Here is a 461373-nt window from a genome sequence, read left to right on the forward strand (position 1 = left end):
GAAGCCAACAATACCCTTTCTGCACAAATACCAACGGGGTACGATGCATTTTCTTGATTGGTACCATATACCTTCTCTCCGTTATTAAATATGGCAGCAGCACCTACAAAAAAATTACTGTAAGGGGCGTACGCTTTTTGAGTGGTTTTTCTAGCTTCTTCCAATAGTTCAGCGTCTTCTTTTTGCAATTCACTGATATCATTAAAAATTTCAAATTCAAATTCACTTTTTACTTTCATATGTAATACCTTTTATTTTGTTGTAAGCAACTCAAATGGGTTAATAATGGACGACGCTTAGCAACACTTGAAATACTTTTTTAGACAAAAAAGCCTCTCGGGTTTGAAGCCGAGAGGTCTTTTGGTAAAATTGAAGTTACGTAATTATGTTTAAAAAATATTATTTTATGCTTTTAAAAATCCTGTTCCACCTTGGACCACCTTCCCAACTAAACCAAATTAATGAGGCTTTACCTACTACATGATCTTCTGGTACAAAACCCCAATACCTACTATCTAAAGAGTTATGACGATTATCACCCATCATCCAAAAATAATCCATCTTAAATGTGTACGAAGTAGCTGGCTGACCATTAATAAAATACTGGCCATTTTTTGCCTCAAAGGTATTGCCTTCATATACTTCAATGCAACGTTGGTAACGTATTAAATTATCTGGTGTTAAGCTAATGGTACTACCTTTTTTCGGAATGGTAATAGGGCCATAATTATCGCCAGACCATTGATTCACCGTATCATAATAAGGAAACAAATCATTATTTACAGGTAAGGTAAAGGGCTCAATAGTATACCCTTGTGGCAATTTTAAATTGGCTTTTTCTTCATTGGTGATGTTTACCAAAAATGTATTTTGTTCCATTTGACGTAAATCACCTTGGCTCTCTCTCACTTTAATACCCATGGTAGCTAATGCATCAGCATCAAGGTTTACATTACCATTGGTTTTAATTTTATAAAAACGTTCTGATTGCGGAAACACAGGCTGCGGTTGCCCATTTACATGTACAATACCATTAATTACTTGCAACACATCACCACCCACAGCAACGCAACGTTTAATAAAATTCTCTCTCTTATCAACCGGTCGGGTAATAATCATGTCACCATACATGCTCCAAACCTTGTCTCTACTACCTAGTTCTCTTACCGCTTGGTAATAGGTTTTTTGACTACCAAATTCTTGTTGTCCGTTAATAATAGGGTCATTAATCAACGTATCATTTACAGGAAAGTTAAACACCACAACATCATTACGTTTTACGGGTGAGGCAAACCATCTTGTATACGGAATATACACCGCTTCTGTATATGATTTTACAGGTACAAATGGCATGGTATGGTGTACAAATGGCATTGCAATAGGCGTATTAGGAATACGAGGCCCGTAGCTGAATTTACTCACAAATAAAAAGTCGTTCACCAACAATGTTTTTTCCATTGATGGTGTGGGTATGGTATATGCTTCAAACACAAATGTTCTAATAATGGTAGCTGCTACTACAGCAAAAGCTGCTGCATCTATCCACTCTCTTGCGCCTGATTTTTTGTAATTGTCTACTACTTTTTTACCTGCAAAACGCTCATTTTTAGAGAAACCTAAATATGGGAAATAAACAAACGGCACAAACACAGCACCTGCATGGTGTAATACACTAAAACGACCAAAATATTCAGTAAACTTAATGGTGATCCAAATGGTGATAAACGCACCAACAACAGGTATAAATTGTAAAAAGAACCAGTATTTTTTGAGTTCAATTTTTTCAACGATACACCAAGTATTGTAAAAAGGTATAAACGCTTTCCAGCCCTCTATACCAGCTTTTTTAAACATACCAAACATACCAATATGCCAACCTAATGTACCGAGTATAAATATGATCCAACCAATGCTCATGTGAAAATGTTTTGTGCTTAAATATTTTTTAGTAGATGCAATATCAACTATTTAGATGTATAGTGTATTGATTACACATAATTTTTTACGTCATCTTCCGTTATTTTTTTTCCGCTCATAATAATTAACCTTTCAACCACATTGCGTAACTCTCTAATGTTGCCACCCCAATTGTTTTGCTTAAGCAATTCATGTGCACCTTTTTCTACCTCTTTGGCTGGTTGCCCGTACTCCATTGCAATTTGTTTGGCAAAATGATTCACTAACAAGGGCACATCATCTTTACGCTCCCTCAATGCAGGAACGTGTATGATGATAACGCCCAAACGATGGTATAAATCGAGCCTAAAGTTTTTATCATCTACCTCTTTCAATAAATCTTTATTGGTTGCAGCAATTACCCGTACATCTACACTAATATCTTTATCGGCACCTACCCTGGTTATTTTGCCTTCTTGTAAGGCACGTAACACTTTGGCTTGTGCACTCAAACTCATATCACCAATTTCATCTAAAAACAATGTACCGCCATTGGCTTGTTCAAACTTACCAATACGTTGTTTAATTGCTGAAGTAAACGAACCTTTTTCATGACCAAACAATTCACTTTCAATCAATTCACTGGGTATGGCTGCACAGTTTACTTCTACTAGCGGACCGTTATTTCTATTACTTTTTTCATGTATCCATCGTGCAACCAACTCCTTACCTACCCCGTTTTCACCAGTAATTAAAACACGGGCATCGGTTGGCGCTACTTTTTCAATGGTATGTTTAATTTTTTCAATACCTGCACTCTCCCCCACCATTTCAATGGTTTTATTTACTTTTCGTTTGAGTACTTTGGTTTCGGTAGCCAATTGCTGCTTATCGGTTGCATTGCGTAAGGTAATGAGCAACCTATTTAAATCGGGTGGTTTGCTAATGTAATCAAAAGCGCCTTTTTTAACAGCATCAACAGCTGTATCAATATTACCATGCCCACTAATCATTATAATAGGTGTATCGGCATTAATGGTTTTGGCTTTCTCTAAAAATTCAATGCCATCTATTTTGGGCATTTTAATATCGCAAAGCACTACATCAAAATTTTTCTGACCAAATTTTTTCAATCCCTCTTCACCGTCACTTGCCTCTTCAATTTGATAGCCTTCAAAACTTAAAATCTCTGTTAAGGTTTTTCTGATGGCTTTTTCATCATCAATAATCAATATATCAGGCATTATTACAAAATTAGTATCGTCAAAAATAATGATTTATAGTGGGTCAATCAATGCTTTCAACAATTATTAGTGTTTATTAAAATTTAAAATTATACGTTACGGCAGGTATAATGGGGAACAACGATACTTGTTTGGCTTGTACTGTTAAACTACCATCGTAAGGGTTACCCGTTTGATCAAAATAAATAAAGTATGGGTTTTTTCTGCTGTAGGTATTGTAAATACTAAACACCCATTCGGTTTTATATTTTCTTCCTGCATTTTTCTTGGGCGTTAAAATAGCTGATAAATCAAGTCTGTGGTAAGATGGTAATCGGTATTGGTTGATATTGCTGTACTCTTGCGATAATACACCTCCTACAATATAAAAACGTTGTGGCAACGTTGCAGCATTTCCGGTACCGTATACAAATGTGGCAGAAACCTTCCATTTTTTACTGAGGTCGTATGATGCTACAATACTCATATCATTTCTACGATCGTATTTGGCTGGGTACTTATTACCTTGGTTAAGATTGTCAAACTTGCGCCACGTCCAACTTAAGGTATAACCAATCCAACCAGTTAATCGACCTTTCACTTTATTAATAAACAACTCAGTACCATAGCTCCAGCCTTTACCAAATGTAAAATCTTCTTCAGTATCTTTTAAAGTACTTGGTATATAACCCTCACGGTATTCAATTTGGTTTTGCATGTTTTTGTAGTACAACTCCACCGAAGTTTCGTAAGTGTTGTTTTCAAAGTTTTTAAACAAACCAGCAGCATACAACCAACTTATTTGTGGTTTTACTTTAATGGTACTCGGTACCCACAAATCAGTAGGTAAAGTGGTGCCTGAGTTACTTACCAAATGTATGTATTGTAAATTACGGGTTACCGATGCTTTAACAGAGGTTTCATTATCAATTTCGTAACGCATGCTGAGCCTTGGTTCTAAACCACCATAGGTTTTTACAGGAGCGCCCTTTTTAAATACGGTACTATCTAAACGGTTACCAAAGTCGTCGGTTTTATAAATTTTATAAGCCCCAATTTGTTGAAACATACTGTAGCGTAAACCTACATTCACTTTTATTTTTTTTGAAACGTCCCAATCATCTTGCACATATATAGCCGCTTCATGGGCAAATTTTACCTGCGCATTTTGTGGGTTAAATACAACAGAATCTTGTTGTCCGCTTACTACCGATGGTTTAAAACGATGGTATGTATACAACCAACCGAATTTAATTTTGTTGTTAGATGCTGGGTAGTAATCATAATCTTGTTTCAAACTCAAATCCCTTATGCCCGATGCCAATTTAATCCTGAAATTATTTTGCAAACCATTGAATTCAAAATTGTAATCGTTGTAAACGGCGGTAGTGTTCGTAAATAGTTTGTTATTGAAAACATGGTTCCATCGCAATGTACCCGTAGCATTACCCCAAGGAATGTTGATGTTGAGGCTTTGTTTGCCATTTACAAAATCAAATACATCTCTACCAAAATAACCACTTAAATATACCCGATCTTTTTCGCTGAATTTGTAATTGATTTTTGCATTCAAATCATAAAAATAATAACCCGAACCTTTAAAGCTACTGGTTTTGCTAATAAACGGTTTCACCAATGCGTCAACGTAAGTTCTTCTCCCAGAAATAATGAAAGATGCTTTGTCTTTTTTTATAGGCCCCTGTACCGAAAACCTCGATGCAATTAACCCAATGCCACCTTCTGTTTGAAATTTTTGGTTGTTACCTTCTTTCATACTTACATCTAACACACTCGATAACCTACCACCATATTGGGCTGGCATACCACCTTTTATGAGCGATACGTTTTTGATAGCATCTGCATTAAATATAGAGAAAAAGCCAAATAAATGCCCTGTGTTGTACACCACGGCATCATCTAACATAATTAAATTTTGATCAGGACCGCCACCACGTACATATATACCAGCACTACCTTCACCGGCATTACGAACACCCGGTAACAACTGTACCACTTTTAGCAAATCAACCTCACCTAAAAACGCTGGTATACTTTTAATTTGCTCAATAGGTAAAGTTACTTTACCCATTTGTGTACCTTTTATATTGTTGTCTCTTTTGGTTGCTGTAACCACTACTTCTTGCGACAAACCAGTGCTGTTCAGCAAGGCGATATTGATAACAGTATCTGCCTTTAAAGCAATACTGAAACTTTTGGGTAAATACCCCACATGCGATGTAGTAATTTGGTAAGTACCCTCAGCAAGGGTTACCGACCAAAAGCCATATTGGTTACTAATAACACCACTACTTTTACCACTAATGTTGATGCTAGCCGCAATAATGGTTTCATCACTAGCAGCATCTTTTACATACCCACTTATGGTATATTTTTTTTGGGCGAAACCGGTATTTACAAAACAAAAACTACCTAATAACAGCACAAATAATGGTTTCAAACGCTTCATTGTTCTTATTTTCTATATTTAATCAACCAACTAAAATTTATTTATTTTGCAGTAATTGAATCTTTTACATCGCCGCAATGCAACATGCCTGCTTTGTATGTAGGATGGTATTTACCAAGATATGGATTTACTACTTCTGCACTATTACTGATCCAACTTGCTGCAATAGAATCATTAAAAGCCATCGGACAGTTTTGTACATACAACTTTGTTCCTTCGTAATTAATGCTGGTAAAAAAAGATGGGTACATCATCTCTGTAACCATACTAAAATCTTTACGCATTTCAGTAATATCTTTTTGTTGCAATAATGAGAGTGCATTGGCTTTAATATCGCCCAAATTACCTTTCACTGTTTCAAAAATAAGCGCTGTATCTTTTTTAAGTTCGTCAATAGGTAAACGATCTATTAAACTAATAAATACCTGCGTTTGTTGCTTTGCCACAGCCGTATCAGCTTCTACAAAAGCATTTTTAACGGCTAAATAGGCATTTACAATGCTATCAACACTTTTATTAAATCCTTCGCTGTGTTTTTTTAAGGCAATAGGTGCTAATGATGGGCCCTCTGGCTTGCGTTCCACTTTTCTGATAGCGAACCAATAAATAGCAAAACTTGCGGCGATAGCAACTATAAATATCAATAACCTTTTCATATAAATTAAAATTTACGCAAAGGTACAGTAACAGCGTAAACAACTACCATTAATTGGGTAAAAGGTAACAAAAAGGGTTGAGTGAGGTAATAAGTCTTACTTGCAGCTGCCATTCAAATTTAATAGCTCATTATTTAAGCATATCCATTACTTCATAACTGTATGAACAATGCTTATTAACACCTCACTTACTCCGTACCAACAGCTGTGTAACAGCTATACAACAGTTACTTGAATGCTATACAATAGCTGTTCACTTTATCAATACATTATTTTGCCATTAATACCATAGCATTGGTTTTCGCATCGTCACTCAAATGTGCACCTGCCCAATGTACCATGGCATCAAATACGGGGAATAAACTTTCACCAAAAGCAGTAAGCGAATACTCAACCCTTGGCGGTAATTCTTTATAATATACCCGAGTAATCAATCCATCTTGCTCCAACTCCTTCAATTGCTCCGTTAATACTTTTCGTGAAATGCCAGTTATAATGGCATCAATTTGCCCAAAACGTTTGGTGCCCTTTGATAAATAATATAATATGGGTGCTTTCCATCTACCACCAATTAATTCAAGTGTGGCTGTTACAGGACAAGCAATTTTTTTTCCGTGTACTTGCATGGTTAGTTACGATTGGGTTACTAGTATTTGATGTTCATTTGTTACAAATTGAAACATTTGATTGTTACTTTGTGTAACAAATATATTATTTCATTTTTAAAACACCAACAAATGATATTAGTTACAGGCGCAACAGGCCACTTAGGAAATGCCGTTGTGCAACATTTATTAAAAACCATTCCTGCATCGCAAATTGCCATACTGGCTCGTCAAAAAGAAAAAGCTATTGCGTTTGAAACATTGGGCGTTACTGTTAAATTAGGTGATTTTGATGATACCAATGCTTTACAAGCAGCGCTAAGCGGCATTGAGCAAGTAGTATTAATTTCGGGTACCGACCCAGTGCACCGTTTACAACAACATAAAAATGTAGTAGATGCTGCTGTTGCTGCTTCCGTAAAACGCATCATTTACACCAGTATTGCTATGGAAAGCCTTGCTACTTCTCACAATCAGTTTTTAATGGAAAGTCATTTTAAAACCGAAGCCTATATTGAACAGTCAGGATTAACCTATAGTTTCTTTAAAAACAATTTGTATACTGATACCATTCCACTTTTTGCAGGCGATAACCCTTTTGCTCATGGCATTACATTACCAACAGGTAGCGGTAAAGTGGCATTTGCATGGCGTAACGATATTGCTGAAGCCATCGCTCATCATTTATTACAACCCATTAATAGCAACCAAGTTTTTCAAATTACGGGCAATGTGGCCTATAATTTTGAAGAAATAGCGACCATGCTTTCAACCCTTTCAGGCAAACAAGTAACATTTACCCATGTTGATGCAACTACATATGAAAACATGCTGCAACAAGTAGGTGTTCCTACCCCACTTATTCCTGTACTCTTGGGCTTTACAGCTGATATCAGCAACCACCAACACCAAGCAGTGGCAACTGATTTAGAAAAATTACTTGGGCGTAAGCCAACTGAAATGGCAGCGGCTTTAAAAACCATGTACCACCTCTAATGCAATACAAAGCAGCTATGTATTTATATTTTATTCAACATACATAGCTGCTCTTTCTCAACTGCAACTAAATGCAACCCTTAAAATTTCGAATGTAGCTAATTTGCAACATCTAATAGCTACCTCCTAACATCTCACTAGTAAACATTACTTTTGCAAAAAATTGTAGAAACATGTTATTAGGGTTGCAAAATGTTACGTTTGAATTTGGTGCTCGAACTATTGTGGAAGATGCTACTTGGCATATTCAACCAGGTGAACGTATTGGTTTAATTGGTTACAATGGTACGGGTAAGTCAACCTTATTAAAAGTACTCACTGGTCAGTATTCTCCAGCTAAAGGAACCGTAGAAAAAGGTAGAGAAACCACTATAGGTTTTTTGAATCAAGATTTACTCGGTTTTGAAACCAACGAAACCATTTTAGATGTAGCCATGGGCGCATTCGAAAGAGTGAAAGCTATTGAAAAAGAACTCGAAACTGTAGGAGCTGAATTAGAAAAAACTGGTGATGAAAAATTAGCCGAAAAATATGCTGATTTGTTGCACGAAATGGATGTATTAGATGGGTACAGCATTCACCACCGTACAGAAGAAATTTTACAAGGCTTAGGTTTTGCCAATGCCGATTTACACAAGCAATATAAATTGTTTAGTGGTGGTTGGCGCATGAGGGTTTTATTGGCCAAAATGATTTTAATGAACCCCGATGTACTGTTACTCGATGAACCTACCAACCACTTAGATTTACCTAGTATTGAGTGGTTAGAAAAATACCTATCGCATTACCCGGGAGCTGTAGTAATAGTGAGTCACGATCGTTTTTTCCTCGACAGAATGGTTAACAAAATTGTAGAATTGTACCAACGTGAACTCCATTTTTACACTGGCAATTATTCTTACTACGAAACAGAAAAAGAAGTAAGAATTGATATGCAAAAGAAGGCATACGAAAACCAACAAGATTATATACGCCAACAAGAACGTTTTGTGGAACGCTTTAAAGCCAAAGCTAGTAAAGCAGCCCAAGCACAAAGTATTGTAAAGCGGTTAGATAAAATTGAACGTATTGAAGATGTAAACATCGAACGCCCTAATATGAAAATCAACTTTGCCATGGATAAAACGCCGGGTAAAATTGTAGCTACTTTAAAAAATGTAAGCAAAAGTTTTGGCGATATTAAAATACTCGAAAACACCGGTGCCGAAATTGATAGAGGTGATAAAATTGCCTTGATTGGTGCCAATGGTAAAGGTAAATCAACCCTTTTGCGGATTGTTGTGGGTACAGAGCAATTTGAAGGCGAAAGAGTATGGGGACATAATGTTGACGAATCATTTTATGCACAGCACCAATTAGAAGTGCTCAAAGGCGATAATGATTTAATGGAAGAAATGAAAGAAGCCCGTAGTGGTAAAAATGATTTAGAGCTGCGTAGCCTGTTAGGTGCTTTTTTATTTAGTGGTGATGCTGTTGAAAAGAAAATTAAAGTATTAAGTGGTGGTGAAAAAGCCAGGGTGGCACTAGCCAAAACCATTGCCAGTAGGGCCAACTTTTTAATGCTCGATGAACCTACCAACCACTTAGATATTCACTCGGTTAATTTATTAGTGGAGGCTTTAAATAAGTATGAGGGTACCATTATTTTAGTGAGCCACGATCGTTATTTTATTAGTAGAATCGCCAATAAAATATGGGAAATTGAAGACCATAAAATTGTAGAGTTTAAAGGAACTTATGCAGAGTGGGAAGACTGGAAAATTCGCAGAGAAAAAGCAGCACAAGCAGAAAAAGCGTTGCAAAAAGCAGAAGTAAAACAAGAGAAAGTAGTAGAAGTTAAAAAAGAAAAGAAACCCGAAAACAGGGAAGCCACTAAAGAGTTAGATAAAGCAAAAAAGCAATTTGCTCAGTTAGAAAATAAGATAGCTGATTTAGGTAAAAAGAAAGAAGCACTCGAAACTGAACTTGGCGACCCTGCTATTTATGGCGATAAAATAAAATATGCACAGGTAGAAGCTAGTTACAAAACAGTGCAACAAGATATTACTACGGCTAACAAAGAGTATGAAGTACTTTTTGAGAAGATAATGGAACTTGAAAACGCTTAATAATGAGTACAACAAACATTGCTATTATTGGTGGTGGTAATTTAGGTACGGCTATTGCCAATGGCTTATTACAAAGTTCATTTTGCGATGCAACTGCCATTACCATTACCAAACGTAACACTACTACCCTCACTCGTTTACAACAGAAAGGTATACATGTTACCAGCGATAATGTAGCGGCTGTAAAAAATAGTAACGTTATCATTATTGCGGTAAAGCCTTTTCAAATAAAAGATATTTTACAAGAAATTCAATCTGCATTAACAGCCCAACATTTATTAATTTCAGTTGTTACGGGTGTAAGCATTGCAGATATGAACGAAATGTTGCAACATCCTATGGCTATTGTGAGGGCTATGCCTAATACAGCCATTGCCATACAACAAAGCATTACTTGTATTACAACACAACATACTACCACGGAGCAAAATGAATGGGTAATTCATTTGTTCAATCAATTAGGCAAAACTGTATTAATTGAAGAAAAACTCATGAATGCCGCTACCGTATTGGGTGCCTGTGGTACGGCTTTCGCTATGCGTTACATACGAGCCAACATACAAGGTGGTATTGAAATTGGTTTTGACGCCGCTACAGCAAGTTTAATTGCAGCCCAAACTGTAAAAGGTGCGGCTGAGTTATTGTTAACAACACAAACACACCCCGAGCAAGAAATTGATAAAGTAACAACACCTAAAGGTTGTACCATTGCTGGTTTAAATGAAATGGAGCACCAAGGTTTTAGCTCATCTATGATCAAAGGCATTGCAGCCAGTTTTCATAAAATTGGTTAAATAAATATGATAACCACTACTACCATTCTATTATTGTGTGTAGCGGCTTTTATGGCTGGTTTTGTTGATGCTATTGTAGGTGGTGGCGGTTTAATACAAACGCCAATGGGCTTAATATTAATGCCGCAATTACCCGTTTCAACCGTTATTGGTTCATTAAAAATACCTGCTATTAGCGGCACCAGTTTTGCCGCTTACCAATACTATCAAAAAGTACAATTAAATACAAAACTATTGTTGCTGATGATGCTGTTGGCGCTGTGTGCTGCCTTTGCTGGTTCTACCTTATTAACCTTGGTGCACAATGAGTTTATGAAACCAGTATTGTTAATCGTACTCGTTTTTGTAGCCATATATACTTACACTAAAAAGAATTTCGGACAACAAGTAATTAAAAACCACAGTTTACAACAACGAAACACCTATGCTATTTTAATAAGTATTGTAATGGGGTTTTATGACGGCTTTATTGGACCAGGTACAGGTAGTTTTTTAGTATTGGCCTTTATCAGCATCATGGGTTTCGATTTTTTACATGCATCTGCACATGCCAAAATGGTGAACTTAGCTACCAATTTTGGGTCTATTTGTTTGTTTATTTTAAAAGGACAAATTATCTGGAAAATAGCGCTTCCTATGGCAGCTTGTAATGCTGTAGGTGGTGCTTTGGGTGCAAAACTAGCCATCAACAAAGGCAATCAGTTCATCCGTATCATTTTTTTAATAGTAGTATTAGCCACACTCCTACGCTTTGCATATGATGTATTCATAAAATAAAACTAAAATATTATTGTTTAAACATTAAAATAGGCAACTTTGCATTTTAAATGATCAAAAAATCTTTCTAAAAGCATGAAAAAAATATTATTTGCAGTAGCTATTATCGCTATTACGCAGTTAGCTGTTGCACAAAATACCAACGAATTAGCCAACAAAATAGCACAAGCATATGGCTTAAGCAATTTCAGCAAAGCATCCAATCTGTCTTTTACTTTTAATGTAAGCAGAGAAAATAATACCACTTCAAGAAGTTGGTATTGGGATATTACAACCAATACCGTTACCATGAAAACAGCTAAAGAAGCTGTAACCTATAAGAGAGATACTATTACAACTGCTGCTATGAAAAGCGTTGACCAACGTTTTATCAATGATCAATATTGGTTACTATTTCCTTACCATTTGGTGTGGGATGCTGGTACTACCATTACAACCAAAGAAAACGTGGAAGCACCTATCAGTAAAAAAATGATGACCATGTTAACCATTCAATACAATAATGTAGATGGGTATACACCTGGCGATGCATACGATTTATTTGTAGATGCTAATAATGTGGTTACCGAATGGAACTTCAGAAAAGGCGGCGCTGCTACGCCATCTTTAAGCACCACATGGATGGATAACAAAACATTTAAAGGCATCGTTATACCAATGGATCATACTACTGCTGATGAAAAATTTAGGTTGTTTTTTACAGATGTATCTGTAAACTAAACTAGCTGAAAATATTTAGGAAGTCGCTGTTATTTAATACAGCGACTTTTTTATTTTTTAAACATAAAGTAAACTGCCCCTATTAATAATGCAAAACTGATGAGGTATTGCATTTTAAAAGGTTCTTTTAAATAAAAAACAGCAAAAAAAGCAAATACAGTAAGTGTAATCACTTCTTGCGTTATTTTTAATTGAAAGCCATTGATACCATTATTAAACCCAAACCTATTGGCAGGTACCATTAAACAATACTCAAAAAACGCTATACCCCAACTAATTAAAATGGCTTTCCATAAAGGCATTTCGGTATTTTTTAAATTACCGTACCATGCAAATGTCATAAATATATTGGAGGCTGTTAATAGTAAAATAGTACGTAACATACAGTTTAGTTCAATTTAATATCAGTGATGTTTATTTTTTTGATGAAATTTTCACCAGCACTTTTTTGTGCATGAATTTTTCTTACCACATCCATACCATCAACCACCTTGCCAAATGCAGCATAGCCCAAACTATCTTTAGTACCTCGTTTACCAAAATCTAAACTCGTTTTATCACCTACACATATAAAAAATTCAGTGCTAGCACTACCAGCGGCTAAACGAGCCATTGATAAAGTACCACTTGTATGCGATAAACCTGTTTGTTGGGTGCTCTCATGAGGTACACTTGCTGCGGTAACTAGTTGTGGCCATACGCCACCTTGTATAATGCCCGTATTATAATCAGTAGGCATGTCATCATCTTTTAAAACCCTATAAAACGTACTATTTTTATAATGCGATAATTGTATGTTTCGTATAAATGCTGCCACGGTTTGTGGTGCTTTATCTTCATACAATTCAGCTTCAATATCACCATAATTGGTCACAATTAAAATATGTGGATGTGTATGCTTTTTATGACAAGCCATTAAAAATAACATCAAACAAAAAATCATCCAGCGCATAAACGAATGTATTAGTGGCAACAAATATAATTCGTTACACTTTTAAAACTAGTTTTGTTAAAAGGAAGTTGATTCATGAAACCCCTACCATGCCATCTATAAAAAATGTACATATGTTGGTATTGTTGTTAGATGATGCTGCACAATCAGTTGTTCAAACGCTGCGTCAACAGTATTATCCAACGTATGCTAGCAAAATGCCAGCGCACCTTACATTGATACATACTTTACCTGTTGAGGTGGCGCTGTTTCATAAAACGTTGCAGGCCATTGCAGCAGCTCAACCAATATTTTCAGTAAGCATCAATGAAATAATACCCTTTAAACAGGGCAATGCTATAAGTGTTACGTCGAATCAATTAATGTTACTGCATCAAAATATGGTAAAAAGTTTGCTACCACATTTGCGTAAAAAAGACCAACTACCTTATCAACCTCATATTACCATTCAACAAAAAGTAACAGCTTGGAAAGCCCATACAACCAATATATTGTTACAGCAACAATGGGTTGCTATCGCTGCAAATGCAGTAGCAATGCAACTATTACGACACACAAATGAAGGCTTAAAGTTGATACATACGTATCATTTTAAACAAACTTAAATTAAAGCAGCGTACTTTTTTAGGGTACGCTGCTTTGTCTATAATTGACTACATCTAAAAAAATACAGGTCAAAAAAACATTACATAAAATTGATGTTTATTTATTGTATTTATTTGTAAACGGTGCAAATAATGTTACATAAATCACACATATTAGTAACTTAATATAATTTTATAATTATACTTAATTCGTTAAATTTATTTATGTTAATAGCAATCAAAGTGTTAGCAGTAATAGCACGAGACCCCGATAGACCTTAAACATTGACAAAATACATGGAACAAATTAGACAAGTAATGAAAGAAATGATTAAGGTCTCGGAAGATGAGTTAAACGACTTCCTTAATCAAACCGTTACCAAAACTTTTAAAAGACAGGAAATTTTAAGCCGACCAAATACAGTTCCTAATGATATATACTTCATCAATAAAGGAATTATCAGAATATCTGTCACTGACAACGAAGGAGTTGAACATACCATACATTTTGCATTAGAAAATCAATTTATTGCCGATTATTCAAACTTTATTCAAAAACAGCGTTCTATTTATACTTTACAGACTTTGGAAGAAACTGAAGTAATTATTTTGCCTCGTGCTACAATTGAATGGGGTTACAAATACCTAACGGAAGGACAAAAAATGGGGCGACTTATTGCCGAGTATTATTTTATTTATCAAGACGACCGTATCAAAAATCTTTATGTAAGAACACCAAAAGAACGGTATGATAGTATCACAGAAGTTTTTCCAAACATTCATAACCGAGTGCCACAACATATGATTGCCTCTTACTTGGGAATTACACCCATACATTTGAGCAGACTTAAAAAATCTGTTTCGGAAAAAATATAAACATTTGTTATCGTTTAGCACCTATTAAACTGCTGACTTTTGTATTATAATTTAAAGAAAATTGTAATGACAAAATTCATTTTCACTTTGTTGATTATCATCACTTCGTTACCTGTTTTAGCACAGCAAAGTAATTCAGAAAAAATTAATTGGCCAGCCAATTATGAGCCTTCAAAAAGTAAATTCTATGTTCACAACGAGATAGATATAAATGCCAAACCTGAAATTGTTTGGGCTTATCTAATTGATGCTTTAAAGTGGCAATCTTGGTACAAAGGAGCTAAAAATGTTTCTTTTGTTGAACCAACTGATACAGTTCTAAATTCAAAATCAAAATTCAAATGGGAAACTATGGGTTTGAAATTTCAATCTACTATTAAGGAATTTGAACCTAACAGGCTTTTGGCTTGGGAAAGTAAAAAGAAAAGTATTCAAGGCTACCACGTTTGGCTAATTGTTGCTACTGAAAAGGGTTGTAAAGTTATCACAGATGAAAGCCAAAACGGTTGGCTTACCTTTTTTGAAAAGACTTTTCAAGGAAAAAAACTACAAAAGCTACACGATATTTGGCTTGCAGAATTGAAAAAGAAATCAGAAAAACAAAACTAAATCAAAATGAAAGAATACATTTTAATTACAGGAGCAAGTTCAGGTATTGGTTATGAAATGGCAAAACAATTGGCAATTAAAAACTACAATTTGCTTTTAGTGGCAAGAAGCGAAGATAAATTACAAAAACTTCAACATGAATTACATACTCAATATAAAATTGAAGTAGAATATTTGCTTTACGATTTGTCCGAACCAAATGCTGCACAAGATTTATATAATCACATCAAACAAAATAATTATTTGGTAACAGGCTTAATTAATAATGCAGGTTTTGGCGATTATGGAAATTTCACTGAAATGCCTTTAAAAAATGATGAAGAAATGATAGCTGTAAATATTACAGCATTGGTTAGGCTTACAAAGCTTTTTGGTGCTGATATGGCAAAACAAGGGAAAGGAAAAATTATGAATGTAGCTTCATTACTTTCATTTTTGCCCTTTCCTTACTATTCAGTCTATTCAGCAACCAAAAGTTTTGTATTAGCTTTTACTGAAACAGTTGCAACCGAATTGGAAGAAACAGGCGTAATTGTTACAGCACTTTGCCCAGGAACAGTTGAAACACCATTTCATACAAACGCAATGAGAAAGACAAATGCAATGAATACCAACAAACCAATGCCAGCAGATGTTGTTGCAAAAGCAGGTGTAGAGCTTTTTATAAACGGAAAAGGCAAAAAAATTGTCGGGTTTTTGAATTGGTTTTTGAGTAATTTACCAAGAGTAACACCAGACAAAATAATGATGAAAATTAAAAAGAATTTAGCAAGTATTAAACATTGACGGACAAGCCCACTACCGCTAACAAGGTATTGCCAAAAGCGGGGCTGACGGAATTCTATTAAACTACTTCGCAGCAACGTCTCTGCTCCTGCAGGACTTTGCGACAATATCTCCATTAAATTCTTTAAATACGAAAACTTTTTTTGTGTTGCTTCCTTACAGTACACATCCATTTATTACCGCTCTAAAAAGTATGGAGTTTACTTCGCAGCACCGTCTCTGCTCCTGCATGACGTTGCGACAATATCTCTTTTCAAAAAATAGTGATCATGAGTATTGTTCTATTAAAAATTCAATGGAGGCAATTTATTTAGGTATTTACCTCAATGATGTGCACATCCCAACAATACAAAATCTTATTAATGGTAAACCCATGTATAAAATTGATTGTTTAGCAGGAAATTTAGTGATAAAAAAAATTGATTAATTCAAAGTGTAATTTGAGTTATTACAAAACGCTATAGTTTATTATTATAATTTTTTATTTATTTACAAGTATTCGTAAACTATAAAAAATTAATCTCATGCCAGCTACAACAGAAACAGGCCATGCAAAAAACATTGCAAACTTTCAAAGTTTAATCGCTTTTGTAATTCAGTATGGAGGTACCTACAACCCTTCAAAAACAACATTAAAATTAGCTAACTTACAAGCAAGGTTAGTACAAGAGCAAACCAACCTAACCGATGTTTTAAACAAAACAAGCAGCTACAATATTGCCGTAAACCAGCGGTTTGCAAAGTTTGCCAACGTAAAAAGCTTAGCAACAAGGTTGGTAAACGCATTAGCCACAACCGATGCTGCCGAAAAAACACTTGCCGATGCAAAAGGCTTTAACCGTAAAATACAAGGCAAAAGAGCAAGTGCAGTACCATCAACCCCTACTGACCCAGCAGCAACACCAGTACCCAAAACAATTAGTGCAAGCCAACAATCGTACGATCAGCAAACACAACATTTAAGTGGGTTGGTAGCAGTGTTACAAAATGAACCGTCTTACGCACCCAACGAAACCGATTTACAAGTAGTAACATTAAAAGCTTTAATTGCTGAAATGGTAAACAACAACAACGAAGTAGCCACCCAATACGCAGCCATTAGTACAGCACGTATGGCACGAGACAAAGGGCTATACCTCGAAAAAACAGGTTTAGTTTCCATTGCACAAGATGTGAAAGACTATGTAAAATCAGTATTCGGCGCTACAAGTCCAGAGTACAAACAAATAAGTGGTATAAAATTTAAGCAACAAAAAGTAATTTAAACCACAAAAAGAAAAATGGCTACATCAAAAACAAAATTTGGTGTAGCCATTTAAAATATTTCCTTAGCTTTTTAAAAGTTAATTCTAGCAAAAAGAAAAATCTTTTTAGCAAATAAGAATATGCTAATAACAAAAAGAAAAATCATTTTAGCTGTTAGAAAAATAACTTTAGCATTTAGTAAAATTGTTTTAGCAAAAAGAATAATAGCCTTAGCATTTAAAATAATTGCACTAGCTCATGTTACAGTCAATACTGTAATAAATTAATTAGTTAGCAACTATAGCCCACACATAATTGTAGTAAATATTCAGCCATTCAAAAAAATAAAAAAACAGTAATAAAGTACGGTAATATTAATGGGCAGTAGCAGTCATTAACTTGGTTTAAAGTATTTGCAAAGGCAATTCCTATTTGTGTAAATACAACTTATATATCTTCTAAATTCGTTTTACGTTGCTTTTTTAGTTTTTTAAAGTAACTAGGTGATAAACCGGTAACTTTTTTAAATTGGTTTGATAAATGGGCTACACTGCTGTAGTTGAATTTGTACGATATTTCTGTAAGGTTGAGTTCACCATACATCAATAACTCTTTTACTTTTTCAATTTTATGGTTAATAATATATTGTTGAATGGTAATACCTTTCACTTCAGAAAAAGCATTACTTAAATAGGTGTAATCATGATTTAGCTTATTGCTGATGTATGTAGAGTAATTAACGTTTGGCAATTCATCAGCATAATGAACCATTTCAATAATAACGTTTTTTATTTTGTCAATTAAAATGGCTTTTTTATCATCTAAAACTTCTAAACCCGTTAATAATAAATTTTCTTTAAGTTGCTGTTGTTGTTGTTTACTAATGTCTTCAGTTAATTCAACTACGCCTAATTCAATTGATTTATAAGGAATGTTTAAAGCAAGTAAAGCATCTTTTACTACTAACTTACAGCGCAAACTGACCATATATTTAATGTATATTGTCATAAATTATAAGATGGTATTAGTGAAGTTAAAAGAGAGCTGTTTAAAGTGTGTCACTACTAAATGTACACTTTTATAAATGCCTCAAATATTTATATTGCGTTATGCACATAAAAGCACAAACAAAAAGCTTTCATTTTGGTATGATGACTCATTGAATTTTATTCTTATAAATTTTAATTTTTTAATAAACTACAATGCAAATTCATTCAATTAGACCATTTATTGGTACAACAAACTTTGAGGTATCTAAACTATTTTACAATACAGTTGGTTTTGAAGAAATCAGTATTTCTCCTATTTTATCTGTTTTTAAAATGAACGGTATTGCTTTTTATTTGCAAGATGCTTATGTGAAAGATTGGATTGATAATACGATGGTTTTTGTAGAAGTTGATAATGCCGCTGATTTTTATGCCTATTTACTTTCAAAAAATATTACACAACAATTTCCTGAAGCTCAGTTAAAACCAGTTCATTATCAACCTTGGGGCGCTGAATGTTTTTTGCACGACCCTTCTGGTATTTTATGGCATTTTGGGCATTTTAATGTTTAAATAAATTTATAATAAGCATGAACCATATTATTATTGAAGATGAACAATTTGAGTCGATCGATTTTACAGTAACCCCTTTTCAAGTGACTACTTATGAAAATTGCCAATTTGTACATTGTAATTTTATGGGGGTTGATGTACAGTATACCAAGTGGGTAGATTGTACTTTTACCCATTGTAATTTTAGTATGAGCAATATTGCCAACAGTTTTTTGGTGAACGCACATTTTATTGATTGCAAATTATTGGGCTTACGATTTGATTATTGTAACCCCTTTAATTTATCGTTCCGTTTTCAACATTGTAACCTGTCGCAATCAACTTTCTTTAAAGTAAAAATGAAACTAACTGAGTTTACCAACTGTATATTGCATGAGGTTGATTTTACTGAAGCAGACTTAACAAAAGCTAGCTTTCATGATACAGATTTAGCTGGTGCTGTTTTTGATCAAACTAGATTGAACGCAGCAAATTTTTCTACTGCCATTAATTTTAACATTAACCCTCTTCATAATTCCATTAAAAAAGCTGTTTTCACCATGCCTAGTGTGGTTGGGTTATTAAACCATTTTGATATTGTAGTGAAATAAAAAGGTTGCTGCATTTTTGCAACAACCTTAAAATACAATCAACCTATTAATGAGTATTTATTGTAAACGCTCTTTAATATCTAATCTATGTTTTCTTGCACAATCTTTAGCAACATCATAGCCAGCATCAGCATGGCGAATTACACCCATGCCAGGGTCGTTGCGTAACACACGGCTCAAACGTGCAGCCGCTTCTGGCGTTCCATCAGCAACAATGACCATACCCGAGTGTATACTGTAACCCATGCCTACGCCTCCGCCATGGTGCAAACTCACCCAGCTAGCACCACCTGCTGTATTAACCAATGCATTTAAAATAGGCCAATCGGCAACGGCATCGCTACCATCTAACATCGCTTCAGTTTCACGGTTAGGGCTTGCTACACTTCCGGTATCTAAATGGTCTCTACCAATTACAATAGGTGCTTTTACTTTACCGGTACGAACCAATTCATTAAAAGCCAAACCGGCTTTCTCTCTTTCGCCTTGTCCTATCCAACATATACGAGCCGGCAACCCTTGAAAAGCAATTTTTTCTTTGGCCATTTTCATCCAACGAATCATGCCTTCGTTTTCAGGAAATAATTCCATCATCAAAGCATCTGTCACTGCAATATCTTCTGGGTCGCCACTTAAAGCAGCCCATCTAAACGGACCTTTTCCTTCACAAAACAACGGACGAATATATGCAGGTACAAAACCAGGAAAATCAAAGGCATTGGTTAAACCTCTTTCAAAAGCTCGGGCCCTTAAGTTGTTTCCATAATCAAAAGTAATAGCGCCACTTTTTTGAAGTTGTAACATCAACTCTACATGCAAACGCATGCTATCGTAACTCATATTTACATATTCATCAGGGTTTTGCACTCGTAAAGCATCTGCCTCATGGTTGGTTAAATTGTGTGGTATATAACCAATAAGTGGGTCGTGTGCCGATGTTTGATCGGTGAGTGTATCAGGTACTATATTACGTTCAATTAACCTTTGCAGCAATGCAATAGCGTTACAAACTACCCCAATACTAATGGCTGTACCGTTAGCTTTGGCTGATAATGCTGCATCAATGGCTTCGTCAATATCATCGTAACGTACATCGAGGTATTTTGTTTCTAAGCGTTTATCAACCCTCCAAGGTTCAACTTCTGCCACTAAAGCCACTCCTTCATTCATGGTAATAGCCAATGGTTGTGCACCACCCATGCCACCTAAACCTGCAGTAACATTGAGTGTGCCTTTTAAAGTGCCACCAAAATGTTTATCAGCTACTGCTCGGTAGGTTTCATAAGTGCCTTGTACAATACCTTGGCTGCCAATATAAATCCAGCTACCAGCAGTCATTTGGCCATACATCATCAGCCCTTTTTTTTCTAGCTCATCAAAGTGTTTCCAGTTGGCCCAATTAGGCACCAATTGTGAATTAGATAGTAATACCCTTGGTGCATCTTTATTGGTTTTTAGCATGGCAACCGGTTTACCACTTTGAATAAGCAAGGTTTCATCTTCCTCCAAATCTTTAAGGGCTTTTATTATAAGGTCAAGTGATTCAATATTTCTTGCCGCTTTACCCCTTCCGCCATACACTATCAATTCTTCTGGTCGTTCTGCCACATCAGGGTCGAGGTTGTTGAGTAACATTCTAAGTGCAGCTTCTTGTACCCAACCTTTGCATTGTAAGGTAGTACCTGTAGGTGTTTTGTACTTTTCAAAATCGTACAATGGTGTCATGTCATTTATTTTAATGATGTTATTGAAATTGATAAGTTCGTAAAAATGAAATCGTTTTTAAAATATCGTCGTGTAAAATTCTATCTGCTTCATTAAAGCTAACAATTGCTCTAAATGCAGTAATGATGGCTTCTAACTTTGGTGAGGTACGGAGTGGGCGCCTAAAATCAAGTGCCTGCGCAGCGGTAATAAGTTCAATCGCTAATATTTTCTCCACATTATCAATAACCCTTTTGCATTTTACTGCTCCATTAGCCCCCATACTTACATGATCTTCTTGGTTATTGCTTGATGGTATGGAGTCTACAGATGATGGTGTACACAATTGTTTATTTTCACTTACAATGCCTGCAGCAGTATATTGTGTGATCATTAAGCCAGAGTGTAAGCCAGGATTTTTAATTAAGAAAGGAGGTAAATTTCTTTGTCCGCTTATTAATTGGTACGTTCTTCTTTCACTAATACTCCCTATTTCTGCAATTGCGATAGCAAGAAAATCAGCAGCTAATGCCAGCGGTTGTCCGTGAAAATTGCCACCACTTACAATCAAATCTTCATCAGGAAAAATATTAGGGTTATCGGTAACTGCATTGATTTCTGTAATAAAAATATCTTTTACATAATTATAAGTATCAATGGTGGCTCCATGTACTTGAGGTATACATCTGAAGGAATAGGGATCTTGTACTTGTTGCTTATTTTGTAATTGAATTTCACTACCGCTGAGTAAACTACGTAATGTCGCAGCCGTTTGTGATTGTCCTTTGTGTGGCCTTATAGTGTGTATTGCCTCATTCAATGGCTCTGAAACACAATCAAACGCATCGTAACTAATAGCAGCAATATGTTGTGCCCAATTGATTAATCTTTCAGCTGCAATTAAATTATGCAGACCGTAAGCACTCATAAATTGAGTACCATTAATCAAAGCTAGTCCTTCTTTGCTTTGTAATGCAATGGGCGTCCATCCTAATTGTTCAAGTGCAGCAGCAGCCGTCATTTTTTTTCCTTGTAAATACACATCACCCAAACCTATTAATGGTAAACTTAAATGACTCAATGGCGCTAAATCACCCGATGCACCCAATGAACCTTGTGTATAAATTACTGGTAGCATTTGATGGTTGTACATATCCATCAACCTTTTTACTGTATCAATTTGTACCCCTGAGTGTCCGTAACTTAATGATTTTATTTTGAGCATCAACATCAACTTAACTATATCGCTAGGCACTTCATCACCTACACCACATGCATGTGATTTCAATAAATTATTTTGTAAGGCTTCTAATTGCGTATCATCAATTTGTACATTTTGTAAATATCCAAAGCCCGTATTGATACCATAAAACAATGCTTGGTTGTTATTCATTTTAGTATCTAAATAAGCTCTACAATGGGCTATGCGTTCATGCGCATCAAAAGTGATGGATACTAGTTGGTCGTAGGCTAATAAATTTTTTATTTGTTGAAAATTGGTATGCTTTCTATCTAGTGGTAAATAGTTGTAACTCATTAAAATTGTTTTAGTAAAAACTGATGTAATCAAAAATAGTAAATAATATTATTGCAAGCCATTCAATCATTTTTAGTAGCATTGTATAATTAAATGTTATAACATAAATCTTATGAGAATATTATTAGCCCTACTATTATTATTAACTACTTTTTTGGGAAGTGCACAATCAATTCAAATTTTAAATTCTGGTACAAAATCATCATTACGAGGTTTATCAGCCATCAATGATCAAATTATTTGGGTAAGTGGCAGCAATGGTACAGTCGGAAAAAGTTTAGATGGCGGCATCACTTGGCGCTGGTTTGTTGTAAAAGATTTTGAAAAGGCCGAATTCAGAGATATTGAAGCTTTTGATGAAAATACTGCTATCATCATTGCGATTGCTTCACCAGCGTATATTTTAAAAACAACTGATGGTGGTGAAACATGGAAACAAGTGTATAAGAATGCACAAAAAGATATGTTTTTAGATGCCATTGATTTTTATGATGCCAATAACGGAATAGTTGTGGGCGACCCTATTGATGGTAAATTATTTTTAGCAAAAACAATAGATGGTGGCAATACATGGAAAGATATATCAACCACCATTAAAGCAAAACCCGATAGTGGTGAAGCATTTTTTGCAAGCAGTGGCACCAATATCAAGCTCATTAATAAAAAGAAATTTCATTTTGTAAGTGGTGGTAAAGCATCAAAATATTATAACAGTAATGGTGCAGTTACGGTATTACCACTTTTACAAGGACAAGAAAGTACAGGCGCTAATTCATTTGCTACCAATGGAAAAAAGTTTATTGCCGTTGTTGGTGGTGATTTTAATAAGAAAAATGACCGAATTCAAAATTGCATTTTCTCAACTGATGCTGGTAAAACGTGGAAAGTACCCACAGTTTTACCTTTCGGTTACAGAAGTTGTATTGATTATATTAGTAATTCTACTTGGATTACCTGTGGTTTAAACGGTGTTGATATTACGAGTAATAATTTGAGTAGTTTTACTCATATTTCTGATGAAGGATTTCATGTTTGTAAGCGTTCAAAGTATGGAAGTGTAGTATTTTTAGCAGGAAATAATGGAAAAGTAGCTAGACTTATTTTAAATTAATGTTATAAGTAAATAATTTTTCAATAAATTTATATCCATAAAATGTTCATAATGAATATTTTATGGATATTTTTTTTGCATAGTAATAAAATTGTCAAAAAAAATAATGAGTATTTTTACTATTATATTATTTTTTTTATTTTCTTTGTGGTGTATTTAACGTTTCAAGTATTTCTCCACTTTCCTCCGAAAAATCCTTAATGGATTTTTAATTATTTAATATATCCATATCTTTTATCTTAAGACAGCCTAAACATCCTTTATACGAAAAAGTATTTTTACGTAGTTGAAAATCTTTAAGTATAACAATTAATCCGGTTATCAGATTAGAATATTAAATCTTTAAAAAAAGAAACATGAACTGTCATTTTACCAAAAGCATTTTAAAGTTAACATCAATATTAATATTGATTTTCACTTTAGCACTAACAACGCATGCACAAGTAAGCAATGCCCCTTGTAACACTTTTTCACCATTAGTGAGTGCCAATTATTCAAACCTCACCGTAACATCAAGCCAATTTTTTGGTGATCAATTTTCTCCTAAAGCAAATTTGATTGATGCTAACCTTACCAACAATGCTAGTTGGAATTTTTTATTAGCAATAGGTTCAGCATTCGTTGAGGTAAAGGATAATAATGCAACTGGAGCTAATGTTTATCCTGCAGGTACGTATGCTGGTTTTGTAGTTGATAATAATACTTTGTTAGGTTTATTTGGCAATGTTACCGTTTCAACCTACTTAGGTAATACTTTACAAGAAAGTGTAAGTGGTGGTTCATTAATTTCAATAGGTTTATTATCATCAACTGGTCGTTTAGGTTTCGTAACTACCAAAAATTTCGATAGAATTAGATTTACATTTGGTACAATTGGAGTTGCTGGTTCAGTATCGGTTTATTATGCCGAGGTTGAACGTTTTTGTGCAGGTGCTACACCTGTATGTAATACCAATACGCCTTTAGTTGCACCATCATACCCAGCTGCAATTGAAGCTAGTCATACTGGTTTAACCGGAATTACTTTAGGAACTATTTCAAATGAAACCAATGTAGTTAATAGCAATACAGATGATTTCGCTACAATTGCATTACCTGTTGGTATTTTAGCAAGTGGTAGCATTGCTGTAAAAGATCAAATTACAGATTACCCTGCTGGTTACTTCGCAGGTTTTGATGTTGCTAATCCAACTTTACTAAGTTTAAATTTAATAAGCAACATCACCATCACAACTTATTTAAATGGTGTACAAAGAGAGTCAAAAGCTGCTAATCAATTACTAATTGGCGCTCCTTTGTTAACTGCCGGCAACCGCCAGGTGGTTGGGTTTGTAACTTCTCAATCATTTGATGAAGTAAGATTCACCGTTAACCAAGTGGTAGGTGTTAATTTAGGATCAACCGAAGTATATAATGCAATTATTAAACGTTTCTGTGCTGGGCCAGATTTAGTTTGTAACACTCAAACTACAATATCTGAGCCTACATATCCTGTTTTTATTGATGTTGCAAACACTGGTATTAATGGTGTAGCTTGTGTAGGTTGTGCTGTTAATGATGCATCAAATGTAATTGATAACAATGCCACCAATTATGCTGAAATAGTATTAACCGCTGGTGTATTAGCAAATGGTAGCTTAGCGGTTAAAGATCAGTTAACTACCTACCCTGCTGGTACTTATGCAGGTTTTGATATTGAAAATGCAAGTCTTTTAAACGCCAATGTTTTAGGCAATTTCACAATAACATTATTAAACAACGGTACAGTTGTACAAACTGGTACTGGTAGCAGTCAATTAATAACAGCTAATACTTCATTATTATCTGGTACACCTCGTTCTGTAGTTGGTATTGTTAGTACAGTAGCTTTTGATGAAGTAAAAGTTACAGTTGCTAATACCGTTAGTGTAAATTTAGGTGCTACTAGAGTATACAGTTTGGTTTTACAAAAAGGTTGCGCTGGTACGTTAACTTGTAACAGCACTTCGTTATTAAATACACCTGCTTTCCCGGCAGTAATTGAAGGAACTCGTACAGGTATCAATACTATTGCATGTGTTGCTTGTAACATTGCCAACCCAATTAATGTTGTAACAGCAAGCACAACAGATTTTGCCCGTATTAATCTAACAGTGGGTGTTTTAACATCAGGTTCAATTTCAGTTAGAGACCAAATTTCAGTATATCCTGCAGGTACAACTGCTGGTTTCGTTGTTAGAGATCCTAATAATTTCTTAGAAGTAAATTTATTATCAGCAATAACAATTACTACTTATTTAAACGGTGTAGCGCAAGAAAGTAGAACAGCTGGTAGTTTATTAAATATAGATGCTATTTTAATTTCAATTGGTGGTTCATCAACCCCACGTAATATTGGTTTTACTACTTCTAAACCATGGAACGAAGTTCAAATTACTTATAACAACGTACTTGGTGCTATAACTTATTTAGATGTATTTGGCGCTTTTGTAGGTACTACTAATATTCCTTTTGGTACACCTGGTTTCAATTGTAATTATACCAACCCAGATGTTAATGTTACCTATAAAAACGTTACGGTTACAGGTAATGTAAGTACTAACGATAAAGTACAACCGGGTACTACTTATGGAACGGCTGTTGCTGTTGCTGGTGTAACCAACCCAAGTAACGATGTACCAACAGTAAATGCTGATGGAACATACACTTTCACTCCTACCGCTGCTGGTGTTTACCAATTTGTAGTACCAGTGTGCAATGGTGGTGTTTGTAAAAATGAATTATTAACGATTACAGTTTTAGATAAAAACAGTGCAACGAACCCTCCAACTGCAAATACTGATATTGCATCAACATTTGTAAATGCAGCTGTAACAATTAAATCATTAGCAAACGATCAACCGGGTACAACTGGTTCAGCATTAGTTCCATCAACCGTTGTAATAACTGACTTAAATGGTGCTGCTGCAGGTAACACACCTAGAGGTGGTACGGCAGTAGTAAATACTACAACAGGAGATATCACTTATACACCAGCTACAGGTTTTGTAGGTGTAGATACAGTGAGATATACAGTTTGTGATAATCAAACACCAGCACAATGTGCAAGTGCTTTCCAAATAATTACAGTATTACCAACAAATGCTGCTAATACCACCTCAGCTGCTGATGACCATATTTCAACACCAGCAGGTGTTGCAGCATCAGGTAATGTTAAAACAAATGATACAGATGCAGAAGGTAACACCCAAACAGTTACTGCACAAACCACTACAATTCCAGGAAAAGGTACTTTGGTATTAAACACAAACGGTACTTATACCTTCACTCCAGTAGCTGGTTTCACTGGTCCAGTTGACTTTGCGTATACCACATGCGATAACGGTACGCCACAAGCATGTGCAAGTGCTACTTTACATATTTTGGTTAAAGTACCAGAAAATGTGACTGCACCAGATGTTAACGTTACCTATAAAAACGTTGCGGTTACAGGTAATGTAAGTACCAACGATAAAGTACAACCGGGTACTACTTATGGAACAGCTGTTGTTGTTGCTGGTGTAACCAACCCAAGTAACGATGTACCAACAGTAAATGCTGATGGAACATACACTTTCACTCCTTCTGCTGCTGGTGTTTACCAATTTGTAGTACCAGTGTGCAATGGTAGTGTATGTAAAAATGAATTATTAACGATTACAGTTTTAGATAAAAACAGTGCAACGAATCCTCCAACTGCAAATACTGATATTGCATCAACATTTGTAAATGCAGCTGTTACAATTAAATCATTAGCAAACGATCAACCGGGTACAACTGGTTCAGCATTAGTTCCATCAACCGCTGTAATAACTGACTTAAATGGTGCTGCTGCAGGTAACACACCTAGAGGTGGTACGGCAGTAGTAAATACTACAACAGGAGATATCACTTATACACCAGCTACAGGTTTTGTAGGTGTAGATACAGTGAGATATACAGTTTGTGATAATCAAACACCAGCACAATGTGCAAGTGCTTTCCAAATAATTACAGTATTACCAACAAATGCTGCTAATACTACCTCAGCTGCTGATGACCATATTTCAACACCAGCAGGTGTTGCAGCATCAGGTAATGTTAAAACAAATGATACAGACGCAGAAGGTGACGCCCAAACAGTTACTGCACAAACAACAACTATTGCAGGAAAAGGTACCTTAGTATTGAATGCTGATGGTTCATATACCTTCACTCCAGTAGCTGGTTTCACTGGTCCAGTTGACTTTGCGTATACCACATGCGATAACGGTACGCCACAAGCATGTGCAAGTGCTACTTTACATATTTTGGTTAAAGTACCAGAAAATGTGACTGCACCAGATGTTAACGTTACCTATAAAAACGTTGCGGTTACAGGTAATGTAAGCACCAACGATAAAGTACAACCGGGTACTACTTACGGAACGGCTGTTGCTGTTGCTGGTGTAACCAACCCAAGTAACGATGTACCAACAGTAATTGCTGATGGAACATACACCTTCACTCCTTCTGCTGCTGGTGTTTACCAATTTGTAGTACCAGTTTGCAATGGTGGTGTATGTAAAAATGAATTATTAACGATCACAGTTTTAGATCCTGCTACTGGTTCAACGAATCCACCAACAGCTAATACTGATGTTGCTTCTACAAAAGGTAATAACCCAGTAACGTTGAAAACATTAGTTAATGATCAACCAGGTACAACTGGTTCAGCATTAGTTCCATCAACCGTTGTAATAACTGACTTAAATGGTGCTGCTAACGGTAACACAACAAATGGTGGTACTGCGGTAGTAAACTCTACTACTGGTGATATCACTTACACACCAGCAACTGGTTTTGTAGGGGTTGATACTATTAAGTACACAGTTTGTGATAACCAAACACCGGCACAATGTGCAAGTGCATTCCAAATTGTAACAGTATTACCTACTGTAGCACCAAATTCTACTGCTGCTGCTGATGATCATATCAGTACTGCATCGGGTGTAGTAACAACAGGTAATGTAAAAACAAATGATAGTGACCCAGAAGGTAACACCCAAACCGTAGCTACTCAAACTACTACCATACCAGGAAAAGGTACATTGGTATTAGCAGCAGATGGCTCATACATTTTCACTCCAGTTGCAGGTTTCGCTGGTCCGGTTGATTTTGTATACACAACTTGCGATAACGGTACGCCTCAGGCATGTGCAAGTGCTACTTTACATATTTTAGTAAAACCAGCAGTGCCTGATTTTACACCATCAAATGACATCGATGCATTATCATTTAATGCTGATGGTGCAACAAGAGATTTGGTAGTAAATATTAGTGAAATTATCAACCAAAATAATAACGGTGCTGTAGTATTTAGAATTAGAAAATTATCAGCTTTTAATATCACTTACAACACAGCAGCAACCACTGCAAATGTATTTGGTGGTTCATTAGTAAATAATAGCGATTGGTCGTTCACTGAAAACGCATCATTTATTACTTGTACTTTAAAAGCAGGCGTAAACATCAGTGGTTTTGGTGTTTCTCCGGTTGGTTTCACCATCACAAGAAAACCAGGTATACCAGTAAATACGAGTCAAAACATTACAGTAACAATTATTGATGGTTCAGGTGGTGATAGCAATAACACCAATAACTCAGTTGTAACCACCATCACAGCAAACTAAACATTCTTAAAATCAAAATAATATGAAAAAGATAATCACAATTTTAATGGCTGCTTTCATTGCAATAAGCAATGTAAATGCACAATCAGCAGATTTTGATATAAACATTTTAATGCAACCTGCTACTATTGCTCAAAACGCAACAGGTACTTTAAATGTTTCAACCGGTAATAACGGTAACAGAGATATTGTTGCTAATTCGTTACGAATTACCATTTCAGTAGGTACAAATGCTGAAATTATAGGTTTGGCTGGTACAACTGATCCACGTTGGACGGTTCAATCATTAACTACTGGTACTAATAACACAATCAGATTATCAAATACTGGTGGTACTATGACGAGTGCAGCAGGCATAAACCCAGTTGCTGATATAAATATCATTGTGAAAGGTACTGTACAAGGAGGTCCATCTTCTATTACAGGAACTATTGGATACATTACAGCAAACAACCCATTGTTGGGTGGTCTTCCAAATGCAAGCCAAGGTAATACACAAACAGCAAACGATAATTCAACTACTAGTTTAACGGTAGCTGGTTTGTTGCCAGTTCGTTTAGCAAGTTTTGATGCAAGTGCTTCAAAATGTACTACTACATTAAATTGGAAATCAGCGGCAGAAGTAAACTTTAAAAACTATGTGGTTGAATACAGTACTGATGGTGTTCGCTACAGTGCATTTACAACTGTTGACGGTAAAGGTAGTAACGCTACTTATTCAGCTGCTCACAACCCTGCTCAAGGAAAAGCTTACTATCGTTTGAAAATGGTAAATGTTGATGGTAGTTTTGAATACAGCCGTATCATACCTTTATCAATAAACTGTGACAAAAACACCGTGTTAGTTTACCCTAATCCAACTTCAAGTGTTTTGAATGTAAACATTTCTAACAACAATAACACTACTACTGATGCTTTTTTAGTAGATGCTACAGGTCGTAAAGTAATGGTTGCGAAATTAAGAAATGGCAGCAATCAGCTAAACGTTAGTAACTTTTCGAGAGGTATGTACACATTATCATTGAACAATAATGGTACTATTGAAAATATTAAAGTAGCGATTGATTAATTCAATGATAAGATAAATGTAAGCCCAACTTCGGTTGGGCTTTTTTTTGTATAAAATTTGGTACGAACCTATGTACTATTTTTCGTACATAATTCATTAAGTATTTATATTCAACTATTTATGATTAAAATTCTAATAGTTGAATAATTATTATTATAAGTATTTTTACGTATCTATTTTCAATAAAATAGCATTTTTACTAAAAAATAATAGTGAATTTACAATTAATCATAAAAAAAGTTCTATCCTTGCACCTCGTTAGCAAAATGCCTAACAAAATCCATCTTCTTTAGAAATAGTCACTCCAATACTTTGTACAAGCCCCGCAGGTTTTAAATTTTAATATGACGATTTAAGTCTATTTGAAATTTAAAATCATCTTTTAACAACTTAAACATAATCCTTTTAAGGATTGTAACAACATGAAAAAAATTTACACAAACTCGATTAAATCGAGTGTAATTAGTGCAATGCTCTGTTTGGCAATTATTTTCAGTAGTTTTTCAGCAACAGCGCATCGTATTGAAACATTCACTTCAACAGGCTGTACTGTTGGAAGTACAGTTTCCATTAATGCATTGGTAACTTTTGCAGGTGGTGCAACTTATTATGCTTGGCAGTTTAGAGATAAATCAGGCGTTTGGCAATGTTTTACTGCAAACTCAACTATTAATGGTGCAACTTTTACTGTGAGTGGTTTTGCATCAGGTCCTGCTGCTAACTTAGGTCCTACACTTACCATCAATAATGCCACTGCTGCGTTAGATGATGTTTTTGTTCGTTTGTTAATGAGGGATAACGCAACACCTTGTGGAGCACCGGCTGGTACTACTTGGGGTGGTGATGATTTAGCATTAAATGAAACAAAATATTTAAGACTACACATTTATAAATCTGTTGGAGATTGTGGCGGTACTACACCAGGTTGTATTGGTAATATTTTAAACAATGCAACGGGTTATTACGGTGGTTTTGAAAACAGAAATTATGACGCTGCAACTGATACCTACATTGATAACAATTTTGTTGCAGGCGCAGGATCAACAGACTATACAATTGGTACAAACGTAGGAAACTACAACGTAACAAATCATCCTTACTTAGCTAATAGCATTTTCCCAAGAAATATTGCGGCACATTCTGGAAATTTTCAGATGGTAGTTGGTGGTAATGCATTGGCAACAAAAAGAGCTTGGTTTAAATCAGTAAATGTAGTTGCTGGTAACACTTATTTATTTTCTGCATGGGTTACAAAATTAGATGCATCAAATCCTAATATAGCTTTAAGAGTAGGTGGTACTGAAATAAGCAATAGCAATTTAATTTTTCAAACAATTGGTAATTGGGTACAAGTAAGCGGTTACTATACAGCAGCAGCAGGTACAACAACTGTTGAAATTGCCATTGTTGATAAATCTGGTGCCGCTACCAATTATTCTTTAGATGATATTTGTTTCAGACTTATGGGCTCTATTGGTGATAAAGTTTGGAACGATGTCAATAAAAATGGATTATTAGATGCAAACGAATTAGGTATTGCAGGTGTTACGGTTAGTTTATACGATGCTAACAATGAACTAGTTGCTAGTACTATAACAGATGCTTTGGGTAACTACAAGTTTTCGAGGTTAAACTCAAGTACTACTGGTGTTGCATACACAGTTGGTTTTAGTGTGCCACAAGGCTATAAATTAACAACACAAAATGTTGATAATACCGGTATTACTGGTACTGCAAATAGTGATGCAAATGCAACTACTGGTTTAACCAATACAATAACATTAACTTCAGCAACCCCTACTGTTACTTATGTTGATGCAGCTATGTTTATTACGAGTGCATCAAAAATTGGTGATAGGGTTTGGAATGATATTAATAAAAATGGTGTTCAAGATGCTACTGAACCAGGTATTGCTGGTGTTACAGTAAGCTTATTTACTTCTGCTGATGTATTTGTTGCTGGTACCATTACTGATAACAATGGTAATTATGCATTTTATGATGTGCCGGCTGGTAACTATTATATAAAAATTACATTACCTACTGGTTTTGTAGTTACAACAAAAAACACCACTTCAAACGGTGGCAATGCTACTAACGACAGTGATTTTGATGCAACAACATTGCGTTCTAATACTTTTACAGTGGCTGTAAACACCATTAATAATGATATTGATGCAGGTATTTATGCTTCAACATTGCGTTCATCATTAGGTGATAGAGTGTGGAATGATTTAAATAGTGATGGTTTACAAACCACTGGTGAACCAGGCGTAGCAGGTGTAACTGTTCAACTTTACAACAATGTAAATGTTTTATTACAAACAGCTGTAACGGATGTTTTGGGAAATTATGTATTTAATAATTTGGCTGCAGGTAGTTACTATATAAAAGTAATTGCTCCTACTGGTTTTACCCTTACAACTGCAAAAGTTGGGGCTGATGATAATATTGATAGCGATATCAACACTACAACCGGCAACACATCAGCCATTACTTTATTAGCAGAACAGTTAAGAACTAATATTGATGCTGGTTTAAGAAGAACTGCTACTGGAACCACTACCATTGGTGATTTTGTATGGAATGATTTGAATAAAGATGGTTTACAATCTGCAAACGAACCTGGCTATGGCGGTTTAACATTGTATTTGTACAACAGTGCTAATACTTTAATACAAACCACCACTACCAATAAAAATGGTTTTTACAGTTTTACAGGTTTAACTGTTGGAACCCAATATTATATTACTACAAGTAATTTACCTGCTGGTTATGGTTTTAGTACTTTAAAAGCTGGTACAGATGTAAATATTGATAACGATATTGACCCATCTATTGGAAAAACTGGATTAATAACTGCCACTACTGCAGCTATTAATAATATTGATTTTGGTGTTACACAAAAAGCTTCAGTATTTAATACACAAGGCAGTATTGGCAATGTGGTTTTTGAAGATGTAAATAGCAATGGTTTGCAAGATGCTAATGAACCAGGTATTACTGCTGTTACTGTCACATTATACAAAGCCGATGGTACTACTGTTGTTGCTGCTACCAAAACAGATGCATTAGGTAATTATCAATTCACTAATTTACCTGCAGGCATTTATGTAGTTAGTTTTAGTAATTTACCTTCAGGTTATGTAATTACCACACAAAATGTAGGTACAAACAAAGCTATTGATAGTGACCCAAACACAACAACAAGCAAAACAAATACATTTAACTTAGGTGCTGGCGAAATTAATAATACAATAGATGCTGGTTTACGTAATACCAACGCAGGCGTTTCAACCATAGGTAACTTAGTTTGGAATGATGTGAATGGTGATGGTATTTATCAAACAACGGAGTCAGGTATTGCTGGTGTAAGTGTTTATTTATATGATGATAACAAAAATTTAGTTGATAATACCGTAACCAATGCAAATGGCAATTATTTATTTACCAATGTAAAAGCTGGTGCTTATATTATTGGGTTTAATAATTTACCAGCAGGGTTTATTGCTACTACACAAACTACTGCTAATAATGCGGATAATGACAGTGACCCTAATACAATTAATTTTGAAACAGGTGAAATCATAATAGCCGCAAGTACCAACAATAATAACTATGATTTTGGTATAAGATCAACCACTACTGCTACCATTGGTGATTTTGTTTGGAATGATTTAAATAGAAATGGCGTGCAAGATGCAAATGAACCTGGTGTTGCTGGTGTTTTAGTTACACTTTATAACAGTGCAAATGTTGCCATCGCTTCTACAGTTACTGATGATAATGGTATTTACAAATTTGTAAATGTAGCCTACGGTACGTATACACTTGGTTTTACAGGTTTACCTGGCAACACTGGCTTTACTACTAAAAATAGCACAAGTGGTACTGCCAATACTGATAGTGATGTTGACCCAACTACTGCTCGTACAAGTAGCTTTACATTAAATGCATCTACTCCTAATAAGTTAGATGTTGATGCTGGTTTAGTAAGCTTATTTGCATCAGTTGGAGATTATATTTGGAGAGATGCAAATGCCAATGGTATACAAGATGCTACTGAAAGAGGTTATGCTGGTATTACAGTTACCTTGTATAATGCTGCTAACAACGCCCCAATAACATCTGCTGTTTCTGATGGTAATGGTTATTATTTTATCAATAATATTCCAGTTGCACCAACAGGTAGTAGTTACTATTTACAATTATCTGGTTTATTATCTACCAACACCGTTACAAGTAAATTTGCTCCATTAGTAACTGGTGGTGCTGCAACGGTTTTAAGTAATGATAAAAACAGTGACTTTACTGCTGGTACTAATAGAACCGACAATTTTACTTTATTACCAAATGAAAATAACCAAAACATTGATGGTGGTATTGTTGCGCCAGACCCTAATTTGTTAGCAATTAAAGGCTTGGTATTAAGTGCAGTTTTGAACAATAGTACAACCAATTTAAAATGGTATACCGAGGCTGAAATTAATGTAGTTCGTTTTGAAATTGAACGTAGTATTGATGGTACGCATTTTGAATTTGTTCAAAACGCCGCTGCTGTTGGTAACAGTAATGTACGTTCTAACTATACAGCCAATAATGATTTAGGTGCATATAAAAACGCAGCAGTAGTGTATTACAGAATAAAATCTGTAGATGCGAATAACCAAATTGTTTACTCAAATATTGTGGTGGTTCGTCCGAATAATGCATCAACTGTTGAAGTGTGGCCTAATCCATTTGTTGATCGTTTAAATATTAAAGTACAATCAACCAACAATACCCAAGCATCATTACTAATTTTTGATGCAAAAGGAAGCATTGTTTTGAAAGCAAGTTTTGCTGTTGTAATTGGTGATAATTTTATTAATTACAACCAAGTAAATACTTTAGCAAGTGGTGCTTATACTATCAAATTAATGAAAGATAATAAACAAATTTTTACGACTACTTTAATCAAAAAATAGTCTTCTAAATTATAAGGAAAAAGAAGAGGCTATCTCAAATGAGATAGCCTCTTCTTTTTTAAAACTCTTTTAAAACTTAATCAAATAATGCTGTTTGTGGGGTTTCTTCTTGTTGAACAACCCACTCCATTTCAACAGCTTTATTAAAGTCTGTAAGCTTTGAACCTACTGCACTTCTTCCCATAACTTCAACAAGTTGGTCTATTTTATATTTTGTTTGTTGCTGTGCTTGACCTTTACCTGTTTTTACTAATAGCAGTGGGTGCTCATTTGATGAAACAGCCATTACTACGTTATTTTTACCTTCTTTAATAAACATAAATTTACTATGCAATGTAGTGGTATCAATTTTAAAGCGCTTTACATTGTACTGAAGTTTTTCATTGTCGAGGTACACCGTTGCAATTACTTTTTCTGGTACAAATTTTTCCATCAAAATAATTTTTTCTGGTTCAAAACGCTGCGTTAATTCTTGGTCAATGATTTCGTAATTTCCATCAAAGTAATACACCACAATACGATCTTGTGCTTCAAATTTACCAAGGTATTGTCCTTTTTCTTCGGTATTTAATCTACCAAACTTATTATCGAACCAAAGCTTTTTGGCATCTAATGTTGATCGTCCAGCATCTTTAAACCGAACCGTTTTTATTGGGTATTTGGTTACTTGATTACCCATAGCACCCCTACCCTTAATTTCAAGTTCTTCAAAATAAAAATCAAGTTCTTTTTTCTTTGCACTACAATTTGGGCTCAAAATAATTTTCACCACTTCAGCCTCACCATTGGGGTTCGATGAAAAATAATGAATCTTACTTTTTTCACTTCCTTTGGTAAGATCATATTCTTTCTCTCTTGTAATGCCCGTTACATTAAAACGCTTAGCATAACTAATGCCCGTTTTCCCATCTACATAAATGATGTTATAGGTTGTGCGTTCATCATTTTTTTGAAACACGGCAGCATGAATAATATCTTTACCAATAAATGTTTTTTCAGAAACCCTTACCACTTTCATTACACCAGCTTTGGTGAAAGCAATAATATCATCGAGGTCAGATACTTCACCGATAAACTCATCTTTTTTAAGACTAGTACCTATAAACCCATCAGCATAATTTGCATACAATTTTATATTAGCAATTGCTACTGATTTTGCTTGTACCGTATCAAAAGCTTTAATTTCTGTTTTACGTTCTCTGCCTTTGCCAAACTTCTTTAATAAATTTTCAAAATATGCAACTGCAAAGTCGGTAAGATGTTCTAAATGGTATTGTACATCTTTAATATCTGCTTCAAGTTGTTTAATTTGTTCATTCAGTTCGTCAATATCTAAACGATAAATTCTTCTTACAGGTTTTTCTGTTAACTTAACAATATCTTCTCTTATGATAGCTCTCTTAAGTAATTTTTTGAAAGGCGTAAAAGCTTTGTCAATAGCGGCTAAAACAGCATCCCAAGTTTCATGCTTTTTCTCGAGTTCTTTATAAATTTTTTCTTCAAAAAATATTTTTTCAAGTGAGGTGTAATGCCACTTTTCTTGAAGTTCACTTAGTTTTATTTGAAGCTCCCAGCCTAATAACTTTTTAGTATTGTCAGTTGCAATTTGTAATAATTCACTCACCGTTAAAAACTGTGGTTTGTTATCTACAATTACACAAGCATTGGGTGAAATGCTCACTTCACAATCAGTGAATGCATACAAAGCATCTATTGTAATATCAGGTGAAATACCTGGGGCTAACTCAATAATAATTTCAACATCAGCAGCGGTATGATCGGTTACTTTTTTAATTTTAATTTTACCTTGATCGTTTGCTTTTACAATGCTTTCCATTAAGGTTGTAGTGGTAACACCAAATGGTACACTTTTAATAACCAATGTTTTCTTATCAAGCTCTTCTACAATGGCCCTAACCCTAATTTTTCCACCACGTTTACCATCATTATAATTGGTAGCATCTACAATTCCGCCTGTTAAAAAATCAGGCAATAATTCAAATCTTTTACCACGTAAGCATTTTATAGAAGCCTCAATTAGTTCACAAAAATTATGCGGTAAAATTTTGGTTGATAAACCTACGGCAATACCCTCAGCCCCTTGTGCCAATAGCAAAGGAAACTTCATTGGTAATGTTACGGGTTCATTTTTTCTACCATCATAACTTAATTGGTGAATGGTAGTTTTTGCATTAAATGCAACCTCTAATGCAAACTTGCTGAGCCTAGCTTCAATATAACGTGGTGCAGCAGCATCATCACCTGTACGTACATCGCCCCAGTTACCTTGTGTTTCAACAAGTAAATTCTTTTGACCGATATTCACCAAAGCATCACCAATACTAGCATCGCCATGCGGATGATACTGCATACTTTGACCAATGATGTTGGCTACTTTATTAAACCTACCATCATCCATTTCTTTCATGGCATGTAAAATGCGGCGTTGTACTGGTTTTAGTCCATCTTCAATGGCTGGTACAGCACGTTCTAAAATAACGTAGCTGGCATAATCTAAAAACCATGTTTTGTATTGACCACCAATACCTGAGTTGCTATGTTTATATTCTTCTTTATTTGCTTTTGCCATAATTTATATTGATGCGTATAACTCTAATGGTTGACCGTTAGGGTCATAAAAAAAACAAAACTTTTTATTACTGTATTCATCTATTCTTATTGGTTCAGTTGCTACGCCGTGTTGCTGTAAATGTGCTACTGCTGCTTCTACATCATCTACTTCAAATGCTAAATGTCGCAATCCTTTTGCCTCTGGGTAAGAGGCTCTTTTTGCTACATCATCAAATGAAAATAATTCAATTTGATATTGACCATTAATAGATAAATCTAATTTATAAGAATTTCTTGCTTCACGATAAACTTCCTGCACAACGTTGAACCCTAATATGTTTACATAAAAATGCTTACTTGCCTCATATTGATCGGTTATGATTGCAACATGATGAATGCAATTAATTTTCATGTTCAACCTTACTTAATAGTTTAAACTCAATTTCTTTAAGTGATTTACCTTCACCCTGCATTTCAAAAATATTGTTAGCGGTTAATGTTTTCAATCGCCAAATTAAATATGCTTCGCTACAAGCCACTTTTGATTTTGATTGGTATTGTTGTACAATTTTGGTAGCTTTTTGAAAATCATTACCAACGAATTTTTTTATTTCAGTATCAAAAAAAGTTTCATCGTGTTGCGCTAATTTTTTACCACCTTCTAACAAACGAATGGTTTTGTTATCTGTCATTAATTTTTGCCACTCATCGGGGTCAACTTCTAACTCACTCAATGTAATTTCTCTTGCTAACTTTTTTGCTTTTAAAAATTCTTTGGCTGGTATTTGATGTAAATATTCTGGGTAAAAAATGTTACCCTTTTCATTAATGAATGGCAAGTTATTCAAGTACAAAATTTGCACCCTTCCTTGGAAAGGTTTTACAAAATGCAACAACCAATAATACCCACAAACATCCCTACTATTTTGTGCTGCCCAAATGTATAATTGTTCTTCCTCATTTCTTCGCAACGTACCTACTACTTGTGCAATAGTGGTGTAATCATTGGTTTCATCATCTAAATGTTTGGTCGAAAAATCGCCAGCGGCCAATACTGCTAACCACCAATTTTTTCGAGCAGCTCTACCCTCCCCTACATATATGTTTTCAATGGGACCAACTGAATAGTCATCAGTAATGGTTACTACTTCACCAGCAAGGGTTTCATCTAAATTTATTACCTCTTGTAAAATTTTTGCATCAGCGTCGCTAAAAACAATATGTATCATCAACTAATAATTGTGTTTAAATTAAATATGTGTTTATTGCCTTTGAATAAGATAATAAACACAACTTGTAAAAAAATTACGAACCCACGGTATGGCTTTTATGAAGCTAAATTGTGTTCGTGGTTTCCAACCAAATTTATATTGATAAATTGGGTTAATTAAGTAATGCGTATGGTGTAATACTGTGTAACCTGTTTGCCCTACAATTTTTTCAAAACGTTCAATGGAAATACCTGTTTCTTTAATCTCTAACATTTCTTCCCAATTTTCGCCATTACTTTTTAGTATCCATTTATAAATACTTTTTGGTAAAAGATGATAATAGGGAATTTTTGATAACCATTTGTTTTTACAAATTTGTTGGTGGCCACCCAATGGCATTTGCCAAGGAGGAAATCCAAAAAATATAACACCATTTTTGTTTAAAAACGTTTGCATATAGCGCATTAACTTGGGTTGATCATGTATGTGCTCAATTACGTCTTTTAAAATGATTACATCAAATGCACCTCCTAATTCATTTGCTGTAGTATCGTATATATTTTTTGAAATAAAATGTATTGCACCTCTCTCAATATCTTTTTGTAACCATAGCCTTGCATTTACCAACCTCGTTTCATCTAACTCAACGCCTACTCCTTTACAACCCTTATCAATAAAGGCTTTTAGCACACCACCTTCACCACAACCAATTTCTAAAATACGCATACCTGGTTGTATGCTGCATTTCTTTTCAATAAATGGCAGCACATAGTTATGGGTATTTTCTATTTGCATGTCAAAATACCGCTTTCTATCTTTATGAAATTCAAACATCGGCTGTTTCGTTTATTGGTGTTGCTTCGTCAATTTCAATTTTTAAATTATCAATAATGAAATCTTGACGACTCGGTGTATTTTTACCCATGTAATATTCTAATAAATCTTGCATGTGTTCACCTTGCTCTGGTATAAGTGGTTGTAACTTCATATTAGTACCAATAAAACGGGCAAACTCTTCCGGACTAATTTCACCTAAACCTTTAAATCGAGTGATTTCAGGCTTTGCACTTAGTTTTTTAATGGCTTGTTGTTTTTCATTTTCATCGTAGCAATAAATGGTTTCCTTTTTATCACGTACCCTAAACAATGGTGTTTCTAAAATATACACATGGCCATTCTTCACTAAATCAGGAAAAAATTGTAAAAAGAAAGTCATTAGCAACAAACGAATGTGCATTCCATCCACATCAGCATCAGTAGCAATTACAATGTTATTATAACGCAAACCTTCATAGCCTTCTTCAATATTTAAAGCATGTTGTAATAAATTGAATTCTTCGTTTTCGTAAACAATTTTTTTAGTAAGACCAAAACAGTTCAAAGGCTTACCCCTTAAACTAAATACTGCTTGCGTATTTACGTTTCGTGACTTGGTAATTGAACCACTTGCACTATCGCCTTCGGTAATAAAAATGGTACTTTCTTTTTGTTTTTCTATTACAACGTCTTTGTCTTTACCGGTAGGTTCATCGTTATAATGGTATTTACAATCTCTTAATTTTTTGTTGTGTAAGTTGGCTTTTTTGGCTCTTTCGTTCGCTAATTTTTTAATACCAGCAAGTTCTTTACGTTCTCTCTCATTTTGTTCAATGCGCTTTTTCATCGCATCAGCTACTGTTGGGTTTCTATGCAAAAAATTATCTAGCTCTTTTAATAAAAAATCGCCAATAAAATTTTTCATGCTTGGCCCATTTTCATAAACTGTTTGTGAGCCCAACTTTGTTTTGGTTTGGCTTTCAAAAACGGGCTCTTGCACCCTTACTGAAACAGCTGCACAAATACTACCACGTATATCAGCCGCATCATAATCTTTCTTAAAAAACTCTCTAATAGTTTTTACAAAGCCTTCTCTAAAAGCGGCCAAGTGCGTACCACCTTGTGTAGTAAATTGCCCGTTTACAAAACTATAATATTCTTCACCATAGCCATTTTCGTGGGTTATAGCAACTTCAATATCATCGCCTTTGAGGTGAATTATGGGATAACGCAACTCATCAACATTGGTTTTACGTTGTAACAAATCTAAAAGGCCATTTTTACTTACATAGCGTTTACCATTTAAATTCATTACCAAACCTGCATTGAGGTAACAGTAATTCCAAAATTGATTGTCTAAATATTCTTGTACAAAATGAAAGTTTTTAAAAATAGTTTCATCTGGTATAAACTCTACGAACGTACCGTTATCTTCTTTAGTAGCAATTTCTTTATGCTCCTTAACCAATTCGCCTTTATTAAATTCAGCTGTTTTTTCTTTGCCCTCTCTATAGGCGGTAACTTTAAAATGAGTACTTAAAGCATTTACAGCCTTTGTACCTACACCATTTAAACCTACACTTTTTTGAAAGGCTTTACTATCGTATTTAGCACCGGTATTTATTTTACTCACCACATCAATCACTTTACCCAAGGGTATACCTCTACCATAATCTCTAACAGTAATAATTTTATCGTTGATGGTTACATCAACATGTTTACCATATCCCATGGTATGCTCATCAATACAGTTATCAATTACCTCTTTTAATAAAACGTATATACCATCATCAGGACTACTACCATCACCCAATTTACCAATATACATACCGGGGCGAAGGCGAATATGTTCTTTCCAATCGAGGCTCCTAATTGAGCCCTCATCGTATGTAGATGTTATTTTTTCTTTTTCTGACATGCTATTTTTCCTAAAATATTTGGTGATACTGTGGCAAATGTTGCACTATGCTGCGAATATAAAGTAAGCCTTTAATAAAATACAACTATGTTTTTTCCACAAGTATCCTAAAAATGTTAGCAAATATATAATTCTTTTTTGTGTATCCATTTAAAAGCTGGCATTAACATACAAACAGTAAATTTTGGAACAGCATTTGAATCAACAACTTTAAAATAAGTGATATGAAAAAGATTCAATGGGTAGCTATAATGATGTTAAGTTTTATTGTGGCATCATGCAACAGCACACAAGTAATATCATCATACAAAGATGAAAAAGCGGTTATTAAAGATTACAAAAAGATTTTGGTATTGGGAATTTTTCAGCAAAAAGATAGGGCTTTAAGACAAGCAACTGAAGATGCATTAGCAGATAAATTGAAAGATAAAGGCTACAATGCAGTAACCGCTATGCAAGAGTTTGGACCAAAGGCATTTGATAAAGTACCTGAAGATCAAATAGCTGAAAAATTGAAAAACAGTGGTTTTGATGCGGTAATTACAACTGCTTTGCTTGATAAGAAAAAAGACCAAAGTTACCAGCCAGGCAATGTACGTTACCAACCTGTGGGTGTGTATTATAACCGATTTGGTAGATATTATACCACAGTTTACGATAGGGTGTATCAACCAGGTTATTATACCACATCAACGGACTATTATTTAGAATCAAATTTGTATGATATTAATTCTGGCGATATGGTGTACTCTGTACAAACACAATCGTACGATCCATCATCTGCCAGAAATTTAGCCAACAATAATAGTAAGCGTATTGTTCAAGATTTAGTTGATAATGGCATTTTAAAATAATAACATTGTTCAAGCAGCAGATAAATGCGAAGTTGTTATGACTTCGCATTTTTATTGTATACCTTTAAATAAAAAAATTGCAACCAATAATAACAGATAGGGTTTTTATAAAAGAAGCGGCTAATAATAATGAAGACAGACATGATGCCCTAAGAATGTATTTACAAAAAATGGATGGTGTAGTGCTTGATGAAATGGTGCATGCTATCAACGAAGTTGTTACACCATTGGTTGATTGTACCACTTGTGGAGGATGTTGTAGACAATTAATGATTAATGTAACCGATAAAGAACATGAAACTGTTGCAGCACATTTACAAATGAGTTCGGTTGCTTTTAAACAACAATATTTAGAAGAAAGTTTACAAGGTAAATTGATTATGAGTACAATACCTTGTCATTTTTTAGAAGCGTCTAAATGCACTATTTACGAACAACGTTTTAATGAATGTAGGGCATTTCCTCATTTGCACGAACCTAATTTTAAAGGTAGGCTATTCGGCACTTTAGTACACTATGCTATGTGCCCCATAATTTATAATGTTATTGAAGAACTACAGTATGCATCTGGATTTATGAATAGACCCAACACTACTGCCTAAAATTATTCATTGATGAAGGTTGAGAAAATGGTGGTTCCATAATTTCTTTCTGAAACATAATGATCAAATTTTCTATAATCGTTTCTCGGTGTGTGTTCTAAAATAAATCGGCCACCTTTTTTTAGTAAGTTTTTTTCGAAAATTCTTAATGGCAAATCATCTATAGTTGTTAATGCATATGGCGGACCGGCAAATATAAAATCATATTGCATGGAACAACTGTTGATGTACATAAACACATCACTTTTTACTACTTTAAAATTTTCGAAACCTAAAGTAGTAGCTGTTTTTTTAATGAATTCGTACATTTTGGTATCTTTCTCAACGATGGTAAGGTCGGGTACACCCCTACTTGCAAGTTCGTAACTAATGCAGCCCGTACCTCCAAATAAATCAAGTGTTACCAATTCTTCAAAGTCGAGTTGATTTTGCAAAATATTAAACAAGCCTTCTTTTGCAATATCAGTAGTTGGCCTTGTATGTGGCATATTAGTAGGAGGTGCAATACGCCTGCCACCATGGGTTCCGCTAATTATACGCATTGTGCTGCCGTTATTAAATGAGTAAAATATTGAGCTGGTATTGTTGCTACATCTGCTGCAACAGTAACATCAGCAGGCAATGTAGCTAACTGTACTGTTAAAAAATATTTGTAAATATTTTCATACAGGTATGAGTCAACCTCAATAAAACCGCCCAACTGTAAATGAACATGTACTGGTAAAATATCAAATTGTTCACAAACATTCAGTAAATGATAGCTTACATCTGTTGGATTTTTATAATCAAACAGTTGTATAATTTGTAAATGCTCATTTTTGTATAGTATTAATTTAATAGTACTATGGTATACGATACATTGTAAAAAATGAGGTGTGGGTGGTTGCTTTATTTGTAAAGCATTTGCATGTGTAAATATTGCTGTTGAAAAATGTTGTAACAAGGTATTTTCAATAACCGTTGGCACGGCATACAATAACTTCACCTCATTTAAATGTGCAACAGTTGTTACTTTAATTTTTTGAAGATGTACATTGGTAAAGAGTAATGCAGCAATGGCTTCTTTAGTATCATTTGAAAAATATGTTGTAGGTATTAAAGTGGCATTTTTAAAATTATAAACCACATTGATGGCTGAATATTGGGCAGACAATATATTTTCGTTATCAATAATATTGTTTAAATGAGCAGCATAATCTGTTGCAATAATATTTTTATCAAAATCAAACACATACAAACCCAATACCGTAAATGGGTTGCTATCGTAAATCAAGAAACAAATATCATTATCACCCACTTCAATCAATAATTTTTTTTGAGAGAAATCGGTAATAGTGGGAGGTATTTTAAATGCTATTTTCAAACCATGAATTTAAGCAGGCAAAATAAGATAATTTTGCTGACATATGAGTATTACAAGCACATTTAATGATTTAAAAGTTGAGGTTACCAATAAGCAAGTACTTTCAATTGCATTACCCATCACACTTTCCATATTTATACCCCAATTAAATATGTTGATTAACAGCATATTTTTAGGAAAAGTAAGTGGGGAGGCATTAGGAAATGCAGGTATTACTGGTGTATTTTATTTGATTTTTGCAGTGGCTGGTCATGGTTTAAATAATGCCATGCAAACCGTATTTTCAAAAAATGCTGGTAGCGGTAATCCTGAAAATTTTAAAACAATTTTATCGCAAGGCATTCGCATTAGTTTACAATTTGCATTAATAGGTATTTTGTTTACTTGGCTGGTTGCACCTTACATAATGCAGGCAGTAGCTGACCCAAAAGATTACCCACAAGAAATGCAGTTTTTAAAGATTAGAATATTGGGTTTGCCATTTTTATACCTATTTCAAATGGGTAATGCGTTTTTGGTAGCCTCACTCAACAGTAGGTTTTTAATGTTCGCATTTATTTGTGAAGCGGCTGTAAATATTTTGTTTGACTGGTTATTAATTTTTGGAAATGCCGGTTTCCCTGCAATGGGGTTTAATGGTGCTGCAGTAGCTTCAATATTAGCTGAGTTTACTGGTATGGCTGTGGTATTATCTGTTATAATAACAAGTGGACTAAAATCAAAATACCAATTACTACAGAGTTTTAAATTTCAAAAAGAAATTAATCAACAAATTTTGAAAGTATCGTTGCCATTGGTGGCACAATATGTAATAAGTGTTACCACTTGGTTGGTATTTTTTTTATTGTTAGAAGGCAGAGGCACCAATGCAAAAGCCATTAGTAACGTAATGCGGAACGTATTTGGATTAGCTGGTGTTTTTATTTGGGCATTTGCAAGTACATGCAATACAATGGTGGGCAATTTAATGGGGCAACAAAGGTTTAATGATATTTTGCCAGCCATAAAAAAAATCACTTTTTGGAGTATAAGTTTTTGTGCGGTACCAGTTTTAATTTTAAATATTTACCCTGAAGTATTTTTTAATTTATTTGGGCAAGATGAACAATTTATTAAAGAAGGTATTGCTGTAATTAGAATGGTTTCGTTAGGTATGATGTTTATGAGTATTGCTAATATTTGGCTCAATGGTGTAACTGGTACTGGCAAAACAAATATTAATTTAATGATTGAAATTATTGCTATTTCACTATACCTTGGTTATACTTACTACTTCATGAAAATAAATTACATGTCGCTGGCAATGGGCTGGAGTAATGAGTTTGTATATTGGTCTGTAATATTTACAATGTCGTTTTTATATTTACGAACAGGTAAGTGGAAACCTATCACATCATAAAAAAAGCCGCAAACAATGTTTGCGGCTTTTTAATTTCAAATAATAATTTAGTTAGCTGTCCATTTATTATTGCCAGCATTTACATCAGGAAATAATTTTTCAGCATCTATTGTTACTGCTTTCACCGCTTCTTTAACGGGTAATTTTACTTTAAATGTGCTGGTGTTGTTCCAAATTTCAACTGGTAAATTCATAGTACCTTTTACACCACTTACTGTTTCGTAACTCAACAAAACTGGCATGGCCATTTTCTCTAAATTTTCAAGCGTTACAATGGCTCCCTTTGTTTCACTAAAAGTTACATCCTTAATTGATTGATCTAATTTATAGTTCTCTATAAACCAACCTTTCCAAAACCAACTTAAATTTTCACCACTGGCATTGTCCATACTTCTAAAAAAGTCCCACGGTGTTGGATGTTTGTAAGCCCATTTTTTTATGTACTCTTTAAATGCATAATCAAATCTATCAGGCCCTAAAATATTATTACGTAATAAGGTTAATCCGTAACCAGGTTTGTAATATAATGCCGCTCCAATGTTAGCTTCCTTCATGGCATCAGGTGTATTTAAAATACTTTCACTTTGTGGACCAAATAAATAACCCATTAATGCTGATGGTGCAGGCTCAGTACCATCGTATTCACCTTTATTAAAATCTTTCAACGCTAAGGTATTTATGAAAGTATTGAAGCCTTCATCCATCCAACCATATTTTCTTTCATTACTACCTACAATCATCGGAAACCATGTGTGCCCAAATTCATGGTCTGTAACACCAAATAAATCGCCTTGTACAGCATTTGAACCACAAAAAACAATCCCAGGATATTCCATACCACCAATATTAGTAGCCACATTAGTAGCAGCAGGATAAGGATATTGAAACCAACGTTTACTATAATTTTCAACACTGCCTTTGGTATACTCAGTAGCCCTGCTCCAAGCTTTTACACCATTACTTTCAACGGGGTATACACTTTGTGCCAAAGCTTTTTTACCATCAGGTAAATTAATTTTTGCGGCATCCCAAATAAATGCTTTTGATGATGACCATGCAATATCTCTGCTGTTTTGAATTTTAAATTTCCATGTTAAAGTACCCGTAGTTTTTGGTCGAGATGATGGATTGGTCACCTCATCAGCCCCACGAATAATAACTGTTTTATCGCTCAACTTTGCTTCATTATAGCGTTTTAATTGTGTAGCGGTTAATACTTCTGCAGGGTTTAATAATTCGCCACTGCCTACTACAATATGCGATGCTGGTGCGGTGATGTTATATTCAAAATCGCCATATTCTAAATAAAATTCACTTGGGCCTAAATAAGGCAATGTGTTCCATCCTTCCACATCATCATACACACACATACGTGGATACCATTGTGCTACGGCAAATATTTTACCGTTATCAGTATTTAAAATACCACACCTATCAGCACCTTCTTTTGGTAATTCAAATGAATAATCAATTTTTATTTTGATGATATCACCGTTGGCTTTAAGTGCTTTTGGTAAACGAATTTGCATTCTAGTATCTGTAACAATATAATCAGCAGCCGCATTATCATTCACCAATTTTACAGAACCAATTTTTACACCACCATCAAAATTACTGTTAGAACTACCATACCTGCTTCTAGCATCTACCGGCATTCTAGCTTGTCCACGGCTATCTTTTGAAAATAAATTTTGATCTAAATACAACCATAAATAAGGTAAGTTGTTCGGACTATTATTTTTATATGTAATAGTAACGCTGCCCGTTATTACATTCGTTTCATCATTTAAACTAGCGTTTATTTGATAATCAGCCCTGTTTTGCCAGTAATTACTATTGGGTGAACCATCGGCCGCTCTTGTTGCACTACCGTCACCGTAAAATAATGGTGAAAACAATTGATGTGGATCATAGTTACTCGTTTTTTGAGCTGATGCAACAAATGTTAGGCTCATAAAAGCTAGCATAAATGCTATAGTTTTTTGCATAAATAAGTGTTTTGTTAAAGGTAATTATGGTGTAATTTATAAAACGTATATAATGTTTAGCGCTTTATTTTGATGATAAATGGTGATTATAATCTTACCAACAAACCAATACCATGGCTTGTGGTAGTGAATTGTAGCTTCTCCGTCGCCGCTTGTAATTTTTTACCATGCTTGTGTTGCAAATAATACATAACACCATCAAACAATAAAAGGGCGCCACCTTGCAACATAATACTTTCGCCGTAACCTTTTAGCTTCAATGCATTTTTTTTACTGTTGAACGAACGTTCTTTAATGTAGGCTCCACCTGCAATATATGCAGCATCTAATCCGATATTGAATAAGAAAAGTTTTTCGATTTGTTGTTGCTTGGTTAGGGTGCTGTTGAAAGAAGTTAATTCGCCTTTTTTTGAAGTTAATATACCTAAACCAACTATTCCTAACGTTACACTGTTCCAAATGGCATTCATTTCATGAAAGTATTTGGTTTTACCATTAGTTTGGTTGGCTGCAATGCTACCATAAATAATATTGGCACCTGCAAAACTGCCTAATACTTTTATACCGTTTTTACTGATTTTTTCTTGCTTTGCGTTGAATGTTTGTAGGGAAAATTGTTGTGCAAAAAGGTTATTGCAACAACTAAAAACGAACATCGTAAAAGTGTAAATAAACTTCATTATACAATGTAAGTATAATTTAAAATGTCACCATATTTACTGCCATTTTTTTAATAAGGTTTTGGCTTCTTCCTTAATACGAGGATCATCTTCCGTTTGATTTTTTAAAGTAAGCAAGTAATTAAGTTGTGCAATTGCTTTATCATCATCATCATTACGCCAATAGGCTTTGGCTAGTTCTAAGTAATTTAACGTGAAACCGGGGCTCAACATTTTTGCTTTTTCGTAGGATGATATGGATGTTTTAAGAGAAGCGGAAGGTATACCCCCATACATAATTTTTGCGCCTGCTCTTTCAATGGCATTGAGGTTGCTTACTTCATAATGCCATTTACCTAAAATATGCCAGCCTTTAAAATTACTAGGATTAACTGCAACAGCTTTATCAGCATAGGCTTTAAGCTCTCTTACAGCTACTATTTTTTCCTTACCACTCTTTAATAAAATAGTTCTACCAATGGCTAAAGCCATAGCTACATTGGCTTCATCGCTATTGGGGTATAAACGATATGCCGTTTTTGCATAAATCACAGCAGTATTGTAATACTCATCACGTACTTGGGTATTTTTTTCTCTAGCGCCAATTCTGCAACATAATTCGCTACATTTTACAAGTGCAACTAAATTATTGGGCTGTATTTTGAGTACTTCTTTAAACTTTAAGAAGGCACCTTTTTCGTTGGGGATGGCTTCAATTTTATGAGCATCTGCAATAATAGTATTTACATCTTGTGCAGATGTGCACAAAGTGATAAATAAAGATGTACATACAATTAACAACCACTTCATTATTAAAACGATTTTGAATAAGTAACGCCTACTGTTCCCGTAAAATTAGGGATTGGCGGATTTACTTTTTCAATAGTTATGTTAATTTGTATAATACGGGGTTCAGCAGCTTTAATTTCAGCTACAATTTGTTGTGCTAAAGTTTCAAGCAAAGCCACCGGTTGTTCAAAATTCTTTTTAATGATGGCGGCTATACCCACATAATTTATGGTTTGTTCTAAATTAGTGATACTGCCCTCTTCATGAAAAGATGTTGACACTGAAACTTCAAACCAAGCACCCGTAATACTTTCCTCATCATGCCAACCATGATGAGCAAAGTATTTTAGTTTATTCAAATGAATGGTAAACATTAGTGTAAGCCTTTTTCGCTTAAAAAACGTTCTGCATCTAAAGCCGCCATACAACCACTACCTGCTGCTGTTACGGCTTGTCGGTAAATTTTATCTTGCACGTCACCTGCTGCAAAAACCCCTTCAATATTTGTTTTAGATGTACCCGGTGTTGTTACAATGTAACCTGCATCATCAAGTGTGAGGTAATCTTTAAAAATATCGCTATTAGGTTTGTGGCCAATGGCAACAAAAAATGCACTTACAGGTATTTCTGTTTTTACGTTGGTTTGGTTATTTAAAATTCTTACCCCAGTAACTTTTTCTTCACCTAAAATTTCGTCTGTTTCGCTGTTCCAGTATACTTTAATGTTTGGTGTAGCCAATACCCTCTCTTGCATTACTTTACTTGCTCTCATTACATCTTTACGCACAATCATATGTACTGTACTACAAATTTTAGATAAGTACAATGCTTCTTCAGCAGCCGTATCGCCAGCTCCTACAATAGCTGCTTCTTTGCCTTTAAAGAAAAAACCATCGCAAACGGCACAAGCACTTACGCCATGCCCATTTAATTTTTGTTCGCTAGGTATGCCTAACCATTTTGCAGCAGCGCCAGTGCTAATAATTACCGCATCGGCTTCAATCCATTTTTCTTCATCAATTTCAACTTTAAATGGACGGCTACTAAAATCAACTTTGGTGGCTAAACCATAACGAATATCTGTACCCATACGAGCCGCTTGTTTTTCAAAATGAATCATCATTTCGGGCCCTTGAATACCTTCTGGATAACCAGGATAATTTTCTACCTCTGTTGTAATGGTTAATTGTCCACCCGGTTGTATACCTTGGTACAACACTGGTTTCATATTTGCTCTTGCAGCATATATTGCCGCTGTATAACCAGCCGGACCAGAACCTATAATTAAACAACTTACTTTTTCGTTCATTTTTTATCTTCTTTTTTGTTTATGTTATTTTAAGGTGCTATAATGGTTTTATATTGTACACCATAGCCACAAAATGCTCCTAATGCACCGTTTGAAATATTGCCTAAAACTTTATTAGGTTGTGCAAAAGGGTTACCAATACCTTGAAAAGCAAACTCCCATGTACTCCAAAAAGTGAAGGTAGACTGAGGGATATTGCAATATTTTAAAGTAATTGTATCGCCTCTTTTAAAGAAATTACTATCAGCTTTTGGCGGATTATTTCTATCAATACCTTGTGGCAATTGTACCGTAAATGTGGTACCATCAATGATTTGATCATCAAAAACTGAATTTTCACCGGGTAAAAATGGCCCGCTGTTTTTCTTTGTAAAATACCTTCCAAAATTACCTAAGCCAGCAGGGTCGGTTGAACGTAGTTGCAACGTTCGTAAAGTGGTATCAACCACAAAAGGTGGTCGCCTTGTAAAAATAGAATCTAATGTAATGTTATTATTAGGTATAAAAGTAGTGGCGGTGTACACTTTATTATCTACTTCAATACGTAAACTATAGGTTTTAGTGTATTCCCCAACAAAGGCAGTTGAAGGGCTGGTTAAATCATTACTATAAAAATAAGCAGTGTAGCCAGGGGCCAATGGCGTAGCATATTCTTTTAATTGATGGGTTTGCACACCATTAGATACGTATACTTTTGCATTTCTTACAAAACTATTCGCTAAAATTTGTGGATCAATTTTACTGAAATAACCTAAGCTTTTTGTCAATACAACAATAGGTGGTTGCCCATTTTCAATTTGTGCATCAACAACTAGTAACGGTTCAGCGGCTTTCACATCTAAATTAATATCTTTTTCACAAGCCGTAAGAAAAAGTAGTACAAGTGGAAATAGCCCTATTTTAAACTTTTTCATATTTTTTTCGTTGTGCAAATTTACGTCAATTTGAGTAAACGAAAAGAACCACTCTATAGTGGTTCTTAACATGTTGATTGATTGGTAAAAATTTACTGCAATACTATTTTTTTAGTACTGTTGATAGTAGCTGATTTTAGTTGCATAAAATACACTCCTTTAGCAAAGGCTGATAGATTGAGTTGTATGGTATTATTTGAATTATAAGTTGTTTTGTATTGGTGAACCAATACACCCATTTCATTGATGATATTGATCACCAAGGCTTCATTTGCAGCAGCATTAGTGAATGAAATATTAACAATATCTTTTGTTGGGTTAGGATAGTATTTTACAAAATCAATATTATCAACATCAAACAAGAGTACTTTTGTTGGTGAATAGGAAATCCTTCCATTTACATCAACTTGTTTTAAGCGATAGTAATTAGATCCTTTATTAGGACTATAATCAATAATACTATATGCTGTAGGGGTTGTTGTATTGCCTGCGGCAGCTACGGTTCCAATTTTATTGAATATAATAGCATCTGCACTTCTTTCAACATCAAAAAAAGCACTGTTTATTTCTTGTGAAGTTTTCCATTGCAGTAATGCGTTGTTTTTGTTTTGTTTAATGGCCGTAAAGTATAAAAGTGTAACTGGCAATGTACCTAAGGGTCTTACAACACTTGACCATCCATCGCCGTTGCCACCTAAATAAATAGTATTAAGGTTGGCTATATTTTTAAATTTTCCCCAACCATCACCACTACCACCAAAAAAATGGTGTTTACTACTATTGAGTTTACTTGTTTGTTCCATCCATCGCCTACACCACCACTAAAAATATTATTAGCCGTTGCAGTGTTTATATTACGGCTCCAACCATCGCCTATACCGCCAACGAAAATATGGTTAACAGCTACAGTATTTTTTGCAACATTTACACCATCTCCCAAACCACCCGTAAATATGTTGTTTGAAATAATATTGTTAGTTGCTTTGTTGACACCATCACCCCTACCTCCGAAAAAAATATTATTGGTTACAACACTATTTTTTACTGCTGAAAAACCATCGCCAGCGCTTCCAAAAAATATTGCATTATTAATTGGTTGTGCAATTATTGTAGTTATTTTTAGTAACAATATACAAATGGTAGCTATATAACTTTTCATAAATTATTTTTTTTGATGAAAAGATGTTATTCGCCTGTACGTACGCCACGACCGCCATTTGCAGTTGCTGGTGTGGTATAATCATTTATGCCAGCCGACCTATCAGATACTTGTAATTGAAATGTAACATTACCATTACCACCACCACGAAATAACACACAAGGGTTATTAGTACTTGATGGCCAGTTAGGCGTATTGGCTTCAGCAGTAGCAGTTAAAACACCATCACCATGTAAGCCCGTGTATGACCTGCCTTGTGCGTTACCTGCGTACACCGTTGGTTCAGCATTATTACCACTCATTTCCATAGCGCCGTAAAATGTAGCACCACTCGAAATTCGATTACTTGTAGCAGTTGCCAAGGCGCCACAGCGAATTACAATACTTGATGAATAAGATGCATTGCCTGTAGCCCAAGTTTCTGTTGCAGTATTTTGGGCCGTGGGTGTTGCCACTTGAGCAATGGTAGTATTACCCCATGCATATTCTAATGGTGATGGTGTATTGTTATTTCCCCTACATGCTTTTTCAAATTCAAATTCTGTCATTGGTCGCATTGCTGCCCAATCTAACCAAGCTAATAAATTTAATGGACTAAATCCTCTTGCAGCTTTTTCGGGAGAATTGGCAACCATATTGGGTACTAAACCTGTTGCGCCAATATTGTTTTTATTGGTTGCGTTTGTTTGATCAAGTGTGTTTAAAAAATCAACATATTGTTGTTCACTAAACTCATACTTCATTACCCAAAATGCATTGTAACCTTTAGGGTATGCGGCTGGTATAGAACCACTGTTTAAAAAAGAACCTGATGCAGTTAAATTACCAGCAGATATACCACAAGTTATTGCTGCTTCGCTTGTAATAGGGAACCAAGTATCCACCACACCATCTCTAAATTTAGATGTTTCTGTTGATGCGTTACCTAAGTTAAAAGCACCTGTTGGGCAATAAACCATTTCAACAGCATATACTTGTACTTCTACATTTTCGTTATCTAAAACACCATCTGCACCATAGTTCCAACGAAGTTGAGCTGTATTGTATGTTACATCACCAATACCATCAGTAGCTCTGTAAATCCATGCACCTTTACTATCGTTTGAGGGTTTTAAAACACTACCAGCCGGAGCGGTTTGTCCGGTTGCGTTTAATGTTGCATGTAACCAAACTGAAGTACTTTGTTTGCGATACTTAATAAATATCCAACAACCATCATAATTACTTTCGTTGGTGCTGGTACGCCAACTGTTTTTCCAACCAATATTAAATTGTACATTAGTGTAATGTGTATTTAACGCACCTGTGGTTGTTTGTCCGGTTAGTGATATAGCACTTACCAAAACATCATTTGCAAAAGTGGCTACACTTACCAAGGTTGCGAACATAATAATTAACAGCTTTTTCATGTGTTCGTTTTTAGATTTTTGTTTTTAAGTTGTTCATACAAATTTGAATTTTATACAATCGCTATATATACCCTGCTTTGGGTATTTATTGCATCTTAAAAAAAATCACTTTTATGAAATAGTAATGTTTGAATGAATTAATTAATAAACTTTAAGTTTTAATGAAAAGAATCAGCATCTTACTCATTTTATTGCTGCAATATGTGTTGCAAATTTTTGCACAATCAGCCGTCAACCAATTTATAAAAGCAAATGAAAACTTGCCGTATGAGCAAAAAATAGCTGAATACATTCATTACGGAACTATAGTTGGTAAACAAAATTTTGATGATGTAATTAAAATTGCATTGCAGGGTATTATATATGCAAATGAAAAAAGCGATAAAGTGAGTGTTGGTATTTTAGAAAGACAAATAGGCGAATCATATTATTTTAAAGGTGATTATAATAATGCAGCCAACTATTTAATAAGCTCTGTAAAAAAGTTTGATCAACTTAAAGATTTAAAAAACTTAGCCAATAGTTACAATGCCCTTGCAAAATTGTACCGTAAAACGGGTGATTTAAAGCGTTCGTTAGATAATTACAATAAGGCTATGCAACATTTTGAAACCTTGAAAGATTCAGCAGGTATAGCAATGATTTATAACGAATCAGGTGTAGTATTTGAGTATAAAGGTGATTATGCAGAAGCTACAAAACGATACAACACCTCATTACTGATTGATGAGAAACGGAAAGATACCACAGGTATATGTTATGCCTTAAGCAATTTGGCAGGCATTTATACTATGCAAAATAAATTTACACAAGCTGAAAGTTACTTACTACAATCATTGATGTTTAGAAAAAAAATGAATGATTCTCTATCACTAGGGTTAAACTACACTGATTTAGGCAATACTTATTTTTTATCAAAACAATATGCAAAAGCAATACAATTTATTGATACAAGTAATGTTATTGCACAACAATTAGGTTATGCCGAACTTAAAAGAAATAATTTCGCCCTATTAGCCAATATTGCAGAAGCCATGGGCGATTTTAAAACTGCACTCACCTATAACAAAATAAAAAACAACATCAACGATACTATTTTTTCTATTGAAAAATCAAAACAAATAGAAGAATTAAATACTCGTTACGAAACTGATTTAAAAGAATTTACTATTAATGAACAACGCAATAAAATTGTACAACAACGTATTATTTTAATAGGTACTATAATTTTAGTTGGACTTGGCGCTTTGCTAGCATTTACACAATATAGACGTTACCAATGGCGACAAGAAGCTAAGTTGCAAGCAGAACGATTTTTGCAACAAGAGTTTTCAGTAAAAGCCATAATAGATGCTGAAGAAGCAGAACGTAAACGAATTGCAACAGATTTACATGATGGTGTAGGCCAATTAATTAGTGCAGCAAAAATGAATTTATCGGCATTTGAAAATTGTACTACATTAGCTAGTGCTGATCAAAAAGTATACTTTGAAAGAATCGTTTCATTGGTGGAAGATGGATGTAATGAAATTCGTTCCGTATCGCACAATTTAATGCCCAATGCATTATTGAAAAATAATTTACCTGAAGCTATTCATGAATTTTTAAATAAACTAGATCATAAAAAATTGAAAGTTCATTTTGATAGTGATGGCTTCACTACCAATATAAGTAACAATATAGAAACTGTATTATATAGGGTTATACAAGAATGTGTAAACAATGTAATTAAACATGCACAGGCTAGTGAATTAGATATTTCAATATTTAAAGAGCAAAATGAAATTACGGTGACCATTGAAGATAATGGCGTAGGATTTGATGTTGCCAGCAATATGGAGAAAGATGGTATTGGTTTAAAAAATATATTAACTAGAATTTCTTTTTTAAACGGTACTGTAAATTTTACGAGTGAACCAGGTAAAGGCACTTGTATTATTATATATGTACCGGCATAAAAAAACCTTCTAATTGCTTAGAAGGTTTTAATTATTTTAAGATGATACTATCCTAAATATGCTTTTAGGGCACCACTGTATCTTGCTTTTTGTAAGCGTTTGATAGCTCTTTCTTTAATTTGGCGAATACGCTCTTTTGTTAAATCGTACTTATGACCAATTTGTTCGATCGTTACACCGTTTTCACCATCTAAACCAAAATAAGCATTTACAATTTCTGCTTCACGTGGGCTTAATGATTTTAATACACGGCGAATTTCACTTTTTAGTGAATCATGCATTACATCTTCATCTGTTTCTGAACCACCTTTTAACAAATCACCCATTGCAACGTCTTCTGCCTCATGTACAGGTGCATCTAACGAAGTATGTCGGGTATTACTTTGGAAAATATTGTTGATTTCAGTTTCACTCATTTCTAATAACTCTGCCAATTCTTCTGTTGATGGCTCTCTTTCATGCTCTTGTTCAAAAGCCATGTAAGCTTTGTTGGCTTTATTGTAAGTACCGATTTTATTTTGTGGTAAACGTACCAACCTACCTTGTTCAGCTAAAGCTTGTAAAATTGATTGACGAATCCACCACACAGCATACGAAATAAATTTAAAACCCTTTGTTTCATCGAAACGTTGTGCTGCTTTTATTAAACCTAAATTACCTTCATTTATTAAATCTGATAATGATAAACCTTGGTGTTGGTATTGTTTTGCAACCGAAACCACAAACCTTAAATTGGCTTGCACCAATTTATCCAATGCACGTTGGTCGTTCATTTTAATTTTCTGGGCAAGAATCGTTTCTTCCTCAGGTGTAATCATCGATATTTTTGAAATTTCTTGTAGATATTTCTCAACCGCTTGTGAGTCACGGTTGGTAATCTGAGTAGCTATCTTTAATTGCCTCATTTGTTTATATTATGTTCTGTATGATGTATATACGTAAAAGCGACTGCAAAGTTACAACTTTAATGCTGCTTTACGATAAATTTAATAGAAAAAATTTTGTTGTTTGGAGAATAATATCTATACAATAACCGTGCTAAAAATGCAATTAGAATAATATTATTGCTGTTTTATAGTTTTTTTATGACCCTAATTTTCTGCTAATTAGTTCATAAAAAGGTAGTTTAAAATATAATGTGCTGTTTTAATATTGCTTATTTAATTTTGTTTGAAATACATTTTTTCAAATTCACAAGTTTTTTAATGAAAATAGATTTAAGATCTGACACTTTTACCCAACCCACCGCAGCTATGTTGGCGGCTATGTTTAGTGCAAAAGTGGGTGATGATGTTTTTGGAGAAGACCCTACCGTTAATGAACTTGAAGCATATTGTGCAGCATTATTTGGTATGGAAGCAGCCATCTATTGCCCTACTGGCACCATGACCAACCAAATAGCCATCAAGTGCCACACCCAACCTGGTGATGAAATAATTTGCGATAAAACAAGTCATGTATATATTTATGAAGGTGGTGGTATTGCTTTTAATAGCGGCTGCCAAGTAAGGGCTATAGATGGAAATAGAGGCATGATAACTGCTGAAGATGTAGTAAATGCTATTAACCCTGATGATGTACATAAACCAATTACCTCATTGGTGAGTTTAGAAAATACTTGTAACCGTGGCGGTGGTAGTTGTTATGCTATTGATACTTTGCAGCAAATTAAGCAAGTGTGTACACAACATGGTTTAAAATTGCATTTAGATGGTGCTCGTTTATTTAACGCTTTAGAAGCTACCCAACAAAACGAACAACAATATGGTGCCATTTTCGATAGTATTTCAATTTGCTTGAGTAAAGGGTTGGGAGCCCCTATCGGTAGTGTTTTATTAAGTACTGCTGCTTATATTAAAAAAGCAAGACGTGTACGCAAAGTAATGGGTGGTGGCATGAGACAAGCTGGTTACATGGCAGCAGCTGGTTTGTATGCTTTAAAACATCACAAACCCATGTTGGCGTTAGATCATATACATGCAAAACAAATTGCAGATGCGTTACTGAATAAAGATTTTATTGGTAAAATGATGCCGGTAGAAACCAATATCATCATCTTTGAAGTGTTAGATAATGTTGGTACAAAAGCTTTTTGTGATTTTATGCAATCGCAAAATATTTATTGCTTAGCGGTTTCGCCAACGCAAGTACGTATGGTAACGCATTTAGATGTGAGCAGCGATATGGTGCAACATGTAGTTAATACTATTCATCAAATGTGATCTGTTATATAATCTTGCATTGTTATAAAAGTGGCATTTTGTTTTAATTCATTGATGAGCCTTATAAGTTTAGCTGATAATATTCCTTTACAATTTTTTTTGGTATAGCTAGGTATTTTATACGAGGTAATATCAATAAACTCCCATGGATGAAAATACAATGATAAAAAACCTTGCTTTTTTAAAGTATAAAGTGCCAACCTTTTGTATATCCAATATGGTAAATTTTTGAAGCTAAGCCAAAATAAAGGGAATCTAAAAAAGGGGGTTACAGATACAGGTACTATAGTAATTTCATCTTCAATTAAAGCTTTCGTGCTTTTATTTAAGTTGTTATAACGACCAGGTATGTATGTAGGATTAATTGATGAATCATATAGGTATCCTGCATTTTTAATTAGTGTTTTTTCTATTTGTTTAAATCGTGGCATTCTAAATCCAACTACTTCTTTTTCAATAATTTGCTCAAGAATTATTTTTGATTGTATTACATCATCTTCTTTAAAACTACCATGGTAGTAGCAGTGTGAAGCTATTTCGTGAAAATAAGCAGCTTTTTTTATTTCATCTTTATTATTATTTGCAAAATGTGCAGTTGTAAAAAGCGTAGCAGATACTTTGCATTGTTCAACGATAGACAATATTTCGTTTAAACCTTTTTTACCAATGGCTAATTGTTCATCCATCGATATTATGTCATTATATTCAATGGGAAGATCAAATTCTTCTACATCAAAAGTTAGTAATACAAATGCTTTGGACCTCATTGATTTATTTTAAAGTTTTCTAGAGAAATCTGTAAAAATTGTTTTTTATACACCTGCATGCAAATGATTAGCCACGTAATAAATGATGGTAAAGCTTTGATAGCATAAGGTCTTGCAATGTAAATACGAAACGAAGGTGTTAACAAATCTGAATAAGAGAATGATGTTACAACAAAAGCAAAAATAAAAAATATAGTATTGTAGGTTGTTTTATTTTGTAAAAAATACCAAAGGCAAATTGCCAGAAAAGCGATAATATAAGTTGGTGATTCAGCACTAGTGCTAAATATTACTACCATTAATAACACTGAACAAAGCAGGTAAGTTTTATAGCGAATATCATTGTAGTATTTCACATACAGACATTGAATTAAAAATAATATAACTGCAGGTATAAAAACGACTATATTTTTTAAATGTGTAAATTTAAAAATACGTCTAATCATACCCATTACACTGATATCTTGTAAATAATTTTGTTGTGTTATGTCTATGTTTTTGGCTGACTTTACTGTGAGTGCATGATACCAATCAATGTAAGATTGAATTATAAAATCAATTGAAGTAAACAATAAAGGTAAACTAATAAAAACAAGGCTCCAGCAAATTGTATAAAAAATGAATTTTCGTTTATTATCACTAAATAAAAAAAATGAAAGACCAACAATACCGTATAACTTAATAAAGGTAGCAAGAAGAATAAAAAATAGCGCTGTACCTTCTTTTTCTTTGATAATAAAGGAAAAGCCTAATAAAATACAGGCTGCAATAAATGCATTGCTTTGAAACCATGATGCTACATTCATCATTTCAACTGCGCTACAAATTATAATTGCCGATTTAATATTTTTTGAAATTGGTAGTTGTTGAATAGCATAATACAGTATAAATGCCGAAAATAATATCCATAAAAAGCTGCCCAAAATATTAGGAAGTATTGCAAAAGGAGCAATAACAACGCTAAATACAGGACCGTATAAATTTACATCTTCATATTGTTCTGGATAGGCCAAGTACAAATTTTTTTGCTGTATGGTATGCTCAAAAACCCCCTTAAATATATAGTAATTGTTAATGCCAGAATGGTTGACGAAAGATAAAGCAAGTGCTACTATTACTAAACCAAACCAAATTATAATCGATAGTGATTTATTGTTTAAAAATTCGCTACGCCTTATCATAACTCCTAACTTAATCATAGCTAATTGAAGTTAGTTTCTCTTATGATATACGAAGGTCTTCCTTTTGATTGCATAAATGTTTTACCTAAATAAAGCCCAATGATACCCATTACCATTAAATTTAGCCCTCCAAAAAATGCAATGGTAACAATTATGGAAGTCCAACCAGAAATTGCTATATGACACATTTTACTGAATATAGCATATGGTATATATAAAACCGACAGAAAAGAAAATACAAAACCAATATATATGGCTAAAGTTAAAGGTTTGGTGCTAAATGAAGTGATGCTATTAATAGCAAGTTTTACCAATACCTTAGGTTTATAGCTTGATCTACCGCCATATCGTTGTACGGGATTATATGGTAGTGCTAATTGTTTAAATCCCACCCACTTAATTAAACCTCTAAAAAACGGATTATCTTCTTTTAGGTTCAGTAATGCCTTTACTACATTTTTATCTAAAATTCTAAAATCAGAAATGCCATTTTCAAGAGAAACGTTTGTGATAATATTCATCACCTTATAAAATAGCTTTGAATTTAATTTAGATATTAAACTTGAATAAACGTTATCACTTTTCCTATAATAATAAACAACTTCCCAACCGTTTTCCCACTGTTTAATTAGTTCATTTATTAAAGATGGACAATGTTGTAAATCTGCATCCATTGTGATTAGTGCATCCCCTGTAGCTTTATCCATACCAGCCATCAACGCATTGTCTTTACCAAAGTTTCTTGAAAAACTAATATAGCTAATATGTTGATGTTTAGTGATAACATCTTTTATAATAGATAAGGTATTATCTGAACTACCATCATCAATAAATATGAGTTCCCATTCATATTGAGATAGTTGTTCAAAATTGGCATTTATTTTATTATATATAAATAAAATATTTTCCTGCTCGTTTAGAACGGGAAGCAAAATGCTTATTTTCTTAAGCATAAAAAAAATCGTTAATTTTGGTACTACAATATTACGCCATTTAATGTTTAATTTACTAGTTGTTAAGGAAATTTCTAAAACAGCAAAGTAGCTTCTAAATTTTTCAAATAATGTTTCCATCAATAAATCCCACCAATACAGCGGCTTGGCAACAATTAACTGATTTGTATAACAGTCAAAAAAATAACACCATAAAAAGTTTGTTTGATGCAAACGAAAAAAGGTTTCAACAATATTCAATTAAAGATGGAAATATTTTATTTGATTTCTCAAAAAACAATATAGATGAAAAAATACTATCCTCTTTATTAGCATTGGCAAATGAGTGTGGATTGAAAGATGCAATTAGTGCCATGTTTGAAGCCCTAAAAATCAATAAAACTGAAAACCGGGCTGTACTTCATACTGCGTTGCGAAATTTTTCTGGTAAACCAGTAGTGTTAGATGGTGAAGATGTAATGCCAGCCATAAAAGCAGTTCAACAACAAATGAAACAGTTTTGTGATGATGTGCATAGTGGTAATTGGAAAGGGTTTACCAATAAAAAAATAAAATACATTGTAAATATAGGTATTGGTGGTAGCGACTTAGGTCCGGTAATGGTTACTGAAGCACTAAAACCTTATTGGGTTGAAGGTATACAACCTTATTTTGTAAGTAACGTTGATGGAACACATATTGCTGAAACACTCAAAAAAGTTACGGTTGATGAAACCATTTTTTTAATAGCTAGCAAAACATTTACTACGCAAGAAACCATGACCAATGCTCAAACTGCTCGTACATGGTTTATTCAAAATGGTGGTAATGAAGCAGCTATTGCTAAACATTTTGTTGCTTTAAGCACCAACCAAAAAGATGTAGCAGCATTTGGTATTGACCCAAAAAATATGTTTGTTTTTTGGGATTGGGTTGGCGGCCGCTATAGTTTATGGAGTGCTATTGGTTTGAGTATTGCAGCTACTATTGGTTATAATAATTTTGAAGATTTACTAAAGGGTGCACATGCTACTGATGTTCATTTTGCTACAACCCCATTTGAAAAAAATATACCTGTTTTAATGGCTTTGATTGGTATTTGGTATCGTAACTTTTACGGCGCAGCTACTGAAGCCATATTGCCGTATGATCAATATTTACATCGCTTTGCTGCGTATTTTCAACAAGGTAACATGGAGAGTAATGGAAAATATGTTGATAGAAATGGTGAAAAAGTTAGCTACCAAACCGGCCCAGTTATTTGGGGCGAACCAGGTACTAATGGACAGCATGCATTTTACCAGTTAATACACCAAGGCTCTCAAATTATACCGGCTGATTTTATTGCTGCTGCAAAATCGCATAACCCTATTGGTGATCATCAAATGAAATTAATGAGTAACTTTTTTGCTCAAACAGAAGCATTAATGAATGGCTCACAACATGAAAACGTTTATCGGGTTTTTGAAGGTAACCGCCCTAGTAATTCTTTTTTAATTGAACGTATTACGCCATTCACATTAGGGCAATTGATCGCTTATTATGAACACAAAATATTTGTGCAAGGTGTTATTTGGAATATTTTTAGTTTTGACCAATGGGGTGTTGAATTAGGCAAAAAATTAGCGATTAATATTCAAGAGGAGTTGGTTACTAATGAAGTGGTTACAAGCCACGATAGCAGTACAAATGGGTTAATTAACCAATATAACCAATGGAAATAATTTAAAATTTCAGCATATGAAAAGTTTAATAATTGGATTATTATGTTTAACAACTTATGCTTCAAAAGCACAGCAAGTTCCACAATTGCAATTAAAAAAAGCAAAAGAACCACTCAGTTTAAAAGGTAGCATTATTGACAGTTACCAAGGTTTAAATAATTTGACATTGGATGTGAGTCAGCCTCCAAAAGCCACATCTGTAACAACCTTACCTTTAGATAATATGCACTGTTTGTTGGTAAATCTTAATTACTATATTAACAAAATGCCAGTAGCAGCTTTATCAAATAATGATGCAGTTGGTATACCAACCAAGAAATAAAAAAAGCGCACTTTTAAAGTGCGCTTTTTTTTATTATTTTATAATGTTTATAATGCCCCAATATCACCCGGATCCATTGACTTGCTTCGCTTCGATGCAAGTGAAGGGTCCATTTCAATGGCTTTATCGCACATGCCTTGTCCTTTTGCTTTTTGTCCCATTTTTTGGAAGGTTAAACCAGCTTGGTACAATGCTTTTGCATCTTTAGCATCAATCTCTAATAATTTCTGACAATAATCTAGCGAACGATCATATTGTTTTTGTTCATATAAAATTTGAGCTAAATCTCTAATAATTTCTTTGTTATTTTTTTTAGCGTAAATACCCATTAATTTTTCTTCACCTTTTCCATAATTACCTGAGTACAACAATGCGTAACCGTAGTTTTCATTAAAATCATTGCTAGCAATATATCCATTCGTTAACGCTGCTTCAAAAGCTGTTACGGCGCTTCTATAGTTATTGTTGTTATAATACAACAAACCTAATTCATAGGCCCAATTATTTTTTTCAGGTAATAAGCTCACTGCCTTTTCAAAATAAGGAACTGCTTTGCGATACGCTTCCATTTCCATATAGGTACGAGCCAAAGTGTAATTAGCTTGTGCATCGTCAGCTTTTTTAGCGATAGCTTTCAATAACGCTTTTTCGGCCAAAACATAGTCTTCTTTTTCATAATTACTCATGCCAATAATTCTATCAGTATTACCACAAGTAGTGCATTTTGATGCAAATTCAATGGCTTTATCCCATTGGCGATAATTGTAATACAAGTCAGTTAACGCTTCAATTACCTTGCTATTACTTGGTTGTAATTCGTATGCTTTTACTAAATTAGCTTTAGCTTGATCGGTTTTACGCATCTCAATATTTACTGCGGCATTTTCAATATATGCTTCTGTAAATGATTTATTGAAAGAAATAGCTTTTTCAAAATGGTTTGCGGCTACCAAGTAACGTTTGGCATTTTTTTCAACCATACCTTTTTCAAAATAAAATTGTGCACTATCAGAAGGCACAAATGCAAATGCTTTTGCAGCAAAAATTAGTGCTAATATGCTCAACAGATTTTTCATATTTATGATTTTTTGGATATATTTTATTGGATGATGATACCTGTAAACGCATTAATGTTCAGATTTATTTTACAGATACGTTTCTTTTTATCAACAATTTTACAGTCAAGCTCATTATTCATATACAACCCACTACCCCAAAATTGTTGATCGTCACTGTTAAATAATTCTTTCCAATGTAATTTACCTTTTAAATCAATACTTATGCCATTGTATGCAAGACTTGACACATTGATAATTATTACCATATCTTTTGCTTTATCCTTACCACGGCGACGGTATGCCATAATGCCCTCATTCTCCATAGTAAGCATTTCCCAAACAAAACCTTTTTTATCAAACTGCCACTCATAAAAGCTAGGGTTATTTTTATAGAGGTGGTTTAATGTACGTACACACTCTTGCATACCATTATGGCTGTCAAATTGCAACAGTTCCCATTGCAACTCACTATTGTAATCCCACTCATTCGTTTGAGCAAACTCGTTGCCCATAAAAAGTAGTTTTGCACCGGGGTGCGTATACATGCATGTATAAAGCAACTTTAAATTTGAGTGTTGCTGAAACTCATTACCGGGCATTTTATATAGCATGGGGCTTTTACCATGCACCACTTCATCATGACTTAAAGGCAACATAAATTTTTCATCATAAAAATACATGATGCTAAAAGTGAAATCATTTTGATGTTTTACCCTATCGCTCCAGGGTTTTTTAAAGTATTTGAATGAATCGTGCATCCAACCCATCATCCATTTCATGCCAAAACCAAAACCTTTTTTTGAAACAGCATGGGTAATACCGGGCCAATCTGATGCTTCTTCTGCAATGGTTTGTATATCAGGAAACTCACGGTATAAAATAGTATTCATTTCTTGCAAAAAAGAAATTGCCTCAAGGTTTTCGCTACCACCCAGTTCATTGGGCTCCCACTCTCCCTCATTCCTTGAAAAATCTAACCGAATAATTGAATTTACAGCATCAACCCGTAAGCCATCAATATGATAGTATTTTAACCAAAAGTGAGCAGAACTTAATAAAAACGAACGTACTTCTGCACGTTTATAATTAAAAATATAACTGTTCCAATCTTTATGAAAACCTTTACGCATATCAGCATATTCATAGGTATGCGTACCATCAAATAAATAAAGCCCATGCTCATCAGCCGGAAAATGTGATGGCACCCAATCTAAAATTACACCAATGCCATTGCGGTGCATTTGATCAATTAAATACATTAAATCGCCTGTGGTGCCAAACCTTGAAGTGGCTGCAAAAAAACCGGTACATTGGTAACCCCAACTACCATCGTAAGGGTATTCGGTAATGGGCATAAATTCCACATGAGTAAAGCCCATATTTTTCACGTACGGCACTAAGCGATCTACTAAATCTAAATAAGTATTAAAAAGGTTGGGATCATCTTTTTTAGGTCGCATCCAACTACCTAAGTGAACCTCATACACACTCCAAGGTGCTTGCAAAGCATTGTTATGTTTTCGGTGTTGCATCCAATGATCATCTTCCCAACTGTAGGTTAATGTTTTAGTGATTGATGCAGTACCAGGGCGTTTTTCGTTATAAAATGCATAAGGGTCTGCCTTGTATACTTCTTTACCTTCAAAGCCCTTTATGTAATATTTATACACAACACCTTCGGGTAATCGTGGTATAAATCCTTCCCAAATACCTGATTCATCGAGCCTTACAAAAAGTGGATGAAGATGATGTTTCCATCCATTAAACTCACCTATAACACTTACTGCTGTTGCGTTGGGCGCCCATACAGCAAAGTAAAAACCATTTGTTTGTAGCACTTGTATTGAATGACACCCAAATTTTTCATGACCATAAAATAATTTACCTGCTTTGAAAAGCTTGATATCATCATCGTTAAACAATGAATAATTCCAAACCATTTTGGTACTGTCAATAAAATGTTCGTCTTCGTATGCCATTGATGTATGCTATTTCACCGTTAGTAATGTAATCGTTTAACTTTAATTTATGATATGTTAGTTTGCAACGAAAATTTAACTATACATATTTGTAAAAAATTAACTACCCTCAAAACAAACTGCATGTTCAAAAAAATTATTCAATTTTTCATTTGCATTTTATTTATTGGCCAAGTTTCGGCACAAACTTCACAAATTTCAGGTTTTATTAAAGATACATCATCTAGCAATAGTGTTCGTAATGCAGTGGTGGTTTTATTAACACCTAAAGATTCAGTTTTAAAAGCCTTTACAAGGGTACAAGCAGATGGAAGTTATCAGTTAAAAAATATTCCAACAGGTAATTACATTTTAAGCGTTACACACCCAGCTTATGCTGATTTTGTTGATGATATTAGTGTAAAAAACACCAATGAAACCCTTGCCAATATTGCTCTTACGCCTAAAAGTAAATTGTTAGAAGCTGTAATAGTAAAGTCTGGCTCACCCATAAAATTAAGAGGCGATACTACTGTTTATACAGCGGATAGTTTTAAAGTAAGTGCTAATGCAAATGTAGAAGAGTTATTGAAGAAAATGCCCGGTATACAAGTTGATAAAAATGGGCAAATTAAAGCACTAGGACAAACCGTTGAAAAGGTATTAGTAGATGGTGAAGAGTTTTTTGGTGACGACCCCGGTATGGCGGTTAAAAACTTAAGAGCAGATGCTGTAAAGGAAGTTCAAGTATTTGATAAAAAAAGTGACCAAGCAACTTTTACAGGAATTGATGATGGCGTTACACAAAAAACAATCAACCTTAAATTAAAAGACAATAAAAAATCGGGCTATTTTGGTAAGGTAGATGTTGCTGGTGGATTACAAAAAAATATACCTAATCGGTTTAATGATAATATTTTGCTGAGTTCATTTAAAGGCAAGAGAAAAATAAGTGGCTTTTTACTAAATGGTAATACTGGGCAAGATGGTTTAAGTTGGCAAGATGAAGAAAAGTTTGGTGGTGGTGAAAATAATTTTACTGTAGATGATGAAGGTAATTATTCATACCGTGGTGGTTCAAATGATGAAGAACCTTATGTTAATACTGAAAATGGTTTTATCACCAATACCAATGCAGGCATACAATACAGCAATAAATGGAACGATAAAACAACTTTAAATTTTTCGCCAAAGTACAATAACCAACGTTACAACAATACCACCAATGTTTACCGCCAAACACAAATTGGTGATTCGGTTTTAAATAATAATAGCAATGATGTTGTCAATATCAATAGAACCAATATTAAGTTAAAAGCGATTTATGACATTAAAATTGATTCATTTAACACGTTAAAAATTACGGGCAATGCAAACTTTTACGAAACCAACAGTACTGATTTTGCGAATGCTATTACTACCGGTAAGTTTGGTAATATTAAAAACACATCAACTCGTTTGTTAAAAAATTCGAACAATAAACAAGCCTTAAGTGGTAATGTTATTTACAAACATCGTTTTCAAAAAAATAGGCGAACATTATCTATTAATACTGATGTAAATAATTTAAACAATGAAGGTGATAACTTGTTACAATCAAATAATGTTGATGTGGTAAATAATACCGCACAATTAATTGATCAAACTAAAAATTTTGAAAACAATAGCAGCAACATCAATACAAGATTGATTTACACAGAGCCATTAAGCAAAAATTATGCTTTAGAAATTGGCTATCAATTAGCCATAAATAGTGGTACCAATAAGCAAAAAAGTTTTGCATACAACAGTTTATCAGCAAAGTATGATACTAAAGTTGATTCATTGTCTAATGATTTTAAACAATCTATTATTCAAAACATTCCTTCATTGCGATTGAATTACAGTTACAAAAAATTAAAAATCAATGTAGGTGCAGCAGTTAATTTTACCAATTTTGATTTAAAAGATATTAGTTTTAATAAAACATACCCTCGAAATTTTACGAACTTTTCACCAAGTGCGTCTATTAATTTTACGAATAAAAAAAACAAATCATATCGATTTAATTACAACGGAACAACAAGGCAACCTACTATTAATCAATTACAACCGTTGCGAAATAATAACGATCAGTTTAATTTATTTTTGGGTAACCCTAATTTAAAACCATCATTCTATAATAATTTTAACATCTCATCTAACTCGTATAACTTCTTAAAAGATTTGTTTTCTTATCAATCTTTAAATGCATCATTCATCAGTAACTCAATTACTAATAACCGTTTTATTGATGCAAATACGGGTAAAACTATTTCACAACCCACCAATACAAATGGTAATTTTAATTTGAATTATTATGGCGGTTTTGGTTTTAAAGCCAAAAAAATTGATACTCGTTTTAACTTCAATCAAAATATAGGTTACAATAGGTTTGCTGATGTTATTAATAATCAATTGAGCTTTTCTAATACGGCTAATTTTGGTACATCAGTTTATGTGTCAAAAAGCAAGGAAAAAAAATACGATTTTAGCATTAATAACCGAATTGATTATAATGTACAAACCACTTCTCAAAACAATAATACCAACAAATACCTAACCTACAGTGCCGGGGCTGATGCAACTGTTTATTACAAAAAAGTATGGTCAATAAGTACTGACTTTAATATTATTGCACGACAAAAAACGGCACAAATACCAGGCCTTACCAATAGCTTATGGAACGCAAAATTGCAACGTACGTTTAAAAGTGATGAGTTTACTGTTTATGGTGTAATAAGAGATATTCTTAACCAAAACATAGGGATAGATCGTAATTTTTACAGTAACACTTTTACAGAAACTAGAAATGACCGTTTAAAGCGCTACTTTATGTTAGGCTTTGCTTGGAACTTTAAAAACAAAGCACCTAAAGCAAATTAATTCACCTTAATAATTTTATTATGAAACTATATATTTTGTTCACTATACTTATTTCAAGCTTTGTATTTGCTTCAAATGCACAACAACAACAATTTATTGATAAAGCAATGGTGGAATATGAAGTAAAAACCAATATTAAAAAAACAATGGGTAATGATAGTTGGGCTGAAATGATGAAAGAAAACTTACCAACTTTTAAAATCAGCTATTACCAATACACATTCGCTAATAATCAAAGTATATATAAGTTTAATCGTTGGGATGAAAAATCAAAATTACCTGAATACATGCGTAGAGACGATGAAGCGAATAATTGGTTTTTTGATTTCAACAAAAACAAATTGATTACACAAAAAAATATTTTTGGAAGTACCTTCAATATTGAAGATACAATACCAACCATTAATTGGGTATTAACCAATGAAAGTAGAAATATTGCTGGTTTTAATTGTAGAAAAGCAGTAGGTAAAATTTTTGATAGTGTATATGTATTTGCATTTTATACTGATGAAATTATGGTATCAGGTGGGCCATGTTCAATAAACGGTTTACCTGGCTTAATTATGGGTGTTACTATTCCAAGATTATTTACATCTTTCATAGCTACCAAAGTTTCAATAAATGGTGTTGCGTTTAATGACATTAAACCCACTACTGCAAAAAAGTATTACAACAATGCCTTTATTAAAAATACCATTTTTGAAAGAACAAAAGATTGGTGGGATGGTGGTGACGATAAAGAGGAAGCACAGCAACAAAAAAATAGGTTTGTTTGGTCATTGATGTTATAATTATATAAAACAAAAAGAGCCACAGTTATTATAGCTGTGGCTCTTTTTTATGTAAACAATCTTTATAAAATTGGTTCAAACCCATCAGGTATAGTGGCGCCTTTTTTTATCACCACAATACCATCTTTAATAGTAAACAAAGAGTGGTCTGCATCAGGTAAATGCTTACCACCATTTATTTTTACGTTGTTGCCGATTCTACAATTTTTATCGACAATTACATTTTTTAAATCGCAATTATCGCCAATACCTACTTTAGGAATACCATGTTCAAAATTATGAGCAATCTCTTCGATGGTTTCATAATAATCGTTACCCATTACATAGCAACTTTCAATTACACTACCAGCTCCAATTCTACTTCGTATACCAATAACTGAATTGGTTATTGAGGCAGCATGACTAATAGTACCTTCAGCAATAAGTGTTTGTTTTACTGTGGTACCGCTTATTTTTGCCGGTGGTAACATTCTTGCTCTGGTAAAAATCATACGATTATTATCAAACAAATTAAATGGCGGAATATCCATTGTTAAAGCAAGGTTGGCTTCAAAAAACGAATAGATATTTCCAATATCCGTCCAATAACCACCGTACTGATAACTAATTACTTTATATTTATTAATAGCATCAGGTATAATTTCTTTACCAAAATCAGTTGCATCTTTTTTCTCTTCATCTAACAAACCGAACAATACTTTTCTGCTAAAAATATAAATACCCATAGAGGCTAGGTAGTTACGTTGCATAGATTGCATTGCCTCACCAGTATCGCTTACCCAATTTGGTAATAATTCTGCAGCAGGTTTTTCAATAAAAGAGGTAATGCTATTGTGTTCATCTGTTTTTAAAATACCAAATTCAGTGGCTTCGCTAGCACCAACAGGTATTGTGGCAATGGTAATATCAGCACCTGCGGCTTTGTGGTTATCAATCATTTCAGCAAAATCCATTTGATAGAGTTGATCACCACTTAAAATCAATACATATTCAAAGTCATTTTTTTCGATATGCTTTAATGATTGGCGCACCGCATCTGCCGTACCTTGAAACCAGCCTAAACTATCAGGTGTTTGTTCTGCCGCCAAAATATCAACAAAACCGCTACTAAAACCACTGAATTGATAGGTGTTTTTAATATGCTTATTTAAAGAGGCTGAGTTGTATTGGGTTAATACAAACATGCGGTTGATATTGCTATTAATACAGTTTGAAATGGGTATATCAACTAAACGATATTTACCTGCAATAGGTACTGCAGGCTTGCTACGGGTAGCGGTAAGTGGGTACAATCTACTACCTGCACCTCCTCCTAAAATAACGGCTACAACTTGTTTGCTTGTCATAAATGGTAATTTATCTTACAGAATTATAAAGGTTTATATATTGTTCGGCGCTGGCTATCCAACTATTATCAATAGCCATCATGGTCTTTCTCACAGCATTTAATGTTACCGTATCGTTATACAGTGCTAGTGCTCGTTGTATGGTAATATCAATATCATATAAAGAAGCATAGTTAAAGCATAAGCCATAACCACCTTGTTCATCAATATCTATCACAGTATCTTTTAGTCCGCCTGTTCTACGTACCATGGGTACTGTACCATAACGCAATGCATATAATTGGTTAAGGCCACAAGGTTCTACCCTACTAGGCATCAATAAAAAATCGGCACCGGCATACATTAAATGACTCAGTTTTTCGTTGTAGGTTATTTGCGAATTGTAGTACCCAACATATTGTTGGTTCATTTGAGTAAGGGCGTTTTCTACTGCAGGGTCGCCACTACCTAAAATCAAAAAATTTATTTTCCCAGTATACGTTTGTAATGCATTATTGATGGCATCTGGCAACAATTCAGCTGCTTTTTCATGTACTAACCTACCAATAAAAATTATGAGTGGTAAATTGGGTTGAAGGCCAAAATCATCACACAATTTTTTCTTGTTTAAAGCTTTACCAGCGGCAGCATCTTTAATGCTGTAATTATCCATTATATAAGTATCTGTTGCTGGGTTCCAAACTTTGTAATCAATACCATTAATGATGCCGGTACATTTTGCGTATTCAGCCCTAAATAAATTTTCTAATCCATTGGCTTCATCCATTAACTCTTTCATGTAACCCGGACTAACCGTGTTTACACGATAAGCTGTTTTTATACCACATGCTAAGGAATTTACGGTATTGTTCCAATCGAGCAAGCCCCAATTCCATGTATCCCAAGCTGGTAAATAAGCTGCTTTTTCCCAACCCATCCAGCCTTGGTATTGTGCATTGTGTATGGTTAAAATAGATGGTATGCTTTTTAAATTTGTATAAGCATAACAATACTTCATCATAAACGGAATTAAAGCTGCTTGGTGGTCGTGCACATGCACAATATCAGGCCTATGCTCCCATCTGCTCATCCATTCCATCACCGCAATTTGAAAAGCCATGAAGCGTTCTGTATCATCATCATAGCCATAAACTTTTTCTCTATCTAATAAACCATTAATATCAACACAGTATAAATCAAAACCCAGCTTATTATTTATTTCTTTAATGATGGTAAAATCAAAGTTCATTTTCTCCATTGAGAAAAACCCTTTGTGTACAACTTCCCATTCATTTTCATACAAAAACTTAGTGCGGTACATGGGCATTACAACTTTTGCGATATGCCCTTGTTGATTTTGATATTTAGGCAAAGCACCTACTACATCGGCAAGTCCGCCTACTTTGGCCATTGGATAACACTCTGCACTTACATGTATTATTTCCATTCGTTCGGTTTCAATATTTTAAATGAATTTATGAAGTATATTTCAAACCAACACATTTTCAAATTAAAATATTACAATGTATATAAATGTATCGTCTTCAAAATTGAAAACCATTTTTACACAAATTGTTTTCAATAATCAACATTGAATAAATTATTTTTTAGTTAATAATATTTTACACTATTTTGGGGGATAAAACCAAACTTCAAAATGATAGCATCACAAAATGACAAAATTAGTATGCCCTCATCAGGCAAATTAATTCCTACCAATTACGGAGCATTAGGTACATTGGTAACTGTTTTTTTCTTTTGGGGATTTATTGCGGCTGGTAACAGCGTATTTATTCCTTTTTGTAAACACAAATTTAATTTAGATCAGTTTCAAAGCCAGTTGGTAGATACGGCTTTTTACTTCGCCTACTTTATAGGCGCTTTATTTTTATTTGCTTATGGTGCATTTGGCGGTAAAGATTTGGTAGCAAAATGGGGCTATAAAAAATCAATTGTATACGGTTTATTATTTTCTGCATTAGGTGCTGCCGCTATGATTTTAGCAGTAAACCTCAACACTTTTGCAGGTATGTTGGTTGGATTGTTTATTGTGGCCTTAGGGTTTTCATTACAACAAACCGCTGCACAACCTTTTGCCATTACATTGGGTGACCCATCAACCGGTACAAGTAGGGTTACATTAGGTGGCGCTATCAATTCATTTGGTACTACTATTGGGCCATTGGTAGTAGCCTTAGCATTATTTGGTACTACTGCTGCTATTACTGATGAAAAAATTGCTTCGCTAAGTTTAGGTAAAGTAATATTATTGTACTCATGCGTTGGTGGTTTATTTATTGCCGCTGCTGCATTGTTCTTTTTCTCTAAAAAAGTACCAGCAGGTATTTCAGAAGAAAAAACAGAAAAAGCGAATAAAGCTTTGTACATGTTGCTAATAATGACAGGGCTTTTGATTATTATGTTTGTACCTATTTTTAATAGCTATAAAACAGACCCAGCGTTACTTTCTGATGTTGAAAAGCATGATTTGGAAGCGTATAGAATGAAATGGTTAATTGGTGCTTTTTTAGTAATTGTTGTTGGCTTATTATCTGTAAACTTATCAGCCAAAAAAAATCCTGACGGTTGGGGTGCTATGAAGTACCCACAATTGTTGTTAGGCATGTTAGGTATTTTCTTTTATGTAGGTGTAGAAGTTTCAGTTGGTAGCAACTTAAGTGAATTATTAAAAAATGATGCTTTTGGTGGTTTACAATCATCTGAAGCTACACCATATGTGGCTATGTATTGGGGTAGTTTAATGATTGGGCGTTGGGCTGGTGCAGTATCTGCATTTGGTTTATCAAAAAATATGCGTATACTTTTACAAATTTTAGTACCTTTTTTAGCATTTGGTATTTTGTTAGCCGTAAACAGTGGTTTTGGCTATGATATGAAACCATTGTACTACTATGTAGTTTGTGTGGTTATTCAAATTGCTGCATTTTATATTAGCAACGATAAGCCAGCTCGTACGTTGTTAATATTTTCATTATTAGGCGTAGCTGCAATGGTGATTGGTACACAAACAACAGGCACCGTAGCTGTATATGCTTTTTTAAGTGGTGGTTTATGTTGCTCTATTATGTGGCCTTCTATTTTTAGTTTATCAGTAGCAGGTTTAGGTAAATACACAACCCAAGGTGCTGCTTTTTTAATTATGATGATTTTGGGCGGTGGTATTATTCCTCCTATTCAAGGAAAATTTGCTGATTACTTACAAGCAAATTCTACAGTAGCAGGTTCAGGTATACATGCCTCTTATTGGATTCCGGCTATTTGCTTCGCATACTTGGCTTTCTTTGCGTTTGCTGTTAAAGGAATATTAAGCAAACAAGGAATTAACTATGATGCAACAAGCGAAGAAACCGTATCCTAATAAAATTAAGATAAAAGCTATGATGGATATATCTAACGATCATGCAATAGGCATTGATATTGGCGGTACCAATACTAAGTATGGTATTGTAAACCACCGTGGACAAATTATTTTTGAGGGCTCCATTAAAACTGATCAATATCCTACAATTGACGAATTTATTGATGCGTTGTACGGAAAATTACAGCCAGAAATAGATGCAATGAAAGACGTTAATATTGTTGGGATTGGTTTGGGTGCTCCAAATGGTAACTTTTATACAGGCACCATTGATTATGCGCCAAACCTACGTTGGAAAGGCATAGTACCATTGGCACAATTGGTGACCGAAAAATTTGGTATCACTGCAAAATTAACCAACGATGCTAATGCTGCTGCCGTTGGCGAAATGATGTATGGTGCTGCAAGAGGTATGAAAGATTTTATTATGATAACCTTAGGCACCGGTGTGGGTAGTGGCATTTTTGCCAATGGTGAATTGGTTTTGGGGCATGATGGTTTTGCAGGTGAATTAGGCCACTCCATTGTAATACCAGGAGGACGACTTCACCCTCATACCGGTTTATATGGCTCATTGGAAAGTTATGCAAGTGCCACTGGAGTTACAGTAACGGCGAAGGAATTTTTAAGCGGTACAGCTGAAGCTAGTATTTTAAGAGAAACTCCAACAGATGACTTAAACAGTAAAATTGTATTTGATGCTGCCATTGCTGGCGATGCTATTGCCATGAAAGTATTTGAATTTACTGGTAATATTTTAGGTATGGCATTGGCAAATTTTGTAACATTTTCATCGCCACAAGCGATTATTTTATTTGGTGGACTTACCAAAGCTGGTGACATTTTAATGAAGCCCGTAAAAGATAGTATGGAACGTAACCTGCTACCTATTTTTAGAAATAAAATTCAATTAATTTTTAGTGAACTTAAAGAAAGTGATGCGGCTATTTTAGGCGCTAGTGCTTTGGTTTGGTAATAAATAATTGTAAAACGATAAATAAAAATGCGACTCAAATGAGTCGCATTTTTATTTATGTAAGTGATTCACTTGCTTCTTCAATATTATTTTTTAATGTAAATTTTAATAAGCAAAAACCTAGGAGTCCGGCAATTAAAGAACCCACCAAAATAACCAGTTTAGTATTATTTATAATCACTTCATCAGTAAAAGCCAACAATGTAATAAATACCGACATGGTAAAACCAATACCACCTAACAAAGCAGCGCCTATCACATGTATAGGTTTACAACCATCTGGTAAACTACCTATACCAAATTTTATACCCACAAAGCTAAAAACTGAAATACCTACTACCTTACCAATTACCAAACCTAATAAAATACCAATGCTATAATGTTCAGTAAAAATCGTTGAAAAATTAGTACCCAATACAATCGCTGTGTTGGCTAATGCAAATAAAGGTAAAATTAAAAACGCTACCGGTTTATGTAACCAATTTTGCAAAATATAGGAAGGCGATTTTTCACTACCATCACCAAAAGGTATTACAAATGCAACAATTACGCCTGCAATGGTAGCATGTACACCCGAATGCAACATACAATACCAAATACCAATACCTCCAATAATGTAGGGTATTAAATTGTATACTTTCAATCTATTTAAAACGAACAATAACAACCATAATGCGCCAGCAATTAATAAATACAACCAAGCAATGGTATTGGTATAAAAAACTGCAATTACAATAATGGCACCTAAATCATCAATAACAGCTAAGGCTGCTAAAAATATTTTTAAACTGGCTGGTACTTTATTACCTAATAATGAAAGTATGCCCAATGCAAAAGCAATATCAGTGGCCATTGGTATACCTGCACCACTCTGTGTTGCAGTACCATAATTAAAAATGAGGTAAATACCTGCTGGCACAAGCATACCACCAATAGCACCCAGCATGGGTAACGCTGCATTTTGTAAAGTTGATAACTCACCATTATACACTTCTCTTTCAAGCTCCAGCCCTATCATTAAAAAGAAAATAGCCATGAGGCCATCGTTGATCCAATGTGATAAATGTTCGCCAGCTATGGAGGCATTCCATAAGCTAAAATAACTTGTGCTATAATTTGAATTTGCAATGATGAGCGAAAAAATAGTACATATAACCAATACCACGCCTCCAGCTTTTTCACTGGCAAAAAAAGCTTTAAATACATTGGTTAATTTCATCTTTACAAAAATTATTTAAACTGGTAAGGGTCAAATATAGCCATATCAATGGTTGTATTGAATTTACAATCGTAATATTTTTCTTTTTGTAACATCGCATCATTTATGTAAAACGATACTATTGTTTCTGTGTAAGCTTTACCCACTTTTTGGTGGCCATCAAAAATAGCTTCTTGCTTTGTTTTACCAATATACTTTATAAAACGTACTACAATTAAACGCTCTTTCTCAATAAACAATTGACTTACTTTTTCGTTTTCATTGTTAGCACCAATTACATACACTGCTTTACCGTTGTAGGTAGTTTCATAAGCTTTTGTATAGTCGTATCCTTCCTTTAATATTTTACTTTTCACCGTATCATAAGGTAAAAAATACATGCCACCTAAAAGAAAAGTCAAATCATCTGTACGCAAACTTTTATTAACCAATTTTGATTTCCTTATTTGAAAAACAGAATCTTTGTTATAAATAACCGCATTGCCATTTTCTGCTGCACCAATGCTAATGCGGAAATAATCAGGAAATACAATACTTTCATACCAAGTATCTGTTTTTACTAAACTGTCTTTTTTAAACGTTTCTGTTGTTTGTGTAAAAGTGAAATTTTTGTACCAATTACCTTTGTACTTTTTATACATTTTTTGTAGTACTTTTTCTCCTGTTAAACTATCTTTTAGCGGTGTTGCTTTTGCAACAAATAATGAGCAAAGTGCAATGAACGTTATTATTATTTTTTTCATGTTTATAATTTAAAAGATGATGTTGATACAACAGCGTACTAATTTCCTCCAAAAATAAATGGGATGATAAAAAGCTGCTTACCGTCTGTCATTTTTTTAACTTACAAATGATAATAGTTGCGGCTATTAATGACAATTTATCGCATTTATTAGAATGGTGCAATAATTGTGCGATTCTAAAAAAATAAAATTATGAGTAAAGTTTGGTTTATAACTGGTTGCTCTACTGGTTTTGGCAGGGAGCTATCTAAACAAGTATTGGCAACTGGTAACAAAGTTGTAGTAACGGCACGTAAAGTGGCAGATGTACAAGATATCGTTGCAGGTAATGAAGCCAATGCCATTGCAGTAACGTTAGATGTAACAAAACCTGCTGAAATTACAGCGGCAGTTGCAGCCGCCATGCAAAAATTTGGTAGTATTGATGTGTTGGTTAACAACGCTGGTATTGGCTATTTTGGTGCCATTGAAGAAAGTGAAGATGATGCTGTACGTCAAATGTTTGAAATAAATGTATTTGGTTTGGCGAAAATGACACAAGAAGTGTTGCCTATTATGCGTAAACAACGCAGTGGTCATGTTGTAAACATTGCATCAATTGGTGGTTTACGTTCGTTCCCTGCAGTTGGTTTTTATAACGCAACCAAATATGCTGTAGATGGTTTATCAGAGGCTTTGGCAAAAGAAACGGCACATTTAGGAATTAAAGTAACCATAGTTTGTCCGAGTGGTTTCCGTACTGATTGGGCTGGGCGATCTGCCAACGATAGCAAAATTATTATTGAAGATTATGCACCTACTGCAGGTCAAAATAAATCCAATATTAGAGGATACAGTGGCAACCAACCTGGCGACCCTGTGAGAGCAGCAAAGGCAATTGTGGCCGCAGTTGATGCCGAAAACCCACCTTTACGTTTGTTATTAGGTGAAGCTGCTTTAAAAGGTGCACGAGCCAAACTCGATGAATTGAAACATGATTTTGATACTTGGGAAGCAACTACTGTTGGAGCAGATTTTCCTAAAGAAGAACAATAATATTTTTAAACAATATTGAAAGGCTTACATTTTTGTAAGCCTTTTTTATGTTTTTTTTACCCAGAACAGTTTTTTGAAATTAGTGATTAATGGCTTTAATGCAACCATTTTATATACTATATTTACGACCTTAAATAAACTTATTTTCATGTCGGCTACCCTTCAAATCATCAATCAAATATTTGAACTCCAACAAAAAATTAATAGTACTACAGATGCTGCTCATTATGAACGCAATTTCAATAGACTATTTTCCATTTTCGAAGAAGATGGCTACATTATTCAAAACCCAACTAATGAAGTGTATAGCCCTACCAGAACAGATTGTGAAGCATCTATAACAGGTGATATTGCTTCAAAAATGATTATCACTAAAACACTCAAACCCATCATCTACCAAAAAGCGGCAGGCAACATTCAGCTTTTACAAAAAGCGATTGTATTAGTTGAAAAAAATAATTATTGAATATGAAACCGGTAAATTTTGGCATTGACTTGGGCACTACCAATTCCCTCATTGCAAAATATGAACATAATAAAGTAAGGGTATATAAAAATCCGATAGGTTTAAAAGAAACACTCCCATCAGTTGTAGCTTTTAGAAAAGATAGAACCCTCATAGGCGAAAAAGCAAGAGAATACCTTACCAAAGATGCAGTGAATGTATTTGGCGGCTTTAAACGTAAAATGGGTACCGATGAAAAATATTATGTGGTAAACCTCGATGAAAACGTAACGCCCATTGAGCTTTCGACCATGGTATTGAAAGAACTCAAAAATTTTGTACAAGAGCAAGAACCAATGGAAGCATGTGTAATAACCATACCTGCTTCATTTGACAGTATGCAAAGTAACGCCACTTTGCAAGCTGGTAAAGCTGCTGGCTTTAAAGAAGTTTTTTTATTGCAAGAGCCTATTGCTGCTAGCTTGGCTTATTTTAATGCCAATGGCAGTAGCGATGTAAAAAATGATGGCTACCGTTTGGTATATGATTTTGGAGGCGGTACGTTTGATGTGGCTTTGGTAAAATCAACGCAAGATGATTTAAAAGTAATTGACCATGAGGGTAACAATTTTTTAGGCGGTATGGATTTGGATTTTGCTATTATTGAAAAAATAATTGTACCTGCTATTGTTCAGCAAACCCAAATTGACAATTTTGAGGAAGATTTTAGAACCAAATTTGGCAAATACGAATCGTTGTATTACCAAGTATTGTATTATGCTGAAGAAGCTAAAAAAGAATTATCAAACAGTAACAAAACAGAAATAGAGTTTAGTGCTACGCTCAATGATGTGGCGTATGATTTTTATATACCTATTACAAGGCAACAAATTGACGATATTTTTGCACCAATTATTCAAGAAACGATTCAACTCATTCAAAAAATATTGGTGAATAATGAATTGGTAGCAACTGATATTAATGAAATCATTTTAGTGGGTGGTAGTACTTATTTACCGCAAGTGAGGGAACAATTAGCTGCTCAAACGGGTATTGCTATTAACTACAGTATTGACCCCACAACATCTATCGCTGTTGGAGCAGCCTACTATGCTGCTAATAAATATTATGAACCTTCGGCAATACTTAGCAGTGAAACCACTGAACAAAAGGCTGGGTCAATTGCTGATGATTTATTAGCAACCGTTGATTTTAATGATACGGATATTGAAATGGTTTTATCGTACAATAAATCTACAAGAGATAAAGAAGAAGTACTCATTATGCAATGTAATGGTGCGTATGAAAATTGTACTTACCGCATTTATAGAGCCGATGGTGGTTTTGATACCGGTCATGTTCCATTAAAAGCAAAGAAAACGGAGTTTTTACCTTTGCTTGCAGAAAACGTAAATATTTTCAACTTACAAATTTTTGATGCAGCACAAAATGAAATTAAGCGATTAAGCCAGCAGTTGCAAATTGCACAAGGTATTTATAATATTGATGGCCAACCCCTACCCCACGATATTTGTATTGAGGTTGATGATGTTGAAAATAAAACAACCAAGTTAGAAGTTGTTTTTGAACGCAATAGTTTGTTACCACAAAAAAGAACACTTTATAGAGAAATTTCAAAAACCATTAAAAAAGGTGCTGATGATAGTATCATCATCAATATTTTAGAAGGTGATAAATCATCAAGGGCATCATCTAACTTAACTATTGGTTGTATAAATATTAGTGGTAAAGATTTACAAAGTGATTTAATAAAAGGGTCAGATATTGAAATTCAAATTCATATTACTGATTCAAGAATATTAAATACAGTTGTGTATTTAGTAATGACCCAGCAAGAATTTAAAAATGTATTTTCCATCAGTGAAAAGCAAATTAGTGTGGCTCGTTTAAAAGAACAGTACATATTGCTCGAAAATGAAATTAGCGACAACATTCGTGAGTTTCAATACAATGAAGATAAAATTTGGGAAATTAATGCCAACACTTATTTAGAGGAGCTACAAAGTTTACAACCCCGTTTGTTTAAATTAAAAGACAATGATGCGTCTGATGATAAATATATAATCGCAGAAAAAATGGCTCGTATCAGTCAAAACGCAGATAAACTTGGTGGCAACGAACGTATAGCAGGTTTGTTAGAAACCTATTTGCAGCGCAAAGAAGAAACTGCTGCTTTAATTGCAGCTGCCGATTTTGAAAAAGATGAACTTTTAAAACAACTTCAAAAACTAGAGCAAAGTGAAGCCAGCTTTATGCGTTCAAAAAATGCATCGGTTATTGAAGGAAAGTTAAGACAGCTGCATGATTTGTATTGGAAAGGATTGAGCAATACCACCAGCTTTTTAATTTCTATTTTTATTGAATACAAATCATACGAACCTATTGCATTTAAAGATTATAATGCAGCAAAATCTATTTTTAAAATGGCTGATGCTGCATTAACCAGCGAACGTTACCCTGAGTTTAGGCGACATGTTTTTAGTTTGTCTAACTTATTAAAACGCTCTGATTTAAACACTCATATTGACTTTAAAGGAACCGGCATTGGCTAACAACTTACCTTACTTATCGCCCATTAGGCTATTGCAACATTGCGATATTGAAATTGACACGATACCCAACGTATCTCGATTAAAAAAGCAATTAAACGCTGAATTTGATTTGGCCAATGGTGGCGTAATCGAAATAGATAAATATGCTTATAACAAATCAGATGTATTGACAGAGATTGAACATCCTGATTTTGCTACTAGGTATACTTATCATCAACGTATTTGGGAACGCAAATTTTTGTTGACTTTTTTAGAAGACAATCTTTTAAATATGAGTGAGTTGGAGCCTGATCTCCGACATTTTGCGAACGACGATTATTTTGAGCATTTTATTTCATCATACTTTGGTATTGCGTTTTACCAAGTATCGAGGGCATTGCTGAACCCACCATCGCTCAACGAATTAGCTGATTTATTGCGTTGCGAAGATTTTATAAAAGCTGAAGACCGTTCTGATGCTTTTAAAGCGATTAGAATTTATTTAGATGATACAATGCGGATTTTAAAAAATAGTAACGCTCAAAGCTATCGAAGTAACCGACCGCAATTGGTACTGTGGATGTATGGTGGCGGCAATTTTCTAAATAATTTACCAGTTGAATTTTATGAAGATAAAGCTGATGTAGTGTTGAATTTCATTAACCTTACGGTACGTATTCAAAAAACTGATCGTAATGATTGTAAAGAAATTAGTAACCAATTAATTATTGTAGATGACCTCCCAGATGATTTAAGAACCTTAATTAAAAATAACCACCAAGTATTTCACAACATACCACAACCTGGCGCAAGTAGCAGCAGTGGTAATGTTAACTGGGGCTGGATTATTTGGTTGATATTGATTTTAGCAAGAATATTGGTGCGGTGTTAAATTACTTTTCATTCAAATAAAAAGTTAATGCACCTGATGGACAAGTTTTTACAGCGTCAATAATAGCCGCTGTAGTTGAAGCTTCAGGATGAATCCATGGTTTATCTTTCGGCTTAAAAACTGCAGGGTTATTTTTAACACAATTAGCGGCATGTTGGCATAAACCCGATTGCCATACAATGGTTACTTCGCCATTGCTGTATTCTTTTTTAATGTTGTTGATATCCATAAAATACTATTTATAATACATCTTTTATTGTAGCGTCTTTTTCAAACACACTGGCTGCAAACGGACAAAGCGGTAAAATTTTAAAATGCTTTTCTCTTGCTAAGGCAACTGCCTTCATCACTAATTGCTTGCCTACACTTTGTCCTTTTAAAACATCACTTACTTCGGTATGATCTATAATTATTTTATCAGTACCAGCCCAAACATAAGTCATTTCAGCTTCCTGCTTACCATTTACTTCAACATAAAATTTACCATGTTTACCATCATCAGTATGTAAAATTTCCATTACAATTATTTTTGTTGTGAAAGATATAATGAAGGTTGTTATTTTTTTTGAAATTGCAAAAATAAACTCATCAAAATAAGATGTTGTATGTAAAATTTAATGACCCTCATTTGTAATATTATCGTTGGGTTTCAGCGATACCTAGTGCTGCTAAACGACCCGATTCCATAGCTGCGTTTAATGAACCATTAAAAAGATAATCACCTGCTACAAATACGTTTTCCAACACCTTACTATTGCTAGGTAGTGCCGTCATTTTAATATCTTTAATATCAGGTAACGCAAAATTGATTTCATAGTGCTGTATGTAATGTACCAAAGAAGCGCCTGTGTATTGCTGAACTTCCATAATAACTTTCTCAATAATTTTTTCTATTGATGGCTCTTTTTGCTGTACGGTTGTGGCTGATAGAATGGTTTTTCCTGTAGCCGCATCTGTATAAGCGTAGAGGTTATTGGTATAATTTCCGGCATCAGCAATTAAAGCAATGGTATTAGCTGGTATATTGGTTTGGTTAACTTCAAAATACAAACACATACATTTTTTCCAAGCGATTGTAGGGCTTTTATGGCCTGGTAATAAAGATGCAGGACTACTAGCAATAATTACTCCTTTGTGAGCTATCGTTTCACCAGATTGTAGTAAAATTTGATTATTGGTAACTTCTTTTACTCCACAATTGAACATAAACTCCGTATGATGCAATTTACTTTGCAATTGTTTGGTTATTGCCCCAATACCCAATTCAGGAATAGTAGCATAACCTTCACCAAACATTTTATAAACAAATTCAAACATTCTGCTAGAGGTGCTTAAGTCGGGCTCTAGAAATATACCAGTAAAAAAAGGTTTGAAAAAACGTTCAATTATTTTAGATGAAAATCCACATTCAACCAAGTATTCAAGCGTTGTTTTTTCAGGCGATGCAAAAATTTTATCGAGTGATTTAAACTTTAATTGGATGTTTAGTTTTAATATTTTGAGCTTATCGGCAATGGAACCAATATCAGACATTAATGTTGGAATCAATATTTTCCAATTTCTTAGAGGGTCGCCAATTAAATAAGATTTGTTGTTTGCATAAATGAATGCACCTGACTCTAGCTTGTTCAACTGAAGCTGATCCATATCGAGGTATTTTTTGGCCAATGGGTAAGCACTCAGTAATACCTGAAAACCAAGGTCCAGTGCATAACCCTTTTCTTGAATCGTCTTCACTCTTCCGCCTACTTCAGCTGTTTGCTCTATAATGATTGGGTGGTAGCCCATTTGCTCTAGTTCGTAAGCAGCAATTAGTCCACTAACACCAGCGCCAATTATGTATATTTTATGTTTAGGTTCCATTGATTTTAGGTATGTTTATTTCGGTAAATGCATCGTTGTTTTAAAACGTTTTAAGCATTGCAGCGATAAGCAATTACAGGCACAAATATCTATTGTAATTGTGAATATTAAACTTAATTTTTGGTGATTGTAGGTTGATGATGACACTACTTTTTATTAAATCTAATGACTGCATCGGTTGTTAGTTCGCAAAATTATTGTTTGCAATACAACCGCCTTTATGAAGTATGCAATTGGTAAATGGCATCAATAATTCACTGAAACCATCTTTTAAATTGCAGCATATATTTTACTGCCTAGCAGCAGTATTGATTGAACTAAAATAAAAAAGCCAACAAGCCCAACAAAGATTATCAGCTCCGCATAGCCCGGATTGCAGTGGATGCCGCTGCCTTTGAGCGGCAGCAACGTAAAGCCGGATACAAATGTTCAACAATGTTTCATCAGCTCATGCTCCTATCCTCCTTCGGCGGAAAAGCCCTATTAATTCAAACTCCTAAAATCTACTGGCACTAATTTACTTACGCCTGCCTCTTGCATGGTAACGCCATAAATTACATCAACAGCACTCATAGTTTGTTTGTTGTGGGTTACAATAATAAACTGTGAGTTTTCGCTGAATTGCTTAATCATGTTGGTGAACTTACCAACGTTGGCATCATCTAAAGGAGCATCCACCTCATCTAAAATACAGAATGGTGCTGGTTTTATGAGATAAATGGCAAACAATAAAGCCGTTGCAGTTAATGTTTTTTCACCTCCACTTAATTGGCCAATGCTTGATGGACGTTTACCTTTTGGTTTCGCCACAATATCAATACCTGTTTCAGCTAAGTTTTCAGGATCAACCAATACCATATCGGCCGTATCTTCATCTGTAAACAATGCTTTAAAAACTTTTTGGAAGTTTTCTCTGGTTTTGTTAAACGTATCTAAAAACTGTTGATTAGCCGTTGCTTCCACTTCTTGAATGGTTTGTAACAAACTATCTTTTGCAGTAACCAAGTCGTTTTTTTGCTCTAAAATAAACTCATACCTCTTTTTCATTTCGGTATAAGCTTCAATAGCAGTAGGGTTTACTTCACCCATATTCTCCAAACGCTTTTTCATACGGTCGTTGCGTTCTTTTAAATCATCAACCGCATCTGTACCCGTACGAGGCTCATCAATAATTTCATCTAAATCAACCCTAAACTCTACACTCAAGCGTTCTTTCATACCGCTTAATTGCAATTTGAGATCAGTCAATTTATCTTTAATTTCATTGAGCAACGTATCAATAATTTCTTTTGATTTTTGCTTTTGGCGTAACGCTGTTTCTTTCTCAGATAATGCATTACGAAGGTTATAATAAGCCTGATCTGCCTCATTTAAGGTACGCTCCTCCTGTTCTTTATTTTGCAACATCGTTACCAACAACGCCTCTACTTCTTGCAAAGTTTGAGCAGTCGTTGCTATGGCTTCATCAGCATCTTTTAATTGAACTTTACTATTTTCAACCTGCACTTGTAAATCAGTTAGCTGGTTATTTTTAAAGGCTAATTCTGTTTTTAAAGAGGTTACCTTACTTTGCTGCTTGGTAAAATTTAAGTTGCTTTCATTGTAAGCAGCACCAGCAAAATTATATTCTTGCTCAGCATTTGCATAAGCCGCTTCAACAGTTTGTAACGTATCTGCTAGTTCATCAAGTTGTGTATTAAACTTATCTAATTCGTTACGAGTATCGGCAATAGCATCATGATTTTGCGTTAATTGCGTTTCAAAATCAGCGATACGAGTAATGGCAGCTGTTTGCTGTTGGGTTATATTTTCAATTTTGTTTTGTAAAGCAAAAACTTGGTTGGTAAGGTTATTAATATCTTGTTGGGTTTGCTTTATTGCACCTTCTTTTAGCTGTTCATTGTAGCTTATAACTTCGTTATGGCGTTGCTGAATCGCTTCTTTTAAATCGCTTACAACTTTTTGTTGTGCTGTAATTTCTACTTGAAGTTTTTCTAAATTTTTGGCTCTTCCAATTTTTTTACCTTCAAACATACCCACACTACCACCAGTAATGGCGTATTTGCCTCTTACATATTTGCCCGTTTTTTCGAGGATGATGGCACTGCTGTCGCTTTGTAATGCATCATCATTTTCAGCAATAAAAACGTTACCTAATAAATGCTGAGCTAGGTTACTGTATGCTGCATCAAACTCTACTACATCTAAAGCTGGTATGGTATTACTAGGTGTTGCTGTGGCAGTAATATCAGCAAACTTATCTAACATAAAAAAGTTGGCTTTCCCTTTTTTATTTTGATCGAGCAAACGAATCGCTTGCAAACCTTCTTCTAAATTATTAACAACGTAATAGTTTAAATAGGGATCAAGCACATTTTCAACTGCGGCACGGTAAGGTTCTTTTACATAAATAATATCTGAAAGCAAAGGTGCTTCTTTGTTCCAGCCGTTGTTATTGTGCAAAAACTTTACACTTTCTGGGTAGCCTTCCATGGAGTCGACCAAGCTTTTCAGCAAATCGTACTCGTTGGTACGGGCATCTAATTTTCTACTTTCTTCAGCAAGGTTGTTACGCATACCTTCCATCATATTTTGCGTTTGCAAAATTTGCTCCTTGGTACGGTCTTGGTGCTCTTGTAACTGTTGTAAATCTATTTTTTTGGCATCGAGTTCAGCAGACTTTTCTTTCTGTTCAACCTCTAAAGTTTGTAATTGTGTTGCTCTTACTTTTTGCTCCTCTGTTAATTGGATAATGGTACGTTGCAAATTTTGAATACTCGTATCAGCAATGGCCACTTTTTTTTCTGCATCAAAACGGTTGAGTTGTATGGCTTGATTTTCTTTACGGAGTGTATCAATAGCACTGCGTTTTTCATCAAAAATTCTTCGCTTTTCTTCAACTGCATCTTTTAAATCAGCTACTTTCTCTTCTAGCTCTTCAACTTTAATTTCTTCTTCTAATATTTGGTTGCCAGTAAATACAATACTTTCCTCCAAGCCAGCAAGTTGCCCGGTTGCTTTTTTCAAAAACTCATCTAAACTAACTTTGGTTTCTTTAAGGTATTGAACTTTTTGACTGCTGAGGTTTTTTTCATTTTCTTTACTACGCACCTTATCGAGCATTTCGTTGTATTGCTGTTGCATTAATTGCAACGCTTTTTCTTTTTCTACGAACGAAAGTTTTTCTTGTTCCAATGCAGCATCTTCACCTGCAATAGCAGCTTCTAATTCAATACGTTTGTCAACCTCTTGTTGTTGTTGCTCATTTAATTCTTTGTAGGTAATATTAAAACCTTCTAAAGCTGCTTTGGCTAATTCAATGGATACTTCTTTATACTCTTTTTTTATTTCGAAATACTTCTCTGCTTTTTTAGCCTGATTTTCGAGGGTTTTTAGTTGGTTATTTATTTCAAAAAGTAAATCTTCAATACGAGCTAAATCTTGTTCAGTAGCATCTAATTTTAGCTTTGCTTCTTTTTTTCGAGTTTTATAAATAGTAATACCAGCCGCTTGTTCTAACATTTTACGGCGACTGTTTTCTTTGTCTTTAATAATATCATCAACCATGCCCAGTTCAATAATGGCATAGCTATCGGTACTTACCCCTGTATCCATAAATAAGTTATGAATATCTTTCAACCTACAAGCCACATCATTTAACCTATATTCACTTTCTCCACTTTTATAATATTTACGGGTAACCGTTACTGTATTAAATTCAGTTGGTAAAAGGTTTTTAGTATTTTCAAAAGTTAAACTTACCTCTGCCAACCCACTAGCATTACGGGTTTTGCTACCGTTAAAAACCAGACTTTCTAAATTTTCACTACGGAGGTTGCTTATTTTATGTTCGCCAATAACCCAACGAATACTATCAATAATATTGCTTTTACCACAACCGTTTGGGCCAATTACACCTGTAATACCTTCGTCGAAATTGAGTACTGTTTTATCAGCAAAACTTTTAAATCCTTTAATTTCTAAACTCTTTAAACGCACAGTGTATAGTTTTTAAGTAAGACGGCAAACATACACGAATTTGATTAAACTTTAAAACAGCATTTTATAAAAAATTAATAGTGGTTCAATACAAGTGAATTTGCATTAAATAAAATGTGTATTTCTTTTTATTTTAATTTTTTGATGGTGATGTTACAGAAAGTATATTTACTTACAAATACAGTATTTTTACTATTGTGTAAAATTGTAGTATGTAAATAATAAAAGATTGATTATAAATTTTTAATTAAGTTTAATGGCTTTTTTAGTTGATGTAAATGATTTGTGTTTGCTTGGGTACGATTATGCTTTTTCTCCTGTGTATCAATTTCCAAGAGTTATTTTTGCTGATGATGAAATGAGCATTAATAAAGATAATGCACAACAGGTTTGTCATTTTATAAATTCAATGGCATTAACCTATCGATGGAAAAATTTTGATTTAAAAGGTGCTCACTTACTCGAACGTATTATTGTAGAAACTGCTCCCAACGAAATTTACCAATATGTGCATTTGAAAAATTGGATAAAAATTAATTATTACGAACAATTACAACAATTTAGGTAAAGGAGCTTAAATAGGTTCACCAATTAATTTTCTGATGGCAACGCTGGCAGTTACAGCACCAAAAACAGCAGGCATGTATGAAATAGTTCCGTAAGCAGATTTTTTGTAATTGCTGCCATCCGTTAACATCAAACTTTCTTTACGGGGTTTTTCAGGCGAAAAAACACAGGTGATGCCTTTGTATATTTGATGATTACGTTTGAGCGTTTTACGTATTTGTTGAGCAAAAACACACTCATTAGTTTTTGAAATATCGGTTACTTCCAGTTGGGTGGGGTCAAGCTTGGCACCTGCCCCCATGCTACTTACAATAGGGATACCTTTATGAAAAGCTGTTGACAAAAAAGTAAGTTTTGGTGTAATACTATCAATGGCATCAATAATAAAATGAGGCGGATTTTTTAATATATCATCTACCAAAGTTGGTGTTACAAATGATTGTACTACATGCAAGGTAATTTCGGGGTTTATGGCTTTTAAACGTTCTGCCATTATTTGAGCTTTGGGTTCGCCATGGTTGGTAGCTAAAGCAGGCAATTGTCTATTTCTGTTGGTTGGGTCAACAACATCACCATCAATGATGGTCATTGTGCCAACACCACTCCTTGCTACAAATTCAGCAGCGAAGGAACCTACACCGCCTAACCCTACTACCATTACATGACTATTAGCTAAACGTTGTACAGCATCTTTACCTATTAACAAAGATGTTCTACCAAGCCACGAAAAATCTGTCATCATAACCAATCAATATTTTTACCGAAAACGGTCGTTGCATTTTGTTGAATGTGCAAACTAAATACATTTAAATCAATATTAAAACGGTACGCAGCTAAATCATACATTTTTTCAATGCTGATAGCAGCATCATCAGTCTCAACAAAAATATTTGAAAGTGGTAATATTGATAATTCACCCACTGCATATTTTGTGATGGCTTTTCCAAAAGAAATGTAAAAACCTTGTTGCACTAAATTTTGAGCTAGTGCCACTGACTTATTAAAGCCATGAAAAATAACGGGCACTTTATTTTGTAAAATAGTGAGTTGCTGTACCACTTCATTAAATGCCCTCACACAATGAATAATGAGTGGCTTTTGTAATTGATTGGCTAACTGCACATGTAAAGCAAATACTTTAAGTTGTTGTTGAAGTGGGGTAGTCACAATTTTATCTAAACCAGTTTCGCCGATAGCAATTACATTTAATTGATTTGCTGCGCTTTCAATAATGTTCCAAGTAGTTTCCCAATTAGTATCAATATACCAAGGATGTAAACCTACCGAGCAATATGGGTAATTTTTTACGAGATGAAAATCTTTGTAAAAATTATACACAGCAGCTTTTTTTAAAGTACTTTCTTTCGAATGTGTATGAACATCAAAAAACTGATTGTTTGCCATTACTGCTAAAATAATGCTTTTATTTTATCCGGTTTTTAAACCATTCAACCTGTTAATTTTGGTTTAAATACAGTAATTTATTTCAACTACGAAAAACTACGTGTATTTTTGAAATCTAAACTATTTGAATAATGAAAATTTTATTGTTTTCGAGTGTGTTAATGGTGAGCACTGCATTGTATGCACAACCAAAATTAGTGAGCCAGGCAACCATTACAACATCAACCAATGTTATTGCGCCAGAAGATGAAGATGTATCGCAAATACAAAACCAAGGTGGTGGTGGATTTAATTTCAGAAATTTTGGAGATGGTGAAACAAAATCGACTACTTATGTAAAAAACGATTTGGTAAAAACAGTGTTTAAATCAGAATCGTTTAGGGGTGTTGTTTACAGAGATAATGCCAAAAAAGTAACCCATACCGTTTTTGAAATTATGGGTAACAAACAAGGTATAATTGCTAGTGATGAAGACCAGGCAGATATGCGTAAGCGTATGGATAGTATGATGAAAGCAAGAGAAAATGCTGATACCAACGCTACCAAAAGAGTACGAACTGTAGATGTATCTTCAACCATTACCTATGTAGATGAAACCAAAAAAATTGCTGGTTACAATTGTAAAAAAGCATTGATTATTACCGATCGTTTTATTTCAAAAGATACCTTGGTGGTTTGGTATACACCTGAATTAAAGTTCCCTAATGTATCATCAACAGGTGGTACTAGTGGGTTTGGTAATTTTGGTAATCAAAGTGCGAATAGTTTTGACAAAATTGATGGCTTTGTAATGCAATACCAACGTAATATGCCTCGTGGTCGTGTTATGGAAGTTAAGGTTACTAAAATTGATATTGAAAAAGAATTAGCTGATAAAGAATTTGAATTACCTAAAGATGTAGAGTTTAAAACTATGAAAGAAATGTCTGGCGGAGCCGGTGGTCAACAATTTAGATTTGGTGGTGGTAGAAACTAATTTAGAAAAATGTATGATAAAAATAAAGGGAGCTATACGGCTCCCTTTATTTTTTATATTATGTGTAACTAGTACAAAACGCTTAAAATTTTTTTTCAACAATGCAGCAATTGCAACAATTGTTTTATCTCTATCGAGTATCTAGATGTATTTTATATTTTTTGATCCGTAACTTAAAACTACCTATGTTAATACACATAAATAGTCCCCCCCACAACAATCAATTTTAATTATTAACGCTAACTTTTTTTAAAAAATAAATAAAATGAAAAATACTTTTCTATTAGCAATTATATGTTTGTTAATTACTATTAAAGGGAACTGCCAGCTAACAAAAGGAAACTTTTTAATTGGAGGAAACGCAAGTTTCAGTTCTACCAAATTTAAAAATACTTAACAAGTAATTATACGCTAACTGAACTAAATATTTTTCCAAATATTGGTTATTTTTTTGCCGACAAATTTGCCTTTGGCATCAGACCTGGTTACTCACTCACAAGAAGCAATTTTGGAAACACAAAATCAACTTTTGAAAATTTTTTAATTGGCCCCTTTGCTAGATATTATTTTCTTGAAAAAGATAAGAGAATAAATATTTTAAGTGAAATAAGCTACCGAAACATAACCACAAAATCACCTGAAAACGCTAAAACAAATATAAATGGGTTTTCATTTTTATTAGGCCCAGTTTTATATTTTAATTCGAGTGTAGGTATGGAGTTCACATTAGGTTATTCTACAGCAAAATATTCAAAAGAACTTAGTAATAATAGCTTACAAGTTGGTATTGGTTTACAAATTCATTTAGAAAAATAACCTTTTTTATCGGTTGGTATACCTATCAACCAAAATATAAAAAAGGGGCTGCCTCATACTTATGAGACAGCCCTTTTTTTATGTTAATTGCTATTAAAACTTCAAACTTTTCCTTACTGCTTCAAACTCATCTCTCTTTTTCGTATTTCCTTTATAATCGTACAATTCTACTAAGTAACCAACTACTTTTAATTGTGTCAATTTTTCTTTGGTTTTTATGGTTGCGGCTTTATCTGTATAATATTTATTAATTTCTTCACCTAATGAAACTGTTTTTTCAAAATAAGTATTCATTAAAGCTGTAAAATCTTTTTTCTTTTTTAGTTCTTCTGGCTTTGTTGTTTTAGTTTCTTTTATTGAACTTGCTTGTGAGCTATAAAAAACGGTTAGGTTGTAATAGCTATCATCTAACAATACTTTTGCAGATACATCACCCGCTGGTTCAGCTGCAATTGCAGATTTTAACACCTGCTCTAATTTATTTACCAATTCAATATCAACAGATTTAATTTCATTAGTGAATAATAAATTATACACCACAACAGCATAGTTGTAGTCATTAACGAAATTATTAGGATCTTTTACATAGTTTTCTTCATACTTTGCTAATATCGCTTTGCTATCGCCAGATTGTTGAATTCTGTCTAATTCAATATCATTCCAAAGCGAATTGGTAGGATAAGCTGCTTTTGCTTTAACCATAAATGCGTCTAATGTATTATAATCTTTTTTGCTGTTATAAAACTGGGCTAAAAACTCGTATACATTTTCATTCTCTTTATCTGTAATGTTAGCATCAACAATTTTTCTATAGTTTGCAATTGCATTGGCGGTATCGCCTGCATTTAAGGCTGCTGCGGCAATATTCTTTACCAAAGCTGTATCAAATTTTGAAAGTTTAACTTGCTCGTTTGTATATCCCTTACTTAAAATGTAGTTTTCAACATCTTGTGACTTTTGAAAAGCACTGTAAGAGTTTGCAAAATCTTTATTATTAAAAAATTGGGCACCGATATCATAAAAACCAAGGTATAAATCAAAGTAAGATAAATAAAACTCTGACTTTAAACTAAAATCTAGTTTATCTAATGCTTGGTTTTTTCTAAAAGCATCGTACGAAATATTTTTTAAATTGAATGCATCCATTGGTGCAGTTCCAGCAGTACGAGATAATGAATTGTAAATTCTTCCTTTATAGTAATAACCTAATGCATCTTTTTCATTTTTAGGGGCAGATAAAAATTTATCAATCTCTGTTTTGGCCTCGGCAAACTTTTGTTTATCCATCATTTCACCAATTTTATCTAAAGACTGCGAAAACGCAACTGCTGAAGTAAAAAGTGAAAAGCCAACAATAAAAACTTTTTTCATCATATTATCTTTTGTTTTTTAGAACGTTAAAGTTATTAGTTTATATGCAAATGATGCAATTTTTTGTTGTTATGCATAAATAATGCCTATCCATATTTTATATGGTGTTAAAGATGTTAAACATTATTTTTACACTCTTTTTATAATAGTTTGATAAGTAAAGAAACCATACAGCAAATACAAAACCGCATCGATATTGTTGAAATCGTTGGGTCGTTTGTAAAATTAAAACGCCGAGGTGCTAATTATCTGGGTCTTTGTCCGTTTCACAACGAAAAAAGTCCCTCATTTACAGTATCTGGTGCTAAAGAAATTTACAAATGCTTTGGTTGTGGTAAAAGCGGTAATACCATTAGTTTTTTAATGGATTTAGAAAAGTACAGCTATGTTGAGGCACTGCGTTGGTTAGCAAATAAATACGGTATTGAAATTGAAGAAACCATTGCTTCGCCTGAAGTAAAACTACAACAGCAAACTTCTGAAAGTTTGTATGTCATAAACAATTTTGCTCAAAAGTTTTTTACTACAGCGCTTTTTGAAACAGATGAAGGAACTGACATTGCACTCAGTTATTTAAAGGAACGTGGTTTTAGAGAAGACATAATTAAAAAATTTCAACTAGGTTATAATCCCGAAGCTGGCGATGCCTTTGCAAAAGCTGCCACATCAGCACAATACAACCAAGAGTTACTGCAAAAAAGTGGTTTGGTTGTGTTGAGAGAGGAACGTTTAAGAGATAATTATCGTGGTCGTATCATTTTCCCTATACACAACCAAAGTGGTAAAGTGTTGGGCTTTGGCGCAAGGCTTATCAAAAAAAATGACAAAGCGCCTAAATACATCAACACCCCCGAAAACGAAATCTATGTAAAATCAAAATTACTATACGGCTCATATTTTGCCCGTATGGCAATTGATAAAGCCGATGAATGTTTGCTGGTAGAAGGTTATACCGATGTGGTAAGTTTACACCAAGCCGGTATTGAAAATGTTGTGGCTAGTGGCGGTACATCGCTTACGCCAGATCAACTGAGGCTCATAAAAAAATATACCAATAACCTTACAATCATTTATGATGGCGATGGGGCTGGCGTAAAAGCCGCCATGCGGGGGCTAGATTTGGCATTAGAAGAAGGCCTCAATGTTCGTTTGGTATTAATACCTGATAATGAAGACCCCGATAGTTACGTAAACAAAATAGGTGCTGCTGCATTCAATGAATTTATTGCCAATAATAAAAAAGACTTTGTAATTTTTCAACTCGGCCAATCTTTAGTTGAAGCCGGTAACGATTCAGTTAAAAAAGCAGCCATTGTAAATAGAATGGCTGAAACTATTTCGAAAATTACCAAAACCGAGCATTTTACTAAACGACAAGATTATGTAAAACAAGTTGCTGCTTTATTAAAAATTGAAGAGGCTGGCTTGAACGATTTGGTAAATAAATTTATTAGAGAAAAAGTTCAAAAAGATGATAATAAAACCAATGCTTTTGAACAACAACCTCCAACGACTTCTTTGGATGATGATGCGGCTGCACTTGAACAGTTACAGCAGGCCGAAAGCCTCTTTAATAAAGATGATTTACAAGAAAAAGCAATCGTTAGAAGTTTGATAGAGTTTGGCTTAAAACCTTGGGATGAGCAACAAACAGTAGCGGAGCATATTTTTAAAGAAATGGATGATAACGAGTTGGAACACTTAATGGAAAACCAACAGTTGGTCAATATTATTCATTTATACCGACAAAAATATGTTGCAGGTGAATCACCTACTGAAAAAGATTTTTTATACCATCAAGATAATAATATTAGTCTTTTAGTAATCAGTGTAATGGAAAGCAATACTGAAATAAGTGCCAATTGGGCTAAGCATTATGAAGGTAAAATTTTTACAAGGGAAGATTTGTTTAGGGAAGAAGTAACATCTACCCTAGCCTATTTTAAACTGCGAAAAATTAAAAAACTAATTGATGAAAACCAACGTGAACTTGAATTAGCTACCAACGAAGCTGATCAATTTTTATATTTAAAAACACATATTGCCCTCAAGCAAGAAGAACAATTGATTACACAAACTTTGGGCACAGTAATTTTTAAATAACTGCTTACCATATCTTTATCATCAATAAATGGCATTAATTAATTTTATACAAACAATTATTCATGGATAGCATATTACAAAACGGCACACTTATTTTAACAGTCATTATTTTAACAGGTTTGGTTTATTTAATTAGAGAAGTATACTACCTCAAATTATATATTAAAAACACCAATACCGAAGCAAAAAAATTACAATTTTTAGCCTACGAACGTTTGGCCATGTTTGCTGAAAGAGTAGGTTTAAAAAACTTAATTAGCAATGCAGAAACGTATGGAGAAAGCGCCGCAGTAATGCACGGTGTACTTATACAAAATATTAAAGCCGAGTATGAATATAATGTGAGCCAGCAAGTATATGTAAGTAAAGAAGTATGGGCAGCTGTTACAAAATTGAAAGATCAAAATATTTACATCATCAATCAATTAGCTGCTATGTTGCCACCTCAAGCCAATTCGCTTGATTTGAGCAAACGTATTTTAGAATATACCATTACACAACAACAAGAGTTGAATGTAATTGTACAAGAAGCTATTCAAATAGAAGCGAAGCAAAAACTTGATGCCTTATCATAATACCTACCATTAAAGTATTACAAAAACCAAACAATGAGCGACCGTAACATTATAACCGATGCAGGTTTAACAATCAACGAACTATATACAAAAGATAATACCAACATAACCGATCATTCATTACCAGGCGAATTTCCGTTTACAAGAGGTGTACAAAGTAGCATGTACCGTGGTAAACTGTGGACCATGCGTCAATACGCAGGTTTTTCAACAGCAGAAGAGAGTAATAAAAGATACCATTATTTACTTAACCAAGGCGTAAGTGGTTTAAGTGTTGCGTTTGATTTACCAACACAAATTGGTTATGATAGCGACCACCCTTTGGCAGATGGTGAAGTAGGAAAAGTAGGTGTAGCTATTGACAGTATTGAAGATATGGAACGTTTGTTTGAAGGCATTAATTTAGAAAACGTTTCTACCTCAATGACGATTAATGCATCAGGTTTTATTTTATTAGCCTTATATGTGGCATTAGCCAAAAAACAAGGAGCCGATTTAAAGAAAATTTCTGGCACCATACAAAATGATATTTTAAAAGAATACGCAGCAAGAGGTACTTATATTTATCCGCCTAAAGCATCTATGCGTATCATTACTGATATTTTTGAATGGTGTAGCACAGATGTTCCAAAATGGAATACCATCTCTATTTCTGGCTATCATATTCGTGAAGCAGGTAGTACTGCCGTACAAGAAATAGCTTTTACCCTTAGCAACGGTAAGGCATATGTGAAAGCTGCTTTGGAAAAAGGTTTAGATATCAATGTTTTCGGTAAACGCCTCTCCTTCTTTTTTAATGCACACAACGATTTGTTTGAAGAAGTGGCTAAGTTTAGAGCAGCTCGTAGAATGTGGGCCAAAATTATGAGAGACTTAGGCGCTACTGACGAAAAAGCAATGATGCTTCGTTTTCATACGCAAACTGGCGGCAGTACATTAACAGCACAACAACCATTAAATAATATTTGTAGGGTTACAATACAAACACTTGCTGCAGTAATGGGCGGCACACAAAGTTTACATACCAACGGGTATGATGAAGCCCTTAGTTTGCCAACAGAAGAAGCAGCTAAAATTGCCCTACGTACCCAACAAATAGTAGCTTTTGAAAGTGGTGTACCCAATACCGTTGACCCATTAGCAGGAAGTTATTTTGTAGAATCACTCACCAACGAGGTTGAAAAAGCAGCTTGGGAACTTATTGAAAAAATTGATGCAATGGGTGGTAGTGTGGCAGCTATTGAAGAAGGTTTTATGCAAGAGCAAATTGCAGCTAGTGCTTACCAATACCAAAAAGATATTGAAAATGGTACAAAAATAAGTGTGGGTGTAAACAAGTTTCAAAGTGAAGAAGTAAACAAAACACCTGTTTTTAAAATTGATGAAAGTATACAAAAATTACAAACAGATAAATTAGCAGCATTACGCAGCAGAAGAGATAATGAAAAGGTAAATGCATGTTTACAGCAGTTAGAAACTGCCGCAAAAGGTACTGAAAACCTATTGCCCATTGTGGTGACTGCTGTTGAAAATTATTGTACACTAGGCGAAATAGCTGATACATTGCGTAACGTTTTTGGAGAATACAACGCATAAAAATTAAAATTTACCAATCAAATGAAGAAACTTTTTTTTAGTTGGATGTTGTGGGCTGCTGCTTTGCAAGCAAATGCACAGGTGGTTGATTTGAGTAAGCAATTTAAAAACATGAAACCCCGTGCCATAGGGCCTAGTGGCATGAGCGGACGTATAACTACCATTGATGCTTTACACCAAAATACCAATACAATTTACGTTGGTGCAGCCAGTGGTGGTGTTTGGAAAACTGAAAACGCCGGTAACGATTGGGCACCCGTTTTTGATGAGCAGCCTATACAAAATATTGGTTCATTAGCCGTTTGCCAAACAAACCCAAGTATTGTATGGGTAGGTACAGGCGAAGGTAACCCTCGTAACTCTGTCAATATTGGCGAAGGCATTTACAAAAGTATGGATGCTGGTAAAACATGGAAATGTATGGGTTTAGAAAAAACTCGTAACATCCATCGAGTTATCATCGACCCAACAAACCCAAATATTGTGTACGCAGGTGCCATCGGCAATCCCTTTGCGGCACATAGTGAAAGAGGTGTGTTTAAAACGACCGATGGTGGCGAAACATGGACTAAAGTTTTGTATACCAACGATAGTAGCGGTGTTGCAGATATGATCATGGATAGTAAAAATCCGAATAAAATATTTGCAGCGATGTGGCAACACAATCGTACCCCATGGAGTTTTAGCAGCGGCGGTAAAGGCAGCGGCTTGTATGTTACATACGATGCTTGTAAAACTTGGAAAAAATTAAACGGCGAAAATGGTTTACCAACAGGCAATTACGGTCGTATTGGTATTACACTTTGTCATGATATGCCTAACAGAGTATACGCCCTTATAGAAAGTACTAAAAGTGCTTTATATCGTAGCGACGATGGTGGCGTTAATTGGGTAAAAGTAAATGACGACCCTGCTTACACTGCCAACAGAAGTTTTTATTTTCAAGATGTAATTTGTGATCCTCAAAATGAAAACAGGCTTTGGCTAATTAATCAAATTGTGAGCATGAGTGAAGATGGTGGTAAAACTTTTAAAACAGTTATCCCATACAACGGTATTCACCCAGATCATCATGCTTTTTGGATAAACCCACTCGACCCTTCATTTATTATTGATGGTAATGATGGTGGTATTGGTATTACCAGAGATAAAGGAAAAAATTGGTTGTTCGATGAGAAATTACCCGTTGGTCAATTTTATCATATTAATGTAGATGATGCTACGCCATACAACGTAATGGGTGGTATGCAAGACAATGGCAGCTGGCGTGGGCCTGCATACACTTGGACGAAAGGCGGTTTAAAAAACTACTATTGGGAAAGTCTTTGGGGTGGCGATGGTTTCGATGTTATGCCCGACCCAGAGGATAATAATTGGGTATATGCAATGAGCCAAGGTGGCAATGTTGGTCGCTACAATATTGTAACTGGCGAATCGTGGGATATTAAACCACCAAGTGTAGTTAATACGGTAAATAAAGATAGGTTACGTTTTAACTGGAATGCAGCCATTGCTCAAGATCCTTTCGATAAAAAAACGATTTACTTTGGTAGCCAATTTTTACATAAAAGCACCAATAAAGGCGCCAGTTGGGTAACACTCAGCGGCGATTTAACTACCAATGATAGTGCAAAAATTGACCAATCAAAAAATGGTGGAATTAGCATTGATATTACTGGTGCAGAAAATCATTGTACCATTATAGCTATTGAACCAAGTAAAATCAATCAAAATGTAATTTGGGTTACTACTGATGATGGTAATGTACAATTAAGTAAAGATGGTGGAAAAACATTCACCAATTGTTCACCTAAAATAATAGGTTTACCTAAAGGTGCTTGGTTGCCTCAAGTAAGGGCAAGCCGCTACAATGCAGCAGAGGCTATGGTTGTAGCCAACGATTATCGTAGAGGTAACATGGCTACTATGGTATTTAGAACTACTGATTATGGTGCCACCTGGACCAACATCTTGCAAAATAAAAATGTAAAAGGCTACGCATTAACAGTATTACAAGACCCTGTTGAGCCTAACTTAATTTTTGTAGGCACAGAGCAAGGTCTATGGATCAGCTTCGATAATGCTAATACGTTTCAACAATTTAAAAATGGTTACCCAAGTGTAAGTACTTATGATTTAGTCATACAGGAAAGAGAAGCTGATTTATGTATTGCTACTTTTGGTAGGGCTATTTATATACTTGATGATATTAAACCATTAAGAAAATTAGCTGCACAAAAAGGGCAAATCAACAAACCTTTTATGTTGTTTGGTAATACTGAAGCTTATCAACTAACGTTTAAAAATGCGCCAGGCTATGAGTGGAGTACTTGGGGTGTTTGGGATGCTACCAATAAAAGAACAGGGGCAGCATTGAACTTTTATGCCATGCCGCAAGCAAAAACTGATACTGCTAATAAAGCTAAAAAAGAACCTAAGTTAGATACCCTTTTGGTAAAAATATATGATGCCAATAACCAACCAATTCGTTCATTAGAATTTGCGGTGGATTCTGGTTTCAATAAAAAATACTGGAGCATGAACGAAAAAGGTTTTAGAGCCATTGGTTCAGAAAAACCTAAACCAAATGCACCGGAACCAAGCGGTGATGATGTGTTACCAGGTACTTATAAAGTGGTGTACACTTTTAATAAAATGGTTGATTCAAATTATGTTACTGTAAAGGCTGATCCTCGTAAGCCTGATAATACGGCTATTGTAAAAGCTCAAAGAGCTTTGGCAAATACGTTACGAACGACAGGTGCTACTTTAACTACAGGTATTGATCAATTAAATGATGCCGATGCTATTGTAAAAAAAGTAGAAGCACAATTAAAAGATATTGAAACGCCTATTGCTGATAGCATACGTAAACAAAGTAAAAAAATAAGTGAACAAATTAAAGATATCAAAGACTTTGTAAGCGGCAAAAAAATTGAACGCCAAGGTTACGGGCAGTTACCACAAGAAACTGTATTAACGGCCTATAACGAAGCCTTAGGTAACATCAATGAAAAAACAGTTGCACCGGGTGAGCAAGAAATTGCGTTGGTAAATAAAGCAACAAACAAGATTAACGAAGCCGTTAAAAAGATAAATACCTTTTTCAACAGTAATTGGAAACAATACCAACAGTTGGTAGAAAACAATAAAGTAAACTTGTTTAAAGAGTTTAAGGAGTTGTAATTAATACGGCTCAACTAAAAAAAGGCTTACTCATCATCATTGAGTAAGCCTTTTTTTAATGCGTTTTTTATAAATTGTTTTTGATAGTGGCGGTTACGCCTGTTCTTTTTAGCGTCGGCTCTTTTTGCATTTCGTTTGTCAACAACTATTTCGTTGAGCCTGTTTAAATCATCTAAACTTTTAATGTCGTTGGTTGAATTTCGCTTTGCCATATCCTCATTTTTTCAATCTAACAAAATCAAACTTAATACAGTAATTACTAGTGTGCAAAATCTACATCGTAATTACCTTTAATACGCTCCATTGAAGGGTTAAAATAGCCAAACTTCACATTCGGAAATTCTTCATGTATCAGTTCAAGCATTTGTTTCATTCCCATACATTCACCGGTATCAGTAACATTAATTTTACCTAAATACCAATCGGGGTCAATATTAAAATTACGCCATTGAATCATATTCAAATCTGTATCAATGATCAGTTGTCGTAGTGCTTCATATTCTTCAATGCTATCCGTCATACCGGGGAAAACAAAGTAATTAATACTCGTCCATGCACCGTAACTTTTAGCCACTTTTAAGCTCTCCACAATATCTGCAAAAGTATAATTATTAGGTCGATAATAAGCAGTGTAAATACTTTCTCGAGCTGAGTTTGTACTCACACGTATGCTGGTTAAACCTGCTTCACACAAGGCTTTCACCGCATCAGGCTTACTACCATTGGTATTGATATTGATGCTGCCTTTGGGTGTATGTTTACGAATTTCAATAATTGATTCTCTTATGGTTTCCCACATTAACAAGGGCTCCCCTTCGCAACCTTGTCCGTAACTAATAATAGGATACGGAGCTGTTTCTAAATGCGGCACTGTAAACTCAACAATTTCAGCAGCGGTGGGCTTAAACGTTAAACGATCTTGTGTGCTAATAATCGTTTCTTCTTCTGGCTGAAAACTAATGCAACCGATGCAATTGGCATTGCAAGCTGGCGATACTGGTACAGGGCATTCCCATCTGCCCAACGCTAGGTTTCTTGCTGCCGGACAAGTATATGTCATGCAACAATTATCCATTAAATGTTTCACCAATCGGTTGTGGGGGTATGCTTTTAAAAGATGTTGGGTACCATCTTCAATGGCATAATCGTTATAACCTTTATTCTCTTGTCTTATATCTTGTTCAATTCTAACAGCTGGTACATACAATTGCTCATTTTGCCAACCTGCTGCGGTATAGCAAAATAGTGGCAACGTTGGCGCATCAGGCATGGTTTCATAAGCAGCAATGTACAAGCCCGTATGTGCAGGCGGTATAAAAGCTGCTACTGCCCAACCTTTTTCACAAATACGCATTTCACCTGTTTGTACATCAATACCAATACCACGTCGGCCCGGTAATTCATACAATTGACCACCTTCTGGCAACAAAATCCATTCATCGGTAGGTATTGGCAATGCATCCCAACCACTACGGCCTACTACATAAAGGGTTTCATCTTCATAAATACCACCTTTACCATCAGAATACATTAAAAAAGGAGATGTTGTTAAACTCATGCTGCAAAATTAAGGTTATTGTTACTGTGGTGTGTAGTTAGCGTTAAGGTTTCATTTGTACAATACACCAATCATTAAAACTAGCTGTATTTATAGGTGCAGCAATAGCGGCATCAATATGAAATTGTAGAAACTGGTTATTTTTTAAATCGATGGTCAGTATATCATCTTTCAACAATACACTTTCCACCTCATTCCATGCATATTTTTTTGTTGGAAAAGATGGATAAATGATACCCTCTTTTGTAAATTGTATGGCTGTTTTTCTATTAGCAAAAAAGCCCATCAATGCAAAAATTGCTAACATACCACCCATAAAAATATTACTCCAATAAACCCATAAAACAGCGCTTACAAGCAATGCAAAGGCAATAGCGATATTATGTAAATGCTTTTTATTGAGTAAGTAATACAACCAAGGCACGGCATTTAAGGCCAAGCCTGCTATGGCAAATGTTGATGTGGTGGTGGTAGCCGCTCTTAAAAATACATAGCCGAACCCTAAAAAATTTAAGGTGAGCATAATGAACAACACCAATTTATAACTTTTGGTTCGGTCGTTTGGTATTTCAATGCTATACTGCGTCACTCACTTTTGTTTGACTGGCCGTTAATAAATTACATAATTTGTACAGCACTCTAGCGCCTACGTTTTCATCCCACTCATTTTGGCTTACACCAACTTCATTCAAATCGAAACCAATGATATTTTTACCTGCCGCATGCATTTTTTTGAAGAGATAAAAAATTTCTTGAACTTCAAAACCGCCATGTACTGGCGTACCTGTGTGTGGGCATAATTTCGGGTTCAGCCCATCAATATCAAAACTGATAAAAATATTATCAGGCAATACTGCTACAATTTCATCAACTATATTTTTCCAAAGTTCACCTTCGTACAAACGCTCTTTAATGTCTTTATCAAAAAAGGTTATTACCCTTTGGTTAGATGATTCCATGTAAGCCAACTCTTCATCGCAATAATCTCTTATGCCTACTTGTACCAATTTTTTAATTTGAGGTATTTCTTCCAAGGCATTGTACATAATGGATGCATGCGAATAATTAAAGCCTTCATAAGCTTTACGTAAATCCATATGTGCATCAATTTGTAAAATGGCAAAGTCGCTGTACTTTTCACCAATGGCTTTAAATAAGCCTAGTGGTGTGCTATGGTCGCCACCTAAAACAGCCACCAATTTATCAGCTGCTAAAATATCACGGGCTTGTTCATATACCCAGTTATTTAAAAACAAACTACCCTCATTAATATCTCTCAGGGTTTTGCACATAAACTTGTTAGCTGCTACTTCATCGCCTTGTGATATATAATTAATGTATAGCTCTGCTTCTTTGCGTAAAAAATCACTTTTGGTTAGCACCTTTCTATCAAGTGGTCGCATAAAAAAACCCTGTTGCCATACATCTGTATACTCAGGGTCAAACAAATCAACCTGTAAACTGGCTTTAAATAAATGATCGGCCACCCTTGCAGTACCTGCATTGTAACTAACGGTTACTTCCCAAGGCACGGGAATAATTACCAAACGAGACTCTTCTTCTGAAAAAGGTAAACCAAAAATATTATTGTTGGGGTTCCCTACTGAGTTAGGGTCAAACTGCGACAAAGTTGACATGATGCTGTTCAAATTTTGGCAAAGATAGGGAGCGAAAGATGAATTTAAAAAATGCAGGCGTCATTTAACTTTTACTGATGCTGCCAACTGTTAAAATGCTTAAAAATTTCTCTTATCGCATATTAAAAATATAAAATTGATTCAAACACATTGTCAAGTACATGTGCAATTGAGTTAACTTTGCAACATCTTTTTTTAAGATGTTTGTTTGGTAGTATTACAAAATGTTACACCGTTTTATTGAACATCCACAAAATAGCTTTACATGAAAAAAACACATATCATTTTATTAGTAGGTATAGCAGCATTAATTGTAGGATTATTATCATACTCAGCTGATTTTTCAACTTACGATAGTATCACCTCTGCCCAAAACAAACCGGGTAAATTTGTGCATATTATTGCCAAGCTTGATAAGGCGCAACCTATTGAATACGATGCTATCAAAAACCCCAATTATTTAAGCTTTTATGCGGTTGATAGTTTGGGTGGTAAAACAAAAGTTATTTTTCATAACAGCAAACCTGCTGATTTAGAAAAAAGTGAACGTTTGGTAATGAAGGGTAAAATGCAGGCTGATCATTTTGAATGCAGTGATATTTTATTGAAATGCCCTAGTAAATATAAAGATGATGAAAAGCAACTTCAAAAAGAAGTAACCAACCAAACGAGTAAGAACTAATTTTGAGATATTAAAAAGGCGATGATGAAATTTGTAGGCGAACATTTATTACCAGGACAAATAGGACAATTTTTTGTAATACTTTCTTTAGTGGCAGCCCTTATTGCCACTATTTCTTTTTTTAAGGCATCTAACATTACCGATGCACTCCAAAAAAACAATTGGCTTAAATTAGCCCGAACATCTTTTTATGTTCAAGTTGCTGGTTCATTTGTAATTTTTACAGTGTTATTGTACATATGCTCCAACCATTTGTTTGAATATATGTATGCCTATAAACATGCTTCGTTAGAGTTAGAATATAAATATTTATTATCATGTATTTGGGAAGGACAAGAAGGTAGTTTTTTATTGTGGACGATATGGCATGGCGTAATTGGCATTTTATTAATTAAAAAAGCTAATGATTGGGAAGCACCAGTAATGACGGTGGTAAGCTTTGCCCAGTTCTTTTTAATGCTCATGATTTTGGGTGTTTACTTTGGTAATATTAAAATTGGCAATAGTCCGTTTAGCTTAACCCGTAACGAAATAAGTGCACCAATTTTTAACCGACCAGATTATATGAATTTCATAAAAGATGGTTTAGGTTTAAATGTATTGTTGCGTAATTATTGGATGGTAATTCACCCTCCTATTTTGTTCTTAGGATTTGCCTCAACCATTATACCTTTTGCATATGCTTATGCAGGTATACAAACCAAACGATACGCTGATTGGGTAAAACCTGCCTTACCCTACACATTAATGGGTATTTGTATTTTAGGAGTAGGTATTATGATGGGTGGCAAATGGGCTTACGAATCGCTCAACTTTGGTGGTTACTGGGCTTGGGATCCGGTTGAAAATGCCTCATTAGTACCTTGGTTATTGATGGTGGCTGGTATGCACACCATGGTTATTTACAAAGCAACAGGGCACTCGTTAAGAGCAAGTTACCTGTTCATGATACTCACTTTTGTATTCATCCTCTACTCTACTTTTTTAACCAGAACAGGTGTGTTGGGTGATACTTCTGTACATTCATTTACTGAAACAGGTGAAGATATTACGTTTACCATTTTCGGTCATTTGTTTTCATTTAAAGCAATGAATGGATTGATATTGAGTTATTTGTTGGTGTTTACCATTCCTTCATTATGGTTGTTTATCAAAAACTATAAAAAAATACCCACCATATACAAAGAAGAAGCTACCAACTCAAGGGAGTTTTGGATGTATATTGGTTCATTAGTGTTTTTTTTAACAGCAATATTTATCATTGCCAAAACATCGGTACCGGTTTACAATAAAGTATTTGGTAAAAATATTGCACCGCCTGAAGATGTTGAGTTTTCATATAATAAAATCATTGTTTTAGTAGCTATCATCATTGGCTTTTTAACGGCTATTACGCAATATTTAAAATATAAATCGACCGAAAAAAGTTATTTGTTTAAAAAGATAGCACTACCTACAGTCATTGCCATCGCTATTATGGCGGTGATTGTATTTGCTTATCCATTTACTTATTACAAACAAGGCGCTGGTTTTTTAGGTGCAATTTATGTTGCAGCGTTTGCAGTTATTTATTCGGTGGTAGCCAATGCAAGCTATATATGGTCGGTACAAAAAGGCAATATCATGAAAGCTGGTAGCCCTATTGCCCATGCTGGTTTTGCATTAATGATTGTGGGTATACTCATTTCATCTGCCAACAAAAAAGTAATTAGCAGTAGCAACTCCAATGGTATTACGTTACCCGTTTCTGGTAAAGACCCTATGACAAAGCAACAAGATAACCCAAGAGAAAATTTAACCTTGCTACGTCAAGTACCAGCAACACTTGCCAATTATTCTGTTACGTATTTAAAAGATTCTGCTGGTCATGAAAAAGGCAGAAATTTTTATAAACTCAATTTTGTTCGTAAAAATGAAGATGGTACCCCATCAAAAGAAAATTTTGTATTAGAGCCTGATGTGTATGTGATGAAAGATAATAACATGAGCAGCAACCCTGATACTAAATCGTATTTATTAAAAGATGTGTTTACCTACGTTTCATATGCCATCAACAAAAATGCCGAGGTAGATACTGCTCAGTTTAAAGAAGTAAAACTAAACGTAGGCGATACGGCATTTTACAGCAATGGTTTTATGACTTTGAATAACGTAGTAAAAAATCCAACCAACTCAAAATTCAAATACAGTGCTGAGCAAGTAGCGTTAATGGCAGATATTAAAATAACATCAAAAGATAGTTTACATTTTGCTGCAGCACCGTTAATTATGATTGATAGTTTGGGTATAACCAATGCAGATGATACGGTTTACGCTCAAAATATTTTTGTTCGTTTTATGGGGGTTGATGAAGATAAAAAAATTAGAATCGGCATTAAAGAATCTGATAAGCTTATTGATTATGTTACAGTGAAAGCTTACATTTTCCCTTTAATCAATTTAGTTTGGATTGGCCTAATTATCATGGCGGCTGGTATTGTTTTGAGTATGTTACAAAGAGGTAAATTTACCCGTTTACAAAGTGGCATTATTTTGTTTTTGAGTACGGCGTTTGTGTTTTATATGTTTTTATTAGCAAACGCTTAAAATGCTTACAGTTTTAACAAAAATTACGGATCAAAACATAAAAAAATAGGGTTACCTTATTTGCATTTGTAATATTAAAGTGTGAACTTCATCATCAATAACTTGGTTAATGGTTCCCTTTCAAAAGCGATATTATAAATACTGTAGCTGTTTGCTTGTTTTTATTGTATGCCATATTGCACTCAAAGCACAGCAAACCAACCGTAATGATACCATTGTTACTGAAGCTATTATTTACGAAGGTGATACCCTTTCACTCAAAACCCTCGATTTTGTATTTACTTACGGCAAACTCTCCAAAGCACAAATAGCGGCCAATGCACAATATAATCGGCTGCGTAACGCAGTATATGTAACTTACCCGTATGCTATAAGAGCCGGTGCAGTTATGAATGATATTAATGCCAAGCTTACTGGGGTTACAGATAAAGATGAAAGAAAAAAATACATCAAATCAAGAGAAAAAGAACTTAAAAAAGAGTTTACAGAGCCACTTAAAAACTTATCAGTGTACCAAGGTAAAGTATTAATGAAACTCATTAATAGAGAAACTGGTAATAATTGCTATGAAATAATAAAAGAATATAAAGGTGGTGTTACTGCAAGGTTTTATCAAACAGTGGCTTTCTTTTTTGATAGTAATTTAAAGCAAAGCTATGATGCTGATACAGATGATGCCCTCATTGAAAAATTTGTAAAAGAGGTACAACGTATGTATGGCCATAATTCAGCCCCACATGCTAAAATGATGTAGTTTATTAGATGCAATAAATTTTGCTTTTTAACAGTACTTACAGCAGCTTTTTTAATTAATACAAGCAAATTTTTGTACTTTGCAACAACATTTGTAAGTAAATATGAAGTTAGATGTGTTGGCTTTTGGTGTACACCCCGATGATGTTGAGTTAGGTTGCGCAGGTGTATTGGCTCTCGAAAAAAGATTAGGAAAAAAAACAGGCGTTATTGATTTAACAAAAGGTGAATTAGGCACAAGAGGTACTACTGAAACACGTTATGAAGAAGCCTACAACGCAAAACAAATATTACAACTTGATGTACGAGAAAACCTTGGTTTAGCAGATGGTTTTTTTGAAAATAACCAAGCCTCACAATTACAAGTTATTGCCGTTCTAAGAAAATACCAACCCGATATTGTATTTTGCAATGCCCCTGAAGATAGGCACCCTGATCATGGTCGTAGTGCTGCATTAGTTGAAGATGCTGCTTTTTATGCAGGCTTGGCAAAAATTGAAACATTAGATGAAAATGGCAAACCACAATTACCTTGGCGCCCAAAATATGTGTTCAATTATATACAAGATCGTTTGTTAAAGGCTGATTTTGTGGTTGATATTTCAGCTGATTTTGATACCAAATTAGCTTCAATAAGAGCTTATAAAACACAGTTTTATGATCCAGCACATACAGATGGGCCGCAAACATATATTTCATCGCCTGCTTTTTTAGAAGGCATTATAGCCAGAGCAGCAATGTATGGCAAAATGATAGGTGTACCCTATGCAGAAGCATTTATATCTAAAAAAACGGTAGGTATAAAAAGTATGGATGCATTGGTACAACAAACAACGTAATAATTAAATAGTAATAATGGCAGCAGTAACACCGAAATTCAAAAACCTTAATGGTACTGACTTTCACAGGGAATTAAAGAGAAGAGTGCATAACTATTTTGTTGAAAACAATAAAAAAAGCACTGGTGATTTTTCATTGTATTTTAAAGCAATTTTGTTTTGGACGTTGTACATTGGCTTATATGTACATGTGGTATTTTTTACACCAGGTGCTTGGTGGGCCATTGCTGAGTGTTTGGTAATGGGTGGTTTAACAGCAGCCATTGGTTTTAATGTAATGCATGATGGTGGACATGGTAGTTTTAGTGAAAGTCCGTTTTGGAATAAAATAGCCGCTTTTTCTGTAAACGGATTAGGCGCTAGTGCATTAATGTGGAACAACAAACACAACATTATTCACCACACTTATACCAATATTGATGGTTTTGATGATGATATTGAAATTAAGCCGATGTTGCGTATGTGTGAAACCCAAAAGAAATACAAAATTCACCGCTTTCAACACATTTATGTGTGGTTTTTGTACACTCAATTATTAATTATTTGGGTATTTGCAACAGATTATACCAAGTATTTTAAAAAGAAAGTAGGACAAGTACCTTTAAAGAAATTTAGTGCCTTTGATCACTTTGCATTTTGGACTGCTAAAATCGGTTACTATGCCATGATGATTGTATTACCTATTTATATGGTAGGCTTCGTAAATTGGTTAATTGGCTTTATGGTATTAGCCATGTTTGCTGGTTTTGTATTAAGTGTGGTATTTCAATTAGCTCATACGGTTGAAGAAACAGCTTTTCCTGTACCGGTTGAAAATACCAATAATATTGAAAACGAGTGGGCTATTCACCAAATACAAACCACTGCAAATTTTGCTACTAAAAACAAATTAATATCTTGGTTAGTAGGTGGTTTAAATTTCCAAATTGAGCATCATCTGTTCCCGAAGATTTCTCATATTCACTATCCAGAAATTAGTAAAATCATTAAAAAAACGTGTGAAGAGTTTAATATTAAATATATAGAGCATCGTAAAATGCGCCATGCATTGGCATCACATGCTATGTACTTAAAAAAAATGGGTACCGCTTAAATTTGATTTGTTTTAATTTTTTAATAACAGCCTTTCACATTTGTTGAAAGGCTGTTTGCTTTTAACCAATATACAACGGAACAGCAGCATTTAATACCGTATGTTTACTAAAATTTATAAAGATGAAATCAATCACTAATTGGCATACCACCCACGAAAAAACATTAAAACTAGGCGATAAATTGGCTGATGCTGTGGCCAATGGCATGGGCTCTTGGAAATTTATTATATGGCAAACCATTGTAGTAATCATTTGGATGGCATTAAACGTATTGGCATTGGTGCAACATTGGGATCCCTACCCTTTTATACTATTAAACCTCATTTTTTCTACACAAGCAGCCTATGCAGCACCCATCATTATGATGTCGCAAAATAGGCAAAGCCAAAGAGATCGGTTGCAAGCAGAGAACGATTATAAGACCAATCTTTTAGCGAAAGAAGAAATTGAGGCGTTACAAATTCAACTTAATAAAATTGAAAAAGATAAATTGGATATTATTATTGGGCTGCTACAGCAAATGAAAACGACTTAAATTTTATAGGATGGTATGGCGATTATAAAACTATGCTTAGGCTCCTTTCTTATTGTGATGAAACAAAGCAAATACAATCACTATAACAGCAATACTGCAGCATCATTTTTATAGCGTTTTGAGGAAATAAATATAATTTCAGCCATAGCTACTCTTCAATTTAACACTGCCTTTTTTACAGTTACACTTTTGAACTTACGCTGAAAAAGTTTTGATAGCTGTTATTAAGGAGTATCAAAACTGGTATTTTAAAAGATTTTAATTTTATTCTAAAACAGGTTGTCATTTTTAACTATTTTCCTTTGCTCTTAGAAAAATGATACTTTTAATCCTAGAAAAACTATGTAATTATATTTAATGTCATCGATTTATGCAGATAAAAATCTGCTTTATATAATTTCGAGATGCGCTACGCTAACATCTCGAATAGCGGTGATCGGTTGCAAGCTGAGAACGATTATAAGACTAATCTTTTAGCGAAAGAAGAAATTGAGGCGTTACAAATTCAACTTAATAAAATCGAAAAAGATAAATTGGATATTATTATTGGGCTGCTACAGCAAATGAAAACGACTTAAATTTTATAGGATGGTATAGCGATAATAAAACTATGCTTAGGCTCCTTTCTGAATAAAAAAAAGCTATTCTCACAAATACAACAGCAATGCTGCAGCGTCATTTTTATAGCATTTTTGAGGAATAAATATAGGTGTAGCCGTAGCTACTATTCAATTTAACACTGCCTTTTTTACATTTACATTTTTGAACTTACGCTGAAAAAGTTTTGATAGCTTTCACATAGCTGTTACATAGCTGTATTAAAGCTGTTACTAAGGTGTATCAAAACTGTTATTATATAAAATTTTAGGATTATTCTAAGACAGGTTGTCATTTTAACTATTTTCCTTTACTCATAGAAAAATGATACTTTTAGTCATAGATAAACTGTGTATTTATATTTAATGTCATCGATTTATGCAGATAAAAATCTGCTTTATATAATTTCGAGATGCGCTACGCTAACATCTCGAATAGCGGAAATTGAGGCGTTACAAATTCAACTTAATAAAATTGAAAAAGATAAATTTGATATTATTATTGGGCTGCTACAGCAAATGAAAACGACTTAAATTTTATAGCGTTGAACTAAGCTAAAAAAGCCCAAGGGCGCAGGGATAGTAACGGCACCTGCGGAGCTGCGGCGTAGCAGGTACAGTGAATAGCCCGTTACAACTGCTGCATAATGGTATTTGCTTACCGCCCCAACATTTCTTAAATTTGTATTTCAAATAAATATATGAGCGAAGAGAAAAGTTTAAATTTTTTAGAAGAAATAATTGAAAACGATTTGGCTACTGGCAAATACCAGCAAATTATCACTCGTTTTCCGCCAGAACCCAATGGTTACTTACACATGGGGCATGCTACGAGTATTTGTTTAAATTTTGGTTTAACCCAAAAATACGATGGCTACACCAATTTGCGTTTTGATGATACCAACCCCGTTACAGAAGATACAGAATATGTTGAAAGCATTAAAGAAGATATTAAATGGTTGGGCTTTGAATGGAAACATGAATTATATGCATCAGACTACTTTGATACCTTATACGAATATGCTGTAACCCTCATTAATAAAGGCTTAGCATATGTTGATGATTTATCATCAGAAGCTATTGCACAGTTAAAAGGTACGCCAACGGAGCCTGGTAAAGATAGTCCGTACCGCAACCGCAGCATAGCTGAAAACCTCGATTTGTTTGAACGTATGAAGCAAGGTGAATTTGCAGATGGCACAAGAACCCTTCGTGCTAAAATTGACATGGCACATACCAACATGTTAATGAGAGACCCTCTTATTTACAGAATTAAACATGCCCACCACCACCGCACTGGCGATAAATGGTGTATATACCCAATGTATGATTTTGCTCACGGACAAAGCGATGCTATTGAAAACATTACCCATTCTATTTGTACGCTAGAGTTTATACCACATAGAGAATTATACGATTGGTTTATTGAACAATTAGGTATTTATCCATCGCACCAATATGAATTTGCACGAAGAAATTTATCATACACAGTAATGAGTAAGCGTAAGCTATTACAATTGGTAAATGAAAAACATGTTAATGGTTGGGATGACCCACGTATGCCTACTATCAGTGGTATGCGTAGACGTGGCTTTACTCCACAAAGCATTCGTACCTTCTGCGAAAAAGTAGGTATTGCTAAACGTGAAAACGTTATCGATTTTAGTTTGCTTGAGTTTTGTTTGAGAGAAGATTTGAACCAAACGGCATTAAGGGCTATGGCAGTTTTAGAGCCATTAAAATTGGTGATTACTAATTACGATGCAGCTACAACCGAAATGCTCACTAGTGAAAACGGACCTGATGAAGCTTATGGCCATAGGGAAATACCTTTCAGCAATACCTTGTGGATAGAGCAAGAAGATTTTATGGAAGTGCCTGCTAAAAAATGGTTTAGGTTAGCACCGGGTGCAAGTGTACGCTTAAAAAGTGCCTATATTGTTACTTGCGATACGTTCGATAAAGATGCAGCTGGCAACATCACTACTATATATTGTACCTACCACCCTAACAGCAAAAGTGGTAATGATTCCAGCGGTATTGCAGTAAAAGGCGTTATACATTGGGTAAGTGCTGCACATGCAGCAACCGCTGAAGTTAGATTGTATGATCGTTTATTTAAGGTAGAGAACCCACAAAGCGAAGAAGGTGATTTTAAAGACTACATCAATCCCCAATCGTTGACAACTGTACAAGCTTATGTTGAACCATCATTAACGAAAGCAACGTTACAACAACGCTATCAATTTTTACGTAAAGGTTATTTTTGTTTAGATAAAGATGCAACGTCTGAAAAATTAGTGTTTAACAGAACGGTTACATTAAAAGATGCTTGGGCAAAAGAAGTTAAAAAAGCATAATGATATTTTTGGGGTTTGATGGGGAATGATTAATTACCTATCAAATCCCATTTATTGCCATATAGATCTTCAAATACTAACACTTGGCCATACGCTTGTTGTGATGGTTCTCGAACAATGGTAACGTTGTGTTGAACCAATTGTTGATGGTAAGCATCAAAATCATTGGTATGTAAAAATAAAAATACCCTGCCGCCTGTTTGGTTACCTATTGCTGAATGCTGCTCCGCTCCTACGGCTTTCGCTAATAATATATGAGCACCTTTTTGTTGATGCGGTGCTACTACTACCCATCGTTTAGTATCAGAAAGTGGTGTATCTTCTATTAATGCAAAACCTAATTTTTGGGTGTAAAATGCAATGGCTTCGTCGTAATCACGAACTACAATTGCTATTTGTGCAAGGTGTTGTTGTGCCATATTTTATGCAGCTGCCACTGATTTATCTTTAGGGAAACAAGCACAAATCAATAAAAAAAGTGCTAAAAAGTTGATTAAAAAAATGCCCGGCAACTTCACCACTTCACCTTCAAACAATGAACCCGTAAATATTACATACGTACGAACGGTATAGGCTAGTAAAATGGCCGCTACAAATAAGTTGGCTCTTTTTGTAAATGTATAGGGCAGCAAAGTCATAAGTAAACTTACCACAGCAAAAATAGTAATGATGATACCAGCCCTTCCATAATTGGTACCTGTTGAAAATGGCTTAACGTTGTAGCCATTAAAAGTTACATTAATACTGTTGTAATGTACCCAAGGAATAAAACAAGCAATAATAAGGGCAATTGCGGTAGCTATAGCAGCGTAATGAAAAAAGTACTTTTGTTGCATGGTTTGTTATTCAAAATATGAAATGCAAAAGTAGTATCTATAAAACTAATTATGTTTTTTAGTTTTATTTTGATGCTATATTTTTATGATTTAATATTGGTATTTAACCTAAAAACCTAGATAATGAAAACTACTTTATTAATTATTTTTGTGGTATTTTTTTCTGCTTTTTCTTCCGCCCAAATAACATTTGAACCTAGCTATTTTATCAAAAATGATGGCAGCAGAATCGATTGCCTCATAAAAAATAAAGATTGGAAAAATAATCCCAAAGAATTTGCTTATAAACTGAATGCAACAGATATTGAAAAAAATATCAAAATAGATGAAGTAAAGTTATTTGAGATAGCCAATAAATTAAAATACGAAAAGCATGTTGTTGAAATAGATTATTCATCTGAAGAAATTAGTAAACTTACTGAAAATCCGCTGCCAGTTTTTGAAACTGATACTTTGTTTTTAAAAGTACTTATTGAGGGGAAAGCAACCCTTTATTACTTTGAAAATGGAAATGTTAATCGATATTTTTTTAAAGTAGGCGATGGCGAAGTAACACAACTCGTATATAAATCATATTTGTTTAGTGATGGTAATATTGCTTATAATAAAGCATACCAAACACAAATATTGACAGATATGCAGCACCCTAATCTTACTGAAAAAGTAATAAATAAAATAAACTACAATTCAAAAGATTTAATCAATGCATTTTTGATATACAACGAAAATAAAGGCAGTAATTACAATAATTTAGCAAAAACAAAGTCTACCAATATAAGTGTTAGACCAGGTATTGAATTTTCAAATGCGGTTATAAGTAATCCTGCTATTTTTAACAACAATATTAAAACAGCTACAAATTTAAATTTTAGAATTGGAATTGAAGCTGAATTTTTGCTTGGTTTTAATAATAATAAATGGGCTATTATTGTTGAACCAACTTATAAATCTATTAATAGTACCACTTCTTTTCCTGATAGAAAAGTTGTGCTGAAATATAATACCATAGAAGTGCCAATTGGTGTGAGATACTATTCATTTTTAAATAGTCAATCTAAATTATTTTTCAATGCACAGTTTATGCAAGACTTTGCTTTAAATTCAACCATTAAATATAATACAGTACCATTAAAAATTACAACAAAGGGCAACTTTGTATTTGGACTTGGTTACAAGTATTTAAACAAATATGGTATTGAAGTAAGGTTTAATACAACTAAAGATATTTTGAAAGATTATGTTGTGTGGAAAGCAGATTACAACAGCACTTGTATTGTATTTAGTTATAAATTATTTTAATACAAATAAAAAAGCTGCTCTAAAAAAAGCAGCTTTTTTTTGAGGTCCCTAGCGGATTCGAACCGCTGTAGAAGCTTTTGCAGAGCTTTGCCTAAGCCACTCGGCCAAAGGACCCAATCACCATTGTTCGTTAGTGGATGGCAAAAATAAGGAAATTTTTATTTAGAATTACCAATATTTAATCGAAATTGAGCATTCAAATAAAAAATATGAATACGATAGCAGCATCTGAATTAATTATAAACAACCGTGGCGCCGTATACCATGTAAATTGCAGGCCCGAAGAAATTGCCCATACCATTATAACCGTAGGCGACCCTGATAGAGTGAAGGAAGTTAGTAAACATTTTGATCGTATTGAGTTTCAAAACAACCACCGTGAATTTGTTACACACACAGGCTATATTGGTACAAAACGAGTATCGGTAACCAGCACTGGTATTGGTCCTGATAATATTGATATTGTATTAAATGAGTTAGATGCATTGGTAAATATTGATTTTGAAACCCGAACAATTAAAGAAAACTTAACCTCTCTCAACATTATTCGTATTGGTACATCAGGATCTTTACAAAAAGAAATACCGGTTGATAGCTTTGTGGCAAGTACACATGGTTTGGGTATCGATAATTTGATGAATTTCTATCGTTTTCAAAACAACGATGAAGAAATTCAATTACAACAAGCCTTTGTGCAACATACCAATTTAGATGCCATTACCAACCCATATATATTTGGCGCAAGTGCTGCTATAATGAAACATTTTGTGGAAGGTTTTCACAGTGGTATTACGGTTACTTGCCCAGGTTTTTATGGCCCACAAGGTAGGGTATTGCGTTTGGGTTTATCGCAACCACAGTTAATTGATAGTCTTACTACCTTCCAATTAGGCAACCATCGTATTAGTAATTTTGAAATGGAAACTGCAGCAATTTATGGTTTAGGTAAGTCATTAGGGCACCATTGCTTATCGCTGAGTGCTATTGTTGCAAATAGAATTTCAAAAGAGTTTAGTAAAGATGGTAATGCAGCGGTTGAACAATTAATACAAAAAACTTTGTCTATCATAGAAAGCAACTTTTAATGCAATTTGATTTTTTAAAATACCAAGGTACTGGCAACGATTTTATTATAGCAGATAATCGTAAGCAACTATATAATGAACTTTCAACAGAAACGGTAAGGCATTTGTGCGACCGAAAATTTGGTATTGGTGCAGATGGACTTATTCTTTTAAACAATAGTATTACCCACGATTTTGAAATGCAATATTTTAATGCTGATGGTAATATTGGTAGTATGTGTGGCAATGGAGGGCGCTGTATTGTTCAGTTTGCACATGACAATGGTATTGTGAAAGACAGCTATGTTTTTGAAGCAGCTGATGGATTACACGAAGCCAACATCACCCAACAAAAAATAGTACAGCTTAAAATGAACCCTGTAAATGCTGTACAATATTTTAATGATTATAGTGTGCTCAATACAGGTTCGCCTCATTATGTGAGCTATGGTGTTGGGGTAAAAAATAAAGATGTTTTTGCTGAAGGAAAAGCGATTCGCTACAACGAAACATTTTCGAAAGAAGGCATTAATGTAAATTTTGTTGAAGTAATGGGAGCTAACAACATTTTTGTAAGAACGTATGAACGTGGTGTTGAAAATGAAACGGCTAGTTGCGGTACTGGTGTAACAGCAGCTGCGTTAATGTATCCACAAAATAGCATCGGTGCAAATAATATTCAAATAAACACTATTGGAGGTAACTTAAATGTAACCTTTAATAAAATAAATGATCAACAATTTGATAATATTTATTTATGTGGCCCTGCCAGTTTTGTTTTTAAGGGCAGCATACAAATTTAATTTTTAGGCATGATTCAATATTTCAATATCGTTGACCACCGCACTGTTGCAACTGATAAACCAGGCAATGGCACATGGGTAAATGTATTACCGCCACTTAAGCAAGAAGAATTTTCTGAATTAAGTGCGGCATTAAACATACCGATTGACTTTTTAAAAGATTCATTAGATATTGATGAACGCAGCCGTTACGAGGCCGATGAAGATGTGAAGTTGGTTGTAATTAAAACACCTACCGAAAACAATTCATTTAATGAAAGCGATGCGTTTTATATTACCATACCGATAGTTATCATTTTAACAAAAGGACAAATTGTTACAGTAAACTCGTTTGAAAACGAAGCCATCAAAAAGTTTTTAAATAGCTTTCAAAATCGCCATCCCGATAAAAAAAATATGATGGTGCTTAAAATTTTTGAGAAAGTGATCAATAACTATCAAGATCATTTGAAAGAAATTAACCAACGGCGCAATGCATTAGAACAAAAATTGTACGATGCTAATAGAAACGAAGAGCTTCTACAACTCATGCGTATTCAAAAAAGTTTGGTATACTTTGTAACCGCATTACGCAGCAATGAATTGTTGATGATGAAGTTGGCTCGAACTGATTTTTTACAACTCAGTGAAGATGAAAAAGATTTTTTAGAAGATTTAATTATTGAAACTTCACAAGCATTAGAAACCGCTAATACTTACACTAATATTTTAGTAAGTACGTTAGATGCATTTGCAAGTATTATTAGCAACAATCAAAATGAAGTTTTAAAAACACTCACCACCATTACTTTATTTTTAAGCATACCCGTTTTAATAGCTAGTATATATGGTATGAATGTACCCTTGCCTTTTCAAGATTCACCTTATGCATTTTGGACACCTATTGCCATTTCACTAATTATTTTGGGTTATGTTACATATAAATTTTTAAGACGCACCAAACGATGATAACAATAAGAGTGTATGGCATACTCATGAATGATCAACAACAAATACTCGTGAGTGATGAGTTGATACGTGGTATGAAAATTACGAAATTTTGTGGTGGAGGCTTAGAAGAAGGTGAAGGTACAAGAGATTGTTTACAAAGAGAATTTATGGAAGAAATGGGGCTACAAATTGCTGTTGGCGAACATTTATATACCACTGATTTTTATCAACCATCAGCTTTTAGAAAAGGGGATCAAATATTATCAATTTATTACTACGTAAAAGCCTTGGAACCTTTAAAAGTTGTAACTAGTGAAATTCCTTTTGATTTTAGTGAGGCTCAAATGCAGCAATACCAACAATTACAGCAAATTGAAACTTTTAGATGGATACCACTAAAAGATTATTCAGCAGCAAATATGACCTTGCCTATTGATAAAATAGTGGCCAACTTACTTAAAGAAAAATATTGAGTGCATAATAAAATTATGCACTCAAATAATATTATTGTTGATCTGCCGTAGGGCCGTAAGTGCTTGGTACAGCAATACCTAATAGTCGTAAATAAACACCTAATTGTGCTCTATGGTGTACACTATGATTTAACACCCACGTACGCATCACCTGCATTTTAGGCATGGTAAAATACACCATATCACCATTACGCATTGTCCAAGGTTTGTGCATCTCTTCATCTGTTGTTGTTGACAAAATAGTGGTAGCGGTTTCTAAACACTTATCAAAAAGGGCTAATAAATCTGCAGTTGTTTCAGCCACTTTTGGCGTATAATCACCTTTCGAAAAATCAAGCTCATCATACACAACGGTTTCTTTTGGCCAACCATATATTTCTGCAACATGTTTTGCTAAAGCACCCAAGGGCATACTTTTTTCGTGGGGTTTCCAATCTTGGTTGTCCATAGGTACGGCGGCTAAAGTTAATCGAGTGGCAACAGCTTCTTGCTGTAATTCTGCCAACATTTGTTGTGCAATGGTCATAAATATGAAGTTTTAGTTCTTTAAATGTATTAAAAATAACTACTGCTTCATATTATATTTATGTAAATGGTAAATGTAAAAATACTATCAGCCATAAGCCGGATTCTGTAACCGTTGTACAATAATTACAACAGCGGTTGTCATTTATCTGGGTGCAATATTACTATTACACTCTAGCTGCCTACCCTCCCCCACACCAATATTGCTAATGGTATTGAACGAGCCGCTCAAATGCTTTCGCAGTGAGGGTATATGTGGCATTACAGCATGCAAGGTTTACCCATCATATACATTACTGTGCATGACCGTGAGCCCTTACCTCACATTTTCACCCTTACTTGCCTTACGGCAAGCGGTTATTTTCTGTGGCACTTTCTCTTGCTTAATTGCTTAAACAGCCGGTCGTTAACCGGTGCATTGCCCTGTGCTGTCCGGACTTTCCTCTCCTTATAAAAAGAGCGACAACCGGCTGATAGAACGGCAAATGTATGACTTTACATTTATCTAGTTTGCATTATCAATTTCTATACATTTACAGTATCATTATCGTTCAAAAAATTAACCTTGTATGCGAATTTCAAAACTTTGTGGTGCTTTATTAATAATCATATTATTTCAACTGCATATTACCGATGTTATGGCCCAAAATGTGGTAAAAGTAATGTCGTATAATATTAGGTTAGATGTTAAAAGTGATGGTGAAAATTGGTGGGAAGTAAGAAAAAATAAAGTAGCAGATTTAATGAATTATTACGAGGCTGATTTTATTGGTGCACAAGAAGTACAATACCATCAATTACAATATTTACAAAGCCAAATGCCACAATACCAATATATAGGAGTTGGTAGAGATGATGGTAAAAATGAAGGAGAGTTTTCGTGTATATTTTATAAAGCGGCTCAATATAAATTATTAAAGCAAGGTACATTTTGGTTATCAGCTACGCCAGATAGTGTGAGTCGTGGTTGGGATGCCGCCTGCAACAGGGTTTGCACATTTGGTTTGTTTCAACATAAAAAGAGTAAACAAAAGCTATGGGTATTTAATACGCATTTAGATCATGTTGGCACCATTGCTAGGTTAAATTCCGTTAAGCTAATAGCTGATAAAATAAACGAATTAACCAAAAAAGAAAATGTACAAGTATTGATTACTGGCGACTTTAATTCAAAACCAACCGAACCACCTTATCAATATTTTGCATCGTCATTTATCAATACAAGAAACGCTTGTAAAACGCCCTATGGTGGTGCTGACACTTGGAATAGCTTTGCTTTTGATAAACTACCAAACGGTTGTATAGATTACATTTTTATGAAGCAAAATGCAGCTGTTGTAAAGTTTGCCACTATAACAGATTCGTACGAAAAAAAATATCCATCAGATCATTTTCCGGTGTTGGCAACCATTGCACTTTAAATGTTTATTGTTAAAATAGGTATTTTCTTACCTTAGCAATATGAACACTTTTGCAGAAGAAAATTATTTAAAAGCATTGTTTAACCTCAGTAACGATAAAGGTGAGGTTACGGTGCAAGAGTTGAGTATTGAGCTCAATATAAAAATGCCTTCTGTAAATAATATGGTGAAAAAGCTAGCCGAAAAAAAGATGGTGTTTTATGAAAGCTACAAACCACTTCGGTTAACTGATAAAGGTAAAAAAGAAGCCGGACTTATTATTCGTAAACACCGCTTAACAGAAATGTATTTGGTTGAAAAAATGGGCTTCGGCTGGGAACAAGTACATGAAATTGCAGAGCAAATTGAACACTTACAAGCACCGCTTTTTTTCGAAAAAATGGATGAAATTTTAGGCTACCCAAGGGTTGACCCACATGGCTCCCCAATACCTGATAAAAATGGAAAGGTTCAATGGTTACAATACAAAAAACTAAGCGATCATAAGGCTGGCGATGTGGTAAAATTATCGGCAGTCACCAATTCTTCTGATGCGTTTTTAAAGTACCTCAATAGCAAACAATTACATTTAGGCTTAATGGTAAAAGTAATGGCAGTTGAAGCTTTTGATGGCAGTGTACAAATTAGCTATGGTAAAAAACTACAAGAAACGTTGAGTAAAATAGTAGCTGAAAAATTATTGACAGAAGCTTTATAACATGGTACAACGTCCTATAATAAAAATTATTAATACCAAATTTGATGTAGCAATCATTGTAACCACCTACATTTTGTTATTTATATTATGTGTGGCTACAGTTGTTATTTTTTACAAAGCGCCTGATATTATACCAACGCATTTTAACATTGAAGGCAAAATTGATAGTTATGGTAATAAAGCTACTTTGTTTATTTTACCCTTAATCACATTGGGTGTAACATTGTTATTACAGTGGTTGTGTAAATACCCTCACTTGTTTAATTATCCGCAGCATATTAATGAAAACAATGCTGCCACACTTTACCAACAAGGTATTCGGTTGTTAAGATGGGTAAATGTTGGCATTATTGTGTTGATGCTTTTTTTACAATACGAAATTTGTAACAGTATACATGCTACAACATCACAATTAAGTACAGGTGTTTTTATTGTGTTGTTACTTTGCACAACCTTGTTACCAATAATAGTTGCTTATATTATGAGCAATAAAAAACTTAATTAAAAAATATTTCTGTAGCGCCGTAACCGTATAGTGGGTGAAATTGGTTTACGAAATACTTTACCTCTTTTTTAAGCTTTAATATTTCATGTATTTCATTGCGTAACACACCTTCACCCACACCATGTATTACAGTTAATGAAGCTTGATGATGTGCTAACGATAATTCAAAAAACTTTTCAAATTCTTTTAATTGTGTAGCTAAAATTTCGTTTGGTTTTAATTGTTCCCAATGTGCTGATATTTTTTCAATATGTAAATCAACCACAGAACGTGCAGGTGGTAAATGCTCTCTAATTTTACCTGCATCGTACACTCTAAAACCTGCATTACCTAATAAACTCAAATCAACTTTTTCTGTTTCAATTTTATCAGGGTAATGGGTAAACAATTCAAATCGAAATGATGCTTCGTTGTTCTTTTGTGTAGTTTCAATTTTATTAAAAAGTTGTTTACCTCTTAATTTAAAAAAAACTTCATGTGATGGTGCTTTCTTTTTATTTGGAATGGTAAGGCTGAATTCAAACTCAAACTTTGGGCCCTCACTCATATCTTCAAAACTTACATCGTGCAAGTAAAATTCTGATAAGCCTGGTAATTCGTTTTTTAAATTGAAGGAGCTTGCACCATTAAAAACCAAATCGTAATTAAATTGGTAATGCTCTTCATTTTCGTTGATGAGGTACACTTTTAATTTTTCAACCACATCATCGTCAAAAATATCTTTATCAAAAACAGGGAAAAAACTGATATGTACCCCATCGCCTACTTTCTTTTTTGTAATAGGTTTTTCTCTTTTTACATTATCGATATAGATATTTTTTTTAAGGGGAACAGGTGCTTCTTTCTTTTTAGAAAACATTTTAAAGTAAGGAAAATCAATTTGATCCATATAAGCAGGAAAACGAACGCCTCTTACTTCTATCATCACCATTTTTTCGTTCATTATTTCAACCACCTTTCCATCTTCATCGGTTTGTATCACTACAATTTTATCGCCTACTTCGTATTTCATTTTAATAACTTGAATAACTTTTAAAGTGCAAAGTTAAATGAGATTAATGTTGGTACCATATTTTAAAATTGGTTACTTAACAATCACTTAAACTAATGGGGATATTGATGGCTAGTCCACCATCGGCCGTTTCTTTGTATTTGCTATTCATATCAACAGCTGTATCCCACATGGTTTTAATAACAGCATCTAAACTCACTTTTGCAAAATCGGGGGTACTTTGCAACGCTAATTGGCTAGCGGTAATGGCCTTAATGGCTCCCATTGTATTTCTTTCAATACATGGTATTTGTACCAACCCACCAATGGGGTCGCATGTTAAACCTAAGTGATGCTCCATTGCAATTTCTGCCGCCATTAAAACTTGTCGTTGCGTACCTGCCATACAGGCTGTTAATGCAGCCGCAGCCATAGCAGAGCTCACACCAATTTCAGCTTGACAGCCACCCATTGCTGCAGATATGGTAGCACCTTTTTTAAAAATGCTACCAATTTCTGATGCGGTTAATAAAAACTGCATTATTTTATCATCATCAGCCCCATCACAAAAAACAATGAAATATTGTAAAACTGCTGGTATTACACCAGCGGCTCCATTAGTTGGTGCTGTTACTACCCTTCCAAAAGAAGCATTTTCTTCATTTACAGCTAATGCAAAACAACTCACCCAATCGAGTATATAATTAAAACGATGGCCACCAGCTTGTATTTGCGCAACCCATTCTTCGTAATTATTATAAATTTTATTTGCTAATAACCTTTTATTGGTATCGTATGCCCTTCGTTTTACATGTAGGCCACCGGGTAGGTTTCCTTGCGTATGGCAACCTTTATAAATGCAATTTTTCATTACTTCCCAAATTTGCAGTACGCCTGCTTTGGTTGCTGCTTCACTGCGCCAGCCCATTTCATTTTCAAGTACAATTTCGTGTATGTTTAAGCCAGTTTTTCTACACCAATGCAATAAATCATCGGAAGTATTTATGGGAAAAGGCAATACCACATCTTTATTAGCTTTTTTAGCGTTTGTGTTACTATCTTTTTCTTGCACCACAAATCCGCCACCTATTGAGTAGTAGGTTTCTGCAAATTGTTCACCATTTGTAAATGAAACCAAAAATGTTAATGCGTTGGGGTGAAATGGTAAACTCTCCGTAAATAAAAACTCGATATCTAATGATGGATCGAAAGCTATAATTTTTTGTCCTGCTAATTGTAATTGTAAGTCATTTTTTATAGCAGCAATTTTTGAGTCAATCGCATTAACATCAAATGTTACAGGATCATCGCCACAAAGTCCTAATTGTACGGCTATGTCTGTTCCGTGCCCTGTACCGGTTTTAGCTAATGAACCGTACAGCAGTACCTTTAATTGTAATACTAGTTCTAATTTATTTTGATCTATTAATTGCTGAATAAATTGTTGAGCGGCACGCCAAGGGCCAAGTGTATGGCTGCTGCTTGGGCCAACCCCAATTTTAAACATATCAAAAACGGAAATTGCTTCGTGGTGATTCACAATCAAATTTTTAAAATAAAAAAGCTCTGAAATATTCAGAGCTCAAATTAGTTTATTTTGAAGTATAATTATTGAACATTATCTAAATTAACTACAAACTTTAGGTATGAGTTTGCAGGTATTACAACAGCACCAGCTGAATTAGTACGAGGTTGTGAACCGTATCCTAAAGATGGCGGAATATATAATGTAATAGTACCGCCAGATTTTAATTGTGGCATAACCAATTGCCAACCTATAATTAACTGACTTAAATTTAAATTAACGGTTGAAGTTGATGCGTCAAATTGAGCACCATCAGTGGTGCCATTAATTAAATTTCCGGTATATCTTACTGCTAGCGTTGAGCATATATTAGGTGATGTACCAGTGCCTTGTGTTGTAATTGCATAGTACATACCATTTACCAAAACTGCATTGGTAATATTATTAGTAGTGATATAATTTTGTAAATATGCTGTTTCTTGTGCAGTAGCTACAGCCGTTGGTGCTGCTGTATTGCATGAATTATCTGTCTTTTTTATACAAGACGAAAACATTACAGCTAATACTAAAATAACTAAACCCGATTTTTTCATTTGTGCTATTTTTAAATTAAGATTGATTTAAGGTATTATTCGCTGCATTGGCAGCTTTTTCTTTGTGTTTTAATTCGAGATATAATTGTTCGTTCATTTCCCACTTAAAATGCATTTGTGTAAAAGCAAAAAAAAGTATCGCTAAAAAAACGCCTATCACCACTACAAAAAAAGTTTGTGGCGATGTTTTTGAAATTTTGATGTACCAATCTGGTATAAAAAAGTACACACAAACCAATAATAATAAAATAGGCAAGCCAAATAAACAAGCTTTAGGAAAGCCTCGGCTTAGTTTACTTGAAAAACTATTGTGCAGCTCCCTATTTTGCTCCCAATACGCTACAAATTTTTGCTCTTCACTCGTTAACATAACGCAAATTTATAGTAAATCAATGGTTTGCTTTGCCATAATCTTGTTAACTTGTAGCTTTGTTACAATCAAGCGTTTAAAAGGAATATCACAATAGATGAAAATAGAGCAATTAATCGTTCAGTATTTATACCAAAACAAAAAAGTTACTTTACAAGACATTGGTACTTTTGAAATAGTATCAGACATTCAAATTCCAGAAGATAGTGACAAAGATGTGGTACTTCCTGAAAACACTATTCAATTTTCATTAAACAAAAAAGCAGTAGTTGATGATGGATTGGTTGGTTTTATTATGGAACAAACCAGAAAAATAAAACCATTAGCCTACTCTGATTTAGAATCATTCATCATTCTCAATAAGCAGTTTTTAAACATAGGCAAGCCTCTTATTATTGAAGGGTTAGGCACTTTACAAAAATCACAAGATGGTGCTTTCGTTTTTGAACAAGCCACTACATCGCATGTAACTGTTGAACAGTCACCTAAAATTGTTACTGAAAAATTAAAAGAAAAAATATCATTTGCCACCCCCCAAAGAGAAAACAACACATCAAAAAACAGAATTGTGCTTTTAAGTTTAGTGGTGTTGGTATTGTTGGCCTCGGCTGTTGCGATTTTCTTCTTTTTAAATAGAAATGAAGCAGCTAATAACGAAACTGTCAATAATAGTGCAGCAGTAATTGATACATTACCTGCAACTAAAGATACAGCGCTCATAAAACCAGATAGTTTAAATAAACTAAGCACTACAACAACCATTGCTTCGGCGGCTGACACTAATAGCTTTTATGTAACGATAAGACGTTATAAAACATTAGACAATGCTCAAAGTACAATGAACAAACTAACCAAGTATGGTAAAAATATTGTGATGAAAGTAAACCCAGATTCTACTTTGTTTCAATTAACCCTACCTTTTAAAAACCCATTGAGTGATACTGCCCATTTAAAAGATTCACTTTCTAAGTTTTATAATATTAATGCTACTGTTATTTTGCCATAACATTGTATGTTTTGAATAGTTAATACTAGCATCATCTACATAAAAAATTGATCATGGATTTTATCGACTATTACAGCGTTTTAGAAATATCGAAGTCGGCTAGTGCTGATGATATTAAGAAGGCTTATAGAAAATTAGCTCGAAAATATCATCCTGATGCCAACCCAAACGACGCCACCGCAAATAAAAAATTTCAACAAATTAATGAAGCCAATGAGGTATTGAGCGACCCTGTAAAAAGGAAAAAATATGATACCTACGGCAAAGATTGGCAACACAGCGATGCTTTTGAACAACAAGCAAGGCAACGGCAGCAATACAACCAACAGTTTGGTGGTTTTGAACAAGAAGGTGGTTTTTCTGACTTCTTCTCCTCTATGTTTGGTGGCGGAAGACGCAGCAGTAAACAACGTGGACAAGATACCAATGCCAATTTTCAAATCAATTTAAGTGCTGTTTTTAAAACGCATCCACAAACCATTTCCATCAATAATAAAAATATTCGCATTACGGTACCTGCCGGTGTTGAAGACGGTCAAATTATAAAATTAAAAGGTTACGGCCAACCTGGTTTTAATGGTGGTCCATCAGGCGACTTATACCTAACATTTAAAATTGTCAACGATACTTTTTATAAAAGAGTAGGCAACGATTTGCAAATAACCATTGAAATTGATTTGTACACAGCATTACTTGGTGGCGATGTTGAGTTACAAACTTTGCATGGAAAACTAAAGTTGAAAGTAAAACCCGAAACGCCGAATAATACCAAAATAAGGGTTAAAGGAAAAGGATTTCCGTTGTATAAACAAGATGATGTATTTGGCGATTTGTATGTAACCTATCATGTAAAACTACCCACCAACTTAACTGATAAAGAAATTCAGTTATTTGAAACTTTAAAAAATTTACGATCAAAATAAACCTTCAAAGCCATCATAACACGATGGCTTTTTAATTTAATCGCCTTTATAGCATTACTAAATTGTCATTTCAATGTAAACTAATGGTTAAACATTAAACATTTGTTTAAATAATTCAAACAAATGTTTAACTTTGTGTTTTATTAATGTAATGGAAACCAAAGATAAAAAGCAACATATTTTAGAAACAGCAGAGGAACTCTTTGCTATTAAAGGTTATGAAGCATCTACCGTAAGGGATATTGCCGATGCTGCTCAAGTAAACCTTGCTATGATTTCATATTATTTTGGTAGTAAAGAAAAGCTGATGTTGCAGCTTTTTCATGATAGAATGAAAGCTACTAAACTAAGGGTGGAGTCGTTGGTAAAAAATCCTGATTATGCCCCCTTCCAAAAAGTGGAGATTATGTTAGATGAATACATTAAAAAAGTATTCAACAACCAAGCATTTTACAGGATTTTACTTTGTGAGCAAGTAATGAAAAAAAATAAGGAAGTAATTGATTTAATGAAAGAATTAAAACTGAGTTACGCCCTATTGTTTTCAGATTTAATAAAAGAAGGACAGCGTAAAAAAGTATTCAAAAAAAATATTGATGTTGTAATGGCTTTAACCATTATGACAGGTACGGTTACCCAGCTCATGATCAATAAAGAGCATTACGCCAACTTTAATGCACTTGAGTGTGCAAACGAGGCAGACATTGACACCTTATTGCATCAAAAAGTTTACAATCAATTAAAAGAAATATTTAAAACAATTTTAGGATATGAATCATAAAAAGAAACTAATGCTTTTAACCATGGTGCTTTGGAGCATTTTTTCATTTGCGCAAACAAATGAAAAAATTACCCTTCAGCAAGCGATAACCATGAGCATAAAAAACAGCAAAAAACTCACTATTGCTCATGCAAAAGTTGATGAAGCCAATGCAGCAATTACTGAAGCAAAAGATAGGCAGTTGCCAGATGCAAAAATAACGGGTAGTTACCTACGCTTAAGCAGTGCTAATATTGATATTAAAGGTGCTCAAGGTGGTGGGGGTTCTCCCAATGTAAATCAGGCATTATATGGCATTGCCAATGTTACATTACCCATTTATGCTGGTGGCAAAATTAAATATGGTATTGAATCTGCCAACTATTTAGCACAAGCTGCCAACCTTGCTGAAGCCAATGATAAAGAAGGTATTATTTACAACACTATTTTAGCGTATACCAATTTATATAAAGCTGCAAACCTGGTAACAGTTGTAAAAGAAAGTTTAAATGCTGCTACTAAAAGAGATAGTACCTTTTCAAGATTAGAACAAAATGGCATCATCGCAAGAAATGATTTATTAAAAGCACAATTACAAACTTCTAATATTGAGCTTACTTTATTAGAAGCACAAAGTAATTTAACAGTAGCCAATATTAATATGAATATACTATTAGGGCTTGCTGAAAATACCATAATTGAAGTAGATACCAATTTTATACAAATCAAAAACAATCTGCCTTCATTTATTGATTTAGAAAATAGTGCTTTACAAAATAGAAAAGATTTGCAAGCCATTGGTTTTCAAAAAAAGGCTGCAACCATAGGTATCAAAGCGGCTAAAGCTGAGGCCTACCCTACCATTGCTTTAACAGGCGGTTATATTGCTGCTGATATTCCAAAAGTTATCAGTATCACCAATGCTGTAAATATTGGTTTGGGCGTTCAATACAATTTAGCCAACCTTTGGAAACGTAATACCAAACTTAGTCAGGCCAAAGCCAAACAAACACAAATAGATGCCACTGCATTGATGTTGCAAGATGGTATTAAGTTGCAACTCAATAAAGATTTTCAAAATTATTTATTAGCACAAAAGAAAATTGATGTGTATGAAAAAGCCATTATACAATCAACAGAAAATTATCGTATCACTAAAAATAAGTACGATAACAATTTAGTAACCATTACTGATTTGTTAGATGCTGATGTGGCTTTGTTGCAAAGTAAATTAAACATGGCAGTTGCAAAAGCTGATGTGGCTTTGGCTTACAATAAAATTTTAGAAACTACAGGTACTTTATCAAACAATAATTAATATTTATAAATTATAAACAATGGCACAACAAAACAACGAATCAACACCAGTAAATGCTGCACCTAAAAAGAAAAACTTTGGTTTTATCATTGTTTTAATTTTACTAGTGGGTGGTGGTACATGGTTTGGCTTAACAAAATATTTTCATGGCCTACACCATGAAGAAACGGATGATGCTCAAATTGAAGCAAATATTAGTCCTGTGATTTCAAAAATATCAGGCTATGTATTAGAAGTTAAAGTAAAAGACAATCAGTACGTAAATAAGGGTGATACATTAATGATATTAGACCCTCGTGATTTAACGGTTGTTTTACACCAAGCAGAAGCGGCATTGGCTACTGCTAAAAGCAATTTGAATGCATCGCAAGCAAGTAGTGCTGCAGCCAGCAAAAACATTACCAGCACACAAGCTGCTGTAGCAACTGCCAATGCACAAATTGAAGTAGCAAAAGTAAATGTGCAACGCACTGCACAAGATTTACAGCGCTATGAAAATTTAATCAAAGATCACTCTGTTACACAACAACAATATGAACAAGTATTGGCTGCAAAGCAAACGGCTGAACGTCAATTACAAGTATTGATTGATCAAAAAAACCAAGCTGCTGTACAAACAGGCGTAGTTACTTCTCAATCAAATGCAGTAAGTCAGCAAACGGGTGTAGCTTCTAGTGTAATTAAACAAAGAGAGGTTGATGTTGAAACTGCAAAATTAAATTTATCATACACAGTTATTACTGCGCCAGAGAGTGGTATCGTTTCAAAAGTACCTGTTCAAAAAGGACAATTTTTACAAGCAGGGGCTTCCGTATTTAGTATTGTATTGAGCAATGATAAATGGGTAGTTGCTAATTTTAAAGAAACGCAATACAATAAAATGGTTGAGGGCCAAAAAGTAATTGTACATGTAGATGCTATTCCCAATCATGATTTTGAAGCAAAGTTGAGTTCGTTTGCGCCAGCAACAGGTGCTCGTTTTGCATTGCTACCTCCTGATAATGCCAGCGGCAACTTCGTAAAAGTAGTGCAACGTTTACCTGTAAAAATTGAATTTACCAATAAGGCAGATTCGTTGATTAAAAAATTACGCCCCGGTATGAACGTTTTTGTAGATGTTCATTTAGATTAACTTCAGCAATACCATTGCTCCAAAAATAATAAGTATATGATGCAAGAATCATTGGTTGAATATGGCTCACGTAGGGTAATTATTACCATTACTGCCATATTATGCGCCTTGTTAGAAATTGTAGATACCACTATTGTAAACGTTGCTTTAAACGATATGAGGGGTAATTTAGGTGCAACACTTACAGAAGTTGGTTGGGTTATCACTGCCTATGCCATCGGTAATGTTATTATTGTACCCATGACGAGCTGGTTATCGCAACAATTTGGTCGCCGTAATTATTTTGCAGCATCGGTGATCATATTCACTGTATGTTCTTTTTTATGTGGCAATGCTGATAATATTTGGGAATTAGTATTGTTTCGTTTCTTACAAGGTATTGGCGGTGGTGCATTATTGGTTACTTCACAAACTATAATTACCGAAAGTTACCCTATTGAAAAACGAGGCATGGCACAGGCCATTTATGGTTTGGGAGTTATCATTGGTCCTACTTTAGGCCCACCTTTAGGGGGTTATATTGTAGAAAATTACAGTTGGCCTTACATATTTTACATCAACATACCTATTGGTGTAGTGGCTACTTTACTCACGTTGCAATTTGTACGTAGCCCTAAATATGCAGCCAAAAAAGCCTTTAATGAAATTGATTGGTTAGGCATTGGTTTACTTGCTATCACCGTAGGTTCATTACAATATGTACTAGAACGTGGGCATGAAGATGATTGGTTCGAAAGCAGCACCATCGTTTTTTTAATTACTGCATCTGTTTTAGGCTTGTTCTTTTTTATATGGAGAGAGTTAAGGTATAAAAACCCCATTGTAGAATTGAGGGTATTAAAAAATGGCAACCTTCGTATAGGAACTGTAATGTCGTTTATACTCGGTTTTGGTTTATATGGCTCAACCTTTATTATACCATTGTACACACAAAGTGTGTTGGGGTGGACGGCCTATCAAGCAGGTGCCTTAATGATACCTGCGGCGGTAATGACAGCTGTAATGATGCCAATGATTGGCAAGCTATTAACCAAAGGCATTAAGCCACAATATTTAGTGGCGGCTGGTATGTTGGTATTTTTTGTATACAGCTTTTGGGGCTTTAAAATTATTACACCCGATACCGGTAAAGATGATTTCTTTTGGATGTTAATTGCCCGTGGTGTTGGGTTAGGCTTATTATTTATACCTATTACGGCACTATCATTATCATCATTAAAAGGACAAGAAATTGGACAAGGTGCTGCATTCACTGGCATGATGCGACAGCTAGGTGGATCATTTGGAGTAGCCGTTATTACCACTGTTTTGTCACGTCAAAATATGTTACATCGAAATGATTTAGTGGCTAAGTTAAATGTAAACAGTTCGGACGTTCAGCAAAGGGTAATCGCTTTACAACAAGGCTTTATAGCAAAAGGTACCCCACCCAATATAGCGTTGAGTGACGCCCATAAAGTATTAGATTTTGGCATTACCAAACAAGCCGCCGTACTTTCTTATATGGACATATTTTTATACCTCGGTATTATGTTTTTAATATGTTTACCTATTGTGCTATTTGTAAAACAAAGTAAGTCTGTTGAAAAAGTTGATTTAAGTAGTGCCCATTAAAAACCAATAATAACCTTAAGCAATAAGCCTGTAAGGTTCTTAAACCTTATAGGTTTTTTATGTTAATTTTTAATTGAAGGGGCGTTCGGCCGTTGCAAAGTAGCAGCAGTTGTTCCGGCTATTCGCTGTACCTTCACCGCAAAGGCGGTTTCGGTGCCGCTGCTATCCGGCAGCCCATGAGCGGTAGTACTATGGTCATCAATATGCTTTGATAATACATTTATAAATTCGGAGTATATTCAGATTGATGTTCAAGTTTCCGAACAGATAAAAGACTGCCTAATGCTCTTCCATTCACTTTTGTTGATGCAACAAATAAGTATATAAATAACTGGCTGAAATAGTACCGAGTATTGGTGCTACCGTATAAAGCCACCAACATTGATAATGCCCTCCTACAATAGCCGGTGCTAATGAACGTATAGGGTTTACTGAACCGCCTGAGATGGGTCCGGCTACAAACACAATCACAATAACACACAAACCAATTACTATACCTGCCAACTGTTTATTGTTGTTTGAAGACAAGGCTACATTTACAATCACTGTCATTAACAAAAAAGTAGCTATAAATTCCATTATAAATGATTGTAAAACGGTGCCACTTGGTAACGTAGCACCCAACATATCATTGGTAGGAAACAATATTTTTAAAGTAATACTAGCCGCTATACCACCCACAAACTGACTGATGATATATGGCAATAAATCACTCAACGGCATTTTTTTAATACAAGCTAAAGCAATGCTAACCGCAGGGTTCATGTGTGCGCCAGATACGTTACCAAAGCTGTAAATCATACACACCACAATAAACCCAAAACTGAGTGCAATACCTACCAAACCTACTGCACCATTGGTTTGTTCGTTTACAATAACTGAACCTGTACCAATAAACACCAAAAAATAAGTGCACAAAAATTCACTGATATATTTTTTCATGAAAGGAGCTTACTTATAATATGAAAATGGCATCATCCATTGTATTTACTATGTTGCCAGCATCATATCACTATACGATACCGTAATAAAATCTGCAGGTTGTACCTCAAAAAAATTTATATAATGGTCGCATTGTGTTTGTAATTGTTGCTTGCTAATGCTACCATCATCATCAATGGCCTCTACTTCTAAAAAAGTGCCCAAGCCTTGCACCCTATCAAAATGAAATTTTACATTATCAACAAAGTAAATTTTACGTGCTTTTTCTACAATTATTTTAATACCATGTAGCTTTAGTAATATTTTTTTGAGTGCATCATCGGGTTGGTGTTTATACAGCAAAATATCCGATTGTTTACTACCAGTGCTATTGGCCCTATCGTACCAAATTAATGCATTTTCTATATTGCCTTCACGTAATTTTAAACGCCCAATAGTAACATTATAATAGGTATCTTTTTGATGATCTGTACCGATAAACCGTGGGTTTAAGGTAAGCAATTTTGCTTCTAAACTTTCTAAGTTATGAGCCCTTGCTTTAAACTCAATATTTAAATGTGTCATAATCAAGTTGATAAAAAACCCTCCGCTTTGGAGGGTTTAAAAATTTATATATTTTTTCCGATTGCTTCTATTTCATCTTCCATCTCTGGTCTTTTAGGGTCACTACCATATTCGTTACTACCCATATCACCTTCAGTACAAACTAATATTAAATTATAAATTGGTATAAGTATAAACCAGCCACTTTTACCAACATCATGCACACGCCTAACTGCCACTGCTAAGTTTGGTAAAAGTAAAGCTAGTGAAGTAGTGGTACCAAGTATACCTACATCTTCAGGTCCTTTACCAAAAATTGCAACATCTATAATGCCTGCAACAATACCAATTAAAATATTAAATAGAAAAAACCACCAGTATTCACTACGCCTTGCTCTACCATTAAAATTTGCATAATTGTTTAAACATTTTTTTACTGCGTCAATAAAATTCATGATAAAAAATTTAAGTTAATATTAGTTGAATAGCAATTATACAATTTTATTTTATGGTAATTAAAATTTTTACTCACAAAAAAGCCACCTTGCAAATGCAAAGTGGCTTCTTTTTTATTACCGACGAATTTATTTTAGTAGCCCATGCCGCCCATATCAGGTGCGCCGTGGCTGTGTGGAGCTTCTTCTTTTGGCTTATCAGCAATTACACACTCTGTAGTAAGTAACATGCCTGCAATTGAAGCTGCATTTTCTAATGCTACCCTACTCACTTTAGTTGGGTCAATGATACCTGCTTTAAACATTGAGCTTTCATATTGCTCTGTTCTTGCATTGTAACCATAATCGCCTTTGCCATTTTTAATAGCTTCTACTACAATTGAACCATCAACACCTGCGTTTGCAGTAATAATGCGGATTGGCTCTTCAATAGCACGACGTACAATAGCCATACCTGTAGCTTCATCAGCAATTTGACCTTTTACTTTTGCTTCTAAACTTGCCAATGCACGTATGTAAGCAACACCACCACCAGGTACAATACCTTCTTCAACCGCTGCTCTTGTTGCATGTAATGCATCATCCATACGGTCTTTTTTCTCTTTCATTTCAACCTCGGTGGTTGCACCAACGTACAATACGGCTACACCGCCAGCTAATTTAGCCAAACGTTCTTGTAGTTTTTCTTTATCGTATTCTGATGTAGTATTTTCTACTTGTGCTTTAATTTGATTTACCCTTGCAGTAATATCTGCTTTTTTACCTTTACCACCTACAATGGTAGTATTATCTTTATCAATAGTTACAGATGCAGCTTGACCTAAAGTAGCCAACTCTACCCCTTCTAACTTATGACCTAACTCTTCACTAACAACAGTACCTGCTGTTAAAATAGCGATGTCGGTCATCATTTCTTTTCTTCTATCACCAAAGCCAGGTGCTTTTACTGCAGCTACTTTTAAAGTACCACGTAATTTATTAACTACTAATGTAGCCAATGCTTCACCTTCTAAATCTTCAGCAATAATTAATAACGGACGACCACTTTGTGCAACTTTTTCTAAGATGTGCAAAATATCTTTCATTGCACTGATTTTCTTATCAAAAATTAAAATGTAAGGGCTTTGTAATTCCACTTGCATTTTTTCGCTATTGGTTACAAAGTATGGTGAAATATAACCTCTATCAAATTGCATACCTTCTACAATATCAACCGTAGTATCAGTACCTTTTGCTTCTTCAACCGTAATAACACCTTCTTTACCAACTTTTACAAACGCCTCGGCAATTAATTTACCAATGGTTTCGTCGTTATTAGCAGAAATAGTAGCAACTTGTTGAATTTTTTTAGCATCGTTGCCAACAGTTTGGCTTTGTGATCTTAAATTTTCAACAATTAATGAAACTGCTTTATCAATACCACGTTTTAAATCCATTGGGTTAGCACCAGCAGCCACCATTTTTAAACCTTCGCTAATAATCGCTTGCGCTAATACAGTAGCAGTTGTAGTACCATCACCAGCAATTTCTGCTGTTTTAGAGGCTACTTCTTTTACCATTTGAGCACCCATGTTTTCAATTGGGTCTTCTAATTCAATTTCTTTAGCAACGCTTACACCATCTTTTGTAACTGAAGGTGCACCAAATTTTTTCTCAATAACAACGTTACGACCTTTTGGTCCTAATGTTACTTTTACCGCATTGGCAAGGGTATCAACCCCTTTCTTCATTTTATTTCTTGCTTCAATATCGAAGTAAATTATTTTAGACATTTTATTGTTTTATTTTATGTGTTTAATAAATGTTGGTTCGTTACAAAGCTTATACAATTGCTAAAATGTCGCTTTCTCTCATGATAAGGTAATCTAAACCTTCAATTGAAATTTCTGTACCAGCATATTTGCCATACAAAACGGTGTCACCTGCTTTTACTGTAACAGGTTCATCAGCCTTACCAGGGCCAGCAGCGATAACAACTCCTCTTGATGGTTTTTCTTTAGCTGTATCAGGAATAATGATACCTCCAGCAGATTTTTCTTCTGCAGCAGCAGGTTTTACAATAACCCTGTCGTGAAGCGGCGTAATGTTGAGCTTCTTTGAATTAGCCATAATTTATTTTTTTTGTTATTTAAATGAATAAATAGATAAGTACTGCCACAGCATCATATATTATACCAAAGCAATGATTGCGTATTGTTGTCACATTTTATACGGTGTTTGTCAAATTTTCCATTACAAACAAGACAATTTTGCAGTATATAATATTTTACAAGGTAATGAAACATGAATACCTTAATTTTGCGCCTTCATTAAAGGTTTTTTGAAACGATGCTAAGCAGAAGAAACATCAGGGTTAAAGTGATGCAGACCTTATACGCATTAGATAGTTTGAGTGATCAAACTAAACCGGGGGAACCCATTTCCATTCTCAATAAAAAAATAGATCAAAGCAAACAACTGTTTACCTATTTAGTGTATTTCATAACTGAAACAGCTCGTTATGCTGAAACAGATGCAAATAAAAAAGCTAGTAAAAACTTACCAACTGCTGCCGATTTAGCTACCAATACTAAAATTGCTGGTAACGAAATTTTATGGAAGATTGTAGAAGACATTTCATTTAAAGGCACTGTAAATGAATTAAAAGCACACTTGTTAATTGACCAAGATTTGCTTAAAAAAACATACAGAAATTTGATTGAAACACCCGAGTATATTGAATACATTGAGGAACAGTCGAGAGATAAAAAAAGTGAAAAGAAGATGTTAGAATTTATTTTCACTGATTTAATGTTACCAAACGAAGACTTCATCAACCATATTGAGGAGCATTTTATTAATTGGGATGATGATGCTGAAATGATGCACTCTTTAGTACTGAGTTATTTGAGCAAACCTGGTCAACAAAATTTTCAAGATTTTTTAAGTGCCGAAAAACGCCAATTCGCAAAAGATTTATTGCTGACCGTTCTAGACAAAACGGAACAAACGTTGGAGTTAATTAAGCCGAAGTTAAAAAACTGGGATGCTGATCGTATTGCATCACTCGATTTAATTTTGTTACAAATGGGCGTTTGCGAATTTTTATATTTTGAAACCATACCCACCAAAGTAACGATTAATGAGTACATTGATTTGGCAAAGGCTTACAGTACGCCTCAAAGCGGTCAATTTGTAAATGGTTTGTTAGATAATATTCACAAGGAATTGCAAGCCGCTAATAAATTAGATAAAAGAAATTTTAAAGACGCAAAATAAACGAACATGCATAAATTATTATTTTCAGCTGTTGTTGTTGCTGCTTTTATAACGAGTTGCAACGTACGCAAACAAGATAAACTAGCTCCCGAAAAGCCGCTTACCCAACAAACAGTAATTACCAACCCAACAACAGTGAAGGTAATTGACTCAGCATATAATTTTGGAAAGGTTGCAGAAGGTGGCGTTGTAGAATATAATTACCGATTTATTAATACCGGGCAAAAACCTTTAATTATTACAAACGCAACGGCTAGCTGCGGTTGTACCGTACCAGAAAAGCCTGAAAAACCAATTGAACCAGGTGATACAGGTTATATTAAAGTGAAGTTCAATAGCGAAAATCGTGTAGGGCAAGCACACAAAACAGTCACTGTATTATCAAATGCTGAACCTGCTTTTCCAGAGCTTTTACTAACAGGAGAAGTAACAGAAAAAACCAAAAAATAATTTTTAATACAAACGCTTTTAAGCACAAAATCAACTATAATGTTACAAACATTTTTTTTACAAGCAACTGCAACAACTTCAACTTGGACGACCCCTATTATGATGGGCGGTATGATTTTAGTTTTCTATTTTTTTATGATTCGTCCGCAATCAAAAAAAGCTAAAGAACAAAAAAAGTTTATTACTGAATTACAAAAAGGTGATAAAATTGTTACCATTGCTGGTATACATGGCACAATCAATAAAATGAATGAAGACGGTACTTTGTTACTAGAAACGAGCCCTGGTAGTTATATGAAAATTGAAAAAAGTACAATCAGTATGGAGTGGACGGCGAACATCAATAAAGTAAATACTCCAGCAAAATAATTACTCCTATTTAATTTTAAAAAGACGAAGCAACATTTAAAGATGTTATTCGTCTTTTTTATTTTTAATACATTTACACATGCTTAAAATAGGATTAACAGGTGGTATAGGCAGTGGCAAATCAACCGTTGCCAAAATATTTGAAGTGTTGGGCATACCAGTATATTATGCTGATGATAGGGCTAAATTTTTAATGAACCACAATGCCACTATTCAAGCAAAAATAACTGAAGCATTTGGAAGTGAAGTGTATGAAAACGGTATTTTAAATAGGAAATTATTATCAGCAAAAGTATTTGCAAATCCAGAAAATACAGCCATTATCAACAATATTGTGCACCCTATTACCATTGCTGATGCTGAAAGTTGGATGCTACAACAAACCACTCCTTATGCAGTAAAAGAAGCAGCTTTAATTTTTGAAGCACATGCTGAAAAGGGGCTTGATTTAATTATTGGAGTTACAGCACCGGAAGCCGTTCGTATAAAACGCACCATGCAACGTGATGGCATTACTGAAAACGAAGTAAAAGCCCGTATTGCAAAACAAATAGATGACCACACTAAAATGCAACAATGTGATTTTGTAATTATAAATGATGGTAGCACATTAATAATACCACAATTACTACATATTCATCATACGATATTACAAAATATAGAAAGGTTGCACCACTAACCTATTGCAAAGCACTCAATGCTTGTTTAATTTTTGCAAAACCTTTTTCAATGGTTTCGGTATTCGTAGCAAACGACATGCGTATGCATTTTGGTTGTCCGAATGCTTTACCCGTAACCACCGATACATGCGCTGTGTTTAAAAAATACATGCTCAAATCATCAGCATTTTCAATGGTATCGCCAGTGGGTGTTTTTTTACCGAAGTAATAGCTCACATCGGGAAAAACATAAAAAGCACCAGGTGGTTCGTTGTATACGAGTCCTGGAATATCTTTTAATAAACGCATTACCTTATCCCTACGTTCTTTAAACTTTGCCACCATTTGTTGGGTAGGAGTAAAATCGCCTGTAAGTGCAGCAATGGCTGCTCGTTGGGTAATAGAGCAAGTAGCACTGGTAAATTGGCCTTGTAATTTATCGCATGCCCTCACAATATCTGCAGATGCAGCTAAATATCCCAAGCGCCAGCCCGTCATGGCATAACCTTTACTCAACCCGTTAATTACAATAACCCTCTCCTTTAAAAAATCAAATTGTGCAATACTTTCGTGAGCGTTATTGTAATTGATGTATTCATAAATTTCATCACTCAAAATAAATATTTGAGGGTGCTTTGCAAAAACCGCTGCAAGGGCTGTTAACTCATCTTTTGTATAAACTGCACCTGTTGGGTTACATGGCGATGAAAACATGAACAGTTTTGTTTTTTCATTGATAGCAACTTCTAATTCAGCAGGCGTAATTTTATAACCGTTTTCAATGGTGGTATTCACAAAATGAACAGTACCTCCTGCTAAACGTACAATTTCGCTGTACGTAACCCAATATGGCGTAGGAATAATGACTTCATCGCCTTGGTCAACAATGGCCAATACAGCGTTGGCTATGCTTTGCTTTGCTCCGGTGCTTAAGATAATTTGCTCTGGTGTATAAATTAAATTATTATCTCTTTGGAGTTTAGTACAAATAGCTTGGCGAACATCTAAATAACCTGCAACGGGTGTGTAATGACTAAAATTATCATCAATCGCTTTTTTGGCAGCGTCTTTTATGTGTGTAGGTGTATCAAAATCAGGTTCACCTAAACTTAAATCAGTAATATCAATCCCCTCTGCTCTTAATGCCCTACCTAACTTAGCCATTTTCAATGTTTCTGGCTCATTAAACTTTTGTAATAAACTCGATAACTGCATGTTATACCATATTGATAAGCTACAAAAGTATAGTTATTTGTTTAATAGAAAAGGCATTTTCTAAATAATATTTAATGTTACATCTTTTTAAGACTATCTTTTAAATAATATCTTTTTAAAGCATAAAATTATCTTTTAAATGAATTAACACAATCGTACAAATTGAAAGCAATTGAAAACAGCATTTAGCCATACATAAATTTCCAGCTGATGTACAATGATTCAATAAATTTGGCAACTGCATCAACCATCATTTTACAAAAAAGAAAGTAACTTTTTATACTATATTTTCTAAATTCGACATCCTACTATCTTCTTTGGCATTTTCCCCTATCTTTGCACACTTATAAAAATTAACGAAGCTTATTATTAAAGTATTTTAACATGAAACTGAAAGGTTTAGTTTGGTTTTTTACCATTGCACTTATTTTAATTTCACTCTGGGAACTTTCGTACACATGGGTGGTTCGTAGTTATGAGGGAAAAGTTAGAGAACAAGCTACAAGACTTGTGAAAGCCCAAACGGCTAATATGACTCCCGACCAAAGAGAGGAAGTTATTAAAGAAAAAACCCAGTACATTTTAGATAGTACTAAGGAAAAAGAAATTTTTCCGATTGTAGGTACTACTTACCAAAAATGTAAAGAGTATGAATTGAACCTAGGGTTAGATTTACAAGGTGGTATGGGTGTTACGATGGATGTAAACTTAGAAGGTTTATTGAAATCATTAAGTAACAATAGTAAAGACTCTGCTTTGTTAAAAGCTATTGCAACAGCCAATAGTAAAAAAGTTAATAGTGAAGACAACTATGTTGACTTATTCACCAAAGAATATATTGCTCAAAATGGCGCTGGCAAATTAGCAAGTTTATTTTCTGGTCCTAGCAAAGAAGTAAAAGCTAGTGATGACGATAAAACAGCCACCAGCAAATTAAAAGAAATTGCCAAAGGTGCTATTAACCAAACCTACAAGATTTTACAAAAGCGTATTGATAAGTTTGGGGTAGCTCAACCTAACATTAATTTAGATGAAAACAAAGGTGTTATCAACGTTGAATTAGCAGGTATTACCAACCCAGAAAGGGTTCGTAAATTTTTGCAATCATCTGCCAACTTACAATTTTGGAGTGTGGTATTGTTGAAAGATCAAAATTTTCAAAAATCATTTGCAGATGCTGATAAAGCATTGGCAAAATATTTAAAAGGAACTGCTGATACAACTAACTTATCTGATTCGGCAAAAGCTAAAATTGATTCAGCAGCTACTGGTATTATTGGTAGCGTATTGCAATTTCCAATTGATCAAAAATCAGGACAATTATACGAAACACCTTACATTGGTATGGTGGCCAAAAAAGATACTGGCTTATTAAATTCATATATTAAAAATGAAGTTTTTGCAAGCACATTAGGTAGCAATGTTAAATTGTTATATGGTGTTGAACAAAAAGGTAAAGGCGGTTCATTCTTTGAGGTATATGCCATTGAAAAAGCGAATGGTTCAGAAAAAGCACCGTTAGAAGGCGAAGGAGTTGCAGAAGCATCACAAGGGTATGATGATAAAGGTAAGCCTTCTATCAAAATGCAAATGACGCCAACTGGTGCTATCACTTGGGCTAACTTAACTGAAAAAAATAACCAACGTTATGTAGCTATTTCTTTAGATGACATTGTATATTCTGCACCAAGGGTTAACGGTAAAATTGAAGGTGGTAACACTGAAATTTCTGGTAGCTTTACGGTAGAAGAAGCACAAGATTTAGCGAACATTTTAAAGTCGGGGAAATTAGATGCACCAGCTAAAATTGTGGCTGATCAAGTAGTTGGTCCTACTTTAGGTAAAGAGGCTGTAAACGGTGGTGCAACTGCCTTTATTATTGCATTTGCGGTTATATTCATTTTAATGTTAGTATACTACAACACTGGCGGTTGGGTGGCTAATATCGCTCTAATTTTAAACTTGTTATTTACCATTGGTGTATTGGCCATGTTTGGTTTTACCTTAACAGCGGCTGGTATTGCTGGTTTAGTTTTAACAATTGGTTTAGCGGTAGATACCAACGTAATTATATTTGAAAGAATTAAAGAAGAGTTGACCAAAGGGAAAAATTACCAAGCAGCCATTAGCGAAGGTTACAAGCGTTCATTAGCGCCTGTTTTAGATGCTCACATTACATCATTATTAACAGCATTTATTTTATTGTTCTTTGGTTTAGGCCCAGTATTAGGTTTTGCTACTACACAAATCATTGGTATTTTATTATCATTGTTCTGTGGTATTATGGTATCAAGGTTAATTACTGATTTACGTACCGATAAAAACCATCACTTTAAATATTTTACCGCTATTTCTAGTAAAATATTTAAACATGCCTCTTATAAATTCATCGAAAAAAGAAAAATCGCTTATGCAATATCAGCTGTGGTATTATTAGTTGGTGTAGCTTCATTTTTCAACGGTTTCCGTGAAGGTGTTGAATTTAAAGGTGGTAGAAGTTTTAATTTAGAGTTTGCACAACAAGTAAAAAATACGGATGTTCAAGACGATTTAGCGAAGGCTTTTGGTGATGAATTTCCTGTTATCAAAACAGTAAAAGATGGTAAGCATTTAAACATTACTACATCTTACTTAATTGATAATACATCTGACAGTACTGATGTTTTGGTACAAAAAGCTTTATTCAAAGGTTTAACCAAAGTATTACCAGCTGGTGCTACCTATGAAGAGTTCATGAAGAAAAACTTCCAAGGTAGAACGACGGTACAGCCTTCAATTTCTGATGATTTGAAACGTGGTGCCATTAAAGCAACCATTTTTGCAATGTTGATTATTTTCGTATACATCTTTATCCGTTTCCGTGATTGGAGGTATTCTGCAGGTACAATTATTACTTTAATACACGACGTATTGGTAACACTAGCCGTGTTCTCATTCTTTAAAGACATCGTTCCTTTCCCATTAGAAATTGATCAGCATTTTATTGCGGCAATACTAACGGTAATTGGTTTCTCTATGAATGATACGGTGATTGTATTTGATAGAATTCGTGAATACAGTAGAGATATGAAAGGTGCTACAAAAACCACCATTATCAATAAAGCAATTAACGATACATTGAGCAGAACCATCATGACATCATTAACGGTATTTATTACCCTATTAATATTGTTCATATTTGGTGGTGAGGTTACTAAAGGTTTTGCATTTGCAATGATGATTGGTGTAATTACAGGTACTTATTCATCAATATTTGTGGGTGCTCCGGTATTGGTTGATTTTGCAAAAGATAAACCATTAGGTGCAGCAGCAGAAATTAAAAAGAAAGTAAAAGCACCTGAGCTTTAAGTTATAAACATAACACAACAAAAAAAAGTCCTCGAAAATTCGAGGACTTTTTTTGTGACTAGCTTTATCAAAAAATTTTATTTTATACAGCAAAGCTTGTTCCGCAACCGCAAGTACTACTAGCATTTGGGTTATTAAAAGTAAACCCACGTGAATTTAAACCACCCTGCCAATCAACCTCCATACCGAACAAATACATGCTATGGGCATTATCAATTATGAAACGCACATCATCTATCTCGTATATAGCATCGTTATCTTTTCGTTGATCAAATTCAAGTACATAGGTCATGCCACTGCAACCGCCGCCTTTTACACCTACTCGTAGTAATTGTGTATGGTCAAAAGTTGGCTCAGTCATCAAGCGTTTTATTTCGTTGATGGCAGACGCTGTAAAATTGATAGGATTTTTTATAATTGGTTCCATTATGTTTTTATTTTTTACAAAGTTATTGTTTATAATAAGTATAAGATGTGAAAATTCCTTAAAAAGAAAATGCCTTCAGTAATTAACTGAAGGCATTTAAAAATATAGTTGAACAACTTATTCAGCAGTAGCTGCTGGAGTTTCAGTAACTTTTGATTTTTTACCGAAACGCTTGTTGAATTTATCAATACGACCTGCAGTATCTACCAATACATTTTTACCAGTGTAAAAAGGGTGAGATGTATTTGAAATTTCCAATTTAATTACAGGGTACTCTTGACCATCTTCTTCAAAAATAACGGTTTCATTTGTTACAGCTGTAGAGCGACTTAAGAATGTTGTACCATTACTCATGTCTTTGAAAACTACCATTCTGTAGTTCTTTGGATGAATATCTTTTTTCATTTTATTTGTTTTGTATCATGGATTTTGCCATGATGATTAATTTTTTAAAGAGCAAAATTACAACTTTTTATTGAATGTACAAGCATTTAGCTTTTCATATTCACAAATTGTAAGGCCAAACCTAGGTTCCAGCCCTTACTTGCTTGAATAACTTCTTGTAAATCATCAATTTTTTTACCTGAAACCCTAATAATATCATCCATTATTGCTGCTTGTACTTTTAAACCAGCATCTTTAATAAGTTTCACAATTTTCTTTGCATCTTCTTGCTTAATACCATTACGAACAATTACCTCTTTTTTGGTAACTTTTCCACTAGCGTAGGCTTCTTTACTTAAATCATAAATTTCAGCGGCTAAACCTTGTTTAATGCTACGGCTAATTAGTACATCAGTAATTTGTTCTAACTTCATTTCACTATCTGCCTCTAGGTTGAGTTTAAAATCTTTTTTATTAAGATCAATTACCACATGAGCACCTTTAAAATCGAAACGATTGGTAATTTCTTTTTTTACAACATTAACGGCGTTGTCTAAAGTTTGTAAATCAACTTTACTAGCAATATCAAATGATGGCATAATACAAATTTTTACAAAGATAAAAAACAGCCTGCATTTGAGGCTGTTTTTATTATTAATTTGCTTTAATGCGATTTAACTCATCAGATGCAGCACTAGTGCGTCGTTGCTGGGTTTTAAATTGCTTACCAAATTTGTAATTGAATGAAATAAATACAGTTCTACTATCCCTGCGTTGCGTAAAATTTGCAATGGTATTTTGAATGGTGATAGCACCTGCTTGTTTGTTTGAACGTAGTATATCGTTGAATGATAATTTTACCATTCCCTTGTTTTTTAATACTTGCTTAGAAAATGCGGTATTGATTTGTTTAATACTTGAAATATTAAATTGACCTCTTTGCATTTGGCTTCTGTAAAAACCTGATACTTCTGTACCCCACCCTTTTCCTAATTTTATTTGGTTATTCATATTTGCAGAAAAACCGTTACCTGAGGTATTGATGTTATATCCATTAAAACCTGCATTTACTTCGTTATAATTAAACTCTGTGTACAAATTCATATTCCACCATTTATAAGGTGCTACTTGTGCATTTACTGAAATTGAAATATCATCAATTACACCAAAATTTTCTTGTTTTACAATGGTGGCATAACCTTGCGGTTGAAAATACTCATTAAACATATTTTTATTGTGAGCATAAGTAATATTACTGCTTAAAAATTTATTATAGCTATGCGTAAGTGTAAATACATCTGCAAACATAGGTTTCAAAAATGGGTTACCAGCCTCGTATGTATATTTATCTATAAAAAATACAAATGGGTTTAAGCTTTCATAATCTGGTCGTGATATACGTCTACCATAAGAAAATGCTACTTGGTGTTTATTGTTAAGATCATAACTTGCGAAAACTGTTGGGAATAAACCTGTATAACTTCTTTTAAAAGATGAATCACTACGAAGTGGGTTGTCAAATTGTTTACCAGAATAGTTGGTATTTTCTGCCCTTAAACCCGTTTGTAACGACCATTTGCCCCATGTTTTGTTTACATTAACATAAGCCGCATTAATGTTTTCGTTGTATTTAAAATGATTGGTTTTTTCATTATCAATTACAGGTGTATTGTTCATGATATTAAAGTAACCTGCAATATTATCTGTATTTACGAAGCTGGTTTTAACCCCTGCTTCCATTTTCAATGTTGAAGTGATAGGGTGCGTAAAATCAATTTTTGCAGAAGTAACATTAATGGTTGCTGGCAAATTTGATTGTAACAATTCCGATGTTTGTTTTACACCTGATGGATCAAAGTTTTCTGATAAAAAGTTTTGTGTGTGTTTACTTTTATATTGTAAAACATCAACATCCAAAGATATTTCAGTACCTACAGAATCGAAAGTATGTCGAGTATTTAAGTTTAGTCCTTTGTTTTTCCAATTTTCATAATCATAACTATTGGCTTGCAATACTGAATTAATATTGCCCAACCCATCTTTCAAAAAACTGGTATTGGCTCCATCTTGTTTACCCGGTGCAACACTGCCGGTAAATACAGCACCAAAAGTTGTTTTTTTAGATGCCATAAAATCAACTCCAACTTTAGCGTTATAATTATTTCTGTTGCGTACAAAAGTGGCTTCTTGATCAAAAATAGCTGTTGTGGTACCTGCATTATTAAAATAGGCACGGTGAATGCCCAAAATTTGATAATTTTTTCGATGTCCAGCGCTAACATTAGCAAACATGTTAAATTTTCCATTTTTATAATTCAAATTCAATGCATTGCTATAATTTCCATAGTTACCTCTTCCATAGCTTGTACTAGCGCTTCCGTTAAAGCCTTTTTGCTTTAACTTTTTTGTTTTGATATTTATAACACCTGCGTTACCAGCGGCATCATATTTTGCTGATGGATTTGGCATTAACTCAATGGTTTCTAAATTGGCTGCAGACATGGTTTGCAAGTAATTATACAAATCTTGTGCACTCATATATGTTTGTTTCCCATCAATTAAAACAATTACAGAAGGTTTACCTTTTAAACTGATGTTGCCATCTTTATCAACCGTAACACCCGGTGATTTTTCTAAAACCTCTAAAGCATTGGCTCCAGCATTAGAAATTTGACTTTCCACATTTATGATTGTTTTATCTAATTTTTGCTCAACAAATGGTTTTTTAGATGCTACAATTACTGTGTTTAAAACTTGCTGTTGTTGCTTTAAACTGATTGTTCCTAATGAAACGTTGCTATTTGTTGCATCAATAACAATGTTTTTTGATACATATTTTTCAAAACCAACAGCAACAACTTGTAAAAGATAAGTACCTGTTTTAAAATTTTCAAGTATAAATGAACCAGTACTATCAGCAACGGCCGCTTTAACTAAACTATTGTTGGATACATTAACTAAAGTGATGGTTGCAGCAATTAAAGGCTTATTGTATTGATTATCAATAATTTTACCAGTAATGGAATTGCTTTTTTGTGCATAAATATTAGTGATTATGCAACAGCTGAAGAGTAAAAAGATAACATTTTTCATTTTATATTATTTAGTTCTTGTTTAAGTTTAATACCAAACAAAAGTATGTACTTTGTATAGCATAGTACATTGCATAAATAATAAGCGGCAAAAAAAAAGGATGATTGGTAAAATATACCAACCATCCTTTAAAATATGTTTAGAAAAAAACTAGGCTTTATAGCGCCATTTTGCAATTAACATGGTTACTAAACCTGCTAACATCAACATTACAGCAATAACTTCTGCTTGGGTTGATTGTAACCCGAAGATGGTGTACGTTTTATTTACTCTAATTAACTCTACAAAAAAACGTTCCATACCATTAAATACTAAGTAAATACCAAACATCATTAATGGTATTTTAATTTTTTTACGAATGGCCCATAATACTAAAAAAAGAAAAGTACAAAATATGGTTTCGTATAAAGGTGTTGGAAAAACAGGTTGAGGTAACACACTGTAATGATCATCAGTAACACCCGGCATCACAACACCATCATTGTTTACATTTTGCGGATAGCTATATGCAAATAACCAAGTAGGCAAAAATGAGGGTCCTTTGAAAGATTTATGAGCCACTTCGCTGAGCGTTTTTGATGTACGGTCAGTAACGTAGGCTTCTTTACCATTTCGGTCGATAATTTTTCCTTCTAAAAAATAGGTAGAATCTTTTTGTAAGGCTTTTTCGAATTCGCCAGCCCCAGCAATACTTACATTACCAGAGCGATCGCTTATATAGGCGCTGTTGTAGATGCCCCAATCACCATCACCAGCTACTTGGCAGCCAATTCTGCCGATGGCATAAGCTATCATTAGGCTGGGAGCTGCAGCATCAACTAAATGCGTTAAAGAAATTCGCTTTTTGTGTGCATACCAACAAACAGCAGCAGCAGCCATGATTAAACCACCGTAAAAAGTAAGCCCACTTACAGAAAATAATTTTCCGATTGGATCAGCCATAAACTCATCCCAATGTTCAAAATTATCGAAAAGTTTTGCGCCTAAAATACCAAATATGAGTGAAATAATAACAATATCGCCTACCCTATCGTGAGGCCAAATACGTACTTTTCTAGCTTCTGGAGTTTTTAATTTTTGTTTGTTTTTTTCAAAATACTTTAATCCCACTAACAAAATTGCCATAAGTAAACCACCTACAACACTACCACTTTTTGAAAATATGTACTCCTGTGTGGAGATATCTGCTGGTTTAAAAAACAATAAGCCTAGTAACTTTGCACCAAAAATAAAACCTACTAACGCATTGTAAAACAACTCTAATAATGAAGCAGGTTTGCCCACAACAATAGTTTCTTCTGAGGGCAATAATAAACCTTGCTTTTCTTTACGTTTTAACTCAGCATTTATTACCAAAGCAGCAGCAACAAATGATAAGGCTACCATTAAGCCAAATGTGTTTAAAATTTTTAAACCATTCCATTCAACACCAAACCAATCTTTGAAAACGTAATATAAATTCGGATACATTTATTGTATTTAAAGTGAAATTTTTAAGTGCTGCAATATAATAAAAAGTCACCGTTGCTTGCCTGATTATGTTCGAAAGTATTTATCAAACAACACCAAACAATACGGTGACTTTACAAAAAAACGTAGCTAATTAGTTACAATGTGCTTCAAATGCTCCTTTCAAATTATCAGCAATCATTTGTGCACTTCTACCTTCAATCATATGACGTTCAATCATATGCACCAATTGACCATTTTTAAATAATGCAATAGCTGGTGATGATGGTGGGTAAGGTAATAAATGTTTACGCACTTCATTAACTGCTTCAACATCAAAACCTGCAAAGCTGGTGGTAATTTGGTTAGGCTTTTTTGTTGCAGTTGCTACAGCCATTAAAACGCCTGGCCTAGCAGTACCTGCACTACAACCGCATACTGAATTGATCATTACTAATGTAGTACCTTCTTGTTTTAAGGCACTATCAACATCGCTTGCGGTAAGTAATTCTGTGAAACCATTTTCGGTTAACTCTTCCTTCATTGGAATAACTATCTCTGCTGGATACATATTTTCTAAATTTAGTAATGCAAAATTACATGCTTATTTGCACAATCAGTTCTGCATATTTTTCATTTTGGGAAAATAAATACGCCATATTGGCAATAATAATTTTATAAAAATGCCATAAAGGCACTAAAAATACAATGGAATATAAATTGAAGTGCTTAAGACATTATAAAACAATTAAAATTTAAAAAGTATGTCATACGTAAATGTAAAAAATCACCGTTCATTTGATGGATTAATGAAAGAGTTGTTTAATGAATTTCCAGCCGTGGTAAGTAAAACGATGAGAGAAGATATTTTACACTTTCCTCCAGTAAATATTATTGAAACAACTGAAGGGTTCAAATTATCATTATCAGTTCCCGGTTTTGAAAAAACTGATTTTGCTGTAAAACTTGATAACAATATTTTGCAAGTAAGTGCTTCGAAAAAAGCAGTTGAAAATGTTGAAACTGAAAAGTTCGTAAGAAATGAATTTTCAGTAAAAAGTTTTAAAAGAAGCTTTACATTAAATGAAAAAATTGATGCTGATCAAATTACAGCACAGTACGAAAATGGAATACTCAACATCAATTTGATGAAGAAAGCACCCATAAATAGTACAGTTAAAGAAATTAGTATTATTTAATTAAAGCAGTAGCATGTTTAAAATAAAAAAGCTCCGAATAAATTTCGGAGCTTTTTTATTTGATGATTTTGAAACCTATTGAGGCAATAAAACTTGATCTATTTTATGTATAACGCCATTTACATAGAACTGATCACTTGTACCAGTTGCAGCAGTAGGGTTAATCAAAATATTTGATGCTGATGCATTGGCTGCACCTCTTACTGTAGCAGCGCTAACAAAAGGGCCAGCAAAAGTTGCTTGTAACCTAATACCAGGGTGCATTGCAAAAGCAGGGTCTGTATTTAACAAAGTTGGGTAGTTGGTGGCTACACTAGGGAAGTTAACAGTGAATGCTGTATTACTAAATAAATGTGTAACTAAAATACCCCTAACTGTTCTTGCACTCAACGCACCAAATAAAGCTGGGTTTTGGAACACATTTGGTGAAGCAGCTAAAGTAGCAGCCGTAGCAGCGGCTGTTGCAGGTGGAAAACCTTGTGCAATTAAAGCTTGGGTAATTGCTCCTGTTAGTAAAGCTTGGAAAGCAGCATCTGTTGGTGCAAATACTGTTAAGTTAGCACCACCATTTAATAATGCTGCTTGCAAAGGTCCAGGCGTTACAGCACCACTATCCGCTCTTAAAATAGCTGCTCTCAAGTAAGTTAAACCAGTTACTGGGGTAGCATCTGCATTAATTCTATCCCACAATGTAGTAGTTACTGGTGGTGCTACAATAGCAGCCACATGATGAATGTTACCATTAAATGCTTTTACATTTAAAGGTGTGGTCATCGGAATTGTATTTGCTCTTAAAATACCTGGTCTTTTAGATAAATATGATCTGAAAGTAACAAAAGGCGCCGTTGGTGAAGGAAAAATAGAAGTACCTACAGTAAAATTAGGAAAACCTGCACCAATACCAGCGGTATCATAACGCTGTGGAATTGTATTATAAGAAACAATACCAGCAGCTGTTGCTACTGGAGTTGCTGAAATAACTGCACTACTAAAACCAGAGGCCATCATAGCAGCATTATCTGGCACTAACAAAGTATACTCATTATTAGAGGTAGTTGAATTGTATAAATTCACAAAATTTACAGTACCATTACTAGCAATTCTTACCAAGCGGTAATACATACTATCGTTCGGATTTGCTCTTAATGTAGAATCTAATGTAATGCCTGATTTTGTAGTAGTTGGGATAGCAAATTGATCTACACCTTTGTTACATGATGCTAATAAAGCACCTGCAACTACCATTGGCAAAACAGCTGTTTTAATATTATTTAATAAAGTATTCATTTTATAATTTTTTTATTGTTTGTATTAATACAAGTTAAAACCAACGCTTACATAGTATAAACCACCTACTACTGAGTTACCAGTTGCGTTAATGTAATATTGATTCAACAAATTGTTAGCACCAACTTTTAAAATAGTTTTAGTGGCAGGCAATTTAGCACTTACTTGCGCATCTAAAGTTTGTACCGCAGGAACATCGCCACTAGCAAAATCACCTTGGTAGTTGAAACCTCCCTGTACACGGTAAGTAATGTTGAAGCCATATAGCTTGTCTTTACCAAAACCAGCATTAGATAAACTAATATTTGTACGGTATTGTGGTGAGTTAAAGAATGAGTAGAAACCAGCTTTAACATCACTGATTTGATCAGATGATACGTTACCACTAATTACAAAGTTTTTAGGTAAACGATAATCAACACTTAAACCGAAACCATATGTTTTAACTTTTTCAGCACTGTTGAAAGGTATTGAGTAAGTTAATCCTCTTGAGGTATCACCTAAGGTAATTGGAGCGCCAGTTCTTGATTGTACTACTACCCTACGTGCAATAAAATCTTTGTATTGACCTGCATAACCATACACATCAATCAATAACTTATCATTAAAATGTAACCCCTTATAACCAATTTCATAAGTAGTTACCGCTTCTGGTCTAAATGAAAAATCAGTCACTTTTACTGGTGTACCAGCTTGTAAACTTTCGTAAGCATAAACTGGGTTACCTATAAAATTGTATTTATTACTTAATAATGGGTTACCACCTGTTAAACGAGTACCACCACCAACAGCTAAATCAATGTATTGTTGTTGCGTAGATGGGAAACGGTAAGCTTGTTGGTATGAAATACGCACATTTTTATTTTCAGCCACTTTTATTAAAGCGGTTGCTCTTGGGGTAAAACGACCTTTAAAGTTTTCGTTTTTGTCGTAACGGCCAGAAACAGTCAATTTTAATCTATCAATTACTTGACGACTAGCTTGGATATAACCACCATACTCGTTGATACCAATAGTACCAGCAGTATCAGCAAATAAAGTTCCTTGTGAATTTAATACGTACCTTTTAAAGTTACCACCTACAATTACTTCAGCGATATCTTTTGTATAATCAGTTAAGTTTGCTTGACCCTCTATATTGTATAAGTTGGTTTTATCAACGAACAAACCACCACCATTTTTAATTGGAATAGAACGTACTCTGTTGAAAATATCTTTGAACTGTTGAGAACCAGCAGCAGGACGACCAACATCAGCAGTAGTACGAGCAATGGCATGTGATTCAGCTGCTGATCTACCACCTTGTAAAGCAGTTAAATAAGCAATTGAATATTGACCATACCATGATGCAGCAATTTCAGGTAAACCAATTGTACCCAAAGCGTTTGCTCTTGGTGCCGAACCTTTCCATGCTTCATTTAACAAACGAGTTGTAACTGTTGCATTGTAAGATTGTCCTGCATTTTCCTGAGTTGTATACGCTCTTAAAGTCCAGTGTTTATTATTTAACTCTAGTTTATATTGAGCAATTTTTAAACCCAATAAAGAGTATCTATCACTTCCTGTATAAGTACTGTTACCGGTACCAAAAAATGCAGCACCTACAGCTTCAATTTTATCAGTTATTTTATAATGTAATGCACCTGATGCTTTGAAGTTTACAGTATTTGGATTAATAATATCTCTTTCATTATAACCAGTACGGCTCACATTAATGGGAGCTGTTAAATAACCAGCAGGAGAACCTAAACCAGCTAATAATGGACGAATATCAGTAGTGGTTTCATCACCATAAACGTTGATACCATTGTAATTAGGATCAGAAGCTCTGGTACCGAAAGAAGGCTTACCAGCAACACCTAAACCAACATAGTTACGATAGTCGTCACCAACCCAATCTTTTGCCGAAATAACTTCACCAGCTACTTTAAAAGCAAATTTTTCTGAAACTTTTTTACCCCAACGCATACTCCAGTTGTAATAAGGTGAAGTAGGACGTTCTCTCTTATCAACATGCATAATACCTGTTTTTACTTCAGCAGAAAAACCTTGGTATTTGAATGGATTTTTACTTGTAATTAACATGGTACCGTTCATACCACCTGGGCCATACAACGCTGATGAAGCGCCTGGTAATAATTCAATATTATCAACATCTAATTGTGATAAACCTACTATACTACCTACAGAGAAGTTTAAACCTGGTGCTTGGTTATCAATACCATCAACCAATTGGTTAAAACGTAAGTTACCACTACCAGAAAAACCTCTTGTAGTAGGAGTTTTAAAAGTTAATGAAGAAGTTACTACATCAACACCTTTTAGGTTCGCAACAATGTCGTAATAACTTGCAGCAGGTGCATTTTTTAAAGATGTTGCATTTACCCTTTCAATAGATACAGGTGATTCTAAAATTTTACCTGCAACCCTTGTTGCCGAAACAACTACCTCTTGGCCCAAAGCATTGCTTGGTACAAAAGCAACGTTTACCGCTGCATTAGAAGTAACATTTACTTCTTGTGTAGTATACCCTACTGAAGAAAAAACTAACGTTACTGGTAAACTTTTTACACTGATGGTATAATTACCTCTATCATCTGTAAATGTTCCTGCATCGGAACCTTTAATAGTCACTGAAACAGCTGCAGCACTTTCGTTTGATGCACTGTTTTTTACATTACCGCTGATGGTTACATTTTGAGCAAAAGCAAATACAGTTAAAATATTTGCTAACACCATGGTAACCAAATAGCTCGTAAACTTTCTCATATCCGTTGTTTTGGTTTTAAATATTTGGCAAAATAAGCAATGTAAATTTGTTATAAAATTTTATTTTCTCACTATATGTTGATATATAAAATACGCACCTCATTATTTATTAAAAACTAGGTGGTATTTTAGTGCCATGACAGCATTTACATTTACACATCAAACGGGTTATTACAAAGGAAAAGTTAGAGAAGTTTATAGTATTGGTGATGATTTATTGGCAATGATAGCAAGCGACCGTTTATCAGCTTTCGATGTTATACTTCCAAAAACAATTCCTTTTAAAGGACAAGTATTAAATGAAATAGCTGCTTACATGTTGCGCCAATGTAACGACATCTGTAACAATTGGTTGCTAGAAACACCTGTACCCAATGCCAGTATTGGTAAAAAATGTACCCCATTTGCTATTGAAATGGTGGTAAGGGGCAATATTACAGGCCATGCATGGCGTACTTACAAAAACGGTGATCGTATTTTATGCGGCGTACCATTGCCAGAGGGTATGAAGGAAAATGATTTTTTTGATACCCCCATTATCACCCCATCAACCAAGGCACACGAAGGGCATGATGAAGACATCAGCAAAGAGGTCATAATACAACAAGGCCTAGCAACGGAAGCAGAGTGGGCATTATTAGAACAATATGCTTTAGCACTTTTTGAAAGAGGAAAAGCACTAGCAGCAAAGCAAGGACTTATTTTAGCTGACACAAAGTATGAATTTGGTAAAATAGGTGATACTATTTATTTGATGGATGAAATACATACACCTGATTCATCGAGGTATTTTTATGCAGATGGTTTTCACGAACGATTAGCCAACAATAAAAAACAAAAGCAACTGAGTAAAGAGTTTGTGAGAGAGTGGTTAATCGAAAATAATTTTATGGGTAAAGAAGGGCAAGTAATACCCGAAATGAATGACGAAAAAGTAAACAGCATCAGCCAACGTTATATTGAATTATATGAACAAATAACCGGTGAAGTATTTATACCCACTCCAATTGATGACCAAACACTATTTAATACTATTGAGCAAGCACTAACGAAATATATGTAGAAAAAGATGCCCGATAATCCCATAAATTAATGCGGCTTAGCTGTAAATTTCTAATGGCACATGTTTTGAAATTCTTTAACAAGACTTTCATCTATTATTCAACTTACAAATTAAACATTATGTCAAATTTACTCTACACCATTGCAGTTATTTTAGTGATCATTTGGGCCTTTTCATTTTTAGGCGGTTACTATACAGGTGGCATTATTCATATTTTATTAGTTATTGCTATTGTTGCGATATTGTTAAGAGTTATTTCTGGTAGAAAACCTTTATAATTTTTTTGTAAATTAGCTATTCAAAATAAACTTGAGTAGCTAATTATATATTAAACAATACAGCTTAAATAGTAACCAATGAAAAAATCAAATATAATCTTAGCATTATTAGCAGGTGCTGCCATAGGTGGCATTATTGCTTTAGCCATAAAAGATAAAAATAATGATATTATTGAGGAACAATTAGCTGAGTTAGAAGAACAAGAGGTAACAATGGCTGACAAATTTGATAAAATTGCAGAGCAGTTTTCTAATAAAATTTCAAATGAATTAAAAGCAGCTGAAAACATTATTAAATCGGCCGTTGACAGAAAAAAATCATTCTTACATCCTGATGAATCTTCAGGTATATTTTTATAAAAAAAGGCCTTTTGAAATTCAAAAGGCCTTTTTTTTATTTTTTTAATTGAGGCATGCGTTGCCTTGATTTATTAAATATCATATTGCCTTTATCTTGCCCTTTTCTTAATGCTTTTTGGGTTTCAATTGGCAGTGCAATAATATCTTTACATTCAACACTACAACAACCATTAAAAGCTGTTTTACATTGTTCGCATTGTATGAACAATAAATGACAACCATCGTTCAAACAGTTGGTATGAGTATCAGCAGGAGCACCACACTGATGGCAATGGGCAATGATATCATCACTAATACGTTCCCCTAACCTATCATCAAAAACAAAATTTTTACCTTTAAATTTATTAGGCAGGGCTGCTTCTTTTACTTTATTAGCATAGTTAATGATACCTCCTTCTAAATGGTATACATTTTTAAAACCGTTGTGCAACATGTAAGCACTGGCTTTTTCGCATCTTATACCACCTGTGCAGTACATGATAATATTTTTATCCTTTGCATTGTTGAGCATTTCAACTGCCATTGGTAATTGTTCACGAAAAGTATCACTCGGTATTTCAATAGCATTTTCAAACCTACCTACTTCATATTCATAGTGGTTACGCATATCAACAATAATAGTATTGGGGTCTTCACTCAATTCATTAAACGTTTGGGCATTTACGTACTTACCCCTATTAGCCATATTGAATGTAGGATCATTGATACCATCGGCAACAATTTTATCACGTACTTTAACTTTTAGTACCCAAAAGCTTTTACCGCCTGCCGGTCGATTATTTTCAGCCGCTTCATGTTGTACCGCAATGTTCAAACGCAAGCCTTCTAAGCCAGGTATACTTTCCATTAAAGCTTCAAAAGCCGCAGCGTTAGATTGCGGCACACTTACTTGTGCATTAATACCTTCATGAGCAATATACACCCTACCAAAAACTTTTAATTCATTTAATTTGATATAGAATGTATCACGAAAACTGTTTGGATTTTCAATAAAAAAATACCTGTAAAATGAAATGGTAATACGAGGTTCTTGTTCCTCTAATAATAATTTTTTGAGCTCAGCCTGACTGAGCCTATTGTGTAACACTGGCATAGAAAAAAATTTGATTCTAATAAAATAGAAAACCATTAAAATGATTGGATGCTTGCAGGGCAAACCAAATAATTATGCAAATGTAAATATTATTGATAAAAATTAAAAACCAATATCGATGTTATTGTTAGCACCACGGTTAAAACTTGCGCCCAACAAGCCACCTGCTCCTATTCGTATACCAGATGATGTATTATTTTTTTGATCATAACCAACCACAACATCAACCCTAAATACTTTTAAAATATTTTCTATACCGCCAAACACTTCAACGTAGTGATTATTTTTATTTACATAGAAGGCATTACTACCAGCTACTAAATTCCAATTTAACTTTCTAAAAAATGGAATTTTATTAGTGAACAAACCATTGAAATGATGCTCCAAATGACCAATTGCGTAAACATTTGCATTTGTACTATTAGCGTAATATGAAGCTAATTGGTAGCTATTTACATACGCTGATGCGCCAGCCGTTCGGTTGCCATTAAAGTGCTGATAATCTTGAAAAAATACTTGTTTGTTATTTAAAAATCCGCCTACGCCAATTTTATATTTTAACAAGCCAGCCAATTTCAAATTTTTATCATCTTGAATATTAAACGACCATTTATCGAAATCAACATCACTACCAAATACTTTGTTGATACCTTTTGAATAGTTTAAAGTAAAGGTGGGATATTTTGAACCGATTGATGCTTTGTAATTGGGGAATTGAATATAGCGTTGACCTGGTTTGAAAGAAAATGAAACAGCTATAATTGCTGCTTGGTGCTGTTGAAATTGGCTACTCAATTGCTCTACCGGATAATTAGGTGTTATTTTAATACTATCTTTTTTATAAAATGTAAAATTGGTGGTATTGTTTAAAGGAATTCTATTTTCGTATAAACCAGATACAGCAAGCCTTACACCACTTTCATACCGCTTTGAAAATGTGACAGCACCAAAAGTATTTTCATAGGTTTTCATATAATTTTTACCATAAAATAAAGTACTGATAGAATTATTTAATGGCGGAATAACACCTTGTTTGTTAAACTCAGATACTCGTTTACCGCCACTTACAGCAATAGCATACCGTTTTAATTTACGGGCACTATCTTGTGTACGAATGTTGTATACTAGCGAAGCATAGGCATTTAAATGGGTGTTTGAAAAACCATACCGTATAACAGGAAACAGGGCAACACTACTCCTACTATTGTACAAGTTTTTTGAAATAGCTCCTTTTAATTGCACCACTACACCTTCAGCAGGATTGTACTCTGCATTTTGCACCAATGGTTCTATTCTCCAATTAATACTACCTTTTTTGTTGTAACGGTACCTACCAATGCCAGCTGTAAAAATATCTAACGGTTTTATTTTTCGTTGGCTTTTGTTGACAGAATCAATGTAACGTTTACTCATAGATGAATCTTTCGTTACTTTTAAAATGCTATCTTTTTTTTGATAGTCGAGCATTTCTTCTTGCTCTAAAGGTACGGCCCTTACGGTATCCCAATAAGCTTTTGACTTTTTATTTACGCCTGTGTCGTACTTAATAACTACGTTATCAAAATACTTTTTTGGGAATTTGGGGTTGATGTTATAATCGCTGTATACCGTTAAAAAGTTACCCGTAACATCAATACCTAATTGCCTTACGTTAAAATGCAATAATTGATTTTTTACCCTTCGTATATCATTATCAATTGCTACGTGAAGTTGGGTAATTTGAAGCGTATCCATTATTTCAAGTTGCGCTGTTTTGGTTAACATTAAATCAAAACTATGGATACTCCACTCATCATCAATAATATTAATGATACCTGAAAACAAAGGTTCATATAAACGACGTGGCGTTACTCGGATACTGCTGATTGATTTACCGTTTTCAAAAAAAGTACCTAAAAACTTGAATTTATAAAACCCAATAGCACCATCGGCAATGGGTGATACAAAACCTCTTGGGTTAAGGCGTTCTGTAAAAACTTTTACGTTGTTGTTATATAAACTTATGAATGATGGAAAACTAAAACCAAAGCCATCACTACCACTAACTCGGCTGCTAATAACTTCTAACTTTAACTTATCGGGTTGCTGAATACTAACTTTTGAAATATTTTCAGCAAGGTAAATAATGCCTTTGCCTGATGAATCTAAACCCATATCTTTTCGATCTTCATCTGGCACTTTTCGGCCTAAAATTCTTTTAGGCAAGGCGTTTAATTTAATTAAATCTTTACCATAAATATTACAAGTAAATTGGTTGACTTGTTTGCTGAAATAATTTCTTTTTTTAATAGCGTTTCGTATTATTTCATAGGCAGGGTCTTCACGATCATTACGAATTACTACTGTTTCTAAATTCAACTTCACATCTGATAAAACAAATGATAACTCAACATCGCCAGTAACAGTAATTTTCTTTTCAACTGCAGCATAGCCTAAGTGTTGGCAAACAAAAGTATAAGTACCAGGCGCCACCGTCATTGCATACTTTGCCTTTTCGTTTGCACTTGTACCTTTTGTAGTACCCTTAATAGTGATGGATGAATATGGGAGCAAATCGCCTTGTGCTGTAAAAATAGTACCAGTAACTTTTTGTGCAATAACGTTGAATTGGCAACAAAGCAAAATAGCTAGTATATATAATCGCATGTAGTTGTTTTAGGTAAAACGAAATTACCTGCAATACTGTTACAAATTATATAAATAAGTAAACTATTTTTTAAGTTTAATAAAACTACCAGTTAAACTACCTAACCCAGCTACCAAGCCGCCAATAATACCTGTAATTATAATCAGTAAAAAAGGATTATCAACTTTAATTAATAGCATCGAAATTTTATGTGCAAATAAATGTTCGTTTAAACTACTTATATAAAAACTTAAGCCAGCCCATAATAAAAAAGCACCTAAAAACCCTGCTATAAAAGACTTTGAAGGGGTTTGTGGAATAAACACCGCTATTAAAAATGCGACAATGGCTATGCTCCACCACGGCAATATTAAACATGCAGCAAATGAACCAATGGCCACTAATATAATTGATATAAAAAATTTCATAATAATTAGAATAATGAGTTAAAAATTAGTTTGAAAAATTGATAGTCCATTTTACCCGAGCATCTTTGGTTTCGTCCTTAGTCATCATCCACAAAGTATAGTATTTACCAGCCACCCATTCATCAATAAAACTGTCGTAATATTTACTGCCAGGGTTACCATTTTGACCGCCAGGGTAAACGCCATAGGCTTCTGTTTTTTCGGTTAAACTTACCACCATTCTCCAACTTGGGCCATGCTCCTCTCTAGTAGCATTGATCATATTGGTGCCCCCACCAATAGGCAAATGCAATCTGCTAAAAGCAGGTAATTTTAAAAGACTGTTTACTCTTGTATCTTTAAACTTTGCCCATTCTAATTTACCATCAGCCTCAATAGTGGCTAATTGTTTTGCAGCAGCTTTAAGTGCCAAATCAACCATATCTGGCAAAGTTTCTTTTTGTGGGGTATTGATATTGTCGAAAAATTTATAGGCACTATCTCTCAGCGTAGCTTCAATAAGTGTACTTTCAAACGGCATTAAAATAGGCTTTGGCGCTTTGGCAAACTCATCTTCATATACGAAGTTTTTAAACTGCTTATAAATGCAATCGTACACTGTAGCACCTTTTGAGTTTACATCATTTCTTAAATCCCACGACTTTAAGATAGCAACATACTTTTTAACATCAGCATTTAAAGATGCTTCATTGATATTTTTCAAAATAACAGGCACCATTTGCGATGCGTAAATATTATAATTATCGGTTTGCAATTGTTGCATTTGCAATGGTGTAATTTGTTCCATTGCTGCTAATCTTTTATTGATAATGAGGCCTCTTGCAACCGGATACTCTCTTCCTAAATAATAAGGATAGGTAGCATCAGTTGGCTTTTGGTTTGCACTACTCACAAAACCTCTTTCAGGGTTATATTGATATGGCACTTCGTTTTGAGGTATCATACCTTGCCACATATAACTACTATCAACACCAGGCATTACAAAATCACCTTGGCCTTTCCATTTTGCTGGCCAATCGCCTTGTGTTCTAATAGCAATATCACCATTTTTACAAGCGAACACACAGTTTTGACCGGGTACAGATAGGTTTACCACAGCAGCTTGATAGTCTGCATAATTTTTAGCATGATTCAACATTTTAAACACCAATAAATCATTGCTTTTATCATGTGCTTTCCAACGAACTGCATAATTTTTATTGTTGGTTAATCTACCACCATTAAAACGGTCATCATACATTACTGGCCCAAAAATGGTATAGGCAACTGTATCATACACGGTTGGTTTGTCGGCAATATTTAACGTCTCAATTCTAAACTCAGTATTACGCCATTCGTTGTTAAACCAATATTGTTTTCTGGTTGCATCTTTAAATTTAATTTCATAATAATCCCTTACATCTCTACCACCATTAGTGAAGCCAAATGCACAACTATCATTGTAGCCAATAATAACACAGGGCGACCCCGGAAATGTAGCACCATAGGCATTGAAACTTGGTGTAGATATTTGCATTTCGTACCATATAGAAGGAAGGTTTAAACCCAAATGTGGATCATTACAAAGTATAGGTGCACCCGATGCTGTTTTTTTACCACTCACGGCCCAGTTATTACTACCGTTGTTGGGGTCTGGCTTGGTAAGTTCTTCTGCAGTAACACCTGTGTTTTTAAAATACAGCGAATCGGCTGATGCTGGCGCCAAAGGTGTAATTGCTGGCGCATTGTATACTGTACCTCTTGGAATAATGGGGTCTAACGAATCTTGTACTAAGGGATACAACAAATCAAAATCTTCTTTGCTAAAAAATGATTGTGCATTGGTCATTTCAAAATCATTATCATGACCAGCTAAATCGTTCGACATTAATTTTAAGAATAAAGCAATTTTAAAATTGCTCCATTGTGAAGGTTTTTTGCCTAATAATTTATATTCAACAGGCAACGTACTTTCTGTAAGTGAATTTATATAAGCATTTACACCTGCAGTATACGCATCACAAGTTGCTTTAATATCAGGGTTGCTTTCCATTTCTTTCAAAGCAGTTTCAGCAGCAAACACCATCCCCAATCGTCTGAATTCTTTGTCATGTTTTAACGCTACTTCTCCAACCATTTCAGCAGCTCTACCTGCTGCTACCAAAGTTTGTAAATCCATTTGAAACAACCTAAATTTTGCATGCAAATAACCTTGTACAAAATAGGCATCGTTTTCTTGCTCCGCAAAAATATGTGGCACCAAACGTTCATCTAAATACACACTTGTTTTGCCTTTAAGTTGAGGAAACTTTAAATCTTCTGAAAAGTTTTTATCGGCTGGCTCTGCATTTTGCCATAAGCCATGTTGTGGTGAAAGCAATGCTCCCAATGGAGCAGGCACCAATAATTTTGTATTTAAAATAATAATGAATGCAGTTGTAATTGCAGCAGTTATTATGAATGGAATTGGTCTCATAAAAATTAGTTGTGCCGTAAATTAATGAAAATATATGGCCCATTGAGCAACAATTTTTTAAGCAGATTTTAGGTAGATGAAATTATCTTTGCAGCGATGGAAAATATAGATGTAAAAAATATTTTAGGTTTAAAATTATCAACCGATCCACGTTGGGTTGATTTAGCAGCAATAGAGTTAGGAGCCATATTAACTGATCATGCTTATTGTGAGCAAAAGGCAGCGCTAACTTGCATTTCATTAATTCAAAAAAACCATGACAAGCCTTTAGTGGTAGATTCATTGAGCCCAATAGTAACAGAAGAATGGGGACATTTTAGGTTGGTTTTAGCAGAACTTAAAAAACGCAACTTGCCTTTTGGTAAACAACGTAAAGATATTTACGTAAACCATTTGATAGCTTTTCAAAAAAAAGATGGCGGCCCTGATCAACGTTTTTTAGATCAAATGTTGATTATGGCATTAATTGAGGCTAGAAGTTGTGAACGTTTTAAAAGATTGAGTGAGGGCTTGGAAGATGCGTATTTACGTAATTTTTATAGAAAATTTATGGAGAGTGAAGCAGGGCATTATACCATGTTTATTACTTTAGCAGAAGCGCATTTACCCAAAAAAATGGTACGTGATAGATGGCAACAATGGTTAGCCTATGAAACTACTTTAATGAATAGTGTTGAAATTAGAGGTGATAGAATTCATTAAAAAATAATGGTTATTCAAACAGTTTTATTATTTTTACAAAAATGAAACAAAATATTTATAAATATTATTATTACAACCAGCCATTGCCGGAAGGATAATACTATGTATATATTATAATATTCAGCCGGTCGTATTGACCGGCTTTTTTTATGCTAAAAAATGAATGATATGATACAAACGTACAGTAATTACAACAATGATCACCAATGGGTTTGGCAACAATTATTTAGTCGCCAACAAATGAACCTTGCTGATAAAGGCACTGCATTACACAATGAAAATACTCATTATTTGAGCAATGTTTTTCATGCAAATGCTATACCCCATTTAGATGCGCTATCCAATGCATTGTACCAAAAAACAGGTTGGCAAATACATATTGTTGCAGGCTTTATACCAGCCACCGATTTTTTAAATTTATTAGCAGATAAAAAATTTGCTGCAAGCACTTGGTTACGCAAACCTTCGGAGTTAGATTATTTGGAAGAGCCAGATATGTTTCATGATGTATTTGGACATTTACCCATTTTGTGTGACGCAGCTTACGCCAACTTTGTACACCAAGTTGGGTTATTGGGTAAACAATACCAACATCATGCTGAATGTATAGATTTGATTGAACGTTTTTATTGGTACAGTATTGAATTTGGCTTGGTAAAAGAGGCAGGCGCAACAAAAATTTTAGGTGCAGGTATCATTTCTTCTTATGGTGAAAGCAACCGCATATTTGAAAAAAATACCACAGCTATAATAAAGCCTTTCAATTTAGAGGAGATATTGTATTTGCCATTTGATAAAAGTGCTTTGCAACCGGTTTATTATGTTGCTGAAAGTTTTGAGCAACTTTATACATCCGTTCATGAATTATCAACAATTTTAGCAAAGGTTGTTACACCAGCAATGGTGTAACAACCGCTTTTTTATTTTATACTTGCTTGCTTTTTAAGCAATGCTAATATGATTTTAAATTCGCTACTGCCAGATTGTTTAATAAGGTCTTCATACGTTGTAATTGCTAAAGGGTATTCTTTATTGAATTCATATGATTGTGCCCTTAACACTAAAAATGTTTTTTGCTCTGCCGGAATAAAATTTACTTTATGAAAATCGGCAGCAGCATTTTTAAAATCGCCGTTGTAAAAATATTGAGCACCACGTTTACAATAAAACAAATCGTTACGTTTTGCTTCTGGTGTTTTATTCATATCAGCTATTATAATCATAGCAGAGTCGTCTTTTAAATCAGCAACAGAAGCGGCTCGTAACTTAGCCATTTCTTTATAAAACAAATCGCATTCGCTTATTAATTGTAAGGTTACATTACTACCTAACTCTCTTCCAAATTCTTCCATTTGCTCTTCGGTTTGCAAACCCCTTGCTGTGGCTTCAACTTCTAAATCAGCTTCTAGTTCACCAAATGCATTACCCATACATTCACCGAAAGTTTCTTCCATAAATTTTTCAGTAATAGGTTTTGAGCCAATACAATTGCAAGTACTAGTTGTTATTTTCTTTTCCATTTCAGATTGTGCATTAGCAAATATGCTTGTAGTAACGGCACAAATAATGAGTACGATTTTTTTCATGTTATAATTTTATGCTAATGAAATTACTGTTTGATGTTTATATAAACAAATACAAAAAGGTATTTATTTATGCTTTGCTAAAGTATTGTATAGCTTCTTTTAAGTTAAGGTAGGGATACTGTGCCTGTAATTGCAAAGTTTTTTGAAGATAGGCATTTAGAAATTTTTGATGCGCTGTAGAAGTAGGATTAAATGGTTTGTGCAATAATGCTGCATTGATTTCATTTACTTGCCGCATTACTTCTACTGTAGCATCATCTATTACAGCAGGTAAAAACTTTTCCCATACATAGTTGGTTGCAGCATAATTAGGATGGGCTAAATCTTCAGCAAAAAAACGATAATCCCTTAAATCGTCAATGACCAATTCATAAGCAGGAAAATAAAACACCGTTATATCATCAACCAAATTGTGTACTGTTTGTATTAACACTGCTTTACTCCTATTATTTTCAATAAAACCTTCTCTTAGGTGCCGCACAGGACTAACCGTAAAAATTATTTTAATTGAAGGATTGATGGCTATTACATCATCAATCATTTTATTAAGCAACGCTGTTAGCTCTTCTGCTGAAGTGAGTCGTTTATTGAATTGGTTGGTGGGAATTTTATGGCAATTGGCTGCAACATTATCATATTGATGAGTAACAGTTACATTCACAAATTCATACACGAAAGCAGAACCCAATGTGAGCAATAACCAATCTGCCTTTTTTATATAATCAATTGCCGTTTGTTGTGAAATATTGATTTGTTGTAACGCTACTGTTTTATCAGGATGAGAAAACTTTGTATGATGCTTTTTACTGGCCCAAAGTTCATTGTAAAAAAACAACTCATCATCTTTATACAACTTTTCGTTACAATACGAACTTACAGCTTGTGCAATACTTATAGGGTTGAATAATATTCCGTTAGGATTTTCAAGTACTGTAAATTTATGAGCTGCCAACTTGCTACCTATTTGTTCAGTAAAGCAAGAGCCTACCAATAATAGTTTATCGGTATGTTTCATTTTAACACTAAAAGGCTTTGGTGTAAACGCCGCTCTAAAATTCATTGGTCAACTTTAAATAAAAATTGATTGTGCCATTGCGCTGCAAGTTTGTAACTGCTTTTCATCAATGGAAAGGTTAAAACCCTTTTCTTTAAAATATTGCAACATTACTTCGGTATCCATGTTACCCACTAAATCGTTACCAGCCATCGGGCAGCCTCCTATTCCTTTTAAAGCAGCATCAAACCTAGTACAACCTGCTTGTAATGCCGCTTCAATTTTTGCAACCCTATCAATTGGTTTAGCATGTAAGTGTACGCCAATTTCAATATCCTTAAAAGCAGGAATAATATTTTGCATTAAAGAATTTACTTCCGTTGCTGTAGCTAGCCCAACCGTATCAGCAATTGAAATGATAGATACACCTAAATCAGCAATTTGTTGTGTACGTTGCATTACAATATCTGTATTATATGGATCACCGTATGGGTTACCAAAGCCCATTGAAATATAAACTACTAATTGTTTTCCATGTTGTGCACATAGTTTTTGTATGGTAGCCACATTGTCTAAAGATGTTTCAATGGTAGTATTGGTGTTACGTTGTTGAAATGTTGGTGAAATAGAAAATGGAAAACCAACATAACTAATTTGCTCAAACGCCATTGCATCCTCCGCTCCACGTACGTTGGCGATAATGGCTAATAATTTTGTAGTGGTATTGCTCAAATCTAGTTTATTCAATACCAGTTTAGTATCAGCCATTTGTGGTATGGCTTTAGGCGAAACAAAACTACCAAAATCGAGTGTATGAAAACCAACCTTCAGCAATTCGTTCAGGTAAGCAATTTTTTGTTCGGTTGCTATAAAATGAGGCCAACCTTGCATGGCATCTCTTGGGCACTCAACTAACTGTACTTTTTTTTGCATGGTTATTTTCTTTGCTTTGCAGCTTCGTATAAAATAATACCAGTAGCTACACTAACATTGAGTGAATCGAAATCTGCCAACATGGGTATGCTGAATTTTTCGTCGCTAATTTTCATCAATGCTGGGTATATACCTTTTTCTTCTCCACCCATTATAATAGCTGTTGGTTCAGCAAAATTACAATCATAGGTGCTTTTTTCAGCATTCATTACACTAGCAAATACTTTTATACCATTGAGGTGTAAATCATCAACAGCTTTCATTAAACTATTTACCCTGCAAATGGCTATTTGTTCCAATGCACCGGCTGATGTTAAAATAGCATCTTCATTTAAGGCACCTACACCTTTATCGGGTATTATAATAGCATGTACGCCAAAGCAATAAGCACTTCGTGCAATGGCACCAATGTTTCGAATATCAGTAACACCATCTAAAATAAGCAACAATGGAGCTTCGCCTTTTTCAACTACAAATGAAATAACATCTTGTAAATCTTGATACTGTATTTTTGAAATTTGTGCAATGCAGCCCTCATGGTTGCTAACGTTAAAGTTATTGAGTTTTTCAACTGGCACTTTATTAATGGGTACCATGTGCTTTTCGGCCAATGCCTTTATTTCGTCAATAGTATCGCCATGTACTGCTGTTTGCATGTAAATACGATCAAGTTGTTTACCCTCTTTAAAAGCTTGAATAATAGCGCTTCTGCCAATTATTAACGTATTTTTTTTGGGGCGTTTGTGTTGGTGTCTAAAATTTTTCACAGTTCAAAATTAAGCTAATTATATGGCAAAAAATAACCGGTAAGTATTGAAGCTTTTGTTCGTTACTTACCGGCTAGTAATATGGTTGTGAAAGTTTATTTTAATTTAAACACTTTTTTCACTTCTTTAATAGCATCTAATTTTTCCCAAGTAAATAATTCCACTTTCTTTTTGATGCTTTTACCATCAGGCGAATGAAATACTTTTTCTACCGTTTCAGGCGTACGACCCATGTGGCCGTATGCGGCTGTTTCGCTATAAATTGGGTTACGTAATTTTAATCGTTGCTCAATAAAATAAGGGCGCATATCAAAGCATGACATTTTCATTAACTTTTCAGCAATTTGTCCGTCTGTCATTTTCACTTTTGCAGTACCATAAGTTACAACGTTAATACTAGTTGGTTGTGCAACGCCAATGGCATAACTTACTTGTACTAACACCTCATCACACAAACCTGCTGCAACTAAATTTTTAGCAATATGCCTCGTTGCGTAAGCAGCACTTCTATCTACCTTGCTAGGATCTTTACCGCTGAAAGCACCACCACCATGTGCGCCTTTACCACCATAGGTATCAACAATAATTTTTCTACCTGTTAAACCAGTATCACCATGAGGTCCACCAATTACGAATTTACCGGTTGGGTTAATATGATACTTAATTTTATTGTTAAACAAGTGAGCGTATTTTGTATACTTAGCTTTTACCCTTGGTATTACAATGTTGATGATATCTTTTTTAATTTTTGCCAACATCACATCATCTTTACCAAAGTCATCGTGTTGGGTAGATACTACGATTGCGTCAATGCGTACAGGTTTGTTATTATCATCGTACTCTAAAGTAACTTGACTTTTAGCATCTGGACGTAAATATTTAATTGCTTTGTTCTCTCTACGAACCAACGCTAATTCTTTCAAAATATCATGCGATAATGCCAACGCTAATGGCATATAATTTTCAGTTTCGTTGGTAGCGTAACCAAACATCATACCTTGGTCGCCAGCACCTTGTTCTTCTTTTTTCTTTTTATCAACACCTTGGTTAATATCTTGTGATTGCTCATGAATGGCTGATAAAATACCACATGAATTGGCTTCAAACATGTATTCACTTTTGGTGTATCCAATTTTACGGATTACGCCTCTTGCAATTTCTTGCACGTCTAAATACGCTTTACTTTTAACTTCGCCAGCTAATACTACTTGGCCAGTAGTAACCAACGTTTCGCATGCTACTTTACTAGTAGGATCAAATGCTAAAAAGTTATCAATAAGTGCGTCACTAATTTGATCTGCTACTTTATCTGGATGTCCTTCACTAACAGATTCTGATGTAAATAAATAAGCCATTGTTTATTTTTTAAGATTGCAAAGATACGGTTCGAATAATTTAAAAAAACAAAGCCCTATAATTTTTATAAAGGGCTTTATTAAAATCGATAAACGTAACTAAGGTATTTTTGAATAGATAATTACTAAACGCATTGGGTGGGTTGGATGTGTACCACTACCAACTTTAACCCTTCCCAATGCAATAGGGTTAAAGAAAGGTATAAGATAAGGTACTCCATTGTATTGAGGATAATTATAATTGAAAGGCGCATACACCCTTAAATCGTAATTTTTATATCCATATGATGCTATGTGTTGTACATACCTTGTAATATTAAATTCATATCTGTAAAAAGTATTACCCAATACATCTGTTCTACGCATTGCTATTCCACCAAACCTATTTGTTTCAATATTGGTTACAGGGAAAGGATGGTATAATGCATTGGGAGTTGTAGTTGCATCTGGATTGTATGCAATGGTTGAATTAAGATCGAAATAAATTGGCTTATAACGCTGTGGAATTGTAGTTGCAGTGTCTTTCAAATCTAAATATAAGTAAGGGGGCACTGTGTATATATCATCAGTTGGTGAAATCCTATCTTGCTCAACAATTAAATAGGCTCTATGTATGATTCTATTAGGATAGTTGGTTAAACCAGGAATTTTGATATTAGCAACTGTTTGTGAGGGTGCAGTTTGCAAATAAATATCGTTATTAGATGGTGTTAGTACGTTTGTTCCAGTATAGTCACGTACAATATAGTTTGCAGAAGATGATGCAGCAGTTGAGCCACCTGCTGTTGCATACAATTGAAATGATTGCACGACAGTATCTAATACACCTGCTTTTGTTTTATGAAAATGAAATTCTAGTCGAGATTTCGCTTCTGCAATATTTACATAATAAAGGGTATTTCCGTTACCTACTGCCTTTATTTCAAAACCATTGAATTTTTTTCTAAAGATGGAGTCTTTATAATAGCCATTATTTACTCCTCCCGCTGTTGAATCTTGTCCATTAAACATAAAACCAACATAGTTTGCACCTGCTGTTGTATTAAACTTAATACGTATTTGATTTTCTACTGAATCTCTACCTCTTGCAAGTATAACTTTTTGACGAACAATTTGTGGGGTGATAGTTGCTGTTCCTAATAATGTTGGATCAACAGTTGGGCGATAATTTAACTTACGAAGCGTATCCGTTTTTTCTCTAAAATTATCATCTACAATAGCTCTTACTTCAAAAGTTTGTTGAATAGCTGCTATTGATGAATCTCCCCATGTACCCTTGTATGATAAACAGATAAATGCTGAGTCAAAACCAGCTCTCGGACTTAATGATGTATAAACAGTATCACCTGCATTGCCAAAGTAGAATGGATAAAATGTAGGTTTAAATTGTACATAAACCGCTGCCGTAGTTGTACCAAATAATGGGTCAGCAGAAACATTGCCAACTACATGATTTTCTGCTTTGTTCAAAATTGTACTATCCAGAAAATTACCCTCAGTAGCATTTACCAATAAGGTATCAGCAAAAGTATTTATGTTATCAACAGTTACCAAATCAGTTCCTAATGAAGTGGTATCAATTTTTGTACAGCTAATTCCGAAGGCGATTAATATAAAAGTAGCCATTACAGATACTGGAAGTATACGTTTTTGCAAAGCAAATATTTTTAAAATAGGTAGTTATTAATTATTTGGCAATATCGGTATATAATTGTAAATAGTCTGTTAAATCACTTTCTTCATCATATTTCAATATTTTTTTACCTCTTACTTTTGCAAATTCTTCGGCCAATTTTTTATCGGGCTTAGCAGTGCCAAAAGTTACTGCATCTGCAAAAGTTGCACCGCCTCTAAACATTGCAACATTGTTGATATCTTTGAAAGCTTCTAACTCTTTTTTAGTAACGTTATCATTTATGGTTGCTAACTTTAAAAAATCAGCACCTAATTTTTCTTTAAAAGTTACATCACCAATGGTGTATATTACTTTACTGTGACTAAAAACAGGTTCTTTTTTATAGGCCGATTTAATGAACATAGGTATTAAGCCAGTCATCCAACCACTACAATGAATAATATCAGGCGGCCATCCAAACTTCTTTACTGTTTCTAAAGCACCTTTACAAAATAACACTGTTCTTAATCCATTATCTTCAAAAAACTTTCCTTCTTCATCATTAAAAATCCATTTACGTTTAAAATAATCATCATTATCTAAAAAGTAAACTTGTAAACGTGCATTGGGTAATGAAGCCACTTTAATGGTTAAAGGATAATCATCATCATCAATGGAGACATTAATGCCAGATAAACGAACGACTTCATGTAATCTATGTCTACGTTCATTGATCGTACCAAAACGAGGCATAATACAACGAACTTCTAAATCATTATCGTTAGAAAGTACAGCCAATTTGTTTACTGTTTCCGCAAACGATGTAAGCTCAATATAGGGCGACATTTCGTTAGCAATAAATAAAATCCTTTTTTTTGTAGACATTGATGTACTATATTAGGTGCAATAATTAACTTTTGAAACGGTTGCAAAAGTAGCAATTTTTTTTTATATATAGCATTTACAAGCCTTTTGAAGGTTTAAACAACTAATTATGATTATTGTAAAGTATAAAACAGCCTTACAGCAATATTTAAAAAAATTACCTTCCTCATTCAATAAAGTGGGTTTTGTACCTACTATGGGCGCCTTGCACGAAGGGCATATTTCACTGATACATTTAGCAAAAAAGGAACATGATGTGGTAGTTTGTAGCATTTTTGTTAACCCTACACAATTTAATAATAGCAACGATTTAGCCAAATACCCTGTAACCATTGAGGCCGATATTGAAAAATTAACCCAAGCCGGTTGCGATTTTTTGTTTTTACCTGCTGTTGATGAAATGTACCCTCCCAACGAAACCAATAAGCACTACGAATTAGGTTATATTGAAACCATTTTAGAAGGTTTTTACAGACCAGGCCATTTTCAAGGTGTATGTATAATTGTTGATAAGTTATTGGCATTGGTGCAACCGCATACCTTGTTTTTAGGCCGAAAAGACTATCAACAGTGTATGGTGATACAAAAAATGATGACTACTGCTCACCCCAATATTCACTTAACCATTGGTGATACCATTAGAGAAAAAGATGGTTTGGCAATGAGCAGTCGCAACATGCGCCTCAATGCAACAGAAAGGCTACAAGCTTTAAAAATAATAGAAGCGCTACAATACATTCAACAACAAATAAAGCCGGGTAATGTAACGTTATTAAAAAAACAAGCTACTTTATTTTTAGAAAACAATGGTTATAAAGTAGATTACATTGAAATTGCAGCAGCATCAACTTTACAACCTGTACTAGAGTGGGATGCTAAAGTGCCGCTTGTGGCTTTGGTGGCTGCTTATTTAAATGAAGTGCGTTTAATTGATAATATCATTTTAAAAAGTGTGGGGTAAAGCAATCATATGAAAGCAAAAATATTATCATACTTACAAGTCATTATTTTTTTAGGTGGGGGCTTAGCATTGGTTTGGTGGCAATTACATGGCATGACGGACGAGCAAACCCATCAATTTAAAAATGCATTTGCTGATGCAAATTATCTATTGGTTATACCAGTAGTGATCATGAATCTACTGAGTCATTTAAGTCGCTCCATGCGCTGGAAACTTTTAATGGAACCATTGGGCTATACCCCATCAACCAAAAATGTATTTACGGCTACTATGGTAGGCTACCTTGCCAATGCAGCTGTACCAAGGTTAGGAGAAATCATTAAATGTACACTTTTGGCAAAGTATGAAAAACTGCATGCCGATAATTTAATTGGCACCATTTTAATAGAACGCACTTTTGATTTACTCACTTATATCATCTTTATAGCCTTTACTGTTTTAATACAGTTAGATGTTGTGGGTGGTTACGTAATGCACCAACTATCAAGCATAGGCGCCGGTAGCAGCACCCCTATTTGGGTAAAATTATTGATAGTAGCCTCAGTTATTTTTATTACGGTATTTATTATAAAAAAAATATTTGCAGCATACCCAAGCAATAAGTTCATTACTAAAGTAAAAACCTTTTTTAGCGGCATTGGCAAAGGCTTTGCAGCCATCAAAAATTTAAAAGATAGAAGGGCTTTTATTTTACATACCATTTTTATATGGACGATGTATTTGCTACAGATATACTTAGGCTTTAAAGCAATGGAAGGCACAGCCCACTTAGGTATTAAAGCTGCATGTGCTGTGTTATCATTATCAACACTAGCCATGATTATTACACCTGGTGGCATTGGTTCATTTCCATTTTTTGTAATGGAAACCCTCAGTATATATGGTATTTTAAAAGCACAAGGCAATGCATTTGGTTGGCTAATTTGGGGGGTGAGTACAGCTATTGTAATTGTGGCAGGGTTGGTATCTATTATAGTTTTACCTTACATCAACAAAAAAAGTCATGAAATCGATACAACACATACCGGAGAAAATTTATAATAATGCCGAACTTATTAAAAAAATGGCAGGTTGGCAATTGTTGGGTAAAAAAATTGTACTGACAAATGGTGTTTTTGATATTGTACATGTTGGGCATATAGCATCGTTACAAGAAGCGGCTAGCTTTGGCGATATTTTAATTGTTGCCATAAATAGCGACGCATCAGTAAAACGATTGAAAGGACCTACAAGACCAGTAAACACCGAGCAAGATAGAGCCACCCTTTTAGCAAATTTGATGATAGTAGATGCTGTTATTATTTTTGAAGAAGATACACCGCTTGAATTAATTACACAATTACTGCCCAATGTTTTGGTGAAAGGTGGCGATTATACCATTGAACAAATTGCTGGTGCTAAAGAAGTTATTGCCAATGGTGGTGAAGTTAAAATTGCTGGTATGGTGCCCGGTATTTCCACCACCAACATCATCAATAAAGTACAACTGTAAAATTTAGTAAATTCTTAATATAGGCATTGTTTGCAAACATTAAAAAACTACTAATTTTATTGCCATCAAAAATTTAACCTGCTTGAATATTAAAAAAACAATTGCAAGAGATATTAGCTGGCTATCATTCAATGCTAGGGTGTTACAAGAGGCAGAAGACAAAAGTGTTCCACTCAAAGAGCGTATAAAATTTCTGGGTATTTTTTCAAATAATTTAGATGAGTTTTTTAGGGTTCGTGTGGCTGGTTTAAAAAAAATGATTGAGCTTGGTAGCAAAGCAAAAATGCACTTAGAAGTTGATCCACAGCACATTCTCGATGAAATACAAGAAATAGTAATTGAACAGCAAAACGATTTTGAATTAATTTGGAACGACATACTCAAGGATTTAAAAAAGAGCCATATTCATTTGGTGAATGAAACCAAATTGACAACCGTTCAACAAAAATTTGTACTTGATTATTTTAATGAAGAAGTAAGAAGTTACATCGTTCCGTTAATGATTGAAAGTTTACAACAGTTTCCTGTTTTAAACGATAAATCAATTTACTTAGCTTGTAAATTATCAAAAATAGATAGAAGTATACCACAACGGTTTGCATTACTTTCAGTACCAACAAGGCATTTATCGAGGTTTTTAATTTTACCGTCAAAAACAAATGAGCAATACATTATTTTATTAGAAGATGTTATTCGTTTTTGTTTACCGAACATCTTCTCTTTTTTTGGATACGATAAATTTTCATCGCACATTATTAAAGTTACCAGAGATGCTGAGTTCGATTTAGACAATGATGTATCAAGCACACTCATTCAAAAAATACAAAAGGGTTTAAAAAACAGGAAAAAAGGTAAACCAGTTCGTTTCATATACGATAAAGCAATTGAACCTGCCCTACTCACCTATTTGGTAAAACGATTGGGATTAACCCACAACGAAAATTTAATACCAGGCGGCAGAATTCATAACTACAAAGATTTTATAAATTTTCCTGAGCATATTTTTGATGCTAAAAGCACTCGTAAAAAACCATTTACACATCCGCATTTAAAAAATAGCAACAGTGTTACATCTGTTGTAATGGAAAAAGATGTGATGCTACATTTTCCTTATCATTCATACGATAGCGTTATTGATTTGTTGAGGGAAGCCGCAATTGACCCAGAAGTGGTGAGCATTAAAATTACTTGCTATCGATTAGCGCCAAGGTCAAAAATTATCAACGCATTAACCAATGCCGTACGTAATGGCAAGCAGGTAACAGCTATGTTAGAGTTACGAGCAAGGTTTGATGAAGAGGCTAATTTAAAATGGAAAGAAGAGCTTGAAGAAGCTGGCGTAAAAGTACTCATTGGCGTACCTAATTTAAAAGTACATGCAAAACTTTGCTTAATTAAAAAGAGGGTAAATAATGTTACTACCCATTACGGTTTTGTAAGTACGGGTAATTTAAATGAGAAAACCGCAAAAGTATATGGCGACCATTGTTTGCTTACATCAGACCGAAAAATTATGGCTGACGTAAACAGGGTGTTCACCTATTTGGAAAGTCCGGCAACCCGAATCGGCATTTTAAAATCATGCAAAACCTTATTAGTGAGCCCTGTAAATATGCGGAAACAATTATTGCAGTTCATAAATAAAGAAATTAAAAATGCCAAAGCCAAAAAGCCAGCTGGTATTACATTAAAGGTTAACTCACTAAGCGATAAAATATTAATTGAAAAATTAGCAGAAGCGGCTAAATTAGGTGTTGAAATTAAACTCATTATTAGAGGTATTAATTGCATGTTTACGGAAGATAAAAAGTTTAAAAAGCCAGTACAAGCCATTAGTATTATTGATGAGTTTTTAGAACATGCAAGGGTAATGATATTTGAAAACAATGGTCAACCAAATGTTTTCATTTCATCAGCCGATTGGATGGTGCGTAATATTGATCACCGTATTGAAGTAGCTTGTCCGATTATAGAAAAAGATATTAAACAAGAATTAATTGAAATCATAAAAATTCAATTAAAAGACAATATTAAAGCTCGAATATTAGACAATGATTTGAGCAACCAATATGTAAACCCACGCAATACCAAAAAAATACGATCTCAAATTGAGATTTCAAATTACCTTCTAAATAAAAAAACGGCATCTCATTAAAGATGCCGTTTTTTTAAATTATTGTAAAACTACTTTGCCATTGCTGGCGATAGTTTAAACCCATTTTTGGCTATCGTAACCGTTTCTTTATAAATACCAGTAATTGATACCATGTTTAAAGGAAATTCTAACAACACATGGCAGAAACTCAAGAAATACAACCAACGCAAGCCTAAAGCATAGTTTACACCGTATAACACTAATGAAATAACCCATAAAACAATTACCACAATAAAACGCACTTTGGGTACTTTATGCCAACGAATTACTTCTGTTTTGCTAAACCAGTTTAAATAGTGATAGGTATAGGCAAATGCAATAAAACGCATCAACAAAATACCAGCTTGAGAGTGAAATACTACTGAAGCTGCATTGCTATAATCGGGCACTGGCTTATCTGTACCTGCATATACCAATAAATTACCTGCAGCATCTTTCATTTGCGGAAACTCAATATTAAACAAATGCGTTAAAAAACTCAAATTGGTATCGTAAAAGCCTTCACCATTGGCAATGTATGAATCTTGACCATACTTTGTTACTTCCACAAAAGTTTTATCTCTAAATAATACAAACAATAAAATAGGACAAACTATAAAAACCACAAATGAAATTAACCCACTTACGCTCCTGCTTTTCAATGCACCAAACAAAATAAACAAACCTGTAAATACAAATACATGTACTAAAGTTGGTAACAATGCACCAATAAAAAAGGCAAAGCCATCACGTTGATCAGGTTGAAAAATAGCGTTTGAAATAAATAAAATGAATAATAAACCGAAAATTTTGATGAAAGCATTTTTTACAAAAATCATCAACAACGAGCCCGTTAAGGCAACAAATATAATTTTGTTGCCAAAATCGCTACCAAAGGGCCAGTTCCAACCGTTTCGATAAGCCAAACTTTCTAGCAATATAATACCACCTATAGCCCATAAAATTAAATGATCGTATTTGCCTTTGGTAAAATATTGCCTATCGTGCAACCAACTTATTTCTGTTAAATAATGTAAAGGGCCCATCACCGCATAGGCAAACAAAAAAACCTCAAAAGGCATAATGAATGCTGCAATACAGCTAAAAATCATTAGGCCAATATTCACCACATTAATTCTTGTACCTGAATTCATTATTATAATTTTTTTTAAATTTCACAAATCAAATTCACTTCAAACACAGCATCTTGCAACACCTAAAATGTAATGTAAAGATACTATATTGTGTAAAATTATTTGTTTGAAACTATTAATGAAATAATAAATTACCAATTATGAAACTATTTTTAATTGCAGCCCTATTGATGATGAATACCATTGGTATTGCTCAACCTTTGAATAACAAGGTTGATCCTGATTTAATTATAAATGCACCCGATGGCAGTATGTTGTTATCAGAAAAAGGTGCCTCTTATTTTGCAAAATTATCATTGGAGTGTACCAGCAAACCTTATCCACATTATTACCACGAAACTTTAGAAAAAGCAGAAGATTTAAAAGCTCCCGATAAATTATTTCCTTCGTTTTATGGTTGTTTCGATTGGCACTCAGGAGTACACAACCATTGGGCATTGGTTAAATTATTAAAAACTTTCCCTAAAATACCAGAAGCTAAAGCCATTAAACAAAAACTCGAAAATAGTTTTGATGCTAAAAATATTTTAACAGAAATAGCTTATTTAAAATCGCATAAAGAGGAGAATTTTGAGTTTCCTTACGGCCAATCATGGTTATTAAAAGTTGCTGATGAATTGGGTAAGTGGGATGACCAAACAGCAAAAAAGTGGTTAAAAAATCTACAACCCCTTGCACAATATATTGCTGATGAATATGTAAAAACTTGGCCAGAAATTAAGAAGCCCAATTTTGGAGGCGACCACTACGCATCATCTTTAGGTATTTCATTTGCATTAGATTATGCCATCACCTTTAAAAACGATGAACTAAAAAATATTTTATTAGCTACTTCAAAATCTTTTTACGGTAAAGTAACTAACTTCCCATTACAACGTGAACCATTTGGGTACGATTTTATGTCGGCCGGTTTATTAATTGCAGATTTAATGCAACGAGTTTTACCACAAGCTGAATACACTACATGGTTACAAAAATTTTCACCCGATTTATTTACAACCGATGGCGTAAAAAAAGTATTCAATATTATTGAAAAGGATGACCACAGTGGGTTTGAATCGCATTTTGACGGTTTTCATTTAAACCGTATTTGGTGCATCAATAGCATGTTAAAAGCCTTACCAAATGATGCTGTATCACCAGAAGTAAAAACAGCTTGGTTAGCTTCACAAAAAAAAATGTGGAATTATTCACAAAGCAGCATAGGTAAAGGTAATTATGATGTTGACCATTGGTTATCAACTTTTTCAGTATATGCACTTACTGCAACAAAATAATTTTTAGTAAAATTTCATTCATTTTATAAATAAAACAAATTGGTACTTGCAGCAATTGATATTGGTAGTAACGCAGCTAGGTTACTTATTAACGATGTTACAATTGATAAAGATGGTAAAGCAACATTTAATAAACTAAACTTAGTAAGAGTACCATTGCGATTGGGTTTTGATGTATTTGGCAACAAAGAAATATCAACCGAAAAAACACAAATGTTGGTAGAAACCATGAAAGGTTTTAAACATTTAATGAATGCCTATAAAGTGGAAGCGTTGAAAGCATGTGCCACAAGTGCCATGAGAGATGCAACCAATGCCAAGGAAATTATTACTACCGTTCAAAAAGAAGCTGGTATTTTAATAGAGGTAATTGATGGCGATATGGAAGCTAACCTTATTTATGAAAACCATGTTGCCGAAAATATGGATAAAAGTCATAGCTACATGTATATAGATGTGGGTGGCGGTAGCACTGAAATATCTTTTTTTAGTAATGGCATTTTGATATACAAAAAATCATTCAATATTGGCACCATCAGAATTTTAAAAAATATGGTTACCAATGCCGATTGGGAGACGTTGAAAACAACTATTAAAGCCATTACTAAAGGCGATAAAACGGTAGTAGCCATTGGTAGTGGTGGAAACATTAACAAAGTATTTAGTTTGAGCAAACGTAAAGATGGCAGGCCATTACCGCTTGATTTATTAAGAGAATATTACAACGATATGGAGCCGCTTACCGTAAAACAACGTATTATAAAATATGGTTTTAGAGATGATAGGGCCGATGTAATTGTGCCAGCTTTACTCATTTACATCAATGCCATGAGGTGGGCCAATGCAACAGAAATATTTGTACCGAAGATAGGATTAGCAGATGGTTTAATTCAGCACCTTTGGGAAGAAGTGCAGCATAATTAAAGCAACGCTCTGCAAATATTTCTTAAAATTGTAACTATGAAAAAAATATTCATTCTTTTTTTATTGTGCTATAACATAGCAGTAGCGCAAGTTTCTAAAACTACAGTTAATGCATTTGTAGAGAAGCCAACAGTACAATGGGCTATTTATTATGATGAAGTAAAGCTCAAAAATGAAGCATTATCAAAACAACTTTTATTTGATTATAAAGCAACAAAACTGCGTTGCTTTGACCCCATCACCAATGGTAATAAGCTAGAAAATAAAATTACTTATTACGACAAACTAACATTAAAAAATTTAGAAACAAAATTTACTGAGGTATTAAAGCAAGTAGATGAAAATAATGATGTAGTTGAAACAACTACATTAGCTAATGATCATTTTGAAGCCTACATTCAAAATAATGCAATTATCACCCAACAAATTTTATATGTAGAAAACGGTAGGCTTCAATCAAAAGTTACGAGGGCTTCCATCACAAAAAATATAATCACACCATCTGGCAATAACCTTGGCGAAGCAGCCATAGTTTCGTTTGCAAACAATTCTACAAACAAAACAAAACAACCAACTGACAAAATAATTGATGTGGGTGTTACAAAAATTACCCTGTTAAACGAAGATTTAGCAGCCAATTATTATATCAAAAAAATGTACAATCAACCTTTAATTGATGTATTGTGGCCTTACATAGAAAACAATAAAATTAAATGTTATGATATGCAAGAAAATAAACTTTTAAAATTTCCTTTAATACCCGATAAAAATGATTTGAAACTAGAGGTGGTAAATATACCAACCTACGATTCACTTGGTAATCTTTTTATTAAGAAAGTTTTTAGTAATGTTAACGAAAAGAGTTTCAATAAAATAGCTATTGAACAACAATGGTATTATAATGCAACACAGCAAATATTTTATAACAAAGTTGTAGCAGCGTATTTATATTTTAATGATATCAATAAGAATGAAACTTACGATAAACCTTTATTAAAAATTGTATTTTAATTGCCTACTTTTAACATCCCATTTAAAACAATAGGCATGTCTGTTAATAAAGAAATTAAGAAAATAACCACCAATACACTTCAAAAAATGAAAAGTAGTGGTGAAAAAATATCAATGATTACAGCTTATGATTTTTCATTTGCAAAAATGTTTGATGCAGCTGGTATTGATGTTATTTTAGTAGGTGATAGTGCTAGTAATGTAATGGCTGGTCATGAAACAACATTACCTATTACACTTGATCAAATGATATACCATGCACAATCAGTGGTAAGAGGTGTTGATAGATGCTTGGTGGTGGTTGATTTACCCTTTGGTTCATACCAAGGCAATTCAAGAGAAGCCCTTAACTCCGCCATTAAAGTAATGAAAGAAACAGGTGGGCATGCTATTAAGCTAGAAGGTGGCGAAAATGAAGTAGAGTCCATTAAACGTATTGTAAATAGTGGTGTTCCTGTAATGGGGCATTTAGGACTTACACCACAAAGTATTTACAAATTTGGCACTTATAACGTAAGGGCTAAAGAAGCAGCCGAGGCTGAACAGTTAAAAAAAGATGCACTTTTGTTGCAAGAGGCAGGCTGTTTTGCATTGGTACTTGAAAAAATACCAGCGCAGCTAGCTGCCGAAGTAACGGCTAGTTTACATATCCCCACCATAGGCATTGGTGCAGGTGGTGCTTGCGATGGCCAAGTATTGGTTATGCACGACATGCTAGGCATTAATGCTTCATTTAAACCCCGTTTTTTAAGAACTTATTTAGATCTAGAAAGTCAAATAAATGGTGCTGTGCAACAATACATTGCTGATGTAAAGTCAAGTGATTTTCCAAATGAACATGAACAATACTAAATAAAAAAGCCTTTCAAATTGAAAGGCTTTTTTGTGGGTAATCGAGGGGGCTCGAACCCCCGACCCTCAGAATCACAATCTGATGCTCTAACCAACTGAGCTACGACTACCGTTTTTATTGGAGGGCAAAAATAGCAAAAAACTTTTGGCACACAAAATAGATTTTTAATTTTTTTTTAAACTTATTGAAAAGGGGCGTTATAACCGTACCATATCTTAACTTTTTAGCTTTAATTTGCCAATCATAAATAAGGCATATGAAAAATTTCGATTTCAAGAAATTAGTACCACATTTTATAGCAATTGCAGTTTTTTTATTAGTAACCATTATTTTTTGCAAACCAGCTTTAGAAAGTGGTGTAGTGCTTAAACAATCTGATATCAGTAGTTGGCAAGGCATGAGCCACCAATCAATGGAATACAAAGAAAAAAATGGTCACTTACCACTTTGGGTAACCAGCATGTTTAGCGGTATGCCTGCTTACCAAATTGCCATTGAAGGGGCTTGGTCGCCATTACAAATTTTTGATAAAGCTTTTCAGTTATGGTTGCCTAAACCAATGAACTTTTTCTTTTTAGCTTGTATCAGTTTTTATTTTTTATGCATTTGCTTACGCATTAGGTCATACGCAGCAATTATTGGTGCACTAGCATTTGCATATTGTACCTACTCCCCCATCATTATCACAGCAGGGCATGATACTAAAATGCTTACGCTTGCATATACACCTGCGCTTATAGGTGCTGTTATTCTGTTACTTAAACGCCACTACTTTTTAGGCTTTTCGTTAACTGCTTTGTTCACTGCTTTGCAAGTGGGGCAAGGTCACCAACAAGTTAGCTACTATGCATTCATGATATTATTAGTGATGACGCTATTTTTTATAGTGAATGCTTTTAAAAATAAGCAAACGGTGGGGCTTGTTAAAAGTGTGGGCTTATTACTTGCAGCAGGTTTAATGGGTATTGCTGTAAATGCGATTACTTTGTTTCCTACCTACGATTATGCAAAATACAGCAAACGAGGCGGTCAGTTAATATTAGATGAAAATAATAATAAAGCAGAAAAAACATCGAACGGAAAAACCAATGGTTTAAGTAAAGATTATGCGTTTCAATGGAGTTATGGAAGGGCTGAAACCATGAGTTTAATGTTCCCAGGAGTGAAGGGTTATGGTTTATACTTTGCACAAAGAGATGGTGAAACCAGCATGTTTCCGATGTTGAATGAAAATGCAAAAGTGGTAAGTTACATGACCAGTCAATTTCCACAAGCACCAGCTGATCAAATTGCACAACAAATGAGTCAGTCATTGTATTGGGGCGACCAACCTTTTACGAGTGGCCCTGTTTACTTGGGTGCTATCATTTGTTTCTTATTTATAATGGGGATGTTTTATTTAGATGGTGAACACAAATGGTGGATTTTTACCGCTTCGCTACTTGGTATTTTATTAGCCCTAGGAAGCAATTTTGATACGTTTAATACATTCATGTTTAACTATTTTCCACTTTATAATAAATTTAGGGTACCAACTATTGCATTGGTTATTCCACAAATATTAGCACCATTAATGGCCGTATTGGTGGTTAATAAATTACTTCATGAACAAGATGAAAAAGAAACTTGGGCAAAATTTAAATTGGCAACTATTGCTACGGGTGTATTATTTGTTATAGGCCTTGGATTTTATGCCACTTCATCATTTGGCAATGAAAATACAGCTCGTACCAGTGCCTTTAATAAACTGTGGGAAAGCAAACCTGCCGATTTTCAAGCTCAGTATGCTGCCATTAATGAACAATACAAACCTCAAAGAGATAACCAAGTATATGAAAATTGGGTAATACAACTTCAGCAAAGCCCAGATGCTATTAAAGTAGCTAGAGAAATAGTTGTGGAATTAAAAAAAGATAGGGCCAGTTTATTATTAAGAGATATTTTTAGATCGTTTATTTATGTATTATTTGCAGTTATATTAATTGGTGCTTATATCAGAAAAAAAATATCTGCTACCATTATGTTAGCAGGTGTAACATTAGCCAGTGCCATAGATTTAATAAGTTTAGATTTTAATTACCTCAATGCAAAAAGCTTTGAAACGAAAGATAATTATGAGCAAGCTGAATTTGCCATGAGTGCTGCTGATAGAAGAATTTTAGAAGACAAAGACCCTAATTACCGAGTATTCAATGCAAGTGTAAGTAGTCCGTTTGAAGAGTCAAGAACATCATATTACCACAAATCAATTGGTGGCTACCATGCAGCTAAAATGGGCATTTACGATGATTTAAGTGCTTACCAAATGAGTGGTAGACCCAACCAAGCCGTATTAAATATGTTAAACGCTAAATGGTTTATTGTTGGCGAAGGTGATAAAATACAAGCCCTGCAAAACCCTGAGGCACTAGGTAATGCTTGGTTTGTGAAAAATGTACGTTTTGTTGATGGACCAGCAGCAGAAATGAAAGCACTTACCAACTTAAACACAAAAGATAGTGCTGTTGCAGATGCATCGTATAAAGATATTATAACCAATTATACCGCACCTGATAGTTTGGCTACCATAAAAATGACCCAGTTTGATAATGATGCTATTACTTATGAAAGCAATAGCACAAGTAATAACGCAGCTATTTTTAGTGAAATTTATTACAAAGATTGGAACGCTTATATTGATGGTAATAAAGTACCTATTTTTAAAGCCAACTATGTTTTACGTGGTTTAATAATACCAGCAGGCAAACACAAAATAGAATTTAAGTTTGAGCCAACAATATTTTATACTAGCAAAAAAGTAAGCGATATTACCAACTGGGTTTTGTTTATTTTAATACTTGCGGCTATTGCACTTGAAATAAGGAAGCAACAAAAATCAGCCGTATAATTTTTAAAACCATTGTATTATTTCAGTAGCGAAAAAAATAGCAGTTTTAGCACCCTACAATGTGTACCCTGCAAAAACGGGTGGCAAAAAATTTATTGCACTTTTTTGTGAATATTTAAATAATGTTGAACCCATAACACTTATATCAGTAACTGATAATGAAGTACCTGCAGCGTTACAAAACAACTTTATTGGTTTAATGAACAGCAGTGTACTGCGTTATGCCAATCCGTTGTTATTTTTTAAATTAAGGCGAATAATAAAACAACAAGGTATTACTGATATTATAATGGTACACCCTTACTTTGGGTGGCTAGTAGCATTACTTAAATTCTTTACTGGTGTTCAATTATCATTATTGTCACATAACATAGAATCCATACGATTTAAAAGTATGGGCAAATGGTGGTGGCGTATTATGTGGTGGTATGAAAAAAATACCCATCGCATTATTGATCATAATTTTTTTGTAACACCAGAAGATGCTGCATTTGCAATAGCGCATTATAAACTATCTACAAATAAATGCCATGTTATCACTTATGGTATTGAGTGGCAACAAGCACCATCTTTACAAAGCCAACAACAGTGTGGTACTATTTTAAGAGAACGATATAATATACAAACAAACGAAACAATCATCCTCTTTAATGGAACTTTGGATTATTTACCCAATGCTGAAGCAGTTGATTATATACTCAACAACATCAACCCCCTATTGTTAGCCCACACCAATTATCATTATAAAATTATTATTTGTGGTAAGGGCTTAGCAGATAGGTACGAGCAATTAACATCTTACCAAGATAAAAATATTATTTATGCTGGTTTTGTTGATGATATTAATATTTATTTTAAAGGTGCAGATATTTTTATAAACCCTGTTATTAGTGGCGGTGGTATCAAAACCAAACTGGTAGAGGCATTGGGTAATAACCTTACGGCCATAAGCTGTGCAAATGGCGCATTAGGTATTCCCCAACAAATTGTTGGCGAAAAATTGACCATTGTACCCGATTTTGAATGGCAAACCTTTGTAAATGCCATAATTAAAGCACCAATTACAACCCAAATAGGCCCCGATTTTTTTAATTATTTTTATTGGGGTAATATTGCAGCAAAAGCAGCTGGTATAATAACTAGCAAAACCCACAAATAAGCAATGAGGATATTAATTACAGGCGTTGCCGGCTTTGCCGCTAGGCATTTTTTACACTTCTTAAATGAGCAACCGCATCATAGTGAGGTAGCTGGTATTTACAATGAAACGCTACCAAGTTTTGATATTACTGCGTTACCCAATATCAATATTAGTTTACACCAAATAGATTTGCTTGATAAAGAAGCGCTAACTACATTGTTTAATACATTTAACCCAACACATGTATTGCATTTAGCTGGGCGTAGCAGTGTAGCTAATAGCTGGAAAGCACCTGCCGTTTCTATTACAGATAACACTAATTTCTTTTTAAATATTGTTGAAATTGTTCGACTAAATAAATTGAATTGTCGCATTTTATCTGTGGGCTCTACAGAAGAGTACGGCAATGCCAATGCAGGGCTGCCATTAAAAGAAACGGATTGTCCGGAACCAGCTAGTCCGTATGGAGTAGCAAGGGTATTACAACAAAAGCTCGTTTCAATATATGCAAATAGTTATGGGGTTGATATTATGCACACCCGTTCATTTAACCATATAGGGGCGTATCAAAAGGCTGATTATGTAATTGCTTCATTTGCGAAACAAGTTGTACAACAATCAAAATCAAACACCGATACAATTTCATTGGTAACGGGTGATGTGAATGTAATGAGAGATTTTAGTGACGTGAGAGATGTAGTAAGGGCTTATTATTTATTATTACAAAAAGGAGAAAAAGGTGAAACGTACAATGTATGTTCGGGCAAAGGTTTTTGGTTAAAAGATATCATCACGATGTTGGCAGAAACAATTGGCAAACCAATACACCACACAACAGACCCTAACAATTTTAGGCCATCAGAAAACAAGGTGATTGTAGGATCATATGATAAATTATACCAACAAACAGGATGGCAACCACAATATAATATGGAAGCTATTTTAAAAAATATAATTGATTATTGGGAAGGGGTGTTATAATACTTTATAAAAATAAGGGGTATTTGAAATTATTTTGGGTAAAAAATAAATTGACTTGTACATATTTTTAATATATCCCTTTAAGTCATCAAAAGAATATAGTTTTAAATAAAATGTAATTAAAAAGCCGAAAATAAAAATTGGTATCTCAATGAGATAAACTGAATAAATAAATAAAAACCAAAACAATCCAAATTGTTTTCGTATTCTTAAAAAATTACTTATTATAATTTGGAATCCTTTTTTGTCAAATATATTAAAGTATCCTTTTCCTGTTGAGTTAAAAGCTTTGTTTGAACTTTCACCTTGTAAATGAAGTACATGATAGTCTCCATAAATGCAAAGTGGAGCAATTTTTTTAAGCCTGCTACACCACTCTGCTTCTTCAGCATAAAGAAAAAAGTCTTCATCTAATAAACCTGCTTTAACAACTACATCTTTTTTTACCATTAAAAATGCTCCGTTGATCCAATCAACTATTTTAATGCCACTAACAGATAATATACTTGGTTTTTTAACTTTAAATACAAATGCGATTGCTCTAAATAATTTTCCTAAATAAGGCAAAGGAAGTAAATAATTTAATCCACCTTTCATTGCAAAGTTTCCTGAAATTTGTGGTGAATAATCATCATTTAACAACTGTATTCCAGCGGCACTGAAATCAGAATTTTTAAACTCTTTCCAAGTTTTAAAAATCGCATTGTCAAGAACAATTGTATCAGAATTGAGCAATAAAATACATTCAGCTTTAGCGATTTTAATGCCTTGGTTATTAGCTCTTGCAAAACCGGCATTGTAACCCATTTGTATAAATTTTACCGAAGGAAATCTTTCAATTAATTTCTCTTCAACAGCATCAATAGAATTATTGTCAACTACAATAACTTCAAAACTAAAATTTAAATTTTCAAAAAAATAAACTGATTGTAAACAATTCAATAAAAGATTTGTGGTATTGAAATTAACAATAACAATAGATAAGTCAACCATAATAATTTTTTACTCATTCCAAATTTCTAGAAATTTACTTTTTCTCCTTATTGATATTGGTATTGTTTTACCATCTATCATTTCAAGGTAGCTATTAATTCCTTTAAAATATTTTTTTATAAAATTTAAATTAACAATCCAAGAATTGTGCACTCTAAAAAATATCACAGGTGAAAATGCATCTTCCATATCTTTTAATTGCTTTATAGTTACAATTTTTTTTCCATCGCACATGGTTAAATGTGTATAATTACCATCTGCTTCTAGATACATAATATCATCCGTTTTTTCAAAAATGATCCCATCAGTAACTGGCAAACTTATCCTTTTAAGTTCTTTATTTGCTTTTAAGTATTTTAAAATTTGATTAGTTGCCTCTGAGTTTTGTTTAGTTTTAATTCTGTTACTTACTTTATTAAGTGCAGTAACAAGATCATCAGGATTAATTGGTTTTAATATATAATCACAAGCACCATATTTTATTGCTTTAAATGCAAATTCATCAAAGGCTGTCAAAAAAATAATTTCGAATGATAAATATTTTATCTTTTCAAAAATTTGAAATGCGTTTCCATCTTCTAATTGAATATCACAGAAAATTAAATCAGGTTTTAAATCATCAATTAAGTTTGTAGCTTCATCTAAAGTGGATGCATTACCCAAAATTTCAATTTTATTTGGATAATATAAATTTAACATGTTTGATAGTAATTCAACAATACCTGGTTCATCTTCAATATGAATAGCTCTTATCATTTTTTATTTTTCTATAAGGTAACATAAAAGATACTTCAACTCCTTTCACATCATCACGATTTTTAATTGAAATAGTAGTATTTAAATCTGGATAATCATTTGCCAATAATTTAAGGCGTTGATGAAGGTTACTCATTGCATAACTCTGGTATAATTTGTTTTCGTTGTTAGTATTTAACCCCTCACCGTTATCTAGAATACAGATATATAAGAAATCGCCATTTAAAGTCATATTAACTATTATCAATCCTTCAATTTGTGAATTAACAAAACCATGTTTTAAAGTATTTTCAATAATTGGTTGAATAAACATGGATGGTATTTCATAATTAACAATATTAATTTTGCTATCAATTTCAAACCTTGCTTCAAATTTGCAAAAATTTCTAAATTTCTCTAAAGAAATATAATCATCCAAATACTTTAATTCATTTTCAATTACAACAAATTTATTTGCTGTAATATCAAGCGTACTTCTAATTAAACTAGCAAATTTTAATAAATAATAATTAGCTTCTATATTTTTTTTTGCAATGATCAGGTTTTGGATTGAAGTTAAACAATTAAACACAAAATGTGGATTCATTTGTGCCCTTAAGGCTTTATGCTCAAACTCTAATATTTTTTTATTTATTTCTATCTCTTTTAAAGCTGATTGTTTGATTGACCTCAAACGATTTTTATAAACTAAAATTATTATCATTATAAGAATAACTAGAACGATTGAAATAAACCATAACTTTTGCCAAAATGGTTTTTGAATAAAAATAAAAACACTTTCAATATCAGAAGAGGTATTTTTATAAACGTTACATGCCTTTAATTGAAGTTCATATTTCCCTGGAGACAACCCTTCTATTTGTAGCTCATTTGTTTCTAGAAGTTGCCATGCAACATTTGAATTATTGAATTTATAATAAAATTCAATTCCACTGTAGTTACTATAATCAATTGCACTAAAACTAATTTTTAAATTGTTCCTATTATAAGGCAGTGAAACGATATAATTATTTTCAAAAGTACTATCGCCTTGTTTTAAACTATTTATATAAAAAGGTATTTTTTTATCATAATTGACTTTATTTAATAAACTTTTATCAACAAAATAAAGTCCATTACTAGATGCTATCATTAAATTTTGAGGAGAATTGCTAATATTATAAAAAATATCATCGTTTAATTTATTATTTAGAAAATTTAAAAAATTATAATTATTAGATTCATTTAAAATTATACTTGATATTCCATTATTCGTCATCACAAAAAGGCTTTTATCAATTTCAAATAATTCTTTAACTGTATTATTTACCAATCCGCTCTTTTCATTAATTGTTTGAATTAATTTTTTATTTTTTAAAATTTTTAATCCCCCAAATTTTAATCCTACTATTAACTTATCATCGTATGTATAAAGTAGTGAAGAAATTCCTGATTGAAATAATGTGTCATTTTTTAAATACATAATAGGTTTATGTGTAGCCGTATCATATGTGTAGATTTCATTTCGAGTAAAAACCCATAAATTCCCTTTAAAATCTTTTCTAATATTAGACCTCTGAAATGGAAAATTGTATTGGCTTGCATAAATGTTTTTTCTTAAATATAGCTCTGTTAAATAATTACCTTGACAAATTAATAATTTACTTTTTGATAGTAGAATAATTTCAGACGATGATTGTATAAGATGCAATGATCGAAAAAGGTTACTATTTAAATTATACTTTTTACCAATATCACTTTCAGCTAAATACTTTTTATCCTTGGGTGCAATTCCTAAATAAATTTCATTATCAACAACGAATAAACTTTTTACAGATAATAAATCAATTTTAAATAATTGAGTTATGTTATTTTTGCTCTTTAAAAATAGCCCTATATTGTTTGTAAACAAAAAAGTAGAATCATTGATTACACAAACCCTAGTTACTTGAGGTTGTGAATTAATTAGTTCAATTTTTCTTATGTACGTATTTGGTATATAATACACACCATTTTCTAATGTTGAAAACCATATCCCCTTATCATAATCTATTTCTATTGAAGAAATTGACAAGCTTTTTAAACAATCAATTTCTTCAATTACACTCAAATCTTCATTTAATATACTTACACCTCCTTTAATTTTACCAATCCAAATTTTATCTCTATCATCAATTTTAATCGTTAAAATATTAGAACCCAACAATCTATAGGTAAGTTTATTATTGTTTGATAATTTAAATAGTAATCTTCCAACAAAAAAATAAACAGCCGATTTTGATTTGATACAACCGTAATGAGGGGGTACAACTTGACCAAATGGTAACACAAAATTTATTGTTTTACCTCCATATAAATTTAAGTCTATATGCAAACTGTCATGTGTTCTGGTATCATCTTGAACCTTTTCTAAAAAAGGAACATCTTTTATAAAACTGAAAGAAAATTTTAATGGTCTAATATTGTTATTATTACCTGTGTTATATTTATTACTTATAACCTCACCTTTATTTGTTATTTTATAATTAACAAAGTTGTGTGAATTCAAATAAACATTATCATTAATTACAAAAGCACTCGTAATTAATAAGTTTTTAACTTTTTGTTTGATAATATCATTGTATTTATAATTTACTATTTTTTTATGATTGTAGTAACATAAAAATCCAGATTGAGAAAAAAACCAAATTTTTCCCTTTTCATCTTCATAAATTTTAAAAATTACATTGTCGTATAAGTCAAATTTCTCCATTTTATACCCATTATATCGAACCACACCTTGATCACTTGCAATCCACATATAATTTTTAGAATCTCGAAAAACACAGTAGGTTTCATTACTCGGAATACCATTTTTTTTTGTATAATTTATAAGTTGATACTCGTTGATTTGTCCAAATAAGGGTGCAATAAAAAGAAATGTAAAAAAAAGGAATATATAACGCATATTAACAAATTTACTACATAAACAATTGCATTATTAGTCAATTTTAAAAAACGAATATGTTTGAAATACATACAGTTATCGTTATTTTATTGCAGATAAATAATGTACTTATTGAAAAGTGTAAAATGAATATATTTTTATAAAAAGATTATAGAAATAAATTAAAAAATTACCGATTGAAAACTTGGCTGTTGTAATGACAGCCTTTTTTATTGATACTATATTATATGTAACATATTTTCACTTACTTTGCAGCTAACAAAATTTGATTATAAATTAATGAAAACAGCGTTAATTACAGGAATAACAGGACAAGATGGTGCATATTTAGCTGAATTATTATTAGAAAAGGGTTACAACGTTCATGGTATTAAGAGAAGAAGTTCATTAATGAATACCGACAGAATTGATGATCTAATTTTTGATGATTCTATTTCAGACAGATTTCATTTACATTATGGCGATTTAACGGATTCAAGTAGTCTATTAAGAATAATTCAACAAACTCAGCCTGATGAAATATATAATTTAGGCGCTCAAAGTCATGTACAGGTAAGTTTTGAAACGCCAGAGTATACCGCAAATTCTGATGGAATTGGCGTTTTGAGAATTTTAGAAGCAATTAGAATATTAGGATTAACAAAAAAGACGAAATTTTATCAGGCATCAACTTCAGAATTATATGGTTTAGTTCAAGAAATTCCACAAAAAGAAACTACCCCTTTCTACCCTCGTTCTCCTTACGGTGTTGCAAAATTATATGGCTATTGGATCACTGTAAACTATAGAGAATCGTATGACATGTTTGCCGTGAACGGTATTTTATTTAACCATGAAAGTCCTTTAAGAGGAGAAAGTTTTGTTACAAGAAAAATTACAATTGGTGTAAGCCGAATAGTTTTAGGGTTAGATGAATCACCACTTCTCTTAGGAAATTTGGATGCAAAGAGAGATTGGGGGCACGCCAAAGACTATGTAGAAGGTATGTGGTTGATCATGCAGCAAGATAAACCTGATGATTATGTTTTAGCTACTGGTATTACCACCACTATTAGAGAATTTATTATAATGTCATTCAATGAAGTGGGTATTACGCTTGATTTTACCGGTGAAGGTGTTGATGAAAAAGCATTTGTAAAATCATGTAACAATGATAAGTATCAATTACCAATAGGAAAACAAGTTATAGGAATTCACCCAAGATATTTTAGGCCAGCAGAAGTTGAGCTATTGATTGGCGATGCTACAAAAGCAAACACTCAATTAGGTTGGAAACCAAAATACGATTTACCTATGTTAGTAAAAGAAATGATGAGCGAAGAATTAAAGTATCAATTAAAAAAATAAAAAAAAGGTTGCACTATTGCAACCTTTTTTTATAAAAATTATGTGCAAATCGAAAGGGTGATAATAATAAGCCTTGTAAAAAATTTTTGATAAATTTCGGGTGTAACCCATATTTCAATTTCATTACCATGAAATGTTTAACAATTGCTTTAAAAGAACCATACACTAATAAATTATAAACAATAACAGATGTAGTTTTAAATTGAATATTCCATTGTTGATTAAAATTCAATTGGTTTTCAAATCCGTTTTTCAATATTCCAGAAACACATTCAAATATTAAATTTTCATCAAATTTGAATAATTCAATTAAACCGTTGTGTTGAACATTATAACGATTAAAATCTACAGAAGGTATATTAATAAAAATCGTATCTGGATTTAATAATTGTACCATTGGTAAAAATTTGGCTCCTGTACTAGTTGTCAACCAGGTAATTCCACTACTGCATCCAATTAACAATGTACAATAATGAGTTAAAGCTGCGTTTTCTCTCACAGATAGCTCACTTGCATCAATAATTTGGGAAGTACTTTCAAATTTATTTGCAGAACTTAAGATTATACAAGTTGATGGAATCATCACAAGTTTTTCCGCAATGTTTTTAACAAGTGTAAAATTTAAATCAACTTGACCACTCTGTGGTGCATATTCCCAGAGTATTACATTTTTAAATGTATCAATACTATGTTTTAATACAAAATTTTGAACATTATCTAACTCGGAAGAAGTATTTTTTAATATTGGTTGAATTGGTACATTTATTTTTTGTGGATATGCATTTAAAATCATACCTCTAATTGTACCATCATATAGAGCTAAATTAGTATCAATATTCGTTGTTATGAAAACTTCATCCCATTTCCCATTTTTTTTTTCAAGAAGAACTTTTTTCTTGTATTGTCTAAATGCGTTTATATCATTTTTTTTCACATCTTTTACTACCACTACATTATCAACATATTCATTGTTATTAATAATATTTTTACAAAAATCAGCAATTGCCCACGTAAGATCACAATTTGGATAATCTATTTTTATTTGCCGAGCAATAGTTGTGGCGTATAAGCAATCACCATTTGAAAATAATTGTACAAGCAAAATTTTTTGAGAAGTGTTCATGGTTATTGCATCATTAATTTAGCTAGTTTTTTAAAAGATATTTCAGGTTTGTACCCAATTTTTTTAATGGTACTGTTATCAGAAACTAGTACTTTATAAGATGATTTAAATTTATCATCGATCACAATTCTATTTGTTAAATCAACATCTACAATTTTAAAACATTCGTTAATAAAAGCTTCAATACTGTATCCTTCACCATTACTTAAATTAGCTTCATAAACAGCATCTTGATTCATAAATAGCCAAAGTGCATTTACAATATCGCCAGCAAAAGCCCATTCTTTAACAACTGATTTATCACCTATTGTCAATGTGCTAATTATACCAAGTTTAATCTTTTTTACATTTTCACAAATCATTTTAGTAACATGCCGTTCAGTTCGTAGTGGACTGTCATGATTAAAAAAGTATCCAACATATACTTTTAAACCTAATGACCTGTAATATCTTGCTGCTTCTACACTTTGAATGCGACATAGAGAATATGCATCATTTGCATAAAAATCATCCGTTTCTTTAATAGGTATTCCTTTATTTAAAAATTGTAATCCACTACCAGAAATAAATACTTTCGTTTTCGGTAGGTATTGATATACCACTTCGAGTAAAACCATGGTACTTGTAACTATAGAATTATAGTTTTCTAAAACAAAAGCATGATTAGTACTTGAGTTGGCAGCAAAATGAAAAATATAATTTGGTTTTTCGTTTACCAATAAATTTTTAATTGGGTCAAATGATGTTATATCAATATTTACATAACCTGCACTTCTACTTATACCTACAACATTTATATTTAAAGACTCTAATAATTGAGTTAAGTATATACCATCTTGCCCAGCAGCACCTAAAATAATTGCTTTCATAATATTATCTTTCATTTATTGCATGAAAAAATTGATGGTATAATTCAGCCGTTTTTTCCCATGAAAATTGTTGTGCCCTTTTTATTCCTAATGTGGCAAAATGATTTCTTTCATGTTCATTGTTACATAGTTTATCAAGTGCTTCTGCTATCTCAATAATATTGTCTGGATCAACCAATAAACCACTTGAACCAACTACTTCAGGTAATGAAGTTTTATTTGAAGAAATTACTGGCGTTCCACATTGCATAGCTTCTAAAACAGGTAATCCAAAACCTTCGTAATATGATAAAAATATAAAACAAATTGCGTTTGAATAAATTATAGCCAAATCTTTGGTATCAATAAAAGTGGATGGCATTACTATCTTTGAACGAACAAATGATGTAATTTTAAGCTCATTCAGCATATTCATACTATGGGAAAGGTTACCCGTTACTAATAATTTGATATCAGTATTTGAATTTTGCAAAATAAACTCGTTGAAACCTTTTATAATATTTCGAATATTTTTACGCTTATCACTACCAGAGACAGTTAATATATAACGATGTGGTATTTGGTATTTAGCTTTTATTTTTTCAAAACTATAAGCATCAACATTGTTGTAAAATAATTTAGGAGAAGCTGCTAACGGTGCAACAAAAACTTGATCACTTCTTATTGATTTATCATAATTAAGTAAATCATTTTTTGAATATTCAGATATTGCAATAGCATAATTATTTTTAATGGCATTTACAATATTTTGTGTAATGGATACCATTTTATTATTATATCCTGCCCTTACTAGTGGTATAATATCTAAAAATGTAATTGATTTTTTTAAATTTTGTTTAGTAACGTAGTCATCAAATGGATGATAAAAAGAATGATAGATATTTTTATTATTCAGATGATAATTCGGTGTTACTAGTTTTTTTAAAATGGGATGTTTAAAAAGTGATTTCCATTTTAAAATATCCCAACACCTTTGATAACCTTGAGAAATTACAGATGTTGCTGCTGTTCCATAATTTTCATACACATATTGCTTTAAGTTTTTATCATACTTCTCAATTTTTATGTTGCTTGCAAAACTTAAATTTAGATCATCATAAGAATGTAAACAATGGGTAACTTCTTCGGCAAGGCGCATCATTCCATCTCTGTTATTTGCACGAATTTGGCATTCGGCAAATAACCTTCCATCTAAAACAACATCTACCTTACCCATATTTTTACTTATGCTTTAAAAATACCCATTCCATAAATTTATTTTTTTCCAAACCTCCTCTATGTTCTTGAACGGAAAACGCTTTTTCTTCATCGGTTAGTTCATTCATAGATGAAACAAAATCGTAATTAACGTTCCAATTGTTGTACATTTCAATAGTATGGCTATTTTTATAATTGTTTAAAAGAATATGTTTCATATCAATATTTTCATGATCATGTAATTCTATCAAAATATCAACTTTTGATAATTTACTTATTACTATAGCATCATTAAATAAAGTATATTCATATCCTTCACAATCACAAATTATTAAGGTATTTTCCTGAAATGAAAAACTTCGTAGTGAATCAACTGTACAAGCATTATTAATGATAACATTATTAGCACCATTTAATTGGGCCATTTGTTGACAAAATAAAATATCTTCTTCATTCATTTCAAAACAATGTACAATTGATTGTGGCAATTTTACAGCTAGTCCAACTGCATAATAACCTTCTGCAGAACCGATATCAATTATTTGTTTATACGAATGATTGATAATTTTTGTAAACAGGTTGTGTAAATGCGCTTCATAACTTCCTAAAATTTTAGGTACTAAACTAAGTTGTAAAATATTTAACGACGGGTATTGTAACCCTTTAAATGGCCCGTATAAAACTTTATTTTGAGGCGCAATTTTTTGAATAATTTCCTTACCTTTTTTTATAATTGACGCAGTATTTTTATCATGAATAGGATGAATTACGTATCCTAAAATTTTAAAAAATTTAATGAATAACTTTTTCATATTTACTTAAATAATAAATTATTATCAACGAATATTGTGTTGATACCAGTATGAGCGTAAGCAGAATAATTATGTGTGGCTAAAAATTGAGCTATTGCGTCATTACTTTTTTTAATGTGAGATTGTGAGTAATGAACGGTTTCTATACATAACAGCTTAGGCCTCCATCTAGAGAAATTAAGTGTTTTTAATATGTCTAAATCCAAACCTTCTACATCAATAGAAATAAAATCAGGAGCTTCATTCTCAAAATAGGTTGCTAAAATTGTATTAATTGGTTTTACAGGAATTTTTCTTATTTCAGCAATTTTTATATTTGTAGTATTATTAACATATGTAGCTTCTTCCTTTGAAAAAGTACTCAAACCTTTTTCCTTATCATTTTCATTGAAAATATAAAAATCTAAAACTTCTTCTTTTCCGCTACCAGAAACACCTATGTTTAAGCATATATCATGTTTACGATGCTTTTTAATTTTTGAAATTAAATCAGGATTAGGTTCAATTATGACGCCTCTATTACCCTCCAAATAAAAATAATAACTATTGTTAATGTCAATTGGATTGTTAGTACCAATTTCTAGATAGGTTACTTTTTTTAGACCTAATGATCTAAAAAAAAATTTCATAACTCTATCTTCACCAGCTTGAGAAAAACTAATAAACTCTTTATAATTGGGTGAAGTAAATATGTAAAATAGAGATTTTATAAAGGGCTTTACCCGGTTAAATTTCATTTAAATCAACGTTTTTCAATTACAATTTTAGGTATAGGGAAAATAAAAGCAGTACCTTTTTCTAAAGCCGCTTTTTCACGAACTACAAATTCATCTTTAAAGTGCCATGGAAGTACCAAATAATAGTCTGGATTCATAGCTCTACTTTCTGCTTCACTAATAATGCTAATATCTGTACCAAGAGTTTTTGCACCATATTTATCAGGGTTTCTTTCCGCAGCATATTCAATCAAATTTTTATCTATACCGCACCACTGCAATATCGTATTGCCCTTAGTTGAGGCACCATAAACATGTATTTTTTTTCCATCATTTTTTAGTTTTACTAATAAATCATTTAATTCTACTTTTAATTTTTCTATCCTATTTTGAAAATCAATATAAGGCTTATCGGTATCTAACTCTAAATCAAACTCTTTATGCCTAATTTCATTAATTAACTGATAGTTTTCAATACTATCATGTTTACTACTTTCTTTATGTGTTGCATAACACCTAATACTACCGCCATTAATATCGTTAAAGGAGATTTTAAAAATTTTCATATCGGACATACCTAAAATCTTTTCTAAAACTGCTAAGCTATAAAACTCCAGATGTTCATGACAAATAGTATCGTAACTATCTAACTCAAGCATTTTGGGCATATAGCTCATTTCAAATACCCACACACCAGTTGATGATAAAAAACGCTTAATTCCTTTTACAAATTCCACCGGGTTTTCTAAATCATAAAACATAGCAATAGAGGTAATAACATCCATTTTTTTACCTTCTAACAATTTAGATAGTTCCTCTGAAGGAAATATATCTTGAACAACAGTTGCTTCTTTCACTTCCTGAGCAACATCGCTTGGGTCGCAGCCATATTTAATAAAATGCTTAGGGTAATAACCTAAAAGCGTACCATCATTACATCCAATATCTAAAACTGATGGATGTTTAGTATCACCAACTGTGTCAATTACACTTTCTACAATATTTTTTAAGTGATTACGCATTGTATCATTTGTACCACTTCTATACCAATAAGCTGCATATAAAATTTCAGATGGTACTGAATGTTCCATTTGTAATAATCCACATGCATTTTCATCTTCTTCGGGATTACACCTCACTAATGAACAATCAATTTTACGTAGACTAGGTAACTCTTTACCTGGTTTAACAAAACTTCCTTGAAGATATTGAGGCCCCAAATTAATAACTCTTTTTAAAGCCTTTGAACCGCAAACACGGCATGTAGTTCTTTTACGAATATGCATTAATTACTAGTTTTATTTTTTAAAAGTTCAGCAAATAAGTTGTTAAGTGCGTCAATGCACTTATTACGTTCTAAATTTAATTTGGCTAATTGTTTAACAACAATATTTTTTTCTTGATCTGCAACTTTCTCAAATTCATATACCTTTTCCTGTTCATGCCATAATTTACAATTAATATCAGCTAATTGATAAAAAATCTCACCAAAATTACCTTCTACATCTGCTACTTCATTACCCTCTTTTTTATATACTTTGTTTGCTTCAAAAGTAAGTTTTTCAAAGGGTATTTTATTATTGATTGCATCATTTATGTATTCATTTACTTCTTTTTGCAAAAGAAGTGCTTGCTTTTCTAAACTTTCTAATCTTTTATCATCTGTGGTGTGATATTGCTTTAGTTTTACTATAGTCAATTTATCACATAGCATACCAATTGTTTCTGCCATTTTATTTATTATTACTTTTAGGTCGCAAAAATAACAATAACCAAGCACACTTCTTTATTCATGGGTATAATTCAAAAACAAGCTTTAAGGTCTACTATTTTCTTATTTGTTGGCTTTATGATAGGTGGACTTAATATTCTTGTTTTATTTCCAAAACTTACTGCATTAGAAATAAACGGTTTAACAAGAGCATTTTTAGATGTTGGCGTTGTTTTGTCTACTTTGGCGGGCTTTGGTTCAGTATCAATGGTATATAAATTTTATCCCTACTATAATTCGAATCTTAAAAAAAATGAAAATGATTTACCTTTTGTCACAATTTTAATGTGCCTTGCTGGTTTTATAATTATATGCTTTGTTGGATATTTTTTTAAAGATTTTATTTCTCGTAAATTAGGTAAAGCTCCTTTATTTGCTACCTATTTTTACTTAGTTTACCCAATCACTTTCTTTATGCTTCTTTTTGCTTGGCTTGAATCATTTGCATGGGCATTTAAAAAATCGGTATATAGCAATTTTCTACGAGAAACACTTATACGTTTTCTAACTACCATTTTAATATTATTATGTTGGTTCAATATTATACAAACTAGTTCATTCATCACTTTATTTTGCTGCATTTATATCATACCCGTTATTATTTTGTTTTATGTATTAAGAAAAACAAAATCTTTTTACTTCACTTTTAAATTTAGCAAAGTGACTAGAAGATATTGGAAAAAAATGTTCTTATACAGTATGTTTATTTTTGGTGCTAGCTTTTTACAAGTCGCTTCTCGAACAATGGATTCATTTGTAATTATTGGCTTGAAAGGCTTAGAGGCTACAGCAATTTTTCTTTTAGGTTCATATTTAGCCTCACTAATGGATCTACCACTAAGAAGCTTGATTTCAATTACTACACCAATAATATCTGAATCATGGAAAGAGAAAAATTATAATAATATTTTTGATATATATAAGAAAAGTACCATCACACTTTTAGTTGCGGCCATTTTTATTTTTGGTGCTGTAATGTTGAATATAGATTCACTCATTAAATTTTTAGGCAAGAGTTATTTAGAAGTACCTTTTATTGTATTAATTATGGGGTTAGCAAGAACAATAGATTTAGGAACAGGCGTAAATGGACAAATAATTGCAACATCAATTAATTGGAAATTTGACTTTTTTACAAATGTATTATTAACCATTATTGCTTTACCTCTTAATTTTATTTTAATAAATAATTTTGGTATTATTGGAGGAGCTTATGCAACATTAATTGCTACAAGTGTGTACAATTTAGTACGTTATTTGTTTATTTATTTTAAATATAAGTGGCAACCATACGGTTTGCCTCATTTAAAAATTATTTTTTTAGGGTTAATAGCCTTTATTATTGCTCATTTTATAACTGTATTTGACAATTTAATTTTAGACGTTTTAATTCGAAGTTTTATCTACACTTTAATTTTTATAGTAATTTTATTTTATAGTAATGTTAGTAATGATATCAACAACATTATATTAAAATATTGGAATAAAATATTCAAATAATTTCTTTCAAATAATTTAAAAACATTTTAAAACCTTTACGTTTTTCATCATCCAACTTATAATCAATATTTACAGTATAGTATTCCATTAAATCGTAATGTTCATAAGGGTTTTGAGCAATAATTTCTGCTAGATGTTGAAAACCTTCACCTGTTACTTCATTGAACTTTTCAATAAATGCCTGTGGTAATTGTTTATTAGCGATCCATGCGGCAAAAACAAAAGGCAAGCCCGTCATAGCTTTCCATGCGGTACCTAAATCATATATGTATTTATTTTTTTTACGTTGTATAAATGCCCTATCACCAATAACCAAACCAGCTGTAGTGCCTTTTATATTTGCTTCGTAACCTGTTTTACTTTCAATGAGTTCAGGTGAAATTTTCCAATAATTATTCAACAAAACTTTTAACAATCCAACTGAACTTCTACTTTGATAGTCTAATAATATATGTGAAATAGCTTCTAAAGGTACATCACTAAACAAGCAAACACTGGCTACATTTTGTTGTGTGCCAATGCAATAATCAGTGATAATGTGGTATTCATTTAAAAATGGAATAATAGCAACGGGTACCAAACTAATATCAACCTCATTATTTACCAACATTGATGCAATTTTAGCAGGATAATCTGTAACCAATTCTACTGAGTCAACCATCCCACCTTTTTCAAAACCATATATCAATGGTTTGGTGTTTAAATAACTTACTGCTGCAACCCTTATTTTTCTGTCCAACTCGTTTCGTTTAATTTTACACAAAATTACTTCAAACCAAATTGATTTATGCAACTTTCACCACTCACTGCTATTTCACCCATTGATGGCAGGTATAATAGAACCACCCAACAATTAGCCGATTATTTTTCTGAATATGCACTCATTAAATACCGATTAAAAGTTGAAGTAGCATACCTTATTGCATTGAGTGAAAAACGTTTTTTTAAACTTGATATAAAAACAAAAAAAGCGTTGCGTTTGTTGGTTGATAACTTTACTGAAAGCGATGCTTTACAAATTAAACAAACAGAAGCTATTACCAACCACGATGTTAAAGCCGTTGAATATTTTTTGAAAGAAAAATTAACAGCATTAGGTGTTACAGATATTACTGAGTGGATTCATTTTGGTTTAACCTCACAAGATATCAATAACACCGCAATACCTATGTTGTGGAAAGATGCTGTAGAATTTGAATACCTTCCACAACTCATAAACTTACAACAACACTTATACCTACTAGCGCAACAATGGAAAACGGTTCCAATGCTGGCTCGTACACACGGACAAGCTGCATCACCAGTAATGCTTGGCAAAGAAATAATGGTGTTTGTTGACCGATTAGAAAATCAAATACAACTTTTTAGTTACATACCTTTTACAGGTAAATTTGGTGGTGCTACTGGTAACTTTAACGCACACCATGTTGCTTTTCCTCAAACGAATTGGAAAAAATTTGCTGATCAATTTTTAGAAGATAAACTTGGTTTACAACGCCAACAATACACCACACAAATTGAACAGTACGACACATTAGCCGCTCACTTCGATGCTATAAAACGCATCAACAACATCCTTATTGATTTGTGTAGAGATGTATGGAGCTACATTAGTGTTGATTATTTTAAACAACAAACCAAAAAAGGTGAAATTGGTAGCAGTGCCATGCCACACAAAGTAAACCCCATAGATTTTGAAAATGCAGAAGGCAATTTAGGTATGGCAAATGCAATACTAGAGCATCTTTCAGCCAAATTACCCATCAGTCGTTTGCAGAGAGATTTAACAGATAGTACCGTACTCAGAAACATTGGTGTACCAATGGCTCATATTGCTATATCATTTAAATCAATAGAAAAAGGTTTAGGTAAATTAATTTTGAATGAACCAAAATTGAAAGCCGATTTAGATAACAATTGGGCCGTTGTAGCTGAAGCCATACAAACCATTTTACGAAGAGAAAATTATCCTAAACCTTATGAGGCATTAAAGGATTTAACAAGAGGTAAAAATGCTATTGATAAAGCCACTATACATGCTTTTATACAAACCCTCCATATACCTGCTAAAATTAAAAAAGAACTAAAAAGTATAACGCCACATAATTACACAGGAGTTAAATAAAAAAGGAGCAAATGCTCCTTTTTTATTTAAAACAATGCTATCATTATCTACATTACTCAAATTAAAAACCTAATTGATACAAAGTAGATTATTCTTTTTTTATTATCAATATTAAATAATATAATAATTATGTATTTTTGAGTATTCGAAAAGTACGTTATGAAAATTATAAAATTTCTAAGCACCCTTGTGTGGCTTTTATTGTCTATTAATGCTTCCTCTCAAAATTGTAATAACTGGCTAAAAACGCAAAATTCAGGATCGGGTGTTAAAATCGGCGATTTAGATATTACTGGTGATAAAATTACTGTAGAAGCTAGTTTTAATAGAACTGTACCGTCTTCACTTGGGTACCAATATGCAGGTGATTTAGTTTCAAAACATACTGATCCTAATAATGTTAATTATCTTTTAAGACCCAATCATGCTGAGATAACTACATCAAATGGATTTTTCGCAACTCCACAAATTTGTGATATTCTTTTGAATAAAACTTACCATGCAGCATTAGTTTACGATGGTAGCACATTAAAGTTTTACAGAAATGGTTTTTTAATGAGCCAAGTAAATGCTACCGGAAACCTAATACAGAATGATTTAATTACAACAATTGGAGATTACGCCTCACCTCCATTTGGCCCACCCACAGATTTTAAAGGATATATTAATGAAGTTAGAATTTGGAATGTAGCTCGTACACAAGCTGAAATACGAGCATTTATTAACACTCCGCTACCTAACCCAATAACACAAGTAGGTTTAAAAGGTTATTATACTTTTGATAATCTTTTAAATAAACAAGGCAATCCGCTGTTTAATGGTACACTAACTGGAAGTGCAACTATAAACAATTCGAATCCAAATTGTAATTTAATTATTGATTCATGTAATCAGCTTGTTAATAATGTCACTAATATTGGAAACATAATCAATTTATATACTCCAGTATTAGGCTTTGTTCCATGTTCAAATAAAATTACAGTATCCGATGCAACAGGATACAATGTGGGAGATACTGTATTACTAATACAAATGAAAGGTGCAATAATTGATAGTACCAACACACCTTCTTTTGGTACAATTACTGATTACAAAAATGCAGGAAACTACGAATTTAATTACGTTAAGAGCAAAAGCGGTAATGTAATTGAACTTAAAAATGTTCTATTAAGACAGTACGACATCCCTGTTGGTAAAGTGCAATTAATAAGAGTTCCATATTATAATGATGCAACGGTAACAGCCCCTTTAACATGCTTACCATGGGATGGTGAAAAAGGTGGTGTATTAGTATTTAATGTTAATAATACGCTTACTTTAAATCAAAATATAGACGTTAGTGGGAAAGGTTTTAGAGGAGGTATAGGTTATAATACAAACTCACCTGTATTAAATTGTAATTTGAATGATTTTAGCTACCCTTCCAATAATCAATTTTCTGGTTTAAAAGGAGAAAGTATTGCTGAAATTTCATCTAATAAAGTTAGAGGAAAAGGTAAAATAGCCAACGGTGGCGGCGGCGGCCTAGGTCATAACAGTGGCGGTGGAGGTGGTAGTAACGGAGGTACAGGAGGATTTGGTGGTTACCAATTAAATAATTGTGGTAATGCCCCATTTGATAACAGAGGCATTGGTGGTGGTAGCATAAATACTAATGCGATAATTAATAAAATATTTTTAGGTGGTGGCGGTGGTGCAGGACAAGCTGACAACCCTGGTAATATTCCTCCAGGTGGTGGAAATGGAGGAGGAATTATAATAATATCTTGTGATAAAATTTTGACAAATTCTAATAATATCATATCGAATGGTTTAACTGGGGTTGAATGCTTACAAAGTGTTGGATCTGACTGCCATGACGGAATGGGAGGAGGTGGTGCTGGTGGTACAGTTTTGTTAACAGTAAATACTTTTCTTGATAATATTACAATAATTAAAAATGGCGGTAAAGGGGCAAGTGTTACAAATACTTCAGCTATAGCTGGTAAAATTGGACCAGGCGGAGGTGGTTCTGGTGGGAATTTTTTTATTAATAAACCAACTTTACCCTCTCAAGTAACTTCATTAAACCTTGGTGCTCAAAATGGAACACTTGCGTTAGATAATAATTCAAATTGGGGTGCTACTCCTGGTAGTAACGGAAATAATTATTTTAACCTTTCAGTACCAATTTCTAACTTACCTTTTAAACCAAATATAGATTCTGTAAGGTTTAATTATGTTGTTAATTGTAACAATCAAGTCCATTTTACTGCATTAACATACGTTAATACAACACCAATTAGTACGTATCAATGGTCTTTAGGCGATGGATATGTAACAGGGGGGCCAGCATTTATTTCATATTTATATTCTAATGCCGGTGTATATGATGTAAAATTAGTTGTTACTGATATGAATGGCTGTAAAGACAGTATAATTAGAACAATTAATGTGAACGGCTTCACTGCAAATGCAGGTAATGATGTTTCAATTTGTACTTCATTTAATAATTATCAATTAAATGCATCAACAACGAATACAACAAATAATCAAATAGTTTGGTCTCCTGCTGCGAATCTTAATAATCCAAACATTCTAAATCCATTAGTAACAAGTGATACCTCTTTGGTTTTGTATTTAGAAGTAACAAATGCCGCTGGTGGTTGTGTAGCAAGAGATACCATTAATTTAACAATAAATACAACACCTATTATTCAAACAATAAATAATACTTCAATTTGTAAAGGTGATAATATCATTTTAACAACTACACCCAATTTAAGTAATTACCATTGGTCCCCTGGTCAATTTTTAAATGATTCTACAATTGCTTCACCCGTTTTTTCTGATACTTTATCGCACACTTTTATAGTGAGTTCCTCTAATGGTAATTGTGTTGGAAAAGATACAGTCACGATTAACGTATTACCTAACCCCATTATAAATACAATTAATGACACCACCATTTGTAACAACAATAGTATTCAATTAACAACAACAGGAGCATTAAACTATAGTTGGAGTCCTAATACAAACTTAAATAACTATTATACTAGTAACCCAATTTTTTCAGGAAACGACAGTATTACTTACTACGTTACAGGCATCGATTTAAATGGGTGTAAATCAAAAGATAGTGTTAGAATAAAAGTTAATAAAATCAATAATTTAAACCAGCCGCCCAATATTAATTTCTGTGCAAATCAACCAGTTCAACTATTAGGAAACAACGGTCCAAATCTTACATATTCATGGGCACCTGCAAATGTGCTAAATAATGCGAATATTGAAAATCCAGTAGCAATTATCAATAATACACAGGTATTTAATGTTACTGTTACTGATAATGTGTGTAATTACAATCAAAATTTTATTGTTAATGCAATTAAGTATCCAACCACAAACTTATCAGTGAAAAAATCGAATGACATTACTTGTGGTTTAAGCTCTGCTAACTTAGTAGCTACAGGTGGCGTAACTTATTTATGGAACAATGATCCAACTATTAATAATGTAACTATTGCAAATCCAACAGTTTCGCCAACTACTACAACAATTTATACGGTTAGCGCAACAGATATAAACGGCTGTAATTCAAAAGCAACCATAAGTGTTACGGTTGATTTAAATAGTAATCAATATGCATTGCCTAATACCTTTACACCCAATGGTGATCGTTTAAATGATTGCTTTGGAATCAAAAATTGGGGTAACGCTTTAGGTGTTAAATTTATTATTTATAACAGATGGGGCGAAAAAGTTTTTGAAACAAACAATACTGCACAATGCTGGGACGGAAAGTTTAAAGGACAACCAGCTGAGCCTGGCACTTATGTTTATTTTGTGAAAGCCAATACGAACTGTGGTTCAATAGAGAAAAAAGGAAATGTGATTTTAATAAGATAAAGTTTATAAATAACAAATAGCAGAAATGAGAATATTTTTTGTTTTACTTTTTTTCAGCAATCCTTTATTTAGTTTTTCCCAAATTTCAACAACTAAAGGATTGATTGCTTATTATCCATTTAACGGAAACGCTAAAGATGAAACTGGTAATAATAACAATGCTGTTTTTAATAATGCTACACTTACTTCTGATAAAAATGGAAACGCAAAAAGTGCTTATTCTTTTAATGGAAAAAATCAATATATAAGAATTAATAATTCTTCCTCTCTAAAAAATATGACAACTCAAATTACCATTAGTTGTAATGTAAAAGTAAATGGTTTTTACAAAGGAAAATGTCATTGGAATAGAATAATAAATAAAGGTTCAGATTATGCCTCTGGCAATTATTGGTTAGGCTTTTGTGACGATGCATTTTCAAAAAGTGCCTGTGTAGAAAATATTCCTGACGAAACACATCAGACTTTCCATGGCAGTTCGTTTTTTGAAGATTGGGGAAGTGGTAAAGCAAACGCTTTCGTTAAAACCGGAATATGGTACACTGTTACTTATACATGTGATGGGATATATAATAAGTTATATGTAGATTGTCAGTTAATAGATTCATGGAAGGCAACAACAAATGGTGTAATAAATAATGAAGACTTATTTTTTGGAAAGTTAGATAACCCCCAATACCCTTATTGGTTTAACGGTGTTTTAGATGATGTAAGAATTTACAATCGTGCCTTGTCGAGCAACGAAATATTAGAATTATGCGAAAAGAACGAAACTAAAAATACCATACCTGATGCCTTTGCAGAAATTAGTTACAGCATAGAGAAATGTAATAAAATAAATGTTGAACTAGCCAATGCGGTACAAATTAAATCTGTGAAATGGCAAATTGATAATCTCTATAACAGTACCAAAGAAAAATTTAGTTATACATTTAAAAAAGAAGGATCGTATACAATCAAGCTCACCTATACTGGTAATAATGGAATAATAAATACTATATCAAAAGAAATTATCATCACGAAACCAACAGCTGATTTCACCATTAAAAATACTTCGGAAAATAAATACAGCTTTAAAACAATTTCTAAGGAAAAAGCAAATCTTCTTTGGAATTTTGGTGATGGTACTGTAGAAAAAAATTCAAAAAATATTTCACACACCTACTTAAACAGCGGCTCTTATACGGTAAGCCTAATAGCTATTGATAAAAATGGATGTAGCGATACTACTATTCAAAATATTACAATAGCACCACTTATTGCCAATAAAAATATTGAGTTAAATGGGGATAACGGAAATATACAAGCAATTAAAAGTAATGATGTAAAAGCACTAGATTTCTTACCAGAAAAAAGAATGAATACCTTTATTCAGCAAATAGAAGTACTGAATGATTCAATAGAAATTTCATTTTATGACAATGGTACAATTGATGGCGATTCCATTACAGTTCAATTTAACAACAAAATAATTACACAGCATTTATTACTTACAGCTACAGGTAAAAGTTTTTATATAAAAATAGATCCTGCACCTGCTACCAATGAGCTCATTATGTTTGCTGAAAACCTTGGCTCTATTCCACCTAATACTGCTTTAATGATTATTTACGACGGCAAAAAACGACATGAAATTAATATTAAAAGCAGCAAAACAAATAACGGCATGGTCTCCTTTGTTTTGAAGAAATAGATTCTTATTAGAAGCTTTACTTTCGTTTTCTAAGATTTATTATATCGAAAGTGAATTATAAAATTACATAAAACACTTAGGAATAAAACGTGGCATATTTGTAAAACTTCGTAATTAATTCTTTAAACCTTATTTATTTCACTCGTAAAATGAAATTTAATATCGGGGTTATTGGTGATTTCAGTATTTAAAAACCATTCACTTTGTGCCAAGTATACCAAGTGCCCATCTTTATCTTCTGCAATGTTGGCTTGTTTGTATTTAGTAAAATCCTCTAACTTTTTAGGGTTATCACTAGTTATCCAACATGCTTTGTAAAACGGCATGCTGTTCATTTGTACAGAGGCACCATACTCTTGCAATAAACGGTATTGAATTACTTCAAACTGTAACTCACCAACACAACCAATAATTTTTTTATTGCCACCAAACTGTGTAAACAATTGGGCTACTCCTTCATCGGTTAACTGATTCAACCCTTTTTCTAATTGTTTTGTTTTTAAAGGATCTTTATTAACAACCTCTTTAAAAATTTCTGGTGAAAAACTCGGTATACCTGTAAAAAAGAACGATTCGCCTTCAGTTAACGTATCGCCAATTTTAAAATTACCTGTATCAAACAAGCCAACCACATCACCCGGAAAAGCTTCTTCAATCACATCTTTTTGTCGAGCTAAAAAACTATATGGGTTATTAAATCGAATATCTTTTTCTAAGCGAACATGCTTGTAATAAGTACTTCGTGAAAACTTTCCACTACATACCCTTAAAAAGGCAATACGGTCTCTATGTTTCGGATCTAAGTTGGCATGTATTTTAAAGATAAAGCCACTAAACTTGTCTTCACTTGGTAAAATATCTCTTGTAGTGGTGTGCCTTGGCCTTGGTGTTGGGGCAATTCTAATAAAAGTATCCAACATCTCTTTTACACCAAAATTATTAACAGCACTACCAAAAAACACTGGCGCTGTATTTCCTGATAAATAATCAGCTTCATTTAAAGCTCCATACACCCCATCAATTAATTCTACGTCTTCTCTCAATGTATCAGCATCTCTCTCTCCTATTTTAGCGTTTAAAATAGGGTCGTTTAAGTCGCTAATTTTTACAACATCTTCATCATTTGCTTTGGTACCTGCGGTAAACAACACCAAACTTTTTTCATGCAAATCGTATACGCCTTTAAAATCTTTACCACTATTAATGGGCACCGTCATGGGGTGCAACTGTATTTTTAATTCGTTTTCAATTTCTTCTAACAAATCAAACCTGTTTTTACCATCACGATCCATTTTATTGATAAAAACAATCACTGGCGTTTTACGCATGGCAATTACTTCCATTAAGCGCCTTGTTTGTGGTTCTACCCCATTTACTGAATCAATTACCAAAACCACACTATCTACCGCCGTCAACGTTCTAAAGGTATCTTCAGCAAAATCTTTATGCCCAGGCGTATCAAGTAAGTTAATCAAATGCCCATCGTACTCAAACGTCATTACACTGGTAGCCACCGAAATACCACGTTGGCGTTCAATTTCCATAAAATCTGATGTTGCATGCTTTTTTATTTTATTACTTTTTACGGCACCTGCTGTTTGTATAGCACCACCAAAAAGTAAAAACTTTTCAGTCAAAGTAGTTTTACCAGCATCGGGATGCGATATAATGGCAAAAGTTTTACGTTTCTCTATTTCTGATATGTATTTCATGGCGGCTGCAAAAGTAATTTTTTTAATTGAAGCCATCAAGGTTGATGTTGAATTGTATTAAAATAAAATCCAACTTACCATCCAACCAATTTTATACAGCAAAAATGTTTTGTATCATTAACTTTGGTTTATGGCAAAAATGCTAAACATTTTAACGAACTCATTACTCCTCACCATACAGGAGCTTAAAGTAAATAAAACAAGAACTGCCTTGAGTTTAACCGGTGTTGCCTTCGGTATTTTTTGTATCATTGGCGTATTGGCTACTGTTGGTAGTTTAGAACAAAATATTCAAAATGAAGTAAGCAGCTTGGGTAACAATACTATTTACATTGATAAATGGGATTACAGCGGCGGACCAGATAAGCCTTTTTGGAAACTAAGGGCCCGACCATTAATGAAGTTTGAAGAGCAAGATGAAGTAAAAATGCGATCAGAACTCACCCAAGATGTTACTTTTTTAATGCAAACAGCTGGTACTATTACACACAGAAGTGATGCCTTACAAAATGTATCAGTATACGGTATTAACCATGCTCAAATTGCCATACAACCCATCACTTTTGAAAGTGGTCGTTATTTTTCTGAAACAGAATTTAACAACGCTACCAATGTAGCTATTATTGGCTACCTCAATGCTGAAAATTTATTTGGCAATGCCGAAAGAGCCATGGGCAAGCAAGTAAGTATTAAAGGTAAAATGATAACTATTGTAGGTATCATAAAAAAACAAGGTAAAAATTTTATTGGGTGGGATTATGATAACTGTATTATGTTGCCCTACAAGTTTTGTAAGCAATTGTATGATGAAAAAATGACCAGTCCTGTACTAATTGTAAAAGGAAAAACAGGCGTTTCCACCGATGCACTTTATCAAGAACTAAGAGGTATTATGCGTCAAATTAGGCGCTTAAGCCCACGAGAAGAAGATAATTTTTCACTCAACAGTGTGGAGGCATTTAGCAAAGCAATATCAGGTTTTTTTGTAACCCTTAATGTGGTGGGCGGCTTTATTGGAGGTATTAGTTTAATTGTTGGTTTATTCGGCATCGCCAATATTATGTTTGTAACTGTAAAAGAACGTACATCCATCATCGGACTAAAAAAAGCAATTGGCGCTAAGAGTTCATCTATACTTTTCGAATTTTTAATTGAAGCAGCACTTATGTGCATTGTAGGTGGTGCTATCGGTTTATTTTTTGTTTGGATATTAACGCTTATACTCTCGGGACCGCTTGATTTTCCGGTATTTATTTCAATACCATTGTTATTTGCAACCGTTATTATTTGTATTGTGGTAGGTATTTTAGCTGGTATTATTCCTGCAAGACAAGCTGCAAAAATGGATCCGGTAAAAGCAATTAGGAGTTAACTTTGCAAAAATTATTGAAAGTGAATTTGCAACCATCTATTACAATTTTAGCAATTGAATCTTCATGCGATGAAACAGCAGCAGCTGTTTGTACCGATGGAAAAATTTTAAGTAATATAATTGCAACCCAAAAAGTACATGAACAGTATGGTGGCGTTGTGCCCGAATTGGCTAGTCGTGCACACATGGAAAATATAGTACCTGTAGTGGATGCTGCTTTAAAAAAAGCCAATATTACAACTGCAGCTATTGATGCCGTTGCTTTTACACAAGCACCAGGCTTAATTGGTGCATTGTTAGTAGGTTCGCAATTTGCCAAATCAATGGCATTAGCATTAAATAAACCACTTATAAGTGTACACCATATGCAAGCGCATGTGTTAGCAAATTTGTTGTTAGATAATCCTCCTGCTTTCCCTTTCCTGTGCTTAACCGTAAGTGGTGGCCATACACAAATAGTGTTATGCGAATCACCCACACAAATGAAAGTTATTGGCGAAACTATTGACGATGCAGCAGGTGAAGCCTTTGATAAAACAGCTAAAATTTTAGGATTACCTTACCCAGGTGGCCCATTGGTTGATAAATATGCAAAAGAAGGTAAAGCCATTTATAAATTTCCAGAACCCAAAATTGATGGCTTAAATTTTAGTTTTTCTGGTTTAAAAACATCCATCCTTTACTTCTTACAAAATGCTGGTAAATCTAATGTTTACAAAGAAGAATACATTGCAACCGAGGCAGAACGTAAGGCATTTATTGAAGATAATTTATACAACATTTGTGCATCGGTACAAGAGCGTATCATCAGTATTTTAATGAATAAAGTAAAATTAGCAGTAAAGCAAACAGGCATCAATAGGGTTTGTATTGCTGGCGGCGTAAGTGCTAACAGTGGTTTAAGAACAACTTTACAACAAACAGGCGAACAATTGGGGTGGCAAACATTTATACCTGCATTTGAGTTTTGTACAGATAATGCTGGTATGATAGCGATTACAGCGTATCATAAATTTTTAGCGAACGATTTTGCACCTTTATCCATAACGCCATCTGCTAGCTCTAGCATGAACGCATAAATGTATATAATTGAATACCTGGTTTCAGTTTAAACAATTTACCATTCACCAACAACTTTGTGCCATGAAAGTGTGTACAGATGCTTGTTTATTTGGTGCATGGTTTTCAAAAAATATTTCTACAAAACCCAATAATAACCAACGTTTACTTGATATTGGTTGTGGTACTGGCTTATTAAGTTTAATGGTAGCACAACAACACAATTTACAAATTGATGCAATTGAAATAGATACTGCAGCTGTTCAACAGGCTAAAGAAAATTTAGCTTTAACGCCTTGGGTACATCAAATAAACATACACCATACAAGTATTCAAAATTATAATGTAGCGTTGCCATACGATTTCATCATCAGCAATCCGCCATTTTTTGAAGAGCAATTAAAATCAAATAATAACCAACGCAATGTTGCCATGCATGCAACAGCACTTTCTTTTAATGATTTGTGTAAGGCTATGCAACGTTATTTAAAAGACGATGGAACCGCTGCCATTTTAATACCTTTTTACGCAGTTGAAAAATTTGAAACTATTTTAAAATCTTACAATTTATTTATCATACATCAAACCAACGTAGCGCATACTCCTTCACATCCTTTTTTTAGAGCAATGTTATTTATTCAAAAAATACCATCAACAAAATCAAACACTGTTTTATATATTAGAGATGAAATGCAGCAATACCATACCGATTTTAAAACACTCTTAAAAGATTATTACCTACAATTTTAAGAAAGCCATTTCAACAAATGAAACGGCTTTCTTTTTCTATCACAAACAAAAAAAATTATTGTCCACCAAAACCGCCAGCAGCTTGTGTACGCTTGCGTTCTTCTTCTACCGCATCTTTACGTTGACGAGCAGCTTTTACTTGGTTATTACCAAAGCGGTAGGTAAAATTAATCCTGAACTGACGACTCTCCCATCTACCAGAAGCGGTGCTCACTTGTCCACTAAAATTTGAACTACCACTCCAACGCATCAATTTAAAAATATCAGTAAACGAGGTTTTTAAATTACCCTTTCCTTTGAATATAGGTTTTTGTAAACCTGCATCAATACTATACATGGCTTTCGATTTAAAAATACCTTGCCATATACTAGGTGAATTATAAAAACCTGATAGCTCAGCAGTAATGCCCTTGCCTAACCTAAAAGTGTTTTGAATAAAAATATTGTAAGCAAATACATCTAAATTAACGTTACGGTCACCACCACCAAAATTAGCCTCATACTTTGAGTAATATGAATTTACATTGGTAAACAAACTATACCAACCTTTTGAAAACGGATAACTAATGTTTAAACTGATGATATTTTGTGTAGCTAAATTCTTTTTCGACATGAAAGATTTTGATTTCTCTGTAGTATCGGGCAATTGAGTAAAAATATCTTTTACATGACTGTACGTTAACTGAGTAGTAAGTTTATACTGGTACGTATGTGTTAAACCTACATTACTAGTGTATTGCGGACGTAACTGTGTATTACCCTTCATAAAAGTGTAATCGTTTATTTTAAACTCAAACGGATTCAAATCCTGATAAGCTGGTCTATCAATTCTTCTACTAAAACTCAACCCAAACTGACTTTTAGGATTTTTATTAAACGTTACTGCTGCACTCGGAAAAACATTGAAATAATTTCTACTCACCGTAGAGTCGTAATTATCATACACTGCTGTAGTATTGTTGTAACGTAAACCCAATGAACGTCCTTTTGATACAGTGTTTTCTCCCCTTAAACCTGCTTGTAATACCCAACCTTTAAACGCCCTATTATAATTTACATAAACGGCATTAATGTTTTCTTTGTAAATAAATTGATTGCTTCTGTCTTTATCAAACACATCCGTATTGCCGAAAACAGTAAACCTACTAAAATCATTATCAGTTTTTACGTAGCCAATTTTACCACCAAAACCTAACTTACCTTTCTTGAATGGCTGTTCATAATCTGCCTTAACTGAAAAAATATCAATATTAGTAGGCGATACAGTACGATACACATTACTATAAAGCAATGCATTATTTACAGCATTAAAATAATTATTGGGCTGAAATTGATTGCCTTTCAAATTAAAAAAACCATAGTCAGCATCAATATTTAACTCTTTACCCGTAGGCAATGCGTAGCGATAATTCAAATTGAAATTTACATTTTCTCTTTTATTACGGTTTTCGCCAGTTGCATACAAAACCCTATCAATAGTGTTGGTAGGTTTGTAAATAATTTGCATAGGCCCATCAGTATTGGTGGTACCATCAGCAATATTACCATTAATCAAAACACCAACGGTACTGTTTTTTGTAAGAAAATAATCTAAACCAGCTTTAAAATTATGAGCACCATCATTGTATGATTTTAATTTATTGGTTTGATAGAAAAACGTATCAGCTTGTTGTCTTTCTGAAACAAAACTACTTTGGTTTAATCCAATATTAAAATTGTAATTACCAAAAATATTGACCTTAGCATTACGATAATTCAAAGCCGAACCAACATTATATTTTGAAAAAATACCGATGTTATAACCTGCATTTACACTACCATTGGTACCTAAATTTTTATTCTTTTTAAATTTAATATTAATGATACCTGCATTACCAGCAGCTTCATATTTTGCCGATGGGTTGGTAATTAACTCAATAGATTCAATTTGTGATGATTGTACAGATTTTAAATAGTTTGATAAATCGGTACCCGATAATGGACTCGGCTTTCCATCAATATAAACTTGTACACCATTTTTACCAGCTAGGCTTAAATTATCATCTTTATCAACCATAACACCTGGCGACTTACGCAGCAGTTCAAGTGCATCGTTACCCGTTGCATTAATAGTTCCTTCAACATTTAAAATTGTTTTATCAGCCTTCACTTCAACAATTGGCTTTTTTGAAACCACTGTTACAGCATTTAAATCTGTTGTTTGTTTGGTAAGTACAATATTTCCCAATGTGGTTGTTTTACCGTCTTCAACCACAACTTTACGATCAATTGTTACATTACCAACATTTGTAATTTTTACCACATAATTTCCTGCAACAATACTATTGATGGTAAAACTACCATCCTTTAAACTTGTAGCAAATTTTACATTAGTAACAGCATCTGCCTTTAGTAAAGTAATGGTTGCAGCGGCAATTGGTTTATTTTGTTCATCAATAATATTACCTGTAATTTTTTGTGCATGCGCTGTAGTAAATAATACTAACATGCAAATCAACGTGTATATTTTTTTCATCATCCTTAATTTATGCAGCAAAAGTATTAGCACCTTTATGCATTATAGTAGATGAAATGGGCAAAGGGAAAAATTACATGAAGAGTGGTTTAAATTATATTTTTTTTACATTCTTACGAATACGTTCTCCAGTTAAAATTTGTAACCGAGCAATATTACCAACAATCCAAACGGTATCGTAAGCTTTTAAAATAAAAGATGACGTAGGGTTTAAAATGCGTTCACCATCACGTTCAACACCAACAACTATGCCCTTTGACAACTCTCTTATATGTGATGCTTGTATTGTTGTATCAACAAATTTTGATGATGGTTGCAACATCAGCTGCTTTAATGTAATTTGTTGCTTTTTATGAACAGATGGCTTAATAGTGCTAGCTTCCGTTTGCATAAATAATCTAAAAACTTTCAGTTGTTCATCAGTACCAATAACTGTGAGTTTATCGTTAGGATAAATTACGGTGTATTTAGTTGGTGTAACAATGACCGTTTTTCCTCTTTCAATCATGGCTATGTTAATGCCAAATTTTTCTCTGAGTGCATTAGCTTCCAAAGTTTGTCCAATAATAACAGCATCAGCATCTACCTCAAAAAATGCAATATGAGCATCCCAAGGTGCCAAGGCTTTTGGAGGTTCATGCAATTGTTGCAACTGTTCTTTTTCGTAAAAATTATTAATAAAACGTAATTCAATTTTACTATAAAATGTATTCAGCTGTTTAGAGAAAACTATTAACAACGTTATAATACCCCCTGTTAAAAACAATGCTACAACTGTTGAAAATAAAATTGAACAAATAAAACCAATCATTACAACTGCTATCAATACCCGTGCTGTTGCCAACATTATCAATGGACCACGATAGCGTTTTTGTTGCCATAAAGTGGAGTATGCAATATTATCTGATCGTTTAGCAACCAATGCCCATAAAAATGGAGCCGATAATAAAAAGATGATGCAGGTAATAAAAATATTTCCTTTTTCAACTTGTGTAAAAAACAATGGTAATAAACGAAGCGATATCAATACTATGCTAACAATTATTACAGCATTAATGATGATGTGCATTAAAAAAGAACGGATCAATCTCCTAAAATCACCTACATGCGTTATTGATTGTGCAGCTGCACTATAACGGTTAATGCTATTTTGCAGCCGCATTGGTAATATTTTTTCAACAACTTGCAATAAAGGCTCAGAAAGCCTCATCATATAAGGTGTGGTAAAGGATGTTATAACCGATATAGCTACTGCAACAGGGTACAAAAACGATTGGGTTACATTTAATGATAAACCTAGCGTTGCAATTATAAATGAAAACTCACCTATTTGTGATAAGGTCATGCCGGCTTGTAAAGAAGAACGCAACGGCTGGCCCGAAAGCAAGGCACCAATTAATACAAAAAGTGGTTTTATAAATAACAAAATGAGGGTGCCTAATAATATAGGTAAGGGGTGTTGCACCAATACGGCAGGGTCAATTAACATACCTACTGATACAAAAAAGATAGCACCAAACAAATCCTTTACAGGTGCTAATAAATGTTCAATTTTTACACCTTCTGTTGTTTCAGCTAAAATGGAGCCCATAATAAAAGCCCCTAGTGCTGCTGAAAAACCAACCAAATCTGCCAAATAAACCATACCCAAACAGAATGCTATTGCTACTATGAGTAAGGTTTCGTTATTCAACATTTTTTTGACCACTTTAAAAAAAGTTGGTATAAAAAAAATGCCACTCAAAAACCAAAGCGTTAAAAAGAAACCCAACTTTACTACAGCTATCAACATTTTATCGCCTTCTACACTGCTACTTACGGCTAACGTAGAAAGTAATACCAATAATAAAACAGCTACCAAATCTTCAATTACCAATACACCCATTACTACACCTGCAAACTTTCTATTTTTTAAACCCAACTCGTCAAAAGCTCTAATAATGATAGTGGTAGAAGCAATACCCAAAATACCTCCGAAAAAAATACAATCCATCATTGACCAGCCCAGTAATTTACCAGCCAAAAAGCCAAATGAAATGGTAGCACTCACTTCTATAATAGCTGTAATGATGGCAGTACCACCTACCTTAATTAATTTTTTAAAACTAAACTCCAACCCTAATCCAAACAGTAAAAATATTACGCCAATATCAGCCCAAGTTTGAATACTTTTTGTTTCAGATACGGTAGGAAAAACATGAAAATAAGGGCCCACAATAAAACCAGCAATAATGTAACCCAATACCAACGGCTGTTTCAACCATTTAAACAAAATAGTGGTAACCGCTGCTGTTGCCAATATAATAGCCAAATCAGTAATAAGTATGGGTAAATGCGTCATCTATACGGTTGAAATTTTAGGTATTAAAATAGTAAAAGTAGTACCTACTTGTAAGGTAGATGTTACTTCTACAGTGGCTTGATGTAACTGTAAAATATTCATTGTAGCTGCAAGTCCTAACCCCAACCCATTCTTTTTAGCTGTAAAGTAAGGTTCAAATAAACGAGCTAAATTTTCTTCTGATATACCACAACCAGTATCAGTTATCAATAATTTGTAAAATTGCCCATCATCACTAACCACCACTGTTAAGGTACCACCATCATCCATTGCTTCAATAGCATTGATGTAAATGTTCAGCAATGCGATTTGCAGTTTTTCCTTATCTGCTTGAATATACATTACATCATCTAAAATTTGTTGTTGTAATTTTATTTTACGGAGTACCATTCTATCAGCAGCTACACCCAAGCTATCATTTATAATTTGTTGTAGACTGCTTTTTTGAAGCATAATTTCTGGCTTTGATGCTCCTAATAATTCAGTAATAAGCGTTTCTATACGTTTACTATTTCTGGTAATAATTTCTAAATATAAATTCGCATCTTCATTATCAATTTCATCAGCTAATTGCTCTAGCGATAAATTGATGTTGTTTAAAGGGTTACGCACTTCATGAGCCAATGTACGCACCAACCGTTCTGCCATACCAAGTTTTTCTAAGCGAAGGTTATTTTTTTCTGCTTTTTTTAAAGCAGTGATATCATGAATAATACCCTGTAAAAAAGGCTTTCCATTATTATCCGTTTCTTTTGATAATGATACGATGCAAAACAAAATTTTTCCATCGTTGGTACGCATAATCATTTCAAAATCTTCAACCTCACCTTGTTCTAAAGCTGTAGTAATTCGTTGCTTATCTTTATTATTTACAATAAGCGATAATAAACTAATGCTGAATAATGATTCCTTAGTATAACCAAATAAATTGGTAGTAGCAGCATTTACATCTGTAAAATGTAGCGTATCAGCATCCATCAAAAACACTGCATCTTTTGAACGCTCAAACATATGCCTGAACTTACGCTCGTTTGATTTGAGTGTTTTAACTGCCATACTTTTTTCCATAACATGGCGAATACAACGTTCTAATTTTTCGGTGTCAATTTCTCCCTTTACCAAATAATCAACAGCACCAGCATGCATGGCTTCTGCATCAAGTTCCGGAGTGCTTTGTCCGGTTAAAATAATGATGGGCTCTTCGCAACCATTGGCAAATGCTTCCTTAATTAAATCTAAACCAGTTTTAGCACCCAAGTAATAATCTACTAAATACAAATCATATCGCTTGGCGTTAATATCATCCATGGCGTTGTTGTAATTGTAACGCCACTCTACTTCAAAAGTATTGCCTTTAATATTTTTGATGTACTGACTGGTTATAAAAAAATCATCTTCATCATCATCAACAATTAAAATTTTATAAGGCAAATTATCTGGCAACATGTTATTATTTTTTTTAAATGGCGTTTATTTATTTTTATAAACCTCATCAATAATCATACAAATTCATGCAAATAAAAAATTTTAAAAAAAGTTTTAAAAAAGTTTTGTAGAATAAAATTTACACCTATCTTTGCAATCCGAAAATGATAAAGGGAGTTTAGCTCAGTTGGTTTAGAGCATCTGCCTTACAAGCAGAGGGTCACAGGTTCGACTCCTGTAACTCCCACAAACAAAGCCTCACAGCATCATGTGAGGCTTTTTAATTTTAAAAATTATTTTACTTTTGCAATAATGCAAACGCAAGCTTCATACAACCCACTGTACCATCCTGATGAAGAAATGGATGTACTCACTGAGGAATCAAATACACAAAATCTCATTGTGTGGAATGATGATGTGAATACATTTGACTGGGTTATTGAAACATTGATGGTAGTATGTGGCCACCAAAAAGAGCAAGCAGAACAGTGTGCCTTAATTATACACACCAAAGGAAAATGTTCAGTTAAAAAAGGCAGTTACGAAGAATTGAAACCGCAATGCGATGCCATTACAGAACGATTAATAAATGCTACAATAGAATAAGGCACTGCTTTCGCAATGCCTTATTTCATAAAATTATCGTTGAAATTTATTTTTAAGTGCGGCCAGAGCATCATGCATATTGGCTGGTGGTGCAGCTGCTTTATTGAATGTTTTATGCTGCGCAGGTTTTGATTTGTATGCTTGTGATGCAGGCGCTGCTTCGGTTTGCTTAATTGATAAAGCTATACGCTTACGCAACACATCAACCTCCATTACTTTTACTTTTACTTGTTGGTTGAGTTTCAATACTTCCGATGGATCTTGAATAAACTTATGTGCAATTTCAGAAACATGCACCAAGCCATCTTGCTTTACACCAATATCTACAAAAGCACCAAACCTTGTTAGGTTGGTTACAATGCCTGGCACTTCCATACCCACATGTACATCTTCAATTGAAAATATTTGTGCAAACTCAAATAATTGTGCTTCAGATCGTGGATCTAAACCTGGCTTTTTTAATTCATTAATAATATCATTAATTGTATGGGTACCAAATTTATCTGATTGGTATTTTTTTACATCAATATTTTTAAGCAAGGCTTCATTACCAATTAATGCATTCACATTAGTTTGTAAATCTGCTGCCATTTGTTGTACCAACTCATAAGCTTCTGGGTGAACGGCACTTGCATCTAATACATCTTCAGCATCGGGTATGCGTAAAAATCCGGCACATTGCTCATAAGCTTTACCACCTAACCTCGGTACGCTCAACAATTGTTTACGAGAAGTAAATTTCCCTGCTGTTTTTCGGTAAGCCACAATGTTTTCAGCAATGCTACTACCAATACCACTTACATAACTCAATAAGTGTTTACTAGCGGTATTCAAATTAACACCCACCATATTTACACAACTCACTACTGTTTGATCAAGTTTTTCTTTTAATCGTGGTTGGTTAACATCATGCTGGTACTGCCCTACTCCAATACTCTTCGGATCAATTTTTACGAGCTCTGCCAACGGATCCATCAAACGCCTACCAATACTTACTGCACCACGTATGGTAATGTCTTCATCAGGAAATTCTAATCGAGCAATTTCTGATGCTGAGTAAATACTTGCCCCATCTTCATTTACTAAATAAACAGGCAAGCTCAAATTCAACCCCTTTATAAATTGTTCTGTCTCTCTACCTGCCGTACCATCACCAATAGCAAATGCTTGTATTTGGTAGGTTTGTACCAACGAACGTATGGTATGTTCAGCATCGGCTAATCTATTTTTTTCATTCACAAAAATGAGGGCTGTTTTTTGCAACTCCCCTTTTTCATCAATACAAACCACTTTACAGCCTGTTCTATAACCAGGGTCAATGGCTAATATGCGTTTACTACCTAAAGGCGAACTCAACAACAATTGGCGTAAATTTTCAGCAAAAACATTGATCGCTTCTTCATCTGCAGCGGCTTTTAATGCAGTTCTAAACTCTGTTTCTAAACTTGGTTGTAATAAACGTTTGTAACTATCTTTTACAGCTTTACGAATGTGCTCACTACATGGGCTCATGCCTTTGATGTATAAATCTTCAATGAGCTCTAATGCTATTTCTTCAGTAGGTTCAATAGATAACTTTAAAAACCCTTCTAAAAAACCTCTTAATACTGCTAAAATTCTATGCGATGGAATGGTGGCAATGCTTTCACTAAAATCAAAATAATCTTTGTATTTAATTGCTTCCGCTTCTTTATCAGATTGAACCGTACTTTTCATACGAGCTTCACGTTCAAAAAGCTTACGCATTTTTTCCCTCACTACCATATCTTCATTGATGGTTTCTGCAATAATATCTCTTGCACCTTGCAAAGCTGCATCTGTAGTAAGTACTTTATCGTTGAGGTATTTATTAGCTTCGGCTACTACATCAACATCATGCTGCAATAAAAGCACATCTGCCAATGGTTGCAACCCATTTTCACGGGCTACTACGGCTTTTGTTTTACGCTTTTGTTTGTAGGGCAAATAAATATCTTCCAACACTGCAATGGTAGTAGCTTCATTTATTTTTGATTGCAAGGCATCCGTCATTTTGCCTTGCTCTGTAATGGTTTTTTCTATGAAGGTTTTACGCTCTTCAAACTCAACCATGGTTTTATTTTCATCTTGTATTTGCTGAATTTGAACTTCATCTAAAGCACCCGTAACATCTTTTCGATAACGAGCAATAAATGGAATACTAGAACCTTCAGCGAACAATTGCAATACGGTGTGTACTTGCGATGGTTTAATATTGAGTTTTTGAGCGATAATATGATCAAACATAAAAGTGAAATTAAAATAATTTTAAGGCTGCGAAAGTAATGTTTGCAGCATTAAAGAAAAATTGATTTTTTAAATAAAATTGAATAATTGAACTATAAAAACTAGTTGAAAACTATTTTCTTTTCAGGATATTGTTCGGCGTAGTTAAAAATGGTATTGCGTATAAAATCATTGTCCATATAAGGTTCAATATTTTCTTTAATGGTATTGATATCAAGCGCTGTACTAGTATTACTGATGTAACCCATACCCCAAAAACTACCTTTCTCTATTAATAAACACAATTGATCATTGGGTGTTAAGCCCTCATCTAACACTGCAAAACTTGGTAGTTGTTGCTCTAAAGCAGTTAAGGCTTGTTGCACTTTATGGTTGTATAAGTGTGGTGGTGTTATGGTTGATTTTTCTTCGGCAGTAATAACCGTTTTATCAATAAAACATAACTTTTGGTTTAATTCAAATTGCTCCGTCATTTTTCGCAATAAAACCAAACCTTCATTTAATGTATTAAAGCAATACAATGCTGGTAAGTTTTTCTTACGCTTGTCAATGGCCAAGCGTTTATAACCCACATTGTCTTCAAAACAATACAACGCAAATTTTTGCATGGGTTGCTTTTGACTATAATTAAAAGGCGGCCATAGTTTTTTTATTTCTGTACTTTCTAATACCAAAGCATGTAATTCGTTGGCACACAAAGTATAGGTAATATTAGTGACTTGTTGCAAAAAATATTGCCTTCGTTTGCCATCATCGTTATGCGTAAAATGACTGGTTACTCTTTTTTTAATATCAACAGCCTTGCCTACGTACAATATTTTGCCTTTGTTGTTATGAAAATAATATACTCCCGGTGAATTAGGTAAGGCATCAATAATATGTTTGTCTAAATGTATGGGTAACCAATGCTCTGCAGATGTACGTTTGAGCATTTTATCAATATGTGACAAGCCGCCTAGTGCAAGTAAATGTTCAAATAATTGTACCGTGGCTTGTGCATCACCATCTGCCCTATGCCTATTGTGTGTAGTAATACCAATACTTTCACACAACTTTCCTAAACTATACGATGGTAAACCCGGTATCACTTTTCTGCTTAACCTTACTGTACATAACTTTTTTACATTCAACACATAACCATACTTTTTTAAATGATGAAAAACAAAAGAGTAGTCAAAATTTACATTATGGGCTACAAAAACAACGTCTTTCAACATATCATAAATAACGGGCGCTACTTCATCAAAAGTTGGGGCGTTTGCAACCATGCTATTATCAATACCGGTTAAAGCAGTAATAAACTGTGGTATGGCTTTTTGAGGATTTAGCAACGTGGTAAAATGTTTTACAACACGTTCGCCATTATGTATATGTATGGCAATTTCAGTAATGCCGTTTGACGATGCATGACCACCTGTGGTTTCTATATCTACAATTGCGTACAAAAGCTATATTTTAGTTATTGCAAATTACTAAATATTTTAGGATTTAAGTTAATTAATTTTCATTGATTTCGTAAGAAGAAAATGTATGACGCAGCAAATACTTAGACAAATCGAAGAAGCAACCAACTTGAATGTAGTTTTGAGTTGATTGACGGATTAAGCTGTAATCAAACTGACTAACATATCCAATAACATATGTAACACTATTAGATTGTTTATAATTGAAAGTGGCTAAAAAACGATTGCGTTCAAAATAAGCAGCTTTGTTATTTAAAAATATTTCTGTGCTTACATTAAAACTAAGGGGTTGATCATTATTTTTAAATTTACCGAATGGATAAATAGCGCCTACCCTATACCTAAATCGGTTTCTGTAACCATTGCTTGTAAAACGAAGTTCTGTTCTAAATCGCTGCTCTATTTTAATACGACCTATACCATTGTTCAGCAGCAATTGTGGCCAAATACGTTGTTCGTTATTTACTTTGGGTGTTTTAAAATTTCCTCCTGTTGTGTAGGTTTGATAAGTACCTAATCCTAATCCAACATTAACTTGGTCATTTATTTTATACTGTATAGCCGATTTAAATTCATAATAATTAAAATCATTATAAAACTTTAATGAACGTAATTGTGCTTCTGCAAAACCGCTCCACTTATAATTAAAATTGTATCGCATATTTAATACATTCCAACTGCCCAGTGCCTTTTTTTGAGCTTGCAGCGATAATGAACAGCACATCAAAAACACCATACAAGCTGTCCATAATTTTTGAGAGAAAAAAGATGTTTTAAAAAATATCAAATCAATCTATTTAAATAATAAAATGTTGTAAAAGTATTAAAATAGCTGGTGAAATACCAATATTAAACCCTAACATTTAGAGTTGCGCATGTTAAAAAACAACATAAAAGAAACTGAATAAAATTGTAGTTACTACTTATGAAAGCAGTTTTGCCTGTATAAAAAACAAATATGAAGTTGTACCTTCGCCACTTTGTAAAAAAGAAGCTAACAGCATGGAACTTTCTAAAAATTTTGAGCCGCAATCAATAGAAAATAAATGGTACAGCCATTGGATGAACAAAGGTTACTTTAAAAGTGTACCTGACCACCGTGAGCCTTACACCATTGTAATGCCACCGCCAAACGTTACGGGTGTGTTACATATGGGTCATTGTCTTAATAACACCATACAAGATATTTTGATAAGAAGGGCCCGTATGCAAGGTAAAAATGCTTGTTGGGTACCAGGTACTGATCATGCATCTATTGCTACAGAAGCCAAGGTAGTTGGCATGTTGAGAGAAAAAGGCATTGCAAAATCATCACTTACTCGAACAGAATTTTTAAAATATGCTTGGGAGTGGAAAGAAAAATACGGCGGTATTATTTTAGAGCAACTCAAAAAAATGGGTTGCAGTCTTGATTGGGATCGTACGGCTTTTACAATGGATGATGATTATTACCAATCAGTCATCACCATCTTTATAAAATTATACAACGATGGTATTATTTACCGTGGCTTACGTATGGTGAATTGGGATCCGGTAAGTTTAACTGCATTGAGTGATGAAGAAGTTATTTTTAAAGAAGTTGATTCAAAATTATATTATGTAAGCTACCCATTGGTTGATGGTACAGGCAGCATTACAGTGGCTACTACAAGGCCCGAAACCATTATGGGTGATGTAGCTATTTGTGTAAACCCAACTGATGAACGCTATGCAGCTTTTGTGGGTAAACAAGTAATAGTGCCCATCATCAACAGAAAAATACCTGTTATTGCTGATGATTATGTAGATGCAACATTTGGTACCGGTGCCCTAAAAATTACACCTGCACACGATAAAAATGATAATGAAATTGGTCGCAAACACCAATTAGCATCTCTCAATACTTTAGATGCAAGCGGTAAGTTTACCGCCGAAGCACTTACAGCTGATTTACCAAACGAAACGGTACAAAGTTATGTTGGTATTGATCGTTTTGAATTACGTAAAAAAATCGCTGCTGATATTGATGCACTAGGTCGATTACAAAAGGTAGAAGATTATAAAGGACAAGTTGGCACAAGTGAACGTACAGGTGCTATTATTGAAAGCAGGCTTTCGTTACAATGGTTCATGAACATGAAATTGTTTATTGAACAAAACAAAGCAACGCTTGATGCTATTTTAACGGATGACATTAAACTGCATCCTTCAAAACTTAAAAACACTTACAGTTATTGGATTGAAAACATAAAGGATTGGTGTATATCTCGTCAATTATGGTGGGGGCAACAAATACCAGCTTGGTACGATGCGGAGGGTAATTTTGTGGTGGCTGCTGATAAAGAAGCTGCGGCAATTGCTTACTCTTCACAATACAACAAACCCGTACCTGCTGAAGGGTTGGCGCAAGATGAAGATTGTTTGGATACATGGTTCTCCTCATGGCTATGGCCTATTGAAGTTTTTAAAGGTATCAGTAACCCTAACAACAATGAAATAGATTACTACTACCCTACCACTACATTGGTTACCGGACAAGACATTTTGTTTTTTTGGGTAGCTCGTATGGTGATGGCTGGCTTTGCATTTAAAGGTACCAAGCCTTTTAAAGATGTATATTTCACTGGCATGGTACGTGATAACCAAGGCCGAAAAATGAGTAAACAATTAGGTAACTCACCTGATTTATTAGGACTTATTGATCAGTACGGTGCCGATGCAGTAAGGTTCGGCATAATGATAGCGTCGCCTGCCGGTAATGATATTTTGTTTGATGAAAATGCATTAGAACAAGGTAGAAATTTTAACAATAAAATGTGGAATGCCTTAAAGCTTTTGCAAATGTGGAAAGAGCGTCAAGCTACTACTACAAACGATGCCAACATCGAACAAAATTTTGCTATTCAATGGTTCAAAAACAGGCTTATTGAAGTAAGCAACGAGGTAAACGATTTACTCAATCAATTTAAATTAAGTGAGGCTTTAAAAGTAATTTACTCACTCATTTGGGATGATTACTGTAGCTGGTATTTAGAGTGGGTTAAACCAGGCTTTGAGCAACCAATTGATAAAATAGTGTACGAACAATCGATTGCGTTTTTTGGAGAATTAATGCAATTGTTACACCCTTTTATGCCGTTTGTTACAGAAGAAATTTATCATGTATTAGCCACCCGTACTACCGATTTAATGGTAACAACTTACCAAACAACACAAGCTGCTAATCAAACAATTTTGAATGAAGGTTTGTTACTCAAAAATATCATCAGTGGTTTGAGAGATATTCGTAACAAAAACCAAATTAAACCAAAAGATAGTATTCAATTACATATTCAAACGAGTGATACGGCTACGTACAAAGCCATTGAACACATTCTTGCAAAACAAATAAATGCGGCTGGTATTTATTTTGTAAATGATGCAGTTGCAGGCACTATTACAAGTGTTATTGGTAAAGACAAATTTTTTATTGAAACATCGCAACCATTAAATGTTGCCGCACAAAAAGAAGCATTAGAGAAAGAGTTACAACATTTACAAGGCTTTTTATTAAGTGTTGATAAAAAATTAAGTAATGAAAAATTTGTAGCCAATGCAAAGCCTGAGGTATTAGCGTTAGAACAAAAGAAAAAAGCAGATGCATTAGCGAAGATGAGCATCATCAACGAAAGCTTACAATCTTTATAATGTAATAGCTACAACAAAAATTATAAAATAAAACTGCTTGTTAAAATAACGATAAGCAGTTTTTTTTATGTTTACATTCGTAAAAATATTTTGTATGAAATTTTTGATGGCTATATTGTTTTTGTCAAGCTTTTTTATTAATACCCATGCATTGGCACAACGCACCAAACCTGCTGTAAAGCCTACAAAACCTGTAGCGTACAAAGTACCTAAACTTACAGTTACACTTGGCACTTATAAAGACGCTAGCACTTTTTCACCACAAACATCAGAGACTGTTATTGCCATGCCATTAAAAATTATTGATGATAAAAACGTTCCCTACACCCTTTTATCATATCAATTTGCTTACAAAAAAGTAGTAACAACTGAAGATGAAAATACGGGCAAATCAAGCAAAACCACTGCATTAAAAGCAGGCTTTTTTAAAGTAACTCCTTTACCACAAAACTGGGTTGACCTTGTAAGAGAATACCCTCAACCAGGCGAAGAATGGTTGTTTTTTGCCATTACTGTTAAAGATGCGCAAGGACGTGTAATGTACGCACCTGATTTAAAATTGCTAATTAAATAATGACGATTATTACCACCGCTAGTACCGCAGATATTTCAACCATCCAAACTTTAGCGCACTCAATATGGCCTAATGCCTATGGTGACATAATATCACATGCACAAATTGATTACATGTTGCAATTAATTTATAGTGAAACAGCATTGTTGCAACAAATGAAAAACGGTCATCAATTTTTATTAGCCTATCATAATGAAAGTCCAGTTGGGTATGCTTCTTTCTCCGTAAAATCAACCGAAACTCCGCAACTTTTTAGGTTACATAAATTGTATGTAGACACTACTTTACATACCCGGGGTATTGGCAAAGCATTGCTATTACAAGTGGTTAACAATTGTAAACAACAAGGTGCAACAGGCCTAGAATTAAATGTAAACAAATACAACAAAGCACTGCATTTTTACAATAAAATGGGGTTTAGCATTTCAAAAGAAGAAGTAATTGATATAGGCAATGGATATGTGATGGATGATTACGTTATGACTTTACCGATCGTACACTAACTGATGTGTTTGCTTTATTATTCCCATTACAAATACACTTTGTACATGGCCAATATTTTCAATTTGGCTAAGCTTGTTTACATGAAAGTTGTAGTAATCTTCCATATTTGCAGCCATTACTTTCAACATAAAATCAAACTCACCTGAAATACTGTAACATTCAATTACTTCATTCAACTCATTAATAGTGTTAATAAATTTTACACCGGCATTTTTGCTGTGAGCTTTTAAAGAAACATAACAAATAACCATTAAGCCTTTGTTTACTTTGTTATGATCAACCAACGTAGCATATTGTTTTATAACCCCATTGGCTTCCATACGTTTGATACGGTCGTGCACTGGCGATGTACTTAAATGAATTTTTTCTGCAATTTCTTTCACAGTAATACGTGCATTGGCTTGTAATAAAGCTAAAATAGCAATGTCTTTTTCGTCTTGCAAAAATGCTGTACTGGGCATCTGTTCTTTTAAACTTGACTTTGGCATAGTAAATTACGTGTTTATGCTGTTAAATTACTAAAATTTTACTATTTATCCTAAATAATAACGTATACACAGCATATTTTCCTATTTAAATTACCTTTGTAATCTAAATATAAAATAATGAGTTCAACAACATTTACAGGAATTGATTTCAACCTTAAAAACAAGGTTGCTGATATGAGCCTAGCTGAATGGGGCCGTAAAGAAATTATGCTTGCAGAAGCTGAAATGCCAGGTTTAATGGCTTTAAGAGCAGAGTACGGCAATTCTAAACCGTTAGCTGGTGCACGTGTGGCTGGTTGTTTACACATGACCATTCAAACAGCTGTTTTAATTGAAACTTTAACTGCTTTGGGTGCAGAAGTTAAATGGAGCTCTTGTAACATCTTCTCTACGCAAGACCAAGCCGCTGCTGCAATTGCTGCTGCAGGTGTAGGTGTATTTGCATGGAAAGGACAAACGCAAGAAGAAGCTGATTGGTGTATTGAACAAACATTGTTTTTCGGTAGCGAAGATCGTCCGTTAAATATGATTTTAGATGATGGTGGCGATTTAACCAATATGGTTTTTGATAAATACCCTGAGTTAGTAAAAGGTATTAAAGGTTTAAGTGAAGAAACCACTACAGGTGTACACCGTTTATATGAGCGTATGGCTGCTGGTACTTTACCAATTCCTGCAATCAATGTAAACGACTCAGTAACCAAATCTAAATTCGATAATAAATATGGTTGCCAAGAATCATTGGTAGATGCTATTCGCAGGGCTACTGATGTAATGATGGCTGGTAAAGTTGCTGTTGTTGGTGGTTATGGTGATGTTGGTAAAGGAAGCGCATTAAGCTTACGTGGCGCTGGTGCAAGAGTAATTGTTACTGAAATTGATCCTATTTGTGCTTTACAAGCTGCAATGGATGGTTTTGAAGTAAAGAAAATGATTGACGCAGTTAAAGAAGCTGATATTATCGTTACGGCATCTGGCTGTAGAGATTTAATTACTGAAGCACATTTTAAAGTGATGAAAGACAAAGCAATTGTTTGTAACATCGGTCACTTTGATATTGAAATTGATATGGCTTGGTTAAACGCAAATTATGGCGATACCAAAAACACCATCAAACCACAAGTAGATTTATATACAATTGATGGTAAAGATATTATTGTTTTAGCTGAAGGTCGTTTGGTAAACTTAGGTTGTGCAACTGGTCACCCTAGCTTTGTAATGAGTAACTCATTTACCAACCAAACCCTTGCTCAAATTGAGTTGTGGACAAACAGTACTAATTACGAAAACAAAGTATACGTACTACCAAAGCATTTAGATGAAAAAGTAGCTCGTTTACACTTATCAAAAATTGGTGTAGTGTTAGATGAATTAACTGATACACAAGCAGCTTACTTAGGTATTTCAAAAGTAGGTCCGTTTAAATCAGATATGTACCGTTACTAATCAAGGAGTTTTCAATATAAAGCACCCATTCATGTATGTGAATGGGTGCTTTTTTATGAGTACCATTAAAGTTTCGCTAAAGCAATTTAATGCAAACCTACATTGAATTTTTTTTCAAATAATTACCTAAATTGTTAATGTAAAATCGGCATCAATGAAAATTATCACCACTCTAACTACAATTTTTTGCTTTGCATTATTGTGACAACTACAGCAATAGCTCAAAATAAAACACCTTCTTTAGTATATGATAGTCCTTCAAAAAGTATGGATTATGAAAACATAAACAACGACATACAAGTTCATTTACCTGTAGTTAAAACCAATGCTTCATTTTGTGGAGGAAAAACAGCATGGCATCAATTTATAAGCAGCCAATTTAATAATAAAGTCATCGTTACAAATAAACTTCCATCTGGTAAATACGCTGTAATCATTTATTTTGTAATTGATAGAAACGGCAACATTTCAGAAGTAAAAAGTGGTTTTAAACAAGGCCAAGGGCTTGGAGAAGAATTAGAACGATGTATTAAAAAAAGTCCGCAATGGCAGCCAGCCGAAACAGCCTCAGGTAAAAAAGTAGCACAATCTTATAATACGATGGTAACAGTTGTGGTTGATAATTATAATGTGCAGCTGGTATTTCCAAAGTAACAACTATTATATGGTGTATTGCGAACATAATTGTAAAACTTTAAATTGACACACATATAAGTGTGATAGTTGGTTTACTTTTGCAGTATGACGAATTTATCTGTTAACATAAATAAAATTGCTACGTTACGCAATGCAAGGGGTGGTAACAATCCTGATGTTATAAAAGCAGCATTGGATATTGAACGCTTTGGTGCACATGGTATTACAGTACACCCAAGGCCAGATGAAAGACACATTACATATAAAGATGTTGTTGATTTAAAAAAAGTATTATCAACTGAATTTAATATTGAAGGCAACCCTACTGAACAAAGTTTTGTGGATTTGGTATTACAAAACACACCAAAACAGGTTACTTTGGTGCCAGATGCAAGAGGGCAATTAACCAGCAACCATGGTTGGAACACCATTGAACATCAAACATATTTAAAGGATATTATTGCCGTTTTTAAAAGCAATGGTATTAGGGTTTCTATATTTGTAGACCCAATTATTGAAATGATTGAAGCTGCAAAAACTACCGGTACCGATCATATTGAGTTGTACACAGAAAGTTATGCCAAGCAATTTAGTGCATCACCCAACGAAGCTATTGCACCATATATTAAAGCCGCAAACAAAGCCCATGAACTAGGTTTGGGTATTAATGCTGGGCATGATTTAGATTTGCAAAACCTACGTTTTTTTGCCCAACACATTCCTGTATTACATGAAGTGTCTATTGGCCATGCCCTTATTTGTGATGCTATTTATTTAGGTCTAGAAAATACCGTTCAGTTGTATAAACGTCAACTATCATACTAAATACAAACCATAGTATTTATAAAAAAAGCACCAATTTGTTTGGTGCGTTTTTGTTATTGGCCAATTACCTTACTCAATCGATATTCTAAGGCAGCGCCTCTTAAATTTTTTCCTACCAAATTACCTTCTTTATCTAACAAAAAATTTTGTGGAATACTTTGGATGCCGAACTGTTGCGCCACTGCATTACCCCAATATTTTAAATCACTTACTTGTGTCCAAGTTAACTTATCGGTAGCAATGGCATTGATCCATGCTTGTTTATCTCTATCTAATGAAACACCTAGTACTGTAAAATTTTTATCTTTAAATTTCTCAAAAGTGTTCACCACATTGGGATTTTCAGCCCTGCATGGTCCACACCAACTTGCCCAAAAGTCAACCAACACATATTTACCTTTGAACGAGGCTAAACTAATTTCTACACCACTTGTATCAGCCTGTGTAAAATTACCCAATGGTTTACCGTAAGGTATTTCTTTATTTTGTGCTACTTGCAAACCTAAATAATTCCCGATAGGTGTTGTTTGTAAGTTTAAAGGTAACCCGTTAAATAAGGCTTCTAATTTTACATAATCACCTGTTATTTGGTAATGCCTATAAATGGCTAAAGGCAATATAGGTGAACCGGTATGCTTTTTTATAAATTGTTCAATGTCGTTTGCAGCACTATCCATAAAACCAACATTGAACCTGCCTTTTCCGTTAAATAAATCTTCATACTTTTTTGTTGCAACAACAAACCCCATAAAATCATTGTGCGATGCTGAACCTGTAACTGTAGCGTTTTCAAGCGATAGAATACTTCCTTTTACTTGTACAGCACTGTTATCAATAAACAATGTGAGGTACGGAGGTTGTCCATTTACAGCAATGGCTTTAAAATCTGGTTGATTTACTTTTCCTTTAAAAGAAAAAGTACCATTTTTATAAATAGCTGTTTGTTCTTCTGCACCATTGTTACCATTAAGTAATTTTATAGGTGTACCATCAGTTAAACCATCGATAGTACCGCTAATGCTGAAACCATCATCAACGGATCCCTTAATAGCTGTTTTAGTTTTATTAACTACTGTTCTTTTTGGATTTACAACATTATTTTTTGAAGAAGGTGAAGTTGTACGCTTCACTTGAGCGGTTGCCAATAGAGGTGATATAAAAACCAATAACAAAAACTGCTTCATGCAATAGTATTTTAAGAATGTAATTTAATTTTAAAAACCCATTTGTAGTTAAGAATTACATCAATAATTAACGAATGTTTTTTATAAATGTTTGTACTGCTTTAGCAATATTGTTGCTTTTCCCTATTGCTTTTATAAAAGCACTACCAATAATGGCCCCTGCACCATAAGCAGCAGCATTATCAAAACTAGCTTTGTTATGTATGCCAAAACCTATCATAATTTTATTGTTGATTTTTAAAGATGCCAATCGTTTAAAATATGATAATTGTTGCGTACTATCAACTGCCGTACCTGTAGTGGCAGATGATGAAACGGCATAAATAAAACCGGTACTCAATGCATCCGCTTTTTTGATACGTTCATCTGAAGTTTGTGGTGTAATCAAGAACACAAAACTCAGATTGTTTTTTTCAAAATAAGTACGATACATGGTTTCATATTCGTGCATGGGTAAATCAGGTAAAATAATACCGGAAACACCGGCATCAGCAGCTGCTTTACAAAATTTTTCAATACCAAATTGCAACACAGGGTTGAGATAGCCCATTAAAATAATAGGAATATGTATCGCCTCTTTTATTTGCTGTAACTGTTCAAAAAGCACCTGAATCGTCATGCCATTTTCAATAGCTACCATGTTGCTTTCTTGAATTACAGGTCCATCTGCAATGGGGTCGCTATAAGGCATTCCCACTTCAATCATATCTACACCTGCTTTTTGTAATGACAACATAACGGTTGCAGTACTATCAATAGTTGGGTAACCAGCTGTGCAATACACATTGAGTAGTTTATGCGCTGGTTGCTTAAAGAGTTGTGTGAGTTTGTTTTGCATTTACAAAAATTTCATATACGTTTCTAAATCTTTATCGCCACGGCCGCTTAAATTAATCACTACTACATCTTTCTTTTTAAACGGTATTTGATCTAACACAGCGAACGCATGGGCAGTTTCTAAAGCAGGTATAATGCCTTCCGTTTTTGATACATGAAAAGCAGCTTTCATTGCATCATCATCTGTAATACTAATAAATTGGGCTCTTTTAGTTGCATATAAGTTCGCATGCATAGGGCCTATACCAGGGTAATCTAACCCAGCCGAAATACTGTGTGGCTCTACAACCTGACCATCTGTGGTTTGCATCACCAAACTTTTACTGCCATGTAAAATACCCTGTGTGCCTAATGCAGTGGTAGCGGCTGACATACCACTATTCACCCCACAGCCTGCAGCTTCTACAGCAATAAGTTTTACTTTTTTATCTTCTGTAAAATGATAAAAAGCACCAGCAGCGTTACTACCACCACCTACACAAGCAATTACATGCGTAGGTAATTCGTTACCCGTTTGCTTTAACAATTGTTGCTTAATTTCTTTACTAATAATACTTTGAAAAGTAGCAACCATATCAGGATAAGGGTGTGGCCCTACTACACTTCCAATAATATAATGGGTATCAATGGGGTTGTTGATCCAATCTCTAATAGCTTCATTCGTAGCATCTTTCAGCGTTTTACTACCACTAGTTGCTGGTACAACTTTAGCGCCTAACATTCGCATACGAGCAACGTTAGGGGCTTGCCGTTGTATATCTTTTTCACCCATATAAACAATACACTCCAACCCTTTCAACGCACATACAGTAGCGGTGGCAACACCATGCTGACCTGCACCGGTTTCGGCAATAATGCGTTTTTTACCTAATGCCAATGCAACCAATACTTGCCCAACAGTATTATTTACTTTATGAGCACCAGTATGGCATAAATCTTCTCTTTTGAGGTAGATGTTGGTTTTATATTGCTTACTTAAATTTTGGGCAAAATACAGCGGTGTAGGCCTACCAACAAAATCTTTCAGCAATGCATTAAACTCTTTTTTAAAAGCTGCTGTTGCTGCAATTTTTTTATAATTATTTAAAAGTTCATGAATGTTAGCTTGCAACATTTCAGGAATATAAGCACCGCCAAACTCCCCATAATAACCATGTGCATCAGGTTTCGAATACATCACTTTGCTTTTACTTTTCACTATTGTTATTTTAAATCGTGTACAAATTTTAATACTGCTCCCATATCTTTTACACCAGGTTCTTTTTCAAATTGACTATTTACATCAATACCAAAAAAATCAGGATGTTTAAATTTCTTTAAAGCTGTTACATCATCTGGTCCAATACCACCACTTAAAAAAAATGGTTTTTCAATTTTACTATCAGTAATTTTTTTCCAATCAAACTTAGTACCAGTACCGCCTTTAGCTGTTTTACTAGCTGCATCAAACAAATAATAATCACATACATTATCATATGGTGCAACTAATGTATCAATTGAAGTTGTTGTATCAGTTATACTAAATGCTTTAATTACTTCAACATCTTCAGACAATTCTTCACACAGCTCAGGCGATTCGTTACCATGTAACTGCACCATATCTAATTCATATTTTTCCACCATCTCCATAATATCTTCATATTCGGCATCAACAAATACACCCACTTTCTTCACATCTAAATCCATTTCAGTTAAATCTTCATTGGCCAATTTTAAACCTGCATAACGAGGCGATTTTTCATAAAAAATAAAACCTGCATACGCCACATTTAATCCATCTAACTGTTGTAATTGTTTCTTACTAGTAATACCACAAACTTTAATATTCATTACGATTATGTTTAATTATTTATAAATGATTGCAAAGCGGCGGCAGGGTCATTGGTTTTCATGAAATTTTCACCTATTAAAAAGCCTTTGTAACCAGCTGCTTTAAAGCGCTGCAAGGTAGCTTTTTCACTGATACCACTTTCAGCAATTTTAATTTTATCAGCACCAATTAATTGGCTCATATTGATGGCGGCAGCAATATCTACTTCAAAAGTTTTTAAATTTCTGTTGTTAATACCCACTAAAACAGTGTCTTCACAAACATGTTGCAATTCTGTTTCATCATGTAATTCAAGTAATACTTCTAACCCTATTTGCTTTGCGTATTGTGCTAAATTTTTAACCTCAATAGGCGTTAAACATGCTGCAATTAACAAAATAACATCAGCACCCATGGCTTTGGCTTCTTCAATTTGATAAGCATCAACAATAAAATCTTTTCGTAAAATGGGTATTTGATTTACCCTTGCTGCTAATAAATCTGCCGTGGTACCACCAAAAAATAATTCATCAGTTAAAACAGATAATGCTGAAGCGCCAGCAGCTGCATAACCTGTAGTAACTGTTGCCGCATCTGCATTTTGATTGATGAAACCTTTTGAGGGCGACTTGCGTTTAAACTCAGCGATAATGCCCGTTGCTTGCGGTTGTTGCAGTGCTTTTATTAATGATAAACGAGGTTGCTGGTATAACAAACTTTGTTGCAATTGCTCAATAGGCGTATGCAATTTTCGTTTTGCAACTTCAATATATTTATGTTGAATGATGGTATCGAGTATCGTCATTATCTAATTAATTTTTTAAATGATTGTAAGGCTTTACCACTTTCTAAACTATCTACCGCTAGGGCATGACAAGCATCATAACTTTCAAATTTATCAGTACTATACAACGCCATAGCAGCATTGGCAAACACAACTGCATTTTGTGCCCAAGTACCCTCTCCTTTTAAAATTTGCAAAAATATTTTTGCTGCATCAGCAGGTGATTGTCCGCCTGTAATATCATCAGGCGCCACTGTACGTTTACCCAACTCATATGCCGTATAAATTTTTTCACCATTGGGTGTAATCACTTTTGTATCAGTCGTTAAACTAATTTCATCATAACCATCTAAACTGTTTACAATGGCAAAATGTTGTTGCGTTTGCTGCATTAAATAATTATATAAACGAGCTGTTTCGGCATTATACACTCCTAACAAACGATAAGTAGGTTTTGCCGGATTCACCAATGGCCCTAACATATTAAAAACAGTACGTACGCCCATTTGCTTACGAATATGACTCACCACTTTTAAAGCAGGATGAAAAACAGGAGCATGTAAAAAAGTGATATTAGCTGTGTCCAATTCTTTTTGCAAAACAGAAGTGTCGCTTTTAAATTGATACCCTAGTTGTTCCATAACATTTGATGAACCTGTAACAGAAGTAGACGCATAGTTACCATGCTTCGCTACTTTTACACCCGTACCAGCCACAACAAAACTACTGATGGTAGAAATGTTGAAAGTATTTTTTCCATCACCACCAGTGCCAACTATATCGATAACAGCATCATTAAAGTAAACTGGCAGCGCCATCTCTAACAAGGCTTCTTTAAAGCCTATCAACTCTGCAATACTGATGGTTCGCATTAAATATACGGTAATGAATGATGCTATTTCTGCATCGGTATATACCCCTTTACCAATTTGTAACATCACTTCTTTTGCCTGTAAAATAGTGAGGGGCTGGTGTTCAAATAATTGTTGCAATATTTTTTTCATGTACTTACTTTAAACGAATGGTTGAGTGCTTTACCCAGTTGGTGAGCATTTGCATGCCTAATGGGGTTAATATACTTTCAGGATGAAACTGCACCGATTGAACATCGTACACTTTATGTTGCATGGCCATGATGTAACCATTTTCATCAGTTGCAGTAATATCAAAATCGATCGGTAACGAGGCTCCATCAACAATCCAACTGTGGTAGCGACCAGCATCAAAAACAGGTGGTAATCCATCAAATAAATAAGAGGTATTTTTTGTTTGATGAATAGGCGTTGCAACACCATGAAAAACAGTATCTAAATTGATTAATGAACCTCCAAACGCTTCTGCAATGGCTTGGTGACCAAGGCATACACCCAATATTTTTTTTGTTGCTGCATATTGCTTTATAACATCAATTAATATACCTGCTTCGGTTGGTACACCTGGCCCCGGTGATAAAATAATGTGTTGGTATGCATCAATTGCAGCTAAAGTAATGGCATCATTCCGATACACATCTGGTGTTATACCCGTAATTGCTTCAACAGCATGTACCAAATTATAGGTAAAAGAATCGTAGTTATCTAAAACCAATATTTTATGTTGTAACATTATTTGTAAATTAAAATGAAACCTTGTTTTGAGCTTGAATAATGGCATTTTTTAAAGCGCCTAATTTGTGGTTAACTTCTTCTAACTCCAACTGCGGATTACTAGCTGCCACAACACCTGCACCAGCCCTATAATGCAATGTATTGTTTTTGCACAGCATGCTGCGTATCATGATGGCATGGTTACAACTTTTATCAAACCCAATATAACCAATGGCACCACCATAAAAATTGCGTTGCGATGCTTCTATAGCATTTATCAATTGCATGGCTTTAAACTTTGGGGCACCACTTAAAGTACCTGCAGGAAAAACAGCACCCATTATTTTAAAAGGATTATGCTCCGTTGATATGGTACCCTGCACTTCACTCACCATATGTATTACATGCGAATAGTAGTTAATAGCTTTGAGTTGTGTTACCGTAACATTTTTGCAGATGGTACTTAAATCATTTCTTGCTAAATCAACCAACATGGTATGTTCTGCATTTTCTTTAGGGTCATTTTCTAAAGCAATAGCTAATTTTTTATCGGCTTCGTCATTACCTGTACGTTTAAATGTACCTGCAATAGGGTGTACAATTACTTGTTGGTTATCAATAATAACCTGACTTTCAGGCGATGACCCCATTAGTTTATAATCACCATAATCAAAATAAAAAAGATAGGGCCCAGGGTTGATGCTTCTCAACGTTCTGTAAACATTAAAATCATCACCCGTATATTTTTGATAAAAACTTCTGCTCAACACTATTTGAAACACATCGCCTCTTTTACATGCTGCAATGCCTTTTTGTACCATTGTAATATAATCTTCATTAGTAATATCACTACCTTCATTACCAACCATAGCAAACGGAAACTCAGGCACATCTTTACTTTTAAGAATATGTTCAATTTGTTTGATGTTGCTTTCTAACCCATCAATTTTATTTTCACATAAATAAATTTCATCTTTAAAATGGTTAATAACAATCACATATTGATACAATCTATAACGCAATAATGGTATATCGGTAGCATTGATTTTTGTTGTGGCATTGAACGAAATATTTTCAAAAAATTGCACCGCATCATAATTGGTATAACCAAACAAACCTTGCGCTATACTGGTATTTTTATCATCATCACCTACTACTTCAAAACTATTTAAAAAGCCCCCTAGTATGGCACTTACATCACTTTTGTTATTGAGTGCTATGTTGGTGGTAGCTTGCAATGGGTATTTATATTCAGCCTTGGTTAAACTTGAAATTTCAATACCACCAATGGCATTAATACCAATGATTGACTTGCTATTTTCACCTGCATGTGAGTCCGTACTTTCGAGTAAAATAGTATCTCTAAACTTATCTCTCATACGCAGGTATATACCTACTGGCGTATATAAATCAGCGGCAATTTTTTGAGTACTTGTTTCAATTTTTATGTTGCTCATCACTTAATGACTTCAGTTTGATTAAATAAAAAACCCCGGCGTTGTGCCGGGGCCTAATATTAAATGATATAAATAGGGCATTGACACAATCTGTTTACTGATTGTACCACCACCATTGCATGTTATTTGTTACTTGTTTCATTACTAGTGCAAATATGGGTTGAATCATTCAACCGACAAAATTTAAAACTAAAGTTTTCCTTAAATGATAAAAAAATGACAAAATACCATCCATCATTCTTTCATATAAATATTAATCGCCAACTTAGCACAATAAAAATTCAGAAAAACATTGAAAATTATACTATCTATTTTATTGTGTGGCAGCTTCGGTGTTTTAAAAGCACAAAAAATTGAAAAAATATTTGTAAACCTTTATACGGATAGTTTAAAAAAAGGCACACACAATTATATTAATGTAGATGGACTTTTGAGCAACGGAAAATACATTCCGTTAGATAGTACAAAAGTGAAATTTAGTTGCGATGCAGCACCGTTTCAAGGAAATAATTTGGTGTTACCTGCAAACTTCAAACCCTTGTTCGTTACCATAAAAGTAGTTTTATTAAGCAACGAACAAGCGTTTAAAATATTTGAAATGCCCGTTAAACAGCAAGAAGATCCGCCATTAAAAACAGAGCAAGAAGTGTTGAATGAACTTAGAAAAAAAGCAAAAAAGCAACTAAGCAAACTTCTTAGCATCTTCTAAAAATTTAGCCAAACCACTATCTGTTAAAGGATGTTTTAATAATCCTAAAATAGAATCAAGCGGACAAGTACATACATCAGCACCAGCTTCAGCACATTTAATAATATGTAATGCATTGCGAATTGATGCTGCTAAAATTTCGGTTTTAAAACCTTGCACATCAAAAATGCGGCGTATTTGGTAAATCAATTCAATACCATCTGCCCCCATATCATCTACCCTTCCTAAAAATGGCGATACATAAGTAGCACCTGCTTTTGCAGCTAAAATAGCTTGGCCTGCAGAAAAAATTAAGGTACAGTTTGTTTTAATACCATTATCAGTAAACCACTTAATGGCTTTAATACCATCTTTAATCATGGGTACCTTCACCACAATATTTTTATGAAGCGCCGCTAATTTCTTTCCTTCTTCAATAATACCTTTATAATCTGTTGAAATTACTTCTGCACTAATATCACCATCCACCATATTGCAGATATCTACATAGTGTTGTAAAACCGCTGCAGTACCTTTAATACCTTCTTTTGCCATTAAAGAGGGGTTTGTGGTAACACCATCTAAAATACCTAAATCGTTTGCTTCTTTAATTTGAGCCAAATTGGCTGTGTCGATGAAAAATTTCATTGAAATAAATTGAAAATGATGAAAGAAATAGTTGCGTAAATTTTATGATGCAAAGTAAGTGAAAATGAATGAGGCATCATTAAAAACTGTGATAAAAAAAAATGACGAGTTACCAGAAATAAAAAATGGCAAGTTACTTACATCGCACCGCTCAACCATCTACCCTTGCTACCTTCCGGTCCTGGGGGAGTTCAACAGGAGCTGGTCGTATAAGACTTGCCGCCGCAAATATAGGCACATTCATGTTAATACAAAGCACAACATGAAATTTTTATTAATTTTTTTTAGTTGATTTGGCTACAAGCTTTTATTCATCAGCATCTTCAACATCTTCTAAAGCACCCTGCATTTCATTGTATGCATGTTGATCTTTTAATTTTTTTGCAATCATCATCCCCTTTTTATAAGTTTCAACAGCCATTGGCAATTGCTGCATACGTTCATATAACTTAGCAAGATGGTAATATGAACCAACATAATCTTCATTTACTTTTAAAATATTGGTAAACAACACCAATGCTTTATCATCATCGCCCAACTTTATATGTTCAAGCGCTAAAGCATGTTGTAAAAAACTGTCATTTGCGTTGGTTAAAAGCAGGTTATTTAGTTGTTCAATTCTGTTCATAAAAAATTATTTGGTAGTTTGTGGTTGTATGTAAACTTGACTTATATTTGCATTTTAGTTGCATAAACAACCTTTTAAAAAACTGTTATGAAAATACTCGTTTGTATAAGCAAAACGCCTGATACCACGGCAAAAATAGCTTTCGCAGATAACAATACGAAATTTGCTACTGATGGTGTGCAATGGATTATAAATCCGTATGATGAGTGGTATGCATTAGTAAGAGCTATTGAATTGAAAGAAGCAGATGCTAGTACTGTGTTACATTTGGTAAATGTGGGTGGTGCTGATAGCGAACCAATTATTCGTAAAGCTTTAGCATTAGGTGGCGATGAAGCCATTCGTGTAAACAGTGAAAATGCGGATAGCTTTAACATCGCTTCACAAATTGCAGCTATTGCAAAAGATGGCAATTACGATTTAATTTTTACAGGTAAAGAAACAATAGATTACAACGGTTCATCTATTGGTGCTATGGTAGCGGAGTTGTTAGATTTACCATACATTTCACATGCTACTAAATTTACTTTAGATGGTACCAACGCTACCGTAGTAAGAGAAATTGAAGGTGGTGAAGAAACTGATAAAGCAGCTTTACCATTGGTAGTAAGCTGTCAAAAAGGTATGGCCGAACAACGTATACCCAATATGAAAGGCATTATGGGTGCTCGTACAAAACCTTTAAAAGTTGTTGAACCTGTAGCTGCTGAAAGCTACACCACTGTTGCCTCATTTGATTTGCCGCCTGCAAAAGCTGGTGTTAAATTAGTAAGTGCTGATAACCCTGAGGAGTTGGTAAGATTATTACATGAAGAAGCAAAAGTATTTTAATTAACACATTAAATTATCCATTTTATGGTACTCGTATTTATAGATCAAGCAGCAGGACATATAAAAAAATCATCGTTTGAAGCCGCTAGTTATGCAGCTAAAGTTGCTGAATTAACAGGCACAACCGCTGAAGCCATTATTTTAGGTACTGTGGCCGATGACCTTTCACAATTAGGTAATTATGGTATTACGAAAGTACATACCGTAGCTGATGCATCATTAAATAATTTTGACGCACAAGTATATACCAAAATTATTACTGCAGCGGCTGAAAATGCAGATGTAATTGTGTTTTCACAAAACACTACCGGCAAAGCAGTAGCACCTCGTTTGAGTGTGCGTTTGAAAGCTGGTTTGGTTTCTGGCGCTGCTGCATTACCTGAACTTAGTAATGGTTTTACAGTTAAGAAAACCGTATTTAGTGGTAAAGCATTTGCCAACATTACTGTTACAACTGCAAAGAAAATTATTGCATTGAACCCTAATGCATACGGTGTTATAACTACTGGCGGTAGTGCCGAAGTGGTTCCATTTAATGCAACGATTGATGCTGCAAAAGTTACAGTTGAAAGTGTTGATTTAGTAAAAGGTGAAGTACCATTAGGCGAAGCTGATATTGTGGTAAGTGGTGGTAGAGGCTTAAAAGGGCCTGAAAACTGGGGTATGATTACTGACCTAGCACATTTATTAGGTGCAGCAACAGCTTGCAGTCGCCCAGTAGCGGATATTCACTGGCGCCCACATCATGAGCATGTAGGACAAACAGGTTTAGCCATTGCCCCTAATTTATACATCGCAGTAGGTATTTCAGGTGCTATTCAACATTTAGCAGGTGTTAATAGAAGCAAAACCATTGTAGTTATTAATAAAGACCCTGAAGCACCTTTCTTTAAAGCGGCTGATTATGGTATTGTGGGTGATGCTTTTGAAGTAATGCCTAAAATAATTGATGCCGTAAAAAAACTAAAAGCATCTTAATATTTTTCAACATAAATTTTAAGCCTTTCTATTCATTTAGGAAGGCTTTATTTTTTATATTTGCCCTTTAAGAAATTTCATGAAAAAAATAGAGTTAGAAATAGTGGCATTATCGCACAGTATTACGCAAACACAATCGTATGCAGTGGTATTGGGTGAAGTAAATGGCTTAAGACGTTTACCTATTGTTATTGGCGGCTTTGAAGCACAAGCGATTGCTGTTGCATTGGAACGTATGAACCCGAGCAGGCCTTTAACACATGATTTGATGAAGAACTTTATGATGGCCTTTAATGTTGATATGCATGAAATTGTTATCAACGATTTACAAGAAGGTATTTTTTATTCGAAATTAGTTTGTAGCTCCAATAACGATACGGTTGAAATTGATTCACGTACTTCTGATGCCTTGGCATTAGCAGTTCGTTTTGGTTGCCCTATTTATACCTATGAAAATATTTTAGACCAAGCAGGTGTGTTGATGGATGATGAAATGCGTACCGTTGATGAACCAACATTTAGCAGCAGTACCAACACCAATGCACCATCATCATCTAACAAAAGCAACGATAACCTACGTTCGTTAAGTATTGATGAGTTGAATGCACTTTTAGCGGAGGTTTTAGAAAATGAAGATTACATCAAAGCAATTGCTATTAGAGATGAATTAAAAACCAGGGGCAACAATTAAATTCACTGGTAAAAAAATCACAAACACATGCTGGCTTTTCCCAACTGTAAAATAAATATTGGTTTAAATATAGTGGGCAAAAGAGTTGATGGTTTTCATGATATTGAAACCATCTTCTACCCCATTGCCATTAAAGATGCGGTAGAAATAGTTGAAACGCCACAAAATAGTGATAGTATTACATTTACTTCTACCGGTTTACAAATAGATGGTAGTACAGCTGATAACCTTTGTGTAAAAGCATACCATTTATTAAAAAACGAATACCCACAAATAAGCACTGTTCATTTACATCTCCATAAAAATATTCCTTTAGGGGCAGGCTTAGGTGGTGGTTCAGCAGATGCAACAGCCGTTTTGCAAATGCTCAACCAACTATACCAATTGAATTTGGGTAATGAAAAGCTCATGCAGTATGCATTACAACTGGGTAGTGACTGTCCGTTTTTTGTTTTAAACCAACCTTCATTTGCTACGGGCCGTGGTGAAATACTTACCCCAACAACTATTGATTTATCGGGTTATCATTTTGTAATAGTAAACCCTAGTATTCATGTAAATACTGGTGCCGCTTTTAAAGCATTAAATGTTGCCGCGATGGGCAGTAAAAATTTGCAAGAAAATGTACAGGCTGATATAACTACTTGGAAAAACACGATTGTTAATGATTTTGAAGTTCCGGTGTTTCAACAACACCCTGCCATAGCAATTATTAAAGAAACACTGTATCAACAAGGTGCCATTTACAGTGCCATGAGTGGCAGTGGCAGTACTGTTTTTGGTATTTTTAAAGATGCTCCTTCTTTAAATAATTTTAAATTTCCTGCACATTACTTTTGTGAAGTCGTTTAAAATAATATCTTTGAACTATCAAGTACACAACTAACATACTACATTTTTTAAGCAGCAATTTAGATTTGCTCAATCATCGAAGTTAAGCTTCCTCCACCTTCCTATGCAGGAAGGTTATACTTACGTACTCCAAATTTCACTTTACATTTTTAAAAACTTAATACAATGAGTGCAGTGTTGCATGCAACTGAATCGCCGGCTACTGATTATTTTATTTCATTAGAAGATAAATATGGTGCCCACAATTACCATCCTTTACCGGTAGTGCTAAAAAAAGGGAAAGGCGTTCATTTGTGGGATGTTGATGATAAACAATACTATGATTTTTTGAGTGGTTACTCAGCTGTAAATCAAGGGCATTGTCACCCCAAAATTATTGATGTGCTTATTGAACAAGCACAAACACTCACCTTAACATCAAGGGCATTTTACAATGACCAACTAGGTGAATATGAAAAATTCATCACCAGTTATTTTGGGTACGATAAAGTTTTGCCCATGAACACAGGTGTGGAAGCTGTTGAAACTGCCATAAAACTGAGCAGAAGATGGGGTTACCAAGTAAAAGGTATTGCCGAAAACCAAGCAAAAGTGGTGGTTTGTAACGATAATTTTCATGGTAGAACATTAGGGGTAATTTCTTATAGCACCGATGAATCATCACGTCATCATTTTGGTCCGTTTTTACCGGGGTTTATTCAAGTACCGTACAATAATATTGAAGCTTTAGAAAAAGCTTTTCAAGATGAAACTGTTGCTGCATTTATGTTTGAGCCAATACAAGGTGAAGCAGGTGTAGTGGTACCTAACGTTGGGTATTATGCAAAAGTGCGACAACTTTGTAACAAATACAACGTATTAATGGTGGCAGATGAAATTCAATCTGGCCTCTGCCGTACTGGTCATTTATTAGCCATTTGTGAAGAAGGTGTACATGCCGATATTTTAATTTTAGGCAAAGCACTAAGCGGTGGCACCATACCAATAAGTGCTGTATTATGTAATGATGAAGTGATGATGACCATTAAACCAGGTGAACATGGTAGCACTTATGGAGGAAATCCGTTAGCATGTAAAATTGCCATTGCTGCTTTAACAGTGCTGAAAGATGAAAATATGGCTGCTAATTCCCATAAAATGGGGATTTTATTTAGAAACGAACTATCAAAAATTGAATCGCCTTTTATCAAAACAATTAGAGGGAAGGGATTGCTGAATGCCATCGTAATTGATCATCACAATAAAGAAGCGGCATGGGAACTTTGTATTGAAATGAAAAATAATGGTTTATTAGCAAAGCCTACCCATGGCGATAAAATTCGTTTTGCTCCACCATTAATCATTACAGAAACGCAAATATTAGAAGCCGTAACGATTATTAAAAAAAGCTTACGTATTTTAGAGCAACTTTAAATTTATATAATGGACACCCATTTACACCACAATACCCATCAACATACCGAAGAACATCTTGAAAGTTCAGACTTTTTAAGAGATGTTGTAATAGGTATGAGTGATGGCTTAACGGTACCATTTGCATTAGCAGCAGGCCTTAGCGGTGCTGTTGCTAGCAGCAACATCATTGTAATTGCAGGCATTGCTGAAATAGCTGCTGGTAGTATTGCGATGGGTTTAGGTGGATATTTATCGGGTAAAACAGAGCAAGACCATTACACCAATGAAGAAAAACGTGAACACTTTGAAGTTGAAAATTTAAGAGAGAGAGAAATAGAAGAAACCAAAGAATTTTTTGCCAATATTGGCCTAAGTAAAGAAGTACAAGAACAAGCTACCGAAGAAATTGCCCGTGATAAAGATCGCTGGGTATCGTTTATGATGAAGTATGAACTAGGTTTAGATAAACCTGACCCTAAACGTGCTACCAAAAGTGCCTTGAACATTGGCATATCATACATTGTTGGAGGTATCATACCATTGAGTCCTTATTTTTTTACAGAAAACGCAATTGATGGTTTAAAATATTCAGCAATAGCAACACTGATATGCTTATTCATTTTTGGATATGTAAAAAGTAAAATGACAGGTGTAAAACCACTTTGGGGTGCATTAAGGGTAACACTAATTGGCGCTACGGCTGCTGCAGCCGCATTTGGCGTTGCAAAATTATTTGATTAAAATAGGCTATACCACATTTTGAAAAGCGTTTTATTGAAATTGATAAAACGCTTTTTATTTTAATGCTGCTGCTGTAAGTAATCGACTTATGTTACGTATTAACGCTAACTAATTAAAAACAAACATGAAAAAATCAATATTATTCTTATTACTATCCGTAATTACATTATCAAGCATGGCACAAGCTAACATCGCATACCCTAGTGGTTTATCTGTTGGAGAAAAAGCACCCATGTTTGCAGCAAAAGATCAAAATGGAAATATGGTTGATGTACAATCACTTTTAAAAAAAGGGCCTGTAGTGGTAATTTTTTATAGAGGACAATGGTGCCCATATTGTAACCAACAGTTAAAGAAAGTGAGTGATTCACTATCATTTATCACTGCCAAAGGCGCATCAGTTGTAACGGTTACACCCGAGAGTGCAGTCAACATTAGTAAAACCATTGAAAAAACAAAAGCTACTTATGCCATTATAGAAGACAAAGGTTTAAGTATCATGAAAAGCTACAAAGTAAATTTTTTGGTAGATGATAACACGGTTACCAAATACAAAGGTTATGGTGTTGATTTTGCAACAGTAAATGGCGACAATGGCGCTAATTTACCTGTACCTGCTACCTACATTATAGCAAAAGATGGTACTATTAAATATCGCTTTTTTAACACTGATTACAGGGCTAGGGCCAGTGTAAATGATATTATCAATCATTTGTAATAAACCACAAATTATCCAAATGAATTTACCAAAAGCGCCATCAAATTATGATGGCGCTTTTAAAATTTATGCAGTAAAAGTTGCGGTGGCATTAATGGTTTTATCTAAATCATCATAACGCAATGCATTGTTTAAAAACCAACTTTCAAAAGGTGAAGGTGGCAAATAAATACCTTGCGCTAGCATATGATGAAAATATTTTTTAAACAATTCATTATTACAAGCTGCAGCATCTGCAAAATTATTTACCTCATTATTTGTAAAATGCACACTAATCATACTGCCAAGTTGATTGATTGTAACGGGTATGTTTTTATCAATAAAAACTTTGGCCAAACCATCTTTTAAATAAACAGTTTTTGCGTTTAGCTCAGTATACAAATCATCATTCGTATTCAATTCATTCAACAAGGTATACCCAGCAATCATAGCAATAGGGTTACCACTTAATGTGCCTGCTTGGTATACTTTACCCAATGGCGCTACACACTCCATAATAGCTTGTTTTCCACCAAAAGCACCAACGGGCATACCTGCGCCAATTACTTTACCATAAGTAACCAAATCAGCGTTTATGTTTAATAATTGTTGTGCACCGCCTTTTGCTAATCTAAAGCCCGTCATCACTTCATCAAAAATTAATACGATGTTTTCATCATCGCAAATTTTTCTGAGTCCTTCTAAAAAACCAGGCGCAGGTAAAATACAACCCATGTTACCAGCTACGGGTTCTACTATAATGGCAGCAATTTCATTTTTATGTAATGCCACTAAATGTTGCACTGCTTCTAAATCGTTATAAGCTACAGTTAAAGTATCGTTGGCTACTGCTTCACTTACACCGGGTACCGTTTCAATACCCAATGTAGCCATGCCACTACCCCCTTTTACCAAAAAAGCATCTGCATGGCCATGATAACAACCTTCAAACTTGATGAATTTATTTTTACCAGTATACCCACGTGCAACACGTAGTGCACTCATACAAGCTTCTGTACCGCTGCTCGTCATCCTTATTAAATCAACATTGGGTGCCATTGATTTAATTAAGGCTGCCATATTAATTTCTAATTCGGTAGGTGCGCCATAACTAGTGCCTAATGTAGCTTGCTGTTGAATGGCATTAATAACAGGTTCATATGCATGCCCCAAAATCATTGGTCCCCATGAGGCGATGTAATCAATATATTGTTTATCATCAGCATCATACAAATAAGCACCGTTTGCTTTTTTAATAAATATGGGGTTACCACCTACACTTTTAAAAGCCCTTACGGGTGAATTAACGCCCCCGGGTATATGAAGTTGCGCCTTGGCAAATAAAATATCGTTTTGAGATGACATTGATTATGCGTTTATAATTTTAATAAAATCTTTTGCAAAGTAACTAGCAATAAGGCTTGCACCAGCTCTTTTGATGGAAGTGATTGATTCTATAATGGCTTTTTCTTCATTTAACCAACCTTTTTCTGCTGCAGCTTTTATCATAGCATATTCGCCACTTACTTGGTATACACTAATGGGTACATGAATTTGGGTGGCAAGTTTTTGTACAATATCTAAATAAGGTAAACCAGGTTTTACCATTACAATATCTGCACCTTCTTCAATATCTAACAAGGTTTCTCTAACAGCTTCATTGCTATTAGCTACATCCATTTGATATGTTTTTTTATCACCAAATCCTGGTGCACTATCTAAAGCATCTCTAAAAGGGCCATAAAAGCAACTAGCATATTTAGCGCTATAACTCATTATACCCGTATTGGTAAAATTATTTTCTTCTAATGCCTTACGAATGGCGCCAATACGGCCATCCATCATATCACTTGGTGCAACAAAATCAGCTCCAGCTTGTGCATGGCTTACACTCATTTTTGCCAGCACTTCAACAGTAGCATCGTTTACAATTTGATTGTTTTCAACAATTCCATCATGGCCATAACTAGAAAAAGGATCTAGGGCAATATCCGTCATTACACACATTTCAGGCACCGCATCTTTAATTGCACGAATACTTCTTTGCATTAAACCATTGGGGTTTAATGCTTCGGTACCTTTATTATCTTTTAATGCATCATCACACTTAATAAATAATAGTATACATTTCACACCCATAGCATACAACTGTTTTACTTCTGCAACCGTATTATCTAAACTTAAACGATAGTAATTAGTCATTGAGCTAATTTCTTCACGTACATTACTACCTTCTACAATAAATAATGGTACAATAAAATCGTTGGGTGTTACTACTGTTTCAGCTACCATACTACGTATAGCAGGTGATTGACGTAATATTCTATTTCGCTTTTGCAAATACATTTTAAAAAAGTTTAAAGTTGTAACCAATTTTTTGGTTGCAGCAATATTGCTTGCAACGCCGCTTCTGCACTATCTTTTGGAGGATGATATTCATAATCGAACCTTACTGTTGGTGGTAAACTCATTAAAATACTCTCGGTACGACCGTTAGTATGTAAACCAAAAAGGGTTCCCCTATCATGCACCAAATTAAATTCAACATACCTGCCTCTTCTTATTTGTTGCCAGTACTTTTGTGCATCTGTAAAAGTATCATCTTTATGTTTAGTAGCGATGGTTAAATAAGATGTTTCGAAAATATAACCACAAGCTTTAGCAAATGATAACCAATCAGCAGCTGTCATATTAAAATTACCATTGCGTTGGTAATCATAAAAAATACCACCAACACCCCTGCACTCATTATTACGATGTTTGTTTACAAAATAGGTATCGCAATGATGTTTAAATTGAGGATATAAATCAACATGAAATTGATTACAAATAGTTTGGTAAGATTGATGAAAATGCACTACATCATCTTCAAACAAATAATAAGGCGTTAAATCAGTACCACCGCCAAACCAGCTATCTATCACTTCATGTTGTGCATCATACAATTCAAAATAACGGTAATTAAAATGTACCGTTGGCACCATAGGATTAATAGGATGTAATACCGAACTAATGCCACAAGCAAACCATTTTTCGCCTTCAATTTTTAATTGCTTACGCATATTATCCGTAACATCACCAAATACTATACTGGTATTAACACCACCTTTTTCAAACACCGCACCATTGGCAATAATACGTGTAATGCCACCACCACCTTCTGCTCTTTGCCAAACATCTTCTTTAAAAATAGCCGCACCATCTACTTGCTCAATTGCAGCACAAAGGTGATTTTGCAAACCATGAATAAAGTCGATAAACTGTTGTTTGATAGACTCTTCGTTACCTAACATCGTTGTTATTTTGCGTTATATTCTTTAATAGCATCTACAAATGCCCTTGCATGATCAACCGGAATATTAGGTGTTATACCATGACCTAAATTAGCAATGTAATGTTGAACACCAAAAGCATCAATCATTTTATGAGCTTCTTTCTTAATATCAGCTGGCGCCATCATTAACTTTGCAGGGTCAAAACTACCTTGTAATGTAGTATGCTTACCTGCAAACGAACGAGCCATGGCAGGCGGTATACACCAGTCAACCCCCACAGCAGCACCAGTTGCAGCCATCGCTTCAATAGCATACCAACTTCCTTTAGCAAACACAATTACCGGACAATGCGGTTGAACCGCAGCTACAATTTGTTTAATGTACGGCAATGCGAATGCTTCAAAATCTGCTGGACTTAATAAACCACTCCAACTATCAAATAACTGTACAACATCAGCACCAGCCTTTGATTGTGCAATTAAATACTCGATGGTGGTATCAGTAATCATTTGCATAAGTTGGTGTGCTAATGCAGGTTGTGTAAAACAAAATGATTTAGCTTCATCAAACGTTTTACTGCCTTTACCTTGTACCATGTAACAAAGTAATGTAAAAGGAGCACCAGCAAAACCTATTAAAGGCACACGACCATCTAGTGTTTTTTTCGTAAGTGTTAACGCATCCATTACATAATGTAATTGATCGTTCACATCAGGCTTCACAATACGTTTTAAATCATCAACTGATTTTATAGGTGCTGGTAATGAAGGGCCTTTACCTTCTTCCATTAATACTTCTAAACCCATTGCTTGCGGTACCACCAAAATATCTGAAAAAATAATGGCAGCATCTACCCCAACAATATCAACTGGTTGTAAGGTTATTTCACAAACTAACTCAGGTGTTTGGCAACGGGTAAAAAAATCATATTTTCTTCTAAGCACCATGTATTCTGGTAAATAACGACCTGCTTGACGCATCATCCAAACTGGGGGTCTACTCAATTGTTCACCTCTTAACGCTTGTAAAAGTAAATCGTTTTTCAAATTACTACTCGTTGCGTTGCCAGTAGTATTTACTGATGGAATCATAATTATGCTATCTTTTTATTATAGAATTGGTATACACAAGTTGCAATAGCCTCTTGTGAAGGTTGTGCAGCAACAATTGCTTGTCGTGCAATTTTTTGCTGTAAATGTTGTGCAGTTGTATCGCCTATACAAAAACAGGCAGTTACCGCTGCAATGGTATTTTTTAATAAATAACTATCAATGGCTGATGGACTAAAAAACAACAGCCCATCAATAGGTTCGTTGATTGAAAGTGGCGTTAATATTGATTCATACAAAACCACTTCATTTACCAAAACATTATTTTGTTGTAAGTGATGTTGTAAATCATCTCTCCTATGATCGCCACAAAAAAATGTAACGGCTTCAATATTTTTATCTGCCGTAATTAATCGAGCTAAAGCAAGTGCATTTTCTGCAACGCCTTCAATGGTAATATTAGAAAGTTGTTTAGCTGCAATAAGTGTTTGGCCACTTAAACAATAAACCCTTTTGTATGTTGGTGCAATAAAAAAATGCTGTACATTTTCAATATAAGCTTTAACAGCATTTACACTTGTAAAAACGATGACCTCATCAGCAACATTAATACAACTTGATTTTTCAAAATTGACAATGTTTTTAAAACTAATAAAAGACTCATCTATCACATTAAAATGATGTTGTTGTAAATCATTTTTTACTGCAGGCAATAATTTTTTTGTTGATAATATGGTTGCTTGCGTAATCAATTTATTTTGATATTTTGAATACCTTTTTGAACCATAAGAGTAGCTGCTTCTGTTGCCACCAATTGTTGTTGTTCCAAAGGTGTTTTTACTATTACAGTAATTTCATCTTTACCATCGATAGCCGTAACGTTACCTGTAAAAGAAATAATACCGTTTTCTATTGCCGCAAATGCACCAATTGGTGTTGCACAACCTCCCATTAAAGCCCTTAAAAAATCTCTTTCAATATGCGTACAAATAGCTGTGTGCTCATCATGTAAGCCTGCACATGCTTTCAGTACTTGTTCATCATTCTCTCTACAAATAACCACCATCGCCCCTTGTGCTGGTGCTGGTAACATCCATGGTAAAGGCAACTGCGGCCCAGTAATTGATTCTGTTAAACCCAACCGCTCTAAACCAGCAGCCGCAAATATGGCAGCATCCCAATCAGCTGCATGTAGCTTTTCTATACGTGTTATAACATTACCTCTTATATTATCAATGGTTGATAATGGAAACGCATGCAACCATTGTGCCTTACGGCGTATACTACTTGTTGCAATGTGTATGGGAAGTTGTTGGGTGGTTTTATTATTTATAGCATTGGCTACATTGTTACGAGTTGTTTCATTTTTAAAAACCAATACATCTAAAGGATTATCTCTTTTGAGTATGGCTGCAATTTGTAAGCCTGCTGCTAATTGCGTTGGCACATCTTTAAATGAATGTACAGCAATATCAATTTCATTATTGAGCAAAGCAATATCTAACGCTTTTGTAAAAATACCTTGTACACCTACTTCGTATAATGGTGTGGTTAAGTTAATATCGCCTTCACTTTTTATAAAATGAAGTTGATTGGCTAAATGGTTAGCTGTTAAAAAATCACTTACTTTTTGGGCTTGCCAAGTAGCTAACTTACTGTCTCTTGTACCTATTTTTAAATGGTTGGATTGATTCATTTTAATTAAGCTCTAAAAAATGATTAATGGAGTTAATAAATTGACAACCCGTATGCGAATTAGTTTTTAGTTGTGTAGCTAATTTATTAATGGTTTGTTGTACTTTTTTATGTGGACAAGCATTGATATCGCCAACCTTATTCATTTCACAAGCTGCTGGTAATAAATTCTGCAGTTCGTGCAGCTTATGTTTCCATTCGTTTAAGTGTGCTGTAAGGTGGTAGGTATTTAACCAATTAATAAACTCTGTACTGGTTTCATTTATTATTTCGAAAGCCTTTGGCAATGCTGCCTTACGAACTGCCAATGTTTTATCAACATATACTTTTGAAAGATAGTCAACATCTACCAAAGTAATATTTTGATATGCATTTATGGTTGGTTGTACATTTAATGGAACCGATAAATCTAAAATAACTTTATGATCATTTTCTGAAAAATGTTCTGTTGTTATGATATAATCGTTGGCATTCGTACACACAATTATTACATCATTTAATTTAACCTGCTTTGGTAAGTTTTCAAATAAATCGGCAGTAATACCTGCCTCTTTTGCAAAATCAGCGGCTATATTATTTGTTCTATTGAGGATGGTGATATTGTTAGTATTGAAATAATGTTTTAAATTTTTACAAACATTTCTACCAAACTTGCCTGCACCAATTATTAGTATTTTTTGTTCTGCAATATTGTCTTGTAATTTCAAATATTCAATGGCTGCGTATGATACCGATACAGTACCTGAACTTAAAGAAGTAAACGTTTTTATTTTTTTAGAAGCTTGCAACACATAATTTAAAGTGCGGTGCATTATAGGCCCAATAAGTTGATGCGCATTTGCCATTGCAATGGCTGCTTTTAATTGACCTAAAATTTCATAATCGCCTAATATTTGCGAATCGATACCTGCGGCTACTTTAAATAAGTGCTCTAATGCTAATGTACCATTTTTGCTAAATGAAATTTCATCAAAAACATTTTTTGAACCACCCGATGCTTCACACAAAATATCTACTAAAATTGTGCTGTTTTCAGCAAAGGCGTACAATTCGGTTCTATTACAAGTACTTAGCACAAATAAGCTAACAATTTCATATTCCTTTGCAATAGTGGCAATGGTATTAAACTGATTTTTATCAATTGCAAACAAACCCCTCACCTCTGCACTCGTTTGGTGGTGGTTAATACCAATTACGTGTAACCTGCTTAATATTTGAGTTGATAATGTAACGTTGTTTTGATACATATTGAGTGTAAAATTATCTAATCAACCTATGGCTTTCGTCATACAATTGTAAACGTATTGTAATAAAAATTAAATTACCAAACTAGGAAGTAAATGAACCGAATCTGACATTCAGGTGACAATAAACATTGTGTGTTATGAAGTAGATGATTGAAATTTGCGTAAATTTTAAAAACATATCATATGCAGCGCAAAGCCATATTGTTGATGAATTTAGGCTCACCTGATAGTCCTACTACCAAAGATGTAAAGCCTTATTTATCACAATTTTTGATGGATGAGAGAGTGATTGATGTGCCCAATTGGTTAAGAACGATTTTGGTAAAAGGTATCATAGTACCATTACGTTCACCACAAAGTGCAAAAAAGTACAAAACTATCTGGACAAAAGATGGATCTCCTTTAGTATCTATTACAAAACAGGTAACAACACTGGTGCAAGAAAAAACGGATGTTCCTGTATATTTTTCTATGCGTTATGGTAATCCTTCAACAGAAAGTGTTTTAAAAACAATACACCAAGAGCATCCACAAATTGAAGAAATTATTGCATTACCATTGTACCCACACTATGCCATGAGTAGTTATGAAACAGCTGCGGTGCAAGTGGCTGATTTACATAAGCAAGGCAACTACAACTCAGCTCTTACAATTATTCCTGCATTTTACAATAATCAAAAGTATATACATGCATTAGCAACTTCAATACAACCATACCTTGAACAACCATTTGATAAAATTTTGTTCAGCTATCATGGTATTCCTGAAAGGCATGTAAAGAAAACAGATTGCACCAAAACGCATTGTTTACAAACCAGTGATTGTTGTAATGTTGCATCAGCAGCGCATGAATTTTGTTATAGGCACCAAGTAATTGAAACAACCCATTTAGTGGCCAAGGCATTAAATATACCTGCTGAAAAAGTTGGTTATTCATTTCAAAGTCGTTTAGGACAAGATGCTTGGTTAAAACCTTACACAGCAAAGCTTTTAGGTGAATTACCAAAAGAAGGTGTAAAGAAATTATTAGTGGTTTGTCCTGCATTTGTGAGCGACTGTTTAGAAACAATTGAAGAAATGGGTGAAGAAGGTGATGAAATTTTTAAAGAAGCAGGTGGAGAAAGTTTTCAATTAATACCTTGTTTAAACACCAACCCATTGTGGATTGATACCATTTTAACTTTATGCAACATCAACCAAAAAGAAACGGTAGCGGTTTAAAATAAACATATGTATTTATACCTAAAAGCACTGCATATTATATTTGTAGTAACATGGTTTAGTGGGCTTTTTTATATTGTACGTTTATTTATTTACAATACCGAAGCAAATGATCAACCCATGCCTGCAAAATCAATTTTGCAACAGCAATTCACCATTATGATTAAAAGATTATGGTTGGGTATTACATGGCCATCTGCCATTATTACTTTATGTTTTGGCTTATGGTTATTGCATTTATACCCTGTGATGAGCCCGTGGCTTTGGATAAAATTAGGATTTGTATTGTTGCTTTATGCATACCATATTACACTACATGTTTTATACAAGCAACAAGCAAATAGCCAATTTAAATATAGTTCACAACAATTAAGGTTATGGAATGAAGTAGCAACTGTATTTTTGATAAGTATAGTAATGCTAGTGGTGGTAAAGCAAAGCTTGAGCGTTGTTTGGGGTTTAATAGGATTGGTATTATTTGTAATACTGCTTTTAAGTGCTATTAAAATTTACAAAATTATTAGATTAAAAGCTGCTAATAAGTAACTACTCTAAACCAATCAACATCTGCAAAGCCAGCATCATTTGTACTTTTAGTTCGGCTACAATACATGCCTACAATTGCGCCAATCCATTTACCAGGTGCAGCTTTAAACGAAAATGGTAATACATTAAAACTTTTATTATCAATGCTATAAGCAAACGTACAATTACCACCTTCTTTTACCTGTAATTGAAAGTATAAATTTGTGGCTGATAATGTACTGAGTTGTTGTACAGTAGCATGCGGTTCTTTTTCAGCAGCATCATTTTGTAAGTATTGTAATTGTAAACCATTGCTAGTATTTACCACTTCTATAGCTGCATATTGTAACCCTACTACTGTAAGGCCAAACCTTTCTCCTACTGTTTTTGGTTGAAAATTAAATTTTACTGTTGCTGTAAAATTTTCTCCAGGAAATTTTTGAGATAAAATATTCGGCATATCCCACAAGTTGTTACTATCTGATGTTAATACCGCATTCATTCGTAACGAATTATTTGCAGGATAAGGATAAGCCCAATTTAAACCAGGGTTAGCTTGCCATTGCCATTGTTGTGCTATTGTATTGCCAGTAAATTCATCACTCGTTTGTAAAATATTTTTACTTGAAATTGTACCAACATTTGGCTTTTTAAAAGTTGATACGGGTTCACCAATGCCATTTCCATCATTATCTACACCAATAACTGGCCAATTGTTTAACCAACGCATTGGTTGCAAATGAACAATTCTTCCGTAGGCATCTTTTTCTTGAAAATGAAGAAACCAATTTTCACCCGAATTGGTTTGCACCCAAGCGCCTTGGTGAGGCCCGTTTATATTCGTTTTACCTTGCACTAGTACTACCTTACGTTCATAAGGGCCATAAATATTTTTACTGCGTAAAACCAATTGCCAACCGGTACTTACGCCGCCGGCTGGAGCAAATATGTAGTAGTACCCATTGCGTTTGTATAATTTAGGTCCTTCAATTGTAGCATCAATACCATGTCCATCATATACCAACACGGCATCATTCAAAATTGTTGTGGCACTTGCATTGAGTTCGTGCATCAAAATAATTGATTTAAAACCTGCCCTGCTTCCTGCCAAAGCATGTACTAAATATACCTTACCATCATCATCCCATAACGGACAAGGATCAATTAAACCTTTACCTGCTTTTACTAATTTGGGGGTTGACCATGGTCCTTTTATATTGTTGGCCTTCATCATATAAATACCATAATCAGGGTCAGGATAAAAAATATAAAATACATTTTTATGATATCGAATGCTGGGAGCCCAAACACCTTTACCGTGTTGAACTTTACTAAATACTTCATCAGGATGTTGTACAGGTAAGGCATGAGAGATAATACGCCAGTTTACCAAATCATTGCTTTGTAAAATAGGTAAGCCAGGTATTTGATTAAAACTACTGCTCACCATATAAAATTGCCCGTTCACATAAATAACATCCGGGTCACTATAATCAGCATGTATTATAGGATTAACGTAAGTTTCATCGCCACTTTTAAATTTTTGTGCAGATGATGTAAGTGAGTGTAATACAACTAAACTTAAAACAAGTAATTTATTCATAACCAATATTTATGGTTTACAAATAATGAACAATTCAGAACCGCTTCTTGGTTTAATAGAGTTATAACATGGCTCCATTTGAACGAATGAAAAAACATTTTCAAATTGTTGTTTGTACGTTACAACATTGCCACCAAAGGGAGGTCCACCTTCAAAGCTTCTGTTAAACAATAAGCCTATTAACATACCATTTGGACGCAGAAGTGATTTCATTTTTGCAACATAAGCAGCTCTCAATGATGGATCAATAGCACAAAAAAACGTTTGCTCAACAATAACATCAAAGCTTCCATGCATTGTAAAAAAATCTTGATGTAACACTTTCACTTGGTAAGGATAATCAGCTAATTTTTGTTGTAAAGCAGTTACCAAAACAGCCGAAATATCAACCAATGTAATGTTAGTAAATCCTTGCTGCAACAAATACTCCGCCTCATAAGCATTACCACAACCAGGTATTAAAATAGCGGCATTTTTATCAGTAAATTGATCAAAATATGCCTTTATAGGTGGTGAAACTTGTTGCATATCCCAACTGGTTTGTTGGTTATAATAACGTTCACTCCAGTAATTATCATCCAATAGCAGTGGTTGATTCATTGTGTTTGTTGTTAGATGAAATATTATTCATGCTCCAAGTTATTTTTTTAACGTTGGGGCTTTGTCGAACTTTACAATCAGGCTTAATACATACAGCACAACTAAATGTCATACATGCATCTGAATGCACAAAAATTTCTAATGAATCACCAAAATTATTACGGAGTAAATCTGTAAGTTCATCTATTTCATGGTGTGCTTCATATACGTTAAAATACCAAGGAACGGTTAAATGGGCATCTAAATGCAAGGTTGCACCATACTTTATGATGCGTAGGTTATGAATATCAATCCAGTTAAAACGCCTGTTATCATTAAGTGTAACAATAACATCTTTCAATAATTGCGTATCAGCTTCATCCATAATACCTGCAATAGATGAGCGTATTATTTTATAACCAGTGTAGGTAATGATCAAAGCAAATAACATAGCCACCACACTATCTATCCAAGCAATTTTGGTAAAATATAACAGTACCAAGCCACCAATAATACCAGCAGTTGTATAAGTATCGCTTTTTAAATGTTTGCCACTTGCAATTAAGGGAAGTGAATTATTTTTTTTGCCAATTTCTTCACATATAAAACCTGCAAAATAATTTACAACAGCAGTCACTACAATCAAAATAATACCATAGTCGAGTTGGTGCACGGCTGTTGGCTGCGAAAGATTTTTAGCTGCGCCGTAAATAATAAGCAAACCAGCCACTACAATTAATGTACCTTCAACAGCTGCCGAAATAAACTCTACTTTTCCATGTCCGTATGGGTGGTCTTCATCTTTTGGTTTAGCAGAAAGTATTAAGCTATAAATACCCAACATACTGGCAACTATGTTTACAATACTTTCCAAGGCATCAGTTAAAATAGCAACAGAGTGTGTAATAACCCAAGCGGCCATTTTAATAACAAACAATACAATCGATAGAATAGCAATTTTCTTTTGTATTGATAAATTTTGTTGTGCAGTGGTTGTCATAATGCTAAAAGGCAAATATAAAAATATAAAAGGGTTATGCTACTTTTAATAAAAATTAGTGCCAATGCTCAACTTAAATTTCACCCCATTTCCTTATTTTGAAACTGAAGAACTTATTTTTAGAGAAACGGTTGAAACTGATAAAAATATACTTTTTCAATTAAGGTCAAACCCTGAAGTGATGCATTACATAGGTAGACCCGTTGCTAAAAATTTTGAAGATGTTTTACCAGTTTATAAAATGATGATTGATAATGTAGCTAATAACATTTCAGTACCATGGTGGATTGTATTAAAAGCTACAAACGAAACGGTAGGACAAATAGGTTTTCATTACATTGACATCCAAAATGAACGAGCTGAAATTGGGTATTATTTACTTCCGCAATATCAAAATAAAGGTATTACCACAAAAGCCATAAAAGCTGTTGTTGCTTATGGGTTTGAACATTTACATTTTCATTCAATTGAAGCGAAGGTTGATCCAGAAAACACAGCATCAGCCAGAGTTTTACAAAAAAATGGATTTATTGAAGAAGGTATGTTGAGGCAAAATTATTATTACAATAACCGCTTTAATAATACCCAAATTTTTGGAATTTTAAAGGATGAATGGTATGCCAAAAATAAATCGTAACAGCATTTTCCCCTAAATTTGCAACACTAAAAAACTAATATGAATTTTCAACTTTCTGAAGAGCAGCTAATGATACAACAAGCTGCAAGAGATTTTGCCGTAAATGAATGTTTACCTGGGGTAATTGAAAGAGATGAACATCAAAAATTTCCAAAAGAGCAGATTGAGAAATTAGCCGATTTAGGTTTTATGGGTATGATGGTAAAACCTGAATATGGTGGCAGTGGTTTAGATACCATGAGCTACGTTATTGCTATGGAAGAAATTAGTAAAATTGACGCCAGCGTAAGTGTAAGTATGAGTGTAAACAACAGTTTGGTTTGCTATGGCTTACAAGAATACGGAACTGAAGCACAAAAACAACAATACCTTAAACCTTTAGCACAAGGCAAAAAAGACGGTGAATTATACATTGGTGCTTTTTTATTGAGTGAGCCAGAAGCTGGTAGCGATGCGACGAGCCAACAAACTACGGCTGAAGATAAAGGTGATTATTACTTACTCAATGGTACCAAAAACTGGATTACCAATGGTAACAGCGCTAGCGTATATTTGGTTATAGCACAAACTGACCCAAGCAAAGGTAGCAAAGGTATTAACGCTTTTATTGTTGAAAAAAACTGGCCTGGTGTTGTTGTAGGTGCTAAAGAAAATAAATTAGGTATTAGAGGTAGCGATACGCATACCATTTTATTTAATGATGTAAAAGTGCCTAAAGAAAATAGAATTGGTGAAGATGGATTCGGTTTTAAATTTGCTATGAAAACCCTTGCTGGTGGCCGTATTGGTATTGCAGCACAAGCTTTGGGTATTGCAAGTGGTGCTTACGAAAGAGCAAAAGATTACAGTAAAACTAGAAAAGCTTTTGGTACTGAAATTATGAACCATCAAATTATTCAATTTAAATTGGCTGATATGGCTACTAAAATTGAATGTGCTCGTTTACTTTGCTTAAAATCTGCATGGGAAAAAGATAATAATATTGATTATACTTTAAGTAGCTCAATGGCAAAAGTATTCAGTAGCGAAACAGCCATGTGGACTGCAACTGAAGCAGTTCAAATACATGGTGGTTATGGTTTTGTAAAAGAATACCATGTTGAACGTTTAATGAGAGATGCTAAAATTACACAGATTTACGAAGGTACTAGCGAAGTACAACGTATTGTAATAGGAAGAGCAATCTTAAAATAATAATTCCCAAAAAAATCAAATAAAAAATGTGCAAACGGTCGTTCGTTTGCACATTTTTAGTATACATTTAACCCATATAAAAACTTGGCTCATGAGCATCATTCAACTAAAGCACTTACGCAAATCATACGACAGTAATTTGGTTTTAAAAGATATTAATTTAGATATTGAAGCTGGTCAAATTGTGGGTTATATTGGTCCCAACGGTGCAGGTAAAAGTACTACCATTAAAATACTATGTGGTATTATTAGTGAGTTTGAAGGCAGCGCAACTGTGATGGATATTGACGTTCGTACCAACCCATTAGCAGTTAAACAAATAATTGGGTACATACCAGAGCAAGCGGCCTTATACGAAGTGCTTACCCCTACGGAATACCTTCGCTTTAGTGGCAAATTATATAACATGAACGACCAAGCCATTGCCACAAAAACTACGGAACTATTACGTTTATTTGATTTACACGATAAAGCACATACCCGTATGACCAACTTTAGCAAGGGTATGAAACAAAAAGTTTTGCTCATTAGTGGCCTCATACACAACCCTTCAATAATATTTTTAGATGAACCTTTGAGTGGGCTTGATGCCAATGCCGTTATATTAGTAAAAGAAATTTTATCGCAATTAAAAGCAGCCGGTAAAACCATTTTTTATTCATCACATATAATGGATGTTGTTGAAAAAATTAGTGACCGTATCATCATCATTGATAAAGGCGAAGTGAAGGCCGATGGTAGTTTCAACGAACTACAATCAAATGCACACCTTGGTTCACTAGAAAATATTTTCACCGCACTTACAGGCAACAGCAATCAACAACAAAACACTGCTAACGAATTTATAAACGTTTTAAAAAGCTAACCTTATGGATAAACTGTTACTTAAGTTAGTTTTATGGTTTGTAAAACATAGCATTAAAAAAGATGTTGATATTGAAAAATTACAAATCATTTGCGAAACAAAATTAATTATGGATCGCCGCAGGGCAAGGGTTTCCATGAAACAAGCTTCACAAAAAGAACCCAAAAACCAACTTTTGGTTACGCAAATTATTTATGCCTTAGTTGGTTTATTAATTGGCGGTGCAATATTTTCTATAAAAGATATTGTAGCTGGCATGGCCTTATTACACTCCTACATGTTGTTTATGATGGCAATGACGTTGATTACAGATTTTAGTAGTGTTTTGTTAGATACTACTGATAATCAAGTGATACTACCAAGGCCCGTAAATAGCCGCACTTTTTTTATGAGTAGGTTAGTGCATATTTTAGTGTACTTGCTACAATTTACCATTGCTATTGCTTTATTCCCCATTATAAGTTGTTTTATTAAGTATGGTTTTGCGGTTGGTATAGCCAGTATTTTCACCATTTTACTAACCGTATTAATGGCGGTATTTTTAACTTACCTATTGTATGGTTTAATTTTAAAATTTGCAAATGAATCTAAAATAAAAGATATCGTTAGTGGTTTTCAAATAGCCATTACAATTGTATTTGCAGCCGGTATGCAAATTGCTCCGAGGTTCATCAATTTTAGTGATTTAAATGTTACTTTCAACATAAAGTGGTACAGCTATTTTTTACCACCCATGTGGATGGCTAATTTATTAGAAGCGATTTATACATTTCAATTTGATGTGCCACATATTGCGATGATTTTACTTGCTATCACAATACCAGTAGGCACTTTCTGGATAATGTTTAAATATTTAGCACCATCATTTTCAAAAAAAATGGCAGCATTGGGTAATAGCAGCGGTGAGGGTAAGCCAACTTTGGTAACTTCAAATTCAATGCAACGTACATCTTTTGCACAGCAAATAGCCCCATTAGTTTGCAAAAATAATACTGAAAAAGCCGGTTTTGAAATAGGGTGGATTATGACCGCTAGAGACAAAATGTTTAAGATGCAATTTTACCCAAGCATAGCTTATTTGCTAGTGATGGTATTCATTTTTATCTTTAAAAGTGGAAGTAATATACAGCATGTATGGGCAAATTTATCTAACACTAAAATGTTTTTATTATTTGCTTATTTACCTATCATTACCATATCTACAGGTATTGGCTTGTTACCTTACAACGAATACTTTAAAGCCTCATGGATATATTTAGCAACACCTTTACAACAACCGGGCAGCTTAATTAGTGGTGCTGTGAAATCAATTTTAGTAAAATTTTTTATACCCATATTTATTATATTATTTGGTTTTTCATTTTACGTATGGGGGGTTGCCATTATTGATGATATGTTACTCGGCTTGGTAAATAATATTTTAATTTTCTTTTTAATAATACATATTGGTAAAAGCTACTTGCCTTTTTCAACACAGGTTAGCACCCAACAACAAACAGGCAAATTTGTAAAAATGTTACTGCAACTGTTATTCATTTCATTGCCAGTAGGTTTGCATTACATTGCTACAATATATGTGTGGCTATTATGGGCCATGATACCTGCATCATTACTTATAAGTTTATTAATTATTAAAACTATTCAACAATATAGATGGCAAAAAATTGCATCATAAATTATGGTTAACGAACATTTTTATAAAGAAATTATAACAACATTACAACCTAGCCAAACCACATTGGTGGCCGTATCAAAACTAAAACCAGTAAGTGATATTGAACAGTTATATGCACTCGGACAAAGAGATTTTGGTGAAAATTATGTACAAGAATTAGTGGAGAAACAACCTCAATTACCTGCTGATATTCGTTGGCATTTTATTGGACATTTACAAAGTAATAAAGTAAAATATATTGCACCTTTTGTAACCATTATTCAAAGTGTTGATAGTATAAAACTGCTTACAGAAATTAATAAACAAGCTATAAAAAATAACCGTACCATTGCTTGTTTATTGCAAGTACATATTGCTGAAGAGCAAACAAAATTTGGGTTTAATGCTGCTGAACTACAACAACTACAACCTGAAACATTCACTCATATTGATTTTGCAGGTGTAATGGGCATGGCTACTTTTACAGATGACAAACAAAAAGTGGAAAGAGAATTTCAGCACTTAAAATCAATTTTTGATGATTTTAAACTACATCATACACTACCGCATTTTAACACCATCAGTATGGGCATGAGTGATGATTATGCATTGGCCATACAATGTGGTAGCAATATGGTTCGCATTGGCAGTTTGTTATTTGGAAAAAGAGGTTAATTACAAAAATGTTAAATTGATAATGCAGGTATGTTTTTTATACCGAATTAGCATCTTTACAACAACAATAATTTAACTTTATAACATGACAAATTTTGTTGAAAAAGAAAGACACCGTAAAGCATTTATGTACACTGCTATTATTTGTGCAGTGTTGCTTTTATTGTTTATCATTATCAGCTGGAAAACTGTACCGCCGCCGCCTCCGCCACCACCTGAATTAATTGAAGTTAATTTGGGCAATAATGATGATGGATTGGGTGAAGAGCAACCGCTCATAAAAGGTGATGGTACCCCTGAAATACCTGTACCTGCTGCACCACAGCCAGAAGTAGCAAAAGAAACCAATACTGAAGAAAGTGTTACGCCTGATGACAATGCTGAAGCTACCGCTGCACCCGTTGTAAAAGCAGAAAAGAAAAACGTAACTACAAAAAATACTACACCAACACCCAAACCTGTTGTAACACCCCCTATCCCAAAACCACAAAAACCAAAATTGGTGTATAATGGACCGGGTACAAAAAACGGCAATAATAAAGAAGTTGACAATGGCTATACCATGCAAGGGAAAAACCCGATTGGAAAAGGTGATTATGGTATACCAACTGGCGATAAAGATTCTTATGGCGATACACCCGGCGGCAAAAAAGGTGGTCCAAAAGTTATAAGTGGTAATCGTAAAGTCATTAACTACTACTCATTTACAGGCGATTTACCAAAAGCGACCATTAATGCAGTTATAAAAGTATCGCCTGCAGGTGTAGGCACTTTCATTAAAATTGGTCAAGGTAGTACCAGTTTCAGTAAAGATTATGCCAATGCTATTACTGGTTATTTACGTAACATTAAGTTTGATAAGGCTGATGATGAATCAACCGTAACTGTACAATTTAATTTCACCGTACAATAAATTGTAAAAAATATTACAGCGTTGCATAACTCTTTGTAATTTGCCTATGCATTATGAATTACGAAGCAACAGTTGCCTATTTATATGATCAATTACCGATGTTTAGCAGGGTTGGTCAAAAAGCTTATAAAGCAAACTTACACAATACCATAGCTCTTTGCGACTACTTGGGTAATCCACACCAAAAAATACGTACCATACATATAGCTGGTACTAATGGTAAAGGTAGTACCTCACATATGTTAGCCGCTATTTTACAAGCAGCAGGCTTTAAAACAGGGCTGTATACCTCCCCACATATAAAAGATTTTAGGGAGCGTATTCGCATCAATGGCCAAATGATACCACAACAACAAGTGGTTGATTTTGTTTCTAAAACGATGGATATTAGTAGCAACATTCAACCATCTTTTTTTGAATTGACTGTTGCCATGGCATTTGATTATTTTGCACATGAAGCAGTTGATATAGCAGTAATTGAAACGGGCTTAGGTGGATTGTTAGACAGTACCAATGTTATAACACCTATTCTCTCTATCATCACCAATATTGGGTACGATCATCAAAATATTTTAGGTGATACTTTGCCTGAAATTGCCACACAAAAAGCTGGCATAATAAAACCAAATATACCTGTAGTAATTGGTAAAGCTATTGCTGAAACAGCTCCCATTTTTTTACAAACAGCCACCAATAACAATGCGCCCATCAGCTTTGCAACAGATCATTTTAACACAATTGAAGCTATAAATAATAATGGCTATTTATCAGTTACCATTAAACAAAAAAATAACCTTAAAAATTTAAATTACAAGCTTGGTTTAACTGGGTTATACCAAACTGAAAATATTTGTACGGTATTACAAGCAGTGGAAATATTAAATGGTATTGATTTTAACATTGAAGAACAGCATATTCAGCAAGGCGTAAGAGATGTAAAATTGATGACAGGCCTTCGGGGCCGATGGGATGTATTAAGTGAACAACCACTTATAATTGCCGATGTTGCTCATAATAAAGATGGTATTACCCAAGTATTACAACAATTACAACAACAATACCCTCATAAAAAAGTACATTTTGTTTTAGGGTTTGTAAAAGATAAAGATGTTGCTGGAGTGTTAGCTTTGTTTCCCAAAAATGGACAGTACTATTTTACGAATGCACATATACCAAGGGCTTTACCTGCCAATGAGTTAGCTACCATTGCAAACCAAGCTGGGCTTGCAGGTGAAGTGTTTGACGATGTTAATATTGCTATTGATACAGCTAAACAGCGGTTAAATAATGATGCTATAATTATGGTTTGTGGTAGCTTTTTTGTAATTGCTGAACTTAATATTTTATAAACTAGCCATAAAATCAAAGGCCCTTCGCAATGCCACCTCATGCATACTTTGTATGAGTGTATGTGTTTGTAACATATTTTTTACAGTTGCTACGGTATGGTAGGTAATATTTATTTCTTCATTAGCATCTAATTGTTGTTGGGCAACTTTTACACCGCCAATTGCTAAAAATAAATGAGTAGCATTGTTTAATACGCCAGGGTTAGCATAAGTAGTGCCTAGCGAATAAATTTGAGAAAATTGATGGCCAGTTTCTTCTAACAACTCTCTTGCAATTGCTTTAATGGGCGCTTCTGCACCATCAATAAAACCACCAGGTAACTCTAAAGTAGTTTGTTGAATTGGATGACGGTATTGCTCAATTAAAATAATTTGCTGATCATGGGTTATAGCTACAGCAGCTGCACTATCGGGCATTTCAACAACATAATAAGGATCTACCACTTTACCTGTGGGGGTTTCATAAGCATCTTTACGAGCTGTAAAATAAGGGTGCTCACTAATGTAGGTGGAGGAAATTATTTTATAAATAGACATACCTTTTGTGTTTGCTTTTGTGTTGAACAAAGTTAAAATGCCCAAGGGCGCAGGGATTGCAGCGGCACGGAAACCGCAGCAGCGGTGGACGTACAGCGTAAAGCCCGAACAAATGCTGCCATTATACACACTGATGAACGCCCCTACCAGCCCATACGATCACGTAACTTGTTTATATGTGCAGTGTGGTGTTTACCATGCCATGCATAATTACCTAATAAATACCACAAGGTCATTTGTTTATTGTACTCAGGGTGCACTACTGTTCGTTGCCACTGCTCAGTTGTAATACTTTTTAAAACGGCTACCATACGGACATGTATGGCATACAACATAGTGATTGAAACATTAATAGGAATAGTTTGCACATCATTCAGCAATGCCCAAGCGTTTTGGTCGTATGGTTTTATAGTAGGGTTATCTTCTGTTAAACCTAATTTAAAACGAATAAATGCGTTCATATGACTATCAGCCACATGGTGTACTACTTGTATAATCGTCCAACCGTTGGGCCTATAAGCAGTATTGAGTTGCGCCTCATCAAGGTTAGTAATCGCATACTCAATGGCTTTTGGTAATACTTCTATATCAATCAGCCACTCTTCCAACTGTTGTTGAGAGAATGGCTGTTCGATGTATTTACCGATGGGAAAACTTAAATCGTTATCCATATCGTTACAATTTTAATTAGTGGCCGTTGCTGCCGGTTTGATATCTTTTAAAATAATTTCAAATATCAACAAAGCATTGGGTGTAATTGGTGAGCCTGGAGGCGGATTATCGCCATAGCCCAATTCGCTTGGTATGTACACTTTCCAGTGTGAGCCAACAGGCATGAGTTGCAAAATTTCTGTCCACCCTTTAATAACACCATTTAACGGAAATGTAGCAGGGGCGCCACGTTTCAATGAATTATCAAACTCTTTACCATCCATTAATGTACCTACGTAATCAACCACTACGGTGTCAATAGCTTTTGGTTTTGCAGCAGCAGCATCACCTGCTTTTATAATTTCGTATTGCAAACCGTTGGGTAACGAAACCACCCCTTTACGTTTACCATTCACTTCTAAAAAGCTAGCGCATACTTGCTTTTGTTCTTCTGTACGTTTTTGAGCAAATGCTTGCAACTTTTGCTGAAGTGTCATGTTTGCTTGATCTTGTGACATTGCGGTTTTTCTTTTAGCCATTATATCATCCATAGCTTTTGCTACTAACTGTGTATTGAGTGAAGTAGCACCGGCTTGTAATAAGCTTTCGCCAATGCTCATACCAGCTGCATAACTAAAACTATCAATGGCATTTTTAAAAATTGGTTTTGATGTTGTAGCCGTTGCTGCTACTTTTTTTGGTGCTGCTGCTGTTTTTGTTTGTGCAGTAACATTACACATTACCGCTACAGTTGCGGCACATACCCATAATTTCTTCATACTTGCTTTTGTTTAAAATTTATTCAGGCCTAATTTCTTTACCTCCTGTTAAATTGATAAATACATCTTCTAAATTAGCTGCTTTCACTTGTTTAGGACGTTCAAAACCGGTTGCTACCAGTTCATCAATCATACCATCAGGCGTATCAAGCTTAATTATTTTTCCTTCATCTAAGATAGCGATACGGTCGCATAGTTGCTCCGCTTCATCCATATAATGTGTCGTTAAAATTACAGTGGTTCCGGCATCTCTAATTTCTTTAATTAAATCCCACAGGTTACGCCTAGCTTGCGGATCGAGGCCAGTAGTGGGTTCATCTAAAAATATGATTTTAGGTTGATTGATTAAAGTGGTTGCAATTGAAAATCGTTGTTTTTGTCCGCCACTTAGCTCTTTGCTTTTTGCTTTCGCCTTATCAGCCAAATTTACTTTGTTTAATAAGGTTATGGGGTCAACGTTTCGGTTATATAAACCATTAAACAACTGTATTAACTCAACTAAATTTAAGCCAGGGTAAAAGCCTGATGTTTGTAATTGTACCCCAATAATTTTTTTGATTTCATCGGGTTGTTTATCCAAATTGAACCCACCAACAGTAACGGTACCACTGGTTTTTGAACGAAGGGTTTCTAATATTTCGAGGGTGGTACTTTTACCAGCACCATTGGGGCCAAGTAAACCGAAAATTTCGCCTTCATATACATCAAACGAAATAGAACGAACGGCTTGAAATTCGCTGTAGTTTTTTACTAAATCTTTTACAGATATTATGGTGTTATGCATGGTTGGTAGTGGTTTCTTTTGCAGCTGCAAGGTACGATTCTAATTCTTCCATCATTTTAATACTACCCACAAAAAACGGTGTACGTTGGTGTAAGGTAGTAGGTTGAACATCTAAAATATTGATTTCACCGTTAGTGGCTTTACCACCGGCAATTTGTACAATAAAAGCAAATGGGTTACACTCATACAGCAAACGCAATTTACCACCAGGTTTTTCAGTAGTAGCAGGGTACATAAAAATGCCCCCTTTAATGAGGTTACGATGCACATCACTCACCATACTGCCTATATAACGTTGGGTATAAGGGCCTCCATTGGTTTTATCTTTTTTCTGGCAGGCAGTAATATACTCTTTTACACCTTGGTTGTACCTAAAAAAGTTACCATGATTTACAGAGTAAATTTTACCCCATTCAGGACATTTAATATTAGGATGACTTAGCAAATATTCACCAATGGCCCTATCTAACGTAAAACCATTTACCCCACGTTTGGTAGCATACACCAACATGGTTGAAGAACCGTACACAATATAACCAGCAGCTACTTGCTTATTACCGGGTTGTAAAAAATCTTCTTTTGTAGCAGGCTTACCAATTTCACTTACCCTTCGGTAAATGCTAAAAATGGTGCCGATTGATACGTTTACATCAATGTTGCTACTACCATCTAAAGGATCAAACAAACAAACGTATTTCGATTTGTTGCTTATTTCATCATCAAACAATACAATTTCATCGAGCTCCTCACTACCAATACCTGCACAACTAATACCATGGCGTAATACACCCATTAATTGATCGTTGGCAAATATGTCTAATTTTTTCACTTCTTCGCCTTGCACATTTACAGATCCTTCATCGCCCAAAATATCAACCAAACCTGCTTTGTTTACTTCAACATTTACACGTTTTGCAGCCAAGCCAATATCACGTAGCAAGCCAGCTAACTGGCCCGTAGCTTGCGGAAATGCCCTCATTTCTTGTATTGTAAACTCATCTAAGGTTAATATATTTCTATTGGTTGCCATGTTTTAAAATTTGGAAGCTGTACTGTAATTATTATTGTTACTATTACAATTTGATAATAGATTTGCAATATATAAAGATTTCTAAATGAAATACAACCTTTTGAAAAAACAAATGGTTGTAAGCCAATTAATATTGCTTTCTTGCTAGATATCTCCAACACAATTTTTTTAACTTTAAAATGCAGTTTTAAACCATGCTTGTTTACAAATTTGGCGGTGCTTCTATCAACAACATTGATCGTATTAAAAATACAGCAAACATCATAAAAACCAACGCCAGTAAACGGTTGCTAGTAGTAATTTCAGCTATGGGTAAAACAACCAATGCTTTAGAAAAAATTGCTGAGGCTTATTACGACAATAGAAAAGAAGATGCTTTACAACTTTTTGAACAAGTAAAGAAAAACCACCTTGATGTGGTTAAACAATTATTGGTGCTTAATTGGAAAGCCGCTGAAGATCAATTAAAAGAATTTTTTACAGAAATTGAATGGATGCTACATGATAAACCAGTTAGAGCATACGATTATTATTATGATCAAATTGTGTGTTGTGGCGAATTATTTAGCACTTGTATTGTAGCACATTATTTAAGAGAGCAACAATGCAATGTTGGTTGGATGGATGTTAGAGATATTGTACGAACGGATAATAATTTTAGAGATGCTGGGGTTGATTTTGATTTTACAACTCAAAAAATAAATGATGATATTGTTCCTTTATACAATACCCACGAAGTAGTAATTACCCAAGGTTTTATTGGCGCAACAGACGAAAACGAAAGCACTACTTTAGGTAGAGAAGGTAGCGATTACTCAGCTGCTATTTTTGCAAATATTTTAAATGCTGATAGTTTAACTATTTGGAAAGATGTTGAAGCCGTAATGAATGCGGACCCCAATAAATTTAATGATGCCGTTATTATTCCTTCTTTAAATTATACTGAAGTGATTGAAATGGCTTATTACGGAGCACAAGTTATTCACCCAAAAACCATTAAACCATTACAAAATAAAAACATACCCTTGTATGTGAAAAGCTTTTTAGATACTACTTTACCAGGCACAGTAATTAATGGTGATAAAGCCGCTGCCTTACCTCCTGTAATTGTTTTAAAAGATAAGCAAGTGGTGATACAGTTTAAATCAAGAGACTTTTCATTTATTGAAGGTAAACCGGTGGAGCAGTTGCACGAAATATTTAAAAAAGTAAAGCTACAACCCAACTTATCGCAAAACACAGCGATTTCATTGCTTTGCTGCTTTGATGGGCATGTTGAAAAAACAACTGAAATTGCCCAAGAAGCTTCCTTGTTTTTTGATGTTGATGTAGAAAGAGAAGTATCATTGTTAACCATTAGGCATTACGATAAGGCTACTATTGATCGTTTAACTGCTGGTAAAAACATTGTTTTGCAACAACAAACACCTGTTACAGTACAAGCTGTATTTAGAAATTAACAAAAGCAGGTTTAATTTAATACATAAGCTCCCTTTTTATTTACCATAATAATAGGGAGCTCTTTTTTTGTTTCGAAGTAATCAAATACTTCTTTAATGTTGTTGTTAAATTGTTGCAGATAATTATTATCCTTCATAGCGTTTTCCAAAAACTCCATCGATTTTTTTACGCTATACTTTACAGGAAAAACGTGTACGGGTATAAACTCTTGCCCCTGGTTACGCACCAAACTTGCTAAAAAATACAACTCTTCTATTGGGCCATCAGTAATGGGTATGCAACCTGTACTCACACAATCACCATGTATGTAAATAGCACTTCCAGGGCGGTTAGGGTCACTTAAAATTTTATCAGAGGCGTTGGGATAATTTAAACCCAATGAAAGATGATAATTACTATTGGGATTAAACTCATTGATGTAGTAAAAGCCTTCGGGTACTTGATAATCACCTTCTACCCTTTTGGGGCCCATACCACCGCTTTGTTGACATACCTTGTAAGTTTTAAAAAGTTTGTAGGGCGATTTAGCATCTGCCTTTACCCAAACCTCTAACTGTCTATCATACTTAAAAGAACGTAAGTACATTGATTGTGCAGGCCACGTTAAATTCAATTTTTCAAACTGCCTTTTTAGCGAATCTTCCATTTTAGCAGCAGCATCTGGCGATTTTAGAAAAAGTTTCGGGCCAGCATTATTTTGCCCCAATAGTACCCCATTGCAACAAAGTAATACCAACAAAAGTATTGTACATACCCAGCTAAAACGCTTCATCGTATAGTGTAAATTGGCTTATTATAGATGTAAACTCTAAAATATAGAATTTATTACAATCAATCTGTTAAAAAACAGTTTTCAAGTAAAAATTCCGTAATAAAAAAAACCGGCAAGTATTTTTACTAATTGCCGGTTTTATTATAAGCTATTACAAATTACCTCTTGATGCTTGTTCTCTTTCTAAAGCTTCAAACAATGCTTTAAAGTTGCCTTTACCAAAACTTTTGGCGCCTTTACGTTGAATTATTTCAAAAAACAAGGTAGGTCTATCTTGCAGGGGCTTGCTAAAAATTTGTAGTAAGTAACCTTCATCATCTTTATCAATTAAAATACCTAGTTTACTCAATGGTTCTAGGTCTTCATCAATTTTACCAACCCTATCTAACACATCGGCATAATAGCTGTTGGGTACTTTCAAAAACTCAACACCACGGTTTTGCAAATCAGTTACGGTTGCTACAATATCGTTGGTTGCAATGGCAACATGTTGTACGCCTTCTCCATTGTAAAATTCTAAATATTCTTCTACTTGGCTTTTCTTTTTACCTTCAGCAGGTTCGTTTATAGGAAACTTTACATAACCATTTCCATTACTCATTACTTTACTCATTAAAGCAGAGTATTCGGTTGAAATATCATTATCATCAAAACTTAAAATATTTTTAAAACCCATTACCTCTTCATAAAATTTTACCCAAGGGTTCATTTGGTTCCAACCTACATTGCCCACACAATGGTCAACATACAAAAGCCCCGTTGGTGCAGGGTTATACACTGTTTCCCATTTTCTAAAACCTGGCATAAATATACCATTGTAATTATTACGTTCAATAAACAAGTGTACCGTATCGCCATAAGTATGTATACCACTCATTACTACTTCGCCATTATCGTCTTTTAAACGAGTAGGTTCCATATAACTTTTACCACCACGACTGGTAGTTTGTTGCCAAGCATCCGTAGCATCATCAACCATTAAGGCCAACACTTTTACGCCATCACCATGCTTACTAACATGTGCAGCAATATCATGGTTTTCTCTTAACGCAGTAGTTAACACAAACGTTAATTTATTTTGGCGAATTACATAACTCACCCTATCCATCAAACCTGTTTCTGGCCCTGCATATGCCAATGATTGAAAGCCAAAAGCCGTTTTGTAAAAATGAGCAGCTTGCTTTGCATTACCCACGTAAAATTCAACGTAATCAGTACCTTTTAAAGGCAAAAAATCAGTAGTTGTTGCAGCAGTTGGTGCCGCCATTGTATTGGTTGACATAAAAGTTTATTTAAAAAAAATATAAAATGGTAAAATGTATTAACTGCGTAAGTATCAGTTATTGTTGCCCATCCATAGCAAGCACTTCCATCAATAAATTATAGCTGGAACGCTTGTCAGAAAAAATTTTATGAGCGTAATCTGGAGTCATTGCCTACAAATTTATATAAAATATTGAACAAATGAATGCACTAAAACTAAAACGGCAAACCTATATTTGCCACAAATAATTTCCATGGTAAAAGCAGGTATACTCGGAGGCGGACAACTAGGCAGAATGTTACTACAAGCGGCCATTAATTACCCAGTAGAAACGTACATTTTAGAAAACGATGATGCCTGCCCATCTGCTCACCTCTGTCATCATTTCATAAAAGGCGATATAACCAATTATGATGCGGTGTATGCCTTCGGCAAAATGGTTGATGTGTTAACCATAGAAATAGAAAATGTAAACGTAGCTGCTTTAGAACAGTTAGCGGCTGAAGGTGTAAAAGTTTTTCCAAAACCAGCTGCTTTAAAAACCATAAAAAGTAAAATTGCACAAAAAACTTTTTATAAAGAAAATGAAATACCCTCAAGCGATTTTTTAGTAACCAATACTATTGCCGAGGTTACACAACAAGCTTCATTTTTACCAGCAGTTCATAAAATTGATCAAGGTGGTTACGATGGTAAAGGTGTAGTACTTTTAAAAACAACAGATGATATTACCCAAGCATTTGATGCACCATCAGTAATGGAAAAAATGGTTGATATAAAAAAAGAAATATCCATCATTATTGCAGTGAATGAAAAAGGACAAACAGCCATTTACGAGCCAACCGATATGGTGGTTGACCAGCGTTTGAATTTATTGAGTTATCAAATAAGCCCTGCAAGCCTTACAGATAAAGTGCTTTGGAAGGCCGAAGCTATTGCATTAAAAGTAGTGAATGGTTTAAAAAGTCCTGGCATTTTTGCCGTTGAAATGTTTGTTGACCATAACGAAAATGTATGGGTGAACGAAACAGCTCCTAGGGTGCACAACAGTGGTCACCATAGCATTGAAGCCTGCTATAGCAGCCAGTTTGATATGTTGTGGAGGGTATTGCTCAACTATCCTTTAGGCAATACCGAACATATATTACCATCTGCCATTATCAATTTAGTTGGCGAAGCAGGCCATACAGGCATTGCCGAATACGAAGGTTTAGATGCAGTGCTTAACATGACCAATGTATTTGTGCATATATATGGGAAAAAACAAACCAAACCTGGTAGAAAAATGGGGCATGTAACCGTTTTAAGTAACGAACCACAAGAACTGTTGCACAAGGCCAACCAAATAAAAAATGTATTAAAAGTAATAGCAAAAAAATAACGGGGGCTTTGTACAGTTGTAACTTATAGCAACTTTAGTTCCGGCTATCCGCAGTACGCTTTGGGCTTTGCTTCGCAGCCCTGCAGGGTACTTGCTTCTATCCGGCAGCCCATCAACAATGTAAATTAATTCAACAGAAAAATATTATGCAGTCATTACAATTTTCTCCAATAGTAGCAGGCACCATGACTTGGGGCATTTGGGGTAAAAATTTAACTACGCAACAAATGACACAATTAATAACTGATTGTGTTGCTAACCAAATTACAAGTTTTGACCATGCAGATATTTATGGTGATTATACCACAGAAACAGCTTTTGGTAAAGCTTTTAAAGAAAGTAATATTAATAGAAACGATGTGCAATTTATAAGCAAATGTGGCATTCAATTACCCAATGTAAACAGGCATACAACCGTTAAGCATTATCAATACAGCAAAACATATATTATTGAAAGTGTAACGAATTCGCTCAAAAATTTACATACTGATTATTTAGATGTATTGCTATTACATAGGCCAAGCCCTTTAATGCAGGCGGAAGAAATTGCAGCTGCAATTGATATATTAATATCGCAAGGAAAAATAAAAGCCGTAGGCGTATCAAACTTCAGCAATACGCAAACAGCATTACTACATTCAGAAATTGATATTAAGGTAAACCAATTAGAATTTTCATTAACCCATAATGAAGCAATGCTCAATGGCAGCTTAGATTATATGCAAACCAATCAAATATTACCCATGAGTTGGTCGCCTTTAGGGAGTGTTTTTAAACTAGATAACGAACAAACACAACGAATAAAAGCAGTAGCTTCTTCACTTGCAGCTGCATACAATACTACTGTAGATGGTATTTTATTAGCATGGATTTTAAAACACCCTGCAGGTATTATACCCGTTTGTGGTACTACAGAAATAGCTCGTTTAAAAACAGCAATAGCTGTAACTTCTATTAAAATGGATTTACAAGATTGGTTTAAACTATGGGAAGCAAGTGCAGGCCATGAAGTAGCATAACATTTATAATAACAATATAAACTTACATGATATATTGGTGCCCATATCAAAAATACCTTGTGTATTATTAGGTGATACTTGGTAATATTCAAGATACTTTAACCTGCTTAAATGTGATTGGTAAGCCTTATTAAAGAGGTTATTTATTTGTAACTGACATTGTAATGTATGCGATTTCCATTTAAAAATAGTTGATGCTGCGGCATTAAACAATGTATAATCATTTGTAGCAGTTTCTGTATTATTCAACTGTAAATACCTACGCTGCTTTGCGGTATAATCAATACCTACACTTATTTTAAATTGTTCAACATATTTTTTTTTAAAAGGTATTATTTTACTAATGTCATGCGTAATTTTTGTAGGATGAATCAATGGTAAATAAGCACCATCAAGCTTTTTATTTTTAAACTGAGCATCTTTATTATATCCATAAACAGTAGCGATAGTAGCTTCAATAACAACATCTTTCTTTTTGGTCGGTGCCCAATTAAAAGCAGCTTCTCCTCCAAATAATTGTGCTTTTGCTTGCTCATATTGAAACGTTCTATTGCCCTGAGCATCAACTATAGCGCTACCTAATTGATCAATTTTCTGCTTCAAATAACTAAAATGTTGAATCACATTGTTAAATAAACTAAGTGAACCTTTCAAGTTTTTTGAAGTGTAATCTACACCAACATCTTGCTGAAAACTAAATTCAGGTTTAAAATTAAGATTACCCAAATACACTATTCTGGCTCCCGGATCTAATCCGTTGGAGGCCAATTCTGTTATGTTTGGAGCTCTATAACCTTTAGCAGCGTTTACTTTAATATTCCAATGTTCATTAAATTGATAAGTACATCCAATACTAAAAGCTACCCCATCAAACGACTTATTAAAATAAGGAAACTGTAAAGTAGCGCCAGCAGTATCGGGTAGTTGTACTTGTGCATCAAACCCAGTTGCAATATTATTACGCACATAAAAATCAGCTGCTTTAACCAAGCGTTTATCATAACGAATACCCACATTACTTGTGAATTTGTTTTTAATATAATGTGCCGTAAAGTAACTGCCTACATCAAACAACCAATAATTAGGTATCGGAAAATCAGTTGCATTTTTATTTGTATTTTTTTGAGCCATACCATTGATACCGAAAGCAATATGAGTAAATTTGAGGGTAGGTATATTGTACTGTAATGCATAATTTAATGTATTTAATTGCACACTTAAACCTGGTTGTTGTGGTACTGTTGGGTGAGTAAACTCTGTTCTAATATTTTGTTGTGCTGCAATGTTTAATTGAAAGGCATGTTTGCCTAATGTAAACTGATTATTACTGTAAATTCTATAATGCTGTATGCGTTGATGAATAGTTGGCGTTGTATAACTATTCAATTGTTGGGGTTGTACAATCGGTCTGTTTTTAATATCATCATTCGCAGCTTCATACACTTGATAAGAAAATTTTCTTGTTAATGAATCCCTGCTACCATCGGGTATTCCTTGTAAATTATCATACAGGGTTGCATGCAAACGCCATGTTGAAGCTGGTTGTTGTAGTTGCACACCACCACTTACATTAAATGTTTTAAAACCTGTATTATACACCCTTCCATCTATTTTATTCTGATAATTTTTGGCCAATGTGAAGGCACTATTCATAATAAAACTAATATTTTTCTTGGCAGAAGATAATGTTACGGCAGTACCTATTTGTCCATTATTGGTTTGAAAAGTATTAGTAGCTTTTATATGTAATCTCCCATCTTGCTGCAAAACTTTTGTAGGAATTAAATTTATGACACCTGCCAATGCATCAGACCCATACATGATACTAGCCGGCCCTTTTATCACTTCTGCTTTTTCAATACTATATTCATCTATTTCAATACCATGTTCATCGCCCCATTGTTGTCCCTCTTGCCTTACACCATCATACATGGTTAATACCCTATTGTAACCCAAGCCTCTAATAAATGGCTTTGATATATTGGGACCAGTTTTCACAGATTGTAACCCGGGTACATTTTTAACCAACGCATCAATAATATTGGGCTCAATTGTAGCAGCTAAGGTTTTAACTTGTACACTTACAATCGCTATAGGATGTTGTTTTATTGCAACAGATTTACTCACACCTGTAATAACAATTTGTTGTAACGTAACGTTCTGCGGTGTTAATAATAATTGATGCTGTTTATTAGCAAAAAGTATGGTATCAATAATTGAATAACCTACTGCTTTAATGGTAAAATGTAAAGATGAATCATTGTGAACATTAGTTAAACGTACTACACCATTATTATTTGTTGTTACAATAGCTGATGTGTTTTGTTGGTATACTGTTACCGTAGCTGCATTAATAGTAGCACCTGTAACCGCATCGTTTAAAAGCAAAGTAGTGACTTGTGCTTGTACCGCACCCAACTGAAATAAATTATTTACAATTACTAAAAATACAACAGCAAAAAACCTTTGTACAAATTGACTCATGGAGCAAAAATATAAATGTTAGCCTTATCTAACAAAATTATTATTTAACAATAAGTTGATTAAGTCTAATAATTTTATAAATTTGTTGTACAAAGAGGAAATGGTGTCTTCCTATATACAACCGCTAAAAGAGCTAATGGCGCCTGATTATTGATGTTTAACTCAATCAGGTAAACCATGCAAACAACCAAACAAAACAAGCCTTTTCATTTCAAAAGTTTTATACTACAGCCTATACTACGTAACTATTTTGTAAAGTGGTTATTATTATGTTGTATAGTTGGTATAACATCAGGCATAGCGGCTGCATTATTTTTGCAATCATTGAATTGGGCTACCAACTTTCGCAATAATCATTTATGGCTCATTTATTTGTTACCATTTTCAGGTTTAATCATTGGCTTTACCTATTTTAAATTGGGGAAAAATGTAGCGGCTGGTAATAATATTTTAATAGCAACAATTCACGAACCCAAACAAACAGTACCATTTAAAATGGCACCACTTGTTTACCTCAGCACTATTGTAACGCATTTATTTGGAGGCTCAGCAGGCAGAGAAGGTACCGCTTTACAAATGTCTGGCGCAATTGCAGATCAATGCAGCAAACCATTTCAATTAACGAGTACCGATAGAAAAATTTTAATAACTGCTGCTATTGCAGCAGGTTTTGGTGCAGTATTTGGCACGCCTATAGCAGGAGCAATTTTTGCCAATGAAGTTGCTTACATTAAAAAAATTAATTACGCCGCAATTATTCCTTCATTTGCAACTGCTTTTATTGCACATGAAATAACAAAATTGTGTGGTGTTGCTCATACTGCATACCCTCAAATTTTAATAAACACTTATTCAATTTCAACTATTTTTTATGGCATTATTGCTGGTATTGCATTTGGATTAACCGCAACGGTATTTAGCAAAAGCATGCATACGTTGACTGATGTGTTTAAAAAGAAAATACCATATGCACCTATACGACCTATGATAGGCGGTTTACTCATAGTAGTTGGTGTGCTAGCTGTAGGTAATACTAAATACAATGGCTTAGGGTTAGAAACAATAAATGCATCATTCAATATCGCACTACCCTACTATGATTTTGCATTAAAAATATTGTTTACAGTTGCAACGTTAAGTAGCGGATTTAAAGGTGGTGAAGTAACACCATTATTTTTTATAGGTGCTACTTTAGGCAATGCCTTATCGTTATTTATACCTTTACCTACCAATGTGTTAGCAGGTGTTGGCTTTGTTGCAGTATTTGCAGGTGCTACTAACACTCCAATTGCTTGTACTATTATGGCAATGGAGTTAATGGGTGTTCATATAGGCGGCATTGCCTTAATAACCTGTATTACTGCTTACTTAACAGCAAGTAAAACGGGTATTTACAAAAGCCAAGTATTTATGGGAAGCAAGCACCACCGTTTTACGGTTCACCCTTTTAACCGATTTAAAAACTTATAATGAAAGTTGGTTGCTAATGCGTTTTAACTCAATTTCAGCGGCTTTTGCAGCGTAGCTTACATTGGTTAAACGATAACCAGTTTGTTCAAAACTTTGTTGTGCGTTTTTTACATCAACAATGGTAGCTTGTTTTAATTGAAAACGTTGCAATACCAATTGTAATAATTGTGCTGATAATTGGTAATTCTCTTTTTCTTTTTCTAACTGCTGCGTAGCTGTAATATAAGCTTGGTATTGTGTTGAAACAGCTGCATCTAAATCACGTAACAATATTTCTTTTTGTATGGTTGCATTGCGAACATTCACGTTTGCAATTTGTACTTGTTTTTTAAAAATATTGCCGTTAAATATGGGGATAGCAACGGATACACCTACTGTAGGACCATAATTTTGATTGAGTAACAATTGACCAGCGGCTGCTTGGTTACGGGTAAAATTATAACCTGTGTTGGCTCTTATTGTAGGGTAACGTTGTGCATTGGTTTCTTTAACAATGAGCTGATTGATTTTTATTTGATCATCTGCCGCCACCACATCTGCCGATTTTGGAATATTGCTTTTAATAGTATTTAAATCAATAGGCATTTTATCAACTAAAATTGTATCAATAATATTGATTGCACTATCTGGGTTGAGGGTAAGCAAACGTAACAAACCTGTTTTTGCTTGGTTTACCACTAAAGCTTGCGCTTGTTTACTTTGCAGCAATGCATTCAAGTCAATTTGAGCTTGAAATAAATCAGCATTGTTAGCTAAACCAACACTTTGCCTGGTTTTAACTATACTTAATTGTTGGTTAGATGCTTCAATAGATAAATCAATGGTTTTGATGTATTGTTGCTGGCGTACTACATCGTAATAAGATGTCAATACTGCTGCCATAATATTTTGTACCTGACTGGTTAACCTAGTAGTACTTTGTGTTTGTAAAGCGGCCAACCGTTGTTTGGTAGCAACAATACGCCCACCATTAAAGAGTATAATACTACCAGTAACATTGGCTGATAAATTATTGGCAGCGGCATTGTTACGTTGAATTGTAGTACCCGTATTTAATTTTTGATTAACGCTGGTTACTTGTTCGTTATCAGCAATATTACCCGTAACCAATGGTAAGCCACCTGCAAACCCATAAGTATTGCTGATTGTAGCCACTTCAATATCGTTTTTTACGAGCTGAACATCTAAACTATTTTTTAGTGCAATATTGATAGCATCATTTAAAGAAAGCGTTTGTGCATAGGATTGTTGAAACAACATGGTTGCACTTAATACTATAACCGTTTTTAAAATTTTACACATTTTATATTTTTTAAAAGCCTCATTACTTAACTTTTGTTCAAGCGCTGCCGGATAGTAGCGAAAATACTTTTTACAAACCGAAGGTGCCGTAAAAAGATTGTAGCGAATAGCCGGAACTACAGTTGCCATGTGTACCACGGCCCAAAGCGCCCCAAAAAAGACCTAATCAGTAATTTCAATTTTTTTAGGTGTATGCCCTTTTTTGCTGCTTAAGAAAGTATAAATAGCCGGAATAACAAACAAGGTTAACACCAACGAAAATAAAATACCCCCCACAACAACAATACCCAATGGCACCCTACTAGTAGCTGCTGCACCTAAACTTAATGCAATAGGTAAAGCCCCAAAAGCCGTTGCCAAACTGGTCATTAAAATAGGTCGCATCCGTTGCCTTGCTGCCTCTAATACAGCATCTTTTATTGCAAGACCTTGCTCACGTTTTTGATTGGCAAACTCAACAATTAAAATACCATTTTTGGTAACCAAACCTATGAGCATGATCATACCAATTTCTGAAAAAATATTTAAGGTTTGCTTGAACAACCACAAACTAATTAATGCACCTGCCAACGCTAAGGGCACTGTGAACATGATGGTGAGTGGATCAATAAAACTTTCGAACTGTGCTGCTAAAACCAAATAAATTAATATTAAAGCCAAACCAAAGGCAAAGGCAATGTTAGAGGAGCTTTCAGCATAATCTCTTGATGGACCACTGAGGGCTGTTTGGTAACTTTCATCTAACAACTTTTTTGATATTGCTTCCATGGCTTTAATACCATCGCCAATGGTTTTACCTTCAGCTAATGATGCTGAAACAGTGGCTGCTTTGTAACGATTAAAGTGAAACAATGAAGGTGGGCTACTCGTTTCTGTTAACGTAACCACGGCACTTAAAGGAATGCTTTGTCCGTTTTTATTTTTTACAAATAGTTTGTCAATATCATTTGGTTTATCCCTATCAGTACGTTCAACTTGTGCAATTACTGAGTATTGGTGTCCATCTTTCAAATAATAAGCTAAACGACCACCACTAAATGCTGCTTGAATTGCGGCTACTACATCTTGAGAAGAAAGCCCTAAATCTTTCACCTTCATACGATCAATAGACAAGGAAATTTCTGGCTTATTGAACTTGAGGTTTACATCAACATTGGAGAAGGTTTTATCTTTACGAGCCTCATCCAAAAACTGTGGAATGATGGCTTTCATTTTTTCAAGGTCTTGATTTTGCAATACAAACTGTACCGGCAAACTACCCCTGCTACCTGCACCCACGGCAATGGTTTGTTCTTGCAGAGCAAACACACGAACGTTGTTAAACCTGCTGAGCTTTTTATTTAAATCATTTGCAATTTGATCTTGTGAACGTTCCCTATCTTTTTTTGGAATTAATGCCAAACGAGGTTGAGATGTATTGATGGCACCGGCTGGTGTACGAGCAAACACAAAATCTCTTTCAGGTATGGAGTCGTACAAAAAGTTTGAAATTTCGTCAGTAAATTTTTGCATGGTGTTGTAACCTGTGCCCTCTTGCGCTGTTACACTAAAACGAATACTATCCCTATCTTCAAGCGGTGCAATTTCACTTTGCAGAGAGCCCAAAATAAAATAAATAACCACTGCACAAACACCTAAGATTACCCATGCTACCCAACGAACTGCTAAAAAGCTGTTTAATAAACGCTTGTAGCCATTTTCCATACCGGTAAAAAAAGGTTCTGTTTTGATGTAAAACTTACTATGTTTGTGTGTTTTACGGCTCAACACCACGTTTAAAACAGGTGTAATGGTAAGCGATACAAAAGCTGAAATTAATACGGCTGCTGCCAAGGTTACACCAAACTCACGAAACAAACGGCCAATAAATCCTTCTAAAAAAATTACAGGTAAAAATACAATAGCTAATGTGATGGATGTTGATATTACGGCGAAGAAAATTTCTTTACTGCCCTCCAATGCGGCTTTTTTTATAGGAAGCCCTTCTTCTAACTTTCTAAAAATATTTTCGGTTACAACAATACCATCATCAACCACCAAACCAGTTGCCAATACAATACCGAGTAAGGTTAAAATATTTACAGAGAAGCCTGCAATGTACATGATAAAGAAAGTTGCTACTAATGATATCGGTATATCTATTAACGGACGTATGGCAATTAACCAATCTCTAAAAAATAAAAAGATAACCAACACCACAAACCCAAAAGAAATGAACAATGTTTCCTCTACTTCGCTGATTGATTTGCGGATGTTTTGGGTATTATCTAGCAACAAATTCATTTCAATATCTGATTTGTTGAGGGCTTTAATGGCGGCTAATTTTTTATTGAAATCATCAGCAATTTGAATATTGTTGGCACCTGGCTGCGGAATAATAACAATACCTACAGCATTTACACCATTGTATTTCCAACCCTGCTCCAATGTTTCAGGTCCAATTTCTACCCTTGCCACATCTTTTAATCGAACAATACCAGCAGCATCTTCCCTAATAATTAAGTCTTGAAAATCTTTTTCGTTGGTAAGTCTGCCCAACGTCTTAATGGTAAGTTCTGTAGTAGCGCCATAAATTTTACCCGGAGGCAAATCAATATTTTCGGTATTTAAAGCTGTACGTATATCTGAAAAAGCCACACCATAAGCGTTCATTTTATCTGGATTAATCCACAAACGCATGGCATACCTTTTTTGCCCGAAAATATTTACGGAGCTTACTTGGTTTATCGTTTGAAACTGTTGTTGCAATACATTTTCAGCATAATCACTCAACTCTAACAACCCTTTGGTTCTACTTTGTACTGCTAATATTAAAATGAAATCGCTACTGGCATCGGCCTTACTTACTACTGGTGGCGCATCAATATCTTGAGGTAATGCACGAGTAGCTTGCCCCACTTTATCTCTCACATCACTAGCTGCCGCTTCTAAATCAACGCCCAATTCAAATTCAACTGAAATATTACTACTCCCTAATGAGCTTGATGATGTAATGGTTTTGATACCCGGTATACCATTAATTTGTTTTTCGAGTGGTTCTGTAATTTGGCTTTCAATAATATCAGGATTAGCACCTGTATATGATGTACTCACACTCACCACTGCTGGGTCAATTGCAGGATAATCTCTTACCGCCAAAAAAGTAAAACCTACAATACCAAATAAGATGATTAAAAGGTTTAATACAGTGGCTAGTACAGGTCTTTTTAATGATAACTCAGATATATTCATGAAAACGAATTACAATAAATGATTAATAAGAAGATGATGAAGCAGGTGCTATATCAGCTAACTTTTTTACCGAACGAACTTTTACTTTACCCTTCGGTCGTAAAAACAATACGCCTGTAACTACTACTGAATCGCCAGCATTTAAGCCACTTAATACTTCTACTGCATTGGCTTGACGAATACCTGTTTGTACATTGGTAAAATTGGCGATACCATTTTTAACAACAATAACTTGGTTACTTCTATCATCGGGTAAAATACAATTGGTAGGTACTAAGAACGATGTTTTGCCTTTACCAACATTGATGTTTACTTTAACAAATGCTCCAGGGTTTACTTTTCCATCGGCCAATACTGCCCTTACTTTTAAATTACGAGTGGTAACATCAGCCCCAGGTTCAGTAGCAATTACTTGTGCTCGGGTTGTTTTTTCATTGTTGCCATTTATGATTACATCAACAAAATCACCTTTTTTAACCACATCGCTGTAAACTTGTGGTAAAGTGAAATCTATTTTAACTTTCGATACTTGCTGTAAAGTAGCTAAAATAGAAGCTGGTGTTACATAAGCACCTGGGCTCACCTGACGCAACCCAATAACGCCACTAAATGGCGCTTTAATAACTGTTTTATCAATTAAAGCTTGGGTATACACCATATCAGCCTTTAAACTATTCACTTGGTTTACGGCTACATCATAGTCGCTTTGGTTAAGCCCGTTGGCATCTAATAATTGTTTATAACGTTTAACAGTTGTTTCAGCTAAATCAAGCTGTACTTTGGCTTTTGCTAACTGTGCTCTTAAATCAGCATCATTAATTTTAGCTAAAATGGTGCCTTGTGCCACAGCGCTTCCTTCGGCAATATTGAGGTAGGTTAACCTACCACTTACTTCGGGGTGTATTTCTAAAAACTCATTGGCCACTACGGTACCGTTTGCCTCCACCACATCTTCGATAGCTTCTTTTTGAGCCAACATAACATCCACAATTACAGGTGGGTTTACTTTTGGTTTATTATTATCAGCCGATTTGCTTTTACAGGCTGCAAAACCAGTTACTATTACGACTAATACAAGTAAATATTTATACATAAGCTGATATACCGCATTAATGAACAATTAATTTGAAATAAAACAAAGATAAAAGGATTATTGTTGCAACATTTATTTAGTGAAAATTGTTGCACTTAGCCGTTTAGACGCTAAACACACTTTAAAACATTCGTTGCTTTTAAATAATACCGCAACAGTAAAATAATAACACCTTACCTTAGCATTTCAAAAAAATGCACATCAACAATGAAGCCAACTGTAGCCATAATTATGGGAAGCAACAGTGACTTACCTGTAATGCAGCAAGCTGCTGATATTCTTACAAAATTTGGGGTAAACTATCACCTAACTGTGGTATCTGCTCACCGTACGCCAGATCGTATGCGTACGTTTGCCTTAAATGCAAAAAATGAAGGTTTTAAGGTAATTATTGCAGGTGCAGGTGGTGCAGCTCACTTGCCAGGTATGGTAGCCGCTTACACTACTCTGCCTGTTATTGGCGTACCCGTAAAGTCATCCAACTCAATTGATGGGTGGGATTCAATTTTATCGATTTTGCAAATGCCGAACGGTGTACCTGTTGCTACGGTTGCATTGAACGCCGCCAAAAATGCAGGTATTTTAGCGGCTCAAATTTTAGCAACGTATGATGAAACTTTAGCCACCACCTTAGCATCCTACAAAGCCGAAATGGAAAATGATGTTTTAAAAATGGCCGAAGGTATGGGCTAATAAAATGGTTGAACGGTAAATTTCATCTATCAAAAATTAGCCTTTACAAACGTCATTTACCGTACATTTGCCGAAAATAAATTTAACTCAAATTATATGAGCGTAGTTGATTTAGTAATGCCAAAATTGGGCGAAAGCATCATGGAAGCCACTATTTTAAAATGGCATAAAAAAGTTGGTGATAAAGTAGCGCAAGATGAAACTATTTTAGATATAGCCACCGATAAGGTAGATAGTGAAGTACCCTCAACTGCTGAAGGCGTAATTGAGGAAATTCTTTTTAAAGAAAATGATGTGGTTGCCATTGGTACCGTTATTGTAAAAATAAGAACTGGCGCTGCTGCTGCCACAGCAACACCTGCTGCACCAGCTGTACAAGCTACTACTGCACCAGTATATGAAGATGCTAAAGTAGTGGAAGAAATTCCATATGTTCCTAATAATGTTGTGCCGCAAACCAATGGTGCTAAATTTTATTCGCCACTCGTTTTAAATATTGCTCAAAGTGAAGGTATTAGCATGACAGAGTTAGAGCAAATACCGGGTACAGGACAAGATGGTAGGGTGAGCAAAAAAGATATTTTACAATACGTAGCCAATAAGAAAAACGGCATTACGCCAAGCACACCAGTGGCGGCTCCTGTAGCTAGCCAACAAGCAGTAGTAATGGCGCCAGCTGTTGAAACACCAGCTGCAGTGGCTACTACAACGCCAACCGTTTATAGTGGTAATGTGGAAGTAATTGAAATGGATCGTATGCGTAAACTCATTGCGAAGCATATGGTAGATAGTAAACATACAAGTCCGCATGTTACCAGCTTTGCAGAGTGTGATGTTACGAATTTGGTTTTATGGAGAGAAAAAGTGAAGAAAGAATTTGAAAAACGTGAAGGCGAAAAAATAACTTTTACCCCATTGTTTATTGAAGCTATTGTAAAGAGCATCAAAAAATATCCTTGGTTAAGTAGTTCGGTTGATGGTGATAAAATCATCATTAAAAAAGATTTAAATATTGGTATGGCAACGGCTTTACCATCGGGCAACTTAATTGTACCTGTTATTAAAAATGCTGATCAGCTTAATCTTACTGGTTTAACAAAGCAAGTAAATAGTTTGGCCAATGCGGCTCGTAATGGTAAATTAAAACCAGATGATACTACAGGTGGTACTTTCACTTTAACCAATGTAGGTACATTTGGAAGTATTATGGGTACGCCAATTATAAACCAACCTCAAGTTGCTATTATGGCAGTGGGTGCTATAAAAAAACGCCCTATGGTTATTGAAACACCTCAAGGTGATAGTATTGCCATTCGCCACATGATGTACATTTCATTAAGTTACGATCATCGTATTATTGATGGTGGTTTAGGTTCTACCTTCTTAAATGCGGTTAGCAAAGAGTTAGAAAATTTTGATATAAATAGACCTATCTAAAATATAATAACATAAAAAAAGCTGTCGAGTTCGACAGCTTTTTTTATGCCACAGTTTTATTGTAACTACAGTAAACCTTGTGGTGCTGCAAATAAATTGAAGGGATCATAATTTTGCTTTACTGCTCTGAGGCGACTCACATTTTTTCCGTAGTATAATTCAGGTGCGTTTTTAAAATTGATATCAGGGTAATTACGGTATTGCGCTTTAATATTATTTTGAGCAAATAATTGTTGAATATTTTCAAAATTACCTAGATACTTTTCATTTAGTTTCGGATTTTCCCAATAAGCCTGCAATTCTGAAAAATAAATACAATCCCTATGTGCAAAAGCACTACTAGCCTCAAATGCAGGTAATTGAATGTTACCGCCTAATGTATTTACTTGATAAATAAACCCCGGTACGCTTTTTACTTTTTTAAAAACATCTTCTAAAATATTGCCTACTTGTTCGTAGCTTTTGTATAAGCCAGCAGATGCATTTTTATAGGTTAGTGGGTTGGCGGCTGCATAATAAGCTTTCAACGCTGTACCAAATGGCAATGCTTTACCTATACTTACCTTAGTACTTGATGCAGTAAAGGTTTTAATAAAATTGTTTACAGTAGCATCAGCTGGCTGTGTATTGGTTAATAAAATATAGGTTGTTTTGCCATTGAAAATAAAAGCAGAAAAACAACTATTCGGTAATGTTTTAGATAGTGTAAACCATTGCTTACAAATATCCATTGCTTTTTCAATACTAACATTTTGATTCCGAAATTTTATACTTTGCATGGTTGCAGGTGCTTTTTGTAAAGCAAATTTCATGGATGTTATCACCCCAAAATTGCCATTACCACCGCCTTTACATGCCCATTGTAAGTCTGGCGCTTTATCGGTTTGCATTACACTACCACTAGGCAATACAATAGTTGCGTTTACCAAGCTATCGCAGGTTAAACCAAATTGCCTACTCATTAAACCATACCCACCACCTAATGCTAAACCACTAATAGCAACACTTTGGCAGCTTCCGCCAGGCAAATATTTTCCTTTAGGTATAATGGTTTCGTAAATATTTTTTAATGTACAAGCAGGGTCCACTTTTAAAACGTTTCCATTAACCCATTCAATGGTATTTAAAAGTGAAACGTTTATCACCATACCATCTTGCAAACAACTAAAACCTTCCATACAATGGCCGCCACTCTTAACAGTAACTTTTAATTGATTAGTTGTAGCGTATTGCATAGCTTCAACAACACCTAGTTCGTTGCTACACAAAGCAATTACTTTGGGATAATGATTGATTCTTTTATTAAAACCTTTGCGTAAGGTTTCATAAGCTGCATCAGCCTTTATATAAAACACTACATTGTTGTTACTAGCGGCTTCAATATTATAAGGAACATCCGCAGCAAAACTGGCCACTTGCTTCATTAATACCGCTAAAGAGGCCAAACCCACTTGCTTTATAAACTGTTTTCGAGAAGTACTTTTCATTGTAGTAATAATGATTTTCCGTTTGATATATTAAAAGTACTAGTAAATTAAATTATTGTTGCAACCTATTAATGAATTTATAACGGATATCATTTTTTACCTTTGCCGTTACTAATTTTTTATTTGCAATGCTTTTTACCGATTTAAACCTTAACAATGCTTTACGCAATGCCCTTCAAGATATGGGTTTTAAGCAACCAACCCCAATACAACATAGGGCTTTTGCTACTGCCATGTCAGGGGTTGATGTGTGTGGTATTGCACAAACTGGTACTGGTAAAACCGTTGCATATTTACTTCCCATTTTAAGACAATGGCAATTCACAAAAGACAATCATCCTCAAATTTTAATTATTGTACCTACAAGAGAATTGGTAACGCAGGTGGTAGCAACTATTGAGCAACTTACAGCCTACATGACTGTAGTTACGGTAGGTGTTTACGGTGGTGTTAATATTAATACCCAAAAATTAGCCGTAGAAAAAAAGGTTGATATTTTAGTGGCCACACCGGGGCGTTTATTTGATTTAACCATGAATGGTTCTTTAAAATTAAAAAATATTAAAAAATTAGTGATAGATGAGGTTGATGAGTTGTTGAATTTAGGGTTTAGAAAGCAATTGCAAAATATATTAGAACTATTACCAACGAAGCGACAAACACTTTTATTTTCAGCAACTATTACTGATGATGTAGCAACCCTCATCAACGAATATTTTAAGGCACCTGTGAAAATAGAGGCAGCACCAACCGGCACACCTCTTGAAAATATTGAACAAATAATATATGAAGTGCCCAATTTTTACAGCAAAGTGAATCTACTCAAATTGTTGTTACAGCAAGATGTTACCATGAATAAAGTATTGGTTTTTGCAGGAAGCAGGGCAATGGCCGATCAATTATCAGATGAATTGTTACCCAATTTTGAAGGACAGTACGGAGTGATACATGCCAATAAAGAACAAAATCATCGTTTTAATACTGTACAACAATTTAAAGAAGGTGTTTATAAATTTATAATTGCTACTGATATTGTAGCAAGAGGTATTGATATTGCCGAAGTAAGCCATGTAATTAATTTTGATATGCCGAATGAGCCAGAAAATTACATGCACCGTATTGGGCGTACAGGTCGTGCAGATAAAAATGGCATCGCCATCACTTTTATTACACCTAAAGAGATCACATACAAAGAAAACGTAGAAGCATTGATGAACAAAACCATTGCTGTTGAGCCCCTACCTGAAAACTTGGTTTTATCAACTGAACTTACAGAAGATGAAAAGCCTAAAGTGTTTGTAAAAGAAATACAAATTAAAATCCCAAAAAGAGACGATGTTGGCCCAGCATTTCACCCAAAATCAGCTAAAAATAGCAAAGTAAATGTTGTTATTAGCAGAAAAGATAGGATGATGAAAAAATATGGCAAACCAAAAACCCGTGGTCAAAAACGCAAATAATTAGTACGATTTTAATACAGCTTTTAAAATAGAATCCTTTTGGGCTTGAGTATACTTATAGTTGTATTGGTACAAACTACCTTCCCAATCACCATAATTAGCATTTGGAAAAACAATATATTTTTTACCTAATTGAGCACTCAATGCATCAACATTTGCCGCTCTTTCGGCTTCTGTTTTTTTATCGAATAATACACTTAAATCTGCCAAGTTATCGCCCATATATAAAATAACATCATAGCGTTCTAATACTTGGTTACGCCTAGCTTCTTTACTCGATGTATTTATTTTGGTGTATAAGTGCATTTCATCAGCATTTGGCAATCCAAATTTTTGTAGATTTTTTAAAGTGGCAGTACGCTCCTTATCTTCTCTATTGGTTATATAAAATACTTGTACATTTTTTGATGCAACATATTTTAAAAATGCCGCTGCTCCGGGCATGGTATCGGCAGCTGATTTTGAAGTCCATTCAATCCACGAATCTAAAGTATACTCACTACCACCAAAAGCAGCATGCACTGCATACGGACTGTTATCTAAAATAGTTTCATCAATATCGGTAATAATGGCTTTGGGTTTATCATTGTTACTTACATAACTATCAATACGCCACTTAGCCATGTTATAACTTTGTAAACACAATGCCCTATATTCGGCAGCTCGTTGTTGAAATAATGATGAAAATAATTTCCCATTTAAACTAATATTTTGGGGCAAAGCACTATTACTGTTGTTAGCTAAATGTTGAGGTGTTTTACAAGCCAATAAACCCAGCAACGATATAAAGATGATAAAACGCATATTCAAAAATTTGAACCACAAAAATATTGATTTGGTTGCAACTATACTGCATTTAAAAATTAACGGAACCTTGCATTAGTAATCTGTATTTTTGAAATGATTTCAACAATGCAATTAAACAAACTGAAGTTACATGCGTATGAAGTTTATTGTAAATATATTTATGATTTTTTTGTTAATACAATCATGCAAAACAACACAATCAAATAGTAGCAAATCAAACAATCAAGTAATTGAAACCAACAATTACAACAAAAAAAATGAAGTAACTGCACAATCAAATGGTGTTGATTTTTTAGCAACTGGTAATACACCTACGGAATGGACTTTGGCCATTGATATAGATGATACCGTTCGTTTTAAAGCAGATGATGGACTGAATATAAAATTTGCATACAACCAATTAACCAAAAAAAATGTTGCCACAGCAAGCAACTATACTTTTTCAAGTAAGCAAGGTAATTTTGGTTTTACTATTTATGATAGTATTTGTACAATAGCTACAGAAAAACAAGCCTATAAAAAACTGGTTACTTTTAACTTTAATAGCATTACGTACTCAGGTTGTGGCAAGTATTTGGCAAATGATTTATTGCAAAACAAGTGGACATTACTTATGATCAACAACATTGCTATTAATGCAAATGATTATAATAAAATACCCGAATTAACTTTCGACTTTAAGAATGGCAAAGTAAGTGGAAACAATGGTTGTAATAATATAAGTACCAATATGGAGGTACAAGGTAATAGAATATTATTTGGAAACTTTACAACATCTAAAAATATTTGTAGTAAAAAAAGTATTGCAACTATTGTAAATGATAAACTGAATAACCGATTGGTGAGTTATTTTTTTAAAGATGGAAAATTATACCTTTACTTAATAGATGATAGTGTACTCATCTTTAATAAATCATAAAACTCAATTTTTAACCTACACAAACCAACTAACATGTTTGAACAATTAATGAACTTAGTAAAAGAAAACGCTGGCGAAGCCATTATTAACAACCCAGCTATTCCGAACGAAAAAAATGATGAAGCTGTACAAACTACTGCCTCAAGTATTATGGATAGTTTGAAAGGCATGCTTTCAAGCGGAAAAGCGAATGATGTATTGAGTATGTTTAGTCAGCAACCGGAAGGTAACGCCGTTGCAAACAGCCCTGTTGCAGCAGCAGCTTCTAGCAATTTAATCAGTACGTTAATGAGTAAATTTGGTATTGATAGCAACCAAGCAAGTGGTATTGCTAGCAAATTAATTCCCAATGTAATGAATCAATTTGTAAACAAAACCAATGACCCTAATGATAATAGTTTCGACATCCAAGGCATATTTAATAGCTTGAGTGGCAATAAAACTAGTGGATTAGATATCAGTAGCATGGTTTCAAAATTTGGCGGCAATGCCCTCGACAAAAACCATGATGGCAAGGTTGATTTTAGTGATTTAACAGCCGCATTTAGCGGGGGGAAAGCTGAAGGCGGTGAAGGTGGCGGCGGTTTAATGGATAAAATTTCTGGTTTATTCGGCAAGTAATTGCATCATATTTTATAAAAAAACGCCATCGAAATTGATGGCGTTTTTTTATGCTACTTAGTTTACTTTCAGCCCCCAATCAATACCTTTTTTGGTAGCTGGTACACCATTTTTAATCCAATCAGCAGCTGGTGCATCTTTTAAGTAATAGTCAAAAAATTGCGATAACCTCACAGATAAATCTTTTCTATTTTTTCTTTCTACCAAATTATGATCTTCACCATTGTATTGTAACATCCATACTTTTTTGCCCATACGCCTCATAGCCGTAAACATTTCAATACCTTGGTACCAAGGCACTGCACCATCAGCATCATTATGCATAATTAGTAAGGGTGTTTGAATTTTATCAACCGCAAATAAAGGTGAATTTTTGATGTACAAATCTGGGCGTTGCCATAAAGTTGCACCGATTCTACTTTGTGTTTTTTCGTACTGAAACTGGCGGTTCACCCCTGTTGACCAACGAATACCACCATAAGCACTCGTCATATTACTTACAGGAGCACCTGCTCCGGCAGCTCTAAAAATATTTGTTTTAGTAACTAAGTAAGCAACTTGATAACCGCCCCAACTCTGGCCTTGTATGGCCATTCTTGTACTATCAACCCACGGCATTTTTGATAACATTTTAGCAGCGCTTACAATACTGTTGTATGCACTTTGGCCAGGTTCACCATCTTTGTAATAAATATTAGGATCAAAAACCAAGTAACCATTACTCACAAAATAAGGAATGTTGATAGTAGATGCACTTGGCGCTGGGGCTCTATAATTGTACAATCCATCAGCATTACGTTCGTAAAAATAAAATATTACTGGGTACTTTTTGGTTGAGTCAAAATTTTCTGGTTTAAATAAAAGTCCTTCACTCATTTTACCATCAAACATTTTCCAACGCATTAAACTTGCTGTTAACCAGTTGTATGGCGCTTGCTGCTTAGCAACATCAGTAATTTGAAGCGCATTGTTGAAAGTATTGTTAGCAGTATATAATTCTGACGCTGCTATTGTTGCCCTGGTAAAAATATATTGTTCGGCATTTTTTGCTTTTACAATATTACTCAAACTTACATTACCAGTGTATAATGCAGTAGGGTTAATGGTTTCATCAGCCTTAATATTGTAAATACCTAATTGTTTATTTACTTTATTAAAACCAGTAAATAACATTGTTTCATTTGTACCAATAAAACGCTTTTCATTATCAGTTCTTACATAGTTGAAAGCAATATTGTTTTTTCTACCAAAACCGTTGGTTAGCAAAACCGGTAATGCCTTTGCTGATGGATCAACTTTCCATATATCATATTCATCATTTATTAGCATGCTAGCATCATCAGCCGTAAAACCTGTTACACCAATTTCATTAGGATAATCAGGCACATCATTTTGGGTATCATACAATGGCACTTTTATTTTATCAGTAACATTCCTTGTAATACCCGTTGCAACTTCGTATGCAAAATATTGGCGTTTTGCTGAATGATACCAATATAAATATTTACCCATAGGTGATGCTGAAACCCTATCTATATTATTTCGTAATACATTTTTTATTGCACCGCTATTAACATCAACGGTATATACATTGTACAAAGAACGACCTTCCCATTGCGAAGCAACTCTATTACCTTTAGTACTTTGAGCAAGTACAAAAGATGCATTCCCTTCATTTACAAGACTAATGTTTTCTAAAGAATCAGCACCGAGTTGTATCATTTTATTTTGTGGCAATAATACAACAGCTGTGTAACTTCTACGTAACTCTTGTGATAATTGACGCAACTGTTGTGGTTGTAAATAATCATCTTTATAATTCCATACATCTAATCTTGCCAATTCAAAATCAACCAAGTTGGTATCTTTAGGCGCTACAATGGGTGCATTTCCAAAAAATAATTTACTGCCATCTTTACTAAATCGTATATCAGCATTTTCACTAACGGTAAAATTCGTTAGCATACCATTGGTATTTTTATCAACCAAAATGGTAGCCGTATCAGCCATATTTTTATGATACCAAAGTTTATAAAATTTTTGTAGTGCCTTGCTGCTACTATCTCTTTCAGCAACAAATGCTAGTTGATTACCTTCTTCATTAAACGAAAAGTTTTTAGCATCATTAAAACCTTTCATAACAGTATCCGTTATTTGCTTTTGTAAATCATACAACAACACCAACGCTTTACTATTGCTATCTTTCGCATTTTTAGTAGTTTCAATCAACAACTTATTGCCATACTTATCAAACAAATAATCGCTCACTTGTTTAAATTTGGTAGTTTTTCCATTTACCAAATTCACTAAACTTAACTCTGTTCCTTCATTTTGTTTTTCGCTACTTGCGTCATCACCATCAGCATCTAAAAAACCAGCATCCACCATTAAATCATTTGCTTTTTTATAAATTTCTTTGATGGCTTTTTCAGTAGCCGACATCATTTCAGCTTTTTGAATATTCCCTTTTATTGAGTCAAGCGATTTGCGTAACATAGAGTCAGCAACTTTTACCAATCCATCAATTTTAATTTTAATTGAATCAAGGGCAATTTTTTTCTTAGTAGTGTCTGGCAAAGGTTTTTCTGCTAAGTAAGCAACCCAATTGGTACCTTTTTCTGCGGCCTTAAATGATTTTACTAAAGGTATTTTAGTGATGCTATCAGTACCTAACATTACAATAGCAAATGAGTCTTTGGGCATTTCATCGGGACGTTTCTTTTTAATTTTGGCTTGACGAACATCCTGAAACTTTGCTTTTATTTTAAAAAATACAAATTTATTATCGTTAGAAATGATGGCGCCATAACCCCTATCGTAGCTATTTTTTTTATTTTGAGTAATATCATAAATCCATAAAGTACCATCACCTTCCTGCGGATTTTCTGCATACACTACAAACTTTCCATCATTGCTGATACTCCGCTCCCCTACTGATTTCCAGCTATCATACACTTCATGTGTTAATGGTTTTTTAGATTGTGCAAAAGTGTTCATTTGCAACAAAACCAATACAGCAAATAAAAATTTTGTCATACTTAAAAAAATTTAAAGCATTAAAGTTATTGTAATGTTGATGAAAAATCTATAAAAAATGATGAGTGATGATGGAGCAGTTATGCTTCATCTAAAAAGCCCCATGTCGTTTTTAGTGAAGCTAATGCTTGAGGCGGTAGTTGCACTGAATCATAATGGCCAGCATTATTTTTTTGACGATAAGCCTCATACAAACTAACAGCACATGCTACAGAAATATTTAATGATTTGATGATGCCAACTTGCGGTATAATAAAATTACCATCTGCCAACGAAATTATTTCATCGCTTACACCGCTGTGTTCATTACCAAAAACCAATGCAACTGATTCAGTTAAATTTAAATCATACAACCCCACAGCATCTGTACTTAAATGGGTAGTATAAATTTTATTATACTTTAACCGCAATGCTTTAAAACAAGCAGCGGCGTCATTAAACTGGTGTACTGTAAGCCATTTAGCAGCACTTGATGAACTTTTTGCACCCCACTTTTCATGCAGACCAATTTTGGTATTGAGTACATAAATATCTTGTACACCTACTGCATCACAAGTACGCATTACTGCTGAAATATTATGAGGGTCGCTTACATTTTCAAGCACAATGGTGAGTTGAGGCTGCCTTTTTGCTAATACACTATTCAATCTTTCTGATCTTTCTGGCGTCATAAAATTTAAAGGATGTTTATGATACTGAATTAATTGTTATTTAAAATAAATTCAATTATTGTGGCTGATAATTTTTAAGATACTTATAAATAGCTTCCCATTCTGTTGATGCAAGCGCCACCCAATTATTTTTTAACTCCTCAACAGTGTCTGTTAATTCGCCTACACCTCTTGTATTTTCTGGATTTAAGAAAAAAGCCTTACACCCTAAATTTTTAGCAAATTGTACATCTGTTAACCTATCACCAATTACAAAACTATTTTTAAGATCAACATTGAGGTTATTAATATAGTGAGCCATACGACCTATACGTGGTTTACGTAATTCAGAAAGTTCTTCTGGTAGTGAGTCGTCAATAATTATTTCTTCAAAGTGAATGCCTTCTGTTTTAAAAACAGCTAACATAAAATTTTGGGTAGGATAAAAATCTGATTCAGGAAACATCGGCAATCCCAAACCGTTTTGATTACTCACCATTACTATTTTATAAGGCAATTCTCGTACAATACGCCCCAACCATGTAATTACAAACGGATAAAAATGTAGTTTATCAAAAGTATCTACTTGTCCACCCGGTGGCGGACTTTGAATTAAAGTTCCATCCCTATCAATAAATAAATATCGTTGCATCTTTATATTTTATTTTAAATACAATTTTACCAATTACCTATTTCAATACCTAAGCCTGGCTTTTGGTTGTATATTATTTTTCCAAAATCAAATTCAATACCACTACCTATTTGGGTAGTTTGTAATAAGGTTCCGTCCATGTCAACAAAATCTAACATAGGCGCTAAATGAGCAATAGCGGCCGTACCAACCGTAGTTTCGTTCATGCAACCTACCATTACTTTTAAACCTAAATTTTTAGCTGCTGCAATCATGCGCCGTGCAGGTGTAATGCCACTACATTTGGTTAGTTTGATGTTGATACCATTAAAGAAACCAACACATTTTACAACATCATGTTCAGATACGCATGATTCATCTGCCAATAAAGGCAAGTAGTTTAAATCATATAATTTTTTCATGCCCTCCCAATCATCTTTATGTAAAGGCTGTTCCACTAATTCAACACCAAGTTGTTGCAGTTGCGGTATTTTTATAAGTGCTTCTTCCAACGTCCAACCTGCATTTGCATCAACACGAATAGCAGCGTTGGTATGCTTTCTGCACTTTTCTACCAATGCAACATCTCCCTCAAAACCAACTTTTATTTTATAAATAGGCCAAGGTTTATCAAGCATTTTAGCCACCATATTTTCAGCGGTATCAATACCAATAGTAAAATCAGTGAGTGGCGATGTAGCAGTATCAAGTTGCCAAAGTTGGTACAGCGGTTTGCGTTTTATTTTACCATAAATATCCCAAGCGGCCATATCTAAAGCACCTACTAAAAACGGATTTTTTGGAAAAAGATGATGTAAGTAATGCCAATATCGTTCCGGATCTGACAATGAAAATTTTTCAATAAACATTTTCTTTGCTTCAATATCAGCAATCATATCATCAACAGTAATATTGTAATATGCAATGGCGGGTGCTTCGCCATACCCAACCTGACCAAAATAATCTAAACGAACAATTAAAGTTGATTGGTGTGTTTTAGTGCCTTTCGAAATAGTGAAAGGATGCTTAAAAGGCAATTCAACTTTTTTGTATGATACTTTTAACATGTAAACTCGGCAAATTAAAACACAAATATGCAGCTTTTAAAATAGATAGCAGCATTCACTACCTACCACTTTCTGTAATCAGTTGTTGTAAGTGATGGTTAAATGTAGTTGCAAGCATTAAATCTTCCAAATGTAAAGGCATTCGATAATTCCAAACATGCTGTGGATTTGCCGGGTCGTTAATACGTTCTTCTTCTGGCATAGCTTGGCGTAGTTTACCGTTCATTGCCAATACATCTTGCAACAAAAAAACACTCAACATGGCTTTACTATTGAGGTGTTTATAAAGTATACGCTCAGCCACCCAAGGCTCACAAAAGTATGGTGTTTGTTGTGGTGAATTAAAAAGATGCTCAAATAATTGTTGCGCTATAACCGGTTGTTGTTGCCACCACAAACGCATTGTAGGCATATCATGCGTTGCAGGCATTACTACAGTATTATAAGTAGCATTGTTGGTATTAGAAAATACTTCATTACTATTTTTGGGCATTTGTTGTACTTGTAACGAAAGTATTTTTAAAGCTTGTAAAGTAGCTTCTGTAAAAACTGGCACCATACCTAAATCTTCTGCACACAATAACATTTGCGTACTGTTGGTAAGCATTTGCAACTTAAAACTACCCTCTTGCTGCCATAAATTATTTTGTAACTCATAAAAATAATGATGATATAAATCATTTATTTTTTGTTGCGTATTTATAGCTAAATGTTGATAGCTGTTGGTTTGTTGTACATTTATTCTAAAATGATAACCATCGTCATTTTTCAATAAAATAACATCTGCAATAATATCGTACAAGGCTTGTTGCCATTTAATTTGATGCGGATGATTTTTAAAATAATTTTCTATTTGCCGCTGTGTTGTAAATGGTGGCTTTAATTTATATCCATCAAAAAATAATTGTGTTACTGTGGCAACATCAGCACCAAAATACTTTGCCATTAAAGCATCATTAAGGTATGGTTCACAAAAACGCTTTTCGTCGAAATCTACATTATCAAAATCGCTTTTTTGCAAAGCAATGGCTGGCACAAAATAACCCATGCGTCCATCCACTTGTGTAGTTGGTATGCTCCAAATTCTAAAAAAGCCCAATACATGATCAATTCTTATGGCATCAAAATAATATTCAAAATGTTGCATTCGTTTTTTAAACCAACTAAAATTATCGGCCGCCATATTTTCAATATCATAGGTTGGGAAACTCCAATTTTGTCCAATAGTTGAAAAAGCATCAGGCGGTGCACCTGCTTGCATTTTCATGTGAAAGTATTGCGGATACTGCCATGTATCGGCACTAAACCTACCAACACCAATAGGTAAATCTGCTTTTAAAATAATATTTTTTGAACGACTATATGCCACCACATTTGATAATTGTCGGTGCAATTGATATTGAATAAAATACACCAATAATATTTGTTCAAATAAAGGATGATTAGGGTTGGTTATATGATCAACCAAACCTTCGCTGTATGTGCTTTCAGCTGGCCATTGCGTATAATCAACTGTGTTATAATAATCTCTCAACACACAAAAAACAGCAAAAGGTTGTAGCCAATGTTGATGGTGTTTAAAATAAACATCCCAATCAACTTCATTTAAAAAAGCACCATTATTATGTTTAAATATTATTTGTACTACTTGCATTTTTAATTGTACCACTGCTGTATGTTCACAATGTGTGGTTGCTTGCAGTAATGCAATTTTTTCAAAATAATGTTGTGGTATATTGTATTGATATTGTTTTGCTACTAATGCAACATCCATGTACTTTGGGTGTAACGCAAAGGAAGATATGGCTGAGTATGGATAAGAATCAGCATCAGTATAGGTAGCATTTGTATCATTAATAGGTAATAATTGTATCAGTTTAAAACCTACAGCACTAGCATAATCAACCAACATTTTCAAATCAGAAAAATCACCGCTACCCCAACTATTATGCGTTCGTATGCTAAAAATAGGCACATTTATACCAGCAGCTTTCCAAGCGAAGGCTTCAAAATTTTGTTGCAAACAAATAACTTGTAATGGTTGTTGTTGGTGCGTTATTAGTTGCCTGTTTTCACCTGGCTCATAGGCAACAATACAATTTGTACGAGTATCAAAAATGGCTAATTTATATTCAATTGTTTCATCATCATTTAATTGAATTGCTAATTGGTAAACTTCATCAATAATCTGAAAAAAAAGTGGCTGTTTACAATCAAAATGGTGCATTTGTGCTGCACTACCTGTTAAACATAATCGATAAGGCGCTTGTAACAACGGGGCTTTAACAGAAAATAGATGAGTACATTTTTTTTCATCATTACTACTATTAATTTGATCATTGTATGAATGAATGAGCGATTGAAAAGGTAAACGATTAGTGATTTTAAATTGTTGGTTAGGTATAATATTATCAATGTTGATAAAAATATTGGAAAAATGTTGTTGCTCATTTATAAAAAAATGATGTGTTGTAATAACTGATAAATTACTATTAGAGTGCAACCATACATGTAAACATATTTGCTGTTGATGAAGATTGGTGGGCAAATTAATTTGTCCTACCCAACAATTAGCATCGCTATAATGCAAATCAACCCTTACTGGCAAGTAAAAATATTGTGGCAATTCTATAAAGAGCATTTCGCCAAATTCGGTTGCATATTGTACTTTAAATTGAAATATCATGTAAAGTTGATTTTGTACAAATTAATTAGAATTATTGTTACTTCAGTTTATAAATTTTTATTGTTTTGTGTGTTTATCTAAATTCTAGTTTTATATTTGCACAAATAATTTAAAAAATGGCAACAGCAAAAAAATCAAGAGGTATTTATTGGGTAACATTTTTTCTTTCAATTGCAGCATTTTTTGGCGTATACGCAATAGGTGGTGGTTACTGTTCATTGGTGTTACCATTTACGGTTACTTCATTTGCTATGGCAATGGATTTATTATAATTCTCCACAACTTTTATAAAAAAAGCCACTCAAATTTGAGTGGCTTTTTTATGAGTATCATATAACAAAAAAGGCATTCAATTGAATGCCTTTTTTGTTTATAACTGTCGTTACATATTATTTTACTTCTTCAAACTCAGCATCTTCAGCGTCTGCTGTATTTTCAGCGCCTGCGCTAGCACTTGCATTCGGTTGTGTTTGTGTAGCATCGGCTCCGGCTTGCGTATCCTTATACATATCTTCACTTGCAGTAGCCCAAGCAGCATTCATTTCTGCAGTTGTAGTATCTATTTGAGCAACATCTTGTGATTTATGTGCTGTTTTTAATTTTTCTAAAGCAGCTTCAATAGGTGCTTTTTTATCAGCTGGTATTTTTTCGCCAAACTCTTTTAATTGCTTTTCTGTTTGGAAAATTAAACTATCGGCTTGGTTGATTTTGTCAATTTTTTCTCTCTCGGCTTTATCACTAGCTTCGTTAGCTTTTGCCTCGTTTTTCATTTTCTCAATTTCTTCTTTGCTTAAACCGCTACCAGCTTCAATTTTAATTTTTTGTTCTTTACCAGTGCCTTTATCTTTTGCACTTACGTGTAAAATACCATTGGCATCAATATCAAACGTTACTTCAATTTGAGGTACACCTCTTGGTGCTGGCGGTATATCAGATAAATTGAATTTACCTAAGCTCTTATTTTGAGCTGCCATTGGGCGTTCACCTTGCAATACATGAATTTCAACACCAGGTTGGTTATCAGCTGCTGTACTAAACGTTTCTGATTTTTTTGTTGGAATGGTTGTATTGCTTTCGATTAACCTTGTCATTACACCACCCATGGTTTCAATACCAAGGCTTAACGGTGTAACATCTAACAACAATACATCTTTCACTTCACCTGTTAAAACCGCACCTTGTATAGCAGCGCCAATAGCCACAACTTCATCAGGGTTTACACCACGATTCGGTTTTTTGCCAAAGAATTTCTCTACTATTTCTTGTACTTTAGGTATACGTGAACTACCACCTACTAAAATTACTTCATCAATTTGAGATACCGGAATACCAGCATCTTTCAAAGCTACTTCACATGGTTTTAAACAACGATCAAACAAGCTATCAGCTAGTGCTTCAAATTTTGCTCTTGTTAATTTTTTTACCAAATGTTTAGGTACGCCATCAACAGCAGTAATATATGGTAAATTGATTTCTGTTTCTGTGCTAGATGATAATTCTACTTTAGCTTTTTCAGATGCTTCTTTTAAACGTTGTAAAGCCATAGGATCTTTACGTAAGTCAATCGCTTCATCAGCTTTAAATTCATCAGCCAACCAATCCATAATTACTTTATCGAAATCATCACCACCCAAATGTGTATCACCGTTGGTTGATTTTACTTCGAAAACGCCATCACCTAACTCCAATACTGAAATATCGAATGTACCACCACCAAGGTCAAATACAGCGATTTTTTGATCTTTTCCTTTTTTATCTAAACCGTAAGCCAAGGCTGCTGCTGTAGGTTCATTTACAATTCTGCGAACATTTAAACCAGCAATTTCACCAGCTTCTTTTGTAGCTTGACGTTGTGCATCGTTAAAGTATGCAGGTACTGTAATAACGGCTTCTGTAACTTCTTGTCCTAAATAATCTTCAGCTGTTTTCTTCATTTTCTGTAACACCATCGCACTAATTTCTTGTGGGGTGTACATTCTGCCATCTATATCAATACGTACGGTATTATTGTCACCTTTTACTACATTATAACTCCAGTGGCTACTTTCTTCCGTTACTTCATCAAACCTTCTACCCATAAAACGTTTAACACTACTGATGGTGTTTTGTGGGTTGGTAATAGCCTGGCGTTTTGCAGGATCACCTACTTTTCTTTCTCCATTTTTCAAAAATGCAACCACAGATGGTGTGGTACGGCGGCCTTCATCATTTGCAATTACTACAGGTTCGTTACCTTCCATTACTGAAACGCAACTGTTGGTAGTACCGAGGTCAATGCCTATTATTTTTGCCATAATTAAAATTGATTTTGTTTGTTTTGGTGTAAATGTCAATCATTGTGCCAATGGGTAATGTGTGCAAATTTGTCAGTTTTGCAAAAAAGTAAGCTAATTCAATGTAGGTTAGCTATTTTGAAGTGGCGTAAGAAGGTAAGTTTTTATAAATACCATATGCTTTAACAAGCATACCAATGCCAGCAACAACTAAACCCCAATAAACAATTATAAAACCTACGCCTAATGTAAGTGTTATTACATATGAAAAAATGTACATACCAATACCTGCAATTATGGTAAACAAACCCATTACTATTAATTTAATGATGTTTTGTTTGTCATTTTTTTCTGATTGAATATTCTCTACTATTTGTTGAGCATAATAAGATGTAATACCTTCTTCTGCTTGTAATTTTTCAATCACCCTTTTATTTACCATACCACTTTGTAGCATTGATTTAGCCAGTAAGTGCAACCTATCAATTTCTAGATTATCATCTTTCAAAAAATCTTTCATATCTATTTGGCTAGTTATACTTTTTTGAACGTAAAATACTTCTGCGTTACATAACTAATGGTAACTATAAAAAGTGTTGTACAAAATTGTGCAATAAAAGCCTCAATATGTAAAAACTCCACCAATATTTTCAATAAGAAATAATTAATACAGAGGTTGGCAAAAAATGATAAAAAATAGCGAAACAACTGAATACGACCTCTTAGACTAGAAGCTGTGAATACCACAAACTTGTTCAACAAAAAGCCTAGTAAAAAATTAAAACAAAACGATATAAACAATGCCGCATTGTGGGGTTTGAAAACCATTTTTGCAATGGTTACATTTTCATTGTGAAAATAAAAGTTAATTAAACAATAATACAACGCTAAGCCCAATACCATATTGGTAGACCCACAAGCTAAATACCTGAAAGTTTCAACTGGCATTAATTTTTTAAAAGGTGGGTAAAAAAAATCAATATAAGCAGTAATATATTTTTTCAAACGTTGTGTGTTATAATGAACTTTCAAAATTATTAAGTGAACAAAGCTACAATTTGAGGTGGTTCTACAAAATAAAAATGCCTGCTAATACTAGCAGGCACTCATTATATAAAGTTGATGTAATTAAAATACATATCTAATAGCTAAACCACCCCAATTGCCGCTAAAACCAGCACCATCGCCAAACTCAAATGATGGTTGCCAATCAAGCGATAAATTAATTGGTGCTGATTTAATTTTATAATCTAATCCAACAACGCCATCAACACCTACATATGATCTACCTCTATAAAAGCGATCATTATAAAAAGCTACGTGTGCACCTGGGCCAATGTACCAACGAAGTCCGCCAGCATCAGCAAAGTTGCCATGTATTTCATATAAACCAGTTATACGTGTACCACGGTTCCAAAAATAACCTAAGAACTCTACTGCATTTTTATTATCAACAAAATGCTTTAATGAAACTGCACCAGGGTAAAACTTAACACCTAAAGCAGTTTTATAACTTTGCGAACCAATATTACTTTGAGCTTTTACTGTTGTTACCCCACATAAAGCTACAAAGAGCAATAAAATCATTGTTTTTTTCATACATATCATTTTTAAATAAGACATGTAATGACATATGTAAAACCATGCCAAACTGATTTAGCTATATAATTCTGCTCGAACTTCTTTTACCCTTTCATCAGCTAAATATTCGTCGTACGTCATTAATTTATCAATCATACCCTTTGGCGTAATTTCAATAATTCTATTAGCTACGGTTTGCATAAACTGATGATCATGGGTGGTAAATAATACCACACCTGGGAAGTTTACCATACTATCGTTAAAAGCCACAATACTTTCCAAATCAAGGTGGTTCGTAGGCTCATCTAACATTAATACATTAGGGTTTTGCAACATCATTTTACTCACCATACAACGTACTTTTTCACCCCCACTTAGCACATTGGTTTTCTTCATAATTTCATCACCCGTAAATAGCATCTTCCCTAAAAAACCTCTTAAAAAATCTTCATCAACATCCTTGGTTTGTGGTGGTACGTACTGGCGCAACCAATCCATTAAATTGAGTTGATTACCATCAAAAAACTCTGTATTATCATTTGGTAAATAAGCAGTAGTAATGGTGGTACCCCATTCGTACTTGCCTGTGTCTGCTGGTTGTTTTCCGTTAATTACTTCAAAAAATAGCGTTAATGCCATTGGATCTTTACTTAAAAAAGCAATTTTATCCGTTTTTTGAACATCAAAATTTAACTTACTAAATAAGGTTTTACCATCAACCACTTTTGATAAGTTTTCTACTTTCAAAATATCGTTACCGGCTTCTCTTTCTTGTTTAAAAATAATACCAGGATACCTTCTTGTACTTGGTGTAATATCTTCAAACACTAATTTATCCAATGCTTTTTTACGACTGGTAGCTTGTTTACTTTTACTTGCATTTGCAGAGAAACGAGCAATAAATTCCAACAAATCTTTTTTCTTATCTTCTGCTTTTTTGTTTTTATCAGCCGCTTGTCGTGCAGCCAATTGAGAACTCTCGTACCAAAATGAGTAGTTACCTGTGTAAATTTTAATTTTATTTTTGTCAACATCAGCCATGTGGGTACACACAGCATCTAAAAAGTGACGATCGTGACTCACCACCAAAACTATATTTTGGTAATCGGCTAAAAAGTTTTCGAGCCAAGCAATAGTTTCAACATCAAGGTTGTTGGTAGGTTCATCGAGCAATAAAATATCGGGGTTACCAAATAAAGCCTGTGCTAACAATACTCTTACTTTTAGGTTAGCACTCATATCTTTCATCAACACTTGGTGCAACTCATCTTTAACACCCAATTCACTTAACAAAGTAGCTGCATCACTTTCTGCGGTATAACCTCCCATTTCGCCAAATTGTTCTTCTAACTCACCAGCTTTAATACCATCAGCCTCGTCAAAATCAGGCTTTGCATATAAAGCATCTTTTTCATGCATAATTGACCACATTTTTTTATGGCCCATTAGTACAGTGTTTAACACGGTAACTTCATCAAACGCAAATTGGTTTTGGGCTAAAATGGCCATACGCTCACCAGGCGTTATGCTTACGGTACCTTTATTGGGCTCAATTTCGCCGCTTATAATTTTTAAAAAGGTAGATTTACCGGCACCATTGGCACCAATAATACCGTAACAATTTCCTTTGGTGAAATTGATATTTACTTCGTCAAACAAAACCCTTTTGCCATAGGCAAGGGTTACATTATTTACACTAATCATAATCTTAAAATGGGCGCAAAAGTAATTAAAAAAAGGCAATTTTTTGATGTAAAAATTAAAGTATACAAAACTCATTTTGTAACAGAAATTGCGGTACGGTAACGTTATCATTTAAATAATATTCATAAAAAGTGTAATTTTTTAAACGTTGTAAAATTGCAACCGTTGTAAAAACGAAATTCAATAGGATTTGTTGGCTATTAGGGATTAAGATTCCTTTTTATTATTTTTGTCGATATGAGTATTGTTCAACAATTGCAACAAGCAGTTATTACGGCTTTAAATAATTTATATAATCTATCTTTTACCGATAAAGATTTCCAAATAAATTTAACCAAACCTGAATTTGAAGGTGATTATACTGTTGTTTTGTTTTCTTTATTAAAAAAAACAGGTAAAAGTCCTGAAATATTGGGTAATGAGCTGGGAAATGAACTTATTAAAAATAACAGCCATATATTTTCAGCTTTCAACATTATTAAAGGCTTTTTAAATTTCACTGTTACAGATGCTTATTGGATTAACATTTTAAATAATGCCTATCAACAACCTAATTACGGTAAACAAAAAAGTAATGGTAAAAAAGTAATGGTGGAGTATTCATCGCCTAACACCAACAAACCATTGCACCTAGGGCATTTAAGAAATAATTTTTTAGGCTGGTCTGTGGCTGAAATTTTAAAAGCCAATGGCTACGAAGTTTTTAAAAGTTGTATTGTAAACGATAGAGGCGTACACATTTGTAAAAGTATGATTGCTTGGCAACTTTTTGCCAACGGTGCCACTCCACAATCAACCCATACAAAAGGTGATCATTTTGTTGGTGAATACTATGTAAAATTTAATGATGCTTATAAAGCTGAAGTGGCTGATTTGGTAGCCAAAGGTATGGATGCTAAACAAGCTGAAAAAGAAGCCCCCATTATGTTGGCAACCCAACAAATGTTGTTAGATTGGGAAGCTGGTGAACCAACTGTGATGGAGCTTTGGAAAACCATGAACGGTTGGGTATACGAAGGTTTTGATACCACCTACAAAAATATTGGAAGCGATTTTGATAAAACTTATTACGAAAGCAATACCTATTTGTTAGGTAAAGATATTGTACAGCAAGGCCTTGATAAAAACGTATTTTATAAAAAAGAAGATGGCAGCGTTTGGATTGATTTAACTGCTGATGGCCTCGATGAAAAATTAGTTTTACGTAAAGATGGTACCAGCGTTTACATTACACAAGATATTGGCCTGGCACAACAAAAATATGAAGAGTTTAAAATAGATGAAAGCATTTATGTAATTGGCGATGAGCAAAATTACCACATGAAGGTATTACAACTCATTGCACAAAAATTGGGTGTTGCTGCGGCTGATGCTATTCATCACTTATCATACGGCATGGTGGAATTACCATCTGGCAAAATGAAAAGTAGAGAAGGAACAGTGGTTGATGCTGATGATTTGGTTGAAGAAATGATTCAAACCGCTCAACAACACACTGAAAATTTAGGAAAGGTAAAAGACTTTACGGCTGATGAATTGGTGGAGCTGTACAAGACTATAGGCATGGGGGCCATGAAATTTTATTTACTAAGAGTTGACCCTAAAAAGAAAATGATTTTCAACCCAGAAGAATCTATTGACTTTCATGGTTTTACTGGCCCATTTGTACAATACACATATGCTCGTATAAAAAGTATTTTGCGTAAAGAAGGTAACAGCTTACAACAAAACACTGCAACACAATTATTAAAAAGTGAGAAAGATATTATTGTAATGGTTGAACAATATCCTTCTGTTATTATTGAAGCAGCAAAAGCATTGGATCCATCAAAAATTGCTGTATACATTTTTAATTTAGCCAAAACATTTAACTCGTTTTACAGCGAATTATCTATTACCAATGCCGAATCAGAAAATGCAAAACAACTGCGTTTACACATAGCATTTGTAACCGCTCAAATATTAAAAAGTGGCATGCAACTCATTGGAGCCAATGTGCCTGAAAGAATGTAAAAAATTGAACAATCAACCTATTTGAAAAATTGTTACACTAAAGATGTACAGTTATTCAAATAACGGAACCATAATAACAAAGCAATGAAAAAGAAGATTACAAAAATTGGTGTATTAACAAGCGGTGGTGATAGTCCGGGTATGAATGCTGCAATAAGAGCAGTAGTTCGTACAGGTATATACCATGGCATGGAAGTATATGGCATAAACAGGGGTTACAGTGGCATGGTTGATGGCGATATTCATAGACTTGAAGGTCGTAGTGTGGCCAACATTATACAAAGAGGTGGTACTTTTTTAAAAACATCACGTTGTGCTGAGTTTTTTACTAAAGAAGGTAGAAAAACCGCTTACGATAATTTAAAAAAACATGGTATTGAAGGTTTGGTAATTATTGGTGGCGATGGTAGTTTTAGAGGTGCCCAAATTTTTAGTAACGAATACGATATCCCCTGCATCGGATTACCAGGAACAATCGATAAAGATATTGCTGGTACTGATTTTACCATTGGTTTTGATACTGCAGTAAACACTGCCGTTGAAGCTATTGATAAAATTAGAGATACTGCTGATGCACATGATCGCCTTTTTATTATTGAAGTGATGGGTAGAGATGCTGGTTATATTGCATTACACAGTGGTATTTCAACAGGTGCTGAACATATTTTAATACCAGAAAAAAAGACGAGTGTTGAAGACCTTATTGCATCATTAAAAGAAAAAGAACGCCGTAAAAAATTGGTAAACATGATTGTGGTGGCTGAAGGAGAAGATTTTGGCGGTGCCGATGAATTGGCCAAACACATTAAAAAAGAAATGCCACACCAAGAGTTAAGAGTTTGTATTTTAGGCCATATTCAAAGAGGTGGCTCACCAAGTTGTTTTGATAGAGTTATTGCAAGTCGCATGGGTTACCATGCGGTAGAATGCTTAATGGAAGAGCGTTTTAATGTATTTATTGGTATTGTAAATAACAAAATGCACTACACACCTTTAGATGAAGCAGTAAAAAAGAAACAACGCATTAGCGAAGAGTGGTTAAAAATTGTAAAAATATTAGCAACCTAATTTCGGCAACACGTTTACGTTAACATTTTATAATCAAATAATTAAAAATAAATGTCAAAAAATTTAAGCAAATACCTACATGCAGGTATGGATAAGCAGGCCGGTATTGCTCACTCACAAAAAAGAACAAAAATTGTAGCAACCGTTGGTCCTGCTTGTGATACTTATGATAAATTATTATCGCTTGTAAAAGCTGGTGTAAATGTATTTCGACTCAATTTTTCTCATGGCTCACATGAAGATAAATTAGCCGTTATTGAAAACATTCGTAAAATCATTAAAAACGAACCTTATAACATCGCAATTTTAGCTGATTTACAAGGGCCTAAATTAAGAGTAGGTGAATTAGAAAATAATAAACTGATTTTAAAAGAAGGCGACGAATTTATTTTCACTACTCAAAAAATGGTAGGTACTAACGAAAAAATATATGTATCGTACCCCAACCTTACTACTGATGTAAAAGAAGGCGAACGTATTTTTTTAGATGATGGTAAAATGGAGTTGAGTGTGGTTAGGGTATTAAATGATACCGAAGTATTGATGAGGGTTACATTGGGTGGTGTTTTAACACCTAAAAAAGGCGTTAACTTACCTGATAGTGAATTATCAATGCCATCAATGACGGAGAAAGATTTAGCCGATTTAGATTTTATTATTGAACAAAAATGCGATTGGGTAGCACTATCTTTTGTACGACGTGTTGATGATATTCGTGGCCTTAAAAAAATAATTAAAGAAAGAGATAGTAAAATAAAAGTTATCGCTAAAATTGAAATGCCCGAGGCCTTAAAAAACCTCAGAGATATAATTGTTGAAAGCGATGGTGTAATGGTTGCCCGAGGCGATTTGGGCGTTGAAATTCCTATTGAACAAGTACCGGTTATACAAAAAGATATCATCAGAAAGTGTATGCACAGGGCCAAACCCGTTATTGTAGCAACACAAATGATGGAGAGTATGCTTGATCGTACAAAACCTAACAGAAGTGAAGTGAGTGATGTTGCCAATGCTGTTTTAGAAGGTGCTGATGCAGTAATGTTAAGTGGCGAAACAGCAACAGGCATGTACCCTACTTTAGTGGTTGAAACGATGAGCAAAATAATATCTGAAGTTGAAAAAACGGTGTACGATTATGATAGAGATGATATACTTGCACCACAACCCCACTCTCCTTCTTTTGCTAGTGATGCTATTTGCTACTCAGCATGTAAATTGGCGAAAGATAGCCATGCCAATGCATTAGTAGGTATGACGCAAAGTGGGTACACTGCTTTCATGTTAAGCAGTTACAGACCAAAATCACCACTATACATTTTCAGTAAAGAGCGTAGCTTAATAAGTCAATTAAGTTTAAGTTGGGGTGTACGTGCATTTTATTATGCAGAAGAAGAAAGTTTGGATGATATTATTTTTGACCAAATTGGTATTTTAAAAGAACGTGGCTTTGTAAAAACGGGTGACACTGTTATTAATACAGGTAGTACGCCTGTTGAGCTACACTTGCCAACCAATATTATAAAAATTACAAGGGTTGATTAAACTATGTTTAATATAAAAAAAGCGACTTCAATGGAAGTCGCTTTTTTTATAATTTAAGTTTTATATATTAGTGATTTTGTTGCATAAAATGCAATAAATTTTTCCGTGCATTATTCTTAATACGTCGTCTAAAAAACCCAGCCCAACCTAATAGTTTACCGGGCAAACCAATAGCTTGTTCACTCCATTTATGCAAACTCCAAGCATCACTATGCTCAGCTATTAAACCATTTTCAATTTTCATATATGCTTTGCATTTATTTATTACCCTTCTACCCGTTTTTGAAAAAGTGTATTGTGCTGTCCAATTACATGTGTAATAGCCATCTCCTTCATCTTTAATAGAATCATATTCTAATGAAAAATTACTAGCATTCGCACATAACATCTGCCACATTGCCCTTACTTCGTCGCCCCTTAGTAAATCAAACATCGGGTCGTTAAAAGCGATGTTGTTAGTATAGCAAGCATTCATTGTAGTAGCATCTAATTTTTTAAATGCATTGAAAAATTGTTGAATAATATTTTGTTCACCATTCATAAGTAAGCCATTTAGTTTTATTAAATTGAGCATTCATAAATTTAAAAATCATGCACAAAATAATAGCGATTGTTAGTTTTATATGTTTCAGTTTTTGCAGTTATGCACAAAATGAAGATAGCATATGGTTTGCAAATAACTACACAAAAAAAGAAGTTTATATACCTATGAGAGATGGTGTAAAACTATTTACTTCATTTTATATCCCTAACGATAACACTGAACCGCATCCGTTTTTATTAACCAGAACGCCTTACTCTTGTGCACCCTATGGAGAAAAAAATTATGCAACCATTTGGGCAACTTATAAAAAAGCTTACTTAAAAGAAGGTTACATTATTGTAACACAAGATGTGAGGGGCCGTTACATGAGCGAAGGTGTTTTTGAAGATGTTCGACCATTTAATAAAAATAAAAAAGGCAACGAAATTGATGAAGCTAGTGATACGTACGATGCAATTGATTGGATGGTGAAAAACATAAGCAACAACAATGGTAATGTAGGTGTAATGGGTACATCATACCCTGGCTTTTACTCTACCGAAGCTGCATTAAGTAACCACCCTGCCCTTAAAGCAGTTAGTCCGCAAGCACCTGTAACCGATTGGTTTATTGGCGATGATTTTCACCACAACGGAGCATTTTTTGCAATGGATGGTTTTTCTTTTTACCCAACCTTCGGCAAACCCCATCCAAAACCAACTATGAATTATGGCAGCGGATTTACTACCCCAATTAAAGACAATTATAAATTTTATTTAGAGCAAGGCACACCAAGTAATTTAGCTAGGTTAATCGGTGATAGTATTCGCTTTTGGCATCAAATGTATGAGCATCCAAATTACGATAGTTGGTGGCAAGCTCGTAATGCCCGTAATGGTTTATATAATGTAAAACCTGCTATGCTTTGGGTAGGTGGCTTATTTGATGCGGAAGATTGTTGGGGCGCATGGAACGCATATAAAGCAGCCGAAAAACAAAGTCCACAAAGCAATTCAAAAATTGTAATGGGTCCTTGGTACCACGGCCAATGGAGTAGAGAAGGTAGTTTTTTAGGTAATGTACGCTTTGAAAGTAATACTGCTGCTTACTTTCAAGATAATTTAGAAATACCTTTTTTCAATTACTATTTAAAAAATAAAGGCAATGTTAATAGCATTGCGGAAGCGAACATTTTTTTTACTGGCGAAAATAAATGGCGCATGTTTGAAAAATGGCCAGCAACATCTGTACAAAACCAAACACTATATATTGGTGCAGACAATAGCTTAAGTTTTGAGAAAAGTAATTCCACCGCATCACAATTTTATGAATACACCAGCGATCCTAAACACCCTGTGCCATATACAGAAGATGTACATAATAGGCGTACCAGAGAATACATGACAGATGACCAACGATTTGCTGAACGGAGACCCGATGTATTAACTTTTAAAACAGCTATTCTTGATAAAGATTTAACCATTGCAGGAACCATTATGGCTAATTTAGTTACAGCAATTTCAACAACTGATGCAGACTTTGTAGTGAAAATTATTGATGTTTTTCCTGATGATTTTAACTACGATAAAAATGTAAAAGGTAACGATGCCAATTATCCTATGGGTGGCTATGAAATGTTGGTACGAGGTGAAATTATGAGGGGTAAATACCGCAATAGTTTTGAAAACCCTTCACCATTTACACCAAATAAAATCACAACGGTTGCTTATGCCTTACCAGACATTGCCCATACATTTAAAAAAGGGCATCGTTTAATGATTCAAATACAAAGTACTTGGTTCCCATTAGCTGATAGAAACCCACAGCAGTTTATGAATATTTATAAAGCAACGGAAAAAGACTATAAAACTGCCACTATTAAAATATTCAGCAACGGTTTGCAAAAAACAAGTTTTAGTTTACCTGTTTTACCATAATTTTTAAAATCCTCAAAAGGCTGATTGTGTTACAATCAGCCTTTTATTTATAAAGTAATTATGTATTTAAAATTAATCATTACATCTTTTTTTTGCTTTTGTATAACGCTTTTGTATGCACAAATTAATATTATACCACAACCACAGTTTGTGCAACAAAGCAAAGGCAGCTTTTTAATTAACAATAAAACAGCAATAATTTATGATCAATACAGCAAACCGCATGCGTTGTATTTACAGCAACAATTAAAAACCAATTACAACATTACTCCAAGGGTCATCTATTATAATGAAATAAAAAATTTACCAACACAACAGATCATTTCGTTATCAGTTAAAAATAATGTAACCAATGGTTATGCATTAAATAGTACTCAAAACAACATCGAAATAATGGGTGTGAATGACACCTTACTATTTAATGGTTTACAAAGTTTATTACAACTGATTATTCAAAAAAATTGTCAAACATACATTCCTTCGGTTATTATAAAAGATGCGCCTCGTTTTCAATACCGGGGTATGCATTTAGATGTGAGCCGGCATTTTTTTAATGTAGCCGATGTTAAACGATACATTGATTATTTGGCTTTTTATAAATTCAATACTTTTCACTGGCATTTAACAGACGACCAAGGTTGGCGTATTGAAATAAAAAAATATCCCCTACTTACTCAAATTGGCGGTTATAGAAACGGAACTATTGTAGGTCGTTACCCTGGAATAGGAAATACCAATCAACGCTATGGTGGTTTTTATACACAAGCACAAATTAAAGAGGTTGTTCAATATGCAAGTGAACGGTTCATAAATATTATACCAGAAATAGAAATGCCAGGCCATGCATCGGCTGCCATTGCAGCTTATCCGCAATTGAGTTGTTTCCCTGATGAAGCTGTTGAAATTGCACCTACCACCATTTGGAGCGGAAGTAAAAAAGGTAAACATGTACAACAAACATGGGGCGTTTTTAATGATGTTTTTGCACCAACTGATTACACATTTCAGTTTTTAGAAGATGTTTTGGATGAAATTATTCCGTTATTTCCATCAACCTACATACATATTGGTGGCGATGAATGTCCTAAAGAAAATTGGAAACGTTCTGCTTTTTGTCAACAACTTATAAAAGATAAAAATTTGAAAGATGAACATGGTTTACAGAGTTACTTTATCCAAAAAATTGAACAATATCTAAACAAAAAAGGTAAAAAAATAATTGGGTGGGATGAAATTTTGGAAGGAGGTTTTGCCCCCAATGCTGCAGTAATGAGTTGGAGAGGCACTGAAGGAGGCGTTGCTGCTGCAAAACAACAGCACAATGTTGTTATGACGCCTGGCAGCCATTGTTACTTTGACCATGCAGAATCGCAGCAAGAAGACAGTGTTACCATCGGCGGATTTTTACCACTCGAAAAAGTGTATCGTTTTGAACCAGTTCCATCTGAATTAAACAAAAATGAAGCAATATTTATTTTGGGAGCACAAGCAAACGTATGGACGGAATACATAACAAATACTGCCAAACTGCAATACATGATTTTTCCACGAATAGCTGCTATTGCTGAAGTTTTATGGACAAACCCTGAAAATAAAAGTTGGTTGAATTTCGAAAAGAAAATACCTATCATTTTCAACCAATGCAAAAAATGGAAAGCCAATTTCAACAAAGCATATTATGAATTGTATGCAGATGTGCAACCAAGTGTTGATAATAAAAGTATTCAATTAGCATTATCTAGCAAACAACCCAAAGCAAATATTGTTTATAAAATAAATGATGGTGCTTTTAAAAAATATGAAGCACCTCTACATATTTCAACAACCTGTAGCATTGGGTATAGCATATTGATTGATGATAAAGTTCAGAAACTAACAAAACAACCATTTCATTTTAATAAAGCTACAGGCAAAAAAATTGAGCTAAGTGTGCTTCCTTCAAAAGCTTACCCTGGCAACGGAGCTTTTTCTTTAGTTGATGGTATACATAATACAAAAGGGTTAGCAGCATCTGCAGAATGTATAGGTTTTGAAGGTGATGATGTAATGGTAAAAATTACTTTCAATGAGCCAACTATCATTAACAACATCAACATTCATAGCTTATATGAACCAGGCAGTTGGGTTTATTTACCAAAGTCAATTTCCCTTTTTAATCAAAATATGGAGTTGTTACAGCAAAAAGAAGTTACTAACACTGAAAATATACAATCTGTAACGCTTTTGAAAAAAATTACGGAAACACAAATTATCATCAAAATCAACAATTATGGCATTATACCCACGGGTATGCCAGGGGCAGGCAACAAAGCATGGTTATTTTTGAATGAGATTGAAATTAATTAAATAATTTTTTAAACTTTTACGGTCTCCTTCAATCATTATTTTAGATTTTATTAACATTCATACAACCTTTTTACAACTTTAAGCGTCTTTTGTTTATTGTGTTTTTTACATTATAATTATTAAGAAATTATCTACATATTGTTAAAAAACCGATAAAAATCATCATTTTAAACTAATTTAGAACCTATTGTTAAGCAATTGCTCAATTACACATTATGAATAAAAAATTGTTCCTTTTAACTGCTGCCTATTTTTTAGTACTAAGTACAGCATTTAGCCAATCAGCAAATAAGGTAAAAGCGCCAAATGAAGATCATGATAGATTATATAACATGATCACAAAAAGTCAAAACGTCTTAGTTTCAGATTCAATGACGAATGCATTAAAATTATATGCTGCAAGTAGAGGATATAATCAATCATTAGTTTTAAAACAAACGATTTTTCTAAAAGTAATATATAATCCAGCTTTATCAAATGAAGACAGAATAATGATGTGTAATTTCTGTTTAAATCTTTTTAAAGATCAAGATGAATATTTACCTCGAACAATATTTACTAAAATGATTTCAGCATTACAAACTACAAAATAGAAACCTCAAGCAATTCAAAATTATTGTGATGATAAAAAAAATACTTTTTTCTGTTCTATTAACACTTTGTTTTGTAGAACTTACTTATGCACAACCACTAACTGTTTCGGCTGTATCAGCTACGGGAAGGTTTACTACTTGCGGCTTAGGATTACCCAATGTAACTGCCAATTTAATAAGTAGTACTGGTACAACCGTTGTAGGCGGACAATTAGCATGTACTGACCCATGCGGTACAACTACTATTCGTTTTAGTATAACAAACGTACGTTGGAATCAAACGCCTGGAGTTAACTGGATTCATGGCTTATTTTTTCCAACAAATTCTGGTTTCACTGTAACTGCTGTAGGTTTACCAGCAGGTTGGGCGGCATTTAGTGGATGTACTGGGGCTAATTGTTCTGCTGGTATCGTAGGCGGTCCTGGCTTCTATTTTGATGGAACTACAGCCAATGCATGCTGTGGTAGTATAGCTTCAAATGATGGAAATGCTGGAAACAACTATGGAGATGCTATAGCTGACTGTGATATAGATTATGCATTTACTTTTGATTTAACACTTTGTAATAGCACATTAAATTCAAATCAAGTAATTTTTAAAATACGTGGTACTGCTGATGGTGGAACGGGTTGTTGGAACGTTCCAGATAACTCTAATCATACCATTCAATATCAAATTGGTACAATTGCATGTACCACTCCGTTATTTAGTCCTTTACCAACAGCTACTACTCCAACTACAAACTGTACAACTACACCAACAAATTACACCGCTACTTTAAATGGTGGTTGTGGAAATAGCAATACTATCACATGGTGGACAGCATCAGTTGGCGGCACACAAGTTGGTTCTGGTTCGCCATTTGTTTACGATCCACCTGGAAGTGCTTGCCCTGCGGGTACAACTTTATATGCACAATGTTGCCCTACTGGTAATACATGTGCTACTAGAAGAGCTTTCTTAATTCCTGGATCTTGTGCTGCAACACTTGCAATAACTGGTGTACAAACTACTAATCCATCTTGTACTACTCCTACAGGTAGTATAAACGGTGTTACTATTACGGGTGCAAATGGAGCGGTTACTTATACACTCAATCCAGGTGGATTGACAAATACCACAGGTATATTTACAGGCTTAAATGGTACAAATTATACGTTAACAGCAACTGATGCCGGTGGTTGTTCAGCTAGTACAAATGTTACATTCACACCATCAACAACAGGTGGTCCGGCACCAACTGTTACTACACCTGTTACCTATTGCCAAAATGCAATAGCAGTTCCTTTAACTGCAACGGGTACCAACTTATTATGGTACACTACTGCAACGGGTGGAACGGGTAGTGCAACAGCGCCTACGCCTTCTACCGCAACGGCTGGTTCTACTACTTATTATGTAAGCCAAACAGTATCAGGTTGCGAAAGTCCAAGAGCCGCTATTGTAGTAAATGTTACTGCAACACCTGCGGCTCCAACGGTTACATCACCGGTTACTTATTGCCAAAACGATGTAGCAGTTCCTCTTACAGCAACAGGTACTAACTTATTATGGTACACTGCTGCAACGGGTGGTACTGGTAGTGCAACAGCACCAACACCTTCTACCGCAACTATTGGTTCTACTACTTATTATGTTAGTCAAACAGTTGCTACATGTGAAAGCCCTCGTGCTGCCATTGTAGTAAATGTTACTGCACCACCAGCAGCTCCAACAGTTACAACACCTGTTACTTATTGCCAAGGTGCTACAGCGGTGGCTTTAACTGCAACAGGTACTAACTTATTATGGTACACTACTGCAACGGGTGGCACAGGTAGTGCAACGGCACCAACCCCTTCTACCACTACCCCTGGTTCAACCACTTATTATGTGAGTCAAACAGCTGGTACTTGTGAAAGCCCAAGAGCTAGCATCACCGTTACGATCAACCCAACGCCTGCAGCTCCAACGGTTACAACCCCTGTAACCTATTGCCAAAATGCAACAGCAGTTCCTTTAACTGCAACGGGTACTAACTTATTATGGTATACAACTGCAACGGGTGGTACAGGTAGCGCTACAGCGCCTACGCCTTCAACCGCAACGGCTGGTTCTACTACTTATTATGTAAGCCAAACAACGGGTACTTGTGAAGGACCAAGAGCTGCTATTGTAGTAAACATTACTGCGACACCTGCAGCCCCAACAGTTACTACTCCAGTTACTTATTGCCAAAACGATGTAGCAGTTGCTCTTACTGCAACAGGTACTAATTTATTGTGGTATACTGTAGCAACAGGCGGTACTGGTAGTGCAACAGCACCAACACCTTCTACCGCAACTATTGGTAACACCAATTATTATGTTAGTCAAACTATCAATGGTTGTGAAGGACCAAGAGCCCTTATTAATGTAATTGTGAATGCAATTCCGGCTGCTCCTACTGCAACTACAACATACACTTATTGTCAAAATACACCAGCAACTGTCTTAACTGCAACGGGCACCAATTTACTATGGTATACTGTGGCAACAGGCGGTACAGGTAGTGCTACAGCGCCAACACCTTCTACAACCACAGCAGGAACCACCATTTACTATGTAAGCCAAACAAATAATAATTGTGAGTCGCCGAGAACATCAATAACGGTTACTGTAAATGCTACGCCTGCTGCACCAACTGCTACTACACCAATTGCATATTGTCAAAATGCAACGGCTGTGCCTTTAGCTGCTACTGGTACCAACTTATTATGGTATACAACTGCTACAGGTGGTACGGGTAGTGTAACGGCACCAACACCTTCTACTGCTAGTGGAGGTTCAACAACATATTATGTAAGCCAAACAATTAACAATTGTGAAGGACCAAGAGCAGCTATCGTGGTAAATGTTACTGCAACACCTGCAGCTCCAACGGTTACAACACCTGTTACATACTGTCAAGGCAACACCGCAACCGCATTAACTGCAACAGGTACAAACTTGTTATGGTATACCACCGCAACGGGTGGTACAGGTAGCACAACTGCACCAATACCATCAACTGTAACCGTGGGTTCAACTATTTATTATGTTAGCCAAAGTACAGGTACATGTGAAGGACCAAGAGCTAGTATTACGGTTACTATTAATAGCACTCCAACTGCTCCAACTGTAGCAAGCCCTGTTACATATTGCCAAGGTGCTACTGCAGTAGCATTAACAGCAACAGGTACTAATTTATTATGGTACACTACAGCAACAGGTGGTACGGGTAGTGCAACGGCTCCAACACCTTCTACCACTACACCTGGTTCAACCACATATTATGTGAGTCAAACCACAGGTACATGTGAAGGACCAAGAGCTAGTATCACTGTAACCATCAACCCAACGCCAGCTGCGCCAACAGTTGTAAGTCCAATAGCTTATTGTCAAGGGGCTACAGCAACTGCGTTAACTGCAACCGGCACCAATTTATTATGGTATACTGTTGCAACTGGCGGTACAGGTAGTACAACGGCTCCAACACCATCTACTGCTGTTGGTGGAACCACTACTTATTATGTGAGTTCAACACAAGGAACTTGTGAAGGACCAAGAGCTGCCATAACTGTAAATGTTACGGCTACACCAGCTGCACCTACAGTAACAAGTCCGATATCTTATTGCCAAGGTACCGCTGCTACACCATTAACTGCAACAGGTACTAATTTATTATGGTACACTGCTGCAACAGGTGGTACAGGTAGTGCTACCGCACCAACACCTTCTACAGCAACTGTTGGTAACACCAATTTTTATGTTAGTCAAACTATCAATGGTTGTGAAGGACCAAGAGCAACGATAACTGTAACTATAAATACTACACCTGCTGCTCCAACGGTGAGTACACCTGTTACGTATTGTCAAAATACAACAGCAGTTCCACTCACTGCAAATGGTACCAATTTATTATGGTATACTTCAGCAACCGGCGGTACAGGAAGCGCCACCGCACCTACACCTTCAACTGCAACAGCAGGTACTACTACTTATTATGTGAGTCAAACAGTAGGTGTTTGTGAAGGACCAAGAGCAAGTATTGATGTAATTGTAAACGCTACACCGGCTTTACCTACAGTAACAAGTACCATTGATTATTGTCAAAATGCACCAACTGTTGCATTAAGTGCTACAGGAAGCAATTTATTATGGTACACTACTGCAACAGGTGGCACTGGAAGTACTACAGCTCCAACACCATCAAGTACTACGGCTGGGTCTACTATTTATTATGTAAGTCAAACTATTAACAACTGCGAAGGGCCTAGAGCAAGTATTACAGTAAATATAACTGCTACACCTGCTGCCCCTACTGTTACAAGCACTCTTACTTATTGTCAAGATGAAGTAGCAACTGCTTTAACTGCTACTGGTACTAATTTATTATGGTACACCACAGCAACAGGAGGTACAGGTAGCACAACTGCTCCAACACCAAGTACTACAACCGCTGGAGTTACCACTTATTATGTTAGTCAATCAGTAAATACATGTGAGGGACCAAGAAGCAGTATTACAGTTACTGTAAACCCTACACCATTAGCACCTACGGTAACATCAAACTTTGTTTATTGTGAAAATGCTACTGCGGCAACTCTAACTGCTACTGGTAATAATTTACTATGGTATACGGTTGCAACTGGCGGTACGGGTAGTGCTACTGCTCCAACACCTTCTACCACAACTCCTGGTACAACAGTTTATTATGTAAGTCAAACTAATAACAATTGTGAAGGACCAAGAGCAAGTATAACCGTAGATGTAATTGCAACACCTTTGGCACCTACAGTTGTAACACCAGTAAATTATTGTCCTGGTGATGCAGCAACACAATTAACTGCTACTGGCACTAATTTATTATGGTATACCACAGCGACAGGTGGAACGGGCAGCGCAACAGCACCTACTCCATCAACTGCAACACCTGGTACAACTACTTATTATGTTAGTCAAACTACCACAACTGGTAGTTGTGAAGGACCAAGAGCTGCAATTGTAGTAAATGTAAATAATAGTTTATCGGTTAATATTGGTAACGATACTACTATATGTGAAGGTGCATCATTAACCTTTGCACCAACTGTAAATCCTGAAGCGGCTGCATACGAATGGAGAGCTTTAGGTGTTCCAAATAGTACTATTAATAACAGGATATTAAAAGGAGCAACAGTAAACCCAGTGAATAATGCACAATATATTTTAAAAGCTACATTGGGTGGATGTTCAGCAGAAGATACAATCAATGTAAATGTAAATTGGAAACCAATTGTAGATGCTGGACCAAACACACCGATTTGTTTAAATGATTCCACATTACTAACTGGTATTGTTACACATACAACAGGTGCAATAACATCATACACATGGACTCCAACAGACAGTTTAAGAACACCAAATGCTATTTCTACATGGGCTTACCCAACAAAATCAACAACATACAAATTAACGGTAGTAACAACATTAGCTACCTATGGTTGTGATTTTACAGTATCAGATTCAGTAAAAGTGGTGGTTCAACCAGTAATAAGAGCATTTGCAGGAAATGATACCATTGCTGTAAAAGGTGCTCCGTTCCAATTACAAGGGTCAGGCGGTACAAGGTATACTTGGTCATCACCTACCGCTACAATTAGTAATCCATTTGCACAACGACCATTCGTTACTTTAAACAACGATGCTAATTTCTTCTTAAAAGTAGAAGATGCAATTGGTTGTTCAGGATTAGATTCTGTTTTTGTGAAAGTATACAACGGTCCAAACTATTATGTTCCGAATGCATTTTCACCGAATGGTGATGGTCAAAACGATATCTTTAGACCAATACCAGTAGGAATATCAAATACCACTTATTTCAGAATTTTCAACAGGTACGGCGAATTGGTTTTTGAAACTAACCAATGGTTAAAAGGTTGGGATGGAACATTTAAAGGTAAACCAGCTATTGCAGGGGTTTATGTTTGGATGGTAAAAGGAAGAGATAAAGACGGTAAAGTAGTAGAAATGCAAGGCACCGTAAATTTGATTAGATAATTCAACACAATCCATAAAAAAACTCCAATCGTTTGATTGGAGTTTTTTTATGGACATCATTTAAAGTTTCACTTTTTTTTATTTTATAACCCTACCAACCTGTTGTTCTAACATCAATAAATCAACTAATACCATTGATGTAACTGCTTCTAGCACAACGGGTACTCTCAATGCAATACACAAATCATGACGCCCCTTCACCGAAAATGGTACTACAGTATCAGCTTGGTTATCGTAAGTTTGTTGCACTTTAGGGGTTGATGAAGTTGGTTTTACCGCTACCCGAAAAATAATTTCATTACCATTGGTAATACCTCCCACAATACCGGCAGCATGGTTAGTTAATGTAACGCCTTCTTTATTTTGAATAGCATCATTATGTGTAGAACCGTACATTTTGGCAGCAGCAAAGCCGCTTCCAAATTCAATACCTTTAATGGCTGGTATTGCAAAAACAGCATGGCTAATTAAAGATTCTGCACTGTTAAAAAAGGGCTCACCTAAACCCACAGGAACATTCGTTGTTACGCATTCAACAATACCACCCACACTATCACCTAAAGCAACAGCATTTGCAATACCTTTTTCAATATCAGCTTCACCGCCAACTTCTTTCAAAATTGCTGAACAATGAATATTTTTAAGGGCCAATATTTTTTTTGCAATTACACCGGCTGCCACTAAACAAACAGTTAACCGGCCACTAAAATGCCCCCCACCCCTATAATCTTCAAAACCACCCATTTTTATGGAAGCTGTAAAATCAGCATGTCCAGGCCTTGGCGTAGTACGTTGTTTAGTGTAATCGTTACTACGGGTATTATTGTTTTCAAAAATAATGGTTAATGGAGCACCAGTGGTAGTATCATTAAAAACACCCGATAAAAAAATAGGTATATCATCTTCCTTACGGGGAGTTGTTCCAAGCTGGGTACCGCCTTTTCGCCTTTCAATATCATGTACAAAATCAGCAGCTGACAATGGTATACCTGCCGGACAACCATCTAATGTTATACCAACAGACGGGCCATGCGATTCACCAAAAATATGTACTCGAAAAATTGTTCCAAAACTGTTCATATATCAAATGTACGTTTCAATGATGGGCACACCAAGTTTAGCAATATCACTATAAAATGTTGGATATGATTTGTTAACAGCAGCAGCATCATTTATAATAACGGTTGATGATGCCTTTAAAGCAGCAACTGTGGCTGCCATTGCAATACGATGATCGTGATGTGAATGTACAGTAGCACCTTGTAAAGTAGCCCCTTCAATATACATAGCATCATTATCAACCCAAATACTTGCACCCATTTTTGTAAAAATATCTTTAATAGCAACTGCCCTATCACTTTCTTTAGATGTCAAACGATGCACACCTTTTATTACGGAAGTACCTTTACAATTTACCGCCAATACTGCTAAAGGAGGAAATAAATCTGGCGCATCTGTAGCATCAAATTCAAATGCATGGAGATCACTTTTATGTACAGCAATAACATCATTATCAACATTAATAGTTGCATTGGCAGAACGTAAAACAGTAACTATGGCCTTATCTGCTTGGGTAGATGTTGGTTGTAAACCCTTAATTGTAACATCACCTGCAATAGCACCGGCAACTAATAAAAAAGCCGCATTACTCCAATCGCCTTCAACCAAATAATTTATTGTTGATGAAGCCTTATTTTTATGTGGTTCGATGATGAACTGTTGGTAATTTGAATGCTTAATTTGATAACCAAAATGTTGCATTACCTGCAACGTTAAATCAATATAAGGTTTGCTTTTTAGGTTATTTACGGTAATAGTTTTAGTAGAAGTAACAGTATGAGCAAAAGCAAATAACAAACCTGTAAGGTATTGCGAACTCATTGAGCCATCAATAATAATATCATCAGCCACTAATGGACCCTTTAATTGTAACGGTAAAAATCCATTGTTTGATTGTATGCCTACATGTAAAAGGGGCATTACTTCATCAAAAAAAGACATAGACCTTTTTACCAAACTACCTTCGCCGGTAAGTGTTATGGGCATTACAGATGTGGCAACAATAGGTGCAAACATTCTAAACGATAAACCACTTTCACCACAATGTATAGTGGTAGCATTTATTTTTTGTGTTGGAGGAAAGCCATTGGAAGTTATGGATAGATGATCATGCATCTCTTTAACTGTAACACCTAATTGCTGAATAATATTTAAAGCTGCTTTGTCATCATTACTGTTACCAAAATTATATAAGTTAGTGGCACCATTGTGCAATAATGCTGCTGCACAAGCTCGTTGCATAGCACTTTTTGAAACAGGTGCATTTAAAATACCCGATACGGTACTAGGAGAAACAGTTACTTGCATTATAAAATTTGTTCGTTCAAATCAGCTAATTGTTCAAAACTTATTTTTTGGATAGCGGCATTTCCTATTGCGTTTAGTAATACAAAATTGATGTAATTACCAGAACGTTTTTTATCTTTTACCAATAAATCAAAAACTGCTTTTTTATCAAAACTTATTTTAATTGGTAAATGATATTGGGTTAATAATTGTGCAACTTGTTCCTTTTGTGAAGAATAAAATCCATTGATTTCTTCTGATATTTTACATGCTATCATCATCCCGATACTAATAGCTGAACCATGTGGTAAATGGTATAAATTTTCAATTGCATGCCCAAAAGTATGACCGAAATTTAATAATAGTCTTTCACCATTTTCAAACTCATCATTCACAACAACACTGGTTTTTATTTGAACATTTTGTTCAATTAAATTTGCTATTGCATTAATATTGTTTATATAATAATAAATATTATTTTTCGATAAAGTATTAAACATTTCTAAATCTTTAATACAAGCATGCTTAATAATTTCTGCAAATCCGTTCACCCATTCAGCTTTAGGTAACGTTTGTAAAAAATTGTAATCGAACAATATATATTGTGGCCGATAGGTTGTACCTACCATATTTTTATATTGACCAACGTTAACACCATTTTTGCCTCCAATTGCGGCATCTGTCATACCCAAAATAGTAGTGGGTACCAAGCCCAGTTTAATGCCTCTTTTAAAAATACTTGCCACATAACCACCCATATCAGTAATAACGCCACCACCAACAGCTACTAACATCCACGATTTATCAACATTTAAATTGAGTAATTCGTTAATGATAATATCAACTGTTTGTTGTGTTTTATTGGCCTCGGTACCATTAATTTTAATTACGGGAAATAATTGAAATGATGACGCATGAAGACTGAAAACAGTTTCATCAGTAAGGATCACTATTTTTTGAGCATCATGTAATTCATTGATGAATGCAATATTGGCATCGAAATAATGATTTACCAAACCTCCTTCATAATGAACAGCTTCTGTTTTCATAATTCGTTTAATTTTTTTCCCATATCGTTCATAATGCTGTTTTGATGTTGTATGCTTTCTAAATGTACTGCATCAAAATACTTTGTAATAAACGTTTTACTTAGTTGTAAACTAGCACTTTTATCGAGTGCTCTTTTTAAAATTTGGTTCCAGCGTTCCGTTTGTAAAATAGTAAGGTTATTATCTTTTTTATAGCTGCCAATTTTATCAGCAATTTTCATGCGCCTGCTGAGTAACAATAATAATTCATCATCTACTTGATCAACCCTTTCTCGTAATAACGATAATTCAGTCGCTTCATCTTGTTCAGATTTTACCCTCCAAATAAGGTTATCAATCATTTTTGACAATGTTTCTGGCGTTATTTGTTGCTTTGCATCGCTCCATGCATTATCTGGGTCAATGTGAGATTCAATCATTAAACCGCCAAAATCTAAATCGATACTTTTTTGAGCAACATCTTGCAACAATACCCTATTACCGCAAATGTGTGATGGATCGCAAATCATTAATAATTCAGGATAACGCATCTTCATTTCAATAGCCAAGTGCCACATTGGTGCATTTCTATATTCTGTATTACCGTATGATGAAAACCCACGGTGAATCATACCAACATCTTGCAAACCCACTTTTTGTAATCTTTCTAAAGCACCACTCCAAAGTTCCAAATCGGGATTAATTGGGTTTTTTACAAGTACGGGTATGTCAACACCTTTTAAAACATCAGCTACTTCTTGAACACTAAATGGGTTTACGGTAGTTCTTGCACCAATCCATAATATATCAACGCCATGTTTCAAGGCTTCTTCCACATGTTGGGCCGTAGCTACTTCAACAGTTGTAGGTAAGCCTGTAATAGCTTTTGCTTGAGCCAACCATGTTAAACCAATTGTGCCTATACCCTCAAATAAGCCAGGTTTGGTTCGAGGTTTCCAAATACCTGCCCTCAATACATCAATTTTGTTGGATGCTGCTAAATCAGTTGCTGTTTTTAAAACTTGCGCTTCCGTTTCAGCACTGCAAGGACCACTAATTATTAGGGGTCTTTTATTCCAAATATTTTTTAAATGCTCAATCATCAAATTTCAATTAATAATACAAGTGTATAATTACAAATTAATTATAAAATTAAACTAAAGTAAATAATGATATAAAAAAGGTAATTATATCAACAAAAAATTTAAATGCTTCAATACAAAATTATTATAAGTGAGTGTAATAACTTACCTAAATACAGAAAAAACGAAAGCCACTCCTAAAAGGAATGGCTTTCAATTTTTTAAAGCTATTAAGAATTACTTCTTTACTTCTACTTTTGGTGAATCAACTTTTGGAGCTTCTACTTTTGGAGAATCAACTTTTGGTGAATCAACAACAGGAGCAGTCATTTCTACTTTTGGAGAATCAGCTTTAGGAGCTTCAGTAGCTTCTGCTTTTTTCTCGTCGTTACATGCTGTGAAAGTTGCTGCGATAGCTGCGATTGCAAGGAATTTTTTCATTTTCTTTGTTTGTTAAGTTTAAAATTATAATTTGATTATTAATACCAACAGTTAAAAAAGGTAACCCACTATTTTAAAATATTTTTTTAATTTTTTTTTGGGTTACCATTACCATTAATTTGTATTAATAAATAAGCATACTAGGTGAGCACAATAGAGCAAGACAAAATATTGATTGAAGGAATAGCTAGGGAAGATAAAAAAGCCATTGAACAACTGTATAAAGCACATTATACAATGATACAATCAATGGTTTTGGCAAATGCTGGTAGTAAAGATGATGCTGCAGATCTTTTTCAAGAAACAGTTATTGTACTTTTTGAAAAATTAAAAACGGGCCAATTTGAGTTGCAAAGTTTGTTAAAAACTTATTTATACTCAATTGCTCGTAGGTTATGGTTAAAAAAGTTACAGCAACAACAACGGTATACGCATCAAAATGAACATATTGAAGAAACAATACCTGTTGATGATGATGTTGAGCACCACCAACAATTACAAAATAACTTTGTAATGATGGAAGCTGCCATGGACAAAATAGGTGAACCTTGTAAAAGTTTATTACAAGCGTATTACCTACAAAAAAAACATATGAACGTTATTGCAACCGAATTTGGTTATACCAATGCCGATAATGCAAAAACACAGAAATATAAATGTTTGGTGAGGTTAAAGAAACTTTTCTTTGCCCAGTATAAAAACAACTCATAATGGAAGATATTTTATTAATAGACGCTGCTGAAAGATTTGTGAACGGAGAAATGTCTGCCGAAGAAAAAATTTATTTTGAAGACCTCCGTAAAAATAATCCTGAGCTTGACCAAGCCGTGGTGGAGCAGTTGTTCTTTTTAAATCAATTGAATCAATACAGCGATCATAAAAATTTTAAAAGTTTATTAAACGAAGTTGAAAGCAACTTAATTAATGAAAATTTCATAGCAGAACGTAGTCATAAACCTACCGCTAAAATTATTCAATTATGGCATCGTTATAAAAAAACGATTGCAGTTGCAGCTTCTATTGCTGGTTTCGTTTCTATTTTAATGGCTTCATTAGTAACGACGGTAACTACTAAAAACGACAATAACATCAATCCGCTTGTTCAAAAAATTAATGAGCAAGAAGATAAAACGAGGAAAATTGAAAAGAAATTAGATCAGTTAGCAGAAGAAGGTGCTGTTGCAAATACACCTACCAAACCTACATTAAATTCTAGTTTTAGAGCAACAGGTTTTATGATTGATGCTGCAAATAATTACCTCGTAACCAATGCACACGTAATTAAAGAAGCTACTCATCGTTTAATAATTGAAAATAACGCAGGTGAACAATTTAATGCTACTGCCATATATGTAAATGCAAAAAACGATTTAGCAATTGTAAAAATTACTGATACCAATTTTAGGCGTTTACCAAATTTACCTTATAACATTCGTAAGAATAGTGTGGAGTTAGGTGAACAAATTTTTATGTTGGGTTATCCTAAAAAAGAGATTGTATATAGTGAAGGTTATGTAAGTGCTAAAAATGGTTATCAATTAGATACATCATATTGCCAATTAAGCACAGCAGCTAATGAAGGTAATAGCGGTTCGCCTGTAATTAGCAAAAACGGTGATTTAATTGGAATTATTTCAAGCGAAGAAACCAATGCAACTGGAGTGGTTTTCGCCATAAAATCTATCAATATTTACAGAGCAATTGAAGAAGTTAAAAAACAAAAGCAATACAGTAATATCAAAATATCATCAAACCCAAGTTTAAAAGGTGTTGATAGAGTGAACCAGGTTAAAAAAATGGAAGATTATGTTTTTATGATTAAAGGAAACTAATTATAATCAACAACAACCAACAAAAAAGCGCCTACATTATTGTAAGCGCTTTTTTATTTTCAAGATATTTTTAAGACCATAAATGTGTAGGGTATTCACCAGCATCAATCAGCGCATATAAACTTTCTCTTACGCCATCAGCATCTTCTTTATAAGTAACACCAAACCACTGCGAAGTGGTTCCTATTACATGAATTTTATGTGAGTCATTTTTTAGAAACTGAGCTGCTATGTAAGGTATAAAAAATTCAGCTTTAGGTTCGTGGTTATTATTTAAAATAAATTCTTCAAACAAACGAGCCGTTAATTGAAATATTGATGGGTGGAAACACCAAAAATTCATTGACACTTTGGTATCAGCAGCTAAAGGATAATATTGTTCGTTTTCTTCATAAACAATAGTACCATCTTTTGCAAAAATTTTGGTACGTTCCGTAACAGTTGTTAATTGTTGTTGTTCATTAACTTCACAAACACCCCTACTTACCGTGCCATGCTCACTTAAGGTATTCGCTAGTTGATAACCAATTAAAGCCATTTCGGTTTCACTACATTGGTTATTTAAAAAGCTAGCTGCTTTTTCAAAAGCATCTTTTCCGTAAAAATCATCTGCGTTAATTACACAAAATGGCTCTTTTACAGCATCTTTTGCACATAACATAGCATGCCCAGTACCCCAAGGCTTGGTACGTTCCGTATTTAATTTATCTGTTGGTATAAAACTATCTAGTTCTTGATACACATAATCAACCTCAATTTTACCTTGTAACTTTTCATTAAAAACTGATTTAAAATTATCAGCAAAATCTTTTCTTATAATAAATACAACTTTGCCAAAACCTGCACGTATTGCGTTAAATATAGAGTAGTCCATAATGGTTTCACCACCTGGGCCAAAACCTTCGGTTTGTTTCATGCTGCCGTACCTACTTGCCATACCGGCTGCTAATATTAATAAAGTGGGTTTCATTGTAATATTTTAATTTGCGTTGACAAAAATAGCGGAATCGTATCACAATATATAAACCTTCATTTTAATAAATAGATAACCTTTTACATGCAAATACCTTATGAAAAAATATCTATTGACAACATTACAACCAACTATACAATTGCACATGGTGTAACATTACATATGGTGCGATTCGATAAAATTCACAACATAGTATCGGGCAACAAACTTTTTAAACTATATCATTATTTAAATACAGCCGCTGAAAATAAAGTAACTACCATTGTAACATTTGGTGGTGCTTTTTCAAACCATTTAGTAGCCACAGCTTTTGCTTGTAAACAACAACAATTAAAGAGCATTGGCATTGTTCGTGGCGAAAAACCAAAAAATATTTCACATACATTACAACAATGTATAGCATTTGGAATGGAGCTACAATTCATTAGTAGAAATGCGTACAAAAATTATGAAAATAATGAAATTGCTTTTGCTCAAATAAAAAATACTTACGACCCTTGTTTGGTTATACCTGAAGGTGGCTATGGTGTGGAGGGTTGTAAAGGTGCTGGTTTAATGTACAATTTTATGATTAACCATAACCCAACACATATTTGTTGTGCTGTAGGTACCGCCACTACTTTTGCAGGACTAGTAAAAAACAACAAGCATAATAATGTTGAACTTATTGCAGTACCAGTTATAAAAAATATGATGGATTTAGATGATAGAATTCGTTATTTAACGCAACAAAACCACGGTACCTATACTGTTTTTAATGATGCTCATTTTGGTGGTTATGCAAAACACCCTCCTTCACTCATCGCATTTATGAATAAATTTTATGAGGATACTAATATTGAAACAGATATTGTGTACACTTCAAAAATGATGTATGCTGTTATTGAAAAAATAAAAGCAGGCTATTTTAAAAAAGGCAGTAAAATTTTTTGTGTACACACTGGAGGCTTACAAGGCAACAATTCATTGCCAAGTAACATGTTGAATTTCTAATTTTTTTAACAGCACTTATAATAATCCCTTTTTATAAAAACGATTATGCTATTATATTTGTACATAATTGTTTAAAATCACAATATATTAAGTAAGTGAACATGTTATTTTTTTATAATATGCTGCACTACTGTTAAAAACAACCATTCTTGAAGCAACGTATTGGCTATATCTTTTTGTTTTGTTTTTTAAAAATGGTTGCTTGGGCACAGCAAGCACCACTACCTGCTATCACAGTAAAAACAGTGAATAATAGTGTAATTGTTAGTTGGGTGAATGACTATACCAAACCAGTAACAACCATTAACATTCAACGATCGTACGATAGTTTAAAAAACTTTAGCACCGTTGGGAGTGTGCTCAGTGCACAAAGCAGGGAGAATGGGTATACAGATGTTAACCCTCCATTCAAAAAAATGTATTACCGCATATTTATTGCGTTTGAAGGCGGTAGTTATGTAATTACAAACCCTTCAAAACCTGTTAAAGATGAAGTAGTTTTAGCGGATGCAGATGAAAACTTAGAACAATATCCTTGGTACGTTAATGTAAATGGTGTTGCAAAAATTTATTCGCCTGCTGATAAAGCAGCTACCATAAAAAACAATAACATCAACAAGCCTTCCATTACTTTACCTAACAAAGCAGATGTTAACATACCGCCTGTTAAGCCCACCATTACTTACCCAAGTAATACCATATTTACAGCGAAAGATAACAACGTGGTTATACATTTACCTAACTATGCTACAAGTAAATACACGGCAAAGTTTTTCGATGAAAACGAAACTTTTCTATTCGAATTAAAAAAATTGAATGAAGAGTACCTTATTGTTGAAAAAGTAAACTTTGTACGTACGGGTTGGTTTCGTTTTGAACTATACGAAAACGGAACATTAATAGAAGATAATAAATTTCAAATTTTAAAAGATGCTAAGAAGTTGTAACTAAATCAACCTCAAATACTTTTTTAAAATTGCGTTGTATGGCAGCTTTAACTTCATCCATATCTACCTTAGCGCCCACTTCTTTTTCAATGGATGTTACTTGTTTGTTTACAATACCACAAGGGATAATATGGTTAAAGTAATTTAAATCAGTATTTACATTTAGGGCAAAACCATGCATGGTTACCCAACGGCTGCATCGTACACCAATAGCACAAATTTTTCTTTCATAACCTTTTTTGTCGGGGTCAATCCACACACCCGTTTCACCTGCACTTCTTTCTCCTTTAATACCAAACGCTGCAATGGTTAAAATAATAACTTCTTCGAGGTTACGTAAATACCGCCCAATGTCAGTGTAAAAATGTTCTAAATCTAAAATAGGGTAACCTACTATTTGTTGTGGTCCATGGAAGGTGATATCGCCACCACGGTTGGTTTTAAAAAACTGTATCTTTTGTGCCGCTAATTGTTGTTCGCTTAACAACACGTTTTTAATATCGCCACTTTTACCCAAGGTATACACAGGTGGGTGTTCACATAAAAAAAAATAGTGTTTTGTTGAAAGCTTATTACTTAAAGTTGCATCATTACGCAACTGCGTTTTTATATCAACATTGGTTTTTAATAACTGTTCTTGGTAATCCCATGCTTTTTGGTAATCAATCATTCCTAAATCATCAAATAAAACAACTGGCATGTAAATATATTTTTACAAAGATAACTTCGTTTAAACAAAATTGTATTTTAAATACCTTACCGCCACTAACAGCGTAAATACAGTATTACAAACGTTTTTTCTTCTACAATCAACTCGTATATTGCACTTTAATTGATGTTTATGGAAGATATAATAATGGACGATAATGTTGAAAGTGAAGAGCTGTATGAAAAGCTCTCCATTATTGTTGATAAAGGACAAGTTGCACTGCGTATTGATAAGTTTTTAATGCAACGAATTGAAGGCGCTACTCGTAGCAAAATTCAAAAGGCTATTGAAGAAGAATTGGTGTTGGTAAATGATAAGCCTGTAAAAAATAATTATAAAACAAGGGCTGCTGATAAAATTGTAGTGTTTGATACAAGCAACCCAGAATCAACCGAAATTTTACCAGAAGATATTCCGCTTGATATTGTGTATGAAGATGATGATTTGATGGTGATTAACAAACCAGTAGGTATGGTGGTACACCCCGGCAGTGGCAACCCCAATCATACTTTAATAAATGCGGTGGCATGGCATTTAAAACATCATTGTCCTGAAATTGATGAAAAAGAACTCACTCGTTTTGGCTTAGTACATCGTATTGATAAAAATACATCTGGCCTTATTGTTATTGCAAAAAAACAAAAAGTAATGGCCGAGTTGGCTAAACAATTTGCAAACCATACGGTGCACAGGCGTTATGTAGCAGTTGTTTGGGGTAATTTTGAAACCCCTGAAGGTACCATAATTGGGCATGTAGGTAGGCATTTTAAAAACAGGAAATTATTTACTGTTTACCCAGATGGTGATAGTGGAAAAGATGCTATTACCCATTACACGGTGTTAGAAAATTTTAACTATGTATCAGTGGTAGAATGTAGGTTAGAAACCGGACGTACGCACCAAATAAGGGTACACATGCAATACAAAGGCCATCCATTATTTAATGATGAGTTTTATGGCGGCGATAGAATTGTAAAAGGTACGGTGTATACCAAGTATAAGCAATTTGTTGACAACTGTTTTGCTATTTGTCCAAGACAAGCATTACATGCAAAAGAACTCGGATTTGTGCACCCTGTAACCAACGAACAATTAATGTTTAATAGCGAATTGCCGCAAGATATGACCGATTTGATAGCAAAATGGCGTCGTTATAGTTTGTTCAAAAACGAAACAGAATAAAATATTTTAAAATATCATTCAATATGAAAAAGATTTTGAGTTGTGGCATTTTATTGAGTTTATTGAATTACGGCAATGCCCAAACAACGGTTAATAGAGATGTCACTATTGCCAATATGGTCAATGAAGTATTTCCCGATTCGTTGCGTTCGTATATACAAACAATGGTAAATTTTGGTACTAGAAATACGTTAAGTACCCAAACCAACCCTAAACGTGGTATTGGTGCTGCAAGGCAATATGTGTTACAAAAATTCAATCAATTTGCTTTGCAATCAAATGGAAGATTAACCGCTTTTATTGATACTACAACGTTGCAGCCAGATAAACGTCGGGTAGATACTACCCTACTGTTAGGCAATGTGGTGGCTACATTAAAAGGTACCAATCCTAATGATAATAGGGTGTTTATTATTACCGGCCATTTAGATAATATGCGTACCAATGTAATGGACCGTGTAGGTGATGCACCTGGTGCAAATGATGATGCAAGTGGCGTTGCGGCTGTGTTGGAGTGTGCACGAATTATGAGCAAACAAAATTTTGGTGCTACCATTATTTTTATGGCTGTTAGTGGCGAAGAGCAAGGCCTATTGGGTGCTACTTATATGGCCACAAAATCGAAAGCCAATAATGTAAATATTGAAGCTGTTTTAAATAATGACATTATGGGCAGCAACAATAGCAACGAAACCAATATCATTAACAATACACAAGTGAGGGTTTTCAGTGAGGGATTATCGGCTTTTGAATTAGAAAAAAATGCCAAAAATATACGTCAATTAGGATTAGAAAATGATGGCAAGAGTAGACAATTAGCCCGTTATGTAAAAGAAATTGGCGAACGCTATGTTGATAATATTGAAGTGAAACTTGTGTACAGAAATGATCGTTTTTTACGTGGGGGCGACCATACGCCATTTGTTGAAAACGGATTTACTGCGGTAAGAATTACTGAGATGAATGAAAATTATACCCATCAACACCAAGATGTAAGAAAAGAAAATGGCATACAATATGGCGATTTAATTGAGTTTATTGATTTTGAATATTTAAGAAAAAACACTGCCATTAACTTGAGTACGTTAGCCAACCTTGCAAAAGCACCAACTATGCCGGTTGATGTAAAAATTGATGTAAAGCGTTTAGGCAATAGCTCATATTTGTATTGGAAGCCATCAGCAACAGGTAATGTAAAAGGATATTATTTGTTAGTAAGAGAAACAACTAGTGCTGTTTGGCAAAAGAAAATATTTACTAATACCACTGAAATAACGGTACCTTATTCAAAAGACAATTACTTTTTTGCAGTACAAGCCGTTAACGAAAGCGGTAATGAAAGTTTACCTGTAGTACCAAGTGTAGGCCGTTAAAAATTTATTTATGGAAGATGTACCTATGCCTGATGGTAGTATATTGGTAACAATTGTAACCTTACAAATGCCTTTTGGTAAATACAAAGGAACATTATTGAAAAACCTACCTGTTAGTTATTTAGAGTGGTTTGCACGAAAAGGATTTCCTAAAAATAAATTAGGACAAACCCTACAATGCTTGCTCGAAATAAAAATGAATGGGTTAGAAGGTTTGTTACAACAAGTACAACACCAAGTTAACGCAACAAAAAGTTAGATAAAGTCGCAGTAAAAACACCTCTTTCTCTTTTTTTGAAAATGGCTTTCCAATTGCCATTGTAGCGAATAACTGCAGGTACCGTTAATATACCTACTTGTGTCATTTGAACTTCCATATTTACTTTAAAATCGTACACACCAGCATCGTAACTAAGGGTATACGTTCTGGCAACCACATCAAACGTTGTTTCATTAAACCATGTATTCATTTCATCAACCACTACATTACCTTCTTTACCAGGTTTAACTTTCTGTTTAAACACATAGCAATTAATACCATTTTTTTGTTCAAAATCAATATCCATATCATAAGCATCAGCTATATCATCATCGTAAATAGCTGTTTTATTGCTCATGAAGGGTAATCCATTAATGCGCCTACCGGGGTTAAAAAATAACATTTTCAATTGTTCTTTATGTTTTTCCATACCGGATTTACCTTCAGTTGAAAATTCATTTCCTGCAACAATATTGGTTTCGCCACACATTTCACCTTTGGTAAAAAAAATGGAAGCATACATTTGAGCGGTGTAATAATTGTATGTTTTATCATCGTTATAAAAATCACCCGTTACATTTTCTTCTAGCACTTTCATGGTTCTACAACCCTTGCTTGCTAACTGCTGGGTTTTGCTGAACAAAGAGGCATTAAGGTTACCTTTTTTATCAAGCATCCTTATATCATTAATTGCATCGAAATTGAGGATGCGTAAATTTTTAAATGCTTTGTAAAATGAAGTATCTGATTTTATTTTTTCAATAAAAGAAGGCACATTGAGTTTATTATCAATAACCACGGTTGATAATGTAATAAGTTTACTTCCCACCGCAACAGTAGTATCTTTCGGTGTTTGAGCAACAGCTTGTTCAACTAAACTACAAATCAAAAAAAGAGGCATGAAAAATTTCATGCCTCAATTTACTTAAAAAATTAACTGCTAAATTTATAAGTCGGTTGATTGCGCTATTTTATTGCTTTCGTTTTGAAGTACCACTTTTTTAGCAGCAGGTAATACATCAATACTTTGCGTTCCTACAACTGTTGCTTTGGTTGGCGGTGTTGCAGCTTTTAAGTTACTGATAGATGATGGTTCATTTGCATTCGCTACATTTTTAGGATTGCTCATAGGCGTTGCCTTTACCTCATCTAAAGAGGATGCACCACTTTGTGAACCTACTCTTTTACTTTCAGGCTGATTGTATGATGCAGGATCAATATATTTACCCTTATCCGCTGCCTTTTTTTCTTCAACTGCTACAAATGGGAATTGCTGCAAACGAGCATCATTACGAACGCCTTTTACTTCCCAACTTACTTTTACATTTGGTTGGTTGGTAGCAATTTCAAATGTATTATTAGCAATTTCTTTACTAATAATGGCTTGTGCAAAAGTGCCACCTATTACCGTTAATTGATATCTAAAATCTTTATTAATTTTTTCAAAATACTCGGGTAACTGTACCAAGGCCTTTCCGTTATTATCTGTTTGAATATTACCACTGTATACATTCAATACTTCGTTGCTTTCAATAGCTGCATGACGTAAAATTTTGTTGGTAGGATCTAAAGGATAATCCATCGTAAAAGCTTTTACACCAATAGCTGTAAAGTCGCCATTTACCACCACTTTACCTGTTGTATTTTCAATACGAAGGCGTTCACCGCCTCCGCCTAATTCAAAAATTTGATAATCATCCGTACCCGGATTATTTCTGGTATTCCATTGATTTACGCCAGCTTTTGCAAAACGCAGTGCAGCATCGCCATTATTTGCGTCAATATCTATTATAGAAAATGTATTTGATGAGCGACTTCTAATACCTGTTGCACCTCCGTGTAGAATATCTAACTTGTATGTTGGATTAGTCGTTTCGCCAATACCCACATTACCAGTGGCACGTTGAATAACCATACGGCTGCCGCCACCGCCTAACTCAAACCATTCAAAATAATCATCTGCTGGTCTGTTACGCATGTTCCATAAATTGGTACCTGCTTTTGCAAAACGCAATGCGGCATCACCTGAAGCAGCATCAATATCAACCACTGAAAAACTACCACTTGAACGGCTTCTAATACCCGTGCTACCGCCATGCAATACATCTAATTTATAAGTTGGGTTGGCTGTTTCGCCAATACCCACATTACCAGTGGCACGTTGTATAACCATACGGCTGCCGCCACCGCCTAACTCAAACCATTCAAAATAATCATCTGCTGGTCGGTTACGCATGTTCCATAAATTAGTACCTGCTTTTGCAAAACGCAATGCAGCATCACCTGAAGCAGCATCAATATCAACTACAGAAAATGAACTTGATGAACGACTTCTAATACCTGTACTACCACCATGTAACACATCTAATTTATAAACTGGATTAGCTGTTTCGCCAATACCCACATTACCAGTGGCACGTTGAATAACCATACGGCTACCACCACCGCCTAGCTCAAACCATTCTAAATAATCATCGGCTGGTCGGTTACGCATGTTCCATAAATTGGTGCCTGCTTTTGCAAAACGTAAGGCTGCATCGCCACTATTTGCATCAATATCAACTACTGAAAATGAACTTGATGAACGACTTCTTATACCTGTACTACCAGCATGTAATACATCAAATTTATAAGCAGGTATATTATTACCCACTCCAACGTTTGTACCATCATCAAATAATTGTGAGTTACCAATAGTATTGCCATTAGGCGTAAATTTTGCAACCGTATTTAAAGTACCACTACCGCCAATACTTGCTGGCAAAGGCGTTGGTGCCCATGTTGTTCCATTCCATTGTAGTACATCATTAGCATTGGGTGCTGTAGCACTCACTGGCCTTGTTTGCAAACGTGCTACAGTTGGGTTAGGGTATGTAGCTGATAAATCGCCTCCTGCTGCACCTGATGGTGGTAATGTTGTTGGTATAACACCAGGTGCTATCATAGTTGCATTAACTGCACCATTAGCAATTGTTGGGTTAGGATAAGTACCAGTTAATGAACCACCTGCTGCACCTGATGGTGGTAATGTTGTTGGTATAACACCAGGTGCTATCATAGTTGCATTAACTGCACCATTAGCAATTGTTGGGTTAGGATAAGTACCAGTTAATGAACCACCTGCTGCACCTGATGGTGGTAATGTTGTTGGTAATGGAAGTGTACCAGCAACAATTACCCTACCCTTTGCATCAACCGTGAAGGTAGGATAGTTAGCACTGTTGCCATAAGAACCTGCAGTTACACCACTTGTAATAAGTGTTGGGTTAGGATAAACGCCAGTTAAATCGCCACCAGCAGCACCAATAGGTGCAGCACCTGTTGCGTTTAATGCAAAAGGTACACTTGCTAATTGTGTAGTACCTAATGCTACAAATGATGAACCACCATTAGCATCCATTTCTACTTGTAAAAACTTTGTACCACTTGCCCAATTTACAGCAGCAATAGTACCATTAACATTGGTGGCACCACCGCTACCAATTTGCACATTAAATAAGCCAAACGCATTGGTAGTAATACTTCTGGTTTCGCTGTAAACTACAGCACCATTGGCATTGTTATCTCTTACTGATAAACGAATGGTAATATTTTTATTAGCTAAAGCGTTACCAACTGGGTTACGTGCCACCCCTTGGTAATTAAAAATGTTAGGTGCTTGTGCATAGCCAATATTCATTAATGCGATGGCTAATATAGCACTTGATATAATTTTTTTCATGATGTTAATTGTTATAGTAATCATTTAAATACACTTTCAAATAATGTTGATGCGTATTTATTATTTACTTGATTTAATAATTTTAAACGTACTAGCTCTTTTCACAATGATATCATCTGCATTATGCCCATCAGGCACAAAAACTACGTTTATGAAATAAGCACCATTGGGCAAGCCAGTTAAATCGTATCGTTCAATTCGAGTACAACAGCCGTATTGAAATCGTCGAGTATTAATTACCCTTCCTAATGCATCGGTTAATTGTAAGTTCATTTGACCTGAAATGTTTAAAAAGAAATCAAGTTCAAATGGCCCTTGCGTTACGTTTGGAAAAATTTTATACTCATTTAAACCGAATACAAAAATTTCAGGATCACGAAAAACCTTATCTGTACAAGGTTGTAGCAATCCATTAGTTGTAATAAGATTGGGTGTAGTGTAGGTATCAATAATAGCTAATTCTCCAAAACTCCATTCGAGTTGGGTATAGGAGCTGCCACTTTGATACACACCGCCGGTACTGTTTAAAATAAAGGGAATTACCGCTTGGCTTTGCCCCCTTATTGAAAAACAAAGCACCATTAGTAGCAACAAAATTGTTTTGTTTTGCATGATGTTAGTTTTGATGATTAAAATTGGTAATTGAATATATTTGTCTTTAGCATACACTTTTAAAGAAATCGATGAGGTTTATAATAAAATCTACAAACGGCTCTTTACAGTGTACGAAAATCTTTTACGAAAGTAAGTATCATTAAAATGCACAGACTACCTCATTCGAGGGATAAAAAAAGCGCCTGCAAAAATGCAGGCGCTCTAAAATATATTCTAAATACTTAAGCTATTTTGGAAAAACCATTCTATAATCAACCCTAATTTTTCCCTTACTAATATCATCTAACTTACGCTTAATCAATGTTTTTTTAAGTGGCTTAATATGGTCGATAAATAATTTACCTTCTAAATGATCGTACTCATGTAAAATAACCCTAGCTGTAATACCTGTGAAAGTTTTGGTATGTTCAGTAAAATTTTCATCTACAAAAGAGAGTGTTACAGATTCTGGTCGTACTACATCCTCCCTAATTCTAGGGATGCTCAGGCAACCTTCATTGTAGGCCCAAGGGGTTCCATCTAAAGCAACAATATGTGCATTTATAAAAGTGCCTTTATAACCCGGTGCATCAGTATAGCCATCCGTATCGCCATCTTCATCATTAGCAAATATTTGCTCACTATCCACTGTAAAAATGCGAATACTTTTATTAATTTGAGGTGCTGCCAAACCAACACCATTACTGTTATACATGGTTTCCCACATATCAGCCAACAACTTTTCTAACCCTTCATATTCAGGTGTAATATCAACTGCTACTTGTCTGAGTATTGGTGAACCATACGCCACAATTGGTAAAATCATAAAATCAAAATTTAATATTTTTATTGTTAGAAATTGCTTTGCATATACTCTTGTAACATTATTGTAGCTGCAATTTCATCTACTAATTTTTTATCTCTGCGTTGCATTTTTTTGAGTCCCATTTCAAGCATAGCATCTTTAGCCATTTTTGAAGTATATCGTTCATCAACCGTTTTAATAGGCATTGCAGGAAAAGCTTTTTGCAATCGCTTAATAGCATCTCTTGCTGGTTGTGTGCCATGTGTATCGCTTTCGTCCCAATTAACAGGTAACCCAATAATGATAAGCTCTACTTGTTCACTAACGAAATAATTTTTTAAAAAAGCAATTAATTCATGCGATGGAATCGTTGTTAAACCTGTTGCAATAATTTGCAATGGATCCGTTACAGCAATTCCTGTACGTTTTTTTCCATAATCAATTGCTAGTATTCTACCCATGGTCACTTTCTTTTAAAATAGTAAAACCATTTTCAAATGCTGCTGCATGATTATAAACCGCACTTATAAATTCGTTACCATATTTACTATAATAAGCCACAACATTATCAACCCTTTCTTGTAAATTATTTGTAGGATTAACGAAACTTTTTAATTTTAAAATTTGACGTTGCTGTGCCTCAAATTTTTTCTTTTCGGCTTTCAACATCTTCTTTTCCAATGCTAATAATTTTTGCGAAGCTTTGGTTGCTAAAGCATTTACATGTGTATTTAAGCTAGCATCTATTAAAGTTGCTGCATTATTTATAGTAGCATAGAATTGCTGTAAAGCTGCAATTTCATTTTGTAAATGCAGTTGCAGGGTTGATTGTTTTTTTACTAAATTATTTAATAAGGTTTCAGGCGTTTTAAAAATATCAAGTGTTTGTAATGATAATTTTTGCATCAAATCCATACACGTTTTATTAAGTATTGTATATGAATTTCGTAAAATTAATGGCGGAAAAAATACATCAACTGCTTCAAATACTTTTTTTAACTCAAGCCAATAAGCCATTTCACCACCGCCGCCTATAAAAGCAACATTGGGTAAAATCGTTTCTTGATAAACCGGTCTTAAAATTACATTCGGACTAAACCTTTCAGGATGTTGTTGCAACTCTGCCAATATTTCATCTTTTGTGAAATGAAGATTTGTGTTTACAACTGAAAAATAATCACCATCAGCTTCTATACGTTCCCGTATATCATCTTTTAAATAAAATAAATTAATGGGCCTACCCACTGTTTGTAATTTATACCCTTGAGGAAAGTTAGCTACAGTAGTTGCAACAGCGTTTTGTGAAAACTGTGCAGTTAGTTCTTTTTCAACAATGGGGGTAAATATTTTTTTTAGCGATGTATGTTCTGGTAATAAAACTACCAATCCAAAATTTGCAAATAATTGATGTACTAATTTAAAAGTTGACAACGCTATCGTATTGCCTAATGTGTAACAATTTCGCAATACATCAATGATGCTTTGGCCAAATGGTTCAATGGCAATTTGTCCAGAAATTTCATTTATTAAATTGATTAAAGCTTTATCAACCAACATATTTCCTACAGCTCCTTTTTGGTTGGTTTGCCAATGGTAGGTAGTTTGGTTAATGTATACTTCACCTAATTCTTCCAAATCAGCATCTTCAGTACCCATGTAATACACCGGTACAAATTTTTTATTGGGTATGCTTTCATTAAGGTGATTGCTTAATTTGATAGCATGAATAATTTTGTAGATAAAGTATAAATGCCCAGTAAAAATATTTGGTTGGTGTGCTGTACAAACTGTAAACGTATCGTTGCTCAAAAGTGCATCAATATTGGCTTGTACTGTTTCGTTCGTTTCAATTGTTGTATATTGTTCTGTTAAAACACTGTGCAGTATTTTTCTATTAACGGGGGCAAATTGTCGTGCAGCTACGGCTTCTTTTACACCATCAAGTGTAGGTTGAAAACGATACAAATCTTTCAACAAAGGATTTTCATTTAGGTAATCTATTACCAAGGTTGAAAAAGCCCCCGTTTGTTGATATGGTATATTTTCAGCAGTAAAATTCATTTGCCTTTATTTGATGTTTGTGGTGCGTTTTACAAGCTATACTAATTCTCCTTCTAAATCATAATCATAAGCTTTGGTAATTTTCACCATTACAAAATCACCTGGTTGTAGCTTTTTATTTGTGTTAATGATCACCTCATTATCTACCTCCACACTATCAAACTCTGTTCTACCAAGGTAACGACCACTTTCTTTTTTATCAACCAAAACTTTAAAAACTCGACCTACTTTTTCGGCATTTTTTTCTAATGAAATTTCTTGTTGCACTTCCATTATTTCATGTGCCCTTTCTTCTTTTTCTTCTGCACTTATATTGTCTTCCAAATCATGAGCAGTGGTATCTTCTTCATGACTGTAAGTAAAAATGCCCACCCTATCGAAACGCATTTTTTGTAAAAAGGTTTTAAGTTCTTCCACATCATCTCTTGTTTCGCCAGGGAAGCCAGCAATGAGTGTAGTTCGCAAACAAATGCCGGGCACTTTTGCTCTAATGGCTGTAACCAAATCTTCCATTTCTTCTCTGGTAATTTGGCGCTTCATGGCTTTCAACATATTGTTGCTAGCATGTTGTAACGGCATATCTAAATACTTACAAATATTATCATGGGCATTCATTGCATCTAAAATTTCCATCGGAAACTTTGATGGGTAAGCATAATGTAAACGTATCCATTGCAAACCTTCTACTGCAGCTAATTGATGTAACAAATCGGGCAACGAACGTTTTTTATAAATATCCAACCCATAGTAAGTAAGCTCTTGAGCAATGAGCATAATTTCTTTAACGCCACGTTTTACCAATTGCTTGGCTTCATCAACAATGCTTTCAATGGTTCTACTCACATGTTGCCCACGCATGAGTGGTATTGCACAAAATGAACAAGTTCTGTTACAACCCTCACTTATTTTCACATATGCATAATGCGAAGGTGTTGCAAGTAACCTTTCGCCAATTAATTCACCTTTATAATCAGCCTCAAATTGTTTTAAAATTTGTGGCAATTCCATTGTTCCAAAAAAAGCATCTACCTCTGGTATTTCTTCTTCTAAATTATTTTTATAACGTTCGCTTAAGCAGCCCGTTACATAAACTTTATCAAGCTTACCTTTCTTTTTGAGGGCCACATTATCTAAAATGGTGTTAATACTTTCTTCTTTAGCTTTATCAATAAAACCACATGTATTAATGATAACGATGTTATGATCTAACTTTTCATTTTCATGAACTGTTTCAATTTCATTGGCCAATAACTGCCCACTCAGCACCTCACTATCAACCATATTTTTACTACAGCCTAGCGTAATGATGTTAACCTTATCTCTTTTTAACGTTTTTGTCTTCATAATTTTGCAGGCGCAAAGTTACGTTTTTGCCCTTTAACTATAAGCAACTTAGTTTTCATATTGTACGTACTCATAAAAATTAACAATGTAGCTTTTAAAAAAAGCCATTTCCTTTCATAAAAAATGTAATTTTACATGGTGAAAAAATTAATACTTACAATTATAACCAGCATTTATATGATGCTCACCTGTGGCTTTGCTATGGATGTGCATTTTTGCATGGGTAGTAAAGTAGGGGTTGATTTTTACAAAACTGAAAATGAAAAGTGTGGTAAATGTGGCATGACCGAAAAGAAAGGCGGTTGTTGCAGAGATGAAGTGAGCTTTCATAAATTAACGGTTGACCATGCTGCAGCATCGCATGTATATGTTGACCATGTTTTAGAGTTTGATGCCATTTTTTTACCTCAATATTTTATTTCGGTACAAAAAGCATTTAATACTACTGCATTAGTGTCGCATGCTATTCATGCTCCACCAAACATACAAACACTCCCCTTATTTATTCGGAACCAAGTTTTCAGAATTTAAAATTTATTAATTGATTTTTTAGTGGTATCCAATACCAACTAAACAATTATTTGCATTGTTATTTTATAAAGATGATGCTTAATAATTGTTTCAACATTTTCAATTAATAAATTATAAAATCATGAAATCATTATTTTTGGCGATAGCCATTGGCTTTGCCAGTTATACGCAAGCACAAATTTCAACAATAAATTTACAAGCCAGTGGGTTAACTTGTAGCATGTGCAGTAATGCCATTAGTAAGGCATTGAAAACATTACCTTTTGCAGAAAATGTAACGGCCGATATAAAAAATTCAAGTTTTAATATCAATATTAAGCCGGGCAGTAATGTTAGTTTTGATGATGTAAAAAAGAAAGTTGAAGGTGCCGGTTTTTCAATATCAAATTTAAAAGCAACCTTACAATTTAAAAACGCCAACATTGGTAGTGATGAACATATAAAAGCCAATGGCATGGTACTACATTTTTTAAATGTACCGTCTAAAACCATAAACGGTACTACTACCATTCAAATACTCGATAAAGGTTTTGTGCCAGCAAAAACGTACAAAGCAAATACAGTTTTTACAAAAATGGATTGTTATAAAACGGGGGTTGCAGCAAGCTGTTGTTCAAAAGATGGTATTGCAGCAGGCACAAGGGTGTACCATGTAACCATTTAATGTATCAATATTAATTTTTAAAACATTATTGATATATGAATCGTTTTTTTACAATGCTTTTGTGTACTGCATTTGCAAATAACATTCAAGCGCAAGAGTTATTTACTTATACGGAGCCTGCTAGTAATATGCCGGTAAAGGCCATAGGCATTAGAGCCAATAATTTTGTGATGCAACCTAGGGTTGCATCACAAAAAACAGCTTACAATGTAGCACCAGAAATAATGGTGGGTTTATCAAAAAAAATAATGGTACATGGAGAAGCTTTTTTTGGCAACAAAATGAACCAATTTAATTTTGACGGAGCTTCCTTTTATGCTAAATACCGTTTTTTGAGTAATGATGATGTACACCGTCATTTTAGAATGGCTTTTTACGGAAAAGTGGCAACATCAAACATTATTATCAATCAAAATGCCATTGATTTAACAGGGCGAAACTCAGGTGCAGAATTGGGTTTGGTTGCTACACAATTAATAAACAAAATAGCTATTTCCGCTGGTGGCTCATTTGTAAATGCGTTTGATAATGGTAATAATAATAAGTTAGGTGCTATTAAAAATGCCAATAAAGCTATTAATTACAACCTATCATTAGGCAAATTATTTTTACCAAAAACCTATGAAAATTACAACCAAGTAAATGTAAATGGTATGGTAGAGTGGCTCGGACAAACCAATACTTTTTCTGGAAAAACGTTTATTGATGTTGCACCATCTATTCAATTTATATTTTACAGCAAAGCCCGTTTAGATGTTGGTTACCGGTTCCCTCTAATTGATCATTTAAAACGTAACTATAACAAAGGGTTTTTAGTACGTTTTGAATATAATTTTTTCAATGCTTTTTAAATAGATATGCAATACTTTATCAATATTTTGAAAAGAATTTTTATAAGAAAAAAAAGTTGCTGCAACCATTAATTAGGCAATTGTTGCAACTCCAATAACGAGTTTTTCAAGATACTGACCTTCAAAGTATGCTGAGCAGAGCGTTTTTGCATTGTTCATTATATTTTGAAGGTTGTTATTGGGCATTTTACAAAGTTTGTAAGCTCTTTTTAATGCAATGTTTTGATCAACCGCTTGTGTATGGTGAATTGCATCAGCAATAGCCACTACTTTCAAACCCTCATCTTTTAAATCGCCTAAAGCAGCTATCATAAAACTTAAAGCAAAAAAGTATTGTTGATCTAATTGCAATACTTGTGGGTTATTACCGGGTAATGGTAATTTATTGTAGGGCGATTTTACAATTTTTTGAGTTAAATATTTTTTTACGGAAGCATCTGTACTTTTTGTTTTTACTAACTGTATAGCACCTTGCATGGCTTGTGGGTAAATACTTAACCAACGTAACTTTCTGCGTAATGAATGTACTTGTAATTCAATATCAGTAAAGGTTTCACCGGTTTCTTTGTAAAAACTATTGATTTCAGAAATTGCATCTTTATAAAACTGATGCAACAACACTAACTCATTTTGAGGTTTGAGCCACTTAGCTGTTTTTAATTTTTTCCTGATTTTTTTTGTACGCATCGGATCATGATTGATCCATTTACGTTTTATTAAAATAGCATTTAAAATAGCTACATGTTCCGCCTTTTTTTCTTCCATATAAATACGCAAACTCACTGGCATTGAGGCATCATCTAACAATTCTTTTGCATAGCTATCGAAATAATCAATAGCACCTAGTGCATCTTCAATTTGTTTGTATAAATCTTTATGAAGTGTAAATCGTTTCTTATTATGAAAACTAGCGTACAATCTTGCTAAACCTTGTAACATAAAAAATTTGGTACGTGCATCGTTTTCGTACAAATACAAAGCTGCGTTTTCGCTTCTGCTTGCTTTTAATAACAAATCATCTAACTGTATGAGGTAATACTCAAACCTGCCTAACCCTTTGGTCATACAAACTAATTTTTAATTTATGTAAAGATGGTTAGAAAATATTGTACCAATTCAATAAACAATTGAATTTGATGATTATTTATTATTGTTCAAAATATGCAATGGTACCGCCAACCCAAGTTTTATCTTTATTATAACGGGTACCAATCATTTTACCTTTGCTGAGTCTTGCTAGGTTGTGTGCCGCTTTTGGTCGAGCCCATTCATCTTTCCAAAAATAAAACAAGCGTATTTCAGCTTTTGCAGGTTCATCTGGCGTAAGTATGATGGGAGCATAATTTACTTTACGTTGCAAAATCCAATTTTGAGGATCAGTAATTTTATCAATATCAGCTTGGGTTACATCAATAACTACCCCCATGCCTGCAAATGAAAATAGCGGTTTTAATACAAACTCATTAAGATTGACAGGTTGCGTAATTTCATTTAAAAAAAAGGTTTCAGGCACATAGGGGTTATCAATAAACGGCAAGGTAAATTTGCTGATACGATAAAACCAATTGGGATGTGGCACCCACTCTACATTATATGCTTTTTTTAGATCGATGATGTTGGTTAGGTTTTGTTGCTGTTGCAAATCATCGAAAATTAAACGATTGTAAATTCGTTTGATGTATTGTTTTTCACCATCGCTTTTTACATAGTACAACAAATCGCCATCAGCTTTTAAATTGGTTAAGCAAACGGGTTGTATTCCCAACAATTGTTGAGTGGCGTAAAAATCTATTCTTGTTTTTTGTTGCTCCGGAAAAATTTCTAATAATATCACCTCTTCAGGAGCATGGTCGCCTACAATAATCTCTTTTAAGAGTGCAGTATAGGTTTCTTTTGTATAGCCATTTAGGTATGATGAATAATTTGCAGGTACTTGGGCGTACGCTGTTGTAAATTCATTTTGCAATAATTGGAAACCATACAATGTGGGAAAGCCTTGCATTTCTATCAACTGTGGCTCATATTCTCCTTTTTCATTTTCACAAATACCAAAATCAAACACCATTACTTGAGGGTGTTTTTCATCGCCGGGTACCCGTACATCATCAGGTATACTTCTTTCAGTAAGGGCTTTAAAATTGGGTGCTACAATAACATCAATAATATCTTCACATGCATGGAGCATTTTTTGAGTAAATGCTTTGGGGATAAAGATGGGCGTTTCAGCATTTCTAAAATCTAAATTACCCGGACTAATACCATCTATTTGCTTCATATAAGCATCGTATTTTGCCTCGGTAAATTGCTGGTTAAAAGCAGCTCTTAAATCTTTTTGCATAAGCTGATGTTCAATGTAATAATGAAATTAAATAGTTGCCGTTTCCATGTTCTTAATAGCATCCATTAAAAAGTTAGGTAAAATATGAGCGTACGTATGAGCAATTTTATCGGGGTCGCTTAATTGGTCAATCATACTTTGCCATTTTGCTTCACCGTGGTTTTCAACCACAATTTTTTTACGATCGGGTGTTTGCAAATGCATGCTCATACCTACCGCATCTGCCTCTGGGTGAAACTGTGTACCCACCATGTAATCGTTGAACCTGATAGACATAATGGCTCTTTCTAACGGCACATGCGGCCTAGCTTTTTCAATAGCTAAAATTTTACCGCCTAATTTTTTAAGTAAATTATGTTGTGGTTGTGTTACTTGATAATCTCTACTATCTACCGCATAAAACGGATCAGATAAACCATTAAATATTATATCATTTGCAGCATCAGCAAAATAATGCACCGGAAAAACCCCAAATGCTGTACTTTTTCTTTTACTAACATGTGCTACATTAAAATACCTACATGCTAATTGAAATGAGTGACAAATAAAAAATACAGGCTTTTTTAAAGTATTACTAGGTGTTTCGTTGTAGTGTTGCACTTGATAAATCCAATCAAAAAAAGCATTTTCCCATGCGCTGCCTTTGCTTTCTAACGGGGAGCCAGGGCCACCGGAGCTAATATAAATATCGTAAGATAAATCAGGTAAGGCAATTTTTCTACGTACATCAAACTCATCTTTAACCAATGCCAACCCTTGCATATCTGCAAACTGGTTTACAATTTCCCTTATACAACGCATACCTTGGTTTTCAGCACCTTCGTACATATCCAAAATGGCTACACGTAATGTATCGTTATCATAACTATTCATTTTTCAAATGTATGAATATGTTATAAAAGTATTTGTAGTAGTACATTGATTTTCAAAGTCAATAATTAACAACTTATCCATGATACACCCTTGAGGCTTTAATAGTACCATCAATTTCTAAAACTTCAGCCACCAATAAATCGGCTTCGTTGGGTACTTGTCGGGTATATTCCATAAATACCCTTTCACTGTTAGCAGTTAATGATGTTAGTTTATAGTGCAAATTGGGTAAACGTTCAAATGATTTGCTCCACCAAACTTTTAAAGCTGCTTTCCCTTTAATGTAACCATAGGTTGAAGGCTGGCTTATTTTCAATTTTGGGCTGTAATGCAACGCATCATCACTGTATAACAGCAATAACTTATCTAAGTCATGTGCATTAAAGGCTTCCAACCATTGTAGTGCAATTGATTCGTTGTAAGCAGCTTTACTCATTTTAATTATTTTTCTAATAACTTTTTTAAGTTGGTTAAACCGGTATTTAAATCATCGCCAATGGTATTTTCAATGTTGCCAAAAATATTCAAAACATTAAATGGGTATTGCATATTAAAAGTAATACTCCATGTTACCAACGTTTTATTGGTACCCATTGCCGTAGTACTCATGTATGATGATGCTACTGATGGTTGTGGCTCCTTAAACCTAATTTCATAATCAATACGTTCGCCTTGTTTAATAGCTTTTATTTCTTGAGCACCTTCCCCAACTTCAGCTTTTTTACTTTTCCATTCAGATAAAAAGCCAGGAGTAGCATCTGTACCACTAAATTTTCTTTCCATGGCAGTATCCATAGAAGCCCATTTGCTGTAGTTATCTTGATTTTTTAAATATTGTACATAATTAAAAACACTGTCTTTTGGCCTACTAATTTCAACTGTTTTAGTAATGCTGATGTTTTTATTGACAAACAAACCAGCCACTAAAATAACAGCAACAAAAGATAAAAGACCTAATAGAATGAATTTTATGAATTTCATTATTTTTTAATTTAAGCTTGAAGTTAAAAAAAATGGTGGATTTACAAAACCTTAATGCAATTGTAATATTATTTTTATTATTGATAAATTATGGTAAGGAAATTGTAGTTAGGTGTTGATTGATTAATTTTACAAATAACTTACACCATCTGCGTAAATTTTTTAAAATATTAGGGCGAATTGTAATCGGTATCTTTTTACTGATTCTAATATTGTATGGTATACTTCATTTACCTGCGGTACAAACTTATTTAGCCCAAAAAATTACAACCAAACTTTCTAAAGAGTTACATACAAAAGTGAGCATAAAAGGCGTTGATGTACGCTTTTATAACAAAGTACTTTTAAAAGGTTTGTATGTTGAAGATTTAAAGAAAGATACCCTATTGTACGCAGGTACGGCTAGTGCTAGTGTTAACGATTGGTTTTTCTTTAAAGATAAAATCAAAATTAGTAACCTTGGTTTAGATGATGCTTTGGTAAACATGAAACGTACTGATAGCGTTTGGAACTATCAATTTTTGGTTGATTATTTTTCTAGTCCTAAAAAAACAAAAAAATCGGGTGGCGATGATGTGGCTATTGACTTAAACGAATTACATTTTAACAACATAAGGTTTAATAAAATTGATGGGTGGATTGGGCAAGATATGATAGCTAGCTTAGGTAAGCTTGATGTTGAGATGGAATTGGTAGATCTTAAAAACAAAAAAGTAATCGTAAAAAGAGTTTTTTTAAATAAACCTTTCTTTTCACAAAATGATTACGAAGGTAAGCGCCCACCTTTGCCTAACATGCAACCAGTTATGGAGAAAATACCTGTAATTGGTGCATTTAAATGGAATAATGAAGGTTGGGATATAAAAGTGAATAGATTTGAAGTAAACGATGGCGCTTTTAAAAATGATAAACAAACAGAAGAACCTGCTTATGTTGATCGGTTCGATGGAAAGCATTTATACTTCAGTAACATTAATGGCACTATCAATAATTTACACTTTTTTCGTGATACATTATCAGCCAATATCAACCTAAATGCAAGTGAACGCAGTGGTTTAGCCATTAAGAAGTTAGAAAGTTACATGAAGCTAACGCCAGAAATGATGGAGTTTAATAACCTCGATTTAATGACCAATAAAAGCAGGTTACGAGATTATTACGCCATGAAATACGAAAGCTTTAATGAAGATTTTAGCAGCTTTTTGCATAACGTTTCACTAATAGCCCATTTTAAAGAAAGTAATATACATAGTGATGATTTGGCCATATTTGCACCAGCCTTAAAAACTTGGAAACGAAACATCATTTTAGAAGGCGATGCAAAGGGACCGCTTGATAACTTTAGCGCCGCAAACATGACCATTAAAACAGGTAATACCATACTTCAAGGTAATATTGCCATGAGGGGATTGCCTGATATTGAAGCCACTTTTATTGATTTTCAATCAAAACAATTACAAACAAGCTATAGCGATATGGTTACCATTGTACCCAGTTTAAAATCGGTACAAAACCCAGCTATCGCCAAATTGGGCAACATTCGTTTTACAGGTAATTTCACTGGTTTTATAAGAGATTTTGTAGCATATGGTACTTTCAATTCAGCATTAGGTAATATTACAGCCGATGTAAACATGAAAATACCCGAAAACAAAACGCCTGCTTACTCAGGTAGTATTAGCAGCACTAATTTTAATATTGGTAGTTTTATAAAAAGCCCGTTTTTAGGTTCAGTTGCATTAAATGCAAAAGTGGTAGGCTCAGGTTTTGATGTTAACAACATAAAAGCCAAAGTAACCGGCAATGTAGCATCTATTGGTTTAGGCAATTACAATTATAAAAATATTGAAATAGATGGCGATTTTGAAAAGAAACTGTTTGTTGGTCACCTTTCAATTAACGATCCAAATTTACAAATACCGAATTTAGATGGTGCCCTTAACTTGGATCCCAAAAAACCAGGTTTTGCATTGCAAGCATTTGTAAAAAAAGCCAACTTAAAAAACCTTCGTCTTACCCAAGACGATTTTTCATTTAACGGCAATTTAGATTTGAATTTTACTGGGCTCAACATTGATGACTTTTTAGGTACCGCAAAAATTACCAATGCTGGTTTGTTGCACAATGGTAACAATTTATCGTTTGATTCACTTACGGTGACATCTGAATTAGTAGGCGGTAAAAAATCATTATCCCTATCATCAAATGAAATTGATGCCAGCGTAGTAGGTAATTTTAAAATAAAGGAATTGCCTGATGCTGTAAGGGTTTTATTAGCCAAATACTACCCTACTTATATAAAAGCACCTAATTATATTGTAAAAAGTACCCAAGATTTTGAGTTTAATATCAAAACATATAACGTTGATCCTTTTATTAATTTAATTGACAAAAAATTAGGCGGTTTTAATAATGCAGCTATTAACGGTCGTTTCAATTTACAAAATTACGACATGGCTTTAAACGTTACTGTACCACAATTCAGTTACGACGGTAAGGTTTTTACGAATACAGTTTTAAAAGGCCAAGGCAATAAAGATTCACTCATTAATGATATAGCAATTGAAGATATTGCTATTAACGATAGCTTACATTTACCCTTTTCAAAATTAAGAGTAGCTGCTAGTAATAATGTATCACTCATAAAATTAAATACCAGCGCCAGCCGCATTTTTGGCGATGCTGAATTAAATGCCACCGTACAAACTTTAGATGATGGTATAAAAATTCATTTCTTTCCATCATCATTTGTAATAAATAACAAAAAATGGTCGCTTGATAAAGATGGTGAACTTACCCTACGCAAAAATTTTATTGACGCCAACGAAGTAAAATTTACACAAGGCAATCAAGAAATTGTGATATCAACTGAACTATCAGAAGAAAATAGTGATACACATTTGGTAGCCAAATTGAGCAATGTTGCTATTGATGATTTTGCCTTTTTAATAGGTAACAATCCTAGTTTAAAAGGCTATGTAACCGGCACTGCCACTGCCAATGATATTTTTGGTAAAACCAGTTTTAATTTTAAAGGAAGGGCTGATAGTTTTCAATTCAATAATAAATATGTAGGTACCATTAATACCGAAGCCGATGCTAATTTACAAACAGGACTTATCAATTTTAAAGCCGATGCAGCTGAAAAAGAATTTGATTTTGCTGTAAATGGTTTTTACAATTTTAAAGATAGCACAGGTAATAATTTAAAAATAAAAACCCTAGCCCGTAAATTAAATATTGATATTTTACAACCATACCTTAGTACCATTTTTAGTGATTTGAAAGGTATTGCTAATGGTATCATAGAAATTAATAGTGAAAATAAAAACTTAACCATTATTGGTGATGCTAACATAACAGGTGGAAGTTTTAAAGTAGCATATACACAAGTTCGGTATAACTTTAACCAACATGTAATAAAGTTTGGTAAAGATGTGTTGGATATTGGCACCATGACGGTTAGAGATACCCTTGGTAACATTGGTACGGTAAGTGGTAAAATGTACCACCATTTCTTTAAAGATTTTAATTTTGAAAACGTTCGGTTTACCTCACCAAAAATAATTTTACTGAATACCACTAAAAAAGATAACAGCCAATTTTATGGTAATGTTATAGGTAGAGGTAACATGTCGTTAAATGGTGGTATCACCAACATGAAAATGAATATTGATGGTGAACCAAGTGCTACTGATAGTAGTCACATTTATTTACCAACAGGCTCATCAAAAGAAAGTAATGTAGTAGATTATATTGAGTTTATTCAATTTGGTTCGTTGGTTGATAACGACCCTTCTGGTAAAGATGCTACTAATTTGGTAGTTGAGTTAGATGTTACTGCCTCACCATCATGTAAAATAGATGTTATTTTAGATGAAGAAACGGGGGATGTTATTAAAGGTGAAGGTAACGGACAATTAAATATTAGAGTAGGCACCAAAGAACCGCTTACCATGAGGGGCAGGTACGATTTAACTAAAGGCGAATACACATTCAACTTTCAAACCTTCCTAAAAAAACCTTTTACACTCAAAAAAGGTTCCATTACTTGGAACGGTGATCCATTCCTTGCTATTATTGATATGGAAGCTGAGTACCTTGCAAAAAATGTTGATATTAGTAGCATCACTTCGTTAAGTAATGTTCGCCAACAAGAAGATATTTTGATAAAATCAAACATTACAGGTAACCTCAAAAAACCTATCATCAATTTTGAATTTCAATTACCTGAACGTAGTGAGTTTAACCGTGATTTTTATGTGACCAAACGTTTGGCCGATTTTAAAAATGATGAAAATGAAATGAACAAACAAGTGGCCAGTATGTTGTTGTTCAACCAATTTATTAGTACAAACCAAGCTTTCCTTACCGGCAACAGTACGCTAGCGTTAGCTACAAGTACAATTGGTGGTGCCGTTAGTGCATGGTTAACCAGTACATTGAGTAAGGCATTGGAAAAAGCCACTAAAGGTATTGTTTCAGTTTTAATTGATGTAAACCCTTCATTAAATTTACAACAAGCCAACCAGTTACAAGCCAATGTACGCTCTAGTCTTAAGTTCAAGATAAGTCAAAATTTACAACTTTTAGTAGGGGGTAATATTGATTATAATAACCCCGTTACGCAGTTATATAGTAAAGGTGTTATTACGCCAGATATTTCGCTTGAATGGTTAATTAATAAAGATGGATCATTAAGAGTAGTTGGTTTTAACCGAACGACCATTGATTTTACAACAGGCCAGCGCAACCGCTCTGGTGTGCAGTTGAGTTACCGTAAAGATGTTGATAGGTTAGGTGATATTTTTAGAAGTAAAAAGAAAATTGCCCAACTCGATTCCATAAGATACGCCCCAAAAAAGAAGATATAAATGATTAAAAAAGGAGTTACAAAACGTAACTCCTTTTTTAAATTAAAGACCATTTAAAATATCATGGCCTAATTTATCTCTTTTTGTAAACAAATATTTTTCGTTGTGTGTATTAGGCTTTATTTCAATAGGAACAGTATCAACAATTTCTAAACCGTAGCCTAATAAACCAGCTCTTTTACGTGGGTTGTTACTCATTAATTTAATTTTAGTAACATCCAACGCCCTTAAAATTTGAGCACCTACGCCATAATCCCTTTGGTCGCTTGCAAAACCTAATTCTAAATTAGCTTCTACAGTATCTCTACCTTGTTCTTGCAACTTATAGGCTTTTAACTTATTTAACAACCCAATTCCCCTGCCCTCTTGGTTCATATATAATACCAATCCTTTTCCCTCTTTTTCAATTAACTGCAATGCATGGTGTAATTGTTCACCGCAATCGCAACGCAATGAACCTAAAATATCGCCAGTTACACAGCTACTATGTACCCTTACTAATACGGGTTCATCTTTTTTCCATTCACCCTTTTTTAAAGCCAAATGCACATCGCCGGTGTTGGTTTGCGTAAAAGCTATTAATTCAAAATTACCATATTTGGTAGGCATTTGTACGGCTACTTCTTGCTCTATTAAACTTTCATGCTTTAAACGGTAAGCAATTAAATCTTTTATGGAAATAATTTTTAAATCAAACTTTGCAGCAATTTCTAATAATTGGGGCAAACGAGCCATACTACCATCTTCATTCATAATTTCAACCAAAGCACCAGCCGGCTCAAAACCTGCCAAAACAGCTAAATCAATCGTTGCTTCGGTGTGACCAGCCCTACGTAATACACCACTATTTTTAGCTTTTAGTGGGAAAATATGTCCGGGCCTACCTAAATCTTCCGGTTTTGTATTTGGGTTTATGAGTGATAATATGGTTTTTGAACGATCATGTGCTGATATACCAGTTGTACAACCATCACCAATTAAATCAATACTAACGGTGAAAGCGGTTTCATGTAAAGAGGTGTTATCTGTAACCATTGGTTTAAGGCGTAACTCTTCGCAACGTTGCTCTGTAATAGCTGCACATATTAAACCCCTGCCATGGGTACTCATAAAATTCACTACTTCGGGGGTAACATTACGAGCAGCGGTTACAAAATCACCTTCATTTTCCCTGTCTTCATCATCAACAACTATAATTAATTTACCAGCCTTAATATCTTCAATGGCTTCTTCTATGGTGTGGAGCATTTAAATAAAATTTAGTGCAAAGTTATTGAGTAATCAAATGAAAGCGATAAAGATTTCGTTTTTCGAAAAATGGCTGTAGTTAAAGCCTGCAACATCCGTAAAAAAGGGTAAAATCATAATAACTTGTTAATAAAAGTGCAGGTTATTCGGTAAAGATTTAGTTTCTTTGCGGCTTAAACAAAAACAATATGAATTTTAAAAAAATCATTCCTTTTGTTATTGCGTTTTTTGTCATCAGTTTTAGTACAAATGCGCAGGTAACTACGAGTAGTATTTCTGGGGTTGTAAAAACAGGAAATACTAATGCTTTAGTAGGTGCAACAATTGTTGCAACGCATTTGCCTACTGGTACTGTTTATACAGCAATTTCAAGATCAGGTGGTAGATATGATATTGGAAACATGAACACTGGTGGTCCTTATAAAGTAATCACAAGCTTTTCTGGCTTTGATGTTATCACTAAGGAAGATATCTATTTAACATTAGGTGAAACACAAAGAATTGATTTTTCTCTAGTAAATAAAACAACTGATTTAACCACTGTTGTTGTTTCTACTACTAAATCTAACCAATCTAAAACTGGTACGGAAACTACAATTGGTAGAGATAGATTAACCAATGTACCAACAGTTGGTAGAAATTTAAACGATTATATCAGATTTACACCTCAAGCTAAAATTACTGCAAATGGAGGTATTTCTTTGGGTGGTCAAAACAACCGTTACAACTCTTTCTTAATTGATGGAGCAGTAAATAACGATGTTTTTGGTTTGAGCGATCAAGGCACAAATGGTGGTAGAGCAGGTACACCGCCAATTAGTATTGATGCTGTTGATCAATTAGTGGTTAAAGTATCTGATTTTGATGCATCTGCTGGTAATTTCACTGGTGGTTCTATTAATGCTATTACAAAATCAGGTTCTAACACTTTTCATGGTTCTGCGTATTATATTTTCAGAAATCAAGATTTATCTGGTAAAACGCCTGCCGTTGCTGATAGTTTAAGAACTAAATTAACTAATTATAGTAACAAAACTTATGGTTTTACTATAGGTGGTCCAATCATTAAAAATAAAGCTTTCTTCTTTATTAACGCAGAAAAGCAAGATGATAGTAGACCTCAACCTTTTACACCTCAAAATATATTGAATGCTAACGGTACTATTAGATACAATATTGTAGATTCAGTAAAGAGAATAACAGATCATCTAAAATCAACTTATGGATATGATCCTGGAGATTATTTAAATAATGCAGATATTATCCAAAGAACAAACTTAAATACAAGGTTTGACTTTAACTTATCATCAAAAAATAAATTAACGGCAAGTTATAGATATACAAAGGCTGAGCGTACAAACCCTGGTAGAAGTAGTCAAACATCTATCAACTTTGTAAATGGAGCAGAATACTTCCCTAATGTAACACATTCTGGTAATATTGAATTAAACACTAAGTTTAACAACAAACTCAACAATAAAATTAGATTTTCTATTACTGATGTAAATGATGATAGAGATATTACTGGTAACCCATTCCCTAGGGTATCAATTGCTGCATTTAACGGTGGTCCATCTATCAACTTTGGTTCAGAACCAGCTTCTTCAGCAAATTTATTAAAGCAACAAATTTTTAATATATATGATGTTGCTAAATATTATATAGGTAAACACTCATTAAGTGCAGGTGCGGATTTAGACTTTAATAAATCATACAATTTATTCATCAATAACAGTTTTGGTACTTATAACTATAATTTTATTGGTGCTACTCCAAACCAAACAAACCCATTACAAGCATTTTTAACAAATGCAGGAGCTACGGGTTATACAAGAGGTTACTCATTAGTTGACCCAGGTAATAAGGCAGGTGATTTAAATGTAAATGCTGCTGCTAATTTTAAATCGGTAAGAATTGGTTTCTTTGTAAACGATGACATTAAAATTACTAACAACTTCATTTTAACATTAGGTGTTAGAGGTGATAAAACACAGTTTAATACTGCCGTTCCATTAGATACATTCTTTGAAAATAGAGCATTACCTGTAATTGCAGCCAATTACGATTTAAAAGGAGCAAGATCGGGTCAAAAATTTCAACCATCATGGCAAATTTCACCTCGTTTAGGTTTCAAATATGAAATTCCTGAAGAAAACTTAATTGTTAGAGGTGGTATTGGAGTATTTACTGGTAGAACTCCATTGGTATGGCCAGGTGGTTTATACCAAAATAATGGTGTAACAATTGGTGCTGTTTCACAAAATAGTACCTCTACTACTGCCGGTGGTGTTACTACTGTTACACCAGTTTTATTTAACGGTGCTCCATTACCATTTAGACCAGACGTTGCAAATCAATACAACCAAGTTGATTTTGGTTTATCGCCAACAGCTTTAACGCCACAAGGTGATATGAACTTGATTGCTAAAAATTTCAAACTTCCATCTTCTTACAAAATTGCTTTAGGTTTTGATAAGAAATTTAATAAAGGTTGGACGTTAAGTGTAGATGGTTTATTTACTAAAAATATTAATGAAGTAGATTGGAGAAACGTAAACATCATTAATCCTTCAACCGTTTTATCTGGAGCAGATAATAGAACCGTTTATTCAACAAATGGTAACTTAAATACTATCAAATTAAGTTACAGACCTGGTGCAGTTGGTTCTGTACAAGCTAACCCTTACAACTCAGTTATCTTAATTCAAAATACTGATGGTAAAAAAGGATATGCTTATAACTTTACCACGAGTATTGACAAACAAACAAAAACTGGTTTCAGTTTTAATGCTTCATACACCTACGGTAACTCATTAGTAAATAATGAAGGTACTAGCTCTGTTAATTTATCTAACTGGAGATTTGGAGCTGAAAGTGTTATTGGTAGAAACTTTGTTAGACTTTCTACTTCTGACTATGATTTAAAACATAGAATTTTTGCATACGCATCTAAAAAATTCACTTATGCTAACAAACATATGGCTACTACAATAAGTTTGGTATACAATGGCCAATCTGGTAACCCATATAGTTATGTTTATAATGGTAACAATTTTGTTGGCGATATTGCATCAGGTAACGATTTAGCTTATATTCCAAGAAATAGAGCTGAAATTGAATCTATGGTATTTGTAACAAGACTTACAGGTGCTGCTGCAACCCCAACAGCGAATGCTGCTGATATTGCTCAACAAAAAGATGATTTCGAAGCATTTATTCAAAATGATAAATATTTGAGCAAAAACAGAGGTGGGTATGCTGCAAGAAATGGTGCTAGGTTACCATTTACAAATATTCTTGATGCTGCTATTCAACAAGATTTTATGGTAAAATCTGGTAAAGTAAATCATACATTATCTGTAAGATTAGATATTTCAAACTTTACTAACCTTTTAAATAAAAATGCCGGTAGACAATACTTCTTAACTAATGACCAATTTGCATTGTTAAATTTCAGAGGGTTAACTAATACACCTGCAACTAATACACCTACATTCCAATACTTTAAACCAGCAAATAAAGTTGGTACAATAAGTGACGGCGTAAATACTTTTAACAGTAGCCGTTGGAACGGTCAGGTAACAATTAGATATACTTTTTAAAAACACTTCATTATTAAAAAAGCCGCTTCTACTTAGAAGCGGCTTTTTTAATAATTTCATAATGTATTAAATTCATTATTTCTAAATATTTTTATAAAAATTATACTCATGAAAAAAATAACACCCTTAAATTACTCTGCATTTTTTTAATCTTGTTCATTATCCAATCATGTAAAAAAAATGAACACCACTTAGATATTAATGTTGACGAATCTTCTAAAATTAAAAAAACTGAAGTTGCATATCCCAATATAAATGGGGAAATGTTCAAAGTATTTTATAATGGAACTGAGATATTTGTAGAAAAAAAATTGGATAGGTATGTTTGGCTAGGTGATATAGCATTTGACCAAAAAACTTTTGATTCTTTAAAAATTATCTCAAATACTGTTGGCAGAACATTTCGCCCTACATTAGATAATCATTGGCCAAATGGCCAAGTAAATTATATCATTGGTAGTGGTTTTACCACAAATGAAATAAATTCAATAAATAATGCAATGTCAGACTATTTGAATAAAACATCTTTACATTCTATCAATTACCTACAATACAATCTAACAGTAATTATATTTTGATAAGAAAAGGATTAACTGGTTACGGCTTTTATTTTGATTTTGTCTGAAAAAAAGGCGGACAACAAATAATAAATTTAGAAAGTGGTTTTACTACAGGTACAGTTATTCATGAGATAGGTCATGCCATTGGTTTTTATCATGAACAAAGCAGAACAGATAGAGATGATAGCATAATAATAAACTGGAACAATCTGATACCTGGTCAAAATGTAGCATATCAATTTCAAACATATGCTCAATCCAATTTACCTGGTAGCCAAATTGGACCTTTTGATTTTAATTCAATTATGCTATATGATTCTTATGCTTTTTCAGCAAATGGTAATCCAACAATTACTAGGTTAAATGGTTCAACTTTTTTCTCCAACAGGGTTTTACTTTCAGTTGGAGATGTCGAAACAACAGCATTAATTTATGGTCCTCCTTTTGTAAGGATAGAACAAAATATCACAGTAAATAATAATGAGTATGGTTCTTCTTGGGATCAAATTTATCAAGAAGCCGATGTATATGTAAGATTATATTCAGATGCTGCTTGCACGATTCCTTTTGTAACTAGCTCAAATAAATATTTTGATTATACACTCGAAATTTACAGATTCACTTACCCGAATGCGCCTGAAACAATATTGGAAAATGGAAGCTCTTATGTACCTGCTGGAACTTCGGAGATTTTATTACAAGCTGGGGTAGCTATAAGTGATTATTATTCAGAATTTGGTGATGTGAAAAGAGATAATCACAAAAGTTTTATTCCTCGAAATGTATTTTTTAGATAATATTTACGAAAAATAAAAAAGCCGTTTCTCAATTGAAACGGCTTTTTTGTTTTCAATAACATTTCATAATTGCATAACATGAATTATCAAAAAAGAAAAAAAATAGAACAGACCTTTGCAGCTAAATAAAAACTATCTAACAGATGAAATGTAAATTACTCTTGAGCTTGATTTTTTCATGCTGTATGTCTTTTGTTTTTGCACAAGAAACTACATCAGAAATTCAAGGAACAGTGAAAAATGGAAACGTGGCCGTTGCAAGTGCCACAGTGCAGGCTACGCATCAGCCAACTGGTACTGTTTACACCGTAAACACCCGTAAAGATGGACGCTACAACTTATCAAACCTAAGGGTTGGCGGTCCATACATCATTAAAATAACCAATGTTGGTTATAAAGAACAAGTAAAAGAAAATGTTTTTCTTACTCTAGGGCAAGTGTACAATGCTGATTTTTCTTTAGCAATTGAATCTAAAGAGTTAGCAACAGTAGTGGTTAGCGGTAGTAGGCAAGATAAAGTGTTTAACAACAACCGTACTGGTAGTCAAGAAGTAGTTACCCGTTCTCAAATTGAGCGTTTACCAACTATTAGCAGAAGTTTACAAGATTTTACAAAACTATCACCGTCATCAAACGGGTTAAGTTTTGGTGGCGTAAGCTCATCTTACAACAATTTAACTGTTGATGGTGCTAACTTTAACAATGCCTTTGGGTTAAGTGGTACTTTAGGCGGACAAACCAATTCACAACCTATCAGCATTGATGCCATTGAACAAATTCAAGTGAATATTTCTCCGTACGACGTTCGTCAAGGTAGTTTTAGTGGCGCAGGAATTAATAGCGTTACAAGAAGCGGTACTAATAAATTTAAAGGCTCGGTTTACAACTTCTTCCGTTCAGAAAACTCACAAGGTTATAAGGTAAATACAGTTACTGCTGTAAAAACACCTATTGACTATAATCAATTTGGTGCTTCTATTGGTGGCCCCATTTTAAAAAATAAAGTATTCTTTTTTGGTAGCTATGAGCAAGAAAAAATTTCATTGCCTGGTTCACCAACTTGGAGAGCAGCAAAACCAGGTGAAACCTCAAACGGAACCAGTATTTCACAAGCTACCACAACTGATTTAGATGCGTTAAAAGCATTTTTAATAAGCAAGTTTGGTTACGACCCAGGTACTTACGATAACTATAACTACCGTACTGAAAGTAAAAAAGCTACTGTTCGTTTAGATTGGAACATCAACAGCAAAAATACTTTCACCATCAAGTACAACTTCTTAGAATCATTAAGAGATTTACCAGCTAGTAACAGTGGTGCTCAGGGTAGTCGCCAACCAAGTGTAACAGGTATGCCATTTAGTGGTAACGGTTATACCATCAATAACAACTTTAATATTTTTATTGGTGAATTAAACACCCGTTTTAGTAACAAAGCCAACAATAAACTACAAATTGGATTTACAGCTTTGAGAGATTTTAGAGCGCCATTAGCAAAAGGTAAAGATTTTCCTTTAGTGGATATTTTAAACGGACAAGGGGCTACGTATACTTCTTTTGGTTACGAACCTTTTACGTATAACAACAAATTAAATTCAGATATTTTCCAATTCTCTGATATTTATACTCGATATGAAGGTTCACACGAAATAACCGTTGGTACGCAAAACTACATCAAGAAATTTCAAAACGGATTTGCACCTAATTACCAAGGTTACTTTAGGTTTAATACGTTGGCCGATTTTTATGCTTCAGCAAATAACCCTTATATATCTGCATCGCAACCAGGTACCCAATTGGCTACTATTCAACGATTATCATATGCATCAACAAAAGATGGTTCGTTCCCATTTGCTGAAATTGGCGCATTGGAGTTAGGCTTTTTTGCACAAGATAAGTGGAGAGTAAAACCTAACCTTACAGTTACCTATGGTGTACGTGCTGATATTCCAACGTTTGATAACAAGTTTGCAACCAATGACAGTTTAAAAGCATTGAGCTTTCGTGATGGTTTAAAAGTTGATGTTGGTTTAAAACCGCCTACAAGAGCTTTAATAAGCCCAAGAGTTGGATTTAATTGGGATATTAACAACGACAAAAAAACACAAATTAGAGGTGGTGTAGGTTTATTTGCTGGTCCTCCCCCATTTGTATGGATTAGTAACCAAGCAGGTAACAATGGCGTTCAATTTGGTTCATTTGCATTAGGTAATGGTTCCGCTGCAAATCTTCCATTTTCTCCTGACCCTAATGCGTTTAGACCAGGCCCAGGGTTGCTTTCAACAAGTTACAACATTGCAGTAACCGATAAAGATTTTAGATACCCACAAAACTTAAAAGCTAGTATTGGTATTGATCAAAAATTACCAAATAACTGGACGGTTACTGTAGAAGGTACTTATAATAAAGATGTAAATGCGGTGTACTTCCAAAACATCAACTTACCATACAATGGTATTCGATTTGCAGGTGCTGACCCACGTGTTAGATACAACAGCCCTCAAATTTATGCTGGTACAGGTGGTGCAACATTAAGTAACCCAAATATTAGTGATGCTATTTTAATGAAAAATAGTAACAAAGGTTATGGTTATTTCGCCACGTTACAAGTTCAAAAAACAGCAAAGAATTTTACTGGTAGTATTGCATATACCTACAGCCAAGCAAAAACAATTAATGATGGTGGCTCTATTGCACAAAGTAACTGGAGAGACAGACCTGTAAAAGGCGACCCAAATACGGATGAATTAGGTTATGCCAACTTTTACCAACCTCATAGAGTAATTGCATACGCTACCTACAGAAAAGAATATGCAAAATACTTTGCAACATCTATCGGCTTTACATTTGAAGCAGCTGCAAATGGTACTGCATCGTATGTATACAATGGCGATATTAATGGAGACGGACAAACAAGTAACGATTTAATGTATGTACCAAAAGATCAATCTGAAATAGTATTGGTAAAAGCAAGTACAGCTGACCCACGTTCAATTGCACAAATTTGGGCTCAATTAAATAATTACATCAGCCAAGATCCTTATTTAAGCAAACGTCGTGGCCAAGTAGTTGAAAGAAACGGTGCATTAGCGCCTTATTTCAAAAAATTGAATATGAATTTCACACAAGATTTTTATTACGACTCTAAAGATAAAAATCGCCATACCATTCGTGTAACGGTTGATATATTTAACGTGGGTAATTTAATCAATAAGCAATGGGGCGTAACCAAATCATTCAACAGAACTTCTCCATTAAACTATGTTGGTGTTAATACAGATGGTAAGCCGGTGTTTTCATTCCCTTACTTAGATAATACCAACCAAGTGCCATTAACTAGTACTTATAGAGATAATACTGGTATTGACTCTCGTTGGCAAATGCAAATTGGTGTTCGTTATTTATTCAACTAAAATTTAAACTAAAAAGTACATGAAAAATATTTTAAAATATGCATTTGTTGTAGCCGCTGTAGCAGCGGTTACAACAAGCTGTAAAAAATTTGATACTAATATTAATGGTGCTGCAAATACTACCACATCAGCTGCTTCATACTTAACATTAAATAACAGGGTACAAGCTGCATTTGTGATTGATTCATCAACATTACCATATTTACCTGCTGGGCTATTACCATCGTCTTATAATAAATTTAGAAAACTACTAACCTATGATACTGTGGCCACTGTAAATAAACCAACTATTTATAATGTTGGCGATGTTATCAATATTGTAGGTTATTTAAAAGGTGATGATAGTGCTATTGCAAAAAGAAGAATCAATTTCAGATTTTTTCAACCACCGTCATCATTTATAACACCTACTGCATTGTTCCCTATGCAAAGAGCAGAAGAATCATACAGAGGTTTTGCACCAGCAACTGCTGATATACTTAATACTGTAAGTACCACAAATATTGCCCCAACAAATGTGGCGCCTTTTAATGTGAGTATTGTTAATAATGAAAGTATTGCTGGTATAAATTATAATACTTATTTGGTACGCTTAACTTATACAATTCCTGCATCGTTAAGTGGTAAACTCATTTCAATAAACTTAACTGCAAACACCGCTGGTGCTGCAGCAGATATTGGAAATGTAAACTGGATATATGCCTTTAGGGTTCGCTAACAAAAGCACATTTTATAAAAAATGCCATCGTTAACGATGGCATTTTTTATACTAACTTTTTGCTGATATGCCCCAACCCCATTGTAAAAATGTTGGAAAAGCTTTCGCCCAAGTAGGTACATCATGCTTACCATCTTGTAACTCATAATACATAATATCGTTTTCAGTATAGCCTTTTTGTTGTAGCGTTTCAATCAAGCTCAAAGCATCGTCAATACTATCAATAACGCCATTGTTATTTCTATCAGCAGTTTCATCTTGTGTACCAACTTCAAAAAAGAATTTTAACCATGGATAATAATTTCCTTCCCTTACTTGTCGTTGCATAATACGATGCTCATCTTCATTAAAATCAGGATCTTCTTGGTCTTTATCTCTCCACCACAATGAGCCGCTAAATACGCCAACTTTAAAAAATTCATCGGGGTGGTTCCAAACAATATCTAAAGCACATAAACCTCCTAATGAAAAACCAGCAAATGATTTTTCTTTAAAAGATATAATTGCATATTGTTTTCTAATAAAAGGTATCAACTCTTGCATTACAAATTGCGTAAATAATGCAGCTTTTGCTCCCCTCCCTTTGTAATCTAATATATTGGCAGTGCCATATTCATTTTTTCTATCAGGTGCACAGTGTATACCCACACAAAAAACGGGTTCAATCTTTTGCTGCACATATAAATCATTTAAAATATGCTGAAACTGCATGGTACGTAAATCTTGACCATCATTAACCAACAACAAACTGATAACCTCTTTATTAAAATAATCGGGTGAATAATAGCAATCAACCAATACATCTCTTTCTAAAAAAATAGAATGTAGCGTAAAATTATCTGTATTAATATCCAACGTAGCTTTAGTAACCATGAGTGTCAAAAGTAAGAAAAGGCTTTTAAAAAGTTTCAAATTGCTACTAAACATAATTTGTTTTATTGCTGCTTAAAAAATATATTTGGTAAGTATTAATTATTGGCAGTCCCTTAAACTTTTAAAAAAATTATTATGAAAAAAATCGGAATTCTACATGGTAAAGAAAGAAGTTTTCCTGAAGCATTTGTAGAACGTGTAAACAGTAAAAAAATTGATGGTATTATTGCTGAACCCGTTCGTATTGATAAAGTAATGCAAGGTGAAAGTAGTGGGTACGCTGTAATAATTGATAGAATATCACAAGATGTTCCTTTTTATCGTGCCTTTTTAAAAAATGCTGCTTTGTGTGGCACTGCCGTTATCAACAACCCATTTTGGTGGAGTGCGGATGAGAAGTTTTTTAATAACTGTTTATCAACCAAAATTGATGTACCTGTACCTAAAACGGTAATATTACCATCGAGAGAATTACCTACAGATACTTCAGAAGAATCGTTTAAAAACTTAGCTTATCCGTTAGATTGGGATGGCATTTTTAAATACATAGGCTTCCCTGCATACATGAAACCCTTTGCTGGTGGTGGTTGGAAGAGTGTTTACAAATTAACCGATGTAGATGATTTTTTTGAAAAACATGCAGAAACAGAGCAATTGGTAATGATGTTACAAGAAGAAATTATTTTTGAAGAATATTATCGTTGTTATTGTATTGGTGGCAAGTATGTAAAAATTATGCCGTACGAACCTCGAAATCCTCACCATTTAAGGTATGTAGCTGATTTTAGTCCATCGCCTGAACGTTACAAACAAATGGAAGATATTGTTTTACGAATCAATAAATTTTTAGGATACGATTTTAATACTGTTGAGTTAGCGGTACGCAATGGTGTTCCATACGCTATTGATTTTTGTAACCCTGCACCTGATGCAGATATTGCAAGTGTAGGACAAGAAAACTTTGATTGGGTGGTGGAAGCAGCAGCAACTTTTGCAATTGAAAAAGCACAAGCACAAGTGGAAGGTGCTGATAACCTTACTTGGGGCGAATACATTAAACGCAGTGCTAATAAAGAAACACTGTATAAATAATCATCATCATTCAATCATCAAATCCTACAAAAGCGTATGGCAAATATTTCATACAAGCAATTTACATTAGGGGTAGAAGAAGAGTACATGGTAATTGACCCTATTACACATGAACTAAAAAGTCATGAACAAAAAATAGTACATGAAGGGCAAAAAATTATCATGGATAAAGTTAAGGCCGAAATGCACCAAGCAGTGGTAGAAGTAGGTACTGATATTTGTGCTGATGTTGATGAAGCCTTAATGGATGTTGGTACGCTACGTAAAACAATTAGCGGCATTGCTGATAGTTTAGGATTATGGATTGGCGCAAGCGGCACCCACCCTTTTAGCCATTGGGAAAGCCAATTAATTACTGAACATGCCCGGTATAGTGAAATTGTAAATGAGCTACAAGAAGCTGCAAGAAGTAACTTAGTTTTTGGTTTACATGTGCACGTAGGTATGGAAACCAGAGAAATGGCCATACATATTGCAAATAGTGCTCGTTATTTTTTACCCCACATTTTTGCATTAAGTACCAACTCTCCTTTTTGGGAAGGTCGTAAAACTGGTTATAAAAGTTTTAGAACCAAAGTATTCGAAAAGTTCCCACGAACAGGTATACCAGATCATTTTGAGAGTATTGAAGAATATGATAACTACATTAAGCTATTGGTTAAAACCAACTGTATTGATAATGCCAAAAAAATATGGTGGGATTTAAGAGTACATCCATTTTTTAATACAGTAGAGTTTAGAATTTGCGATATACCACTTACCGCTCAAGAAACCATTGCTATTGCAGGTTTGTTTCAAGCTATTTGTGCAAAGTTGTACAAGTTGCGAACACAAAATCTCAACTTTATGATGTATAATAGGCGACTCATCACCGAAAATAAATGGAGAGCCAGTCGTTATGGTATTGATGGTAGTATGATTGATTTTGGAAAAGAATCAGAAGTAAATACTAGAGTGTTAATTTATGAGTTGTTAGATTTTGTAGACGATGTAGTTCCGCATTTAGGTAGCCGTAATGCCATCAGTTACGTTCATAAAATGCTTGAAATGGGTACAGGTGCCGATAGACAATTAAAAGTTTATGAAGAAACCGGTAGCCTCATTAATGTAGTTGACTATATTCATGACAGTTTTTTATTCGGACTTTAAAACTTTATTTTAAAATACCAACAATATCAAACGCCTACTCATATCATAATTGTACAATACAATTGATTATTAAATGAGCAGGCGTTTTTATATTACTATTGCAACCTATTTACGCTCATTATTAAACAAAATAACATTGATGTTACGTTCATTATTTATAAAAATTGGCATTATATGTAGCCTTTGTATGCCCTTTCATTTAAAGGCACAAACCAGCATTAACGGTACAATTACGCATGCCCCAAATGCAAACGCTGTTGGCCTTATTGATGCAGGCAGTAAAGCATACGCCATTAAATACCAAGGTGATGCCGTTGCACTTTACGAAGCAATGGAAAATTTTTTATTAGCAAAAAAATACCGCAAAATAAATTCAAATATTGGTAGAATTATTACTATTTACAATGATTCTGCAAAAGTAGTAAAAGGGAAAAAACAATATGAAGCAACCTATACAAGGTTACAAAATACCATAACACAAATAAATGTTGAAACGAATGAACGCAACGCTAAACTTCAAAGTTTACAAGCAGAAACTAATGCAAAATTTGAAGTTTTTGATCAACAAACAGCAAAAGCTTTATCGCAATTAAAATTAAAAGCAGGCGATAACAGAGCCATAGCTGATGCAACAGGCAATTTTACTTTAAAGGTTACGCCAGATAAATATATTGTTTTACTTATTTCAAATAATAAAAATGGATTAACTACTACTGAAGTTTCTGGAAAAGTTTTTGTGCAACTTGTAGAAGTAAAAGAAGGCGAAACCATTACAATTAATCATAAGTTTTTTAATGATTAAAAAAAATATTGATAATAGTGTTGCAAACAAAAAGTTTCCTTATATTTGCAATCCATAAAAAAGGCTGCGTAGCTCAACTGAATAGAGCATCTGACTACGGATCAGAAGGTTTTAGGTTTGAATCCTAACGCGGTCACTAAAAGTAAAAAGCCATGAATATTTTTCATGGCTTTTTTATTAAAACATGCTGAACAATGCCAATCGTTTATAAGTTCAAAATCAAGGCACCATAACCACCTTCTATACCTTTACTTAATCCACTTATGTATTTATTATAACCAGCGGCAACACCTACTTTTTTTATAATTGGTACATAAATATTAGCACCAATTCTACTGTAGTTAATATTACTTAATTGAAAAGTTGATTCATTTAAAGCACTTGCACCTGCTTCACTTTTGTTAGATGATTGTCTGGCTGCAAATACATCAAAATATACCCTATTACCTGCATAACCAATTTTAAATTCTGTAATGGCCGCATCTGGCACATGATTACCTTTTATGCTATAACCAGCAGTACCAATTGCAAATAGCCCAAAATGCCATTTATAATTAACTACAAAAAGATTGTTTAACTGTATGCTCCTACTACCAATACTTACAGCCGATTCATATTGATCATTTAATTTATAGTTACCCAATGGAAATGATAAACCCGATGCACCAAGTAGTTGTAAAGTTGATTTTTTAAACGAAAATTTCTTAAGATTGTATTTAAAGAAAAAAGAAAAATCTTGAATGCCTTTTGCTTCATTTGTATATCCAAGATTATCAGCAATTTCTTTGGTAACTACTCCTTTAGCCTTTACATAAGGTAGGTTAAGCTGTAAATCTACATGATCACTTAAACCAATAGTTGAAAAAAAAGATATACTTGTTGTAGTAACATTTGAAAACGTTTTCATGTTAGCATTTTTCTCTAAAAAAAAACGATTATAACTATCGCCATAATAAGAAACCACAAATGATTTTTTATTTTTTCCTTGCAAAAAAGGACTGATGGGCGACTGAGCAAATAACGCACTAACTGAAAATATAATGAACGAATTTGTGAGCGTAATAAACAATTTAAACATGTACTTTTTATTTTTAGTACGTTCATTAATCCCAAAAACTTACAAAGTATTGCGATAAAAAAAGCCTAGCAAAATACTAGGCTTTTTTATAAAAAGTGCGTTTATAATTATGGTAATAACACTCTATCAATTACATGTACAATACCATTGCTACATTGAATATCAGGAATAACCATATTAGCAGGTGTCATAATACCATTACTTTTAATTGTAAATACACCGTTGTTAAATGCGCTATAAGTAAGTGTACCACCACCAGCAGTTGTTGCAGTTAAGCCGGTTTGTTCAGATGTAAAACGACCTGTACCTACAGCATGGTTTAACAATACTTGTTGTAACACTGCAGGTGGTGCAGCAGCAACAGCGGCTACATTAGGGAAACCAGCTGCTCTAAATGCTGCATCAGTAGGTGCATAAATAGTAAAGTTACTAGCTGGGTCAGATAATACTGTTGCTAAACCAGAAGTAACAACCGCCTGTACTAAGAAAGTTAATTCAGGGTTTTTGAAAACTTTAGCAGTACTTAATAATTGTGCTGATGCAACAATGTTAGTACCAGTTGCTAACAATACTTTATCAATTACATGAACAGTACCGTTGCTTGCCTTTACGTCAGTAGCTAAAATTTTTGAACCATTAATATATTTATCAGCACCTCTTGTAATAATTCTACGAGTTAAACCACCTAATGCAGAACCTGAAGTACTACCAGTAGTTAAAGCACTGTTTAATAGATTACCATTTGATACATGGTACAATAATGTGTTTGTTAAAAAGCTATTTTGTAACACACCTAAGCTACCAGCATCTACTAATCCTAAACGAGCAAATGCAGCGTTTGTTGGAGCAAATACAGTAAAGTTACCAGAAGGATCACCTGCATTTTTGTTTGATAATGTTACCGCAACACCACCTTGAATAGCAGCAGCTTCTAATGTACTAAAATCAGCACCAGCTACAGCAATAGCTGCAATACTTGGTAATTCGTTATCGTATTTTTCACAACTTGTAAGCATTACAGCTGCAGTTGCAGCTACTGCCATCATTTTTGTTATTTTCAACATGATTATTATTTTTAAAAGAGTTTAATGTAATTTTTAATTAGAAAGAATATACAACACCACCGTAACCACCACTAGCTTCGCCAAGGTTACGACCATCAACATAAGCACTAAAACCACCAGTGATACCAAAACCTTTTACAACAGGAACATAAGCGTTAATACCAATTCTGTTATAGTTTACTTTAGTAAGTGGAAATGCACCTTTAAAACCTTCGTTTACAATATCAACACCTTTTGATGATAATTGTGAAGCAGCAAATACATCAACATAAAAATGTTTGTTTGCATAACCTGCTTTTAATTCGCTAATGAATGCACTTGGCACATCATTACCACGAATGCTGTAACCCAATGTGCCTGTTAAAAAAGTACCATTTTTACCTTTAAAATGAGCAGCAATAAATGTGTTTAATTGTGTTGCTCTATTACCAATAGCAATAATTGATTGTAAACCTTGATCAACCTTATAATCACCTATTGGCGCTTGAAAACCAATTGAACCTAATAACGCAATATTGTTTCCTTTACCTATTTTAAAATTGTAAGGGTTGTATTTAGCGTACAAAGAAATATCTTGTAAACCTTTCATTTCGTTGGTGTAACCTAAGTTCGCCAATACCTGCTCAGAAGCTTCACCTTTTGATTTGATGTATGGAACACTCAATTGCAAATCAACTTTGTTGCTGATACCATACGTACCGTAAACATTCACACTTGTAGTAGTTACCTTATTAAAAACTGGTACTCCATCCACTTTTGTAGGCACTAAAAATACTTTGTCATAGCTTTCACTACTGTAAGAAACAACTACGTTTCCTTTTCCTTTCCCTTGCATAAAGCCGTTAACTGGACTTTGTGCTTTTACTAACGCTGGCACTGATAAAACAGCAATAGCCAAAGCAATTTTCATTGATTTCATAAATGTTAATTTTTTTGAACTTAAAATTTAAATTGAAAAATTTTATAAAACACCTTGTGTGTTTTCATGAAGACTTACGATGATATAACAATAGCGGATTTTTTAACTTCACTTTATTTTTAAAATGTTAAACATAAAAAAAGCCGCATTAAATGCAGCTTCTGAAAGATTCAATTAAAAGGTTAATATTTTTTTAACAACCCACATAACTCAAAATAAAAAAGTAAACCTAGCCCTAATGATAATGTTAAATGAAATAATAAGAAGCCAAAGTTTTGCATACTTATACCATAAATAACCGCAGTAGTAAATAACAAAAACAATAATAAATACATTACCAATGCACTTGAAATTTTGTTTGAAGAAAATCTTTGTAACGCAATAACACCGTTACTTTCAGCATTGAATTTTGGTGTACGAATAAAAGCTGATTTTTTCCCGAAATAACCTTGCAATACGGCTTTGCTATTATGAAAACTCATACTTGCCGTAATTGATAAATATATCTGGAACATTTTTGCAAATTGAAAAATGCTTTTGTTTTTAAAATAATCTGCCGTTGCAACTTTGTAGGTAACTGCTAGTACTATAAAATTTGTAAAGAAGATAGTACCAACTGTCATGATAGGTTTAACTGCTGGCAAAATATCTTTTATAAACAATAATGGTAAACTTAAAAAAGCACTTAATGCAATGGCTAAATAAACACCTGAATTTAATAAGTGACCAATAGCATGCAATTTTACTCCAAATGGTTGTTTCGCTTTAAATAAAGTTGGAATCATTTTTCTTGAAACTTCGGCTCCGCCTTTGGTCCAACGAAATTGCTGACTTTTAAATGCAGCTAATGTTGGCGGTAATTCTGCTGGTGATACTACATCTTCTAAATATAAAAATTTCCAGCCTTTTAATTGAGCCCTGTAACTTAAATCTAAATCTTCGGTTAACGTATCTGCATGCCAGTTTCCTGCATCAATAATGGCTTCTTTTTTCCAAACGCCGGCAGTGCCATTAAAATTAAAAAACAAGTTTAAATTACTTCTGCTCGTTTGCTCAATTCTAAAATGATTTTCAAGCCAAAAAGCTTGTGCTTTTGTGATAAGCGAATATTCTCTATTGGTATGTCCCCACCGAGTTTGTACCATACCTATACCATCTTGATTTAGTACGGGCACTGTTTTTTGCAAAAAGTCTGGCGACGGAATAAAGTCTGCATCAAAAATAGCGATGTATTCGCCTTTTGCTATTTCTAAACCGTATTTTAGTGCACCTGCTTTAAAACCACTCCTATCTTCTCTTCGTACCACTTTAATATCTACACCTTTAGCCAACCATTTTGCAACTGTTTTATCAGCAATAGCTACTGTTTCATCATTACTATCATCTAACACTTGTATTTCTAATAAGTGAGCAGGATAATCCATTACACAAACTGCATCTATCAAGCGTTCCGTTACATATGGTTCATTGTACAGTGGTAACTGAATGGTAACCATTTTATCAATAGTAGTAATAAGATTAGGTGCTGTATTAATGTTCTTTCTTTTTTTATTCCACTTAATATAATTGAGTGTTAAGTGAAATTGCATAATAGTATAGCAAAAAATAAATAATGTTGTAATGCAATACACCACCAATGCTATCATCAAAAAAATCTTCATCACGTAAAATTATCTATAATTATTTTGTTACTATAAAATCACCATTTTTATATTGAATTGGTCCATCCAATTTCTTCGTTTCTTTTGGACCATTTTCAAGCTTTAAAACGCCTCTTGGACAAACAGCGCTACAAACACCACAGCCTACACAACTACTACGAACAATATCTTGCCCACGTTGTGCATAGGCTCTTACATCAATACCCATTTCGCAGTATGTGCTACAATTACCACAACTTATGCATTGGCTGCCATTAGTAGTAATTCTAAACCTACTAAAAAACTTTTGTTGAATACCCAATATTGCAGCCATTGGGCAACCGAACCTACACCAAACCCTGCTACCAAAAATGGGGTAAAAACCAACACCTATTACACCACTAAATGCGGCACCAATTATAAAACCATACCATTCTCTTACTTTATAAGCATCTAAAAACAATACTTTTGAAGCGCCTGTAAAGTAGTTGTAAATAACTAATGCGGTCATTACAACAGCAAAAATTAACACACTATAAATGGTTACTCTTTCTAACTTCCAAGCACTCATTTTTTTTGATGATAACTGTCTAAAAGGGTCACCAGCAGTTTCTGCCAAACCACCACAACCACAAACCCAACTACAATACCAACGCTTACCAAAATAATAAGTAAGAAAAGGCGAAATAACTGTTATCAACAAAATGCCCCAAACCAACACAAACATTCCAAAACTACCACTGCTTAACAATTCTTTTATATGCCAATCGTGAAAGAAATAATAGTTAAGAGGCCACATGTTTTTAAAATCGTTATAAGGCAAATTTAAACCTCCTAAAATTTCAGGTAATAAAAATGCCAAAATCAATTGAAAGAACATTATTGACAACGTACGTAAAACTTGGTATTTACTATGTATGTTTTTATAAATAAATTTTACGCCCATTAATAAAATAGCTAAAGTGTATAAAGTACCGTACACAAACCATTGGCTAGCTGCATGGCCGCTTAACAAATAACTCAATGGATCAAAAAAACGAACCAACCCTGTATTGCCCTTTTCATTTAAACCCAAGTATTGAGGATACCAATACAATAAAATATAAAAAGCAGTTAACGATACACCTAATACCCAAGCCCACAAGCCTCTACTAGTGAGGCTTTTAAACATTACGCCATTATTTTTTATGCCTGGCGTTTTATCAGCATACAAACCATTGGTGTATAATAAACTGCCAGCAGATAAAGTAATTATAAATACACCTAATAAAATGGGATGAAAAAATTGATTAAATAAACCAATGCCTAACACAAAAGCAGCTATCACAATTAAAGCAACCCCTACCTTCATTTTGGTATTTAATTGAGCAGTTTCAGCATGGCTAGCAACTGATAATGATATATCGTAATTCATGTTAGTTGGTTAAAGTTGAATGTAAAAGAATTGATATTTAAAGCGCATGTAACTTTTTACTTTGAACAAATGCTTGTTGAAAATGATGTTCATATTTTTTAAAAAACTCAGGATCAAAATTTGCTTTTGAGAGTTGTTGTACAACAACATCAACGGGTGTTTGCTGGTTAAGCCACTCATTACACACTTCGTGCCTTATACGTATACCGAAAGTATTTAAGCCTTTAAATGCTTTGGTTTCTTTATGCCACATTAAACGCAAAGCTCTATTACCTTTTGCATCTTGCCACCAAAACCAATCGTCAGTAGCAGCTAGTTGTGCTGGCACCAAACCATACGTTTGATATTCGAGGTCGAAAAATTTAGCGCTGTTAAACCAATGCCCCGGTTGGTATTTTTGAAGATTGCCTACAATATTTTGTGCAGCTGTTTCACCATGCATTTTACCAGTATACCATACTTGCTCTAATGGCCTACGCCCTTCAATAGGGGTTTGAAATTGAGCACAATCACCAATAGCAAAAACGTTTTCAAAATTTGTTTGAAAATAATTGTTTACCAATACGCCTTTATCAATTGCTATTTTACTATCTTTTAAGAAAGCAATGTTGGGGCTAACACCTACTGTTAAAGCAACAAAACCACAAGGTATAGTTTCACCTTTACTTGTTACAATTGCCTTAACCCTTCCTTCGTTGTTTCCTATAATTTCTTTTAACTCGGTACCCAATTGCAAATCAACATGGTGATGTTGTATTAAATTATTGATGATATTACTTTCATCTGCTGGTAGCACAGCATCCCAAAAACTATTTTCTCTAATTAAAAATGATACTTTAATATTTCTACTCAACAACATCTCTACAGTTTCAATACCAATTAACCCACCTCCTACTACTACGGCTTGCTGAATACCATTAGTATATTTTTCCATACTTTCAAGGTCTTGTAAATTGTATAAACCTTGTACACCTGCTAAATCTTGTCCGGGCCAACCAAATTTGTTACTCTTGCTACCAGTTGCAATTACTAAAAAATCATAATTAAGTGAAGTATCATCCTCAAGTATAATAGTATTTTGCTCTGGTGAAACTTTTGCAACATGAGCTTGTATTAAATGAATCCTATTTTTCTCCCAAAAATAGGGTTCGTAAGGTTGAGTATGTTCTTGCTTCATGTGCCCCATATAAATATACATGAGTGCCGTTCTGCTATAAAAATATTTTGATTCAGATGAAATTACTGTAATATCAAAGTCGCTGTACTTTCTAATATGTCTTGCACAAGTAATACCAGCAATACCATTTCCAATAATTATAACTTTTGAAGACATATTAAGCAGTTTAAAAATCAAACATAAAAAAATCGATTTTGCTAATGTAGTACGTTACGACATACGAAAACTTACAAGTAAAAGTTTTTATTTAAAACTAACCTTAAGGTAACACTATAAACACAAAACGTTGTAAAATTTTATTTATAAAACTTTACAACGTTTATTGAATATAATACCAATTTACTTTTGTTCGTTTAACGACCAATTGTAATCTAAATAACTAATGGATGCATTATCATTTATTTTAGTACTCGTATATTGGTTAATAAATGCAATTTTTGATTTTCCTGTCTTCTTAAAATCACCATTAAACCAATTAAAAATAGACGATAATTTAGGATTTTGAGCTGCTACTTCATTTTTACTTTTATCTGCTAAAAAATCTTTCGCTTGTTGATCTAATTGTTTATTGAGTGTTGCTGCTTCATATGCTTCATTCAACAATTTAGGACAACTCATTGATGCACAGTTGATAGCAAAGTGCATTCGAGGATCTTTGAATTTCTTTCTTAAAATTTTATGTTCTATTGTATTGAGCGTCATTTTTTTACCATCAATACTGAAAAACTTTTTATCCCATGCGGTATTAACAAAAATGATAGGGTTTGCTGCACCCAAATCTTTAATGCTTTTAACAGGATAATTATCAACAATTAATTTTACAGTAAACGCATTGTAAGCGTTGATCCAATAAGCAAATTTTTCATCTTTACTCCAATCGTTCGCAGGAGCATTGTTACTTAAAACGGCTAAATATTTATTCAACGCTGCTGAATCTTTTATGAAACCTTTATAATCAACCAAACCAGCGTTATTTACATGTTTTTTAAGTAATGTAGTCCATTGTTCATGTGTAATGGCATTGCCTTTCCCTTTTGGTACACCAGTTAAACATGAAGAAAACAATACCGTACTAACTATTAATATTAAATAGAATTTCATTTTATATAATTTATGTTGTATTAACGATTTACCAACTGTGTTAGATTTTTATTGCAACATTAATATGTTGACTTTAACAGTTCAAGAAGTGTTTCATAGAACTGTTGTACATTTATTTACATTATTATGCCAAAGTATGAAAATTAAATCATCGCTTTTTTTTATTTTTTGTTTGCCGCTAATTAGTATGGTGAGCAACAATAGTTGTAATGATATTAATATAAATAAAAAAATTGAACAAAATACAAAGCAACCAGTCATTGCCATAAAAGGCATAACGCTAGAAGCGCCGCCAAACCCAATCGATAGTATAGTTTTTAAAAATATGCAACGCATTAATGCAGATTGGGCCGCTATTATCCCTTTTGCATTTAGCAGAAAAGGGCAGCCTGCTATTCAGTACAATAGCCCTAGGCAATGGTGGGGCGAACGAGAAGATGGTATTATAAAAAGTATTGAACTAGCCCACCAACAAAAAATGAAAGTGATGCTTAAACCTCAACTGTGGATTGGTGGTGGGGAATATACTGGTCATTTTACTTTAGATGGCGATAGTAGTTGGGCAATTTGGGAAACTAACTACAAAAATTACATCATGTACAATGCGATGATTGCAGCAAAAACAAACACTGAGTTACTTTGCATTGGTACCGAAATGGATGAAACCGTAAAGCAACGGCCACAGTTTTGGAGTAATTTAATTGATAGTATTAAAACAGTTTATAAGGGCAAACTAACATATGCAGCTAATTGGAACTGCTATAAAGACTTTACGAATTGGCAAAAACTAGATTATATTGGTATTGATGCATACTTTCCTTTGAGTAATGAAGTAACTCCCACTGTTGAAAATTTATTACAAGGTTGGCAACCCCATTTTGATGCTATAAAACAATACACAACGCAACAAAAAAGGCCTATTTTATTCACTGAATATGGTTACCGTAGCATGAACCAATGTGCTTTTGAACCTTGGCAATCGTACAACAAAAGTGAAGTTAATTTAATAGGTCAACAAAATGCTTACGAAGCATTATACCAAAAATTTGCGAATGAAGCTTGGTTTGCAGGCGGTTTTATATGGAAATGGCAAGTAGATGATGCGAAGGCAGGTGGCCCTAATAACCATAATTATACGCCTCAAAACAAACCTGTTGAAGCCACTATTTCAAAATGGTACAGCAACAAATAATTATGCTTTTACATTGTATTTATCAAAGTAAATATATGCTGCTAACACACTAGCATACTCTAAAACGATGAGCCAAACATTTTCATGAAATGGGGTGTTACCATATGCGTTGTATGATAAAAAAGCAGCCGAAACCCACACCCATACATACTTTTTATTGGCCAGTATAGCTAACGGAAACAAATTAATTATATACCAAGGATGTACAGTTGTGGCAAATAAATAGTACAGTGTAAAAACGACTATAATCATTTTTAAAAAATGAACATCAGTTAACTGTTTATTTTTAAAATAGATAAAAGCATAAATGCTCAAAAAAAGCAACATTAAAAAAGGACCAATAAAACTAATATAATTGTACCCTTTAAACCACCAGCCTATTTCTCTTGCGACATAGTAAATAGATGCATTGAATTCAAAATTTTGGAAGTATAAGTTTAAACTTTTACTAAACCCATTTATAGATGCTTCACTTACAAAAGGTAAAAATGTTACTATTACGATAAGCAATACCATTGTTATAAACTGTATACTTTTTTTAAAGCCAAGGTATCTTACACATAATGGCAACAACATGAGGGGAACCAACTTAGTGATAATTGCAAATGCCCAAAATAAAGCAGCCCACAACATTTTTTTATGAAACAAGTAAAAAATACTACCTAACAATAAAGCTACCTGTACCACTTCAAAGTGAGCATTTCCGGCACCTTCTATTATTACCAATGGATGCAAAGCATATAGCACTAACAGCTTTTCATCTAATTTAAAATACACTAATAGCTTATATAAAAAATATACGGCTAACATATCGCCAGCGGCCATTATTAGCTTTATAATTATTATACTTGCAACGATTGATTTACTACCCAAAAAAGCACCCATCCAAAATATACCTTGCATGAGGGGTGGGTAACAGGTATAAAATTGTGGATGATTTATTTTGCTATGCAGCAATACCCAATAGTCTACAAGAGGAGTTGTAGTTGATAGACTAGCCAAATAATCATTCGGAGTAGTTAACATAGGGTTATTACCTGTAACAATTAATTGGCCATCCCAAATAAAACGATACACATCATCACTTAAAGTAGGCAATAAAAAGGCAGCTGTTACCCTTGCAACAATGGCTAAAATTACAATATGTTGGATGCTTATTTGTGAACGAAACTTGTAAAAAATAAATAATAAAATGTGTAGCAATACCTGCCAAAAAAGTATAGCAACGAATGCTTCTCTTTTCAAAAAAATTTGTCCAAAAGCTAATAAAACCAAGTACAACAATGAGAGCAGTAGCCAACTTGTTTTATTGAGGGCAATTTTAGGCATACTTAAAAATAGTTTTTATTATTTTATAACCAGCCATAATACTTCCTTTTATTGAGCCACTTACTTTACTTACACCTCCGGCCCTATGGCGATACTTTACAGGAACATTTACACAACGCAGTTGATGTTTTACAGCTTTAACTTGCATTTCAACCGTCCACCCATAATTTTTATCAACCATTTTTATTTTTTCTAGTGCCTCCCAAGTAATGGCTCTAAAAGGTCCTAAATCAGTAAATTGATGTTTGAAAAAAATTTTTATTAAAGTTACCGCCAACCAATTGCCGAAAACTTGTTGCGGTGTCATACTACCAGGCTCACGTAATTTTTTGATTCTACTACCAATAACCATATCAGCCTTACCTTCAATGATAGGCGTAATAATTTTTTGCATTTCATCAGGATAGTCACTAAAATCTGCATCTAAAAAAACCACCACATCACAACCTCCTTGCTGCCTTATATAATCTAACCCTTTTAAACATGCATTACCATACCCAGCATTTTTTTCGAACAACACGGTAGCACCGCAAGCATTGGCAATTGCTGCAGTATCATCTTTACTATTATTATCAGTAACAATAATTTCTGTACAAATATTTTTAGGTACAGCATTTATAACCAATGCAATACTTTCTGCTTCGTTATAAGCAGGTATTACTAATTTTATGTTTTTATTTAAATACATTCAATACTTTTTTGAGGCGCTTTAGTTACGAAATGCTTTGGCAAGTAGTTTGCATAAGTTAAATATCTTTAACACCATCAATTATATAAAACCATTACGTTCATTATTTGCGTAATTACAATCATTATAAAACATTATCATGAAAAAATTTACATTAGCTATCATAACATTATTATTGATTGCGCTACATACGCAAGCACAAATAAAAAACTTACAAGATTACTTTAATAAGGTTGATCAATTTTTAGCAACCAATGTAAAATCAGGTAAAGTTAATTACAAAGGCATTGCAAGCAACAAAACTAATTTAGATGAATTGATAGCATTTGCTGCTACAAAACAAAAATTTGGTTCAGTAAACGAAGAAAAAACTTTTTACTTAAATACTTACAATATCGCTGTAATAAAAGGTATTACCAATGCATATCCTGTAAAAAGCCCTATGGATATCGCTGGCTTTTTTGATAAAAAAACATTTACAGTAAATGGTGCAACTATCACTTTAAATGGTATTGAAAATGACATCATCAGAAAAAAGTATAATGATGCTCGAATTCATTTTGCATTGGTATGTGGCGCAAAAAGTTGCCCACCGTTACCATCATACGCTTTTAAAACAGAAAAGCTCGACACTCAATTAGATGCGTTAACCAAACAAAGTATACAAAATAGCAACTTCATTAAAATTGATAATAAAGCTTCAAAAGCAGCTGTATCGATGTTGTTTAATTGGTATAAAGATGATTTTATTAAAGCAAAGGGATCTGTAATAAATTTTTTAAATGCTTATTTAAAAACACCTTTACCTGCAACTACTACTGTTGAATTCTACACCTATGATTGGGCTTTAAATACGCAATAACGTTATTAAATTATTACTAATACATCATTATCGTTTTCAGTTAAAGTAAAAATCTGCTATGGCAGATTTTTTTGTTTGTTAAAGCAACTTAAAATTTCAATGTTTGAACATTTAATTCATACATTTACAATCTAAAAACCAAAATATTATGGCAACTACAAAAGCATATGCAGTACATAACAGTACAGATCCCCTACAACCTTGGAATTTTGAAAGAAGAGAACCCGGTGTTAATGATGTTGAATTTGAAATTTTATATTGTGGTGTTTGCCACAGTGATATTCACCAAGTTCGCAATGAATGGGGTGGCTCAATTTACCCAATGGTGCCAGGCCACGAAATTGTAGGCAAAGTAACCCGAGTGGGAACAGGTGTAACAAAATTTAAAGCTGGCGACACTGTTGGTGTTGGCTGTTTTGTTGACTCATGCAGAACTTGCGATAACTGTAAAGATGGGCAAGAGCAATATTGTAGCAACGGACACTCACAAACCTACAATTCATTTGAACAAGATAAAGTAACACCTACTTATGGTGGTTATTCAAAATCAATAGTAGTTAATCAAGATTTTGTTTTACATGTATCAGACAAATTGCCTTTAGATGCAGTAGCACCTTTATTATGTGCAGGTATAACTACTTACTCTCCTTTAAAGCACTGGAAAATTGGTAAAGGCCATAAAGTTGCTGTAGCAGGTTTAGGTGGTTTAGGGCACATGGCAGTAAAATTTGCTGTATCGTTTGGTGCGGAAGTAACCGTATTGAGTACCTCTGCCAATAAAGAAGCCGATGCTTTAAAATTAGGAGCACACAAGTTTGTTGTAATTAAAGATGAAGCTCAATTAAAATCAGTTACCAATTATTTTGATTTTATTATTGATACCATCTCTGCTGAGCATGATTACGTAACTTATTTATCGTTTTTAAAAACCAATGGGGTACAAATTTGCGTAGGTGCACCACCAACACCTGCTGCCGTTCATGTATTCAATTTAATTGGCGGTAGAAAAAGTTTGGCTGGCTCACTTGTAGGCGGTTTACCTGAAACACAAGAAATGCTTGATTACTGTGCTGAACATAATATAGTGTCTGATATTGAATTGATAGACATAAAAAATGTGGAAGATAGTTACAAGCGTATGTTGAAAGGCGACGTAAAATACCGTTTCGTTATTGACATGGCAACATTATCTTAATTCACAACATAAAAAGTTCAACATGGAAAAATTTGCATTATTAGCTCGAGTAGAGGCTAAACCAGGTAAAGAAGCTGAAGTAGCAGCCTTTTTAAAAAGTGCTTTACCACTAGCCGCAGCAGAACCCGATACGGTAAGATGGTATGGGTTACAAATTAACGAAAATACTTTTGGTATTTTTGATACGTTTGAAACTGAAGATGGTCGTAAAGCGCATTTACAAGGACAAATTGCCGCAGCCTTAATGGCAAACGCAGCTGAGTTACTTGCAAAAGACCCTGTAATAGAGTTTGTAGATTTATTGGCCGTTAAATAATTTTAAACAAAAAAAATAATAGTATGAACATTACTTTAGCACAAGCGGAAGCAGCTATTGCAGCAGCAAAAACAAAAGCAGCAGCGATTGATACCAAAATGGATATTTGTGTGGTAGATGCTGGAAGCAATTTAGTAGCATTTGCACGTATGGATGGGGCTTGGATAGGATCCGTTGATATTTCATTTAAAAAAGCTAAAACGGCTGCATGGTTTACCATGGATACTGCTGCATTATCACCGTTAGTACAACCCGGCCAACCATTGTACAATATTGAACATTCAAACGGAGGTTTAATAACTTTTCCTGGTGGCGTTGCAATTAAAAATGCAGCAGGTGAAGTAATTGGTGCTATTGGTGTTTCTGGTAGTACTGTTGAAAACGATCATACTGTTGCAGAAGCAGGTGCTGCAGCTGTAAAATAAATACATTTTCTTTTTTATTAAAAGCCACCTTAAATGAGGTGGCTTTTTTATTTTAAACTTATTATGTATTTGAAAGGTAAAGCTTTATAAAAAATGATTTAATTTTATGCCATGTCAACATATATTTTTATTACCATTGCATTTATTGCAGGTTTTATTATAGCATGGGTAGTACAATTAGTTACACTCACCAAATTGAAAAAAGAATACAAAAGTGTGCAAGGTTTATTAGAAAGTGAAAGACTAATAAAAGAAACTATGCAGAAAGAAAATAATTTTTTACTGCAAAGTGCCGATGCTGCATTGTTAGTAACCAAAGAAAAATTAAAAAAAGCCGAACTTTTCATTAAGGAATTGGATACCAACATTATTTTATTACAAAAAAGTAATGAAGAAACAGAAGCACTTTTAGCAAAAGGCGAACCTGCCATACATGAATTAAAATTAAAACTAATTGAAGCCAATAATACCATTTTAAGGTATAAATCACAGTTAGATGGCCATAAACCACAAGCATGAAAATTCAATTATGGAGCATAGGTAAACCTCATGAAAGTTTTGTAAAAGAAGGTATTGAGCTGTTTACAAAACGAATTGCAAATTATTATCCTGTTGAGTGGCACATAATTCCAATGCCTAAAAATGCAGGTGTTTTAGCACCTCAGGCTTTAAAAGATAAGGAAGGTGAAAGCATTTTATCAACCATTCAAAAAGATGATTATTTGGTGTTGTTAGATGAACGTGGTAAGATGTTTACGAGTGAAGCATTGGCACAGTTCATTGTAAATAGAAGCAATGAAAGTATCAAAAACATCATCTTTTTAATTGGTGGTGCTTATGGTGTAAGTGATAGCGTAAGTAAAAGAGCCCAACAAAAATGGAGTTTATCAACCTTGGTTTTTCCACACCAATTGGTACGCCTTATTTTAGCAGAACAACTATACAGGGCTTGTAGTATTATCAGAAACGAAAAATACCATCATGCATAAAAAAAATAGGCACATAAAATGTGCCTATCAGTTTGTATTTGTGTTTGTGTTATTTATTTAACCCTTACCCAAGTTTGCGTATTTCCTACACCATCAACATTGTTACCTACTACCCTAATTTCATCATTTGTAACAACCGTAATGGTTGCTGCTTGGTAGTTTAACGTACTCGTACTACAATTGCTTAATAAATTTTCAATGGTATAACCACCAGCCTTATCAGACTTAATATTTTTCCATTTAACATCATTTACCCTATAACATTGTGTATTGTTCAATAGTGTAACCAATTTGCCTTCTGATAAAAAAGGGGTTACTGTTACAATACTTCCTACTAAAGTATTTTCAGGTGTATTGGTAGTTAATTGCCATTTGCCATTTAATGAAAATACTGCACCGCCTGTGGTATTGGTAACTTGCCTTACAGCATCGCAACTAACTAAAGCAATTAATATTGCAACAATTGATAAAAGTTTAATTGATTTCATAATGTGTAATTTTTAATGTAATGAGCAAAAGCCAAAAAGCATACCAACATTGTAAATAAGATGCTGCTTATTATTGTTAACAAAATTTTGCATAATTATTTCATGTAGCTTTGAAATAAAAATTAGCATGAATTTTTCTGCATCGCCTATCACAATTATATTAATTGCATTGAATGTAATTATTTCATTTATTGGTTTCTCAAATGGAAATCTTGTAGAAAAAACAATTGGTTGGCCTTATTATGAAAAGCGTAACAAAGAGTATTACCGCATCATCACATCGGGCTTTTTACATGCTGATTGGGTACACCTTATTTTCAACATGTTTACATTTTATTTTTTTGGTCGCAATATTGAATTCATTTTTAATACAGCACATTTAGGTGGAAGTGTTGCATACCTAAGTTTATACTTTATCGGTTTAATTATATCAGATTTACCAAGTTATTTTAAACACCAAAATGATGAATACTATCGTTCACTCGGTGCATCAGGTGCAGTATCGGCAGTTGTTTTTGCAAGTATTGTATTTAGTCCTTGGGATGAAATTAAACTCTACGGCGCCTTCGGCATTTCCGCTTTAGTTTACGCAGTTTTGTATGTGGTGTATTGCATTTATATGGGCAAACGTAATATGGATAATGTAAACCACGATGCCCATTTGTGGGGCTCCATATTTGGCTTGGTATTTACTATGGTATTAATAGCTGTTATTCGTAATGATATATTCCCTTACATTCTAGAAGATTTAAAAAAGCTCAGTATTTTCGGTATACCTAGCAATCAACTAAGTGCAACTTTAGAATATATTTTGTCGACCCGGTAACTTTAAATCGATCATCAATACGGTGACCCACTACCCAAATAATTTTTTTATTTGATTCAATCACCAATACATTTTCTTTATCAATCATTGATACTTTTTGATCAATTAAAAACCGACTTATTTTTTTTTGTTTCGGCAACCCCAATGGGTAAAAATAATCGCCTTGTTTCCACTTACGTAATAACAAAGGGTATACAATATTTTTAGCATCAACACAAGCAATGTTTTTATCGTTGCTTATTTCAAAATTTGTTGGTTCAATATGTTGTAATAATAATTTTTTGTTGCTAAATACTACTGTTTTATCAGCCTCTTCAATTACATGATGCGCCATAGTAGCTGGTTGAAGTGGTGCAATGATCAACCAATTTCTGTTCTTTAAAATTCTATGGGTAGATGATAAGACGTATTTACCTGTATCACTTTCTAACAACTTAATAACCTCAATTGTTTGAGCAGCGGTGAAGTTATAAGGCTTACACATTTCATACACAATACTAGCCAGAGGTTTCATGGCTTTTAATTGATTAACTGCAATGTGTACAGCATCACCATTAGGTTGACAAATTTTGTTTAAAACATTTTGTATAAATTGATGGTAAATGAAAGCAACATCTTGCATTCGTTCAATATTATGTAACACATTATTAGTTGCTGCAGCATATACTTTTTCAATTGAAGGAATAATATCGTTTCTAAAATAATTTCGAGTATAATCGTTGCTAGCGTTACTACTATCTGTTACAAATGCAATATTATTATCTTGAGCAAATTGAGTCAACTCCTTTCTGGTGGCAAATAACAAAGGGCGTATTAACTGAGGCTGTTTTTGAGCAATACCTGTTAAACCATCAATACCGGTTCCCCTAAAAAATTGCATTACTACCGTTTCAACATTGTCGTTAGCATGGTGTGCCGTTAATATATATTTTAAAGGGGTTACATCATTCAGTTTACTTTGTTGCAACAACTCAGTAAACCATTGGTAACGCAGCTCTCTTGCAGTGGTTTCAATTGATTTTTTTTGTTGTGCAGCAATGGCCAAAGTATTAAAATGTTTTACAAAAATTGGAACATGAAGTTGTTGTGCCAATTTCATTACAAACGCTTCATCAGCATCGCTTTCAGCACCTCTTAAATTAAAATTACAATGGGCTATGGTTATATCATATTGTAAAGTATGGCACAAATAACAAAGCACAGCAGAGTCGAGCCCACCACTTACAGCCAACAATAATCTATCTTGTTTTTTAAACAGCTGATGTTGTTCAATGTATTGTTGAAAAGATGCGATCAGTTCCATTCAAAAAAATTTAAAACCTCAACCCTGGTCGATCGTTACGAGAATTTATTTGTCCTACGCCAATTAGTTGATCCGTTCTATCAGTGAAGCCTTTATAGTATACTAAAATGGTGTAATTATTTTCGGTTTCCCAATAATTACCTTCTAACGGATTGGTAAAATCAGGTTTATTATTATCATCAGTTAAAGTATATGTATAAGAATAATAACCTTGCTTCATGTAAACAGATGCTTCGTATAAGCCAGTAGTTTCATTAAAGCGCATTTTGTAGGGTTCCCTTAATTCGTAGTTGGTAAACTGTCCTGCAACGTATACATTTTTATTTTCATAAGGTTTACCTTCTGGCGGTACTAGTGAAAATTTTACCGTAGCATAATCGCCTTGCCAAAACGGATTAATACTTTCGTATGTGATGATATTGTAGGTACCATTATAATCAGGATAGTAAACATAGCGTTGGTTACTTCTATCAACATCTTTTACAACATACATATTGGTAAATGTTTTACCATAGTCTGCATGGTCAATACGATCACTTTGTAGGCGAAAGCTGCGTAAATCTAACCAGCGAAACTCTTTACCACCGGGGAATTGGGCAATATTTTCATTAGTATAATCTAACACACTCCCTCTTACAAAAGTTGGTGCAATATCTTTTTGTGCATTATCCCAACGGTTGTTTTGCAGTATCACTACTTTTACTTGTTGTGCTGCACTAAATGCATTAATGTTACTTAAACTTACTGTAAAACGCACTTTTTGGTAACTTGTAAAATTTTGGCTACCCAATAATTGTACAACGGCAGCACCAACGGTTGCCTTGTTCTCCACTACTAACAACCTTTTGGTGAACACCAATTTGCTGGTATCACCATCTAAAAAAACTTTCAATAAATAGTTGCCTGATTTGTTGGGCAACATATTTTGCTCCGGTAAAATAGCTTGGTAGTGAGTGTACCTTGTTAACGCAATACCTGAGTATCGATAAGTAGTAATACGGTTTTGTGTAAACCCTTTCATATAATCGAAAGGCGATAAATTAACAGGCTGCCAGTTATAATCGCATAACTGATAGGTATAATAATAACTTTTAAAATTTGCTTCTAAATCATCAAACTCGAGCTGTATTTTATCGCCACTGTTAAGGGTATACACAGGCAGTTGCGATTGGTTACCATACTGAAATAACTGTGCCGTTGCAATGTAAGGCTTGTATACTTTATCAGGCAATTGTGCCTTACTCTTTTGTAAACCAATAATAAAAATGGAGCAACTTAGTAAAACATATAATTTATTCAAACGCATTTGCGGTATTAATTATTTAATTTTGAAGGTACAACAAAATTAAGCCGATTTGAACGTTTCGTTCTTCATAGCAAAAAGATTAGCATCTGTTAAACAAAAAAATTTTAGTCGATTTATAATTGGCTTGGCCATAGGTGCCACTACTTTAAGTGTGGCCGTTATGATTGTAGCTTTAAGTTTTGTAAATGGTTTTCAACATGTAATTAGTACCAAAGTTTTTAACTTTTGGGGACATATTAGGGTGCAACAAAATATAGATGATAGAATAGGCAGTACAGAAGATTACCCAATTACTGCCGATGATAGTGTAGCCAACTATTTAAAAAGCTTACCTGGCGTAATAGCAGTTGAAAAATACGCAACCAAATCAGCCATTTTAAAATATGAAACAAGTATTGAAAGTGTATTTTTAAAAGGCATTGATAGTGCTTATAATTTTAACCGATTACAACCTTTTTTGTTAAAGGGTAAATGGCTACAATTTACTGATAGCGGTTATAGCAATCAAATTAACATCAGCAATTACACTGCAACACAGCTTCAACTTAAAGTAGGCGATAGTTTAGTAGTGTACTTTTTTAACCAAAACGATGGAAGCCGCAGGGCACGAAAATTACATATTGCTGGCATTTATAAAATAGGCATTGAAGAATTTGATAAAAACTTTGCCCTTTGCGACATTAACCTCATTCGTAAATTAAATAATTGGCAACCCAATGATATTGCTGGCTACGAAGTGTTGTTAAAAGATTATCAGCAAACCGATAGCCTCACTAAACAAATTTATAAGGAGTTACCCGATAATTGGTATAGCAAAAGTATTAGGGATATACAACCACAAATATTTGATTGGTTGCATTTACAAGGACAATTAAAAAATATTTTACTAGCTATGATGGTAATTGTAGCTGTTGTAAATTTAATTACCTGCTTAATTATTTTAGCCTTGGAACGTACCACTATGACGGGTATTTTAAAAGCAATTGGCGCCAATGATTGGACCATTCAAAAAATATTTTTATACAACACAGCAAGCATTGCACTTATAGGCATTGTAGCAGGTACCATAGTTGGTTTAGCAGTGTGCTATATACAACAAAAAACAGGCTTTATCACCCTTAATGAAGAGTCATATTATATGTCTGTTGCCCAAGCTGATGTTGATTGGGTGCAGGTTGTATTGGTAGATGTTGGTACTTTATTAATTTGCTTTGCAACGTTAATAATTCCTACTTTATTGGTTAAAAAAGTACAAGCTGTTAAGGCCATCCGTTTTAATTAGCCTGTAACAGAAAAGAGTATAATACCTGTTGCTACCGCAGCATTTAACGATTCTGCAGCACCAAATTTTGGTATGGTAATTTTTTCGTCAACCTGTTGCAAAATAGCATCACTAATACCTTTTGATTCGTTGCCTATTATTAAAAAGCCCTCTTGTAATTTTCCATATTGGCGTACATCTTTACCACCTAACACAGCAGCATACTTTTTAATATTGGTATGTTGTTGCAAAATTGATTGTAAGTCTGTATAAAAAAGATGCACCCTTCCTAAACTTGCCATGGTGCTTTGTACTACTTTCGGACTGTAACAATCGGCCGTTGCAGGCGTACAAAAAACATGTTCAATATTATACCAATCTGCAATGCGAATAATAGTACCTAAGTTACCGGGGTCTTGTATATCATCTAACAACAACGTTAATTTTTGTTGTAATTGGGTTGTTGTGGCTAAGGTTTTCTTTTTAAATACCGCCAAAATATGGTTAGGTGTACTAAGGGCAGATAATTTATGGAACTCAAAATCAGCTATTTCATAAATAGTAGGTAACGCTGTACTTTTAGGCAAATCATTCAAAAAACTGGCACCTTTTTGGGTACAATAAATGCCATCACACTCAAAATTATTTGAAAGCAATAGCTCCTTTACAACCTTTGGACCCTCAGCTATAAACTGATGATGTTCATCTCTATGTTTTTTGTGCTGTAAACTTTGAATATATTTGATGGTAGATTTATTAATCATTTTGAAATTGTTGCAGGTAAACTGCTTTAATATATCATGAACTTTTTTCGCCTTAAAAATATTGTTTTTCTAGTAGTATTGTTAACCTCATGTACAATTATTAGAAAAGCGCCTGCAAATAAACCATTTTTATACAGCAATAGTATAACATTAGTAGGCGGTAAATTTAATAAATTAGAACGCCAAGCTGTATTGCAACGTTTAAACAACTCATTAGATGATAGTTCGAGGGTAAAAGTAAAAGATGCTTTTTTTGTAATTCATACCATTAAAAGGCCCACTGCTTACGATACCGCTTTTTCAAGAATTTCGGCCATGAACATGCAAGCATCAATGTATCATTTAGGTTACTACAATGCAACGGCTAGTTTTACACAAGATACCTCAGGTAAAAAAGTGAAAGTAAAATATACCGTAATTGCTGGTAATCCTACCTTAATTGATACTTTTTCGTACAAACTTCGTAAACCCGATTTACAAAATATTGTACAAAAAAATAAAGATGAAGCCATCATCATCAAAAACAACCCCATCACCAAAACGGCTGTATTAGCTGAAATTAATAGGTTGGTTGATACATTTAGAAATAATGGTTACTATAAATTTACCGCTGCTGAATTGCGTATGAGAGGCGATACCAGCATTGCAGCTTTAACCACCATTAGTGATGACCCTTTTGAACAATTACGATTATTGAATGAAGCACAACAACAACGAGATTCACCCACCATTAAACTACAAATGGTTTTAATTACGCCAGAAGACACTACCAAACTCAACAAATATTATATCAACAAAATTTACATTTTATCGGATTATCGCCCAAAAGATGAATTGTATGATACCATCAACATCACCCAAACAAAAACAAGAAATTTTATTGTTCGCTACCACGAACGGTTGTTTAAAAACAGTTTGTTCGCAAGAAATATAACATTAAGAAGTGGAGAAGTTTTTAGGCAAGATGCTTATGTGAGTACCATAAATAACCTTTCAAAGTTGGGGGTATGGCAAAGTGTAAATATTAGAATTGTAGAAAATTTTGATGAGCCCAATAAAATTGATTTGGTGATTGAATTGTTAGTGGCTAAAAAATTCAGCTATGTAAATTCGCTTGAAGCTAGTTATGCCACAAGTAATACCAGCTCAACCTTAGGTGCCAATTTATTTGGTATTTCAACCAACTTTTCATTAAAAAATAAGAATATTGGTAAAGAAGCCATTAGCATGACACATGCGCTACGTGCAGGTATTGAGTTAAACAATCGTAACAATAAAAACACCAATAACCCCATCAACTCAAACGAATTAAGTTACTCAAACAATATTTTAATACCGAGGTTATTATTATCAAGAAACTTGATACGTAAACTAAAATTAAACAATGGTGAAACCTTCATAAACAGTAATGTTGGCTATAACAACCGCTTAAATTTATTTAGTTTACAATCAGTTAATTTAAATGCTGGTTATGCTACCAATTTAAGAAATGGAGCAAGGTTTACATTTAGCCCCATCAACACACAGTTTAGTTATTTATACAACCAATCAGACAGTTTTAAAACCATCATCAATAACAACCCATTTTTAAGATATTCATATAACACTTCGTTTACAATTGGTATTGCAAGTAGTTACACTAGTATTTTTAGAAATACCTATCACCCACTCAGCGAATCAAAAGAGCGTTCATTTAAAATTAATTTTGAAGAAAGTGGGCTCACTTTAGGCGCTATACCATTTGCTGAAAAATTTAAACGAAAATATGCCAAGGTTGATGTTGAATATAAATACAACGTTAACAAAAAGAAAACTGCCTTTGTTTATAGGGCTTTTGTAGGCGTAGGTGTACCAATAGGTTCGCAAGACACTACCCTACCGTTTTTTAAACAATACTTTGGCGGCGGAAGTAATAGTATGAGGGGTTGGCCGGTGAGAGGTATTGGCTTGGGTTCACAAAAATTAATTCCAAATATTCCCAACCAAATTACATTTAACGACAGAACAGGTGATATGCAGTTTGAAACCAATGCCGAATTTAGGCATGAAATTGCTCGAATTGTACCTGATTTAATCACTTTAAAAGGTGCTGTTTTTGTTGATATTGGCAACATTTGGAATATAAAAAACTCAAGGGCGGATGGAAGTTTTGACCCTGCTCAATTCAAGTTTAAGAACTTTTATAAAGAATTAGGACTTTCAGCAGGATATGGTTTACGTTTTGATTTTTCGTATTTGATTTTACGAACCGATTTTAGTTTTAGGTTTAAACGCCCTGAAAGTAGCGACATCAATAATGGCTGGAAAGCACCACCAATTGGCTTTAACGATGCTTTCAAAAAAATATTTTCTAAACAGTTTAGGCAATGGCGTTACGAAAATTTTAACTTTACCATTGGTATAAACTATCCGTTTTAAATATTATTTACCTTCAGCATAGGCTTGCATATACGCATACCCATCATTTAATTTTCCAGCTTTTACAATAGTAGCATGGTGAATTAATCGTGATGGTTTGTCACTAAACAAATCAGTAAATACATGTTTTATTAATTGCTCTCCAAAATACCTACTAGCATCTTTTGGTAATTCATTTGGCAAATTACCTACGGCCATTACATCAACTGAAGTGGGTAAATACGGAAGCGTTTTTTCAAACGTATTTTTATCAACTCCATACACAGGTTCCGCAATGGTAGAGTCGCCCAAATTGCATGGTACAGAACCTCCCATATCATCGGTTATATCAGCAATGGTTTGAATATTAAATTGAGGCGATTGTATTGCTTCTAAATCAAAAAGGCGATCAATTTTTTGTTCCCAATAAATACCATTCATTAAAATATCTGTAACGGCAGTATATTGCTTAAACGTACAATTATATTGTTCAGGATGATCATGAAAGTCGCTACGGCTGTACTTTCCAGTAACTTTGTGTTCATACAAATCACTGCCTTTTAAATGCACATACACTGGATAAACATATTTTTTTGCAAGATAATCTTCGGGTTCCACTTCATGTATGCCCAACAAGTTCATAATTTCTAACACACCATGTGCTACCCTACCGCTACCCGTAACAGCAATTTTTATAGGCGGAATTTTAAGTCCGAAATAAGTATGCATTAAATGCTGAAAACTGTTATTAGAATTTACCCTTACTAGTTTAAAAGCACCAGTTCTGTTACCATAAGCCATCATCCCATTATGGGCTCCCACGATACCAGCAAAAAAACCAAAGCCAATGATTCGAGCCCCATCTTCATGTTCTAAACATTCGTAATCAATAAGCGTAATATTTTTTTCGATGATTGCTTGTAACAATTTTTGATTGTATGGTTGCAACTTTTTAGTATGTGAAAAAAATAGGTATGTTTTATTAGGTATTAACAAATCAATAGGTACTTCTTTGATGCCTAATAAAATATCACAATCATGCATATCTTCTGTAACAGTAACACCAGCGGCAACATATTCAGCATCTTTAAAACACCTTGTAGCACTTTGTTGCACTTTTACAGTTATATGTGGGTGATGGGTTCGTATCCATTTACATTGTGCAGGCGTTAATGCTACCCTTGCATCTGCAGGTATTTTACCTTCTCGTATTAAACCAATAGTTATCATACCAATTTTTTGTGTGCGGCAATTTACAGCCTTCTTTTATATACTACGTACATTTGTGATATGAATTATTATGAATTGTTTCAAATACCTGTAAGCCCTGTAGTTGATAAAAAACTAGTAGCGCAACAATATATTGCTTTACAAAAAGCACATCATCCTGATTTTTTTACAAATGAAAGTGATACTGATAAAGAAACAGCATTAGCTACATCAGCAGCCATTAACAAAGGCTATCAAATTTTTCAGCAAACTGATAAAACCATTGAGTATTTTTTACAATTACAACAAATAATTGAGGCTGATGAAAAGTATCCACTACCACCGCATTTTTTGATGGAAATGATGGAATTGAATGAAGCTATTGATGAACAAAATGATACATACAACAAACAAATAGCATCATTTGAACAAGAAATGGCCAATGAATTAACGAGCATTTTAAACCGCTACCAACAACAACCTACAGATACATCGGTTTTAAATGATTTGAAACTGTATTACTACAAGAAAAAATATTTAAAAAGGATTTTGGAGAGATTAGATGAATAACGTAATATTGCACTCCAATCTCAAGTGAATGCCCATGTGGCGGAATTGGTAGACGCAGCAGACTCAAAATCTGCCGTTCGCAAGGGCGTGAAGGTTCGATTCCTTTCGTGGGCACTCAAAAAAATCTCAACATAATTTGTTGAGATTTTTTTTTACGATAATGATAACGTAAAAGTAGTTCCTTTATTTATTGCACTCGTTACCGTTATGGTACAATCTATGGCTTTGGCTAAGTCTTTTATTAAATGAAACCCAAAGCCCGTTTTGCTATTAACCATTGTTGCTTCATTACGCATGGCTTCTACCCATTCATGTTGTAAGCCTTTTCCATTATCAGTAATAGAAAGTACTGTTTTATTATTTTGCTTAAATACATGCCAAACAATTTGTGCATTTGGTATTTGCACCAATGCTTTCACTGCATTTGAAGTTAAGTTGTACATAATGGTTTTCAAATAATTTTCATCTGAAAAAATGGGCAGAGAATCATTGCCTGTAAATTGAAAATTTACAGTTGTTACCGTATCAAAACTACTAGCAATATATTGAAATATAGGCGCAACAGTCATTGCTTTTTTATTAGGCTTAAATTGTTCCATTTGCCCCTTACTCCATAATAACAGTGCTTCCATATTATCTAGCAAGCTTTGAGCTGCTTGCGTAATTTTTTGTTCACGTTGTTCAATTTGTTGTTGACTTAATAGACCTGGTTCTCTTTTTTGTAAGGCTAAAAAGTTCATCAAATTGGCGATAGGGCTTCGTAAATCGTGACTAATAATTGCGAAAAACTTAGCTTTTAATTTATTAGCTTCTGCCAGTTCTGTATTGAGTTGTAATAATTTTTGATTATGCTTTTTCCTATTATTTGTTTGGTAAACTAATAAAGCAACAATAATTGCTAATAACAATAAACCGCCAACCAATGTCCACCTAATTTTTTGTTGATTGGCAATGGTTAATTTATTGAGTGCAATTTCTTTATTACGTAAATCAATATCTTTTTGAACAGTTATTTGAGCCAATTTATTTTTTGCATCTTGTGAGTACAACGAATCATTAAGATGATAGAATAACCTAAAATTTTCTAAAGCACTTTTATAATCACCTTTTGCTTCTTGTAATTCAGATAAATTGCCTAAAAAAACAGAAAGGTTAGATATATTATTGGTTTGCTTACTTAAGTTAACACAACGCTCTAAATACATTTGTGCTTTTTGTAGCAGCTCATTTTTTGAAGATGGCAATATAGCATCTCTCTTTACTTTTTGCAAAGTATCATACCGAGCTACATCTAAATATAATAAACCGATGTTACCAATATTTGAAATAGATATTGGATTTTCAGGATTAATTTTATCCCAAATAGCTTGTGCTTTTAATTTGTAATTGAGGTTCAGCCTATAATCTTTTAATAAAATAGAATAGTTGGTATAAGCACTAGCCAAGCCCCTTTCATTAGCAGTTGAATCAAACAACACAATGGCTTTCTTTAAATAAAATAGTCCATTAGTAGTATCATTCATAGTAACATACTCACCACCAATTGTTGCATAACATGCAGCTAATAAATCAGGATCATTTTGTTGTTGGCGAATTTTTAATGCTGCAAAATGATTTTGTAAGGCCAAATTATGGTTCAACTGATCAGAATACACCAAGCCAATGTTATTGTAAGCCAACGCAATTTTATCATCATTATTCATGGCTTTTGCCACATCTAACGATTTTAAAAAATATTGTAGCGCTGTATCAAGTATTGTTTGATGTTGGTAAACCACACCAATATCATTTAAAGCAGCATGTATATTGAAAGTATCTTTTAATTGTTGCAAAATTTGCAATGCTGATTTTTGATATTGCAACGCTTGTTTAAACTGGCCAATATCACTATAAATATTTCCAAAATTTAAATTAAATACGGCAATACCCTTTTGCCATTTCATTTGTGTAACATGTGCCATACCTTTTTGGCAATAATATATAGCTTGATCAGTATTTCGTTCTTTAAAAAACTTTATTACAGCTAAGTATGCACGTGCTTTTAGTGTATCATTTTTTGCAATATCAATATTATGTAACAAATTATTTAAAACAGTCACATCATTCGTTTGTGCAAATAATAGTTGCATATTAATTACCAATAAAATACTCAGTATTAATTTCATACTATTGAAAAATTAGGCTTTATAAAGTTTAATAACTTGTATTAAATATAAATTTATAAGATTGAAATAGTTTATAATAATTGATCTACTGCATCTTTAAAAACCCTACCAATTGGTAACACAACATCGTTCAATAGCACCAACTCCTTAGCGGTAATTTTTTTTATATATCCTTTTTGCACTGCATAGCTTCTGTGTATGCGCATAAACTTTGAAAAATTAGGTTCTTTTAGCAAATTACCAAGGGCTTGCAAAACACAATATTTTCTATTGGTTGTAACGATACTGCTGTAATCTTTTAATGCTTCAATATACAGTACATCATGTAAATTAATTTTTACCTGATGGTGGCCATCTTTAATAAAAATAGTATCGCCCCCTAATTGATGGCTCAATAAATTAGCTTTTGTTTGCAATTCAACATAAGCCAATACCCTATTCATTGTTGTTGCAAAACGTTCACGTTGGTGTGGCTTTACTATAAAATCAATAGCAGCCATTTCAAAACTTTCTACCGCATAATCAGGAAAAGATGTTATAAAAACACAAGCAGGAATATTCATCAATTGCTTCCTAACATCTAACCCACTCATTTGTGGCATATCTATATCTAAAAATAATATATCGAGTGGTTCATGTTGCGCAAAAGCAAGTGCTTTTAGTGGATCATCAAACGTTGCCACAACTTCAATCGCTGGGTAATCTTTTAAAAACGATTGTGTAGTAAGTCTGTCAATATCATCATCATCAACCACAATACAGCGATACTTTTTGTTCATTGTACAATTATATAATATAAATATAAACCATTTTTTTATTTACAAAATCACCTCAGAAGTTGAAGAACATTTTGTGTTGTTAAGCGATAAAAAAGGTCGTTAAGCGATTAGCTATTTTAAAGGTTTTTTATAGCATGTAGGTTTGGGCTATCAATTAAAAATAGCAACCATGAAAAAATTATTATCAATTGCAGCACTCATTTGTTTGAGTTACTGCACACATGCACAAACCATAGTAGGAAAATGGAAATGTATTGGCAATCAATTAATAAATGATAACAATAAAATAACCGATCTACAAAAACAATTGGAAGCAACCATGCCCTGTGCAGCTAATACCATTTACATTTTTGAGGCTAACGGGAAACAGTATACACAATCTACAAGCGAATGTAAAGCTATTGATGCTGTTGGTGCAGTAAACTGGAGTATTAGTGGCAATACCATATACATAAGAAAAGGTACTTCAAAAAATTTTGAAACAAGCTATACACTTCTATTTCAAGGTAATAAAGTTGTTTTTACACATGATTATACTGATGCTGAAAAGAAAAAACTCCACATAAAAACAAAACGCATCATTATCACTTATCAAAAAATATAACACTATAAATAATAAAATTATGAAAAAGAACATCATCTTATTAATAGTTTGGCTTTGCTGCAACCAACTAGCAACTGCACAAAATGGTTTAGAAAACAAACTTAATAATGCCTATAAAAAAGCTGATAAAACCGTTAATAAAGCTAAAACGATTATCGCTATTTTTCAACCATATCTAGTAAAAGCCAAGGAGCTATACGGACAAGGCAAAGCACTAGCAAAAAATGTGAAGGGAAGTATTAAAAATGGTAATCAAAATAATAATGAAAATAATGGTTTTGTTACCACCAATACCACAGCACCTACAAACGAAAGTAATAACAATAATACAGCAAGCAATAACAGCGATTTTGTAACTGCTGACCCATATACAACAGCAACTACTGCTACGCCTGAATATTATTTACCCATCAATAACGAAGCTGCTATAAATAGCGATGGTAGTGGCAATTGGGGTAATCAAAACAATGGATTATATGGCAACTGTTTAGATGCTATGACAGGTACTGTTTTGGGTATGGGTGAAGCTGCTGAAAAATCAGGCACAATTGATTTACTATTTTTTGCACCGGCTGATGGACAAAATACTTACTATTTAATGACCCCGTCATTTGCAAGAAACAACAGCAGTGCAACTTATATGACACAACATACCAGTGATGCGGTCACAAAATGGAATGATGTTGTAGAAAGCGAAATTGCTTTAACCAAACTTACTATTGGCCAGTTCAACCAAATACAAAATAATAATCAAATAACCAGTGCAGTTAAAAATGCCCAAAATTATGCAGGCTATTATGCAAGTGTAGGCAACAAGTTAGATGGACAAGTATTCGGTTTAAAAACAGAATTAGAAAATAGAACAGTATACGCCCTTATAGCCATTGATAAACACATTGGCACTAGCGGTAATAACGGTTATTTAAAAATTCGTGTAAAAACTTTGGGGGTTGATGTTAATAATAATGGCACACCTGATGCGAACCTTTATATCAGATAAAACCATTCATAAAAAATCAACATACAGCATCATGAAAAAATATATCATACTCATCATTTGTATTTTATGTGTTCAACATCATACAAATGCACAACTTATAAAAACAACGCCAGCTCGTAAGCCAATAACGGCAATGCCTACCAATGCTATTTCAAAATTAGTGGGTGAATGTAGTACACCACAAACCGTTGCGGTACTTAACAACATCAACAGTGGTAGTTATTATGAAAACATTGTTATTGCTTGTTGCAATAGCGAACAAAACAAACCTTATGCTGATGCTGGCAGTAGGCTTATAAAAACTTGGCTTATCACTAACAAAGCAACTTTTACAGTCAGTTTTAAATTTAAACAAGGTTACAAACCAGAATCAGCTTCGTATAAATTTCAAGAGAATTTAATTACCATAAAAGCTGGTGAAACCAAACAATTTAAAACCATTGAAAACCTTGGTTATACCAATTACAATAGCAGCGATGATCACAATCTTAATTACATCATCATCAATCAACTTTAAAATATAAGACATGAAAAAAAATATTTTATTCACCATACTACATAGTTTGTTGCTGTATGCATCACATGCCCAAATTATAAAGTCTACTAATATTAATAAAAGTTTACAAACCAATAACAGTAGTATACAACAAAGGGTAAACGTTGTTGTTGATGAAGGTATTTATAAAATAAAAATCAATCAAACTGGTAAGTATATTGCCATTGAGGGCGTTAACAAAAACAATGGTGCCAAATTAGTACAATGGGATAATGCTGAAAACGATAACCACAAATTCATGATATCTAAATCAAACGATGGGTATTATCTTATAAAAGCAATGCATAGCAATCGGTATTTAAATGTTGAAGGTCAAAGTACGCAAACAGGGGCCGCAATTATACAATATGATTATGTAAATCAAGATAATTTAAAATGGATATTAAGTCGAGAAGCTGAAGGCATTGTAATAAGAAACAAACAAACCGGTAATCAAATCAGCTTAAGTGGTGCTTTAAACAATACCGCCAATGGTGCCACTATAATATTAAATAGCAATGAAGCGGCTGGCAAACAAACTTTTACTTTTGAGAGAGTAGATACTAAAAGTGTAAAAAATGGTTCAGGTACAAACAATGGAAATTTAAAACTTGCACCCAATTGGAGTAATAGAGAATTAAATAAACTGCTCGATGTAAAACCTATAGAATTAAATGTAAATGGTGTACGATATAAAATGAGCAACCAAAACAACTCTAAGTACAGAGGTAAAGCTATCAATGGTATGGTTTACACTCCTAGCAAAAAACCTGAAACTGATGAAGGCACAGAGGTACTACCCAATGGTAGTATTAAAACATGTAAAGTGAGCTACCAACGCCTAACATTAGAAACTATGGATATGGATGTTGTAAGTACTGAAACCATGGATAATATTAAACCAGGTATAGTTTATGATTTAAAAGATGTACAACGTTTAGGTATATACAAAGAGTATACAGCACAAAAAAATCCGATGACTTTACGAATAAATGCACCCAATATAGCTAACCCTGTTGTTAAAGTCAATAATCCATCTGATATTGAAGAAATGGGAAATGCCGTAAACGGATTGCTGAATAGGGTAGCAACTGGGCCACCACTTGGTATTGAAGAAAGTAAGTTTACACAAATAAGATCTGAAAATGAATTTAGATTAGCTATTGGTATTGGAGGTGGGTCGCCATTTGTTAATGTGAATACCCTTTTCAATATGAATAAGACTAGCAAAACTGAAAAGTTTTTATTTCAATACAGATGGATTGGATATACTTTAGAAGCGATACCAGCTAAAGAAGGTATTTTTGCAGACGCAGAACAAAATCAGAATGCAGCAGCAGTTTATGTTGATAAAATTGCTTACGGTTCAAGAATTTTAGTTTCGTTTGAATTAGATGAAAATACTGATTTGTTCAACAATCAAACTTCTATAGATGCATCTTATGGGCCATTTAGTGCAAATGCTAATTTTCTTTACAGTAATAGTAATAAGTTGAGAGATGTAAAATTTAAAATTATAAGTTGGGGTGTAGGTAGAGGTTTTAGTGGTAACATTATAAATGCTAATGGAATTGAAGATTTGAAAAATAAATTATCACAAATGATTTCGAGTTTAAAAAATGTTCCAAACGTACCATCAGCTTGGGGTAAACCAATTACGTATAGTTTACGCTTTTTAGATGGAACAACAGCAGTTGCAAGTAGTGGTTTAGATGAGTTACCACAACGCTTTTGCACTATTTCAGATTCTGTACAAAAGAAAAGAGTAACATTAAAAATAATATCATTAACACCAATTGGCGACTGCGATGCCTATGGTCAAATTTGGGCTCAGTGTTTTGATGGAAATGATAACCTTATTGCAGCAAGCAATAACTTAAATATGTTATTTGATGTGAGTAAAAAAGCCCATTTAGGTGAAAAAGGTGCTGTAGATGTAAATGGACTTTTTGGCAAAAAAGTAACCTTCTTATTAAATAGTAAAACAAATAAGTTAGACGGTGCCTACATTAAAATTTGGAGTTGGATCAATGACGATGATGCTAGTGGCGATGATGTTATGCAATTAAGAGGTGGCGTAAGAGAAGTATGGCGACCTAATTTTAGTCCGTGGGCCCAAAAAGTATATATACCTTTTGATATAAAACCTTCAGATGCGAAAAATTTCACACAATCATATGCTGAAGATGGCGATGAATGTGTACTTGAGTACATGATTTCGGTAGAATAATTTTAAAAGGCTTTTGATTAAATTCGAAAGCCTTTATTTTTTATAATCATTCACAGAGTTTTAACATCAAAACAGCATTATAAATGGTCATTATAAAAAAGGTATATAAGTATTGATTTATCTTTATAAAACTAAAACCAAAATGATGAAAACTTTACTTTATGTTATTTTGATTGTAATGGCTACATCGTGCAGCACATTATACAAAAATGGTCAAACGCCTGATGATTTATATGCAGCAAAGGGTAAACCAGTTGTTGAAAACTTAAATGATTACCAACGTAACCCCTCAAGTTATGAAAAACGCCAAATACGAATGGGCATTAAAGACCCACGCTGGCGTAATTTAGATCAGCAATATGACTACGACTGTACCTATAACCCATATAATTATGGCTACAATTATGGTTATTATTACAATCCATATTTTTACCCTTACCCAGTTTATGGATCCAATATTACTATAGTAAATCCCAAAAATACGGCTATAAGAAAAACAAATCTTAACAGTTACACGAACACCATTTCTACCTATAACAGTAATGTAAAAACAAATACATATACCAAATCAAATGTTATAAGAACATACAATAACAGTAACACTAACGAACCTACACGTTACCCAAATACATCATGGGATACGAGGAGTTTTAATCCACAAGTATCCAATAATGGCTCAACGCCTGGCGGCAGTGGTTCTGGTACAGGCGTATCAAGACCATCAAGGGGCCAATAATTGATCTGTCAAAAAAATATTAATATGATGCGTTTTATTTTTATTTTAATTGGGTGTACCATTCAATATAATATATGTGCACAAATACCTGAAGATGCCATACGCTACAGTTGGTTTCCGCAAAATGGTACTGCACGTACTTTAGCCATAGGAGGTACTATGGCCTCTTTAGGTGGTGATGTGAGTGCAAACTTTGTAAACCCTGCAGGTATTGGTTTTTACAAAACCAATGAGTTAGTTATTTCACCAGCTTTTAGTTTAAACAATATAAAAACAGATTATCGCTCTAATAAAACCACCGAAAAAAACAACCATTTTAATTTGGGTACATCAGGTGCAGTTTTTGCTTTTACCAATAGCTACAATACTGAAAAAAGTGGGGCATTTTCTATTGGTTTTACGCAAAATGCATCATTCAATAATGTTGTTCATTACAAAGGGCTCAATAACTATAGCTCATTCGCAGAACAGTTTGCAGAAGAGTTTTCGGGTTTAAATATTAGTATTAATGATGCATTAAATACAAAATCTATTGCACCTTATACAGTTGCACCTGCTTTATATACTTATTTAATTGATATAGATACCATTAATGGACGCCCAATTGTTAAAGCAGCACCTGAATATGTTTTAGAAAGTGGTAAAGCTTTGCTACAAGAAATGACCAAAACTACCAAAGGTGGTTTGTACGAATTAGCATTTTCGTTTGCTGGCAATGATGGTAACAAATGGCTTTGGGGTGCTACTTTGGGTATACCTATTGTAAACTTTCAAAGCAATACACTTTTTAGTGAAACTGATACCTCAAATGATGCTACAAATAAATTCAAATCATTTACATATAATGATAACTATACTACAAAAGGTGCTGGTATAAATGCTAAGTTTGGTGTTATATATCGCCCTAAAGCGTATTTCAGAATTGGAATAGCCGTACATACACCTAATTATATGTCGTTAACAGATGAAAGAAAATCATCATTAAACACTATACTTGAAGGGCCATCTAGCAACATCACTGTAAACTCAAAACTTTTTACTGATAATATTGAAAGAGGTAAAGCAGCATACATACAATCAATGCCATGGCGTGCCATTTTAAGTGCAGCTTATGTATTTAGAGAAATTACAGATGTTACTAAGCAACGGGGGTTTGTTTCAGCAGATATTGAATACGTAAACCACCGTGGTAGCCGTTTTAGCAGCAATGCTGAGGAACCAACTGATAACGATAAAACCTATTATAAATCACTCAACAATGTTATTAAAAATATTTATAAAGGCAATGTAAACCTAAGATTGGGAGGTGAAATAAAATTTAATACAATAATGGCTCGTTTGGGTTTTGGTTATTACGGCAACCCTTATAAAAATGCACCTGAAAAAACAAGCAAAACAACTTTAAGTACCGGCATAGGTTATCGTAATAAAGGCTTTTTTATAGACCTTACTTATGTGTATTTAATCAGTAAAGATTTTGATGTTCCTTACCGTTTACAAAATTTACAAACAGTATATGCCGCTGTAAATCAAAACCGAGGTAACATAGCTGCTACTATTGGTTTTAAATTTTAGGCAATAATGTTATAATATTTATGAATGCATCTGTAGGGTTAACCCAATGTACAGATGCATCTTTTTTAAACCAAGTAAGTTGTCGTTTAGCATAATGCCGAGTGTTTTGTTGTATTAATTCGTAGGCTTTATCTTCATTAATTTGTCCTTCAAAAAAATTAAATAATTCTCTATAGCCTACTGTTTGCAAGGCATTCAACGATTTATATGGTAATAATTGTTGTACTTCATTTGTTAAACCTGCTTTACGCATACCTACTACCCTATCATTTATTTGTTGGTATAACACAGCCCTTGGTAACTCCATACCAAATTTTAAAATATTGAAAGGCCGTTGTTTAGGTTGCTTTTTTTGTTGCAGTAAAATAGATATTCCAGTACCTTCTTTTACTTCTAAAGCCCTTAATATTCTATGTGGATTATGTATTTCACCTTTCTCATAAAACAGCGGATCTATTTCTTGAATTTGATGTTGTAACCAAGCTAATCCATTTTGTTCATAAGCTTTATTCCATCGCTCTCTTATGGCACTATCAATGGGCTTAATATCATCAAGCCCCTCACAAAATGCCTTAATGTATAAGCCGGTACCACCACACATAATGACTATATCATTTTTTTCAAAAATGGTAGCAACTTTTTCTAACGCATACTTTTCAAAATCGGCAGCTGAAATGGCATCGTTTATACTATGTGTATCAATAAAATAATGAGGAACTATTTGTAATTCTGCTGATGATGGTTTGGCAACGCCAATATTTAATTCTTTAAAACATTGCCTACTATCTGCAGATATTATAGATGTTTTAAAATGTTGCGCCAATGCAATAGCCAATGCAGTTTTACCACTTGCCGTTGGCCCAAGTATAATGATACAAGTTTTGGGAGTCATATTTTAATAAGACTTGTAAAGAGTCTTTTCAATTTTAAAAATCTTCCATTCCATCTTCTGATGATTCTTCCATTGGTTCATCAGTAGCATCTTCTTCTTCACCTTCTTCACCATAAACATCATCCATAGCAGTTGGTTTTAAATCGTACTTTTCTTCCATTTCAGTCAAGCGTTTATCAACCAATCCTTTTGTACCAAATTGCGATGGACCAATACCCTCACTTCGTACACAAGCTGGGTATTCAATTTTTTTATTTTCAACTTTATCAACATTGATGAGCTCCACCATAAAACTCCAATGTTTTACAAAATCGTATTCGTACACAAACTTTTGATTAGGATCTCTAATTTCGCTACCAATAATGGTTTCAGCCATTAAAAGTGGTGGGGCAACATATTTTTTATCGTAAACATCAACAGATATTTCTCTTCCTCTTTGCCATATATCGTTGCTTCTGTAAAATGTTGCTTGTTGTTTATTATCAAACTCATAAGCTTTTAAAATAGCTAAATGCAAGTCAAAAAAGCTTTGGGTATGCTTTACCACAATATCTCTATACACACTTTCGTCTTCTTGAAAATAAATTCTAAACTTTAAAATTGCCATGTAACGAAATTAATTGTTTTTAAAATGTGCTGTTGCAACTATTTACACATTGGGTAATATTTCTTTAGCTTTCTGCATCATAAATGCAAAGGCTGCATCGTAATCATTGGGTATTTCACCATCTAAGATAGCATTTCTAATAGCATCTTTTATAAGCCCTACTGGTTTTGAAGGTGCTAACTGAAACGTTTGCATAATAAGTTCGCCACTTATTGGTGGTTGCCAATTACGCAATTGATCTGTTGCTTCAACTTCGGCACAGCGTTTACGTACCAATTCAAAATTATCTAAATACCGTTTTACTTTTTGTTTATTTTTTGAGGTAATATCAGCTTCACATAATTTCATTAGGCTATCAATATCTTCTCCAGCATCAAACAACAAACGCCTTATAGCTGAGTCGGTAATGTTTTCTTTTGTTAAACTAATGGGCCTTAAGTGCATTTCAACCATTTTACGCACAAACTTCATTTTTTCATTTTGCGGTAATTTAAGTTGTGTAAAAATTTTAGGCACCATTTTGCCACCAACGGCTTCATGGCCGTGAAAGGTCCAACCATGGCCTTCTTCAAACTTTTTAGTAGCAGGTTTAGCTATATCATGCAATACAGCAGCCCATCGCAACCATAAATCATCAGTTGTTTGCGCTATATTATCAACCACTTGTAGGGTATGGTAAAAATTATCTTTATGGCCATAACCATCAACAAATTCGGCCCCTGCTAGGGCTACCATTTGCGGAAAAATAATTTGTAATAAGCCCGTTTTATACAATAAGTCAAATCCTATCGATGGCTTACTGCTGAGTAAAATTTTATTTAACTCTTCGGCAATACGTTCTTTGGTAATAATGTTTATACGCTTGGCGTTATGCACAATAGCTTCATAGGTTTGTGGTGCAATATTGTAATGCAATTGTGCTGCAAAACGGATAGCCCTCATCATGCGCAAGGGGTCATCACTAAAGGTTTCTACTGCTTTTAAAGGTGTACGTATTATTTTATCTTCAATATCTTTTAACCCATTAAACGGATCAATCAATTCGCCAAAATTATTTTCATTCAAGCTAATACCCATGGCATTGATGGTAAAGTCTCTCCGTAATTGATCATCTTCTAATGTACCTGTTTGAACAATGGGGTTACGGCTGTTTTGTTGATAGCTTTCTTTTCGAGCTCCTACAAATTCAAGTTCAGTTTCGCCAATTTTAATTTGAGCAGTACCGTATGTTTTATAAATATTTACATGGGTAGCTTCATTACCAAATAATAATGCCGTTTGTTCGGCCAAAGCAATACCATCACCTACACAAACAATATCAATATCTTTTGTTGATCGCCCAATTATTTTATCTCTCACAAAACCTCCTATCACATAACTTTCAACTCCTAACTTTTGTGCAGCTGCTGCTACATTTTTAAATATTCGCAGCTCATTATCGTTATACATTATTTTCATCTGTAGCAAAAATACTAAAGTTGCTGTACGTAAAGCCGCTATCACAAAAATGAAAGTTAATAGGTAACATGGCATTAATATTGTCTTTTACACACGACTAATGTTTTTGAACTTATTTATTAAAAACATTGCCATTTTGACGAACTAAATATAAATAATGAGTAAAGAATTTTTTTTACAAGGACAAGATGATGATATGGAGTTTATGCCTATTATTCCTTTAACTGAAGAAGATGATGAAAAGGCTGATGCACAGGACATTCCAGAAGAATTACCAATTTTACCTTTAAGAAATACCGTACTTTTTCCAGGAGTAGTTATACCAATTACTGTGGGGAGAGATAAAAGTATTAAAGCAGTAACAGATGCCTACAAAACTGACAAATTGGTAGGTGTAGTAGCGCAAAAAGACAGCAATATTGAAGAACCTCAAGTAAGTGATTTAGAAAAAATTGGTACCGTTGCAAAGCTAATAAAGCTTATAAAAATGCCTGATGGGGGTACTACTGTAATTATACAAGGCCGTAAACGCTTTGAATTAGAAAAAATTACTGCCGAAGAACCCTATTTTAAAGCAAAAATTAAAATATTAGAAGAGGTAAAACATAAAGGTGACCCTGACTTAGATGCTATTGTTGGTAGTGTAAAAGATTTAGCAGCGCAAATAATTGGTTTATCGCCCAACATACCGAGTGAGGCAGGTATTATTTTAAAAAATATTGAAAACCCCTCTTTCCTTATACATTTTGTAAGCAGTAATTTAAACTGTGAACTGAAGCAAAAACAGCAGTTATTAGAAATTAGTGACCTTAAAGAAAGGGCTGAGTTACTCATGAGCCTTATGCATACTGAACTACAGTACGCTGAACTCAAAAATAAAGTAACCAATAAAACAAGGGCTGAGCTTGATAAACAACAACGTGAGTACTTTTTGCAACAGCAAATGAAAGCCATTAAAGATGAATTAGGTGGTGATAATGTTGCTGAAGTAAAGGAAATGCAAAAAAAGGCTGAATCGAAAAATTGGCCAGCCGCCGCTGCTGAAATGTTTAAAAAAGGCATTGAAAAATTAGAGCGGATGCACCCTTCAACACCAGATTATTCAGTGGTGTACAACCATTTAGATTTGATGTTGGATTTACCTTGGAATGAATTTACCAGTGATTCATACGATTTAAAAAAAGCAAAAAAAGTGCTTGATGTTGATCATTATGGTATGGATAAAATTAAGGACCGCATTTTAGAATACTTGGCTGTTTTAAAATTGAAGGGTGATATGAAAAGTCCTATACTTTGCTTTATTGGCCCTCCCGGTATTGGTAAAACGAGTTTGGGTAAAAGCATAGCAGCAGCTATTAATAGAAAATATGTACGAGTAAGTTTAGGTGGTGTGCATGATGAAAGTGAAATTAGAGGCCACCGTAAAACGTATATTGGTGCTATGCCCGGCCGCATTTTACAATCGATACGTAAAGCAAAAAGTGGAAACCCCGTTGTTATATTAGATGAAATTGATAAGGTAGGAAACGACCATAGAGGTGACCCATCATCTGCATTATTAGAAGTGCTTGACCCTGAACAAAACAATACTTTTTACGACAATTATTTAGAACTAGAATATGATTTAAGCAAAGTATTATTTATTGCAACGGCTAATAACATCAGTAGTATTCAACCAGCTTTGAGAGACCGCTTAGAAGTAATTGATTTAAGTGGCTACGCTGTTGAAGAAAAAATAGAAATTGCTAAAAAGCATTTAATACCTAAAGAAAAAGAAATGCATGGCCTCAAAGCCAATAGCTTTAAAATGAGCGATGCTGTTTTACAAAAAGTAATTGAAGATTATACAAGAGAAAGTGGTGTTCGTGAGTTAGACAGACAATTGGCTAGTATTATGCGTTACCAAGCCAAAGAGATTGTATTAAGAGGTAAATTAAAAGCTACTATCACTAATAACGATGTTGAAAAAATATTAGGTAAACCAAGGTATAGTAACGAATTATACAAAACAGCTAATATGCCAGGCGTTGCTGTAGGCCTTGCTTGGACCTATGTTGGTGGTGATATTCTTTTTATAGAAACACAATTAGTTGAAGGTAAAGGCGATTTACAATTAACTGGCAACCTTGGTAACGTAATGAAAGAAAGCGCCAGCACCGCATTCACCTGGTTGAAAGCCAATGCAAAAAAAATAGGTGTTTCAGCCGATATTTTTAGTAATAAAAGTGCTCACATACACGTACCTGAAGGTGCTACCCCTAAAGATGGGCCGAGCGCTGGTATTACCATGATGAGTGCCTTAGCAAGTGCCTATACAGGAAGAAAAATAAAACCGTTTTTAGCAATGACGGGTGAAATTACCTTAAGAGGACAGGTTTTACCCGTTGGTGGCATTAAAGAAAAAATACTAGCAGCAAAACGCTCTGGCATTAAAGAAATTATTATGTGCTATATGAATGAGAAGGATGTACTTGAAATAAATCCGGCATTTATAAAAGGGATGAAATTTCATTACGTGAAAACAATGGCGCAGGTAATTGATTTGGCCTTGGTGTAAAAAAAGTTAAAACCCTAAAACTACGATAAGTAAAAATACGTAAGTTTGTGTGATTCAACTGATTTCATGTTGGTTGTTTTAAGGGTTAAAAGAAAAAACCCTCCATTTCAATGGAGGGTTTTTTATGTTTTATAACATACGTTTTCAATTACTTATATATTATTATTAATAAAATTAAAAATAATCGTTACTTTTTAAAAATTTTCAGCACTTAAAAAGGAAGCAATAAATGGCATTTAAATATTGCCTAAACCACCAATTTGCAGCCCAAAATGTGTAAATTTCTGCTAAAAACTATATGAGTATTTCTACTCATTTTTTGAACTGGTTAATTTTTATCTAATTGGTTGCGTTCAATCCAACTGATTTCTTTCTTTGAATTAAAAGCTTGTACAATACCAACTAAAAATATGGCTAAAACATTACTAGCTAAAAATGCTAAGTTAAAAGTGTAGTAATCTGAAATAGCATTGTAGTTGTACTTAAAAAATTTAATTAAGTCGAGTACCCAAAATATGGCCCAAGCAGCTAAAGCTGCAAAAAAAACGATGTAGCTAAATACTTTAACCGCCATTGATGATAACTGCTTTGTACGTTTATAGTAAATTAAATACACAGTTATAAATAAAATTGCTGGTACGCAAACAATAAATAAAATGTACAAATTATTAAACCAAGGCACATAGCTTAATACGCCAAAAAATAACCTTAACCCTAACATAATAAGTACCAAGGCCACTATAAACCCAACAAAAGAAAAAAACAACATCCCAAAAAGGCGAATGTATTTGCCATTATCATCCATAACCCATTATTTAAAGTAACTCAAATTTGTTTTTGGTGTTAGGTTGATTAAGCTTTCGTACATTAATTTGATGGTATTTTCAATATCATCTTTATGTAACATTTCAACCGTGGTATGCATATAACGTAATGGTATAGATATTAATACCGATGGGCAGCCATCGTTAGCGTAAGCAAACGACTCAGTATCGGTTCCAGTACTTCTACTAACGGCTCTTAATTGGTATGGAATATTCTTTTTATCTGCCACATCTTGCACAAAACTTAAAAGCTTATTATGCACTGCTGGTCCATAACACAAGCTAGGCCCTTTACCACAAGCACATTCGCCTTCAATCATTTTATTGATCATTGGTGTAGTACTATCATGCGTAACATCAGTAATGATAGCTACATCAGGCTTAATTCTTCTTGCAATCATTTCAGCACCACGTAAACCTATTTCTTCTTGTACTGCATTTACAATGTATAAACCGAAAGGTAATTTCTTTTTATTTTCTTTTAATAAACGAGCTACTTCAGCAATCATAAAACCGCCTACCCTGTTATCAAAAGCTCTACCTACAATATAACCATGTGCTAGTTCCTCATATTTATCTTCGTAGGTAACCACTGCACCTATATGTATGCCCAAAGCTTCTACTTCTTTTTTTGTACGGGCACCACAGTCTAAAAATAAATTATCAACCTTTGGTTGTGGCTCTTTGGCTTCGCTATTGCCTAAACGAGTATGAATGGCTGGCCATCCAAAAACGGCCCTTACTTTTCCTTTTTTACCATGTATTGCTACCCTCATACTTGGTGCAATTTGGTGGTCAACACCTCCATTTCTTTTTAAGTAAATTAATCCATCGGCTGAAATGTAATTTACAAACCAGCTAATTTCATCAGCATGGGCTTCAATTACCACTTTAAAAGGAGCATCAGCATTTATTACACCCACTGCAGTACCATAAGGATCTGTAAAAAAAGAATCAACATAAGGTTTAAGGTATTGCATCCATAATTTTTGTCCACCACTTTCAAAACCAGTTGGAGATGGGTTGTTAATGTAGTTTTCTAAAAACTGATATGATTGTTTATTTAAAACTGATGATACTTTGCTTGCTTTTGCCATTCGTAAAAATTTATATTACAAAGATAAATTAAAGCAACCTTTATAAAATTGTTTGAATTACTTAATAAGGAATAAAATTGCTCATTAAAAAATAGATGCGATATAAGTGGTAAGTGAGGTAAAAATCATTAGGCCATCTACAAAAAAATAATAAAATACATAACCCTGTGGCTTTTTAGATTGTAGGTATACCCACCAAACAACCGCAGCGGTTAATACAAATGCAAACATTTGTGCATCATCAAACATATACCAACGTAGTAAAATACCAGCTAGGCAATATAAAACAAAAACAATTTTTATAATAGTATCAATAGTACCAGCTTTTAAATCAGTTGCCAAACTATGTAACCCATGTTGTTGATCAATAGCAACATCTCTATTATCAAAAATGATACACAACAACAACATAAATAAAAACCTAGCATTAAAAAGAAGGGCGATACTAACAGTTGAAATATTAGAAACAAATGCAATAGATAATATGGTAGTTACATAAGCCCAAGTAAATGCCAATAATAATGTTTTAAAAAAACCAAGTTGTTGCAACTTTTTTGAAAAACTAAAAGGCAGCATGGGTAAGGCATACAACATCGTTAAAAAAGCACCAACAAATAAGTAAGGCAACAAAGCCAACTGTAAATAACCAAAAACCAAACAGCCCAAAAAACCGATGATATAAACAGCAACAAAAGAACTGTTTATTTTAATAAATTCTGCTACTTGTTTGTTTTTTGAAAAATACCATTTGCTTAATAGCCAGTAAAAATTGTATCCACAAAGCGTTGCAAAAAATACCAACGCATATAATGGCAATGAATACGCTGTATGTAATAATAGGTTTGTTTGAAAACATAAAGCCACCGCTGCAAAAGCAATAAAAATAGAATGCGATAAAATAAAACGTAACAAACGCATTATTGACAACGGAATAATACAGGTTCTCCCGTTTTTATAACATTGCTTTTATTCTTTGCAAAATCCTTTACATAAATTTCATAATAAATAGTGTCAACATGAATGGCGTTACCCGGCACTGGCCTACATTTTGTTGCTTTTTCCAATGAAGCGGTAACGGTTACTTTAAAATCCTTTCGAGTAGCACTTGATAATACCGGAAAAATAGCAGAGTCAATATCGTTGGTTAGTAAACTTTTAATGTATACCCAAGCGGTATCTTTACCATCATTATAACCTACATCACCTTCGGCATCAGTCAACTCAAAATTTACTGAAGGAAAAACAGCCGTTGGATCACTAGCATCTACAAAATTTGAAGTAAGTGATTTGTAAGTAATTTGAGGTGCTGTAGTAAACTTATCTTTCTTACAAGAAAAAAATATCGCTACAACCATCACCGCTACGGTAATATATTTCATGTGCTGTACTTTTAAAATTACACTCAAATTTAATGATTGAAAATGGTTTAACCATTTAATATTTTAGCTTTGTGTTTTTGATAACAAACAAAGCAGCGAATACAAATGACTATCATAAACGAGACGCTATTAAGGAATACGGTGCTGCATTGCAATCATCAAAATTTTGAAAGTGTAGCCTTAGCTGTTTTTAATTTTCAATATCAACATAATACTATTTACAGAACATATTGCGATTTATTAAAAATTAATCCACTCAACATTACAACAATTGATAAAATACCTTTTTTACCAATTCAATTTTTTAAAACGCAACAAATAAAAACTACCCATTTTAATGAAGCCATTATTTTTGAAAGTAGCGGTACTACTGGTAGTGTAAACAGTAAACATTTTGTAAAAGATGTTGCGCTCTATATAGAAAGCTTTACAAAAGGGTTGCAACATTTTTATGGTAACGTTGATGATGTTTGTATAATTGGATTATTACCATCTTACTTAGAAAGGCAACATTCATCATTGGTGTATATGGTACAACACCTCATTGAACAATCAAACCACCCCAACAGTGGCTTTTATTTGTATGATGTTGAACAACTAAAAAGTGTATTAGCGGTCAATGAAGCGGCACAACAAAAAACGATATTAATAGGTGTAACCTATGCCCTCATTGATTTTGCCGAAAAACATCCGATGCCATTACAACACACTATTGTAATGGAGACAGGTGGCATGAAAGGGCGTAAAAAAGAGTTGAGCAGAAAAGAAGTACATCAAATACTATCAACACAATTAGGCCTTACTCATATACATTCTGAATATGGCATGACGGAACTTTTATCGCAAGCATATTCAAAGCAGGAAGGTATATTTGATTGTCCACCATGGATGCGAATAGTAATAAGAAGTGAAGATGACCCTTTTGACATTACAACGAACATTGCTGCTGATACAAAACCAAAAATTGGAGGTGTAAATATTATTGATTTGGCCAATTTGTATAGTTGCGCTTTTATTGCGACAGATGATGTGGGTAGATTACATCCGCATCATCAATTTGAAATAATTGGTCGTTTGTATAATAGCGATATTAGAGGTTGTGGGCTGATGATATTATAGAAAATGAAAATAAATGACTGATTTTAATTAATTGATTCACACTATTTTAAAATCATAAATTATTTTTTCAAAAAAAACTATTGGCTGTAAGTATTGTCATTGTTAGGTTTTAGAAAAATGAACCTTTTTATTTAAAAAAAGATTTCAAATTTATTTGGCGAAATAAGTTTTTATCTTATTTTTGCACTCCCAACGAAACACGGGAAGGAAGAATTGGTAGCTCAGTTGGTAGAGCAATACACTTTTAATGTATGGGCCCTGGGTTCGAGTCCCAGCCAGTTCACTTGATAGGACAAGTCAGATAAACAATCTACTTGTCCTATTTTTATTTTACTGAAAGCCTCGCCAATACTATATATCAGCCGAACGGCTTCGTTCACTCTAGTGGTTCGATAATGATCACCATCAAATACCAATTTTTCGGGAAACATCGAACCAACAATTTGTCGCTTGCGCTCTGTGCCTGCATGAGCATACTCATTGCCTGCGTTTTGTAAGAATTTTATTGCACGTTCCATCAATGGTTCTAGGTTAGTGACTTGCGTTGATAGTGCAAGCTCTTGCTCTAGTTTAAAAATAGCCGTCTCACATTGCTTCTTTATAGCCCTGTAATCGTCGCCATCCATTGCATCGTTCATTAATAAATCTAATGCTTTCTTTTGCCGCTCCTGGGCCGCAGAAATCTGTTCTTTAATCTTAATTAAGCCGGATGATCTCTGCTTCTGTTGTTGCTCATATACATCGTTTAATATTAATTTATATAATTGCTGTACGGCCACGTTTGGCTGCCAGCTGTTTAACTCTGTTACAAACTTTTCATTCACTACCTCTGCCTTAAACCTAGCACCGCATTGGCTGGTGCAATGGTAAAAACTGTAGTACTTTGTACGCCCCTTACTCGAAGATGCAGTCAACAATTTGTTGCAACGAGGACAAATTAAATACCCTCGTAGCGGAAAGCGATCATCAACCATCACCTTTGTACGCTGTACTTTCTTTTTACCATCTAACACATCCTGCACCTGGTAAAACAAAGCTTTGCTTATGATAGGCTCATGCTGTGCCTCCACCAGTTCTTCTGGCTCTCCTTTGAAAGCTTCAATCTTTATAAGCCCGCAATACTCTTCGTTGCGTATGGCGTTCCAGAAAGTATTCTTCTTGCACTTCAATCCTTTCTCCTGGGCTTTTTTCCATACACTCTGAGCAGTAAATTCGCCAGTTGCCAAGGTTTGGAAAATCCAAACAATCAAAGGCGCTGTAGCATCAGGCGCTATGTACTTTTTACCATCCTCGGTAATTTTATTGCAGTAGCCTAATGGCGCCTGCCCCATGTGCCTACCTTCTTTTTTTGCACGACGCATACCTGCAAAAACATTCATTGCCCGGCGATCGTTTTCTACTTCTGGTGCAGCCAAGTAAAAGGCTAACATCATTTTATTTTCAGGCACTGATAAGTCAAGCGGCTGCTCTACTGCCTGCGGCTCTACGCCCAACTTATTTAAACGCCCTATCATTTGGTAAGCATCGCCTGCATTTCTGCTGAAGCGATCCCACTTAGTGAAAAGTACTAATTCGGCACTAAACTTTTTTTTACTCAGCTGCAATAGCAACTTAGTAAACTCGGGCCTGTTAAACGTTTTAGCGCTATGATCTTCAATGTAGGTGCCCACTACATCAAAGCCTTTTAATTCGCAATAACGCTCTAGCGTTTCTTGCTGGCTCCTTTGACTATAGCCTTTATCGGCTTGCTCATCAGTACTAACCCTGATGTATAGAATTACTTTCTTCATTGCTTAATATGTTTAATGCTGCTGAATAAAGATAATTCACAACCGCTTTCGCTTCATCAATGGTTACCACCATACCTCCAGCTTGCAACATTTGTTGCGCCTTTTCAGCTGTAATATGCTGCTTAATTGGTATGGTAGTAAATGAGCTCATGCTACTTCGTTTTCCTCAGTATCGTCATCAATTTTACTGCATGCAAAAAGAAATATTGCCGATAGCACTGCCACCACAATGAATAAACAAATAAAAAATAATTTCATACAAAAAGTTTAAAAAAGTGGCGGCGAAAAACCGCCACTCCAAACAAAAAATACACTTACAAGACTGGGCTCGTTCATAGTTTTGTTCCTTTAGTGAGCCCCCACCCTTCGGGAGATTTATCAACCATTACGCCTCAAAAACAACTGCGTTAACTTCTTGCTCCTTTACGCTTATCAACTGACCCTTACTGTCTTTAATAATTTTAAATTCTTTTTTATACAAATACAATGATCTTATTGATATGCCCAATTCTTTTGCAGCTTCAGCATCTGTTTTGCATTTATTTAATGCTTTCAACACCAGCCGCTTAATATGAAATTGAATGTTCAAAATTTCAATGTGCAATGCCATAAGCAACAATTTTTTTGGTGCGACGAGGGGACTCGAACCCCCGACCTGAAGGTTATGAGCCTTCCGAGATACCTCCTTCTCCACGTCGCATGTTATAATTTATATTACAGGATCAGCTACTTGTTGCCTTAACTCATTTAAGTAATCCTGCAGGCCACTGATATCGTTTGTACAAAGCCTAAACCCAATTTTAGATACATTTAGACTTTTCCTTAATTCGTTCAATGCTTTTATTTTCTCCTGAATAAAATTGATTGGGCTAGATACTGTTTTTGACTGTTCAATAGTGATGTAATAAACCATAGTGTATTTGCTTAAATCATATTTTTTTTCACCCTCTTTTATAGGCTCTGCAGCTTTTTCTTTATTTTTTGAAATCGCTTCTTCTATTTCGTTTAATGTGTTAAGCAACATTGCAAAAGCATCAGCAAAATCTTTTGCCCCGTTCACTTTTACATGAGTCTCTGGCTTTTTGGTACCCATATACTTTGCAGCAATTTCATGTACACTTTTTTCAGCTGCTTTCAATTCTGTGTATAAACAAGCCTTATTTATAAAATACTCAAAGTGTTCGCCTAATATGTTTGCTACTGCTTTTGGATTGGCACTATGTTGCTCGTAAATTTCTTTAAGCAATAATTCAGCAACATCAAAACTGATGCACGGAGTAGCACTTGCTACGCTTGCCCAAGCTTTTGCTAATAACGATTGGTGTGTGGCACCTACATGCTTAATGCGGCTTGTCATTTCTTTACGAGTAAGTTCGCTTATGCCTATCTCAATAGAACATGATATCATAAAATTGTTTTTTAAGAAGTGATTAATTTGCTAGCGGTTGCGGTATCTAGCTTTTTTGTATTGATTAATTGAATGACCATTTCGGCAAATACATCGGGTAAGCGGTTGCCGGTTACTGGGTTTACCTGGTGCATGTTCTCTAACAGTAACGTGTACGTATTGCCGACTTTCTCAAATGAATAGTTGGGTAACAACTTATTCATATCATTTAGCTGGAAGGCGCTATATGGAAGCTCACCTATTTTAGTTACAAAATTTACGTTGGCATATGCTTGGCGGTAGTATCCATCATGATCAAGCAGATAGCTATACAAAACCATTTCAGTTGGTGAAGTAGGCACCCAAATAAAAGCAGTAGGTGGTTTAATACCTGCCTCCCATAACTCTTTTGTTAAGTAAGGTGAAACAAAGCTGCTAAACAATGGGTGATTAGGAAGTGGTTGGCTCATTGCTAAAAGTTTTAAAAATGATTAAGTTGATTTTGGTGTAATTGCGCTGCAACAATATCTGCCCACCATTGCTGCATTAAATCCCCTTGATTAGTGAGGTTACGTTTTTCGTAAGAAAGGCAAACATTGCTATACTTAATACCAGGGCCCCATTGCTGTTGTAATAATTTTAGCGCATTCAAAGTATTGTAGCCAGTCAGCATGAGACTGCTTTGATTACTTAACATTTTACTAATAATGACATTGTCAATTACTTTAATAATTTGAACTTCACCTAGCTCAACACTTTTATATTTAAATAAACGAATTGCACCCACTACATTTAAAGCATGGTTAGTTGGCACCAGTATATTAAACACATCATTAAATATTCTGCCAGCGTACAAGCTGTTAGTTTCTATTACAATCATATCTAAGCAGTTTTAGTGTTATTGATTAAAGCATTGCGCTCTTGAATTTTTTGAGAAAAAAAAGTAAGCATTTTAATACCGGTGCTAATGTCCAATACACCGCCTTTTAAATACCTTGATATGGTTTGGGGAGTAGTATCATTTTCTTTGATGTACTCCTTTTTATCTTCTGCAGTAACATCTTGCTTGATGGCTTTTAACTTATTTCCCAATTCTTCCTTTTGTGTCAAAACTCTCGTTGTGTTCATTATTTAAACATTTTGTATTAACTTCATATTAATTACATAGCGAATGTACAAACAAAATGTTTCAAATGTGCAAACGTTTTGTTTTAACTTTTACACAAGTTATTAACAATGACAACAGGAAATATTATATTAAACGCAATCAGAGGTAAAGGCTTTACCATTGACGAAGCCGCTGAAAAGCTTGGTATCAGTAGGTCTAAGGTATATTATCAAACTTCAAAATCTATCCCAGATAAGGAGTTTATTGACTTGCTTTTAGAAAAAATGGGTATTGAGATTGTTCCGAATGATTTAGAACAAAATGTTTCAAAACGTTTTGTAGTAGGTGAGAACAAATCGTCTTATAATACTGCAAAAGATGAAATTATTGCTTCCCTCAAGCAAACAATTGAAGCAAAAGATTCAATCATTGAAATGCAACGCAACCGAATTGCTGAACTAGAAGCACAAGTAAACGCTACTGCGGTACGAAACTCCGCATAGCATACCTACGGGGTAGCAATACCCTGCTGCTGCTGCTGAGCTTATATGGTTGGTGCGATAACTAAGTGTACAGTACGGCTACTGGAAAAAAGGGTAAAGCGTTCATTTTGGGTTACTGAAATACGGACTGCGAAATTATAACCCAAACAAAAAATATAAATGAAAATTGGCATGTGTAAATGTTGTTTTAACACTGCCTTATGAAATAGATAAATTTTTAATCAATTAAAACAATACACCATGGCAAAAAAGAAAGATGTAAATGTTAACCTATTCAGGATAGAGTCTAACAACAAGGATTTTGAAAAAACAGATTTTGGCGATCAATTAATGAGCGCAAATATCAACAGCAGAATTATTTTACCAGATGGCTCAGTTAAGCAATTAAGAAAGTTTGAAAAAAGAGGAAATTACATTTATGGATCTATGATTCATAATCAAATGATCAATTTACCTCCTGCATTTAATGAAAACGACAACTCAGTAGAAGACTTAGATCTAAAAGACACACAAGGCTTGGCCTATATTTCAAACTTTATGTTTGATCCTGAGCTACAGATGTTAGCATATGAATCAAATTCAAAAGGTGTCTCAATTGGATCATTTTTAAATTTCTGCGAAAAGAATTTCAACATCCCTAGTTTGGTTGCTAACGTAGTCATTAACCCTGATGATTTTGAAAAAGTATTAAAGTTTTCAGTTATTAGAACATTGCAGGTAAAAATTGCCAGAATAGAAAATGGTAGTTTTTTTAAAAGTAAAAAGAAATCCTTAGCAGAGATAAGCAAGATTGCTGACGAAACTGATTCTAATTTAATGGACATAAAACTAAGTGTTGGACAAAGTAGAACAGAATCCCTTAATGTAAGAAAAGTTTTATCTATGATTTCAGAATTTCTTTCTTTTAAAGAAAATAAAGAAGTAAGTAAAATTTTAGTGTCTGGTAAAGAAACTTATGATGGATTAACTCAAGTTGTTGATTTAATTGATAGTAGAGTAAAATTCAAATTTGAAATTGAGATTGCTCGTTATCAAGGCTTAACACAAGTTTCTGAAATACACAGTAAGATTAAAGATGAATATGAAAAGAAAAAATTAATTTTGAAAAAATTCTACTCGAAAAAATCTTGAAATACTGCATAGAAAAATATTATCCACTAGCCATATCAGTTATTATTTTATTTGTTGTTTATAAGTACTCGCACTATTTATTACCAATGAAAGATTTAATTCCTGATATGGCTCGTAATAGCCTTTCAATTTCAGGCACTTTACTTGGTTTTTTGTTAACATTGCTAACTTTAATAAGCACAATTAATACAAGAAGAATGAGATTTGTAAAAGACAATCCTCATTCCAACTCCTTGCTGAATCAATATTTAAATATTGCTATCTGGTTTAATATTATTACTATAATTTTTGCAATAAGCATACTAGCCATAAAGATTTCAAATTTCAATTGCATAGTAGGTCAAGTAATTAACTACTGTTTTATATTCATAGTATCTCTTACACTATTATTAACTATTCGTTTTGCTAGGATATTTATTAAACTCCTGAAAGACCCAGTTAAACCCTAACCCTCCAACATCATCCATTCCATACGTATTTCACCAGTGCTAATAAGGCGGTAGCAGCCTATACTTACTATAATAAATACATTTAGTTGGTATCAATCAACTGAATACCACTTTTTACTTTGAAAATGTTTATGTAAAATATAAGGGGACAATTAATTTTTTAATTAAATTACTTGTACACTTTTACCCCCTTAAAATTTAAACACAACATGAATGTTATCTATGAAAGCGAATACATAAGAGCCGACGGAAAAAAATTTTACCTTTTTATTTTTCAACTGCAAGGATTAGTTAATGTGCACATATGCGATGTTGTTGATAACAGGCCACAAATAGCCAATATTTTACATAACTATATAACTACGATAAATAGCAATAATTTAGGAGCATTAGTAAACGAAGCTGAAAACTTTGCACGAAACTTAGTTTAAAAAAAATCATTTTAATAAACCCTAACCTTCCACCATCATCCATTCCATACGCATTTCACCGGTGCTAATAAGGCGATAGCCGCCATCATATAGCCATACGGCTACATCTTCTTCAGTAAAAATAGCAGTGGTTAAAACGCCTTGTAATGCCTCAAATATTTCTTTGGTGCTTTTGGTGAGCATACCTGGTACTGGTGCCGCAATAGGCAGATAAGTTTGGTACAGGTAATTTTTTAAGAAGGCAACGAAATCAGTATGCTCTTGTGGTGGTGGCGGCTCATGGCCATCAAAATCATCATCAGTTGGTTTTCCAAACATTTTCGCAGATTTAAAAAGTGACAGGTCACTGCAAACACTCTATAAACGAGCCTTTCCGGACTTACACCGGTATGCCTGCCACACTGCGGTGTGGAGACTCGTTTATTAAAATGTTTGCTTTGCGAAAATACACTTATTTACCAAACAATGAAATCGCTACAGCTACAACTATAATAAATAAAATAAAACAGCCTATAGCTGTTGGAACTTCAGATTTTTTTATTTCTTGATCAGTAATTTCTGGCACTAAATCTTTAATAGTTTTTTGTGGCGTCGGTGTAAAGCTTTTATGTTCTACTTTTTTATCTCCTGGCTTATATTGATTACCACAGTTTAAACAAGTAATAATTATTTTGTTGCTTCCTATTGCACCTGCAGCTAATCCTATACCGCCAGTTAGTAAAGCACCACCAATAGCTTTTCCAGCAGAAAAGCCTTTTTTATCAGAATGAAACTGATCTGAACCACATTTTGGACAACTAATTTTAGGAGGATTTGTTTCTTGCATAATTGATTATTTATAAACTACTGAAGTTGGGAGTTCGTCAATACGTTTATCATATTGTGCTTGCGTTATTTGATTTTGACTCAAAAGATACTGTAAGCGTAAAAACTCGTTTTGCTGCTTTTGCAAAATCTTACTATCTCTTTCTTTCATTGCATTTAAGACCGCTACATTGATTATAAAATAAAGAGCTATAATTGAAGCGATCGAAATGAAAGTCCATAAAAAAAAGCCTGTTTCCATATTGTAGTTTTTGGTTAATTAAAGCACCAAAATACTACATAATTACAAAGGGCGCAACAGTAAATTCACGGTACTTTGTAGCGGTATAGTATCTTCTGTTTTTTCATGCAGAAACAATACATTGTTTAACTGCACCGTATTGCTGTTATTGAGAGCTTTTAAAAATTGCTTATCGGCCAGTACTGGTACGGTAACGCTTTGCTTTTTTTGTTTGGCTTCTATCCACTGCTGGTGGTTACGCTTGAGCAATCCATCATTACCTTCTAATACCAGGCTAAAATTATTGAGCCTAACACCGTTGTTGGTGGTGGTATGGTTCATGCTCATGGGCACTTCGTTACCATTGATCACTTGCTTTTTTATGAAGAAGATGCGAAGGCTAAAATCCTTCTTAATTTTTTGGTACTTGTTGTTGTAATAGCTACCGTTTTGGCGGCAGCCTAAGTAGGGCCTGCGTATGTACAATGCATTGGCAGGGTCAAGCGCTACGTAACTACATAATGTACTCATACCTATTTTGTAGCTATCGCCACCTTCTCCTTGTTTATATTCGCCCAGGCGTTCGCTCCAAGCATCCCACTTTATAGGTGTCGTAGTAGCATTGGCCACATTGTAATACATGTTTTCGCTTTCCACAAAAGCAATATCATCAGTAGTGAACGACCTGCCAATATTAAGCGTTGCCAAGTTAGGGAAGGTGCTCACCGTACCTACCATTGTTTTGGTGTTTATATCTTTCACCCGATCGTTTCGGTAGTCATCGTTAGCATCCCACTCATAATCTAAGGTGAAGCCCGTTTTATCAGTTTCATCTTGATAGATGGCTTTAAATGTAGCAGCACAGCGACTGCTAATATCAATCACCCGGCGGTTAGTAAAAACCTGTTGGCGGTAGCTTAATAATATTTGGTTGTTGCTAAAGTTGGCCTCTAAATTAAAAAAGCTGCAAATGGCTTTTAAAAACTCCGCCACCGTAATATCAGGCACATGATCAGCCGGAAAAATTTTACGGGTATAATCAGCATGGGCCACCACACTATAAAACTCAATGGCAGTGGTATTAAATATAAACAGATCGTTCCACGATGGGTTATCTAACACATCGCCAGCAATGCTATACCCTACGGCTGCACAAGCCTGCTCAAATACATATTTGAGTTTAAAGAAAGGTATGGTTCTATAATCAATATACTCAGCTGTGCCGCTAGTGGCAACTTGGTTAGGGTTGCTGCTCTTTGGCCTACCGAACTGCCAATCATTTAAACCTGCACCTGTGCTTACAATGTAGTTAACGGTATCTTTTACCAAAAACTCATTGTTGTAGCTTTTGCTGGTATCAAAAAAACTTTCAATACCAACTGGAGCAAAGCCAATGTAATCATACTGTGGGTACAAGCCTTTTGCATGATCAGTTGCAAAATCCCTGCAATCACTGTTGAAAGTAATTGTGCCGCCGAGCGACAAATCCCTCAACTTTTTATTTTTTATTTTGCTACCAAATAAGCCTTTATTTCCACTGATGCTGGCTTTAAATGTACCTTTTGTATAATCAAGCTTACCATCTTTTTCTGTGATAGTGAGCTTTGCAAATTGTAGTTCAGGATAGCCGCTATCAAACACATCAATAGTAAAGTAATTACTTTGTGTAATTACATTACCTAAGCGTTCAATAAACCCAAGCTTGCGGCGGTTGTTATCCGTCCAAGGCATATCAATGGGTATGCTAAATTCGCCACTGGTAAGGTCTTCATCAAACAAGTTGTTGGTACGTTCCATATCGAGCACCGTACCAGGTAATAAATCTAACCAACCGCTTTCCCTTTCGCTTCTTAAAAATAGTTGTAACATATAAATAGTTTATAAACCGCTGGCATTTTTAGCGGCATTGTATTGGTTATCGGCATCATAAATTTCTTTAAGCACTACCCTTGCTTTTAACTCTTTAGGAAATTGCTCAAATACAGCTTGTAATTGTGCTACCTGCTGTTGTGTAGCTTCCAGCGCCTGCAAGTTGGCAGCACTGTATTGGTTGCCTTCTGCTGCAGTAGCGCCTATAATACCACCCTGCGCCATCATACTAATTACACCAGGGCGAATAGTTGGCTTTGGCTGAGTGTACCAGCCTGAAGTAACCCTTGCGCCACTGGCAAAACTTACGCCTCCATGGGTGCTGTTAATAGCACTAGCAATTTGTTTGGGAGTGCCGCTCACCGTCATTGTGCGATTGCTATCCATGGCATTGCTATTGATGACGGCTTCGTTTTGCTCTAGTAACATTTCGGTACGGCCAGTTAACGGGTTTACCAAATGCAAGCCTCTACTTGAATGGCTGTGCTTTGGCCCGTTTGTGATGTGGCCACCTCTACCTAACTCAGGTAGTGGTGCATTAGTAGCAGCTGCAATTTGCAGGGCACCGGTAACGCCTGCTAATGCCATTAACGCAATATTTGGAATAGCTTTAGCAATACCCGCAGCTGTATTAATGATGGCCGTAAAAATAGCTAGGGCTTTTTCTCTTTTGGCTTGGCGAAGTTTTATCTCCTTTTCCTTACGCTCCTGCTCTGCATTCAATCGCTCAATTTCTTTATCGTACTGAGCCTGGCTCAACAATTTATTATCTAACTGTTGCTTGTAGTTACTACGCTTTTTATCGTTAGCTGCTCTATCTTTTTGCAGCTCACGATTTTCCCTGTTCGTAATAAATTGGTTTAAGGCAGTCAATGCTTCCGTAAAAGCATTTACATACTTCAATACTTCATCAACTTTCGATTGAAAATATTGGCGATCTAATTCCTTCAACTGCTCTTCTAACTCCTTCTGCTTTTCAACCTGCACCGCTGCTGTATCATTGCTATTTTCAATTGTGAGTCGGTACTTTTCTTGCAGGTAGGCTTTTTCAGCGTCTAACCTTGCTTTGCTACCTACCTTAGTACCTAACACATTTAACCTTGCAAATGCCAACTGACTATCAACCGACAATTTCTTGCGTTTTTCTTCGGCTGCTACCGTATCAGCAAGTTGTTTGGCTAATTGGTCACGTTTAAACTTAGTAATGTCGCCTTCAGCTTTCTTAAACGTATTGCTGTAATCGGTAGCAATTTGTAAGCGATTGTTAGCTGCAGATTGCTCCAGTAATTTTATCTCATTATCGTACTGTTCTTTAGTGGCTTTACCTTCCACATAAGCTTGGGCTGCTTGTTGTTTACGAGCATCGAAAAACTCGTCAGACAAGCGCAAGCTTTCTTCATACTCCTTGCCACTATCACGTTCAAATATTTTTTTATAAAGCGCCTGCAATTCGGCAGTACGTATGGCTTCAATATCAGCAGCGGCCGCTTTGCCGATGTCGGTATTTTTTTTCCAAAACTTAAGCGCTTTCTCAGTAAGCTCTCTATACTTTTCTTCAATGTTCGCCTTCTCTCTATCATCATCACTGAGCGTACCAGCCTCTGCTTTTGCCCGTAATTTTTTAAGTTCTTTTTGAAATACTTCAGCTTCTTTACGAAGGCGCTCTAGTTCTGCTGCCGCTTCTTTTTCTTTACGCTTCTTTTCTGCAGCAGCTGCTTTTATTTCTTCAGGAGTTAATATTCTACCTGTGTTACCTGTAGTAGTTGATGAATTTTCTTTGCTATTAAATTCTTTCTGAAAAGCAATTTCAGCGGCTCGTAAATCAGCCAATGCTTTTTTAAATTCTTCAGTACCTCTTTTACCTGCAGCAGCTAAATTAAATACATTGGTTTGCAACCTAGCAACAGTTGCAGTTGCAGCAGCTTTTGATTTTTTGGCTAAATCTTCAGTAGTTTCAGCGCTGATGTTATTGATGATTTCAATTTCTTTCTGAACAGCCTTACGCTGATTTTTAATATCTTCTAAATCGAATGGTCTAGTATCAGTAAATAAAACAGGGCCGTTGTCTTTTGCCGGATTAGCTGCTAATTCTTTTTCAAGTTCGACTTGCTTACTAAGTAATTTTAAGTCATCCTTAGTTTTATCTTTTAACAGCTCTCTTGAGGCTTCTAACCTACCACGTAATTGTAACAAATCAGTGTATTGCTTCAATATTAAAACACCTTCGCTCGTTGTTATATTTTCTGCTGTCAAGCCTGCTAAATAGGTTGGGTTTAAAGCAATCAATTCTTTTAATGCGGCCGTCTCCGTTTCTCTACTAGTAGTTTTCGATGTTATCAACGTAACTAATTCTCCAATCTTAGCAACTTCATCTGAATAAGAGTCTACGGCTCTTTCTGATACTTCTGCTAAAACTTTTGTTTTTAAAGCAGCATCACTAACATTCTTTGAATAAGAGTTCACAGCAAAAACGATGGCTCCGATAACTGTTACTAATAAACCTAGAGGACCAAGGCCAGTATTTATTGCAATATTCCATAACCTTTGTGCAGCAGTAGCTAATGTTATTCTTCCTATTAATAAATTGGTAATAGTAAAATAGGCGCTCTGGCTTGCAATTGCAATATTTGTGGCTACAGCTATTGCTCTAGTAGCTATAGCATTTGCAATTTTAACTGCTGTTGCTTTAACGATTGAACCTGCCAATGTTATATACCTGAAGTTCAATAACACAATACCCAAACCAAGTAGCTTTAATGCAGTTGAGTTTTCATCAATGAACTTCGGTATTCTACTTAGTGCACTTATAAAACTTGATACACCTTTAACAGCGCCCTGTAAAAAGTTAGTAATACCTGGGCTACTCACGAATGAGTTAAATTGTTTACCCAACTTATCTAAAGAAGCGCCAAAGGTTTCGTTCTTTAAAGCAAAAGCTTCAGTAATAGCCGTGGTATCTTGTAGGGCATTTTTACCTAACAATATTTTTTCACGTAGCAAATCGGAGTTGCTGCCAAGCTTTGCAATAGTTTCAATGGTACGAGCGCCTTCTTCTCCAGCACCTGCTAATGATGCTGTAATTTGCTCAAACGATGTTTTGTTTTTAACCAAGCCTTCACTGTATAGCAACAAAGCTTCAGTAGCATCGCTGCTAAATATTTTTCTAAATTCCTCGGTGCTTTTACCGGCAATTTTAGCGGCCGCAGGTATATCTGCTGAAATATTGTTGAGCAACTTTTGAATTGCCGTACTACTACTTTCGGTACGAGCACCCAATTCTTCTAAGCCAGCGCCTAAGCCGCTCAGTTCACCTAAACCAATGTTGGCGGTTTTAGCAATTCCTGAAAGTCGTTGGTCAAATTCTGCTATAAAGCCACCACTAGCCACACCTGCATTGGCAAGTTCAACAAAGGCATTACCCAGCCTGGTAATATTATCGCCTGTAACCTTACCATCAAAAACGTTTAATATTTTACCAAGTTGAGTGGTAATTTGGTCAGCATTGCCTAACTCATCACCGAGGGCAACTACTAATTTATCGGTAGCTTCTGTAAAGCCAAGTATATCATTTTTTGCAACGCCTAATTTACCAGCAATGATGGCTATTTCTCTTAATGAGCCTACAGCGGTTCGGGTATCTAACTTTGAAAGTGAGCTATTCAATTTCAAAGCTTCGTCAGCAGTTAAGCCGGCTACTCTTCGTAAGTCGGCCAGCTGATCACTTAGCTTTGCACTGCCGCTTATAATATTGGTAAATTGATTGCTTAAAAATTGAAAACCTAAGTACCCAGCGGCAAGGGCGCCAAACTGTTTTACTTCGTCTTTAATTTTGCTGAAGAAACTACTGAAGCCTTGTACGCCATTCTTAACATCATAGAGGCGATTTTCAACCTCTTTGATTTGTTTCTGAAGGTCTTTAAATTCATTACTAAATGGTACAGTAGAGCCTTTGAGTGCTTTGAGTTTAGCCAGTTCGGCAGTAAGCTCTTTTTGATTTAAGGAAGTAAGGCCAATCTCTTTTTTGAGTTTGTCCATTTCAGCCGTAACAGTGGCCAGCTCCTTCTTTTTGTCGATGTAAGCCTGTGTGCCTCTTTTGAGGCCATCCATTTCAGCAGCTATATCTTTCGATTTTTTGCGGAGTTCATTCAGCTGATTTTGGGCGGCGTTGCTATTTACATTTACCTGAAGGTTAACAACATCAGTACGTACACTCATAGGGTAACAGCCGCAAGCTTAGGGTTGCGACTGTTACAAATTTGCTCAATGGGTACACCTTAAAAAAGGACAGACTACACAGGTATGTAGCCGGCTCCAGGGTTAAGACTAATATTAATAAATAACTCAATTAACAAATTCGTAGGCGAATATTGTTGACGATAATAATTGATGTAATTACCAATAAATATTTCTGTACCTACCGCAGTAAAACTAAGTGCTGTATTGGTTTCATTTGTTATGCTACCGTTCCGCTTTTCAATTACATTTGAATTTGCACCAATGGTAACGCCAAGCCCTGTTGCATCTTTAGGTATGGTGCATAATGGGTCTGCAAAAAATTGAATATAGTGATCAGCTCTTCTATTAAAAAATACGCCACTTTGATTTTCAATAATATTGCGTAACACCAATTTTGCGTAGAAACCATTACCTAAACCAACGTTACCCACATTAATGTATACCGTTGCAGGTGCAGATAATGCAGTAGGATTAGCCACTTCGTGTATGGTATAAGTAAATGAATCAATGCCATTGAATAATGATGTAGGCGGCTGGTAAGTAACTACACCTGGCTTAGTAACGGAGTAAGTACCGCCTTCAACAGTAGCACCACCACTTACTTCATCAACCTCAATAGCATCGCCATCTACATCGTAATCATTATCCAACACAGTACCTGGTAATTGCTGTGGTGTGTTGTAGCCAGCAGCTATATAAAACTGATCATCGTTGGCTACTGGTAGCAAGTTGGCAAAAGCTTCAATGGTAACGGTGCTAGTAGCACCCACACTAATAGGTACACTGTCAGGGTTACACAAAACAGCACCTGTAATAATGATTGTAGCCCTGTCTGGGTCAATGGAAGGATTATCAAAACCTACCACTTGTGAGCCTGCATTACCGCTTAATGTAAGGTTAAATACCTCCACACCATTATCAATAGTAACTTTAAGCAAGTCGTATGGGTACGGCATAGCCCACACAATTTGCAATTTGTTTTTGGCGATTTGCACCACCATAAATTTTTCCAATGCCGGACAAGTAGTGTCTACTTGCAGCATGTTTTCAGGAACGTAAAAACTATTACTAAAGGCATGTTGCCACTCAACGGCCATACTAAACAGGCTATCTTTATTTGTGTAGAATTTTACCGTTTTCTTATTGATATTAACTGGTATAAAACGTTGTTGTTTTATTTCGTAGGTGTTACGGCTCAACAATAAATCACGAAGCGAATCAAATTTTTCTTTGGTTAAAAAGTTGGTTGCGCCAACAAATTTTTCAGTTTCTTCGATAGTAACACTTAGTTGTTGCGCTTGTAGTACAGCATTGCGAATGCCTGATGGCGGTGGAACTATTGAAGCTTCACTACTACTATACTCTGCTTGCATTTCAATTTCTCCCAACACATTAAGTGTTTCGAATGCGCCGAAGCTATTGGTATAGGCCAATGCCCTTCCGTAATTATTACTATGCAAATCGCTTGATACTTTTGCATTGGTAGCTATTGGAGAGAAATAGTTTCTATAATCTAAATTATAACGCACTGGCGCTGCAACTAGTACGTCATCTACATCTAATACGGAAGCTGTATAGCCTACAAGATCATAACTCTGCAATTTTAAGAATACATTGGTGGCATTACCTACACCGGTTTGTTCAAATATCGAATACAAGCTTATATTAGCCATGTAGATGCCCCATTTTTCTGATGTTGCATTAACGGGTATGTTGACAGTTTCTGTACTGTTATCGCTATAGAAATAAACAATTCTTAAAACCTGTGGTTTCAAAATATCATTACTATAAAGCCAGGTTAAATACTTACGCTCATAAGGTGCAATGAGCTGCAAACCCTTGTGAAAACTTAATGGTATTTTCAAATAAAAAATTGCTTCGAAAAAAGCCTTGTAATGATACTGCTCATAGCTTAAGCCGCCTTTCAACACTGTAATTGTATCACTAACAATAGGGTCTCCAAAAGCTTGCCCATCTTTATCAATAGTTGCTTTTACCCTAAATCGAGCGCTTTGGTTAGGTATTTTAATCGGCTCCAGCTGGGTGTAACGAGGTGTATAAAATTGTAAATATGCATCAACAACGGTTTTAATATCAAAAGCGATAACTCCGTTATTATCCGGGTATAAAATTTGATTATCAACGGTGCTGAATACACCACTACCATTGCTTACTTCTTTTTCTACCGCAATATTCATCTTCAAATTTTGCCTACGCTCAATAAAGCCATAAGGCAAAAAACTGAACGAGTACGGCAATTCGTTGCCGCTAAAATTAACCTCATAGGGTTGCTTAACTAATTGAATTTGGAGCATTTTGCATTTGTTTTAATGAGGCAATAACCGCCTCTGAAAAGCCGTATGATAACTTACTGTACAGGTAGTTTAGTTTACCGTAAACTATACCGCTGTATATTTTCTTGCGTTTGATGGTATTATCCTTAACGAAAACTTTACCGCTTTGGTTGCGACTTTTTAAATTAACGGTAGTTGATTTTAAGCCGCCCAATGGATGGCCACGAGCAACGCCCATATCTAAAAAGCGGCCATATTCTTTAAACAACAATTCGCCAGTAGCACTACTACCGCTTGACCTTGCTCTATCAATAACGGAGTTGAGCAAGGCGCCAGTATCTTGCGACTTGGTACGAATAATAGCACGTTGAATGTAATTAGCACAATCAGCAACGTACTCCTGCACACATTTTAAAATAAAGGTTTGCTTTAAATCGCCATTCATGTTTCAAGTGGTTCTTCTTCTTCAGTGGTTAAAATATTACCCTCTTCAGTTTGAATAATTACTCCAACATTTGGCGCTAGCTGTATGTCGCCTGCGTATAATCGTATAGGCGAATGATTGGCCATGATGGTACAGGTGTAACCCTTAATACCATCTTTAGTGGTACCCGTACTAAAATCTGCCATTACATAAGCAGGGTTACATTCTGTGCCTACTTGGTAGCGCAAATGCCCGGCACAATCAGCATCATACACCAATGCTATGCATGGTTTATTGATGATGTTTTTTATAAACTCATGCTGCTCCGCATAAGTACCTGGTAAGATGGCTTCCATCATTACATCAAGGTACTGACTACCTTTATCGCCTGCCGTTTTCGCCTCCAGCTTATTTTTTTCTGGAGCGGTGGCAAACTGGTAAAAATGCTTGCCCTCCATAAACTCATGGGTATCTGCAATAATTACTGATGCTCCTGGCGTATCAAAAGGCGGCTCGGGTTTTTTAACGGTGGTAAAATGATCTAGCGGTGCTAGAAAAATAACGTCGCCTAAGCCCGTTATTACGTTTTTGAGGGTAACTAAACTAATAAGTTCCATAATTAAATGAAGGTACCAGGCTCGGGAGCAGTGGTTATTTTTTTTAGGTTATTGAAAATAAAACTGAAGGTGCAACGCCAGCCAAATTGGCGATCGAATACAGGACCAACCGGCATTACTTCAAGGCTATTAAAGTCGAATAATTTAAAGGGCGAATTGCACATGTCTTTATCAGGACCATAATGATCCTGCCAAATTTTTGCAAGTACATCCTGCATTATGCTTTCAGTAAATGTGAATGCTTCTTGCACTTCATTAAGGTTTTCTGGGTTGGCTGTTGCGTACACACTAAAGCCACCTGCATAATCACCTACTACACTATAAGCTTGCTCTGATTTGCTTTTCCACTCATACATCTCTACCAACAATGCAGGCCAATCCACTTTACTTTTTAAGCCGGTGATTACTTCTTCAGAACCAAAGCGGCCAAAGTGCTTGCTGCCAATAGGAGCATCGCCAGTTTCGGATGCAGGGTCATGCCGTAAGTCTTTATGCTTTACGGCCATTTGGCGAAAATAATCGGTGTAGTTATTGACGTTCATATTTTTTACGCATTTCTTCAGCCTGCTCGGCTTCGAGGTTCATATCAAATAAAAATTCTTTGGCTAGCATGGCTCGTATATTTTCACGTAAGCCATTTTTAGCACCAGCTCCAGCATGTATGCATTTGGTAAACGCCGTTAAATCAGGCGTTGTACTTGTATTACTACCACCGCCATAAACCTTAGGAAAATATAAAGGCAGGTTATTGCGGCAGCCTGTGTACCACATGTATATGGCAAATAATTGCGGTAAAGGCAAAGCTTCAAAAGCAGGTATACGGCTTTCGCATTGCTTCGCTTTGTAAGGAGCATTACGAGGGCGCCATAAAATGGCGGCTATATGTGCAAGCTTGTTAATGCTAGGCTCTTGCACCATTTGCATAAAAAACACTTCGCAATCCTCCATTTCGCCGCAGGTGATGCTATCGAAATCGTCGGCTGGACCAATCATTCGCTTACCACCAACGGTTAAAGTTGGGTACGGGTTAATAGTGCGATTGTTAGTGGTATATAAAAAGTTAATGGCGTCAAAGCCTTGTGTGGCTGCGGCTTCAAAATCAAGCGATTCCTTCCAGGTACTTGGTAATTCAATGCCATTCTGTTTGGCTCTTTGCTCAATAATACTGGTAAGTACTACGGCTTTACTCACAGGCTCACTGTTGCCATGGTTAATTTGTGCAGCTGCAACTATCTCTAGTTCAGCAACGGTGAGTTCGTTCCAATTTTCGGGGAAGTCGATGGTGTGGCTAAACCCACCAGTAACGTATAGTGTTATTGAAACCATCCCACTAAAGTATAGCGGTGTAGGGTGCTATTAAAGGACAGATTTGATGTCATGGATGATTTGCAAAATCCCCTCCCAATTATCGTAGATTGAAAAGGCAATGGCAACAATGCCGAATATCCACACCCAAAGTGGCTGTGGACCGTCTTCTTGTTCAAGTATGGGTAGCTTATCGGTAGGCACGGTATATTTTTAAGTAGTCTTGCAAAAAACGCTAAAAATCAATTTAGTAGCGTTTTTCGATAGGGCTTACGATGTTGGGGAATTTGAAATTCTTCCTCCTTAAACCGCCGCCCCATTGAAATACCAAAGTCTAAGATAGGAACAAAAAGCTACATTAAAAACCTCTGTCCACCCGAAGCCCAATAACAAACCGATGCTAATGGATATTGCTTCTGCCAGATTATTGAAAAATACAAAGTTGTAAAAATCTTGCAAAGTGAGGGTAATTACCCTTTTTTTATTTGTTATATTAATTATTACAATTTATATTTGCAGGTAATTTCCCGCTTATGTCAAATTTTGAAATAGATAATTTACTCAAGTCTGTCTTTGATGATAAGTCAAAGGACATTGATTTAAAGCAGCTTTTTGAAGATAAGTTGCTTGAATATGATATTACAAAAACAAAAGCGTTTAATATTCTTAGTATTGATAAAGATGTTTTTGAAGATATAATAAGTGGTTCAGCAAAACAACCTAGCATAATAAACGTCTTAAAGATCGCTCAATTTCTTGAAGTTGAATTAAATGACATAGTAAACGCTGTATTAAAAAATCAAAGTAAAGAAAATATTGCTGCACTTGAAAAGGCAAAAAAAGTATCATTTATTGTAAAGAATTTCGATATCAAAAAGCTAGGCAAAATTGGTTTTTTTTATGATACAGACAATGTAGATATCTTAATTGAAAGAGTATTAAATTTCTTTGGATTTGATAGCATTAATGAGTACGAGACAGAAATAAGTAAACCTTTGTTTAGTAGTTCAAGAAGAAATTTTTCTGATAAGATGAAAGACTTTTGGATTATTTCTGCTCATCAGTGTTTCAAAAGTATAAATAACCCCAATAATTTTAATCGTGAGCAATTAAAAGAACTCATAGTAAAGATTAAGCCATACTGTCAAGATGTTGAAAATGGACTATTAACCGTTTGCAAAGCTTTATACAGTATTGGAGTTACAGTCATAATTCAGCATCAATTAGTAAATACTCAAGTACGAGGTGGAACATTCGTAGTTAATGGAAAACCTTGTATTGTATTAACTGATTTAAATAAAAGGTATCCTACAATTTGGACGACTTTAATACACGAATTGCATCACGTACTATTTGACTTGGAAATTATTGAAAAAACTAATTTTCATTTAACAGGCGAGCCTGATTTATTCTTAATTGAAGAAAAAGCAGATGATTTTTCTATGGAGTATTTTTTTGGGGTTGATAAGTTTAATTTTATAAAATCTCATATAACTAATAAATTCATAGTAGAAAAATTTGCCAAAGAATCAGAAGTTCATATATCATTTGTTTATTCAGCCTTTAGATATTATCAAGATAAATTTTACAAAAAAAATTATTACGGTTCATTTAATGAGTTTTTTCCAAATTCTTCACTTGCCATAGCTAAAATTAATCCACTTAATTGGAAGGAAAATAATCTCAAAGACGTTGCTTTAAAAATAAAAGAAATTTTTGAATTAAATACATTATAAAATGAAAGATAAAAACATAAAAAAACAAGAGAATTTATCGGAGTCTGAAATCGAGAGATTAGAACTATTGAGGCTTGTAAATGAAAAAAGAGGAAAGCAATTAACAATTGATTTAGAAACAGGCGGACTAAACGAAATTGACGAGTTGAAGCAAATGCTAGGCAAAGTCTTTGAAAGCCCTGATGAAAAATACAATATTTATTATAAGGGAATAAGAAATACTTTAATGACTTATTTACCAAAAGGTAAAGAGTTTGAGAAAGTACGTGAGATTATTTATGATGAAAAAAATATTTTCTTGTCATTGGGCAAGAAAAAGTCTGATAATGATGGCATAAGAGGTGGAGACGGTAGAATGACCTTTCAGCCCAAAATGAATGAAATGTTAGATTTAATTATTAAATGGGTTTCCGAGTCGCAAAACCCTTTTGTACTTTACACTATGTTGTATAATCTGAATGAAGAAATGGGGTATGGCCACGAAAACTATGATGATTCAACTCGAGGTTTTGCAAACGCAATGAAAAAACTATCTGAAGAAGTTTAGAATTTAGCATAGCTTTCATACAAGGAGCTCACTTATCAAATACTATTTATCACTTAGCAAAATTTTTGAACAAATAGTTTCATAACATTTAGAAAATTTTAATACTTAAGTTCTCTTTTGAAATAAAACTTTATAAAGAGTTAGAAAAAAATCATTTTAAAATACTACGCATTTTTTGGGTGAATATATTCCGGCCGCTCTGGCCTAATTTCATATTCAATCATCTTAATTAATTCAGCAACATATTCAGCTGAACGTGGGCTTTTAAATTCAAAGCTTTGGCCGATGATCTTCCATGGCGAACGTTTTATGAGCAGTCGCTTCTCGAGTTTTAGGTACTGACCTTTAGGCGTAGTCAATTGAAACCGTAGTACTTGCAACGATTGATAATATAAATTACAATTGAATTTATAGTTAATATATCGTTTACCATTGTGTACTGGTAGTAATATGGTAAAGGTGTTTTTCATTTTGCTAAATTAATTAGCAAAATGAAACTAATCATCAATTCTTGAAAAAACAATTAATTCACGATCGTTTTTTTTCATGGTCATTTTTGTAAAATCATTGTTTACTGTTAAATCTAGGCTTCTTAAGTATGTGCCATCTTGATGTTTGTAATTTATTCTTTCAATCATAAAAATCTTCTTATCAATATTTGTGTAGAAAAAATTAGTCATATTGTATGAGATTATTGTATCGAGCATTAAAATGTCATCAACAACAACTCTACCATTACCAATAACCATATTTAGCACTTTGTTATTGGGATCATTTGGATTTAATGGATTTGTTTCACTCTTTTGCCATTTACCGTTAATTAAATTGACATCTTTACTGTAGCTGTTGTTAGACATTTCAATCTTCAAATCTTTTATTTCATTTTCCTTGAGATGTAATTGCTCTTTTAAGTTTATAACCTCTTCTTTAAACTCTGATTCATTTGCTATGATTTCATCTAATTGTTTATATGCATTATTAGTTTTTTCAATCTGTTTAGTAAATTTTTCCATTGGCACTTTAGCACCCTCTGAAAAATATAAAACTAAGTTTCCACTCCACTTTGTAACCAAAGCATCAAAACCCAATATTGCAATTCTAAACAGAGGATATAAAAATGTATAAGCAAGTGCAAGCAACAAAGGAGTCCACAAATATTTCCAATTTGAAAAATTCTTTTCAATCAAATCAATGTATGAAGTGTAATTACTAAAAGGTAATTCTTTGAATTTATAAAAGATAAGTCCTATTGTTACTCGCCAATTTACAATTAGCCAAGAAATTATGAATGATGATATAAAAGGAGATTTAAGTCTGTTTCCAATCTCTTTAAAAAAATCTGTAATCTTGTCCATAAGCGGATTGTTTGTACAATTATAATTTAAATATATAATATAAAAAAAAGCCTCACTAGATAGTGAGGCTTTTTTATATCTTTCAAATGCCTATCCGTTAAACATGGCAAAGTGCATTCCATCTTTACGCTTCCAGTCAGCGCCACAATAAATGCCACATTCTCTCATGGTTTGCAGAAACCCTGCGGACCAGCGCACTGCACCTTTGAGTGGATTTTCTTTTGCGTTCATATCAATGGCTAAAGCCCAAGCATGTAATGACAATACTTTTAAACCTACTGACAGCCGGTGGTTATAACAGCCATCAAAAGTTTTTATTTCGGTGTGCTGCCCACGTTCTTGCAGCTTGCGAAAAGCTACTCCCAGTACTTTTTTAAAATCTTTATTGATCAGCATTTTATCTGCAGGGAACCAAGGAAAATCTTTTTTCACGTTCCAAACTTCACAGTACTTGCGCTGGTAGGCTGCACCAGGTTCGCCATACTCGGCAATGATAATGTCACGAGCCGTTAAGTGAGCAGCGGCTTCAGCCAAACTCATTAAACTAGCATCTTCTGCAATAGATGCAATTAAGGCTGCGGATGTTAAGGATTTCCAACTCATGACTTGATATTTTTTTTACGTTTGATTAATAGAAATAGCAACACTATTGTTGCTAAAAAAAATACAGCAGCAAGCGTAAAACCTACTACCAACCACTGTTGTTTGGTAGCAAGTTTACTTGTCAGCTTGTTCGCCTCAGCTTGCAATATGGTTTCTTCGCCAGTATCTTTTCGGTCGTTGGTTATAGTGGTGGTAGTTACAGGAATATTCACCAACACACCTTTCTTTTTCGAAGTATCAGTAGGTATCGGCGACTTACTATTACTATTTTTTTGGGGCGTTGCTTTAGCAACTTGGCCAGCATTTTCAAGCCGCTTATATTCATCTGCAGAGAGCTCTAGTAATGCAGCTTCTTCACCTGGTGGTGGACACTCAACAAAGTAAGGCACCAACACAGGTTTAGTAACGGTATCGCTTTTAGTGATAGGGTTATAAAACCGCTGCTTTGCTACTTTAGCCACTACTTCTGGGTAATGGTTAGCAGCTTTATTCGTTTGTTTGGCTGCCTTATTTGCCGTATAACAGCTGCTTACCATTATGGTTACAGCTATTAAGTATTTAAACAATTTCATAAGGGTAAAAATTGAACCACAGCAAGGCTTTCGCTTCGCTGTGGTTGGGTGACTAACTGCCTTTTAGGTTGTCAATTTTGATGGTGCCGTTAGATAAGCCTTTGGTTTTGAGTCTGCTCAAATATGAGTAGATCAATGGACCAAACACATTGAGCAAGCCGAGAATAATATCGAGGCTTTGATCCTTTAGCTTACCAGCAGCAATGAGCAAGCCGCCAACAAAAACAAATGTGCTACGAATGGTACTTTGAAAGCCCTCTAGCGTTGATGTTTTATCAACAAAGCTCCATACCATAGTAATAAGTGCAAGTGTATAACCAATACACTGCTCCCAAAGGGATGTATCGATTACATTACCAAACAAATTTTTACCGATAAGGTAGGCGCCAAGTGCCATGAGCAATGTACGCAACAGGCTGAGTGTGGTGTCTTTTGACATTTTATTTAGGGTTTAGGGTTTCGCAATATCTTGCAGCACTTCTAGCTTATTGTTGATGACTCTGTCGTTGTACAGAATGCTATCAACTAACCTGCGTTCATTATCGGGCAATTGCTTTGATAATTTGGCAATTTCATTGGCTTTGGCGTAATCAGTACGCTTACCGTTGCCGCTCAAAATAGAGGACGCAACTAGAAGTGCTGCAATGAATAATAACTGTTTCATTTTATAGTTTTTTAAGGGTGGTGTCAACCTTTTGTTCGGTTTTATTCTGCATTTGTATAATCTCATGTAGTACTTTTTCATGCGCCTTACTGTTGCTGGTGTAAGCATAAATTAAGAACACATTTAAAGCCATCGAAAAACCGAGCATCCAACGTATGAGCCCACGTTTTTGAGAATCTCTGGTAAAGCCAGCGTCGATTAATTCGGCGGCCTGTTCTGATAAGCTCATTAGTTACGGATTGGTTTGTTGTTTAAAAAATATTACCAAGTGGTGAGTGCTGTACGAACCCAAGTATTATCTGCAGGGCAGTAATAAATAAATTCTGACGTGAAGCGCACCTCTCCTTTTTTACCTGGTGCGGTAGATGATGCAGGCGCTTCTTGATTTTCAATAACAAGCCTTGTAAAATCTTTTACGGCTTTCGTTGTTATTACTTCAAACCTATCACCAAAACTGCCAGCATCATCGCTCACTACATATTGGTAAAATGATCGCTTTTTGTTGGAAAATTCAGTTGTAATACCGGTGTATTTATCCCTCAGCAAAATATTTCGATGTATATAAGAAGCAACATTATTACCAGCGGCTATAGGCTTTATTTCTAAATAATAAGTGCCATTACCATAGCCACCACCTTTATTCACTCTAAGAAAAAGTGTATCAGGAAAAGTGAGGCTATTCCTACGTTCTACTACTAAATTGTAGGTTGTGCCATTGGCTGCGGTGCGCCTTCCTGTAAGTGGAAATGGTGAAACATTCTGCACGTCCATATTATCAAACGCATTGCTAAGCTGCGTACCATAATTAACGACTAAGCCATTTAACTGGCCTAATTCAGGGCTGAGCGTTGTGTCTTGCCATGCGAATAAACTTAACGATTCAAATTCAGGTATAAGCGATTGTTTAAATCGAAAAGTGTCCACATCAAAATGAGCTGCTATACTATTTAAGGAGAGAGCAGCAGTATCAATTAACAATTTTAAAGCATTGGCCAATCCATTTGCATCAATCTTAACATTACCATTAGATGTTAGAATTTTTGTTGATGCTCCGTTCGGCTGAAAGTTATTGATTGAAATCTGATGCTTATTTACATTAACGCTAGAGTTACGACTAATGCCATCACTAGCACCTACATTAAAGCCAGTTTCAATTTCTGCTGAAAAATTTATGGCATCGGTAGTAGGAAAATCATTACCATCACCTGTAGTAAAAAACGAAAAAGTTCTCGAATCGCCAACATAAGGCATACCCATTTGCAGGTTAAACCTAGCACTGTTGCCCTGTATACCATTATCTGCATTAAATGTAATATTCACATTGCCATCTGCATTTGCAGGCACATTGTTAACTGACTTCAGCAATACACCAGAGCCGTAAGGATAAATTAAGTTAGCATTATCCTCTGTTGATGGTGACAATGTCGTACTTAAGCCATTATTGTTGTCATAAAAAGTTTGGCTGTACGAACTAATATTATGCTGATAATTCTCTTCAAAAACAGAAATCACTGAAGCCGACGGCTCAAACTTGATAGTAGGGCTATTCGTTGCACCTAAATACAACGGACTGTTAGCTACATAGCCTTTGGTTAATACCTGGGCTAATGTTGGCTTAGGTAAACTGTCAACCAATATTTTTTTTGTGGTACCAGATTTTACAATTGGCAAAAAACCGCCTAACGGGTTTCCTGTCAAGGTTGGCAGCTCTGAAATTTTAATAGGTGTGGGCGTTTGTGCCATGGTAGTCGTGGCAATTGTGAGCGCCAACAACATTAAAATTGATTTTGTTTTCATTTTATTAGGGGTTTTTAAAATATTCCAAATACGCTGTTTTGTTCATTTCGGCCGATGCTAACTGTTTGGCTGACGTTACCCGGCCATGTAGCAAAATCGGTAGCATTTTCTTTCAAAAATTTACCAGCATTTTCAATCCAACTCTTGCCAGTATTCTTGCAAGTCTCAATCAAAGCATTGATGGCGTTGGCATCTGCTGCACTTCGGCTGTTTATATTATCATTGGTACTACGTGCACCAGCCGTACTAAGCGTTAAGCCATTCTCTGCAATTTTTACATTGAGCAAAGGCACAGCTGCGGCAACAGTTAAATTGGCGATGGCATTTTTGAGTTTAAACAATAACACTTGCTCTTTTTCGCTTAAAGCTCCAGCACCGTTGTACTTCGTTTTAATGTCTGCAAACAATGCATCGCCCAAGAAATTACGGATGCCCATCTCTTCCACCGCCAACATTTTTGGCTTCATAGCAAAAAAGTTGCGGTATGGACTTGCCGAAGGAAAGAAGTCGTTAAACTCACTAGCCTTGCGAATAAATAGGCTCTTGTATGTTTTATAAGCATCACTATTCGCCCATAGTTCATAGTTGTTGATTTCGGCTTCTAAAAAACTGATCAAGTTTTCGGTGGCCGCTTCGGCTTCTAACAAATTAGCTTCACGGTAGTTGGCTAATTGGTATTGGTAGGCTGTTTTACTGCTTTCGGTTTCGCTACGTTTAAAACCTGCATCTGAAAGGGTTGCATCTGCCTTAGGAGCATGATAGTAGCACACATACGGAGCAATTACCTTACGGCATTGCTCCAATAATTCTTTTAAAGGACCAGGCGCTAAGGTTTCATCGGTTGCATTTTTGTAAGCTTCATTCAAAGCATTGTATTGCTCTCTACCCAGCACAGGTATAATGTGCTTATCCTCCACATTTTGAATGGTGGATTTGATAGCGAAAAAATTAGTTTCGCCCAATGAGCAGTACTGCCTTAATATGATAGATGTTTTAAATAACATTAGCTTACAACTTTTTTTGAACCGGCGCCAGTGTCCAGTGTGGTTAAAACTGTATCTCTGAAGCGGAAGACAATATCTTCACCCCACTCGTTAAAATCTCTTACTAAATAGAGCGGCTCTAGCATTATTTGGCGCTCATGTGCTAGCAAAGCACTGTGCACTAAAAAAGATTCTCTGATGTCTGAACCGCCGCTGCGTTGCGAACCAGTACCAACGGTACCAGCCCCAAAAATGGTAGGGTTTACCTGCATGGAAATTAATATTTGCAATTCAGCAGCTGACGAAGTGAGCAACTCTTTATCAATGTTATTCTTGCTCTCAATAGGCGTAATTTTTATACGGCTATGCTCTGTATGATCATGTGGCGATACATCAAAGAAGCTTACAAAAGTTTTATAAGCATTTTCATCGCCGCTTAGAAATTCGTTCATCTCCTCCAGTAAATTCTTCTTTGCAGTTTTGCGCTTCTCATCATCCATCGCCTCCCAAGTTTCGGGACCGAATTTTTTCGGGAAATAACTTTCAGGTATTTCGATGTGGTATTTGATGTTGAAAGCTTTGCTATACATCGACTTCAACAATGATGGTATTTTACAAGCAATTTCAATCCAACCAGCTAGCCTTGCGCCATCCCATGCAGGTACCTGGTAATACGTTTTATTAACACTCGGGTAATTCACTGGGAGTATGGCGCTCTTAACTTTTTTGTTACCACTTTTCAACTTTTCAGCAATTGCTTTTGTAGATTCCAAAGCATCGTACATATCTATACAATCTAACGTAGCCACATATTTGCTCTCAGCTTCAGTAAGATTTTCGGGATTTTCAATGAGGTTTTTTGGTTTCTTTTTTGGGTCGAATTTGGCAAACTGATCACTAGCCAAGCCCCATATCTTAGACAAATAAACACTCTCAATAACACCGCTATCATTCATTTGTTTAAAACGAGCATCGCAACTCTCTTGATGCACAATGTTGGTGATTTTTTTGCATTCGTTATCTAAAACCAACTCGGGAAAGCAGTTACCAAACCATACCCAATCTTGTGTATACTCCAATAAAAAGCGGTTAAACTCACGACTTCTAATGAAGTTGTACACCTGCCTATTCTTTTGATAATCGAGTGGCTTAAAAATTTCTTCGCCTTTATCATCCATACCGTCCACGGTACCAGGTATAATACCACCGCCCATTAGTGCACGAGCTTTCCAGTCTAATGCGGCCTTACCTATGCCGCAATAACCCATGAGGCGTTCGATGTTCTGTGGGAAGCGATTGTCTTCACCCCACTGAGCAACTTGGAACGCACTTTGAATCTTCTTAACGATTGGTGCGGTTCCTCTTGCCGAGTTCGTCGCAAACGTTCCAGCTAATGCGGATGTTTGCGAAAAGAATACGGAAGCATTGCCACCGGGCAAGTAGGCAACGGGACCATCGAATACTATGGAGCTGTTCTTCTTCATATTACTGCAACACCATTAATGTGTGTGATAAGGGGCGGATGAATTTTTCTGATTTGTTTGTTGGGCATTTCAACATTTCGAGTGAAATGATCATGGTGGCGTGGGCGCACACTGAAGGGGTTGCTTACTTTTTCATGGGATGGCTTTACGTTTGCATATTTTCGGCAAAGACGCACTTTAGGAAGCTCCAGCAACTGACCCCCTGTTCCTGATTTCACATCGGCTGTAATACAGCGGATGTTACACCAGTTGCCAGATTCGAGCACCGCTAAAGCTTCTTTAAGTGTGTATGATTGCATAGGGTACACAAACGTATAAAACGGAGTGAGGGCAAAAAAGGACAAAAAAAGAAGCCAACCATTTAAACTTTTTCTTTGCTACTTTCTTTTTGAAAAATTGCGAAGTGCAGCGAAGCAATTTTTTAAAAAGAAAGTAGCCGCTACATGAGCGGCTACTTGGTAAAGGGTGGTAAAATATTAGTTTAAAAAATCACTAGCACTTGTACAAATTTCAAAAGCTTTTCTGGTGCGTTCGTACCCAGTGCCGAACATAATGGAGTTAACTTTTGCGTCGTTGGTTTTGTAGTCTTTGCAATTTTGGTAATATCCTGTTATGGCGTTGTATACTCCAAAGATGGTATTTTGTGTTGTCGGCATCTGCTGCGTTGGGCTGCTCATGGCGTATTCGTATACATCATTTAACACGTTTTCAAACTGTGTTGAAAATTGTACTTTTTTACCCTTCACGATTTCGGTAAAAACTTCTTTGTTGGGTGCCATCGCTAAAGAAATGAGTTTTTTTATTTCGGCATCATTAACCCGAACGTTTGCCCATTTATTAAATAAATATTCTAACTGTTCGCCTGTGGTTTCAGTTATTGCAATAATTCGGGCGGCTTCTTGTAACTTCTGTTCTGCGTTGGCGGTGTGCTTAATATATACGGCGTTGGTGTGGTTACGTAGTGCCATGTTTAAAGTATTGTTGCAAACTATTCTTATAGGCGTAAAAGCTGCCATAATTGAGCCGCTGCCATCATGCGAAGTAGTAAGAAAAATATATTTTTCGATTTCATCACGTCTGCCCACTTTCAACACATCAGGCATTTTTGCCGTAATAAAAATGCGCTCCCCATTTCCTAAAACGCCTGCGGTTTCATATTTAACGCTGCCCTTTTCAACAAGGCTATCAAAAAAACTAAAGGCCGTACGATTTTGCACAACTTCATACTTACTGCCGACAATACCCAAAATTTGGTTGGTATCTGTTCGCATCGTTGAAAAAAAGTTGTTGATGCGTTGGGTGTTTTCATTTTGTAAATTTCCGTCCTGGTCGTATTCGGACGTAAAAAGCGGCTGCTTTGTTACTTCAAAATCTGCCTGCGCCATTATTATCGCTTCTTCACTACTTATTGGATAGTCGGGCAAAAGTCGCCCGAGTTCATGCCATGCTTTTTGCTTTACGCTAAAAAATGAGTGTTTGCCGGTCTTTTCGTTGTAGTTTAAATTATGCATAATTGAAAGTATTTGAGGTGGTTAAACGTTCTTGTTCTTGTTGTTTTAAAATGCGGCTGTTAGCTTCTCTTATAATGTAGTCGGCTATTTCGTAACCGAAAAAAAAGGGTGAAAATCCGCCATTGTGCTTTCTGTAATAGTGGTTAAAGTCTGCCATGTTAAAGTACTGCCCTGCGCTTAGGTCGTTCAAATATTGTTGGCAAACCTCGATGGTTTGTTGTTTGTGTGACATGCGAAAAAAATTGAAAGATGATTAAAAGCCCTACCCCATGAAGGGGCAGGGCGTGAAGGGTTTACCATTTTAGTTGGTCGGCTAAAACTTGTGCTTTTTCGGTAACGATTTTAAAAACCAATTTTGTTACCTCTTTGATAACATCGGGGTTGGTTGTTTTAAATTCGTGTCCTTCATCATCTGATAAAATCAATTCGGAGTTATCCCGATTGTGGGCAGTTTCGAATTTTTCCAACTTGGTTTTGGTTTCAGCAAGTTTCAAATACCTGCGTTGTTGGTCAATCAAAACATCAATTTTGTGAAGCCTATCCTCGAGGGGTGGCAGTTCGTCCGCAACTTTTAATTTTTCAACTTTGGGATTTTGTACGGGTGGCGGTGTTGCCGTTTGGGCGTTTGTTACGGTTGGCGTTTGTCCGTTTGTTGGCTTGGTGGCAGTAACTGCCGCTTTTGGTGTTACCATTTTTTAGATGCCAGTTTTTAGCGAGGGGGCTCACCTCTTTTGTTAATTAATATACTGTAAGTTACTGATTTTTAACGGTTTAACCATAAAAAAACGCAACTTTTTTCGCATTTTTTTTAATTAATTTTTTGATAATCAACCCTTTGCAATTTTACTTTTTTGAGAAAAAGTAAAAATCGCAATAAAAAGCACGACCCGCACTAAGAAGCGGAAGCGAACGCCTAAGGCGCAAACGGGGCATATATGAGGCGCAGGGCGCCTCCCTATGTGAGGCGAAGCTCCGCTAAACCCTATGTTTGCCCATCTCCGCTTAAATTTACCTAGAAGCGAAGTGGGCGTACATACAAACGCCCCAACGAAGTGGGGCGTGCATTAGGGATAGCAGCAAGTACCTTGTACTGCGTATAGCCCGGGCCATCGGCAATGCCATCATCAACCAGTTAGTATCATGTCTCCAGTAGTGGAACGTTCTCCATAACTTAATCCTGACTCTAGTATTCCATACACCAACATGTCTCCAGCATCACTATAATGCGTTGATTCTTCAGCTGGAAAATTCGGATCATGTTCAGACTTCTTATTCTTACCAAATCCATCCTTTTTAGCCTCAGCTTGTGTCAAACACATACTTAATAAATACTTGTCTGCATTCTCTCTATTCACTCTAAACTTCAACTTATAATAACCATTCTCCGACAACAGATCACCCCACATTCTATACTTTGCTTCATGACTTGGTGCCTGCCCCATATACATTGGTATCACAATCCAACCACGTTTCCTTAGTCCACCAATAACCACATCAGCCTTCTTTGTTTCGTTATCATCACCGACTGCCGTATGATCATGCCAATAGTACACTAACTTGCGCCTGTGTGGCTTATAATACTTGTCAAACAAATCAATCAACTCCTTCAGCTTAGCTGGGTATAAGGCATGCAAACCTTTAATAACCTTCAGATACTCTCCATCTACCTGCGCTACTGTCATAGGATGAATACGGCGGTTGTAATCAATGGAGATGTGCAACGGCTTATCAAAATTCAAATCGCTATCACGCATGCAGTTTATGTTCGCAATAGCATCTAGGTTATAATCTAATCGCTCCAGGTAACTATCATTGTTAGCAAAATAACCATGGTATTCTTCGTCAAGATCAGGGTAAAACCCGTTTTCCATACGCATTGGGCGTATGTTTAATATCTGTGTATCAAATTGAAACTGTGTAGTATCTCGCAACTGCTGTTTAATATAATCAATTCCAAGTGCATGAATGTTCTCAATCGTAGAAGCTTCATGATAGTAGAGAAGCCCAGTTCTTAACTCTTTTAGTTCATCGTTGAAGATGGCGATCTGTTCATCAATAGCTAATTTGACTGGTTTGCTTGCACTAGGATAGTGCTGCTTTAATTGATAAATACCTGCTTGAAGATTGAGGATTTGCTTAACTTTTTCTTTATCGGATTTCTCCGACATATCTAGAATCCAACGGCCTGCAGTACCAACAGGCATATCCGTTGTGAAAGTCATTCCATGGTGATAGATGTTATCTTTAAAGGCTATAATCTTACCACGGTTGGCAGGTATCAATTCAGTCTTAAACTTTTCTTCATTGAGAAGTTTTGCCTCATCGCCAATGATCCAATCAATTGTAATACCATTGGACGAGCCTTTTCTGTCCTGGCTTACTAAGTGAGCACCGCCACCATTAAACCAGCTGGTAAAATATTTATATTCTAAAGGCGGCCTATAAGGGCCCTTCCAATTCCATTTTTTAATCCATTTTTGTGAAGGGCGTTGACCAATTAAGTAATGCTCATTCAAACGATACCCTATCTTCTCCCAACCATACACCAATGCAGGGAGCGTCCTCGTAAGCAACTGATTATACGTTGCGCCTAATGTTACGCCTGTACCTCTAGGCATTGTTTTAAAATAACACTGTGCTGATTTATAAGCCAACACGCCTTCACTCTTACCCGTACCACGACCAGCTACCAGCCATTCAACTGGTGCTGATACGAAAATACTTCGCATCTGCGGCGGATTAAAGTGCATTTGTCTATTCATGTGGAATATCAACAAACTCTAAGTGCTCAAACAATTTAGGGTTGAGTTTAGCTTTTCTTTTATTATTAATAACATCCATTAATTCCTTCAGATCAACTTTGTCTGCACCGATTAAGCTAGGATTGAAAGTTGCTTCGATTGTATGACCTTCAAAGCTTTCAGCGTTGTTCTCTTCCTCTTCTTCAATCATCGCTAATAATGCGATCCGGTTTTTCTCCAATGCAGCTGAAGCTTTTAGATCGCCCAAAGATTCAGCCTTACGTTGTAGGTTTCGATTAACCTGCAGCTGAATATTGAGCTCGAATTTTTTGTTGACGTTTATTACTGAAGAAAATATTTCTTTCGTCGCTTTTAAGTCTTCATAAGCTTGCGTAAGTTCAATATTAAATAGCTTCATCACAGAATTAAGAATATCTGATTCAGTGTATTTGCCTGATACGGATTGATTGTAAATAAATTGGTAGCGCTGGAGCTTATCTTGCTGCTTTTCTGTCAATTTAATATCAGCAATACGGTTGCATAGGTATTGCTGAATGAGCTGCCAATCGTTTGTACGTTCTGCCAATGACTCTACACTTCTAGCTATTTTTGCCGCCTTTTGTTTGAGGGCATTGGGTAGCCCAGGCTGTCTGCTATCCATGGTCGAGTAATTTTAATTTCGCTTTTTCTAAAATATTTGAGACCATTGTTTGTGCCGGACTACTACCGCTCTTTGCTAAGTCAATGATACTTTTACGGTGCTCAAATTCGGATGTATAAAAACCTTTGTAATAAGCCCTATAAGCGGCTGAATTTTCATCTTGCATCAATGCCCTCATTAAATCTTTATCTATCTCTAATGCCAATGCAATGGCCATAGGGTCGAAATAACAAGCGCCCATCGTTTCAATTTGTTTTAAAACCTCGTCATTGATCTGCTCTGAAGATGTTAGCATTGTCCATTGTTTTATTTATCCAATCAATATGAAAATCGCCAATGGCTTTATCCATTGTAACTACGCCTGCCTCAATTTTAGGGTTGGTTGTCCAGTTGCTGCTGGTAACGATTGAGATAGAAATAGCTGCCGTTTGTATTACACATACTTTCGCATGAATGGCCACCATTGCAATTTTATTGGCATTCATTGCCGCTAATTGGTATACTTCAGGGGTTCTTACTTTAGCCCTATAATCAATCAGCATATTAAGCGAGGCAATAAGGCCCTTTTGCTGTGCCATTACTAACTGCCTTAGCGGCGTTTCTCTGAGTGCATACGTAGTCATGTAAATAGTTGCAGGATTGTATTTATTAACTAACTGCATCACCAAGTCGTGCATACTCCAATCGCCTTTGCTTACATAGTGCACAGACTTACAAGGAGCAATTGCTCCTAGTAAAAGCTTTAGCCTTTCCGGACTTTTACAAATGATTGGTCGCTCTACATCGTTGCTCACTGCAAACACTGTAGAAGGATCAGCTACTACTTTGTTGTTTGTTGTGAATTCAATAAGCGCCATTTTGCTTCAAGTATTTTAATGTTATCCTGGTGTTTTTGCATGAGGTGCAACCGCTCTTCAGTAGCCGGTTTATCTTTTAATTTGTTGTAAGCTTTCCGGGCATTGTTGAGCGTTTGTTTAACTAAGTGATCAGGTAATGCTTCATAAGGGTCGTTCTCTATATCTACATATTCCTGCGGCATTCGGTTATGTTCTTTCACGTAATCGGCTACCTCAAATAGTTTAGCGGATTTAACTGATAATTCAACCACTTCAATGGCCAGCTTACATCGTTGCTTTACGAGCTCTCTATTATTCTGATCCTGCCAATCTTCTACCTTACATAATGCAAATAATTCTGCTCTTTTATTCATGTACACTTTATAAAGCTTTGTTGCTTCTAAATGTGCATTTTTATATAGATCGCTTTCGGTAAAAGTTGGCTTTGGTTCATCAACTTTATTTACAGCAGGAGTTACAATCCGTTTTGATATAGCAGGTATTTTAGGAACGGTAATTTCTTTAGGCTGTTGAGCCTTTAACTCATGAAATATCTTGGTGAGCTCAGCAACTAAACGGTGGCGATTGTACACAGAACTACCCTGTGCAAAAACTTGTTTTAATGCTACATTTTTACTCACCTGGTCAAATATTGCAACCCCTGTGAAGTACTCTCTTGTGCCGTTGAGCCATGTTCTTATAACCTCAAACATGGTACAAAATACAGCCGCTAAAATAATTAGTAAAGGACAGTTAACGCTTGATGCGCCCTGTGTTGATTTCGTTGGTAACGTATTCCTTCATTCGGTCGTACACCTTCGCAAAATCAGTTGTCATTGCATCATCGCCCCATCCATCAACACGAGTAAGTGTAAAGCCTTGAATAGGTTTCCACTCAAATAAGTATAATGAAATGGGGAATAACAAATGCGTTATAAAGATTGCTTTTTGCTTTGGATTGTCAACGTGGGAAGTGAGGAACTTCGGATAATTTCTTGCCATATTTAGTTGCCAATTTTAGAACAGGTGGCTCACCTGGTTGTGAAGCAAAAGTATAAAAAAAGCTGCTCAATAGAGCAGCTTTTGATAGTTGATTTAAGGGATGAATATTTTTACTAAGGTAGGTAAGTAATTTCGCCTTCATACAATTGCACATAGCCATTGCTGTAGGTTAATTTTCCTTCATAGCCTTTAACTCCATCTTTGGTAGTACCTGTTGTGAAGTCAACACTCAAGTAAGCTTTAACGCAATCACATCCTAACTGGTAGAACATATTTGCTTCACAATTACTGTCTTTAACAAGCGCCACTAAAGGTACGTTCATTAAATTTTTAACTGTTTCATGCAATTCTGCGTAAGAACCTGGAATGAAAACACTAGCTTCAAAATCTAATTTTTGGAAGCCTTTATCACCAATTGTTTTAGCAGACAATTGGTTTTTCTCAGGCGCTAATGCAAATTTTGCAAAGCCTTTGGTTGGCAAAAATTCGTGATCTTCTTTGATACGAACTTCATCCCCAGGGTTAGTGAAAGGTGCTTTTGGGCACTTGATACCATCCACTGCAAAGTCTGCTTCTCTTGCAATTAAAACGTAATCAGCAACGCCTGATTGTACGTTTTGTGGTGTTTTTAAATTGGCATATACGTAAGCCATTGTTAAATAGTTTAAGGGTTTGTAATGGGATTAAAGAAGTGGTAGATTAAACCACTTCTAATAAAATATTTTGACCTTTTACACTCAAAATTTTAGCGATGATTTTCTCATCAGTTGCCGCCGCAGCTGCAGTGATAAGAATTGGTTCTTCGCCTTCTTCAACGATTGTAAATACAGGTATTGTCCAACGAAATTCCTTGCCTTTATGCTTCAAGTTTTCCTCTGGCAATTTTGGCAATTCTTTTTTGGCAGCAGTTTCAATTGTAGTGGCACTACTAACCACTTTTTTAAGCGCCTCGTTCTGTTCAGCCAAAGTTTTATTGGCTTCAATTAATGAAGCAATAGCATCGTCTTGTAGCTTTTGTTTAGCAACAACCGCTTCTAATGTTATTTCTGACACGATTTTTAATTTTAATGTGATTGAATAAAGGGTACGGATTTTAAAGCTCACCTTACGGTGATGAAGTAGCTTACGCTACCTCACCATCGCTGGTAAAAATCATTTTCGGCTGAATAAAGCCTAAGCCTGCATGCCATTCTGTGTAGATGGCAATTTTGCGCTTCTCTTTTTCAATCTCGAAATTGTCGATGTTACCAAAGCCTTTCACACCAAACAATGCGTTTGGTTTTGGTGTACACCAAATACGGGTTTTGCTTGCCATACTAGGGCGACCTGCAATAGTGATATTGTCGTAATCAACCACTTTATCATAACTCACATCGCCTTGTTTATAATTCATGTTGTATTTAGCACGAACGCCTCTGCGGTATTTCTCCCTCAAGCTGCGGTTCATGTTTAAATCCATAACCATATAGCGGTAACGCTCAGGTATAGAACGTACGAATAACTCAACTTTTTCAACAAACTGTACGTCTGTTAATGTGTTGATGTTGCCTAAAACAATTGGCGCTAATGCACCTGCAGCAATGTAATCGTTCAACAATTTTTCAACCCCATCCATCACTTTACTAGGGTCGCCTGCAGTACCTGAAGTAGGTGCAGCATAAACACCTTTGTAAAATGCCTTCATCTCTAAGTCTTCCTTAGATTGCTTCATCAAATACATTTCGATGAACCAACGGATGAACGGCCATGTAGTTACATCCGTATTGTTGTTAGCTAAAAAGCCTAACCAACTGCGCTGCAACTTATGAGGATTGAACTCTGCATCAATCTTCATTTTGAATAAAGGAATACGAACTGGTTCGAATTCAACACCACCACTTGGGGTGAAATCGTCCTGATATTGTTGTACAATTTCTTGCACTTCAACGTTCGCTTCATCTAAAATTGTGTCTTCCGTCGGAACGGTCGTGAACGCATTCTGCGTATCCATGCTTTCATATGGAAGCATGTGCAAATTGGCTGCGCCCTGGCCTTGATTTTGGTAATAGGCACCAAAATCATCAATGATCTGTTCTACTGATATCGTAGTGTCTGCCATTTTAATTTAGTTTTATAGGGTGGGTTTAAAAATTTTGTTTAGGTGGATTAAGACCTCTGTAACGGAATGCCCATTGCTAGTGCAGCTTTGTTTGCCGGGTGTTCAGGATCGTCGAAACGAACACCTGTTTTAGCTCCCTTAGGATCTGCATTTTCATCTGCAGGGGTTGATAATGAAGTACCAGTTTTACCGCTGCTTTTTCCATTCAATTTGGCATTTTCCGCCTCTAGTTCAGCAATACGTTCAGTATGTGCTTGAATAGTGGTGGCATCAGTTGCAGCAGCATCTTCTAATGCACTAATACGAGCAGTGTTAGCTGTAATAGTTTCATTTAACTTAGCAGTTGCAGTTACATGATCTTGAATAGCAGTAGCGTTTGCAGCTAAGGTGCTTTCAATGGTGGCCGCTTCTTCGGGTTGCAAAAACAAACCTTCTGTTGTGTCTGGCTCTTCGTTCCAGCCCAATGTTGAGCTGATGTTTGGATAGTTTGGCATTATTGTTTTAGATTTATAAGTTGCGTAATACGGTCTACAACACCCGATAGTGGCTTAATGCCATCAATCAAGCCCATTGATTTGGCTTCTTTAGCGTTGTACATTTTGCCTGTGAAAGGCTCATCCCCTTTAGCTTTCAATCGTGGGCCACGACTTGCAGTAACTGAAGCTTTAAACTGATCAACCAAAAAGGCTAATTTATTTTTTATGGCTGCATCATTGCCTGCAAGGGCATCGTAGTAGTCTTTATTTTTATCGGGTGATTGTGGTGCGTAGATTTCGAAAATCTTGATGCCTTCATTGGCGAAATACTCTGTAAAATCATATAGTGTGGTATAGGCGCCTATGCTACCGAACATATCAGTTGCTTGGGTGCAATAGATTTCCCTACCGCCTGCAGCAATCCAATAACCGGCACTTGCGGCCATACCATCTTGTATTAATGAAACAACGGGCTTCGTTTTATTGGCTGCTCTTATAGTGTCATAGAGCATACCTGTACCATCGGCTTGGCCACCAGGGCTGTCGATGTTTAAAATAATACCCACCACTCTATCACTTAATGATAGGCGTTGTATTAAATCATTAATTTGGTTGGTACCATAACTGCAGATATCGCCATACTTCAAAACAGGCCCTATGATGTTGACCATTGCAATGGAATCATACGGCAGCCTTTCAGGGCTTTGGTAAGGATTCAATACAAACACATTGGTTACCTTATTAGCGGCTGCTGATTTTACTAAAACTCTTTTGGGGGTTTGTTGTCGTGAGGTGAGTGCAACTGGCTGATGCTCCTCCATGTTGCCTCGTATCATACTAAGCACCAATGGCAGCTGTGAAGCTGCGTATTGGCGTTCAATTAAAAAAGCTCCTCTTAATAGGGCGGATGCGGTATGAAAGCTCACTTACTTACGGGTTAATTAGGCAACAAAAATGCCTTACCCGAAAGCGTTAATAAAGGACATAAAAGCTTATGGAACGTAGAAAGCGACTGCGTTTTCGCTTACATAATTGAGTTCCCAAGCGATTTGATTTTGATTGGTACTAATATCAGTATTGAAAGAAAAACGCATACCATCGCTATTGCTACCAATCAGCAACTGACTTTTATTAAGCAACGTTACCAATGTAATTAGTTTTTCATAACGCAAGGTTTCTAACCTACGAAATTGTACTGTTGTTAATTCATTCAACAAACCTTCAATGGAAATTTCGAAGTAGTCGCCAGCCCTGCTACTCTTTGATTTTGAAGATATTTTACAACTATTAGGTATTAATGGAATGTCAATCATTGAAGTCGTTAATACCAAAGGCTCGTTAATTTCACCAGTAATAAAGTTGGTGAAAATTCTACTACTTAAAGTGTGCAATGGTGCAACTTCAATTTTGCAAATACCAGGAACATGGGCTCCGGTTGCAATGGTAATATTTGAATAGGCAGGCTTCATATTGTGAAAGTAAACTCAATTTATGAGCGGTAGATTTTAGGGGACATTTACGGCAAAAGTTTTCGCAAAATAGAGGGGACAATTACGGCAAAAGTTTTCGCAAAATAATTTTGTTAATCAACATCTTTCCGGCGAAGCAATGGCATGTTACGCTTTACACGGCTGCGGTAATAATCTTTCTTCATGCTGTCAGTACTCCAATCATCTTCATCAATCCCTAACTGGCGTCTAACTACTCTAAGGTTTCTTTCAAAGCCTGGGTTCATAGTGATCAGGTCATCCATCATTCGGTGAAAGCGATGCTTCAGTAATAGCTCTACAAACTTATTGAACTGGCGAATATTGGTGCTATTCAAATTACAGCCATATCGCCTCATTTTTGAAACAGAAATATACACCTTAATGAATGCCCCGTAGTTACATTCAGCATCTGCTTTATCAGGGTTGGTATTACGCTCTAATAAACTCAATAATTGATTATAGATTACGTGTGCACCTGGTGCTAATTTAAGTGTATCGCCTAGCTCTTTATGCAGGTAAGCTTTAATGTAAGGTTTTACGGCAATTTCAATGCCTACGTAGCCAGTCATGGTGGTTCGATGTATTTTTAAAAATACTAAATTTATTCGAATCTTCTGCGGCTAATGCTAATTTTTTTATCAATTACATCAGCTGTTTTTTCAGCAGCTTTTTTGCCAATGATGATCATTAAAAATAAAATGGCATATGCACCTGTGCAGAAGCCGCAAACGTACCAGGTAATGGCATCATTAAAAAAGAATGAAATGGCTGCAATGGCTGCCAATGTTATAAGGTAAGGCAAAGTAATTTTAATGTTGTGTAGCATACATATAATTTTGTGGGTTATGAATAATTTGTTGATCTAATTGTTTTAACCAGTTACTTCTGCAAAGGTTTTGGTAATGCTCTATGCTTGCAATCGGCATATCTAACAAAGTTTTGTATAATATGATACCCTGTGCATCGCTCAGCTTTAGCTTTATTTTTTGTGATGGCCTAGCTGCTAACTTCTTCAGCATAAATTCTTCCAGCTCTTGCACCACCGCAACAATCAATTTTGATTGTAAAAATTCCGGAGATACTTTACTCTGCCGCTCTACATTTAACATCAGTGAACGACTAAGCATAGGCAGGTAGTTAATGAGCACCGCTCCAAGGCAGTTGAGCTCGTGGTATTGCGTGATGATTTGCATGTATAGTTTTTTGAATTGCGTAAATGCTTACGTTAGCCGCCATACAGCGACCAACCAGTTTCCCAATGCTCGCCTTTTCTGTCTTGCCAAAAAAGTAACGTAGGAAAAATAACACCATCTTCAAATTGATACAAGCCAGTTGGCGTTAATTGCATCCATTCACCATCTGTAAAATATTGGTGGGTTACTTTTTTACCTTCCCGCATTGCTTGAATAGCTTCCGACTTAGATAGTACGGCGGCTAACAAGCCATTTTGTTCTATGGCGGCTGACGAATTACTATTTGGCATTTGAATGAATTTTAACTGTGAATAAATATTGAGCGATAGTACTGTATTTGCCGCCACAGCACAAAGCGGGCAGAACGTTGGCTGCTATACTATCTTATCAATTTCATCAATGACCAGATAATAATATGCCTTCGTCTGGACGATTTGAGTTAATAAATCTTCTGACGTCCCTTTTATGGTTGGGTTAGTTTGCAAAATTTCTTCGCATTCAGACTTTGCACATTTTTTTGCAAAATCAATTTCTTGAGCAGGAGACAATCCAGTATTCACAGGCATTATATTCATATAATGACCAAACCTCTCAATCGCTTTTAATTTAGGTATCATATTTTGACATTTACGCTGATTAATTAAAAGCAGCTGTAGGTTATTAATTAATTTTTTTTCATTTCAACGGACGGAAAGCTATTGCCTAACCATCGCCAATGATTTACGTTAGCTGTAAGTCTACGACCCTCTACCTGCATTGACACCTAACAAGGAATTGAACAATTGCATTACTTCGCCATCCCCAGTAATTTTGTGAACAGCACTTTGAAGTTGCAAAATTTCATTTTCTGTAAAAGTTTTTTCTTTTTTAATTTCATAAGAAATATCTTCCAACAGATTTACAATTTCAGAAGTATGGCAAATATCTCTATCAATTCTATTTACTTCTACATTAAAATCTAATTTTTGTGCTATTCGGTAATCATTTTTTAAATCAACTCTTTGCGACTTGAACGCTTCTTTTTTTTTAATAACAAAATCCAATACTGCTTTCATTTTAACTTTATTTAAAAGTTTGATTATTAATATATCTCCCACTTTCCTAGTTCCACATCGTATGATCTTTTCAATTGCATGCCTTGAAATTTCATCAAATTCGGCATTGAACAATAGCCAAAGCATTCATGCATTAACTCAATAAATTTTCGTCCGTCAAGCGGATGCATAAGTATTACTGTTGGGTATCGTTTATTTTTAAAAATGAACTCATGATACTCATGAGCTATATTTCCTAGACTGACAGGTGTTAGATCAGATTTAACAGGATTAGAAAGTTCTCTTGTCTTTGCTAATTTTTCTGCATCAATTATTAGTTCTTGAATGTTTCTGAAATCTCCTTGTTTCATAAAATGATTTTAATGATGTGAATTTTTAAATTGATGAAATACTGAATTTGGAGGCAATTAAGTAAAAACTGTCTGCTGTGACCTAACCACTCTGAAATTGTATTTTTCACGCCAATAACGCCAATTGTTACCACTACCACTAATAAAGTTTTTTATCGCCTTTGTTCTAGTAGCAGAAAAAGTTTCTGCAACTATATAGGTATTCCCTGTTCTCGGATGTCCAATGTTTATGACTACCCAACCATCTTTAGTTATTTGCATTTGTAATAGTCCATTATATTGAAGTGTTAAAATTGGCTCACTAAGCCACCGATTGTTTTCGCTTCCTACAAGTATTTTTTTACTCGTGTTCGACCCGTAGCGTATGGGTTTGGCAACCCTTTTGCAGCCTTGCCAACACTTCTATTGCTGCAACAGGTACGTATTTTAATTATTTAATTTCCTCTGTAGGTAACTTCGGAATTTTATTGTTGTTCATAAATATGGGAACCTTATTTTCCGTAGGAATGTAGTAAACTGCATTTTGATTTTTCTCAATATTGTCAATCCACAGCCATTCTAAATAAGCCTTGTTATTCTCTAAGCTTTGCCCAATAATTTTATTGGCGGCAGCAATACCAGACGCTCTTATCTGATCAGCTTCAGCATTTAATTTAGCTGACTCCAAATTTGCTTTTGCAGTTTCAATAGCTACTTTCTTACTACTCTCAGCCTCAAGCAACATTGATTTCCCGTTATTTTCAGCATCAAGCCTACTTTGCTCTCTTTTATAATTTCTATACCATGAGCATGAGGAAAGACTCATAAATAATGATGTACTGATAATTAAAATTGTTAACCTTTTCATTTTTAAATTGGGTTTTATAAGTCCGCCCAGAACTATTTATTTATTAATCTCTTTATCATTTTGATACCCTAATGATTTAGCTACTTGATCGCTATTGTTATAGCCATTATCAAAAAGAAATTTTGCTGCATCAAGTTGCATTCTGTAATTGTTAACTATTTGGTTAGAAACTGCTACTATACCCCTTGCTTTATTCATTTCTTCATGAAGCTTATCACCTGTTGTATCTTCATCGGCAAGGCGCTCTAATTGAGCGAATAGGGCATTGTTTAAATCACTCATTTTATTTTTCATCTATCTTCTTTTTTAATTTGTTAATTAATGCAAGGGTTGGTATAATTTCTGCTGGTATGTGATGTTTTGAATTTCGAAGCATATTTTCTTCTCTGCTGATCATTTTTAGATTTTCGATTACCACATTTTTTGAATCACCATCTATAAAAACAATAAAATTTCCTTTGGGTATTTTACCGTGAGCTTGCTCCCATATGTACACATGCTTAAACACTAATTTTGTAGATTCTGCAATTTTAATTTTTACGTATTCTCGGCCTTTTATTTTACGAATAACTTCAGTACCTAATTTTAAACTATTGGCTGGAATATGACCTTTTTTAAAAAAAGTGTGTTTAGATTTTTCGTAAACATCGGGGCACATTTTAATGCCTTTATTTGCTGGAACAAAGCCAGGTCTGCGCCTATGTGAATACCCTATGACTTTCAAACGCTCCCCTTGTCTTGCCAACTCCATTTTCTTAAAAGCTTCTGATTTTTTTAGTCCCATTTTATAAGCAACTTTGTATATGGTTCTAACACTTCTTTTTAAGTGATCTGCAATTACAGAAGTATATTCATCTGCATACTTACTTTTCAAAAAATCTATATCCTCTGAACTCCAACCATTGATTGTTTCAACATTCATTTCAATAATTTTTCTTTAATAATTTCATTAACCTTACTGCTTGCCATCAACACAAATTCATAGTCATCATATTTGGCTATTACATTGTATTTCGCCTCTTTCATTTGCTGCATTTTTAGCTTTAAAAATTCATGCTTAGCATCGCATCGCTGCTCAAAGCTTCTGCCTGGGAATGATGGAAAAAATATATCCCACTCAAGTATTTTATGCCCACAAACAAATAGTTGAAGCACTGCCATTATGGTGCTACAATTAATGGGTTTGTTGAATGCTCACTTGGTGCAATAATTAATGGCTTTACTGACTGCTCACCAGCTGCCCTTGTATTGTACAGGTGTATCATCATTGCGGTGAGAATACCAATCTGGTAAAATCCTTCAGAACAGTTGCTTGATATTTGAAAAATGTTCTGATCATCGTTCAACTCAATAAACTTGACTTTACATTCATAGCGCTTAGCTGCTTTAATGTGTCGCTCTAACTCTCTTTTAAAATTCGCTGCTGGTATTACTAATGGTACCTGCACTTTAATATGTTGCATCATTTTATTTAATTATGTGTGTGAAAAACTACTGGGTTTAAGTTGGCTATAAATTCTTCAACGTTTTGCTGAAGTCGCAAGTTGTCGCAATGGTATTGGAGTGTTCCAATGCCACAATCGGCAGTAATTAATTCTTGGATTTGAGAAGGATGCCAATCGTCTAAATTTCTGTTTTCAAGTTCTGAAATTTCAATACCTAAATCCTCAATTTCATTTTTGTATAAGTACATAGCTTTATGATGATCATGTTTTAACGCATCTAAAAACTCCAACATTTCAACATCATCTATGTAGCGATCTAGCATTATTTTTCTTAAAATTTCGAAATTCTCATTGAAACTTTTTTCTGATTCAAAAGCCATGATTAATTTGATTTTAATTGTTTTTTGTAATGTTGTTTTAACCAGGTGCCACCATGCAGTTGCCTTACTTTATTTTTGTTGATGACATAAACACCCTTACTTATTGTACGGAGTACATCTTTTATCGCTCTAAAAGTTTCGTAGCGTACTCTCAAAACTGGATTAAAGCTTGCATCTACCACACGTATTTGTGTGTGCGACATACAGTTGATTTTGCAACCATCTAGCAGATGGACCAGCAATTTTTTTTGTAATGGTGTCATGGCTGAAACTGCATTTTTTTAGTTAATTTTTTAATATTCTCAGCGACCTGCTCTTGTGTTATAGTAGCCTCTGGCGTTGGCTTAAAGTCTTCTAATCGTACAATCTTTTCCTTTCCATTACCATCACTAACAAGCTTGAATTTGATGGCTTTTTGTTCTTCAGAAAAAACAATACTATCCAGCTGATCAAATGCACCACCGCTGTATTTGGCAACAATTTTTCCTTGTAAGGTTTCGCCAGCTTCAGTTACCATTTGTTGCTTCATATCATAAATGATTGCTGACTGTATTTTTCCGTAAAGCTTCTCACAAATGCCAATTCTGTCAATACAATCTTGAAAGCCTTTTTGCCTATTTAAAACTCCTACTTGAATGTGGCCGTATCGCAGTTGCGAAATGGTGCAGTTGGCCAACTCTTTACCGTAATGCGTTATGGCAGCACGGTTTTTAAAATAAATCTGCACCTTAAACCTGCTGTAACGCTTACAAAACCTTATTTCTTCTGCCTTTGCTGGGGTCATCTGTTGAGCCATAATTTTCGTTTTGTTGCCGCCTAAGTAACTTTAAGTAACTTAAACTGCTACTTAAACAATCACTTATATGTTACTGAAATGGCTTATGATAAAAGCTATCCGCTATGCGTAGACTCCAATTTTTAAATTAGGGGGAAGGGGCAACGATTTTTCTATGCCGCTTCAGCGTTTTTCTTCTCATGTTTTTCCATTTTTTTCGATGATTTTGTCTGAACATAAACCTGTGAGCAAAGTCTCCAGGCGCTTCGTTCTTGACTAGGTAGCCACTTGCTTATCTCCTTTCGCTTGCCTTCAGCATCAACTATGTACAGCTTGCAGTTCTTATTAGATATAATGAGGCGATCTTTAACCTTAATAATGCCCTGCTCTAGCATTACCTTCTTCATGTAGCTTACACTCTGTGTGCCTTTATAATTGTGATGCTCGGCTATTCTTGCAATACCTCGGTTAATGTCTGCTCTGAACTTTTGGATTTTTTCGTA

Annotated in this window: 418 protein-coding genes, 7 tRNA genes, 2 other RNA genes, 2 pseudogenes and 1 riboswitch (2 of these 430 only partly in view); of the genes and pseudogenes, 177 read left to right on the top strand and 252 right to left on the bottom strand. The window is 34.4% G+C overall.

What is annotated here, in order from left to right; all coding sequences use genetic code 11:
• The 6 genes from ACFOWM_RS01480 to ACFOWM_RS01505 form a co-directional block, all read right to left on the bottom strand.
• Positions 1-239, bottom strand: partial view of a cytidine deaminase gene (locus ACFOWM_RS01480; protein ID WP_379706062.1) — the 5' end (the start) only. It extends 250 nt beyond the left edge of the window; the window shows 239 of its 489 coding nt (coding positions 1-239); it begins with the start codon at positions 237-239; its stop codon lies beyond the left edge, outside the window.
• 160 nt (positions 240-399) lie between these two features.
• A complete protein-coding gene (gene lepB / locus ACFOWM_RS01485; protein ID WP_379706065.1) occupies positions 400-1917 on the bottom strand; it encodes a signal peptidase I in 1518 nt (505 codons plus the stop codon).
• A 71-nt stretch (positions 1918-1988) separates the two neighbouring features.
• On the bottom strand, positions 1989-3140 hold the full coding sequence (locus ACFOWM_RS01490; protein ID WP_379706068.1) for a sigma-54-dependent transcriptional regulator: 1152 nt from the start codon (positions 3138-3140) through the stop codon (positions 1989-1991).
• 76 nt (positions 3141-3216) lie between these two features.
• Complete coding sequence (locus tag ACFOWM_RS01495; protein WP_379706071.1) at positions 3217-5586, bottom strand: TonB-dependent receptor; 2370 nt, start codon at positions 5584-5586, stop codon at positions 3217-3219.
• Between the two features lie 41 nt (positions 5587-5627).
• Positions 5628-6242 (bottom strand): DUF3347 domain-containing protein, encoded by a 615-nt coding sequence (locus tag ACFOWM_RS01500; protein ID WP_379706074.1) that lies wholly within the window; start codon positions 6240-6242, stop codon positions 5628-5630.
• 269 nt (positions 6243-6511) lie between these two features.
• Entirely contained in the window at positions 6512-6868 is a 357-nt protein-coding gene (locus ACFOWM_RS01505) for a winged helix-turn-helix transcriptional regulator (RefSeq protein ID WP_379706077.1), read from the bottom strand.
• Between the two features lie 111 nt (positions 6869-6979).
• Between ACFOWM_RS01505 and ACFOWM_RS01510 the strand changes: the two genes are divergently transcribed.
• From ACFOWM_RS01510 to ACFOWM_RS01530, 5 genes are all read left to right on the top strand, one after another.
• Positions 6980-7843 carry an NmrA family NAD(P)-binding protein gene (locus tag ACFOWM_RS01510; RefSeq protein ID WP_379706080.1) on the top strand — a complete coding sequence of 288 codons (864 nt, stop codon included), beginning with the start codon at positions 6980-6982 and terminating at the stop codon, positions 7841-7843.
• 173 nt (positions 7844-8016) lie between these two features.
• Positions 8017-9951 carry an ABC-F family ATP-binding cassette domain-containing protein gene (locus tag ACFOWM_RS01515; protein WP_379706083.1) on the top strand — a complete coding sequence of 645 codons (1935 nt, stop codon included), beginning with the start codon at positions 8017-8019 and terminating at the stop codon, positions 9949-9951.
• Between the two features lie 2 nt (positions 9952-9953).
• The gene (gene proC, locus ACFOWM_RS01520; protein WP_379706086.1) at positions 9954-10745 is read left to right on the top strand and encodes a pyrroline-5-carboxylate reductase; all 792 of its coding nucleotides are present in this window, start codon (positions 9954-9956) and stop codon (positions 10743-10745) included.
• 6 nt (positions 10746-10751) lie between these two features.
• Positions 10752-11522, top strand: a complete 771-nt coding sequence (locus ACFOWM_RS01525) for a sulfite exporter TauE/SafE family protein (protein WP_379706090.1) — start codon at positions 10752-10754, stop codon at positions 11520-11522.
• A 75-nt stretch (positions 11523-11597) separates the two neighbouring features.
• Positions 11598-12242: a hypothetical protein gene (locus ACFOWM_RS01530; RefSeq protein ID WP_379706093.1), complete on the top strand. Its 645-nt coding sequence runs from the start codon at positions 11598-11600 to the stop codon at positions 12240-12242.
• Positions 12243-12292: 50 nt separating this feature from the next.
• Here the strand turns inward: ACFOWM_RS01530 and ACFOWM_RS01535 are convergent, their stop codons facing one another.
• Positions 12293-12625: a DMT family protein gene (locus ACFOWM_RS01535; protein ID WP_379706096.1), complete on the bottom strand. Its 333-nt coding sequence runs from the start codon at positions 12623-12625 to the stop codon at positions 12293-12295.
• A gap of 5 nt (positions 12626-12630) precedes the next feature.
• On the bottom strand, positions 12631-13194 hold the full coding sequence (locus tag ACFOWM_RS01540) for a peptidylprolyl isomerase (RefSeq protein ID WP_379706099.1): 564 nt from the start codon (positions 13192-13194) through the stop codon (positions 12631-12633).
• A gap of 89 nt (positions 13195-13283) precedes the next feature.
• On the opposite strand from ACFOWM_RS01540, the gene ACFOWM_RS01545 reads away from it, so the two are divergent.
• The 6 genes from ACFOWM_RS01545 (at position 13284) to ACFOWM_RS01570 (ending at position 17314) form a co-directional block, all read left to right on the top strand.
• On the top strand, positions 13284-13799 hold the full coding sequence (locus tag ACFOWM_RS01545) for a 2'-5' RNA ligase family protein (RefSeq protein ID WP_379706102.1): 516 nt from the start codon (positions 13284-13286) through the stop codon (positions 13797-13799).
• Positions 13800-14075: 276 nt separating this feature from the next.
• Positions 14076-14654 carry a Crp/Fnr family transcriptional regulator gene (locus ACFOWM_RS01550; protein WP_379706105.1) on the top strand — a complete coding sequence of 193 codons (579 nt, stop codon included), beginning with the start codon at positions 14076-14078 and terminating at the stop codon, positions 14652-14654.
• A gap of 66 nt (positions 14655-14720) precedes the next feature.
• Positions 14721-15263 (top strand): SRPBCC domain-containing protein, encoded by a 543-nt coding sequence (locus tag ACFOWM_RS01555; RefSeq protein ID WP_379706107.1) that lies wholly within the window; start codon positions 14721-14723, stop codon positions 15261-15263.
• Between the two features lie 6 nt (positions 15264-15269).
• On the top strand, positions 15270-16049 hold the full coding sequence (locus ACFOWM_RS01560) for an SDR family NAD(P)-dependent oxidoreductase (protein ID WP_379706110.1): 780 nt from the start codon (positions 15270-15272) through the stop codon (positions 16047-16049).
• A gap of 295 nt (positions 16050-16344) precedes the next feature.
• Positions 16345-16476: a hypothetical protein gene (locus ACFOWM_RS01565; RefSeq protein ID WP_379706113.1), complete on the top strand. Its 132-nt coding sequence runs from the start codon at positions 16345-16347 to the stop codon at positions 16474-16476.
• 97 nt (positions 16477-16573) lie between these two features.
• Positions 16574-17314, top strand: a complete 741-nt coding sequence (locus tag ACFOWM_RS01570; RefSeq protein ID WP_379706115.1) for a hypothetical protein — start codon at positions 16574-16576, stop codon at positions 17312-17314.
• 427 nt (positions 17315-17741) lie between these two features.
• Here the strand turns inward: ACFOWM_RS01570 and ACFOWM_RS01575 are convergent, their stop codons facing one another.
• Complete coding sequence (locus ACFOWM_RS01575) at positions 17742-18281, bottom strand: helix-turn-helix domain-containing protein (RefSeq protein WP_379706117.1); 540 nt, start codon at positions 18279-18281, stop codon at positions 17742-17744.
• A 215-nt stretch (positions 18282-18496) separates the two neighbouring features.
• On the opposite strand from ACFOWM_RS01575, the gene ACFOWM_RS01580 reads away from it, so the two are divergent.
• Complete coding sequence (locus tag ACFOWM_RS01580; protein ID WP_379706119.1) at positions 18497-18856, top strand: glyoxalase; 360 nt, start codon at positions 18497-18499, stop codon at positions 18854-18856.
• A gap of 17 nt (positions 18857-18873) precedes the next feature.
• The gene (locus ACFOWM_RS01585) at positions 18874-19446 is read left to right on the top strand and encodes a pentapeptide repeat-containing protein (protein ID WP_379706122.1); all 573 of its coding nucleotides are present in this window, start codon (positions 18874-18876) and stop codon (positions 19444-19446) included.
• Positions 19447-19503: 57 nt separating this feature from the next.
• On the opposite strand, the gene hutU is transcribed toward ACFOWM_RS01585, so the two are convergent.
• Complete coding sequence (gene hutU, locus ACFOWM_RS01590) at positions 19504-21171, bottom strand: urocanate hydratase (RefSeq protein ID WP_379706125.1); 1668 nt, start codon at positions 21169-21171, stop codon at positions 19504-19506.
• A gap of 19 nt (positions 21172-21190) precedes the next feature.
• Positions 21191-22687 carry a histidine ammonia-lyase gene (gene hutH, locus ACFOWM_RS01595; RefSeq protein ID WP_379706128.1) on the bottom strand — a complete coding sequence of 499 codons (1497 nt, stop codon included), beginning with the start codon at positions 22685-22687 and terminating at the stop codon, positions 21191-21193.
• Positions 22688-22799: 112 nt separating this feature from the next.
• Between hutH and ACFOWM_RS01600 the strand changes: the two genes are divergently transcribed.
• The 4 genes from ACFOWM_RS01600 to ACFOWM_RS01615 all read left to right on the top strand — a co-directional run bounded on the left by ACFOWM_RS01600 (position 22800) and on the right by ACFOWM_RS01615 (position 35503).
• Complete coding sequence (locus ACFOWM_RS01600; protein WP_379706131.1) at positions 22800-23798, top strand: WD40/YVTN/BNR-like repeat-containing protein; 999 nt, start codon at positions 22800-22802, stop codon at positions 23796-23798.
• 356 nt (positions 23799-24154) lie between these two features.
• On the top strand, positions 24155-29467 hold the full coding sequence (locus tag ACFOWM_RS01605; RefSeq protein WP_379706138.1) for a beta strand repeat-containing protein: 5313 nt from the start codon (positions 24155-24157) through the stop codon (positions 29465-29467).
• A 22-nt stretch (positions 29468-29489) separates the two neighbouring features.
• Positions 29490-30536 (top strand): T9SS type A sorting domain-containing protein, encoded by a 1047-nt coding sequence (locus ACFOWM_RS01610; RefSeq protein WP_379706140.1) that lies wholly within the window; start codon positions 29490-29492, stop codon positions 30534-30536.
• A gap of 422 nt (positions 30537-30958) precedes the next feature.
• Positions 30959-35503 carry an SdrD B-like domain-containing protein gene (locus ACFOWM_RS01615; RefSeq protein ID WP_379706143.1) on the top strand — a complete coding sequence of 1515 codons (4545 nt, stop codon included), beginning with the start codon at positions 30959-30961 and terminating at the stop codon, positions 35501-35503.
• Between the two features lie 76 nt (positions 35504-35579).
• On the opposite strand, the gene ACFOWM_RS01620 is transcribed toward ACFOWM_RS01615, so the two are convergent.
• The 5 genes from ACFOWM_RS01620 to ACFOWM_RS01640 are packed head-to-tail and all read right to left on the bottom strand — an operon-like array spanning position 35580 to position 42019.
• On the bottom strand, positions 35580-38093 hold the full coding sequence (locus ACFOWM_RS01620; protein ID WP_379706146.1) for a DNA gyrase/topoisomerase IV subunit A: 2514 nt from the start codon (positions 38091-38093) through the stop codon (positions 35580-35582).
• A gap of 3 nt (positions 38094-38096) precedes the next feature.
• Complete coding sequence (gloA2, locus tag ACFOWM_RS01625) at positions 38097-38486, bottom strand: SMU1112c/YaeR family gloxylase I-like metalloprotein (protein ID WP_379706149.1); 390 nt, start codon at positions 38484-38486, stop codon at positions 38097-38099.
• Entirely contained in the window at positions 38476-39303 is an 828-nt protein-coding gene (locus tag ACFOWM_RS01630; protein ID WP_379706151.1) for a DUF1835 domain-containing protein, read from the bottom strand. Before ACFOWM_RS01630 ends, gloA2 begins: the two co-directional genes overlap by 11 nt.
• Before the next feature lie 33 nt (positions 39304-39336).
• Positions 39337-40119 carry a class I SAM-dependent methyltransferase gene (locus ACFOWM_RS01635; RefSeq protein ID WP_379706153.1) on the bottom strand — a complete coding sequence of 261 codons (783 nt, stop codon included), beginning with the start codon at positions 40117-40119 and terminating at the stop codon, positions 39337-39339.
• Complete coding sequence (locus tag ACFOWM_RS01640) at positions 40112-42019, bottom strand: DNA topoisomerase IV subunit B (RefSeq protein WP_379706155.1); 1908 nt, start codon at positions 42017-42019, stop codon at positions 40112-40114. Before ACFOWM_RS01640 ends, ACFOWM_RS01635 begins: the two co-directional genes overlap by 8 nt.
• A gap of 224 nt (positions 42020-42243) precedes the next feature.
• On the opposite strand from ACFOWM_RS01640, the gene ACFOWM_RS01645 reads away from it, so the two are divergent.
• Both ACFOWM_RS01645 and ACFOWM_RS01650 read left to right on the top strand, forming a co-directional pair.
• On the top strand, positions 42244-42873 hold the full coding sequence (locus ACFOWM_RS01645; protein ID WP_379706157.1) for a hypothetical protein: 630 nt from the start codon (positions 42244-42246) through the stop codon (positions 42871-42873).
• Positions 42874-42950: 77 nt separating this feature from the next.
• Entirely contained in the window at positions 42951-43475 is a 525-nt protein-coding gene (locus ACFOWM_RS01650; protein ID WP_379706159.1) for a YkgJ family cysteine cluster protein, read from the top strand.
• Positions 43476-43477: 2 nt separating this feature from the next.
• On the opposite strand, the gene ACFOWM_RS01655 is transcribed toward ACFOWM_RS01650, so the two are convergent.
• Positions 43478-44017, bottom strand: a complete 540-nt coding sequence (locus ACFOWM_RS01655) for an RsmD family RNA methyltransferase (protein WP_379706161.1) — start codon at positions 44015-44017, stop codon at positions 43478-43480.
• Complete coding sequence (locus ACFOWM_RS01660) at positions 44008-44838, bottom strand: DUF3822 family protein (RefSeq protein ID WP_379706164.1); 831 nt, start codon at positions 44836-44838, stop codon at positions 44008-44010. Before ACFOWM_RS01660 ends, ACFOWM_RS01655 begins: the two co-directional genes overlap by 10 nt.
• A 43-nt stretch (positions 44839-44881) precedes the next feature.
• Here ACFOWM_RS01660 and ACFOWM_RS01665 point away from each other — a divergent pair, with 43 nt between their 5' ends.
• Positions 44882-46237 (top strand): MATE family efflux transporter, encoded by a 1356-nt coding sequence (locus ACFOWM_RS01665; RefSeq protein ID WP_379706167.1) that lies wholly within the window; start codon positions 44882-44884, stop codon positions 46235-46237.
• Between the two features lie 47 nt (positions 46238-46284).
• Here the strand turns inward: ACFOWM_RS01665 and ACFOWM_RS01670 are convergent, their stop codons facing one another.
• From ACFOWM_RS01670 to ACFOWM_RS01710, 9 genes are all read right to left on the bottom strand, one after another.
• The gene (locus ACFOWM_RS01670) at positions 46285-48225 is read right to left on the bottom strand and encodes a M1 family metallopeptidase (protein ID WP_379706170.1); all 1941 of its coding nucleotides are present in this window, start codon (positions 48223-48225) and stop codon (positions 46285-46287) included.
• 86 nt (positions 48226-48311) lie between these two features.
• A complete protein-coding gene (locus tag ACFOWM_RS01675) occupies positions 48312-48905 on the bottom strand; it encodes a DUF6992 family protein (RefSeq protein ID WP_379706172.1) in 594 nt (197 codons plus the stop codon).
• A gap of 36 nt (positions 48906-48941) precedes the next feature.
• Positions 48942-49694 carry a hypothetical protein gene (locus ACFOWM_RS01680; protein WP_379706175.1) on the bottom strand — a complete coding sequence of 251 codons (753 nt, stop codon included), beginning with the start codon at positions 49692-49694 and terminating at the stop codon, positions 48942-48944.
• Positions 49695-49696: 2 nt separating this feature from the next.
• A complete protein-coding gene (locus tag ACFOWM_RS01685; protein ID WP_379706178.1) occupies positions 49697-50047 on the bottom strand; it encodes a dihydroneopterin aldolase in 351 nt (116 codons plus the stop codon).
• The gene (trxB, locus tag ACFOWM_RS01690; protein WP_379706181.1) at positions 50047-50982 is read right to left on the bottom strand and encodes a thioredoxin-disulfide reductase; all 936 of its coding nucleotides are present in this window, start codon (positions 50980-50982) and stop codon (positions 50047-50049) included. The genes ACFOWM_RS01685 and trxB overlap by 1 nt, the downstream gene beginning before the upstream one ends.
• A gap of 29 nt (positions 50983-51011) precedes the next feature.
• Positions 51012-51896, bottom strand: coding sequence for a DUF4249 family protein (locus ACFOWM_RS01695; protein WP_379706184.1), 885 nt, complete (start codon positions 51894-51896; stop codon positions 51012-51014).
• A gap of 92 nt (positions 51897-51988) precedes the next feature.
• Entirely contained in the window at positions 51989-52699 is a 711-nt protein-coding gene (locus ACFOWM_RS01700; protein WP_379706187.1) for a T9SS type A sorting domain-containing protein, read from the bottom strand.
• Complete coding sequence (locus tag ACFOWM_RS01705; RefSeq protein ID WP_379706190.1) at positions 52615-53055, bottom strand: hypothetical protein; 441 nt, start codon at positions 53053-53055, stop codon at positions 52615-52617. The genes ACFOWM_RS01700 and ACFOWM_RS01705 overlap by 85 nt, the downstream gene beginning before the upstream one ends.
• A 26-nt stretch (positions 53056-53081) precedes the next feature.
• A complete protein-coding gene (locus ACFOWM_RS01710; RefSeq protein ID WP_379706193.1) occupies positions 53082-54464 on the bottom strand; it encodes an SUMF1/EgtB/PvdO family nonheme iron enzyme in 1383 nt (460 codons plus the stop codon).
• Positions 54465-54625: 161 nt separating this feature from the next.
• Between ACFOWM_RS01710 and ACFOWM_RS01715 the strand changes: the two genes are divergently transcribed.
• A complete protein-coding gene (locus ACFOWM_RS01715) occupies positions 54626-56422 on the top strand; it encodes a tetratricopeptide repeat-containing sensor histidine kinase (protein WP_379706196.1) in 1797 nt (598 codons plus the stop codon).
• 47 nt (positions 56423-56469) lie between these two features.
• On the opposite strand, the gene ACFOWM_RS01720 is transcribed toward ACFOWM_RS01715, so the two are convergent.
• Positions 56470-57327, bottom strand: a complete 858-nt coding sequence (locus tag ACFOWM_RS01720; RefSeq protein ID WP_379706199.1) for a sigma-70 family RNA polymerase sigma factor — start codon at positions 57325-57327, stop codon at positions 56470-56472.
• Positions 57328-57627: 300 nt separating this feature from the next.
• Here ACFOWM_RS01720 and ACFOWM_RS01725 point away from each other — a divergent pair, with 300 nt between their 5' ends.
• Entirely contained in the window at positions 57628-58644 is a 1017-nt protein-coding gene (locus tag ACFOWM_RS01725; protein ID WP_379706201.1) for a threonine aldolase family protein, read from the top strand.
• Here the strand turns inward: ACFOWM_RS01725 and ACFOWM_RS01730 are convergent.
• From ACFOWM_RS01730 to ACFOWM_RS01740, 3 genes are read right to left on the bottom strand one after another with little or no spacing between them, the layout of a single operon-like run.
• Positions 58635-59411 (bottom strand): polysaccharide deacetylase family protein, encoded by a 777-nt coding sequence (locus ACFOWM_RS01730; protein ID WP_379706204.1) that lies wholly within the window; start codon positions 59409-59411, stop codon positions 58635-58637. The two genes, ACFOWM_RS01725 and ACFOWM_RS01730, sit on opposite strands and share 10 nt — an antisense overlap.
• Entirely contained in the window at positions 59408-60610 is a 1203-nt protein-coding gene (locus tag ACFOWM_RS01735; protein WP_379706206.1) for a glycosyltransferase family 87 protein, read from the bottom strand. The genes ACFOWM_RS01730 and ACFOWM_RS01735 overlap by 4 nt, the downstream gene beginning before the upstream one ends.
• A 2-nt stretch (positions 60611-60612) precedes the next feature.
• Positions 60613-61665, bottom strand: coding sequence for a glycosyltransferase family 2 protein (locus ACFOWM_RS01740; protein ID WP_379706209.1), 1053 nt, complete (start codon positions 61663-61665; stop codon positions 60613-60615).
• Between ACFOWM_RS01740 and pgi the strand changes: the two genes are divergently transcribed.
• Both pgi and ACFOWM_RS01750 read left to right on the top strand, forming a co-directional pair.
• The gene (gene pgi, locus ACFOWM_RS01745; RefSeq protein WP_379706211.1) at positions 61656-63248 is read left to right on the top strand and encodes a glucose-6-phosphate isomerase; all 1593 of its coding nucleotides are present in this window, start codon (positions 61656-61658) and stop codon (positions 63246-63248) included. The two genes, ACFOWM_RS01740 and pgi, sit on opposite strands and share 10 nt — an antisense overlap.
• Positions 63249-63264: 16 nt before the next feature.
• Complete coding sequence (locus ACFOWM_RS01750) at positions 63265-63570, top strand: hypothetical protein (protein WP_379706214.1); 306 nt, start codon at positions 63265-63267, stop codon at positions 63568-63570.
• Positions 63571-63617: 47 nt separating this feature from the next.
• Here the strand turns inward: ACFOWM_RS01750 and ACFOWM_RS01755 are convergent, their stop codons facing one another.
• Together ACFOWM_RS01755 and glgB are read right to left on the bottom strand one after the other, a co-directional pair.
• Positions 63618-64646, bottom strand: a complete 1029-nt coding sequence (locus ACFOWM_RS01755; RefSeq protein WP_379706217.1) for a tetratricopeptide repeat protein — start codon at positions 64644-64646, stop codon at positions 63618-63620.
• A gap of 23 nt (positions 64647-64669) precedes the next feature.
• Positions 64670-66607 (bottom strand): 1,4-alpha-glucan branching protein GlgB, encoded by a 1938-nt coding sequence (glgB, locus tag ACFOWM_RS01760; protein WP_379706219.1) that lies wholly within the window; start codon positions 66605-66607, stop codon positions 64670-64672.
• A 123-nt stretch (positions 66608-66730) separates the two neighbouring features.
• On the opposite strand from glgB, the gene ACFOWM_RS01765 reads away from it, so the two are divergent.
• Positions 66731-69490, top strand: coding sequence for an outer membrane beta-barrel protein (locus ACFOWM_RS01765; RefSeq protein ID WP_379706222.1), 2760 nt, complete (start codon positions 66731-66733; stop codon positions 69488-69490).
• Between the two features lie 20 nt (positions 69491-69510).
• Entirely contained in the window at positions 69511-70281 is a 771-nt protein-coding gene (locus tag ACFOWM_RS01770; RefSeq protein WP_379706226.1) for a GLPGLI family protein, read from the top strand.
• Positions 70282-70343: 62 nt separating this feature from the next.
• Here ACFOWM_RS01770 and ACFOWM_RS01775 read toward each other — a convergent pair whose 3' ends face one another.
• Positions 70344-71627, bottom strand: coding sequence for a glucose-1-phosphate adenylyltransferase (locus ACFOWM_RS01775; RefSeq protein ID WP_379706228.1), 1284 nt, complete (start codon positions 71625-71627; stop codon positions 70344-70346).
• A gap of 10 nt (positions 71628-71637) precedes the next feature.
• The gene (locus ACFOWM_RS01780) at positions 71638-73053 is read right to left on the bottom strand and encodes a glycogen synthase (RefSeq protein ID WP_379706231.1); all 1416 of its coding nucleotides are present in this window, start codon (positions 73051-73053) and stop codon (positions 71638-71640) included.
• A 210-nt stretch (positions 73054-73263) separates the two neighbouring features.
• On the opposite strand from ACFOWM_RS01780, the gene ACFOWM_RS01785 reads away from it, so the two are divergent.
• Both ACFOWM_RS01785 and ACFOWM_RS01790 read left to right on the top strand, forming a co-directional pair.
• Positions 73264-74985 carry an MFS transporter gene (locus tag ACFOWM_RS01785; RefSeq protein ID WP_379706234.1) on the top strand — a complete coding sequence of 574 codons (1722 nt, stop codon included), beginning with the start codon at positions 73264-73266 and terminating at the stop codon, positions 74983-74985.
• The gene (locus ACFOWM_RS01790; RefSeq protein WP_379706237.1) at positions 74954-75961 is read left to right on the top strand and encodes an ROK family protein; all 1008 of its coding nucleotides are present in this window, start codon (positions 74954-74956) and stop codon (positions 75959-75961) included. The genes ACFOWM_RS01785 and ACFOWM_RS01790 overlap by 32 nt, the downstream gene beginning before the upstream one ends.
• A gap of 55 nt (positions 75962-76016) precedes the next feature.
• On the opposite strand, the gene nhaA is transcribed toward ACFOWM_RS01790, so the two are convergent.
• Positions 76017-77180 carry a Na+/H+ antiporter NhaA gene (gene nhaA / locus ACFOWM_RS01795; RefSeq protein WP_379706240.1) on the bottom strand — a complete coding sequence of 388 codons (1164 nt, stop codon included), beginning with the start codon at positions 77178-77180 and terminating at the stop codon, positions 76017-76019.
• Positions 77181-77191: 11 nt separating this feature from the next.
• On the bottom strand, positions 77192-77923 hold the full coding sequence (locus tag ACFOWM_RS01800; protein ID WP_379706243.1) for a hypothetical protein: 732 nt from the start codon (positions 77921-77923) through the stop codon (positions 77192-77194).
• Positions 77924-78115: 192 nt separating this feature from the next.
• Between ACFOWM_RS01800 and ACFOWM_RS01805 the strand changes: the two genes are divergently transcribed.
• The 4 genes from ACFOWM_RS01805 (at position 78116) to ACFOWM_RS01820 (ending at position 82847) form a co-directional block, all read left to right on the top strand.
• On the top strand, positions 78116-78958 hold the full coding sequence (locus ACFOWM_RS01805) for an oxidoreductase (protein ID WP_379706246.1): 843 nt from the start codon (positions 78116-78118) through the stop codon (positions 78956-78958).
• Between the two features lie 148 nt (positions 78959-79106).
• Positions 79107-79424 carry a hypothetical protein gene (locus tag ACFOWM_RS01810; RefSeq protein ID WP_379706249.1) on the top strand — a complete coding sequence of 106 codons (318 nt, stop codon included), beginning with the start codon at positions 79107-79109 and terminating at the stop codon, positions 79422-79424.
• A gap of 2 nt (positions 79425-79426) precedes the next feature.
• Positions 79427-81976, top strand: coding sequence for an Hsp70 family protein (locus ACFOWM_RS01815; protein ID WP_379706252.1), 2550 nt, complete (start codon positions 79427-79429; stop codon positions 81974-81976).
• Entirely contained in the window at positions 81948-82847 is a 900-nt protein-coding gene (locus ACFOWM_RS01820; protein WP_379706255.1) for a hypothetical protein, read from the top strand. The genes ACFOWM_RS01815 and ACFOWM_RS01820 overlap by 29 nt, the downstream gene beginning before the upstream one ends.
• 1 nt (position 82848) lies before the next feature.
• Here the strand turns inward: ACFOWM_RS01820 and ACFOWM_RS01825 are convergent, their stop codons facing one another.
• The 4 genes from ACFOWM_RS01825 to smc form a co-directional block, all read right to left on the bottom strand.
• Entirely contained in the window at positions 82849-83076 is a 228-nt protein-coding gene (locus ACFOWM_RS01825) for a (4Fe-4S)-binding protein (protein WP_379706258.1), read from the bottom strand.
• 10 nt (positions 83077-83086) lie between these two features.
• Positions 83087-83365 (bottom strand): GNAT family N-acetyltransferase, encoded by a 279-nt coding sequence (locus ACFOWM_RS01830; RefSeq protein ID WP_379706261.1) that lies wholly within the window; start codon positions 83363-83365, stop codon positions 83087-83089.
• A gap of 118 nt (positions 83366-83483) precedes the next feature.
• Positions 83484-84710: a protoporphyrinogen/coproporphyrinogen oxidase gene (locus ACFOWM_RS01835; RefSeq protein ID WP_379706264.1), complete on the bottom strand. Its 1227-nt coding sequence runs from the start codon at positions 84708-84710 to the stop codon at positions 83484-83486.
• 483 nt (positions 84711-85193) lie between these two features.
• Positions 85194-88709, bottom strand: a complete 3516-nt coding sequence (gene smc / locus ACFOWM_RS01840) for a chromosome segregation protein SMC (protein ID WP_379706267.1) — start codon at positions 88707-88709, stop codon at positions 85194-85196.
• A 256-nt stretch (positions 88710-88965) separates the two neighbouring features.
• Between smc and ACFOWM_RS01845 the strand changes: the two genes are divergently transcribed.
• Complete coding sequence (locus ACFOWM_RS01845) at positions 88966-89277, top strand: hypothetical protein (protein WP_379706269.1); 312 nt, start codon at positions 88966-88968, stop codon at positions 89275-89277.
• Positions 89278-89283: 6 nt separating this feature from the next.
• Here ACFOWM_RS01845 and ACFOWM_RS01850 read toward each other — a convergent pair whose 3' ends face one another.
• A complete protein-coding gene (locus ACFOWM_RS01850) occupies positions 89284-90018 on the bottom strand; it encodes a tRNA threonylcarbamoyladenosine dehydratase (protein WP_379706272.1) in 735 nt (244 codons plus the stop codon).
• Positions 90015-90680 carry a TatD family hydrolase gene (locus tag ACFOWM_RS01855; protein WP_379706275.1) on the bottom strand — a complete coding sequence of 222 codons (666 nt, stop codon included), beginning with the start codon at positions 90678-90680 and terminating at the stop codon, positions 90015-90017. Before ACFOWM_RS01855 ends, ACFOWM_RS01850 begins: the two co-directional genes overlap by 4 nt.
• A 131-nt stretch (positions 90681-90811) precedes the next feature.
• Here ACFOWM_RS01855 and ACFOWM_RS01860 point away from each other — a divergent pair, with 131 nt between their 5' ends.
• Complete coding sequence (locus ACFOWM_RS01860; protein WP_379706277.1) at positions 90812-91657, top strand: DUF4412 domain-containing protein; 846 nt, start codon at positions 90812-90814, stop codon at positions 91655-91657.
• 909 nt (positions 91658-92566) lie between these two features.
• On the opposite strand, the gene ACFOWM_RS01865 is transcribed toward ACFOWM_RS01860, so the two are convergent.
• Positions 92567-93847 carry a hypothetical protein gene (locus ACFOWM_RS01865; RefSeq protein WP_379706280.1) on the bottom strand — a complete coding sequence of 427 codons (1281 nt, stop codon included), beginning with the start codon at positions 93845-93847 and terminating at the stop codon, positions 92567-92569.
• 147 nt (positions 93848-93994) lie between these two features.
• On the opposite strand from ACFOWM_RS01865, the gene dnaG reads away from it, so the two are divergent.
• The 4 genes from dnaG to ACFOWM_RS01885 all read left to right on the top strand — a co-directional run bounded on the left by dnaG (position 93995) and on the right by ACFOWM_RS01885 (position 101304).
• A complete protein-coding gene (dnaG, locus tag ACFOWM_RS01870; protein ID WP_379706282.1) occupies positions 93995-95947 on the top strand; it encodes a DNA primase in 1953 nt (650 codons plus the stop codon).
• A gap of 62 nt (positions 95948-96009) precedes the next feature.
• Positions 96010-96522, top strand: coding sequence for a DUF7935 family protein (locus tag ACFOWM_RS01875; RefSeq protein ID WP_379706285.1), 513 nt, complete (start codon positions 96010-96012; stop codon positions 96520-96522).
• Positions 96523-96555: 33 nt separating this feature from the next.
• Complete coding sequence (locus ACFOWM_RS01880) at positions 96556-98118, top strand: acyl-CoA mutase large subunit family protein (protein WP_379706289.1); 1563 nt, start codon at positions 96556-96558, stop codon at positions 98116-98118.
• Positions 98119-98139: 21 nt separating this feature from the next.
• Positions 98140-101304 (top strand): WD40/YVTN/BNR-like repeat-containing protein, encoded by a 3165-nt coding sequence (locus ACFOWM_RS01885; protein ID WP_379706292.1) that lies wholly within the window; start codon positions 98140-98142, stop codon positions 101302-101304.
• Positions 101305-101330: 26 nt separating this feature from the next.
• Here the strand turns inward: ACFOWM_RS01885 and ACFOWM_RS01890 are convergent, their stop codons facing one another.
• Genes ACFOWM_RS01890 through ACFOWM_RS01905 form a run of 4 tightly spaced genes read right to left on the bottom strand, consistent with a single transcriptional unit; the run spans position 101331 to position 104499 of the window.
• Positions 101331-101516, bottom strand: a complete 186-nt coding sequence (locus tag ACFOWM_RS01890) for a hypothetical protein (protein WP_379706295.1) — start codon at positions 101514-101516, stop codon at positions 101331-101333.
• A gap of 47 nt (positions 101517-101563) precedes the next feature.
• Positions 101564-102862 (bottom strand): radical SAM protein, encoded by a 1299-nt coding sequence (locus tag ACFOWM_RS01895; protein ID WP_379706298.1) that lies wholly within the window; start codon positions 102860-102862, stop codon positions 101564-101566.
• A 43-nt stretch (positions 102863-102905) separates the two neighbouring features.
• A complete protein-coding gene (locus ACFOWM_RS01900) occupies positions 102906-103451 on the bottom strand; it encodes a hypothetical protein (RefSeq protein ID WP_379706301.1) in 546 nt (181 codons plus the stop codon).
• Positions 103438-104499: an agmatinase family protein gene (locus ACFOWM_RS01905; RefSeq protein WP_379706304.1), complete on the bottom strand. Its 1062-nt coding sequence runs from the start codon at positions 104497-104499 to the stop codon at positions 103438-103440. Before ACFOWM_RS01905 ends, ACFOWM_RS01900 begins: the two co-directional genes overlap by 14 nt.
• A 265-nt stretch (positions 104500-104764) precedes the next feature.
• On the opposite strand from ACFOWM_RS01905, the gene ACFOWM_RS01910 reads away from it, so the two are divergent.
• The 7 genes from ACFOWM_RS01910 to ACFOWM_RS01940 all read left to right on the top strand — a co-directional run bounded on the left by ACFOWM_RS01910 (position 104765) and on the right by ACFOWM_RS01940 (position 113944).
• Positions 104765-105181 (top strand): cytochrome c maturation protein CcmE domain-containing protein, encoded by a 417-nt coding sequence (locus ACFOWM_RS01910; protein WP_379706307.1) that lies wholly within the window; start codon positions 104765-104767, stop codon positions 105179-105181.
• Between the two features lie 21 nt (positions 105182-105202).
• Positions 105203-107767, top strand: coding sequence for a cytochrome c biogenesis protein CcsA (gene ccsA, locus ACFOWM_RS01915; RefSeq protein WP_379706310.1), 2565 nt, complete (start codon positions 105203-105205; stop codon positions 107765-107767).
• A gap of 151 nt (positions 107768-107918) precedes the next feature.
• A complete protein-coding gene (locus tag ACFOWM_RS01920) occupies positions 107919-108521 on the top strand; it encodes a DUF4294 domain-containing protein (protein WP_379706313.1) in 603 nt (200 codons plus the stop codon).
• Positions 108522-108624: 103 nt separating this feature from the next.
• Positions 108625-109359 (top strand): bacillithiol biosynthesis deacetylase BshB1, encoded by a 735-nt coding sequence (gene bshB1, locus ACFOWM_RS01925; protein ID WP_379706315.1) that lies wholly within the window; start codon positions 108625-108627, stop codon positions 109357-109359.
• Positions 109360-109375: 16 nt separating this feature from the next.
• Complete coding sequence (locus ACFOWM_RS01930) at positions 109376-110452, top strand: fatty acid desaturase family protein (RefSeq protein WP_379706318.1); 1077 nt, start codon at positions 109376-109378, stop codon at positions 110450-110452.
• A gap of 122 nt (positions 110453-110574) precedes the next feature.
• Positions 110575-110988 (top strand): DUF1003 domain-containing protein, encoded by a 414-nt coding sequence (locus tag ACFOWM_RS01935; RefSeq protein ID WP_379706321.1) that lies wholly within the window; start codon positions 110575-110577, stop codon positions 110986-110988.
• A gap of 1297 nt (positions 110989-112285) precedes the next feature.
• On the top strand, positions 112286-113944 hold the full coding sequence (locus ACFOWM_RS01940) for a glutamine--tRNA ligase/YqeY domain fusion protein (RefSeq protein ID WP_379706325.1): 1659 nt from the start codon (positions 112286-112288) through the stop codon (positions 113942-113944).
• Positions 113945-113973: 29 nt separating this feature from the next.
• On the opposite strand, the gene ACFOWM_RS01945 is transcribed toward ACFOWM_RS01940, so the two are convergent.
• Both ACFOWM_RS01945 and ACFOWM_RS01950 read right to left on the bottom strand, forming a co-directional pair.
• Complete coding sequence (locus tag ACFOWM_RS01945; protein ID WP_379706327.1) at positions 113974-114363, bottom strand: VOC family protein; 390 nt, start codon at positions 114361-114363, stop codon at positions 113974-113976.
• 3 nt (positions 114364-114366) lie between these two features.
• Positions 114367-114780, bottom strand: coding sequence for a hypothetical protein (locus ACFOWM_RS01950; RefSeq protein WP_379706330.1), 414 nt, complete (start codon positions 114778-114780; stop codon positions 114367-114369).
• A gap of 123 nt (positions 114781-114903) precedes the next feature.
• Here ACFOWM_RS01950 and ACFOWM_RS01955 point away from each other — a divergent pair, with 123 nt between their 5' ends.
• A complete protein-coding gene (locus tag ACFOWM_RS01955; protein ID WP_379706333.1) occupies positions 114904-116079 on the top strand; it encodes a hypothetical protein in 1176 nt (391 codons plus the stop codon).
• 42 nt (positions 116080-116121) lie between these two features.
• Here ACFOWM_RS01955 and ACFOWM_RS01960 read toward each other — a convergent pair.
• Positions 116122-116193, bottom strand: a tRNA-Cys gene (locus ACFOWM_RS01960).
• Positions 116194-116288: 95 nt separating this feature from the next.
• Here ACFOWM_RS01960 and ACFOWM_RS01965 point away from each other — a divergent pair.
• The 4 genes from ACFOWM_RS01965 to ACFOWM_RS01980 are packed head-to-tail and all read left to right on the top strand — an operon-like array spanning position 116289 to position 119349.
• Positions 116289-117164, top strand: coding sequence for a nucleoside phosphorylase (locus ACFOWM_RS01965; protein WP_379706336.1), 876 nt, complete (start codon positions 116289-116291; stop codon positions 117162-117164).
• Positions 117164-117946: a diaminopimelate epimerase gene (gene dapF / locus ACFOWM_RS01970; protein ID WP_379706339.1), complete on the top strand. Its 783-nt coding sequence runs from the start codon at positions 117164-117166 to the stop codon at positions 117944-117946. Before ACFOWM_RS01965 ends, dapF begins: the two co-directional genes overlap by 1 nt.
• 9 nt (positions 117947-117955) lie before the next feature.
• On the top strand, positions 117956-118894 hold the full coding sequence (locus ACFOWM_RS01975) for a magnesium transporter CorA family protein (protein ID WP_379706342.1): 939 nt from the start codon (positions 117956-117958) through the stop codon (positions 118892-118894).
• Positions 118891-119349 (top strand): NUDIX hydrolase, encoded by a 459-nt coding sequence (locus ACFOWM_RS01980; protein WP_379706345.1) that lies wholly within the window; start codon positions 118891-118893, stop codon positions 119347-119349. The genes ACFOWM_RS01975 and ACFOWM_RS01980 overlap by 4 nt, the downstream gene beginning before the upstream one ends.
• A gap of 31 nt (positions 119350-119380) precedes the next feature.
• Here ACFOWM_RS01980 and ACFOWM_RS01985 read toward each other — a convergent pair whose 3' ends face one another.
• Both ACFOWM_RS01985 and rnpB read right to left on the bottom strand, forming a co-directional pair.
• Entirely contained in the window at positions 119381-119875 is a 495-nt protein-coding gene (locus ACFOWM_RS01985) for a DinB family protein (RefSeq protein WP_379706348.1), read from the bottom strand.
• A 79-nt stretch (positions 119876-119954) separates the two neighbouring features.
• Positions 119955-120352, bottom strand: an RNA gene (gene rnpB / locus ACFOWM_RS01990) — RNase P RNA component class A.
• Between the two features lie 91 nt (positions 120353-120443).
• Here rnpB and ACFOWM_RS01995 point away from each other — a divergent pair.
• The 3 genes from ACFOWM_RS01995 to ACFOWM_RS02005 are packed head-to-tail and all read left to right on the top strand — an operon-like array spanning position 120444 to position 122497.
• Positions 120444-121295, top strand: a complete 852-nt coding sequence (locus ACFOWM_RS01995; RefSeq protein WP_379706351.1) for an endonuclease/exonuclease/phosphatase family protein — start codon at positions 120444-120446, stop codon at positions 121293-121295.
• 40 nt (positions 121296-121335) lie between these two features.
• Positions 121336-121992, top strand: a complete 657-nt coding sequence (locus ACFOWM_RS02000) for a metal-dependent transcriptional regulator (protein ID WP_379706354.1) — start codon at positions 121336-121338, stop codon at positions 121990-121992.
• 1 nt (position 121993) lies between these two features.
• Complete coding sequence (locus ACFOWM_RS02005) at positions 121994-122497, top strand: DUF1648 domain-containing protein (RefSeq protein ID WP_379706357.1); 504 nt, start codon at positions 121994-121996, stop codon at positions 122495-122497.
• Here ACFOWM_RS02005 and ACFOWM_RS02010 read toward each other — a convergent pair.
• The 4 genes from ACFOWM_RS02010 to ACFOWM_RS02025 form a co-directional block, all read right to left on the bottom strand.
• A complete protein-coding gene (locus tag ACFOWM_RS02010; protein WP_379706360.1) occupies positions 122490-123509 on the bottom strand; it encodes a Smr/MutS family protein in 1020 nt (339 codons plus the stop codon). The two genes, ACFOWM_RS02005 and ACFOWM_RS02010, sit on opposite strands and share 8 nt — an antisense overlap.
• Before the next feature lie 76 nt (positions 123510-123585).
• Positions 123586-125028: an L-serine ammonia-lyase gene (locus tag ACFOWM_RS02015; RefSeq protein WP_379706363.1), complete on the bottom strand. Its 1443-nt coding sequence runs from the start codon at positions 125026-125028 to the stop codon at positions 123586-123588.
• 68 nt (positions 125029-125096) lie between these two features.
• Complete coding sequence (locus ACFOWM_RS02020) at positions 125097-125606, bottom strand: FKBP-type peptidyl-prolyl cis-trans isomerase (RefSeq protein ID WP_379706366.1); 510 nt, start codon at positions 125604-125606, stop codon at positions 125097-125099.
• 16 nt (positions 125607-125622) lie between these two features.
• Positions 125623-125976 (bottom strand): hypothetical protein, encoded by a 354-nt coding sequence (locus tag ACFOWM_RS02025; RefSeq protein WP_379706369.1) that lies wholly within the window; start codon positions 125974-125976, stop codon positions 125623-125625.
• Positions 125977-126073: 97 nt separating this feature from the next.
• Between ACFOWM_RS02025 and ACFOWM_RS02030 the strand changes: the two genes are divergently transcribed.
• The 6 genes from ACFOWM_RS02030 (at position 126074) to ACFOWM_RS02055 (ending at position 132729) form a co-directional block, all read left to right on the top strand.
• Positions 126074-126982, top strand: a complete 909-nt coding sequence (locus ACFOWM_RS02030) for a hypothetical protein (RefSeq protein ID WP_379706372.1) — start codon at positions 126074-126076, stop codon at positions 126980-126982.
• A gap of 53 nt (positions 126983-127035) precedes the next feature.
• Complete coding sequence (locus tag ACFOWM_RS02035) at positions 127036-127905, top strand: DnaJ C-terminal domain-containing protein (protein WP_379706375.1); 870 nt, start codon at positions 127036-127038, stop codon at positions 127903-127905.
• 151 nt (positions 127906-128056) lie between these two features.
• Positions 128057-128686 (top strand): TetR/AcrR family transcriptional regulator, encoded by a 630-nt coding sequence (locus tag ACFOWM_RS02040; protein ID WP_379706378.1) that lies wholly within the window; start codon positions 128057-128059, stop codon positions 128684-128686.
• 10 nt (positions 128687-128696) lie between these two features.
• Positions 128697-129983, top strand: coding sequence for a TolC family protein (locus ACFOWM_RS02045; protein WP_379706380.1), 1287 nt, complete (start codon positions 128697-128699; stop codon positions 129981-129983).
• 19 nt (positions 129984-130002) lie between these two features.
• Entirely contained in the window at positions 130003-131115 is a 1113-nt protein-coding gene (locus ACFOWM_RS02050; protein ID WP_379706383.1) for an HlyD family secretion protein, read from the top strand.
• Between the two features lie 36 nt (positions 131116-131151).
• Positions 131152-132729, top strand: a complete 1578-nt coding sequence (locus tag ACFOWM_RS02055) for a DHA2 family efflux MFS transporter permease subunit (RefSeq protein ID WP_379706386.1) — start codon at positions 131152-131154, stop codon at positions 132727-132729.
• A 294-nt stretch (positions 132730-133023) separates the two neighbouring features.
• On the opposite strand, the gene ACFOWM_RS02060 is transcribed toward ACFOWM_RS02055, so the two are convergent.
• The 5 genes from ACFOWM_RS02060 to ACFOWM_RS02080 form a co-directional block, all read right to left on the bottom strand.
• Positions 133024-133671, bottom strand: coding sequence for an MIP/aquaporin family protein (locus ACFOWM_RS02060; RefSeq protein WP_379706389.1), 648 nt, complete (start codon positions 133669-133671; stop codon positions 133024-133026).
• A gap of 48 nt (positions 133672-133719) precedes the next feature.
• The gene (locus ACFOWM_RS02065) at positions 133720-134235 is read right to left on the bottom strand and encodes a class IV adenylate cyclase (RefSeq protein ID WP_379706392.1); all 516 of its coding nucleotides are present in this window, start codon (positions 134233-134235) and stop codon (positions 133720-133722) included.
• A gap of 44 nt (positions 134236-134279) precedes the next feature.
• Positions 134280-134669, bottom strand: a complete 390-nt coding sequence (locus ACFOWM_RS02070) for a DUF805 domain-containing protein (RefSeq protein ID WP_379706394.1) — start codon at positions 134667-134669, stop codon at positions 134280-134282.
• Positions 134670-134803: 134 nt separating this feature from the next.
• Positions 134804-136441, bottom strand: coding sequence for a chaperonin GroEL (gene groL, locus ACFOWM_RS02075; protein WP_379706397.1), 1638 nt, complete (start codon positions 136439-136441; stop codon positions 134804-134806).
• A gap of 49 nt (positions 136442-136490) precedes the next feature.
• Positions 136491-136778, bottom strand: coding sequence for a co-chaperone GroES (locus ACFOWM_RS02080; protein ID WP_379706400.1), 288 nt, complete (start codon positions 136776-136778; stop codon positions 136491-136493).
• A 252-nt stretch (positions 136779-137030) separates the two neighbouring features.
• Between ACFOWM_RS02080 and nusB the strand changes: the two genes are divergently transcribed.
• From nusB to coaE, 4 genes are all read left to right on the top strand, one after another.
• Positions 137031-137927, top strand: a complete 897-nt coding sequence (gene nusB / locus ACFOWM_RS02085; protein WP_379706403.1) for a transcription antitermination factor NusB — start codon at positions 137031-137033, stop codon at positions 137925-137927.
• Between the two features lie 6 nt (positions 137928-137933).
• Positions 137934-138377, top strand: coding sequence for a DUF1573 domain-containing protein (locus ACFOWM_RS02090; RefSeq protein ID WP_379706406.1), 444 nt, complete (start codon positions 137934-137936; stop codon positions 138375-138377).
• Between the two features lie 39 nt (positions 138378-138416).
• Positions 138417-138746, top strand: a complete 330-nt coding sequence (yajC, locus tag ACFOWM_RS02095) for a preprotein translocase subunit YajC (RefSeq protein WP_379706409.1) — start codon at positions 138417-138419, stop codon at positions 138744-138746.
• Positions 138747-138825: 79 nt separating this feature from the next.
• Entirely contained in the window at positions 138826-139425 is a 600-nt protein-coding gene (coaE, locus tag ACFOWM_RS02100) for a dephospho-CoA kinase (RefSeq protein ID WP_379706412.1), read from the top strand.
• 1 nt (position 139426) lies between these two features.
• Here the strand turns inward: coaE and ACFOWM_RS02105 are convergent, their stop codons facing one another.
• Entirely contained in the window at positions 139427-140620 is a 1194-nt protein-coding gene (locus ACFOWM_RS02105) for a pyridoxal phosphate-dependent aminotransferase (RefSeq protein ID WP_379706415.1), read from the bottom strand.
• 384 nt (positions 140621-141004) lie between these two features.
• Between ACFOWM_RS02105 and secDF the strand changes: the two genes are divergently transcribed.
• The gene (secDF, locus tag ACFOWM_RS02110) at positions 141005-143968 is read left to right on the top strand and encodes a protein translocase subunit SecDF (protein WP_379706417.1); all 2964 of its coding nucleotides are present in this window, start codon (positions 141005-141007) and stop codon (positions 143966-143968) included.
• 82 nt (positions 143969-144050) lie between these two features.
• On the opposite strand, the gene ACFOWM_RS02115 is transcribed toward secDF, so the two are convergent.
• The 6 genes from ACFOWM_RS02115 to ACFOWM_RS02140 all read right to left on the bottom strand — a co-directional run bounded on the left by ACFOWM_RS02115 (position 144051) and on the right by ACFOWM_RS02140 (position 149892).
• Entirely contained in the window at positions 144051-144395 is a 345-nt protein-coding gene (locus tag ACFOWM_RS02115) for a HesB/IscA family protein (protein ID WP_379706420.1), read from the bottom strand.
• Positions 144396-144512: 117 nt separating this feature from the next.
• Positions 144513-144800, bottom strand: a complete 288-nt coding sequence (locus ACFOWM_RS02120; RefSeq protein WP_379706423.1) for a type B 50S ribosomal protein L31 — start codon at positions 144798-144800, stop codon at positions 144513-144515.
• An 86-nt stretch (positions 144801-144886) separates the two neighbouring features.
• Positions 144887-145378 (bottom strand): YajQ family cyclic di-GMP-binding protein, encoded by a 492-nt coding sequence (locus ACFOWM_RS02125; protein WP_379706426.1) that lies wholly within the window; start codon positions 145376-145378, stop codon positions 144887-144889.
• 55 nt (positions 145379-145433) lie between these two features.
• Positions 145434-147872, bottom strand: coding sequence for a TonB-dependent receptor domain-containing protein (locus ACFOWM_RS02130; protein WP_379706429.1), 2439 nt, complete (start codon positions 147870-147872; stop codon positions 145434-145436).
• A gap of 150 nt (positions 147873-148022) precedes the next feature.
• Positions 148023-149342 (bottom strand): prolipoprotein diacylglyceryl transferase, encoded by a 1320-nt coding sequence (locus ACFOWM_RS02135; RefSeq protein WP_379706432.1) that lies wholly within the window; start codon positions 149340-149342, stop codon positions 148023-148025.
• A gap of 133 nt (positions 149343-149475) precedes the next feature.
• Positions 149476-149892, bottom strand: coding sequence for a BrxA/BrxB family bacilliredoxin (locus ACFOWM_RS02140; protein WP_379706435.1), 417 nt, complete (start codon positions 149890-149892; stop codon positions 149476-149478).
• A gap of 193 nt (positions 149893-150085) precedes the next feature.
• Between ACFOWM_RS02140 and ACFOWM_RS02145 the strand changes: the two genes are divergently transcribed.
• Positions 150086-150520 (top strand): Hsp20/alpha crystallin family protein, encoded by a 435-nt coding sequence (locus tag ACFOWM_RS02145; RefSeq protein ID WP_379706438.1) that lies wholly within the window; start codon positions 150086-150088, stop codon positions 150518-150520.
• Positions 150521-150595: 75 nt separating this feature from the next.
• Here ACFOWM_RS02145 and ACFOWM_RS02150 read toward each other — a convergent pair whose 3' ends face one another.
• Together ACFOWM_RS02150 and ACFOWM_RS02155 are read right to left on the bottom strand one after the other, a co-directional pair.
• Positions 150596-151807, bottom strand: coding sequence for a hypothetical protein (locus tag ACFOWM_RS02150; RefSeq protein WP_379706441.1), 1212 nt, complete (start codon positions 151805-151807; stop codon positions 150596-150598).
• A 24-nt stretch (positions 151808-151831) separates the two neighbouring features.
• Positions 151832-154576: a TonB-dependent receptor gene (locus tag ACFOWM_RS02155; RefSeq protein WP_379706444.1), complete on the bottom strand. Its 2745-nt coding sequence runs from the start codon at positions 154574-154576 to the stop codon at positions 151832-151834.
• Between the two features lie 136 nt (positions 154577-154712).
• Between ACFOWM_RS02155 and ACFOWM_RS02160 the strand changes: the two genes are divergently transcribed.
• The 3 genes from ACFOWM_RS02160 to ACFOWM_RS02170 all read left to right on the top strand — a co-directional run bounded on the left by ACFOWM_RS02160 (position 154713) and on the right by ACFOWM_RS02170 (position 156277).
• On the top strand, positions 154713-155639 hold the full coding sequence (locus ACFOWM_RS02160) for a phosphoribosylaminoimidazolesuccinocarboxamide synthase (protein WP_379706447.1): 927 nt from the start codon (positions 154713-154715) through the stop codon (positions 155637-155639).
• Positions 155640-155758: 119 nt separating this feature from the next.
• Positions 155759-155917, top strand: coding sequence for a lmo0937 family membrane protein (locus tag ACFOWM_RS02165; RefSeq protein WP_379706450.1), 159 nt, complete (start codon positions 155759-155761; stop codon positions 155915-155917).
• Between the two features lie 78 nt (positions 155918-155995).
• Positions 155996-156277: a hypothetical protein gene (locus ACFOWM_RS02170; protein ID WP_379706453.1), complete on the top strand. Its 282-nt coding sequence runs from the start codon at positions 155996-155998 to the stop codon at positions 156275-156277.
• 34 nt (positions 156278-156311) lie between these two features.
• Here the strand turns inward: ACFOWM_RS02170 and trhO are convergent, their stop codons facing one another.
• The 4 genes from trhO to ACFOWM_RS02190 all read right to left on the bottom strand — a co-directional run bounded on the left by trhO (position 156312) and on the right by ACFOWM_RS02190 (position 162879).
• On the bottom strand, positions 156312-157370 hold the full coding sequence (gene trhO, locus ACFOWM_RS02175) for an oxygen-dependent tRNA uridine(34) hydroxylase TrhO (protein WP_379706456.1): 1059 nt from the start codon (positions 157368-157370) through the stop codon (positions 156312-156314).
• Positions 157371-157472: 102 nt separating this feature from the next.
• Positions 157473-160016, bottom strand: a complete 2544-nt coding sequence (locus tag ACFOWM_RS02180) for a DUF5686 and carboxypeptidase regulatory-like domain-containing protein (protein ID WP_379706463.1) — start codon at positions 160014-160016, stop codon at positions 157473-157475.
• A gap of 63 nt (positions 160017-160079) precedes the next feature.
• Complete coding sequence (locus tag ACFOWM_RS02185; protein ID WP_379706466.1) at positions 160080-160424, bottom strand: hypothetical protein; 345 nt, start codon at positions 160422-160424, stop codon at positions 160080-160082.
• A 25-nt stretch (positions 160425-160449) separates the two neighbouring features.
• Positions 160450-162879, bottom strand: coding sequence for a penicillin acylase family protein (locus tag ACFOWM_RS02190; RefSeq protein ID WP_379706469.1), 2430 nt, complete (start codon positions 162877-162879; stop codon positions 160450-160452).
• Between the two features lie 96 nt (positions 162880-162975).
• On the opposite strand from ACFOWM_RS02190, the gene miaE reads away from it, so the two are divergent.
• On the top strand, positions 162976-163581 hold the full coding sequence (gene miaE / locus ACFOWM_RS02195) for a tRNA-(ms[2]io[6]A)-hydroxylase (RefSeq protein WP_379706472.1): 606 nt from the start codon (positions 162976-162978) through the stop codon (positions 163579-163581).
• A 168-nt stretch (positions 163582-163749) separates the two neighbouring features.
• On the top strand, positions 163750-164490 hold the full coding sequence (locus ACFOWM_RS02200; RefSeq protein WP_379706475.1) for a hypothetical protein: 741 nt from the start codon (positions 163750-163752) through the stop codon (positions 164488-164490).
• 11 nt (positions 164491-164501) lie between these two features.
• On the opposite strand, the gene ACFOWM_RS02205 is transcribed toward ACFOWM_RS02200, so the two are convergent.
• From ACFOWM_RS02205 to ACFOWM_RS02235, 7 genes are all read right to left on the bottom strand, one after another.
• Positions 164502-165167 (bottom strand): hypothetical protein, encoded by a 666-nt coding sequence (locus ACFOWM_RS02205; protein ID WP_379706478.1) that lies wholly within the window; start codon positions 165165-165167, stop codon positions 164502-164504.
• A 67-nt stretch (positions 165168-165234) separates the two neighbouring features.
• Positions 165235-166227 (bottom strand): GSCFA domain-containing protein, encoded by a 993-nt coding sequence (locus tag ACFOWM_RS02210; RefSeq protein ID WP_379706481.1) that lies wholly within the window; start codon positions 166225-166227, stop codon positions 165235-165237.
• Positions 166228-166236: 9 nt separating this feature from the next.
• Positions 166237-167094 carry a hydroxymethylglutaryl-CoA lyase gene (locus ACFOWM_RS02215; RefSeq protein ID WP_379706484.1) on the bottom strand — a complete coding sequence of 286 codons (858 nt, stop codon included), beginning with the start codon at positions 167092-167094 and terminating at the stop codon, positions 166237-166239.
• A gap of 2 nt (positions 167095-167096) precedes the next feature.
• Complete coding sequence (gene rlmB, locus ACFOWM_RS02220; protein WP_379706487.1) at positions 167097-167861, bottom strand: 23S rRNA (guanosine(2251)-2'-O)-methyltransferase RlmB; 765 nt, start codon at positions 167859-167861, stop codon at positions 167097-167099.
• Positions 167862-167956: 95 nt separating this feature from the next.
• Positions 167957-169216, bottom strand: a complete 1260-nt coding sequence (gene metK / locus ACFOWM_RS02225) for a methionine adenosyltransferase (protein WP_379706490.1) — start codon at positions 169214-169216, stop codon at positions 167957-167959.
• A 99-nt stretch (positions 169217-169315) separates the two neighbouring features.
• The gene (locus tag ACFOWM_RS02230) at positions 169316-170872 is read right to left on the bottom strand and encodes a DUF4270 family protein (RefSeq protein ID WP_379706493.1); all 1557 of its coding nucleotides are present in this window, start codon (positions 170870-170872) and stop codon (positions 169316-169318) included.
• A gap of 31 nt (positions 170873-170903) precedes the next feature.
• On the bottom strand, positions 170904-171716 hold the full coding sequence (locus ACFOWM_RS02235; protein WP_379706496.1) for a glycogen/starch synthase: 813 nt from the start codon (positions 171714-171716) through the stop codon (positions 170904-170906).
• A gap of 109 nt (positions 171717-171825) precedes the next feature.
• On the opposite strand from ACFOWM_RS02235, the gene panC reads away from it, so the two are divergent.
• The 4 genes from panC to ppk1 all read left to right on the top strand — a co-directional run bounded on the left by panC (position 171826) and on the right by ppk1 (position 176324).
• A complete protein-coding gene (gene panC / locus ACFOWM_RS02240) occupies positions 171826-172677 on the top strand; it encodes a pantoate--beta-alanine ligase (protein ID WP_379706498.1) in 852 nt (283 codons plus the stop codon).
• A gap of 9 nt (positions 172678-172686) precedes the next feature.
• Complete coding sequence (locus ACFOWM_RS02245) at positions 172687-173718, top strand: lysylphosphatidylglycerol synthase transmembrane domain-containing protein (protein WP_379706501.1); 1032 nt, start codon at positions 172687-172689, stop codon at positions 173716-173718.
• The gene (rfaE2, locus tag ACFOWM_RS02250; protein ID WP_379706504.1) at positions 173681-174169 is read left to right on the top strand and encodes a D-glycero-beta-D-manno-heptose 1-phosphate adenylyltransferase; all 489 of its coding nucleotides are present in this window, start codon (positions 173681-173683) and stop codon (positions 174167-174169) included. Before ACFOWM_RS02245 ends, rfaE2 begins: the two co-directional genes overlap by 38 nt.
• An 82-nt stretch (positions 174170-174251) precedes the next feature.
• Positions 174252-176324 carry a polyphosphate kinase 1 gene (ppk1, locus tag ACFOWM_RS02255; RefSeq protein ID WP_379706507.1) on the top strand — a complete coding sequence of 691 codons (2073 nt, stop codon included), beginning with the start codon at positions 174252-174254 and terminating at the stop codon, positions 176322-176324.
• Positions 176325-176353: 29 nt separating this feature from the next.
• Here ppk1 and ACFOWM_RS02260 read toward each other — a convergent pair whose 3' ends face one another.
• The gene (locus tag ACFOWM_RS02260) at positions 176354-177457 is read right to left on the bottom strand and encodes a hypothetical protein (RefSeq protein WP_379706510.1); all 1104 of its coding nucleotides are present in this window, start codon (positions 177455-177457) and stop codon (positions 176354-176356) included.
• A gap of 140 nt (positions 177458-177597) precedes the next feature.
• Here ACFOWM_RS02260 and ACFOWM_RS02265 point away from each other — a divergent pair, with 140 nt between their 5' ends.
• Genes ACFOWM_RS02265 through panB form a run of 4 tightly spaced genes read left to right on the top strand, consistent with a single transcriptional unit; the run spans position 177598 to position 181521 of the window.
• Entirely contained in the window at positions 177598-178734 is a 1137-nt protein-coding gene (locus ACFOWM_RS02265) for a DUF2891 family protein (RefSeq protein ID WP_379706513.1), read from the top strand.
• Positions 178735-178773: 39 nt separating this feature from the next.
• Complete coding sequence (locus ACFOWM_RS02270) at positions 178774-179658, top strand: Ppx/GppA phosphatase family protein (protein WP_379706516.1); 885 nt, start codon at positions 178774-178776, stop codon at positions 179656-179658.
• A 36-nt stretch (positions 179659-179694) separates the two neighbouring features.
• Complete coding sequence (locus tag ACFOWM_RS02275) at positions 179695-180669, top strand: hypothetical protein (protein WP_379706519.1); 975 nt, start codon at positions 179695-179697, stop codon at positions 180667-180669.
• A 36-nt stretch (positions 180670-180705) separates the two neighbouring features.
• Positions 180706-181521: a 3-methyl-2-oxobutanoate hydroxymethyltransferase gene (panB, locus tag ACFOWM_RS02280; RefSeq protein WP_379706522.1), complete on the top strand. Its 816-nt coding sequence runs from the start codon at positions 180706-180708 to the stop codon at positions 181519-181521.
• Between the two features lie 36 nt (positions 181522-181557).
• Here panB and ACFOWM_RS02285 read toward each other — a convergent pair.
• Positions 181558-181631: transfer RNA gene (locus ACFOWM_RS02285), tRNA-His, on the bottom strand.
• Positions 181632-181778: 147 nt separating this feature from the next.
• On the opposite strand from ACFOWM_RS02285, the gene ACFOWM_RS02290 reads away from it, so the two are divergent.
• The 3 genes from ACFOWM_RS02290 to ACFOWM_RS02300 all read left to right on the top strand — a co-directional run bounded on the left by ACFOWM_RS02290 (position 181779) and on the right by ACFOWM_RS02300 (position 186531).
• Positions 181779-184409, top strand: a complete 2631-nt coding sequence (locus ACFOWM_RS02290) for a YfhO family protein (RefSeq protein WP_379706525.1) — start codon at positions 181779-181781, stop codon at positions 184407-184409.
• A 61-nt stretch (positions 184410-184470) separates the two neighbouring features.
• On the top strand, positions 184471-185568 hold the full coding sequence (locus ACFOWM_RS02295; protein ID WP_379706528.1) for a glycosyltransferase family 4 protein: 1098 nt from the start codon (positions 184471-184473) through the stop codon (positions 185566-185568).
• A gap of 3 nt (positions 185569-185571) precedes the next feature.
• Entirely contained in the window at positions 185572-186531 is a 960-nt protein-coding gene (locus tag ACFOWM_RS02300; RefSeq protein WP_379706531.1) for a GDP-mannose 4,6-dehydratase, read from the top strand.
• On the opposite strand, the gene ACFOWM_RS02305 is transcribed toward ACFOWM_RS02300, so the two are convergent.
• From ACFOWM_RS02305 to ACFOWM_RS02315, 3 genes are read right to left on the bottom strand one after another with little or no spacing between them, the layout of a single operon-like run.
• On the bottom strand, positions 186526-187524 hold the full coding sequence (locus tag ACFOWM_RS02305) for a glycosyltransferase family 2 protein (protein WP_379706534.1): 999 nt from the start codon (positions 187522-187524) through the stop codon (positions 186526-186528). The genes ACFOWM_RS02300 and ACFOWM_RS02305 overlap by 6 nt on opposite strands.
• Before the next feature lie 9 nt (positions 187525-187533).
• Positions 187534-188280 (bottom strand): LytR/AlgR family response regulator transcription factor, encoded by a 747-nt coding sequence (locus ACFOWM_RS02310; RefSeq protein ID WP_379706537.1) that lies wholly within the window; start codon positions 188278-188280, stop codon positions 187534-187536.
• Positions 188258-191206: a sensor histidine kinase gene (locus tag ACFOWM_RS02315; RefSeq protein ID WP_379706540.1), complete on the bottom strand. Its 2949-nt coding sequence runs from the start codon at positions 191204-191206 to the stop codon at positions 188258-188260. The genes ACFOWM_RS02310 and ACFOWM_RS02315 overlap by 23 nt, the downstream gene beginning before the upstream one ends.
• Positions 191207-191485: 279 nt before the next feature.
• Here ACFOWM_RS02315 and gmd point away from each other — a divergent pair, with 279 nt between their 5' ends.
• Positions 191486-192553, top strand: coding sequence for a GDP-mannose 4,6-dehydratase (gene gmd / locus ACFOWM_RS02320; protein ID WP_379706543.1), 1068 nt, complete (start codon positions 191486-191488; stop codon positions 192551-192553).
• Positions 192554-192566: 13 nt separating this feature from the next.
• Here gmd and ACFOWM_RS02325 read toward each other — a convergent pair whose 3' ends face one another.
• From ACFOWM_RS02325 to ACFOWM_RS02355, 7 genes are read right to left on the bottom strand one after another with little or no spacing between them, the layout of a single operon-like run.
• A complete protein-coding gene (locus ACFOWM_RS02325; protein ID WP_379706546.1) occupies positions 192567-193676 on the bottom strand; it encodes a hypothetical protein in 1110 nt (369 codons plus the stop codon).
• A gap of 2 nt (positions 193677-193678) precedes the next feature.
• Positions 193679-194560, bottom strand: a complete 882-nt coding sequence (locus tag ACFOWM_RS02330; RefSeq protein ID WP_379706549.1) for a GDP-mannose 4,6-dehydratase — start codon at positions 194558-194560, stop codon at positions 193679-193681.
• Positions 194550-195761, bottom strand: coding sequence for a glycosyltransferase family 4 protein (locus ACFOWM_RS02335; protein WP_379706553.1), 1212 nt, complete (start codon positions 195759-195761; stop codon positions 194550-194552). The genes ACFOWM_RS02330 and ACFOWM_RS02335 overlap by 11 nt, the downstream gene beginning before the upstream one ends.
• Before the next feature lie 4 nt (positions 195762-195765).
• Complete coding sequence (locus ACFOWM_RS02340; RefSeq protein WP_379706556.1) at positions 195766-196554, bottom strand: hypothetical protein; 789 nt, start codon at positions 196552-196554, stop codon at positions 195766-195768.
• A 2-nt stretch (positions 196555-196556) separates the two neighbouring features.
• On the bottom strand, positions 196557-197291 hold the full coding sequence (locus tag ACFOWM_RS02345) for an FkbM family methyltransferase (RefSeq protein WP_379706559.1): 735 nt from the start codon (positions 197289-197291) through the stop codon (positions 196557-196559).
• A gap of 5 nt (positions 197292-197296) precedes the next feature.
• Positions 197297-198556 (bottom strand): class I SAM-dependent methyltransferase, encoded by a 1260-nt coding sequence (locus ACFOWM_RS02350; RefSeq protein WP_379706562.1) that lies wholly within the window; start codon positions 198554-198556, stop codon positions 197297-197299.
• The gene (locus ACFOWM_RS02355) at positions 198556-199002 is read right to left on the bottom strand and encodes a hypothetical protein (protein WP_379706565.1); all 447 of its coding nucleotides are present in this window, start codon (positions 199000-199002) and stop codon (positions 198556-198558) included. The genes ACFOWM_RS02350 and ACFOWM_RS02355 overlap by 1 nt, the downstream gene beginning before the upstream one ends.
• Before the next feature lie 60 nt (positions 199003-199062).
• On the opposite strand from ACFOWM_RS02355, the gene ACFOWM_RS02360 reads away from it, so the two are divergent.
• Positions 199063-200541, top strand: a complete 1479-nt coding sequence (locus ACFOWM_RS02360; RefSeq protein WP_379706568.1) for a polysaccharide biosynthesis C-terminal domain-containing protein — start codon at positions 199063-199065, stop codon at positions 200539-200541.
• On the opposite strand, the gene ACFOWM_RS02365 is transcribed toward ACFOWM_RS02360, so the two are convergent.
• Positions 200534-201280, bottom strand: coding sequence for a menaquinone biosynthetic enzyme MqnA/MqnD family protein (locus ACFOWM_RS02365; RefSeq protein ID WP_379706571.1), 747 nt, complete (start codon positions 201278-201280; stop codon positions 200534-200536). The genes ACFOWM_RS02360 and ACFOWM_RS02365 overlap by 8 nt on opposite strands.
• Positions 201281-201328: 48 nt before the next feature.
• Here ACFOWM_RS02365 and purB point away from each other — a divergent pair, with 48 nt between their 5' ends.
• The 3 genes from purB to ACFOWM_RS02380 all read left to right on the top strand — a co-directional run bounded on the left by purB (position 201329) and on the right by ACFOWM_RS02380 (position 208247).
• Complete coding sequence (gene purB / locus ACFOWM_RS02370; RefSeq protein WP_379706574.1) at positions 201329-202666, top strand: adenylosuccinate lyase; 1338 nt, start codon at positions 201329-201331, stop codon at positions 202664-202666.
• A 159-nt stretch (positions 202667-202825) separates the two neighbouring features.
• Positions 202826-206554, top strand: a complete 3729-nt coding sequence (locus ACFOWM_RS02375; RefSeq protein ID WP_379706577.1) for a T9SS type B sorting domain-containing protein — start codon at positions 202826-202828, stop codon at positions 206552-206554.
• Between the two features lie 25 nt (positions 206555-206579).
• A complete protein-coding gene (locus tag ACFOWM_RS02380; protein WP_379706580.1) occupies positions 206580-208247 on the top strand; it encodes a PKD domain-containing protein in 1668 nt (555 codons plus the stop codon).
• Positions 208248-208369: 122 nt separating this feature from the next.
• Here ACFOWM_RS02380 and ACFOWM_RS02385 read toward each other — a convergent pair whose 3' ends face one another.
• The gene (locus tag ACFOWM_RS02385; protein WP_379706583.1) at positions 208370-209995 is read right to left on the bottom strand and encodes a peptide chain release factor 3; all 1626 of its coding nucleotides are present in this window, start codon (positions 209993-209995) and stop codon (positions 208370-208372) included.
• A 94-nt stretch (positions 209996-210089) separates the two neighbouring features.
• On the opposite strand from ACFOWM_RS02385, the gene ACFOWM_RS02390 reads away from it, so the two are divergent.
• Genes ACFOWM_RS02390 through ACFOWM_RS02400 form a run of 3 tightly spaced genes read left to right on the top strand, consistent with a single transcriptional unit; the run spans position 210090 to position 213140 of the window.
• Complete coding sequence (locus ACFOWM_RS02390; protein ID WP_379706586.1) at positions 210090-211331, top strand: ABC transporter permease; 1242 nt, start codon at positions 210090-210092, stop codon at positions 211329-211331.
• 20 nt (positions 211332-211351) lie between these two features.
• Complete coding sequence (gene tsaD / locus ACFOWM_RS02395; RefSeq protein WP_379706588.1) at positions 211352-212410, top strand: tRNA (adenosine(37)-N6)-threonylcarbamoyltransferase complex transferase subunit TsaD; 1059 nt, start codon at positions 211352-211354, stop codon at positions 212408-212410.
• A 10-nt stretch (positions 212411-212420) separates the two neighbouring features.
• Positions 212421-213140 (top strand): tRNA1(Val) (adenine(37)-N6)-methyltransferase, encoded by a 720-nt coding sequence (locus ACFOWM_RS02400; protein ID WP_379706590.1) that lies wholly within the window; start codon positions 212421-212423, stop codon positions 213138-213140.
• A gap of 55 nt (positions 213141-213195) precedes the next feature.
• Here ACFOWM_RS02400 and ACFOWM_RS02405 read toward each other — a convergent pair whose 3' ends face one another.
• From ACFOWM_RS02405 to ACFOWM_RS02415, 3 genes are all read right to left on the bottom strand, one after another.
• Entirely contained in the window at positions 213196-215655 is a 2460-nt protein-coding gene (locus tag ACFOWM_RS02405) for a TonB-dependent receptor domain-containing protein (RefSeq protein ID WP_379706593.1), read from the bottom strand.
• Between the two features lie 94 nt (positions 215656-215749).
• Entirely contained in the window at positions 215750-217996 is a 2247-nt protein-coding gene (locus ACFOWM_RS02410; protein WP_379706595.1) for a cation:proton antiporter domain-containing protein, read from the bottom strand.
• Positions 217997-219442, bottom strand: coding sequence for an ATP-binding response regulator (locus tag ACFOWM_RS02415; protein ID WP_379706598.1), 1446 nt, complete (start codon positions 219440-219442; stop codon positions 217997-217999).
• A gap of 151 nt (positions 219443-219593) precedes the next feature.
• On the opposite strand from ACFOWM_RS02415, the gene ACFOWM_RS02420 reads away from it, so the two are divergent.
• A tRNA-Val gene (locus tag ACFOWM_RS02420) sits at positions 219594-219668 on the top strand.
• A gap of 65 nt (positions 219669-219733) precedes the next feature.
• A complete protein-coding gene (locus ACFOWM_RS02425) occupies positions 219734-220027 on the top strand; it encodes an ATP-dependent Clp protease adaptor ClpS (RefSeq protein WP_379706601.1) in 294 nt (97 codons plus the stop codon).
• 33 nt (positions 220028-220060) lie between these two features.
• Here the strand turns inward: ACFOWM_RS02425 and ACFOWM_RS02430 are convergent, their stop codons facing one another.
• The 3 genes from ACFOWM_RS02430 to ACFOWM_RS02440 form a co-directional block, all read right to left on the bottom strand.
• The gene (locus ACFOWM_RS02430) at positions 220061-222292 is read right to left on the bottom strand and encodes a Tex family protein (protein WP_379706603.1); all 2232 of its coding nucleotides are present in this window, start codon (positions 222290-222292) and stop codon (positions 220061-220063) included.
• 101 nt (positions 222293-222393) lie between these two features.
• The gene (locus ACFOWM_RS02435) at positions 222394-223737 is read right to left on the bottom strand and encodes an exonuclease domain-containing protein (protein WP_379706606.1); all 1344 of its coding nucleotides are present in this window, start codon (positions 223735-223737) and stop codon (positions 222394-222396) included.
• 52 nt (positions 223738-223789) lie between these two features.
• Positions 223790-224542: a DUF2490 domain-containing protein gene (locus ACFOWM_RS02440; RefSeq protein WP_379706609.1), complete on the bottom strand. Its 753-nt coding sequence runs from the start codon at positions 224540-224542 to the stop codon at positions 223790-223792.
• A gap of 215 nt (positions 224543-224757) precedes the next feature.
• On the opposite strand from ACFOWM_RS02440, the gene ACFOWM_RS02445 reads away from it, so the two are divergent.
• From ACFOWM_RS02445 to ACFOWM_RS02455, 3 genes are all read left to right on the top strand, one after another.
• Positions 224758-227421, top strand: coding sequence for a valine--tRNA ligase (locus ACFOWM_RS02445; protein WP_379706612.1), 2664 nt, complete (start codon positions 224758-224760; stop codon positions 227419-227421).
• Positions 227422-227515: 94 nt separating this feature from the next.
• A complete protein-coding gene (locus ACFOWM_RS02450) occupies positions 227516-227995 on the top strand; it encodes a hypothetical protein (RefSeq protein ID WP_379706615.1) in 480 nt (159 codons plus the stop codon).
• Positions 227995-228498, top strand: a complete 504-nt coding sequence (locus ACFOWM_RS02455) for a GNAT family N-acetyltransferase (protein WP_379706618.1) — start codon at positions 227995-227997, stop codon at positions 228496-228498. Before ACFOWM_RS02450 ends, ACFOWM_RS02455 begins: the two co-directional genes overlap by 1 nt.
• Here the strand turns inward: ACFOWM_RS02455 and ACFOWM_RS02460 are convergent.
• Positions 228481-228987: an Lrp/AsnC family transcriptional regulator gene (locus tag ACFOWM_RS02460; protein ID WP_379706621.1), complete on the bottom strand. Its 507-nt coding sequence runs from the start codon at positions 228985-228987 to the stop codon at positions 228481-228483. The genes ACFOWM_RS02455 and ACFOWM_RS02460 overlap by 18 nt on opposite strands.
• 117 nt (positions 228988-229104) lie before the next feature.
• Between ACFOWM_RS02460 and ahcY the strand changes: the two genes are divergently transcribed.
• The 3 genes from ahcY to ACFOWM_RS02475 all read left to right on the top strand — a co-directional run bounded on the left by ahcY (position 229105) and on the right by ACFOWM_RS02475 (position 231894).
• Positions 229105-230433 carry an adenosylhomocysteinase gene (ahcY, locus tag ACFOWM_RS02465; protein ID WP_379706624.1) on the top strand — a complete coding sequence of 443 codons (1329 nt, stop codon included), beginning with the start codon at positions 229105-229107 and terminating at the stop codon, positions 230431-230433.
• A gap of 201 nt (positions 230434-230634) precedes the next feature.
• Positions 230635-231087, top strand: a complete 453-nt coding sequence (locus tag ACFOWM_RS02470) for an energy transducer TonB (RefSeq protein ID WP_379706627.1) — start codon at positions 230635-230637, stop codon at positions 231085-231087.
• An 87-nt stretch (positions 231088-231174) separates the two neighbouring features.
• On the top strand, positions 231175-231894 hold the full coding sequence (locus tag ACFOWM_RS02475; RefSeq protein ID WP_379706630.1) for a pyridoxine 5'-phosphate synthase: 720 nt from the start codon (positions 231175-231177) through the stop codon (positions 231892-231894).
• A 53-nt stretch (positions 231895-231947) separates the two neighbouring features.
• On the opposite strand, the gene ACFOWM_RS02480 is transcribed toward ACFOWM_RS02475, so the two are convergent.
• The 8 genes from ACFOWM_RS02480 to ACFOWM_RS02515 all read right to left on the bottom strand — a co-directional run bounded on the left by ACFOWM_RS02480 (position 231948) and on the right by ACFOWM_RS02515 (position 239552).
• A complete protein-coding gene (locus ACFOWM_RS02480) occupies positions 231948-233078 on the bottom strand; it encodes a thioredoxin-like domain-containing protein (RefSeq protein WP_379706633.1) in 1131 nt (376 codons plus the stop codon).
• Positions 233079-233145: 67 nt separating this feature from the next.
• Positions 233146-233916, bottom strand: coding sequence for a tryptophan synthase subunit alpha (gene trpA / locus ACFOWM_RS02485; protein WP_379706636.1), 771 nt, complete (start codon positions 233914-233916; stop codon positions 233146-233148).
• On the bottom strand, positions 233917-235092 hold the full coding sequence (trpB, locus tag ACFOWM_RS02490; RefSeq protein WP_379706639.1) for a tryptophan synthase subunit beta: 1176 nt from the start codon (positions 235090-235092) through the stop codon (positions 233917-233919).
• 26 nt (positions 235093-235118) lie between these two features.
• Positions 235119-235745: a phosphoribosylanthranilate isomerase gene (locus tag ACFOWM_RS02495; RefSeq protein WP_379706642.1), complete on the bottom strand. Its 627-nt coding sequence runs from the start codon at positions 235743-235745 to the stop codon at positions 235119-235121.
• A gap of 11 nt (positions 235746-235756) precedes the next feature.
• On the bottom strand, positions 235757-236530 hold the full coding sequence (trpC, locus tag ACFOWM_RS02500; RefSeq protein WP_379706645.1) for an indole-3-glycerol phosphate synthase TrpC: 774 nt from the start codon (positions 236528-236530) through the stop codon (positions 235757-235759).
• On the bottom strand, positions 236530-237513 hold the full coding sequence (trpD, locus tag ACFOWM_RS02505) for an anthranilate phosphoribosyltransferase (RefSeq protein ID WP_379706648.1): 984 nt from the start codon (positions 237511-237513) through the stop codon (positions 236530-236532). The genes trpC and trpD overlap by 1 nt, the downstream gene beginning before the upstream one ends.
• A gap of 4 nt (positions 237514-237517) precedes the next feature.
• Positions 237518-238114, bottom strand: coding sequence for an anthranilate synthase component II (locus tag ACFOWM_RS02510; RefSeq protein WP_379706651.1), 597 nt, complete (start codon positions 238112-238114; stop codon positions 237518-237520).
• Positions 238115-238124: 10 nt separating this feature from the next.
• Complete coding sequence (locus tag ACFOWM_RS02515; RefSeq protein ID WP_379706654.1) at positions 238125-239552, bottom strand: anthranilate synthase component I family protein; 1428 nt, start codon at positions 239550-239552, stop codon at positions 238125-238127.
• A gap of 292 nt (positions 239553-239844) precedes the next feature.
• Between ACFOWM_RS02515 and ACFOWM_RS02520 the strand changes: the two genes are divergently transcribed.
• The gene (locus ACFOWM_RS02520) at positions 239845-240261 is read left to right on the top strand and encodes a hypothetical protein (RefSeq protein ID WP_379706657.1); all 417 of its coding nucleotides are present in this window, start codon (positions 239845-239847) and stop codon (positions 240259-240261) included.
• On the opposite strand, the gene fsa is transcribed toward ACFOWM_RS02520, so the two are convergent.
• The 3 genes from fsa to ACFOWM_RS02535 all read right to left on the bottom strand — a co-directional run bounded on the left by fsa (position 240235) and on the right by ACFOWM_RS02535 (position 241516).
• Entirely contained in the window at positions 240235-240888 is a 654-nt protein-coding gene (fsa, locus tag ACFOWM_RS02525) for a fructose-6-phosphate aldolase (RefSeq protein WP_379706660.1), read from the bottom strand. The two genes, ACFOWM_RS02520 and fsa, sit on opposite strands and share 27 nt — an antisense overlap.
• A 123-nt stretch (positions 240889-241011) precedes the next feature.
• Positions 241012-241110, bottom strand: an RNA gene (ffs, locus tag ACFOWM_RS02530) — signal recognition particle sRNA small type.
• An 85-nt stretch (positions 241111-241195) separates the two neighbouring features.
• Positions 241196-241516, bottom strand: coding sequence for a tetratricopeptide repeat protein (locus tag ACFOWM_RS02535; RefSeq protein ID WP_379706663.1), 321 nt, complete (start codon positions 241514-241516; stop codon positions 241196-241198).
• A gap of 87 nt (positions 241517-241603) precedes the next feature.
• Here ACFOWM_RS02535 and ACFOWM_RS02540 point away from each other — a divergent pair, with 87 nt between their 5' ends.
• The 7 genes from ACFOWM_RS02540 to ACFOWM_RS02570 all read left to right on the top strand — a co-directional run bounded on the left by ACFOWM_RS02540 (position 241604) and on the right by ACFOWM_RS02570 (position 247722).
• Positions 241604-242347, top strand: coding sequence for an electron transfer flavoprotein subunit beta/FixA family protein (locus ACFOWM_RS02540; protein WP_379706666.1), 744 nt, complete (start codon positions 241604-241606; stop codon positions 242345-242347).
• Between the two features lie 24 nt (positions 242348-242371).
• A complete protein-coding gene (locus tag ACFOWM_RS02545) occupies positions 242372-243325 on the top strand; it encodes an electron transfer flavoprotein subunit alpha/FixB family protein (RefSeq protein ID WP_379706668.1) in 954 nt (317 codons plus the stop codon).
• 79 nt (positions 243326-243404) lie between these two features.
• A complete protein-coding gene (locus tag ACFOWM_RS02550) occupies positions 243405-244016 on the top strand; it encodes a bifunctional nuclease family protein (protein WP_379706670.1) in 612 nt (203 codons plus the stop codon).
• A 27-nt stretch (positions 244017-244043) separates the two neighbouring features.
• Positions 244044-244868: a 4-(cytidine 5'-diphospho)-2-C-methyl-D-erythritol kinase gene (locus ACFOWM_RS02555; protein ID WP_379706672.1), complete on the top strand. Its 825-nt coding sequence runs from the start codon at positions 244044-244046 to the stop codon at positions 244866-244868.
• Positions 244869-245033: 165 nt separating this feature from the next.
• The gene (gene rocD / locus ACFOWM_RS02560; RefSeq protein ID WP_379706674.1) at positions 245034-246281 is read left to right on the top strand and encodes an ornithine--oxo-acid transaminase; all 1248 of its coding nucleotides are present in this window, start codon (positions 245034-245036) and stop codon (positions 246279-246281) included.
• Positions 246282-246290: 9 nt separating this feature from the next.
• A complete protein-coding gene (locus ACFOWM_RS02565; RefSeq protein WP_379706676.1) occupies positions 246291-247004 on the top strand; it encodes a VIT1/CCC1 transporter family protein in 714 nt (237 codons plus the stop codon).
• 124 nt (positions 247005-247128) lie between these two features.
• Entirely contained in the window at positions 247129-247722 is a 594-nt protein-coding gene (locus ACFOWM_RS02570; protein WP_379706678.1) for a peroxiredoxin-like family protein, read from the top strand.
• A 66-nt stretch (positions 247723-247788) separates the two neighbouring features.
• Here ACFOWM_RS02570 and hemL read toward each other — a convergent pair whose 3' ends face one another.
• From hemL to hemA, 7 genes are read right to left on the bottom strand one after another with little or no spacing between them, the layout of a single operon-like run.
• A complete protein-coding gene (gene hemL, locus ACFOWM_RS02575; protein ID WP_379706680.1) occupies positions 247789-249066 on the bottom strand; it encodes a glutamate-1-semialdehyde 2,1-aminomutase in 1278 nt (425 codons plus the stop codon).
• A gap of 3 nt (positions 249067-249069) precedes the next feature.
• On the bottom strand, positions 249070-250047 hold the full coding sequence (gene hemB, locus ACFOWM_RS02580; RefSeq protein ID WP_379706682.1) for a porphobilinogen synthase: 978 nt from the start codon (positions 250045-250047) through the stop codon (positions 249070-249072).
• Positions 250048-250058: 11 nt separating this feature from the next.
• Positions 250059-250994 (bottom strand): oxygen-dependent coproporphyrinogen oxidase, encoded by a 936-nt coding sequence (hemF, locus tag ACFOWM_RS02585; protein ID WP_379706684.1) that lies wholly within the window; start codon positions 250992-250994, stop codon positions 250059-250061.
• A gap of 5 nt (positions 250995-250999) precedes the next feature.
• Positions 251000-252067 (bottom strand): uroporphyrinogen decarboxylase, encoded by a 1068-nt coding sequence (hemE, locus tag ACFOWM_RS02590; protein WP_379706686.1) that lies wholly within the window; start codon positions 252065-252067, stop codon positions 251000-251002.
• Between the two features lie 2 nt (positions 252068-252069).
• On the bottom strand, positions 252070-252777 hold the full coding sequence (locus ACFOWM_RS02595) for a uroporphyrinogen-III synthase (protein ID WP_379706688.1): 708 nt from the start codon (positions 252775-252777) through the stop codon (positions 252070-252072).
• A complete protein-coding gene (gene hemC, locus ACFOWM_RS02600; protein ID WP_379706689.1) occupies positions 252774-253721 on the bottom strand; it encodes a hydroxymethylbilane synthase in 948 nt (315 codons plus the stop codon). Before hemC ends, ACFOWM_RS02595 begins: the two co-directional genes overlap by 4 nt.
• A 1-nt stretch (position 253722) precedes the next feature.
• Positions 253723-254967, bottom strand: coding sequence for a glutamyl-tRNA reductase (gene hemA, locus ACFOWM_RS02605; protein ID WP_379706691.1), 1245 nt, complete (start codon positions 254965-254967; stop codon positions 253723-253725).
• 183 nt (positions 254968-255150) lie between these two features.
• On the opposite strand from hemA, the gene hemH reads away from it, so the two are divergent.
• Both hemH and ACFOWM_RS02615 read left to right on the top strand, forming a co-directional pair.
• Positions 255151-256188 (top strand): ferrochelatase, encoded by a 1038-nt coding sequence (gene hemH / locus ACFOWM_RS02610; RefSeq protein ID WP_379706693.1) that lies wholly within the window; start codon positions 255151-255153, stop codon positions 256186-256188.
• 9 nt (positions 256189-256197) lie between these two features.
• A complete protein-coding gene (locus tag ACFOWM_RS02615) occupies positions 256198-256734 on the top strand; it encodes a CopD family protein (RefSeq protein ID WP_379706695.1) in 537 nt (178 codons plus the stop codon).
• On the opposite strand, the gene ACFOWM_RS02620 is transcribed toward ACFOWM_RS02615, so the two are convergent.
• From ACFOWM_RS02620 to ACFOWM_RS02630, 3 genes are read right to left on the bottom strand one after another with little or no spacing between them, the layout of a single operon-like run.
• Positions 256724-258316, bottom strand: a complete 1593-nt coding sequence (locus tag ACFOWM_RS02620) for a glycoside hydrolase family 43 protein (RefSeq protein WP_379706697.1) — start codon at positions 258314-258316, stop codon at positions 256724-256726. The two genes, ACFOWM_RS02615 and ACFOWM_RS02620, sit on opposite strands and share 11 nt — an antisense overlap.
• Before the next feature lie 9 nt (positions 258317-258325).
• Positions 258326-258916: a methyltransferase domain-containing protein gene (locus tag ACFOWM_RS02625; RefSeq protein WP_379706699.1), complete on the bottom strand. Its 591-nt coding sequence runs from the start codon at positions 258914-258916 to the stop codon at positions 258326-258328.
• On the bottom strand, positions 258891-259895 hold the full coding sequence (locus tag ACFOWM_RS02630) for a cation diffusion facilitator family transporter (protein WP_379706701.1): 1005 nt from the start codon (positions 259893-259895) through the stop codon (positions 258891-258893). Before ACFOWM_RS02630 ends, ACFOWM_RS02625 begins: the two co-directional genes overlap by 26 nt.
• A 64-nt stretch (positions 259896-259959) precedes the next feature.
• On the opposite strand from ACFOWM_RS02630, the gene ACFOWM_RS02635 reads away from it, so the two are divergent.
• From ACFOWM_RS02635 to ACFOWM_RS02665, 7 genes are all read left to right on the top strand, one after another.
• Positions 259960-260532, top strand: coding sequence for a GNAT family N-acetyltransferase (locus tag ACFOWM_RS02635; protein WP_379706703.1), 573 nt, complete (start codon positions 259960-259962; stop codon positions 260530-260532).
• Between the two features lie 39 nt (positions 260533-260571).
• Entirely contained in the window at positions 260572-261726 is a 1155-nt protein-coding gene (locus ACFOWM_RS02640) for an acyl-CoA dehydrogenase family protein (protein ID WP_379706706.1), read from the top strand.
• A 91-nt stretch (positions 261727-261817) separates the two neighbouring features.
• Positions 261818-262591, top strand: a complete 774-nt coding sequence (locus tag ACFOWM_RS02645; RefSeq protein WP_379706709.1) for an ABC transporter ATP-binding protein — start codon at positions 261818-261820, stop codon at positions 262589-262591.
• A gap of 4 nt (positions 262592-262595) precedes the next feature.
• Positions 262596-264266 (top strand): hypothetical protein, encoded by a 1671-nt coding sequence (locus tag ACFOWM_RS02650; protein ID WP_379706712.1) that lies wholly within the window; start codon positions 262596-262598, stop codon positions 264264-264266.
• 3 nt (positions 264267-264269) lie between these two features.
• Positions 264270-264920 carry a YggS family pyridoxal phosphate-dependent enzyme gene (locus ACFOWM_RS02655; RefSeq protein ID WP_379706715.1) on the top strand — a complete coding sequence of 217 codons (651 nt, stop codon included), beginning with the start codon at positions 264270-264272 and terminating at the stop codon, positions 264918-264920.
• An 85-nt stretch (positions 264921-265005) separates the two neighbouring features.
• Complete coding sequence (locus ACFOWM_RS02660; RefSeq protein WP_379706718.1) at positions 265006-265833, top strand: hypothetical protein; 828 nt, start codon at positions 265006-265008, stop codon at positions 265831-265833.
• A 53-nt stretch (positions 265834-265886) separates the two neighbouring features.
• Positions 265887-267182, top strand: a complete 1296-nt coding sequence (locus tag ACFOWM_RS02665) for a bifunctional folylpolyglutamate synthase/dihydrofolate synthase (RefSeq protein WP_379706721.1) — start codon at positions 265887-265889, stop codon at positions 267180-267182.
• Here the strand turns inward: ACFOWM_RS02665 and ACFOWM_RS02670 are convergent.
• The 5 genes from ACFOWM_RS02670 to fbp form a co-directional block, all read right to left on the bottom strand.
• A complete protein-coding gene (locus ACFOWM_RS02670; RefSeq protein ID WP_379706724.1) occupies positions 267177-267719 on the bottom strand; it encodes an NUDIX hydrolase in 543 nt (180 codons plus the stop codon). The two genes, ACFOWM_RS02665 and ACFOWM_RS02670, sit on opposite strands and share 6 nt — an antisense overlap.
• Positions 267720-267862: 143 nt before the next feature.
• Complete coding sequence (locus tag ACFOWM_RS02675; RefSeq protein ID WP_379706727.1) at positions 267863-268390, bottom strand: YfiT family bacillithiol transferase; 528 nt, start codon at positions 268388-268390, stop codon at positions 267863-267865.
• A 12-nt stretch (positions 268391-268402) separates the two neighbouring features.
• The gene (locus ACFOWM_RS02680; RefSeq protein ID WP_379706730.1) at positions 268403-269149 is read right to left on the bottom strand and encodes an FKBP-type peptidyl-prolyl cis-trans isomerase; all 747 of its coding nucleotides are present in this window, start codon (positions 269147-269149) and stop codon (positions 268403-268405) included.
• A 19-nt stretch (positions 269150-269168) separates the two neighbouring features.
• Complete coding sequence (locus tag ACFOWM_RS02685) at positions 269169-269933, bottom strand: ABC transporter ATP-binding protein (protein ID WP_379706733.1); 765 nt, start codon at positions 269931-269933, stop codon at positions 269169-269171.
• Positions 269926-270963, bottom strand: a complete 1038-nt coding sequence (fbp, locus tag ACFOWM_RS02690; RefSeq protein ID WP_379706736.1) for a class 1 fructose-bisphosphatase — start codon at positions 270961-270963, stop codon at positions 269926-269928. Before fbp ends, ACFOWM_RS02685 begins: the two co-directional genes overlap by 8 nt.
• A 194-nt stretch (positions 270964-271157) precedes the next feature.
• Between fbp and ACFOWM_RS02695 the strand changes: the two genes are divergently transcribed.
• Entirely contained in the window at positions 271158-272423 is a 1266-nt protein-coding gene (locus ACFOWM_RS02695) for an aspartate kinase (protein ID WP_379706739.1), read from the top strand.
• An 11-nt stretch (positions 272424-272434) separates the two neighbouring features.
• Here the strand turns inward: ACFOWM_RS02695 and ACFOWM_RS02700 are convergent, their stop codons facing one another.
• Together ACFOWM_RS02700 and hppD are read right to left on the bottom strand one after the other, a co-directional pair.
• Positions 272435-273196 carry a L,D-transpeptidase family protein gene (locus tag ACFOWM_RS02700; RefSeq protein WP_379706743.1) on the bottom strand — a complete coding sequence of 254 codons (762 nt, stop codon included), beginning with the start codon at positions 273194-273196 and terminating at the stop codon, positions 272435-272437.
• A 151-nt stretch (positions 273197-273347) separates the two neighbouring features.
• Entirely contained in the window at positions 273348-274478 is a 1131-nt protein-coding gene (gene hppD, locus ACFOWM_RS02705; protein WP_379706746.1) for a 4-hydroxyphenylpyruvate dioxygenase, read from the bottom strand.
• 235 nt (positions 274479-274713) lie between these two features.
• Here hppD and ACFOWM_RS02710 point away from each other — a divergent pair, with 235 nt between their 5' ends.
• Positions 274714-275841, top strand: coding sequence for a 5-(carboxyamino)imidazole ribonucleotide synthase (locus tag ACFOWM_RS02710; RefSeq protein WP_379706749.1), 1128 nt, complete (start codon positions 274714-274716; stop codon positions 275839-275841).
• Positions 275842-275987: 146 nt separating this feature from the next.
• Complete coding sequence (locus ACFOWM_RS02715) at positions 275988-276860, top strand: aldo/keto reductase (protein ID WP_379706752.1); 873 nt, start codon at positions 275988-275990, stop codon at positions 276858-276860.
• 3 nt (positions 276861-276863) lie between these two features.
• Here the strand turns inward: ACFOWM_RS02715 and ACFOWM_RS02720 are convergent, their stop codons facing one another.
• Entirely contained in the window at positions 276864-279344 is a 2481-nt protein-coding gene (locus ACFOWM_RS02720) for a TonB-dependent receptor (RefSeq protein ID WP_379706755.1), read from the bottom strand.
• 87 nt (positions 279345-279431) lie between these two features.
• A riboswitch (Fluoride riboswitch) is annotated at positions 279432-279497 on the top strand.
• Positions 279498-279521: 24 nt separating this feature from the next.
• Between ACFOWM_RS02720 and ACFOWM_RS02725 the strand changes: the two genes are divergently transcribed.
• Positions 279522-280814, top strand: coding sequence for a chloride channel protein (locus ACFOWM_RS02725; RefSeq protein WP_379706758.1), 1293 nt, complete (start codon positions 279522-279524; stop codon positions 280812-280814).
• Here the strand turns inward: ACFOWM_RS02725 and ACFOWM_RS02730 are convergent.
• The 3 genes from ACFOWM_RS02730 to ACFOWM_RS02740 all read right to left on the bottom strand — a co-directional run bounded on the left by ACFOWM_RS02730 (position 280809) and on the right by ACFOWM_RS02740 (position 286440).
• Positions 280809-282116, bottom strand: coding sequence for a TolC family protein (locus ACFOWM_RS02730; protein WP_379706761.1), 1308 nt, complete (start codon positions 282114-282116; stop codon positions 280809-280811). The two genes, ACFOWM_RS02725 and ACFOWM_RS02730, sit on opposite strands and share 6 nt — an antisense overlap.
• Positions 282117-282278: 162 nt before the next feature.
• Positions 282279-285347, bottom strand: coding sequence for an efflux RND transporter permease subunit (locus ACFOWM_RS02735; RefSeq protein ID WP_379706764.1), 3069 nt, complete (start codon positions 285345-285347; stop codon positions 282279-282281).
• A 22-nt stretch (positions 285348-285369) separates the two neighbouring features.
• Entirely contained in the window at positions 285370-286440 is a 1071-nt protein-coding gene (locus ACFOWM_RS02740) for an efflux RND transporter periplasmic adaptor subunit (RefSeq protein WP_379706766.1), read from the bottom strand.
• A 207-nt stretch (positions 286441-286647) separates the two neighbouring features.
• Here ACFOWM_RS02740 and purE point away from each other — a divergent pair, with 207 nt between their 5' ends.
• Positions 286648-287133 (top strand): 5-(carboxyamino)imidazole ribonucleotide mutase, encoded by a 486-nt coding sequence (purE, locus tag ACFOWM_RS02745; RefSeq protein WP_379706769.1) that lies wholly within the window; start codon positions 286648-286650, stop codon positions 287131-287133.
• Positions 287134-287229: 96 nt separating this feature from the next.
• Entirely contained in the window at positions 287230-288570 is a 1341-nt protein-coding gene (locus ACFOWM_RS02750; RefSeq protein ID WP_379706772.1) for a dihydrolipoamide acetyltransferase family protein, read from the top strand.
• A gap of 65 nt (positions 288571-288635) precedes the next feature.
• On the opposite strand, the gene ACFOWM_RS02755 is transcribed toward ACFOWM_RS02750, so the two are convergent.
• Positions 288636-290057 carry an FAD-binding oxidoreductase gene (locus ACFOWM_RS02755; protein ID WP_379706775.1) on the bottom strand — a complete coding sequence of 474 codons (1422 nt, stop codon included), beginning with the start codon at positions 290055-290057 and terminating at the stop codon, positions 288636-288638.
• Between the two features lie 128 nt (positions 290058-290185).
• Here ACFOWM_RS02755 and ACFOWM_RS02760 point away from each other — a divergent pair, with 128 nt between their 5' ends.
• Positions 290186-291517, top strand: coding sequence for a DEAD/DEAH box helicase (locus tag ACFOWM_RS02760; RefSeq protein ID WP_379706778.1), 1332 nt, complete (start codon positions 290186-290188; stop codon positions 291515-291517).
• Here the strand turns inward: ACFOWM_RS02760 and ACFOWM_RS02765 are convergent, their stop codons facing one another.
• A complete protein-coding gene (locus tag ACFOWM_RS02765; protein ID WP_379706781.1) occupies positions 291518-292321 on the bottom strand; it encodes a 5'-nucleotidase, lipoprotein e(P4) family in 804 nt (267 codons plus the stop codon).
• 133 nt (positions 292322-292454) lie between these two features.
• Between ACFOWM_RS02765 and ACFOWM_RS02770 the strand changes: the two genes are divergently transcribed.
• Positions 292455-293243: an META domain-containing protein gene (locus tag ACFOWM_RS02770; protein WP_379706784.1), complete on the top strand. Its 789-nt coding sequence runs from the start codon at positions 292455-292457 to the stop codon at positions 293241-293243.
• A gap of 33 nt (positions 293244-293276) precedes the next feature.
• Positions 293277-293864, top strand: a complete 588-nt coding sequence (locus ACFOWM_RS02775) for a hypothetical protein (protein ID WP_379706787.1) — start codon at positions 293277-293279, stop codon at positions 293862-293864.
• 57 nt (positions 293865-293921) lie between these two features.
• Here the strand turns inward: ACFOWM_RS02775 and ACFOWM_RS02780 are convergent, their stop codons facing one another.
• The 5 genes from ACFOWM_RS02780 to ACFOWM_RS02800 all read right to left on the bottom strand — a co-directional run bounded on the left by ACFOWM_RS02780 (position 293922) and on the right by ACFOWM_RS02800 (position 301934).
• A complete protein-coding gene (locus ACFOWM_RS02780; protein ID WP_379706789.1) occupies positions 293922-296900 on the bottom strand; it encodes an alpha/beta hydrolase family protein in 2979 nt (992 codons plus the stop codon).
• A gap of 80 nt (positions 296901-296980) precedes the next feature.
• A complete protein-coding gene (locus ACFOWM_RS02785; RefSeq protein WP_379706792.1) occupies positions 296981-297571 on the bottom strand; it encodes a TrmH family RNA methyltransferase in 591 nt (196 codons plus the stop codon).
• Between the two features lie 55 nt (positions 297572-297626).
• Positions 297627-298202 (bottom strand): histidinol-phosphatase, encoded by a 576-nt coding sequence (hisB, locus tag ACFOWM_RS02790; RefSeq protein ID WP_379706795.1) that lies wholly within the window; start codon positions 298200-298202, stop codon positions 297627-297629.
• Between the two features lie 26 nt (positions 298203-298228).
• Entirely contained in the window at positions 298229-299248 is a 1020-nt protein-coding gene (locus tag ACFOWM_RS02795; RefSeq protein WP_379706798.1) for a mandelate racemase/muconate lactonizing enzyme family protein, read from the bottom strand.
• A gap of 58 nt (positions 299249-299306) precedes the next feature.
• The gene (locus ACFOWM_RS02800) at positions 299307-301934 is read right to left on the bottom strand and encodes a 4-alpha-glucanotransferase (protein WP_379706800.1); all 2628 of its coding nucleotides are present in this window, start codon (positions 301932-301934) and stop codon (positions 299307-299309) included.
• Between the two features lie 116 nt (positions 301935-302050).
• Between ACFOWM_RS02800 and ACFOWM_RS02805 the strand changes: the two genes are divergently transcribed.
• Positions 302051-302206, top strand: a complete 156-nt coding sequence (locus ACFOWM_RS02805) for a hypothetical protein (RefSeq protein ID WP_379706803.1) — start codon at positions 302051-302053, stop codon at positions 302204-302206.
• A gap of 117 nt (positions 302207-302323) precedes the next feature.
• On the opposite strand, the gene dnaK is transcribed toward ACFOWM_RS02805, so the two are convergent.
• The 5 genes from dnaK to ACFOWM_RS02830 all read right to left on the bottom strand — a co-directional run bounded on the left by dnaK (position 302324) and on the right by ACFOWM_RS02830 (position 307492).
• On the bottom strand, positions 302324-304228 hold the full coding sequence (gene dnaK, locus ACFOWM_RS02810; protein ID WP_379706806.1) for a molecular chaperone DnaK: 1905 nt from the start codon (positions 304226-304228) through the stop codon (positions 302324-302326).
• Positions 304229-304340: 112 nt separating this feature from the next.
• A complete protein-coding gene (locus ACFOWM_RS02815) occupies positions 304341-304727 on the bottom strand; it encodes a hypothetical protein (protein WP_379706808.1) in 387 nt (128 codons plus the stop codon).
• Between the two features lie 14 nt (positions 304728-304741).
• Positions 304742-305212: a GtrA family protein gene (locus ACFOWM_RS02820; RefSeq protein WP_379706811.1), complete on the bottom strand. Its 471-nt coding sequence runs from the start codon at positions 305210-305212 to the stop codon at positions 304742-304744.
• 123 nt (positions 305213-305335) lie between these two features.
• The gene (locus ACFOWM_RS02825; protein ID WP_379706814.1) at positions 305336-305806 is read right to left on the bottom strand and encodes a hypothetical protein; all 471 of its coding nucleotides are present in this window, start codon (positions 305804-305806) and stop codon (positions 305336-305338) included.
• 57 nt (positions 305807-305863) lie between these two features.
• Positions 305864-307492, bottom strand: a complete 1629-nt coding sequence (locus ACFOWM_RS02830) for an ABC-F family ATP-binding cassette domain-containing protein (RefSeq protein ID WP_379706816.1) — start codon at positions 307490-307492, stop codon at positions 305864-305866.
• 237 nt (positions 307493-307729) lie between these two features.
• Between ACFOWM_RS02830 and argS the strand changes: the two genes are divergently transcribed.
• The 3 genes from argS (at position 307730) to pyk (ending at position 312115) form a co-directional block, all read left to right on the top strand.
• Positions 307730-309505 carry an arginine--tRNA ligase gene (gene argS, locus ACFOWM_RS02835; RefSeq protein ID WP_379706818.1) on the top strand — a complete coding sequence of 592 codons (1776 nt, stop codon included), beginning with the start codon at positions 307730-307732 and terminating at the stop codon, positions 309503-309505.
• Between the two features lie 84 nt (positions 309506-309589).
• Positions 309590-310573, top strand: a complete 984-nt coding sequence (pfkA, locus tag ACFOWM_RS02840) for a 6-phosphofructokinase (protein ID WP_379706820.1) — start codon at positions 309590-309592, stop codon at positions 310571-310573.
• Positions 310574-310624: 51 nt separating this feature from the next.
• Positions 310625-312115: a pyruvate kinase gene (gene pyk / locus ACFOWM_RS02845; RefSeq protein ID WP_379706823.1), complete on the top strand. Its 1491-nt coding sequence runs from the start codon at positions 310625-310627 to the stop codon at positions 312113-312115.
• 67 nt (positions 312116-312182) lie between these two features.
• On the opposite strand, the gene ACFOWM_RS02850 is transcribed toward pyk, so the two are convergent.
• Entirely contained in the window at positions 312183-312689 is a 507-nt protein-coding gene (locus tag ACFOWM_RS02850) for a nuclear transport factor 2 family protein (RefSeq protein WP_379706825.1), read from the bottom strand.
• A 17-nt stretch (positions 312690-312706) separates the two neighbouring features.
• On the opposite strand from ACFOWM_RS02850, the gene ACFOWM_RS02855 reads away from it, so the two are divergent.
• The 4 genes from ACFOWM_RS02855 to ACFOWM_RS02870 all read left to right on the top strand — a co-directional run bounded on the left by ACFOWM_RS02855 (position 312707) and on the right by ACFOWM_RS02870 (position 323554).
• Entirely contained in the window at positions 312707-314575 is a 1869-nt protein-coding gene (locus ACFOWM_RS02855; protein ID WP_379706827.1) for a CocE/NonD family hydrolase, read from the top strand.
• Between the two features lie 60 nt (positions 314576-314635).
• Positions 314636-316921, top strand: a complete 2286-nt coding sequence (locus ACFOWM_RS02860; protein WP_379706829.1) for a beta-N-acetylhexosaminidase — start codon at positions 314636-314638, stop codon at positions 316919-316921.
• A gap of 215 nt (positions 316922-317136) precedes the next feature.
• A complete protein-coding gene (locus ACFOWM_RS02865; RefSeq protein ID WP_379706832.1) occupies positions 317137-317514 on the top strand; it encodes a hypothetical protein in 378 nt (125 codons plus the stop codon).
• Positions 317515-317542: 28 nt separating this feature from the next.
• The gene (locus ACFOWM_RS02870; protein ID WP_379706833.1) at positions 317543-323554 is read left to right on the top strand and encodes an Ig-like domain-containing protein; all 6012 of its coding nucleotides are present in this window, start codon (positions 317543-317545) and stop codon (positions 323552-323554) included.
• Between the two features lie 78 nt (positions 323555-323632).
• Here the strand turns inward: ACFOWM_RS02870 and ACFOWM_RS02875 are convergent, their stop codons facing one another.
• The 5 genes from ACFOWM_RS02875 to ACFOWM_RS02895 all read right to left on the bottom strand — a co-directional run bounded on the left by ACFOWM_RS02875 (position 323633) and on the right by ACFOWM_RS02895 (position 328451).
• Positions 323633-324634 (bottom strand): chorismate synthase, encoded by a 1002-nt coding sequence (locus ACFOWM_RS02875; protein WP_379706835.1) that lies wholly within the window; start codon positions 324632-324634, stop codon positions 323633-323635.
• 3 nt (positions 324635-324637) lie between these two features.
• Positions 324638-325921: a 3-phosphoshikimate 1-carboxyvinyltransferase gene (aroA, locus tag ACFOWM_RS02880; protein WP_379706838.1), complete on the bottom strand. Its 1284-nt coding sequence runs from the start codon at positions 325919-325921 to the stop codon at positions 324638-324640.
• Positions 325921-326949, bottom strand: coding sequence for a 3-dehydroquinate synthase (aroB, locus tag ACFOWM_RS02885; RefSeq protein ID WP_379706839.1), 1029 nt, complete (start codon positions 326947-326949; stop codon positions 325921-325923). The genes aroA and aroB overlap by 1 nt, the downstream gene beginning before the upstream one ends.
• A complete protein-coding gene (locus tag ACFOWM_RS02890; protein ID WP_379706841.1) occupies positions 326946-328031 on the bottom strand; it encodes a chorismate mutase in 1086 nt (361 codons plus the stop codon). Before ACFOWM_RS02890 ends, aroB begins: the two co-directional genes overlap by 4 nt.
• A gap of 216 nt (positions 328032-328247) precedes the next feature.
• Positions 328248-328451 (bottom strand): hypothetical protein, encoded by a 204-nt coding sequence (locus ACFOWM_RS02895; protein ID WP_379706842.1) that lies wholly within the window; start codon positions 328449-328451, stop codon positions 328248-328250.
• 144 nt (positions 328452-328595) lie between these two features.
• On the opposite strand from ACFOWM_RS02895, the gene ACFOWM_RS02900 reads away from it, so the two are divergent.
• Both ACFOWM_RS02900 and ACFOWM_RS02905 read left to right on the top strand, forming a co-directional pair.
• Complete coding sequence (locus ACFOWM_RS02900; protein ID WP_379706844.1) at positions 328596-329162, top strand: RNA polymerase sigma factor; 567 nt, start codon at positions 328596-328598, stop codon at positions 329160-329162.
• The gene (locus tag ACFOWM_RS02905) at positions 329162-330283 is read left to right on the top strand and encodes a S1 family peptidase (RefSeq protein WP_379706845.1); all 1122 of its coding nucleotides are present in this window, start codon (positions 329162-329164) and stop codon (positions 330281-330283) included. The genes ACFOWM_RS02900 and ACFOWM_RS02905 overlap by 1 nt, the downstream gene beginning before the upstream one ends.
• 70 nt (positions 330284-330353) lie before the next feature.
• Here ACFOWM_RS02905 and ACFOWM_RS02910 read toward each other — a convergent pair whose 3' ends face one another.
• A complete protein-coding gene (locus tag ACFOWM_RS02910; protein ID WP_379706847.1) occupies positions 330354-331253 on the bottom strand; it encodes a nucleotidyltransferase family protein in 900 nt (299 codons plus the stop codon).
• Between the two features lie 87 nt (positions 331254-331340).
• Between ACFOWM_RS02910 and ACFOWM_RS02915 the strand changes: the two genes are divergently transcribed.
• Both ACFOWM_RS02915 and ACFOWM_RS02920 read left to right on the top strand, forming a co-directional pair.
• Positions 331341-332249, top strand: a complete 909-nt coding sequence (locus ACFOWM_RS02915) for a 1-aminocyclopropane-1-carboxylate deaminase/D-cysteine desulfhydrase (RefSeq protein WP_379706850.1) — start codon at positions 331341-331343, stop codon at positions 332247-332249.
• A 149-nt stretch (positions 332250-332398) separates the two neighbouring features.
• Complete coding sequence (locus ACFOWM_RS02920) at positions 332399-333196, top strand: hypothetical protein (protein ID WP_379706852.1); 798 nt, start codon at positions 332399-332401, stop codon at positions 333194-333196.
• Here the strand turns inward: ACFOWM_RS02920 and lipB are convergent.
• The gene (lipB, locus tag ACFOWM_RS02925) at positions 333183-333896 is read right to left on the bottom strand and encodes a lipoyl(octanoyl) transferase LipB (protein ID WP_379706855.1); all 714 of its coding nucleotides are present in this window, start codon (positions 333894-333896) and stop codon (positions 333183-333185) included. The genes ACFOWM_RS02920 and lipB overlap by 14 nt on opposite strands.
• Positions 333897-334037: 141 nt before the next feature.
• On the opposite strand from lipB, the gene ACFOWM_RS02930 reads away from it, so the two are divergent.
• The 3 genes from ACFOWM_RS02930 to ACFOWM_RS02940 are packed head-to-tail and all read left to right on the top strand — an operon-like array spanning position 334038 to position 336719.
• Positions 334038-335087 (top strand): RluA family pseudouridine synthase, encoded by a 1050-nt coding sequence (locus ACFOWM_RS02930; RefSeq protein WP_379706857.1) that lies wholly within the window; start codon positions 334038-334040, stop codon positions 335085-335087.
• A 23-nt stretch (positions 335088-335110) separates the two neighbouring features.
• Positions 335111-336460, top strand: coding sequence for a M20/M25/M40 family metallo-hydrolase (locus tag ACFOWM_RS02935; protein WP_379706860.1), 1350 nt, complete (start codon positions 335111-335113; stop codon positions 336458-336460).
• Positions 336461-336470: 10 nt separating this feature from the next.
• Entirely contained in the window at positions 336471-336719 is a 249-nt protein-coding gene (locus ACFOWM_RS02940) for a DUF3820 family protein (protein WP_379706862.1), read from the top strand.
• Here the strand turns inward: ACFOWM_RS02940 and ACFOWM_RS02945 are convergent.
• The 7 genes from ACFOWM_RS02945 to rimO form a co-directional block, all read right to left on the bottom strand.
• The gene (locus ACFOWM_RS02945) at positions 336700-337632 is read right to left on the bottom strand and encodes a hypothetical protein (protein WP_379706864.1); all 933 of its coding nucleotides are present in this window, start codon (positions 337630-337632) and stop codon (positions 336700-336702) included. The genes ACFOWM_RS02940 and ACFOWM_RS02945 overlap by 20 nt on opposite strands.
• Positions 337633-337665: 33 nt before the next feature.
• Positions 337666-340440, bottom strand: coding sequence for a hypothetical protein (locus ACFOWM_RS02950; RefSeq protein ID WP_379706866.1), 2775 nt, complete (start codon positions 340438-340440; stop codon positions 337666-337668).
• 60 nt (positions 340441-340500) lie between these two features.
• Complete coding sequence (locus ACFOWM_RS02955) at positions 340501-341052, bottom strand: hypothetical protein (protein WP_379706869.1); 552 nt, start codon at positions 341050-341052, stop codon at positions 340501-340503.
• Between the two features lie 229 nt (positions 341053-341281).
• A complete protein-coding gene (gene def, locus ACFOWM_RS02960; protein WP_379706872.1) occupies positions 341282-341860 on the bottom strand; it encodes a peptide deformylase in 579 nt (192 codons plus the stop codon).
• A 26-nt stretch (positions 341861-341886) separates the two neighbouring features.
• Positions 341887-342300 carry a Holliday junction resolvase RuvX gene (gene ruvX / locus ACFOWM_RS02965; protein WP_379706874.1) on the bottom strand — a complete coding sequence of 138 codons (414 nt, stop codon included), beginning with the start codon at positions 342298-342300 and terminating at the stop codon, positions 341887-341889.
• Positions 342293-343900: a bacillithiol biosynthesis cysteine-adding enzyme BshC gene (gene bshC, locus ACFOWM_RS02970; RefSeq protein ID WP_379706877.1), complete on the bottom strand. Its 1608-nt coding sequence runs from the start codon at positions 343898-343900 to the stop codon at positions 342293-342295. The genes ruvX and bshC overlap by 8 nt, the downstream gene beginning before the upstream one ends.
• A 36-nt stretch (positions 343901-343936) precedes the next feature.
• A complete protein-coding gene (gene rimO, locus ACFOWM_RS02975; protein ID WP_379706879.1) occupies positions 343937-345244 on the bottom strand; it encodes a 30S ribosomal protein S12 methylthiotransferase RimO in 1308 nt (435 codons plus the stop codon).
• Positions 345245-345379: 135 nt separating this feature from the next.
• Between rimO and ACFOWM_RS02980 the strand changes: the two genes are divergently transcribed.
• From ACFOWM_RS02980 to ACFOWM_RS02990, 3 genes are all read left to right on the top strand, one after another.
• Entirely contained in the window at positions 345380-345775 is a 396-nt protein-coding gene (locus ACFOWM_RS02980; RefSeq protein ID WP_379706882.1) for an HYC_CC_PP family protein, read from the top strand.
• Positions 345776-345896: 121 nt separating this feature from the next.
• Positions 345897-346439, top strand: a complete 543-nt coding sequence (locus ACFOWM_RS02985; RefSeq protein WP_379706883.1) for a heavy-metal-associated domain-containing protein — start codon at positions 345897-345899, stop codon at positions 346437-346439.
• A 35-nt stretch (positions 346440-346474) separates the two neighbouring features.
• Positions 346475-347290 carry a hypothetical protein gene (locus ACFOWM_RS02990; protein ID WP_379706886.1) on the top strand — a complete coding sequence of 272 codons (816 nt, stop codon included), beginning with the start codon at positions 346475-346477 and terminating at the stop codon, positions 347288-347290.
• Between the two features lie 72 nt (positions 347291-347362).
• Here the strand turns inward: ACFOWM_RS02990 and ACFOWM_RS02995 are convergent, their stop codons facing one another.
• The 5 genes from ACFOWM_RS02995 to ACFOWM_RS03015 form a co-directional block, all read right to left on the bottom strand.
• Complete coding sequence (locus ACFOWM_RS02995; protein WP_379706889.1) at positions 347363-348355, bottom strand: hypothetical protein; 993 nt, start codon at positions 348353-348355, stop codon at positions 347363-347365.
• An 82-nt stretch (positions 348356-348437) separates the two neighbouring features.
• Positions 348438-349628 (bottom strand): hypothetical protein, encoded by a 1191-nt coding sequence (locus ACFOWM_RS03000; protein WP_379706891.1) that lies wholly within the window; start codon positions 349626-349628, stop codon positions 348438-348440.
• A 27-nt stretch (positions 349629-349655) separates the two neighbouring features.
• Entirely contained in the window at positions 349656-350501 is an 846-nt protein-coding gene (locus ACFOWM_RS03005) for a type 1 glutamine amidotransferase (RefSeq protein WP_379706893.1), read from the bottom strand.
• 73 nt (positions 350502-350574) lie between these two features.
• Complete coding sequence (locus ACFOWM_RS03010; RefSeq protein WP_379706895.1) at positions 350575-350937, bottom strand: nuclear transport factor 2 family protein; 363 nt, start codon at positions 350935-350937, stop codon at positions 350575-350577.
• A 5-nt stretch (positions 350938-350942) separates the two neighbouring features.
• Positions 350943-351482 (bottom strand): SRPBCC family protein, encoded by a 540-nt coding sequence (locus tag ACFOWM_RS03015; protein WP_379706896.1) that lies wholly within the window; start codon positions 351480-351482, stop codon positions 350943-350945.
• Between the two features lie 212 nt (positions 351483-351694).
• On the opposite strand from ACFOWM_RS03015, the gene ACFOWM_RS03020 reads away from it, so the two are divergent.
• Positions 351695-356356, top strand: coding sequence for a translocation/assembly module TamB domain-containing protein (locus tag ACFOWM_RS03020; protein WP_379706899.1), 4662 nt, complete (start codon positions 351695-351697; stop codon positions 356354-356356).
• A 42-nt stretch (positions 356357-356398) separates the two neighbouring features.
• Here the strand turns inward: ACFOWM_RS03020 and ACFOWM_RS03025 are convergent, their stop codons facing one another.
• Positions 356399-357604 (bottom strand): bifunctional 3,4-dihydroxy-2-butanone-4-phosphate synthase/GTP cyclohydrolase II, encoded by a 1206-nt coding sequence (locus ACFOWM_RS03025; protein WP_379706901.1) that lies wholly within the window; start codon positions 357602-357604, stop codon positions 356399-356401.
• A 188-nt stretch (positions 357605-357792) separates the two neighbouring features.
• Here ACFOWM_RS03025 and ACFOWM_RS03030 point away from each other — a divergent pair, with 188 nt between their 5' ends.
• The 5 genes and pseudogenes from ACFOWM_RS03030 to ACFOWM_RS03050 all read left to right on the top strand — a co-directional run bounded on the left by ACFOWM_RS03030 (position 357793) and on the right by ACFOWM_RS03050 (position 366694).
• Positions 357793-361206, top strand: a complete 3414-nt coding sequence (locus tag ACFOWM_RS03030) for a TonB-dependent receptor (protein ID WP_379706902.1) — start codon at positions 357793-357795, stop codon at positions 361204-361206.
• 152 nt (positions 361207-361358) lie between these two features.
• Positions 361359-361784: a hypothetical protein gene (locus ACFOWM_RS03035; protein WP_379706905.1), complete on the top strand. Its 426-nt coding sequence runs from the start codon at positions 361359-361361 to the stop codon at positions 361782-361784.
• Positions 361785-361846: 62 nt separating this feature from the next.
• Positions 361847-362563: pseudogene (locus ACFOWM_RS03040) on the top strand (M12 family metallopeptidase); the annotation flags it as partial.
• Positions 362564-362748: 185 nt separating this feature from the next.
• The gene (locus ACFOWM_RS03045; protein WP_379706907.1) at positions 362749-365976 is read left to right on the top strand and encodes a TonB-dependent receptor; all 3228 of its coding nucleotides are present in this window, start codon (positions 362749-362751) and stop codon (positions 365974-365976) included.
• Between the two features lie 19 nt (positions 365977-365995).
• The gene (locus ACFOWM_RS03050; RefSeq protein ID WP_379706909.1) at positions 365996-366694 is read left to right on the top strand and encodes a hypothetical protein; all 699 of its coding nucleotides are present in this window, start codon (positions 365996-365998) and stop codon (positions 366692-366694) included.
• A 51-nt stretch (positions 366695-366745) separates the two neighbouring features.
• Here ACFOWM_RS03050 and ACFOWM_RS03055 read toward each other — a convergent pair whose 3' ends face one another.
• Positions 366746-367567: an alpha/beta hydrolase gene (locus ACFOWM_RS03055; protein ID WP_379706911.1), complete on the bottom strand. Its 822-nt coding sequence runs from the start codon at positions 367565-367567 to the stop codon at positions 366746-366748.
• A gap of 135 nt (positions 367568-367702) precedes the next feature.
• Between ACFOWM_RS03055 and ACFOWM_RS03060 the strand changes: the two genes are divergently transcribed.
• The 4 genes from ACFOWM_RS03060 (at position 367703) to ACFOWM_RS03075 (ending at position 370746) form a co-directional block, all read left to right on the top strand.
• Complete coding sequence (locus ACFOWM_RS03060; RefSeq protein WP_379706913.1) at positions 367703-368659, top strand: ATP-grasp domain-containing protein; 957 nt, start codon at positions 367703-367705, stop codon at positions 368657-368659.
• A 36-nt stretch (positions 368660-368695) separates the two neighbouring features.
• Entirely contained in the window at positions 368696-369808 is a 1113-nt protein-coding gene (locus ACFOWM_RS03065; RefSeq protein ID WP_379706916.1) for a carboxylate-amine ligase, read from the top strand.
• 139 nt (positions 369809-369947) lie between these two features.
• Positions 369948-370610 (top strand): hypothetical protein, encoded by a 663-nt coding sequence (locus tag ACFOWM_RS03070; protein ID WP_379706919.1) that lies wholly within the window; start codon positions 369948-369950, stop codon positions 370608-370610.
• A gap of 62 nt (positions 370611-370672) precedes the next feature.
• Positions 370673-370746, top strand: a tRNA-Arg gene (locus ACFOWM_RS03075).
• A gap of 69 nt (positions 370747-370815) precedes the next feature.
• On the opposite strand, the gene ACFOWM_RS03080 is transcribed toward ACFOWM_RS03075, so the two are convergent.
• The 7 genes from ACFOWM_RS03080 to ACFOWM_RS03110 all read right to left on the bottom strand — a co-directional run bounded on the left by ACFOWM_RS03080 (position 370816) and on the right by ACFOWM_RS03110 (position 379003).
• Positions 370816-371688, bottom strand: coding sequence for a hypothetical protein (locus tag ACFOWM_RS03080; protein ID WP_379706922.1), 873 nt, complete (start codon positions 371686-371688; stop codon positions 370816-370818).
• Between the two features lie 107 nt (positions 371689-371795).
• Complete coding sequence (locus tag ACFOWM_RS03085) at positions 371796-372752, bottom strand: fasciclin domain-containing protein (protein WP_379706924.1); 957 nt, start codon at positions 372750-372752, stop codon at positions 371796-371798.
• A 37-nt stretch (positions 372753-372789) separates the two neighbouring features.
• The gene (locus ACFOWM_RS03090; protein ID WP_379706926.1) at positions 372790-373671 is read right to left on the bottom strand and encodes a hypothetical protein; all 882 of its coding nucleotides are present in this window, start codon (positions 373669-373671) and stop codon (positions 372790-372792) included.
• Positions 373672-373853: 182 nt separating this feature from the next.
• Positions 373854-375332, bottom strand: a complete 1479-nt coding sequence (locus ACFOWM_RS03095) for a cellulose synthase family protein (protein ID WP_379706929.1) — start codon at positions 375330-375332, stop codon at positions 373854-373856.
• A 19-nt stretch (positions 375333-375351) separates the two neighbouring features.
• Complete coding sequence (locus ACFOWM_RS03100; protein WP_379706931.1) at positions 375352-376725, bottom strand: 4Fe-4S binding protein; 1374 nt, start codon at positions 376723-376725, stop codon at positions 375352-375354.
• A gap of 37 nt (positions 376726-376762) precedes the next feature.
• Entirely contained in the window at positions 376763-378058 is a 1296-nt protein-coding gene (locus ACFOWM_RS03105; protein ID WP_379706933.1) for an NAD(P)/FAD-dependent oxidoreductase, read from the bottom strand.
• Positions 378059-378241: 183 nt separating this feature from the next.
• Positions 378242-379003, bottom strand: a complete 762-nt coding sequence (locus tag ACFOWM_RS03110; RefSeq protein ID WP_379706936.1) for a DUF547 domain-containing protein — start codon at positions 379001-379003, stop codon at positions 378242-378244.
• 136 nt (positions 379004-379139) lie between these two features.
• Here ACFOWM_RS03110 and ACFOWM_RS03115 point away from each other — a divergent pair, with 136 nt between their 5' ends.
• Positions 379140-380195: a glycoside hydrolase family 113 gene (locus ACFOWM_RS03115; protein WP_379706938.1), complete on the top strand. Its 1056-nt coding sequence runs from the start codon at positions 379140-379142 to the stop codon at positions 380193-380195.
• Here the strand turns inward: ACFOWM_RS03115 and ACFOWM_RS03120 are convergent, their stop codons facing one another.
• Positions 380196-381524, bottom strand: a complete 1329-nt coding sequence (locus ACFOWM_RS03120) for a hypothetical protein (protein ID WP_379706941.1) — start codon at positions 381522-381524, stop codon at positions 380196-380198.
• Entirely contained in the window at positions 381517-382212 is a 696-nt protein-coding gene (locus ACFOWM_RS03125) for a glycosyltransferase family 2 protein (protein WP_379706944.1), read from the bottom strand. The genes ACFOWM_RS03120 and ACFOWM_RS03125 overlap by 8 nt, the downstream gene beginning before the upstream one ends.
• Before the next feature lie 139 nt (positions 382213-382351).
• On the opposite strand from ACFOWM_RS03125, the gene ACFOWM_RS03130 reads away from it, so the two are divergent.
• The 6 genes from ACFOWM_RS03130 to ACFOWM_RS03155 all read left to right on the top strand — a co-directional run bounded on the left by ACFOWM_RS03130 (position 382352) and on the right by ACFOWM_RS03155 (position 385999).
• On the top strand, positions 382352-383074 hold the full coding sequence (locus tag ACFOWM_RS03130) for a DUF547 domain-containing protein (protein ID WP_379706947.1): 723 nt from the start codon (positions 382352-382354) through the stop codon (positions 383072-383074).
• Between the two features lie 148 nt (positions 383075-383222).
• Positions 383223-384269, top strand: coding sequence for an NAD(P)-dependent alcohol dehydrogenase (locus tag ACFOWM_RS03135; protein ID WP_379706950.1), 1047 nt, complete (start codon positions 383223-383225; stop codon positions 384267-384269).
• A gap of 22 nt (positions 384270-384291) precedes the next feature.
• On the top strand, positions 384292-384585 hold the full coding sequence (locus ACFOWM_RS03140) for a putative quinol monooxygenase (RefSeq protein ID WP_379706952.1): 294 nt from the start codon (positions 384292-384294) through the stop codon (positions 384583-384585).
• Between the two features lie 23 nt (positions 384586-384608).
• On the top strand, positions 384609-385010 hold the full coding sequence (locus tag ACFOWM_RS03145; RefSeq protein ID WP_379706955.1) for a GlcG/HbpS family heme-binding protein: 402 nt from the start codon (positions 384609-384611) through the stop codon (positions 385008-385010).
• 111 nt (positions 385011-385121) lie between these two features.
• Positions 385122-385529, top strand: coding sequence for a hypothetical protein (locus ACFOWM_RS03150; RefSeq protein WP_379706957.1), 408 nt, complete (start codon positions 385122-385124; stop codon positions 385527-385529).
• Positions 385526-385999, top strand: a complete 474-nt coding sequence (locus tag ACFOWM_RS03155; RefSeq protein ID WP_379706959.1) for a 23S rRNA (pseudouridine(1915)-N(3))-methyltransferase RlmH — start codon at positions 385526-385528, stop codon at positions 385997-385999. The genes ACFOWM_RS03150 and ACFOWM_RS03155 overlap by 4 nt, the downstream gene beginning before the upstream one ends.
• 53 nt (positions 386000-386052) lie before the next feature.
• Here the strand turns inward: ACFOWM_RS03155 and ACFOWM_RS03160 are convergent, their stop codons facing one another.
• Complete coding sequence (locus ACFOWM_RS03160) at positions 386053-386487, bottom strand: hypothetical protein (protein WP_379706961.1); 435 nt, start codon at positions 386485-386487, stop codon at positions 386053-386055.
• A 127-nt stretch (positions 386488-386614) separates the two neighbouring features.
• Between ACFOWM_RS03160 and ACFOWM_RS03165 the strand changes: the two genes are divergently transcribed.
• A complete protein-coding gene (locus ACFOWM_RS03165; RefSeq protein WP_379706963.1) occupies positions 386615-387313 on the top strand; it encodes a rhomboid family intramembrane serine protease in 699 nt (232 codons plus the stop codon).
• On the opposite strand, the gene tilS is transcribed toward ACFOWM_RS03165, so the two are convergent.
• Together tilS and ACFOWM_RS03175 are read right to left on the bottom strand one after the other, a co-directional pair.
• On the bottom strand, positions 387264-388616 hold the full coding sequence (gene tilS, locus ACFOWM_RS03170; RefSeq protein ID WP_379706965.1) for a tRNA lysidine(34) synthetase TilS: 1353 nt from the start codon (positions 388614-388616) through the stop codon (positions 387264-387266). The two genes, ACFOWM_RS03165 and tilS, sit on opposite strands and share 50 nt — an antisense overlap.
• 10 nt (positions 388617-388626) lie before the next feature.
• Entirely contained in the window at positions 388627-389922 is a 1296-nt protein-coding gene (locus ACFOWM_RS03175; RefSeq protein ID WP_379706968.1) for a type IX secretion system plug protein, read from the bottom strand.
• A gap of 49 nt (positions 389923-389971) precedes the next feature.
• Between ACFOWM_RS03175 and ACFOWM_RS03180 the strand changes: the two genes are divergently transcribed.
• Positions 389972-391204 (top strand): ABC transporter permease, encoded by a 1233-nt coding sequence (locus ACFOWM_RS03180; RefSeq protein ID WP_379706970.1) that lies wholly within the window; start codon positions 389972-389974, stop codon positions 391202-391204.
• Here the strand turns inward: ACFOWM_RS03180 and ACFOWM_RS03185 are convergent.
• Positions 391201-391947: an RNA methyltransferase gene (locus tag ACFOWM_RS03185; RefSeq protein WP_379706972.1), complete on the bottom strand. Its 747-nt coding sequence runs from the start codon at positions 391945-391947 to the stop codon at positions 391201-391203. The two genes, ACFOWM_RS03180 and ACFOWM_RS03185, sit on opposite strands and share 4 nt — an antisense overlap.
• Positions 391948-391983: 36 nt before the next feature.
• Here ACFOWM_RS03185 and ACFOWM_RS03190 point away from each other — a divergent pair, with 36 nt between their 5' ends.
• Positions 391984-394365 (top strand): BamA/TamA family outer membrane protein, encoded by a 2382-nt coding sequence (locus ACFOWM_RS03190; protein ID WP_379706974.1) that lies wholly within the window; start codon positions 391984-391986, stop codon positions 394363-394365.
• A 3-nt stretch (positions 394366-394368) separates the two neighbouring features.
• On the opposite strand, the gene ACFOWM_RS03195 is transcribed toward ACFOWM_RS03190, so the two are convergent.
• Positions 394369-395574, bottom strand: a complete 1206-nt coding sequence (locus ACFOWM_RS03195) for an NAD(P)-dependent oxidoreductase (RefSeq protein WP_379706976.1) — start codon at positions 395572-395574, stop codon at positions 394369-394371.
• Positions 395575-395634: 60 nt separating this feature from the next.
• Between ACFOWM_RS03195 and ACFOWM_RS03200 the strand changes: the two genes are divergently transcribed.
• Both ACFOWM_RS03200 and ACFOWM_RS03205 read left to right on the top strand, forming a co-directional pair.
• Positions 395635-396123 (top strand): iron-sulfur cluster co-chaperone HscB C-terminal domain-containing protein, encoded by a 489-nt coding sequence (locus ACFOWM_RS03200; protein ID WP_379706979.1) that lies wholly within the window; start codon positions 395635-395637, stop codon positions 396121-396123.
• A 30-nt stretch (positions 396124-396153) separates the two neighbouring features.
• Positions 396154-396237, top strand: a tRNA-Leu gene (locus tag ACFOWM_RS03205).
• Between the two features lie 38 nt (positions 396238-396275).
• Here ACFOWM_RS03205 and ACFOWM_RS03210 read toward each other — a convergent pair.
• Both ACFOWM_RS03210 and ACFOWM_RS03215 read right to left on the bottom strand, forming a co-directional pair.
• Positions 396276-398288 carry a tetratricopeptide repeat-containing sensor histidine kinase gene (locus ACFOWM_RS03210; RefSeq protein ID WP_379706981.1) on the bottom strand — a complete coding sequence of 671 codons (2013 nt, stop codon included), beginning with the start codon at positions 398286-398288 and terminating at the stop codon, positions 396276-396278.
• A gap of 71 nt (positions 398289-398359) precedes the next feature.
• Positions 398360-399067 (bottom strand): LytR/AlgR family response regulator transcription factor, encoded by a 708-nt coding sequence (locus ACFOWM_RS03215; RefSeq protein ID WP_379706983.1) that lies wholly within the window; start codon positions 399065-399067, stop codon positions 398360-398362.
• A gap of 169 nt (positions 399068-399236) precedes the next feature.
• Between ACFOWM_RS03215 and ACFOWM_RS03220 the strand changes: the two genes are divergently transcribed.
• The 6 genes from ACFOWM_RS03220 (at position 399237) to ACFOWM_RS03245 (ending at position 405747) form a co-directional block, all read left to right on the top strand.
• The gene (locus ACFOWM_RS03220) at positions 399237-399671 is read left to right on the top strand and encodes a hypothetical protein (protein ID WP_379706985.1); all 435 of its coding nucleotides are present in this window, start codon (positions 399237-399239) and stop codon (positions 399669-399671) included.
• A 19-nt stretch (positions 399672-399690) separates the two neighbouring features.
• Positions 399691-400671: a hypothetical protein gene (locus ACFOWM_RS03225; RefSeq protein ID WP_379706987.1), complete on the top strand. Its 981-nt coding sequence runs from the start codon at positions 399691-399693 to the stop codon at positions 400669-400671.
• 31 nt (positions 400672-400702) lie between these two features.
• A complete protein-coding gene (locus ACFOWM_RS03230; protein WP_379706989.1) occupies positions 400703-401188 on the top strand; it encodes a hypothetical protein in 486 nt (161 codons plus the stop codon).
• Positions 401189-401198: 10 nt separating this feature from the next.
• Positions 401199-403436: an RICIN domain-containing protein gene (locus tag ACFOWM_RS03235; protein WP_379706992.1), complete on the top strand. Its 2238-nt coding sequence runs from the start codon at positions 401199-401201 to the stop codon at positions 403434-403436.
• A 145-nt stretch (positions 403437-403581) separates the two neighbouring features.
• Positions 403582-404172 (top strand): hypothetical protein, encoded by a 591-nt coding sequence (locus tag ACFOWM_RS03240; protein ID WP_379706994.1) that lies wholly within the window; start codon positions 403582-403584, stop codon positions 404170-404172.
• A gap of 24 nt (positions 404173-404196) precedes the next feature.
• The gene (locus ACFOWM_RS03245) at positions 404197-405747 is read left to right on the top strand and encodes a hypothetical protein (protein WP_379706996.1); all 1551 of its coding nucleotides are present in this window, start codon (positions 404197-404199) and stop codon (positions 405745-405747) included.
• On the opposite strand, the gene miaA is transcribed toward ACFOWM_RS03245, so the two are convergent.
• From miaA to ACFOWM_RS03260, 3 genes are read right to left on the bottom strand one after another with little or no spacing between them, the layout of a single operon-like run.
• On the bottom strand, positions 405737-406639 hold the full coding sequence (miaA, locus tag ACFOWM_RS03250; RefSeq protein WP_379706998.1) for a tRNA (adenosine(37)-N6)-dimethylallyltransferase MiaA: 903 nt from the start codon (positions 406637-406639) through the stop codon (positions 405737-405739). The two genes, ACFOWM_RS03245 and miaA, sit on opposite strands and share 11 nt — an antisense overlap.
• 34 nt (positions 406640-406673) lie before the next feature.
• Positions 406674-407246 (bottom strand): IS1096 element passenger TnpR family protein, encoded by a 573-nt coding sequence (locus tag ACFOWM_RS03255; protein WP_379707001.1) that lies wholly within the window; start codon positions 407244-407246, stop codon positions 406674-406676.
• Positions 407247-407288: 42 nt separating this feature from the next.
• The gene (locus tag ACFOWM_RS03260) at positions 407289-408695 is read right to left on the bottom strand and encodes a CCA tRNA nucleotidyltransferase (protein ID WP_379707004.1); all 1407 of its coding nucleotides are present in this window, start codon (positions 408693-408695) and stop codon (positions 407289-407291) included.
• A gap of 166 nt (positions 408696-408861) precedes the next feature.
• Between ACFOWM_RS03260 and lon the strand changes: the two genes are divergently transcribed.
• A complete protein-coding gene (gene lon, locus ACFOWM_RS03265; RefSeq protein WP_379707006.1) occupies positions 408862-411261 on the top strand; it encodes an endopeptidase La in 2400 nt (799 codons plus the stop codon).
• A 328-nt stretch (positions 411262-411589) separates the two neighbouring features.
• Here the strand turns inward: lon and ACFOWM_RS03270 are convergent, their stop codons facing one another.
• From ACFOWM_RS03270 to ACFOWM_RS03285, 4 genes are all read right to left on the bottom strand, one after another.
• Positions 411590-412066, bottom strand: a complete 477-nt coding sequence (locus ACFOWM_RS03270) for a hypothetical protein (RefSeq protein ID WP_379707008.1) — start codon at positions 412064-412066, stop codon at positions 411590-411592.
• Positions 412067-412072: 6 nt separating this feature from the next.
• The gene (locus ACFOWM_RS03275) at positions 412073-413182 is read right to left on the bottom strand and encodes a M42 family metallopeptidase (RefSeq protein WP_379707010.1); all 1110 of its coding nucleotides are present in this window, start codon (positions 413180-413182) and stop codon (positions 412073-412075) included.
• A gap of 84 nt (positions 413183-413266) precedes the next feature.
• Positions 413267-414100, bottom strand: coding sequence for a hypothetical protein (locus ACFOWM_RS03280; protein ID WP_379707012.1), 834 nt, complete (start codon positions 414098-414100; stop codon positions 413267-413269).
• Positions 414100-414561 carry a hypothetical protein gene (locus ACFOWM_RS03285; protein ID WP_379707014.1) on the bottom strand — a complete coding sequence of 154 codons (462 nt, stop codon included), beginning with the start codon at positions 414559-414561 and terminating at the stop codon, positions 414100-414102. Before ACFOWM_RS03285 ends, ACFOWM_RS03280 begins: the two co-directional genes overlap by 1 nt.
• A 105-nt stretch (positions 414562-414666) precedes the next feature.
• Here ACFOWM_RS03285 and ACFOWM_RS03290 point away from each other — a divergent pair, with 105 nt between their 5' ends.
• Both ACFOWM_RS03290 and ACFOWM_RS03295 read left to right on the top strand, forming a co-directional pair.
• A complete protein-coding gene (locus tag ACFOWM_RS03290) occupies positions 414667-415680 on the top strand; it encodes a LuxE/PaaK family acyltransferase (RefSeq protein ID WP_379707016.1) in 1014 nt (337 codons plus the stop codon).
• Positions 415681-415890: 210 nt separating this feature from the next.
• Positions 415891-415963: transfer RNA gene (locus ACFOWM_RS03295), tRNA-Lys, on the top strand.
• A 730-nt stretch (positions 415964-416693) separates the two neighbouring features.
• On the opposite strand, the pseudogene ACFOWM_RS03300 reads toward ACFOWM_RS03295, so the two are convergent.
• From ACFOWM_RS03300 to ACFOWM_RS03335, 8 genes and pseudogenes are all read right to left on the bottom strand, one after another.
• Positions 416694-417470: pseudogene (locus tag ACFOWM_RS03300) on the bottom strand (recombinase family protein); the annotation flags it as partial.
• Positions 417439-417621, bottom strand: coding sequence for a hypothetical protein (locus ACFOWM_RS03305; RefSeq protein ID WP_379707018.1), 183 nt, complete (start codon positions 417619-417621; stop codon positions 417439-417441). The gene ACFOWM_RS03305 and the pseudogene ACFOWM_RS03300, both read right to left, overlap by 32 nt.
• A 234-nt stretch (positions 417622-417855) precedes the next feature.
• Positions 417856-418080, bottom strand: a complete 225-nt coding sequence (locus tag ACFOWM_RS03310; RefSeq protein ID WP_379707019.1) for a helix-turn-helix domain-containing protein — start codon at positions 418078-418080, stop codon at positions 417856-417858.
• Between the two features lie 17 nt (positions 418081-418097).
• Positions 418098-418170 (bottom strand) — tRNA-Met (locus ACFOWM_RS03315).
• 9 nt (positions 418171-418179) lie between these two features.
• Entirely contained in the window at positions 418180-418878 is a 699-nt protein-coding gene (locus tag ACFOWM_RS03320) for a hypothetical protein (RefSeq protein WP_379707021.1), read from the bottom strand.
• 11 nt (positions 418879-418889) lie between these two features.
• Positions 418890-419327, bottom strand: a complete 438-nt coding sequence (locus ACFOWM_RS03325) for a hypothetical protein (protein WP_379707023.1) — start codon at positions 419325-419327, stop codon at positions 418890-418892.
• A gap of 11 nt (positions 419328-419338) precedes the next feature.
• On the bottom strand, positions 419339-419737 hold the full coding sequence (locus ACFOWM_RS03330) for a hypothetical protein (RefSeq protein ID WP_379707025.1): 399 nt from the start codon (positions 419735-419737) through the stop codon (positions 419339-419341).
• Positions 419738-419739: 2 nt separating this feature from the next.
• Positions 419740-419985: a hypothetical protein gene (locus tag ACFOWM_RS03335; RefSeq protein WP_379707028.1), complete on the bottom strand. Its 246-nt coding sequence runs from the start codon at positions 419983-419985 to the stop codon at positions 419740-419742.
• Positions 419986-420093: 108 nt separating this feature from the next.
• Between ACFOWM_RS03335 and ACFOWM_RS03340 the strand changes: the two genes are divergently transcribed.
• The 3 genes from ACFOWM_RS03340 (at position 420094) to ACFOWM_RS03350 (ending at position 422479) form a co-directional block, all read left to right on the top strand.
• Entirely contained in the window at positions 420094-420468 is a 375-nt protein-coding gene (locus tag ACFOWM_RS03340) for a helix-turn-helix domain-containing protein (RefSeq protein WP_379707030.1), read from the top strand.
• 240 nt (positions 420469-420708) lie between these two features.
• Complete coding sequence (locus ACFOWM_RS03345; RefSeq protein WP_379707032.1) at positions 420709-421599, top strand: DUF6731 family protein; 891 nt, start codon at positions 420709-420711, stop codon at positions 421597-421599.
• A 658-nt stretch (positions 421600-422257) separates the two neighbouring features.
• Complete coding sequence (locus tag ACFOWM_RS03350; protein WP_379707034.1) at positions 422258-422479, top strand: hypothetical protein; 222 nt, start codon at positions 422258-422260, stop codon at positions 422477-422479.
• A gap of 21 nt (positions 422480-422500) precedes the next feature.
• Here the strand turns inward: ACFOWM_RS03350 and ACFOWM_RS03355 are convergent, their stop codons facing one another.
• From ACFOWM_RS03355 to ACFOWM_RS03400, 10 genes are all read right to left on the bottom strand, one after another.
• On the bottom strand, positions 422501-422797 hold the full coding sequence (locus ACFOWM_RS03355; RefSeq protein ID WP_379707036.1) for a hypothetical protein: 297 nt from the start codon (positions 422795-422797) through the stop codon (positions 422501-422503).
• A 133-nt stretch (positions 422798-422930) separates the two neighbouring features.
• Positions 422931-423305: a hypothetical protein gene (locus tag ACFOWM_RS03360; RefSeq protein WP_379707038.1), complete on the bottom strand. Its 375-nt coding sequence runs from the start codon at positions 423303-423305 to the stop codon at positions 422931-422933.
• 6 nt (positions 423306-423311) lie between these two features.
• On the bottom strand, positions 423312-423545 hold the full coding sequence (locus ACFOWM_RS03365; RefSeq protein ID WP_379707041.1) for a DUF6019 family protein: 234 nt from the start codon (positions 423543-423545) through the stop codon (positions 423312-423314).
• A gap of 42 nt (positions 423546-423587) precedes the next feature.
• On the bottom strand, positions 423588-425393 hold the full coding sequence (locus ACFOWM_RS03370) for a hypothetical protein (protein ID WP_379707043.1): 1806 nt from the start codon (positions 425391-425393) through the stop codon (positions 423588-423590).
• 9 nt (positions 425394-425402) lie between these two features.
• Positions 425403-429608 (bottom strand): phage tail tape measure protein, encoded by a 4206-nt coding sequence (locus ACFOWM_RS03375; RefSeq protein ID WP_379707045.1) that lies wholly within the window; start codon positions 429606-429608, stop codon positions 425403-425405.
• A 74-nt stretch (positions 429609-429682) separates the two neighbouring features.
• On the bottom strand, positions 429683-431944 hold the full coding sequence (locus ACFOWM_RS03380) for an Ig-like domain-containing protein (protein WP_379707048.1): 2262 nt from the start codon (positions 431942-431944) through the stop codon (positions 429683-429685).
• The gene (locus ACFOWM_RS03385) at positions 431922-432368 is read right to left on the bottom strand and encodes a hypothetical protein (protein WP_379707051.1); all 447 of its coding nucleotides are present in this window, start codon (positions 432366-432368) and stop codon (positions 431922-431924) included. Before ACFOWM_RS03385 ends, ACFOWM_RS03380 begins: the two co-directional genes overlap by 23 nt.
• Positions 432365-432964: a hypothetical protein gene (locus ACFOWM_RS03390; RefSeq protein ID WP_379707054.1), complete on the bottom strand. Its 600-nt coding sequence runs from the start codon at positions 432962-432964 to the stop codon at positions 432365-432367. The genes ACFOWM_RS03385 and ACFOWM_RS03390 overlap by 4 nt, the downstream gene beginning before the upstream one ends.
• A 2-nt stretch (positions 432965-432966) precedes the next feature.
• Positions 432967-433506 carry a hypothetical protein gene (locus tag ACFOWM_RS03395; protein ID WP_379707057.1) on the bottom strand — a complete coding sequence of 180 codons (540 nt, stop codon included), beginning with the start codon at positions 433504-433506 and terminating at the stop codon, positions 432967-432969.
• Complete coding sequence (locus ACFOWM_RS03400) at positions 433493-434290, bottom strand: hypothetical protein (protein ID WP_379707059.1); 798 nt, start codon at positions 434288-434290, stop codon at positions 433493-433495. Before ACFOWM_RS03400 ends, ACFOWM_RS03395 begins: the two co-directional genes overlap by 14 nt.
• A gap of 512 nt (positions 434291-434802) precedes the next feature.
• On the opposite strand from ACFOWM_RS03400, the gene ACFOWM_RS03405 reads away from it, so the two are divergent.
• Complete coding sequence (locus ACFOWM_RS03405; RefSeq protein WP_379707062.1) at positions 434803-436005, top strand: hypothetical protein; 1203 nt, start codon at positions 434803-434805, stop codon at positions 436003-436005.
• 1 nt (position 436006) lies between these two features.
• Entirely contained in the window at positions 436007-436552 is a 546-nt protein-coding gene (locus tag ACFOWM_RS03410) for a hypothetical protein (protein WP_379707065.1), read from the top strand.
• Positions 436553-436716: 164 nt separating this feature from the next.
• Here the strand turns inward: ACFOWM_RS03410 and ACFOWM_RS03415 are convergent, their stop codons facing one another.
• The 42 genes from ACFOWM_RS03415 to ACFOWM_RS03620 form a co-directional block, all read right to left on the bottom strand.
• The gene (locus tag ACFOWM_RS03415) at positions 436717-437022 is read right to left on the bottom strand and encodes a hypothetical protein (RefSeq protein WP_379707068.1); all 306 of its coding nucleotides are present in this window, start codon (positions 437020-437022) and stop codon (positions 436717-436719) included.
• A 27-nt stretch (positions 437023-437049) separates the two neighbouring features.
• Positions 437050-437907 (bottom strand): hypothetical protein, encoded by an 858-nt coding sequence (locus ACFOWM_RS03420; protein ID WP_379707071.1) that lies wholly within the window; start codon positions 437905-437907, stop codon positions 437050-437052.
• Positions 437908-437997: 90 nt separating this feature from the next.
• Positions 437998-438510 (bottom strand): M15 family metallopeptidase, encoded by a 513-nt coding sequence (locus ACFOWM_RS03425; protein WP_379707074.1) that lies wholly within the window; start codon positions 438508-438510, stop codon positions 437998-438000.
• Positions 438507-439082: a hypothetical protein gene (locus ACFOWM_RS03430; protein ID WP_379707077.1), complete on the bottom strand. Its 576-nt coding sequence runs from the start codon at positions 439080-439082 to the stop codon at positions 438507-438509. The genes ACFOWM_RS03425 and ACFOWM_RS03430 overlap by 4 nt, the downstream gene beginning before the upstream one ends.
• A gap of 52 nt (positions 439083-439134) precedes the next feature.
• A complete protein-coding gene (locus ACFOWM_RS03435; protein WP_379707080.1) occupies positions 439135-439521 on the bottom strand; it encodes a Pam3-gp28 family putative phage holin in 387 nt (128 codons plus the stop codon).
• 12 nt (positions 439522-439533) lie between these two features.
• On the bottom strand, positions 439534-439746 hold the full coding sequence (locus ACFOWM_RS03440) for a hypothetical protein (protein WP_379707083.1): 213 nt from the start codon (positions 439744-439746) through the stop codon (positions 439534-439536).
• Position 439747: 1 nt separating this feature from the next.
• Complete coding sequence (locus ACFOWM_RS03445; RefSeq protein WP_379707086.1) at positions 439748-439975, bottom strand: hypothetical protein; 228 nt, start codon at positions 439973-439975, stop codon at positions 439748-439750.
• Positions 439976-440007: 32 nt separating this feature from the next.
• Complete coding sequence (locus ACFOWM_RS03450; protein ID WP_379707089.1) at positions 440008-441543, bottom strand: hypothetical protein; 1536 nt, start codon at positions 441541-441543, stop codon at positions 440008-440010.
• 14 nt (positions 441544-441557) lie between these two features.
• On the bottom strand, positions 441558-442547 hold the full coding sequence (locus ACFOWM_RS03455; RefSeq protein WP_379707092.1) for a DUF6712 family protein: 990 nt from the start codon (positions 442545-442547) through the stop codon (positions 441558-441560).
• Entirely contained in the window at positions 442547-443965 is a 1419-nt protein-coding gene (locus ACFOWM_RS03460) for a hypothetical protein (RefSeq protein ID WP_379707095.1), read from the bottom strand. Before ACFOWM_RS03460 ends, ACFOWM_RS03455 begins: the two co-directional genes overlap by 1 nt.
• A 41-nt stretch (positions 443966-444006) precedes the next feature.
• The gene (locus tag ACFOWM_RS03465) at positions 444007-444309 is read right to left on the bottom strand and encodes a hypothetical protein (protein WP_379707098.1); all 303 of its coding nucleotides are present in this window, start codon (positions 444307-444309) and stop codon (positions 444007-444009) included.
• 177 nt (positions 444310-444486) lie between these two features.
• On the bottom strand, positions 444487-445521 hold the full coding sequence (locus tag ACFOWM_RS03470; protein WP_379707101.1) for a DUF932 domain-containing protein: 1035 nt from the start codon (positions 445519-445521) through the stop codon (positions 444487-444489).
• Positions 445514-445753: a hypothetical protein gene (locus tag ACFOWM_RS03475; protein ID WP_379707104.1), complete on the bottom strand. Its 240-nt coding sequence runs from the start codon at positions 445751-445753 to the stop codon at positions 445514-445516. Before ACFOWM_RS03475 ends, ACFOWM_RS03470 begins: the two co-directional genes overlap by 8 nt.
• 61 nt (positions 445754-445814) lie before the next feature.
• Complete coding sequence (locus ACFOWM_RS03480; RefSeq protein ID WP_379707107.1) at positions 445815-446213, bottom strand: hypothetical protein; 399 nt, start codon at positions 446211-446213, stop codon at positions 445815-445817.
• Between the two features lie 432 nt (positions 446214-446645).
• Complete coding sequence (locus tag ACFOWM_RS03485) at positions 446646-448283, bottom strand: hypothetical protein (RefSeq protein WP_379707110.1); 1638 nt, start codon at positions 448281-448283, stop codon at positions 446646-446648.
• Positions 448276-448923 carry a hypothetical protein gene (locus tag ACFOWM_RS03490; RefSeq protein WP_379707113.1) on the bottom strand — a complete coding sequence of 216 codons (648 nt, stop codon included), beginning with the start codon at positions 448921-448923 and terminating at the stop codon, positions 448276-448278. The genes ACFOWM_RS03485 and ACFOWM_RS03490 overlap by 8 nt, the downstream gene beginning before the upstream one ends.
• The gene (locus ACFOWM_RS03495) at positions 448916-449218 is read right to left on the bottom strand and encodes a hypothetical protein (protein ID WP_379707116.1); all 303 of its coding nucleotides are present in this window, start codon (positions 449216-449218) and stop codon (positions 448916-448918) included. The genes ACFOWM_RS03490 and ACFOWM_RS03495 overlap by 8 nt, the downstream gene beginning before the upstream one ends.
• A complete protein-coding gene (locus ACFOWM_RS03500; protein ID WP_379707119.1) occupies positions 449190-449780 on the bottom strand; it encodes a hypothetical protein in 591 nt (196 codons plus the stop codon). Before ACFOWM_RS03500 ends, ACFOWM_RS03495 begins: the two co-directional genes overlap by 29 nt.
• The gene (locus ACFOWM_RS03505; RefSeq protein WP_379707122.1) at positions 449744-450472 is read right to left on the bottom strand and encodes a hypothetical protein; all 729 of its coding nucleotides are present in this window, start codon (positions 450470-450472) and stop codon (positions 449744-449746) included. Before ACFOWM_RS03505 ends, ACFOWM_RS03500 begins: the two co-directional genes overlap by 37 nt.
• 40 nt (positions 450473-450512) lie before the next feature.
• Complete coding sequence (locus ACFOWM_RS03510) at positions 450513-450686, bottom strand: hypothetical protein (RefSeq protein WP_379707125.1); 174 nt, start codon at positions 450684-450686, stop codon at positions 450513-450515.
• A gap of 188 nt (positions 450687-450874) precedes the next feature.
• Entirely contained in the window at positions 450875-451414 is a 540-nt protein-coding gene (locus ACFOWM_RS03515) for a hypothetical protein (protein ID WP_379707128.1), read from the bottom strand.
• A gap of 46 nt (positions 451415-451460) precedes the next feature.
• Positions 451461-451814 carry a hypothetical protein gene (locus ACFOWM_RS03520; protein WP_379707130.1) on the bottom strand — a complete coding sequence of 118 codons (354 nt, stop codon included), beginning with the start codon at positions 451812-451814 and terminating at the stop codon, positions 451461-451463.
• A gap of 70 nt (positions 451815-451884) precedes the next feature.
• The gene (locus ACFOWM_RS03525) at positions 451885-452859 is read right to left on the bottom strand and encodes a hypothetical protein (protein ID WP_379707133.1); all 975 of its coding nucleotides are present in this window, start codon (positions 452857-452859) and stop codon (positions 451885-451887) included.
• A 47-nt stretch (positions 452860-452906) separates the two neighbouring features.
• Complete coding sequence (locus ACFOWM_RS03530) at positions 452907-453353, bottom strand: hypothetical protein (RefSeq protein ID WP_379707135.1); 447 nt, start codon at positions 453351-453353, stop codon at positions 452907-452909.
• Positions 453353-454261: a S49 family peptidase gene (locus ACFOWM_RS03535; protein ID WP_379707138.1), complete on the bottom strand. Its 909-nt coding sequence runs from the start codon at positions 454259-454261 to the stop codon at positions 453353-453355. Before ACFOWM_RS03535 ends, ACFOWM_RS03530 begins: the two co-directional genes overlap by 1 nt.
• A 66-nt stretch (positions 454262-454327) precedes the next feature.
• Positions 454328-454804, bottom strand: a complete 477-nt coding sequence (locus tag ACFOWM_RS03540; protein ID WP_379707141.1) for a hypothetical protein — start codon at positions 454802-454804, stop codon at positions 454328-454330.
• 113 nt (positions 454805-454917) lie between these two features.
• A complete protein-coding gene (locus ACFOWM_RS03545; RefSeq protein WP_379707144.1) occupies positions 454918-455394 on the bottom strand; it encodes a hypothetical protein in 477 nt (158 codons plus the stop codon).
• Positions 455395-455426: 32 nt separating this feature from the next.
• Entirely contained in the window at positions 455427-455651 is a 225-nt protein-coding gene (locus tag ACFOWM_RS03550; protein ID WP_379707147.1) for a hypothetical protein, read from the bottom strand.
• Positions 455635-456018: a hypothetical protein gene (locus ACFOWM_RS03555; RefSeq protein ID WP_379707150.1), complete on the bottom strand. Its 384-nt coding sequence runs from the start codon at positions 456016-456018 to the stop codon at positions 455635-455637. Before ACFOWM_RS03555 ends, ACFOWM_RS03550 begins: the two co-directional genes overlap by 17 nt.
• A 32-nt stretch (positions 456019-456050) precedes the next feature.
• Entirely contained in the window at positions 456051-456308 is a 258-nt protein-coding gene (locus ACFOWM_RS03560) for a hypothetical protein (RefSeq protein WP_379707153.1), read from the bottom strand.
• A gap of 84 nt (positions 456309-456392) precedes the next feature.
• Complete coding sequence (locus ACFOWM_RS03565; RefSeq protein WP_379707156.1) at positions 456393-456635, bottom strand: hypothetical protein; 243 nt, start codon at positions 456633-456635, stop codon at positions 456393-456395.
• 120 nt (positions 456636-456755) lie between these two features.
• Positions 456756-457073, bottom strand: coding sequence for a hypothetical protein (locus ACFOWM_RS03570; RefSeq protein WP_379707159.1), 318 nt, complete (start codon positions 457071-457073; stop codon positions 456756-456758).
• A gap of 26 nt (positions 457074-457099) precedes the next feature.
• Positions 457100-457423: a hypothetical protein gene (locus tag ACFOWM_RS03575; RefSeq protein ID WP_379707161.1), complete on the bottom strand. Its 324-nt coding sequence runs from the start codon at positions 457421-457423 to the stop codon at positions 457100-457102.
• 430 nt (positions 457424-457853) lie between these two features.
• Entirely contained in the window at positions 457854-458270 is a 417-nt protein-coding gene (locus ACFOWM_RS03580; protein WP_379707163.1) for a hypothetical protein, read from the bottom strand.
• A 36-nt stretch (positions 458271-458306) separates the two neighbouring features.
• Complete coding sequence (locus tag ACFOWM_RS03585; RefSeq protein WP_379707165.1) at positions 458307-458564, bottom strand: hypothetical protein; 258 nt, start codon at positions 458562-458564, stop codon at positions 458307-458309.
• Entirely contained in the window at positions 458554-459192 is a 639-nt protein-coding gene (locus ACFOWM_RS03590; RefSeq protein ID WP_379707168.1) for an HNH endonuclease signature motif containing protein, read from the bottom strand. The genes ACFOWM_RS03585 and ACFOWM_RS03590 overlap by 11 nt, the downstream gene beginning before the upstream one ends.
• Positions 459189-459425, bottom strand: coding sequence for a hypothetical protein (locus tag ACFOWM_RS03595; RefSeq protein ID WP_379707171.1), 237 nt, complete (start codon positions 459423-459425; stop codon positions 459189-459191). The genes ACFOWM_RS03590 and ACFOWM_RS03595 overlap by 4 nt, the downstream gene beginning before the upstream one ends.
• A 5-nt stretch (positions 459426-459430) precedes the next feature.
• On the bottom strand, positions 459431-459736 hold the full coding sequence (locus tag ACFOWM_RS03600) for a hypothetical protein (RefSeq protein ID WP_379707174.1): 306 nt from the start codon (positions 459734-459736) through the stop codon (positions 459431-459433).
• A gap of 5 nt (positions 459737-459741) precedes the next feature.
• Entirely contained in the window at positions 459742-460038 is a 297-nt protein-coding gene (locus ACFOWM_RS03605) for a hypothetical protein (protein ID WP_379707176.1), read from the bottom strand.
• A gap of 59 nt (positions 460039-460097) precedes the next feature.
• Positions 460098-460298, bottom strand: coding sequence for a hypothetical protein (locus ACFOWM_RS03610; protein ID WP_379707179.1), 201 nt, complete (start codon positions 460296-460298; stop codon positions 460098-460100).
• 56 nt (positions 460299-460354) lie between these two features.
• A complete protein-coding gene (locus ACFOWM_RS03615) occupies positions 460355-460891 on the bottom strand; it encodes a hypothetical protein (RefSeq protein ID WP_379707182.1) in 537 nt (178 codons plus the stop codon).
• Positions 460892-461043: 152 nt separating this feature from the next.
• Positions 461044-461373, bottom strand: the final stretch of a protein-coding gene (locus tag ACFOWM_RS03620; RefSeq protein WP_379707186.1) for a hypothetical protein. It continues 618 nt past the right edge of the window; 330 of the gene's 948 nt are visible here — the last part of the coding sequence; its start codon lies off the right edge, out of view — the gene reads right to left on this strand; it ends in the stop codon at positions 461044-461046.

The sequence above is a fragment of the Ferruginibacter yonginensis genome (genome assembly GCF_042651465.1).
Lineage (GTDB): Bacteria > Bacteroidota > Bacteroidia > Chitinophagales > Chitinophagaceae > Ferruginibacter > Ferruginibacter yonginensis.

Coding starts and splice junctions, on each gene's coding strand:
- lepB (WP_379706065.1), bottom strand. CDS start 1,917: ATGAGCATTGGTTGGATCATATTTATACTCGGTACATTAGGTTGGCAT.
- ACFOWM_RS01490 (WP_379706068.1), bottom strand. CDS start 3,140: ATGCCTGATATATTGATTATTGATGATGAAAAAGCCATCAGAAAAACC.
- ACFOWM_RS01495 (WP_379706071.1), bottom strand. CDS start 5,586: ATGAAGCGTTTGAAACCATTATTTGTGCTGTTATTAGGTAGTTTTTGT.
- ACFOWM_RS01500 (WP_379706074.1), bottom strand. CDS start 6,242: ATGAAAAGGTTATTGATATTTATAGTTGCTATCGCCGCAAGTTTTGCT.
- ACFOWM_RS01505 (WP_379706077.1), bottom strand. CDS start 6,868: ATGCAAGTACACGGAAAAAAAATTGCTTGTCCTGTAACAGCCACACTT.
- ACFOWM_RS01510 (WP_379706080.1), top strand. CDS start 6,980: ATGATATTAGTTACAGGCGCAACAGGCCACTTAGGAAATGCCGTTGTG.
- ACFOWM_RS01515 (WP_379706083.1), top strand. CDS start 8,017: ATGTTATTAGGGTTGCAAAATGTTACGTTTGAATTTGGTGCTCGAACT.
- proC (WP_379706086.1), top strand. CDS start 9,954: ATGAGTACAACAAACATTGCTATTATTGGTGGTGGTAATTTAGGTACG.
- ACFOWM_RS01525 (WP_379706090.1), top strand. CDS start 10,752: ATGATAACCACTACTACCATTCTATTATTGTGTGTAGCGGCTTTTATG.
- ACFOWM_RS01530 (WP_379706093.1), top strand. CDS start 11,598: ATGAAAAAAATATTATTTGCAGTAGCTATTATCGCTATTACGCAGTTA.
- ACFOWM_RS01535 (WP_379706096.1), bottom strand. CDS start 12,625: ATGTTACGTACTATTTTACTATTAACAGCCTCCAATATATTTATGACA.
- ACFOWM_RS01540 (WP_379706099.1), bottom strand. CDS start 13,194: ATGCGCTGGATGATTTTTTGTTTGATGTTATTTTTAATGGCTTGTCAT.
- ACFOWM_RS01545 (WP_379706102.1), top strand. CDS start 13,284: ATGCCATCTATAAAAAATGTACATATGTTGGTATTGTTGTTAGATGAT.
- ACFOWM_RS01550 (WP_379706105.1), top strand. CDS start 14,076: ATGGAACAAATTAGACAAGTAATGAAAGAAATGATTAAGGTCTCGGAA.
- ACFOWM_RS01555 (WP_379706107.1), top strand. CDS start 14,721: ATGACAAAATTCATTTTCACTTTGTTGATTATCATCACTTCGTTACCT.
- ACFOWM_RS01560 (WP_379706110.1), top strand. CDS start 15,270: ATGAAAGAATACATTTTAATTACAGGAGCAAGTTCAGGTATTGGTTAT.
- ACFOWM_RS01565 (WP_379706113.1), top strand. CDS start 16,345: ATGGAGGCAATTTATTTAGGTATTTACCTCAATGATGTGCACATCCCA.
- ACFOWM_RS01570 (WP_379706115.1), top strand. CDS start 16,574: ATGCCAGCTACAACAGAAACAGGCCATGCAAAAAACATTGCAAACTTT.
- ACFOWM_RS01575 (WP_379706117.1), bottom strand. CDS start 18,281: ATGGTCAGTTTGCGCTGTAAGTTAGTAGTAAAAGATGCTTTACTTGCT.
- ACFOWM_RS01580 (WP_379706119.1), top strand. CDS start 18,497: ATGCAAATTCATTCAATTAGACCATTTATTGGTACAACAAACTTTGAG.
- ACFOWM_RS01585 (WP_379706122.1), top strand. CDS start 18,874: ATGAACCATATTATTATTGAAGATGAACAATTTGAGTCGATCGATTTT.
- hutU (WP_379706125.1), bottom strand. CDS start 21,171: ATGACACCATTGTACGATTTTGAAAAGTACAAAACACCTACAGGTACT.
- hutH (WP_379706128.1), bottom strand. CDS start 22,687: ATGAGTTACAACTATTTACCACTAGATAGAAAGCATACCAATTTTCAA.
- ACFOWM_RS01600 (WP_379706131.1), top strand. CDS start 22,800: ATGAGAATATTATTAGCCCTACTATTATTATTAACTACTTTTTTGGGA.
- ACFOWM_RS01605 (WP_379706138.1), top strand. CDS start 24,155: ATGAACTGTCATTTTACCAAAAGCATTTTAAAGTTAACATCAATATTA.
- ACFOWM_RS01610 (WP_379706140.1), top strand. CDS start 29,490: ATGAAAAAGATAATCACAATTTTAATGGCTGCTTTCATTGCAATAAGC.
- ACFOWM_RS01615 (WP_379706143.1), top strand. CDS start 30,959: ATGAAAAAAATTTACACAAACTCGATTAAATCGAGTGTAATTAGTGCA.
- ACFOWM_RS01620 (WP_379706146.1), bottom strand. CDS start 38,093: ATGGCAAAAGCAAATAAAGAAGAATATAAACATAGCAACTCAGGTATT.
- gloA2 (WP_379706149.1), bottom strand. CDS start 38,486: ATGAAAATTAATTGCATTCATCATGTTGCAATCATAACCGATCAATAT.
- ACFOWM_RS01630 (WP_379706151.1), bottom strand. CDS start 39,303: ATGATACATATTGTTTTTAGCGACGCTGATGCAAAAATTTTACAAGAG.
- ACFOWM_RS01635 (WP_379706153.1), bottom strand. CDS start 40,119: ATGTTTGAATTTCATAAAGATAGAAAGCGGTATTTTGACATGCAAATA.
- ACFOWM_RS01640 (WP_379706155.1), bottom strand. CDS start 42,019: ATGTCAGAAAAAGAAAAAATAACATCTACATACGATGAGGGCTCAATT.
- ACFOWM_RS01645 (WP_379706157.1), top strand. CDS start 42,244: ATGAAAAAGATTCAATGGGTAGCTATAATGATGTTAAGTTTTATTGTG.
- ACFOWM_RS01655 (WP_379706161.1), bottom strand. CDS start 44,017: ATGCGTATAATTAGCGGAACCCATGGTGGCAGGCGTATTGCACCTCCT.
- ACFOWM_RS01665 (WP_379706167.1), top strand. CDS start 44,882: ATGAGTATTACAAGCACATTTAATGATTTAAAAGTTGAGGTTACCAAT.
- ACFOWM_RS01670 (WP_379706170.1), bottom strand. CDS start 48,225: ATGCAAAAAACTATAGCATTTATGCTAGCTTTTATGAGCCTAACATTT.
- ACFOWM_RS01675 (WP_379706172.1), bottom strand. CDS start 48,905: ATGAAGTTTATTTACACTTTTACGATGTTCGTTTTTAGTTGTTGCAAT.
- ACFOWM_RS01680 (WP_379706175.1), bottom strand. CDS start 49,694: ATGAAGTGGTTGTTAATTGTATGTACATCTTTATTTATCACTTTGTGC.
- ACFOWM_RS01685 (WP_379706178.1), bottom strand. CDS start 50,047: ATGTTTACCATTCATTTGAATAAACTAAAATACTTTGCTCATCATGGT.
- trxB (WP_379706181.1), bottom strand. CDS start 50,982: ATGAACGAAAAAGTAAGTTGTTTAATTATAGGTTCTGGTCCGGCTGGT.
- ACFOWM_RS01695 (WP_379706184.1), bottom strand. CDS start 51,896: ATGAAAAAGTTTAAAATAGGGCTATTTCCACTTGTACTACTTTTTCTT.
- ACFOWM_RS01700 (WP_379706187.1), bottom strand. CDS start 52,699: ATGGAACAAACAAGTAAACTCAATAGTAGTAAACACCATTTTTTTGGT.
- ACFOWM_RS01705 (WP_379706190.1), bottom strand. CDS start 53,055: ATGAAAAGTTATATAGCTACCATTTGTATATTGTTACTAAAAATAACT.
- ACFOWM_RS01710 (WP_379706193.1), bottom strand. CDS start 54,464: ATGAAAAAGCTGTTAATTATTATGTTCGCAACCTTGGTAAGTGTAGCC.
- ACFOWM_RS01715 (WP_379706196.1), top strand. CDS start 54,626: ATGAAAAGAATCAGCATCTTACTCATTTTATTGCTGCAATATGTGTTG.
- ACFOWM_RS01720 (WP_379706199.1), bottom strand. CDS start 57,327: ATGAGGCAATTAAAGATAGCTACTCAGATTACCAACCGTGACTCACAA.
- ACFOWM_RS01725 (WP_379706201.1), top strand. CDS start 57,628: ATGAAAATAGATTTAAGATCTGACACTTTTACCCAACCCACCGCAGCT.
- ACFOWM_RS01730 (WP_379706204.1), bottom strand. CDS start 59,411: ATGAGGTCCAAAGCATTTGTATTACTAACTTTTGATGTAGAAGAATTT.
- ACFOWM_RS01735 (WP_379706206.1), bottom strand. CDS start 60,610: ATGATTAAGTTAGGAGTTATGATAAGGCGTAGCGAATTTTTAAACAAT.
- pgi (WP_379706211.1), top strand. CDS start 61,656: ATGTTTCCATCAATAAATCCCACCAATACAGCGGCTTGGCAACAATTA.
- ACFOWM_RS01740 (WP_379706209.1), bottom strand. CDS start 61,665: ATGGAAACATTATTTGAAAAATTTAGAAGCTACTTTGCTGTTTTAGAA.
- ACFOWM_RS01750 (WP_379706214.1), top strand. CDS start 63,265: ATGAAAAGTTTAATAATTGGATTATTATGTTTAACAACTTATGCTTCA.
- ACFOWM_RS01755 (WP_379706217.1), bottom strand. CDS start 64,646: ATGAAAAATCTGTTGAGCATATTAGCACTAATTTTTGCTGCAAAAGCA.
- glgB (WP_379706219.1), bottom strand. CDS start 66,607: ATGGCATACGAAGACGAACATTTTATTGACAGTACCAAAATGGTTTGG.
- ACFOWM_RS01765 (WP_379706222.1), top strand. CDS start 66,731: ATGTTCAAAAAAATTATTCAATTTTTCATTTGCATTTTATTTATTGGC.
- ACFOWM_RS01770 (WP_379706226.1), top strand. CDS start 69,511: ATGAAACTATATATTTTGTTCACTATACTTATTTCAAGCTTTGTATTT.
- ACFOWM_RS01775 (WP_379706228.1), bottom strand. CDS start 71,627: ATGACAAGCAAACAAGTTGTAGCCGTTATTTTAGGAGGAGGTGCAGGT.
- ACFOWM_RS01780 (WP_379706231.1), bottom strand. CDS start 73,053: ATGGAAATAATACATGTAAGTGCAGAGTGTTATCCAATGGCCAAAGTA.
- ACFOWM_RS01785 (WP_379706234.1), top strand. CDS start 73,264: ATGATAGCATCACAAAATGACAAAATTAGTATGCCCTCATCAGGCAAA.
- ACFOWM_RS01790 (WP_379706237.1), top strand. CDS start 74,954: ATGATGCAACAAGCGAAGAAACCGTATCCTAATAAAATTAAGATAAAA.
- nhaA (WP_379706240.1), bottom strand. CDS start 77,180: ATGAAATTAACCAATGTATTTAAAGCTTTTTTTGCCAGTGAAAAAGCT.
- ACFOWM_RS01800 (WP_379706243.1), bottom strand. CDS start 77,923: ATGAAAAAAATAATAATAACGTTCATTGCACTTTGCTCATTATTTGTT.
- ACFOWM_RS01805 (WP_379706246.1), top strand. CDS start 78,116: ATGAGTAAAGTTTGGTTTATAACTGGTTGCTCTACTGGTTTTGGCAGG.
- ACFOWM_RS01810 (WP_379706249.1), top strand. CDS start 79,107: ATGTCGGCTACCCTTCAAATCATCAATCAAATATTTGAACTCCAACAA.
- ACFOWM_RS01815 (WP_379706252.1), top strand. CDS start 79,427: ATGAAACCGGTAAATTTTGGCATTGACTTGGGCACTACCAATTCCCTC.
- ACFOWM_RS01825 (WP_379706258.1), bottom strand. CDS start 83,076: ATGGATATCAACAACATTAAAAAAGAATACAGCAATGGCGAAGTAACC.
- ACFOWM_RS01830 (WP_379706261.1), bottom strand. CDS start 83,365: ATGGAAATTTTACATACTGATGATGGTAAACATGGTAAATTTTATGTT.
- ACFOWM_RS01835 (WP_379706264.1), bottom strand. CDS start 84,710: ATGGAACCTAAACATAAAATATACATAATTGGCGCTGGTGTTAGTGGA.
- ACFOWM_RS01845 (WP_379706269.1), top strand. CDS start 88,966: ATGGCTTTTTTAGTTGATGTAAATGATTTGTGTTTGCTTGGGTACGAT.
- ACFOWM_RS01850 (WP_379706272.1), bottom strand. CDS start 90,018: ATGATGACAGATTTTTCGTGGCTTGGTAGAACATCTTTGTTAATAGGT.
- ACFOWM_RS01855 (WP_379706275.1), bottom strand. CDS start 90,680: ATGGCAAACAATCAGTTTTTTGATGTTCATACACATTCGAAAGAAAGT.
- ACFOWM_RS01860 (WP_379706277.1), top strand. CDS start 90,812: ATGAAAATTTTATTGTTTTCGAGTGTGTTAATGGTGAGCACTGCATTG.
- ACFOWM_RS01865 (WP_379706280.1), bottom strand. CDS start 93,847: ATGATGAAAAAAGTTTTTATTGTTGGCTTTTCACTTTTTACTTCAGCA.
- ACFOWM_RS01875 (WP_379706285.1), top strand. CDS start 96,010: ATGGATAGCATATTACAAAACGGCACACTTATTTTAACAGTCATTATT.
- ACFOWM_RS01880 (WP_379706289.1), top strand. CDS start 96,556: ATGAGCGACCGTAACATTATAACCGATGCAGGTTTAACAATCAACGAA.
- ACFOWM_RS01885 (WP_379706292.1), top strand. CDS start 98,140: ATGAAGAAACTTTTTTTTAGTTGGATGTTGTGGGCTGCTGCTTTGCAA.
- ACFOWM_RS01890 (WP_379706295.1), bottom strand. CDS start 101,516: ATGGCAAAGCGAAATTCAACCAACGACATTAAAAGTTTAGATGATTTA.
- ACFOWM_RS01895 (WP_379706298.1), bottom strand. CDS start 102,862: ATGAGTTTAACAACATCTCCTTTTTTAATGTATTCTGATGGTAAAGGT.
- ACFOWM_RS01905 (WP_379706304.1), bottom strand. CDS start 104,499: ATGTCAACTTTGTCGCAGTTTGACCCTAACTCAGTAGGGAACCCCAAC.
- ACFOWM_RS01910 (WP_379706307.1), top strand. CDS start 104,765: ATGAAAAAAACACATATCATTTTATTAGTAGGTATAGCAGCATTAATT.
- ccsA (WP_379706310.1), top strand. CDS start 105,203: ATGATGAAATTTGTAGGCGAACATTTATTACCAGGACAAATAGGACAA.
- bshB1 (WP_379706315.1), top strand. CDS start 108,625: ATGAAGTTAGATGTGTTGGCTTTTGGTGTACACCCCGATGATGTTGAG.
- ACFOWM_RS01930 (WP_379706318.1), top strand. CDS start 109,376: ATGGCAGCAGTAACACCGAAATTCAAAAACCTTAATGGTACTGACTTT.
- ACFOWM_RS01935 (WP_379706321.1), top strand. CDS start 110,575: ATGAAATCAATCACTAATTGGCATACCACCCACGAAAAAACATTAAAA.
- ACFOWM_RS01940 (WP_379706325.1), top strand. CDS start 112,286: ATGAGCGAAGAGAAAAGTTTAAATTTTTTAGAAGAAATAATTGAAAAC.
- ACFOWM_RS01945 (WP_379706327.1), bottom strand. CDS start 114,363: ATGGCACAACAACACCTTGCACAAATAGCAATTGTAGTTCGTGATTAC.
- ACFOWM_RS01950 (WP_379706330.1), bottom strand. CDS start 114,780: ATGCAACAAAAGTACTTTTTTCATTACGCTGCTATAGCTACCGCAATT.
- ACFOWM_RS01955 (WP_379706333.1), top strand. CDS start 114,904: ATGAAAACTACTTTATTAATTATTTTTGTGGTATTTTTTTCTGCTTTT.
- ACFOWM_RS01965 (WP_379706336.1), top strand. CDS start 116,289: ATGAATACGATAGCAGCATCTGAATTAATTATAAACAACCGTGGCGCC.
- dapF (WP_379706339.1), top strand. CDS start 117,164: ATGCAATTTGATTTTTTAAAATACCAAGGTACTGGCAACGATTTTATT.
- ACFOWM_RS01975 (WP_379706342.1), top strand. CDS start 117,956: ATGATTCAATATTTCAATATCGTTGACCACCGCACTGTTGCAACTGAT.
- ACFOWM_RS01980 (WP_379706345.1), top strand. CDS start 118,891: ATGATAACAATAAGAGTGTATGGCATACTCATGAATGATCAACAACAA.
- ACFOWM_RS01985 (WP_379706348.1), bottom strand. CDS start 119,875: ATGACCATTGCACAACAAATGTTGGCAGAATTACAGCAAGAAGCTGTT.
- ACFOWM_RS01995 (WP_379706351.1), top strand. CDS start 120,444: ATGCGAATTTCAAAACTTTGTGGTGCTTTATTAATAATCATATTATTT.
- ACFOWM_RS02000 (WP_379706354.1), top strand. CDS start 121,336: ATGAACACTTTTGCAGAAGAAAATTATTTAAAAGCATTGTTTAACCTC.
- ACFOWM_RS02005 (WP_379706357.1), top strand. CDS start 121,994: ATGGTACAACGTCCTATAATAAAAATTATTAATACCAAATTTGATGTA.
- ACFOWM_RS02010 (WP_379706360.1), bottom strand. CDS start 123,509: ATGAAATACGAAGTAGGCGATAAAATTGTAGTGATACAAACCGATGAA.
- ACFOWM_RS02020 (WP_379706366.1), bottom strand. CDS start 125,606: ATGAAAAAATCGGGTTTAGTTATTTTAGTATTAGCTGTAATGTTTTCG.
- ACFOWM_RS02025 (WP_379706369.1), bottom strand. CDS start 125,976: ATGTTAACGAGTGAAGAGCAAAAATTTGTAGCGTATTGGGAGCAAAAT.
- ACFOWM_RS02030 (WP_379706372.1), top strand. CDS start 126,074: ATGAAAATAGAGCAATTAATCGTTCAGTATTTATACCAAAACAAAAAA.
- ACFOWM_RS02035 (WP_379706375.1), top strand. CDS start 127,036: ATGGATTTTATCGACTATTACAGCGTTTTAGAAATATCGAAGTCGGCT.
- ACFOWM_RS02040 (WP_379706378.1), top strand. CDS start 128,057: ATGGAAACCAAAGATAAAAAGCAACATATTTTAGAAACAGCAGAGGAA.
- ACFOWM_RS02045 (WP_379706380.1), top strand. CDS start 128,697: ATGCTTTTAACCATGGTGCTTTGGAGCATTTTTTCATTTGCGCAAACA.
- ACFOWM_RS02050 (WP_379706383.1), top strand. CDS start 130,003: ATGGCACAACAAAACAACGAATCAACACCAGTAAATGCTGCACCTAAA.
- ACFOWM_RS02055 (WP_379706386.1), top strand. CDS start 131,152: ATGATGCAAGAATCATTGGTTGAATATGGCTCACGTAGGGTAATTATT.
- ACFOWM_RS02060 (WP_379706389.1), bottom strand. CDS start 133,671: ATGAAAAAATATATCAGTGAATTTTTGTGCACTTATTTTTTGGTGTTT.
- ACFOWM_RS02065 (WP_379706392.1), bottom strand. CDS start 134,235: ATGACACATTTAAATATTGAGTTTAAAGCAAGGGCTCATAACTTAGAA.
- ACFOWM_RS02070 (WP_379706394.1), bottom strand. CDS start 134,669: ATGAATTTTATTGACGCAGTAAAAAAATGTTTAAACAATTATGCAAAT.
- groL (WP_379706397.1), bottom strand. CDS start 136,441: ATGTCTAAAATAATTTACTTCGATATTGAAGCAAGAAATAAAATGAAG.
- ACFOWM_RS02080 (WP_379706400.1), bottom strand. CDS start 136,778: ATGGCTAATTCAAAGAAGCTCAACATTACGCCGCTTCACGACAGGGTT.
- nusB (WP_379706403.1), top strand. CDS start 137,031: ATGCAGACCTTATACGCATTAGATAGTTTGAGTGATCAAACTAAACCG.
- ACFOWM_RS02090 (WP_379706406.1), top strand. CDS start 137,934: ATGCATAAATTATTATTTTCAGCTGTTGTTGTTGCTGCTTTTATAACG.
- yajC (WP_379706409.1), top strand. CDS start 138,417: ATGTTACAAACATTTTTTTTACAAGCAACTGCAACAACTTCAACTTGG.
- coaE (WP_379706412.1), top strand. CDS start 138,826: ATGCTTAAAATAGGATTAACAGGTGGTATAGGCAGTGGCAAATCAACC.
- ACFOWM_RS02105 (WP_379706415.1), bottom strand. CDS start 140,620: ATGCAGTTATCGAGTTTATTACAAAAGTTTAATGAGCCAGAAACATTG.
- secDF (WP_379706417.1), top strand. CDS start 141,005: ATGAAACTGAAAGGTTTAGTTTGGTTTTTTACCATTGCACTTATTTTA.
- ACFOWM_RS02115 (WP_379706420.1), bottom strand. CDS start 144,395: ATGGAACCAATTATAAAAAATCCTATCAATTTTACAGCGTCTGCCATC.
- ACFOWM_RS02120 (WP_379706423.1), bottom strand. CDS start 144,800: ATGAAAAAAGATATTCATCCAAAGAACTACAGAATGGTAGTTTTCAAA.
- ACFOWM_RS02125 (WP_379706426.1), bottom strand. CDS start 145,378: ATGCCATCATTTGATATTGCTAGTAAAGTTGATTTACAAACTTTAGAC.
- ACFOWM_RS02130 (WP_379706429.1), bottom strand. CDS start 147,872: ATGAAAAATGTTATCTTTTTACTCTTCAGCTGTTGCATAATCACTAAT.
- ACFOWM_RS02135 (WP_379706432.1), bottom strand. CDS start 149,342: ATGTATCCGAATTTATATTACGTTTTCAAAGATTGGTTTGGTGTTGAA.
- ACFOWM_RS02140 (WP_379706435.1), bottom strand. CDS start 149,892: ATGTATCCAGCAGAGATAGTTATTCCAATGAAGGAAGAGTTAACCGAA.
- ACFOWM_RS02145 (WP_379706438.1), top strand. CDS start 150,086: ATGTCATACGTAAATGTAAAAAATCACCGTTCATTTGATGGATTAATG.
- ACFOWM_RS02150 (WP_379706441.1), bottom strand. CDS start 151,807: ATGAATACTTTATTAAATAATATTAAAACAGCTGTTTTGCCAATGGTA.
- ACFOWM_RS02155 (WP_379706444.1), bottom strand. CDS start 154,576: ATGAGAAAGTTTACGAGCTATTTGGTTACCATGGTGTTAGCAAATATT.
- ACFOWM_RS02160 (WP_379706447.1), top strand. CDS start 154,713: ATGACAGCATTTACATTTACACATCAAACGGGTTATTACAAAGGAAAA.
- ACFOWM_RS02165 (WP_379706450.1), top strand. CDS start 155,759: ATGTCAAATTTACTCTACACCATTGCAGTTATTTTAGTGATCATTTGG.
- ACFOWM_RS02170 (WP_379706453.1), top strand. CDS start 155,996: ATGAAAAAATCAAATATAATCTTAGCATTATTAGCAGGTGCTGCCATA.
- trhO (WP_379706456.1), bottom strand. CDS start 157,370: ATGCCAGTGTTACACAATAGGCTCAGTCAGGCTGAGCTCAAAAAATTA.
- ACFOWM_RS02180 (WP_379706463.1), bottom strand. CDS start 160,016: ATGCGATTATATATACTAGCTATTTTGCTTTGTTGCCAATTCAACGTT.
- ACFOWM_RS02185 (WP_379706466.1), bottom strand. CDS start 160,424: ATGAAATTTTTTATATCAATTATATTAGTGGCCATTGGTTCATTTGCT.
- ACFOWM_RS02190 (WP_379706469.1), bottom strand. CDS start 162,879: ATGAGACCAATTCCATTCATAATAACTGCTGCAATTACAACTGCATTC.
- miaE (WP_379706472.1), top strand. CDS start 162,976: ATGGAAAATATAGATGTAAAAAATATTTTAGGTTTAAAATTATCAACC.
- ACFOWM_RS02200 (WP_379706475.1), top strand. CDS start 163,750: ATGATACAAACGTACAGTAATTACAACAATGATCACCAATGGGTTTGG.
- ACFOWM_RS02205 (WP_379706478.1), bottom strand. CDS start 165,167: ATGAAAAAAATCGTACTCATTATTTGTGCCGTTACTACAAGCATATTT.
- ACFOWM_RS02210 (WP_379706481.1), bottom strand. CDS start 166,227: ATGAATTTTAGAGCGGCGTTTACACCAAAGCCTTTTAGTGTTAAAATG.
- ACFOWM_RS02215 (WP_379706484.1), bottom strand. CDS start 167,094: ATGCAAAAAAAAGTACAGTTAGTTGAGTGCCCAAGAGATGCCATGCAA.
- metK (WP_379706490.1), bottom strand. CDS start 169,216: ATGGCTTATTTATTTACATCAGAATCTGTTAGTGAAGGACATCCAGAT.
- ACFOWM_RS02235 (WP_379706496.1), bottom strand. CDS start 171,716: ATGTCTACAAAAAAAAGGATTTTATTTATTGCTAACGAAATGTCGCCC.
- panC (WP_379706498.1), top strand. CDS start 171,826: ATGATTATTGTAAAGTATAAAACAGCCTTACAGCAATATTTAAAAAAA.
- ACFOWM_RS02245 (WP_379706501.1), top strand. CDS start 172,687: ATGAAAGCAAAAATATTATCATACTTACAAGTCATTATTTTTTTAGGT.
- rfaE2 (WP_379706504.1), top strand. CDS start 173,681: ATGAAATCGATACAACACATACCGGAGAAAATTTATAATAATGCCGAA.
- ACFOWM_RS02260 (WP_379706510.1), bottom strand. CDS start 177,457: ATGAATTCAGGTACAAGAATTAATGTGGTGAATATTGGCCTAATGATT.
- ACFOWM_RS02265 (WP_379706513.1), top strand. CDS start 177,598: ATGAAACTATTTTTAATTGCAGCCCTATTGATGATGAATACCATTGGT.
- ACFOWM_RS02275 (WP_379706519.1), top strand. CDS start 179,695: ATGAAAAAAATATTCATTCTTTTTTTATTGTGCTATAACATAGCAGTA.
- panB (WP_379706522.1), top strand. CDS start 180,706: ATGTCTGTTAATAAAGAAATTAAGAAAATAACCACCAATACACTTCAA.
- ACFOWM_RS02290 (WP_379706525.1), top strand. CDS start 181,779: ATGAAAAATTTCGATTTCAAGAAATTAGTACCACATTTTATAGCAATT.
- ACFOWM_RS02300 (WP_379706531.1), top strand. CDS start 185,572: ATGAGGATATTAATTACAGGCGTTGCCGGCTTTGCCGCTAGGCATTTT.
- ACFOWM_RS02305 (WP_379706534.1), bottom strand. CDS start 187,524: ATGGTTGACTTATCTATTGTTATTGTTAATTTCAATACCACAAATCTT.
- ACFOWM_RS02310 (WP_379706537.1), bottom strand. CDS start 188,280: ATGATAAGAGCTATTCATATTGAAGATGAACCAGGTATTGTTGAATTA.
- ACFOWM_RS02315 (WP_379706540.1), bottom strand. CDS start 191,206: ATGCGTTATATATTCCTTTTTTTTACATTTCTTTTTATTGCACCCTTA.
- gmd (WP_379706543.1), top strand. CDS start 191,486: ATGAAAACAGCGTTAATTACAGGAATAACAGGACAAGATGGTGCATAT.
- ACFOWM_RS02325 (WP_379706546.1), bottom strand. CDS start 193,676: ATGAACACTTCTCAAAAAATTTTGCTTGTACAATTATTTTCAAATGGT.
- ACFOWM_RS02330 (WP_379706549.1), bottom strand. CDS start 194,560: ATGAAAGATAATATTATGAAAGCAATTATTTTAGGTGCTGCTGGGCAA.
- ACFOWM_RS02335 (WP_379706553.1), bottom strand. CDS start 195,761: ATGGGTAAGGTAGATGTTGTTTTAGATGGAAGGTTATTTGCCGAATGC.
- ACFOWM_RS02340 (WP_379706556.1), bottom strand. CDS start 196,554: ATGAAAAAGTTATTCATTAAATTTTTTAAAATTTTAGGATACGTAATT.
- ACFOWM_RS02345 (WP_379706559.1), bottom strand. CDS start 197,291: ATGAAATTTAACCGGGTAAAGCCCTTTATAAAATCTCTATTTTACATA.
- ACFOWM_RS02350 (WP_379706562.1), bottom strand. CDS start 198,556: ATGCATATTCGTAAAAGAACTACATGCCGTGTTTGCGGTTCAAAGGCT.
- ACFOWM_RS02355 (WP_379706565.1), bottom strand. CDS start 199,002: ATGGCAGAAACAATTGGTATGCTATGTGATAAATTGACTATAGTAAAA.
- ACFOWM_RS02360 (WP_379706568.1), top strand. CDS start 199,063: ATGGGTATAATTCAAAAACAAGCTTTAAGGTCTACTATTTTCTTATTT.
- purB (WP_379706574.1), top strand. CDS start 201,329: ATGCAACTTTCACCACTCACTGCTATTTCACCCATTGATGGCAGGTAT.
- ACFOWM_RS02375 (WP_379706577.1), top strand. CDS start 202,826: ATGAAAATTATAAAATTTCTAAGCACCCTTGTGTGGCTTTTATTGTCT.
- ACFOWM_RS02380 (WP_379706580.1), top strand. CDS start 206,580: ATGAGAATATTTTTTGTTTTACTTTTTTTCAGCAATCCTTTATTTAGT.
- ACFOWM_RS02385 (WP_379706583.1), bottom strand. CDS start 209,995: ATGGCTTCAATTAAAAAAATTACTTTTGCAGCCGCCATGAAATACATA.
- ACFOWM_RS02390 (WP_379706586.1), top strand. CDS start 210,090: ATGGCAAAAATGCTAAACATTTTAACGAACTCATTACTCCTCACCATA.
- ACFOWM_RS02405 (WP_379706593.1), bottom strand. CDS start 215,655: ATGAAAAAAATATACACGTTGATTTGCATGTTAGTATTATTTACTACA.
- ACFOWM_RS02410 (WP_379706595.1), bottom strand. CDS start 217,996: ATGACGCATTTACCCATACTTATTACTGATTTGGCTATTATATTGGCA.
- ACFOWM_RS02415 (WP_379706598.1), bottom strand. CDS start 219,442: ATGTTGCCAGATAATTTGCCTTATAAAATTTTAATTGTTGATGATGAT.
- ACFOWM_RS02425 (WP_379706601.1), top strand. CDS start 219,734: ATGCAAACGCAAGCTTCATACAACCCACTGTACCATCCTGATGAAGAA.
- ACFOWM_RS02430 (WP_379706603.1), bottom strand. CDS start 222,292: ATGTTTGATCATATTATCGCTCAAAAACTCAATATTAAACCATCGCAA.
- ACFOWM_RS02445 (WP_379706612.1), top strand. CDS start 224,758: ATGGAACTTTCTAAAAATTTTGAGCCGCAATCAATAGAAAATAAATGG.
- ACFOWM_RS02450 (WP_379706615.1), top strand. CDS start 227,516: ATGAAATTTTTGATGGCTATATTGTTTTTGTCAAGCTTTTTTATTAAT.
- ACFOWM_RS02455 (WP_379706618.1), top strand. CDS start 227,995: ATGACGATTATTACCACCGCTAGTACCGCAGATATTTCAACCATCCAA.
- ACFOWM_RS02460 (WP_379706621.1), bottom strand. CDS start 228,987: ATGCCAAAGTCAAGTTTAAAAGAACAGATGCCCAGTACAGCATTTTTG.
- ahcY (WP_379706624.1), top strand. CDS start 229,105: ATGAGTTCAACAACATTTACAGGAATTGATTTCAACCTTAAAAACAAG.
- ACFOWM_RS02475 (WP_379706630.1), top strand. CDS start 231,175: ATGACGAATTTATCTGTTAACATAAATAAAATTGCTACGTTACGCAAT.
- ACFOWM_RS02480 (WP_379706633.1), bottom strand. CDS start 233,078: ATGAAGCAGTTTTTGTTATTGGTTTTTATATCACCTCTATTGGCAACC.
- trpA (WP_379706636.1), bottom strand. CDS start 233,916: ATGCAAAACAAACTCACACAACTCTTTAAGCAACCAGCGCATAAACTA.
- trpB (WP_379706639.1), bottom strand. CDS start 235,092: ATGTATTCGAAACCTGATGCACATGGTTATTATGGGGAGTTTGGCGGT.
- ACFOWM_RS02495 (WP_379706642.1), bottom strand. CDS start 235,745: ATGAATATTAAAGTTTGTGGTATTACTAGTAAGAAACAATTACAACAG.
- trpC (WP_379706645.1), bottom strand. CDS start 236,530: ATGACGATACTCGATACCATCATTCAACATAAATATATTGAAGTTGCA.
- trpD (WP_379706648.1), bottom strand. CDS start 237,513: ATGAAAAAAATATTGCAACAATTATTTGAACACCAGCCCCTCACTATT.
- ACFOWM_RS02510 (WP_379706651.1), bottom strand. CDS start 238,114: ATGTTACAACATAAAATATTGGTTTTAGATAACTACGATTCTTTTACC.
- ACFOWM_RS02515 (WP_379706654.1), bottom strand. CDS start 239,552: ATGAGCAACATAAAAATTGAAACAAGTACTCAAAAAATTGCCGCTGAT.
- fsa (WP_379706660.1), bottom strand. CDS start 240,888: ATGAAATTTTTCATCGACACAGCCAATTTGGCTCAAATTAAAGAAGCA.
- ACFOWM_RS02535 (WP_379706663.1), bottom strand. CDS start 241,516: ATGAACAGAATTGAACAACTAAATAACCTGCTTTTAACCAACGCAAAT.
- ACFOWM_RS02540 (WP_379706666.1), top strand. CDS start 241,604: ATGAAAATACTCGTTTGTATAAGCAAAACGCCTGATACCACGGCAAAA.
- ACFOWM_RS02545 (WP_379706668.1), top strand. CDS start 242,372: ATGGTACTCGTATTTATAGATCAAGCAGCAGGACATATAAAAAAATCA.
- ACFOWM_RS02550 (WP_379706670.1), top strand. CDS start 243,405: ATGAAAAAAATAGAGTTAGAAATAGTGGCATTATCGCACAGTATTACG.
- ACFOWM_RS02555 (WP_379706672.1), top strand. CDS start 244,044: ATGCTGGCTTTTCCCAACTGTAAAATAAATATTGGTTTAAATATAGTG.
- rocD (WP_379706674.1), top strand. CDS start 245,034: ATGAGTGCAGTGTTGCATGCAACTGAATCGCCGGCTACTGATTATTTT.
- ACFOWM_RS02565 (WP_379706676.1), top strand. CDS start 246,291: ATGGACACCCATTTACACCACAATACCCATCAACATACCGAAGAACAT.
- ACFOWM_RS02570 (WP_379706678.1), top strand. CDS start 247,129: ATGAAAAAATCAATATTATTCTTATTACTATCCGTAATTACATTATCA.
- hemL (WP_379706680.1), bottom strand. CDS start 249,066: ATGTCATCTCAAAACGATATTTTATTTGCCAAGGCGCAACTTCATATA.
- hemB (WP_379706682.1), bottom strand. CDS start 250,047: ATGTATTTGCAAAAGCGAAATAGAATATTACGTCAATCACCTGCTATA.
- hemF (WP_379706684.1), bottom strand. CDS start 250,994: ATGTTAGGTAACGAAGAGTCTATCAAACAACAGTTTATCGACTTTATT.
- hemE (WP_379706686.1), bottom strand. CDS start 252,067: ATGATTCCATCAGTAAATACTACTGGCAACGCAACGAGTAGTAATTTG.
- hemC (WP_379706689.1), bottom strand. CDS start 253,721: ATGAATCAATCCAACCATTTAAAAATAGGTACAAGAGACAGTAAGTTA.
- hemA (WP_379706691.1), bottom strand. CDS start 254,967: ATGTATCAAAACAACGTTACATTATCAACTCAAATATTAAGCAGGTTA.
- hemH (WP_379706693.1), top strand. CDS start 255,151: ATGCAGCGCAAAGCCATATTGTTGATGAATTTAGGCTCACCTGATAGT.
- ACFOWM_RS02615 (WP_379706695.1), top strand. CDS start 256,198: ATGTATTTATACCTAAAAGCACTGCATATTATATTTGTAGTAACATGG.
- ACFOWM_RS02620 (WP_379706697.1), bottom strand. CDS start 258,316: ATGAATAAATTACTTGTTTTAAGTTTAGTTGTATTACACTCACTTACA.
- ACFOWM_RS02625 (WP_379706699.1), bottom strand. CDS start 258,916: ATGAATCAACCACTGCTATTGGATGATAATTACTGGAGTGAACGTTAT.
- ACFOWM_RS02630 (WP_379706701.1), bottom strand. CDS start 259,895: ATGACAACCACTGCACAACAAAATTTATCAATACAAAAGAAAATTGCT.
- ACFOWM_RS02635 (WP_379706703.1), top strand. CDS start 259,960: ATGCTCAACTTAAATTTCACCCCATTTCCTTATTTTGAAACTGAAGAA.
- ACFOWM_RS02640 (WP_379706706.1), top strand. CDS start 260,572: ATGAATTTTCAACTTTCTGAAGAGCAGCTAATGATACAACAAGCTGCA.
- ACFOWM_RS02645 (WP_379706709.1), top strand. CDS start 261,818: ATGAGCATCATTCAACTAAAGCACTTACGCAAATCATACGACAGTAAT.
- ACFOWM_RS02650 (WP_379706712.1), top strand. CDS start 262,596: ATGGATAAACTGTTACTTAAGTTAGTTTTATGGTTTGTAAAACATAGC.
- ACFOWM_RS02655 (WP_379706715.1), top strand. CDS start 264,270: ATGGTTAACGAACATTTTTATAAAGAAATTATAACAACATTACAACCT.
- ACFOWM_RS02660 (WP_379706718.1), top strand. CDS start 265,006: ATGACAAATTTTGTTGAAAAAGAAAGACACCGTAAAGCATTTATGTAC.
- ACFOWM_RS02665 (WP_379706721.1), top strand. CDS start 265,887: ATGAATTACGAAGCAACAGTTGCCTATTTATATGATCAATTACCGATG.
- ACFOWM_RS02670 (WP_379706724.1), bottom strand. CDS start 267,719: ATGTCTATTTATAAAATAATTTCCTCCACCTACATTAGTGAGCACCCT.
- ACFOWM_RS02675 (WP_379706727.1), bottom strand. CDS start 268,390: ATGGATAACGATTTAAGTTTTCCCATCGGTAAATACATCGAACAGCCA.
- ACFOWM_RS02680 (WP_379706730.1), bottom strand. CDS start 269,149: ATGAAGAAATTATGGGTATGTGCCGCAACTGTAGCGGTAATGTGTAAT.
- ACFOWM_RS02685 (WP_379706733.1), bottom strand. CDS start 269,933: ATGCATAACACCATAATATCTGTAAAAGATTTAGTAAAAAACTACAGC.
- fbp (WP_379706736.1), bottom strand. CDS start 270,963: ATGGCAACCAATAGAAATATATTAACCTTAGATGAGTTTACAATACAA.
- ACFOWM_RS02695 (WP_379706739.1), top strand. CDS start 271,158: ATGCTTGTTTACAAATTTGGCGGTGCTTCTATCAACAACATTGATCGT.
- ACFOWM_RS02700 (WP_379706743.1), bottom strand. CDS start 273,196: ATGAAGCGTTTTAGCTGGGTATGTACAATACTTTTGTTGGTATTACTT.
- hppD (WP_379706746.1), bottom strand. CDS start 274,478: ATGTCAACCAATACAATGGCGGCACCAACTGCTGCAACAACTACTGAT.
- ACFOWM_RS02710 (WP_379706749.1), top strand. CDS start 274,714: ATGGTAAAAGCAGGTATACTCGGAGGCGGACAACTAGGCAGAATGTTA.
- ACFOWM_RS02715 (WP_379706752.1), top strand. CDS start 275,988: ATGCAGTCATTACAATTTTCTCCAATAGTAGCAGGCACCATGACTTGG.
- ACFOWM_RS02720 (WP_379706755.1), bottom strand. CDS start 279,344: ATGAGTCAATTTGTACAAAGGTTTTTTGCTGTTGTATTTTTAGTAATT.
- ACFOWM_RS02725 (WP_379706758.1), top strand. CDS start 279,522: ATGCAAACAACCAAACAAAACAAGCCTTTTCATTTCAAAAGTTTTATA.
- ACFOWM_RS02730 (WP_379706761.1), bottom strand. CDS start 282,116: ATGTGTAAAATTTTAAAAACGGTTATAGTATTAAGTGCAACCATGTTG.
- ACFOWM_RS02735 (WP_379706764.1), bottom strand. CDS start 285,347: ATGAATATATCTGAGTTATCATTAAAAAGACCTGTACTAGCCACTGTA.
- ACFOWM_RS02740 (WP_379706766.1), bottom strand. CDS start 286,440: ATGTATAAATATTTACTTGTATTAGTCGTAATAGTAACTGGTTTTGCA.
- purE (WP_379706769.1), top strand. CDS start 286,648: ATGAAGCCAACTGTAGCCATAATTATGGGAAGCAACAGTGACTTACCT.
- ACFOWM_RS02750 (WP_379706772.1), top strand. CDS start 287,230: ATGAGCGTAGTTGATTTAGTAATGCCAAAATTGGGCGAAAGCATCATG.
- ACFOWM_RS02755 (WP_379706775.1), bottom strand. CDS start 290,057: ATGAAAAGTACTTCTCGAAAACAGTTTATAAAGCAAGTGGGTTTGGCC.
- ACFOWM_RS02760 (WP_379706778.1), top strand. CDS start 290,186: ATGCTTTTTACCGATTTAAACCTTAACAATGCTTTACGCAATGCCCTT.
- ACFOWM_RS02765 (WP_379706781.1), bottom strand. CDS start 292,321: ATGCGTTTTATCATCTTTATATCGTTGCTGGGTTTATTGGCTTGTAAA.
- ACFOWM_RS02770 (WP_379706784.1), top strand. CDS start 292,455: ATGCGTATGAAGTTTATTGTAAATATATTTATGATTTTTTTGTTAATA.
- ACFOWM_RS02775 (WP_379706787.1), top strand. CDS start 293,277: ATGTTTGAACAATTAATGAACTTAGTAAAAGAAAACGCTGGCGAAGCC.
- ACFOWM_RS02780 (WP_379706789.1), bottom strand. CDS start 296,900: ATGACAAAATTTTTATTTGCTGTATTGGTTTTGTTGCAAATGAACACT.
- ACFOWM_RS02785 (WP_379706792.1), bottom strand. CDS start 297,571: ATGACGCCAGAAAGATCAGAAAGATTGAATAGTGTATTAGCAAAAAGG.
- hisB (WP_379706795.1), bottom strand. CDS start 298,202: ATGCAACGATATTTATTTATTGATAGGGATGGAACTTTAATTCAAAGT.
- ACFOWM_RS02795 (WP_379706798.1), bottom strand. CDS start 299,248: ATGTTAAAAGTATCATACAAAAAAGTTGAATTGCCTTTTAAGCATCCT.
- ACFOWM_RS02800 (WP_379706800.1), bottom strand. CDS start 301,934: ATGATATTTCAATTTAAAGTACAATATGCAACCGAATTTGGCGAAATG.
- ACFOWM_RS02805 (WP_379706803.1), top strand. CDS start 302,051: ATGGCAACAGCAAAAAAATCAAGAGGTATTTATTGGGTAACATTTTTT.
- dnaK (WP_379706806.1), bottom strand. CDS start 304,228: ATGGCAAAAATAATAGGCATTGACCTCGGTACTACCAACAGTTGCGTT.
- ACFOWM_RS02815 (WP_379706808.1), bottom strand. CDS start 304,727: ATGAAAGATTTTTTGAAAGATGATAATCTAGAAATTGATAGGTTGCAC.
- ACFOWM_RS02825 (WP_379706814.1), bottom strand. CDS start 305,806: ATGAAAAAAACAATGATTTTATTGCTCTTTGTAGCTTTATGTGGGGTA.
- ACFOWM_RS02830 (WP_379706816.1), bottom strand. CDS start 307,492: ATGATTAGTGTAAATAATGTAACCCTTGCCTATGGCAAAAGGGTTTTG.
- argS (WP_379706818.1), top strand. CDS start 307,730: ATGAGTATTGTTCAACAATTGCAACAAGCAGTTATTACGGCTTTAAAT.
- pfkA (WP_379706820.1), top strand. CDS start 309,590: ATGAAAAAGAAGATTACAAAAATTGGTGTATTAACAAGCGGTGGTGAT.
- pyk (WP_379706823.1), top strand. CDS start 310,625: ATGTCAAAAAATTTAAGCAAATACCTACATGCAGGTATGGATAAGCAG.
- ACFOWM_RS02850 (WP_379706825.1), bottom strand. CDS start 312,689: ATGCTCAATTTAATAAAACTAAATGGCTTACTTATGAATGGTGAACAA.
- ACFOWM_RS02855 (WP_379706827.1), top strand. CDS start 312,707: ATGCACAAAATAATAGCGATTGTTAGTTTTATATGTTTCAGTTTTTGC.
- ACFOWM_RS02860 (WP_379706829.1), top strand. CDS start 314,636: ATGTATTTAAAATTAATCATTACATCTTTTTTTTGCTTTTGTATAACG.
- ACFOWM_RS02865 (WP_379706832.1), top strand. CDS start 317,137: ATGAATAAAAAATTGTTCCTTTTAACTGCTGCCTATTTTTTAGTACTA.
- ACFOWM_RS02870 (WP_379706833.1), top strand. CDS start 317,543: ATGATAAAAAAAATACTTTTTTCTGTTCTATTAACACTTTGTTTTGTA.
- ACFOWM_RS02875 (WP_379706835.1), bottom strand. CDS start 324,634: ATGAACAGTTTTGGAACAATTTTTCGAGTACATATTTTTGGTGAATCG.
- aroA (WP_379706838.1), bottom strand. CDS start 325,921: ATGCAAGTAACTGTTTCTCCTAGTACCGTATCGGGTATTTTAAATGCA.
- aroB (WP_379706839.1), bottom strand. CDS start 326,949: ATGAAAACAGAAGCTGTTCATTATGAAGGAGGTTTGGTAAATCATTAT.
- ACFOWM_RS02890 (WP_379706841.1), bottom strand. CDS start 328,031: ATGATTGAGCATTTAAAAAATATTTGGAATAAAAGACCCCTAATAATT.
- ACFOWM_RS02895 (WP_379706842.1), bottom strand. CDS start 328,451: ATGAAAAAATTCCTTGCAATCGCAGCTATCGCAGCAACTTTCACAGCA.
- ACFOWM_RS02905 (WP_379706845.1), top strand. CDS start 329,162: ATGGAAGATATTTTATTAATAGACGCTGCTGAAAGATTTGTGAACGGA.
- ACFOWM_RS02910 (WP_379706847.1), bottom strand. CDS start 331,253: ATGAAACCCACTTTATTAATATTAGCAGCCGGTATGGCAAGTAGGTAC.
- ACFOWM_RS02915 (WP_379706850.1), top strand. CDS start 331,341: ATGCAAATACCTTATGAAAAAATATCTATTGACAACATTACAACCAAC.
- lipB (WP_379706855.1), bottom strand. CDS start 333,896: ATGCCAGTTGTTTTATTTGATGATTTAGGAATGATTGATTACCAAAAA.
- ACFOWM_RS02930 (WP_379706857.1), top strand. CDS start 334,038: ATGGAAGATATAATAATGGACGATAATGTTGAAAGTGAAGAGCTGTAT.
- ACFOWM_RS02935 (WP_379706860.1), top strand. CDS start 335,111: ATGAAAAAGATTTTGAGTTGTGGCATTTTATTGAGTTTATTGAATTAC.
- ACFOWM_RS02940 (WP_379706862.1), top strand. CDS start 336,471: ATGGAAGATGTACCTATGCCTGATGGTAGTATATTGGTAACAATTGTA.
- ACFOWM_RS02945 (WP_379706864.1), bottom strand. CDS start 337,632: ATGAAATTTTTCATGCCTCTTTTTTTGATTTGTAGTTTAGTTGAACAA.
- ACFOWM_RS02950 (WP_379706866.1), bottom strand. CDS start 340,440: ATGAAAAAAATTATATCAAGTGCTATATTAGCCATCGCATTAATGAAT.
- ACFOWM_RS02955 (WP_379706869.1), bottom strand. CDS start 341,052: ATGCAAAACAAAACAATTTTGTTGCTACTAATGGTGCTTTGTTTTTCA.
- def (WP_379706872.1), bottom strand. CDS start 341,860: ATGATTTTACCAATTGTGGCGTATGGTTCACCAATACTCAGACAAGTA.
- ruvX (WP_379706874.1), bottom strand. CDS start 342,300: ATGGGTAGAATACTAGCAATTGATTATGGAAAAAAACGTACAGGAATT.
- bshC (WP_379706877.1), bottom strand. CDS start 343,900: ATGAATTTTACTGCTGAAAATATACCATATCAACAAACGGGGGCTTTT.
- rimO (WP_379706879.1), bottom strand. CDS start 345,244: ATGAAGACAAAAACGTTAAAAAGAGATAAGGTTAACATCATTACGCTA.
- ACFOWM_RS02980 (WP_379706882.1), top strand. CDS start 345,380: ATGGTGAAAAAATTAATACTTACAATTATAACCAGCATTTATATGATG.
- ACFOWM_RS02985 (WP_379706883.1), top strand. CDS start 345,897: ATGAAATCATTATTTTTGGCGATAGCCATTGGCTTTGCCAGTTATACG.
- ACFOWM_RS02990 (WP_379706886.1), top strand. CDS start 346,475: ATGAATCGTTTTTTTACAATGCTTTTGTGTACTGCATTTGCAAATAAC.
- ACFOWM_RS02995 (WP_379706889.1), bottom strand. CDS start 348,355: ATGACCAAAGGGTTAGGCAGGTTTGAGTATTACCTCATACAGTTAGAT.
- ACFOWM_RS03000 (WP_379706891.1), bottom strand. CDS start 349,628: ATGCAAAAAGATTTAAGAGCTGCTTTTAACCAGCAATTTACCGAGGCA.
- ACFOWM_RS03005 (WP_379706893.1), bottom strand. CDS start 350,501: ATGAATAGTTATGATAACGATACATTACGTGTAGCCATTTTGGATATG.
- ACFOWM_RS03010 (WP_379706895.1), bottom strand. CDS start 350,937: ATGAGTAAAGCTGCTTACAACGAATCAATTGCACTACAATGGTTGGAA.
- ACFOWM_RS03015 (WP_379706896.1), bottom strand. CDS start 351,482: ATGAAATTCATAAAATTCATTCTATTAGGTCTTTTATCTTTTGTTGCT.
- ACFOWM_RS03025 (WP_379706901.1), bottom strand. CDS start 357,604: ATGCTCCACACCATAGAAGAAGCCATTGAAGATATTAAGGCTGGTAAA.
- ACFOWM_RS03030 (WP_379706902.1), top strand. CDS start 357,793: ATGAATTTTAAAAAAATCATTCCTTTTGTTATTGCGTTTTTTGTCATC.
- ACFOWM_RS03045 (WP_379706907.1), top strand. CDS start 362,749: ATGTCTTTTGTTTTTGCACAAGAAACTACATCAGAAATTCAAGGAACA.
- ACFOWM_RS03050 (WP_379706909.1), top strand. CDS start 365,996: ATGAAAAATATTTTAAAATATGCATTTGTTGTAGCCGCTGTAGCAGCG.
- ACFOWM_RS03055 (WP_379706911.1), bottom strand. CDS start 367,567: ATGGTTACTAAAGCTACGTTGGATATTAATACAGATAATTTTACGCTA.
- ACFOWM_RS03060 (WP_379706913.1), top strand. CDS start 367,703: ATGAAAAAAATCGGAATTCTACATGGTAAAGAAAGAAGTTTTCCTGAA.
- ACFOWM_RS03065 (WP_379706916.1), top strand. CDS start 368,696: ATGGCAAATATTTCATACAAGCAATTTACATTAGGGGTAGAAGAAGAG.
- ACFOWM_RS03070 (WP_379706919.1), top strand. CDS start 369,948: ATGTTACGTTCATTATTTATAAAAATTGGCATTATATGTAGCCTTTGT.
- ACFOWM_RS03080 (WP_379706922.1), bottom strand. CDS start 371,688: ATGTTTAAATTGTTTATTACGCTCACAAATTCGTTCATTATATTTTCA.
- ACFOWM_RS03085 (WP_379706924.1), bottom strand. CDS start 372,752: ATGTTGAAAATAACAAAAATGATGGCAGTAGCTGCAACTGCAGCTGTA.
- ACFOWM_RS03090 (WP_379706926.1), bottom strand. CDS start 373,671: ATGAAATCAATGAAAATTGCTTTGGCTATTGCTGTTTTATCAGTGCCA.
- ACFOWM_RS03095 (WP_379706929.1), bottom strand. CDS start 375,332: ATGAAGATTTTTTTGATGATAGCATTGGTGGTGTATTGCATTACAACA.
- ACFOWM_RS03100 (WP_379706931.1), bottom strand. CDS start 376,725: ATGAATTACGATATATCATTATCAGTTGCTAGCCATGCTGAAACTGCT.
- ACFOWM_RS03105 (WP_379706933.1), bottom strand. CDS start 378,058: ATGTCTTCAAAAGTTATAATTATTGGAAATGGTATTGCTGGTATTACT.
- ACFOWM_RS03110 (WP_379706936.1), bottom strand. CDS start 379,003: ATGAAATTCTATTTAATATTAATAGTTAGTACGGTATTGTTTTCTTCA.
- ACFOWM_RS03115 (WP_379706938.1), top strand. CDS start 379,140: ATGAAAATTAAATCATCGCTTTTTTTTATTTTTTGTTTGCCGCTAATT.
- ACFOWM_RS03120 (WP_379706941.1), bottom strand. CDS start 381,524: ATGCCTAAAATTGCCCTCAATAAAACAAGTTGGCTACTGCTCTCATTG.
- ACFOWM_RS03125 (WP_379706944.1), bottom strand. CDS start 382,212: ATGTATTTAAATAAAAACATAAAATTAGTAATACCTGCTTATAACGAA.
- ACFOWM_RS03130 (WP_379706947.1), top strand. CDS start 382,352: ATGAAAAAATTTACATTAGCTATCATAACATTATTATTGATTGCGCTA.
- ACFOWM_RS03135 (WP_379706950.1), top strand. CDS start 383,223: ATGGCAACTACAAAAGCATATGCAGTACATAACAGTACAGATCCCCTA.
- ACFOWM_RS03140 (WP_379706952.1), top strand. CDS start 384,292: ATGGAAAAATTTGCATTATTAGCTCGAGTAGAGGCTAAACCAGGTAAA.
- ACFOWM_RS03145 (WP_379706955.1), top strand. CDS start 384,609: ATGAACATTACTTTAGCACAAGCGGAAGCAGCTATTGCAGCAGCAAAA.
- ACFOWM_RS03150 (WP_379706957.1), top strand. CDS start 385,122: ATGTCAACATATATTTTTATTACCATTGCATTTATTGCAGGTTTTATT.
- ACFOWM_RS03155 (WP_379706959.1), top strand. CDS start 385,526: ATGAAAATTCAATTATGGAGCATAGGTAAACCTCATGAAAGTTTTGTA.
- ACFOWM_RS03160 (WP_379706961.1), bottom strand. CDS start 386,487: ATGAAATCAATTAAACTTTTATCAATTGTTGCAATATTAATTGCTTTA.
- ACFOWM_RS03165 (WP_379706963.1), top strand. CDS start 386,615: ATGAATTTTTCTGCATCGCCTATCACAATTATATTAATTGCATTGAAT.
- tilS (WP_379706965.1), bottom strand. CDS start 388,616: ATGGAACTGATCGCATCTTTTCAACAATACATTGAACAACATCAGCTG.
- ACFOWM_RS03175 (WP_379706968.1), bottom strand. CDS start 389,922: ATGCGTTTGAATAAATTATATGTTTTACTAAGTTGCTCCATTTTTATT.
- ACFOWM_RS03185 (WP_379706972.1), bottom strand. CDS start 391,947: ATGATTAATAAATCTACCATCAAATATATTCAAAGTTTACAGCACAAA.
- ACFOWM_RS03190 (WP_379706974.1), top strand. CDS start 391,984: ATGAACTTTTTTCGCCTTAAAAATATTGTTTTTCTAGTAGTATTGTTA.
- ACFOWM_RS03195 (WP_379706976.1), bottom strand. CDS start 395,574: ATGATAACTATTGGTTTAATACGAGAAGGTAAAATACCTGCAGATGCA.
- ACFOWM_RS03200 (WP_379706979.1), top strand. CDS start 395,635: ATGAATTATTATGAATTGTTTCAAATACCTGTAAGCCCTGTAGTTGAT.
- ACFOWM_RS03210 (WP_379706981.1), bottom strand. CDS start 398,288: ATGAAATTAATACTGAGTATTTTATTGGTAATTAATATGCAACTATTA.
- ACFOWM_RS03215 (WP_379706983.1), bottom strand. CDS start 399,067: ATGAACAAAAAGTATCGCTGTATTGTGGTTGATGATGATGATATTGAC.
- ACFOWM_RS03220 (WP_379706985.1), top strand. CDS start 399,237: ATGAAAAAATTATTATCAATTGCAGCACTCATTTGTTTGAGTTACTGC.
- ACFOWM_RS03225 (WP_379706987.1), top strand. CDS start 399,691: ATGAAAAAGAACATCATCTTATTAATAGTTTGGCTTTGCTGCAACCAA.
- ACFOWM_RS03230 (WP_379706989.1), top strand. CDS start 400,703: ATGAAAAAATATATCATACTCATCATTTGTATTTTATGTGTTCAACAT.
- ACFOWM_RS03235 (WP_379706992.1), top strand. CDS start 401,199: ATGAAAAAAAATATTTTATTCACCATACTACATAGTTTGTTGCTGTAT.
- ACFOWM_RS03240 (WP_379706994.1), top strand. CDS start 403,582: ATGAAAACTTTACTTTATGTTATTTTGATTGTAATGGCTACATCGTGC.
- ACFOWM_RS03245 (WP_379706996.1), top strand. CDS start 404,197: ATGATGCGTTTTATTTTTATTTTAATTGGGTGTACCATTCAATATAAT.
- miaA (WP_379706998.1), bottom strand. CDS start 406,639: ATGACTCCCAAAACTTGTATCATTATACTTGGGCCAACGGCAAGTGGT.
- ACFOWM_RS03255 (WP_379707001.1), bottom strand. CDS start 407,246: ATGGCAATTTTAAAGTTTAGAATTTATTTTCAAGAAGACGAAAGTGTG.
- ACFOWM_RS03260 (WP_379707004.1), bottom strand. CDS start 408,695: ATGTATAACGATAATGAGCTGCGAATATTTAAAAATGTAGCAGCAGCT.
- lon (WP_379707006.1), top strand. CDS start 408,862: ATGAGTAAAGAATTTTTTTTACAAGGACAAGATGATGATATGGAGTTT.
- ACFOWM_RS03270 (WP_379707008.1), bottom strand. CDS start 412,066: ATGGATGATAATGGCAAATACATTCGCCTTTTTGGGATGTTGTTTTTT.
- ACFOWM_RS03275 (WP_379707010.1), bottom strand. CDS start 413,182: ATGGCAAAAGCAAGCAAAGTATCATCAGTTTTAAATAAACAATCATAT.
- ACFOWM_RS03280 (WP_379707012.1), bottom strand. CDS start 414,100: ATGCGTTTGTTACGTTTTATTTTATCGCATTCTATTTTTATTGCTTTT.
- ACFOWM_RS03285 (WP_379707014.1), bottom strand. CDS start 414,561: ATGAAATATATTACCGTAGCGGTGATGGTTGTAGCGATATTTTTTTCT.
- ACFOWM_RS03290 (WP_379707016.1), top strand. CDS start 414,667: ATGACTATCATAAACGAGACGCTATTAAGGAATACGGTGCTGCATTGC.
- ACFOWM_RS03305 (WP_379707018.1), bottom strand. CDS start 417,621: ATGAGCTCATTTACTACCATACCAATTAAGCAGCATATTACAGCTGAA.
- ACFOWM_RS03310 (WP_379707019.1), bottom strand. CDS start 418,080: ATGGCATTGCACATTGAAATTTTGAACATTCAATTTCATATTAAGCGG.
- ACFOWM_RS03320 (WP_379707021.1), bottom strand. CDS start 418,878: ATGATATCATGTTCTATTGAGATAGGCATAAGCGAACTTACTCGTAAA.
- ACFOWM_RS03325 (WP_379707023.1), bottom strand. CDS start 419,327: ATGAGCCAACCACTTCCTAATCACCCATTGTTTAGCAGCTTTGTTTCA.
- ACFOWM_RS03330 (WP_379707025.1), bottom strand. CDS start 419,737: ATGATTGTAATAGAAACTAACAGCTTGTACGCTGGCAGAATATTTAAT.
- ACFOWM_RS03335 (WP_379707028.1), bottom strand. CDS start 419,985: ATGAACACAACGAGAGTTTTGACACAAAAGGAAGAATTGGGAAATAAG.
- ACFOWM_RS03340 (WP_379707030.1), top strand. CDS start 420,094: ATGACAACAGGAAATATTATATTAAACGCAATCAGAGGTAAAGGCTTT.
- ACFOWM_RS03345 (WP_379707032.1), top strand. CDS start 420,709: ATGGCAAAAAAGAAAGATGTAAATGTTAACCTATTCAGGATAGAGTCT.
- ACFOWM_RS03350 (WP_379707034.1), top strand. CDS start 422,258: ATGAATGTTATCTATGAAAGCGAATACATAAGAGCCGACGGAAAAAAA.
- ACFOWM_RS03355 (WP_379707036.1), bottom strand. CDS start 422,797: ATGTTTGGAAAACCAACTGATGATGATTTTGATGGCCATGAGCCGCCA.
- ACFOWM_RS03360 (WP_379707038.1), bottom strand. CDS start 423,305: ATGCAAGAAACAAATCCTCCTAAAATTAGTTGTCCAAAATGTGGTTCA.
- ACFOWM_RS03365 (WP_379707041.1), bottom strand. CDS start 423,545: ATGGAAACAGGCTTTTTTTTATGGACTTTCATTTCGATCGCTTCAATT.
- ACFOWM_RS03370 (WP_379707043.1), bottom strand. CDS start 425,393: ATGTTACAACTATTTTTAAGAAGCGAAAGGGAAAGCGGTTGGTTAGAT.
- ACFOWM_RS03375 (WP_379707045.1), bottom strand. CDS start 429,608: ATGAGTGTACGTACTGATGTTGTTAACCTTCAGGTAAATGTAAATAGC.
- ACFOWM_RS03380 (WP_379707048.1), bottom strand. CDS start 431,944: ATGCTCCAAATTCAATTAGTTAAGCAACCCTATGAGGTTAATTTTAGC.
- ACFOWM_RS03385 (WP_379707051.1), bottom strand. CDS start 432,368: ATGAATGGCGATTTAAAGCAAACCTTTATTTTAAAATGTGTGCAGGAG.
- ACFOWM_RS03390 (WP_379707054.1), bottom strand. CDS start 432,964: ATGGAACTTATTAGTTTAGTTACCCTCAAAAACGTAATAACGGGCTTA.
- ACFOWM_RS03395 (WP_379707057.1), bottom strand. CDS start 433,506: ATGAACGTCAATAACTACACCGATTATTTTCGCCAAATGGCCGTAAAG.
- ACFOWM_RS03400 (WP_379707059.1), bottom strand. CDS start 434,290: ATGGTTTCAATAACACTATACGTTACTGGTGGGTTTAGCCACACCATC.
- ACFOWM_RS03405 (WP_379707062.1), top strand. CDS start 434,803: ATGTCAAATTTTGAAATAGATAATTTACTCAAGTCTGTCTTTGATGAT.
- ACFOWM_RS03410 (WP_379707065.1), top strand. CDS start 436,007: ATGAAAGATAAAAACATAAAAAAACAAGAGAATTTATCGGAGTCTGAA.
- ACFOWM_RS03415 (WP_379707068.1), bottom strand. CDS start 437,022: ATGAAAAACACCTTTACCATATTACTACCAGTACACAATGGTAAACGA.
- ACFOWM_RS03420 (WP_379707071.1), bottom strand. CDS start 437,907: ATGGACAAGATTACAGATTTTTTTAAAGAGATTGGAAACAGACTTAAA.
- ACFOWM_RS03425 (WP_379707074.1), bottom strand. CDS start 438,510: ATGAGTTGGAAATCCTTAACATCCGCAGCCTTAATTGCATCTATTGCA.
- ACFOWM_RS03430 (WP_379707077.1), bottom strand. CDS start 439,082: ATGAAATTGTTTAAATACTTAATAGCTGTAACCATAATGGTAAGCAGC.
- ACFOWM_RS03435 (WP_379707080.1), bottom strand. CDS start 439,521: ATGTCAAAAGACACCACACTCAGCCTGTTGCGTACATTGCTCATGGCA.
- ACFOWM_RS03440 (WP_379707083.1), bottom strand. CDS start 439,746: ATGAAACAGTTATTATTCATTGCAGCACTTCTAGTTGCGTCCTCTATT.
- ACFOWM_RS03445 (WP_379707086.1), bottom strand. CDS start 439,975: ATGAGCTTATCAGAACAGGCCGCCGAATTAATCGACGCTGGCTTTACC.
- ACFOWM_RS03450 (WP_379707089.1), bottom strand. CDS start 441,543: ATGAAAACAAAATCAATTTTAATGTTGTTGGCGCTCACAATTGCCACG.
- ACFOWM_RS03455 (WP_379707092.1), bottom strand. CDS start 442,547: ATGTTATTTAAAACATCTATCATATTAAGGCAGTACTGCTCATTGGGC.
- ACFOWM_RS03465 (WP_379707098.1), bottom strand. CDS start 444,309: ATGCAATCATACACACTTAAAGAAGCTTTAGCGGTGCTCGAATCTGGC.
- ACFOWM_RS03470 (WP_379707101.1), bottom strand. CDS start 445,521: ATGCATAATTTAAACTACAACGAAAAGACCGGCAAACACTCATTTTTT.
- ACFOWM_RS03475 (WP_379707104.1), bottom strand. CDS start 445,753: ATGTCACACAAACAACAAACCATCGAGGTTTGCCAACAATATTTGAAC.
- ACFOWM_RS03480 (WP_379707107.1), bottom strand. CDS start 446,213: ATGGTAACACCAAAAGCGGCAGTTACTGCCACCAAGCCAACAAACGGA.
- ACFOWM_RS03485 (WP_379707110.1), bottom strand. CDS start 448,283: ATGAATAGACAAATGCACTTTAATCCGCCGCAGATGCGAAGTATTTTC.
- ACFOWM_RS03490 (WP_379707113.1), bottom strand. CDS start 448,923: ATGGATAGCAGACAGCCTGGGCTACCCAATGCCCTCAAACAAAAGGCG.
- ACFOWM_RS03495 (WP_379707116.1), bottom strand. CDS start 449,218: ATGCTAACATCTTCAGAGCAGATCAATGACGAGGTTTTAAAACAAATT.
- ACFOWM_RS03500 (WP_379707119.1), bottom strand. CDS start 449,780: ATGGCGCTTATTGAATTCACAACAAACAACAAAGTAGTAGCTGATCCT.
- ACFOWM_RS03505 (WP_379707122.1), bottom strand. CDS start 450,472: ATGTTTGAGGTTATAAGAACATGGCTCAACGGCACAAGAGAGTACTTC.
- ACFOWM_RS03515 (WP_379707128.1), bottom strand. CDS start 451,414: ATGGCTTACGTATATGCCAATTTAAAAACACCACAAAACGTACAATCA.
- ACFOWM_RS03525 (WP_379707133.1), bottom strand. CDS start 452,859: ATGGCAGACACTACGATATCAGTAGAACAGATCATTGATGATTTTGGT.
- ACFOWM_RS03530 (WP_379707135.1), bottom strand. CDS start 453,353: ATGCCAAACTATCCAAACATCAGCTCAACATTGGGCTGGAACGAAGAG.
- ACFOWM_RS03540 (WP_379707141.1), bottom strand. CDS start 454,804: ATGAAGCCTGCCTATTCAAATATTACCATTGCAACCGGAGCCCATGTT.
- ACFOWM_RS03545 (WP_379707144.1), bottom strand. CDS start 455,394: ATGACTGGCTACGTAGGCATTGAAATTGCCGTAAAACCTTACATTAAA.
- ACFOWM_RS03550 (WP_379707147.1), bottom strand. CDS start 455,651: ATGCTACACAACATTAAAATTACTTTGCCTTACCTTATAACATTGGCA.
- ACFOWM_RS03555 (WP_379707150.1), bottom strand. CDS start 456,018: ATGCAAATCATCACGCAATACCACGAGCTCAACTGCCTTGGAGCGGTG.
- ACFOWM_RS03560 (WP_379707153.1), bottom strand. CDS start 456,308: ATGCCAAATAGTAATTCGTCAGCCGCCATAGAACAAAATGGCTTGTTA.
- ACFOWM_RS03565 (WP_379707156.1), bottom strand. CDS start 456,635: ATGATACCTAAATTAAAAGCGATTGAGAGGTTTGGTCATTATATGAAT.
- ACFOWM_RS03570 (WP_379707159.1), bottom strand. CDS start 457,073: ATGAAAGCAGTATTGGATTTTGTTATTAAAAAAAAAGAAGCGTTCAAG.
- ACFOWM_RS03575 (WP_379707161.1), bottom strand. CDS start 457,423: ATGAAACAAGGAGATTTCAGAAACATTCAAGAACTAATAATTGATGCA.
- ACFOWM_RS03580 (WP_379707163.1), bottom strand. CDS start 458,270: ATGAAAAGGTTAACAATTTTAATTATCAGTACATCATTATTTATGAGT.
- ACFOWM_RS03585 (WP_379707165.1), bottom strand. CDS start 458,564: ATGAAAAATAAAATGAGTGATTTAAACAATGCCCTATTCGCTCAATTA.
- ACFOWM_RS03590 (WP_379707168.1), bottom strand. CDS start 459,192: ATGAATGTTGAAACAATCAATGGTTGGAGTTCAGAGGATATAGATTTT.
- ACFOWM_RS03600 (WP_379707174.1), bottom strand. CDS start 459,736: ATGATGCAACATATTAAAGTGCAGGTACCATTAGTAATACCAGCAGCG.
- ACFOWM_RS03605 (WP_379707176.1), bottom strand. CDS start 460,038: ATGCTAGATCGCTACATAGATGATGTTGAAATGTTGGAGTTTTTAGAT.
- ACFOWM_RS03610 (WP_379707179.1), bottom strand. CDS start 460,298: ATGTCGCACACACAAATACGTGTGGTAGATGCAAGCTTTAATCCAGTT.
- ACFOWM_RS03615 (WP_379707182.1), bottom strand. CDS start 460,891: ATGGCTCAACAGATGACCCCAGCAAAGGCAGAAGAAATAAGGTTTTGT.